The sequence below is a fragment of the Chryseobacterium oncorhynchi genome (genome assembly GCF_002899895.1).
Taxonomy (GTDB): Bacteria; Bacteroidota; Bacteroidia; order Flavobacteriales; family Weeksellaceae; genus Chryseobacterium; species Chryseobacterium oncorhynchi.
This window is the reverse complement of record NZ_PPEI02000003.1, coordinates 402,362-735,093: the sequence shown is the minus strand read 5'-3', so window position 1 is coordinate 735,093 and position 332,732 is coordinate 402,362. Positions and strand designations below refer to the sequence as shown.

The following is a 332,732-nucleotide window of genomic DNA, read 5'->3' as shown; positions in this document are numbered from 1 at the left end:
GTTCTTTCGTAGTCTATTATGTTTACGCCTATCTAAAGGCTTTCTGCGCTACTGAATGTACTCTCGTTTTCAGTGGGGCAAAGATAGAAACTTATACCACAACTCGCAAACTTATTTAACATAAAATTCATATCCAGTTCATATTTTACCTTAAGACACTGGAACGCAGAGAGAAAAATTTTAAACAAATGTTTGGGGGAACAGAACGCTGGAGTAAGGAATGGGGATGGGGAGGATAAATGGGGATGTTTGCAGTCATTATATAAAGGATCGGGAATGGAAGATATATCTATATAATATATAAGGAGGGTGGTAATAACCTCTCTCCTACTTTATCAGGATATCATCTTTAATATGTAAGGTGTAGCTAAAGCTGAATGGTCGGGGCTTTATATTAGGATGGGCGTATAAGAGATGTATTTTTGTATGACCTCTTCCCTAGCCCTGATAGAAACGGTTACCCCACAGCTTGTCTTGGAGAGGCAGTGGCCCTTGGTTTTGGAAAGCATTCGCGCGAGGAGTAGAAGTGGAGAGCAGGAAAAAGCTCCTAATAGATATAATTACTGGAAAATACCTTAGCACAGAAAGTCGGAGCTGTTGTACTATATATGGTAAATAAAAAAATTCCGTAAGAATCCTAAATAGGGAATCCTTACGGAATCATGATAAAACCAAAGTTTATATTTTTAGCTCAGAACATAAGATGTTCCGTCTCTTCCGTCTTTTAATTCAATACCTTCAGCTAGTAGCTTGTCTCTGATCTGGTCTGAAAGGTCAAAGTTCTTGGATTTTCTTGCCTGATTTCTAAGTTCGATCAAAACTTTCAATGTCTGGTCTAGCTTTTCATTGTTATTTTCTTCTACATTCTGTAACCCCAACACATCAAAGATAAAGGCATTTAAGGTTGATTTTAAATCTTCCAGATCTTCTGTTGAGATGGTCTCTTTGTCATCGTTTAAAGCAAAGATGTATTTCACTGCTTCAAATAGGTGAGCAATTAAGATTGGAGAATTGAAATCGTCTGTTAAAGCTTCATAACATTTATTCTTCCAGTCTGCGAGGTTAAAACCTGACGGCTTTTCATCATTAGGAGTGATTGAATTCAATACTTTCACAGCTTCCATTAATCTGATAAATCCTTTCTCACTGGCAATCATGGCATCATTGGAAATATCTAAAACACTTCTATAATGTGCCTGTAAGAAACAGAAACGAACGATGGACGGATGGAAAGGTTTTTCAAAGAAATCATTATCTCCTGTAACCAATTGCATTGGAAGAATGTAATTTCCTGTAGACTTACTCATACGTTGAGAGTTCATTGTCAGCATGTTAGCATGCATCCAATAGTTTACCGGAGCTGCATCATTGCAAGCTTTCCCTTGTGCGATCTCACATTCATGGTGTGGGAATTTCAAATCCATTCCTCCTCCGTGAATATCAAAAGTTTCACCTAAATATTTAGTGCTCATTGCTGTACACTCAAGATGCCATCCAGGGAAACCTTCTCCCCAAGGGGAATTCCATCTCATAATGTGGGCTGGAGAGGCTTTTTTCCAAAGGGCAAAGTCCTGAGGATTTTTCTTTTCTCCTTGTCCGTCAAGGTCACGGGTATTTGCGAAAAGTTCTTCTATATTACGTTTTGAAAGTTCACCATAGTTCAATCCTCTTTTGTTGTATTCTAATACATCGAAGTATACTGAACCGTTGCTTTCATAGGCAAAGCCTCTTTCTATTAATTTTTGTGTAAGCTCGATCTGTTCTACGATATGACCTGTTGCAGTAGGTTCAATGTTTGGAGGAAGCAGGTTGAACATATCTAAAACTTTATGAAAATCAACAGTATATTTTTGTACAATTTCCATTGGTTCCAACTTTTCAAGTCGGGTTTGTTTTACGAATCTGTCGTTATCAACATTTCCATCATCGGTAAGGTGTCCTGCATCGGTAATATTTCTTACATATCTCACTTTATACCCTAAATGTATTAAGGTACGGTAGATAAAATCGAATGAAAGGAAAGTTCTTACGTTTCCTAAGTGTACATTACTATACACTGTAGGTCCGCAGACATACATTCCAACATTTCCGTCTAAAATAGGTTTGAATATTTCTTTTTCCGCTGTAAGCGAGTTATAGATTTTTAATTGCATTTTTTTTAGTTCAAAGATTCAAATAATTAAGTTTTAAAAATTAGTCAAAATAATTTGACTACAACAAATAATTGTTGCAATAAAAATTTTATCTGAAACTTTTTTAAATTGTATCATAATTAAATAGTTTCTAAGTGATGCTGCAAATGATCTATGTAATCCTTAATGATGAATTTCAGTGTAAAGACCTGAGGTTCTGTTTTGGTTGTATCACAAGTCTTCTGTAAAGCTTCATCAGGAATATTTTCTACTACATGAACAATCTGATAATTCAAAGATTTCCAAAGGGTAATCAGCTCTGATGTTGGAACCTTTTGATAGTTCTGAGCTTTTACCCAAGCATTCTGATCATATACAATATTCTCGTTCTCTTTATATTGAGTTACTACAAATCTACGGATATTTGTAAAAGCACTATCACAAAGATGGCCTATAATTTCTTTTTTAGACCATTTCTCTGGTGAAGCCTTATATGCCCACTCTTCTTCAGAAATTGTTTGAAATCTCTGAAATTCAGTATCTACAATATTCTTAAGGATCTGATAGTTCATTACTAATAATCTAGTTTAGCATGGCTTCCTACATAATGTAAGAATTCCTGCCTTGTAATTGGGTTTGTTCTGAATATACCACTCAACTCTGCTGTAATGGTAGAACTTGCAGTATCTTTAATTCCTCTGCAATTTACACAAAGATGTTTTGCATCAATGATACAGGCAACGTCTTTTGTTCCCAACGCTTCTTTCAAGGCATCTACAATCTGCATTGTCAGTCTTTCCTGAACTTGTGGTCTTTTTGCATAATAATCCACAATTCTGTTGATCTTTGAAAGACCAATCACTTCTCCGTTTGAGATATAAGCAACGTGTGCTCTTCCTATAATTGGTAAAAAGTGGTGTTCACAAAAAGAATATACGGTGATATCTTTTTCCACCAACATCTGACGGTATTTATATTTGTTTGAAAATGTAGAAATTCCCGGTTTATTTTCAGGAAGAAGTCCTCCGAAAATCTCATTCACATACATTTTGGCAACACGCTTCGGAGAGTCTTTTAGAGAGTCATCAGTCATATCTAACCCTAATGTTTCCATTATCTCTCCAAAAAGCTCAGTAATTTTTTCTATTTTTTCCTGTGGCGATTTATCAAAAGCATCTTTCCTTATAGGCGTATGTTCTTTTCCAGTGAAAATATCATCGTCGTTATCAGTAAAATCAACCATTTTTATTTAATTTGCAGCAAAAATACGGATAATATTGTTTCATCGATTTCAATTGGATGAAAAACGTTATCTTTTATAACCTACTCTGATTAGAAAACATATGATTATTGTCGAAGAAGTACAAAACCAACACCAGAAAAAGGAATTTCTAGTATTCCCGACACAACTTTATCAACACGACAAAAATTATATACGGCCTTTAGACAACCACATTGAGGAGATTTTCAACCCTGAAAAGAACAAATTCTTCAAGGGTGGAGAGTGTAAAAGATTTTTGTTTAAAAAAGATCATAAAACAGTGGGTAAAGTAGCTGTTTTTATCAATAAATGCTATGAACAGGATCAACCAACGGGAGGATTCGGTTTTTTTGACTGTATCAATGATCAGTCCACTGCTAATTTCATTTTTGATCATTGCAAAAACTGGCTTCAGGAAAGAGGAATGGAAGCCATGGATGGCCCCATTAACTTTGGGGAACGGGATAAATTCTGGGGGCTTTTGATTGAAGGCTTCGAAGAGCCTTTGTTTGGAATGAACTACAACTTCCCTTACTACAAGGACCTTTTTGAGAATTATGGTCTACAAGTTTATTTTGAACAGCTTTGCTTTACAAGACCCATTTTTGCTGAAGTTTCAAGGGTTTTTACCATTGCCTATGAAAGAAACAGGAGAAATCCTGCTATTTCTGCGCAACCAATGAAAAAGAATAACCTTGAAAAGTTTGCAAAAGACTTTACAGAAGTTTATAATAAAGCATGGGCTTCTCATGGAGAAGGAAAGCAACTAGAAGAAGCCAAGGTCCTGAAAATGTTCAATACGATGAAGCCTATTATTAATGAACATATCTCCTGGTTTGTTTATGAAAATGAAACACCTATTGCCATGTGGATCAATATTCCGGATCTGAATCAATGGTTTAAATACCTCAACGGAAAGTTTGGAATTTTTGAAAAGCTTAAGCTGCTCTTTTTGAAGCAATTTAAAAAGAATGAAAAAATGGTAGGCCTTGTCTTCGGAGTGGTTCCTGAATGGCAAAGAAAAGGAATTGACGGCTATATGATCTGGGAAGGCACACAACATTTGAGAAAGCATACAGACTTTAAGATGACTGAGCTTCAATGGATTGGTGATTTCAACCCAAAAATGATCAAGATTGCAGAAACTCTTGATACAACCGTAACTAGAAAACTGGCTACTTACCGGTATTTGTTTGACAGAAATAAAACGTTTGAAAGACATCCCTATTTATAATTCAGCTATTCTTTGTTCTGAATATCTCATTCTTTCACCAATGGAAGAATAGGACTTGTATTTTTTGAAAAAAATTAAAATAAACTATATAAAAATGAAAAAAGTTATTATTAGTATTTTATTAATATCTTTTAGTATCACTTATTCACAAAACTTTACCCCAAGCGGTTATAAATCTGGTTATTCAAGTACTCTTTCGGTCAATAGCCTTGGAGGAGATCATGCTGTATTTGGAGTAAAGTCTGAAAACTCAGGGAGATCATTAAAATATGATGAGATTATTGGTTCTCCTTATTACAACACCGAATTTCAGCTTGCTAAAATTTCAGACAACTATGAAAAAGCGGCCGTAAGATATAACAGTTATTTGGATGAAGTGGAGTTTCAGAAAGACGGAAAACCGCTTGTACTTCCTAAGGAGGAAAAGTTTTCCAGAATTGAAATTGCTTCACCTAAAAGTACCATTGTATTATTAGATACCAATGATGAACTAAGCGGTTATTTTTTTGAACTTGTTCATGGAAGCAATACCCTTTATAAAAAAGTAAAAACTAAGTTTAACGATGTTGTTCCTGCAGCCAATTCCTACGCATCGGAGAAAGCAGCTTTCTTTAGAACACTGGATCCTGTTTATTATATTAAAACAACAAAAGGGCTCATTAGAAAAACTAAAAAGGAGAAAGATATTCTGTTATTCTTCCCTGAAAAAAAAGAAGCTATAGAGGCATTCTTTACATCGAACTCTATTAAACTGAATAAAGAAGAAGATCTGATTAAATTGGTCAACTTTTTAAATCAATAAAAAAATAAAACCCTGTGAAAATTCACAGGGTCTCCTTCATTTTTGGTACTTTTATTAGAATAGCTCTCCGGCTACTTTTTTAATGTTATCACTCTTTCCCATAGAGTAAAAGTGTAAAACAGGAACTCCAAAATCCAGAAGTTCTTTGCACTGGGCAATGGACCACTCTATTCCAATCTGCTTTACGGCTTCATTGTTTTTAGCATTTTCCACTTCAGTAATCAGTTCTTCCGGAAGATCTATCTTGAATACCTGAGGAAGAATTTTCAAATGCTTTTTGGTGGCAATCGGTTTAATTCCCGGAATGATTGGAACTGTAATTCCCATTTCTCTTGCTTTCTGAACGAATTCAATATACTTTTTATTGTCAAAAAACATTTGGGTCACAATATAATCTGCTCCGGCATCTACTTTTTGTTTCAGCCATTTTAGATCATAGTTCATGGATGGAGCTTCCATATGTTTCTCGGGATACCCTGCTACTCCAATGCAGAATTTATTAAGTTCATCACAAACCTGCTCTTCATTGTGGAGATATTTTCCTCTTCCTAAATTATTAATCTGGTTAACAAGATCCATTGCACTGGCATGACCGCCCTGTGTAGGCTCAAAATACTGATGTCCTTTCATGGCATCTCCTCTCAAGGCCATTACATTATCAATTCCAAGATACATACAGTCTACCAGAAGATATTCTGTTTCTTCTTTGGTAAAACCTCCACAAAGTAAGTGTGGAACTGTATCTACATTATATTTATGTTGAATGGCGGCACAAATCCCCAGTGTTCCGGGGCGCATTCTTGTGATACGGCGCTCCATCAAACCATTTCCTTTGTCTAGATAGATGTATTCTTCTCTTGAAGTGGTTACATCAATGAATGGTGGTTTGAACTCCATCAAAGGATCTATGTTTGTATAGAGATCTTCAATACCTATCCCCTTTTGTGGCGGAACCACTTCTAAGGAGAATAAAGTTTTTCCATTTGCATTTTTTATATGATCTGTAATTTTCATTTATTAAATTTTAAAATTTTAATTTTCTATGCTTCAATTAAATACTAAAGCCAGTCAAGAATTATTCTAATTGGGTTTGAATAGAAATATCTATAGATATTAAAGCCTAAATAAGGCATCCCTCCCAATACAAAAAGGATACAAACCATCGGAAATGAGATCGCCTCATAGACTCGCATAAGAAAATGACCACTCCCCCAGGAGAAATTCACTGACGACGCTTTTCCTTGAAGTAAGAACATAGAAAATAACAAAATAGAGTTAGACAAAAAGAACCATCTTCCAAAATCAGAAGCTATAGCACAAAGGATGACAACCGGAATGATCTGAAGTAATGCAATCCCCAGCAATACGAGAAAATTCTGACGGGAATAGAGATAAGCTCCTGCTGTTATGAATACAAAGTTGATCCCAATAAGTAGTCCTAAACCAATCATATTATAGGATTCTTTAATTATGTCTGAGATCAGTCTTGGCCTTCCGTCAAACAATCCTGAATTGAAACGTACATCTTGTAAATAGGTACTATAAGGCTTCCATGAATCATAAATAATCTGGATATTATTTGATAAGCCGTTAAATTTCAGAAATATCAGCAAAAATATGATAATGGAAGGCGCCAAGGATATACCAAAATTTAAAAGTTTCTGTACCACGCTCCCTTTACCAATATAAAATAATTGAATGAGTAAAAGCGGGAAAAACAAGAAAATGAATATGGATTCATGCGCCAGAATCCCTAAAGACAGGGCAATATTCAATAACCATTTTGATTTACCATTTATAAAAAGATACAGCACTATATAGGCTATTAGGAGCACCTCAACATCTTTTGAAATATGATATAGCTGGAAATAAACAAAAGGGAATAAGAACAAAAATGGAGAAAAAATATAAAATAAAGATATTTTAGATCTGTACAAAATATTAATAACAATACCTGACAGTGATACAAAAAATATAAGATAGAGTACACGCAGAATATTGATAGGAGAAAAACCAGTACATGCTGTAATGGTATAAATAAGTTGCCCATCTAACCCTCTTTTTATAAACCCAGAAGTATAGTTGATAAAATAATCTGAATTAAAAACAAATTTATCAAAAGAAGGGCTCAATAGAAAAGTCGCATTCTGAAAAAGTAATACAAACAGGACACAAATACTGAGAATATTGAGAATTATAGGCAATAGTTTAGTTGTTATCTTCATGTCAATTTTAATCTGCTAAATTTGGTGACAACCATTTTCTCGCTTCCTGAATGCTACAACCTCTTCTTTCTGCATAATCCTTAAGCTGATCTTCTGTAATTTTTCCTAAACCGAAATACTTTGCATGGGGGCTTCCGAAATAATATCCGGAAACAGCCGCAGTCGGGAACATCGCTAAGCTCTCGGTAAGATATACTCCAATATTTTCTTCTACTTTTAAAAGGTCCCAGATCGTTTGCTTTTCTAAGTGGTCCGGGCAAGCCGGATAACCTGGTGCAGGACGAACTCCTTTATATTTTTCAGCAATTAACTCTTCATTGCTTAAACTTTCCTGATTTGCATACCCCCAATATTCTGTTCTTACCTTTTTGTGTAAAAATTCGGCATAGGCTTCTGCAAAACGGTCAGCCAAAGCTTTTACCATGATGGAGTTATAATCATCATTGGCTTTTTCATATTCAGCAGACAGCTCATCTGTTCCAAAACCTGTGGTTACACAAAACGCTCCTACATAATCTGTTTTTCCGGAGCTTTGTGGTGCAATGAAATCACTTAATGCAAGATAATCTTTTCCTTTTGATCTTTGAGCCTGCTGTCTTAAGGTTAAAAATTTGGCCTGTTCATTATTATTTTCATCAAAAATTAGGATATCATCCGTTTCATTGGCATTGGCTTTAAAAATTCCGAAGATGGCTTTTGCTGTTAAGAGTTTTTCATCTAAAATTCTCTTTAAAATAACCTGAGCATCTTTGAAAAGTTCTTTTGCCTGCACTCCTACGACCTCATCTTCTAAAATATTTGGATATTTCCCGTGGAGATCCCAGCTTCTGAAAAACGGTGACCAGTCGATGAAAGGAAGAAGTTCATTCAAATCCTGATTTTCAACTACTGTTATTCCCAAATTATTTGGTGTGAAAATATCTTCGTTTTCCCAATCAATTTTAAAATGATTTTCTCTTGCTTCCTGAATGGAAACATAATCTTTATCCACCTGTCTGTTCAGAAATTTCTCTCTAAAATCCGAATAATCGTTCTTTAAGTCGGAAACATATTCTTTATTTCTGTCCCCTAGCAATGAACTTACCACGTTTACGGCTCTGGAGGCATCATTCACGTGAACGACTGCATTTTTATATTTTAAATCAATTTTCACCGCGGTATGTGCTTTTGAAGTTGTTGCACCACCGATTAATAAAGGAAAATTTAAATTTTGTCTTTCTAATTCTGATGCGATGTACACCATTTCATCCAGACTTGGCGTAATCAATCCGCTTAATCCTATCACGTCTACTTTTTCTGCAATGGCTGTCTGAATAATCTTTTCCGCAGGTACCATTACTCCAAGGTCAACAATTTCATAATTGTTACAACCCAAAACAACGCTCACAATATTTTTACCTATATCATGAACGTCTCCTTTTACAGTAGCCATTAAGATTTTCCCATTTGCAGGCCTTGTTCCGTCTTTTTCGGCTTCAATGTAAGGCTGTAAATAAGCCACTGCTTTTTTCATTACCCTTGCAGACTTCACCACCTGTGGTAAAAACATTTTTCCGCTTCCAAATAAATCTCCTACCACTCCCATTCCGGTCATCAGATTAATTTCTATGACATGAAGCGGTCGTACAGCTGATTGTCTGGCTTCTTCCACATCTTCTTCGATAAAACGGTCAATACCTTTTACCAAGGCATAGGTAATTCTTTCCTGCAATGGATTGTTTCTCCATTCCAGATCTTCAGTCTTTTCTTTTTTAACTGATTTATGTTTTTCAGAATAATCGAGAAGCCTTTCTGTAGCATCTTCTCTTTTATCAAGAATTACATCTTCTACAAGTGCTAAAAGCTCTTTATTAATTTCATCATAAACTTCCAGCATCGCAGGGTTTACAATACCGATATTCATCCCGGCCTGAATGGCATGGTAAAGGAATACCGAGTGCATAGCTTCTCTTACCGTATCATTTCCACGGAATGAGAAAGAAACGTTACTTACTCCACCACTCACAGAGACATAAGGTAGGTTCTGTCTTACCCATCGGGTTGCTTCTATAAATTCGATGGCATTTCGTCTATGCTCATCCATACCTGTTGCAACCGGGAAGATATTTAAATCAAAAATGATATCTTCTGCGGGAAAACCGATTTGGTTGACCAAAATATTATAAGAACGTTTTGAGATTTCGATTCTTCGTTCAAGATTGTCAGCCTGCCCTACCTCATCAAATGCCATTACAATAACGGCAGCACCATATCTTTTGATTGCTTTTGCATGCTTGATAAATTCTTCTTCTCCTTCTTTTAAACTGATGGAGTTTACCACGCATTTCCCTTGGGCAACCTGAAGACCTGCCTCCAAAATTTCCCATTTGGAAGAATCTACCATAATAGGAATCCTTGCGATATCCGGTTCTGAAGCAATTAAGTTCAGGAATTTAACCATGGATGCTTTTCCATCAATCAATCCATCATCAAAATTGACATCAAGAATCTGTGCCCCTCCTTCTACCTGATGGCGGGCAATATCTAATGCTTCAGAGAATTTCTCCTCTTTAATTAGTCTTAAAAACTTTTTGGAACCGGCAACGTTAGTTCTTTCACCAACATTGATGAAATTACTCTCCGGTGTTATGATAAGAGGCTCAAGGCCTGATAATCTTAAATACTTCATCTATTTTATTCTTCTAAAATATAGTAGGCATTGTTTGCATTCTGCCTCAATAAATCCCTGTGCTTACCTAAAGCGGTTAAGAGCGGAAATCTTTTGTATGCCAAGTGGTGTTCTTTAGCAAATTCTTCTATTTCTTCTGTGATCTCATTGTAATACATATAACTGTAGTTAGGAAAGAGATGATGAGCTACATGAAAATTAAAGTTCCCTAATACATTTCTTACAATCCAGTTATTTTCTTTTAAATCATTTGTCACTTCAAATTGATGACGAAGCCAGCTAAATGGAAGTCCATTATCTTTATTCAATTTTGGAAAAGCATTATCAGGAAGCGGATGCAGAGGTAATAAAACAAACAATGCAAAGATGCTTGCTGCAATTACCTGTAAAAACCAAGCTCCTAAAGCCAAACCAATTGATACTTTAAAGAACAACACAGGAATAATAATCTGATAAAAAAAGTAAAACAGTTTATAAGTAACCATCTTTATTTTTTCTGCAACAGGTATTCTTCCCTGGGTTTTTAAAATCACTCTTTCCTTGTCGAAGAAGTCTCTAAAATCTCTTATGAACATCCAGTTGAATAAATACAGCGGATATACTAAAAAGAAAAACCTATGCTGATACTTCTGAACTCCTTTTGCCTTTATCCATGGTACTATTAAAAGTAAACCACTCTGCTCAATATCTGTATCCCATCCATCTACATTAGGATAAGCATGGTGGCTTGCGATATGTCTTTTTTTCCAGATATAGGAATTGGCTCCTATAAAATCAAAAAAGTGCAATACCAATCCGTTCAGCTTTTTGCTTTTATAGATATTATTATGGGCTGCTTCATGAATTAAGTTTAAATAAATCAAAACCAAAGAAATTCCCATGAATACAAAACTCAATATATAAACCCAAGGCTTGCCTGCATTAAGAATCGCTACAAAATATAAACCTACATACATCAAGGGTAAAATCACCGCTTTTATCTGAATATAGAGATCCCTGTTTTTAGGAATTGCTTCTATTCGTTGGTTCACTTTCTTTCTTAATTCATTAAAGAGTTTTATATCATCTGAATCTTTTAAATAAATCGGCTTTTCCATTATAATAGACTTTATGATTTATTTAAAGTTAATATTTATAATTCAGCCCACATTATTGATTTTAATTAAAAAAATCTATCAAATCATACAAATTCTTTCAATTTTCTTGGTGGATAAGTTTTCACAAGATCAGCAATTGCCTTGATGTGTTCCGGTGTGGTACCACAACAGCCTCCGATAATATTGATTAATCCTTTTTCCACATATTCCTTGATCTGTCTGGCCATGTCTTCCGGAGTTTCATCATATTTTCCGAAAGCATTGGGTAAACCGGCATTTGGATACGCTGAAATATAAAATTCTGAATTATGGGCCAATGTTTCCAGATAAGGTGTTAACTGATCTGCTCCCAGTGCACAGTTGAATCCAACGCTTAATAAATTCAAGTGAGAAACTGAGATCAGGAAAGCATCTGCTGTCTGGCCGCTCAATGTTCTTCCTGAAGCATCGGTAATGGTTCCTGAAACCATGATTGGAATTTTAATTCCTCTTTCTTCCTGCAATTCATCAATGGCGAACAAAGCTGCCTTGGCATTCAATGTATCAAAGATGGTTTCTACTAACAGGATATCCGAACCTCCATCTAATAATGCTTCACATTGCTGTCTGTAGGCAACTCTCAGTTCTTCAAAAGTGATAGCTCTATATCCAGGATCGTTCACATCCGGGCTTAAGCTCGCCGTTCTGTTTGTAGGCCCAATAGATCCAGCTACGAATCTTGGTTTATCAGGATTTTTGGCTGTATATTCATCACAGGCTTTTCTGGCAATCCTAGCAGACTCATAGTTCAGTTCATATACCAGTTCTTCCATGTGATAATCTGCCATGGCAATTGTAGTTCCGGAGAATGTATTGGTTTCAATGATATCTGCATCTGCTTCCAGATACTTTTTGTGAACTTCTTCAATGGCGTGAGGCTGTGTAAGGGAAAGTAAGTCATTATTTCCCTTTACCGGATGTTCCCAGTCTTTGAAACGCTCACCACGGTAATCTTCTTCCTCGAACTTATACCTCTGAAGCATTGTTCCCATTGCCCCATCGAGAATTAAAATTCTTTCGGATAAGGCTTTATATAATTGTTCTGAATTTTTCATTTTCTGTCTTTTTGTAATAATTTATAAATCCGCTAATCAATTTTTTAGATAAGAGAATTTTTTTACTGATCATTTCAAAATTCACATTAGAAACATATTCCTGATCTAAGGCGATACAAAATTTAGTTTCCAATTCATAGAGAGATTCTTGAGCAGTATGCAGAAATTGTAATGCATCGTCCTTAGAAGTTCTTCTTTCGTATCCTTCAGCTATATTTAATGGAACTGAAGTCGCAATTCTTCTTACCTGATTGGTTAAACCTGATAATTCTTTCTTAGGAAAGCTTGTGGTCAAAATATAAGCCAGGCTTACCAGCTTTTTCCCTTCCATCCAAGCTTCTAGTTCTTTACAGTCTCTACTCATCATCTATGTATCAATTGTCAACTATAATCTTTCAACTAGTCTAAAGCCTGTTTTAAATCTGCAATGATATCTTCTACATTTTCTAATCCTACAGAGCAACGAACCAATCCTGCTGTAATTCCTACCTCGTTTCTTTCTTCATCTGACAATTTGGAGTGCGTGGTGGATGCCGGATGTGTAACGATCGTTCTTGTATCACCAAGGTTGGCCGAAAGTGAACACATTTGTATCTTATCCAGGAAGTTTCTTCCACCTTCTATTCCTCCTTTAATTTCAAAGGCAACAATATTTCCACCAAGCTTCATTTGTTTCTTGGCTACTTCATAGCTTGGGTGAGATTTCAGGAATGGATATTTTACCAATTCTACGTTGGGATGGCTTTCTAAAAACTCAGCAACTTTCAAGGCATTTTCACAGTGTTTTTCTACACGGATAGCCAATGTTTCCAAGCTTTTTGATAATACCCATGCATTAAAAGGAGACAACGCAGGTCCTGTATTTCTCGCGAAAAGATAGATTTCTCTAATCAGGTCTTCTCTACCTACTGCTATTCCTCCCAACACTCTTCCCTGTCCGTCAATCAGCTTTGTTGCAGAGTGCACAACAACATCTGCACCATATTTAATAGGCTGCTGAAGATAAGGTGTTGCAAAACAGTTATCTACAATAAATATCAAATTATGCTTTTTAGCAATCTGCCCGAAAAACTCTAAATCAAGAATTTCTATAGCCGGATTGGTAGGAGTTTCAAGATATAAGATCTTTGTATTAGGCTTAATATATTTCTCAACATTCTCTGCATCTCCAGCTTTGAAATAGGTAGTTTCAATATTCCATTTTGGGAAATACTTGGTAAATAAAGTGTGTGTAGATCCAAAAACTGACTGGCAGCTTACGATATGATCTCCTGCATTCAATAAAGCTGCAAACGTTGAATAGATGGCAGCCATTCCTGTAGCGAATGCATATCCTGCTTCTGCGCCTTCCATTTTTGCAATCTTATCTGTAAACTCAGTTACATTAGGATTGGAAAATCGGCTGTATAAGTTCTTAGGTTTTTCTTCAGCAAAGCTTGCTCTCATATCCTCAGCATCCTGAAAAATAAAACTGGATGTAAGATATAATGGTGTAGAGTGCTCGTCAAACTGAGATCTTTCAGTTTGGGTTCTTATTGCTGATGTTTCAAAATTTTCCATATAGTTTTAATTTGTCAATGTAACAATCTAACAGTGTAACAATGAGATTCTTCGCTACGCTCAGAATAGCCACAACCATTATTATTAGATTGTTACATTAGTTTATTTTGTTTCACTTACTCTTAAAATATCTCCGAACACTCCTCTTGCAGTTACCTGTGCTCCAGCTCCGGCTCCCATAATTACAATTGGGTTTTCCCCATAGCTTTCTGTATAAATCTCAAAGATGGAATCGGAACCTTTCAACTGTCCTAAAGCTGAAGTAGCAGGTACAGAAATCAGTTTTACATCCAACTCACCTTTGTCTTTCTGTAGATCACCATGTAAATCACCAACATATCTCAATACATGACCAGGCTCCTGATTTTCTTTAATTTTTTGGTATTCTTCATCCAATTCTTCAAGTCTGGAAAGGAATTCTGGTTTTGAAACTGAAAGTAAACTTTCCGGAACCAGATTTTGAATATTGATATCGTCAAATTCATTGATTAGATCCAGCTCTCTTGCCAAAATCAATAATTTTCTTGCCACATCATTTCCAGATAGGTCTTCTCTTGGATCCGGTTCTGTATACCCTTTTTCTAAAGCTTCATTAATGATCGTTGAGAATTTGTCATTTCTCAAAGAAAAATTATTGAAAACATAGCTCAATGTTCCGGAGAATACTCCTTTAATTCTTGTTATATTTTCTCCTGAAAGGTGTAATAATTTGATGGTATCAATTAACGGAAGTCCTGCTCCTACATTGGTTTCATACAGATAACGTCTGTTATTTTTGCTTAACGTATATCTTAGTTTTCTATATTCTTCGATAGGAAGTGTGTTGAAAATTTTGTTGGAAGAGACTAAATCAAATCCGTTTTCAGCCAAAGCATGATAGTTCTTAACAAAGTCCTTACTTGCTGTGTTATCCACAACAATCAGATTTTCCAATTGATTTTCATTAGAAAAATTAATCAATTCCTGAACGCTTGATGAGTGTTCTGCAGTTAAAACCTCATCTGCCCAGTTGGCATCAAAACCTTTTTTGTTGAAAGCAATCTTCTTTGAATTAGCTACTGCAACAACCTTTAGGTCTATTTTTTTACGTCTTTTAATTTCTTCTGAAGATTCCAGAACCTGTTCTATCAAAGTTTTCCCTACATTACCATGACCAATAATTGCCAGATGAACGGGCTTTGGCTTTTTGAAGATTTCAGATTCTATGATGTTTTTTGTTTTTTCGTCCTGTGAAGAAGTCACCACAATATTCACTCTGTTTTCTCCTGCTACCTGATTTAAAAGTAATGGGAAAACGTTGTTTCTGGCCAGTTCAGCAAAAACTTTATTGAAGTCTTCTGCTACAAAACCAATAACAGAAACATTATTAATACTATAGATTTGTGAAACTTTTCCTGATTTTCTTTCTGCTTCAAATTCATCTATAAGGCAAGCGACTGCTTTTTCTGCATCATTTTCCTGAACCAAAATAGAGATTCCGTTTTCTATAGCTTGCTGAGAGATTACTCCTACACTAATACGCGCTAAAGTAAGCGCCTTAAAAATTCGTCCGTCAATCCCGATTTCTCCTAAGAAATCTTCTCCTTCAAATTTGACGATTGACCTGTTCTTTAAAAACTTTATTTCGTTAGCTTTTTTCATTACTCTATAAAATATTTTTTATGATATTATTTAATTGTTGATATTCCATTAGGAAGGCATCGTGCCCGTGCATAGATTGGATCTCGTGATAAGAAATATTCTCTTTTTTCTTTTTTAAGTTCTCAAAACACATTCGGATTTCAGAAGCAGGAAAGAATAAGTCTGTATCTACGGAGATCATGTGCATTCGTGCTTCTATTTTCTCCAGTGCAGCTTCATCAGCATTAATATTCATCAGCAAATGGTTCATCAGCTTGTATGCTTGTAAACTAAATCTTTCGTTTAATGCATTACCATGATAAACCAACCAGTCTTCTGATTCTAAGCGTTGCTTTTCCTTATTGTATTTATTTTGAAATCTATCGTTAAGAGATTCTGGAGTTCTATAACACAGCATGGCATGAATTCTTGCTTTTTGTAATGGTTCATCTTTATCATTCAATAAAAATTTTTGAACCAAACATTGTGCATGAAGCCAATCGTGAGTTCTGTAATCGCAGGCTATAGGAATGAAAATTTCCGCAAGTTTAGGCTTCTTTGCAAGCATTTCCCATGCAATTCCTCCACCAAGAGAGCCACCAATAATGGCATATAGTTTTTTGATATGTAAAGCTTCAAGCCCTTTCAGAAATAGATTGGCTATATCTGATGGGGTGAAGTTTTCATAATCTTCAATTAAAAAATGATCATATCCGTTTCCGGGGATATTGAAACACAGAACAGTGTATTTATTCGTATCAACAATCTGATTTTCGCCTACCAGTTGCTTCCACCAGCCTTTCTCTCCGGATACATTTGAATTCCCGGTTAAGGCATGGTTAATTAAAATAATAGGTGCTGTAAACAGGTCTTTCCCGAAAAGCTCATAGCTTAACGAGATATTGTATTCCTTTTGAGAATAGGTTTGATACGAAAGATTAATATAGTTTAGTTCTGTTTTCAATTCTATTATATTATTATTTTAATACAATTGAAAATGCCACAAGAAATGGCTGAAAAGAACTTCAGTAAGTTATCTGTCCAAAATAATTTTGGTAGAACGTAGCACCTTCTTTGCTTGCGCAAAGGGTTGCTAAGGTTTCATAGGGTCTAATCCCTCAACCTTTCTTGATAACATTTTCAATATTTGAATGAACGAATGATGCAAAGGTAGTTCTTTTCTTTTAAAATCAAAAAAAAATTAATTTAATATTTAAAAAACCCCTTAAACACAAGTCTTTCAATACCATATTAATAATTATTCAGATGGAAAGAATTGGAATTATTTTGCAAAAAAACTAACTTCGTATGGAAAATGATGATATATGATCGCCGAAAAAGAAAGATTACAAGATACCAAATGGAAAAACTGGGGACCTTATGTAAGCAACCGGCAATGGGGAAATGTGCGTGAAGACTATAGTACTAATGGAAATGCATGGAACTATACCAATCATGATAATGCTGAAAGCTATACATACCGTTGGGGAGAGGAAGGCATTGCCGGAATTTCCGATGTAAAACAATTATTTTGTTTTGCTTTTTCATTCTGGAATAAAAGAGATAAAATCGTAAAGGAGCGCTTCTTTGGATTGAGCAATCCACAGGGAAATCACGGTGAAGATATCAAAGAAATTTTCTATTATCTGGATAATACCCCTACTCATAGCTATATGAAGATGGTTTACAAATATCCTATTAATGAATTTCCCTATGATGATCTTGTTGCCGAAAATGGCAGACGCAGTAAACAGGAACCGGAATATGAGATCTTCGATACAGGAATCTTTGATCATGATGATTATTTTGACATCTTCATTGAATACTGCAAGGCCGATCACAATGATATTCTTGCCAGAGTTACTATTTTCAACCGAAGCCAGCATGATGCTCCCATTGTAGTGGTACCCACTGCATGGTTCAGAAATAACTGGAAATGGGGTTACAATACTTATAAGGCACACATGAATGCTTCTCATGACGGAAGTATTGATATTAGCCATGATAGTATTTCTATCAAGAAGTTGTATTCAAGAAACTCAAATGCTCAAAGTGTATTTTGTGAGAATGAAACCAATACTCCAAAGTTATATGGAACGCCCCAAGCAGAAAACTCTTACTTTAAAGATGGGATCAATGATTTTATTATTCATCAAAGTAATACAGTAAATCCTGAAAAAAGAGGGAGCAAAGCTTCTTTTCTGATTGATGAATTTATTGGAGGTGGGCAATCCAAGGTTTTTGAATTCAGATTATGTCCTAATGAAAGTGATGAACCTTTTGAAAATTTTGATGAAATCTTCAGTTCGAGAATAGCTGAAGCTGAGGAGTTTTATAGCGAAGTTCAAAATGACACAACCAATGAGGATGAAAAGAATGTTCAGAGACAGGCTTTTGCAGGACTTCTTTGGAATAAACAGTTTTATCACTACAATATCGGGAAGTGGCTGAAAGGTGATCCTAATTTTGAAGCTCCCAGAAATTTTAATGAGTATGTAAGAAATACGGAATGGAACCATCTTCACAATAAAGATATTATTTCCATGCCCGATAAGTGGGAATATCCTTGGTATGCAACATGGGATCTGGCATTCCATTGCGTTCCTTTCTCCATCATTGATGCGGAATTTGCGAAAGGACAACTTTTACTTCTTACCAAGGAATGGTATATGCACCCCAACGGACAGCTTCCTGCCTATGAATGGAATATGAGTGATGTGAATCCTCCTGTACATGCATGGTCCTGCTTCAGGGTTTTTAAGATTGATGAGAAAAATAACGGCAAACCCGATTTGTTGTTTTTGGAGAAAGTATTTCAAAAACTTCTTCTGAACTTTACATGGTGGGTGAACAGAAAAGATAAAAACGGAAATAATATTTTCGGTGGTGGTTTCCTTGGGCTGGATAATATTGGAGCTTTTGATAGAAATATGGTTTTACAGGATGGTCAGCATCTTGAACAAGCAGATGGAACGAGCTGGATGGCCATGTATGCACTGAACATGATGCGAATTGCCATGGAACTGGCCCAGTATTATCAGGTGTATGAAGACATGGCCATCAAATTCTTTGAGCACTATCTTTATATCGCTGAGGCAATGGAAAATCTGGGTGAAGGAACAAAAGGGCTATGGAATGAGGAAGATGGTTTCTTCTATGATGTTCTTCAGCTTGGAAACGGAAATAGTGTTTCTTTAAGATTGAGAAGCATTGTGGGATTAATTCCATTGTTTGCAGTAGAAATTGTTGACCACCGATTGCTTGAAAAGATGCCCAATTTCAAAACCAGAATGGAATGGATCTTGAAAAACAAACCTGAACTCACCAAACTTGTCTCCCACTGGGATGAGGAAGGACAGGGAAGAAAACACCTGATGAGTATTCTTCGTAAAAATAGACTAACAAAGGTTTTAACCAGAATGCTTGATGAAAAGGAATTTTTAAGTTCCTACGGAATCCGTGCCATGTCTAAGGTATATGAGGAAAATCCGTTTGTATTTTCTGTACATGGGAATGAAAATATGGTTTACTATACCCCTGCAGAAAGCGACAGCAGAATGTTTGGAGGAAACAGCAACTGGCGCGGACCGATCTGGTTTCCTATTAATTTTCTGATTGTAGAAAGTTTACAACGCTTCCATTATTATTATGGAAATAGTCTGAAAGTGGAACTTCCAACCGGAAGTGGTGAAAAGAAAAATCTTGATGAAGTGGCCCAAAACATCAGTAAAAGACTTTGTTCTATCTTCTTAAAAGATGAACATGGGCAACGTGCTTTTAATGGAGGAAATCCAAAGTTCAATTATGATGAACATTTTAAGGATTATATTACATTCTTCGAATATTTCCATGGAGATAACGGACGTGGTGTTGGAGCTTCCCACCAAACAGGATGGACTGCCACCGTAGCAAAGTTGATAAAACCCAGACTTACCTTTTAATAAACAATGAATAATGGGTAATAAAAAAGCCGGATAAATTATCCGGCTTTTTCTATTTTTATGTCAGAGATTAAATTTTTTCTCCGTTAACGAAGACTTCGTATCCTATTTCGACATTAGGCTCTAAAGTTTTTGATACAGAACAGTATTTTTCAAAAGATAGTTCTGCTGCCTTTTGAGCTTTTTTAGGATCAATTTTTCCTTCTAAAAGAAATTTCACGTTGATTGACTTAAAAGGCTTGGCATCATCTACCTGAACTCTTTCTCCTTCTACTTCTGCCTGAAAACTTTTAATTTCCTGACGTTGCTTCTTTAAAATAGAAACTACATCTATTCCGCTGCATCCTGCTACTGCCATTAGTACACTCTCCATTGGAGAAACTCCTTTAGCTCCCGGCTGGGAAGTATTATCTAAAAGAATAGAATTTCCTTGAGCGTTTGTACATTCAAATAAAAAGTCGTCGTTTATTCTGTTAAGTGTAATTTTCATTGTACGGATTTATATTTCAGGATTTTTTTATATTCTTATTCAAATATAAAAAACTTTGTGGATTAAACCTTGGGCTAAGACATGATATCAACCATAGCCTGAAAAAGATTATCTGGATTTTCTGCAATTCGGTTACACATGTACAAATACCATTCATCACCATACACTATATACTGTCTGCATGGGTAACCTTCTTTATACGTTTCATTCAACAGATCTTCCTGTATTCCCAGTAGCATTTCAAATTCATACTTAGATTTTGGAATATCATATTGTTCAATGAGCTCTTTAACTCTATTTTGAACTATATTATGATGGGTAGCAATAGAACACCTTCTGTTTTTAAGGAAAAGTGTTTCAATATATTTAATGTATAGATCGTCTAAATGTTTTCCTCTCTCTACAGCATGTCCTGAAGGAACGGCAAAAGCCCCTTTTACAATTCTTATTTTCCCTTGTGTTTCATTCAATATTCGTTCAAGGTCTTTTGGAGTACGGTTTAAATAAGCCTGAAGGGTAATTCCTACATTGGGAAAATCAGGCGATATTTTACAAAAGGTATTAATAATATTATCAGTTCTATCAATTCCCTCTGCGCTAATCACTATTTCAATATTTTTTTTATAAGCTGATTCTGCTAATAACACTAAATTATTATAAGCGAGATCCTTATCAATTGCAAGACCTATATGAGATAAATCCAAAGAAATGATAGAATTAATATTCTCTTCTTTCACTTTATTAATCAAATTAGTGAAATGTTGAGTTACCAATTCTGATTCTTCCACAGAACGGGTACTTTCCCCCATAAACTCTAGTGAAGTTGGAAGTCCTTTAGCATTAATTCTTTTAGCAGTAACAATAGCTTCTTCCATTTTTTCTCCTCCTATATATCTTTTAGCTGCTTTCAGTAAGAGTTTAAAGAGCTCAGGATTGTTAAGAATATATTCTTTTGCCCCTTCATTTAATGCAGCTATTTTCAAAAGTGCACCTGCCTTTTCTTTTAGTTCCATTTTATTTTTTGATTTGTAATTTAAAATATTTTATAAAATTCCTCTCGCTTTTATCTCCAAATACTTATTGATAACATCGATATTCAAATTTTCCGGAAGGGTATATACGGTATAGATTCCATACTTACGAAGCTCCTGAATGATGAGTTTCTTTTCAAATTCAAATTTTTCGGCTACAATTTCATCATAGATTTCCTGCATATTTTCAGGATTCTTGTTAATCATGGTCTGTAGTTCTGAGTTCTTGAAAAACACGACTACCAACAAGTGATTCTTTGCAATTCCACGAAGATATTTCAATTGTCGGTTCAATCCGTCCAACGTTTCAAAATTGGTAAACAGCAAAATTAGACTTCTCTGATTGAGGGAGTATTTCACATCCTGATACAATCGGTTGAAATCACTTTCAAAGAAATCTGTTTTAATATTATAAAGTGCCTCTGATATTTTTTTCAGCTGTCCGGATTTATTCTCGGCTGCAATTTTATTTTCAGCCTTTTTTGAGAATGTCATCATCCCAGCTCTGTCTCCTTTTCTTAAAATAATATGGGACAGTGCCATGGTAGCATTGATGGAATAATCCAGCAAACTTAATCCATTAAAAGGCATTTTCATTGTTCGTCCCTTATCAATCAGCATAAAAATACGTTGTGATTTTTCATCCTGAAACTGATTAACCATTAATCGATTAGCCTTAGATGTAGCTTTCCAGTTAATTGTTCTGATGTCATCTCCGGGAACATATTCCTTGATTTGTTCAAACTCCATGGTATGTCCCAGTTTTCTCACTTTCTTGATTCCTCCTAATAAAAATTCACTCTGTAAAGCCATCAGCTCATATTTTCTGAGATGAACAAAGGATGGATAAGACGCTAGCGTCGCATCTTTCTGAAAATTAAATCTTTTTGAAACAAATCCTAGCGGCGATGAAGCATAAATGTTCAGACTTCCAAATTGATATTCTCCTCTTTCCTTAGGTTCTAAAGTATATTGAAAGAAAGTATTTGCTCCGGGGTTAATCTGTTTTTCAATCAGGAAATCTCTTTTCTGAAATTGAAACGGAATTTCATCAATAATTTTAGCAGTGATCTTAAAGCTGTAATTATTTTTAATGTCAATCTTCACAAAATTTTCATCACCATTGGACAACTTTTCGGGTAATATCCTCTGTGCCTGCAAAGCATTTTTTTGATTAAAAATCAGCAAATAGTCTACCATGGCGGCAAGAAAACAGAGTAACAATACAATATGGGCAACCCACATCAACCCCGGAAAGAAAAATGCAAGAACATACAGTACCCCCACTCCGATGAGTGTAAAGAAGAAACGTGTATTAATGTATAAGTTTTTCATTGTTTAGGTGGCGGGTAGCAGATTATAGGTTACAATCTACTCTCCTATCTAGGAATTTCTATTCCTTCTAAAATTTGACGGATAATTTCATCGGCAGTAAGGCCTTCCATTTCTCTTTCCGGAGAAACGATTACTCTATGTCTTAACACAGCATAGCTTGCTTCCTTAATATCTTCCGGAGTTACAAAATCTCTTCCTCTTAATGCTGCAAAAGCTTTGGAAGCCGTAAGAAGTGCCAAGGATGCTCTTGGTGAAGCCCCCAGATATAAGAATTGATTTTCTCTGGTATTAATAATGATTTTAGCAATATATTCCATCAACTGAGCCTCTACAATGATTTCTTTTACCAAATGCTGATATCCTTTCAGTTGCTCTGCAGTAATCACTTTGTTTACACCCTCTGTTTTATCTTCTTTCTTGCTTTCGTGCTGATTCTTAATAATGGTAATTTCCTGTTCAAGATTAGGATACCCTACATTAATTTTGAATAGAAAACGGTCAAGCTGAGCTTCAGGAAGCCTGTATGTTCCTTCATGCTCTATAGGGTTTTGTGTAGCCACCACAAGGAAAGGTTCATCCATAATGTAACGGGTACCATCCATCGTGATCTGTCTTTCTTCCATTACTTCAAACAATGCAGCCTGTGTTTTCGCCGGCGATCTGTTGATCTCATCAATCAATATAAAATTGGAGAAAATAGGTCCTTTTTTAAACTCAAATTCAGAGTTTTTCACATTGAATATTGAAGTTCCCAGGATATCGGAAGGCATCAAATCCGGTGTAAACTGAATTCTGCTGAAACCTACGTCAATGGTCTTTGCCAATAGCTTAGCTGTAATTGTTTTGGCAACTCCGGGAACTCCTTCAATTAGTACATGGCCATTAGAAAGCAATGCTGCTAACAGATGTTCTATCATGCTCTCCTGTCCTACAATCACCTTGCCTATTTCGGCTTTTACTTTATCCAGACTTGCACGAAGCTCAATCATATCAATACGGGACTGAAACTGATCTTCGTTTTTATTAAGGTTTATAGAAGTTTGATTTTCTATATTTTCGTTATCAAAGTTTTCCATAATTTTTATCTTTGGTTTTTCGATAGAACTCATTCTATCTTTTATTAAATCATCCTATTAGGATTCTCTTATTTTAATATTTCATCAAGGAGCTTATTCATTCTTACCAGATCTTCTTTCATCACACTGGAATAGGGATCCTGTCCTTTTTTGATAAGATGAATTGCTTCATTAATCATTTCCATTGTTTTTCCGGTCTTTAATTGTAGCTTTTTGGCAAATTCATCATCTAAATTCTGGGTATCAATAAGAAAATCCATTCTTACCTTATTCAGGAAATATTGGGCTTTTTTGGCCATCATATCATGAAAATCTCTTTCCTGAAGATAAAGATTTCCAATGCTTTTTACAAAATCTAATGATGTATTTCGCAATGGTTCTATGACGGGGACAATTCTCTGTTTTCTCTTGGCATTAAAGAAGATGAAAAGGATCAATCCACCCAGAAATACCCACCAGGCATACTTCAACGCTGGATTTCCCAATATAAATCTCATAAAGAAACTTGAGGCCTTGGTGCTACCTTCCACAAACCAAAGGGTCTCCCTGTCCTGAAGATAAGAGAATACATCCTGTGCATACTTTACACTTCCAGGTTTCAACAGATAATAATTGGTAAGAAAAAGAGGTTCGCTGTGAACATATATATTCCCTTTCCCAAACTTCACTTTAATAAAGTTGGCCTGATCTGTATTCTTGTCCTCTACTGTTTTCCCGAGTACTTCAACATTAGGTTTAATGAATGAAAACCCTCTACCAGACGGAAATTTATCCAATTTAATAAAATCATTCTGATATTTTGTATCGGTAAGTTTCAAGACATTCTGCTCTTCAAAAGAAATCTCCGAATCATAAAATCCGATGCTATCTGAAATTTCCTTAGGCATCCGGCTCACAATCAATAATGCATCTGAGCCTCCTGATACCTGATCCAGAATTTTCTTCCAGGATTCACCATCAATATCATTTTCAATAACAACAATATTGTGGTTGTTTTTTTTGTGCTGACTGTAGTATTCATAAGGAGCCTGATCAATCTTTTTCAGATTGTTCTTAAAAAGATCCTTGGCTTCATTATTAAAAACAAACAGGCCAAAAGGAGACTTCTCATTGATGTCAAAATTTTTACGCCAGTTGGTGGTTTCTTTTTTATTAACTTCAAGCAATGCCAAAATAACCATCACAACGATGAAGATTACAGCATATATTCTGAAAGTCTTATTCATGGTGAGTTGAGTTATGGTTTAAATGCCTGATACTGATTTTTAAATTTCTGATAGCTCTGTTCTTCAATATTGAATTCTCCATACCAGACATAATCAAAGATGTAAGATAAATCTGAAAATTCATTTTTAAGATTCGGAGCTTTTAATTCTGCCACATAATCCTTGTTGGTTTTCTCAGGATTCCAGTTGATTAGTTTCTTATCACTTAATTTTTTGAGAGCGAATAGAAATTGATAACGAACTGCTGAACGATAGTCTCCTGCACGTTCAAAATTTGCAATACTTTCAGGGAAATTAATTTCATGGATGTTTTCATGCAGTTCCTCCACATTCAGATTCAGCTTTTTATTCTTTTTACCGAAAATAAAGTTTCCATCTTTACCAAGAACATACTTAATAATAAAATAAAGTAGAAACCCAACCAAAAGGATGGCAAAAAGACGAACAAGTGCCATTGTAAACTCGGAAGATTTAGCAAAAACTTTCTCCCCAAAAATACCTTGTAAAATACGGTCGATTTTTCTCAATAGCTTTTGCCAGAAAGATTCTCTTGGCTTTGATACTGAATAATCAAACTCATTTCCTTTATATCTTGACGGAATATTCTTCTTAAATTCTTTGGGATACGCTGTATTTTCTGTAATCGGTTGTTTCATCAATACAGAATCTGCACGAAGCATATTATGGTAGTGACCTGTTGTGTACAGAGAATCACCCAGATAATCATCTTCAGAGCCATCATCCTGAGCTTTAACAAGGCCCAGTGAAAAGAAAAGCAGTATAAAAATTAAAAACCTATTCATTGATACCAATCGTGTCTATTTCTTCAAGTTCAACTTTCTGGTGAAGATCTGTTCTGCTGTCATAATACATGAATCCGGCATTCACATACAACAGATTCGAAAGCAAGAATGAAAGCAGCATTGAAATTCCATAGAATACAAAAAAGATAATTCCTACAGTACCGGTAAAAGGATTTTGTTCAAAATTTCCATCCGGAGCAGAGGTAAGAACTGATCCATAAACAAAAATCATAGGAACGTAGGTGAAAATAGAACTGGCAATGGATATCATGATAAACATAATAAATGCACCAGCCCAATACTTCCAATAGGGTGACTTTTCACTCCCATTAGGATAAGAAAACTGTGATCGTATGGAATAACTCAGGCTTTCCCAAAAACCTCTCCCTGAATTAAAATAATCATACATCAGAAATGTAATCACGTTAAATAAGGTAGGATAAACAAGTACTATTAGGAAAAACCCAATAATAATAAATATCAGGATATAGGAAAAAGCTACAATAAATAATGCCAATGGAATTACAATAAAAGTCATCCCGAGACATAGTTTAGCAATTCTGCCTAAGTTTTTCTTAAAATCGTCTAATATTTCATCAGTTTTTATTTTTTCAGCTCCCTGTGCAATTCTTTTCAGATAGAAAACAGGATATAAGTAATTAACAATTGCCAGAATCATACAAAGCAAAAACGTTAATATTCCTACCCCAATCAGCATTCCTGCATTATTAGAGAAATATCGTTCAAAATAATAAGAATCCCCATCTAAATTTGATCCGAAAATCTGTGAAAAAAGTTCTCTATAACCAAAAATAAAAACAGTAACCATTAAGATCAACAGCAATCCATTGATCAAAAGATAATTTTTAAAATAATTCTTTCCATATACCTTGAAAAAGTTGAAGCTGTCACTAATGAAAGTTCCAAAATCTCTTTTTTTATAAAATTGTATCATTGGTGTGTTTATTAGTTTTTTTATTCACAATAGACGGATACACAAGATAGTAAAATATTACAATGGCCAGTGAGCCGAAAATAATCATCAGGTTTAAAATCAAGGGCATCTTTAATGCATGTCTTGTAACATACCCCTCAATGATTCCTGCACAGATCGTGAATGGAATGGTGCTTAAAAATATTTTGAAAGAATCTTTAAATCCTTTTTTAAAGGAGTTAAATCTTGACAAAGTTTTCGGAAATAAAATAGAAGCTCCAAGAATCAATCCGCACATCGCTTCTACCACCATGGCAAAGATCTCAAATACCCCATGAAGCCAGATTCCTCTTGCGCTGTCTTTCAATGCTCCATAATCATAGAAAAAGTATTGAAAGGACCCCAACATTACACTATTGGAGAGCAAAGCGAATAGAGTTCCCACACCTCCGGCAACTCCATACATATATAGTTTGGCTCCTACTTTAATATTATTAAAAATAATTCCTATTGTAGTTCCCCATGTAGTTCCACTCTGGTAAACACCTACCGCATTATTATTCTTAATATTTTCAATGGTTTCGTTTACATAACTTTCTCCAAGAATGATATTAACAAAGTCCTTATCATAGATGGCAGAAAGTACTCCTATCGAAGTAAAAAGAATAAAAAACAGAAAAGCATACAGTAAATATCTTCTGTACTGATATACCAACAACGGAACTTCAGTTTTAAAGAAATAAACCAGTCTGTTCTCCTCTACTCTTTTCGTTTTATAGATTTTTTGAAAGATCTGGGAGGATAAGTGATTCAGATAAACAGTGGTATTACTTTTGGGATAGTAAGTCTGTGCAAAAGAAAGATCATTGATCAGGTTAATATACAACGAAGACAGGTCATCAGGATTTTTTTTAATTTTCCCATCAATAACCTGTTCTATTCCCAACCATTTTTCTTTATTTTGTTTAATGAAATAAACTTCTCTCATAATTGTAAGGCTAAAATAATAAAAATTATGTCTCAAATTGCGATAAATACCTCACAAAATGTAAATATTAACTTTAACATTGCCAGTGTAGGAGAAAGGATGCTCGCTTTCATTATTGACCTTCTGATAAGGGTTGCCTATGTGATTATAGTACTCTATCTTTTCTTCAATGTTTTTGATTTGGGATATCTGCTAAACGGCCTTGATCAATGGTCCGTTATGGCTGTATATATTATTCTTACATTCCCTACCTACATTTATCCCGTTGTTTTAGAGAGCCTAATGGAAGGACAGACTCCGGGTAAAAAACTCATGAAGATAAGAGTAGTGAAAATTGATGGCTATCAGGCTAGCTTTGGAGATTATATGATCCGTTGGGTATTCAGACTGGTAGATGTATCTTTTGCCGGAGTTGTAGGTCTAATTTCAATGATTATTTCCAAAGATAACCAACGTTTGGGAGACATCGCTTCAGGAACTGCTGTCATTTCACTTAAGAATAACATCAATATTTCCCATACCATTTTGGAAAATATTCATGAAAATTATATTCCCTCATTCCCACAGGTTATTGCCTTGAGTGATAATGACATGAGAATAATCAAGGATAACTATACCAAGGCTTTAAAAATAGATGACCGCCAAATTATCCGTAAACTTTCGGATAAAATTAAAAGTATTCTGAAACTGGAAATAGATCCTACAAAAATGACAGAGAAACAGTTTATTAATGTCATTATTAAAGATTACAACTATTACACTGGGAAAGATAATTAGTGAATATAAAACTGTCAATGGTCAATTTTACTTATTAAATAAGACAATAAAATAACCACCGCTTATTACTCACAATTTCGTATATTTATTAACAGTAAAGCCTTAAGTTATGAATTTTGAAAACAACAGATCCGGAAACGGCGGATTTCTTACCCTTAATAACGAAGTAAAAGAAGTTGGAAGATTAACCTATACTATTTTCCCGGAAGATCACAAGTTTATCATTTCGTTTGTACTTGTCCACCCTGAGTTTGAGGGCAAGGGAATGGGAAAATACTTAGTGGAAGAAGCCATCAGATTTGCAAGAGAAAACAACTGGAAAGTATACCCTCATTGTTCTTACGCAAGATCCGTTATGACAAGAATGAGTGATGTAGAAGATATTTTTTTAAAGAATTAAAACTTCATTCAGTAGGATATCTTCAATGTCATTTGGATAATCTACCTCCAGATGATGATCAGAAGCTACCCACTCCATAATCTCCTGTAAATTTAAAACCTTAGAATTGGGAATTCCCATTTTGTCTAGCGCACAAGCATTACATTCCTGTTCATATTGATTATGGATAGGAATTACAAACAGTTTTTTATTCATAAAAAGGGCTTCAGCTGGAGCCTCAAAACCTGCATTACATAAAATACCCTCGCAGCCTTCAAAATATTTTAGGTACTGCATTTCATCAATAGGAAATACTTCAACATTTTTCACTTTAACCTGCACTTTACTGTATTTGGAAAAAACTTTCCATTCCACAGGAATTTTCCTTAGAATCTTAATAATATTTTCGTCCGCAAAACTCGGAAGATAAACAAGATAATACCCTTGTTTATAAGGATTGAGATTCCTGATCTTTTTACGGATTACAGGCTTCTTGATCTGTGGATGATAATTTTCAAAGTGAAAACCTATTTTTCTTTCGCTGGGAACATAATATTTCAAAATCAGTTCTCCCAGAAAATCTTTCTTTTTAGGTTTTGGAGTTTCAGAAAAACTCATTGATGCCTGATGACTCAGTTCTATCATCGGAAGCTTTTTCAATTTAGAAGCCCAACCGGTTAAAGGTTCATAATCATTAATAATGAGATCATATTTTGAAAGTTCCAGATCCCTTATTGTTTTTGCAGCTTCAATAAATTTATTATCAGTAAATGTTTTGCGATAGGATAAACCGCCTGTTTTGTTATAAAGAAGAGAAATACCTCTATGTTGGAAATTAATGTCGAAATCAGCCTTTAATTGCGACTGATGCCCACTGATCAATGTATCTACCGAAGCATATTTTTTGAGAATTGGAATAATTTCCTGTGCTCTGGCTACATGACCGTTTCCAGTACCTTGAAATGCATACAAGATCTTCATTTAGGTAAAATTAGTTACTATTTTTAAAAGTGCAGAATTGTCCATCTCCTGAATTTCCTCTGTTTCATCATCTTTCAGTAAATGTTTATGTTCATCATAGTAAAAGATCTTCCATTCCTTATCATTGTATTCCAGTGCAGACAGATTTTCAATCCAATCTCCGGAATTCAGATAAGTACAAGATCCTTTTTTATTAACAACCTCCCTAATCTGTGGCTGGTGAATATGTCCACAAACAACATAATCATAATGATTGTCTATAGCGAGTTCAGAAGCAGTTAATTCAAAGTCTCCAATATACTTTACCGCTTTCTTCACATTGTTTTTAATTTTTTTTGAAAATGAATATTTTTCCTTACCCATTTTTTCCAAAAACCAGTTCACAACATTATTGATGATGATTAAAAGATCATATCCCTTTCCACCAAGCTTGGCAATCCATTTGGAATGTTGAACTGAAGCATCAAAAACATCACCATGAAAGATCCAGGTTTTCTTCTGATCAATAGTCAGACAAATTTTATTACAAACCTTAAGCTTCCCGAGTTCAAAATCGGTAAACTTACGGAACATCTCATCGTGGTTCCCCGTAATATAGTAAACGTCTGTATTCTTGGTAGCAAATGAAAGAATCTTTCTGATCACTTTCAAATGAGGTTTAGGGAAGTAAGACTTTTTGAACTGCCAGATATCGATAATATCGCCATTCAAAACCAAAGTTTTTGGCTGGATAGAATTGAGGTACCTCAGTAATTCTTTAGCCTTACATCCATAAGTTCCCAAATGAACATCCGATATGACAACTAATTCAACGTTTCTTTTCATCCGTATATTTTCAGCTTTTTTATTTTGCCGAATGAAACGCCCCAATGCTCCTTATTATATATAAAAAGTACTTTAAGGCATTTCATAGTTTTATACAAAGAAACTAATTGAAAGTTAACTGTATATGAATGCTATATTATTTCTTATAAAGAGTTCATCAGCTCTTCTGTGATTTCCATGTTATGATAAACGTTCTGAACATCATCGTCATCTTCAAAACGCTCAAGCATTTTCATATTTGCTTTAAACTGTTCTTCGTTTACCTCTTTTGTATTGTTTGGAATTCTTTGTAATTCTGCACTTTTTGCCTCAACACCAAGTTCATCTAACTTATGAGATAACGAACCGAAATCTTCAAAAGCAGTTGTAATCATTACTTCTTCCTCATCTTTTTCTACATCTTCTGCACCACCATCAATCATTTCCATTTCGAAGTCATCCCAATCCATTTTAATTTGAGCCAAATCAATTGTGAAAATACCTTTTCTGTCGAAAATAAATGCTAGTTCTCCATTCTTTCCAAGGTTACCGTCAAACTTGTTAAAAATAGCTCTTACGTTTGCTACAGTTCTTGTTGTATTATTTGTAGTACATTCTACAAAAAAAGCAACACCACCCTGTCCGTATCCTTCATAAGTAACTTCTTCATAGTTTTCAGCATCAGCGCCGCTGGCTTTTTTAATTGCTCTTTCAACGTTATCCTTAGGCATATTAGCCCCTTTCGCGTTCTGGATACATCTTCTCAATGCCGGATTAGCTTCAGGATCTACTCCACCTGCTTTTACTGCTAATGCAATATCCTTACCTATTTTAGAGAATGTTTTGGCCATTTTATCCCATCTGGCCATTTTAGAAGCTTTTCTATATTCAAATGCTCTTCCCATTTTATTTTTAAAATTTTCAACAAAATTACTTAAAAGTCCACAAAAAAAAAATACCTCCAATAGATTGGAGGTATTCATTATTTAGAAAAATTAATTATTTTTTCTTTTTAGCAGCAGCTTTTTTCTTAGCTGGAGCTTTTTTAGTTGCTTTTTTAACAGCAGCTTTCTTAACTGGAGCATCAGCATAATCTTTCTTAGCGATTGCACTCCACTCTGATTCGTTTTCGATAGCTTTTACAACTACTTTTCTGTCAACTTGTCTTTCAGCATCTGTAGCTTTAGCAGGAATAGTAGCTTTAGTAGCACCTACACCTACTGATTTAAGAGCGTTAGCATCTACACCTCTTGCATCTAAAGCAGCAACTACAGAAGCAGCTCTTTCTCTAGATAATTTCAAGTTGTAAGCAGCAGCACCTTTAGCATCAGTTCTACCTTCTAATAGATAGTGACCTCCATCTTTCTTAATGATTTCAGCAGCTCTATCTAATGCTCCTTTAGACTCAGCTTTGATTGAAGCTTTGTTGAAGTCAAAGAATACACTCTTGAATGTAGTTTCAACTTCTTCAGCAGTTTTAGTCTTAGGCTTAGGACATCCGTTGTATTCTGGAAGACCTGGAACAGTAGGACAAGCATCATCTTTATCTAAGATACCGTCACCGTCTGTGTCTGGCCAAGGACAACCATTGTTTTCAGCAGGACCTGCTACTGTAGGACAAGCATCATCTTTATCGATAACACCGTCACCATCTGTATCTGGCCAAGGACAACCGTTGTTTTCAACTGGACCAGCTACATCTGGACACTGATCGTCTTTATCTGGAACTCCATCTCCGTCAGTATCAGGACATCCTTGGAATTCTGGTAAACCTGGTGTATCTGGACAAAGGTCATCTTTATCTAGGATACCATCCTTATCTCTATCTCTGTTTCCGAATCTAAATAAGATAGATGCAGAAGCTTGCCAGAAGTTAGCAACTGAAGATTTATCACCTGGAGTTGATACATAGTCACCTTGGATACCAAGTCCGAAGTTTTTAGTTACCCAGAAGTTAGCACCAGCACCTGTAGCTAAAGCAAAGTGATTTGCTTTACCATTCTCGTTACCATCTTTTCCGTTTGGAACAGATTCTCCTTTGAAGTCATTTCTTGGGAAAGCAAGACTAGTGTAATCATGTCTTAAATAGTTGGCACCAACTCTTAAGTAAGGATCAAACCAAGACTCCTCGTTCCATAAAAGACCTGCAGCTTTCGCCTGGAAACCAATACCTGTCATTAGGAAAAATTCTTTCCCCATGTTGAATCTTTTGTTTTCAACATTACCAACAGAAGTTTGCCAGTCAATAACTAAACCTTTACCAATGTTTCTAGCAACTGTTAACTTAGATAACGGAGGTGTAATAGAGAAGTTGTTCAAATTGAACATTCTCTTCGTTAAATTATTAGCAGAGAACGTGTTACTGAATCCCGTCTGTGCTGCCTTGTGATTTTCCGCATGAGCACCAACTCCGATTAACCACGGATTGTTGGTAGTCTGGGCAAAGACAGTAGAGGCAACAGTAAGCGCCAATGCTGAAATTCCTAATTTTAGATTTTTCATAGAATTAAATGATTAAATAATTGATAATGCAAAATAAATATAATTTTTCTTTATATACAAAGTTTTTCAGATGATTTTTAACTTTTCTTTAATATTCTGTCCAGGTTCCGTTTATTTTCTCTATCTTTTATCGCCTCCCTTTTATCGAAAAGTTTTTTCCCTCTACCAAGTGCTATCAGCACTTTTGCTTTACCTCGATCAGTGATATATAACTTTAAGGCTATGATAGTGTTCCCTGCATCCTTTAACTTTTTTTCAAGTTTCTGTAATTCTTTTTTGTGCAAGAGCAATTTCCGTTCCCTTTTTGTCTTATGGTTGTAAAAAGTTCCTAATTTATACTCATCAATCATCATATTTATAATGTATAATTCCCCATCAATAAACTGACAGAACGATTCTGTAATAGATGCTTTGGAGGAGCGCAAAGATTTTATTTCTGTACCCGTCAAAACCATTCCGGCTTCGTATTCTTCAAGAATCTCATATTCAAAGCGGGCTCTTTTATTTAATATACTAACTGTTTTTTCAATCTTCATCATTTTAAAATTTCGTTAATGAAATATATAAAAAATACGATACATTTAAAAACTTGACTATTATAATATTACAAAATACCCAAATTCTTTTCGTAATTTTGCGCCAAATTTACAAAACTATATGTTAACAGTATCTAACTTATCTTTACAATTCGGGAAAAGAGTTCTTTTTGACGAGGTAAATATTATGTTTACCAAAGGAAACTGCTACGGGATTATCGGAGCAAACGGTGCAGGAAAGTCTACATTCCTTAAAATATTAACAGGAAAGCAGGATCCAACAACAGGACACATATCTTTGGAACCAGGAAAAAGAATGTCTGTATTGGAGCAGGATCACTTTGCTTTTGATCAGTATACTGTTCTTGAAGCTGTTTTAAGAGGGAACAAAAAATTATTTGAGATAAAGGAGGAAATGGATGCGTTATACGCAAAAGAAGATTTCTCTGATGAAGACGGAATTAAAGCAGGTGAACTAGGTGTAATCTATGATGAAATGGGTGGATGGACTGCTGAACCGGATGCACAAACTATGCTTTCAAATGTAGGAGTTAAAGATGACATGCATTGGCAAATGATGAGTGAACTTGAGAACAAAGACAAAGTAAAAGTTCTTTTGGCTCAGGCACTTTTCGGAAACCCTGATGTATTGATTCTGGATGAACCTACCAACGACCTTGACATTGATACAATTTCTTGGTTAGAAGATTTCCTTGCTGATTATGAAAATACTGTAATTGTGGTATCTCACGACCGTCACTTCTTAGATACAGTTTGTACTCACATCGGAGATTTAGATTATGCTAAACTTAACCTTTATACAGGTAACTACTCTTTCTGGTATCAGGCTTCTCAGCTAGCTACAAGACAAAGAGCTCAGGCCAACAAGAAAGCTGAAGAGAAGAAAAAAGAGCTTCAGGACTTCATTGCTAGATTTAGCTCTAACGTTGCTAAGGCAAAACAAGCTACTGCAAGAAAGAAGATGATCGACAAATTAAACATTGACGATATTAAACCGTCTTCAAGAAGATATCCGGCTATTATTTTCGAAATGGAAAGAGAAGCAGGAGATCAAATCTTGGATGTAAAAGGTCTTGAAAAAACAAAAGACGGTGAACTATTATTTTCTAATATAGATCTAAACCTTAAAAAAGGAGATAAAGTAGCTGTACTTTCTAAAAACTCTTTAGCTATCACAGAATTTTTCGAAATTTTAGCTGGGAATGTTGAAGCAGACAAAGGAAATGTTGCTTGGGGAGTTACTACAAACCAGTCTCACATGCCTTTAGACAACACAAAATTCTTCCAGGAAGATCAAAGCTTGGTTGATTGGTTGAGACAATTCACTAAGAATGATGAAGAGCGTCACGAAGAATTCGTAAGAGGATTCTTAGGAAGAATGCTTTTCTCAGGTGATGAAGCGTTGAAATCTTGTACGGTACTTTCCGGAGGTGAAAAAATGAGATGTATGTTCAGTAGAATGATGCTTCAGAAAGCTAACGTTCTTTTATTAGACGAACCTACCAACCACTTGGATCTTGAAAGTATTACGACTTTGAACAACTCATTGTCTAACTTCAAAGGAAATCTTTTATTGGCATCTCATGACCACGAAATGCTTTCAACTGTCTGTAACAGAATCATCGAATTGACTCCTAGCGGAATCATCGATAGAGAAATGACTTATGACGAATACCTTGGAGATAAAAAGGTAAAAGAATTAAGAGAAAAAATGTATTCTTAATCTGATCTGAATACAGAATCAAATAAAGAAACCTCAAAGCATTGCTTTGAGGTTTTTCTTTTAAACAATAAATAAAATAATTATTTTGTAAGTTTTGCTGTTGGAAGAGCTACAGTTCCCGGATCTTTCCATAATCCATCTTTTTCTGCTCTTTTCTTGATTGCCTGTGCTCTTTTCTCACTATCAGGGTGAGAGTTAAACATTTTTTCAAAACCTGTTTGTGTACTTCCTTGTGAAAGCAAAGCTAGTTTTTTGAAAGCTGTATAAGCTCCTACTACATCATATTTATTGGCTTTCATGAAGTCATATGAATAAGTATCCGCTTCAGACTCTTGTTTTTTACTGTGAGAAGCATCTAAAAATGCATTAGCCATCTTACCCACCTGGCTATCATTAAGAGTAGCTACTGCGTTGGAAGCCGATGAAGCCGCATCTAATGCTGCTGCTTTTAAATAAGCAGATTTCATAGCATCTTTTGTATCTTCATTTTTTACGTGGCCAATTTCGTGACCGATTACAGCTAACAACTCATTATCCGTCATGATATCCATTAAGGATGAAAATACACGCACACTTCCATCTGCACAAGCAAAAGCATTGATATCTTTCACTTTATAAACTTTATAGTTTAAGTTCAGACCGTCTTGAGATTTGTGTTTTCCAAACAGTTTGTTCAGTCTTACAGTATACGGATCTTTTGGCCCCGCTACTGCATTGTTTTTATCCATCCAATCTACTGATTCTTTGGATAATTTAACAGCATCCTCGTTGGTAAAAGTTAAGGCTTTAGCACCATTTGAAACTATTCCGGCAGCTTTACCAAGATTAATTTTTTGTGCACTGATTGAATTCATTGCCCCTAAAAGAGAAAGGCACACGATAATTTTTTTCATAGTCATTTAAATTTGGACGACGAAGATAACCATTTTTCAACAATAATAAACTTAAAAGCGTAAACTCTATTTTTTTAATTTTAAAGGAAAAAATGAAAGCCATTTACCTGTTTACTCTATTCTTCTTTTCTTTATTCGAAGGGCAGGAAAAAATAAAATACAACATGCCCGATTATGAAGATGTAATGATGACCTCCAATACTTATAATCTACCTTTTAATGTCAACTTCACATCATCCACCTACCCCAAAAATTTAAAAAGACTTGAACAGAAAAGCAATGGAGAATACCTTAATATTTTAGAGTATGATAAAAATGGAAATTTGATTTATAAATATTATCGACAATATGTAAGTGAAAACTGGAGCGGAAAATATCTGACCATTATTGAAAGAAATATTTACAATGAAAAAAACCAGCCGGTCAAAACCCTTATGCTACATTCTAATACAGGAGCCAGTTCAAATGAATATCATTATGACGCTGTAGGAAATATAATCCTTGTAAATAGCACAGGAATTCCAATAACCGGAGACAACGAAAATGCCTGGAAATACATTGAAGACTTACTAAAAACCGAGGATTTTGACAAGGATAAAAATATTCTGAAGCTGAATAATAAAAAGGATAAAAGTTCTTATGTTTTTGAATATGATTTTAATAAAAAACTAGTAAAAGCATTCCCTAAGGAACAACCTTCAAATCATGATTTCCATGCTGTGTATCAATTTAATGACTCAAATCAGTTAATGTCAAAGACTGTTTCAGATCAAGGTAAAATCTATTATGACAATTCTTATTTCATTGATTATAAAGATGATAAAAAGATCACAAAAGAATATGATGAAGAAAAGAATTTAAAGCAAATCACAACGGAATATCCTGAGAATAAACTTACTCTTATAGAAACGGTTAATACTGAATATAAATTTGATCAGAAAAGAAAATACTTTGGAAAAGCACTGGTTTTTGATGATAGCTTTACTCAGGATAACAATGAAAAGACATTTGAAAAATATGATTTGGATGAATATAATATCCCTGTAAAGATGATTTTAGAAAAGAATGGAAAAATAGATTCAACCGTCATTTTCACAAATAAGTACGAGTTTTATTAGACTTATTCCTGCTGTTTTTTTAAATCTAATTTGCTGATTTTTAAAGAGGCTTTTAGAACTTTTTTCCCTATTTTTGTGAAATGAGTCAAAAATGGATTTATAAGCCCGAACCCGATGAGGAAATTGTGGACGGACTAAGTTCGTCACTTGGTTTTGGTACTTTTGAATCTAAAATTCTCGTTCTAAGAGGAATTGACAATTATCAAAAGGCGAGAGAATTTTTCAAACCAAACCTTAACGATATACACAGTCCGTTTTTAATGGCAGACATGCAAAAAGCTGTAGAGCGTATTGCCACTGCAATTGAAAATGGCGAAAAAATATTGGTATATGGTGATTATGATGTAGACGGAACTACAGCAGTTGCCTTAATGTACCTTTACCTCAGCAAAATTGTTGAGAAAAAATACTTGGATTATTATATTCCGGACAGAAATTCTGAGGGATATGGTATTTCCACTGAAGGGATTGATTTTGCCAAAGAGAATGGCTTTTCATTAATTATTGCTCTTGACTGTGGTATCAAGGCTCTTGATATGATTAATTATGCCTCCAGTCTGGATATTGACTTTATCATTTGTGATCACCACCTTCCAGGTGACGAGATTCCTAATGCTGCGGCTGTGCTTGATCCTAAGAGAAGTGATTGTAGATATCCATTTAAGGAACTTTCCGGATGTGGTGTCGGCTTTAAGCTTTGTCAGGGATTGAATACTATTTATAAACTTCCGGATGCTGAATTATTTGAGCTGACGGATCTTTTGGCAATATCCATTGCTGCAGATATTGTTTCGATGACTGGTGAAAACAGGGTTCTTGCTAAAATGGGACTGAAAACTCTTAGAAAAACAAGAAATCTTGGATTAAGGCTATTGATTCCTGAGGATAAGCTTTCTCATTTTGAAATTTCAAATATTGTATTTGAAATTGCTCCTAAAATAAACGCTGCCGGAAGAATTTCACATGGTAAAGCCGCTGTGGAACTTATGGTTTCTGATAATCTGAAGCACGCCCACCAAATTGTTCATGACATCATGAACCTCAACGATGAAAGGCGTGAATTGGATATGAACTCCACGCTTTCTGCTTTGAACCAAATTATGGAATCTCAGCAGGAAACAAAGCACTCCACTATTGTTTATCATCCTGAATGGAATAAAGGGGTCATTGGTATTGTAGCTTCAAGACTTATTGAAACTTATTACAAGCCTACACTGGTCTTTACGGATGGTAATAATGGCGAAATGGTGGCTTCTGCAAGATCAGTTTCAGACTTTGACGTTCATGAAGCTCTTGATATGTGCTCAGAATATTTTCTTAAATTCGGTGGACATCATGCTGCTGCAGGACTTTCTATGGAAAAGGATAAGTTTGAGGCATTCAAGGAAAAATTTGAAAAAATTGTTTCTGAGAAGATCAAGGAACACCAAAGGGAGCCATCCATCACGATTGATTCTGAAATTAAAATTGATGAAATCAACAGAGAGTTTATTAATTTCCATAGGAAACTTGCTCCTTTTGGACCTCATAATATGAAGCCTATCTTTACATTAACTGATCAAAGATTATCAGGATATGTAAAAACTATGGGAAAAGACAACAACCATATGAAGTTTTATATCAAGCAGGAATCTACGGGACGAAATATTGAATGTGTCGGCTTTAAGCTAGGACAGTTTGTGGAGGATTTTAAAAATAGAAGTTTTGATATTGCTTTTACTCTGGAAGAGAACCACTGGAAAGGCAATGTAACTCATTATCTTAATATAAAGGATGTGAAGTTTAGAGACTAGTTTACTACTGCTCATAATTTATCATCTGTTACCTACATTACATGAAAAAAATCGGTCTATTCTTCGGATCTTTTAACCCAATACACATTGGGCATCTTATTTTGGCCAATTATATTCTTGAGAATTCTGATATGGATGAGCTGTGGTTTGTAGTAAGTCCACAAAATCCGTTTAAGGACAAGAAATCTTTATTGAAAGACCATAACAGACTGGATATGGTACAGCTTGCTGTAAAAAATTATCCGAATATGCGTGCTTCTAATGTTGAGTTTTCTCTTCCACAGCCAAGTTATACAATCGATACCCTTACTTATCTTCATGAAAAACATCCTGATTATTCCTTTAGCCTTATTATGGGTGAGGATAATCTGGAAAGTCTTCACAAATGGAAAAACTCTGATACACTTATCAAGAACCACCATATTATTGTTTATCCAAGAGTATTTGATGGAGAGAAGAAAGACTCTGAATATCTTCAGCATGAGAATATCTCTCTGATAAAAGCTCCTGTTATAGAGCTTTCCGCTACTGAAATCCGTAATATGATTAAAGATGGCAAAAATATAAGACCTATGCTTCCACCTGAGGTTTTTGAATATTTGGATGGAAGTAATTTTTATAAGTAATTTTACAAACTAGAATTAGAAACTAAAAGCAGAAAGTAGAGAAAGACTCTTCACTTTTATCTCTTCACTTATCCCTACAAGAAATGGACTTCATCGAAAAATTTTTCTCAAAATATTCTCAGGAAAAAGTTATCAAATGGTTTAAGCAGATATGTCTTGCAGAAGCCATTTCATGTCTTTTGCTGTACTGCGTTGCGATGATCTGGATTCGATATGATGAAAATTTATATTCTATTATCTTCATTAGCGTTATTGGTAGTTTACACGGATTATTTTTCACCCTTTATCTTCTGCTTTGCCTTCCTGCAAGAAAAATTTATGATTGGGATGATGAAGATTTTGTTTTTGCTCTATTAGCTGCGTTTTTCCCATTTGCAACCATTTGGGTTGATAAAAAACTGGCTAAGTTCGACAGAGAATAAATTTATTTTTCATAAAATTTCATGCTTTGCTGTAACAAATTTATTGTTACAGTTGTCTTATTATACAGAAAGGTCAAACAATCAATAATTTAATTTAAAATTTTAAGAACTGACAATCAATAAGTTATAATAATTTAAAAACATTTTTAAGTACTTTGTATTGCATGATACTAAATTTATTACATATCTTTGTAATGTAAAATAACAAACCATACAAGCTATTAACAATTAAAAAATAATAATCATGAAAACTCAAATTCTTATTGCAGCCCTATTTTTCAGTGGATTTGTTACTGCTCAGCAGAAAAAAGACAGTGTGAAAGTAAATGCTATTGATGCAGTAAATATCAAGAAGCAGGTTTTCAAAAAACAAGGTGACCGTTTGGTGTATGATGTGGCCTCCTCTCCTATTGCTAAAGGAACTAATACATTTACTCTCCTGAAGCAAACTCCAATGATCTCTAGTGTGGATGGGAAAACGTTGAAGATTTTGGGCAAAAATGATGCAGTAATCTACATCAACAATAAAAAAACCAATATGGATTCTGAGGCATTGATTGAAATGCTAAAGTCTACTCCATCAGAAGATATTCAGAAAATTGAGGTGATTACTGTTCCGGGAAGTGAATTCCAGGTTGAATCCAAGGAAGGAGTAATCAATATTGTAATGAAGAAAAACAAAAATAATGGTTATAACGGGACGTTGAAGATGCAGAATGAGCAGGGTTATTACAACAACCCAAATGCAGGAGCTTCTTTTAATTTCAGACAAGGTAAATGGTCCGGGAATTCTAATTTCAGAATGGGAAGCTGGACAGACAGACAAAAATATACATTGTCCAACGGAGATTCTACTTTCAGAAATGAATCTTCAGGTTTCAATGATGATCCCAATAAAAATTACGGAGGAGGTTTCAATGTTGATTATGAAATCAATAAAAAACATAATATTGGATTCTCATACAACATGAGATATAATAAAAGCTTCAATTCTGTACTGGATATTACCAACTGGCAAAACGGAGTTTTAAATAACAGAACTGTCAATAATGAAGATGCACAAACCAGAAATCATTCTTTCAATTTAAATTATGAAATGAAAACGGACTCTCTGGGAAGCAAACTTACATCGAATGTTTCTTATCTATGGTTCAACAGAAATAAAGAAAGTTTCAATGAAAGTTTTCCTTTAACGAATGATACTATTAATAAATATTCGGCACTTCATCAGTCTGTACCGCAGATTATCAACAACTATGCAGCCAACATCGATTATCTAAAAAAAACGGCTAAAGGAGCAACGTGGTTAATGGGAATCAGCTACAATCATACGAATACTGATAATGATACCAAACAAGACAAATTAATAGGTGGTGATTTTGTGATAGATCCTAAACAAACCAATCACTTCATTTATAAAGAAAATATTTTAGGTATTTACCTGAACTATGAAAGAAAGCTTAGTGAAAAAGTTTCAGGAAAGATAGGAGCTCGATATGAAATGACCAGAAGTACCGGAGAGATTCTGGAAAAAACAGGTTTCGAAAGAAATTACAGCAATCTTTTACCTTATCTGAATTTAAATTACGCCATCAATTCTGATCACAACCTGAGCTATACTTTCTCGAGCAGAATCCGAAGACCAAGATTCTGGGAGCTCAACCCATCAAGGACGTATTTCACTCCTACGAATTATACACAGAACAATCCGTTTGTTCTTGCTTCAAAATTTTATAATCAGGAGCTGAACTATATGTACAAAAATGCATTCTATGCCAATCTTAGCTTTAATATGGTAGAAGATGCATCTGCTTCTGACATGCTTCCGCTACAGGGAACTTTAACAACCCCAAAAAGGGATGAAAATGGAAATATACTCTATGGTCCTGATGGTAACATGCTAATGGACACAACAAGATTCCTAAGATATATAAGAACCAATTACGGTAAGAACAGAGAACTTGCTCTTACACTGGGAATGAACAAATCATGGTTCAAAGACATATGGGCAACTAATTATTCTGTCAACTTGGGCTATGTTACCTATAAAGGCGGGGTATGGGAAGATCCAACGTCTCAGCTAGGCCAGTACGAAACCGAGTCACTTGATCCTTATATCATTGATGTAAAAAACTACAATATGTCTGTTACCTTCAATAATATCATCAGACTTTCTTCTAAAAAAGACTGGTTTTTAGGAGTTAATTACTTTTTTGCAAGCCAGACCGCTATGGAAGGAGGTATGATAGGGGCAAGACAGAGTTTTGATTTCAATGTAAAGAAAATTGTAGGTGACTGGACGATTGTAGCTGAAGTTAGTGACTTATTCAATCAAAGCTTTTACAGAGTTAAAGGTGTGCAGCCTAACGGAACCTATAATAATATAACCAATTTCAATTATCCAAGATTATTTAGCATTGGGGTTACGTATAATTTTGGAAATCAGAAACTGAAAAAAGCAAGGGAAATGAAATCAGCTAATGATGCTGTAAAATCAAGAACCTAATCTATAAAAACTTATCTCACTTAACCACTCTTAAAAAAAAACAAACATGAAACGTATACTTTTGTCAATAGCTATCATATTCGGTACCTGTGCCTTTGCTCAGGAAAAGAAATCAGACACGGCAAAAACTAAAAATATAGAAGGTGTTACCATCACCAAACAAGTATTTAAAAAGCAAAGTGATCGTTTTGTATATGATGTTGCGGCTTCTCCTGTAGCAAAAGGAAACACTACTTTTGATCTTTTGAAACAAACGCCACTATTATCTTCCACTGATGATAAAACATTAAAAATTGCAGGGAAAAACAATGTATTAATCTACATCAACGGAAGAAAATCCAATATGGATGCTGAATCACTGGCACAATTCCTGAAAAATACTCCGGCAGAGAATATTCAGAAAATTGAGGTAATTACAGTTCCGGGAAGTGAGTTTCAAGTGGAATCTTCTGACGGAATCATCAATATTGTTTTAAAGAAAAAAATGAGTGATGGCCTTAACGGGAACATGAGGTTCTCCAATACTCAAAGTAAATATAATGCCAGCCAGGCAAGTTTCTCTGCCAACTACAGAAAAGATAAGCTGGGAATTAGTGCTAACCTCAGCGGCGGGGAAAATATCCAGGCGCAAACCTATACTTTAAGAAACAGCAGTGATAGCGCTTCGAATGAATCAACCGGTGATATCAACGATCCAAACAAAAATATTGGTGGTTATCTGAACATTGATTATCAGTTGAATGACAACAGCAACTTAGCTTTATCCTGGAATACTTGGGCCAATAAAAGTTATAATTCTACAGTAAGCCTTTTCAATACAATTGTTAATAAAGATGGGACTAATTATACATGGTCTAAAAACAAAGAGGATTCGAGAAGCTATAATAACTCTCTTAATTTAAACTATGAATTAAAAACAGATTCTCTAGGAAGTAAACTAAATGTAAATGCAGCTTATCTAAATTATAAAAGATTTCAAGTTACAGACAATATCACTTATAAATCTGATATCAACAGAAATTTAGGAGCAAAATCTATACAGATGTTTCAGGACCTTCCGCAGATCATTAATAATTTCTCCGGAATGGTAGATTACATCCAGAAATTTAAAAATGACCTTACTATTTCTGTAGGTGGAAATTATAACAAAACCAAAACGGATAATGATACTAAAAGTGACACTTATTTTATTGATCCTGAAAAAGACCCAAAATTAGCGCCTAACCACTTTATTTATGATGAAAATATATACGGATTTTATGTAACTGCCGAAAAGAAGTTTTCAGATAAATTTTCAGGGAAAATCGGGACAAGATATGAGATCACCAATAGCTTAGGAACTTCAGACAATCCGCCAACAGAAACTCTGAAAAAAATTGAAAGAAACTATAATAACTTTCTTCCTTATATGAGTCTTAACTATGCTATCAATGATAAAAACAATATCTCCTATTCCTTTTCAAGCAGAATGAGAAGACCTAGCTTCTGGGAAATAAATCCGGTAGTAAATAAACTTACTGATGATAATTATACTCAAAACAACCCTTTCGTAAAAGCTTCTTCTACTTATAATCAGGAACTGACTTATATGTATAAAAACTCCTATTTTGTAGTTTTAAACCATTCTTATATTAAAGATGCCATCACTCAGGTTCCGTTACAGGGGTATCCCGAGAAACCTAATAAGGAGCTAGGAGAAAATCTTGCCTTAAGATATATCAGAACCAATTTTGGAGATAAGCAGGAAATGTCTGCCATGGTAGGTATCCAGAAATCATTTTTCAAACAATACTGGACTACGAATTTCAGTATTGGAGTTCAACATAACAGAAACAATGGAAGCCTGGATATGGATCCCACTACAGGAGACCGTTTCAAAAATGAGAAAGGCGAATATGTGACCTATATTAATAAGACTAACTCTACCAGTATTTTGATCCAAACGAACAATACGATCCGTCTTGATAAAGCAAAAACATGGTTCTTTGGGGTTAACTTTTTCTATATAGACAAGCAACAGATAGAACTGGGTATGCTACGAAGTTTATCAAGTTTAGACCTTAGTATCAAGAAAAATTGGAACGATTGGACTTTTGCTGTAAATGTAAATGATGTTTTAAGAACCAATATTGTAGTCATTGATGATATCCAAGACAATGGAAACAAAAATTATATTCACCAGAATCAATACCCGAGAAGCTTAACGGTAAGCCTTACTTATAATTTCGGAAACAAAAAACTGAAAAAAGTAAGAGATATTGAGGGTGCTTCCGATTCTATTAAGAGTAGAACAAAATAAAATTATCTTTCTTCATATTCAACTCAATTATATTCCAAGGAAACCTGTTGATCTTTCAACAGGTTTTCTATCTTTATGGGTATGAAAAGAAAGTCAGCCTTTATTCTTTTAAGTCTTTGCTTATACTTTCTATTGGCCAGTTGCAAGGAAAAAAAGATTACAATAGGGAATAGCATCACCTTTGATAAAGAGGAAAACATTCATTATGGGAATGATTCTGAGCAAGTCATGGATCTTTATATTCCTCATAAAAAATCTGTGAGAAAAAGAGATGCTTTTATTATCATCCATGGAGGCGGATGGCGTAGTGGAAACAAGTCTCAACTTACTTTTTTTACCCTCTCGATGATGCAAAGGTTTCCTGATTATATTTTTGCCAATATTAATTATCGAAACGCTTCTCAAACACAATATGGCATCCCCAACCAAACCGATGATATTAAAAGCGTAATTACTTTTTTAAAAAGAAAGCTGAAAGATAGTCCAAAGATCATTCTAATGGGAAACAGTGCCGGTGGGCACTTATCCATGTTGTATGCTTACAAATTTGATTCCGATAAAGATGTAAAAGCTGTGATTAACATCGTAGGGCCAACCGATCTATCTGATCCAGGTTTTAAGACGTATCAGGAATATTCTTTTGTAGAACAACACTTGGTAGATCCCAAGATACTTACAAAAGGTACCTCAGCGGTTCATTTTGCCAGTCCAGTTTATTGGATAAAGAATACATCTGCCCCTACTCTTTCCTATTATGGAAAAACAGACCGTGTCATTCCTATAACCCAAAAAACAATTCTGGATTCTGCTTTAAATAAAAATAATATCATCAATGAGTCCTATGAATTCAATGGTGGACATCTGGATTGGGATAAATCACCAAACCATACTTTTCTTATTGATAAGATTGAAGCTTTTCTTAAAAGGACAGATAAAAAATAACACGTTCTGATTTTTCAAAACGTGTTATTTTTTATCTTTTAATTTGATTTACTCTGATTTTGCGACTGCTGTTCTTTCTGAGACACCATTGGAGTTGAAAGCTTCAATCTGAAAGTAGTAAGAATCTGTTCTGTCTGCACCTGTAAAGAAATATTCATTCTTTCCGTATACCATAATGCTTCCGTACATTTTATCAGGAGATTTGCCCCAGTAGATTACATAGCCATCTGCCTCAGGATTCTGCTGCCACTTCATCCAGACACTTCTTCTTTCTCCATACTTTTTTGGATCAGCTCTTAAAGGCACAAAACCTTCTACTTTACCAGGTTGTTTTCCGGCTCCTTTTCCAAACACTCTGAAGCCACTTAATGCAAATTTTCCTGTGGGCATTTTAAGGTTTTCCATTTTAAGGAAACGGGCTTTTGCAGGCTGCTCAAGCTCAACATAATCGTGAGGGACATCTTTTGTATTCTTGCTTTTATCCACAATCACATTCCACTTCTTGCCATCATTAGAGCCATAGATTTTATATTGGTGCATTTTCCCTAAGGTTTTCCCCATGAACTCAGCATCCTGATCTGCATAATTGATCTGAACGGCATTGATTGTTGAAACTTCACCCAAATCCGTTTGGAACCATTCTCCGGAATTTCCTGTTTTAGCACTCCAATAAGACTTGATATCTTCATCTACAGCATAATTGGGCTGATAACCACCTAAAGTAGATGAAACCTGAACCGGTTTATTATAATTCAATAACATCCATCCGGCAAAAAGACCTTTTGTAAAGTCTTTCCCTTGTGCATACTGCGGAAGGTATGTAGGATAATCACCATAAGCCGTATTACAGTACATCACATCATCTTTATCAAAACCTGCCGGCCAGATACCCAGCCTTCTTTCAAAATTATTTTTGGTAGAAATAAATATAGTGGAAACGTGCCACCAGTTTTTATAATTGTCTTCAAAAGTTGCTCCATGCCCAGCTCCCCTTGCAAAACCTCCCGGTTTATAAGAGAATGGATTATGCTGCTGATATTCGAAACCGTCCAAAGGACTTTTGCTTACGTATACTCCATCGGAATATCCACTGAATTCTGTTGCCGGAGCACCATACTGCATGTAGTATTTCCCGTTATGTTTTGTCATCCACGCTCCCTCTACAAAAGGCTGAAGAAAAACATTATCATTGTATTCTCCGAAACGCTCCCATCCATGGTCTTCAGGTTTTAGTTTTAGAATGGGTTTTACAAAACCTTCAGACTGAAGATTTTTCACTTTCACTTCTGTTCCCAGCAAAGGCCATTCATTACTTGAACCCCAATATAGATATAGCTTATTCTTATCTTCATCATAGTGGAATGCCGGATCCCATGCGCCTACTTTTAAAGTATCTACTGCAATCTTCCAGTCATCTTTAGTTGGATTGGTACTTTTCCAGATTGGAAAATCCTGTTCCCATGTAGAACCATAAACATATAGAGTATCTTTCATAGCCCAGACAGCCGGAGCATTAAGATCATGAATATATTTATTATCTCTGAGAAATTTCCTTTTTACAAACTTCCAGTCCAACATATCATCACTGTACCAATATCCTTCCTGGTTTGTAGAAAAAAGAAACAGCTTATTTTTAAAATTAACAATCACCGGATCTGCTGTGGCTCGGTGTTTCCCTTGTTTTGAAAAAACTTCAAAAGGAGTATAACCATAATCTATGTTGATCGGATTACAAAATGTTTTCTGCTGAGCTCCTACAATCATTCCAAGAAAAATTGCTAATGACAGAATATATTGTCTCATTTTTAGATTTTAAAGATTCCAACAAAGTTAGCTAACTTTTTTTGGTTTTCTCCAAATAAAGCCATCCAGAAGATAATGAGTAAGCTGTGGAACCACGAGCAATGGAACTAAAAACTGGAGTACATTTTCTGGGATATTAAATTCCAGTGAGAAATGCTCATTCCAAACTAAGGTTTCCCACAGAAATTCCTCAAGAAAGGCAAATCCTAAAATCACTCCTACAAATAAAAATATTCCCGAAGCAGATTTAAAAATTAACATCCAGTTCAGTTGATGATTATCCTTTTGCTTTATTTCACGAATATAGATGAGAGCAATATAAGGGATCCCGTGGGATACAACATTCAGGAAAGTAAAGACAAGGTCATTGTTAAAATATACAATTCCAAAATACCAGGAAAGGTACGTTCCGGTAATAAGAGCTGTTTTAGGAATGTTGATGCTCCTTGTTTTTATGGCTTCAAAAATGGTTTTTACAAGCCAGATTATTAATATCCCTACATACAGAACGGTGATAAAACCAATATAATCAGGCAAGTTTTTAAGCCAATCAAATTCATTATTAACAAACCAGGTAAATGCACGTGGTGTTTTGAACCAGTACAACATTGGGAAAATTGTAGCAGCATATACAGCCACCTCATCTATTTTCTTCTGCCAGTTATTAGGCTCAAAGCGGGCATAGATTCTCATAAACCCGTATTGCTGGCGGATAAAATGAAAGACGGCAATCAAAGCCAGTACCGACCAGAATGTGAGGCTTCCAAACTGGAATAAAGTAATTCCCAGGCACCAGCTAATAACGGGAATCCCGAAATACAGCAATTTCCTTTTCTGAACCTCATCTTTTACAAAATAAGTCTTAAACAAAGTGGAATATACATGGGCAACATCTACAAAAACAATCAAAAGAAGCCATGTGTAAAAGGAATAATTATTTTCTAATCCCTGAACTTGTTTCTGAAAAAGAAGAATAATCAACAATACCAAAAAAGGTGGAGATAGAATAAACCACCAATCTGTTTTTGCATTATGGATCCAAGGTTGTTTCATAGCATTTGCTTTGCAGTTCTTATTCCCTGATAAAAGGCTTCTTCAAAAATAGATATTCCTGAAAGATCAGAATGGGCAAAGAAGATCTTTCCATCCAAAGATTCCTTTGCAAGTCTGGTGTCTTCACCAAAAATTTGATTGGGAACCGGAGCAATCATCGCATGTCCTATTTTATGAAACTGCATTTCAAGAATAAAGTCCTCTATAAGCGGATGTGCTTTCTTTAAATCTTCTAAAACTAAAGTTTTAAGTTCAGCTTCTTTCATTGAATACAGCTTCTTTCTGGCCTTTTTACAATCATTTGTAGAGAAGCTTTTGTAATAAGTAATCACCTTTTCTCCCAAAACCTGATTGATATTCTGATGCTGATCATAAATATATCCTAGCCCGGACGAGCCATAAATCACATTATCCCATGCAAGTTCCTCATCTCCTCCAAATTCGTTCTTCAAGATAATGGTTGTCAAAAGCCACGGAACATATTGAAATGATTTTGCGTTCCTATTATTTAAAATTCTTTCGTTGACAAATTGAGGTGTGGCAAACAAAACCTTTTCTGCAATAATTGTCTTTGTTTTCTTCTGAGCATTATCAAAACACTGTACCTCAACCTTATCATTTATTTTAACATCAAAAACTAAATGCTTAGTTAAAGATTTTTCTTTAATATATTTTGAAAAATGCTGAGTGAGCCTTGCATTACCCTCCGGCCAGGTAAATACTTGATCCTTATATTTTGTACTCCAGTTATTTTTTCTTCCCGCAAAATAATGAATTCCTGCCCAAGCCGAAACATAGTCTATGCCCAAGCCGTAATCATCTCTGCAAGAATAATCCAATAACCACAGAAGTTCTTCTGACTGAAAATGATGTTCCTGAAGCCAATCTTTAAAAAGAGTTTTTTCAAGCTTCATAGCCTCATTTTCCCTACTGGAATCATGAACAGGAATGGCAAACCAATAATTTCCAAGAGTGTCTTTTTTTTGACGGAAATCGTTCATCATTCTAAAGAAATGGTTCAGCTCATTTTGTATTTCTACTGATATTCCTTTTTGTGGAACAACATCATTCTGCCACGAGTTTTTATAGAACAATCTTTCCTGCTGGGGAAAAGTCATCTGATATTCGTCCAAAATAGGTTCTCCATTTTCTTCTATTCCCTGGCAGATTCCGCACTCTGTCAGAAATTCGATAATTTCAGAGTTTTCCTTATTTGGTAAAGGCAGATAATGTGCTCCCAATGGGAACTTGGAAAATGAGTTCTGTCCGTTGGAAGAGTTTCCTCCCAAATGATCCTCCATTTCCAGAAGAAGATAATCATGTTCATTATTTTGACTAAAAAACCTGCATGCAGAAAGCCCCGAGACTCCACCACCCACAATAAGATATTGGGTGTGGATAACTTCTGTAGATTGTGGAAAATCCTTGGCCCATAATCTATGGCCAAGAATATGATTAGTTCCCGTAATCTTCAGCAAGAGAGTTTTTACTTTCTTCCCACAATATTGCAGAAAAGGAAGTATCATACTGCCTAACATTACTGTCTTTAGAAAATCCTTTCTACTGAACTTTTCCCCACTCTTCATCAAAATAACGGACTAGTATCTGGTTATCCAGACGGTTAATTTCTACATCTTTTACTTTCATATCCTTGTTAAAGTAGGATATTTGTGAAAAATCATAATCGTAATATCTTAAATTGGGAATCTGTCTATAAATCTTATTATTGACCGGCTCAAATGAAGCCATTGAAAATCCCCATTCTCCAAACGACGGGACATAGGTGTGATATGCCGATGTAAAGGGAAAAATCTGATTGATTGTCTTCTCTATACACCAGAAAGACTTTGGCGCAAAATAAGGAGAAGTGGTCTGTACTACAATCTTTGTATCCGGAGTGGTTAATCTTTCAAGTTCTTTATAAAACTGCAGAGAATAGAGTTTCCCTAAACTATAATTGGATGGATCCGGAAAGTCTATGATAATGACATCAAATTTCTTTTTATTCTCCTTTACCCAAATGTAAGCATCCTTGTTAATGACTTGTACTTTAGAGCTGGATAAGGAATTTTGGTTCAGTTTTCGCATGGTCTCATTGGTCTTGAAAAACTGTGTCATTTCACCATCAAGATCTACAAGGGTAACTTTCTTCACCTCCTTATATTTCAGTACTTCACGAACAGCAAAACCATCACCTCCACCTAAAATCAGAACGTTATCAATGTTTTTGGCCATAGACATTGCCGGATGAACGAGTGCTTCATGATAACGGTATTCATCTGTGGAAGAGAACTGCAAGTTGTTATTTAAATAGAGCCTGAACTCCCGGTTATTTCTTGTTAAAACAATCCTTTGATAGGGAGAACTTTTTGTGTAGACAATATTTTCACCATACAGCTTTTCTTCTGAGTATGATAAAATCTTATCTGAAAAAATGAAAAGACCCAAAAGAAATACAAAGGCTCCAATTGATTTTACCTTTAGGGAAATGGGTTTTGAAAGTTCTTTTGTGAGATAAAAACACAGGAATATTGCAATGGAGATATTAATTAGCCCAAAGAATAATGGAGTTTTTACAATTCCAAGGTTGGGAATTAACACCAAAGGAAAAAGAATGGATGCCAGTAAAGCTCCTATATAATCAAAAGCAAAAACATTGGATACTAAATCTTTAAACTGAACCCTGTCTTTTAAAATATTCATTAAAAGCGGAATTTCCACTCCTACCAAAGATCCTGTAAAAAAGACAAAGAGATACAGAACAGCTTCAAAATGGGCCAGCGTATTAAAAAGTATGAATAATACTACGGAACTTATTCCCCCCACAATTCCTACCAAAATTTCAATTTCCACAAACTTATCAATCAAGTTTCCTTTGATAAATTTTGCAAAATAGGAACCTACTCCCATTGAAAATAGATACACTCCGATGATGAAAGAAAACTGCTTTACAGAGTCTCCTAAAAGATAGCTCGCCAGGGCTCCGGCCACCAATTCATAAATCAATCCACATGTAGCAATGACAAATACTGAAAACAATAAAAGCAGCTCAAGAGGAATCCTCTTCTTATCCATGAATTGCAGCGCTTATAATCATTGAAATACCGATAATAAAGGCCCCAAAAACGATAGCCAGTGCTATATTTTTATTTTGAGCGATCTCATGCCATGTTTTCTCGGGAGTTAATTTCTCGATGATGAAATAGCATAACAGTAAAATAGCAATTCCTAAGAATGAATAAAGAATTGAATTGAATATAGGTAATACATTAATGTTGTCCATAGTTATATATTTTTATTTGTGATAATATCTGTAAAATCCTGCTCTGGAATGGCTTCTTGTGGTTCCGTCGCGGTAGTTTTCTGTTTTGGCACAGTCACAAAACTGATTTCCTGTAAAAGTCATATAAACGAACCAACCCAGGAATAGGCTTCCGATGGCAAACAATTGCCAATTATTTCTGATATAATTGATTATTCTTTCCATGCTTAATTTATTGGGTAGGGTGAATTGGAACTGTTACTCCATTTGCTTCCCTCAAAGATACGTCGGGCCAAATAGCTCAATCCTGCAAATAGCAATAGGCAAAAAAGTACAATCCCGAAGTTCCAGAAAGAAACAGGCAGCCAGGTGGCCTTGATCTTTACGTTCGCATTTTGTTCACTATTGCCTGGGTAGCCATAATTCGGAACTATATTAACAAGGATAGAATCTAGCTTACCAAGCTCTTTTAAATTGTTTTGAAGACCGGTTTTTAATATGATGTCATTTTCAAGTGCTACTCTGTCTGTATAAGTACTAATGCTTTTATCTTTATCATTTTGCATAAAGAAAGCTCCGGTTTCATTTTGAATAATCGAGAAATCCCCATTCTCCGGTCGGTAACCTGATTTGAACGGATCTACTATTCCACCCTCTTTTTCCGCTGAGATCAAAAAATGGTATGTTCCCTGAGGAATACCGCACATATTGAAATCTTCTGTTTGGCTTCCCTCACTCCAGCTTTCTCCTCCTTCAAAGCCAGAATATTGTTCGATATCCTTGGTAGCATAGATCACTTCATTGGTTTTCTCGTTAACAAGACCTATTCCTACATTCGCCCAAGAGTTATTCACATCTGAAAAAAGATGTATTTTTAAGGGTGCAGAACCGCCTGAAAAGCTAAAGCTTTTACTCACCAGTTCTTTATCATTTACATCTGCAAAGTTTATATTCTGTTCAAAAACGTTCTGATTGCTTCTTGAAGTTACCACATACAATTGCAGCAGACATATCAGCAATGCTGTAACCGCCATAATATTGGTACATTGTCTTACATTATAAGGAAAAGGCTGAACAATCCCTATTCCGGATTTATAGGGCATATCTTTTACTCCAAATGCTTTTTTTATTTCGGATCTTGAAATATGATTTCCCTTAAAGAACTGTGATGAATTTCCGTACTGCTCCCGAGAGATCATTTCTGTACCATTTACATATTCTTTATAATTGGCCAGACCAAAATTCAGTTTGTCTTCAAAATACCCAGCAGCAGCATATGTTGTACATGGTGTGGTTTCGTACCATCTGTATTTACGTCCGTCCAATTCAGCATGGAACTTAGATTCTTTAAATGCAACTTCCAATTGACGAAGAAAAACCCAATGCCCATCGCTTTCACTCAGATAAGCATTATTACCGGCTTGATCTTTCAGTGCATATTCTCGCCAAAAGGTATTCGACCCGTATTTTTTGATGACAATATTAATCACCCAATAGTCTGTACCATAGAGCGTACCTTTACGCCCTACTTCCAAAACAACGTTCTCTACAGGCTTTTTAATATTCTTCTTTTGGGTAATATTTTTTACTCCAACAAGGGTATTACAATGACTGCAGATAAATTCTTCAATGGCAAACTCAATTGCCATATCATTATTATTGGTTCGGCAAATGGGACAAATGTGATCCATTTTTATCTGTAAATTTTGTGTTTTTGAATGGTATTAGCTTTAAAATATTGAACCACTTCATCAGCAATCTGTTCTACCTTTTCTGTATTGTCCTGTGTATAATTACATAAGAATACATCAAAAGTAAGTTGCTTAAACTCCGGCCAAGTATGAATACAAAGATGTGACTCTTTAAGACAAACTGCCGAAGTGAAGCTTTGATTCTCAAAAATATGGTTGGTAATCCCTACTATTTCTACTTCTTTTTTTTTCAGAATTTCTTCTGTGAATGCAAGAAATCCCTTGCTGTCTAATAACAAATCTTCTGACTCTGTTTCCAAAGTCAGAAGAATATGTAAACCTTTATTTGATAATGGGTTCAATTAATTTTTTCGTAAATATATTATTTTTTTGGAAGAAAAACCTCGGCAAGCATACATCTTGCACTTCCGCCTCCATTTACCTCTATGGTATTAAGATCTGAGTAAATGATCTCACAGTATTTTTCAATAGCGGCAACCTGTTCATGAGTTAGAGACTGGTAAGCGGTCTGGCTCATCACCAGAAATCTTTCACCGTCTTTGTTCTGAACCTGAAGCATATTTCCTGCAAACTGCTGCATCTGCTCTTCTGAAATTTCAATGATTTCTTTTCCGGAATTTTTAATGGTTTCAATTACCTTTTCTCTTTCCAGCTCATCATCAATACAATCAAGACAGATGACAACAAATTGATCTGCCACACACATCATTACATTGGTATGATAGATAGGAAGTCTTTCTGTACCCACTGTTTGATAGGAATGGAAAACGATTGGTGTAAAACCATATTTTTCGCAGAATTCTCTGAACAGATTTTCATCTAATCTCAAAGAAACAGAACCATAGGCAATTTTCTTGTCGTGGTCGAAAATCATACTTCCTGTTCCTTCCAGGAAATGTCCTTGTGTTTCAGAAAACGACCAATCATCAATTTCAGCAACCTCGAACCCCTGCGCCTTGATACTTTCAATAATATCATCTCTTCTTTCAACTCTTCTGTTGGACGCGAACATAGGATATAAAACTACTTTTCCATCTTTATGAAAGCTTACCCAGTTATTTGGAAAAATAGAATCCGGTGTATGTGGATCTAGTGTATCTTTTATAGTAATTACATTAATTCCTTTACCTCTAAGTTTTCCAACAAAAGTATTGAACTCAGCCAATGCTTTTGACTGAATATCAGAACCTGTTTGTTCTACCTGGAAATAATTATTTTTCGCAGTTTCTGCGTTGTAACCGAATGCAATCGGTTCTATCATTAATACGGTATCTGTTGTCTGCATTTTTTTGATTTAAAAATTAAAAGATTTAAGATTAGAAAACGTCTATTCTTTTACTCTACAACTTAATTATTCTCTCACAAGCGGCATTGTAGAACATCTCAACAAACCTCCCATTTTAGAAATTTCTCTGTAAGGGATCTCTTCTACAGTCATTCCCCATTCATTTCTTAAATGATTGTTCATTCTTGTAAATGTTTTGTCCGAAACAACTATTTCCGGAGAAATAGAAAAGATATTAGGGAACATTTCAAACATTTCCTCATCATTGATATGGAAGCAGTTTTCTTCGCCGAAAATATCGATGATTAAACGGTAATCACTTTCGTCAACAAATCCGTTTTTATAAATGATACATTTATCTTCTCCAATTGGGTTGAAAGTACAATCCAGGTGTAGGATTCCTTCGAACGGAATTTTATCATTTTTCTTTAATTCAAGATCAATGATTCTTTTCTTAGGAAAGTATTCTTTTAAGATTTCAATGGCATACTCATTAGTTCTTGCCGTTTTATAGTTTCTGTAATCCTCACTGAAGCAAGTTCCGATGAAGAGAAAATCATTCCATACAATGACGTCCCCACCCTCAATATGTGCCGTTTCCGGAAGGTTAATGATTTTTCTCCAAGCTACTTTTTCAAAAACGCTTTTATAGGCTTCCTGCTCATCTGCTCTATCTGCAATTACATTAGAAATAATCATCTTGTCATCAATAACAAAGGCTACATCTCTTGAAAAAACCTGATTGTAGTCTTCAATGATGCTTGGACGCAGTACTTCTACGTCATACTTTTTTAAGACCGCTTCAAAAGCGTTCATTTCATTGATGATATCCTGTTCTTTAGGATATATATTGTGTTCGATTGAGTAATATGACTTGGCGTCATAACTTTCCTCTAGCGTGGGAACTGGTCCCAATGAATTAGGCTGGCCTAGAACTACTGACTTCAGCCTACCCGTTTCGTTTTTAATGTTTAGTCTCATAAAGATTTATGCAATACTACAAATATAGGTAAAGGTCTCTACCTAGAAAACTTTTGGATTATTTTATGCATTAAATTTGATTTCCAAAATCAGTACCCTTCAACAAAATTTTCTTGTCTGTTTAGCCAACTGTAGTGAATAGCTCCAAAAACATCTACAACTTACTATTTTCCATCTACATAAGGACAAAAAAACAGATAATCATATTATTTAATTTCCTATATTAGTGATATAATTCTCGCGAAATTATACGTATTAAAACTTAACTATTAACATCAAAAAACAAAGTCATGAACAAGAACAATCCAGTGCTGAAAAATGCACAAAAACTAGGAAGAGAGCAACAAAAATCCGTAATGGGAGGAGCAATACCTGGCAGAAGATGCTGCGAATGGGATGAGGTAACAGGAAAATGTTTCATCTGGACATGTGACAGATGTATGTGCCCATAAAATGAAATAACCTGCTTTTTTAAGCAGGTTTTTTTATCTGGCTCTGTTCTCTTCTTCTGTCTTCTGAATTTCTTTCACCTGATATCTTGAGCTACCAAAATTATAGCTTAATGAGAAAAAGAATCGGCTACTGTCCCACCAATGTGTAAGCCTGTTGTCCATAATCTGTTTATGTCTGAATTCTAAACGCTGATCATAAGAATTAAGAATATTACTATACCCAAGCTTAGTATTCAGTTTATTATCAAACCATGACTTCTGAACAGACAGATCTACAGTGTAACGCGGCTTGATAATATAAAGACTGTTGCCTGTTTTAGATTCATAATTTGTAAATAGATTAATAGTATATCCTTTGGGTAAAGTAAAGACCTGGTTTACTCTTATTTCATAATTATAAATTTTCAATGCAAAAACTTCGTCAAGATAAGGTCTGAACTCATAGTTGTAATACCCTGCAAACTGGCTGGTGATACTCCACCATTTTGTTACTTTTAAAGGGAAACTTGTCTCAAGGGAAGCAAAATTTCGATAAGGAAGATTTGTCCCAAGATATTCAAGGACATTGGTTTCAGGATTGTACAGAGGATAGCGGGTCATAACATCTTTTTCTTTTCCAATAGTAAAGCTGGTAATCCAGTTTTTATAGCGGTAGGCGGTCTTGATCTGAGTGGTAAAAGAGGGCAACAAATACGGATTTCCTATCCAGTAATTCAATGGACTGAAATAAAACCGAAAAGGATTAAGTTGTGAGAAAACAGGTCTAGTTATTTTTCTGCTATAAGAAAAAGACAATTCATTAGATTTATTAAAAGAATAGCTAGCACTAAAAGATGGCAGCCATTCAAGATAATTTCTTGAAACAACAGAACTCACTGCGTCTGAAATACTCTGTGTATTTTCAACTCTTATCCCTGCATTGATCTGAAGCTTTTCAAATTTTTGTCTGTAAGCCAGATAACCCGCCATGATTTTTTCATTGTAAGTGAAAATATTACTTCGTGTAGCATCAAATATAAACTGGTTGTCCACAGATAAGGTATCATATCTGATATTATTGTTGGTAACTGAATGACTATATTTAAAGCCTGCTTCTATATCTGCATTTCCTATCTTCTGAGAGGCGTCTATCTGCCCTGTGTAAATATCAATTTTGTTAAACATATCAGATTTCCAGTAGGACAATAATTTAGAAGAAAATTTATCCTTATTAATGAAATCATCTTGTTGCTTATTTTTCACGGAAAGATAATTTCCTAAAAAGCTCACTTTAAAATTTTTATTTTGAAAAGAATAGTCCCCCGTAATACCATAGTTGTTCTGGGAATAATCTATTGGGTTTTCGCTTTCTGTATTAAAAATAAGTTGGGTTTCATTTTTATCCGTAGTATATAATGACCCTGAGCGCAAACGGTTATTTTCCCTGAAATTACCTCTTAGATTTAATCCTACCCGATTCTTATCATTCAGTCTGATATCTGCTCCTCCCTGAATACTAAAAACAGTTCCATGATCTTTCTGGTGAGTAGTGGTTCGCATGACATTGGTATTCGCTAATCGTTGTAATGCATTATAGCGATATGTTGAAATTCCATCATTATATCCTGCCTGTAAAGTATAAGCAACTTTTCCTGTATTATATGTTAGATTTAAAGAATTTTCTCTCGAGCTGAACTTGTTTACATACAGATTTCCATTATAGTTTCCTCTCCAGCCAAGATTGGTATTTTTTTTTAGCTTAATATCAATAATTCCTTTAAATTCTGCATCATATTTTGAAGATGGATTGGTATTGACCTCTATTGACTCTACCATTTCAGGTGGCAACGACCGTAAATATGCCTGTAGTTCCTGCGTGCTCATCACAATAGGTTTTCCATCAATAAATATCGCAGGAGCTATTCTTCCACCAATAAAGATTCCGTCTTCCTGATCTATGGTAACCCCGGGAGTTCTTCTAAGGACTTCGAGAAGGTTGGTTGAAGTTTTGAAATCTTTATTGCCAGAGACAGCCATCACCATATTTCCGTCATTCAATTTCAAGTTCCTTGGTGCAGCCTGAATCACGACTTCTGAAATATTTGTAGTTATAGCCTTTCGCACAATCAAAGAATCTGATGTTTTTTCTTTTACAACATTCTGAGCATTTCCAAAAGATGAGATAAATAATAGCAACAGAAGTAGCCATAGTTTGGTGATCATAAATTTTATATTTTATGAAACCAAAAGTATTAGCTTACCAAATAAAATAGGTTTTGAAGTTCAAATTCCGCAGTACGAAATTATAAATTAGAACTCAAAAAACTAGGTTCAGTCGATGTTTGTGACTGTCTGTACAAAAGTGGGGTTGTATTTTTAATTTTTTTAAATGTTGAGAAAAATGTAGACTTAGAATTAAATCCTACCTCATATCCTATCTCTTCAATCTTTAAATAGGAACCATTATCTATTTTTTCGCATGCTTCCTGTATTCTATATTCATTAATATAAATGGAAAAGCTTTTCCCCAAATTATCATTCAGAAGTTGGGAAAGCTGATGAGCAGAGATATTCATTTTAAAAGCAAGATCGTTCAATTTCAAATTTGGATTTTTATAAATTTCTTCGGAATGCATTAACTTTTCAAGCTTAGTTACAAAACTATCAGCCTGCTTTTCTGAAATCTTTTTATTAGAATATTTGTGAACATCTTTTGCTGATATTTCCTGATGCTTTTTATTGAAGAAAATTAAAAAATTAGCATATAGAACGAATGAAAATACCAAACTTCCTCCGGCACAATAAATCTGTACCCAACCTGTAGCAATCAGCTGGTAGGTTAAAAATATAATAATATTGCTCACGAGAACCGGAAGAACAAATTTATTGGAGCTTTTAATATTCTGTTTTGAAAAAATGTAGTATTGATATACGGTAAGAAATACAAATATCGACCAAGAAATATAAATAAAACTCCCAAAATAATGATCCCAAGTAATAGGAAAGAATAAATACAGTAATCCGACAACGCCCAAAATAAGAGTTAGTATTCCTAATATTTTCCGGCAGTTCTTCAAATCAAACTGATTATTCTGAAAGGAAGATTTAACGTAATAGTATAATGCAGGTCCTGTAAAAAATAATGCAGGCATTCCCAAGTGCTGGATAATCCTGGGTAAATCCGGATAAAAATAAATACACACAGAAATTCCTACTCGTAAGCTTAGCATAAGGAGAAGAATCCCCAGAAAAAAATCTGGAATGTTTTTCAGTTTCCTAATAAATAACAGATAAATCCCAAGCAAAAGCCCATTGAAAGCTCCCACCGCACTGAAGAAAAATAGCATCTGTTGCCCGAAAGTCATTACCTATTATTTTTTATATTAAACAAAAAGTTGCTCAAATGGCTTCAAAAACTACACTAGTGCCTGATCAATAACAATGACCTTTAAACCACTTCATCAATAAACATCCATCATCTGGCTTTATTTGAAACCTATATTTTGCAAAAGTAAATTTAATAATTTATTTAATATCAGACATATATACATTTCATCAAAAATAAAATTTTGTCATCAACATCAATAAAAAAATCCCAAAGCAAGCTTTGGGATTTTTTTATTATAGAAACCGAAATTATCTGTTTGTAATATTGATGTAGTTTCTTTCTTGAGCACCTTGGTAAACCTGTCTTGGTCTTCCGATTGGGTCTCCTTTCAATCTCATTTCTTTCCACTGAGAAATCCATCCCGGAAGTCTTCCTAATGCAAACATTACAGTGAACATTTCTGTAGGAATTCCTAATGCTCTGTAGATGATACCTGAATAGAAGTCTACGTTTGGATATAGTTTTCTTTCAATGAAGTACTCATCCTCAAGTGCTACTCTTTCTAACTGCATTGCAATGTCAAGAGCTTTATCCTGAATACCTAATGCAGTAAGGATATCGTCAGCAGCTTTTTTGATGATTTTTGCTCTTGGGTCGAAGTTTTTGTAAACTCTGTGTCCGAATCCCATTAGACGGAAGCTATCGTTTTTATCTTTAGCTTTAGCAACATATTTAGATACATCACCACCATCTTTTTCGATTAGCTCAAGCATTTCGATTACTGCTTGGTTAGCTCCACCGTGAAGAGGTCCCCAAAGTGCAGATACCCCAGCAGAAACAGAAGCAAAAAGACCTGTATGTGCAGAACCTACCATTCTTACTGTAGAAGTAGAACAGTTTTGCTCGTGGTCAGCGTGAAGGATTAATAATTTATCTAAAGCACCTACAACAATTGGATCTATTTCAAAATCAGCATTTGGTAATCTGAATGCCATTTTGTAGAAGTTCTCTACGTAGTTTAGGTTGTTATCTCCATGGTTTAATGGTAAACCTTGAGTTTTTCTGTAAGTCCAAGCACAAAGGTGAGAGAACTTAGCGATCATTAGCTCAGCAGCATGATCCATTTCTTCTTTAGAGTTTACATTAACTGCTTTCGGGTTGAAAGCTGTCAAAGCAGAAGTCATAGAAGATAAAACTCCCATAGGGTGAGCAGAACGAGGAAAAACATCAATGATCTTTTTCATCTCATCTGCGATGAAGTTATATTTTTTAATGTTGTTGTCGAAAGAAGTAAATTGATCCTGAGTAGGCAATTCTCCATGTAATAAAAGATACATTACTTCTGTGAAGTTAGATTTCTCAGCAATCTGCTCGATTGGATAACCTCTGTAGAATAATTCTCCTTTATCTCCGTCTAAGTAAGTGATGTCGCTAATAGTAGCTCCAGTATTTTTGTAACCTAAATCCAGAGTGATTAAACCTGTCTGGTCTCTTAATTTTGAAATATCAATCCCTCTGTCTCCGATAGTACTATCCACGATAGGATATTCATATGAATTACCGTCGTAATTCAATATTACTTTGTTGTCTGACATTATTTATTTTTTTTTAAATATACTACTTTCCATAAAATACGGCAAACAAAAATTATCGCTTGCCGTTATTTATAAATTCAATTATCTTTTAATTTTAAATGCTTCTAAACCTGGGAAAATTGCAGTTTCACCTAGTGCTTCTTCAATTCTCAACAACTGGTTGTATTTCGCCATTCTGTCTGATCTTGAAGCCGAACCTGTTTTGATCTGTCCACAGTTCATAGCTACTGCTAAATCAGCAATTGTAGCATCTTCAGTTTCTCCTGATCTGTGAGACATTACTGAAGTGAATTTATTGTTCTGAGCCATTTGTACTGCTGCCATTGTTTCAGAAAGAGAACCAATTTGGTTTACTTTTACAAGGATTGAATTAGCAATACCTTCTTTTACTCCTCTTGATAATCTGTCAACATTAGTTACGAATAAATCGTCACCTACCAATTGTACTCTGTCACCGATTTTATCAGTTAACATTTTCCAACCTTCCCAGTCATCTTCCTGCATACCATCTTCAATAGAGATGATAGGATATTTAGCAGCTAGTTCTGCAAGGTAAGAAACCTGCTCTTCTCTTGATCTGTGAGCTCCTTTATCACCCTCAAATTTTCTGTAATCATAAGTTCCATCTTTATAGAATTCTGAAGCAGCACAATCTAATGCCAACATGATATCATCACCTGGCTTATAACCCGCCTTTTCAATAGCCTGAAGTAAAGTATCCAAAGCATCTTCAGTTCCATTGAATGTTGGAGCAAAACCTCCCTCATCTCCTACAGCAGTAGAAAGACCTCTTCCTTTAAGGATTGACTTTAGGTTGTGGAAAATCTCAGTCCCTTTTCTCAAAGCATGAGAAAAAGAATCTGCTTTTACCGGCATGATCATAAATTCCTGGAATGCAATAGGCGCGTCAGAGTGAGAACCTCCATTAATTACATTCATCATAGGAACAGGAAGTGTATTTGCATTTACACCACCTACATATTTATATAAAGGCATTCCTAATTCTGCAGCTGCAGCTTTTGCTACTGCTAAAGAAACACCAAGAATTGCATTAGCACCAAGATTACCCTTGTTAGCCGTCCCATCAAGATCAATCATGATCTGATCGATATAGTTTTGTTCAAAAACCGGCTGTCCAACTAAATTTTCAGCAATTATTTCTTTTACATTTTCAACAGCTTTCAGAACTCCTTTTCCTTGATATTCTGAACCACCGTCACGTAGTTCCACAGCTTCGTGTTCTCCGGTAGATGCTCCTGAAGGTACAGCTGCACGCCCCATTGCTCCACTTTCTGTAAATACATCTACTTCAATGGTAGGATTACCTCTGGAATCTAAAATTTGTCTTGCTTCTATGTAAGAAATTGCACTCATTTTTTATTTTTTTAGTTTACACAAATTTAATCAAAAATAAACTTTAAAGGGGCATTTCGCATCGATCTTTTAGGACAAATTCAGAGTTAAATTTTCGTTAATTTTGTAAATTCCAATTGCGTAAAGATTCAATATAAAAAATTACAGGTATCCTTTCGTTTTCATGTAATTTTTAAATGTAAAATTAACGTTGTTGGTTTACTTTTTGATTTCATTAAAATAATTAAATTCTTCATTATAGGAATAAAAACCAATATTCGATACATAAAAAATAACCATTATGAAAAAAGGACTTTTAATAGCAGTTTCAGCTTCTGCCCTACTACTTACAAGCTGCAAAAAAAGTGAAAGCGGAAACAAAAGTGTAATTAAAACAGATAGCTCGGAAACATTGGTTACTGATAACAATGGAAAAATTGATTCTGTAACACAAAGCTCATCAACACTAGATGTAAACGGAAAGAAAATTGAAAAAACAGATTTTGTTTATAAAGCTACGGACGGAACCTTGGTAAAGGTTATATTTAAGAATGACCCAAAGGAAAGTACAGTAGCTATTACCAGCAACAAAAAAACATTTACTCTTCCTAAAACTGAAACTAAAGGGGAGGAAACCATCTATAAGAAAGATGATATGACCGTAAGGGTAAAAGGAGACAGCCTTCATCTTGAGCAAGGAAGTAATATTATTGAACTGAAAAGAACGAAAATATAAAAAACTGGTTATCTCTAAAAACAAAAAACCATCCAGATTCTGGATGGTTTTCATTTTATATCTGAATGAATATTATTCTTCAGTTTTTTCTTCAGTAGTGTCAGCTTTAGCTTCTTCTACTTTTTCTTCTACTGCTGGAGCATCAGCAACAACTGTTGCTTTAGCTGGCGTAGATCTTCTGCTTCTTCTTGTAACTTTTTTCTCTTCAGCATTAGGGTTGTAAAGCTCGTTGAAATCTACCAATTCGATAAGAGCCATATCAGCAGCATCACCTGGTCTGAAACCTGTCTTAATGATTCTTGTATAACCACCGTTTCTTTCAGCGATTTTTGGAGCTACAGTTCTGAATAATTCAGCAACCGCAAATTTATTTTGAAGGTAAGAGAATACTACTCTTCTGTTATGTGTAGTATCTTCTTTTGCTTTTGTTAATAGAGGCTCAACATATACTCTTAAAGCTTTTGCTTTAGCTACAGTAGTGTTGATTCTTTTATGCTCAATTAGAGAACAAGCCATATTAGAAAGTAAAGCACTTCTGTGAGAAGCTGTTCTTCCTAAGTGATTGAATTTTTTACCGTGTCTCATTATTAATTATTTATCAGCGTCTAACTTATATTTTGCAACGTCGAAACCGAAGTTAAGACCTTTTGAATGCACTAATTCTTCTAGTTCTGTCAAAGATTTTTTACCAAAATTTCTGAATTTCATCAAATCAGACTTACTGTAAGAAACAAGTTCTCCAAGAGTTTCTACTTCAGCTGCTTTTAGACAGTTAAGGGCTCTTACTGAAAGATCCATATCTGCTAATTTAGACTTAAGAAGTTGTCTTGTGTGAAGTGTCTCTTCATCGTATTGGATAGATGCTTTTACAGCTTCAGTTTCAAGCGTTATTCTCTCATCAGAGAATAACATGAAGTGATAAATTAATATCTTAGAAGCTTCTGTTAAAGCGTTCTGAGGGCTAATAGACCCATCAGTTTCTATATCTAATACAAGTTTTTCGTAGTCTGTTTTTTGCTCTACACGATAATTTTCAATGCTGTATTGTACTTTCTTGATCGGCGTAAAAATAGAGTCAATAGCAATAGTACCTACAGGTGCATTGTTAGACTTATTTTGTTCCGAAGGAACATACCCTCTACCTTTTTCAATATTGAAAGTAATTTCGAAAGTTACATCACTATTTAGGTTACAAATCACTAAATCCGGGTTTAAGACCTCAAATCCGTTGATCGATTTTCCTAAATCACCAGCAGTAATAATCGTTTGACCTGAAACTTTAGCAACAACCTGCTCGTTAGCCTGGCCTTCTGCTGAAGCTTTTAATCTAACCTGCTTAAGGTTAAGAATAATTTCGGTAACGTCTTCGATTACTCCTGGAATAGTTGAAAATTCGTGCTCTACACCTTCTATTTTGATAGATGAAATAGCGTATCCTTCCAGAGAAGAAAGCAACACTCTTCTCAAAGCATTACCGATTGTAAGCCCGAAACCTGGTTCTAAAGGTCTGAATTCGAATTGACCTTTAAATTCATCAGAGTTAAGTAAAATTACTTTATCGGGTTTTATGAATTGTAAAATTGCCATATTATTGGGTTGAGCAAAAATTTGATTAAAAAATTATTTAGAGTAAAGTTCGACGATAAGGTTCTCCTTAATGTCCTCCGGAATTTGGATTCTTTCAGGAGCAGAAATGAAAGTACCTTCTTTCTTCTCATCGTTGAATTGTAACCACTCATAGTTTGACTTAGAAGCCAATGCGTTGGTAACAACCTCAAGAGACTTAGACTTTTCTCTTACAGTGATTATATCACCAGCTTTTACCAAATAAGAAGGGATGTTAAGGATTTCTCCGTTCACAGTGATGTGTCTGTGAGAAACCAATTGTCTTGCACCAGATCTAGTTTTAGCAAAACCTAATCTATATACAACGTTATCCAATCTTGATTCACAAAGTTGTAATAGAACTTCCCCTGTTACCCCTTTACTTCTGTGTGCTTTTTCAAATAAGTTAGCAAACTGTCTTTCTAAAATACCATAAGTATATTTAGCTTTTTGTTTTTCAGCTAACTGAACTGCATATTCTGATTTTTTAGCACCTCTTCTCTTGTTAGGACCGTGTTGTCCTGGCGGTTGGTTTTTTCTCTTTTCGAAGTTTTTATCATCTCCGTAGATTGCAGCACCAAACTTTCTAGCAATCTTAGTTTTAGGTCCAATATATCTTGCCATAATGGGTAAATTCTAAAAATTAAACTCTTCTTCTTTTTGGTGGTCTACATCCGTTGTGTGGCATAGGAGTCACATCAACGATTTCACTTACTTCAATACCTGAATTGTGAATAGATCTGATAGCAGATTCTCTACCTGCACCTGGACCTTTTACAAACACCTTTACTCTTCTTAAACCAGCTTCGTGAGCTACAGCAGAGCAATTTTCAGCTGCCATTTGAGCAGCAAATGGAGTATTCTTTTTAGAACCTCTGAAACCCATTTTACCGGCAGAAGCCCAAGAGATAACCTCTCCGTTTTTATTTGTTAAAGAAATGATGATGTTATTGAAAGAAGCTTGAATATGTGCTTCACCAATAGCTTCAACTTTTACTTTTCTTTTTTTAACTACTTTAGTTTGTTTTGCCATAATTCCTAACGATTATTTACTAGCTTTTTTCTTGTTAGCAACAGTTTTTCTCTTTCCTTTTCGGGTTCTAGAGTTGTTTTTCGTTCTCTGGCCTCTTAAAGGTAATCCTAGTCTGTGACGTATTCCTCGTTGGCATCCTATGTCCATCAATCTCTTGATGTTCAATTGCACTTCAGATCTTAATTCTCCTTCTACTTTTACGTTTTCAGAGATATATGTTCTGATTGCAGCCAATTCATCGTCATTCCATTCGTTGACTTTCTTGTCTTCGCTGATACCGGCAGCTTTAAGGATTTCAGAAGAAGTATTTCTTCCTACTCCATAGATGTAAGTTAAACCGATAACACCTCTTTTGTTTTTTGGTAAATCAATACCTGCAATTCTCGCCATAATTTAATGTTAACCTTGTCTTTGTTTAAATTTTGGGTTCTTCTTGTTGATTACGAACAGTACACCTTTTCTGCGTACAATTTTGCAATCAGCGCTTCTTTTTTTAATTGATGCTCTTACTTTCATTTTGATAGTATTTATTTTTTAACAAATGCCAAATGGAATGTGCATTCCATTTGGCTAATTGTTTAGTATCTAAATGTGATTCTCCCTTTTGTTAAATCATAGGGAGACATTTCTAATTTCACCTTATCACCAGGTAAAAGTTTAATATAATGCATTCTCATTTTACCGGAAATATGAGCGATAAGTATATGCCCATTCTCCAGCTCTACACGGAACTGGGCGTTCGAAAGTGCTTCCGTGATAACGCCGTCTTGTTCGATATGTTTTTGTTTCGCCATAAATTAATATCCAGTCGTTCTTGATAATTTAGACTGCATTAAGCCATCATAATGATGGTTCAGCAGATATGTATTAATCTGTTGAACTGTATCTAAAATTACACCCACCATGATTAATAGCGACGTTCCCCCGAAAAACAAGGCAAACGCATCTGTCTGAACAAAGCTTCCATGCACAATTGCAGGAAGGACTGCAAAGATAGATAAAAAAATTGCACCTGGCAAGGTAATTTTTGATAAAATATCATCTAAATAATCAGCGGTCTCTTTTCCGGGTCTTACTTTTGGTACTAAACCTCCATTTCTCTTCAAGTCATCAGCCATTTGGTTTACCGGAATTGTAATTGCAGTATAGAAAAATGAGAAGATAATAATTAATAGCGCAAACAATACATTGTATTGCCAGCTAAAAACATTTTTGAAACCTGCAAGAAAGGTATTAGATTCATCGAATTTTGTTAATAATCCTGGTACGAACATCAATGCCTGAGCAAAGATAATCGGCATTACACCAGCAGCATTTACTTTCAATGGAATCCATTGTCTTGCTCCCTGCATAAGATTTTTGTTTACACCTCCTCTTGCTTGAGCTCTGCTTACATACTGAATTGGAATTTTTCTAACAGCCACTGATAAAATCACGGCTAAAAGAACAACTAACATCCAGAATAATACTTCAATAAGGATCATGATAGATCCCATTCCTCCTTTTCCGTTCTGCACGGCCATCTCCTGTACGAATGCCTCAGGTAATCTTGAAAGGATCCCCACCATAATAAGGATAGAGATACCATTTCCGATTCCCTTATCGGTAATCTTTTCACCTAACCACATTGCGAATACTGAACCACCTACCAAGATAACAATACTTGGTAACCAGAACATGATTGAATTTGGTTCTACAAAATATGCAGATTGGAACTGAGCATACGGTAAGAATAATTGAGTAATAGAAGTTAAGTAAGAAGGTGCCTGTACCAGACAAACTCCAATCGTTAACCATCTTGTAATTTGGTTCAATGTATTTCTACCTGACTCTCCATCTTTCTGAAGCTTCTGAAGATAAGGAATAGCCATCCCCATCAACTGAACAATAATAGAAGCAGAAATATAAGGCATGATACCCAACGCCATTACGGAAGCGTGGCTGAAAGCTCCCCCCGTAAACGACGAAAGCAAGCCAAGGAGACCTGCTCCTTGCTTGTTACCGCCTTGATTTTTATAATGCTCTAAGAGATCTCCCACCTCTGCAAGATTAATTGCGGGAAGTGAGATATAAGATGCGAATCTATACACAAGGATAATACCTAACGTAAAGAGAATTTTATCTCTTAACTCCTTTAGGCTCCATATATTTTTAAGTGTTTGTATAAATTCTTTCATTAGTAAGTATTATAAGGTAATTGCTTTTCCACCTGCCTTAGCAATAAGCTCTTCAGCAGATTTAGTGAACTTGTCAGCAGAGATTGAAACCGCAGATTTCAATTCTCCTCTACCCATAATTTTCACTAATTCGTTTTTAGAAACTATCCCGTTCGCTACTAAAACTTCTTTCGTGATCTCTCCAGTGATGGATTTGTTCTCGATTAAAGTTTGAATAGTATCAAGGTTAACTCCTCTAAACTCTTTTCTGTTTACGTTTTTGAATCCGAATTTAGGTAATCTTCTTTGTAAAGGCATCTGTCCACCTTCGAAACCGATTTTCTGAGAATAACCAGCTCTAGCTTTCTGACCTTTGTGTCCTTTTGTTGAAGTACCTCCTTTTCCGCTACCTTGACCTCTACCAATTCTCTTTGAGTTGAAAGTAGATCCTGCAGCAGGTTGTATATTATTTAAATTCATTTTAATTTCTCTTTTATAAAATTATTTTTGAACTTCAAGTAAGTGGCTTACTGCAGCGATCATTCCTAAGATAGAAGGAGTCGCTTCATGTTCTACAACTTGGTGAAGTTTTTTTAATCCTAATGCTTCAAGCGTTCTCTTTTGGGTTTTTGTTCTACCAATAGCGCTTCTTACTTGTTTTACTTTAATTGTTGCCATTGTTTTATTATTAACCGTTAAACACTTTACTTAGAGAAACTCCTCTCATTCTAGCGATCTCTTCAGGTCTTCTGATATCCAATAACGCTTTGAAAGTAGCTTTCACCACGTTGTGAGGGTTAGAAGATCCTTTAGATTTTGAAAGGATATCGTGAATACCAGCTGATTCCAATACTGCTCTTACCGCACCACCGGCGATAAGTCCTGTACCGTGAGAAGCAGGTCTTAAGAAGATATCTGCACCACCGTATCTAGCAGTAGTTTGGTGAGGAATAGTGTGGTTCATTACAGGAACTTTCACAAGGTTTTTCTTAGCGTCTTCAACTGCTTTAGCAATTGCAGAAGCAACTTCTTTAGATTTTCCTAAACCGAAACCAATAATACCTTCTTCATTACCTACTACAACAATAGCAGAAAATCCGAAAGCTCTACCCCCTTTAGTTACTTTTGTTACTCTGTTAACAGCTACGAGACGATCTTTTAATTCTAATCCTCCCGGTTTTACTCTTTCTATATTATCTAGTCCTAACATATTTTCCGAAATTTAATGATTAGAATTTAAGTCCACCTTCTCTCGCACCATCAGCTAGAGCTTTTACTCTACCGTGGTAAACGAAACCGTTTCTGTCAAATACAATACTTCCGATTCCTGCAGCGATAGCTTTAGCAGCAATAGCTTTACCAACAGCAGCAGAAATTTCAGTCTTAGTACCTTTAGCGTCTACACCTTTCTCTCTAGAAGAAGCTGATGCTAAAGTTTTACCATTTTTATCATCGATTAACTGAGCGTAAATTTCCTTATTACTTTTGTATACAGATAATCTTGGCAATTCAGAAGATCCAGAGATTTTCCCTCTTACTCTTCTTTTGATTCTTATTCTTTTTTCTAATTTACTTAATGCCATAATACTTATAATTTATTAAGCAGATTTACCAGCTTTACGTCTAACAATTTCTCCTACGAATCTTACACCTTTTCCTTTGTATGGCTCAGGCTTTCTGAAAGAACGGATCTTTGCAGTAACCATTCCTAGAAGTTGCTTGTCGTGAGACGCTAAAGTAATAATTGGGTTTTTACCTTTTTCAGTCAATGTATCAATTTTCACTTCACCTGGAAGTTCTAATACGATACCGTGAGAGAATCCTAAAGCTAACTCAAGTTTTTGACCTGTGTGAGAAGCTCTGTATCCTACCCCTACTAGTTCTAGTTTCTTTTCGAAACCTTCTGATACACCTACGATCATGTTGGCGATCAACGCTCTGTATAAACCGTGAAGCGCTTTGTGTTGTTTAGAATCAGATGGTCTGTTTACGTTAAGTTCACCATCTTTCTGTTCTAAAGTAATTCCTGCTGTAAGCTCCTGAGAAAGTTCTCCTTTAGCTCCTTTTACTGTTACTACACCGTTATTTTCAGTGACTGTAACTCCAGCTGGAATTGTTATAATTGCTTTACCAATTCTTGACATTTTCCTCTGATTAAAAATTAATAAACATAGCAGATTACTTCACCGCCTACTTTCTCTTCTCTAGCTTTCTTGTCAGTCATTACTCCTTTAGAAGTAGAGATGATAGAAATACCCAAACCGTTTAGTACTCTTGGAAGTTCAGTAGAACCTTTGTACTGTCTCAAACCTGGTCTAGAAGCTCTTTGAATAGACTTGATAGCAGGTTTGCTAGTTTGCTTGTCGTACTTTAAAGCGATTTTGATCACTCCTTGAACAGCGTTATCTTCAAACTTGTAGTTTAAGATATACCCTTGATCAAATAAGATCTTAGTAATCTCCTTTTTGATTTTCGATGCAGGAATTTCCACCACTTTGTGGCCTGCGCTTTGTGCGTTCCTTACTCTTGTTAGGAAATCTGAAATTGGATCTGTTACCATTTTTCTTTTATAAAATTATTGGTTATAGACAACTAGTTTTGTAAAGACTTGAAGAATAAAATATCAGACTTCAGAAATTCTTAGGTCTGATATTTTTATCTTTAGTATCTGAACAACTTAATCGTCCGGATTAATTTGTAATTGTTACCAACTAGCTTTTCTTACACCTGGGATAAGACCGTTGTTTGCCATTTCTCTGAAAGTTACTCTGGAAAGTCCAAACGTTCTCATGTATCCTCTTGGTCTACCTGTTAGTTTACATCTGTTGTGTAATCTTACAGGAGAAGCATTTTTAGGTAATTTTTGAAGTCCTTCGTAATCACCTGCTTCTTTTAAAGCTTTTCTTTTGTCAGCGTATTTAGCAACAAGTGCTTCTCTTTTGCGCTCACGCGCTTTCATTGATTCTTTAGCCATTTCTTAGTTCTTTTTAAATGGTAAACCGAAGTGAGTTAATAATGCTTTAGCTTCTTTATCTGTCTTCGCAGTTGTAACGAAAGTGATGTCCATCCCTTGGATTTTTTTCACTTTGTCAATTACGATTTCAGGGAAGATAATTTGCTCAGTAATACCTAAGTTGTAGTTACCTCTACCATCGAAACCATCTGCTTTGATACCAGAGAAATCTCTGATACGTGGTAAAGCAGAAGAAGTAAGTCTGTCTAAGAACTCATACATTCTCTGAGCTCTCAATGTTACTTTTGCTCCTACAGGCATTCCTTTTCTAAGTTTGAATGCAGCTTCATCTTTCTTAGAGATTGTACCTACTGCTTTCTGACCTGTAATGTTTGTCAATTCTTCTACAGCATAATCAATAATTTTCTTATCTGCAGTAGCATCTCCTAAACCTTGCGAAATAACGATTTTCTCTAATCTAGGTACTTGCATGATTGACTTGTACCCAAATTCTTCCATCATTGCAGGAACAATTTGCTCTTTGTATATTTTTTTGGGTCTTGCTATAAATTCCATGTGTTAATTCAAATTATAAAGTTTCACCCGTTTTTTTGTTGATTCTTACTTTCGTATCTCCTTCGATTTTGTAACCGATTTTGATAGCTTTTCCGTCTTTACCAACTAAAGCTACGTTTGAGATATGAATAGAAGCTTCCTTTTCAGTAATTCCTCCTTGAGGATTTGAAGCTGAAGGCTTAACGTGTTTCTTAATGATGTTAAGTCCTGCAACAATTACTCTAGGGTCTTTCCCTTCTTTCTTAATCACTTCAATAACTTCACCAGTCTTACCTTTGATATCTTTCTTACCAGTAGTAATGATTACGTTATCTCCTCTTTTTATTTTTAACTTTGACATTTCTTTTAAAAATTTTAAAAATTAAAGTACTTCAGGAGCTAATGAAATGATTTTCATATATTCTTTATCTCTCAACTCACGAGCAACTGGTCCGAAAACACGAGTTCCTCTCATTTCTCCCGCTGCGTTTAGTAATACACAAGCATTGTCGTCGAATTTGATGTATGAACCATCTTTTCTTCTTACTGCTTTTTTAGTTCTTACTACTACAGCTTTAGATACCTGACCTTTTTTAGCGTTTCCTGATGGTGTAGAATCCTTGATAGTAACAACGATTTTATCACCAACTGAAGCATATCTTCTTCTGGTTCCTCCCAGAACTCTGATAACTAGTACTTCTTTTGCACCTGTGTTATCAGCAACTTTTAATCTTGATTCTGTTTGTAACATTATTACTTAGCTTTTTCAATGATTCTTACTAATCTCCATCTCTTGCTCTTGCTCATAGGTCTAGTTTCTTGGATAAGAACTGTATCACCTTCTGTGCATTCGTTGTTCTCGTCGTGTGCAGTATATTTTTTCGTTTTCAAAACGAATTTACCGTACATCGGGTGCTTTACTCTTGTAGTTTCACTAACAACAATAGTTTTTTCCATTTTATTGCTGGAAACCACTCCGATTCTTTCTTTTCTTAAATTTCTATCCATTGTAAAATGAAATTATTGTTTGTTAGTTAACTCAGTGTTTAGTCTTGCGATTGTTCTTCTCAAATCTTTGATTTGAATCGGGTTTTCAATTGGGCTGATTGCATGAGCCAATTTCAATTTAGAATATTGAGCTTTTGCTTCAGTTAATTGAGCTTGAATATCACCCGCGCTTAAATTTTTAATATCAGCATTTTTCATTGTATTCAAAGATTATAGAGGTTTAACAAAATCGTTAGCAACGATGAATTTAGTAACTACTGGTAATTTTTGTGCAGCAAGTCTTAAAGCTTCCTTAGCGATTTCGTAAGGTACACCTCCGATTTCGAACATAATTTTACCTGGTTTTACTACAGCTACCCAGTATTCAACAGCACCCTTACCTTTACCCATCCTTACTTCGGCTGGTTTCTTAGTAATTGGCTTATCTGGGAAGATTTTGATCCATAGTTGACCTTCTCTCTTCATATATCTTGTCGCAGCAATACGAGCTGCTTCAATTTGTCTTGCAGTGATCCAAGCTCCTTCCGTAGCTTTGATCCCAAAAGTTCCGTAAGCAAGTTGACTACCTCTTTGGGCATTCCCCTTCATCTTCATCTTGTGAACTCTACGGAATTTGGTTCTTTTTGGTTGTAACATAATTTCTAAATTTTAGATTTTAGATTTTAGATTTTAGATTTTTTTTAATTTTAAAAAAGTAACGGTAATTTAAAATTCAAAATTTCTAATCTAAAATTTTAATTATTATTGTTATTGTTGTTGTTTTTTCTAGGTCTTCTGTTGTCTCTGTCTCCTCCTCTGTTTCCTCTATCTGACTGACCTCCTTTTTTCTGTTGTCCTACTAATGGGGAAAGTTCTCTTTTACCATAAACTTCACCTTTCATAATCCAAACTTTTACACCTAATCTACCGTAAGTAGTGTGAGCTTCTGCCCAGTGGTAATCAATATCAGCTCTGAAAGTAGACAATGGAATTCTTCCGTCTTTGAAAGATTCTGATCTTGCCATTTCAGCTCCGTTCAATCTACCAGAGATTTGAACTTTGATCCCTTCAGCACCCATTCTCATAGTACTTGCAATTGCCATCTTAACAGCTCTTCTGTAAGAAATTCTGTTTTCAATTTGCTTAGAAATACTATCAGCAACTAGTACAGCATCTAATTCAGGTCTTTTGATTTCGAAAATATTGATTTGAATATCCTTACCTGTAAGTTTCTTCAATTCTTCTTTCAATTTATCAACTTCCTGACCTCCTTTACCGATGATAAGTCCCGGTCTAGCAGTAGTGATTGTAACTGTTACTAATTTTAATGTTCTTTCAATATAAATTTTTGAAATACCACCTTTAGATAATCTAGCCTCAAGGTATCTTCTGATTTTGTAGTCTTCAGCGATTCTGTCACCATAATCGTTTCCACCAAACCAGTTAGAATCCCATCCTCTGATGATACCTAATCTATTACCAATTGGATTTGTCTTCTGTCCCATACCTTGATTAATTTTCTTTTTTACCTAAGATTAATGTAATGTGGTTTGATCTTTTTCTGATTCTGTACCCTCTACCTTGTGGAGCTGGTCTCAGTCTCTTCAATTGTCTTGCACTGTCTACAAAAATTTCTTTAACGATAAGATTTGCTTCTTCAATATCAGCACCTTCGTTTTTAGTCTGCCAGTTAGCCATTGCTGAAAGCAATACTTTTTCTAACTTGTTAGATGCGTCTTTTTTAGAATATTTTAGAATGTATAAAGCTTTGTCTACTTCTACTCCTCTAATGATATCAGCTACTAATCTCATTTTTCTTGGAGAAGATGGGCAATCATTGTGTAATGCTTTTACTACATCTTGGTTTGTCAATTTACGTGCTAATGCACTTTCTCTTTTTCTTGATCCCATGATTATCTGCTTCCTTTGTTTTTGTTACCACCATGACCTCTGAAAGATCTTGTTGGAGAAAATTCGCCTAGCTTGTGACCAACCATGTTTTCTGTAACATAAACAGGGATAAAAGATTTCCCGTTGTGTACTGCAATAGTTTGTCCTACGAAGTCCGGAGAGATCATTGATGCTCTAGACCAAGTTTTGATAACTGTCTTCTTACCAGACTCTATATTTGTCTGAACCTTCTTATCTAAAGTATGATGAATGAATGGTCCTTTTTTAAGTGATCTTGCCATAATTATTTACGTTTAGATATGATATGACGGTTAGACGCTTTATTTTTCTTTCTGGTTTTGTAACCTTTAGCAGGCATACCGTTTCTAGATCTTGGGTGACCTCCAGAAGAACGACCTTCACCACCTCCCATTGGGTGATCTACAGGGTTCATTACTACCGGTCTAGTTCTTGGTCTTCTACCTAACCATCTGCTTCTACCAGCCTTACCTGATACAGTTAACTGATGATCAGAGTTAGAAACAGATCCAATCATTGCATAACACTCAGTAAGGATCATTCTAGATTCTCCTGAAGGCAATTTGATGATTGCATATTTTCCGTCTCTTGAAGTAAGTTGAGCTGAAGAACCAGCACTTCTTGCTAAAATAGCACCTTGACCAGGTTTCATTTCAACACAAGAGATAACAGTACCCAATGGAATATTTTTCAATTTCATTGCATTACCGATATTCGGTTCTACTACATCTCCTGAAACTACTTTCTGATCTACTTTGATACCACTTGGAGCGATGATATATCTCTTCTCTCCATCGGCATATTCTAATAAAGCAATAAATGCAGTTCTGTTTGGATCATATTCTACAGTTTTTACCGTTGCCTCTACATTTGGCTTATTTCTTTTGAAATCGATAATTCTGTATTTCTTTTTGTGTCCACCTCCGGTGTAACGCATGGTCATTTTACCAGTTTGGTTACGTCCACCTGACTTACTAATACCAACTGTTAGAGACTTCTCTGGTTTGTTGGTAGTAATTTCCTCAAAATTGTTTACAATTCTGAATCTCTGTCCTGGGGTGATAGGTTTTAATTTTCTAACAGACATTACTATTATTTATAATTAATAATTAATTTACAGCAAAAATATCGATAACCTCACCTTCAGCAAGTTTGATTACCGCTTTTTTCAATTTATTTGTCTTTCCTACTTGAAGACCTTTTTTAGTGTACTTTGAAGAAACCTTCGGAGCATAAATCATTGTGTTAACGTCTGCTACTTTTACACCGTAAGCTGCTTCAACAGCTTTTTTAATCTGGATTTTATTCGCCTTAGGTTCAACTAAGAAAGAATAAGAACCTCTTAAATCTGTAAGGTAATTAGCCTTTTCTGAAATAACTGGTTTAATAATAATAGACATGACTTATTTCTTTAAATTTTCCTGGAATTTTTCAACTGCACCTTCGAAGAAAATAATCTCACCTGCGTTTACTAGATCGTAAGAACTAATCTCGTTGAAGTTCATTACTTTAGTTTTAGGTAAGTTTCTTGAAGATAAATACACATTCTTGTTAGCTTCAGGAAGAACGAATAAAGATTTTTTACCGTTAAGTTCCAATGCATTTAATACATTGATGAAATCTTTAGTCTTAGGAGCACCAAAGCTCAAATCTTCTAAAACTTTAATGCTGTTGTCTCTCATTTTCTGAGATAAAACAGATTTCTTAGCTAATCTCTTAAGAGCTTTGTTCAATTTGAATCTGTAGTCTCTTGGTTTTGGCCCGAATACTCTACCTCCACCTCTGAAAGTTGGAGATTTAATATCACCATATCTAGCAGATCCTGATCCTTTTTGCTTCTTAAGCTTTTTAGTAGAAGCAGTAATTTCGCTTCTTTCTTTTGATTTATGAGTCCCTTGTCTTTGTGCAGCAAGGTACTGTTTAACTTCTAAGTAAACCGCGTGTTGATTTGGCTCAATTCCGAATACTGTTTCGTCTAGAGTTACTTTTCTTCCGGTCTCTTTTCCTGATGTATTTAATACTACTAGTTCCATTTTCTGATAATTACATAAGAATTTTTAGCTCCCGGAACAGCACCTTTTACTACTAAAAGATTTTGTTCTTGATCAACTTTTAACACTTGAAGGTTTTGAACAGTTACCTGCTCACCTCCCATTCTTCCAGCCATTCTCATCCCTTTGAATACTCTTGAAGGGTCTGAACCAGCACCGATAGAACCTGGAGCTCTAAGTCTGTTGTGCTGACCATGAGTTGCCTGCATTACACCTCCAAATCCGTGTCTTTTAACAACACCCTGGAAGCCTTTACCTTTTGAAGTTCCTGTTACGTCAACATATTCACCTTCGATGAATAAATCAACTTTTACTTCTTCTCCTACTTTTACATCAGCGAATCCGTGGTTGAATTCTACCAATTTAGCTTTAGGAGCAGAACCAGCCTTTTTAAAATGGCCAGCTAACGCTTTACCAACGTTCTTCTCACTCTTGTCATCGAAACCCAATTGAACAGCTGTATAGCCGTCCTTTTCCAAGGTTCTGACCTGTAAAATCGAGCATGGACCTGCTTGAATAACGGTACAAGGCATGTTTTTGCCGTTCTCGTCAAACAGAGATGTCATCCCGATTTTTTTTCCAATAATACCTGACATTGTTTATATTATAATAAAATTTATCCTTTATTCATTATCATTTTTCCGAGTCTGAAGTAATTTCTACTTTTGATATAGGCATACTACGCCCGTAAAATGAGTGTGCAAATCTACGAATAATTTTATTACTGACAAATATTTTGACTAAAATATTTTGATTTTTAACCATTTACACTTTTTAAAAAAAATACCGCTCATTTCTAAAAACAAACCAAACTCATCAAGAAACAACAGAAGTCTCAAAAATATATCTTGCAGCAGCAACATTAAACCTTACTCTATATTTAAAAAAGCAAAAGCCTTATGAAACCATAAAGCTTTGTATTTGCGACACCATTATATTAAGGAACTAACTCTATAGGGTTATTTCTTTTTTTCAATTTATCTTTTACTAAACTTTCCACACCTGCATCCAGCTTAAATCCACTTTTAGCCATTTCCTGAACCAGATTCTCCTGACTATTTTTTAATCCTTTATAAAAATCTGCCTTAGAAATCTTTTTTCCACCCATCCTTTTCTCTGAAATCCACAATGGCTTTTCATCAGCAAAATTTTTATAGCTCAATAATTCAAATTTATAATGTTTTTTATCATCTTCCATTTCTACAATTAATCCTGGCAATCCATAAAACTTATACGGACCGTCTGATACAGGAATATCATTTGTAAACCAAGCTTTATAATTACGCCCGGCATAACTAAGAAGGGCAGCTTGACATTTTAGATTTCCAATATTCTTTTTTTCACTGGTCACTTTCCAATTAAATCCAGGGGTTTCTTCATAGGAAAAATCCATTCTGATTATTTTATCGTAATAGTCAATTTTGTTTTTGATAGGATCCTTAATGATTCTATATGTAAAATTAGTCTTTGGAATATTTGTTAAATCCAGTGTTGATGTTCTCACACTAGTATTAACCAACCCCGCAGCCACAGAATCCCTTTTATAAGAATTTAAACTCATGAATTGTGACTTATCTTTCCCCCTCTGCAATATAAAGTATTCCTCACTTTTGTTTTCAACATCCAAGGAGTCCCGTTGATTGGTCAATAAATAAACATATTGAGATTTCACTACATCTATATCAACATTCTTTTGGCCATAAAGCCCACTACCCATCGTACATAAAAAGAAGAACAGCATCGACGCTACAAATTGTTTTTGCATAAAAAAGTATCTATAGTAAACTATAAAAGAGGATATGATATCCTCTTTTATAGTTTGTATTGATTAATATTTATTAATTTCCACACAGTATATCATCTGCTATAATAGCGATATCAATTACATCAGCAAGCGTTTCTCCGCAAGCCATTCCTGTGATTCCACAAGAAAGAGTTGTAGGTACACAGCCATACGCAGCAGCAGCTTCAGCTTTAACTACAGTTGTGTTTTCTTCTAAGATTTCAGTTTCAGATGAAATAGTGTTTGCACTCATTGAACCAGCAACCATAATTGTTGCTATTAAGAATAATTTTTTCATGGTAATATTTTTTGTTTTAGTTTCACTAAGTAATTAAAAAAAAGACAAATAGCCAAATTTTCAACAAAAAAAATCACCAATTAATGAAAAATAAATAACTATTTAACATAAAATGTAAATATTTATTTATAGCAAACATTATTCAATTCCAATATTAATGGTTATTTGATAACATTAACTCCAACTTCTTCCAATTTTGAATGTTCTTCAGTAGAAATACCATCATCTGTGATCAGATAATCCACCTGATCTAATAATGAAATTTTACCGAATCCTTTCTTATTTAATTTTGAAGAATCTGCCAGAATAATTGTCTGATCTGCACATTCCATCATCACCTGATTCAAATGCGCTTCTGCCGCATTGGAAGTACTGATTCCAAATTCTACATCAATTCCGTCTACTCCCAGAAAGAGTTTATTGCAAGAAAACTGCCTAAGGATTCCCTCTGATATTGAGCCTACTATTGAAGTAGAACTTTTTCTAACCTCTCCACCCAGCTGGATAATATTAATATTAGGATTATTGCAAAGCTCAATAGCTACCCTCAGCGAAGAAGTCAACACTGTAAGCGGGCCAAAATTCACTAACATCCTGGCAAGATAATGCATTGTGGTTCCGGAAGCCAATATAATACAGTCATTTTCCTGAATTAAAGAAAGCGCAGCCTTTGCAATAGCCTGCTTCGCTTCAACATTAATACTTTCCTTTTCAACCACATTTTTTTCATAGGCATACCTTATCTGTTTACTGGCACCTCCGTGATTTCTGAAAAGAAGCCCTATACTTTCAAGAAAGTTCAGATCCTTTCGGATCGTAACTGAAGAAACATTTAGTTTTTCACATAGATCCTGAACAAGAACATTCCCTTTTTCATCAAGTTCTTTTAGTATTTCATCATGCCTGGGGATTAGCTTCTCCATTTTATTCGTTTGATCAAAAATACCGCTTTTTTTTCACATCTTAAAATTTCATTTATTTTCTTTTTGCTTTCATATTTAATTTATATATTTGAAAACGAAACATAAACGAAACATTTATGAAACGAAACGAAGAACTTAGTAAGTTAACCAATGTAAAAGAATGGGACTTTATTGTCATCGGAGGGGGAGCCAGTGGTTTAGGCTCAGCATTAGATGCAGTAAGCAGAGGATTTAAAACCTTATTGCTTGAATCTCATGATTTTGCGAAAGCAACTTCAAGCAGAAGCACCAAGTTAGTACATGGTGGAGTAAGATATTTGGCACAGGGAGATGTCGGATTAGTGAAAGAGGCTCTAAAAGAAAGAGGTCTATTGGCAAAAAATGCAGCACATATTGTAAAAAACCAATCTTTCATTATTCCTAATTACACCTGGTGGGGAGGAATCTATTATAAAATAGGTCTCTCTGTTTATGATTTCCTTGCAGGAAAACTAAGTTTGGGTAAAACGAAATATATCGGTAAGTCTAAAACCGTTGAAAAGCTACCAACTATTGAACAAAACCATTTAGTAAGTGGTGTTGTTTACCAGGACGGACAGTTTGACGACGCCAGACTTGCAGTTAATTTAACCCAAACTATTATAGAGAAAGGCGGAAGTGCAGTGAACTATGTAAAGGTTGTTAATCTTCTAAAAAACGATGCTGACAAAATTATCGGTGTGGTTGCAGAAGACCAATTCTCAAAACAGCAATATCAGATTCACGCAAAGGTTGTCATTAATGCTACAGGTGTATTTACGAATGACATTCTTAACATGAACAATCCTAAGCATGGTAAACTTGTGGTACCAAGCCAGGGAATTCACCTGGTGCTGGATAAATCATTCCTGAAAAGTGATGATGCCATTATGATACCGAAAACATCAGATGGAAGAGTTTTATTTGTTGTGCCTTGGCATGACAGAGCTTTAGTAGGAACTACTGATACGCTTCTAAAGGATGAAAGCTTTGAGCCGCGTGCCTTAGAAGAAGAGATCAACTTTGTATTAAATACAGCAAGACAATATTTGTCTAAAAAACCGACTCGCGAAGATGTAAAATCCATCTTTGCCGGACTTCGCCCTCTTGCTGCTCCTAAAGATGGTAGCAAAAGTACGAAAGAGGTTTCCCGAAGCCACAAAGTTATTGCGTCTGAAACCGGATTAATTTCCATCATTGGAGGAAAGTGGACTACTTACCGTAAAATGGCAGAAGATACTATTGACAAAGCAATGCAAGTACATAAACTGGGAAATACTACATCTAAAACAGAACACATGTCCATCCATGGAAATGTAAAACCTGAACAGGTAGACAGAACCAATCATTTATATGTATACGGATCTGACATTCCTGCTATAAAAGCTTTACAGGAAAGTAATCCCCGCTTTTTACAAAAAATACACCCTGATCATCCTTTCACAGTTGCAGAGGTAGTATGGGCTGTAAGAAATGAAATGGCCGAAACGATTGAAGACGTTTTAGCAAGAAGAGCACGTTTACTATTCCTTGATGCCAGAGCAGCCATAGACAGCGCACATAACGTTGCAAGAATTATTGCAGAAGAAAAAGGATATTCTGAAGATTGGGCTGCGCAACAGGAAAAAGAATTCATCGAATTAGCAAAAGGATATTTATTAACACCTTATTCACCTAAAGTCATCAACCTTAATTAATCATAATATGAATGAAAAATTAATACTCGCTTTAGATCAGGGAACTACTTCCTCCAGAGCGATTCTATTCAACCACAGCGGAGAAATAAAATATGTATCTCAAAAAGATTTCAGACAAATATTCCCAACTCCGGGTTGGGTAGAGCATGACCCGAACGAAATATGGTCTTCGCAAATCTCTGTAGCTGCAGAAAGCATAGCCAAGGCTGGCATTTCTGGATTGGAAGTAGCCGCAATTGGTATTACCAACCAACGTGAAACAACTATTGTTTGGGATAAAGAATCCGGAGAACCTATTTATAATGCCATTGTTTGGCAAGATCGAAGAACTTCAAAATACTGTGATGAGCTGAAAGAACAAGGCCATGCAGAAATTATAAAAGAAAAAACAGGACTTATTCTGGATGCTTACTTCTCCGCAACTAAGCTGAAATGGATCCTTGATAATGTAGATGGTGCCAGAGAAAAAGCTGAAGCCGGAAAATTATGTTTTGGAACTGTTGACACATGGCTTGTATGGAAGCTAACCCGTGGGAAAATGTTCATCACTGATGTTTCCAATGCCAGCAGAACAATGCTTCTGAATATTCATACCTTAGAATGGGACAATGATTTATTGGAGCTATTCAACATTCCTAGAGCCATTCTTCCTGAGGTAAAACAAAGTAGTGAGGTATACGGAGAAACAGCCACTACTCTATTTTCTACAAAAATTCCGATTGCAGGTATTGCAGGTGACCAACAAGCAGCTTTGTTTGGACAAATGTGTACTTCTCCGGGAATGGTTAAAAATACATACGGAACAGGATGCTTCTTACTAATGAACACCGGAAAAGAAGCTGTTGCCTCAAAGAATAACCTTTTGACAACCGTTGCATGGAAGATCAATGGAGAAGTTAACTACGCTCTGGAAGGAAGTGTATTTGTAGGGGGTGCAGCTATTCAATGGCTGAGAGATGGGCTTAAACTTATTCATTCTTCTGAAGAAGTAAATGATCTGGCAGCATCCGTTGAAGATAATGGCGGAGTTTACTTCGTTCCTGCCCTTACCGGTTTAGGTGCTCCTCATTGGGATCAGTATGCACGTGGAACTATTGTAGGAATTACCCGTGGAACTACTGACGGACATATCGCAAGAGCCACCCTTGAAGGAATTGCATTTCAGGTATATGATATCGTAAAATCTATGGAAGCTGATTCCGGAAGAGCAAGCCTTGAACTAAGAGTAGATGGCGGGGCTTCGGCAAGCAACCTATTGATGCAGATACAATCTGACCTTTTCGGATTTAAAATCACAAGACCCAAAACACTGGAAACAACTGCTTTAGGAGCCGCATACCTTGCTGGTCTTGCTGTAGGGTTTTGGAAAAATATTGATGAAATCCAGGAACAATGGATTGTAGATAAAGATTTCCACCCTCAATTGGAAAAGGAAAAAGTAGATACCATGATTCACTTTTGGACTAAAGCGGTATCTCGTGCTCAAAGCTGGATAGAAGATTAATTCGCTGACCTTAAAAACTCACATATGACTCCATTTATCGCAGAAGTGATCGGAACGATGCTTCTTATATTGTTAGGCAACGGTGTTGTAGCCAATGTTGTCTTGAAAGATACCAAAGGAAATAATTCCGGATGGATTGTTATTACCACTGCTTGGGCATTAGCCGTTTTTGTCGGGGTAACCGTTGCAGGTCCTGTAAGTGGAGCTCATTTAAATCCGGCTGTAACCATTGGTTTAGCTGCTGCAGGAAAGTTTTCCTGGGATTTAGTGCCCTCTTATATCGCTGCTCAAATGATTGGCGGAATGCTGGGTGCATTTTTAGTATGGTTATTCCATAAAGATCACTTTGCCATTACGGAGGATGAGGGAGCAAAGCTGGCTTGTTTCAGTACAGGCCCTGCTATCAGAAAGGTATCATCTAACCTTATCAGTGAAATTATCGGAACATTTGTACTGGTATTTGTTATTTTCCACTTCTCAGATCCGAGTATAGCTTTACAGGCGGATCCTAATGCAAAAGTTGGACTTGGTACTGTAGGAGCTATTCCCGTCACATTTCTTGTTTGGGTGATAGGACTTTCCTTAGGAGGAACTACAGGATATGCCATCAACCCCGCCAGAGATCTTGCCCCAAGAATTATGCACGCCATTCTTCCGATAAAAGGAAGCAGTGACTGGAGCTACGCATGGATCCCTGTAATAGGCCCTGTAATAGGTGCTGTAATTGCTGCTTTACTATTCATAATTTTAAAATAAAAATTACAAATGATGAGAATACTAAAAGGAATCTTCCTCCTACTTCTAGGGACAGGAAAGTTATTTTCACAAGAAAGCGGTGATTCTAAAGAAACGAAAGAAAGCAGACTTGATTTCACAGCCAATATTCAAAACAACCATTTATGGAGAGGTTTGATCATTACAGACAAACCCGTTGTAATGGGTAATCTTTCGTACGCTTTAGATGCGGAAAAGAAATGGAAAGTGGGTATTTGGGGAGCTTCTGCCTTGGCAGATGACAAAGACAACACCCATTACAAAGAGATTAATTATTATGTTCAATATTCTAACGGACGTTTTTATATTGGATTATGGGATCTTTACAACTCAAGAAACATCAATACAGCCGTTGCTGCCGATGACATCTTTAGTTATTCACAAAGGAGAACGGCCCATATTATTGATTTAAGAACCAATTACACATTCGGACCTTCATTCCCGATCAACATTGAGGCAGACATTATGCTTTATGGTGGCGCCAATGCAGGAGAAGTTATTCTGGAAGCTGATGGAAGCTATAAAAAGAACAGATATTCCACTTACATTCAGGCAAGTTACCCTGTAATAAGCGGACAGAAAGTAAATCTGGACGCTTTTGTAGGAGCCGGATTTTCACTCAATGGAAACACCTTCTTGTATGGAAATGGAAAAAACAATTTTGATATTGTCAATGTAGGAGTAAAAGCAGGAAAAGTATTAAAGATCACAGATCATTATAGTCTTCCCGTTTCTATGATGGCGATGTGGAATCCGTCTAATAAATATGCAAGAATTCAACTTGCCGCAACAGTTTTTTAATCTAGCTTTAACTAAATTATATAAAGACCGCTCCTTTTGGGGCGGTTTTTGTTATTATTAAAAGTTAATATCAGGGTTTTTACGGCGTACTGGTTTGGTAAATATTCCTAATTTTGAAAAAAAACTATGAAAAAGATTTTCAGTTTAGTCATCTTGTGCATCAGTATGTTCGCGTTAGCACAGATAAAAACTCCTTTTACCGGACACAGAAGTTTTGATATTCTAAAAGGATATAGCGGTACCGGCACTCCTCATTATTATTTGGATGTGAAAAAAAACGGTGATGTACATTTTGGATACGTACAGGTGAATCAGGCCAGCGGAAAGGAAACCAAAGAAGAGATAAATGCCGGCAAATATGCTCCCAATAAGGTAATGAAAGTCGTGTTCAAAAAGTTTAACGAAACTTTTTTTGTAAAGCTTGATAAAGATAAAATTTACCTTACGGATGAAAAAGGAAACATTCAAAACCTTGAGGGCTGCTGTTCTTCCAGCGAAAGCATAGACAAAGAAACCTGCACTTGTGAAAGTGAGCTGTATCAATAACAATCTGACACTGGGCCAAACCGAATTGTGACTGCAAGAGTATTTTATATCAATGAAAATTTTAAGAATTTTACTGCTATTCTTTCTGATGGCTTCATGCAGCAAGAAAGAAAATCATCCTTACACGTTTTATTACTGGAAGACCAATTTGAAATTGGATCGGGAGGAGAAAAAAACATTGGATCAGGCTTCTGTTCCTTATTTGTATACCCGATTTTTTGATGTTGACAAAATTGGAGGCAAGTTTCAGCCTGTTGCTGCCATCACCAAAGACCCCAGTTTTGAAACCCATAAACAGATTGTACCGACAGTTTTCATTACCAATCAGACTTTACTGGGTATTTCCTCGGAGGAAATTAAATTTCTCGCAGAAAGCATTCATCAATTAGTTCAAAAAAAGTCTCAAGAATATCATTTGAAAATCAATAATGAAATTCAAATTGACTGTGACTGGACCGCGGGAACACGAGATGATTATTTTAAATTTTTAAAAGAACTTAAAAAGGTATCCGGAAAAGAAATTACTTGTACGTTACGTCTTCATCAGGTTAAGGATAAAAAGAAAACAGGAATTCCACCGGTAGAAAAAGTGTACCTGATGTGCTACTCTACTTCTTCACCATTGGAAAAGTCTGATAAAAATTCAATTCTGGATGTAAATATTCTAAAAAGCTATCTTTCAAAAATGGAAGATTATCCCATCAAAAAAATTGAGGTAGCACTGCCTATTTATTCATGGGGGATTGTTACCAATCATCTTGACAAGCACAGACTGATCAATGCTTTATCTAAAAAGGATCTTGAGAACCCTAATTTTAAGAAAATCTCTAATCATGAGGTTGAAATAATGAAAGACGGCTTTTATTTCGGAAACTATCTTAATAAAGGTTTTAAAATAAAGGTGGAAGAAATTTCCAAGGAACAACTGGAAGATGTCACGAATTTCCTCGAGAAAAAAATACCACATTTTAATATTATTTATTATCAATTAGATAGTAAATTTGTGTTAGATCGAAAATTTTAAATCTTTTACAGATTAAGACAGACTACGAAAGCTTCATTAAGCCAACTTATTTTCTGTCGGCACCAACATTACAAACAACTATATAAAATTATAAAAACACTACACACCCTATGAAAAAATACATTCTTTCACTTGCGGTTGTATCTCTTTTCTATACGAATTCTGATGCCTGTGCATGGTCGGATCCTGATTATGAATACTTCAATCTTTTTACACAAAGTATTATCAAGGATAAATCTTACCTGCCTTTTCTGCATACCTACTCCAGCAGATTCTTTGGTGGATACAACCCGTCTCTGATTCCTGATGACAATGTTGAAGCCTGGAAAAAATTCTTCAACAATCAGCTTACTTATGCAGAGACGCAGAATCTCGTGTATAAACTAAGCATGAATGATCTGAATGCTTTAAAGAACGGCACCCTTACCCAACCCCTTTTACAAAAATTGGGAACAGGGTTTTATCAGAAATATAAAGAAGGGATTGATTATCTAATTGAAGCTAAGTATCTGGAGCCTTACATGAGCATCAATTATGTTGAAACCGAAAACTCTTTCTATTCTTATAGCAGAAATGAAAGCAAGAAAGATGCAACTTCTCTTGATTACAATAAAACAATCGCAGCTCTTACATCTTTGTACAATGCTGCCAGAAATCCTGAGATCAAGCAACGTTACGCATACCAACTTGTACGTTTGAATCATTATACAAGAAACTACGATTCTGCGGTACAGGCTTTCAAAACCTATATAGAACCCATTAAACTAAAAGGTACGGTTTACTTTATGGCACTGGACCAGCTGGCCGGCGCTCAAAGGGGACTGGAAATGAACGGTGATGCCAACTGGAACTTCTTTCAGGTATTTATGAACAGTAAGGATCGTAAGGAATCTGCATTTATTTCTATGAAGCTTTCGGATACAGCCTCTTTCAGTAATATCATGAAAAGAGCAAATACGAATGAGGAAAAGAATATGGCATATTTCCTTTTAGGATATGAAGACTTCAATAACCCGATTCCTATCATGGAAAAGATGTTTGACATTAATCCTGATTCTGAGATTCTGAAAGTAATGGCTGTAAGAAGCATTAATGAACTGGAGAGAAGTTATCTTCCTACTTATTACTATACGTCATCCTCTTTGGGAAAGGTATCTGTACACACAGGAAATACTGAAACCAAAACCTCAAAAGATGCTCCTGCCGATAATAAAGCTACAGCAGAAGTAAAAGAGGAAAAAATATCTTTCTGGCAGAAGATTGTTCGATTCTTTAAAAATCTTTTTGGAGGATCATCTTCTGATAAAACAGGTGATGGAAAGAAAGCTGATCAAAGTGATGATGAATTGCTAAACAACCCAAATAGAATTCCTTTTTATACAACCGGATATGAAGGTTATGACCAAACGACCAAAGACTATCTGGATGATCTGGAAAAATTCACCGCGAAAACCAAAGAAAAATCCAAGGATGAATATTGGCAGATTGCAGATGCATACCTGAAGTTTTTAAAGAAAGACTATAAGGAAAGTACTGAGATTCTTAACGACATCAAAACTACCAATCCTGAATATCTGGAGGAAATCAAAAGGATGAAGGTTCTTAATGATATTGTTTCCCAGCCTAAAGTAGATGCAGCCTACGAAGATCATTTAATGAAAGACTATGCTGAATATTTTGTGGAAAAAGAAGTAAAAAAGGACACTGCCAATGTTAATGAGTATGATTATTATGGTGATGTTCCTTCTACCGCAGATTTCCTTAAGGATGTGATGGCCAACCGTTACTTTCTTCAGGGTGAGGACGGAAAATCATTCCTGATGAACAATAAGCTTTCTGATCTTCAATACAACCCTAATTCTAGTCTGGTAAAAAGCGTTGAGGAATTCTACAGAAAACCAAATAAGTCTCAGTTTGAACAGCAGATTATCTCCAAAAACATGGACAGCGTAGGAAATATTGATGCTTTCTTCAATACCATTTATGGTGACAGGGCTATGAGACTTGCTGACTTCGACAAGGCTAAATCGTACTATGAAAAAGCTCAGAAATTTGCGGGAATTCCACGAGTAAATTATGACTGGACTGAAAACAAGGGACAAACCATTACTCAGAAACAATATACACCTGCTGAATACAATGGTTTTAATAATATTTCCAATCTGGTTTTTGGGCATAATGTATGGGAAAGCTTCCAAAGTGCAGACGCTGAAAGTATGAAAGCAGAAAATTACACTGACTTCCCTTTCATTAAGAATAACATGAATAAGCTTGAACTTACGAATGTCCTTATCCAGCTTAAGAAAATAGGAACCGGAAATGATGAAAAGGCAGCAAAAGCTAATCAGCTTATCGGGAACCTATTGTATAATACTTCTATTTTAGGATATTACCGACAGTTATTTGTGATGGATATTGACAACAGCAACGGCGGAAAATACTACTTCTGGAATACAGATAGCGGTAACCCGTACAAGTATTATTACAAAAACTTCCTTGATACTTCTTATATAGAACCTGATAACTTCGATTTGGCTATCAATTATTATCAAAAGGCACTTAAGCTTTCAAATAATAAGGAAGAAAAGGCAAGAATCTTATTCCAGATGGCAAGTGCTGAGCAGGGTAAATACTATCAGTACGAAGCAAAATCTCAGAAAGACTTCGATTATTCTGATCCAAAGTGGTCTGAGAAAGAAGATAACCGCCAGAAGGAAATGGACAATCTTAAAAATCAGAAATACAGAACTTACTTTGCACAGTTAAAAACTCAGTATTCCGATACTGAAGCAGCTAAAAACCTAATGGGAAGCTGTAGTTATTTTAGCTACTTTATGAAAAGATAATGTAGGGAATTTGACCTTAAATTTTAGGTAAAATTCAAGACAAGCTTATTATATATCAAATAAAAAAGGAATCATTTAGATTCCTTTTTTTGTTCTTGCCTCTGTAGCCATTCTTCATGCTTCTCTCTGAAAAAATCATGCTTATAATCCTGATTTCTCTTTGCAGCATCAATAGAATGGGACATATGAATATCCGCATCTTTCTTAGCAAACTGAGACAGGTTCTCGTAATAAAGGTGAAGCTGATCCAATTCTCTTTCTGTAAGATCTTCAATATCTACAATTCTGTTGCTGGCTTTTTCATGGGCAGCAATGAGTTCATTCAGTTTAATTTGTATGGCTTTTGAGTCTTTATTCTGCGCTTTCTGAATAAGAAAAACCATTAGAAAGGTAATGATTGTAGTTCCGGTGTTGATAACAAGCTGCCATGTTTCCGAATAATCAAAAAGAGGTCCGGACACAGCCCAAATTACTACAATCGCCATCGCTCCTAAAAACGCACTTGGGCTTCCAGTAAATTTGACGGCCCAGTTTGAAAATTTTTCAAAATGATTTTTATTTTGATGGTCCATAATAAGGTTTATTTTATCTAATAAATGTATAAAATTAACCTGAGCCCATGAAAGAAATATTAAAAATAAGGATGTCAACTCAAATAGAGGTTGCTTAATCTTCTATTTCATTTTTCTAAATCTATGCCACCAAATCAGCAAACCCGTAATAGGTAAAGAGCAGCCGATAAATGAAACTATGAAATACAGAATAATACTTGGCAGTCCCATAATTTCTCCTGTATGCAGAGGTTTAGCCAATGCCGTGAATTGCTTGTTTAACGGTTTATCAGAAAACAGCTCCTTTGTTTTAAAAACTCCGGTTTTATCAAAGGTCACTTCATCAGGCAGCATCATTCCCAAAAAGTTTTGCCTATTGGTTTTTATCACTACATATCTTGGATTTTCCTTGTTAGGAAGCTCAATACTGATGGTAGCGGAGTAAGGCAACTGGTGGTCTGCTAATTTTAAAATCTTATCAATGGATGCCGATTCTGAGTTTTTAAGGTTTTTCTTTTCATCCTGCTTTTGAAGCATATCTTCTAAAAGACCTCCGAAAGCATCATCTCCACTGTCTTTATCTTTCGAAATATTATCAATGGATGATCCTCCCAAGCTTACAATAAGACCATTTTTCACCCAGGGATAGGTTATGTATAAACCGGTAACGGCAATGAAGAATAATATCAGGAAAGTATAAAAACCAAGAGTGTTGTGTAAATCATAGTTCAATCGTTGGAATTTTGCCTTGAACATGACAGTTAGTCCCTGCTTCAGGAACTTTAGTTTTTTAGGTAACCAAAGTATTAACCCTGAAATCAGCAGTACACAAAACATCAATATCCCAGCTCCCAATATCTGACGTCCTACATTTCCCATCATCAGGTTTCTGTGAATATCAAGAACAATTTCAAAGAAACGGCTTGATCCCACATCTGCCTGCCCAAGGATTTTACCTGTATATTGATTATAATATGTGGCTTTATCCAATTGATTCTCACGATAACCCACCACGTAACTTCTTCCCGCATCATCAGGCATCAGTAAAGAGGTTAATTCCTTATTGTCTTTTCGCAGTTCAGCCTGAATCTGGTCAGGGCTTTTAACCTGCTTAGACGGCGAACTGATATACACCTTATCTCTGTTACTAAAATCAGTGATCTGGTTTTTAAAGGCATAAAGACAGCCTGTAAGACATACCACAAAAACAATAATACTTGATAAAAGTCCCAACCAAAGATGGATGATCCACATTACATATTTAATGACCGATTCATTCTTCCGTCTTTTCCTGTAAAGGCTTTTAAACAATGTTTTCATTTTTGTTATAATAGCAAAAACATTAAGACAGTTTTGCCGTCTTAATGTTTTTAAATTGATATGAATAAATTAAAAAGTTAATACGAATTCTAGCAAGGAATCCGGAACAGATGATAAAAGTTATTGATTTCCAAAATACTTCCTCTTCTTTTTCCTTACTTCCAGCCTAAACCAGTATCAATATCGGTTATTTTCTTCCTTTAAATTGAACCTCTTTTACAATCTCCTCAAATTTTGTAAAGTGTTCCGGAGTCAATGCTTTTTGGATGGCTGCTTTTCTCTGAGCATCAAATTTTTCCCAGTATTCCTTAGCCAAATCATTATTCCCATGATATACATCGTGAGCATCATTGAATGCTTTTTCAAAGGCATCATTCGCAGCGTTCACCATCTTGAATTCATCTTCAGAAAGTTGAGCTTCTGCTTTTATTTTTTCTAATAAAGCATTGTCATATCTTGGTCTTTTTCTAGAATTTTCATCAACAAATTTGTTGAATTTTTCCATTTGTGGAGCATCCAATACTTTAGCCATTTCGATAGCCTGTTGCGCTCTCAGTTCTTCACCTTTAATTCCCAAAGCAACACGGTCCATATTTCCACCCTGAGCTTTTGCAGCCTGGAAGTTTTGTTCTTGTAATTGCTGGTATTTTGTTGTAATCTCGTCAAAGCTTTTTTCCTGCTCAGGAGTAAGTTTTACTTCTGTTTTGAATTGATTATAATCTACTCCTTTCTTCTTGTCTCCTGAACATGATAAGGTAAATGCTCCAAGAACTAATGCTAACAATACTGTTTTTATACTTTTCATAATAAATGATTTTGTTGATTAGAATTTATAGTTTACCTGTACAGCAAAGTTTCTAGGCTGAATTTGGTCAATATATCCACCTCTGAAGTAAGAGTTATACCCTACAGAATCAAAGATATTATTGAAGAACCCTCTTAATCCTACTCCATTTTTGAATGTATATCCTATCTGAGCATCAACAGTAGTATAGTCAGGCATGTTAAATGGTCTTTCGCCAGGTTGTGTTCCGTTCACGTGACCATTATCTAATATTACATCAAGTTTATAATCATCAACAGGTCTGTTTCCTACATAATAAACTCCGGCTCCTATATCAAATCCAGTTAAAACTCCTGTATTAAATTTATAATTTAACCAAGCATTTGCAGTATGCTTCGGCGTATTTATCGGCGCTGAACCATTTACAAATGAAGGGCTGTCCTGATATTGTGCATCTACATACGCCCATCCTGTCATAACCTGAAGATTAGGTAGTATTTTACCGATTAATTCAACCTCTACTCCTTGTCTTTTCAGTTCTCCGGCAAAAGCATATTTTCCTATCCCCTGACCATTAGTTCCCAAAAGTTCGTATGAAAGGTTATCTGTGTAAATATTAAAGTAAGTAACATTAAATCTTAATCTTTCATTAAGCCAGTCTGATTTGATCCCTGCTTCCCACTGTTTAGTAGTAGATGCACCAACGGTACCTCCTGTAGCTAACTGGTTGTTAGAATTTCTTAAAGCAGTAGTGCTTGTATAGGAACCAAAAATATTCATGTTTTCAATTGGAGAAACCATAATTCCAAATGATGGATTCCAAGCAAAGTCTTTTTCTTTATCAGAACCAATCAGTCTGCTATAACGAAGTCCTAAATGAGCTTTTAAGTATTTATTGAAAGTAATAACATCTTGTGCCATTAATCCCATAGTTGGCGCTATTGCATTAACAGAGCTAGCTGTAGCTGTATTTATCCCAACTCCAGTAGGAAGAATATTATTAACTTCATTTAAAACATTGATCTGATCAACATTTTCTGCTTTATATGAAGTTGTTGTAACATTAGATTCTTTCCAATCGAAACCTACCTGGAAAGTATGTTTCATAAATCCTGTCATCACATCTGCTCCGATGAAGTCAAATTGAAATACTTTATTCAAATCCTCTCTATCAGATCTTGTTAATGTTCTGTTACGGAATTCTGTTGGGTTATCTCTCTTTAAAGGAGCTAATGCTGCTCCAACGATTTCAGACTGGTAAGAAGAGCTCATAAAAGCAGCTCTTAATTTCAACTTCTCAGTAAGCTTTCTTGTAGCTGTTGTTGAGAAATTAAATGTTTCAATTTTTGCATTATCTGTAGAAAAACCAAGGAATTTTCTTCCCGGCATTTTATAAATTGCCTCAACATCTCCTTTTGCTAGGTTTATTGTTCCTCTGTCTGGAGTAGTGTTATTGTGCATATAATCCATCTCCACAACAATTTCAGTTTTATCATCCGGACGGATTGCAATGGATGGATTTACATAGATACGATCTGTATTAACAAATCTTCTGAAACTATTATTACTTTGATAAGCAGCATTTAATCTTACTGCTACTTTTCCTTGAGAATCTAATACTCTCTGGAAGTCAACTGTTGGTCTATAGAAGTCCCAGCTTCCATATCTGAAACCTACATTTGTCTGGTTAATAAATTTAGGAACCTTTGTCACTACATTTATTACCCCTCCTGCAGAACCAAGACCATCACCGATACCTTGTGTAACGGCAGCAGACCCTTTTATCACCTGAATACTTTCTACCCCCTGCATATCGGTAAGCATTGCTCCTGTACGGAAGTCGGAATCCATCTGAACTCCATTCTTTAAAACAGGAACCCCTCTGTATCCTCTAATAGACATACTTTCTCTGATACCTCCGTAACTACCAAACTGAGTAACTCCTGGAACATTTTTAGCAACGTCTGTTACAGTTAGTCCTCCCAAATCTTCAATTACTTTATAAGAAATTACTGAGATACTTTGGATCTGGTCTCTGGGTTTCAATGGGAGTCTTGTAATAGCTTCAAGACCTTCTGGTTGTTTTTTTCTTTCACCAAAAAGTTCTACTTCTTCAATTTTTTTATGCTTGATTGAATCGTTTGTCTTCTGTGCATTGGCAAGAACCCCACCCAATAATAGCAGAGAAAAGGATACTACTTTATTCATCTGATAATTTTTTTGCAAAATTATTATTTTTAATAATTCTAAATAAACAAATCAAGCTGACATATGTCACCTAAGACTGAACTGCTATTATCAGATTACAAAACTATTCTATATAATAATAAATATAGCTCACCCTACTATACACATCAATAAGGTAAACAAATCAAATACGAGTTATGAATCAAAAATTTATAATAAAAAAAACAGCATGAAATAGCTGTTTCTTTGGTATAAAAAATAATTCCCCCGACATTCTTCTTTTCTAAATTTGATTTCAACATAAAAAAAATCAGGAAAAAGAAGGGTGGCTTAAAATGTAGATCTTTTCTTTATTTCAAAGGATATTTTACAGCTTTATCAATCTCAATAGGGTTATTTTCTTTTAATATTGTTTTCCGACGCTCATCAGACATTCCTTTTAGCTGTTCTAAGCTTTTTATCTGTATACCAGAAACATAAAACGTGTTTTCAGGATTGGTATTAGATTTAAATGATTCTACGATCTCCTGCAAAGGATTGCTGTAAAGTTCTAACTGTTTTTTTACTATGATTTTTTCAGTGACAGGAATTGGCTTTTTCCCGATGAAACTATTAAGAAATTCAGCCTTATAAGTTTTAGGAAACTTTGTACTTTTTAAGAGCTTAAAAATATAGTTTTTCTTATCATCTTCAATCTCGAAAATCAATCCGGGAAGCCCACGAAATTTGTATGGTCCCTCGCTCAAATTCACATCTCTTGAAAACCACGCAATCCAATTTCTTCCGCCAAAAGTTGTAGTTGCTTTCTGCAATGTATATCCTCCTTCAAGTTTTGTATCATTCAGAAGCTTCCAATTCATTTTGTCGGTTGACTGTAAAGAGAAAAGATCATTCAATAAAATCAATGAAGTATTTTCAAAAGAGTTCTTTTTTCTGATAACAGCAGGAAGATTATCATCCCATCTCGCTCTTGTCTGCCCGCGAATAATGTTTAAAGAGTCTGTCTCAGCATAAGAATAAGGATAAAATTTGACATCATCAGGATTGATATCCAAAATCATATTGTCTTTAGTAAATTCCTGTGCTAGTGAATCTGTTTTATATTCCATTTGATATACAAAACGATGGGTCTGCGCACTAAGTATTAAGGGGAATAGTAATGTTATTAATATTTTCATGGTATTAGTTTAATTCAAAAATCTCAAAAAATACTTGAGTTACTAAAAATACGGTATTAGTTTTTAAAAATAAAAAATCCGTTCCTAAAAAGGAACGGATTCTATAATTATTGCAAAGTATGCAATTATCACACTTTAATTTCAACGTCAACACCGCTTGGTAACTCTAATTTCATTAGAGCATCAACAGTTTTAGAAGAAGAAGAGTAGATATCCATTAGTCTCTTGTGAGCTGATAATTGGAACTGCTCTCTTGCTTTCTTGTTTACGTGCGGAGATCTCAACACTGTGAAGATTCTCTTGTTCGTTGGCAATGGAATTGGACCGTTTACAACAGCACCAGTAGCCTTTACCGTTTTTACGATTTTCTCAGCAGACTTGTCTACCAAGTTGTAATCGTAAGATTTTAGTTTTATTCTGATTCTTTGTGACATTTCTTTAATTTAAAAATTAACCTTTTGCTTTAGCTATGATATCTTCAGCAACGTTTTGTGGAGTAGCTTGATACTTCTCTAATTCCATAGAAGAAGTAGCTCTTCCTGATGAAAGTGTTCTTAGAGTAGTTACATATCCAAACATTTCAGAAAGTGGAACAGAACCTTTGATTACAACAGCTCCATTTTTCTCTTCCTGACCACTGATTGTACCTCTTCTTTTGTTAAGGTCACCAATGATGTTACCCATATATTCTTCTGGAGTTACAACTTCCAGTTTCATAATAGGCTCCATAATTACTGGCTTAGCAGCACGTCCCGCTTCTTTAAATCCTAACTTAGCAGCCATTTCAAAGGAAAGAGCATCAGAATCCACCGCGTGGAAAGATCCGTCTTTAAGAACAACTTTAATACCTTCAACTTCGAAACCAGCCAAAGGACCGTTTTTCATTGCAGCTTTAAAGCCTTTTTCAATTGCAGGAACAAATTCTCTAGGAACGTTACCACCTTTGATCTCATTGATGAATTCTAAACCAATTTTACCTTCGTCTGCAGGTCCTAGTTCAAATACAATATCAGCAAATTTACCTTTACCTCCAGATTGTTTTTTGTAAACTTCTCTGTGGTTAGCAACTCTTGTTAAGTTTTCTTTGTACTCTACCTGAGGTTGTCCTTGGTTTACTTCAACTTTGAACTCTCTTCTCATACGGTCAACAATGATATCTAAGTGAAGCTCACCCATACCAGAGATAATCGTTTGTCCAGAAGCTTCGTCAGTTCTAACAGTAAACGTAGGATCTTCTTCAGCCAATTTAGCTAAAGCGTTACCCATTTTATCCTGGTCAGCTTTAGTTTTAGGCTCAACAGCGATACCAATTACTGGATCAGGGAAAACCATCGATTCTAGAACGATTGGGTTTTTCTCGTCACACATAGTATCACCAGTTTTGATAGATTTGAATCCTACCGCTGCACCAATATCACCAGCTTCAATATATTCTACTGGGTTTTGCTTGTTAGCGTGCATCTGATAGATTCTAGAGATTCTTTCTTTATCTCCTGAACGAGTGTTCAAGATATAAGAACCTGCATCTAGTCTTCCAGAGTATGCTCTGAAGAATGCTAATCTTCCCACGAATGGGTCAGTAGCAATCTTAAATGCTAAAGCAGCGAACGGCTCGTTTACGTCTGGTTTTCTTGTAATTTCAGCGTCAGTTCTAGGGTCAGTACCTTTGATATCATCTTTATCCAATGGAGAAGGCAAGTATTTACATACTGCATCCAACATAAACTGTACTCCTTTATTCTTGAATGAAGAACCACAAGTCATTGGGATAATAGATAAATCAATAGTAGCTTTTCTTAGAGCTTCGTTGATTTCTTCTTCAGAGATTGAATCTGGATCTTCGAAGAATTTCTCCATCAAAGTATCATCGTAGTCAGCAACAGCTTCTACTAGTTTCTCTCTATATTCAAGCACTTCATCTTTCATGTCTTCAGGAATTGGCACTACTTCGAAAGTAGCTCCTTGTCCTGCTTCATCCCAGATGATCGCTCTGTTTTTAATTAAGTCAACAACACCTTTGAAATCTTCTTCAGCACCGATTGGTAAAACGATTGGAACTGCATTAGATCCTAACATATCTTTAACCTGGTTTACCACGTTAAGGAAGTCAGCACCTTGTCTGTCCATTTTGTTTACGAATCCCATTCTAGCAACTTTGTAGTTGTCAGCAAGTCTCCAGTTTGTTTCAGACTGAGGCTCTACTCCATCTACTGCTGAGAATAAGAATACCAATCCATCCAATACTCTTAAAGATCTGTTTACTTCTACAGTGAAGTCAACGTGTCCTGGTGTATCGATAATGTTGAAGTGGTAAGGTTTAGTATCTGCAAGAGGTTTTCCTTGATCAGTTGGAAAGTTCCAAGAACAAGTAGTTGCAGCAGAAGTAATGGTAATACCTCTTTCTGCTTCCTGCTCCATCCAGTCCATTGTAGAAGCACCATCGTGAACTTCACCAATCTTGTGGTTAACACCTGTATAGAATAAAATCCTTTCTGTAGTGGTAGTTTTACCAGCATCAATGTGAGCGGCAATACCAATATTTCTTGTGAATTTAAGATCTCTTCCCATTTCAGATTAGAATTTGAAGTGTGAGAAAGCTTTGTTAGCTTCCGCCATTTTGTGAGTATCAGATTTCTTTTTGAAAGCAGCACCTTCTTCTCTTGAAGCAGCTACAACTTCATTAGCTAATTTCAAAGCCATAGACTTATCATTTCTCTTTTTAGAGTAGCTAATTAACCATTTCATTGCCATAGAAATTTTTCTATCAGCTCTGATTGGCATAGGAATCTGGAAGTTAGCTCCACCTACTCTTCTAGAACGTACTTCTACGTGAGGCATTACATTTGTAAGTGCATCTTTCCAGATTTCTAGTGCAGTTTTTTCAGTTTCTCCTTTTTTAGTTTCTACGATTTCTAATGCATCATAGAAAATTTTGAATGCGATTGACTTCTTACCGTCAAGCATTAAGTTGTTTACGAATCTTGTTACCAATTGATCATTAAATTTCGGATCTGGTAACAACGGTCTTTTTTTCGCTTTTGTCTTTCTCATTGCTTTTGTACCTTATTTAATGATTATTTTTTCTTTCCTTTTGCAGGAGCAGCAGCTGCTTGTCCTGGTTTAGGTCTCTTAGCTCCGTACTTAGATCTTCTCTGAGTTCTTCCATTTACACCAGCTGTGTCTAAAGCACCTCTTACGATGTGGTAACGTACTCCCGGTAGGTCTTTCACCCTTCCGCCTCTAACCAATACTATCGAGTGCTCTTGAAGATTATGTCCTTCGCCCGGGATATAGGCGTTAACTTCTTTACCGTTAGAAAGTCTTACCCTTGCAACTTTTCTAAGTGCAGAGTTAGGTTTCTTCGGTGTAGTAGTATATACTCTCGTACATACACCACGTCTTTGTGGACAAGAATCAAGGGCAGCCGATTTGCTCTTCTTGGCAAGCGTGGCTCTTCCTTTTCTTACTAATTGTTGAATAGTAGGCATTTAATTGCTTTTTATTTTAGGGTGCAAAAATAATAATATTTTTTTAATTGACAAGCAGTTATGGTATTTTATTTCTTCTCTTTTTTCTTAGTTGTTTTCTATAACAAGCTGAAACCACGATGAATTTTATATTATTCAATCATTTTTAGATTATGAAAACTGACAACAAAAAAATAAAAATTATTTAAAAGCATCTTTTATTACTTTTCCTTTCATGTATTGTTTAGGCATTCCTAAAAGCTCAGCCATTGTACTGGCAATATCAATCTGTTCGTAATTCCCAGTGCTGATGGTTGTATTCTTTTTAAAGTCCGGACCCATTGCAAAGAATTCAATATGTCTGCAACCTGCACAATCATCTCCATGTTCTGCAAACCCTCCATTAGCATCCAAATGTCTTCCATGATCGTTAGAAACAATCAGCGTTGTTTTATCTTTATAGGCAGGAAGCGACTGGATATAATCCCAGATCTCCTTAATGGAAGCATCTGTAGTTTTTATAGCCTTAATATATTCGCTCCAGTTATTAGCATGTCCATAAGAGTCTACATCTTTAAGATTAATAACCATAACATTCGGGCTATATTTTTTCATTACTTCCTTTGTGTTTGCCATTGTTACAGCATCAGCACGGTATCCAGAGCCATTACCGCTCACTCCACAATCAACACTCGGTTGAAATTTTCCGTTCCATTCTTCAAGTTTACAATTGTTCAAGACTTCTAACTTATCCTTGGAAGCAATAACCCAAGCTTTTGTCTTATCTGCTCCGGTATACTTTAACCATTGTTGCATTACAGATGGAAACCCGGGTAACTCAGTACCATTATTTTTAATGTTTTCGTATACCCCTGAACACATGGCACTATGACCGGGGTTGGTATTGGTGGTTCCGTTATTTCTGAAATTACTGATAAAAACACCTTGACTCAATAAACCCACTCTGTTTGGTATATTCTCTTTATTGGCCGCTTCCCATGTTTCTGAAATACGAGGACCGTCAACAACTAACAGAACTACATTTTTAGTTTGATATTTTTCCTCGGTTTTTGTTTGTGCTTCTGTATCATTACTACTGCATGAAAGTATTGAAAACAACAAACTGAAATACAAGAAGATCTTCTTCATAGCTTTTTTTACTTTTTATAGATTTAAAGTGCAAAGCTAGAAAACGGGTACTCAGAGTTTATTAATAAATTGTTATCTATTCCTTAACAATTTAAGTTCAAGTCATCCAATGATGAAATAAGAAGTTCTTTTAACTGAAGACTTTTGGTAATGCATTATTCAATAATAGTAAGGGTGACTTTTTTGTTCCAGTTAAAGTTTCTCACCTGTTCTTTTAAGGTATTATGAATTTTAGGATTGATGGAGTAAATATATAGATGATCCTCTCCAAGTACAGCACAGCTTCCACTAGTCTTTAAAACAGCCACTTTCTTCCAGTTTTTTGGGGTATGACCATCAAGCCACTCTTCATAGGCTATTGCGAGCTGATAATTATTATCGCGAGTATATTTTGTAAGGAAGTCTTCCACCTCATCATCAAAAAACTTCTTCTCAATTTTAAATTTAACCATTTCCATGGACCCTAATCCCATAAAATCAAGCAGATGAATATCTGTAAAGTAAGTGACTGCTCCAATATCATTGGCTACCACTTTAGAATCATTATAATATGTATGTAAGAACCTGGCGGACTCCACCTGTTGCTGATAAATATTGGCACTTCCATTGGTAATCAATGTATGTGCGTACCCAAACTTATAGATAAGTAAGGCCATGTTTACCAATACAAACGTTCCTATTATTTTCTCTGTTTTAAAAGTTAGTAATGGTTTTGTAAAAAAAGAAACTAACTTCGGAATAAGGATCATTGCAAAGGCTACCAATAAGTAAGCTTCATATCTAAAAATACTTTTGACCTCCCCAAACAAGCAATGTAAAATAAGAACTAAACTCCAAACCAAGAACATGAAATTTTTCAATACAATGTTTTGAAAATTCAACTTGCTCTTATAATCCCGATATATCAAAATTACACCTATCAACAATGGGAATATTCCTATTTTATAAAAAGTAATATTTAAGATTAGTTTTCTTAAAATAATTTCTAGCGCCTGAGAAAAGACATTCCCGGAAAGATCCAGCAAAGTTCCTTTTACTACGACAGAATTGGGAAAGAAATATCCACTTCTGGGATAATTGAAATATCCAAAGAAAAGAATCGGAACAAAACCAATGATAAGCACAAGTACTGCATTCTTAAATTTCTTGATCAATAAGAAAACAAAGGAAAGTGCAGCAAAATAAAACATGCTTTCAAATCTTATTAATCCCAATAACAGAATGGTAAAATAAAACCAATAAGCATATATGCCTTTCTTAAAGCTATCTTTAATCCACTTTTGAAAACAGTAAATGTTCGCCGCTATTACAAGCACTTGCAGAACATGTTCCATTCCAGATACAATCTGCACATGCAATACTGCAAAGAAAAGAGTGAACAGGGATGCAATAACAATATACCTGGATTGGTTAAAATAATTTGAATAATATTTATTCAGAACTATAATAAGCATAAAAGCAGCAATTATATTAAAAGCCAAAGGGATGATTGCATGATTCCCAAAGACTGAAATGAAAGCACTTATAATAAATGTAAAAATGGGAGATGATGAAGAGGATGAAAAGGCATATTTTGTTACTCCCCAAACTCCATGCAATGCAAAATTTTTGGCTAATGCCAAATGAATATAAGCATCATCCAATATATAAGTAAAGTAGTTCTCTGTAGTAGACAGCATAATCAGAATATACATCAAACATATTCCGAAAAATATAGATACTGTTATTAAAAAGCTTTTCATTATTTGCAATATTACTACTTCCAAACTATTTTAAAAAATCTAATAAAATATGTTCACTTCAAGAAAGCAAACTGAACATGATATATTTGTCAAGAAATTAGTTAATTAACTTAACCGATACATTTTTGTTCCAGTTAAAGTTTCTCACCTGTTCTTTTAAGGTATTATGAATTTTAGGATTGATGGAGTAAATATATAAATGATCTCTCCCCAGCATGGCTCCGCTTCCACTGATTTTTAAAATAGCAACTTTTTTCCAATTTTTTGGGGTATGTCCCTCCAACCATTCTTCATAGGCTATTGCAAGCTGGAAGTTATTTTTAATGGTATATTCGGTTAAGAATTTTTCAAATTGATTATCTATTCCTATTATTCTTTTTCTAAAAGGCATTACTTCCTTTGATCCTAATCCTTCAAAATCCAATAGATGGATATCGGTAAAATAACAGATGGCCCCAATATCGTTAGCCACCACTTTAGACTCATTATAATATTTCTTTAGAAATCTTGCTGATTGCATCTGTTGTTCATAAATATTTCTACTTCCAACCACAATCAGATAACTAACGATTCCTATTTTCAAAAGTAAAGTTAAGCATGATAATAAAACCAATGAAGAAATAACCCTATTTTCCTTTAATAGAAAATTCCGCTGTTCAAAAATAGACCTAAGCCTTGGAATAATAGCCATGGCAAAGCCTATCAATATATAAACCTCATATCTGTATATTTTAGTCAACTGACTGAAAGTCACATGCAGAAATAATGTGATACACCAAACGATAAGAAGAAAATTTTGTGCTATAACTTTTTGAAAACTCAAGCCCTTTCTAACATCCTTTACAATTAAAAATGCAGAAATTAATAATGGTAGTAAACCTGCAAAGTAAAAATACCTATTATTAAAAAATTTATTAAACAATATACTTGCTACCTGTTTGAAATAATTACCGGAAAAGTCAAACTTGGCCCCCTTTACAACAACTGAATTAGGAAAGAAATATCCTGTTTCCTGAGAATTAAAGTATCCAAAAATCAAAATAGGGATAAAACCAAATGCCAATACGCAGATCATCTGCTTCCATCTTTTCAGCAATAGAAAAATAAAGGCAATTGACAGAAAATAGAACATACTGTCAAACCTAATCAGCCCAAGCAAAGCAAGAGTGCCATAAAACCAACCCAAATAATAAGAATCTTTGCACTCAGACCTCAGCCATCTTTCAAAGCATAGAACATTTACAACTACTACTAATACCTGCATCACATGCTCCATTCCCGAGAAAATAAGCAGAGTAACAGAAGTAAAAAGCAATGTGAAAAGACTGCTCAATACGATGAATTTAGACTTACTGAAGTAATCAGCATAATATTTATTCAGAAAATATATGGTAAAAAAGGCACATACGACATTAAAAACTAAAGGAATAAGCTCATGATCTCCCAATATATAGATTAGCCCACTTAAAACCACTGTGAAAACAGGTGAAGACGAGGTAGAAGAAAAGGCATACTTCGTCACCCCCCATACTCCATGAAAGGCAAGGTTTTTTGCTATTGCAAGATGAATATAGGCATCATCCAATATATAGGTAAAGTAATTCTCAGTTTCCGAAAGCATTAAGAGTATGTATATCATACACATTCCAAAAAATAATACAGTAGTTGTTAGGAAGCTTTTCATTATTTGCAATATTAATACTTCCAAACTATTTTAAAAAATTTTCTTATAGTTATCATCTATCAATAAGCAAGGGAGTTCGGCACGATATTTCGTAAATTTGAGATAAATAAATAATAAACCTATAAAATTGCTATTATCATAACTTCACATCCAACCACAGGAATGAAGAAAGCAATTAGGACATAACCTTAAAAATAAATATATACATATGAAAAACGCTAGTATTATTGGCCTTAAAGAAGCCGACTGCAAGAAAATAGCAGAAAAGTTAAATGTACTGTTAGCTAACTACTCTGTATTTTATCAGAATACAAGAGGTTCACACTGGAACATCAAAGGAGCTCAGTTCTTTACGCTTCACCCGAAGTTTGAAGAATTGTACAATAGTCTTGTTCTAAAAATTGACGAGATTGCTGAAAGAATACTTACTTTAGGAGCTACTCCTGCACACAACTACTCGGATTATTTAAAAGTAGCAACCATTCAGGAAAGCAAAGAAGTAAGTGATGGAAACAAAAGTGTTGAGCAAATCTTAAATTCATTCAAGGTTGTACTTGATCTTCAGAGAGAGCTTTTAGATATCACTGATGAAGCAGGTGACGAGGGTACCAACTCTCAGATGAGCGACTATATCACAGAGCAAGAGAAAGAAGTTTGGATGTACAACTCCTATTTAGGAAAATAACCGATAAAGATCATCGAAATATTTCAAAAAAATCGCCTTACATTTAGGCGATTTTATTTTTTATTTTTATATTTGCGTTAAAATTACACATATCATGAACAACGTAAGACTCAACTCTATTCTAGATAACGATTTCTATAAAATAACCATGCAAAATGCCGTGGTAAAATTATTCCCTAGCTCTATTGTAAAGTATGAATTCATCAACAGAGGGAAACATCACTTTCCAGATGGTTTTGATGCAGCATTAAAAGAAGCTGTCAATAAAATGGCTGAGCTGAAATTAACCAAGGAAGAGAAGAAATTCATGGCAAGAACCTGCCCTTATATTGATCTCCCTTATCTGGATTTTCTGGAGGGCTATCATTATGACCCATCTGAAGTAAAAATTCATCAGGAAGGCGGTGACCTGTCTGTAACCGTTGAAGGGCTTTGGTACAGAACTATTCTTTGGGAAGTTCCTTTATTGGCACTCATCAGCGAGCTTCATTATGAAATGAACCATATGGAAAGAGATTCTAATGAAGTTGTTATGAGCAAAACCATTGAAAAGGCAGATTCTCTAGGTAGACTTGGAGTTACCTTTGCAGAATTCGGAACCAGAAGAAGACATTCCTATAAAGTACAAAACCTTGTGATGGAGGCTTTGACACAGAAAAAAGAATCTACATTTATCGGAAGTTCAAACGTACACTTTGCCATGAAATATGGTGTAAAGCCTATTGGAACTCATGCTCATGAATGGTTTATGTTCCATGCAGCAGAATATGGCTTCAAAATGGCCAATGAAATGGCTTTGGAGCACTGGGTAGATGTTTACAGAGGAGATCTCGGTGTAGCACTTTCAGATACGTATACTACCGATGTTTTCTTCCAGCAGTTTGATAAGAAATTTGCCAAGCTTTTTGACGGAGTACGCCATGACAGTGGTGATGCACTAGAGTTTGCAGATAAAACCATCGCTCATTATCAAAGAAATGGCATCAATCCAATGTTTAAATACATCATTTTCTCTGATGCTCTGAATCTGGAAAAGGTAGAGGAAATCACCAATTATTGCAAAGGGAAAATCGGAATTTCTTTTGGAATAGGAACCAACCTTACTAATGATGTAGGATTAAAACCAATGAACATCGTGATGAAGCTTATCGGAGTTCAGGCTCCTAATAAAGAATGGATTCCTACAGTAAAACTTTCTGATGAACATGGAAAATACACCGGTGATCCAAAAATGATTGAACTGGCTAAAGAATTTTTAAGAATAAAAGATTAATGTAACCTCATTAAGACTATTAAATATAACCTCGTAACCATCGAGGTTTTTTTGTATCATAACATCATTTTAAATTCAGGTTTCAGAAATTTATAAGGTTTTATTATATTTATCAAAACAAAGCAATATGATATCAAAAACATTACTTATCGCATCCCTCCTCGCCTCAACACTTTACTTTGCACAGGAAAAGAAAACCGAAAAGGCTAAATTCAATCAAGAACTAGCCACTTCTCTTGGTGCAGATCAATATGGCATGAAAGCTTACACTATTGTAATGCTTACCACAGGTTCTACAAAAATTGAAGACAAAGCTCAAATGAGTACTTTGATGAAAGGACATATGGCCAACATTGGTAAACTAGCAGATGAGGGTAAGATTATCGTGGCGGGACCTTTTCTGGAAAAGAATAAGGAAAACTACCGTGGAATGTTTATTTTCAATACAAAATCTAAAGAAGAAGCTGAGCAATGGGTAAAAACTGATCCTGCTGTTCAGGCTGGAGTTTTCAGCTATGAGATCTTCCCTTGGTATGGATCGGCTGCATTGCCTTTATACCTTAAGCACCATGAGGAAATTTCAAAAGAAAATCCTTAAGAAATAACAAATCCCTCAGCTGAGGGATTTTTTTATTAATCAAAACAGATATACGGTTTTCTTGGTGGATAACAGCAATAAGGATTACTACAGAATGTGTATCCTGCAGGACAACCTCCATCTACAGGAGTTTCACAAGCTAATGCTGCGCCTCCCAAAACGGTTTTCAACTCTTTTCTGTTTAAGCTTTTTAAATTTTTCATGATTAATTTTGTTTAGTTTAATTTCCTACTCTTAAAGATTTTCGGATTCGTCTTTATTATCTCTCTTTATATGGAAATAAATATACAATTTCTTTTTTAATCAACTACATTCCAAACAATTATATATAAATAATGCAAAAATATTAACGCATATTTCTTGTTTTAATGAATTAATTTAATTATTTTAGCTTATTAGCAATTCCACTTATCAATCTAATTGTGAGTAGTTTGCCAACAATACCATAATTAAAAATTAATTCCATGAAAAAAATTAATGTATCAAAACTTTCAAGAACAGAGCTGAAAGATGTATTCGGCGGGTATTTACATCTGCCAGAATGTCCCGGAGGATGCCATGGTGAAGGCATGATCAGATGCCCTGACGGCTCAACAACAATGACTAATTTTATATGCATGGGGGGAACATGCCAACCGGCCGCAATGTGCAAACCATTGGTTCTTGAACCTATTGGGCCTATTGACCCAGGTCCTATTTTTATACCTTAATCTTTAGTCTATACAGTGAGTCAATCCGGCTCACTTTTTTATTATCTTTAAGTAAACAAAAACCACCATGAAAACCATTGAGGAAGTTTTACAAAAACTGGATGCTATTATTATCTGGTGCAAGGAAAATAAAAGTCCGGCAGGATATTTCGCCTGTACTTACCGCATTATGACAGCACAGGTTTTAAAAGGAATTCAGCAGAAAAAATTTGAGGACAACCCAAGAATGACAATGCTTGATATTGCTTTCGCACAAAGATATCTTGAAGCATGGGAAAATTACAGCAAGGGCAAAAAATGTACAAATTCATGGTATCTGGCCTTTGAAGCAACCAAAAATAAAGACCTGTTAATTCTACAGCATATCTTCCTTGGGATGAATGCCCACATCAATCTTGATTTAGGAATTTCAGCAGCCTCCATTATGCCTTACCGAAAAATAAATCCTTTAAAAAGGGACTTTGAGAACATTAATAATGTTATTGCATCCATCAACCAGAAAGTTCAGGATTCTTTGAGTAAAATATGCTATCCGGTGGATCTTGTTGATCAGCTTTCTAATGGAAAAGATAATGCCATATTGGATTTTGCTATCTCCAGAACAAGAGAAACCTCATGGGCAACGGCGGTAATTGCGTCAAGCACTCCAAATTTCCTCAGAGAATCGGTTATCAATATTGTAGATTATGCAGCAGCAAAGATTGCCACTCAAATTGTAAGCCCTAGAATCCTCACTCCTACTCTCATCAAGGAACTTAAAAAGTGTGAAAGTGGTGATGTGATAAAAAATATCGAAATATTGGAATCAACAAAAACGGTTTAAATCAAAATAAAAAGGTCGGGATCTTCCTCACGGATCCCGACCAAATAATGAACAAATAAAAAAGAAACTATATGGTTTCCTTATGCTTTTTACGATAGGCATAATGAAATACAATCGGTAATATTGTAAATGACAACAGCATACAGATGATAAGCCCACCTACAATCATAATGGCTAAAGGTTTTTGAATTTCGGATCCCATTCCGTTGGACATTGCCGCAGGGAGAAGTCCCATTGATCCCATTAATGCAATCATCACTACAGGACGAATTCTACTTTTAACCCCCTCTGAAATTGATTCTTTAAGGGACATTCTGTTTTGCAGATTTTCTTTCATTACTCCAATCAGGACAATCCCGTCAATGGTAGCCACCCCGAAAAGGATAATGAAACCAATTCCTGCCGAAATTCCAAAAATGGTGCCTGTAAACCACAGGGATAAAAATCCACCAATAAATGCAAAGGCCAAGGTAATGGAAGAGATCAGTGTATCTTTTAGGTTTCCAAAGTTGAAATACAAAAGCATGAGAATAAGAACAAGGGAAATCGGAACTACCATTGCCAACTGTTTTGCAGCTCTTTCTTTACTTTCAAACTCTCCGGCCCAGGTCATTTTATGATTCTTTGGAAGCTTCACCTCTTTATCCACTTTAATTTTGGCTTCTTCAATTGTACTTCCCAAATCTCGTCCTTCAATATTGAATCCTACACCAATATATCTGCTGTTTCCTTCACGGTAAATAAAGGATGGACCGGTATGATAATCTATGGTAGCAATTTCTTTCAACGGTACTTTTTTATTATCCTGAGTAGGAATTAAAATATTTCCCATTTTTTCCGGAGTATCGCGGTATTCTTTTTCAAACCTAAGCATCACGTCAAACATTCTTTCTTCTTCATAGAACTTGGTTGCAGCCTGTCCTCCAATCGTCATTTCAATCACGGCCTGTGCGTCTGCTGTAGAAACGCCATACTTTGCCATTTTAGAATCATGAAGCTGTATTCTCAGTTCCGGAAGTCCTATATTTTTAAAGACATTTACATCCGAAATTCCCGGAACAGTTCTGATAGAATTGGCTACCTGATTGGCATAATTCTCAAGTTCGAATAAATCATTTCCAAATATTTTAATAACCAACGGAGCTTTTACTCCGGCAACATATTCTTCCACATTATCCTGAATTGGTTGACTGAAACCGAAATTGATTCCCGGATATTTTTCAAGGGAAACTCTCATCTCCTCGAGAAGCTTTTCCTTGGATATTTTTTTCTTCCACTCTTTTTCAGGTTTAAGCTGGATATTAAATTCAATATTAAAAAATCCTGTGGGATCCGTTCCGTCATTGGGGCGACCGGTTTGGGTCATCACAAATTTCACTTCATCGTACTTCATCAAAATCTCTTTCATCTCTTTGGTCAATCGTACAGACTCATCAAGATTTACACTGTTGGGAAGTGTTGCACGCACATAGATTGCTCCTTCATTCAGTTTTGGTAAAAATTCTGACCCGTAGTTTGAAAACTTCCATCCACAAATTGCAATTAACGCCATAAAACCAATGATAAATCCTTTTTTATGGTGAATACTGAACTCGTAGATTCTGTAAATATTTACTCTGAAAAACCTTGAAATAAAGTTTTCTTTTTCTTCAATATTTTTGGTTAATAAAAGCTTACACATTGCCGGAACATACGTCAAGCTCAAAATCAATGATCCCAACAAAGCATAACCAAGTGTAAATGCCAGAGGAGAGAACATTTTGCCTTCCACTTTCTGGAATGAGAAGATTGGCATCAGGGCTACAATCAGGATCAATAGGGCAAAGAAAATATAACTTGCCACGCTTCCTGCACTCTTCTTGATGATCCCCAGTTTGGACATTTTATTAAATCTCTTTAATCCAATCTTTTTGGCTTTTAACTCGAGGGCAACAAATACATGTTCTACGATGACTAAAGTTCCCTCCAGCAATAATCCAAAATCAAGCGCTCCCATGGAAATCAAATTTGCCGGCAACCCCTGAATCTTCAACATAATAATTGCAAAAAGGAAAGCCAATGGAATTACAGAGGCAACAATAAACGTTGTTCTCCAGTTATACAGGAATATGAATACGATAATAGATACCAGAATCACTCCCTCAATCAGGTTTTTGGAAACGGTATGAACGGTTGTATTTACCAGTTCTGTACGATCAATAATGGGAACAATCTGAACATCTCCGGGTAATTCTCCGCCATTCAGTTGTTCTATTCTGTCTTTAAGCCTTGCAATCACTTCACTTGGGTTTTCGCCACGAAGCATAATCACAATTCCTTCTACAACATCATTTTCTTTGTTGTATCCTACCTGCCCCAGTCTTGGTTTTGCAGAAACCTTTACTTCAGCAACGTGCTTTACCAGAATAGGGGTAGAACCTTTTACCTCAATCTGAATATTTTCAATATCCTCTTTTTTCTCTAAAAGACCAATCCCCCGCACTACATAAGCCTGATCTCCTTTTGCCACTACATCTCCGCCTACATTAATATTACTCTTCGAAACTGCTTCATACACATCTAGGGGGGAAAGGTCGTAATTGTGTAATTCTGTAGGGTTAATTTTTATTTCATATGTTTTTTCTTCTCCACCGAAACTTACCACATCAGCTACTCCAGGAACTGCCAATAGTTCTCTTTCTACCACCCAATCCTGAATGGCCGTAACTTCTTTAATGGGTAATTTACTTTTGATAATATACCGGTAAATTTCACCGGTGGCTCCTGATGGAGGCTCAATACTATATTCTGCACCACCGGGGAGATTTACATTTCCTAATTTATTGGAAGCATATTGTTGAGCATAAAAATCATTGACATGGTCATCAAAAATCACTGTAACTACAGATAATCCAAATAAAGAAATAGAACGTACCGAGGTTTTATTCGGAATAGCATTCATCTCTTTGGAAATCGGAAGTGTAACAAATTTTTCTATTTCTTCTGCACTTCTTCCCGGCCATTGGGTAATTACTCTTACCCTTGTATTGGTAACATCCGGAAATGCCTCAATAGGAGTATGTATATAGGAATAAATACCTCCGGCCAGCAAAAGAAAAGTCCCTAAAAGAACAATCAGTGAGTTTTTTAACGAAAAGGAAACTATATTCTGTACAAATTTTCGCATTACTTGGTAGACTTATTTAATTGATTTTTCAGGTTTTCATAAATCAGTAACCCGTTAGAGGCAATTACATCTTCTCCCTGCTTTAAGTTTCCTTCTACATAAATATACTGACTGTTGGAAGCGACTTCCGTTACAGGCCTGATTTCCAACTCACAGTCCTTTTTATACACCACTACATAACTTTGGTTATTGTCAAAGATCAATGCCTTCGCAGGAATAGCCAATGCACTTTTATTTTGAGCATTAACAGGCAGAACAACATCTGCAGACATCCCCGGTCTCAGCTTCATCCCATTATTATCCATAATAATCTTGGCTTTCAATACCCTTTCATTTTCATTAAATACCTGTGAGATATTGTTGATTTTTCCTGAAAAATTATCATCTGGATAAGCCAATGTCTTTACCACTACAGGCTGGTCTACATACACGTGTCTCATATTGGTCGCATATACATTCGCCATTACCCAAACCTTATCCAAATTAGAAATAGTGAAAAGCTGATCTCCACCGGCTGTAACAGGCATTCCTTTGGAAATATTTTTGTTAATAACATATCCGTCTGCAGGAGCTTTTATCTGAATTGTACTTCCCCCCGCAGAATACAACTGCATATTTTTTTGAGTCTTAGAAATGTTGGACTGCAATATGGTTACTTCAGCTCTGGCTTCCTGAAGATCTTTTTGGGAAGCGATATCGTCTTTATACATAGCTTCTACAGATGCCAATTTTCTTTTAGCCACAGCCAATTGTGCATGTAATGTTTGAGTATCATCCTGCATTTCGTTAACAGCTGTACTTTTTACACTAGCCAGAGTTTGTCCTTTTTTCACGTAGTCACCAAAAGAAAAATAGGTATCGATCACCACTCCATCTACAAGGCTTACAAAGGGAACTGTTTTATCAGAATTGCTCTCCACTTCTCCGGTAAGGGTAATACTTTCTTCTATGGGAAGCATTTCTGCCTTAGCCAGTTTAATATCTTTTTTTAGTTCCTTGCTGATGCAATATGTTTTCTCTGCTTCCTTCTCCTGCTTTTGATCTTTACAGCCTGTAAGCGTAACCAGGGCAGACAGATATATTACTGCTATGTATTGGGTAGTATTCATTTTCATAAGTAGATGTTTGTATTTTTATAAGGTAGTGGATAATTGCCGCTGATATCCTTATTTGATGGGATGCTTCAATAACAGCTTTACATCTTATAAATCTTGTCCCACAACATATTGCAGGTTTTCGTAGTATTGATTAAGTTCTTTTTTAGTATCCAGTATGATCATTTTATTTCCGATGTAGGTATCCAGAAAATCCATGTATTCCAACATACTTATATTTCTTAGCCTAAAGTTTTTCTCATGGCTCACCAGCAAACCATCTAATGTAGCTTCATAAGCATCATCAATTTCCTCGGAAACTTCCTGAGTACGGATATAGTTTCTGAAAACGGAGACAATTTCATTCTCAGACTTCAGCATATTTTTTCGGGTTTCATTCTTGCTTTTTTCTATTTCCAGCCTAGCTTCCTGGATATTCCCTTTATTTCTGTCGAAAATTGGAAGATCAACCGAAACGCCCAGCCCAATAAAGTCTTTCATAATATTTCCCCCTCGGTCATAGCCTATGGAAACAGCTACATCAGGAGTCTTCATAGCATTTTGAATTTCCAGATTCTTGGAAGCATGCTTTTCTTTATTTTTCGAAATCAAGATATCCGGACGATTTTCCTTTGCCTTTTCCAGCCACTGGGTCAATTCTATTTCCGAAAGTTGTTTTTCCGGCATTGTAAATGAATCTGAAATCACAAGGTAAGAATGGGATGAAATCATTAGTAGAGATTTCAGCTCCACTTGTTGATCTTCAATTTCCTGCTTCAATGAAACAAGCTTTTTCTTGAATTCGATTTCCTGGGCTTTTAAACGAACATATTCTGCCTTGCTGATATTTCCCAGATTTAACTGGTTGTGATAAGACTTTGTTAATTTCTCAATGGATGCAATCTGGCCCTGATAGATCTTTTGTTGTTCCTGATTGAATAAAATCTCAGTAATTGTATTCCTCAACGTTTTTTTGAGTTCACGCAATACTTCCTGCAATTCATATTTTTCTCCCTCAACTTCAATTTTCTGTAATTCAATATTTTTTCTTCTCTTTCCTGCCGTCTGAATTACCTGCTCTATTTCTGCAGAGATCTGTGTATTTCTTCCCCAGTTTCCTATCAACGCAGGCTGTTCTTCAATATCATAAGTTCTCCATAGGTTAACTTCACTAATGCTTAATTTAGGATTAGGCCAATATTTAGCCTGAACAGCCCTTGCTTCAGCCTGGGAAATTTCAAGTTTCTGAGCAATAAGATCAAGGTTATGGGCAAGAAAAATCGTTTCAGCTTCCTTTCTGTCAATTTTCAGAGTATCTGAAATCTGGGCCGAAAAGAAACTGAAACAATGAATATAAAATAGTGTAAAAAAAATTTTCTTCAAGGTCTCTTATTTAAGACCACAAAATTATTTTTCTAACATTAGAGGCAATTTCGAGTGAAATTAAAATTCAATTAGTTCAACATTAGAGTTTGATTAGAACAGATAGGGATAGAATTTATTTTTAAGTTTCCCGCAGATTATACCGATTGAGCAGATTTTTAAATATCACCCATTGGCTTTAGCACAAACTTAGAAGTAAGTATTTTATTTTTATTTGTGATGGATGGAATTCTTAGACATTAGAAGGGAACACTAGCAAAACACTTGTTCCAATATTTACAGTAGAATCAATCTCCATCAGGATATGATGGTGATCAAAAATGCTTTTGGATAATGACAATCCAATCCCACTTCCTTTCACATTCTCAACATTTTGTCCCCTATAAAAAGTTTCTGTAATCTTCAAGAGGTCATCAGAATGAATACCTTTACCCCGATCCCTTACCTCAATATTCAACTGATTTTCTTTTTCTGACAAAGTAATAATCACAGGGTGATCCTGAGAATACTTAATCGCATTTTCTACAATATTATATAGCGCCAAATATAAAAGAGTCTCGTTTCCTGGAAACTCAAGCAAGGTTGGTTTTGTGACCTTAAGCTCTATTTTAAGGGTGGATTGTTTTTCTTTTGCCTTAGGTTCTAGTTTTTCATAGATTTTCCAGATCAGCTCATCTACTCTTACCTGCTTATGAGAGGCTTCAAGCTTCGTCATTCCGGACATCAGAAGAAGGTTATTGAGAATATTTTCAATTTCAAAAACATTCTCCAGTGATTCTTTGGCTACTTTTTTATACTCTTCCGGAGTTCGGTCCTTTTGGGCAAATACTTCCAGATTTCCTGAGATTGCAGCTAAAGGAGTTTTAAATTCATGAGACACATAATTGATAAAGTTCTGTTGTAACAGTACATTTTCAGAAATACGGCCTAATAATTTATTGTAAGATTTAATCAGGTCTTCAATTTCATCATTGGTATTGGTAGAGGTAATAGCTGTAGAAATATTATTATAATCCACTTTGTTAATCCGCTCTACCACATTGGAAATAGGTTTATATACAACCTTTGAAAGGTACCTGCTTAAAAAATAAATGGCAAGCAGCCCGATAATAAGCACAGAAATCATAATAATGGCAAGCCTCCAGATCTGTGATTGAAATGAATCATTAGGCGATTTTACAAAAACAACAAAGTCTCCCTGATTATCCGGGTAAAAAATACCATAGTAGAACTCATTACCAGCCATAAACTGTGTTCCCTTATTGTTTCTGGCGGCTTGTAGATGAATAGGCTTAATATTCTTGTCATTCAGATTGTGCCCAAATGTAACCTGATTATTCTGGTTATAAACCGCTACCCTGTTATTCTGAATAAGATGATTGTATTCTTGCTTAATCTGGGCATGCCTGTTCTTGGGAAGCTCATCCTTTTCAAGATAATAAATGGCTGAAATAAGTGCTGTATTCCTAAGCTTTTCAAAATAAAAAATCTTGGTACTGTCATAATAGGCAAAAAATATCACCGCAGATGTGATGATAGAAACAATGCCAAACGAAAGGCTGGAAATAAGCGTAAACCTGTTTCTAAGAGTCATTTCAGTCTTTAATTAAATATCCTGTTCCCTTTACGGTATGAATAATCTTCTGTTCTGTTTCATCAATTTTATTACGAACATAGGAAATGTATACATCCACCACATTCGTAGTACTGTCAAAATCTATTCCCCAGACATTGTGTAAAATCTGGGTTCTGCTCAACACCTTATTTTTATTTTCCATCAAAAAAGTAAAAAGCTTATATTCTGTAGGAGAAAATTCAATTTCTTTCTCATTTTGGGTTACCTTGTGAAGATCCGTATCAATTATAATCGTACCGCATGATAAATATTGATCTTCTTTTTGATAACTTAATTTATTACGTCTTGTTAAAGCTTTAATCCTTGAGATCAGCTCTTCAAAATGAAAAGGCTTGGATAAATAGTCATCCGCTCCCAAATCCAGCATCTTAATTTTATCATCCGGACTGTTCAAGGCACTTAACACTAAAATTGGAGTATAATTTCCCTTAAACCTGATAATCTGAGTAAGCTGCATTCCATCCAATCCCGGAAGCATTATATCCATCAGTATAATATCAAAATCATAGGTATGAAGAATTTCTCTGGCTTTTTCTCCGGAATCAGCAAGTGTCATATTATGGCCGGCTTCAGAAAGTCCTTTCAACAGGAAACTGCTAATTCTTTGATCGTCCTCTACCAATAAGATATTCATAATGTTTCTGAAATTTCCCATAAATATAGGGATTCTGGTTGAAGAAAGGAAGCCAGAAACAAGAAGCGAAAGTTTTTCTAATCATTAAAATAATAACTACAATCTCATTTGAAAATTAATCAATAACAACTTCCAGCCTTTTTTCATAATTTTGAGAAATGGAGATGACATATTTAATTATTGGATGTATTGCCGGCGGATTATTGGGAGCCATTATTTTATATTTTGCCTTGAAATCGTCTACGGTTTCAAGAAGTTCTTATGATGAGCTGAACACTTTACACATTAAAAACAAGTCGGATCTTGAAAACTCAGGCTTGAAAGTTCAGGAACTGAATCAAAATCTTACCAAGGAAAAGGAATTAAATATACAACAACAGGATCTTTTGAACGATCTGAAAAATGAATTTGCCAAGATCTCTGCTCAACATTCATCTCTGAATACACAGTTTCAGGAGCAGAAACAATTGAACTTAAAACAGGATTTTCAAATAGAAACGCTTATCGCCGAGAAACAGGAATTCTTTGCTAAAAATGCTGAGCTTTCTGCACAAAATGAAAGCCTCCAGAAATCTCTTTCTACCCAAAAAGAAGAAATCACAAAAATACAAGAGGAGTCCAAACTTCAGTTTGAAAATCTGGCGAATAAAATCCTTGAGGAAAAGGCTGAGAAATTCACTACTTTAAATCAAAATAATCTAAAAAATATCCTTGATCCATTTCAGGAAAAAATTACTGACTTAAAAAATAGGGTTAATGAAGCCTATGAAAAGGAGAACAAGGAACGCTTCTCCCTTGCTGAAAAAGTAAAAGAACTTGCAGAACTGAACCAACAAATTTCTGAAGATGCAAAAAAATTAACCAGAGCTTTAAAAGGTGAAAGCAAAACCCAAGGAAACTGGGGCGAAATGATTTTAGAAAGTATCCTCGAAAAATCAGGGTTGGTAAAAGGAAGAGAATATTTTCTGGAACACGAACTTCGCGATGAAGACAACAAAGCTCTATTTTCTGAATTCTCAGGAAAAAAAATGCGTCCGGATGCCGTTGTAAAATATCCGGATGAAAGAAATGTCATCATTGATTCCAAGGTTTCCCTTACTGCATTCACTGAACTGGTAGATGAAACAGATCAGGATGTTTATATGATGAAGCTTAATCAGCATTTAGGCTCTATCAAAAACCATATCATGCAGCTTAGCCAAAAAGCATATGACGATTATGGAAAATCTCTGGACTTTGTCATGATGTTTATCCCAAGTGAACCCGCTTATATTGCAGCTATGCAGGCAGACCAAAACCTTTGGAACTATGCCTACGACAGAAGAATTCTTCTCTTGAATCCAAGTAACCTGATCACTTCCCTAAAACTGATCGCGGATCTTTGGAAGCGTGAATATCAAAACAAAAATGCTTTGGAAATTGCAGAGCGCGGCGCTAAACTGTATGATAAATTTGTGGGATTTGTGGATAACCTTGAAAAAGTGGGAAGAAATATTGATCTCGCTAAAAATGTTTACAATGATGCCTACAAACAGCTTTACACTGGAAATGACAATCTTGTCATTCAGACTCAAAAACTGAAATCATTGGGAATTAAAAACAAAAAAGACTTGCCTCAAAGCCTTATCGACAATACTAATTTAATAGAATAAATAATAAGATTCTGCTGAAATCCAGTGTAAAGGAAATTAAAATTTGATAAAATAACTGATATGTTTTCCCTTGTACCTTATTCATATCCTAAATCAAAATCGGTAAAAGAGATACTGATTTCCTCCATGGCAGCAGGAATTATGGTTTATCTTTTCCTGATTATTTTTCAGCCTTTTGGTACAGAGAACTATCATCATCCTTATAAATACTTTATTCTTTTTCCGTACACTCTTATTTTTGGAGCAGCCTTTTTTATTTCAAGCCTCTTTGTTTTCCGATTCAAAGATTGGAATATCGGCTCTGAACTCTTGAAAATATTTGTCATCTTATTGCTTGGGTCCATCTTTTCCTACCTTTACAATACATTATTTATAAGTCATGTAGAACTTAGCCTTGAAAATTATGGCTATATGTTTCTCTACTCTTTAGCAGTAGGCATTCCCATTTCCACTATCTATATATTGTCAAGATATATTTATTTAAAAAATATTCATGAAAATATTGCACGAGATATTGTTCCTCAACCCATAGGAAACATTGAAAATTTCAAAGAAAAAATTCTGACAATTACCAGTAATAATATTGAGTTGGCAATTGCTGAAGAAGATTTCCTGTGTGCTCAATCCATGGAGAACTACTGCACTTTATATTTTATAGAAAATAATACAATAAAAAAACTTTTGCTCCGAATAAGCATATCCAATCTTTTATCACAAGTGGAAACAGATTCCATTAAAAAATGTCACCGCTCTTATATTGTTAATCTTGAAAAAGTAAAAAACCTTAAAGGAAATGCTCAGGGCTATAAATTAATTCTTTCGGAAATCGACTTTGAGATTCCAGTTTCAAGAAGCTTTATCTCAGATATTATTCCTCAATTACAACAATCTAAAAGTTAAAGACTTGTTGTTCGTCACTATTCCTTGACACTCATCACATTCATTTGATTCGCTTTATGGAAAGCAACATTTTTGCTCAAAAATAACTGACATGAGTAAAAACATTCGCTTCTTTTTAATCTTTATTTTGGGATTCACCATCTATTATTTCTTTGATTTATTTTGTTTTAAAAGCATACAGCAATTCTCAAAGAACCTTTTTCACAGCAAGGCTGCTGCCCATATTATTGCTTATGCAGTGACCTTAATTCCATTGGTAATAACATTAAAGGTTTTGTTTCCTAAAATGAATATTCTTAACTTATTTTCTTTGGATAAATCCATCATTAAAGGCTTTGCATTGGCTTTTTTAGGGACATTACCCATGCTGATTGGATATTGCATACATTTTAAAATAAACAGTACAATAAACACTGAATCTTTGTTCATCAATACTATTTCCTCTGCATTTTTTGAAGAAATAATTTTCAGAGCATTTCTCATTGGAACATTATTCCGATTCACAAAACTCGGATTTTTATCATCTGTATTACTGGGATCATTACTATTTGCGCAGGTTCATTTATACCAAAGTCAAAATACCATAGAACTTATCGAGATATTTGCCATTACATTTCTGGGATCAGTATTTTTCGCATGGGTATATTTTGAACAAGACTTTAATCTATGGTGTGCCATATTTCTACATTCTCTCATGAACTTCTATTGGGAGATCTTTAATGTTTCAGAAAATGTTTCCGGAAACCTTTATGGAAATCTCTATAAATTCCTATCCATATTTCTAATCATAGGCATCATTATCTATCATAAAAGGAAAAATAAAATCCCTTTTCAAATCACATGGAGAACTCTTTTTATAAAAAGCACAGAACTTCAATCATAAATTTTGCATAATTTTGCGAAATGTTGATAGAAAGTTTTCAAAACGAAAAAATAAAAAATGTCACTAAGCTTCTTACTGACAACAGGTTCCGTAAAAAATCAAAGGTTTTTGTCGTAGAAGGACAGCAAGAGAATGAAAGAGCTGTACAATATAACTTTGAACCGTTGGAATTCTTTATCTGTGAAAATATCTTCAAGGGAGCCATTCCTGATGGAAAAATTCATTACGTAAGCGACAAAGTTTATGAAAAAATAGCATACAGAGGAAGCTCTGAGGGAATTATCGGAATATATCAAGCCAAAGAAACTCCTCTTTCATCATACATTCCCAAGGATAATTCAACAGTTATTATTGTTGAAGGCGTTGAAAAACCAGGTAATCTTGGTGCTATTTTAAGAAGCTGTGAGGCTTTTGGTATTGATGCACTGATTGTTGCAGATGGCAAAACCGATTTCTACAACCCCAATGTGATCAGATCCAGTGTGGGCTGTCTTTTTGGAATGGAGGTTTATCAGGCGGAAAATAATGAGACATTAGAATTTCTGCAAAAAAACAATTTCAATATTTACACAACATTGATGGACGAAAGTGCTGAAGATCTTTATAAAAGAGATTTTACACTACGTTCTGCTGTATTATTTGGTACTGAACATTCCGGGTTAAGTGATTTCTGGATTGGGAAAGGTAAAAATACGTTGATTCCTATGGCAGGAAGTATTGACTCTCTAAATCTGAGTAATGCTGTGGCTATTACTTGCTATGAATCCTTAAGACAGAAGAAAGGATAGAGAATACAGATCCATTAAGATGATATCTGACTTTAAAAGTATTTAGGTGTCATCTTTTTGTTTATGATATTAAAGCATAAAAAAACCGTCTCACTGAGTGAAACGGTTCTTTTATTTTTAAGCTAGGCTAAAATTATTTCTTAGCAGCGTCTTTTGCAGCATCTTTAGCAGCGTCAGCAGCTCCTTTAGCAGCATCAGCAGCTCCTTTAGCAGCGTCAGCAGCTCCTTTAGCAGCATCTTTAGCAACTTCAGTTCCAGCAGCAGTAGTAGCAGCAGCAGCATCTTTAGTAGCTTCTACAGCAGTAGTTGCAGCAGAATCAACAACTTTAGCAGCAGAATCAGAAACTACAGCAGCAGAATCAGCTACGTTAGCAGCAGCAGAATCAGTTGTACCTTCAGTAGCAGTAGCGTCAGTTTTTTTACAAGCAACTAGAGAGATTGCAGCGATAGCAGCTACGAATAATGACTTTTTCATAATAAATTAAATTTAATTTTGTTAATATTGTTTTATAAAATTTTCTTCTGTTCTGTTATTTGAACAAGACAAAGGTAGAGCAGTTAGAAAATTTGTTTATGAAAAATAATTGTAATACCTTTGTAAAATAGTTTTACAAAAAAACATAGATGATAATCAACAATTTAATTATTTAAAAAAAAATTGACAGATTTAGATTTATTACACTTTGAACAACTAAAAAAGGACGTTCAGGGTCAATATTTAAAAGAATATACCCCTTCACAGGATGACATATCTAAGTGGAAGGGTATAGATATCATATATTTCCAGGAAGACCTACGCAAAAAGGCAAAAGGTAACATCAGTGAAAAGTCATTTTACACCTATTTCAAAAACTCACCAGTCACAAAATTACCAAGGATAGATATGCTCAATTTACTGAGTATTTATGCGGGTTATGACTCTTGGTATGAATTCAAGAAACAACATCTTTTTGCTGGAGAATTATTACTGGAAAATGAAAATCTAGATGAAGATGAAACTGATGAATTGGAAAAAACAGTGGCTTTAGCTCCTGAACTCCCAAAAAATGAGTTTCAACCTAAAAAAACAGAATTTCAAACCCCCGAAAACGTCGATTTACAAAAATCAACAACTGAAAATCAACAAGTTAATACAAACGTTACAAAAAATAACGAAACTGAAATTTCAACGATTTCTCCCAAGAAAAATTTCTTCAAAAAGAATGCTTGGGCACTTATTACTTCCGTTTTAATTACCATAACTGGTTTGCTTGGATTTAAAGATGTACTTTTTTCAAAAAGTTATACCTATTGCTTTATTGATAAGGACAGAGGAGTTTCTGTAATCAATACATTAGAAATAATGGTTGTTAAGGAAAATGAATCCCCATTGATGTATAAAATAAAGCCGGGTGACTGTTTTTCTTATTCAACTAAGGATAAAATTCTAAAAATGCGTATCAGCGCTCCTTTCTATGAACCTTTGGAAGTTAATAGAAATCTGGAAAATGCTCCTGAAGAAGAAAAGATAGAACTGAAACCGGATGATTACAAGATGGCTGTCTATTATTTCTCTATAAAAGACATTAAAGGTGGAAACCCTGAAGAGCAGGTAGCCCTTATTAAACAGAAAAGAAATCAGCTGGAAAACCTGATTAGCAGTAACGCCATTATATATCAGGTATACGATAATAACACTTATGGAATTGAAAGACTTGACAAACAAAAGTACATCACCCTTGTAACCACGCCTACTACTTCATTGAAAAACCTGAATGTAATAGAAATGAAAAAGGATAACAATGGTAAGATTGTATCCATTAAATTTAAAATTACCACCACAGATGAAAAGAATAAATAACTTTTTAATTTTCGCGGTACTTCTGACTTTATTTGTTGCCTGTAATAATAAAAAAACAGAGGTAAGCGACCTGGACAAGCTAAGAAACAGCAATAATGCAAAAAGCTATCCTGCTGTACAAATGGACAGCATGCAGGCCATTAACTCCATCACTCAACAAAAAGTTCAGGAACTTCTTGATCTTTCTACCTTATATTTATCCGGAAACAGAAATACGGAAATAGATACTGTTATTTATTCACAAATGGAAAGCTACTTTCATAAACCTGATTCATTAACCTTTAAAAGGTTATTTTCAGAATTAGACAGTATGAAAGTGAAATCTGTGAAAGTCAATAATTTGAATGTCTACAAGGAATTCTATAAGAAAGACACTCTTGATTACGCAAGGTTCAATGTAGAATATTTTGATGGTAAGAATAAGTCGTTAGGAAATTTTGAGAAAAATGCTCAGTATATATTATTATCAACATCTAAGCTAAAAAAAGAATTTAAGTTTTACTTTTTAGATTTTTATTCCAAACCGATTAAGAAAGACAGCACTTCTGTGGGAGTAACCAAATAGTCTAGAGGAATATCATTTTCCCAGACATCATCGACATATTCATCGGGGTCAAAATAATTGACTCCGATTTTTTTTGTTTCGGAGGATATCCCCTGAAAAAGGCCATCGTAGAATCCTTTTCCATATCCTACTCTATTTCCTTTTTTATCACAATATAAAAGAGGGGTAATCACATAATGATAATCATTTTCATGAGAATCCTCATTGGAAACAGGTTCTGAAATCCCCCAACTATTCGTTTCAAATAATGTATCTTCAAAAATTTCTATATTGATAAGCTTATCTCCTACAATTTTAGGTACAAATACACGGATATTATGTGATAAAAAATACTGAATGAAGATTTGGGTATCAATTTCCTTTCGGGATAAAATCGGGATAAAAACATGTACTTTCTCTGACTCTTTTGGATTGAAATAATGAATGAAGTTTTCAAAATTTTTTTCAGATAACAAGAAAGCCTCATCAGGAGACAAGGCTTTTCTTTTTTGTATATATTTTTTTCTAAGTTCTGCTTTTAGCATAATCTTATGCATTTTCAGCTTGCGCAATTTTATATAATTTGTCAGACAAACGAACTCTGAACGGAAGTTCAAAAGTAATCTGATCTCCTACGTTTGCTATTTCACAAGGGCCTCCGTTTGCATAAATCTGAGTAATTGTAATCTCCTGCTCTCCTGTAGTAGGTCCTGAAATCAAGACTTTATCACCTATAGAAAGTTCTTTGTTTTCAATTAAGAACTGTGCAATTTTTGATTTTGAATAATAATGTTCTGCCTTTCCAATTAATGTTTTTTTAACTTTTATTTTCTGGCGAATATCCTTAGTTTCAGCTTTTGTAGCCTTTCCTAAAGGTTGAGTTGATAAATCTCCTGAATTTTTAAATTTCAGAGCATCAGACTTTCCTTTTCTGAATACTTTATTCCCAACCTGCAATCCTTTTCTTAATTGAACCTGCTCTTCTAATGATAAGTGTATTGTCTCCAAACATTCAGTAGAACAAGTGTTTTCCATCGCGGCTTTGCATTCATCACATTGAATAAACAATAAATGACAAGCATCATTAGCGCAATTGGTATGGTTATCACAAGGCTTTCCACATTGATGACATTGGGAAATAATATCGTCTGTAATTCTTTCTCCTAAACGGTGATCAAATACGAAATTTTTACCGATAAATTTACTTTCGATCCCTTCTTCTTTAATTTGACGGGTATATTCAATGATTCCACCTTCTAACTGGAAAACGTTCTTAAAACCTTGGTGTTTAAAGTAAGCACTGGCCTTTTCACAACGAATTCCACCGGTACAATACATTAACAGGTTTTTATCTTCTTTAAAATCTTGCAGTTGATCATTAATAATGGGTAAACTTTCTCTAAAATTTTCCACATCAGGAGTTATAGCGCCCTCAAAGTGCCCTACTTCACTTTCGTAGTGATTTCTAAAATCAACTACAATGGTGTTGGGATCGTCAAGCATATTATTAAACTCCTGAGCTTTTAAGTGAATTCCTTTATTGGTAACATCAAAAGTTTCGTCATTCAAACCATCAGCAACAATTTTATTTCTAACTTTTATGGTTAACTTTAAAAAAGAATGGTTGTCTTGATCTACTGCTACATTTAAACGAATTCCTTTCATGAAGTCATAAACTTCCAGCGTATCGCGAAAAGCCTCAAATTGATCTGCAGGAACACTCATCTGAGCATTTATTCCTTCATGTGCAACATAAATACGACCCAGGGCATCAAGGGCATTCCAGGCTATAAATAATTCGTCGCGAAATTTTTTGGGATCTTCAATTTTGGCATACGCATAGAAAGACAAAGTAAGGCGGTCCTTACCAGCTTCATCAATAAGTTGAGCTCTTTCTTCTGCGCTTAAGGTGTTATACAGTTGCATGCTATAAACGGTTTAAGTGAGAAAAATATTTTTGCAAAGATAGTAATTTTTCAATTAATTACATTTCTCAGGCAGAATCACAATCCAAAAAGCTCGATTAACAATGCTTTGCTCAATGAGTAATAATTGATTACGAAAACACCACAATGGCATTGATTTTTCTATACTATACTCTTTTACATTGCACTATTATGTCATATGACAGCGTACCATTTTCTTTAATAATTTTTTAATTTTTGTTAACTATCGCGTTAACAATTATGACATAATGCATAAAATGACATAATACCCGTTAAATTTTAGTTAAAATTGAAACATAGCATACTAATTGCTTACTTATTTAACATTAAATTTGTTTACTCAAAATCAGAATTAATTAATAAACAAGAAAGATATACAATGAAGAATACTTTAAAAAAACTATTACCATTTGCAGTAGTCGGAGTAATTTCTGGAGCTACTACCGTTGGAGCCATACAATATTTCGGACATACCTCCAACAACGGAGATCAATCTTTTTTCACAACATCCGCCCCTACGGCAACTTTTGCCGGAATGAATACCGGAGCGGTAGGTGATGACTTTGTAAAAGCAGCAAAGACAACCGTTCCTGCTGTAGTTACGATTAAAAATTATCAAAGCAGAACAGCAAACAGAGCATCTGAGCAGGATCTCTTCGATTATTTCTTCGGAGACCCGTTTGGGGGAAGAGGCCAACAAAGGCAAAAACAACAGCAGGCTCCGGACAACATGCCTTCAGGGATGGGTTCCGGTGTTATCATCTCTCCTGATGGTTATATCATCTCGAATAACCACGTTGTAGCAGGTGCTAATAAACTTGAAGTTGTCCTGAGCAACAAAAAATCATATATAGCAACCTTAGTTGGTACTGACCCTAATACTGATATTTCTTTATTAAAGATTGAGGAAAAAGGGCTGCCTTACCTAAACTTTGCGAACTCAGACAATATCGACGTAGGACAATGGGTACTAGCAGTAGGAAACCCATTGGGGTTAAACTCTACAGTAACGGCAGGGATTGTTTCTGCTAAAGGAAGAGGTATTGGAATCTTAGGAAGCCAAGGGAAAGCAGCTAATCCAATTGAAAGCTTCATCCAAACAGATGCCGCAATCAACCCGGGTAACTCTGGTGGTGCATTGGTAAATACTAATGGTGAACTAATCGGAATCAACTCAGCCATCCAATCTACTACAGGATATTATCAAGGATACGGATTTGCCGTTCCAGCTAACTTAGCAAGAAAAATCGTTGAGGATATCAAGAAGTTTGGTATTGTACAAAGAGGATTCCTTGGAGTTCAATCTCTAGATCTTTCCAATGATCAGCTAGTAGCAGCATACAATAAACAATACAAGACTAATCTTAAGTCTGGTTCAGGAGTATATGTTACCGGATTTGGAGATAATAGTGGTGCAGAAGATGCAGGCCTTAAAAAAGGTGATATCATTACTAAAATAGACAGCTATGATATTACAGATTTTGCTGACTTGTCAATGTCTATCGGAAGCAAGCGTCCTGGTGACAAGGTACAGGTAACTTATTCCAGAAATGGTAAAGAATCTACAACAAGTGTAACTCTTAGAGACCAGAAAGGAGGTACTTCTACCAGAACAAAGGCAGATCTTAGCATTACGGAAAAAATTGGAGCAGAGTTTGATCCTCTTACCGAAAGATTCAAAACAGAATACGGACTGAACAGCGGTGTAGTTGCCAAGAATGTATCAGAAGGTAGTGAAATGGCAAAAATCGGAATTGTAGACAACTATATCATCATTGAGGTGAATGGTAAGCCTGTGAATTCACAGAAAGATGTAGAAAAGATTCTGGATAAATACCAAGGAAATGTACAAGTGAAATTTGTAGATGACTACGGAAGAATTTATACTAAAGGATTTAAAATGCCTTAATCAAAACTAAACAATAGTTATTTTCATATCAACAAAAAACGCTGCAAATATTTGCAGCGTTTTTTATTATTTTTATTTGGGTTTATTCATTTTTTCAGCGATTCTTTTCTTCTTATTTCGTTCATAAATAACTTCTACAATCTTACCACCAATCCAGGAAAACGGGAAAAAGGTAAGGAAAATAGAAATCTTATAGAATGTAGGATGATAAGGAAATATAATCACATCCAACATCGCAATGAAAAGCATAATAAAACCGATCAGAATTGCGTAGGCTACTTTGGCATATTTAACGATAATTGCCGTTGCTACACCTCCAATTGTAGTTCCTAATCCAGAAATAAACAAAAGGAAGCCAAAAAAGGCTTTATCATCTTTCATACTGAAAAGAAACCTTTGCCAATGCTCAAATGGAGCAAAGGCCTCAAAAGTAACCCATTGCGGAAAAACCCTTATACCAAGAGTAATAATAAGCCCTGCAATACCAAGACCTACCAACACCGCAATTGTATTTCTTATAAAATTCATTAATCTTGATGTGCAATCATAGAAATTTCGATATCCACATTTTTAGGCAAACAAGAAACCTGTACTGTTTCACGAGCAGGGTAGCTTTCAGCATCTAAATAAGAAGCATAAATATCATTCATTACAGCAAAATCATCCATACTTTTAAGGAAAATTGTTGCCTTTACAACATTTTTGAAAGTCATTCCAGCCTCAGTAAGAATTGCTTCAAGGTTTTTCATTACCTGATGCGTTTCTTTTTCAATTCCCTCTACCAATTTACCAGTTGCAGGATCTACAGGAATCTGTCCGGAGATGTATAACACTCCATTTGCCATATTAGCTTGTGAATAAGGCCCGATTGCTGCAGGTGCATTAACTGTGTTGATTATTTGTTTCATATGTGGATATTTATTTTTTTAATGGCCATATGGAATCGTCCTCTTCATTTTTTCCTTTCCAGCCGATTTCATTAGATTTTATTTTGCTTGCAAATATAAAATTTATATTCACAAATGCCAATCTGATATTAGAAAGGTGAATTTGGCTGTGTAAAGCTTCGGTCTTTATACTTCAATGCATCGCTTAAGATATTGGCTTTGATCCCAATAAAGAAGTCATACACTTTATATTGCCCGAATGGCACCCAGTTAAAATTAATGGTAAAGCTTCGCTGATCTCTTGAAAAACCAATCCTTGTATATGCCAATTCTTTGGTCACCAAGTCATAGTGAGTACTTCCATTGATGTTCCAATATGGGGTAAGCTTAATGCTTCCGTCAAGACCAATGGATGCAATTTTGCTACCAAATCGGCTAAGACCTTTTGAATAAGCATAATTTGCATTAACATTCAAGGTCCAAGCTTGATCGAAATGAGCATAATGATCATCATCAAAATAATAATTTTCATTTCGAACCTCTCCTTTCATGGAATACTTTTTAGCATAATCTTTCTTTTCTCCAAAAAGTTCGCTGCTTAAAGGATAAGATAACTGAACATTGAATCCCTGTACTCCGAAATGTCCAAATTGTTCAGTTCTGATTCCTGTATCCTGTCCTGGTAAAAACTCAATTTTATAAGGTTCAAGGGAAAGACTTGTATTTACTGTAAGTTTGTTATTAAAGAAAGAAGACTGCCCATTGATGGTGAAAATAGACCATGGGTGAGTTTTTGCAGCAAAGTTATAGCTTCCTGTAAGGTTTAGGGATTCAAAGATCTTGATCTTCTTCACACCAGTTGAGTCACTCTTAGACTTTACTTTCATTTCTATATTATTCCCGATACTAAAGCCTAAAGCTCCTACCATACCACTTGACGGGCTTCCTATGATCCCTTTTTCAAAAATGGAATATGGAGTAATAGCACCTGTTGCATTATAATAATTTCTATAATATCCGAAGTTAGGACTTGAAAAATCCGGAGCATACGTAAATCCTATACTTGGAATCATCATATGTCTTATTGCCTCTACAGCTGATCCTTTTTTGAACTTCATCATCCCGTAAAGCGTTGTCTGAAGACTGGCTGTTGTAGAGAAAGTAGAATATCCTGTGAAATTTTTATTGATCTCATCCACTGTAACATTCTTTATAGGATCATAATATCTGTTAAGTGTTTTTGTCGTTAAACCATTGTCAATATTGGCACTTAAACTGAAAGTAAAATACTTCGCCAATGTAGTATTGGTAGCCAACGCAATATTGTTCTTAAGACCCGTCTGCATTTTATCCCACATTTCCTTTTTAAACAATTCATTTTCCTGAGTGCTTACAAAGTTGGTAAGGTTAAAACCAGTATTTACCGTAATATTTTCAAGAAGTCCCTGTCTCACTCCTGTTTTTGATTTAAACAGATAAAACTGATTAACCGCTACGTTCATTTGTGGTAAACGAAGATCGGAAGAACCTGTTGCAAAATTCTGAGAATAAGATGCAGTTCCTGTAATAGTTACCGGAAGCTTCAGAAATCTCTTGGTAAGAGTTACCGTAGAGTTTTGCTGAGTATTCAGGACATTTTGGTTGAAAATATTACTGTTGTTAAGTGTGTTGTTATAAAACTTCGTACTTACGATATCCACCTGCGCACTAAACGTAAGGAAAGGGTTCGCTTTAACATCCTGTGCGTGACTCCAGTTGATTCTATAGGTACTGTTTTTATTATAATCATCCAGTCCCTTGATTCCTCTTACCATTGTTCCAACATCCGCATTAAAGGTTCCTGAATAACGGTATTTCTTCTGGTAGTTCACCTGAGGACGAAGGTTCCAGCTTCCTTTGGTATAAATATCAGCAAGGACTTTTAGGTCAAAATGTTCTCCAATCGGTTGGTAATACCCTATTCCATTCAGGAAGAAACCTACATCTTCTCTTTCCCCGAAACTTGGGATCAGAATACCGGCTGCTCTTTTATCAGAAAATGGCAAGATAGCAAACGGCAGATATAGAGGTGTAGGAACCTGTTCTATAAACATTTGAATAGGTCCGGTAACGATCTGAGATTTATTTTTTGTTTTGATAAGCTTGATATTGTAAGCCCTCATAAAATAATCCGCAGCCGTATCTTTTTTCTTAAGAAAATATTCATCTGTGGTATAATCTGCTTTTCGCATTGCAAACACAGAGTCATTATATTTTTTTGTTTTTTGGGCTATAATCACCCCTTCGCTTTCTTCCGTTCTGGCATTGAAAGCAATAGCCTGTTTAGTTTTTGTATTATAACTAAACTCGTTGGTTTCGTATTTTTTCCCTGCCTGTGTAGTGATTACAGGTTCTATTATTTTTCCTAAAGAGTCTTGTTTCCCCCTGGCATAGATCAGATTTTTATTATCATCAATGGAAATATAATCTGCATCAATCTGCATATCCTGGTATTTTACCTGGGCATTCTTGTTAAGGAATGTCATCTTCTTGGGGATATCTCTTCGTTGATCATCTGCTTTTGTATGAAGTATATCATCTAAAGCTTCTTTTTTTACAACTATGGTATCCTTTTTGGAAATAGTATCATTAACCGCATTTTTAGGCAATTTCTCAGACGTTTTTTGTGCTAAAAAATTGTTAAAAATTAGGATAATTAAAATTTGTAATATATTTTTGAGGACGGTTTTGGCCAATTTTATTATATATAATTAAGGCCCAAAATTAATATAATTTTTATAACTGTAAGATGCACAAACAAAATTTTAAAATAATTTTATCATTTCTCCTCATCTTAATGAGTAACTTTTTTTTCTCTCAAAAGAAATTTACAATCGTTTTGGATGCAGGACACGGAGGAAGTGATCATGGGGCTAACAGGTCCTATTCGGACATTGGAAGAGTCGCAGAAAAAGACATTACGCTTGCCATTACCCTAAAGGTTGGGGCAATGCTTGAAAAAAACAGAGATTTCAAGGTTATCTATACCCGTAAGATAGATGAATACCCTTCTCTCTCTGACAGAACCAACCTTGCCAACAGGAGTAAGGCTGATTTATTTGTTTCTATTCACTGTAACTCTTCAGCAAGACCTACAGCTTATGGAACAGAAACTTATGTACAGGGGCCTAACCAAAACAATGAAAACCTTGAGGTTGCAAAGAGAGAAAATGACGTGATCTTTCTGGATGAAAAGGATAAGCAGACTTTCGGATCCTACAATCCGGAATCTCCGGAGTCTCTCATTGCGTTAAAACTTCAACAAAGCAAGTATCTTGAGTCCAGTCTTCTTTTGGGAGGATTGGTAGAAGATAATTTTGTGAATAAAGACAAGAGATCTTCAAGAGGGGTATTTCAGAAAAACCTTCACGTTCTGCGTATGAATGCCATGCCTTCTGTATTGATAGAAACAGGTTTTATCAATCATCCGGAGGAAAGCCACTACATTGCCTCAGAAAAAGGGCAGAATGAAATATCAGAAAGTATCTATAATGCTATCATTGATTATAAAAAAGCGGTTGACAGAAAATCCGGAGGATCTTTTACCACCAGAAAGCAAGAACCTGAAAAACCGGCTGAAACTCCGCTGAAAAATGATTTCAGAATATTATTGATGAGTTCTCCTACGAAATATAATGAGAATGATCCGGCGTTGAAAGGATTAAGCTATATCCTGACTCTTAAAGAAAACGGACAGTACAAATATTACTACGCAGTAACCAATATGGCTTCTGTAAAAGACATCAATCTGAAAAGCGCTAAAGACGCAGGATTTAGAAATGCCTTTGCGGTAGGGTTTATGCCAAACCAGAGAATAAACATGGGTTATTATACCCTTGAAGTGTACACCGGTGAAAAATTAAACGGGAATTCATACATCCTTCAAAACCTGAAAGATGTGGAAAGAGAAAAAGACAGTGGTGTTTTTTATTACACCTATGGAAAAGTATATACGTTGGAAGATGCTGTAAAGCTTCAGAAAGAGGTTGAAGCTAAAGGTATCAAAAACACGGTGATACAAAAAGTTTATAAATAATTTAAAAAAATAATTTTGAGGTTTAAAAGTTAATTGTTATTTTTGCAACCTCAAAATTTGGCCTATTCGTCTAGTGGTAAGGACTCAAGATTTTCATTCTTGCAACAGGGGTTCGATTCCCCTATAGGCTACCAAATTTGATATCATGCCGGATTTAAAAATACAAGAAGCAAAATTGCTTTTTAAAAAAGTCCACTCTAACCCAAAAAGTTACGATTTACAAATCAATGAAGAAGGGATTACAGGCAGGGATGATAAAATAAGTTTCAGACTTTATAGGACTGGAGAAAGGGTTGCTTTTGAAGTAACAATAGACGAGCTTACTTTCACCAATACAACTGGGGAATGGAACAATGCACTGATCATGCTTGGAAATACGATCAAAAAAATAGAAAAAGAACAGGAAAATTTAAAAATAGAACAAGCAATAGATAAGCTTAGAAAGTACCTTTCAGAAGAAAATTAAAAATTTTCAAAATAAATTTGGTAGTTAAAGAAAAAGTTTATAGTTTTGCACTCACATTTAAACGATATGGCAAATCATAAATCAGCTCTAAAAAGAATTAGACAAAACGAAAATAGAAGACTTCGTAACAGATATTATCACAAGACTGCTAGAACAGCGTTGAAAACCTTAAGAAATGAGGAAAACAAAGCTGCAGCTACAGAACAACTGCCAAAGGTTATCGCTTTATTGGATAAATTAGCTAAGAAAAATATTATCCACAAAAACAAAGCAGCTAACTTGAAAAGCAAATTAACAAAGCACGTTAATAAATTAGCGTAAAAATATAGCTGGCCCGTTCGTCTATCGGTTAGGACCTCAGATTTTCATTCTGGTAAGAGGGGTTCGATTCCCCTACGGGCTACTTAAATCTTAAAAAACCACTGTATAACATCAGTGGTTTTTTAAAGAAAAAGTAGAAAAGCTATTATTTACAACAAAATCTAACCGGCCCGTTCGTCTATCGGTTAGGACCTCAGATTTTCATTCTGGTAAGAGGGGTTCGATTCCCCTACGGGCTACAAGATTAAGAGTTGATACTTATAAAAACAAAAAACTAACACATTACTTAGGTAATGGAAGATAGAGGGCCCGTTCGTCTATCGGTTAGGACCTCAGATTTTCATTCTGGTAAGAGGGGTTCGATTCCCCTACGGGCTACTAAACAGGACAAATGAAATTTACTTTCGTTTGTCCTGTTCTTTTTTTGGAGTAATCCGTTGGTTATCTGAAAGATATAGTTTGCGATTACATTCATTCGAGCGGTTCGATAAGTTTTTCCGTCAAACTCCAATTTTTCGGGGAATATCGAACCAATTATATCCCGTCTTGTTCTGATTTCGCCCTCGCTGTACATTTTAGGAATGCTTTCTATGTATTTCAAAGCCCTGTCCAAAGACTTTTCTACGTTGATTTTCTTGGTATCAGAACCGTCCTTGCTCAACTGTTCTTCCAAACTCTCAATCCGTTTCCTACACTCATCTTTGATTTCGAGATATTCCTCGTCATCAATAATTTCAGACAGCAGTTTGTTGCGTGCTACTGATAACCTTGCATTCAGTTTATCTATTTCCTGTGCAATCTGTTTCTTTTCGTCAAACGGATTTTTTGCGAATTTCTTGTAGTTGTCCAACAGAAGTCTTTTTACTATTTGAGAAGTACCGTTCAACGCAAACTGTCGCATACTCTTTTCAAAAATATCGTTGGCTAATTCGGCTTTTTGACGAAAGCCACAAGAGGAAACACAATGATAGTAGTAATAACGGCTTGTTCTTCCTTTGGAAGCACTTCCCGTTAGGTTGCGACCGCATTCGGGACATACCAAGAAACCACGTAGGGGCAAGTTCTCGTCTGAAAGTATTTTGGTATTGGGACGTTCTACCCTTTTGTTTCCGTCCAATATCAGTTGTACCCTATCAAAGAGGTCTTTGGATATAAGTGGTTCGTGCTGACCCTGCACCAAATGTGCTTCTTCGTCCTTGAATTTGGCAATGAATATCTTACCGTAGTACAGCGGATTGCGTACGGCAACGTGAAATGCACTTCGGCTTATAGTTGTCTTGTGCAACTTATTCATTTTTTGCCGTACTTGGTCACAGGCAAACACGCCTTTGGCTATTTCGTTGAAAGCCCACAGCATAGCTGTTGCTTCAGGTTCTTTCGGAGCAATGTATTTTCGTCCGTCCTCTTTGCTTCTATTGATATATCCAAAAGGTGCTCTACCCATCAAACGCCCCTCTTTCCTTGCCCTACGCATACCGTAGAACGTATTCAATGCTCTGCGGTCATTCTCTACTTCGGGAGCAGAAAGATATATGGCAAGCATCATCTTGTTTTCGGGAATGGAGAGGTCTAACGGCTGTTCTACCGCCTGTGGCTCTATACCAAGTTTGTTGAGTGTGCTAATCATTTGATAAGCATCGCCAGCATTACGGCTGAACCTGTCCCATTTGGTAAACAGGATAAGGTCAGTTTTTGAACTTCTCTTTTTAAGGCTGTTCAATAATCTTGTCCATTCGGGACGGTTAAAGGTCTTGGCGGAATGGTCTTCATAAATAACCTGCCCAACAGCAATCTTATTGGTTGCACAGTATCTTTTCAGGCGTTCCTCTTGGTCACGCTGTGAATATCCCTTGTCCGCTTGTTCATCGGTGGAAACACGTATGTATAAATCGGCTCTTTTCATAGCTAATCATTTTTAAGTGGGTATTGACTTTGTGTGGGATTAGCTAAATTACAAAATAAATCATTCGGTGTCAAAGCATTCACGGATAATTATCATTGTGAGGTTGTACAAAAACTCCATAATCAGTTCGGCTGTTTCCTGTTCCACGTCAATACCGACCTCACGGAGAAGCTCCATTGCTTCCTCGATAGGTATTTTTTCTATTTCTTTTCTCTCCTGCATCGCCTAACTCGTTTTGTACTGACTAAATTAATCAGGTAAACAAGTCGGGCTTCCAATGTTGCAGTGAGAGGTAGCATTTGGCGTTCAGTTGCCAAATATTATTATGAAAGAAGTTAAAATCATATTCAAAAAAGAATAAAAAGGTAGCAAAGATAAGGCGGACAGCCACCGCACCGCCCACCAAAAGACTACGGCATAATGGCTTCGCCACCCTTCGGGACTTATTCCGTTTCCTTTTGGTTTTTCCGCTTGTCCGCCTTGTTAAAATGGCTTTCTTTTTTTTCTGTTTTTTTCTTTTGGAAAATAATTTTAAGGGGGAGCAACGCATCGTCAAGATAACCCCCAACCCAAATAAAAGTGGCAGTCAGTGGCACTATTTGGCGTTCATTGTCGTGACTGTAAACAGCTGTTTTTCAAACAGTCTTGCCGAACTTTGCAAATGGAAGCGGTTGGTTTTTTCGGCTAACTCCAATCCGTTCCGCAGAACGGATTTTCTGAACCCCTGTTCAGAGCAAGTTATCTTTTGAGCTACTCGGAATAAATTCCGCATCTCAAAAGCACTTGCCCTTGCAGGTGGCTGAAAACCGCTCCGAAGTCGCAGTTTTGGTTTAACATTAAAATGATTTGATTATGGAAGAAGTGAACAGAAAACAGATTAAAAAGACAGGAAGAAAACCGAAGAACGACCCTGCGGTACATCGGTATTCCATCAGTCTGAACGCAGAGGAAAACGCCAAGTTCCTTGCCCTTTTCGACCAATCGGGAATGAACATAAAGGCACATTTCATTACGGCTTGTATCTTTCAAAAGACGGTAAAAACCGTAAAAATTGATATGAATGCGGTAGAATACCACGCAGGATTGACCAAGTTTTTCGGACAGTTCAGAGGAATAGCAACCAATTACAATCAGATTGTAAAGCTGTTGAACACACACTTTTCGGAGAAAAAGGCATTGGCATACCTCTACAAATTGGAAAAACAGACCGCAGCAATGAAAGAATTATTGCTCAAAGTTTTAATCCTTACCGCAGAATTTGAAAAGAAATACCTAAACAAAGAGTAAAGAAATGGTTGCAAAAATCGGAAAGGGAAGCAATATGTACGGAGCTATTTTGTACAATCAGCAGAAAGTGGAAACGGAAAACGGAGCGGTTCTGTTGCTGAATAAGATACCCGACACAATGGACGGTAGGTATTCCGTTGCGTACTTCAACAAGTGTTTTGAGCCGTATCTGTCTGCCAATATCCGAACGGAAAAGACGGTACGGCACATTTCATTGAACCCCGACCCGAAAGACACGGTAAGCGATGAACAGTTTACCGAAATGGCACAGGAATATATGGAGCGTATGGGTTACGGCAATCAGCCGTATATCGTATTCAAACATACGGACATTGACCGCACGCATATACACATCGTTTCGACCTGCGTGGGCATTGACGGCAGGAAAATCCCCGATGATTACGACCACCCTCGCTCAATGGCTATCTGTCGGGATTTGGAAACGAAATACAATCTGCACAAAGCTACCGAGCAGGAACAGAAACACGACAGCAGAAATTTCAAAAAGGTAGAACAGCAGAAAGGCGATATAAAAAGCCAAATAGCTTCGGTAGTGCGACACCTGCCGAAGTATTACCAATATACAAGCATTGGGACATACAACGCTTTGCTTTCGTTTTTGAATATTACGGCAGAGGAAATAAAAGGCGAACGCAACGGAGAGCCTGTACACGGATTGGTATATTTTGCTTTGAACGACAAGGGAGAAAAGGCAAGCACGCAGGAGTAAACGGATTACAACGGCACTTTGAACAATCCAAAGAGAAGATGAAAACCAACCCTGCGAAGTCTGTTCTCAAAAATTCGGTGGAACTTGCCATTCACACCACAAACAGCGAAAAGGAATTTAAAAAGCAACTTGCCGAACAGGACATTCACACCGTTGTCCGCAGAAACGACAGCGGACGGATTTATGGTATTACTTTTATTGACAATGGTAGCCGTACTGTTTGGAATGGCTCGCAGTTGGACAGAAACCTGTCGGCAAATCTGTTTAACGATTGGTGGAACAACGGAAACAAACCCGCATTGAAAGCACAGGACAGCCCTGTTTCCGATACGAACACGATAGACCACCAACCGACCAAAGACCTTTTCGAGTTTATCACGCAGGAACATTCGCACAGTTCTGATTTGGGATTGTTCAGCCTGTTGCCCCAAGCACAGGGCGAAGATTACGAGGAACAGGATTTTGCCAATAGAATGAAGAAAAAGAAGAAAACAAGACAAAAAAAATAATAGAGATTGTCCTTATTTTCAAAACAAGTTTTAAAATTACTTACCTTTGTTGTATGAAAAAATCAGATTAGCATATTTTTAGGAACATATAATCTCTGTCAAGGCAATAGATGTTGCCCTGACATTCTATTGAATTATTTAATAATAAATGCTAAAAAGATGAATTTTTTCGATAGCCCATTTAAGGGCAAAATAATTAGAGACCATATTACCAACCCCAATATCACGGCTGGGAAATATTCCTACTATTCCGGTTATTATCATGGACATTCTTTTGATGACTGCGCTCGCTATTTATTTCCAGATAGAGATGACGTTGATAAATTGGTCATAGGTTCATTCTGTTCCATAGGTAGCGGTGCAAGTTTTATAATGGCGGGCAATCAAGGGCATCGACATAATTGGATATCCAGTTTTCCCTTTTTTTATATGCCGGAGATTGAAGCATTCAATAAAGCAATTAACGGATTTGAAAACGCGGGCGATACAGTTGTCGGTAATGATGTTTGGATAGGGAGCGAGGCAATGATTATGCCGGGAGTGAAGATCGGTGACGGGGCGGTAATCGGTAGTAGGTCATTAGTCACCAAAGATGTTGCCCCTTACACTATTGTCGGCGGAAACCCTGCAAAACCGATTAAAAAAAGGTTTTCGGACGAAGAGATTCAGATCCTGTTAGATATCAAGTGGTGGGATTGGGATGAAGACATATTGACCGAAGCGATACCTTTAATTTGTTCAGGCAACATACAGTCTCTTTTCGATTTTTACAACCAAGTTGTAAAAATCGAAAAGAGAGATTTCCCGTATTGTTTTTGACTTATATGTAACAACTGCGAAAAGCCTTTCAGTTTTATTGCTGAAAGGCTTTTTTTAATGTAGAATTTGAAAAGGAGTATTTGAATAAAGAAATCATTACAAAAATCAAAAAGAGAGAAGTACGAGCAAAATTTTTAAGATTATCTACCTATTAGTAGATAGAAATTTATATCTTTGCTTTATGGAAACAAAAGAAATGACCACCACACGCCCCGCGTGGGCCTATACGTTGCCGGCAGCACTGCTGCTGATGGCTCCTTTCGACATCCTCGCTTCACTGGCGATGGATATTTATCTCCCTGTCGTTCCAGCGATGCCCGGCATCCTGAACACGACGCCCGCTATGATCCAACTCACGTTGAGCCTCTATATGGTGATGCTCGGCGTGGGCCAGGTGATTTTTGGTCCGCTCTCAGACAGAATCGGGCGACGGCCAATTCTACTTGCGGGCGCAACGGCTTTCGTCATTGCGTCTCTGGGAGCAGCTTGGTCTTCAACTGCACCGGCCTTTGTCGCTTTCCGTCTACTTCAAGCAGTGGGCGCGTCGGCCATGCTGGTGGCGACGTTCGCGACGGTTCGCGACGTTTATGCCAACCGTCCTGAGGGTGTCGTCATCTACGGCCTTTTCAGTTCGATGCTGGCGTTCGTGCCTGCGCTCGGCCCTATCGCCGGAGCATTGATCGGCGAGTTCTTGGGATGGCAGGCGATATTCATTACTTTGGCTATACTGGCGATGCTCGCACTCCTAAATGCGGGTTTCAGGTGGCACGAAACCCGCCCTCTGGATCAAGTCAAGACGCGCCGATCTGTCTTGCCGATCTTCGCGAGTCCGGCTTTTTGGGTTTACACTGTCGGCTTTAGCGCCGGTATGGGCACCTTCTTCGTCTTCTTCTCGACGGCTCCCCGTGTGCTCATAGGCCAAGCGGAATATTCCGAGATCGGATTCAGCTTTGCCTTCGCCACTGTCGGGCTTGTAATGATCGTGACAACCCGTTTCGCGAAGTCCTTTGTCGCCAGATGGGGCATCGCAGGATGCGTGGCGCGTGGGATGGCGTTGCTTGTTTGCGGAGCGGTCCTGTTGGGGATCGGCGAACTTTACGGCTCGCCGTCATTCCTCACCTTCATCCTACCGATGTGGGTTGTCGCGGTCGGTATTGTCTTCACGGTGTCCGTTACCGCGAACGGCGCTTTGGCAGAGTTCGACGACATCGCGGGATCAGCGGTCGCGTTCTACTTCTGCGTTCAAAGCCTGATAGTCAGCATTGTCGGGACATTGGCGGTGGCACTTTTAAACGGTGACACAGCGTGGCCCGTGATCTGTTACGCCACGGCGATGGCGGTACTGGTTTCGTTGGGGCTGGTGCTCCTTCGGCTCCGTGGGGCTGCCACCGAGAAGTCGCCAGTCGTCTAACCGACGACTGGTAGCAGGCCCGCTCCGATGCGGCGCACTAACCATCGAAACCTCGTGAATGTCGGTATCCTGTCTGGCAGGATACCGCTCATTTCCCTTGTTCAGTTCATCGCCGTCGCCGAGCATCTGAATTTTCGGCATGCGGCCAAGGCACTTGGTATCAGCCAGTCGAGCGTCAGCGCGCGTGTGAAAGCGCTGGAGGATAACCTTGGTGTCCTGCTATTTGAGCGCCATGCGCGGGGCGTTCGGCTAACAGACGCAGGCAGGCACTTCATGGAGCGTGTCACGGCGGGTGTCGATCAACTCGATCACGCAGTGAAGACCGCGGAGTGACGGGCACTGGCTGGCAATGTCTAGCAACGGCAGGCATTTCGGCTGAGGGTAAAAGAACTTTCCGCTAAGCGATAGACTGTATGTAAACACAGTATTGCAAGGACGCGGAACATGCCTCATGTGGCGGCCAGGACGGCCAGCCGGGATCGGGATACTGGTCGTTACCAGAGCCACCGACCCGAGCAAACCCTTCTCTATCAGATCGTTGACGAGTATTACCCGGCATTCGCTGCGCTTATGGCAGAGCAGGGAAAGGAATTGCCGGGCTATGTGCAACGGGAATTTGAAGAATTTCTCCAATGCGGGCGGCTGGAGCATGGCTTTCTACGGGTTCGCTGCGAGTCTTGCCACGCCGAGCACCTGGTCGCTTTCAGCTGTAAGCGTCGCGGTTTCTGCCCGAGCTGTGGGGCGCGGCGGATGGCCGAAAGTGCCGCCTTGCTGGTTGATGAAGTACTGCCTGAACAACCCATGCGTCAGTGGGTGTTGAGCTTCCCGTTTCAGCTGCGTTTCCTGTTTGCCAGCCGGCCCGAGATCATGGGGTGGGTGCTGGGCATCGTTTACCGCGTCATTGCCACGCACCTGGTCAAGAAAGCGGGCCATACCCACCAAGTGGCCAAGACGGGCGCGGTCACCCTGATCCAGCGTTTTGGATCGGCGCTCAATCTGAATGTTCACTTCCACATGCTGTTTCTCGACGGTGTGTATGTCGAGCAATCCCACGGCTCAGCGCGTTTCCGCTGGGTCAAGGCGCCGACCAGCCCAGAGCTCACCCAGCTGACGCACACCATCGCCCACCGGGTGGGTCGCTATCTGGAACGGCAAGGCCTGCTGGAACGGGATGTCGAAAACAGCTATCTGGCCTCGGATGCGGTGGATGACGACCCGATGACACCCCTGCTGGGGCACTCGATCACTTACCGTATCGCTGTCGGTTCACAGGCGGGGCGAAAGGTGTTCACTTTGCAAACTCTGCCGACCAGTGGTGATCCGTTCGGTGACGGGATTGGCAAGGTAGCCGGGTCCAGCCTGCACGCCGGCGTGGCGGCCAGGGCCGATGAACGCAAGAAGCTCGAACGGCTGTGCCGGTACATCAGCCGCCCGGCGGTATCCGAGAAGCGGCTGTCGTTAACACGAGGCGGCAACGTGCGCTACCAGCTCAAGACGCCGTACCGGGACGGCACCACGCACGTCATTTTCGAACCATTGGATTTCATTGCAAGGCTGGCCGCCCTGGTACCGAAGCCCAGAGTCAACCTAACCCGCTTCCACGGGGTGTTCGCACCCAACAGTCGGCACCGGGCGTTGGTCACGCCGGCAAAACGGGGCAGGGGCAACAAGGTCAGGGTGGCTGATGAACCGGCAACACCAGCACAACGGCGAGCGTCGATGACATGGGCGCAACGGCTCAAGCGTGTTTTCAATATCGACATCGAGACCTGCAGCGGCTGCGGCGGCGCCATGAAAGTCATCGCCTGCATTGAAGACCCTATAGTGATCAAGCAGATCCTTGATCACCTGAAGCACAAAGCCGAAACCAGCGGGACCAGGGCGTTACCCGAAAGCCGGGCGCCACCGGCTGAGCTGCTCCTGGGTCTGTTTGACTGACGAGCCTGAAGGCCAACGATACCAATCAAAATGCTGCGTTCACAGCGCCGCGGCAGGGATCCGCCGTGCTGGTTGTCGGAAAAGGAGCCGCTAGTGGGAAAGAGGAGGGTAAATTTTCAGCGTTGCTGGCTCCCCGTCAGCCGGATTGGGTTGCATCGCAGGGGTGTCGAAAGAGTCAACTGCGGTCCAAAGCTGTTGGACTTGGGTGAAAAGGGCGTTTATTCTTCCTATACGTGATAATAACAGGCGGTTCGGAAGCGCCTATTAACGAAAGTGCCGTTGGTGGTTTCAACGCGTCAAAAGCATTGTCAACCTTAAATGAAAATCCGCAAATGGCATCACGTCCTTTTGACATCAACAGAGACGGTTTTGTTATGGGCGAGGGAGCAGGTGCAATTATTTTGGAAAACTATGAACACGCTATAAAACGAAATGCTCCGATTATTGCCGAGATTGCTGGCGGTGGCATGGCTTCAGACGCATATCATTTAACTGGTACGCACCCAGAGGGAGAAGGGGCATATTTAGGTATGGTTTTAGCATTGGAAGACGCAAATATTTCCGCCAATGAAATAGATTATCTGAACACACACGCTACATCAACACCACAAGGCGATATGAGCGAATTAAAAGCAATAGCAAGACTTTTCGGCAGACAAGGCAAATTAAATATTAGTGCGACAAAATCAATGACAGGACATCTGTTAGGTGCTGCGGGGGCTATCGAAGCAATCGCTTGTATTAAAGCTGTTCAGAATAACATTGTTCCGCCAACAATCAATTCGGTAGATATTGAACCTGAATATAGGGATATATTTAACTTGACGTTACACCAATCACAACAACGGCAAGTGAATTACGCAATGAGTAATACTTTTGGTTTTGGCGGACACATTGCCACAAGTATTTTTAAAAAATATGCTGAATAGAGAGTAGGTGCTAACTTCGGTTTGCTCGTGTTGGCGCTAAATCGAAAGTTCAAGTATCCCAACATGTTCCTTCGTATAGAAGTTAAAAGTTGGCAATTATCGTAGAACAACCTACAGACAACACCAATATGTAACCGATAAATAATTACAAAATATGACCGACAGAGTAAACATCATCAATAACTACATCGATGGATACAACCAATTTGATATCAAAAAAATGGTTGCAGACCTTGACGATAATATTGTTTTTGAAAACATTCAAAATAATGATATAAGGTTATCGCTGAAAGGGTTAACAGCGTTTAAACAACAGGCAGAAACAGCAAAAACATACTTTGCAAAGAGAACACAGACAGTTAAATCGTTTAGGCATTTTGACAACAGCACTGAAATAGAAATTGATTATACAGCAATTTTAGCAATTGACTTTCCGAACGGCTTAAAAAAAGGGCAAAAGCTAAAGTTATCAGGAAAATCCGTGTTTGAATTTAAAAAAAACAAAGTGATTAAATTGACAGACATTAGTTGACATTAAAACCAGCGAACAAGAATATGACTTTATTAAAACATAAAAAAATTACAATAATTGGTGCCGGGCCTGTTGGATTAACAATGGCGAGATTGTTACAGCAAAACGGCGTGGACATTACAGTTTACGAGAGAGACAAAGACCAAGATGCAAGGATTTTTGGTGGGACACTTGATCTGCACAGGGATTCGGGACAGGAAGCAATGAAAAGAGCGGGATTGTTACAAACTTATTATGACTTAGCTTTACCAATGGGTGTAAATATTGTTGATGAAAAGGGCAATATTTTAACCACAAAAAATGTAAGACCCGAAAATCGTTTTGACAATCCTGAAATAAACAGAAATGACTTAAGGACTATCCTATTAAATAGTTTACAAAATGATACCGTCATTTGGGATAGAAAACTTGTTACCCTTGAACCTGATAAGGAGAAGTGGATACTAACTTTTGAGGATAAATCGAGTGAAACAGCAGATCTGGTTATTATTGCCAATGGTGGAATGTCTAAAGTAAGAAAATTTGTTACCGACACGGAAGTTGAAGAAACAGGTACTTTCAATATACAAGCGGATATTCATCAACCGGAGGTGAACTGTCCTGGATTTTTTCAGCTTTGCAATGGAAACCGGCTAATGGCTGCTCATCAAGGTAATTTATTATTTGCGAATCCTAATAATAATGGTGCATTGCATTTTGGAATAAGTTTTAAAACACCTGATGAATGGAAAAGCAAAACGCGGGTAGATTTTCAAGACAGAAATAGTGTCGTTGATTTTCTCCTGAAAAAATTTTCCGATTGGGACGAACGCTACAAAGAACTGATTCGTTTGACATCATCTTTTGTAGGGTTAGCGACACGAATATTTCCCTTAGATAAGTCTTGGAAAAGTAAGCGTCCATTACCCATAACGATGATTGGAGATGCTGCTCATTTGATGCCTCCTTTTGCAGGACAAGGCGTAAACAGTGGGTTGATGGATGCCTTGATATTGTCGGATAATCTGACCAATGGGAAATTTAACAGCATTGAAGAGGCTATTGAAAATTATGAACAGCAAATGTTTGCTTATGGAAGAGAAGCACAGGCAGAATCAATAATAAACGAAACGGAAATGTTCAGCCTCGACTTTTCTTTCCAAAAACTAATGAATCTATAAAACAGAAAGGCGAGGAAATGAAAGAGAAAATAGTTAAAAAAAACGGAATAAGACTTTTTACCGAAAGTTTTGGATGTGAAAAAGATCCGGCAATACTCTTGATTGCGGGAGCAACGGTATCCATGTTGTATTGGGATGCTGAATTTTGCCAGAAACTATCTGAAAAGGGATTTTTTGTTATTCGCTACGACAATAGGGACGTAGGAAAATCTACTAATTACGAACCGGGTTCAACCCCCTATGATATTGTTGACTTAACCCATGATGCTATTTCAATTTTGGACGGCTATAAAATAGTCAAAGCCAATTTTGTGGGAATTTCACTGGGCGGACTGATTTCTCAAATAGCATCAATAAAATATGCCGACAGGGTAAGTTCAATAACACTAATCTCATCAGGTCCTTGGGGCGACTCAGACCCCACAATTCCTGAAATGGATACGCGTATTTTAGATTTTCACGGAAAAGCTGAAACCGTAGATTGGACAAATGAAGACAGTGTGGCAAATTATTTAATTCAAGGTGCTGAATTGATGAGCGGCAGGAAACAATTTGACAAACAAAGAAGTGAAAAACTGATTAGAGCCGAATTTAAAAGAGCTAATAACTATATAAGTATGTTCAATCATGCGGCACTGCAAGGTGGTGAAGAATACTGGAACAGATTGAGCGAAATCAATCAACCAACCTTAATTGTACACGGAACGGACGATAAAATATGGCATTTTAAGAATTCAGCAGTTTTACTTGAAAAGATAAACGGCTCAAAACTAATAACGCTTGATGGAACCGGACACGAACTACATTTCGAAGATTGGAATAAAATTATTGATGGAATAACGCAACATACAACAAATAACAAAAGAATGAACAAATAGGGTATTATGTATTTCCAAATCAACGGTTTAGAGATTGAAGCTAATATCAATGTGTTCTTTGAATAACATCTTTTGGTGTTTTTTAATAATCATACTACGCAATTTTCTTTTATAAAAGGAAATATTGTAAACTAAATACGAAATGGTATCTTCATTAAATCATATCATCTCGGAGATACAGCGAAAAGAAAATGCTATTTCGCTGTCTGCATCTAATGAAATTGATGAAGCATATCAAACGACGATATACCTGCAAGAATACTTATGGTCAATAAGAGAGGATATTACCCAGCAGGGCTTTAAAAACCATTGGGAGGAAATCAATTTCTTTCGCAACATTAAGCCATACATTCTCTCCAAACTCATTTACCACAATAAAATATTTCGCATACAGACAGCTTGTCCTGTTGATGGAGGAAAGATGTACGCAAGTTATTTTTCAGAACAATTAAGGGAATTAAAACAGGAATACAGGGAGCATATCTATAATTCCGATTTTTACAGATATTACCGTTCAGGAAGAACAGACCGTGATGAAACTTACTTTAGGTTGGGCAACATTAATTTCCACGATGGACTGAATAGCTTCGTCTTTGAAATTGACCCTCTGTTTTCAACCTACTATGATTACAAAGTGGCTCGGATAATAGCAAATGAGCTACTCTATACCTACATACTCCAAAAAATCAATAATGATGAAATAGCAGGCTCTCTTTCTGCAAGGGATATTTCATCCGATGGTATTCTTTGGACGGACAGTAAAAATGCCTTGATAGAACTGATTTATGCTCTGTATGCGAATGGCTCTCTTTCATACGGTAAAGTAGGAATACGAAAAATCAGTTTGGTTTTAGAAAAACTATTCCGGATTACTTTAGGAGATCTGCATAACTCTTTCCATCGAATGAAATACCGTGCCGGTTCCCGCACCTCGTTTTTAGACCAACTGAAATCTTCTTTGGAAGAATATATGGATAAACAGGACGGGAGGTAGGGTTTATTTAGTATTTAATTGGGTGTATTCAAGATTTATATTTTCAATGTCATAGACATTAGTTTCAATGCACTTGAATTTTTCAGGATAAAATATTGCAACGTTATAACCCTGCGAATATAATGAACTTCTAAATTCTATACCGTCAAATCCCATTGATTTTATCAGTTCTGAAAGATACTGTGTTGGCAGATAATCCAATTCGCTGTCATTCTTTCTTCTTGGCTTTGAAAGTTCTTCTTCTAATTTATCAATGAAAGAACCGTGTAACATAACTTCTTCTAAAGACTCTAATTCTGCAAGCCTGAATACATCGTATGTGGAGCGACTTAAATTAACTACTCTTATGTCTTCTTCAAGTTTAAATGTACCGACAGAAACGTAATCAAATAAACTTGCTCTTGCTTCATATAAAGTTGTTGTTATGTCATTAGCAATATAGAGATAAGAAATACCATTTGGATTGGCTCTTCCGCTTTTAGCTAATTCATTAGGAGGATTACCCATTTGTTCGAAAGGATACCCCTGTGGATTATTACTAATTCTTGCTCGATAAAATTTCTTTCCCTTTTTGTAATCTTTCTGAAAATGTTTGAATAAGGATTTTAATTTTTGTAAATCCAAAGCATTTACAAAATGAAATCTATTTACGGTTTTTATTTCTTCGGAAAACTTATCCCAAGAAAGGAAAAGCGGTTGAGTAACGTCTTCCTCTGCTCCTGTATTATGAAACCTTAATCTTACAGGGTTGTCTAAAACATTTTGATAATTGGCAATGTCATCTTTAATAATCTCAGCAATGAGCTGTTTTATATTATTTGTATCAATTAGTTTTTGGGTAAATACCTTTTTATGAAAATCCGTAATGATTTGACTTTCTAATGGTTTTCCATTGACGGTATCAACTTCATACAAGTCAATAATCCCAAGAAAGAAAGGGTTTAATTCGGAAGCCTCATAGACACTCACATTTTCGGACAGGCAATAATCACAATTATCTGTTATCTTGTTACCCAAAATGATAGCATTTATATAACTGCTCTCAAAACAATTTGTGCAACAATTCATACTAAATCAATTTCAATACTAAATCTATATGGTTCATTAAGGAAAGTTTCTTCAATGTCCCTAATCCTGGAAAGTGTCCGTTTTCGTGAAATCGTCTAAATTCAGATATAGCAATAGAGTCATAGCCTGTTTGGTCACACCAAGCAATAAGTTTATCTAACGCCTCAGCAAACTTTCCTGCAATATCTGATGTGTCATCATTTGAGTCAGAAACAAAATGTTTAACTTTTATTCTATTTGTCTGTGCTTCCGCATAAGATAAATGTATCGCAACAGCATAGGGAAGAAACCCTGTTTCCGAATATTCCTCTCCAATAGAAAGATAGTCCGAAAAACCTTCAAACCCTTCTTCTTTGTAATAGATATGTTCTTCTGAAAAATTGCTTTCATCTACTTGCAAATAATCCGCATTCTTTGTTTGAGCATTGAAATAATCATCAAGTTCAATTAAGGTATTTCTTTCAAAATTTCTAAAATATCTTCTACTTGTCGATGATAGATTGATTACATTATATCGAATGGCAAAATGTTCTTGATATGATTTAAGAACATCTGAAATGTTATCAAACACGGCATTATGAATAATACTTAGAGCAGGAATAACTTTTGCATATTGTTGTAAAATGCCAATAGCTTTTGAATGGTCTATCCTATTATGGAAAATAACACCTATCTGATAATTTGTATAATCTCCAACTGAACTGCTAATAGCATTAAAGATTGCATTGGTATCTTTGAATGTTCCTACTTGTGGATTAACAACAACTGTAAAGTTGATATCATTACTTGCTAATTCTTTTATCGTAGTCTTTAAAGTAGAAGAATCCTTGACAGGTTCAATAATAGGAGATACTTTTTCTTTATTTGGCAAAAGAACAGGTTTAGTTAATTCTCTTATTCCTATCAACTCAAACTGCTTTCCTCTTATATACGGTTGATACATACGCTTTTGGTTGCTAAAAAATTATACAATCTTTGATATTCCTGCTCATTAAAATCCAAAGAATTACAAATGTGCTTTAGTTCTCTTGGGGTTTTAGATGATTTCAGCAAGTCGGGGTTCAATAGTTTTCTCTCTTTTAGTTTATTTAATACCTGCTTTTGAAAATCAACTATATCAATTGTGGCAAGTAGTTCGTAACAAGCTCTAAAAATCTTTGTATTAGGAACATCAGGGACAGAACCAAAATTAACAGCAACTAAATCAAGATACTCTTGCTTTCTCAATATTTTAAAAATAGTTTCAAAGTCGAAGAAAGATTTATTTGCATCTGCCTCTTTTATTGTTTCCAATTTATTTTTGGCATTTAATGCGATAATACCAATGCTTGTATTTTCGTATTCAACTTGGAGCTTTTTAGCATATTTTTCATCTGTAACAATATGTACCTCATTGGCAAATTTTTGGTAGTCATTTATTTGTTTTGCCAATTTTTCTAATCCGTCAAGTTCCGTTTTAATCTCATAGACTCTTACAGCACCGTTCAACATAACCAAGTCAGCTTTTGAAGCACCAATTTTTAGTTCATTAAGTGTTAATGTTGATTTTAAGCTATGAGTTTTTATAATATCAATAATCAAATTATTCTTATAGATGTATTCACATCTATATTGCTTTTGTAAGGACTTATATAAAGACTTGATTATGTCTAAGTTGGTTTCGTATGAGGTAGTGTTGAAGTATTTATCTATTTGTTTTTGAAAAAGCACATAATCGTCTTCCCGTACTATCTTTTGGAACATAGGCGGGGAGAAAATTTGTGATAATACTCTCAACTTTTGTATAGTTTTCATACTACTTCTTTACATTACAAAGGTAACAAATTACGAAAAGATAACTATTATAATGCTTGATAATTCGGTTTCGTGGCTTAAATAGGTTATAAATTTAGTCAAAAAAATGTACCAACATATACTTTAACATTATAAAACAGTATCAACAAATATATTTTTTCATTAGGGTTCTACTTAATGCTTTTAGGCAGTAGCTTCGTGACTTAACGAGTTTAACCGTTCCAAATCTTCCAAAAAATGTTTCGAGATTTGTTCGGGTTCGGCTACAAAAAAGGATTTTTTCGAAAATCCTTTTTTTTGTTTCTATACCTCTCCTATTTATCTTTTTGATATACATCACTATTCTTATCCTTTCTTTATCTACGCTCTTTCTTAGTTTGATATATCAATACTCATGCATTCTTCTTAACAATTAAATACCTCCAGGTTAATGATCATCCAAGAGCAAAGCCGGAATCACTTTCAGTTCGTTCAATATCTTAATAGCATTTGTATTAATTCTTTCTCTTAAGAATAGCAAGCCCGTGATCATTAAACCTACCATTCTCTGTAATCATCTTTTAACTTCAGTTCGAGATTTCAACTCATATTATTCAGCAATATTAATTTCACCTTAAAAATCACCACAAATGGAAATATTATTTTTTACTAATCCATTAAATGCTTAAATTTGACTAAAACTATTCATTAAAAAATAAATAACATGAAATTTAATTTACTTTTGGGAAATCATGTCTCTTTTAAAGCTGCACTAGTCACTTTATTTTTGTTTTCAACGCAAGCTCTATTGTTTGGACAAGACAGAATTTATGCTCATGCTCAAAGCTCGGGTGTATTTGGAGTAGCTTGCCTGGGATGCCGTGTAGACAACCCGCTTAATGCAATTGGAGGTAATGAAGATGATTACGCTACAATGGTACTGGGAACGGCTTTACTAGGAGGAATTCAGCAGACTTTAATTTTTCCGGATCTTAGATCGGATACGAGATTGGTTGTAGGTATCGGAACAGACAATATTCCATTATCTGTACAGCTTCTAAGTGGTGTTACTCTTGAAACAATGAATGGAGGCACTTCTAATGAAGACCGTAGAACCATAGACATAAGCCTGCTAAAGCTGGGAGCAACTCCAAACAGAGGCACAGTAGAATTCAAGCCGGCAAAACCCTATGATGGGATAAGAATAGGTCTAACAGGAGGTGTACTAAGCCTTGGTGGCGGATTTAGAATTTATTATGCTTACCAGGATCCATTGATCAGTATAATGGCTCATAGCCAAAACGGACAGGTTACTCTTGATGCTAATCTCTCATTAGACGGAGCAGAAATAGCTTTAACCAATACTTCAGGAAAAGAAGTACATCGTTCTAAACTAAGATCCAAAACTTTTGAATCAAATCAGCCTGAAGGGGTTTACTTTATGACCGTTCAGACTAAGGAAGGAAAAACATATTCTAAAAAAATTATTATTAAATAATTCTCAGGAAACAGAAACGGCAATCTTTGTAAGGTTGCCGTTTTTTATATGTTTAAACTCAGGGAAAATGAAATATTAAATCACATTATTTCTAATTCAAAAAATTATAGTTATAAAAACCAAATATTAATAAATAACAAAAAAAAGAAATAAAATAATCAACATAATCAATTTATATGTAAATTTACAAAAACTAAAATCCTAAAATATCAACATATGAAAACCAATTTATTAGTGAGACAGCATGCCATAAAGGCTGCGATGTCAGCCCTATTTTTGTTCTTAATGAACTCCATGTCTTTTGCACAGATTGTGAAGTATTATGCGAGCAGCCAGACGAATCAAGTTTTTGGTATCTGCATAGGCTGCGGAGTAGTGAATCCTCAAAATGCTGTAGGAAGTAATGAGAATGATTATTCTGTTCTACAGGTTTCAATAGGCTTGCTAGCGCGTACTGAACAAACATTAATTTTCCCGAATAGTACTTATACCAATAAGTTGGTGATAGGAATCGGATCGAACGGAACTCCTTTATCAGCACAAGTATTGGGAGGTGTATCTATTGAAACATTTAATGGAGATGTTTCAAATAATGACTACCAAAATCTAAGCAATACCATTCTTAAGCTAGGAGATACAGATCCAAGCAAGGGTGAGATTGAGCTTACGATGAACAATCCTTATGACCGAATTAAAATAAATGTGAATTCAGGTTTACTTAATTTAGGTGGTGAGCTTAGAGTATACTATGGATACCAATATAAGGATCCGTTTATAAGTTTACTTGCTCACAGCCAAAACGGACAGGTTACTCTTGATAAAAATCTACCGTTGGAAGGTTCAGAGGTTACCCTTGTTAATACTTCAGGAAAAGAAGTATTCCGTACTAAGCTGAATTCAAATACTTTTCAAACCAACCAGCCTGAAGGTGTCTACATCATGACCGTTCAGACTAAGAAAGGAGAAACTTATTCTAAGAAGATCTTGATTAAATAAAATTTTTAAACCCTAGAAACGGCTGGCTTTTTTAAGTCAGCCGTTTTTATTTTATACCTACATCAGACAGGCTTAATGGTAATTTACTTCTCAATAGTTCTTTACTTGTACTGATTAAAAGGTATATAATAATTAAGCATTGTTATATAAATTACCATTGATTAAATAAGATTACTCTCCATCATATTGTTGATTAATTGTTATTTTATAAAAAAGCCCCGGCCAATAATTGGCCGGGGCTAAATGAAACAAAATTAGCTATGCTAAATTAATTTTTAATCAGTTTTTGTTGATATACTGCTTTGTCAGTTACTGCTTTCAGAATATACATTCCTTTTGGTAACATGCTTACATTTACTTGTCCATTGCTGAACTGTGTGTTAACTAATTTACCAGAAGCGTCATATATTGCTACATTGATTACTTTTTCCTGTGTTTTGATATAAAGGATGTCTGTAACCGGATTCGGATAAATACCAAATTCAAGTTTCTTCACCTCAGCAGTTGCTAAAGTAGCTCCAGAACTGTTTACTGTAAGTGTTTTGTCAACAACCTTACCATTAGAATTGAAACTAATTACAATATTAGCGGTTCCAGAAGTTATTGGTGTAATTACCAGTTCTTCATTGGCATTAATTTCTGCAGAGACCACAGTAGGATTACTGTTTGATTTCACAGATTTAATAATAGATGACCCAAAGCTATCATCGTCAGAAACCATTGTTTTCAAATCAATGGAAGTCGCACTTGAGGCTGTTAACTGTGTCGGGAAAGTATTGCTTACAGTTGGGGCTGTATTATCCGGGAATACTGCTAATGATGGGAACCAATAATAATCATCCAGTGTTCTGGTATTAATCAGGCTACCGGTAGCATTAAATGTATGAATCCAGTTCTTTTGAAAATGAGCACCAAATCCACTTTCTGTGGTATTCAGGATAAGATTTCCGGTGGATGGATTTACACGCAATGCTGCTCCATAAGGAATCTGCTTAAAGCTCCCTGTTTGTCCGGGAAGTGTAATAAATGTCTCGTTAAATCCTTTTGTGGTAACGTCAAACTTAACAATTTGATTTCCTGCAACAAATCCGCTTCCGCCTTTAATCCAATATAAAGTATTTTCTGTATTACTTGCTGTAAAGCTTCCTGCATTCCATGCTCCCCATGAATCTGAGTATGTTGTAGTAGGAATATTATAATATTGTGGTGCAAGAGTTGCTGGGTCTATATTGGCTAATTTCTGCTTCTGAATTGCCCAAACGCTTCCATCTTTTGCCTGAGCAATAGAAATAAAAGGTCCAGCAATTGTATTTACTACAGTATCTGTATTAGGATCGATCACTAAAATACCTGCACCCTGCTTCACTGCAAAAACATATTTTGATGTACGGATCATATTCCCAATCTGTCCTGCATACTGACTTCCTCCGCCTGTTCCGGTTATGAGGCTTCCAACCTGCAGATTATCAATATTAAATAAAAAAATACCATTGGAAGCACCAATATATCCTTTGTGTTCGTTCACTCCCAGGAAAGATCTTCCATCTCCACCTCCAATATCATTGAATCCTGCAATTTTCTGCATGGTTTGTGCATTTGCAATGACTAATCTACCACCGGGTGTATATTGTGCATCTCCCGCATCAGCAGCCTGCTTAGATACAAAATAGAATTTATCTCCATAGATTGTTCCGAATTGTGTAGTGGCTCCAAAAGCATGATTGTTATTCGCATTGCTATAAACACGGTTAGTGATCTGTCCGTTATTATCAATGAAGTTAACAGAACCGTTTGTATGTCCGTACCAATCTTCATTCACCATAAAGAATCCGTTGGTAAAGTTTGTAGAACTTACGTAAGGAGAAACAGGTGTCATTGTAGAAGAAATTGGGAATGATCCTGACATAGGACTATAATTCCATACATCCCATGAACCATTTTGAAGCACACGAGAAGTAGCTCCTACTCCTGAAAAACCAAAGTCTGCATCTGTAGGATCTTTCACCCAATATGACCAGAACCCGTTATACCATCCCGCATTCCAATGATCATTAGTATCCTGAGCTACATACTCATCAAAATCATAGGCTGTAGTGTTTACAATACCATCTAACGGATATAACGGATAGGTAGCATTTCCACCTTTAATAAGCGCTCTGCTGTTCTGTCCGTTCAGGTCAAAGCCAATCCCTCCTATTGCGGTTCCAAACTGAGTTCCCTGATATAATAATGTATAAAATCTATGATCTGCCTTTGCAATAGCCTTAAGCATATCTTCTCCGGTAGCATTTCCGTCCCATTTAAATCCCCATACCAATGCATCAGGGTTTTTACTGTCATTCCACTGTACAACAAATGCAGCCTGATTGGAACCTGTTCCTACCCAATACTGCACATCAGAAAAACTGATCGTAGTCGTTGTATTATTAATGATATTTAACTGAGTATTCCCTGAAAGATCATTTCGGGGTACACCCTGTACTTTCATCTGAGCATTTGTGAACAATGCAAACAGAAAAAGCATGGTAAAAATGTAAAACTTTTTCATTTTTTATTAATTTAAATTATTTCGTTGAATTATTTTTTATAATGTAGATCGTAGGCTCCGGCAACTTCCGTGGAAACTTCACCAAGCCATCCGGCTTCCTGATTGATTCCTGTGTGCACTCTTACAAAATCAATTCCCGGGAGTTTCACATATCTTCCGTTACGGTCAACAGCCCACGAAATATCAATATTGGAAGCTTCATCCGTATTGGGAGCATTATCAGCATATCCAAAATCATATGACTTCCCTACCCAATACGTCCCAGTCCCGCTTTGGTCATAAAAATTGTCTTTAAGTCTGGTTCCTGTAAATCCGTAGGAAGCGTCTGAAAACCACAAAGGATAGTAGCTTTGTGCGTGGAATGTATTCTTAGTTTTAAATCCGCTATTCCCAAGATTATCCTGCCATTTGATGTATTCGATATCGGTCTGCCAGCCATCATTTCCAGGAACAGGAACTTTATTTTCATTGGGTTTGAAATAAGTTATGCTGTAGTCCTTTGTTGTTGTATTTTTAAAATATTCGCTACCCGCAATTTCATACCATTCATTGTCATCGGGTTTTCCGTTTTTGTTTCTGTCGTAGGCAACCATAATAATTCCCGGCTCACAGCTTCCTGAGCGGGGATCATTGGAGGCATTTCCAAAGAACGCATTTCCCAGAATCTTAAAATCTCTTCCGTTTAAATTGGGTATGGTATGATCAAATCCAAATACTACATATCCTCCGAAGCCTCCAAGACTTAGCATTGTAGAATTGGAACCCACTAGAGATCCGTTGGCTTTCTGAAGCATATCTGCAGCCGTGTTTCCTTGAACATATTCAGGAATTTCATTCATGAACTGCCCTACAGCTGGACGAAAATCAAGTACCTTGGCGATGTATTTACTTAAGGTTCCTGTTTCTTTGGTCACAACAATTTTAGAATGATACACTTTTTCCTCACCATTATGTCCAATTTTTAATGTTAAAGGAAAAGCGTCTGCTTTTGCACTGATGAATTCCAATTCTGAGTTATTGGAAATAATAGAGTCATTAATACTCCATGTAAAGTTTCCTGAAATATTGGTTGGAATATTCAGTACTTTAAAGCGCTCAATGGTGTAAGAATCATCTAATCCGTTAAAGGAAAATTCATTATCATCATGTTTACAGGAAGCTATCATTCCTACAAAAAGAAGTGATAAAGCTCCGGTTTTTACATAATTAGCAGTTCTTTTATTCATGTCTTTCAGTTTTATTATTTATATAGAAAAGCGAAATGGGCAGGGATATTTCCACCCTCTGTTTTCCATTTAAAATGTCCGTTTTTATCAAAACAATACACATATCCCATTGATACATAATTCCTGGCATCAGTTATATAAATATCTTCTGTGATTGGATTTACTGCAATTCCGTAAGGAGTCTTAATGATGGCTTCATATTCCGGATCAACAATTCTGTTGGCAATAATCTGCTCGGTCTTTACATCAATGATTCCGAATGTTTTCTTGTAGGTATGGGTATTGTAATTGAATTCGTTTCCGTAGAAATAGAGCTTGTCATTGACGATTGTCATTTCATTGACTGCAAGGTGAAAGTCTTTTTTTATTGCTCCTGTAGCAGCATCTATCAAATATAAATTTGAGGGAACATCATAGTAATCTCCTCTTGAGCTTACATACAAGTCTCCATAGTTATCTTTTTTAAGACGATGAAGATTAATAGCAACATCAATCTTTTGGGTTTCTGTAAAATTATTTAAATCTATAACGGAAACTGTTCTGTCATAATTCGGAACCATATATCCTCCGGAATTAGCTACAAACAGCTTATTGCCTACGATTTCCATTTCCTCAGGCTGATATCCTACAGTTACTTCTCGTTGGATGGCAAGAGATGCAGTATCAATTTCCACTACTTTTCCCTTAGGCGCATTGGGATTGATGTCTACAGGACCCACATAGCTGCTGGCATAAGCTTTTCCATTATTGAATGCTAAGTATCTGCAGTTCTGCAAATGAATTGATTTTATGCGCTTGGCAGTCTTGGCATCAAGAACTTCAATGGTGTTGGAAACATTCACCACAATGTATAACTTACCACCATAGATTTTAATGTCATTTCCCACATCTCCCAATTCTTTTAAAACATTTGGATTAATTTCTGCATAGATATTCCTGTAGTAGGTTCCTTTGGTATAATCAAAAAAATCCAATGTACATTTGTTACTTCCCATATTCCCTTCATTCAATACATAAAACCCTTTTATGGCTGTATTTTCAGCAGGAGCAAGACCATCTACCACCTCCATAGGAATCACGATTTCGTCCGTACGGCAGGCCACAAGAGAAACCAATGCAAAAAGTAAAAAAAAGATATTCAGTTTTCTCATAAGGTGAAGTTTAAAGTGAGTCTAAAGTTTCTTCCCGGCATAGGATAATTCTGTACAACATCATAATATTGATTAAAAACATTATTCATTTCAAGGTTAATCTTAAATGGGTGCCCGGCCAAACTCAATTTTTTTTGAACGGAAAGATCATGGGTATACCACGGCTGAACAAAATTGTACTGAATATTATCCATCTGACCGTCATAACGCTTTCCTACGTAGATCATACTATAATTGAATCCCCAATCCTTATAGTCAGCCATCATGGTAAAAGATCCGCTATGCCAAGGGGTATAAGGAATTTGCTGCCCATAAAAAGTATCTCCGGGAATAATTCCCCATCCTTTATCGGTCTTATCTTTTGCACTTTGATAAGTATAGGATAGTAATGGCCTGAGCTTTACTTTTCCTAGCATCATTTCTGCCTGAACATTTACGTCTGCTCCAATAATTTCAACTCTTCCAAGGTTGACCATCATCCAGCGGAACATATTCACAGTAGGTACTGCAACAATCTTATCTTTCACTCTGTTATAATATCCGTCTACTTTCACATAAAATGACTTTAATAAAGAATTATCATATTTTTTTTGATAGGTAAATCCGATATCATGCTGAAAGGTAAATTCGGGTTCCAGATAGGTACTTCCGATATTGGTGTAATACAGGTCATTAAAAGTTGGCAGCCTGAAAATCTTTTTATAGAAAGCTCTAAGGGTAAGCTCCGGAATGGCAGCAGGCTGATAGCTCATAAATAGAGCCGGTGTCCATTCTCTCCTGTCATCAGGTCTTTTATTTCTTCTTACTTCCTCAAAGGTAAAGGTCCCCAATAGGCTTCCCAGAAACTTGAATCTGTTCCATTGATAGGTGGTAGCCAATGCTACAAGCGTCGTATAACGGGTAGGATAGGTAAAGTTTGTTAAATCTGCATTCAGATTATTGTACTGAAAGTCACCATTTAAACTGACATCCCAATTGGAATTAATAGAATATAAATTGGAAGAAGAAAGATATACTTCCTTTTGAATATAAGTATTTATTGAACTTTTAACAGTCTGAGCCAATACCGTATCGTTGAAATGAGTATAATCGTAGGCGAATTTTGCCTTTAATTGGGTTTCAAACTTTGGAAATAGTTTTTTCCTAAAATTTGCCTGTACAAAATAATTTTCATCAAGCATTCTCGCTCCTCTTGCCTTAAAACGGTATTTTACAATAGGCGCCGGAATACCACGATCTGAAATATAACCGTAGCCACGTACATTCCAGCTTCCATTATTTAAAGTACCATTAACTGATGTTTCAAAACGTTTTGCCTTAATATCAGAATCATATCTTTTAGCAATTGTATCGGTAGCAGTTTCCCCATTAGGATATTTTCTGGTATAACGAAATTTGTAAAGTCCATCACTTTGCAGAAACTCGGCACTAACGCTTGCAGAAATTCTTTTTGAAATCTTTTGTTCTAAACGGAAAGAGGGGTTAAATAAATCAATGGAAGCACTTTTTGCCCTTATCGTGAGATTAGTTTTTCTGTTTCCTGTGAATACGGGTGTTTTGGGCTGTAAATAAATAGATCCCGATGATCCAAAATCCTTTGCGGGCTGGAAAATCTCACTCTTTTGTCCGTTGTATAATGAAATTTCCTCCAGATCATCCAAAGAATATCTTCCTAAATCTACGACTCCATTTTGAGCGTTCCCCAATTGAATTCCATCATAGAAAACCCCTACGTGCTGGCTTCCCATACTTCGGATATTAACGGTCTTCAAACCACCCATTCCTCCATAGTCTTTGATCTGAACTCCGGAGAAATACCGCAAAGCATCTGCCACAGAGTGGCTGTTCAGCCTTTCAAGCTCTTCACCCTGTAAGATCTGAGCAGGAAGTATTTCTTTATAGTTCTTTTTATAAATATTGACAACCTTAATGGTTTCTTCCTTAATGCTGTCTTTTTTCTTCGTTTGGGAAAACAAGAATTGAGATGTTAACACAAATACTGTGAAAACAACCTTATGAAATTGAGATGTAGTCGGTTTTGGCACCATTAGCTCATTCAGGAATAATGATAACGCCAATGGATATAAGAAAGCAACGACAAGGCACAGCTGTTACTGCACAGAATCATTGTAGTCCTAAGCTTTATTCCACGAAAGCGTCAAACGTTTATATTTTCTGGCAGGTCTTCTGACTTACTCCATTTTTGAAATCCTTCCCATTAAAAAACAGTGGATATATTCTTCAAAAACTTTGGTGTGGAGCTTACAGCAGCGGGTCTGTTCCGGATTTTCACCGGATTCCCTTTTAAGAGCTTTTTAGGGCTCACCAAATTTCGGCAAAGATAAACAATTATTAATATATAGCCCTAAATAACAAAATGATTTACAATATCATAAACAGGATGACTTTAAAATTTGGTTTTAGATATAAGATTATTAAAGCCGTCCTGGAGCTTAGTGAAATTTTTAATGTTGATTTTTTAAAATACAAAGTTTAATTTTTAGAGGACCTCAACCTTAAGGATGATAGATTCTAAAAATTAAACTTTGCTTTCAGTAGAAATTATATTCCAATGTTTACAAAAACACTGAAACGAGATTTCGCTTCAATATCTCCTCCGGCAAGATGTGTATAGGCCGGTAGCATGATTTCACTTCCCAGACTGAATTTTTTATAAGAAGCTTCAAATCCCAGTTTTCCATATAAAGCACTTCCTGCTGTATTGGGTAAAGCTTCATCAAACTGTTTGTTTTGAGCATATACTTCTCCCTGAATTCCTGCTTTTGCAGAAAAAATAGTCTTTTTATTTCCTGCAATCTGATAAAACCCTGTAGCAGCATAGTTCCATTGGTTTCCGAAACGATAGTTCTTTTTATTTTCCGTTTTTATGGTATAATCTGTATTGATCAATACTGCGATTTTATTCTTTTGAAATTTATAGTTCAGCGCTGCCTGATAATCCCAGCTTCCGGTTCCCAACTGAAAACTTGGGTTAACCCCTGAGATTCCTTTTTCATCAAATTTCCCCAAAGGAATCTTTACTCCTAATCCTCCACTTAGCTGATGAAAACTATCCTTAGAATTAAAAAGCTTATAAATTCCCATCAGATTCAGATCTCCGATCCCATTAATTCTGATATCACCCTGCGCTGTTTTCTTCTCATGAAAATGGAATGGCAAGCTTGCATATACACTCAGTTTTTGGGTTAATGGTATCTTTCCCCAAAGCTGTAATGTATTGAAATACTGATCCTGTGTCAAATCTTTTACAAATAAATTTTCCTTTGCTTTGTAATGCTGTGCAAAATATTTAATTCCTATAAATTGTGGATTCAATAAGGATTCAAAACCGGATGAACCGTTTCCTGCAGCACAACCGCAGGCGTCACAATCGTCATCAAAATCTATTGTCCTAAAATTATTCTGTGAAATATCAGCGCTGTCCCTGATTGTTTTTGCCTGGCTCACTGTAAATAGAACCATACTTATGATTAAAATGATCTTCTTCATGTCTGTATTTAAATTATTCTGCAAATTTTGGATTGGTGATAAAACCTTTATCGGATAAGGTTTTCAGAAAAGTAATAATCAATTGCTTCTCCTGACTGTTCATCGCAATTCCGATGTGATTGTTCTGCTTCAGCTGAGGATCCAGATTAGGATTATCTTCTACATTGTCTGAGTAAAAATTAAGGACTGCTTCCAACGTATAAAATCTTCCGTCATGCATGTAGGGTGCTGTATATTCCACATTTCTCAAGCTTGGCACTCGGAATTTCATCCAGTCACTCTGATTCAGTGTTACGCGATGAAGACCTGCATCTTTAAATTGATTATTGTAGTACATTCCTGTATTTCTAAAACTTTCGTCAGTAAACAATCCTCCGCTATGGCAAGACGAGCATTTCTGGTTGAATAAAGCCATTCCCTGAGATTCTTCAGAAGTCAGACTTTCTTTTCCTTGCTTGAATCTGTCATACTTGGAATCGGCAGAAATCATTGATGCCATAAACTGGGATAATGCCTTTAAAATCCTTTCACCTGTTACATTTTCATCTCCATAGGCTGCACTGAATAGTTTTTTATACTTTGGATCATCTTTTATTTTAGAAATAGCTTCCGGCATAGAGCTATCCATTTCATTCACATCCGTCATCGGGATAATGGGTTGTTCATTTAAATTATGAATCACCCCATCCCACATATACCTTTTGAGAAATGCCATATTCTGAATAGGAGGTGCATTTCTGATTCCTATCCTATCATCAACACCGTGGCTTACCGTATGTCCGTGATGGGTAAAGGCATTTTCCTGAATATGACAAAAGCCACAGGAAATTGTATTATTTCTGGAAAGCCTTCCCTCATAGAACAATTTTCTACCCAGTTCTACTCCATTTTTGGTAACCGGATTGGCAGATTTATCAAAAGTCATTTCCGGAAAATAAGAGGGAAATCTCAGATCATATGCTTCATTTTTATCAAGCGGCTGCATCACCTCATCTGAACAAGAAGTACAGCTCAGGAGAATAATCCCCAGAGCCAGTACTGTTTTTATGAAAAATTTAGTCATTGTGTACGTGATCTACCTTAAACATTTTTGTAAGATTGTTGGTAACATCCACCAAATGCTGGCTTGAGCCCATCAACATTGCATTAGCTTCTGTAAGGCTAAGAGGCTTATCTCCACTTAGAAACTGGTTTAAATCTGCCAAAATATGAATGGATGGTCTTATTTTACCATTTACTCTTGCTGTTGTAGGAAGATTCAATGTAATTTCTCTGTACAGATCAGGAGTGTTGTTCTCCGCGACTTTCCCCATATTTCCTGTATGATTCATAAATTCGGTGGTTGCCGAACCTACTCCGTATTTCCCTTCTAATTTTACAAAGACATAACCTGCAGCCCATGACCATGACATCCCTTTTTGCTTGGCTCTGTTCCAGAATTCAGCCTGACCGTCCATTCCTAATAGATATGCATTTTGACTGATTCCCAATCCAAATTTTATTTTCTTATAATTATTTTTCGGGATGTCATTAAGATTTAAATAAATAATTCCTGCTACGGCATCTGCCTGATCAATGATAAATGCTCCTTTATCAGGATTATTTTCGTTGTATTTGAATTCATTTCCATTTTCATCGATCAGAATAATATTACTGATGACGTATTTTAAGGTTGAAAAATTATGTTTTTGTCCCTGAGAAGAGGTTTGTACGGTTTGGTTTAGCACAATATCCCCAAGATTATTAAATCCGTTTTCAAATTTGATCTGAAGAGTTCCGGGGGTTGTATCCTGCGGATTATCATCATCCCTGCTGCTGCATGATGAAAAAGAAAATAAAGTAATAGCAATAAAGAATAGTGATAAAAATTTATAAATTTTCATTGTTGATTTTTTAAGTTGAATTATAATTTTTGAATGTAAAAACATTCTTTTTTTACCACAAAAGGCACAAAAGAATACTAACACTTAAGTTATTTTAAGTGATACGCTTTATGCATCATAAGAACACTTAAGCTTTTTTAAAAATCTTTGATTTTTAATTTAAATAAGCTTTTGTGACTTTTGTGGTTGAATAGTGATAGTTTAACTTAAAAAACCGGGGGTCTGAAAATGTGTTTAAGAAACAGAAAAGAATACTCTGTTTTATAGATAAAATTGAAATTGAAAAATGGGATTTTTTCTGTGATAGTGACCTCTGTAATATCAGGAAGAATATAAATATCAAGAATTTTCTGTCCTGAATTCTTCACCTTACTGAATGGTGTAGACTCTGCATTATCATTGGCTTTTGCCAGCTCCTTACTCAAGTAACATTTTCCGTTACAGTGAACTTCCGGCTTGCTTTTGTTAATACACAAGGTATCAACAATATAATTATAATTTACAGCATACTCTACCAGTGGCATCAGAGGTCTGAACACCATGTAAAGGGTAAAAAGTATGCCGTAAAATATTTTCATGAAGTTATTTTTTGCTTAAAGCTTCTTCATATCTTTTGCTCACTTCTTTCCAGTTCAATACATTCCAGATTGCGGAAAGATAGTCTGCTCTTTTGTTCTGATACTTCAGGTAGTAAGCATGTTCCCAAACATCAATTCCTAAAATTGGAGTTCCTTTCTCTTCTACAATATCCATTAAAGGATTATCCTGATTTGGCGTTGAAGAAACAAACAGCTTCCCTGTTTTATCCACAGAAAGCCAAGCCCATCCTGACCCGAAACGATCTGCTCCGGCTTTACTCATTTTTTCCTTAAAGGCATCCATGCTTCCAAAGGTTTCATTAATTGCCTTTGTCAATTTTGCTGATGGCTGGCTATTTTTCTCTGGTGTAAGGATGGTCCAGAAAAGCTCATGGTTATAATGTCCGCCTGCATTATTTCTTACCGCAGGGCTTAACTTGGATGTTTCAGAAAGAATCTGAATCAAGGTTTGTTTTTCCTGTGGTGTTCCTGTAATGGCTTTATTCAGGTTAGCGGCATAAGCTGCTCCATGTTTAGAATAATGGATCTCCATTGTTTGGGCATCTATAGACCCCTCCAATGCATTGTAAGCATATGGCAGAGGTGTCTGCTTAAATTGGGCCATTGTAAACTGGGCCGCAAATACTGCTCCTAAAGCAGCAATTTTCAAAATCTTCATAACATTTTGTTGTATGGTTAAACAATATATTCTTATTAAATGGAAGCCCTATGCTTCCGCTACTTACTTTAAAAGCTTCTTGATATCTTCTATCAAAATTTCTCTGTCGGGGTGATACTTACCGGTTAGTTTCGGTGTCTTCCCCTCCGGATCTTCATAATTTAATCCTGAATAATACAGGATTGGCATATTGTCCTTGTTGTATCTACAACGGATATTTCCCTCCTGATCTACCAAGGCAATCATTCCGCTATGATTTAAACTTTCGCTTTCATCCTCTTTATCTCCCACATAAATATTGAATTTATCTGCAAGATTACCGATATAGGTTCTGTCACCTGTCAGGAAATGCCAGTTCGGAGATTTCGCTCCAATTCTTTGAGCATGTTCTTTTAAGGCTTCCGGAGTATCATTTTCCGGATCAATACTAATGGAAATAATTCCAAAATTAGGATCACTGATCTGGTTTTGAATAGCTTTCATATTGCTATTCATCACAGGACATATGGTAGGACATTTGCTAAAGAAAAACTCTACCAGATATACTTTTCCAAGCATATCCTTATTCGTAATTTTTTTACTGTTTTGGTCTGTAAGTTCAAAACCAGGAACCGGCATTACCGTATACAGATTCTTTTTAAAATATCCCATTCCTACTCCTATTCCCAGAAACAATAAGGCAATAACTGCAATTGGAATAATGACCTTACTCTTGTTATTAGTCTGTTTATTTTTGGGCATAACTTTCAGGATTTTTCTTGAATTCATCTTTACAATAAGAACTGCAGAAACCGTATGTCTTATTTTTATATACTGCAGTATCTTTCAAAAATTCAGCCGTTTTCATATGACATATAGGATCCTCTTCGTTCACTACCTGTACATTTTTTATATTTTCCTTGGAAGAACTCATATTGTTTTTATGCTTCACCTGAGGTTCTTTTGCACAGGATAGCAATGATATTGACAGCAATGCCGCCAAAATAATTGGAGATTTCATTTTAATGTTAAATTGAAATTAATATTATTGAATAAAGGTATAACACTAAGCAATGCATCATGAAAAAAATCCAAACTTTAACAAAATCATTGTTGAAGTCCATTAGATTACATCATAAAAAGACACAATGATTTTATTTAAAATTACTTCAATCAGATTCAGTAAGCTTAAAATTATCCTGCCTATTTAAATGATTAATACATTGTTAGTTAAAAAAAAACTAAAAACTTAGTTTAATTTGAAATTAAATGAGTGGAGGATGGAATATCCTGAAAAAATAATCTGAAGAATGGAAGTCAAGACACTCTGAATCTGGAGTCTCCACCAGCTGTTCAAGGTCTTTTTTATCCGAAAATGAAAGGATATCATTAGAAAGAAAAACATCCAGCCCTGCAATCTTTATAGTTTGTGAACTATTGGATTGCTTTTCTGTTTTAGCCAGTTCTTTTTCCACATAGCATTTTCCTTTACAGGTAGACTGAGGAATTTCTCTGTTTTCACAAAGGTTATTTACAATATAATCATAGTTTACCACGTAGTTTACCAGCGGCAAAACAGGACGTATTGCAACCGTAAAAATGATAAATATGGAAATAAATAACTTCAACTCTTCAGTTTTGTGTTACAAATATACTATTTCGAAATTGTTTTATGCCCTATTTATGATGAATGTCATTGATGGTTTTTATTGTTTTGCAATTTTTATCTCTCGCAGATTTTGGTGATCAAGCATATATTTTTAGGCCGGAATTTGTAAGGGTTTTTAATGCTGACCGCTATTGAGATGAAAGAATTTCCCCAAAGTTTTGTACAATTCAATTAGCGAGCTGTTACCTATAAAATTGACAAAACTGTGTCTGTCATCAAGTCAATATTATCACGAACTTTGAATATAAGGCTTCTGAATTTAATTCAGAATAGGAAACAAACATTTGACTTCCTTGTATTATCAAAAAAAAACATTTAGTTCTTTATAAAAGTTTAATCTTGTTAAAGCTCTGCTGATGGTTTTCAGTGGGGCTTTTCTTTGGATACTCGAGATACAATTGAATACTGTATGTTTGATGGTTACAAATATAAAGCCCTGCTGAAAACAGCAGAGCCTTTATTAATATAATTTAGTTGTGTTTATTATTTACTTTCTAGAACTTCATTCTCTGAATTCTTACCGCATTTAAAATAGCTAACAATGCTACTCCAACATCTGCAAATACAGCTTCCCACATGGTTGCAAGACCTCCGGCTCCAAGTACTAAAACCACTGCTTTTACTGCAAAGGCCAGAATAATATTCTGCCAAACGATCTTTTTCGTTTGCTTTCCAATATTGATAGCCATTGGAATCTTGCTTGGTTTATCATCCTGAATAACTACATCTGCCGTTTCAATGGTGGCGTCACTTCCTAAGCCACCCATGGCTATTCCTACATCACTTAAAGCAACTACAGGTGCATCATTTACACCATCTCCCACAAAGGCCACTGTTTGATTTTTTGCCTTAATTTCTTTAACCTTATTTACTTTGTCTTCCGGTAAAAGGTCTCCAAAGGCGTTATCGATACCAAGCTGATCTGCAACATATTTTACAACGGTTCCTTTATCACCACTCAACATCGTGGCTTTTACTCCCATTTTGTGAAGATTATCAACCGTTTCTTTTGCATCTTCTTTTATACTGTCGGCAATAGTGATGTATCCCGCAAATTTTTTATCATAAGCTACCGCGATAAGGGTGTATACAATATTAGCATGGTTAATATCGTATTGGATATTGAACTTATCCATTAACTTGAAGTTTCCTACCAAAAGTTCTTTTCCATTAACTGTAGCTTTTAATCCATGTCCTGCAATTTCCTCTACATTTTCCATCGGAATGGAGTAATTAATATCTCCTACATAGTTGTGAATGGCCGTTGCCACAGGGTGTGTACTTTTGCTTTCCAGTACATTGACTAATTGAAGAATTTCATCTTTATTAAATTCGGAAGTTATGCTTACTTCCTGAACTTTGAAGACTCCCTCAGTCATCGTTCCGGTTTTATCCATCACTACATTTTGAATCTCCGCAATGCTGTCCAGGAAGTTACTTCCTTTAAATAAAATTCCGTTTCTGCTTGCTGCTCCAATTCCTCCGAAATATCCCAACGGAATGGAAATTACCAAGGCACAAGGGCAAGAAATTACAAGGAAGATTAATGCTCTGTATAACCAATCTCTGAACTGATAATCATTTACAATGAAATAGGGCAAGAAACAGATTCCTATGGCAAGAAGCACTACAATTGGCGTATACACTTTAGCAAATTTTCTAATGAATAGTTCTGTAGGCGCCTTTTGAGCAGTTGCATTCTGAACCAGCTCTAATATTTTACTTAATTTACTGTCTTCATAAGCTGTAGTTACCTTAACAAGGGCTATACTGTTCATATTGATCATCCCTGCCAATACAACTTCACCTTTATTTTTAGTATCCGGTTTGCTTTCTCCCGTTAGCGCAGCTGTATTGAATGATGCGGAATCTGAAAGTAATTCCCCGTCCAATGCCAGTTTTTCTCCAGGCTTCAACTGGATAATATTCCCTACTTTGGTTTCTTTGGCTTTAATGGTTTTAGGCTGATTACTTTCCATAATCGTTACCTCATCGGGACGTTGATCCAATAAGGCTTTTATATTTCCTTTTGCTCTGGTTACCGCCATAGATTGGAAAACCTCTCCTACGGCATAAAAAAGCATTACTGCAACTCCTTCAGGATATTCTCCAATAGCAAAAGCACCAATGGTAGCGATACTCATCAGAAAAAATTCTGAAAATACATCTCCTTTAATAATACTTTTATAAGCATCTTTTAATACCGGAAATCCTACTGGAATATAGGCTGCCAAGAACCACACCAACCTTACCCAACCTGCAAACCATGCTGGTTTTATATAATTATCAAAAGCGATTCCTAACAATAAGATCACAAAGGATATAATGGCCGGAAGAAACATCTGAAACATCGTCTGATCTCCGGAATCATGTGAATGATCATGGCCGTCATGGTCATGTCCATCTCCCTCTGAATGATTATGATTGTGTCCTTTTTTTTCTATTTTTTCTGGGGTTGTACTACAGCACTTTTCCATAACTGATATTTTTATACAAATTTAATGGTGAGACGGATGCAATGCTATTGCAAACTTTCAAGACAATTTTCACATATTCCTTTGGCAAAAAGCCTTATTTCATCAATCCTAAAATTGGTCTGAATATTTTCGGGAAAGGAAATATCCTCTTTACATGTCGTTTGCTTGCATATTTTGCAATAGAAATGAAGATGCCAGTCCTTATGGGTTTTCTCATCACAATCGTCATCGCATAACTTGTATTTTGTGGTTGTATTTTCCTGTATGCTGTGAACAATTCCTTTTTCTTCAAAGGTTTTTAATGTTCTGTAAATGGTAATTCGGTCTGCATTATCAAAGTGATTTTCTATCTCAGAGAGAGACATTGCTGCGTCCTGTGAGCTTAGAAAATCGTATACCAGAATCCTCATACTGGTGGGTTTGGTATTTTTATCAATGAGCTTATTTTCTATATCTTTTTTCATTTTCAACAATTTAAAATTTACAGATGGACTTCATTTTCTTCATAACCATCATCTTCTATCTGAAAAGTAGTATGGTTTATTTTAAAGTTCTCTACCGTTTGGTCTGTTAATGTTTTCAATAATTGATTCTGGGGATATGTTTCTTCTTTCACAATGTGTGCACTCATCGCATTGACACTTGATGTTAAAGACCATACGTGAAGATCATGAACGTTTTTCACCCCCTGCGTCTGCTCCAGTGATTTGCGTAGCTCATGGATGTCTACATCATTTGGGGTTCCCTCTAATAATACGTTGATTGCTTCTTTCAAGAGTCTCCACGTCCTTGGAAATATTAATAATCCAATGGCTGCAGAAATCAGCGGATCGGCATAATACCAGCCTGTTGTCAGCATAATAATTCCGGCAATCATGACTCCTACGGAAGTTAACATATCTGAAAGAACTTCAAAGTAGGCTCCTTTCATGTTCAAACTTCCTTCTGAGTCTTTTCTTAGGATCATCATTCCGACAATGTTTACCAACAGTCCTATCCCTGCCACAATCAGCATAGATTTACTCTGTACTTCCGGTGGGTCCTGAAAACGTCGATATGCTTCAAATAGAACATATATTGAAATTCCTAACAGAACCACTGCATTAATAACTGCTGCCAGTATTTCTGTACGGTAATATCCGTAGGTTCTGGAGGGGTCCGCTTTTTTCTCTCCTATTTTTATGGCAATAAATGCCAACAATAATCCTACAACATCCGTCAGCATATGTGCTGCATCGGCTAATAAGGCAAGACTATTGGTAACAAGCCCTCCTATCACCTCAGCAATGAGATAGGTACCGCTAAGGCATAGTACAATCAGGAGGTTTTTTTTATGTCTGCTCCCTGCAGAGGGAAGTTGTGTTTGTGTTTTGGTTTCCATAGCTACTGGATTAATTACATTTCATAATAGGATGTATTTTCTTTTTTTAAAGGAACATTTTGCTCCCCAATCATTTGTCTGATATTGATTTCTATAGTCTGCGCAAGAGAAGTCATGGGAGTATCCACCGGTCCATTTTCGAATGGATCCTGCATAATGATAGATGTTTTTTCTATCATAATAAACACGATCGGAATCAGAAAAGTAACCATAATCTCTATCGTCAGTTGTGAATCATCCAACCCAAAGGGCAATATAGCAGCAAACACATAGATCAGGATATGCACTAAAACACTGTAAGACCTTGGAAAAACGGTATTTTTTAATCTTTCACATTTTCCCATACTGTCACAAAGTCTTGTGACCATATCATTCAGTTGCATCTGCTGGAAATCTGTAAGCCCTTTGGAAGCAGCAATTTCCTTAAACTGTTTGGAGTGGGCATCTAGAAGTGCATTGGGAATATTAACCGCACTGATTTTATTTTCATCCAAATATTTTTGAACTTTATCCGAAAAGGGCAGTTTTCTCAAAGATTCTCCCAAGGCATAAGTCCAGATGATCTGCCTTTCTGCAATGGCTCTGATGTTTTTATCTCCCTCGGGTAAAAATTGACTGGCCAATCTCACCAATGTTCTGGAATCATTCACAATGGCTCCCCAAACCGTTCTGGCTTCCCACCATCGTTCATAGGATTGGGACGTTCTGAACGCCAGCAATAACGAAACTGCAGTTCCTAAAAGCGCAGGAATGTTCAGAGGAAGTGAAATTTTACGAAACCACGGCAGCATATCCAAAAGTCCAATGACTACAGCGAATATTCCGATAAACAGAATTTGAGATTTTATTTCACGGATGAAATACCAGACTGATATTTTTTTGTTTAATAGCATAGTTGGGCATGTATTAAATTTTATAAGATACTCTTTGCTTTCCCTCAGTCGTTTTTACTTCAATAAAAATTATTCCGTAAACAGCTCTAATTTAAGTATAAAAATCGACATTTTATTGGTTTTAAACACTTTCATTAATGTTCGTGCTCTCCTGAATTCACGAGCTTAGCATTTACAAAAAAGGCTCCTTTTACAACAATTTTGGCATTATCCGGAATTTGTCCAATAGAAGTAATGGCAGTGTATCCCATATCTGAGGTTCCTTTTACTACTTCCATTTTTTCAAAATTCAGGGTCTTCGGATGTGGTTTTCCTTTTTCGTCATGCTCTTCTTCTACCTTTTTATCAGTTTGTACAAAGACATAGTATTTTCCGTCTGCTTCTACAATGGCTTCGGTAGGAACTGCAGGTGTTGTACTTTTATCCAGACTTACCAGTCCTGTAATGTTCATCCCATCAATCAGTCCTGATTTATTTCCTATCACCTCACAGTGCATGGAGATGGTCTTGCTTTCGTTTTCAAAAGAAGATCCAATGCTATAAATTTTCGCATCATATTCCGTTTCGGGATTATTGGTCAGTTTAAAATGAACAATCTGCCCTACCCTCATTTTTGGAAGATCTTTTTCAAACACTTGAAGATCCAGATGGATGGAGCCATTATCAATCACTGTCGCAACAGGAGAGGAAATATCTACATAACTTCCTATCTGCGCTGTGATACCACTGATTGTCCCACTGATTGGAGCTGTAATAACCAAACCGGATTTCATGTTACCATTGTTTACACTTCCTGGATTTATTCCCATCATTTGAAGTTGTTTCAAAAGAGAGGCTCTTTTGGTTCTTAAGGTTTTCAATTCGGCATCTGCATTTTGAAGATTTTTCTTGGCCCCTGCATCATTATCAAAAAGCTCTCTTTGTCTTCTGAATTCCTGTTCAGCGTAGGTAATTCTGCTATTGGTAGTCAGATAATCTTCCTGAAGCTGGATGTATTCAGGGTTAGCAATAGTGGCTATGACCTGTCCTTTTTTTACAATACTTCCTACCTGGATATTTATTGTTTTAATAATTCCGCCATATAGAGATGTAATGGTTGCCTTATTACTGTTCGGTACGCTTAAAAGACCATTTGCTTTGATGGTGGAGGTAAGTTCCTTCATTTCTACCGATCCCAAAGCCACTCCTACTGATTTCATCTGCTCTTCAGTTAATGAGGCGATAGTTTCCGGAGCTTCTTCATGGGTTGTTTCTTTCTGTTCTGTCTTTTCCGGAGCTTTTTCTTCTGTAGATTCTTTTTTTCCACAGCTTATTACAAACAGAGAGATTAGTACAAGAGATATGATATTATATTTGAGTTTCATATGCGAATATTTATTTTTTCTAAAATCGTATGCCATCATCTTCATTGGGGAATTTTCTGTTAATAGCGACTTCATATTATTTGTTAATGATTGAATTAATGGTAACCACAGATTGATTCACCTGCTGGATGGATTCCAGATATTTTAATTGAATATTGGTAGCTGTCTGTAAGGCAAAAAGATATTCTACATAGGAAATTTCCCCTGTTTTATATCCTAGTTGAGCTGCCTTTACAATTTTCTCTGCATTAGGCAGCGCCTGATTGGTGTAGTAATCATACTGCTGCCTATCCTGCTGATATTGGCTAAAGGCGTTTTCCAACTGGGCAGAAAGTTGTTTTTTCTGCATTCTCGCATTAGTTTCTGCCACCTGTTTATCATATTCTAAAGCCTGCATTCTTGCCTTTGTAGCACCAAATGTCAAAGGTATTGCCACTCCTACTGTTGCTGATTGAAAGCGCTTCCCGGAATCATAGAAATTTTCCTGTCCGTTTATGGTATGGAATCCTATTAATGACTGGTTTGTATATCCCAAACTAAAATCCGGTAACCCCAGAGCTTTTTCTACTTTTTTATTTTTCTCTGCAATTTCCATTTCATGATAAAAAGCTTTGACTGTAGGGTTATTGGCTACCACTGCACTATCCAATACATTTTCTGCCTTTAAAGGTTCATAATCTGTTTTGAATGGCACTTCCAGGTTTTCTGAAGTATTCAGGAGTGTTTTTAAATTTTTATAGGCATTATTAAGAAACACTTCATTCTGTCTCAGTAGCAGATCGATTTCTCCTTTTTGAGTTTCTGCTGTATTGATTTCGATCTTTTTGATGTCACCAGCTTTAAATCTTACTGTTGCAATTCTGATAAATTCTTCATAAAAACCAGCCAGACTGGTCAGTTTTTCTTTATTATATTGAAGATATTCAATCTGGTAATAATAGGTCCGAACGTCTTTAACAAGCTCGTTGGTTGTAACCTCTTTATCAATCTGTTTACTCTTAATATTTTCATTAATGAGTTCCTTTCTTGCCTTAAACAATGTGGGAAAAGGAATGCTTTGTGAAATAGCAAAAGACTGGTCGAATTTCGGACTGTTGTATTGTCCCAGCTGAGCATCAAAGCTTAATTTGGGAAGTTCCTTTGCCGTAGGTCTTAAAGCTTCTGCAGATTTTATGCTTAAGTCCTTTGACTGTAACGTTAAATTATTATTCATCGCCATTTGTACAGCCTCTTCCACGGATATCGGTCGGGTTTGAGCTTTAAAGGTCTGCCCCATCATCATTAATCCTAAAAGAAGAATGATTGTAAATGATCCCGTCTGGTTATTTTTTCTTTTCAAAATCTTTGTATTAAAAATAATGTACAGCATGGGTAGAACGAATAATGTAAGGAATGTTGCCGATACCAATCCTCCAATAACTACTGTTGCCAGAGGTTTTTGTACTTCTGCTCCTGCTCCTGTAGAAATCGCCATCGGTAAGAATCCCAATGATGCTACGGTAGCAGTCATCAAAACGGGTCTTAATCTGGTTTTTGTTCCTTCAAAAACACGTTTTAAAATATCTGTCTCACCATCTTTTTCTAATTGATTAAATGTTCCTATCAATACAATTCCATTAAGAACCGCTACTCCAAAAAGAGCAATAAATCCGATTCCCGCACTGATACTGAATGGCATATCTCTTATAATCAAGGCAAAAACACCTCCTATGGCACTCATTGGAATGGCCGTAAAGATTAGTCCAGCCTGCTTGAATGAACGGAATGTAAAATACAATAACATAAAAATAAGAAGCAACGATACCGGAACTGCAATCATCAGACGTTTGCTTGCTTCCTGTAAATTTTCAAACTGCCCGCCATAGGTAAAGTAGTATCCGGATGGTAATTTTACCTTATCCAGTTTTGCCTGAATATCCTTTACTACACTTTCCACATCTCTGCCTTTCACATTAAATCCTATTACAATTCTACGTTTTCCTTGTTCACGGCTGATTTGGGCAGGACCAAGCTTATAACTCACATTAGCAACCTGCGACAATGGAATCTGCGCTCCAGTGCTTGAGGTAATCATCAGGTTATTTACATCTGAAATATCTGTTCTGTGAAGACTGTCCAGACGTACTACCAAATCAAAACGTCTTTCATTTTCAAAAACCTGTCCGGCAGCCTTTCCTGCAAAGGCAGTACTTACCGCATTGTTCACATCTTCTATATTTAATCCGTAATTGGCAATTCTTGTTCTGTCGTACTGTACATTGATCTGCGGAAGACCACTTACTCTTTCAATCTGAGGAGCTGTAGCCCCATCCACAGTCTGAATAATCTTTCCAACTTTATCAGCATACACAGCCAATGAATCAAGATTTTCTCCAAAGATTTTCACGGCAACATCCTGTCTGATCCCTGTCATCAGTTCATTAAAACGCATCTGAATAGGTTGGTTTTTCTCGAAGAATACCCCAGGAATTGTTTCCAGTTTTTCACTGATCTCATCGGCCAATTCGTTGTAGGATTTTTTAGTTTTCCATTCGCTTTGTGGTTTTAATACAACAATCATATCGGTTGCTTCGGGTGGCATCGGGTCTGTAGGCACCTCAGCAGATCCTGTTTTCCCGACTACCATTTTCACCTCATCAAACTGCTTGATGATTCTGGAAGCCTGCATGGAGGTTTCTATACTCTGGCTCAAGGAACTTCCTTGTGGTAAAATACAATGGAATGCAAAATCTCCTTCCTGTAATTGTGGTATAAACTCACCACCCATATTTTTAAAGGTAAATACTGAGATCACAAAAACCGCTATTGTTGCTGAAACGACAATATATTTTACTTTAATAGCTTTCTGTAATAATGGCTGATAAATCTTCTGAAGACGATTCATCATTTTATCTGAAAAAGTTTCCTTGTGTGATATTTTTTTGGATAAGAACAAAGCACTCATCATCGGAATGTAAGTTAATGACAGGATCAAAGCTCCCAAGATTGCAAATCCTACTGTTTTTGCCATTGGAGTGAACATTTTCCCCTCTATTCCGACTAAGGTAAGAATCGGAATATATACAATCAGGATAATAATTTCCCCGAATGCGGCACTGCTTCTGATCTTTGAGGCAGACAAGAAAACTTCTTCGTCCATTTCAGACTGGGTTAACGTCCTCATTGATTTCCTTAGTCCAAGATGGTGCAAGGTTGCTTCTACGATAATAACCGCTCCGTCCACAATCAACCCGAAATCTATTGCCCCAAGGCTCATCAGATTGGCACTCACTCCGAAGACATTCATCATTCCCAATGCAAATAATAAGGAAAGTGGAATGGCAGAGGCAACAATAAGCCCTGCTCTAAGATTTCCGAGAAAAACAACAAGAACGAAGATAACGATTAACGCTCCCTCGATCAGGTTTTTCTGAACGGTACTAATAGCTCTATCTACTAAATCGGTTCTATCTAAGAATGGTTCTATCACTATATCATCCGGAAGCGATTTCTGAATGTTAGGAATCTTCTCCTTGATGTTACCAACAACTTCATTACTATTGGCGCCTTTTAGCATCATCACTACTCCACCCACGGCATCCACTTTTCCGTCATAGGTTAACGCTCCATAGCGTACAGCACTTCCTAAACGAACATCGGCAACATCTTTTATAAAAATAGGAACGCTTCCTGTTTCATTTTTAACGGCAATATTCCTGATATCTTCCAGAGAAGTTACAAGTCCTATTCCTCGGATAAAATAAGCATTGGGTTTTTTATCAATATAAGCTCCACCCGTATTTTGATTATTCTTTTCAAGAGCTGTAAATATCTCAGTAATACTGGTTCCCATCGCCTTTAAACGATTGGGATCAATAGCTACTTCATATTGTTTTAATTCTCCTCCAAAACTGTTGATTTCCGCTACTCCCGGGGTTCCGTTAAGCTGTCTGCGGACAATCCAGTCCTGCATGGTTCTTAATTCTTTGGCATTGTATTTCTTTTCGCTTCCTTTTTTCGGGTGAAGAATATACTGATATACTTCTCCAAGCCCTGTACTTACGGGAGCTAATTCAGGAGTACCCACTCCTTTCGGAATTTCCTCTACTGCATTTTTTAATTGTTCACTGATAAGCTGTCTGGCAAAGTAAATGTTTACATCTTCCTTGAAAACCACTGTAATTACAGAAAGTCCGAATCTTGAAATACTTCTTGTTTCCTGAATATCCGGAACATTTGCGATACTTTGCTCAATGGGAAAGGTGACCAATTGCTCTACTTCCTGCCCTGCCAATGTAGGACAAGCGGTAATGATTTGCACCTGATTGTTTGTAATATCTGGCACTGCATCTATGGGCAATTTTGTGGCACTCCACGTTCCCCAAATGATCAGTATCAGGGTCATAATACCAATAACAACTTTGTTTTTGATACTAAATTTTATGATTTTATCTAACACGATTTATATTTAATTTTTATTGAAAATACATTGCGTACAGCTTAATACTGCAGCAAAAATATCCTGAAAACCTCTGCAATGGTATTGCAAAGTTTCAAACACGTTTAGAAAGAGAACTTTCTAAAAATCAATAAAATTAAATTTTAGGAGGTTGCCAGACGTGATCATACACCTGGTAGGCAAAGTCGTTTTTATGGAATAAGATTTTCTTAGAAAAATAAGCAGGAATCTGCTCTGGAATTTCTAACAAAGGGTCCATCTTAAATGCTGAAACCGTAATTTGGCAACAGCTGCAAGCACAAAGAGGCGAACAAATATCACCTTTTTCTGTTGAATGAACTCCCTGAATATTTAATGAAAACTTTGTATCTCCTGAATCTGATGAAAGATGAGACACGTCTTCACAGGGCATCAATGATAACGCCATGAAATAAATTGCCAATATCCATCTTAACAAGTTCATTGTGACAAAGGTAAAGTTTTTTTCTAAAATGGGTAAAGTTTCAATTTTAAATACATGATAAAAATCAATTTTTTTTTCATTTAATACATTTTTAAAAATTCACAATTTTTCACCAGATCGTTATTTATTATTAAAAAAGCACCTCTCTTTTTAATTTATTTACCATAATAACAAACTAATCACAAAACCTTTGCAAAACACCCACAAATAGAGGATTTAATATAGATTACCATGATCGTTTATTATCTTTGTAAAAACTTAAATAACCTCTACTCATAGACGATTCTATTCACTACTACTTAGAAATATTTACATTTCTTTCAATTTAAAAACTAATTTATACATTAATATATGAAACGTACATTACTATTCGTTTTTACCATTTCTGCATCTAGCATTTTTGCACAAAGCTGGAACATAACAGGAAATTCAGGAACAAACCCGTCAAACAACTTTCTCGGGACAAATGATAATCAAGATCTTATCATTAAAACAAACAATCAAGAAAGATTAAGAGTCTTTGCCAGTCCATACCACAATGGTATTGTTATAGGTGATCAAACAGCAGAGGGTACAACAAAAGGTGGTAGGCTAGAAGCAGCCGCAGCTCTATGCCCTGGGTGTCTTTCTCCCTGGACAACTCCTGGAGATTTTGTTCTAAGAAACTTTGGTGGAAGAAATATGGAATTTAATATGCCAAATGATAATGCTATAGACCCTAATACAGATACCAGCACTCCCAACTCTCCCTATGTTACCAGAATAAAATTTACTGATGGAGCACACAAAAGCAATCTAATCATATTTAATACAGGAAAAGTAACTGTAGGAACAGATCAATACGACAATGATCCTAATTTTATTTTTTACGTAAAAAAAGGAATAAAGGCAGAGCAGATCAAAGTTGAAAATCCGGCTGCTAATGGTTGGGCAGATTATGTATTTAAAAAAGGATATCAACTTCGCACGCTAGAAGATGTAGAGAAACATATTTCAGAAAAGGGGCATTTACCCAATATTCCATCTGCAAAAGAAGTAGAAAAAGATGGAATTAATTTAGGTGAAATGGATGCTAAGCTTTTAGAAAAGATAGAGGAATTAACCCTTTATTCTATTGAGCAAAATAAGCAATTAAAATCCCAGTCTAAGGAGATTAAAGAACTAAAAGAACAAGTACAGCAATTACTTTCTACAAAAAAATAAATAACTGATGAAAAGAAAAATACTTTCTTTATTTTCTCTGTCCATTGGATTTCTAGGTTTTTCACAAACTGAAGTTTATTTCCAATATGACGAAGCAGGAAACCAAAGGTATAGAGGTATTAACGAGGCAGGAAAAGAGGCTTCTGAAAAAATAGTAAAAGCAGCAGCTATTACAAAACAGGAACCTGCTATTGATGAAAAAGCATTCTGGAAACAAATCAGATTGTATCCAGTTCCTGTGAATGACTACCTTACCATCGACTGGACTGAAGAAGTGGACAGTCTTATCGAATCTGTTTCACTTTACCAGCATAGTACTGTGCATTGGAAATTTCAACAACAGAATAATCCCGGACTAAACCGTCAGATTAAAATCAACATGATTGGATATGACTGGGGTGTTTATATTCTACGTTTTACGTTGAAAGATGGAAGAGTCTTCAGCAGAAATGTCACCAAAAGATAAAATGAGAATGATGGCATTGAAAAAACTTAAAGATTAATCAGTGTTCTCTATAATATTTTTATATATCAGTAATCATTTATAAAATAACTAATATAACAATGAAATTTTTTTCATCATTGATATTATCCTTGTGTTCTGTATGGGGGTTGTCCCAGACTATCCTCTATCAGGCAGAGACTACCTCACGGACGGTTCAGGACCCGCAGACAGTAGTTATGACACAAGGATTTCATGCTAAATCGAATATCTCAAATACGTTTGTGGCAAAAATAGGTTCTGCTACAGAGAGTCCAGGTGGAGGACCAATAGATTCTAATGCAGGAGCTAATAATCCCTCAGGAACAATAGAAGATAGTATAAAATTCCACGATACAAAGGGAAATATCGAAGTTACAGGCACAGGTCAGATACAATTTACATTACCTGTTGCTCTACCTCCTGGAATAAAAGATGTAGCCCCACAGGTCAACCTCGTATACCTCAGTGGTACCGGGAACGGTATTGCAGGATATAGTTGGAATCTTTCAGGAATCACTTCTATTTCAAGGATTGGTAAAACACTTGAAGCATATGAAGAAATTAAGCCTGTACAAATTGATTATTCCGACGATTATAGCTTCAACGGGCAAAGATTAATATTAAAATCTGGGGAATACGGAAAAGACGGAGCAGAATATGTTACAGAGAAATATTCTAACATAAAAATTAAATCTGTAGGAAATTATCCAGTAAATGGAAAAGATGTCGGGCCTGAATATTTTGAGGTCACATTTGAAGACGGATCACAAGCTTGGTACGGTTCATATGGTGCAAATGTTAATGGCAAACCCACAGTAACAACCCCTCTAGAATATAATATTGTAAAGTGGAAAGATATACAAGGTAATTACATTTCCTACAACTATGCATCTGATTCTGATACCGGAGGTTTTAGAACTTCAAACCGTGTTATGCGAATATCTTCAATAGAATGGGGAGGAAATGAGAAGCTGAATAAGCCTCATTTTAATTTGATTGAATTTATATACAGAGACAGAGATCTAAAAGAAATATCTTATGTACAAGGATTAGAACATAAACAATACAAAATCCTCTCGGAAATTTTAGTAAAAACTCATTCACAACCTTTCAAAACATACCGTCTCGAATATAAGAAAGACAGCAATGGAACCAATTATCAATTTCTAGATAAGGTCACTGAGTACAACTCTGCGAATAAAGCGGCCAATCCAGTAACCTTTGAATATGAAAATTCCGCAAGAGGAACCGACTGGACCCAGTCAATAAGCCACTCGCTTGAATCAGGATTATTAGGGGATTTTGATGGGGATGGTAAAATAGACGCTTTAGAATATAGAGACCAACCTTTCAGAGTCTGTGAGAATATTGGGGGTACTGGCTTTAATCCAATATGTATTAATCCAATAAATAAACCGGCAGGTTTCTACTTAACAAAAAAAGCTTTAGATCAACCGCAGGGGCAAGGAGAAATAACATTTGTTGGTTCTATAGATATCACAAAAGATGAATTTAAGAAAGCAATACCTATCTCTTTTAAGACTCTTTCAGGAATTATGGAAAACCAACAAGGATTTGCTTTTTATAAAGTTGCTAATGACACTAGAGATATCCAGCTATTTATTTATTCCATTAATCAGGCAAATCAATTGGAGCATCAGTATACAAAGATTCTTCCTAAATCGGTCTACGACCTTACAACTCCTGAAATTGCCCCAATGGAAAGTGGTACCCGTTTCAAAACTACACCATTAAAACTTATGGAATTAGATCTTGATGGGGATGGTATTTCTGAGTTAATAATGGGTTTTAATGATGCTGTACATACAAAATCTCAAAAACCTCAGGATCCCAATGCTCCAATAGGTCTTCCAGAATTTGACGAAACTTTTCAGGATTGGAAACGATATATTGTAGCCAACATGGATAATGCTGTCAGCATATCACAGTCTTACTCTCAAATGTCTTTTTATCCCTACAATACTGACATACTAGAAACTTACAAGATGGGAGATTTTGATGGAGATGGAAAAACTGATTTTCTAAGATTTGATAGTGGGAATAGGGCATTTATTGTTCAGTTTCAGAAAGGACCTAATAATCTTTATTCAGTTATTGAAAATGGTTTCTATTTAAACGATGAGAGAACTAAAGGGATAACCCAAAGAGCCGTTATAGGTGATTTTAATGGAGATGGAAAAAGTGATTTATTAATTCCTGCATCGGACACAACTACAGACTGGTATTTATACCAATCGACAGGCAAATATTTTGATGAAGAATTTAAACCTAATTTTGCATTATTCCGCAAAGACCAACTTGTAAACTCCAATAAAGATGGTACAGCAAATGTAGAAAGAACAAGTCACCAAGCATATGATCTTGACAGAGATGGAAAGAGTGATTTCGTTACTTTCAACTATCGAAAAGAGAGAGTTAAGCTTGGTAGCTCTCAAACAATTTTTAATATCTATTATCATAATACCGTTGATATCAAAATCTCAACGGGAGAAAAAAAGTTCAACAATGATATTCGATATGCATTTAGTGAAGGTCCATTGGGAGATAGAAGTCCAATGGATGGAGGACAAACATATCTTAATGAAAGAACAAAATATGATCTTCAGGAGCTTTTAGGCAGTTTTAAAATCAATCAATCTATTCATCAGATCATTCTTGTTAGCCCAAGTACTATTAGGGGAGTTTCAGGAGATAGGGTAAAGAGAATTGATTTTTATGATGTTTCTAAAGAGGCCCGTATCAACTCTATTTCCCAATCAGGTATTAAAACTGTTATTCGTTACAAAGAACTTGATCCAAATATTTCTCCTAACTTCTATCAGACGGTTAAAAAAGAGAAATATCCTTATATGGAACTCAAAAATGCTCTACAGTCATTTGCTGTTTCCCAGCTTGAGCAATCCGGTAAAAAACAGGATTTCCTTTATAGAGGGCTATTAGTTCATCTTCAAGGACGTGGAATGATAGGATTCCGTCAAACGGCACGCTCATCATGGTATGCAGACGGCTTAGAAAGCAATAAAGTATGGAATGGTATTGAAATAGATCCATTGAATGAAAGCCTGCCTATTAAAGAATGGTCAATCCGAACAAGAAATGAAGCAAAAGTTTTTCCAGCAGATATTTCTGAAAATAATTCAGAATTATTAACCTTTAAATCTACAGTCTATAAAACGGACAAACTGATCAATAACCAAGTAGCTGCTTCTATTACTGATATTGATAAATCAAAAATTGTCACTGTAATTGTACCAACTATTACCAAGACCAAGGACTTTTTAACCGGGACTATTACGGAAAATTCAATTACTTATGGAAACTATTATCTTCCGTCACAAAACATTTCTAAAATTAATAATGGTTATGCGGTTACCGCTTCAGCATATAACTATTTCCATAACCCATCTGGAATAGGATCTGAATACTATATTGGTCGCCCTCAATCTAAAACAGAGATCACATCAGCCTATGGTGATACTAAATCTACGAAGAAAGAGTTTTTGTATGAAAACAATCTTCTAAAAACAATGAAAACTTGGAACCGCGATAATACTGGCTGGCTACAAGAAACATATGATCATGACGGATTTGGAAATATAATTCAAACAACAACAATAAACAGCGTTGATTCTCAAAGCCGCAACATCAAATCTCAGTATGAAGCAAAAGGGAGATTTATTGTTAAGAAAACAGATAATCTGGGGCTGGAAACCAATATCACTTATAATGATTGGGGGCAAATACTAACCCAAAGTGATCCATTAGGTAATATTCTTAGTAATACTTATGATGCTTGGGGCAAGCTTCTTACTGCTAAATCAAATCTAGGAGGTATTACCACTTTTCAATATAAAAAAGATAAGGATTATAATATTATCATTACTCAAAATGATCCTAATGGAAATATTTCTAAAAAGCATGTTAATAAATGGGGGTTAGATTACAAAACATCAACTAAGGCTTTTGCACAAGGAGAATACTTTTCTAAAGACTTTCAGTATGATGCATTAGGAAGAAAAATAGGTGAAAGTGAACCTTATTCTGAAGGAGGAAGTCCATCACAATGGAACTCTATAATATATGATGATTCAGTTTACCCTGTTAAAATAACAGTTACAGCCTTTAATGGTAAACAGATCGAAACAACAGTTTCAGGAAATACAACTACAGAGAAAGAAATGAATGGCTATGGAAGATCAACTTCTAAAACCAAAGATGCTCTTGGGAGTATCATTCATAGTACAGATAAAGGGGGAACTATTAATTTTTCTTATAATGCTGCAGGAGAACAAATCAAGGCTCAGTATGGTGAAAACATTGTTACAACAAAGTTTGACACCTGGGGAAGAAAATCAGAATTCAATGACCCTTCCAATGGAACTTACAAATTTGAATATGATGGATTAGGACAGGCTAGAAAAGTTATTAGCCCTAAAGGGATCAAAGAATATATTTATAATAATCTTGGCCAACTTATCTCTCAAAAAGAAATTTCTACAATAGACGGAGGCAAGACTACAAATAAAACAATATCCTACGTGTACGATGATAAAGGAAGGAATATTTCCAAATCAGGGACATCAAAAGGACAGAGTTATAACACCAATATAACGTTTGACCCCCAAGGCAGAGTCCTTTCATCATCAGAAAGCAGTAATGGCAAATATTTTATCCAGAAAGGGATGACGTATGATGACAAAGCCAGAATTACATCTTACGAAAAACAACTTTTTTCTGCTGGAATATTAACTAAAGTACAGATAGAAAATATATACAATGCCTGGAATGGAGACTTGTATAAGGTCAGGGATAAAAACTCAGGAAAAATCCTTTGGGAGCTTAAAGAAACGAATCATAAAGGGCAAATTCTAAAGGCACAGCTGGGAGCTTCAGAGATTAATCAAACATACGAACCGGATGGTACTTTAAGTCAAGTAAATCACGGTTCAGCCATTAAAAAACATATATTACTACTTTCATACAATTTCAACCCCCTTAAAAATGAAGTAGAAGCAAGAACCACAGGAGGTGATTTTTACATTAATGAATCGTTTGATTATGACAATAATAACCGATTAATCAACTGGACAAATCCAGTGACAGGAACTAAGACAGAAATGGCAGTTCTTAATGTTTATGATAATAAAGGTAGGATACTTGAGAATGACCAAGTAGGAACCATAAAATTTGGCAATTCTTCAAAGGTTTATCAACCTACAGGAATGTCCTTGAACGCTGCTGGAACTCAAAATTACAGCAATGATTTGATTCAAAATATTCTTTATAATGAAAATAATGATCCTGTATTTATTGATGGGATGAAAGGTGATGTTGCTTTCCAATACGGAATTACCAATATGAGGCAAAGAGTTACCTATGGTGGAAACTTCAGTGCTGACGGAGAAGGACGATTCACTAAATTCTATAGTGAAGACGGAAATTTTGAAATATTGAAAGATAATACAACAGGAAAAGAAAAACATATTATTTATATTGGAGGCTCACCTTATGAAAGCAATATTGTATATGTAAAAAATTATGATGAAACCAACGGTTCTTATAAATTCTTACATAAGGATTATCTAGGAAGTATCTTAGCCATAAGTGATGAGGCTGGAAATAAGCTTGAACAGAGACACTTTGATGCATGGGGTAATTTAACTCATCTTCAAATAGGTAATGGACAAGTTATAACAGACCAAAGCAAAATCCAAGAGATACTAACCACAGGAGGATTATTACTGGAAAGAGGATACACTTCACATGAACATTTTGCTGAAGTAGGAATCATCCATATGAACGGAAGATTATATGATCCGCTGTTGAGAAGATTCTTAAATCCTGATGAGAATATCCAATCTCCCTATAATACACAGAATTATAATAAATATGGATATGTACTTAATAATCCTTTAATTTACAACGACCCAAGTGGAGAAGTATTCTTTTTAATTCCAATACTCGTAAAAGTGGCCGTAGGAGCGCTATACGGTGCTATAGTAGGAGCAGGTGTTGGGATACTTGCCTATACTATAAAAGGTTTAATAACTAAAAATTGGGAAGGCTTTGGTAAATCAGTATTAGGAGGAGCCATAGCAGGTGGAATAGCAGGAGGACTCAATGCTTTGGGAACTTCCTTATTTACCCCGGCCAGTTCAATACTCAATACCGGAACTTGGAATCTCCTTTCTAATACAGTCACACAATTAATGATAGATGGCAAAATAGATGCTACCACATTTGCTACAGCAATAATTGGCTCAATTGTCGGAAATAAGTTACCTGGATGGAAATCACTTGGAGGAAACGGCTTAGGAGCATGGGCTAAAAATGCTGTAGGAGAATTATTACATAGTTCCACAAAATATGGAATTACTGGAGCTGTTACTGGAGGATTCTCCGCTATATTCAGAGGAAATAATATATGGGATGGCTTCAAAAAAGGTTTTGAAAATGGGGCATATAATGGAGCAGGCCAAGCTTTTGGGAAAATTATTTTCATGGGGCCTACATTTACACCTGATGAGAAGCAATTAAAATACGTAAAAGAAATGTCTGAAGAATCCAATGTTCCTTATGAAAATATAGCTTGGAGACATGGAGGAATCCTCAGTTTAGTTATATCAAAAAATGCCATTACAATTGGAAACAATGTAACAATGCCACACAAGAATGGTTCACCAGAACTATTTGGACATGAATTCGGACACGTCCTTCAGCAATATGTAGGTCAAGAAGACTATAATAATGGACATACTCCTAAACCACAAGGATGGGCATATTACCAGGCAAAAGGAATTTATGAACAATGGGCTTTAGTTACCATATTCAACATCAAAGTATATGATATTTTGAGACCATATGGAGCTCAATACAATGAATTAGATGCAGATGTTAAAGTTTCACGTTTTATACCAGAAGAAAACAATAAGCAATAATTTTATATTCTCACCGGCAAGCTATGTTGAAATTAAGATATAAAATATGGTCGAGTAGAAAATAGCTTTTTGAACAACTACTATTTTCAAAGTTTGCGAAACAATTGTTATTTAATAAGACCTGTCCCACTAGTGGGGCAGGTTTTTTCTATTAAAATAGATTAATTCTTTTTCAACAACAAAAAAACCACCGCAAAAGCGGTGGTTTTAAAAATCAAATCTAATTATGGACTGTAATTATAAATTGGGATTATTCTCAATTTCTTTCTGTGGAATACTGAATAAATAATAACTACTGTTCGGAGTAAATGCTTTCTTATTAGGAAGATCAAAGATAGAATGACCTCTACCATCAACTGTTTTCACAGTTCCATTTGGTGTGGTTATCTGAACTTTAATAGGTTTTCCGTCAGCATCTACAAATGGCTTTCTTACCACGGAACCTTGGGTTCTAATAATATCTGAAAGAGAGAACCCTTCTCCAAATAATTCTTTTCTTCTCTCGATCAAAATTTCATTCACGACATCATTCTGTGCCAGTGGGCCGCTATATACATTAGCATTTCTTGCTGATCTCAATTGATTTAAAATTGCTACTGCCTGTGCCGGATTTCCGTTGCGAGCTTCTGATTCTGCTTCAATCAGGTACATCTCAGCAGCTCTCATATAGACAATATCTGCAATAAGATTAGGTTTAAATTTAAACTTAGCATATCTCAGCAACCCCTCTCTCGCCGGAAGACCATCCCATGAGAATAACTGGGATCTGATATCATTGGTATCAAACAAATTTTTAAAGAAAGGATCCGCCATAAAACTGTAATAATAACTTCCTGATGAAGATACATCCAAGTAGTGGAATGCATAACTGGCGTCTGACTGTTCCTGAGTTTGTGTATGCCCCCAGATCCACTCTACATTGTTAATATCATTGAAGCCATCCTTATACTTTTCCGGAGCCATTAAAGTAAATCCTTCTTTTGCAATTTTTGCAGCAGCAGAGGCTTTGCTCCATTCTCCCGTATTCAGATAAACCCTTGCTAAAATTCCGTTTACTACGTTTCGGTTGATTTTATCCTTATTATTTCTCGTATAGTTTTTCAATAAATTATCTGCATCTGTAAGATCACTTTTAATTAAAGCATAAATATCTTCCAGACTAGATTTTTTCTTTCCTCCTGTACTTGTAGAAGAAGGTTCTGTATAAATTGGAGCCGTTAAAGCCGTTTTATCCTTAAGATAACTGAACTGGTAAAAGCTGGCAATATTGAGATAACAAAAAGCACGTAATGCCTTCGCCTGGCCTTTCACTTGATCCTTTTTTTCCTGACTACCCTCCGTTCCGTCTATTCTTGCAATAACATTATTCATATTATTGATAGTGGAATAAAGCATAGTCCAAATAAACAACGGACGACCTACTGTATTGTTGACCATTTCCGTAAAGCCATAGGTAGAAGCGAACCCATATTTATTGGAAAGTACAGCAACATCACTTCCCATAGCATCACTAGCCCTTAAAACAGTTGAATATCCAATATTCGCAAAAGTGGTCCCGTCATTATTAAACTTTGCCCAGGTTCCGTTGATAACTGTTTCAGCATTTTCTGCTGTTTTAAAAACCTCTACACTATTAGACTGATCAGTTGGAGCTGTATCCAATTCACTTTCACAGCTTGTTAGCGACCATAATCCTATTAGAGCAAGAGATACATATTTTATTTTTTTCATTGTTTCAATTTTAAAGATTAAAGAGTTGCCTGAAGACCAAATGTAATTGTTCTCATGGCAGGATATCTATAGTAGGTTGTACCATCTAATGCCTGCTCAGGATCCATCCCCTTGTGCTTATAGAATGTCAGAAGATTCTCTGCCTGAACATAAATCCTGAATTTCTTAAGCCCTATTTTTTCAAAATAATCTGATGGAAGCGTATATCCTAAACTCACATTTTTAAGCCTAGCATAAGTTCCAGAATATAAAAATCTTGAAGAGTTTGAAGTCCAGTTATTTGTTCTTGTGCTTAAGGCAGGAACATCTGTGTTGGTATTTTCAGGGGTCCATCTATTCAACATTTCAACACCCCATGCACGTCCTCCGGAGCTTCCGTTATGCAGAACAGAAGTGTAATCTGTATCTAAAATTTTCCCTCCGATTTTAAACGTTAACAATGCCGAAAAGTCAAAGTTCTTATAAGTAATGCTTGTATTAACCCCTCCCGTTAGCTTAGGTAATGCAGACCCTTGTAATATTTTTGTTGCCTTTGCATATTCAGAAGTTGTTCCCTCAACTGTGTTTCCATTAGCATCTTGAGAAATTGTTTTCCATAATGGGCTTCCGTTACTTGGATCTACTCCTGCCCATTCCTGAATATAGAAATCATATACAGAACCTCTTTCTCTCAGCATTTTGGTTTGTCCTACAACAAGAGGCCCTTTTGGTAATTTGGTTATTTTATTATTTAAAGTACTCAGGTTAACATCTACATTCCACTGGAAATTATCTGTTCTAACAGGTGTGGTGAATAATGAAAGTTCAAAACCTGTATTCTGTATTGTTCCGATATTCGCAGGATAATCACTGATTCCTATAGACGGAGCAACCGGTACATTGAACAGAAGATCTTGGCTTTCTCTTTTAAAATATTCGATATTTCCTTTAATCCTGTTATTCAAAATGGCAAACTCTAATCCTACGTTTAAGTTGAGATTGGTTTCCCATTTTAGATCCGGTGTACCCGCTTTCTCCAATGTTGTACCAGACTCTCCACCCAAATTAAAGGTTTTATATAATTCCTGATAAGCATAATAAAGCGGCTGCCCATTGGGTCTCAATAATTTATCATTCCCTTGTCCACCATAACTTGCACGTAGCGTTAACTGATTGAAGAAATTCAGGTTTTTAATAAACTCTTCATTCGAAATTTTCCATGAAGCTCCTACAGACCAGAATCTTCCCCATCTGTTATCTTTACTGAATCTCGAAGAGCCATCTGCTCTACCTGAAGCCGATAGGAAATATGTATTATTAAAATCATATTCAACTTTTCCAAGGTAACTTAACAGACTTAATTTGTCACTGTTTCCACCAAAATCTACCAATAAAGAAGCGGCATCCGGCTCATAGTAATAAGGCAGACCAAAACGGTTTCTTGTCCCGGAAATAGTCTGATAATCATATTTATAAAATTCTTGCCCTGCTAAAACATTAATGTGGTGTTTTCCAAATTTCTTATCGTAAGTCAGAATATTACTTGTTGTATAGGATAGAGTTCTTGTATTGGATTTTGTTACCGAACCTCCAATATCAATTCCTTGTCCAACAAGCGGATTGGTATAATAATGTCCGTTATAGTTAACTAAATCAACAGAAAAGCTGGTTTTGAACTTCAATTCCGGAAGGAATGTAAACTCCATGAACCCTTTCCCTGAAAAGTTATCTTCTTTATTTTCATTTTTATCTAAAGGGAGACTTGCCGCAGCATTTTGATTCTGCAGAGCTACAGTAGGTCTGTATTTTCCGAAATCATAAATTTTATTTCCTTCTGCATCCAGCACGTAAGATCCGTCTGCATTTCTTTCATAATAAGGATAAAATGATGGAACAAATCTCGCAGCATTAATAATGTTACTCGCTTTGGAATCTGAAGAGGTTGGAGCTTGCTGAAGACTGTTTGTATAACTTAAATTCACACCAACATTCAACCATTTTTTCACCTCAGAATTGATCTTTAATCTGGTATTATATCTTTTAAACCCAGATTCAATAGCCATCCCTTTATCATCAAGATACCCCAATGAAAAGAAATAATTGCTTTTTTCACTTCCACCACTAATATCCAGATCCACCTGATTTCTGGAAGCTACTCTTTGCAAAATATCCCTCCAATCATCATTCCATAGAGGAGTTGCTCCTGGCAATAGTTTCCCATCTGTTCCTACAGGCTTTGAATAATTAACTCCATACGGGTTAATTCCCAGCGCCGAAACAATATTATCCGTTGCCATCTGCCCTGCCTGCTGTGCATTCACTTTATCGGACTGATATCCGTTTCTCATGGCTTCCCAGTATAATTGAAAATACTGGTCTGTACTCACCTGCTCGTAATCTTTTACAGCTCTTCCCGAAAATCCCTGGCTAATATTAAGATTAACTTTTGATTCTCCTTTTTTTCCAGATTTTGTTGTAATGATGATAATCCCGTTCGCACCTCTTGAACCATACAAAGCACTTGCCGTAGCATCTTTCAAAACACTAATGGATTCTATGTCATTAGGGCTTATTGCATTTATATTTCCGTCAAAAGGAATTCCGTCAACAACAAATAAAGGATCACTGGAAGCACTTACCGAACCAATTCCTCTGATTCGAATAGTAGACAACGCTCCCGGTTGCCCTGAAGCTCCTGTAGTCTGAACTCCGGCTATCTGCCCATCCAATGCCTTTGTAATATTGGTGATAGGCCTGTTATTGATCTTATCCCCAGAAAGAGTTGCCACAGAACCGGTATAGCTACTTCTTTTAGCTTTTCCATAGGCTACCACTACTACTTCATCAATCTCCTTTTCTTTAAGTGTATCTTTTTTCGGCTTGGAATTCTGCCCACTTACACTGACAATTCCCAAGAAAAATGCAGCAACCGGTGGAATCCAAACTTTAGAATTAATTAAATTTTTACTAATCATAATCAATTTTATTTATCATATATTAAAATTTTGCCCTTTGCAGAAAAGTCAACAAAGGGCATCGATAAATACGATAAACCAAATGCTTATTTTTCCTTTAAAGGCTGAATGTAACACCTTACGCGAAGCAGGTTGTTAAGATTTCATTGGGTCAGTTCCCTCCATCTTTCTTTATAAGCCGATCGAAATATGAATGCAAAGCTATAAACTTTTAGTCTACAAAACAAGTAGACTTATTATTTTTTCATGATAAATTTTCAAAAATTAACATAAGATTATATTAAAAGCCATTAAAATAAGGAGTTGCAGCAATTATCAATTTTTCAAACATGACAAATATCATTAAATATAATTCAATTGGTAAAAATCAAAGACTTGAAGAATTTTTAAGCTTTAATTAAAAAAACTTTTTAATTTTATAGAATGAAAGTTTTAATTATAAACGGGCCTAATTTAAATCTTCTAGGCACAAGAGAACCTGAAATCTATGGAACAATTTCCATGGAAACTTATTTGGAAAATTTAAAATCCGAGTTTCATTCTCACGAATTAAAATATTATCAGTCTAATATTGAAGGAGAAATCATCAATAGACTTCAGGAGGATGATTTTGATGCTGTAGTAATCAATCCCGGAGCCTTTACTCATTATTCTTATGCGATAGCCGATTGTTTAAAGAACATTCGTAAACCTAAGGTTGAGGTTCACATCAGCAATATCTACAAAAGAGAAGAATTCAGACAAAAATCTGTAACAGCAGCTAATACTGACGCGGTTTTGTCCGGATTTGGAATGGATGGATATAGATTGGCTTTATTAAGTTTAAAGTAAGTCCAAATATATAAATACATATGTCTCACTAAGAATATAATACTCTTTTTTATGAAAATAAAAGACAATGTTTACTGTAATAATGTTGGGGTATATTTTAATCAATTAACAAAAAGAAAGTCTTATACTATTGAGGAAGTAAATTCTGAAAATGTGAGAATTTGCAATGATGAAAGCAAACTTAAATGGTATTCAAAATTTTATTTCAGTTTGCACAATGAACCTGAAATCATTTCAATTCATATAGATGATGAAATTAATGATTCAAAATGTGATGCTATAGAAGTAACAATTGAGTTTTCAAACAGCGATAAATACTGGCTAACTTTCTCAACACCAAAATATTTAGAGGAAATACTAAAATTAGAACCTCATTTTTATTCAAAAAACTTTGTTATCGTTAAAAACCTAAATAAAGATTTAATACAATCCACAATTCACCAAATGGATGCACTGAATGAATTAATTGAAAATTGCCGTAAATATTAAAAATAAAAAGCCTCATCAATGATGAGGCTTTTTATTTATGTAAACAATACTATTAGATTGTTTGTTCCTGTAGTTGAGGTCCTGAAGGGATTAATCTTTTACCCTCTTCAGTATCACAATACTGTTCAAAGTTCTTGATATATCTTGAAGCAAGATCTTTTGCTTTCTCTTCCCATTCAGAAGCATTTACATAAGTTTCTCTTGGATCTAGGATACCTGCAGAAACGTTTGGAAGTTCAGTAGGAATCTCAAGATTCATGATTGGAACCTGAGTTTTAGGAGCATTATCAATAGATCCGTCAATGATTGCATCAATGATTGCTCTTGTATCTTTTAAAGAAATTCTCTTTCCTGTACCATTCCAACCTGTATTCACTAAGTAAGCTTTAGCTCCGTGCTCTTTCATCTTACCAATCAAAGTTTTAGAGTACATTGTTGGGTGTAAGGTAAGGAACGCTTCACCAAATGCAGGTGAGAAAGATGGTTGAGGTTCTGTAATTCCTCTTTCAGTTCCGGCTAATTTAGATGTATAACCGCAAAGGAAGTGGTATTGTGCCTGATCTTCGTCCAAGATGGAAACTGGAGGAAGTACTCCGAATGCATCTGCTGAAAGATAAACAATCTTCTTAGCGTGACCAGCCTTAGATGGTAATACAATTTTATTGATATGATAGATTGGATAAGAAACTCTTGTATTTTCAGTAATAGATCCGTCTGTATAATCTGCTACTCCATTGTTGATGACAACGTTTTCAAGAAGTGCATCTCTTTTGATTGCTCTAAAGATATCCGGTTCTTTTTCTTCTGAAAGGTCAATAACTTTAGCGTAGCATCCTCCCTCATAGTTGAATACTCCGTTATTATCCCATCCATGCTCATCATCACCGATAAGGTATCTTTTTGGATCTGCAGATAAAGTAGTTTTACCAGTACCAGAAAGACCAAAGAATAAAGCAACATCACCTTTTTCTCCCACGTTTGCAGAACAGTGCATTGAAGCCATACCTTTTAATGGAAGGTAATAGTTCATCATTGCAAACATTCCTTTCTTCATTTCACCTCCATACCAAGTACCTCCGATGATTTGTAGTTTTTCAGTAAGGTTGAACATAACGAAGTTTTCAGAGTTCAATCCTTGCGCTTCCCAGTTCGGGTTTGTTGTTTTAGAACCATTGATTACAGTGAAATCAGGTTCTCCAAAGCTTTCCAACTCATAATGAGAAGGACGGATAAACATATTAGTAACAAAATGCGCCTGCCATGCTACTTCAACGATAAATCTTACTTTAAGTCTTGTATCTGCATTTGTACCACAGAAAGCATCTACAACATAAATTTTCTTTGCTTCAGCAAGTTGGTCCAGCACTAGTTCTTTACAAGACGCAAAAATTTCTGTAGTAGTTGGCAAGTTTACTTTACCATCCCAGAAAATTGTATCTCTTGTAACATCATCCTGAACAATATATCTGTCTTTAGGTGAACGACCTGTGAAAATTCCTGTTTTTACGGATACCGCGCCAGATTCTGTAAGTTCAGCTTTCTCAAACCCCTGATTTTCAGGAGAAACTTCAGCTTGATACAATTCTTCGTACGAAGGATTATACACTACTTCATAGTTTCCTTTAATCCCTAATTTCTCTAAATCCTGGATGATTTTAGTGTTTTTCATTTTACTTATATTTTCTATTTCTTTATTGAATTCAACAAAAATAATATTAATTATTTGTTAAAGGTGGTTTAAATATACTGATATAAGTCAGAATGGCAAATAAAAAAAGAGTGCTGTAAAATATTGATTATAAATCAATTATATTTGACCATTCAAAAATGGTGGTAAAACCTTTCTCCCAAAAATAGTCTTTAAAGCCCCCAAATTTGGCACTCATCACAAAATCTCCACCCCAAGCGCCTAAACTTTTGACAAAAGAAGGGCAGTCTGAGAATATTTTTTCCTTAACTGTGGGAATTTCAATAAAATCGGCAATTTTACGCTCATGAATCATCATTAATTCGGAAAACTTTTCCAATTCATTGCATAATAAAATTTTCTTTGTGATATCTGAAAATTCATTAACAAGTTCCTGAGACTTATTTTTGGACTTATAAAGATTGATTCCTTCTCTGCTATCCTGCTTTTGATTTAAATGGATAAAAATCAATTCATTTTTAAAAGAAGGATTAAAATCTACTCTTTCAATCTTAATCTTGGGTTTGCTTTGAAAAAGAATGGCAGATTTCTCCTTTGCAACGGCAATATCATATCCACTACCTCCTAGGCTAATTGTATTTAAATGAAAAGGATCTATCTGAGCCCATTCTGAAAGGTTGTTCATTAAGGTAGAACTGCTTCCAAGTCCAAAATCAGCAGGAAACTGGAGATTTGTCTTTAAATGATAAGTAAAGGTATTTTTGAATTTAGTAGTAGAAAGCAGCTGGACATTCTTTAATGTTTTTAAAATAAATTCAGCGCTTGATGGAATGTTGGTTTCCAGAATCTGCCAGTTTTTATAATCTATAACAGCAGTTAACCAATGTTTGTCTTGATGGAAAGCTTCCCAAAAAATAAGAGATCTTTCATCATCTTTTTCCTCAAAAAAAAACTCTTGTCCCAGCTTGGTAGGTACCGCTAAGACAAGAGCTCCATCGATTGCGAAATATTCTGAAGTAAGCATAAGCTTTCCCGGTGAAAATATCGCGTTCATATTTTTTTTAATTAGATAGCAGAAGCAGCATCTACTGAGCCATCAATTTTCTTAATTAATCCTTGAAGGGTTTTTCCTGGTCCAACTTCTACAAAGTTAGATGCACCATCTTTGATCATATTCTGAACAGACTGCGTCCATTTCACAGGACCTGTAAGCTGAGCAATAAGATTTTGCTTGATTTCTTCAGGATTTGTGATGGCAGTAGTTGTAATATTCTGATATACAGGAATTGTTGCTTTTCTGAATTTTGTTTTTTCGATAGCGGCTGCCAATCTTTCTTGTGCAGGCTGCATCAATGGTGAATGGAAAGCTCCATTTACTGGTAATAATAAGGCTCTTTTTGCTCCAGCTTCTTTTAGTTTAGCGCAAGCTTCTTCTACAGCAGCAGTTTCACCAGAGATTACCAATTGTCCAGGACAGTTATAATTTGCAGGAACCACTATTCCACTGATCTGAGCACAGATTTCTTCAACCTTAGCGTCTTCCAACCCTAAAATAGCTGCCATAGAACTTGGATTCGCATCACAAGCAGCCTGCATAGCCTTAGCTCTTTCGGATACTAACTTCAAACCATCATCAAAAGATAAAACACCATTGGCTACCAATGCAGAGAACTCTCCTAGGGAATGTCCTGCTACCATTTCAGCTCCAAGGCCGTTTACTGCTTTTAATGCTGCTACTGAATGTATAAAAATTGAAGGCTGAGTAACCTCTGTTTTCTTTAGATCCGCATCCGTTCCGTTAAACATAATGGAAAGAATGTCGAAACCTAAAATTTCATTGGCAGATTCCATCAGATCTTTAATATCTTTTCTGGAATCATACAATTCTTTTCCCATTCCTATGAACTGAGAACCTTGACCTGGAAATACAAGTGCTTTCATGTATTGAATTAAATATTATGCAAATATAACTATAATGTTAACAATATTCCTTTTTATGAAGTATATCATTTAAGGAACCAACCTGATTACTCTGTAACCAGTGTTTACATAAGCTCCATTAGCTTTTGATTTTACAAACTCAAATTTTGTTGCCAATTGAGTCTGAACCTTATTCATTTGTTTAAAGATTTCTCCTTTTTTATTTTCTCTTGTCAACATATCATTCACAACGTCAAAACCTACAATGGCATATTTTGGAGGTGTTTTGCAGTATTTACTTTTATAAGCTGCTAAAATTTCCTTTTCAAAATTACCATCTGTATTGATTTTTCTATCCATCAGATATACCAAACTTGCCTGGCTTAATTCATCCACTTTCTTTTCGAAAATCGGAGAATAGAACATACTGAAAGCCTTTACTCCCTGTACTTCTTTTGATAGAGCTGTGATTTTGTTTGCAAAAGCATCTCCCATATCATCATTTGCCAAAATAGCAATAACCGGAGCAGATTGACCTGTCATCATATTCTGATCTAACTGAATATCTGCCGGAGAATTAACAATAACAATATTAGGATTCTTTACCGCTTTTTCAAGACCAGACTTAATGTAATTGGCATTATCTTTTTTAGCGTCTGCCACTACATATATTTTTTGATCTGAATATACTGCTTTTACTTCTTCTACAATTTTGTCTGCATAAGTCTGATTATTCGTTTCAACGATAATCAGGTTGCTATAATTATACAATTCCGGTGTATTAGCAAATGGTGCTACTACTGGAATTTTTTGATTTTTAGTAAAATCTAGAACGTCAATTACGTTTGACTTGAAGAATGGACCAATAATAAGGTCTGTATTCTCCGGATTGATCTGCGTTAGAGAATTTTTGAAAGAGGCTTCATTTCCTGAATCTACAATTTTAACATCCAGTTTCTGTCCTCCTTTTGCATTTCTCTCAATAGCTAGCTTGGCACCCGTCAAAAAGTCAAGAGCCATTCCTCTGTATTGCGTTTCATTTGTACTGTATCCGAAAGGAAGCATCAATACTACGCTCAGTACATCACCGTTTTTCTTAACATATGCAGCATCCTGCTTTTTGATTTTTAAAACCATTCCAGCTTTCAGTCCATGTGAAAGATCTGGGTTTAGCGCAATCAATTCATCGATTGAAACTCCAAATTTATTTACAATAGAGAATACAGTATCACCCTGTTGAACAGTATAGGTTACATAATCATCTCCTACAACTACATTGGAAGCAGTTGGTGATTTATCGTTTCCTGAATCCATTTTTTCCTTTGGATTAGCAGCGGGTTCAGTAACGGTAGTTGTATTGGTATTTGATTTTTTTATTTTAATGGCATCACCAGGTTTTAATCCTTTCTCTTCCAATCCTGGGTTTAGAGCAAAAAGATCCTGTTGACTGATACCAAATTGTTTTGTAATTCTGTAATAATTATCCTTAGCCTGAATCACATAAGCTTCTCCCTCAGCAGCAGCAATTGGTGTAGCTGTTACTGTTTTTTCAACAGGAGTTTCTACAGGCTTTGTGGTAACTACAGCTTGCTGATCCCCACCATATTTTTTTATGCTTGCAAGAGGTAATGTAATTTCATCACCAATCTTCATGTGAGAATCTAATTCAGGATTCAGCTTTCTTAAATCGGTTTCGGAGATTCGGTATTGTTTTGTAATCCCGTAAATTGTTTGCTTAGGCTGTAAAATAATCTTACCAACTGTTGTACCTCCAGTATGACTTACTTTTTCGGCAACAATTGCTTTGGTAACAACCGGAGTTGTTTTCTCAGAGTTTATAGTTAAAACATCTCCAATAGCAAGTTTGCCATCTTTATGCTTCGGGTTTAGCTTCAGCAATTCATCTACTGTTATTCCATACTTTTTTGCAATGTTGTAAGGGTTATCACCTTGTACAACTGTATGTGATTTCTGGGCTGAAACTCCCAAAACCATAAATAAACTGGATAGAATAAAAAACCTCTTTATCATATTCGATAATTATAATTTACAAAAATACTTCTTTAAAATTAAATGGCAACAATTATTAATTTGGAATCTTGAACCACCATCTCTTCCAAACAATTTTCAAGCCACGAATAGCCATAATCCGAAAAGAATACACTAAAGTTATAGACTCTTTCTTGCCAGGTTTTAGATGGATGTACATCTAAAAATAAATTTTCAAGTCTTTCCAGCAATTCATTTTGTTTTATTTTTTCAGCATGAAGCAGACGCTTTTTCATTCTTTTAAAAGATTTCAATTGTCTTACTTCTTCTGCTTTCACCATATTTCCAAAGGATTTTTCAGTGGATTCTGCAGAAACTTTCAGCTGAGCAAAATTGTTGATTAAAAGCTCTTCTTTTTCTTCCAGTGATTTTAAAATAGGATTATCCTTTAAAATTTTATGATTGGTAATCACTGTGAAATTCTGGAAAAAATCTTCAATTTTAAGATCAAGCTTCTCAATTTTCCCTACTGTTTTTTCTTTTAGGAAAAGCATAGAGTTTCTTGGGATCAGGATTGGAAACGGAATATTAATTTTTGAAAAATAATCTTTCAGTTCCAGCCAGTACATAATTTCTGCATTTCCTCCAATATAGGCTAGATTGGGTAATACTTCCTCCTGATACACCGGACGCATTAAAGCATTCGGACTGAATCTTTCAGGATGATTTTCCAGTTCTGTGATGATCTCTTCTTCTGTAAACTGGATATTGGTATCTACAACAATATATTTCTGTCCGTTAAAATCAATTCTGTCTCTTGTTTCAGAAAGATAAAAAAGATTGATATCACGAGGATTCACCTGAACCTTTCCATATTTTTCTGTAAGGAAATCTACTTTATCTTTTGAAGCTTTTTGCAAACTGAAGTGAAGTAATTCATCCTTAAAAACATCTTTGATCTGTTCTTTAAGCTCTCTTGAATCTCCATCTAATATCAAAAGTCCAAACTCAGAAAAAAGACGATTGACCAATATTTTAATCGCTTGCGTTAAAGTATTTCCAACTTTATAAGCTTCTTTCAGCATTAAAATCAATTCAGTCCCAAAAATAGAATCCTTGAACTCTTTTTCAAACTCTGAAATAAAATAGGTGTCATTAATTTGAATTCTACCTACTGGACCACCTGATGTCTCATTAGTTTCGTAATAATTATTTTCGGTCTTGAAATGGTTAATTTCCACAAAATCGTGATCCTCGGATGCCATCCAATAAACCGGCACAAAGTTGAAATCAGGAAAATTTTCTTTCAGATAGGTACATGTTTTAATGGTCTGCAAAATTTTGTAGACAAAGAAAACAGGTCCTGAAAAAAGATTCAACTGATGCCCTGTTGTAATCGTAAATGTATTGACCTGCCTTAGATTTTCTATATTTTCCTTTTGCCTCGAAGAAAGGTCAAGATCTGCAAGCTGCCTCTCAAAGGTACTTGACAAAACATTTCTTTTACTTGGAGTGAAAGAATTTTGCTTTAAATGAATTTGTTTTTTAAAATTATCTAAAGAGAATGTATTTTCTTCAAAACCCTCAATTTTTTGATTCAAAAAATCTTTTACCAATTGAGGTATGCTTTCTATATCGTTAAATGATATTTTATTAATTGTTTTCAACTTGTATCGTTTTTAGTTGAACATATACCACACAATTCCAATATTCAATCTGAAATCATACACCGGATAATGTGGAAACGCATATGCTTTGTTATTAGAAATAAAGGTTCCCATTTGTTGACCCTCTATGAAAAAAAACATCTTTTTAACTTTCATATTGATATATAAATCAATAATTGGTTGCCCTCCGATTGAGAACGAATCTGCATTGGGAAGAATATATTCATTAAGGATCGGTGAATAGTCTCTTGAAGCAAATTTAGAGAAGTAATATACCTTAAGTCCTGCCTGAATTTCAGCTGCCTTTTTGAAAGCCTGCGTTTGGTAGAAGAAATTGGCTCTTCCAATAAAGCTTGGCAATGGTAACAAATTTTTATTAGTCATTACATTTTGAAAATGCAATCTTGTATTCAAATGAAATTTACCATAGCTGAATGTTGCATCTCCTCCAATCTGAGAGATATTCACTGAGCTTTCACTCTGCTTTGGTGTGGCTCCAAATCCTGGCTTTACATCGTTATCAAGGTAAGTATAATTATCGATTCTGAAGTAGTTGGCAAAGATTTGTGTCTTGAACCATTTCAGATTGACACTTCCTCCAATTTCCATCACAGATTGATTTTTTGCATTTTCAAGATAATAATTGAAATTGTTGTAAACTGAAGTATTTAATAAGTAGTTGAATGAGGGATAAGCACTTTGGAAATTCACTTTTGCATTAACAAAGTAATCTTTTATGGGTTCAAATTTCAGGTTGTTTGTTGTTTTAAGGAAACTCTTAAACTGGCTTCCGTTTGAAAATTCTAAAAATGAATTCAACTGAACTTTATCCCACAATTTTACCTGTAGATTCCCTACAGCTCCAATTCTGCTTTCCTTAAGCTCTTCAGGAAAAGGAATCCCGTTAAAGGAAACAACATCTCTTATCCCCAACTTAATGGTCTGGTAACGAACTCCGGCATCCAGCTTGAATTTTTCATTGTTAAAAACCAAGCTTACTGTATTGCTAAAGTTACTAGAATATTTTTTTGTAGTCAATGGAAAACCGTTGACTAATTCCGTAGGCAGGTCATACCAATAAGTTTCTAAGGCTCCCTGATTATAGTAATACTTATTTCCTTGGTGAGACATTGTATGTCTGATGCTAAAAGGAAATTTCTCTGCATTAAATGGAGTAAACTGGTGGCTCAAATAGTATCTTCTATAAGCATATTGTGAACTACTTGATGCTAAATTTACCTGAGCGTTCTGTCTATTTTTGTAATTACTATCTCCATCTTGAAACAAGTTATCTTCAGTAATACCACCACTTTCCTGATTATTTACATTTTGATGAAGGTAATGGGCGAAAAGTTCATAGTCACCACTTTTAGAAATATAATGTCCCGAGAATAAGGTATTGTTATTTGCTGATAATGAATTTCTATACAACCCCTGTGAACGAAGTCCCACGTATTCAAGTGCAAAGTTGAACCTTTTTCCAATATTTTGAGTGTAGGTAGATTGTAAAGCGGCTCCATTTCTCATAGCATTATGATAGATAAATGCTGCAGTAGGAGTTTTTACATCATAATACTTTACATCATTGGCTCCAAGAATCATATAAGATTTATTGGATGGTAACAAGGAAAGATTCTGTTCAGCATTTACTTCAAAAACCAATGGATTGAATCCTGCACCTATATTAGCAGGCTGTACTCTTCCAAAGTTATCGGTATTATTGTATTGTGAAAAGATAAGGGTTTTATCAAAAGTCATCACCGTATCAAAAACTTTCTTTTCTGAAAACTGGGTTTGAAATTGATAGTCGTTGATGGTAGGTTTAAAGATTTTTAAGGAATCTTTCTTACCTGAATCTATGACTATGGTATCTTCTGATGGCTTAGACTTATTTGGATCTGCTGTATTTACAACTTGTGCCTTGGCAGTAAAGCTAAAGAGAGTGATTATGAAAAGGATATACTTCATTATTCATTATTGTACAGCAAAAATAAGAAATAATAGTAAATAAAATAGGCTGTCTCGAAAGTGAGACAGCCTATTTAGTATTATGAATATTAAACTAACCGATTAAGGGTTTTGTGTAACATTTGGATTAGCTAAAATTTCAGCTTGAGGAATTTGGAAAGTAAACCTTAAATCTCCAGCCGGAATGTTTATTCTACCTGCAGCAAGATTATGGTTAGTTCCTGGGTAGTCTCTTAATAGACCTACTCCTAATCTCTTCATATCAGTCCAAGCATATCCTTCGCCCCATAACTCGATTCTCTTTTGTAGAATAATCTCATCAATTAATGCAGGACCTGCTGCTGTTACAGCATAAGCTGGGTTTCTCAATTGAGTAATTTCAGCTAAAACAGCTTTTGCTCCTGCCTCATTACCTGATTTCGCCAAACCTTCAGCCTCAATATAATACATTTCTGATGCTCTCATGTAAATGTAATCACCTCCTTGACCTATTGACTTATCAATAAATTTAATGTTAGCATATTTAGGTAAACTTACACCATCCACTCCATTATAAGGAGCTGCATTATTAGCAGACTGGAAAGCTTTTTTTCTATAGTCAGTCGCAGGCATTGCATCATACAATCTTCTATCAATCAACTTATTGAAAGCAACAGCATATCCGTTTGGATCAGTATTATCAAAGTGTCCAAAGAAACTTGCTACGAAAGAAGTTGTAGCTTCTGAGATAATTCCTCCCCAAATTGCATCTGGACTCGCTTGAAGATCATAGAAACCATCCAACCATTGTTCTTCTGTTGGCTGAGTAATACCTGTTCTAGCATCATGAGCCATTGTAGCAGCACCAGCATAATTCCCCATTTCTAGGTAAATCTCTGCAAGAAATGCCTTCGCTACACGAGAATCAACTTTCTCCTTGTTATCTCTAGTATATCCAACTAAATAAGGTAATGAATCTGTTAGATCCTTAACGATTTGCTTGTATACAGTATCTACATTAGAACGAGTTTTCCCAACTAAAGTAACTTCAGTATAAACAGGAATACAATCTGCATTTAAATGTCCTACATATGTTGGTCCAAAAACACGAGCCAACATGAAGTGCATATATCCTCTTAGGGCTAATGCCTGACCGTAGATTGCTTTGTTGTCAGAAGTAACCCCAGTCTTTTCAATCGAAGCAATTACAGTATTAACAGCTCTAATTTGCTGATAATACGTATTCCAAATCATTGTTGTTCTAACACTGGTTTGAATTCTTGCCGTATAGTTATAGAAATTATTGAACCAACTTCCTCTATTATTCAACATATCATTGGACATCATATCCATAGCAGAAAGTACCGCTTTATGTCCCCAAGCTTCGTGAGTAAGTTGTTCTGATAAACCCTGGGTATGTAGACTGGTATAAACACCATTCACAAGCCCTTGTAAAGCTGCTGGCGATGAATCAATTTGCCCCTGATTAATCGTTGATTTCAAATCAGTTTCCAAATAATCTTTGCTACACCCTGTTAATATGATAGTGGAACAAAATAGTATTCCGAATATTTTTTTCATTTTAATTAAAATTTAACTGTTAAACCAAAAGAGATTGTTCTTTGAGCTCCATATTTGTTCAGAGACGTACCATTCGTCGCCAACGGGCTACCTAAGTTTGTCAAACGTGGATCCATTCCTTTTCTTTTTGACCAAAGCGCCAGGTTAGTACCGAATACTCCAAAAGTAACTCCTGAAACTCCTTCTGGCAATAGATTCTTGCTAAGATCATAAGTGATGGAAGCATCCTCCAAACTTATATAATCAGATTTAATCAAGAATAGATCAGAAGCCCCCATGTTATTTTGTCTAGCTCTATCAACAGCTGGCATTGAAGCATTGGTATTGTTAGGTGTCCACGTATTATAGATATCCTTGTGGAAATTAGTAACATCACCTGATGATCTAGACTGTAGCATACCTGCATAAGTAGCATCATACATGTACCCTCCGAATTGGTATCCGAAATTCACAGAAAGGTTAATTCCTTTGTATCCTACTTTAGTTCCAAATCCTCCGTAATATTTAGGGTTAGCAGATTTATCTAGTGAATAAAAAGAAGCGGCAGCATAGTTCTCAGTCGTTGTTTGTCCTGTAACATTACCATTTGCATCTTTTGTATCCACATACCATATACCATTTCCATTAGCAGCATTTACTCCTGCAAATTTTCTCATATAGTAAGTATACGCTTCTTTACCTTCGTCAAATTTGAATAATCCTGAAACGAATGAACTTGGTAGGTAAGTAACTTTATTTTTATAGTAAGTACCGTTTCCAAAAACTGACCAGTTAAAGTCTTCCCCTTTGATGATATCAGCTGAAATGTTCAATTCAACCCCAGTGTTCTGCATATCTCCAACATTTCTTGATTGGAATTCTTTACCTGTAGATCCTTGTAGTGGGAAGTTAAATAGAAGATCCTTAACTTTTCTTTGGAAGTATTCAACATCAATATTAACTCTATTGAATAATTCTAGCTCAAACCCTGTGTTAAAGTTCTTAGAAGTTTCCCATTTGATATTATCATTTCCAACGTATACCTCTACAATAGAAGTATTACCACCTGCATCAGGGATATTCTCCCATTGAGATTGGTATGCTTTATAGTTTCTTGCGTATCCAAAATAACTTCTGTGGTTGATTGTTGCTGAAGCTGGATAGAACAAAGCATCATTCCCTTGCTCTCCGTAACTTGCTTTAAGTTTTAAACTTGTAATAGCTTTGTTACCTTTTAAGAAGTCTTCATTAGATACCATCCATGCACCTCCTAATCCGAAGAAGTTACCCCATCTGTTTTCAGGGCTGAATACTGAAGATCCATCTCTTCTGAAGCTGGCATTAACAAAATATTTATTGTCATAACCATAATTCACTCTAGATAAGAAACCTTCAACATTATAGTAGTCATTATATCCATTTAGATCCGAGAATCTTGAACCGTTACTTACGTTATTCAAACCAGGGATTACCAAGTTAGTTCTTGTTCCGGAAAGGTACTTTGCAGTATAATCATTGTTTTCATGACCAATCATGATATCAAGATTATGCTTCCCGAAGTTCTTTTTCCAAGACAATAACTGTTGGTTATTAAATGTTTGTTCGAATGAAGTGGAAGATCTCACCTGTCCATTATATCCATAATAGTCACCACCTAGAGGGTTACCGTAACCACTATAGTTACCATTTAAGATATCTACACCGAAGTTATAAGTAAAGTTGAATCCATCAAAGAAGTCCCAAGATAAACTAGCTCTACCATTAATATTATCTTCAATATTTCTAACTTGGTCTAACTGAGCCTTAGCATAAGCATTCAATCCAGCTCCATAAGGTCTCATTAAGCCCATACCATTAGGGTTACCTGTATGACCAAAATCGTACATTACATCCCCCTCTCTCGTATATTTTAAACTACCATCAGCATTTCTAGCCCAGATTGGATAGATAGGAGCAATATTTCTTCCCCATCCAATTAGGTTGGAATACTGAGAGTTTCCTGACTGAGAGTTTGGAGCAGTTTGGTCAGCTCTAGTATAGTTGAATGAAGTACTTAATTTTAATTTATCTGTAATCTGATAATCAACCTTTGAACGTCCTGTAAATCTCTTAAATCCTGAATTCAATAAGAAACCTTGATCATTTAGATATCCCATTGAGAAATAAGTGTTAAGTTTCTCAGATCCTGCCTGAAGACTTACGTTATATTCCTGTCTAGTGTTTGGCTTAAACATTTCTTTTTGCCAATCATCTTGATATAAAAGTTTAGCATTAGGGTTAAGCTTTCCTGTTACAGGGTCAATTAACTGTTCGCCAGGTACATTATAAGCATTATAACGTAGCCCCTCATCTCCATCAATAAGATCAGCAGCAGCAGCAGCAGATGCATCTGCATAGTTCATCCCCTGAGCCATATTGGTTATTCTAAGTCTCTCAAAATAAACCTGATAAAACTCTCCTGGATCCGTTATTAAATCATACTCTTTTACAGCTCTCGAGTTAACCCCGAATTTTGTATCAAAAGTAACATTCATTTTTCCTTTTTTCCCTTTCTTAGTTGTAATCATTACAACCCCGTTTGCTCCTCTACTACCGTACAATGCGTTAGCAGATGCATCCTTTAAGAAAGTGATACTTTCAATATCATTATTATTTAATGCACTGATATTCCCATTAAAAGGCATACCATCCACTACATAAAGAGGGTTATTTGAAGAAGATAAAGATCCTAGACCTCTAAATCTAACCTGTGGTGGATCCCCAGGTTGTCCTGAATTCGTAGTAATCTGTACCCCACCCACTTTACCGGATAGTGAAGTGATCATGTTACTCGATTGAACGTTGGCAAGTTCTTTTGCATCAATCTTTGCAACAGACCCAGCAATAGACTGCTTCTTTTGAGTTCCGAAAGCAACAACTACTACTTCATCAATCTCCTTTGTTTCAGAAATTGTATCATTAGTTTTTTTTTGTGCCAGCAACGTCTGTCCTCCCATAAAGAACAAAACTCCTGCAGATAGTACACGTAGTTTAACATTCATATTAACAAATTTTAATATATTTTAGAGGCAAATATGTTAATAAATATTAACACTAGCAAATTTTTCACCTACACATTCGGTAGTTTCATTCACAATCCGATAAGCCAAAAGCCCTATATATAGAAGAATTCACAATTTTCAATGATTTAAATTTAACAAAATTTAAAATCGTCTCGAAAAAACACTTATTTTAACACTTAATAATCAGTTAAAAAAAAATTATTTATAACAAATCTAAATTATAATAGTGCTAATTTTCAACGAACTAACTATATCCAAGTAAAATATCAACCCTATTCTCAAAATTACTTATCAATATATACCCAAATTTTAACAAGTCTCTTTTTCATAAACCTAAAAAGCCTCTTGAAACGCCAATTTTAGATACGATACCCATTCCCTTAAAAGGGAATAATGAAATTCAATATTATTTTAAAAACTTATCAAAGATCGCCCCTTATATAATAATAGGAAACAAAATAAATTTATCTAAAAAAGACTTAATAGCTTTTTTAAGCCACTAAAACCTAACGAGTAACGACTGAATAAGAAAGGTCATTTTTAGCAGAAATTATACACAAAAAAAGCCGTCCCAATGGGACGGCTTTTTATTATTTATCTGAATTATATTATTTCAGCTTTTTCTTAACAGCTACTTCTTCGTAAACTTCAAGAATATCTCCGGTTTCAATATCGTTATAACCTTTCAAGTTCAGACCACATTCGTAACCTTTAGTTACTTCTTTTACATCATCTTTGAAACGCTTCAAGCTTTCAAGCTCTCCGTCAAATTTAACAATACCATCTCTCAATACTCTTACTTTAGAGTTTCTAGCCACTTTTCCTGAAAGAACCATACATCCTGCAATTGTTCCGACTTTAGAGATTTTAAATACCTCTCTGATCTCGACATTACCGATTACTTGTTCTTTAATTTCAGGAGAAAGCATTCCCTCCATAGCTTCTTTCACTTCTTCGATAGCAGCATAGATTACAGAATAGTTTCTGATTTCAATTTCTTCTCTATCAGCAAGGTCTTTAGCGTTACCACCTGCTCTTACGTTAAATCCAATAATAATTGCATCTGAAGCAGCAGCTAGGTTAACATCAGATTCAGTAATTTGACCTACTCCTTTATGAAGAATATTTACATTAATTTCTGCAGTAGACAATCTTTGTAACTGGTCAGATAATGCTTCAACAGAACCATCCACGTCACCTTTCAAGATAATATTCAATTCTTTGAAATCACCTAAAGCAATTCTTCTACCTAATTCTTCAAGCGTAGTATGCTTCTTAGTTCTGATTGAAAGTTCTCTCTGAAGTTGCTCTCTCTTATTAGCAATAGTTTTAGCCTCACTCTCATCTTCATATACTTTAAACTTATCACCAGCTGTAGGAGCTCCGTCTAACCCTAAAATAGTTACAGGAATAGATGGACCTGCTTCTGTAAGGTTTCTTCCTCTTTCATCAAGCATTGCTTTTACCTTACCGTGGTTCTTACCAGCAACTACATAATCCCCTACTCTTAGAGTACCTGTTTGTACCAACATTGTAGCAACATATCCTCTTCCTTTATCTAGTGAAGCTTCAATAACAACTCCTTGAGCATTTCTATCAGGATTAGCTTTTAAATCAAGCATTTCTGCCTGAAGTAATACTTTCTCCAATAGAACATCCATATTGTTACCAAATTTCGCAGAAATTTCCTGCGCCTGAACATTTCCACCCCATTCTTCTACCAGGATATTCATCCCTGAAAGTTGCTGACGGATATTATCAGGATTTGCAGTTGGTCTATCTACTTTGTTTAAAGCAATAATCATTGGTACACCTGCAGCCTGTGCGTGGGAGATTGCTTCTCTAGTTTGTGGCATCACATCATCATCGGCAGCAATCACAATAATTGCAATATCCGTGATTTGAGCACCTCTGGCTCTCATCGCTGTAAACGCTTCGTGACCAGGAGTATCTAAGAAAGTAATTCTCTGTCCGTTTTCAAGCTTCACGTTGTAAGCACCAATATGCTGTGTAATTCCTCCAGATTCACCTGCAATTACATTTGTTTTTCTAACGTAGTCAAGCAATGACGTTTTACCGTGGTCAACGTGACCCATTACAGTTACAATTGGAGCTCTTGATACAAGATCCTCTTCATTATCGATTTCTTCTTCGCTATCACTTTCTTCAAGGTCAGCATCGGAGAATTCAATTTTATAACCAAATTCATCTGCTACTAATAACAAGGTATCAGCTTCTAATCTTTGGTTCATGGTAACCATTACCCCAAGTGAGAAACATGCAGAAATTACTTCTGTTGGTGAAACGTTCATTAAGCTCGCTAATTCACCTACTGTAATAAATTCTGTAACCTTTAGAGTTCTGTCTTGTGCTTCAAGCTCTTGCTGACGCTCATCTTGTTCTCTACGGTACGTTCTCTTATCTTTTCTGTGTTTTGCAGATTTAGATTTACCTCCTTTATTGGTAAGCTTTTCTAGTGTTTCCTTGATCTGGTTTTTAACTTGTTCGTCAGTTAATTCAACTGGCATAACTCTTTGACCAGGTCTGTTGTTTTGACCACCTTTCTTAAATCCACCACCTTGACCGCCTGGACGGTTTTGGTTATTGTTTCCGAAACGGTTTCCACCCTGACCACCTTGACCTTGTGGGCGATTTCCTTGCCCACCTTGTCCTGGTGGACGGTTTCCTTGGCCACCTTGACCACCATTGTTGTGTGGACGGTTTCCACCTTGACCACCTCCTTGGTTGTTATTTCCGGAATTTTGATTATTACCTTGGCCTTGTTGGTTATTATTAGGGCCTCCAGGTTTTTCAATTCTTTTTCTTTTCTTTTTTGCTCCAGAACCTGGTTTTGGTGCAAACTGAGTTAAGTCAATCTTTTCTCCGACAATCTTAGGACCGTCAAGTTTTTGATAAACTGTCTCTATTTTCTGTGGTTCCTGAGATTCAGGTGCAGCTTCCACTTTAGGAGCTTCAACTTTTTTCTCTTCAGCAACGACAGGTTTGGGAGTTTCTTTCACTGGTTCCACAGATTTTATTTCTTCTTTTTTCTCCTCTACTTTTGGTTTGTCTTTTTTTACAGGTCTATTTCTAGATTCTATTTGAGACAAATCAATTTTATCTAAAACTTTAAATTCTTGTTTTTCAGGGGCCGCCTTCACTTCCGGTTCTTCTTTCACTATTTCTTCTTTCTTTTCTTCAACCGGTTTCGCTACAGGAGCTACAGGAGCCACAGGAGCTGCAGGTGCCTCTTCAACTTCGGGCTTGGTAGGTTCTAGATCTATCTTACCTAAAATTTTAGTTTCTGGTTTGTTTGCTTTAGCTCTTATCACTTCAGGGGTTTTCTTCTCTTCAATTTCCAGTTTTTCTTCCGGAACTTTAGTGATCACCACCTCATGGGAAGCTTTTCTTTGTTCGCCATCTTTAGCAAACTCAGCTTCCAATGCAGAATATGCCGATTCTTCCAATTGAGCGTTAGGATTGCTTTCAACCACGAAACCTCTAGACTGTAAAAACTCTACTAATCTGGACATCGAAATGTTGAATTCCTTAACCGCTTTATTTAATCTAATTTTTGGCATCTATATTATTTACTGTTTTTTAATTTTTAAAATTAAAGTATTTCCTTTTTACTGTTTTATTAAGATTTATTTTACATCTTAATCTTCAAATTCTTCTCTTAGAATACGTTTAACATCCTCGATAGTTTCCTCTTCAAGGTCAACCATATTAAGAAGACTTTCAGTTTCTTTATCCAATACTGATTTTGCAGTTGTAAGTCCTACTTTCTTAAACTCATCCAAAATCCACTGCTCGATATCGTCATTAAATTCTCTCAATTCAACATCGTCATCCTCGCTGGACTCTCTGTATACATCAATTTCATATCCTGACAACCAAGAAGCCAGTCTAATATTTTGTCCTTGCTTTCCAATTACTTTAGAAATCTCTTCAACAGGAGTATATACTAGCGCATAATTTTGCTCCTCATTGATGTCAATTTTATTGACTGTAACATTTCCTAAAGCTCTCTTCACCAAAATTTCAGGGTTTTTAGACCACTGAATAACATCGATGTTTTCATTTCTCAACTCTCTTACAACCCCATGAATTCTGGATCCTTTCACTCCTACACAAGCTCCTACAGGATCAATTCTGTCATCATAAGCATCTACTGCGATCTTCGCCTTTTCTCCAGGAATTCTCACTACCTTTTTCAACATAATGGTTCCGTCCTGAATCTCAGGAATCTCCAGCTCTAATAACTTCTCAAGGAATTTAGGTGCAGTTCTGGAAATAATAATCTGTGGTTTTGAACCTTTAAAGTCTACTGTCTCAACAATAGCTCTGATATTCTCACCCTTTTTAAAGAAATCGGATGGGATCTGGTTTTCTTTTGGTAAAATAAATTCGTTTCCTTCATCATCCAACAAAATCACATGCTTGTGACGGATATGGTGGATTTCCCCAACAACAATTTCCCCAATTTTATCTCTAAATTGCTCATACAGCATTGCATTGTTATGCTCCTGAAGTTTTGTAGCCAAGATCTGCTTCAAGGTAAGAATATTTCTTCTTCCTAACTGAGCAACAGGAATTTCCATCGTAAAGTCTTCACCTACTTCGAATGTAGGATCAATTTTCTTTGCTTCAGAAATTTCAATTTCCAGGTCATCGTCTTCAGACATTTCGTCCTCAACAATAGTTTTATTTAAAAATATCTGAAAATCTCCTTTATCCGGGTTTACAATCACGTCAAAATGGTCATCTGAATCAAATCTTTTTCTCAAAAGTGTCTTCAGTGAATCCTCAATAATTGCCATAAGATCAATCTTACTGATCCCCTTTTCGTCTTTAAAATCACCAAAGGATTCAATCAACGCTATATTATCCATCTATTCTTTTTTCTTTTTAAAATTTAATTACTACTAATGCTTTTTTGATCTCAGAGTAAGGAATTTCTTTTTCCTCCTCCACATCTACTTTCCCTTTTCCGACTTCTTTCGGTTTGCGGTAACGTAAAACAAGTGTGATCTTATCTTCATCTGCCTTTGACAGCTCTCCTTCAATTTTAGAAGCATCTTCCAGCATCACTTCAATCTCTCTTCCTAAATTTTTTCTAAACTGTCTTGGAGTAGACAATGGCTCACTTAATCCTGCAGACATCACCTGAAGGCTAAAGTCATGTTCTTCACGATCCATATTGAATTCTACTGCACGGCTTGCATCCAGGCAATCCTGTAAAGAAACACCGTTATCACCATCTAAAATCACTGTAATGTCATCCCCTGCAGAGAACTTAAGATCAATAAGAAACAGATCTTCTCTGGTCTCAAGGAATTCATTTAATAATTCTTCAATTCTTTTTCTAAACTCCATAAATTTTTATCTTGATTTACCAGTACGAAAAAAGGCTTTCTTCCGAAGCCTTCCCATTTTTCCCGTAAATCCAATGCAAATATACGCCTTTTTTCTAAAAATGCAAAATTATCTTATTATCAAGTAAATAGCGTGTATTTCATTTACGATAAATTAAAAGAGCAAGTGAAAGTATTTTTATTATTTTTGCCTTTGAATTTAAAAAAACAAACATTTTGAATATAACGATTGTAGGAACAGGTTATGTAGGGTTAGTTACAGGAACTACTCTGGCAGAACTTGGCAATTCAGTATACTGTGTTGATATTGATGAAAAAAAAGTAGAAGGTATGAAAAACGGCGTTGTTCCCATCTATGAGCCGAACCTTGAAGAGATGTTCCTTAGAAACATCCAATCTGAAAGACTATTCTTTACCACCAACCTTAAAGAAGCCCTGGACAAAAGTGAGGTGATTTATTTAGCATTACCTACTCCTCCCGGAGAGGATGGATCTGCGGATTTGTCGTATGTGCTTCAGGTTTCCAATAATATAGGTGAGATGATGACCGAATATAAGGTCATTGTGAATAAAAGCACTGTACCCGTAGGAACTGCAGACAGGGTAAGAGAAGCGATATCCTCTAAAACAGACATCCCTTTTGATGTTGTTTCAAATCCCGAATTTTTAAGAGAAGGTTTTGCTGTTGAAGACTCTATGAATCCCTCAAGAGTAGTTGTTGGGGCTAGCTCTGAAAAAGCAAAAGATATCATGGCTAAAATTTATCAGCCATTTACCAATATAGGAATTCCTATTATTTTTATGGATGAGAAATCATCTGAGCTTACGAAATATGCCGCCAATTCATTCTTAGCTGTAAAAATTACCTTTATGAATGAAATTGCGAATTACTGTGAAAAAGTAGGGGCTGATGTAGACAAGGTAAGATTAGGAATGGGAAGTGATGACAGAATTGGGCACAGATTCCTATTTCCGGGAATTGGATACGGTGGAAGTTGTTTCCCTAAGGATGTAAAGGCACTTATTAAATCCGGAAAACAGGAAGATTTTAATTTCCAGATCCTTGAAGCTACAGAAAATGTAAATACTGCACAGAAAGTAATTCTTGTTGCAGAAATTGAAAAATACTTCGGAGGAGACATTAAAGGAAAGAAGATTGCCATGTGGGGACTTGCATTCAAAGCCAATACAGATGATATCAGAGAGGCTTCTTCTTTAGACAATATTGCCATCTTATTAGAGAAAGGCGCAGAAATTGTAGCATATGATGCTGTTGCAGAAAATAATGTAAAAAAACTTCTTGGTGATAAAATACAATATGCTAAAGGCATGTATGATGCACTGGAAGATGCAGACGCTTTATTTATATCTACTGAATGGCCCGAGTTTAAAAATCCTAATTTTGAACTCATCGCTAAGAAAATGAAAAATAAAGTAATTTTTGACGGAAGAAATATGTATCCGCTAGAAACTCTGGAACAAAATGGTTTTTATTATAAGAGTATAGGTAGAAAAACGATTTCCTAAATTATGCCAATTGTAAAAGATTTCAAGTTTTGGCTTATTGCTGGCTTAGGACTGATTTATTTTAGTTTGATATATTATTCCAAATGGGTTTCCTCAGATGGACTTTCAGTTACATACCAATCATACAATGTTTTGAATGGATTAGGGTTAGTCTGGAATTTAGGAGAAAGAACATATGTTTCAACATCTCCTCTTTTTACTATCGTCTCTATTCCCCTCACCTACATTTTTGATGTATTATTCAATGTATTTCATATTTCAGACAATAAGATATTTAACATTCCTATTATTATTAATATGATATTCTCAATAACATCAATTACAATGATATTGAGATATTTATATTTAAAAACCACAACAATTAAGCCTGAAAAAATCTTTATATTGCTATTTAGTTTTGGTTTATTATTAGCTTCAAAGTTTTATATTGATTTCAGTACCAGCGGCCTAGAAAATTCATTATCCTATTCGGTTATAGCATGGTTTACGATACTAAGCATGAATGAGGAGAACCCAAAATCGGTATTCCTACTTCCTATTGCTGTTGCTTTAGTTTTCCTTACCCGATATGATTTTTTTCTAATAGTTTGCCCCACGATACTGTATTATTTCTACAAGCATAAGTTCACAAAAGGATTTATGGCAATGTGCATTATAATATTGAGCTGGTTTGTATTTTCTTTTTTTTATTTTGGGAGCATATTCCCTAATAGCTTTTATCTTAAAACCAATAATTTTAATTTTTATCAATCTCTATTTTATTATAAGGAAAACTTATTCGAAAGTAAACCCATGTTTCTGCTAATAGCTTTGGGATTATACACTTCATATTTTACTAATAAAAAAATATTTCTCGGGATTATATTTTATTTAGCTTATATATTCCTGGTACGTGATTATATGTTTGGAAGACTGTTTACTATTTTAGTACCTATTTCCATCATCTCAATTATAGAATTTGCTTCAACAAAAGAAATCCTGGTTTATAAAAAAAACTTCATCAAAGTATCTGCACTTTCATTGATCTTATTTGCCATTATATTTTTCTTTCCTCCGGTAGTAAAGCTATATGCAGATAAATACGCAAAAGGAAGTTTTCTTTTAACAAACGAAAGGGAATATTATACAAGGAAGTTTTCAAATATAAACTTCATCTATAATAAACCAGTAAAAGAGATAACATCCATTAGCAACAGCGTACAAATGCTTCATACACCATTACTGCCTGAGAGTCAAAATACCTATTTCATAGATCCGGTTGGTTTGGCCAGCCCTTTTATAACTTATTATATAAAGAATTATGGAAGCAAAGGAGAAAGACCTGGGCATTATTTTGTAAATATTGATCATTTAAAACAAATAGGACTTTTTGAATCCGTACTTTTGAATAAAAATATATTACAGGATAAAGATACGGCAGAGCTATATGATGACGTTAATATCGTTTCGAAAGGAAGTATTTTTAGCATAGACAGACTAAAAACAATCATTAAATTACACACTCACAATTATAAAAGTACAAAAAATGAATAATGTAATCATTACAGGGGGAGCCGGATTTATCGGGTCTCATGTTGTAAGAGAATTTGTAAAAAACAATCCGGACATGACAATCATCAACCTTGATGCATTAACCTACGCCGGAAATCTTGAAAACCTGAAAGACATTGAAAATGAGCCTAATTATGTTTTCGAAAAAGCTGACATTACAAAACCTGAAGAATTAAGAAAGGTTTTTGAAAAATATAACCCGGACGCTGTTATTCATTTGGCAGCAGAAAGCCATGTTGACAGGAGCATTACAGATCCAATGGCTTTCATCAATACCAATGTAAACGGAACAGCCAACCTTCTTAATTTATGTAAGGAATTTTGGACATTAAATCCTAACCATACCCACGGAAGATTCCCGGATGAGAAAAGAACAAACTTATTCTATCATGTTTCTACGGATGAAGTATATGGAAGTCTAGGAGAAACTGGTTTTTTCCTTGAAACTACATCTTATGATCCACAATCTCCATATTCTGCATCTAAAGCAGCATCTGACCATTTGGTAAGAGCATATGGAAATACATATGGGATGCCATTCATTGTTTCAAACTGTTCAAACAATTATGGTCCCAATCACTTTCCGGAAAAATTAATTCCACTTTGTATTTCCAATATTATCAACGAAAGACCTTTACCTATCTATGGTGACGGAAAATATACGAGAGACTGGTTATTTGTAATTGATCACGCTAGAGCGATTCATCAAATCTTCAATGATGCAAAAACTGGTGAGACTTATAATATCGGAGGGTTCAATGAATGGCAGAATATCGATTTGGTAAAAGAACTTATCAAACAAATGGATGCTAAGCTTGGTAAACCTGAAGGGCATTCTGAAAAGCTAATCACTTTTGTAAAGGACAGACCGGGCCATGACAAGCGTTATGCTATTGACGCTACTAAACTAAATAAAGATTTAGGATGGAAACCATCAGTAACTTTTGAAGAGGGATTGGGAAAAACCATCGATTGGTATCTTGAAAACAAAGAATGGTTAGAGAATGTGACCAGTGGAGATTATCAGAAGTATTACGAAAACCAATACAACTAAAATAACATAATGAAGTATATTGTTTCATTGTTTTTTGTAGTATTCTCTTCATTAGCCGTGGCTCAGGAGTTTCCCCCTCCACCTCCGGCAATGTCAAATTTGTCTCAACAAAAGTTGATTGATGAATTTATAGAAGCCTCTCATTACAAAGAAGCATTGATCAATTATGCTAAAGAGTATCTCGAACTCAAAATGTTTGATTATAATGTAGATCCACCAAAGGAACTGCTTACAAATAAACAAGCCAATTCAATCATCAATAACTTTAATTTTGATGATTTTAAAATTTCATTATATAGTTCATTCTCTTTTATATCAGAAAAAAATCTAAAAGAGTTGATTAAGTTTCACAAAAGTATAGGAGGCAAATTATCAAGAGGCAACTCTGCCCTATTAATGACTCCCACCATTGATTTGAATATTAAAAATCAGATGGACTATGCAATAGAGAATATAAAATAATAAAAAGATGAAAGGAATAATATTAGCCGGAGGATCCGGAACAAGACTTTACCCTCTAACGATTGCCGTAAGCAAGCAGCTGATGCCTGTTTATGACAAACCTATGATTTACTATCCGCTTTCTACATTGCTTTTGGCTGGAATTAAGGATATCCTGATCATTACTACCCCACACGACCAAGCCGGATTCATCAAACTTTTGGGTGACGGATCTCAAATTGGCTGTAATATAGAATACATTGTACAGCCCAGCCCAGATGGTTTAGCACAAGCCTTTATCCTGGGTGATCAATTTATTGGCAATGATCCTGCAGCACTTGTTTTAGGAGATAACATCTTCTATGGTTCTGAAATGGGGAACTTACTAAAAAATAAAACCAATCCAAACGGAGGTGTAGTTTTCGCTTACCACGTGGCAGATCCAGAAAGATATGGTGTAGTAGAATTTGACGAGAATTTCAAAGCTGTTTCTATTGAGGAAAAACCTTTGAAACCTAAATCAAACTACGCGGTTCCAGGATTATATTTTTATGATAATGATGTTGTGGAGATTGCAAAAAACATACAACCATCGGCAAGAGGCGAGCTTGAAATCACTGACATTAACAATGTTTATCTAAAGAACGGAAAACTTGAAGTAGGCGTTTTAGACAGAGGAACTGCATGGCTGGATACCGGAACTTTTGATTCTCTTCATGACGCTTCTGAATTTGTGAGCGTGATTGAAAAAAGACAAGGTTTCAAAATTGGATGTATTGAAGAAATTGCTTTCAGAAATAAATTCATCAACGAGGAAAAACTATTAGAAACTGCCGCAAAGTATGGAAAAAGCGGCTATGGAGAATACCTGAAACAACTCGTAGGCAAATAACCGTACAATTTATAGATCTTACAAACTATTGGCTTTATGGCCAATAGTTTTTGTACATAACAACAAATATCAATATATTAGTTGTTATTTTTTAGTTTTATATGAATGTTTATTTACAAACTAAAAAATCCGGTAAGAATTAATTATTATAAATTTGCAAAAAACTTACACAGATGAATGAACCACAACAAAAGTGGACAGAAACGATTGAAGCAGATCATTCTTTATTTGATTTAAAACTCAAGGAGGTCTGGAGATATAAGGATCTTATTTACATGTTTGTAAAGAGAGATTTTATATCTAGTTTCAAGCAAACCATTTTAGGGCCGATTTGGTTTTTTATTAATCCTATCTTTACAACCATTACCTATCTGATTATTTTCGGAAAGTTTGCCAAACTATCTACAGATGGAGCTCCCGGTATCGTATTTTATCTTTCAGGAGTAACTTTGTGGAATTATTTCTCTGGTGCACTGCTTGGTACAACAGCTACATTTACTGGTAATGCCAATATCTTTGGTAAAGTATATTTCCCAAGATTAGTTACCCCACTTTCAATTGTGATCTCAAATCTGATGCGTTTAAGTGTTCAGTTCATCTTATTTTTTATTGTTTGGGCCTATTATTTCTTTAATAACGAAATTTCTCCAAACTGGTGGATTTTAGCTACCCCCCTGCTGTTAATTCTTATGGCCTTGTTTGCATTAGGAGTTGGGATGATATTTTCTGCTCTTACTACAAAATATAAAGATCTAAGTATGCTATTAGCATTCGGGATAACCTTATATATGTATGCTACTCCTGTTATTTATCCCGTATCTATGCTTCCGGGATATTTCAAAAAACTGGCAAAATTTAATCCATTAACAGGTATTTTTGAATGCTTCAAGTATGGCTGGTTGGGAGTAGGAGATTTTTCTCCTGTAATGCTGGTTGTAAGTACCATTATTATTCTAATCCTGCTTTTCATTGGAGTTGTTACCTTTAACAAAGTGGAGAAAACATTTATGGACACTGTATAGTTTGACATAAAACACTTGAATAAAAAATTTAAAACAGTAAAAACATGCTAGCTTTAAAAGCAGAAAACATATCAAAACAGTATCGTTTGGGTGAGGTTGGAACAGGAACCCTGTCTCATGACCTCAACAGGCTTTGGTATAAAGTAAGAGGCAAAGAAGATCCCTATTTAAAAATCGGTGAAGCCAATGACAGGGCTTCTAAGGGAAATTCCGATTATGTGTGGTCACTTCGGGATATTAATTTTGAAATAGAGCAAGGTGATGCAGTAGGAATTATAGGTAGAAATGGAGCTGGGAAATCAACATTACTAAAGCTTTTAAGTAAAGTAACTAAGCCTACAACAGGGAAAATATATACCAACGGAAGAATTGCCTCTCTTTTAGAGGTGGGAACAGGCTTTCATCCTGAAATGACAGGACGCGAAAATGTATTTCTAAATGGAGCCATTCTTGGAATGACCAGAAAGGAGATCAAGCGTAAATTTGATGAAATTGTAGATTTTTCAGGTGTTGAAAGATATATTGATACTCCTGTAAAAAGATACTCCTCTGGAATGTATGTCCGTCTTGCTTTTGCTGTTGCTGCCCATCTGGAATCTGAAATTCTTATTGTAGATGAAGTTCTTGCAGTAGGAGATGCTGATTTTCAGAAAAAATGCCTTGGTAAAATGGATGATGTTACCAAAGGACAAGGAAGAACTATTCTTTTTGTAAGTCATAACATGACCGCAATAAAAGAACTTTGCCAAAAAGGTATTCTCCTTAATCAAGGGGAACTGATTTACAATGGTGGCATTCAAAATACAATCATTGAATATCAGAAAAATTCTGAAAGACAAAGTAGCTACATTCATAATGGTTCTTTAGAAACAGCAATAGGAAATGAAAATATCCGAATTTTAGAGTTCTCTGCCACTCCGGCTCAAGGCGACTTCCTAGATATTGAATCCGGAGTAAAAATCCGTTTAAGATTTTATAATTATAAAGAAAATATTAATCTAGATACTACTTTTGAACTAAGAACCTATGAAGAGGCCGTTGTCTTCCATACAGGAGCCTTTATTGCAAAAAACAATAGTTCTCAAAGAAAAGAATATGAAGTAGAATTTGAAATACCAGCTCATTTACTCAATACAGGCAATTATTATTTCAAGCTCATGTTCGGGCAGGATCAGAAAATACCACTTTTTATTGCTAATGAAATTGTTGGTTTTGAGGTTGAGAATGTCAAATTAGGTGATAACATTAGTGTACTTCCTGGTATTATTAGACCTGAATTTGATTATAAAATAAGATAATTCTATAATTTTATTATCTTCATAATCGTTTAACAATATAACTACCCCATATTAAATATAATGTTGCTGGTTCTAAAATTTCATTGAAACCGATTTAATCTTTAGAACAACCCTAAATTTAACGATTTTTACAGCATAAAATATTGTTGAACACTTTTTTAAAATATGTTAATGGAAACAAGCAAACCAAATATTGTTATTTTTGATAAAATAGGTTCTTCAGAATTAGGCTATATCACAATAGCCGAGGCACAAAAGAACGTCCCTTTTGATATACAACGTGTTTACTGGACTTATTACACACCACAGGATGTGACCCGTGGGGGACACGCTCATAAAAAACTTCAACAGGTAATATTTGCTGTATCAGGAATAATAACCTTTAATACTGAAGATAAAGAAGGAAAAAAGGAAACTTTTGTTTTAGATCATCCTACCAAAGGATTATATATACCCGAATTAATTTGGAGAGATATTCAATTTTCTCATAATGCAGTTTTGCTTTGCCTGGCTTCAGAATTGTATGATGAAAAAGACTATTTCAGAGATTTTGAAGAATTTAAAAATTATTAAAATGATACATCCTTTAGCCGACGTACAGTCTCAAAATATAGGTGAGGGAACTTTAGTATGGCAATTCTGTGTCATTTTAAAAGGGGCAAAAATTGGAAATGGATGCAATATCAATTGTCAGGTGCTTATAGAAAATGATGTTACCATTGGAAATAATGTCACTATAAAACCTGGGGTTCAAATTTGGGACGGCGTTAATCTTGAAGACGACGTATTCATTGGACCTAATGTAACGTTTACCAATGATCTTTTCCCAAAATCTAAAAATAAGGATTTTAAACTGGAAAAAACATTAGTAAAAAAAGGAGCTTCTATTGGAGCCAATGCCACGATCCTTGCAGGAATTACCATTGGGGAAAATGCCCTCATAGGTGCAGGAAGTGTTGTAACTAAAGATATCCCGGAAAATGAAATATGGGTAGGAAACCCAGCTAAATTTTTAAAGAAAAATCAACATGATAAAATTTCTTGATTTACAAAAAGTAAACCTTAATTATCAACAAGAAATAGAAGAAGCCTTATTACAGACATTCAGATCCGGATGGTATCTTCAAGGGGAAAGAAATAAAGGTTTTGAAACCAATTTAGCCCAATATATAGGAACAAAACACGCCATTGGTGTAGCTAACGGACTAGATGCGCTGCGTCTTATTCTTCGTGCCTACATAGAACTCGGTGTAATGAAAGCTGGGGACGAAATCATTGTTCCTTCCAATACGTATATCGCATCTATATTAGCAGTTTCGGACAACGGTTTAGTACCGGTATTGGTAGAGCCAGAAATTAATACCTACAATATCGATATTTCTAAAATTGAAGAAAAAATTACTTCAAAAACAAAAGGTATTCTCATTGTTCATCTTCAGGGAAGAGTTGTTTTTTCCGATCAGCTTAAAGAAATTGCAGAAAAACATAGTTTAAAAATCATAGAAGATAATGCTCAGGCTATCGGAGCAGAATGGAATGATATAAAATCAGGAAATCTGGGAGATGCTGCCGGATTCAGCTTTTATCCCGGAAAAAATCTGGGTGCATTAGGTGATGGCGGCGCTGTAACTACCAACGATGATGATTTGGCAAAAACGATCAGAGCTTTGGCTAACTACGGATCTAACCAAAAATATGTAAACATTTATAAAGGCTTAAACTCTAGATTAGATGAGTTACAGGCAGCTGTTTTAGATGTTAAGCTTAAACATATTGACGAGGAGAACAATACAAGAAGAATCATAGCTAAAAGGTTTATTGAAGAAATCAAAAACCCTAATATCGTCCTTCCTGAAAATCCTGAAAATGAAGCGGAACATGTATGGCATGTCTTCGTTATCAGAACAGCAAAAAGAGATGAGCTTCAGGCTTACCTTACAGAACAAGGGATACAAACCATTATCCACTATCCTATTCCTCCTCACCAGCAAGAGGCATATAAGGAATGGAATGAACTTTCTTTCCCTATAAGTGAAAAAATTCATGCAGAAGTTTTAAGTCTTCCTATTTCCTCTGTTTTAGAAGAAGAAGAAATACAAATGATCATTAAAACGGTAAACAACTTTTAAATGGAACAACCATTAGTAACTATTGTCGTAGTTTCCTATAATCACTCCAGGTTTATAAAAGAAAATCTGGACAGTATAAAAAATCAAACTTATAAAAACATCCAATTAATTGTGGGTGATGATGCTTCTCCTGATCATTCGGTAGAGGTTTTTGAAGAGTGGTTAAAAGAAAACAATTACCCTGCAGAAAAAAACTTTCACACTCAAAATACAGGATTGCCTACAATGCTTAACGAGTGTGTTGAACTTACCAAGGGAAAATATATAAAGATTATTGCTGCTGATGATTTTCTACATCCGGAATCCATTGAAAAATCAGTCTCTGCCCTTGAGGGTCTGGGAAATGAATATGGAATGTCTTTTTCAGATACCTATGCTATAAATAATGACAGCCAGATCATTCAGGATATTGCAGATTATGATGCCATGGGAAAAAAAGATCCAAGGATCTTTGGGGATGAGCTATTAAAAGGGAATAGAATTGCTGCTTTAACTGTACTGGCAAAGACAGAGGTAATCAGAGAAACGGGTAAATATGACACTCAATTTATCATAGAAGATTATTACCGTTGGCTAAAAATCAGTGAAAAGTATTTAATTACCTATATCCCTGAAAAACTAGCGTATTATCGACTGCATGATGAAAATATTTCCAAATTAAAAGCAGAAAGAATTGAAAGAGAGGCCGCTTTGCTTCAGATGATGTTTGATAAAAAAGGAATTTCAAAAGGGAGTGTAAATAGCATTGCCCAAAAATATTATCTGGAAAGAAAAAAACTCCCGGAAGAATTTTTCACCGCATATCAAGCTTATCCATTTCACTTAAAAAGACTTATTTTTAGTATTCAAAATAACGTCCCTCCTTTCCTCTACAAAATAGCAAATAAAATGTTCTAATCTTTTCCACTAAGGATCAGAACAAAAAACGAGAATATGATGAAAAAAAAATTAAAAATAGGAATCCTTGCTTCCCCCTCCCTTTCAGGAGGTAATAATGTTATTTTTGAACATCTTTCTCATATCTATAAAAGAGGAACTTTTGAACTGGTACTTATTTTTGACACCATTGTTAAGGATGAGGAACTCTTCTGGTTTGATGGAATCCAAAAAATACCCAGACTCACTTTAAAAGAAGCTGAAAAGACTCATTTTGATGTACTTATTGCAACATTCTGGCGTACCTGCTACGGACTTCTACATCTAAATGCAGATCATTATCTTTATTTTAATCAGTCTGTAGAATCTAAATTCTACCCCGACAGTGATTTTAATAATCAAAATGCTGCAGAATCCACTTATCTTTTAGGACTCAGTGTAATTACAGAGGCCAGCTGGATTCAAAAGTACATTAAAAATAACTACGATATAGATTCAGAGCTTGTCCTTAACGGAATTCGCAAAGAAAACTATTCTGCAGTTGGAGATTCTCATGCACCTAAGGAAAACGGAAAATTGAGAGTCTTAATTGAAGGAAATATTCAGAGTAGTTTTAAGAATGTCCCAAAAACTATTGAGATTTGTAAAAAGTCCAAAGCAGATGAAATTTGGCTTTTGACCAATTCACCTATTCAGAATTATGAAGGGGTAGATAGAGTATTCTCTAACATCCCAACGCATGAAACACAGAAAATTTATCGTTCTTGTGATGTATTAGTAAAACTCAGTACCGTGGAAGGTATGTTTGGTCCTCCTTTGGAAATGTTCCATTGTGGAGGTACCGCCATCACATATAATGTAACAGGACATGAAGAATATATGAGGCATGAATTTAATTCGCTTATTGCCGAGATGAATGATGATACAAAAATTCTTGAATACATTAATATTTTAAAAGACAATCCACAGAAACTGGAAACGCTAAAGAAAAATGCATTACAAACTGCTAAAGAATGGTACAATTGGGAAGAAGCTTCTCTGGCATTTGAAATAGCAATTCTGAATTGTATTGAGAAAAAGCAATCATCAAAAAAGATCATTCACAATAAAATTCAGTTGTTTGAGCATTGGTTTACAGAAACCAATAAAGTTAGTGAAGAGCTTAAACAGACCAACAGACAATTAGGATTAAAGATTCATAAAAAACTATCTTCAGTCTGGAAAAAATATAAAAGGTAATACTAACAAAGAAATTGTTCCCAACCAAAATTCTTATTCTTACCATTTATAATAAATTTATAGCAAAACAAAAAACACTTAAAAACATTATGATTATAGGCACAGGACTTGTCGCTAATTCATTAAAAACTGCAGATTCAAAAGAGATTCTTTTCTTCGCTTCCGGAGTTTCAAATTCGTTAGAGACACGAGCTTCAGAATTTGAAAGAGAGTTTTCTCTTTTAAAGACTACATGTGCAGAAAATAGAAAAAAGAAATTAGTCTATTTTTCGACACTCAGTATACTCGATCAATCCAAACAAAACAGTCCCTATGTAATTCATAAAAAAGAAATTGAACAGTATATAGAAAACAATGTTGATCATTATCTGATTCTAAGGATTGGAAACATTGTTGGGCAAGGAGGAAATCCGAATACACTTTTTAATTTTCTCAAAACACAGATTACCAACGACAATCAATTTACGTTACATCTTAAAGCCAGAAGATTGCTTCTGGATATTGAAGACATTTCAAAGTTCATAGATTCGTATGGCTTGGAGGCAGGCAATAAAGTGATCAATATCTCTTATCCTTATTATTATGATTTAAAGGAAATAATTAGTTCCATTGAAAAAAAGGCCAATAAGAAAGGACTTTATTCAGAAGCTGATGAGGGGGATTTCTATAAAGTAGATTTTGATGAAGATATCATTACATTTTTCTCCAAAATAAGTCCTGAGGATTATTTGGAAAATCTAACCCAAAAGTATATCTAAAATGGCTACTATCTACGTTATTATTGTGACTTACAATGCCATGAAATGGGCAGAGAAATGTTTTACCAGTTTAAGAAACTCTTCTCTTCCTGTTAAATGTATTACCATAGACAACGGTTCTACAGATGGTACACAGGAATATATAAAAACCCATTTCCCTGAAGTAGACTTCATTCAGGCACCGGAAAATCTAGGTTTTGGGAAAGCCAATAATCTTGGAATTGAAAAAGCTTATAAAGCAGGAGCAGATTTCTTTTATTTGATGAATCAGGATGCATGGATTTACTCCGACAGTTTTCAAAAGCTATTGGAGGTATACAGCAATCATCCGGACAACAATACAATTGGGATCCTAAGCCCTATGCACCTTGACGGAAGTGAAAAAAAACTGGATCTTCACTTTGAAAATTATTTGGCCAAGGACCTGAGAAATAACAGAATGCTTTCTGATATTTATTTTGGAGAAGCAAAAGAATACTACGAAATAAGCTTTGTGAATGCTGCGCACTGGTGTATCCCAAGGAATATCATTGAAAAAATAGGAGGTTTCAATCCTTACTTCTTTCATGGTGCCGAAGATTACGAATATGTAAACCGAATCATTTATTTTGGGCTGAAAACAGTGGTGTGTACCCAAAGTAAGGTTGTACATGATACTGTACAATCGTTTTACAAAAAAGAGCCTAATGATAAGGCCGAACTATTAAAGAATAAAAGGCTGTCCATGATCATGCAAAGGGAAACAAAATACCTTGACCTCAACTATGGTTATGATACCAAAAGGGAAAAGACAGCGCTTCTCTCTTTCGCCCTTAAAATGGGAGCTAAAGGAAATATAAGTGAGTATAAGTTTTATATGGAACAGTATCAGTATTTTTCTAAAAAATTTAAAGAAATAGAAGCTGCCAGAAAAACATCTATGAATGCTCAGCACCCATTCCTGAATCTTTAAGACACATGAATATGGAAAAATTACCCATAAGTATCTGCATCCTTTCCTGGAAAACAGGAAAAACGCTGAAAAACACGCTTAAATCCTACAGTAAATTCGGTCTTTTGGAGATGACCGAAGATATTGTTATTCTTTTTCAGGAAGTAAGTGAAGAGGATAAAAAACTAGCGGATCAGTATAAAATCAGATACATTGGGCTACAAGATAATATTGGAATCGGAAAAGGAATGAAAATGCTTGCAGAAAATGCAGTTTGTGACAATATTCTCTTTCTGGAACATGACTGGGAGCTTATTGAAGACCAAAAGACCGTATTTACACAACTTAAAAGCGGACTGGAAATGCTTAACAACGGATTTGATGTAATCCGTTACCGAAGCAGAGAAAATCCGGGATATCCCCTGATATCCATCAGACACAAAGGAAATGAGCTGAACTATTATGATGACTGGCACGAATGTACCTCACCACATCTTTTAGAATCTTTACATTGGCTGGATCCTTCGGCAGAATTTCCTGATAAGATACAAAAGCAGGGAGAATTTTTTATCACTACCTCACGTTGGGCTAACTGGACCAATAATCCTTATCTTGTCGGAAAGAAATTCCTGCTGGGAACCATTATCCCGTTTTCAGGGGAAACAGCTTCTCTGGAAAGAAATATTGCAGCCTGGTGGGTAAAACAAAACTTCAGAATAGCACAGGGAGAAGGTCTTTTTATGCACAATGATCTTACCAAATATCCGAAGAAAACCATCGTTCAGAAAATAGTAGGAAGACTGAAAAATAAATTTAAATAACACAACTAAGATGAAAATTCTTTTCCATGAGGATGAACTCAACTACAGAGGGACTTCCATCGCAGTATATGATTATGCAGATTTCAATGAAAGATATCTGGGAAATGAATCTATAATTGTTTACAATAAAAACTCAAAGACCAATCATCCATTGGGAATTGAAAAGTTTGAAAAACGCTTTCGTGTGCATGGCTACTCCGACTTCAAGGAAGTAGACCAGCTCATTCGTGAAAATAATGTAGACCTTTTTTATGCTATTAAAAATGGATATGTAGACGGAATAGATTCTAAGGAATGTAAAACCGGTATACATAGTGTTTTCACGCATTTTGAACCTCATGGTGATGTTTATGCTTATGTTTCTGAGTGGCTGAGTGAAGCAATGACCGGTTCAAAATATCCCTACGTTCCCCACATGGTTAATTTTGAATCTCAAACCAATCAGGATCTGAGAGCAGAACTAAATATTCCCCCAAAAGCAAAAGTATTTGGATATTATGGCGGACACATTAGCTTTAATATTGTTTTTGCCCAAAAGACCATTGAAAAAATAGCTTCTAAGTATAAAGATATCTATTTTATCTTCATGGGGGTGGATCCTTTTATCAAAAATAAATGGTGGAAATCTGCTCCATCCAATATTATATTTCTACCTCCGAGCTCGGATATTATCATGAAACAGAAGTTTATCAATACTTGTGACGCTTTACTTCATGCCCGAGAAAGAGGAGAAACATTCGGAATTACTGTTGCAGAATTTGCCATTATGGGAAAACCTGTAATTGCTTTTGCTAACCCTCCTGAGAAAGCCCATATCAGCCATATGAAAGATCAGGCTTACTACTATCAGGATGGTAAAGAACTTCAGGATATTATTCTGGATTCAGATCTCACTTTGTCTGCAAAGGAATTATATGAAAAGTTTCTTCCTCATCCTGTAATGGATACTTTTAAAAAGGTATTTATTGATTAAAGTAAATATTAAAAATCCAACTTAATAACCAATCAAGAGGTATATGAAAACAAAAATAATCAATTACATAATTGGTTCAATATTTATCATTTACTATTGGATCTGTATTCAAAGCAGCTATCTTCAGATTGTCTTCTACAAAAATGGCTGGTACCTTGGTGAATGGCTGATTAATTATCAGGATGGAGGGTTCAAGCGCAGAGGGCTTTTCGGTACGCTGTTCATCTTTATTAATGAACTTACCAGAATCCCGCTTCAATTTATTGTATTTGCATTTGTATCTATCCTGTATGCCTTGTTTTTTTCTCTTCTGATACAGCTTTTTGTTCAGAAAAAAAATACACTGATTACCATAAGTATTCTTTTGCTTCCGGCAGGATTGGGGATGATATTAAAAGATCCTACGATCATTGCAAAAAAGGAAATCTTCATTTTTGTTTTGTATCTGATTTATTTTTTATGCCTTGAATCAAAAAAGGTGGTAAAAGATCTTGTCGTCACATTTTTTATTATTGCTGCGATTCTTAATCATGAAGCTGCATTTTTCTATATTCCTTTTGTGAGTTTCACCTACTTTGTAAAAGATGGCTCAACAACTTCCATCAAATTAAAGAAAATATTGCTTTACCATATTGCTCCTGCAGTGGTTGTCATGTTACTGCTTTATAAATTTGGGTATAGCATAAGTACAGAAAACTCTTTGTTGTTTCTAAAAAATCACGGACTGGAACTAGTTCTTAAAGGTATTTACGGCTATGATCCTCAATATAATGTCCTGAATTTTTACAAGTCCCACTTATACGGCTATCAAACCTACCTCATAAGTTTGTTTTTTGCCTCTCTTACCTTTTTCATATATTGTAAATTTAACAAGATAAGTATCAGTAAAAAATTTCTGATGATTCAGTTTATTTTCCTGATTCCCTTATTTTACATTGCTTATGACTGGGGAAGATGGATTAATATTTTCTTTACTCTATTAACCATCTTCATAGCAGGTGAAAGACAATTGATTAGTACGGCAAAAGAAAATATGATTGCTATTGCTTTAATCATATTCAATTCATTATGGACGATGCTGCTCTTTACGGCTGGCTTTATGACTTTTCCGGCACTTGACGCTTTCATTAAAAAGCTTTATTATTTTTTCTATTTCAAAATTTTTTAAAGGATATATAAATACTCAGCTCAGGCTTGGATAATAAGTATGAAAACAAAAATAATCAATTACATAATTAGCTTAATATTAATTATTTATTATTGTATAAGTATCAAAACTTCATACTTTCTGATTGTAACGCAAAAGGGAGGATGGTGTTTTGGAGAATGGATTATCAATTATCAGGATGGAGGTTTTAAGCGTAGAGGACTTTTCGGAACTCTATTCATATGGATCAATGAGCTTACCAATATTCAGCTTGAATACATTGTATTTGCATTTGTATTTCTCTTATACACGGTTCTTTTCTTCCTGTTGATACAGCTCTTCCGAAAGGAAAGAAACAACCTGCTTACTATTGCCCTTATATTACTTCCGGTGGGCTTTGGAATGATGTTTAAAGATCCTAACATTGCTACAAGAAAAGAGATATTATTCTTTCTACTTTACCTGATATATATCCTATGTCTTCGTTCTAAAGTTATTATTAAGGACCTTAGCATCACCTTTTTTATCATCATTGCTCTTCTCACCCATGAAGCTGCATTTTTTTATTTACCTTTTGTAGGTATGGCTTACTTTATGAAAAATAATGGTTTGCCACTTGATAAAATAAAGAGAATACTACTCTACCAGTTTCTCCCATCAGTTGTTATCATGCTTCTTCTTTATAAGTTTGGAATTAACTTAAGGACAGAAAATACTATATCATTCTTTAAAGCTCATGGATTGATCCTTAATGAGATGGGAATTTTTGATTACGATCCCAATTATAATGTCTTGAACCATTATAAATCTCATTTATATGATTATCAAACCTATGGCATAAGCATCTTGCTTGGAGCATTAACATTTTACATTTACAGCAGGTTCAATAAGGTTAAAATCAGTACAATATTTCTGGTAATACAAATCCTTTTTCTTGTTCCATTATTTTATATGGCCGTAGATTGGGGAAGATGGACTAATATCTTTTTCTCTCTGCTAACCCTATTTATAGCTACAGAGCAAAAATTAGTACTTACCAAGAAACAGGAAATTATAGCAGGGCTAGTAATATTGTTTAACCTTTCCTGGAAAATGATGCTTATGACACAAGGATTTTTAGTCTTTCCGGAATTTGATGGCTTTCTTAAACGCGTATACTATTTTTTCTATTTTAGAATCACTAATTTGCTTTAAAATTATGGCCAACTTTATTTCCCAATGAAAATATTAAGATAAAAAATGTCGAAGATTCATATTATTATTGTTACCTACAATGCCATGAAATGGGCAGAAAGATGCTTTAGCAGTCTAAGGAAATCTTCTGTTCCTGTAAAATGTTTCGTTATAGATAACGGATCTACAGATGGCACTCAGGAGTATGTTCAAACTCATTTTCCTGAAGTAGATTTTACCCAATCCGAGTCCAATCTTGGTTTTGGAAAGGCCAATAATATTGGAATTGAAAAAGCATATAAAGACGGCGCCGATTTTTTTTATTTGATGAATCAGGACGCATGGCTATATGAAAACAGCATGGAGAAAATGCTTGAAGTTTATAATAACCACCCCAGCAAGGATGAAATTGGAATTATAAGCCCCGTTCATGTGGATGGTACAGAAAAATACCTCGACATTTTCCTGGATCAATATATTGCAAAGAATTACGAAAAAACAAGAATGATCTCAGATCTGTACTTTCAGACCCTGAAACCTTATTACGAAATTCATTTTGTAAATGCTGCTCACTGGCTTTTGCCCAAGAAAACAATAGAAACAATTGGAGGTTTCAATCCTTACTTTTTCCATTATGGTGAAGATGACGAATATGTAAACAGGGTTCATTTTCATCAAAAGAAAGTACTTCTCGTTCCCGGCAGTAAAGTGGTACATGACGGAGTGCAGCTTCTCCATAAAATAGACTTCAATAAATACGAAGATGTTCGTATTGAAATCAATACCCTAAACCCGAATTTCCCTAACGGTTTACAACTGGAAAAGAAGTCATTAAAACAAAGTATGTTTAAAAACCTGATCACAGGAAACATTGGAAAATACAAGGAATTGTCTTTGAAATATAAAAAAATCACAAGAGATAGTGAAAAATTAAGCAGTTTACGAAATCAATTAATTCAGGCAGGCCCTACTTTTCTGAATCTGTCGTAAATTAGCTCATACAAAATTTGAAAATTAATGATGAAAAATAAAATATTATGTGTGGAATAGCGGGAATTATAGGCAGTAATGCCAGAAATTATCAGGAAGAGATTCAGAAAATGACGGACTCACTGATCCACCGCGGACCAGATTCTTCACACCATGAGTTTTATGATAATGCTGCATTAGGCCATCGTAGACTTTCCATTATAGATTTATCTGAAAATGGAAAGCAACCTATGTTCTCAAACACTAAAAATGAATGTATTGTTCTCAACGGTGAAATCTACGGCTATCAGGATATAAAAAAACATTATGGCGAATATCCTTACCATGGAACTTCCGATACTGAAGTTATTCTTGCCATGTACCAGAGAAAACAGGAAAACCTCATTCATGATCTGCCGGGTATGTTTGCATTTGCTATCTGGGATAATCAGAAGCAACAACTGTTCTGCGCCAGAGATCGTTTTGGAGAAAAGCCTTTTTACTATGCTATTGGTAAAAACAATGAATTTATTTTCGCATCAGAAATTAAGGCTATTCTGGCTTCCGGGCTTATTCAGCCTAAAGTAAGTTCCGAGGCCCTCTCCCATTATCTTCAATATGGGTATGTAAGTTCAAATCAAAGTATTTACAGCAACATTTTCACTCTTCCACCAGCACATCAACTGATCTGGAAAGATGGTAAATTTACAATATCCCGTTATTACAGCCTACCTGCAAAAGACAGAGTGATTGGCCTTTCCGATGCTAAGGAAGAATTTTTGTATCTGTTGAAAAATGCAGTTAAGAAACAGCTTATTGCCGACGTAGAAGTAGGAAGTTTTCTGAGCGGAGGATTAGATTCCTCTTCCGTTGTAGCATTGGTAGATGAATTTCTACCCCATCAGACTACTATCAGTTTTGGGTATGACCACAAGGACAACGAACTCAAATATGCAAAGGAAATTGCAGATAAATACAAAACCAATCATATAGAGGTTCATGAGCAGAAATCTGATCTTGTCTCCTCTCTTTTAAAAATATCGCCATTCTTTGACGAACCTTTCGCAGATGCCTCATTTATCCCACATTATGAAATCTGCAGGGCAGCCAAAAAAAATCTTACCGTAGTATTATCAGGAGATGTAGGAGATGAACTGTTTGGAGGTTATCACTTCTATACCGTTGAAAATAAATTAAAGAAGCATTTCAGTTATAAAAATATGATTGCTCAGTTTGGTCTAAAACTATATCAACAGCTTAAGCCAACCTCATTCCTTACGCAGAAAAACATGGAGTTTTCATCCATTATGGATTTTCACTTGAATGATGTAAGAAATGCATTCAACAAAAAGGAACGTAATCTTCTGGGAATATCTTCCGATTATCTTCAAACCTATAGTTTTACGCCCAACCCTGATTCTCTTAATGATATTATGAGAGTAGATCTTGAAAACTATGTCCCAGCCAATATGATGGTAAAATCCGACAGAATGGCTATGGCCAACTCTCTGGAAGTAAGAACTCCATTCCTTGATCTTGACTTTGCAGAGTTTTGTATTCAGCTGCCAGATCAATTGAAACTGAACGATACCAATGACAAAATCATTCTTCGTGAGGCAATGGGATCTTACTGGACTGATACAATCAGAACGAGACATAAACAAGGGTTTGGACTTGGAGTAAAAAGCTGGTTTTCTGAAGATAATCTGATGAACTTTTCAAATGACTTATTAAAAGATCCAAATCATAAAGTTTTCAATTATATTGACTTTAAGGCTGCTCAAAATTTCCTTGATAAGGATGAAAAACACTGGAATCTTTTACAGCTTGCATTATGGGCTGATAATAACAAATCTGTATTATAATGCTTGAGATCTCTGTTATCATTCCTGTATACAACGCCGCTGAGTTTCTGGAAAAGGCTGTGCAGTCTGCTATACAATTTGAAGAAGTAAAGGAAGTCATCTTAATTGAAGATAAATCTACAGATAATTCACTGGAAATTTCTCAACGACTGAGTAATGAAAACTCCAAGGTAAAATTATTTCAACATCCTGACCAGGGAAACCATGGCGCAGGAGCAGCAAGAAATCTGGGTATTGAAAAAGCAACAAGTAATTTCATTGCATTTCTTGATGCAGATGATTATTATCTTCCCAATAGATTTGATGCTGAAAAGGAACTCTTCAAAGACTCAAAAATAGATGGTGTTTTTAATGCCATTGGTACAGAGTACTTAACAGAAAAAGGAAAAGAAGAATTTGAATCCAAATTTAAAGAGACATCGCTCAGCACTGTTAATTATCCTGCAGAGGGAGAAGAAGTATTCAAAGGCATTCTAGGCTTAACAACTAAAAATTTCGGTACATCTTTTCACCTCAATTCCCTTACCATAAGAAAAGAATCTTTGAAACCTCATCACATTCGATTCAATAAGGATCTTCGGGTACATCAGGATACGGAATTCATTATCAAACTAGCTTACCATTGTCATTTAAAGACGGGTTGTATAGATAAGGCTGTTGCTATAAGAGGTGTTCATGACAATAACAGGATCACCAAGATTATAAAATACTCTCCTCAATACAATCAAAGGCAATTTCTTTTATGGAGTTCCCTGAATAGCTGGGCCTCCGATAATCAAATTCCATCTGAGCCAAGAAAAAGGATCTATTTAATTTATAAATCATTTGATCTTTCCTTAAAAAAAGGATTTGTCAAATATTGTAATATTTTGGGTGAAGTTCTAAAAAACCCAGAAATATTAAAGACCAAGTATCGTTTCACTTATTACAATAAATGAAAATGAAGATTTCAGTAATTATTCCTGTTTACAATGCAGAAAAATATGTAGCAAAAGCTGTAGAATCCGCCTTACAACTTGATGAAGTATATGAAGTTATTCTGGTAGAAGATAAATCGCCGGACAATGCTCTTCAGATTTGCCAAGAGCTTACTCAAAAGCATGATCGGGTAAAACTTTTTCAACACCCTGATCAGGAAAACCATGGAGCCGGTGCCAGCAGGAATCTGGGAATAGAAAAAGTGACCGGAGATTTTATTGCCTTTCTGGATGCTGATGATTATTTTCTCCCTAATAGGTTCACAGCTGAAAAAGAGTTATTCGAAAACCCAAAGATAGACGGTATCTTCAATGCCATTGGCACTGAATATCTGACTGAAAAGGGAAAGGAAGAATTTCTTACCAACATCAATGACAGTTACCTATTGACCGTTAATTACCCTGCAGAAGGAAATGACGTCTTTAGAGGTTTACTAGGTCTTACACCTAAAATATTCGGTTCTTTTTTTACACTGGATGCTCTTACTGTTCGCAGATCTTCTCTTGAATCCAGTAAATTAATGTTCAATGAAGCGCTACGTCTCCATCAGGATTCTGATTTTATCATGAAACTTTCCCATCATTGCCATCTGAAATCAGGAATCATAGATCAGCCGGTTGCTATGAGAGGAATGCATGATGATAACAGGATTACAAAAATTGTAAAATATTCTCCACAATATAATCAGCGACAATTCCTCTTCTGGAATTCTCTCTACGAATGGTCCAGGACTTTAACTCTGGAAAAAGATTCTGCACAGCACATTTATCTTCAGAAAAAAGCATTTGAACTTTCGACAAAAAAAGGATTTTCAAAAGCCATAGATTTATTTGTTACCATTCTTAAAAATCCAAACATATTAAGAACAAAATATAGATTCACTTATTCCCACACATAGATATTAATTTTATTAATTTTTACAACCTACCTCCTTAAAACATTTATTTTAGGGGACAAATCAATAGTATATTTTTCCCCATAGTGAGATTTTATAGTATTTTTTCATCTTCAAAAAAAATAATTTACACTTAAAATCAACATTGTAATTACTCCAGTAATGTTTGTATGCTATTTTATGGAAAAAAACTATACTTAGTATGTAAAAATAAAATTAAAAGCTTAAATTTCGTAATTCAATAAGGTACTAAATAAAACGCAATTGTAATTCTAAATTTATTGTAAAAAGGAGAAATGAAAATGAGAATCTCAGTAGTTATTCCCGTTTATAATGCAGAAAAATATGTTTCCCAGGCAGTAGACTCAGCTCTTCAGTTGGAGGACGTGTACGAAATTATTCTAATTGAAGATAATTCCCCAGATAATGCATTAGCGGTATGCCAGCAACTTGCTGAAAAACATGAAAAAGTAAAACTTTACCAACATCCTGATAAAAAAAATCACGGAGCAAGCCCAAGTAGAAATTTAGGCATAGAAAAGTCAACAGGTGACTTTATTGCTTTTTTAGACGCAGACGACTATTTCCTACCCAATAGGTTCGATGCTGAAAAAGAACTATTTAAAACCCCCAACGTAGAGGGCGTTTATGGTGCTCTTGGAGTACAATATTATTCTGAAAAAGCAAAACAACAGTATTATCAGCTATTTGGAGACAGATTAACCACTGTCTATAAAAAATATGACCCTAAAGATGTTTTTCCCGGACAGTTACATATGCTGGGAAGTTTTGGACTTTTTAGCATCGATACTTTAACGGTTCGTAGGGAGTCTTTAGTAAAAAAAATGAATCCTTTATTCAAACCACACTTAAGGCTTCATGAAGACACAGAGTTTTTGTTCCGCCTTTCTTATTATCTGGATCTTTATCCAGGAATTTTAGATAAGGCTATTGCTATAAGAGGAGTACATGAAAACAACAGAATAACAAAAGTGGATCTTCGTGTCATAGATCCGGCAGTCTCCCGTGCACTACTTTGGAATGAAGTAGACATTTGGTCGCGAACCGAAAATGATATCTCTGATGACATCAGAATCCATATCAGAAGAATGCACCGTAGTTTTGAAATTGCCAAAGCTCCCCTATTAAAAAAATGGGGAATGATTATTAAATATCTGTTCACAGATTATAAAAGTATAAGATCTGGATTATATAATATCAATTTCAGACATTCATTAATCTCATAAAAAATAGATCACATCATAATTTTGTAAGTTAAAAAAAACAGAATTTCATGAGTTTTTCTTCAAAAATCGGCTGAATATTTCCTATTCAGCCGATTTTTGGTACATAAATTCTATTTATCTATATATCTACTTTTTTATGTAAAAAAATCCTGATATAATTCTTTATAATTAACTATCTTGCAGTACTCTTACACGCACAAATGATTTAAAAAATTAAGTTGATAAAAACATGAGAATCTCAGTAATTATTCCCGTTTATAACGCTGAAAAGTTCGTATCCCAAGCTGTGAAATCAGCACTTCAGTTTGAGGAAGTATACGAAGTTATTTTAGTAGAGGATAAATCTCCCGACCAAGCACTACGGGTATGTGAACAACTTGCCGAAGAATACGACAGGGTAAAGCTTTATCAACATCCCGACAAAGGAAACCACGGTGCTGGCCCTACCAGAAATTTGGGAATAGAAAAATCTACAGGAGATTTCATTTCTTTTTTAGATGCTGATGATTATTATCTTCCCAATAGATTTGATGCCGAAAAAGAGCTCTTCCAAAGACCGGAAGTAGAGGGCGTTTACGGAGCCCTTGGAGTTCATTATTATACTGAAAAAGCAAAGAAACAATATTATCCGTTATTTGGAGATAGACTAACTACGGTCTATAAAAGACATGATCCCAAGGACGTTTTTCTTGGACAAATTTACATGTTAGGAAGCTTTGGGCTTTTTAGTATTGATGCACTAACAATACGTAAGGACTCTCTGATGAAAAAAATGGATATCCTATTCAAGGCTAGCTTAAGGCTTCATCAGGATACAGAGTTTTTATTCAGGCTTTCTTATTATCTTAATCTTTATCCCGGAATTTTGGATAATGCCGTGGCTATAAGAGGAGTACATGAAGATAATAGAATTACACAGGTGGATTCTAAAAAAATAAACCCCGCAACTACACGTGTTCTTTTATGGAAAGAAGTAAATGATTGGGCAGAGAGTGAAGCTAGTATTCCGGAGAATGTAAGGCTCCACATCATGAGAATGTACAGAAGCTTTCAGATTGCCAACTCCACAACTTCGAAAAAGTGGAAAATGATCTTAAAATATTTTTTAAAAGACTATAGAAGTATACGATCCGGGATTTATAATATTAATTTCAGAGGTAACTTATTCTAACCTTAATATCAATAGGTTTTGGAAACTGAAATAGGCCCATCATCATTGAACTATTTTATTTTTTCCTTGTGGCTATGATCGAGTCCGCAATCTGGGAAGTAAGTCTCTTTCCAGACTCTTTATACATATGGTTTCCATCTGTATAATCATAATCTGCATAATTTTTCGAAAAGTCAAAAACCTTTACATTTTGTTTACGTGCAATATCCTGCAGCAGTTTACTAAAATGGGGATATTTTTTACTTTCAATAACTGTAAGACTTTTAGACGCCGGAATTCGGACAATATAAACAGAACCTTTTGTTCTCAAATAATTAATGATTTCATTAAAAACTTCTAGACGTTCTGGTGACAGTTCTACAACATTTGCCAGATCATTATAAAACATTGTTTTTTGATGGGTCCTCATTGCCACAGAATCTGCATTCATGTCTATATTTACTTCCAGCCAGCCATCATTGTGAAGAAAAGTATTTGATCTTCCTACTTCAGCTCTCTCTGTATAAATTTTAAACCAGCTTCTTGTATAGTGCTTCAATAAATATTCATAATTGGGAGACCAGTCATAAAAGTGCATATCATTTAGCGGAGAAAGCTCTTCAGGGAAATCTTTTTCTTTCTTAATACTCTTACTCAAGGATACACTCCATGGGTTTACCGTTAAAATAAAAATACCATTCTTAGTTTCCGGATCTAGTTTTCTTTTTAAAGCTTTAAAATAAACCTGTCCATAGGGAGATTGCACAATATTCAGGGAAAAATTATCAAAATCTGTAGACAGTTTATTTTTTAAAACACCGGATACAATTGCCTGAGAGCCACGGGAGTCACCTAAAATAATGTTCTGCGGCTTTTTAACAGCAAAGTGCATATAGTTATCATCTGTATTTCCATCTGCATAAGATCCGAGTATGGCCAATACAATAAGTACTGCAACAAAATAAGGGACTATTTTAATTAAAAACTTTTTCATGCTAAAACTGAAAATAAATGAATTCATTATTTCCGAAATTGGCATATCGGAGAATAATGTAAATAACTATAAGATAAAAAATACGTCTTATCCATGGATGGAATCTTTTAATTTCCAAGCCATGAAATCTTTCTCTGTTGATCCATTCTATAATGAGCATAAATCCAATCAACGCCAGTGCCTTGATTGGCAAAGTCTCAGGCATGGAAAAGAACTCCCGGCTGAAAATTCTGCCTATATAGTGACAAGCCTGTGAGACAGATTCGGCTCTGAAAAAAATCCAGGCGATACAGGTCACTAAAAACGTGATTAGAATCTGAAAACATTCTCTAAATGATGGTAATATTTTTCCCTGCGCAGCAACCTCCATGTTCTGACGGTTTTTATTCATAATCAGCAGTGGCATAAAATATAAAGCATTCAGTCCGCCCCAGATAATAAATGTCCAATTGGCACCATGCCAGAATCCTGAAACAAGGAAAATAATAAATGTATTCCTGATCTTCATCAGAAGCCCTCCTTTACTCCCTCCCAAGGGAATATACAGGTAATCTCTAAACCATGAGGAAAGTGAAATATGCCATCTTCTCCAAAATTCTGCAATATCTCTCGAGAAATAGGGAAAAGCGAAGTTCTTTAGCAGTTCAATTCCAAACAATCTTGAAACCCCCAATGCTATATCAGAATATCCTGAAAAATCACCATAGATCTGAAAGGCAAATAAAACAGCTCCTATTGCAAGATTTCCGGGACTTTCTGTTTGGTAATTGGAAAAGATCACATTCACCAGAGGAGCGCAGGTATCAGCAATCACCATTTTCTTGAAAAATCCCCAAAGAATCTGACGCATCCCGTCTACAGCCTGCTCATAATTAAAGGCTCTTTTTCTTTGTATTTGGGGTAAGAGATGGGTAGCCCTTTCTATGGGACCCGCTACAAGGAGAGGAAAATAACTTACGAAGACTGCATAGTCTGTAAAGTTTCTTTCCGCCTTTATTCTTTTTTTATAAACGTCAATCACATAGGATAGCCCATGGAATGTATAGAAAGAAATACCTACCGGAAGAATAATGCTGATAAGCCAAACATTCACCTTGAAGCCAAAACCGCTCAAAAGCTCTGCAAAACTGTCAACAAAGAAATTATAATATTTGAAAAAGCCTAAAAAGCCAAGATTGATTACAATACTTAGGGTGAGCCAAAATTTGGCTTCCCGATTATTACGACTATTCTCAATTTTAATACCTGATAAATAATCCAGTCCTATGGAAAACATGAGTAAAAAGAGAAACCTCCAGTCCCAACAGGCATAAAAATAAAAACTAGCAAACAGTAACAATCTGTTCTGTTGTTGGAATTTTTTATTGAAAACAAACCAATAGAGACAAAATACTATTGGTAAAAAAATGAGAAATCCTATTGAATTGAATAACATACTGTGTCTTTAGAATTTGTTAATAGCCTTATACTTCCGTACGGCTCTAAAGTTTCAATCCCAATGCAGCGTTGTTCTCAGATTAAACTGAATAGAGCGTTGTTGTCTCAACTGCTAAGCCATTGGTTTTGAATTGCATTGTACATAACTATATTTTAATAAATTAAAATATAGATGTACGATCTACAGATACAGTCAGTTTTTTTTTATTATTCTCTTTATAGATAAGGTATATCGAATTTTCACTCGACACGTAGGTGTGGGAAACTCTTTTCATTTCTAAAATTGTGTTGCTTTATTACAAAAGTAAAGATTTTTATCTGATATTCAGCTTTTTCAGATAATCTCTCAATGGTTTTTCTATAAATTGATAAAATAAAATGGAAGTCATAATAAGAACAATGATATAAATTCCAAATATAGTGTTGATATCAAGATAATATTCTTTCAATATTTCTCTAAGGATATATAAAATAGGAATATGGGTAATATATACAGCATAACTTGCCTCTCCCAAGTACTCCAATGGCTTCAATGAAAACAGTTTCGTCAACATTCCGTTATTCCGGGATATTAGAATAATAAGCGGTATAAAAAGAATTGCCATCAATCCATTATGATAAAAAAGAGGAACAAAAATTAAGGATATTAAAATGGCAGCAAAAATGATAATCACCGGAATATCATAATTCTTCTGTCCCGAATTTCTCACAAAATATAATCCTGCAAGATTTCCTACTAAAAACTCATTAATATGCATCAGAGGAAAATAATACAACAGCTCATGACTTTCGGTATGAGGTCCTTGATAGTAGGATGAATCAGCATAAAGATTGCAAAAAACCTGAGTAATAATCCAAATGCTAATTGTTACGATCCAAATACTCTTATTTCCCTTAGAATAAAAATAATTGTACAGCAAAGGAAATATCAGATAAAACAAAAACTCCACAGAAATAGACCACCCAGGAAAATTAAGGATCATGGCTTCACCCGGAACCCAGCTCTGAAGCCCAAACAGATATAAAAATCCTTTGTAAATACTAAAGTTGTAATATCTTGTAACCAGATAAAGCAGAAGTCCCAATACATATAGCGGATAGATCCTTGCAAATCTGTTTTTATAATATTCAAAATATCCAATCCTATCTTTTTTGTGATAGGCTACAATCATAATAAACCCTGAAAGAATGAAGAAGTAACTTACTCCAACATTGGCTCTCAGAAAGATATTTGAAATATAATCAATGTTATATAAAAACAGATCTTTGTTGAAATGGGAAATGACAATTGCCATAGCGGCAAGAAACCTGGTAAATGTAATCTGGCTTATCTTCATATAAACTGCTAAACAGTCGTATTATAAGTTTTTATTTAAACATTTTTTCATCCAGAAATCTTCAACTATAGGAAAGCCTATCAATATTTTAATTAAGCAGATATTATAAAAAGAGAAATAATTATCCTGTTTTAAAAGCTACTTAATAAAGACACCAATATATTTTCCTTCGTATTCTACAACTGTGGTTTCTATATTATTTTTTTCACAGAAATCCTGATAGGCAGAGTTATCTCCGATATCATCACTAATGAAAATACCTCCTTTTCTCAGATGCTTGTAAAGCTCATCATAAGCCCACATTCTTCCGTTATAACTCTTATCAGAATCATAGTGAAGAACATCGAACGTAGCGTTCTCTGAAAATATCTTCGGTAGTGATTCCTTATCCGCAAAACGGAATAGCTTCCAACCTGTCTTAAGGATTTCAGGAACTACATATCCTACATACTGATCGCCATCCTGTGCAAGGTAAGGCATATCTGAACTGTATAACGTTCCGTTTCTTTTTACTAATGATAAAAGCATAGCTAATGAAGACCATCCATAAGCAACTCCTGTTTCTACGACATGTTTAGCGTTCGTAAATTCACAGGCATAGTAAATTAGTTCCAAAGCACCAGGGCCACCCATTTTTACGGGACAGTCCTTTTCCTTTTGTGTTGCTGTTGCTAAAATCTCTTGATAATTACTACGAAAAGCATCTATATCAATTCCAAAAAGTTTTGAAACTGCTTCTTTCTGTGATACGGCTCTTCCACCCGCCCAAGAATTGGTTTTTTCCTTTCCTTTGAATGCGTTGCCTCTGTTAACTGTATTTTTAATAATTTTTCTACCCAGTTCCGGATAAAGGTCGGGTCTTTTCAGATACCCGATAAATGTTTTGAGAACTCTTGTTATTTCACTCACTGTGTTGCCTTTAATAGAGCAAAAATAAAGATTTTTTTTTCATTTAATATAAAAACAGATTATATTTGTGTAACTCAAGTGAAAAAAAATAAGGCCATATCCTCTTTATGAAAAGGGCCATTTTACCATCAAGATCCCATTTTCAATGAACAATTTTCTTCCAACATACTTTCTGAGACATCCATCAGTAATCATTGATGTATCAATTGATAAAAATATTGAACTTTACAATCAGAAATTAACCCTCAACACTCTTTTAAATTAATATGAAGTTTTCTGTACTTATAGCCCACTACAACAACGCGATACTGTTCAGGGATTGCTACAGCTCACTGCTTCAGCAGACCTACCAGAACTGGGAAGCCGTTATTGTAGATGATGCCTCTTCAGAAGCTGAAAGAGATCAGGTGAAAGCCATTATTGCAGGAGATGAGAGATTCAGGTTTTTTGAAAACGAAAAAAATAGTGGCGTAGGAGTTACTAAAAGTAGACTTATAGAACTGGCTACAGGAGAGGTTTGTGGATTTGTAGATCCTGATGACGCTATTCTTCCTACCGCCATCGAAAAGGCGATGCAGGTTTTTGAACACAAAAAAAATGTGGTACTCACCTATTCCCGTTTTATGGGTTGTGATAAGGATCTTAAACCAATTGCCCCCTACAAGTCGGCAATGCAGGTAAGAAACAATGATCCATACTTCTTCAATTATCCTATTCAGATTGGTCATTTTACAACATTCAGAAAAGATGTTTATGAACAGACAGAAAAAATGAATCCGGAATTAAGAATCGCTGAGGATCAGGATTTATATCTAAAGATGTACGAAAAAGGGGATGTTTATTTCATTGATGACACCAATTATCTTTACAGGGCACATTCCGGAGGAATTTCTCAGAATGACAATAAGGGAAAGTCCTATGATTACTTTGCTCAGGTAGTCTTCACCACAATGAAAAGAAGAAACCTTACAAGCATCAATGGAAAAAAAATCCCGGAAAAGTATACCAGTCATCAGGAAATTTTCTCCCTTTTGGAATATCAGCATGGTATTGGCTATAGGATTAAGAAAAAAATAATTATTGCTTTACAAAAATTGTTCAGATAATGTCAGAAAATAAGAAAATACAGGTTCTTTTCAGGCACCGCTCGATGGAAATGGGAGGTGTGGAAAAAGTCATATTGAGTATGCTCAACAACCTCAATCCTGAAAAGTTTGACATTACCGTTTGCCTGAACCTTAATCAGGGAGAACTACGGGATGAATTTCCAAAACATATCAAAAAAGTATATTTAGCTGAAGGAAAGGAAAGTTTCTCACAAAATTCACTTATTCATAAACTTCAGCTTATCCGCCGAAGAATGAAGCTTTCACGAGCCTTAAAAGACCACAAGGTATCTGACCGTATCCTTGGAAATAAAAAATTTGATATTGAGATTGCTCCCACCTATGCTGCTTTCTCATCTGTGATCAATTCCAGCAATGGAGCTTCAAAAAAAATTGGATGGTTCCACTCTGAAATTAATGTTCCGGGTATGCAGCCACTGGTTCCGGATATTCTTAAAAACTTTCCGCAATTTGATCATATGATCTACTGTTCTCAAAAGATTAAAGATATTATGCATCAGTCGTATCCTGATTTACCATATCCTGCAGAAAGTGTCGTCATTAATGCGATCCCTATTGAAGAAATTAAAAAGAAAGCTGAAGAAAAGATAAACGATCTTCCTCAAGGACCTGTTTTTGTTTCCGTAGGGCGTCTTCATACCAGAAAAGGTTATCATAAACTCATTGATGCTCACAAAAAACTGATTGACGAAGGATTTCATCACAGCGTTGTTGTTGTAGGCAATGGAGAGGAAATGAAAAACCTTACGGAGCAGATTCGTACCAATAATGTTCAGGATACCTTTATTTTAACGGGTAACAGGATGAATCCCTACCCTTATATTAAAAAAGCAGATTATTTCATTTTATCCTCAGAATCAGAAGCATGGCCTCTTGTAGTTGCTGAAGCATTGATTCTTCAAACCCCGATTATTGCTACTGATACCGGTGATGTAAGTGTCATGGTAAAAGACAAAGAAACAGGATACCTCATCAATTATGATACCCATGAAATGTATGAAGCAATGAAAGCTTTTCTAACGGACCAAGAGCTTATTTCCAAGATCAGAAAAAACCTTGAAACGATAGAAGATCAGTTTGATAATCAGAAAATTTTCAATACTGTAGAAAGAATTATAGAAGGGCTTTACAAAAAATAACTACTGCGCCGAATATCCACCATCTACCACCAGATTTGAACCCGTAATCCATCTTGCTGCATCAGAAAGTAAGAAAATACAAGCATTGGCTACATCTTCAGGTTTTCCAATTCCCAGAGGATGCTTTTTAAGAATTTCCTCGGCAGCTTCTTCGCCAATATTTTCAAACATCTTTTCCAAAATAGGTGTATTCACCATAGCTGGGCTGATACTGTTGACGCGAACATTACTTCTCGAAAGCTCCATGGCCATAGAACGTGCCCCGGAAATAACAGCTCCTTTACTGGCTGAGTAAGCAGCTTTCCCAATTTCACCCACCATTCCTGCTACAGAGGAAATAAAGACAAAACTAGAAGTTTCGGTTTTATATTTTTTAAGGGATAAAATCTTGGCTATTTCAAAACCGGCAATCACATTAACGGCAAAGATATCATGATAAAGTTGTGGGGTATGTTTCTTTAATGGAAGCGTTTTTTCTACTCCAGCACAGTGGATAAATCCGGAGATCTTTCCCATTTCTGAAACTTTTTGAGCAATCAGCTCCTCAAGGTTTTCACATTGTGCAATATCTGCAATAATGGTTTCAACCTTGGTTTCCGGAGCCAGCATGGAGACTGTTTTCTGAAGCTCGTCTTCATTCCTTGCAATCAAAATAAGGCTTGCTCCACTCTTGCTGCATTCTACAGAACAGCTTCTCCCGATTCCGGAAGAAGCCCCTGTAATAAGAATATTTTTATCTTTTAATGAAAACTGATTCATTAATCTTCAAAGTTTTCTTTACCAATAATGTTTACAAGATCTGCCACAGTCTGAACATCTTTAAAATGTTTTGTATCAATCTTTTTATTAAAATTTTCATCTACAAAAGCAATAATAGAAAGTAAACTGATGGAGTCATAGCTTTCTAATTCCTTAAGGTTTGTATCTAATGTAAGAGCTTGATCTTCTTCTAATTCTTCTTGTAATTTTTCTAAAAAAACGGATGTCTTCATATATTTTTTATTTTATGATGTTTATAATTAAATTTCCAATATTGTGGCGCCCCAGGAATATCCAACGCCAAATCCTGCTACCAGAATCTTATCGCCTTCTTTTAACATTCCTTTATCCATCATATTTTTCAATGCAATTGGAATGGTTGCAGAAACGGTATTTCCTGTTTTTTCCATATCAATATAGAACTTTTCTGCCGGTATTTTTGTTTTCTTTCTTAGATAATTCAACATAAAAGAGTTAGCCTGGTGAAAAACAAAATGATCTATATCATCCATTGTCAGCCCATTCACTTCCATGGTTTCTTTTACCAGACCGGGAATATTTTCAATTGTAAAATTAAAAATCTCCGGACCGTTCATGTATAAGTTTTCCGGCTCAAACTCATTCTCAGGATTCAGTTCAAAATCTGTTCTGAAAGCTCCTTTTTTTACAATAAGATTTTCAGCACCGCTTCCATCCGTTCCCAGACAGAACTTATAATCTTTTCCATTTTCGGCTTTTTCTATAATAGCTGAAGCAGATGCATCCCCGAATATACTTCGGTTTCCTTTATCTTTTGGATTGATGTGTTTTGTATAGGTTTCTGAAGTGATCAGCAGAATACTTTTGGCAATTCCTCCTGCAATCAGACCTTTGGCAAATGCCAGTCCATAGACAAATCCGGAACATCCCAAATTAAAATCCATGGCACCTATATTTTTTCTCAGCCCAAGTTTATCTTGCAAAATACAAGCCGTAGTGGGAAGAAAATAGTCTGGACTTTGGGTACAAAAGAGAATAAAGTCTACTTTTTCTCTGTCATAACTCTCGAAAAGTTTTTCTGATGATTTTACGGCAAGGTCTAATACCGTTTCATTTTCTGCTGAGATGTGGCGTTGTGAGATGCCTACTTTTTCCTGGATCCTTTCGGAACTCCATTCGGGGAACTCTTTTTCCAAATCCTCGTTGGTAAGAACCAGCTCCGGCAAATAATATTCTATTTTGGAAACTTTTATCATATAAATTCTTTTTCTTTGCAAAAGTAAAAAACAAATTTACAATAATGATATTCATATACCGAATAGTACTTAAAATACATTCCGTCTATCATACCTTTTTAAACAAAGCCAGTTTAGAGGCCGCAAAATATCATGGTATGAAAGTAGGGAAAAATTTCAATATGCCGGACAAAATCTATTTTGGCACGGAACCTTATCTTATTGAAATTGGTGATGATGTTAATATTGCTGCAGGTGTAAGATTTGTTAACCATGGTGGAACCACCACTCTACTGAGAAAGCTTCCCGGGTATGAAGATGCTAGGATTCTCGGAAGAATTAAAATTGGTAACAACTGTACAATCGGGATTAATTGCGTTATTACCCAGGATGTACAGATTGGAAACAATTGTATACTGGGAGCCAATTCAGTTTTATCGCAGTCTATGCCGGATAATACTGTATTTATTGGCAATCCAGCCCAATTCCTCTGTACCATTGAAGATTATGGAGACATTGTTTTAAAAAACAACCCAGATTACCCGAGAGAACTAGAAAAAGACCGCAAAAAACTGGATGAATACATTAAAGCCAATCTTCCACACAAATACAAAAAAGCAAGAAGAATAAAATAAATATATAGGACTCTAATAATATATTCGTTTTTTGAGACTCTTTTTGTTTATTAAAAAAATCACACTATTTCAGAACAGAAACTTTATTTTTTATACTTTTGTGTCAAACATAACGATGAATTAAAAACCACAAATGAATAAAAAAATTTTATTTGTATACTATCAGAATATTAAAATTGGTGGTGTAGCAAAAGTTCTGACTAATATTACTTCTAATTTAGCAGACCGGGGATATGCTGTCGAGATTCTTTTTCTAATGGCTCCCCATGACGATTTTTATACCGTCAATCCCAAAATCAAAAAACATTATATAGATTCATTTGCAGACAAGTATTCACAGTTTGCGATACATATCAGAGAAAAATATAGTTCTGTTCCTAAAATACATACAGCCTATTCCTATCTTTATGACTGGGGTTCTTATAGGGTATTCCGGGATTGGATCAAGAAAAACCACCACAATTACTCTACTATTGTTACATGTTGGTATAAACTGGCCACCATGCTTTCTTTTGATAAGGAAGTCAGCAAAAAAACTATTGCCTGGGAGCACTCTTCATTCCGGGTAGGTGGAATCCTCTATGATAAAATGCTTAGAAAGAATTATCGGAAGTTAAAATCTATTGTTAGCATCAATAAACCGTCTGTGGAGTATTATGAAAAGCTGAACACTACTTTTTTCATTCCCAATCTTTCGGACGAAATGTATGAAGATCTTACATTTACTCCGAATCATGAAAAAGAGAACATCATCAGTTTTGCTGGCAGACTGGATAAAACTAAAAATGCAATAGAACTGGTTAAGATTTTCAAAGACACGCCTAAACCATCTGATTGGAAACTACAGATCATTGGTGAAGGGTCAGAAAGAGATCATATCGCAGCCTATATTAAAGAGAACAATCTGGAGAAACATGTTTTATTATTAGGACCTAAAGCACCTGAAGAGGTATCCGAATTATTAAAAAAATCAAAGATATTTGTCTTTAGTTCATTAAGTGAGGCATTCGGACTGGTTCTTGTAGAAGCTATGTTCTGCAGTAATGCTATTATCTCCTATGATTGCGAGTTTGGGCCGGCAGATATTATTAATGACCAAAATGGTTTTTTAATACCTTTACATGATAGAAAAATGTTTGCTGAAAAACTTGAATTGTTAATTCATGATGATGAACGGCTAGCTAATCTTATGAGATCCTCTTTTGAAGAATCAAAAAAATGGAGAAAAGAAGCTATATTAGAGGAATGGGACACACTCCTGCAATAACCTATATTATCCGTTTATAGTAAGCAGTAAATATTTTTCACTAAATATAAAGATTCTCCTGAATGAAGAAAAAAATTCTTATACGTATTGGTTCCCTGCGCCATGGAGGTGCAGAAAAGGTTTTAATCAATTTTCTTAAAAACCTTCCTGAAGACAAATATGAAGTTGATCTGTTAATTAATCTCTATACAGGAATGTACATTAAGGAAGTTCCGTCATGGGTTAATCTACATTACCTTCTGAAAGGAGAAATGATTACCACCAACAGGCCTCATGAAATTCCCGTAAAGGCATTCAGGGTACTTTACCAAAAAATGTTTCTTTTATTTCCGTCTCTTCTCTACAAGTTTGTTTTAAAGAACAAAAAATATGATGTAGAAATAGCCGCCATCCATGGGATGTACAGAGAGCTTCTATCCAGCCCGCAAAAAGATTCTAAGAAAATCATCTGGATTCAGAATGATATTTTCAACCTTAAGGAATATACTCCAGATGTAATCCAACAACTTTTCAAGTTTGACAAGATCCTCGTTATTTCCAATAAGCTAAAGGAAGAAATGCAAAAGCTCGCTCACAGCGAAAAAGAAAAACAAGCCGTCATTAAGATCTTTAATCCTATAGATAAAGAAGATACCTTACAAAAGGCAGACATGGAGATCAATGATTTTCCTTTTTCTAAAGAACTTCCAACCTTTGTTACCATTGGAACGGTATATCCGCAGAAAGGCTACGACAGACTTCTTGACGTCCATAAAAAATTAATGGATGAAGGCTTGAAACATCAGATCATTATTATTGGTGATGGGTATGATTTTGAAAATATTCACGGAAAATTGAATCAATTGGGACTTCAGGAAACTGTAAAAATGCTGGGATTCCGAAGCAATCCTTATCCATATCTTAAAAAATCAGACTTTTATGTCATGTCTTCCCGACACGAGGGGTTTCCTACCATTATTGCTGAAGCCCTTATTCTGAATAAGCCTGTAGTTTCTACGGACGTTTCAGGGATCAGAGACTTGTTGCAGGATGGAAAACTGGGTATTATTACTCCAAATTCAGAAGACGGAATCTATGAAGGAATGAAACAATTCCTTACCAATCCGGAACTTTCCACTCAATACGAAAAGGAAGTTTCCCATGCAGATCTCCCATTTGTATTGGAGAAATCGGTAGCACACCTTCAGGAAATTATAGATAAAGTATAAAATATTTGCCATGCCGGATTACACGATAATACAGAAAGATTTTTACAGGGAAAAAGGCCAGTGGCTTTCCACATTTGGAATTTGGAAAAAATGCATTAATCCCAATCTTCATTATATTTATATTTTTAGAAAAGCACAGAAATATCAGAAAAAATCTATCTCTGGACTATTCTGGCGGTTAATTTTAAGGCATTATCAAATTAAATACGGTTTCCAGATTTACCCTGAAACTGAAATTGGAGAAGGGTTTTACCTTGGACATTGGGGCGCACTTGTGATCAACCCTAAGACTAAAATCGGAAAGAACTGCAATATTGCCCAAGGAGTTACCATAGGCCAGCAGAACCGCGGGAAAAATGAGGGATTCCCGGTTATAGGTGATGAAGTATGGATAGGTCCCAACGCTGTTATTGTTGGAAATATAAAGATTGGCAACAATGTATTAATCGCACCAAACGCCTATGTGAATTTTGATGTTCCTAATGATTCTATGGTCATGGGAAATCCCGGAAAGATCTACCCTACTGCAGAGGCAACGAATGGCTATATTAATAACAAAGTATACATCTAGGCTTAGCTCAAATAAATTCTTTCTTAATGAACTTACATCAACACAACTTAACATAACACATTAATAATCAATAATAAATCCCACATCAATATTGTGGGATTTATTATTTTTATTTACTTTTACAAAAAAATAAAGAGAGCTATGCTTTCACTTATTTTTCATAAAACTAAAAACACATACCATGAAAAAAAATACTCAAATTCACACAAGGCAGTTTGAAAACTGTCATTTCCTTATTCTTTTTTATTTCAAAAAATAGCAACAGTTTAAAATTAGAAAACTGTAGACAATCATATGTTTACCGTCTTTGTATTTTCATTATCCGTCAATGAAAAGAACAATATAATTCTAATATTAATCTTCATATTCATTCAAAACACAACACTTAACAATTCCTCGGAACATTATGAAAAAAAAATCTATGCTCAGGGCTCTTGCCGTACTATTTTATATAGTACCTGCCCATGCTTTTTCGAGAGTCTCACCCGTCCTGGGAGAGTACAGTTATGGAAAAGAAGAATTTTCAAGGTCGAGCCGCTATGCTCCACCCTATCTCTATGATTTGGATCCTGGTTTTACCATTCAGCAGAATGTTAACCAAAAAGGACTAACCGTTGTTGAAGGTAAACTTACAAAACCTTTCACCAGTGATGATATCCGAATGGAAATCAAGTACCAAACCCAACAAGGTAACTGGGTAACCGCTTGGTGCAAAATCTTGTATTCTTACAACCAATACAATGAAAACCTTAAAGCTGCTTTTGAATTACCAATCTCTACCTCAGCAACTCATAATCTGAAAATTGAACTCAGCTCGAATTCTAATCTCAGTAACTTCAACAGTGTAGTTTGGAACAAGTCGGTAAATCATTACAAACAAGGGGATTATACAGCTACCAGCTGTGACCTTGATGAAAATGAATATACCATCCTCCTAACTCCTAAAAAAGAAGCCACATTGATCTTAGACAATGCAGGAAAGGTGACTGGTATTAAAGACAGGGTAACATCGGCTCATGCATGGAACAAGCTTGGCAATGTCATCATGAACAATAAAAAGGATGATGTCGTATTTGCTCCAACAAATCCTTCAAGCCTCATCACAGATTCCAATGGGGGCAAATCTATAAAACTAATAAATACAGGAGCCATAAGTGATACATTGGGAGCTACTCCTGAGTTTATCTATCATGCAATGCCTGGACATCCCATACCGTATTTATATAGCTATAATGACCCGGTATATATGTTTGCAGGAAAATTTTCCATCCACGGATTGATGATGAAGTTCAGCCAATGGCCGGGAGAACCTAACGGGCCAGGTTACCATAACTTCAAGAATCCAAACAGTCTGGAAAGCAGATACTTTAACATGTACAATACAATCCATGAAAAACTATCTGATTTCATGACTGATCAGGAACCTATAGTGATTGTATCCAGTTATATTACAGGATTCAGGGTATATAAAAGCAATGGCTCCTATATCAATATTACCAATCTGACCGCTCACAGTAATTACGGAGCACCTCATTTCGGTTATACTAATAATGAAGGAAATGCCCGCAGAGGGCCAGGTTCTGAAGACCTTATCATTTCTCATACTCCTGAAATGACTTTATATGGCATGGGAGCCCTAAGAAATGACGTGACCAACTTCTATCAGCCTGTAAGATCTTTACAAGATATTGAATCGGAAGTATCAAAATTCATTAACTATGTAGGAATCTTCAATGTTCCTTATAATGTTGGAGAATGTGTCAACTCATGCTTCACAGTAAATTCGGGAGCCCTTCCTGACAACAATGCTACAGACTGGACCAAGGCTCCTAACAGCTATATTTTTACAGGAAAAGACAAGAATGGCAATGCCGTAGATGGCCTTTACATCCCCGTTAAAAAAGCATATGAGATGTGGGCAAAAGGAGGCGATTTAATGAAAGATGAACTGAACAATTATACTAAAATTCCAGACGGAGGAATTGCTAAAGCCGGATTATATTGGGAAGATGAAGTGGGATTGATAAAATCAGTTGCACTTGAAGGAAATGGAGAAAATGCTAAAATCAAAGTACTTGTTAATAAGCTTAAAGAAGGAAACGCCGTAGTTTCTTATCGCATCAATGATAAAGTATATTGGACATGGCATGTTTGGGTTACTGATGACCCAACAAATGGAAGTACTTATCATCAAGGATTTGAAGCTGATAAAGAGAACCAACAGGTGACAGACTGGAGATGGATGGACAGAAACCTAGGTGCAACCAATGCTAAGCTTGTAGGTCATGATTTCCACAAATCTGGAGGATTGCAGTATCAATGGGGAAGAAAAGACCCGTTCCCATCAAATTACAAGGATCTCTCTGTATATACCATCAAAGGGGAAGTAGGAACATTAAAAGGTTCTGTTCCCTCAAAATACAGAGGAAATCTATATGCAGCAGCGGACAATACTGGTTTTGACTCTCCTAACGGAAACATTAGATATTCTATTAATAATCCAATCAATCTGATTATTCCTCCTGTCTATGTGTATAAAATTGGAGAAACATTAGTGGATAATGGTGAAAATTATCTGAAACAGGGACCTAATACATCTGATTGGGAAAGGAAAGAACAAACCACCTGGTTCTCTAAAAATAAATATAAATTTTTCAATAAAAATAACCATTACGAAAATGAAACCTGGGACCTATGGGGAGATACTCGTGGTGGAAAATGGGTAAATATGAATACTTCCGACGCAACTGTTGCCAAAGAAAGTAAGCAATATGCCTTGAAATCATCTTTTGACCCATGCCCTTGCGGATGGAGAGTTCCGTCTTTCTACTCATCAGTAGATGCTTCTCCTAAATCCAGTCCATGGGGTAAAACCGGAGGTTTAGGTAATGTAGATATTGTTCCTAATACTCCAAGTGTTCAATACCCTGGAATAAAGGTATATCCCGGATATGGATTTGATTTAAGCAATGTTTCAGACCGAAACTTAGGAATATTGCCAATCACTGGAAATTATGAATATTATCCTCAACCGATGACCTTGGCTAACCGTACCAGTGCGCAGATTGATGCCTTAAGGGATGGTAACAAATTATACAAACAACCATTCATAGGTTTTCAAGATCAGCACAGTGACGGAGCATTGCATGCCTCCACCTTTTTCTCTTCCATCAGCCCAGGAGAAGCTCCCGTTACAGGAACAAGAGGACTTTTCCTTATATCAGATGCAGGAAACGTACCTAACCACTCAAATCTGGGATGGCATAATATCGCATACAACCGAGTTTTAGAAGGAAACACTTATGAAACAAGAGCTGTACGTTGTATAAAGGATCCGAATAATGCTTATATGCCCGCAGAATTTGAAGCAGAATATATTGCCTCATCTCCTGTACAATATTCATTGGAAACCCTTAAAGGATGGACAAAAGAACCTAATAGCTATATTGAGTATACAAATTCAACATTAGCAACAACCACTCCGGCTGATAAGGATAGAATAATTGATATTCCTTTAAGAAAGGCCTATGCAATGTACAAACTATACTTATCTGAGAATAATGATTTTCCTACGGGAAGTGCCAAGTCAACATCCATTGTTTGGGCAACTGACAAAACTTTAATTTCAAAAATTGAGATTATAGATGGATCTATTGAAGATGCCAAATTAAGAGTAACACTGAATGAAAACAAAGCTGGTAATGCCGTAGTTGCATTTCATTTGGGAAATTCAGGACAGTGGGTAAACAATAACAACAATGACCCGATTATTTGGAGCTGGCATATATGGGTTCCACAGTCTATTGTACAGCAACAAGCTGAATTCACTACAGAAACGGTTGCCAATGGGGGTCTTAAATCTGATTCAAGCAACCAGTTTGTTAATCCTGCCAACAGTTATTATGGAGTTCCTTTAAAAACTATTTTAATGGATAGAGATTTAGGAGCACAAATGCCTTTTATTGATACACACATGGCGTTACCTGCAGAATCAACCACCGATCCTCTATCTTACAATCCGGCTAATCCAACGGCTGAAAATAGTTTAAGGGTATTGCAGATAAAAAACAGTGGTGGTATGCACTTCCAATGGGGAAGAAAAGATCCAATACCGGTATTCTACAATCCTGGAGGCTTCTACAATACCTATCGCTCATTCAATGTGTATACTATTTTTAAACAGACAGGCATAAGCGGTACTACCCCAATATATTCTGCAGCAATTAACAATACAAATTACGAAGCAAATTATACTAAAGAATATTCTACATATTCAAATATAATCAGTGCAAATGATGCAACATCAGACAGGATTAAAAAAATCATAAAATATTCTGTAAACAATCCGTTTATCTTTATGTATAGTAACTCCACGAGTACAGTTAAAGACTGGTTATCTGATGAGAATGGACTTCTTCCAAATCGTTGGGGTCACGCTACGGAAAAATCTCCGTATGACCCTTGTCCTGAAGGATGGAGAATACCAGACTTGCAGGGTACATCTGCAGAGGGAGTCAATATATTTGATGGATATTTAGCCTATGCCAAAGGTAACTCACCTTGGTTTTACAATGCTAAGTTCAGTATCCTGCAGTCAGGAGTTTATAAGAACTTCTATGGAATAGATCCATCAGATGTAAATGCCTATGTAAGTAATGAGTCTTATAATGTTAATAAAATGACTTATCTAGGTGGATATGTAAGGGTAATACCTACCAGCAAATTACCTATACGATATGGATATATTCTAAACAGACCTGAATATAACATTGGAACTTTTGCCAATAATGGTATCCGAGGTTTTGCAGGAGGAAAAACACTTGACGACATCGTAACACCAGATGTAACAGCCCAACTTAGAAGATCTGGCATCTGGACTTCTGCACCGATAGGAACTGGAGGACAAGCCGCAGGAATGTATTTCAATGCAGAAATTACAACCGGAGCTAATGATAAGCTATATTTCCTTAACCCATCTTTTGCTTTTTCTCCACAGGCAGGAATGTCTTGCCGTTGTGCAAAAATACAGTATGATGGCTTGGGTAATGAAATAGCTAGATATGATCCTAATGCTGTTCCTGTACCTAAGGATGCCTTTAGAAAAGCATCTAGTACTTTTGAACAAGCCAAGGTTACAGAAATGATTGTAAAGGACAAACTAACTGTTTTCCCGAATCCGGTAAAAAACATTCTGTACATCAAGCCTAATGAGGTTAAAGAATATTATTATCAGATTTACAATATGTCTGGACAGCTTATCAAGTCTGGTAAGTTTGAAAATGAGAAGACAGATCTTTCTTCTTTAATATCCGGAGCTTATTTAGTAAGAATTAATAATTCTGAAACACTGGTTAAAATTATTAAAGAGTAATATTTATTATTCTAAATTTAAGCGGTCCCGATTGGGACCGTTTTTTTTATGTAAAAACTTCTAAACACTAACTTTCAAATTTCTATTAATAAAATAAGCCACCAATATATTAGGAATCCAGGATAACCAAGCTACAATAATGTAGGAATTATCCGGATCGTCAGTGATACTCTTTAAAACGGGAAGCCAGATTCTTAATGTCACCGCAGCAAACGTACAGGCATAACTGTAAATCATGAATTGCTGGTGCTTTACCACATTCCCTTTCCTGATTTGCACTACCGCTACCATAGTCGTAATCAACCAGATAGTCCCTAGGAAAATAAACCCACCACAGGATACTATGCCTCCATTGGCATAAAATCCCATGTAGATAGCAGAAACAGAACTTATCAGCACTGACATTACATAGAACTTCCCAATACTTCTGTGTATTCTGATGTATTTATTCCTGAACTTACTCCCAAACTGGCGCCAGCCTATAAAGAGAGAAATTCCGCCAAAAATGATATGAGCAAAAAAAGCAATTCTCCAGATCAGATTATGAAGTATCTCAGGAGATTTAGAGCCTAAAAAAGTATATTTATGTTCAACAAAAACATAAATTAAAGGATACGCACCGATAAGCAATGCAAAAATACAGATGATGACAAATAGAAGTTTCTTCATGACAGTTGATTAATTTTCCAGCAAAAATGAGCATAAAGAAAGGCTCAACTGTTCCAAAATGAAAGATGAAACAAATATTATATCACTTATTATCTGACACTTACTCTTCTAAAGTAAGATTTTGACTTTTTAGAAACTCTCTTGGTGAACAGTTCATATATTTTTTAAAATTCCGGTTAAATGAAGTCTTGGAATTGAACCCACTTTCAAAAGCTAATGATAAAATCGTGTATTTTTGATTTTCAGGAAGTGTTGCTATTTTTTTGAACTCTTCAATTCGTTGTCGGTTAATGTAATCATAAAAGTTTTTGTTTTCCACCGAATTAATGGTCTGGGATAATATGTTCGGATGAACATCCAGCAGCTGCGCAACATGATTCAGATTCAAATCCGAATCTTTATACAGCTTTTCATAATTCATCTTATAAACAAGTCTTTCATAGATGGCTTGTATAACATCATCCCCCGGAGAGTTCTTCTGATACTTTATCACCTCATTATCAGATTCTTTTTCATCGGACACCTCATCTACAATAGGTAAGCCCAAAATACCCACTCGGCTGATTCCAAAGTAAGCTGCGACCAGAATAAACAACACAACCATGGAAAAAATAAGAATATTGTTCCTTATGATAACTGCAATCCATATGAACGCAATTCCTGTAATCAGATAATATGACCAATTCAGGTTAATTTTTTCAGTATTAGAGTACTGGTTGGAAATTTCTTTCTTGTATTTCCTGACCGCAAGGAGACTTAAACCAACATAGACTATTCCGGACAAGATCATTAAAAATTTGAGAACATCGCTCAATACCTCATATCCTTTACCCCTATTCTGATAAACCAACAGCCTCTCCTGAGGCGACAACATCAAAAATTGAAGTAAAACTATATAAATCATTAAAACAGGCATACAATGCAGCAACCAGATCTTCCAATTCAGCTTTCTGCCCGTCAGACTCAAAATATACAGATACAGCATCGGGCCATGCATGAAAGGAAAAGGAAGTTCAAATCCAATAAGATAAGGATATTTCAGATAGCCTTCTGAGCGAAACAATACAAAAAAAACAAGATGAGCCCCTATAATCAGAAACCAAACCGCCAAAAGAAAATCTGATGTTCTCTTTTGTTGCTTTCCCAAAATCAGAAAAGATGAAAAACAGGCAATAAAAATTCCTGCCAAGTAAAATATCCCCAGATCGAAATCTTCCATTGAAACTATAGGATTAAAATCAATGCCTTAATTTATTCATTTTTCTACAGTAAATAATGATTTATTTTGAATATCATGATCTGCCGTTTTTTAGAGCAACATCAAAATTTAAAAAAATTTTAATGTTCAAATCTCGAATTATAATTTATACTTCGTAATTTTATCTTAGATTTTAAACGTTTGGATTATCGAATAGCTACCATTTACTCTAAGGCAAAGTATATCGGAATATTAGATATGATTTTAAGCATATTTTAATATTAAACTTTGTTAAAAGTAAGTGATTTTTCTGCAAAAAGTATATTTTTGCACAATTATTGATTTAGTCTATTGATTTTGAAAATAATTTAAACGAAATAAATAATTATAAACCTTTTTAAATTTTTAAAATTATGTCACAATCGTACGAAGTTATTTTTGAAAACAATAGAAAATGGGTAGAATCTAAAGTTTCAGAAGATCCACATTTCTTCCATGAGCTAGCAAAAACTCAGCATCCTGACTATCTTTATATAGGATGTTCAGACAGTAGAGCAACAGCAGAAGAATTGATGGGTGCAAAACCGGGAGAGGTTTTTGTTCACAGAAATATTGCTAATGTTGTCAATACTTTAGACATGAGTTCCACGGCGGTTATTCAATATGCTGTAGAACATCTTAAAGTAAAGCACATTATTGTATGTGGGCACTACAACTGCGGTGGCGTAAAAGCAGCGATGACTCCTCAGGATTTAGGATTATTAAATCCATGGCTGAGAAATATTCGTGATGTTTATAGATTGCACCAAGCTGAGCTTGATTCTATTGAAGATGAAGATAAGCGTTATGACAGACTTGTAGAACTTAACGTTCAGGAGCAGTGCATCAACGTAATTAAAATGGCCTGCGTACAGGAAAGGTATATCTTAGAAGAGCAACCTATTGTACACGGCTGGGTATTTGACCTTAGAACAGGTAAAATTATTGATCTGGAAATTGATTTTGAGAAAATCTTAAAAGACATTCAAAAGATCTACAACCTTACAAGTTCTGATTGGGTAATGAGCAGAAAGACTAAATAGTTTTTCAAAAAAAGAATGTAAAATGAAATTCTGGAGCATTATTGTATTAACGTTTTTTCTGAATTTTACAGCGCTGCCAAGCATTGCTGCGGTGGCAGGCTGGGATATTCTGAGAACGAATATAATAATCAATGAAGAAGAACCACATTCTCACCCATCCTCATTTATTGTTTATGAAAAGACCCTTCCAAAGCCTTTGGATGTCTTCGATTATCTGAAATTTTCTGAACCTGATCTTCAGGGGATGTCTTTTATACTGGTAGATGATTCTTTTCATCTATCACCTTTACTCACTATATTTTCTCCGCCTCCGGAAGCTTAATTTTTAAGTATAATTAGATTATTTTGTACACTCCGTTCATGCCATTTTCTGGCACTGAACATCATGTACGTGCTTTAAAATTAATTTTCCAATCTTTTATAATTGATTATTTAGAAATAAGTCGATCGGTTATAATATTTTCAAAAATATCATGAAAAAAACATCATTATTAGGAGGAATCAAGGAGAATTTCCCTTCCGGGCTCGTTGTATTCTTAGTAGCGCTTCCCCTGTGCTTAGGAATCGCCTTAGCTTCGGGAGCACCCCCTTTATCCGGAGTTATTTCCGGAATTGTAGGAGGTCTTGTAGTAGGATTTCTTAGTAATTCAAATATTTCGGTTTCAGGACCGGCGGCAGGTCTTACTGCTATTGTTCTTACCGCAATTACCGACCTTGGAGCATTTGAACTGTTTCTTTGTGCCGGAATCATAGCAGGATTAATTCAATTGATCCTAGGATTTGTCAGAGCAGGTAGTATTTCCAATTATTTCCCAAATAACGTTATTGAGGGAATGCTTGCCGCTATTGGGATCATCATTATTCTAAAGCAAATTCCCCATGCACTAGGGTTTGATAAAGATTATGAAGGAAACCAGTCTCTTTTCAGCAATGGAATTAATTTTAATTATTTCACAGAGCTGTTTGGAGCTGTTCATCTGGGTGCAATTATTGTAACTGCAGTATCTGTAGGTATCCTTATTCTATGGGACAAGATACCAGGTCTTAGAAAACTAAAGATGTTACCGGGTGCACTGGTTGCCGTAGTTGCAGGAATACTTTTAAATGAAGCATTCAAATTGTCAGGAAGTGCATTGGCTATTGGTACAGAGCATTTAGTCTCTTTACCTGTTCCAAAATCTTTAGAGGATTTCAAAAATTTGATCGTAATGCCTGACTTTGGAGGATTTACCAATCCTAAAGTATGGATCGTGGGAGCAACTATTGCCATTGTAGCTTCTATTGAAACCTTACTTTGTATTGAAGCATCAGACAGATTAGATCAACAAAGAAGAATTACAGATACCAACTTAGAACTTAAAGCTCAGGGAATAGGAAACCTTATAAGCTCATTCATTGGAGGGCTTCCTATGACATCCGTAGTGGTAAGAAGTTCTGCTAACGCCAATGCAGGTGCTACATCCAAAACATCAGCCATGATCCACGGAGTTCTTCTATTGGTATGTGTACTTACCATCCCTTTCATCCTAAACCTTATACCGCTTGCAACTCTAGCAGCAGTATTGATCCTTGTAGGATATAAACTAGCTAAACCTGCTACGTTCAAGCATTTCTGGCATCTTGGAAAATTCCAGTTTGTACCATTTGTAGCTACCGTTGTTGCAGTTGTAGCAACAGACTTGTTAAAAGGAGTTGGAATTGGTCTTGCCATCTCTATTTTCTACATTCTTCAGGGAAATATGAAAAGAGCTTATTATTTAAGCAGAGAAAAGCTAGATGATGCCGATGGAATCAAGATCAAGCTGGCTGAAGAAGTTTCTTTCTTAAACAAGGCTGCTATCAAAAAAACATTGAAGAACATTAAACCTAATTCCAATGTGATCATCGACGCAAGAGAAACCTCATATATTGCAACAGATGTATTGGAAATGATTCAGGATTTTGCCAATATCCGTGCAAAGGAAGAGGATATCAATGTAGAGCTCTTAGGCTTTAAAACTTCATACAGAGATTATGAAAGAAGTGAAGATTCTCACATCTTAATCACCCACAAAAGAGCTATGTAAGCTCACTTATCATCAACTATTTTAAATTTTAAAATTCGAAAAACAATTAAATTATATGAAAGCACATACATACGAAACCCAGTCATCAATTACCCCTGAAAAAGCATTAGATTTTTTGAAAGAAGGAAACCAAAGGTTTGTAAACAATCTTAAAGCAAACAGAGATCTTCTGGAGCAGGTAAATGCTACCCGTGAAGGACAGTGGCCATTTGCTGTAGTTTTAAGCTGTATAGACAGCCGTACTTCTGCAGAACTTATTTTTGATCAAGGGCTGGGAGATGTTTTCAGTATCAGAATTGCCGGTAATTTTGTTAATCAGGATATTCTTGGTTCAATGGAATTCGGATGTAACGTTGCAGGTTCTAAACTGATCGTAGTTTTAGGGCACACAAAATGTGGTGCTTTAAAAGGAGGTCTTGATGCTGCACAAATTGAAGGACTGGGAATGGATAACCTAAACCACCTGATCAATCATTTTGATCCAATCATCAAAGAAGTGATTGAAGAAAATGAAGAACGTTCATCAAAAAACAGCTCACTTTTGGAAAGACTTAATCAGCAGAATGTAAAAAATGCAATTGAAGACATCCGTAGAGAGAGTTCAACACTTAGAAAGCTTGAAGAAGACGGTAAAATTAAAATCGTTGGAGCTAATTACGATGTTGAGACAGGCGCTGTAAGCTGGTTATAACATCATTTCATTTCAGCTAGTTACAAAAAAATAATAGACAAAATAGAGCATCGCTCAGATAAATTGATTGGAAATTAATTTTTAAAGCACGTCAGAAGGCCATCGGGAATCCGATGGCCTTTTTATGTATTCCAATTGAAATTCAATTATTTTCTATAAAAATATCTGTTCCGGATAAAAACAAGCTTACGCTTTACTTACCATTGAAAGCTGACATTGTATTGCTTATTCCCGCAAATACAAAGGAAAGACTGGCTTTTGAAAAAGTCTCAATTCTCTCGGAAAGTTTCTCAGTTTCTTCTTCGTTCCAGGTTCCCAGCACATAATCTACTTGTCGGCCTGTAGAAAAATCTGCAGAGATTCCAAAGCGAAGTCTTGCATAATTTTGAGTCTGGAGTACTTCATTGATATTTTTCAATCCGTTATGCCCTGCATCAGAGCCTTTACCTTTCATTCTTAATGTTCCAAAAGGAAGAGCCAAGTCATCTGTCACGATCAATACATTCTCCAAGGGAATATTTTCTTTCTGCATCCAGTATCTTACGGCATTTCCTGAAAGATTCATATAGGTATCAGGTTTAAGGACAAAAACTTTTCTACCCTTGTACTTTCCTTCTGCCATCCAACCGAAGTTAGCTGTATTAAATGATACTTCAAGTGCTTCAGCTATTTTCTCTGCAACTTTAAATCCTATATTGTGTCGTGTATTTTCATATTCTGAGCCTTTATTCCCCAGCCCAACTATTAAATATTTCATCAGAAATTTTTTGCAAAATTAAGGGATAAAAAATAAAAAACTCAACCTTAGGAAGATTGAGTTTAAATATTGTTAAAAAACTATTCTATTGTGGTTTATAGATGTAGTTAACACCATATCCTTTTGTCATATAGGTCTGTAGATCATATGCATAATTAGTACTCTTTACAACCGGAACAGGAATAGGCACTGTCAAATCAGTAACTGACCATCTTTTCGGGTTATTTGGAGATAGAATAAGACTTTCTTTATCGTTGATTATAGTAGATAATAATCTCGAAATCTTATAGGCCTGTGGTAATAATGTGAATGGGCTGATCTGATCGTCATACGCATAATACTCATAGCTGTATTTTTTAGTAGGTGCATTATTGATAAGTCCATAATGTCTTATAACTTTAGATACATTATCCCCAACATAAGAATAAGCTGTTTTTGAGTAATTTGTAAATGCGAACTGAGTTCCAGTAACCTCCACCCCATTCTTCATATTGATAGAATCCAGTTTTGCAGTTACAGGGTTGTATACTATTGTGTAAAGAGATTTTTCTTTACTTAATAATGTCTGAGGTCCAGGTGCTGTTGCTGGCGGAACAGCCGGTGTTCTTCTGAAGATAGAACGGTTCTCAGAGATCGTTTGTAACTTACTGTTGTTTCCATAATTGAACAATTGACTATACGATACACTATCCTTATCAATTTTTCCGTTTCCATCCAGATCCAGGAAACCATTAAAGGTAATCTGGCTTATTTTATCACCACTATACATAATATCTGTAATAGATGCACTGTCTGTAATTACTTTGGTAACAAGAAGCCCACTATAATGATATTCTGCAAGAGTGTCCTTAGCTGTAATTTCTCTATATAATGCTCTAGGCCCATTCAGACCTCCTGTATTATTCAGATCCAATAAAGGATTCCCGTCTTCATCCAATAAATTTTTGCAGGAATGTATTGAAGAAAAGCCTGCAATTAATAAGATAAAATAGAAAATTTGTTTCATTTTCAGGTAATTGATTATTTTTTTGACAAATATAATTTTTTTTTGCATAAAAATTATATTATTATTTATATTCTGATAAGATTAATAATTATATCTATCCTATAAGTTTTTATAAGTAAATGTAAATTTCTGATTTTTTTCTGCCATAGGATACCCTTGATTATCATATGAATAACTCTGACCCGTATTCACAGACGGTGTTGGAGGTGGCATATCAAAATACATTGATGTAGGATTATTCGGAGACATCTTATAGAAATTGGTAGGATCCACTAAACTTCTTACTATAAAATAGTTCTTAGGAAGTAAAGAAAATGCACTTTTCTTTGAATCATAATTTTGAAAACTATAGGTTGTCTTCACTGCAGTTGTCATTTCAGGGGCACCAGTGATATCCAATATTCCTTTTTTGCAAACTGTCTGAGAAATATTATCTCCGGAGTAGACAAAGGTATATTCGATGAACTTATTATAGGCAGATATTCCGCCTTCTTTTCTTTTTTCAAGAATCTTAGTAAGCTTATCTGTTGCATCATAGGTGAAAGCATAATCACTTAAATGAGAAAGTGCAGGAGTTGCTCCTGTTGCGGTACATGATACTGAAGAGATTTTTCCCTTTTCACCCGGTACAATATCAAAACTATAACTAAGGCTACCAGTAGCTGGGCTTACAAATTTAACTTTAGTGATGTTTTTTTTCGTATTATCTCCAGGATCATCGGTATACGTTAATGTACCTGTATAATAGGTATTAACAGCTTTTTCATCTTTAAATAAATTTTGCTGCAGAACACCTTTATTGGTTGAGATATATTCTTCATAAAGGTTGGTATCCATCATAACCTTTGTAAGAATTTTTGGCACTACAGGGCCTTCATCAGGATTCGGTACGGACTCAGTAGGGTCCTGTGTTGTATTACATGAAGCCAGCAAACCAAAAAGAGCAATACCGGCAAACATTCTAAGAAAATAGTTTTTTACCATAAAAAAATTTTAACTTGCTCAAATATAATTCAATTTTCAACAAAAAGTAGTACTTTATCCTTACAAATTCACAAAGAACAGAGTTAATAAACGAAAAAATCTAAAAACATAACGTTTTTAGATTCTAATTTATTATATAAGTCCGAAAATTAATACGGCTGAAGTACAGATGTTGTTAATACAGACTGTGACATATCACTGTTTAGGAATGTTGCGTCCACAGCTCTTCCGATACCAAGTGTATTACCCGAAATTGCTCTTTTTATGCAGGCAACTTTTACTTTATATTGATTTTTAGGAGTAAGATTAGCTAATGTAGCATTAAGGTTAAAAATTTTATAAGCTCCACTTTCTCCCAATAATACCTCCGTTCTTACTGCTTTAAGCGCATCATCTACAAAAACTCCGCATGCAAAACTTGCAGAATTATTTCCTGTTTTTTGCACTGTTGTCTGAAATGAGAATGTCACTTTATTATTACCATTGGTAACAGAAAAAGTATCTGAAGCCGAAGGAATTACAGTCCATCCATTTATGGAATTCCCTTCATAATAAGGAACAGATTGCCCGTTATTTCCTGAGAAAGAAACTCCTGTCTTATCCGCAACGGTATTGATAGAAAATAAAGACATACTTCCCATCCCATCAGCAATTTTGACAGCCTTCCAATCATTGGCCGGCAAATCAGTATTATTGTGAAAAATATCTCCGGCTAGCCCCGATGATCCTTTTAAATTATTAGTACCTCCGGTCCTTAACTCTTTTCTGACATTGATATCTCCATTCACATCAAGCATATTAACAGGACTGGCTGTATTAATACCCACCTGAGCGCCTGCAAATCCGATAAACAATAAAAATTGAATAAAAAATATTTTTTTCATAATTGGTTTTTAATTTACTATTATCGGGTTAAATACTTCTGGAACCTCATATACATCTACCTTTAAAGATGACTGTGCAATGAAATCATTGATATTTGTACTGGTATTTGTTCCGACGGATAGTTTTCTAAAGCTTTCCCCATAGGAAGCCAGTCTTGAGCAAGCTACATCTACTTTATGATTTCCCTTGGGAAGATTCTCTACAATACCAATTTGATTATGGGTAAGGAAAGGAAAAGAAGAGTTGATTGCCTTTAAGTTTCTCTGTCTAAGATTAATCAATTTATTGTCTACAAAAATACCGCATGCATAATCTATTGAAGTATCGTCAGCATTGGTAGCAAGGGTAGAAAAATCTGCCTGTACCACAGTTTCAAACTGGAAATAAGCTTTACTCTCTGTACTGAAAACAGTAATATCCTGTGACAATCCCGCAATTTTTTTAAATCCTTTCAAACTGCTAAGATCAGCTCCTTTCACAAATGTAGCAGCCTTAGAAGTCGTTGAACTGACCTCATCACTGGATGCAAATGTAATTCCCACCTTGTCTGAAAAGGAGTTATTGAATATCAAATAAAATTTATTGGTTTCATATTCAGGAATACGAAGTGTTTTCCATATTGGAGCAAAACCTTCACCCTGAGAAACCAGTAACTGATCATTATTTCCTTGGGAAAGGCTATTATCAGTAGTATTGAGTACAACAATTTTTTGTCTTAGGTTCAGATCTCCGTTTACGTCAATTTTCGCTTTCGGAGAATCTGTATTGATTCCAACCTGAGCTGACAATAGTAAGCCCGAGGCAAGAAATAAGGTCGATAATATTTTTTTCATCACTTAATTATTGGTTTTATAACTTACATATTCAATGACATCCATCTTCATGGTAGATTCCAGAGTAAATGCATTGGATGCACCATTGGAAGACTGAACATCACGTCCAATTGCAAATTGAGAAAGAGAGCTTGAAGTAGTAATCTTTCTACATCCAATTTCAATTTTGTGTAATCCTACCGGAACATCAAGTTCTGTATAATTAAGAGTGAAAATATAATCCTGAAGACCGCCTTTTGCATTGTTATTATTGGAAGCTACTCTGTCCGGACGTACCGCAACCAGCTTACCATTTCTGAAAACGCCACAGGCAAATCTTATGTTTTGTGAAGTTGTAGATACAGGTGCTTTCATTTCAATCCCAGTCTGAAACTGATAAGTAAGTCTGTTTTTTCCATTCTTGATGGTAAAACTATTTTCAAGACCTGTAATTTTAGCCCATTTTCCTTTGCCGGTATCTGTGATATCATCTCCAACATTATTTGTGTAGATACCATCACCCGCAACGCCATTAGAAAGAGATCCAATACCCGTTTGATCTGACGACAGATATGAATTAGTCAATTTATACTGTCCCTCTTCCATAAAGGATACATTCAATGATTTCCAAACAGGAGCTTGTCCCTCTCCTTGGGAAACCAAAACCTGGCCATTCAATCCTGCACTTCCTGCCTGAGTTGAAGACCCGCCTACTCTAAGTTCTTTTCTTAAGGTGGTTTTACCATTTACATCGAGCATTGATTTTGGTTTATCAGTACCGATTCCCACCTGTGCGTTAGCATAGAAAGATAGAAGTCCAGCCGCGCAACAAAATATAATTTTTTTCATAATAAGGACTGCAAAGGTACAAATTGAAGTCCATAAAATTCCAGTTACACCTACTTAAACCCATAGAAATAAACACATTACAACATAGAATTAATCACACGCAAAAGTAGAATTATTTCTACATAACTCTATTTTCAATCTCCTTTTCAAACAACAAAACATCCCAAACCCTTACTGTACCGCGTTTTAAGAACTTTTTTTAATCATTAAAAGGTGATTTTCACCCTGTTAAAAGAGGTTTAATTCTCTTAAGAATGAGTATTTTTAAACAAAAAACTGATAACAATCACAAAAAAACATATAAAAACTTAAATTTTTATATGTTTTTTATCGTTTTCGGTAAACTAATTAATTTTTGAAAATTATATTTTAATTATGTTCAATTATAGCTTTTAATAAAATATTGACTTCATCTACATTTTTCACCTTTTCTTTTCTCATCATAAGCTGGTTTCCCTCTTTCCCAGATTTCTCCTTAAGCTGAGCTTCTGCAGGGTTTCTGGTTAAATAATTAATGATATGTCTAAATCGATCTGTCTGATAAAACTTATCCTGAGGATTACCCGGAAAATACCCTAGAAATACTCCATTTTTCATAACAATTTTCTCAAAACCAATGTCTGCAGCAAGCCATTTCAAGGAAACACTCTTTAATAGGTTTACAGCTTCCTTAGGCAATGCACCAAAACGGTCAATCAATTCAAATTCAAACTTATGCAAATCATTTTCATTATTAATTTCAGCAAGTTTCTGATACAACAATAACCTTTCTTCAGTATTGGAAATATAGAAATCCGGCAACATCAATTCTAAATCTGTATCAATATTGACATCTTTCACCGATTTGAAAAGCTTCTGTCTGTCTTCCTCATTTTCAAACAAACTTTCAAAATCAGCATCGTCTTTCAGTTCTTCAAGTGCTTCCTGCATTAGTTTTTGATATGTTTCAAAACCCATTTCATTGATAAATCCACTCTGTTCTGCTCCCAATAAATCTCCGGCACCACGAATCTCAAGATCTTTCATTGCAATCTGAAAACCGCTTCCCAAATCAGAAAACTGCTCTATCGCCTCTAAACGTTTTCTGGCATCAGAAGTCATCATATCATAAGGAGGCGTAATAAGGAAACAGAAAGCTTTTCTATTACTTCGTCCTACTCTTCCTCTCATCTGGTGCAGGTCCGCCATTCCGAATCTTTGAGCATCATTGATAAAAATGGTATTGGCATTCGGGACATCTACTCCACTCTCTACAATAGTGGTAGAAACAAGAACATCATACTTTCCTTCCATAAAATCCAACACATTCTTCTCCAATTGCTTTCCTTCCATCTGCCCGTGTCCTGTAATTACCCTTGCATCCGGCACCAAACGCTGAATAAGCCCTGCAATATCTTTCAGGTTTTCAATCCTGTTATTGATAAAATAAACCTGTCCATCTCTTTGAAGCTCATAAGAAACAGCATCACGAAGAATTTCTTCACTGAATCCTATCAATTGGGTGTCTACCGGCTGCCTGTTTGGCGGAGGCGTCTTTATTACAGACAAATCTCTTGCAGCCATTAATGAGAACTGTAGTGTTCTGGGAATTGGCGTTGCTGTTAATGTAAGGGTATCTACATTATTTTTAAGGGTCTTCAGTTTATCTTTTACAGAAACTCCGAACTTATGTTCTTCATCAATAATTAACAATCCGAGGTCTTTAAACTTAACCGAACTGCTTGCCAACTGATGGGTTCCGATAATAATGTCTAGTTTTCCGTTCTTCAGGTCATTCAGGGTTTCAGATTTTTGCTTGGCTGTTCTGAATCTATTGACATAAGAAACATTTACAGGAAAATCCTTAAGCCTTTCTTTAAAACTTCTATAATGTTGAAATGCCAGAATAGTTGTCGGCACCAGTACAGCAACCTGTTTTCCGTCTGTAGCAGCTTTAAAAGCAGCACGAATTGCAACTTCAGTTTTACCAAAACCTACGTCACCACAAACTAATCTGTCCATTACGGTATCAGCTTCCATATCTTTTTTTACATCAATGGTTGCTTTTTCCTGGTCAGGGGTATCTTCATAAATAAAGCTTGCTTCCAGTTCATTCTGTAAATATGAATCTGGTGTATAAGCAAAACCTTTGGCTGTTTTCCTTTCAGCGTATAATCTGATAAGGTCAAATGCAATTTGCTTTACCTTAGCTTTTGTTTTTTGTTTTAAGGTCTTCCATGTTGGAGAACCTAATTTACTCAATACGATTTCTCGTCCGTCAGGGCCATTATATTTGGAAATCTTATGCAGGGAATGAATACTTACATATAATAAGTCTCCATTTTTATAGGTTAGCTTAAAACATTCCTGAATTTTGCCATCATTATTTACTTTCACCAACCCCATAAACTTACCGATCCCATGATCAATATGGGCAATATAATCACCGATCTTTAAAGACATCAAATCCTTTAGGGTGAGCTGTTCCGACTTTGCAAAAGTATTTTTGGCCTTATACCTTTGATAACGGTCAAAAATTTGGTGATCTGTATATACCAAAAGCTTATGTCCATTATCTACAAACCCCTCATGCAGCTCAGATTTGAAACTTTTAAAAGGAAGTTCATGTTCAAGCTCTTCAAAAATAGATTCCAGCCTTTCTTTCTGTTTCTCTGTTGAAAAGGAAATCCAGGTATCAAACCCTTCATTTTGTTTCTCTTCAATATCTTCAATGAGGAGTTCAAAGTTTTTATGGAAAGATGGCTGTGGAAGCTGCTCCATTTTAACCTCTGAAATATCCTTTAAACCTTCAATGGATGCACTTCCGAAATCAATTGTTTTAAATTTCTTATAATCAAACAAAAATTCTTGATCGGAAATAAAAAGTTCTTGTGGTGCTCTATGTGCAATATCCTTATTTAAAGTATCATATTTCTCAAGGGATTTTTCGTAGAATGTTTTAATCTTCTGCATACCTACCATTCCATTTTTGGAAATGACATAGCTTTCCTTAGGCAATAGCTGCAATAATGACACTCTACTTCCGGTCACAGAAAAATTCATGTTAGAAACCAATTGAAAATCCTTAACCTTATCTACTGAAAGTTGGGTTTCAATATCAAATGTTTTAATATTTTCCACCTCATTACCAAAGAAAGTAATCCTGTATGGTTTTTCGTAGGAATAAGAAAACACATCCACAATTCCTCCTCTCACAGAGAATTCACCAGGTTCAGAAACAAAATCAGCCTGCTGAAAGTGATAATGATTGAGCAATTCATCTACAAAATCAAAATCCAGCTGGTCACCTACCTTTATATGATGAGAAATCGCCTTAAAGTCTTCTTTTTTCAACACCTTTTCAGATAAGGCTCCGGCATAAGCTACAATAACCTTTGGAGATCTCCCGGAATTGATTTTATTTAAAACCTCAGTCCTTAATACCAAATTGGCATTCTGTGTTTTCTCTACCTGATAGGGCTCAAGATGAGTTGCCGGGAAATAAAGCACCTTGTCTTTTCCAAGCAGATCTTCCATTTCCGTATTGGCGTATAATGCATCTTCCTTATCATCTACCAAATAAAGAATATGTTTTTTTTGAACCAAAAAAAGTTCAGCTACAAAGACGGAGACTGAAGATCCGGCACTTCCTTTCACAGCAATATGCTGATTATTTTCTAACTGGCTAAAAATCTCTTTTCCAAATTCTTTTTGCAATAGATCAGGAAGAAACTTTTCGTTGATGGATTTTAACTGCATAAATTGTAATGGTATAAAACGACAAAAGCGATTTCGGGAGTTTTCCGAAACCGTTTATGCTATGACAAAGGTAAGAATATTTTTTTCTTTCAATATAAATGGAATGACTTTCAAATTTAAAATGAATAACTTAGGTTGTTTTAAATCTTAATTTTCTGCTAATTTATTTAATTACCTGTTAAAATAACTCGAATATTTTCTCATGGCATAGTGTTTGGGATTTTTAAGCCTACCAAACATTAAAGAGAATAGTATTATGAAAAAAGCAATTAAAATCTTAGGAATTTTCATGCTGTTGATTTTCACAGCATCATCGTTTTCGTCGTGCAGCAGGGATGATGATCCTACCAACAACGACTTCTTCGCAGGAACCTACAAAGGAAGTGTTTCTTACAACGATGGAGGCTCTACCAACATCAGTACTGATAACGGGAGTGTTTTCGTAACAAAAATCGCCAGTGGTACCAAGTATAATTTTGCATTTTCAAACAGCATTCCTGACCTGAATGGAGTTGAATTTGAACAAAAGGGAGATAACACTCTTGTGATGATCGGTTCTACAGCAACTTCTTACATTAGAATTGACAATAATACATTGAAGATTTTATATATTAAGGATGGTAAAACCTGGACAGCCAACTGTACCCGCTAAACAACCTATTTAATACACAAAGGCCTGTTTTCAGAAGTGAAAGCAGGCTTTTTTTATATTTCGGATGGTTCTTTAATTTTTTTTTAAGCTGTAATAAACTTTAGTTAAGTTTAAAATTCCAGATTTTCTAGCCTGCTTTTTGTATATCTTTATTCAACAAAAACAAATCGTAATTCTTATGAAAAAATTATTATCTGCAATGTCATTAATCTTAGGATTAGGACTTGCTACTGCCCAGCAGACTGCTCCCGCTACAAGCACTACGGCTCATCAACCGGCAAAAGTAATGAAACCGGCAAAACCAGTTGAGGCAAAAGCTGCAAAGCCAGCTGAAATGAAGACGGTAAAACCTGCAGAAGCAAAACCGGCTAAGCCCGCACAACCTGCTGCCAAAATGAAAAAAGACGGTACACCGGACAAGAGATATAAAGACAATAAACATCTGAAAAAAGACGGTACACCAGATAAAAGATATAAAGCCAACAAATAAGCATAACATTAACATATAGTTGTTATTTTCATAATCAAATTTCGAGAAACCGATGAACAAGTTCATCGGTTTTTTTATGTCATGTTTTGTAAAAATAACGCCAAATTCTATACTTATTTATAAATTTGACCCATGTTAAACTTCTTCAAGAAAAATGCAGCGCTTATTTGGGCAAAAAAACATGTCCAAAAGACAGAGGAATTCAAAAAAAATGCAGAAAAAAACCAGGAGGATTTGTTGATTTCTCTTGTATCCACAGCTCAAAAAACACTTTTTGGACGTGAGCATGATTTTGAAAACATTCATTCTGTAAAAGAATTTCAGGACAGAGTTCCCGTTGCAGATTATGAAGTTCTGAAACCTTACATTGAAAGAGTAAAAAAAGGACAAGCCAATATTCTCTGGATAGAAACACCGGAATATTTTGCTAAAACCTCAGGAACTACCTCGGGGGCCAAGTACATTCCTATCTCTAAGGAAGGGATGCCCTTTCAAATTGCAGGAGCTCAAAGTGCACTTTTTCACTATATCAGCAAGAAAAACAATGCGGACTTTGTTAACGGAAAAATGATTTTTCTACAGGGAAGTCCTGAACTAGAAGAAGTTTTCGGGATAAAAACAGGAAGATTATCTGGTATTGTAGCCCACCATATTCCTAATTATCTGCAAAAAAATCGTTTGCCAAGCTGGGAAACCAACGTTATGGAAGACTGGGAAGCCAAAGTAGACAAAATAATTGAGGAAACGGAACACGAAAACATGACGCTGATTTCAGGAATTCCACCATGGCTTATTATGTATTTTGAAAAGCTTACTGAGAAACATGGGAAAAAGATCAAACAATTGTTCCCTAACCTACAGCTTCTTGTTACCGGAGGGGTTAACTATGAACCTTACCGTGATAAGATGGAGGATTTACTTGGAGGTAGCGTAGATATTATTCAAACTTTTCCAGCTTCTGAAGGTTTTTTTGCTTTTCAGGATGACTATACAAAAGAGGGGCTTTTACTATTAACCAATCATGGTATTTTTTATGAATTTATTCCATTGGAAGAGTACGGAAAACCTGGTGCAAGAAGATTGACCCTAAAGGACATTGAACTTAATAAGGACTACGCATTGATTCTTACGACGAATTCAGGATTATGGGCCTATTCCATTGGTGATGTTGTCCGATTTATTGATAAAAATCCGCACAGGGTATTGGTAAGTGGCAGAACAAAGCACTTTACCTCAGCATTTGGGGAACATGTAATTGCTTTTGAAGTGGAGGAAGCGATGAAAGCAACTCTTGAAAAATATCCGGCACAGATTGCAGAGTTTCATCTTGCTCCACAGGTAAATCCAGGTGATGGGCTTCCTTATCATGAATGGTTGATAGAGTTTGAAAAAGATCCTGAAAATCTGGAAGCATTCCGAGATGAACTGGATCTTCAGCTTAGAAACAGAAATACGTATTATGACGATCTAATCTCTGGCAATATTTTACAGAAACTTCAGATCACAAGGCTTAAGAAAAACGCATTCCATGAGTATGCAAAATCCCAAGGGAAATTGGGCGGTCAAAATAAGACTCCAAGATTGGCCAATGATAGAAATGTTGCAAATATCTTAGAAATTTACAAATTTTAAAGATATTTTTTCAATTCCAAAAACGTATATTCGAAAAAAATTATAAATTTGAAAAACTAAACGAAAATAATGAAAGCATCTGTACTGTTGAAATCGTCTTTATTAACGTCTTTATTTGTTATTACATCTTGTGCTACTACAAAATATAGCGATGATATTTCAAAAAACAACTATTCTAATTTGGAAGCCGGTAAAGTGTATAAGGTTACTATGAGAGACGGGTCTCCTAAACAGAAAATATTATTCAGAAACATTGTTGGTGATAATCTTGTAGGTACAGCCGGAAAAAAAGACAGTACAGTAGTAACTATCCCTAAGGCAAAAGTAGCCGCTGTAAAAGACCAGAGAAAAGCAAGAATTGCAACAGGAGCTACCATCATTGGAGCAGCAGGCGTTGCAGCCATTGTGATCAGTTCTTCAAGAGCAGACTAAAATAGATATTATCTTTCAGAAGGTATTTACTATATCTTTTAAAAAACCATATATAAATAGCCCTAAATGAATTTTTAGGGCTATTTTTGTTCATGATTTCCTTTACCCCCCTAAAAACATTACAAAATATTGAATTCAGAAATCTTCTAACCGGAAGATTTTTTATTGTTTTAGCTTTCCGAATGCTTGCCACGTTATTAGGATGGTGGGTATATCAATTAACAAAGGATCCCTTTTCTATAGGCCTTATCGGGCTTTCAGAGGTAATCCCTGCAGTAAGCTGTGCTTTGTATGCAGGACATGTTATTGATATGAATGAAAAAAAGCGACTGTTGCTGATCTGTAACTATGTTTACATTTTTCTAATCGGGCTTTTGCTTATTCCGGCTTTTCTGGATGTAGAAATGCATTTCACAGGTCATCAGATTACATATTTTATTTATGGTGTGATATTTTTCACCGGAATTGCCAGAGCCTTTATCGGCCCTATCGTTCCTTCCATGATTCCAAAGATTGTAAAGAAAGAAAACCTACCTAATGCTGTTACCTTAAACCAGGCTACTTTCCTGATCTCTTCTGTTTGCGGACATGCTATAGGAGGAATTTTGATTGGATATTTTGGAGTACAATGGACATTGGTGGTTATTTTATCTCTCATATTTGTAGCTTCTCTATTTTTCTGGCAGCTAAACAAGCAGTATTCTGAACATAAAAAGGAAGATGTAAATGTTGTGGAGAGTATGCGTGAGGGGATTTCCTATATTTTTAAAACGAAAGAAATCCTGGGTGCTTTATGTCTGGATATGTTTGCTGTACTCTTTGGTGGTGCAGTAGCCATGATTCCTGTATTTGCCACTGATATCTTAAAATCAGGAGCCGAAGGCTTTGGCCTATTGAATGCCGCTTCTGATATAGGTTCTATGTGTATCATTACCCTTTTATCCATCGTCCCTTTACGAAAGAATCAGGGAAAAATACTCCTTGCCGTGGTTACAGGATTTGGAATTTGCATTATTGGGTTTGGACTATCCAAGCTTTATTGGCTTTCCTTTATGTTCCTTGTAATAAGTGGAATGCTGGACGGAATTTCTGTGGTAATCAGAGGAACTATTGTACAGTTAAAAACACCGGATCACATAAGAGGACGGGTCCTGAGTGTGAACTCAATTTTCATTATGTCCAGTAATGAAATGGGACAGTTTGAGAGTGGAGTTATGGCCAAACTATTGGGTGTGGTACGTTCTGTAGTATTTGGAGGATGTATGACTGTTCTTATTGCTCTTGCAGTTGGAGCCACCAATTCTAAGCTAAGAAAAATGCAATACTAACAATCTAGCTATCAAATAAATACAAAAACACCAACACAACCGCCTTAATTCGATATACTTAAAATGAGAATAGAATGTTTTTCTATTCTCATTTTATATTTATACCTATTTATTAAAAATATTTCACTTCATTTATACGCAATTTAAAATCAAAGCGTTATTATTATTACGATCTCCATATAATTCAACAACAAACAAGAAATACAATATCAAAAAACAACATGGCACATTCATTAAATATATCTCAAAATCTTTAATTTAACGTTAATAATTTTTTATATTTGCTACAAATATCCCCTTTATGAATAAACTTTTATTTATTTTAGGCTTTTTCGTGACTGGTTTCTGGGTAAGTGCTCAGACTTTTTCAGATCAAGCTTTACAGCAGTCTGCCCAGCAACTCAATGATGCTAAGACAGACGGTGACTATGATACTCTCTTTAATACATTTTCCGAAGCTAAAACTTCAGAAAAATGGAAAGCCAATTACTACGCCGCAGTGGCAATGTATTCCAAAGCTCAATTTTTGTTACAAAATACACCCAACAGACCTATAGCTGAATCAAATGAATTGGCAAGAAAGTTTGCAACACAGGCACTCGCTTCCGAAAAAAATAATGGAGAAATTAATACTCTTCTGGGACTTATTCATATACAAAAAATCAGAATAGTAGCCTCTACAGAGCCTCAAAAAGATTTGAAAACAGCTATCGGATATATGACGAAAGCAAACTCTCAACTAAAGAACAACCCAAGACTTACTCATTTAAAAGCTGAAATAGCTGAACTTTCCAACAACAAAACTGAAGCTATAAAACTGCACCAAACTGCAGCAAGCGAGTTTAAAAACCTTTCTGCCAACTCTCCAAACTGGGGCAAGCAGCTAATAGAGCAATAAACTCAATAGAGTGCAGGATTTTTTGATTAGAAGAATAATATTTTATTTCTTCAATAGTAAATAAAATATCTCTTCAGGATTAAAAAATAGAACGCCACTCTTTTAACAATCATAGTTTTAATATTTGTTTTAAACATTCTCCTATGAAAAAAATACTACTCATTTTCTTAATAATATTTTCACATATTGCATATGCTCAATCAGATTGTTCTACGGCAATGGCAGTATGTGGAAACACAACTATTTCATACACCCCAAATGGCCATGGCGGCACCCTGGAAACCATTGGCGGATGTCTTAGTGATGAAAAATTCTCAGTATGGTATTCCTTTACCATTGCTACAGGAGGAACTCTTACTTTTGAAATTGTTCCCAATGACCTGGGCAATGACTATGACTTTGGAGTATTTGGTCCCAATAAATCATGCGCTACCCGAGGTACTCCTATCCGTGGGTCTTATGCCGTAACAAGTGGAATCACCGGCCTTAATATGACTGCTACTGACTTGTGCGACCCTGTAGGTGGAGACAGATGGGCAAAATATATGGACGTATTACCTGGAGAGACTTATTATCTAATCGTAAACAACCATAGTGAATCAGCTAATGGTTTCATCATGAAATGGGGCGGAACTGCTACTTTAGCATCTCCATTTACAGATCCAAACATACAGCCTTACCCATTCATTCCTCCTGGAGTTGCAGGAGCAACCCCTGCAGACCCGAGAGAAGTTCCTATCTGTAGTAATCCTGCACTTTTTGACTTTTCATCTTTATCACCAGGAATCATCAATGGAAACCCTAACTTCACGGTTACTTATCACCATAATCAAAACGATGCTTTAACAGCAAATAATCCTATCACTACTCCTCTTAGCGTAGGTATAACAACGGAATATTATTACAGCATCAGCTACACAGATCCTGTGGATGCCAATAATCCAATAAATAAATGTAGACAAACTAGTAAGTTTAAGTTCAAGGATGGAACCATTGTAGCAAAGGACGCTACATTAACCATGTGTAACAACAACAATGCAGGAACAGCTGTTTTTGACCTTACTACAGCAGATGTTTTTGCAGACCCTACTGCTACAAAAAAATATTACCCTACAATGTATGACCTGAATGCGGGAACAAATGAGATTACTTCAATTTATCAGTTTGTTTCGGCAGAAGGAAAAATATTTGTAAAAGTAACTTCTCAATATGGATGTGTAGATACTGCTGAAATCACTCTTAAATTTCACCCGATAGTTATTGCAAAAGACGCCTCCATGAGGGAATGTTTCATAGAAACAAACCCCTCTACAGCTCTGTTTAACTTAGAAAACGCTGCGGTTGTAACACCAACGGCTGGTACTACAAAAAGATACTTCCCATCATTAATTGATGCTGTAGATATTACTAATGAAATTTTAAACCCTACAACTTACATTGCACCAACTGGTGTTGTATATGTGAGAGTTGGCGATAGCAGAGGATGCTATACCGTTGTTAAGATTAATCTAACGGTAATTCCTCCTGTAAAATCTACTGTATTGAAAGATAAAATCATTTGTGTAGAAGACAAAACGACTCTGGATGCAGGACCTGGATTCAAAGGTTATGAATGGAGCACTGGTGCTACTACTCAGATAATCAAAGACGTTGGAGTGGGAACTTACTGGGTAAAACTTAAAACCGGAGAATGTATTACAACTCAAACTGTAAAAATTTATCCTTCTGAGCAACCAGTAATAACGAGTATTGATGTATCAAACACTACATTAACTGTAAATGTTATTGGAGGTGCTCCCGATTACAAATATTCCATAGATAATATTATATGGCAGGATTCTAATGTATTCAACAATATTGCAAGAGGCAGCTACAAAGTATATGTAAAAGACGCTTATGATTGTGATCCTATTGTAGTTTCAGTACTGGTTCCTAATTTAATCAACATTATTACACCAAACGGAGACGGAGTAAATGATGTATTAGATTATTCTGCAATTGCTGACAAACAAAATCTGGTATTCAACATTTTTGACAGATATGGAGTGAAAATTCACCAAGCTGACAAATCCAACGGATACAAATGGGATGGAACTATTGCCGGTAAAAAGATACCTACCGGTACTTACTGGTACTCTTTAACATGGAATGAGAATGACAAAAAGAACACTCCTTTCAAGTTTTCAGGATGGATTATTGTAAAAAACAGAGAATAACTCATTAAAAATACACCGAAAAGCCGCTTTTGGCGGCTTTTTATCTACAAAAAAAACTATATTCCTCTTAACTTTGTTTCACAAAAATCATTTAAACAATGAAGAAAATATTACTCTTTTTTATTTTACTCATAACACAGGCCATTTATTCACAATCAGACTGTGTTTCAGCAATTCCTATATGTGGAAATTCTGACATTTCCTACACCCCATCCGGAGTCGGAAATATTGTAGAAATCCTTAAAGACAATGGCGGATGCCTGGGAAGTAATGAAAAGTATTCCGTTTGGTATACTTTCACCGTTTCAACGCCAGGAACACTTGCATTCACCATTAAACCCAATTTCGCCGGAGACGATTATGACTTTGCGATATATGGACCAACCGCCAATGGATGCGCTTCTTTACAGGATGCCAACCATGTTTTTGTACAACCAATAAGATGTAACTATGACGGTGCTAAAGGAGATACAGGACTGGATATTGCTATTGCCCCGCCTGCAGTGTTCCCTACCTTTCCTCCAGGCGCTACTAACAGTATGAATTCTGGTAAATGGTGTCCTTACCTGAATGTTTTACCTGGTGAAACCTATTATTTGATCATTGACAACTGGGATAAATCCCCTAATGGATTTTCCATGATCTGGACAGGTACTGCTAGTTTAAGTTCAGCATTTAATGATCCTGTTTTAGCTCCGTTCCCATTCATTACTCCTGGAGTTCCTGCAGCTGATGTAGCTGACCCAAGTAAAGTAATGGTGTGTGCTCTTCCTACACAATTTAACTTTTCAACTCTTACTGCAGGAATCATCAACGGAAACAGTTCTGACTTTAAAGTAACTTACCATAAAGACACTAATGACGTTCTTACAGGAGACAATCCTCTTACGATTGAAACTGTAGACGCAGTTAAAACATACTATTACAGAGTAGTATATCACGATCCGAACAACGCCAATAATCCGGCAAACGGATGTTTCATTACAGGGAAATTTAAGTTTGTAGATGTCAGCATTAAAGCTAATGCAGCCTCTACTTTGTTTTCATGTAATAATAACTATGCAGGTACTGCTGCATTTGACCTTACAACAGCCAATGTATTTACAGGCACAGGAGCCACTATTAAATACTACCCTACTCAAGCTGATTTGAATGCAGATACCAATGAGATTACAACTCCTACCAATTATATTTCTACGGAAAAAACGGTATATGTGAAAGTAATTTCTTCATTTGGATGTACTGCAACAACTACCATCCTATTAAAATTCCATCCAACGGTTATTCTAAAGGATGCACAAATTGAGAACTGTTATATTGATAATGATATCACCCGTTCTACATTTAACCTTACAAAAGCATCTATAGGCGTACCGAATCCGGAACCAACAGGAACAGTAATAAAATACTACAAAACAATAGCGGACGCAAAAGACGAAACCAATCCAATTTCAAATGCAACTACTTACCTTTCAGAAAGTACTGTAGTGTATGTAAGAGTTAACAATGCACAACAATGTTATTCAATTGCTCAAATCACGCTAAAAGTTTTAGCACCAGTAAAATCTACTGTTTTAAAGGATAAAACTATTTGTCCAGAAAGCAAAACAATACTGGATGCAGGACCTGGATTTAGCAGCTATGAATGGAGCACCGGAGAAACGTCACAGTCAATCAGTAATGTTGCTGTAGGTACATATTGGGTAAAACTTCAGACAGGAAGATGTTTCACAACTCAGGAAGTAAAAGTACGTCCTAGTCTACAACCTGTTATTTCCAATATTGAAATCAGTAATAATAGCTTCACAGTTACTGCCACAGGCGGTGTACCTCCTTACAAATATTCTATAGACGGGATAAACTGGCAGGATTCAAATTCTTTTAAAGGACTACCTAGAGGAGAAAATACAGCGTATGTAAAAGATTCTTATAACTGTACGCCTATTCAGGTGACTGTTACGGTTCCTAATTTAATTAATGCCATTACTCCAAACGGAGATAACATTAATGATGTAATTGACTATTCGGCTCTATCTTATAAGAAAAACCTTATATTTATTGTTTACGATAGATATGGAAACAAGCTTTATGAAGCCAATAAGATAAGAAATTACACTTGGGACGGAACAGCATCCGGCAAAAAAATATCAACAGGAACTTACTGGTATACAATTTCATGGAATGAAAATGACAAGAATAATACCGAGACCAAATACTCAGGATGGGTATTGGTAAAAAATAAAGAGTAAGCTTTCACTCATCTAATAAAAAATCACCTCAAACGGGGTGATTTTTTTTATCAACATTATCAACCTCCTATTTACCGTATTTTCCAAATAACTACCAATAATTTGTTGAATACTATTTTTTTATTATTTTTTAAATAAACTATCTTTGCACCATGGCGCAGAAAGAAACATTATCATCCCTTACCCACGGAAACTTTGCAAAAGAGCTGTCTATTGCGGATGGAAAAATGCCTCCTAATGCAGTGGATTTTGAAAGGCTTGTTATCGGAACTTTTTTGATTGACAAAAAAGGGCTTGACCATTCCATCGATCTTCTTACCCCGGAAGTATTTTATGATCCCAGACACCAGGTCATTTTCTCTACAATATTAAAGCTTTATGAAGGCAACCATCCGGTAGACTTAATGACTGTCATTCAGAATTTAAAAAAAGATGATAAACTAAGTCAGGCAGGTAGTGATCATTATATCATTGACCTCACCATGGGAGTAAGCTCATCTGCCCATATTGAATACCATGTACGTGTAATTCTTGAAAAATATATTTTAAGAAGTCTTATTAATGTTTCTGCGAATGTAATTGACTCTTCCTATAAAGAATCAACAGACGTTTTTGAACTTCTGGACAAGGCCGAGCAATCTTTTTTTGAGATCACTAACGGAACCATTAAGAAAGGTTTTGATACAGCGAACTCTTTGGTAAAGCAAGCCATCGACACCATCAAATCTCTAAAAGACAAAGAGGGAATTTCAGGGGTTCCATCAGGATTCAGAGATATAGACAAAGAAACCGGAGGATGGCAGAATTCTGACCTTATCATTATTGCAGCACGTCCGGCGATGGGAAAAACAGCATTCCTTCTGTCTATGGCAAGAAATATTGCAGTGGGACATCAAATTCCTATGGCTTTGTTCTCGCTCGAGATGGCATCTGTACAGCTTATCACAAGGATGATTGCCTCCGAAACAAAGATTTCATCTGAAAAACTTCGTAAAGGAACTCTGGATGATGAAGAATGGCAAAGACTTTTCTCCAATGTATCCGAGTTGGAAAATGCTCCCTTATATATTGACGAAACCCCATCTCTTTCCATCTTTGACTTCCGTGCAAAGTGCCGAAGACTGGTAATGCAGCACGGCGTAAGACTTATCATGGTCGATTATCTCCAGCTGATGACAGCAGGAAGCAGTGGAAAAGGAGTTGGTAACCGTGAACAGGAGATCTCCATGATTTCACGTTCATTAAAAGCAATTGCAAAAGAACTTAACGTACCGGTAATTGCACTTTCCCAGCTATCTCGTAGTGTGGAAACCCGCCCCGGGAAAAGACCTCAGCTTTCAGATCTAAGGGAATCCGGAGCAATTGAGCAGGATGCCGATATTGTATCCTTTATCTTTAGACCGGAATATTATAAAATCACCGTTTGGGATAATGATGATGAAGGACAAGAAACTTCTACAGAAAACCAGGCAGAACTGATTATTGCAAAACACAGGAATGGTGCAACAGCAGACGTCAGATTATCTTTCTTAAAGCATTTTGCAAAATTTGGCGATATTGAAGCAGCCTTTGACAGTAAAGCGGGAGGCGGCTACCCATCCAACTTTGGTGAGCCAAGTGGTTTTGACAAGATTAAAACAACCATCCAGCCAGGAGCAGCATTTGATCTTCCGGACAGCTCAAAACTTTCTGGATCATCTATGAATGATTTCGATGATGATGATGATTTCCCATTTTAAGATTTAAAAATTAGGACATTATAATCAGCATTAGGACATTTGTAGTCTTGTGGCTCTATTAAAAATAATTCAATTTTTATATAATTAAGTTTGAGAATCGAAATTTACACCGATGGTGCTTGTAGTGGAAATCCGGGAAAAGGCGGATATGGAATTCTCATGCGTGTTCCCGAAAAAAACTACCAAAAAACATTTTCCAAGGGTTTTAGAAAAACGACCAATAACAGAATGGAACTCCTTGCAGTGATTACAGCAATGGAGAAACTAAAGTCTGCAGAAAATGACATTCATGTGTACACAGATAGTAAATATGTTGCAGATGCCGTCAACCAAAACTGGATTGCAGGATGGATTAAAAGAGGTTGGAAAAATGTAAAAAACCCAGATCTCTGGAAAAAATTCATTGAACTCTACAATAAACATACCCCTACAATGCATTGGGTAAAGGGACATGCAGGACATTTTGAAAATGAGCTTTGTGATAAACTAGCCGTTGCTGCAGCCAATTCTCCTGATCTTGATATTGACACTTATTTTGAAGGATTAGAAAACAATTCTCTCTTTTAATCGATTAACACAATTCAAAAATTTACCATATAACATTCATTATTTCATCACAAGAAATACTGTTTGATGAATAATAATTAATTTTTTTAACAAAATTAACATTAAATACATATTTTTTAACTAGGATTTAATATCTTTACTTCATCCTAAATCCCAGTTAAATGAATAAAAATTTATTGTTTTATTTTTCAATTCTTTTATTCTGCCTATCCGAAAATTTTTTCGCACAGACCTATCAACTGACCGGAACACCTATTAACACTACAGGATGGACTGTAGTACCTACCGCCACAACAAGCGGAGATTTTGTCATGCTGACTGATGATGTAGGAAACAGTTCGGGAGCAATAAAGTTAAATGATCCGATCAATTTAAAGTATTGTGACAAATGGAAAGTAGAATTTGATTTTAGAATCAACGGAAACGGCATACCCGGATTTGGAAAAGGAGACGGTTTTGCTTTTTGGTACCTAGCCAACCCTCCTATTACCAGCCAACAGGGATCTGGACTGGGAATCCCACAAAATGCCATAGGTCTCATGGTAGGTTTTGACATTTACAACAATACCACAAGTGCTCAAATGAGCAAGGTACATATTGCTTATGGCGTAGTTCCCAATACGACAGATACGAACAACATTGAGTTTTTCAACACTGTAGGGAGCTCATTCCACTCACCGGATCTTAACGCTACACAATCTTTTATAGGAGATACTTATAAACATGTAGAAGTAACAGGACAAATTGATCCCGCTACGCCTACCAATTGGATTATAACGGTAAAAATAGATGGTAATACAATTACTTCTCAATCATTTGCGCCATCAGGAGGAGCCGTAACTATGACGCAGGGATATTTTGGATTTTCAGCATCTACAGGAGGAGCCTCAGCGAGAAACTCTATTAAAAATGTAAAAATATATACTGACAAGGTTCCTATTTTACAAAACTCAACAACTCAATCATTTTGCCCCAATCCTACTACAGGATATGGAAATGTGAATTTAACAAGCTTTAATTCTCAGTTTGTAAGCAACCCTGGAAATTATACATTCACTTATTATCCTTTAGGCAGCTCTACTCCCATTAGCAGCCCTGCCAGCTATCAATTTAATGCCAATGCAACCGTTACTGTCGTTATTAAAGATAACGCCGGAATACTTTGTGATAATCCCGATGGAAAGATTCAGCTTGTACTGGCGGCATTCAAAGCAGAAGATAAAACTCTTACCGAATGCAATAACAACAAGGCAGGAACTGCCACTTTCAACCTAACCTCAGCCAACGTAACAAGCGTACCGGGTGTTACTAAAAAATATTACAAAACGCTTAACGATTTGAATACAGGAACAAACGAAATCCTGTACCCTGATAATTATCTTTCTGCTCCCGGAAGCGTTTATGTAAAAGTAACCACCCCACAAGGATGTACAGGTACAGCAAAAATCAACCTTGCCTTTTATCCTGATACTCCAGTAAAAGATGCAACTTTACAATCCTGCTTTATTGAAGATAATATTTCAAATGCCATATTCAATTTAACCACGGCAGACATAACTTCATTAACTACCGGTGTAAGTAAAAAGTATTATACTTCTATAGAAAATGCTCTTAACGGAACCAATGAGATTTCCAATACTCTTCAATATACCTCAACAAGTACCATAGTATACGCCAAGGTAACAGATACTAATGGATGCTTTGCCATTGCTAAAATTAATCTCGTTGTACTTCCTCCTGTTAAATCTGCCATTCTAAAAGACAAAACCATTTGCATTGAAGAGAAAACAGATCTGGACGCAGGTCATGGTTTTAGTGAATACCTATGGAGCACAGGAGCTACAACATCATCTATCAAGGATGTAATTGTAGGAACCTATTGGGTAAAGCTTAAAACAGGGAACTGTATTACAACTCAAGTTGTAAAGGTATTACCAGCTCCTAATCCTGTTATTTCAAGTATTGATATCCATAATAATACAATTACAATAAATGTAGCTGGTGGAACAGCCCCTTATCAGTATTCTCTAAACGGAACAAACTGGCAAGTTTCAAATACTTTCACCGGTTTAGCCAGAGGAGAAGTAAAGGTTTTCGTGAAAGATTTCTACAACTGCGCTCCTGTTGAAGTACAAATTACAGTACCCAACCTCATCAACGTGATTACGCCAAACGGAGATAACATCAATGATCAAATAGATTATTCTGCATTAGCTTACAAAAGGAATTTACTGTTTGTAGTGTATGACAGATATGGAAATAAAATTCATGAAGCCGGCAAAATAAGAAATTTCACATGGGACGGAATGGCTTACGGAAAAAGAGTTCCGACAGGAACTTATTGGTATACCATTTTCTGGAATGAAGACAATAAAAACAATACTGAAACTAAATATTCCGGTTGGGTATTGGTAAAAAACAGAGAATAAATAATCTCAGGAATACATCATTTATAAAAGAAAAAAGCTCAATGATTATATTTTAACATTTTAATACAAATAACAACTTCACAATCTTTCCACTATGAAAAAAAATATACTCTTTTTTTTGTTGGCAGCCTTATCATGCCTCCCTGGAAAATTACTTTCGCAAACGTATCAGCTTGCCGGAAATCCTGTAAACACCACAGGATGGGATCTTGTTTCAGATGCTGCTGTAAGCGGAGATTTCATTAGACTTACCACAGACCAAACCAGCCGATATGGAGCTATTAAGCTCTCCACACCCATCACCCTTAGCTATTGTGATAAATGGAAAGTAGAATTCGACTTTAGAATTGACGGGAACGGAACTACTCAATTCGGACGAGGAGACGGATTTACTTTCTGGTACCTCGCCAACCCTCCCACAGGATTCGTATCTGGAGGTGGATTAGGAATTCCATCGAATGCCTCCGGGCTAATGGTCGGCTTTGATATTTTCAACAATACTACAGAAGGCCAAATGAGTAAGGTACACCTTTTATACGGCACCAATAATACAGCGGGTAACAATATCGAATACAATAATACCCCAGGAAGCTCATTCCATTCTCCGGATCTTTATTCTACTCAGCCATTCGTAGGAGATACTTATAAGCACGTAGAGGTAAATGGTGAAACAGACCTCAGCAATCCTACCAACTGGATCATTAAAATCAGAATAGACGGTGTACTTATTGTGGATCAATCATTTGCGCCATCCGGAAATGCAGTTGGAATGACACAAGGATATTTTGGGTTTTCTGCAGCAACAGGAGGTGCCAGCGCTAGACACTCTATCAAAAACGCTAAGGTATTTGTAGATAAAGTTCCTATTTTAAATAACACCATTACTCCTTTTGTGTGCACCAACCCTACTACAGGAAATGGTACAGTGGATCTCACCTCCTATAATTCTCAATTTGTAAATAATCCCGGAAACTATCTTTTCACTTATTATATATTAGGTATTGCTACGCCTATTGCTAACCCAACCAGCTTTCAATATTCAGGAAACACTACCATTAAAGTGGTTATTAAGGATCCTACTTCAACTCTTTGCGACAATGGTGACGGCGTTATACAACTTAACCCAACTCCATTTGCGGCCAGTGATGCAAGCCTTACCGGATGTAATAACAATAATGCCGGAACAGCCACATTTGACCTTAATACCGCAGCAGTAACTACCCTGACCGGAGTAACCAAGGAGTTTTACCCAACCTTATATGACCTTAACGCAGGAACCAATCAAATTACCAACCCTAATGCTTATGCATCAGGACCTGCTACCATATATGTAAGGGTAACCACCTCACAGGGATGTGTAAGTACTTCCAAGATTACCCTAAACATTCACCCTGTTGTTACTGTGAATGAGAGAGAAATAAGATCATGCTTCATTGAAAGCAATCCTTCAACAGCTTCTTTTGATCTTACATCTGCAGCCGTTACACCTACCCCTGTAGGAATAACAAAAAAATATTATCCATCTTTAACGGATGCTGTTAACAACACCAATGAAATAACCAATGCTGCTAACTACATTGCACCTAGCGGTGTTGTTTATGTAAAAGTATTTAACTCAAACGGCTGTTATGCAATAGCTAAAGTTAAACTAACTGTATTAGCTCCTGTTTTATCAAAAGTTTTACAAAATCAAACCATTTGTATGACAGGCAAAACCACATTAGATGCAGGACCTGGATTCAATAGCTATCTATGGAGTACAGGAGCAACAACACAGATAATCAAAAATATCGGAGTGGGCACTTACTGGGTAAAACTTAAAACCGGGGAATGTGTTGCTACGCAAACAGTAAATATTTACCCATCTGAACATCCTGTAGTTTCTAATATTGATATTTCAGGAGGAACAGTCACGGTATATGTAAATGGAGGAACACCACCTTATCAGTATTCTATGGATAATGTTCACTGGCAGGACTCCAATGTATTCTCCAATGTTGTGAGAGGCGAGGCAAAGGTATTCGTAAAGGACAGCTACAATTGCGAACCTATTGAAATCAGCATTACAGTTCCTAATCTAATCAATGTAATTACTCCTAACGATGATGGTATTAATGATATTATTGATTATTCCGCTTTGGCAGTGAAGCAAAATCTGGAAGTCAATATCTATGACCGATATGGAGTACAGCTTTTCAGAGCAGATAAAGCCAACGGGTACAAATGGAACGGAACAGCTAACGGAAGAAGAGTTCCTACTGGAAATTATTGGTATTCTGTTTCATGGAATGAAAACAACAAACAGATCACACCAGTGAAATTCTCCGGTTGGATTGTTGTAAAAAATAGAGAATAATCACTTTCTTATTTATATTAACCAGATCACTCCGATATTCGGGGTGATTTTTTTGTATTAATTAAAAGGATATATTTCATTTAAAAGACTCTTTATTCATATTCAATCCTTAAATTTGTGCTATGAATTATTTGGAAGCTTTAAGCAGAAGATATTCTGTGAAAAAATTTAATAATCAAATCATTCCTCAGGAAACTCTTCATAACATTCTTGAGTCGGGAAAACTATCTGCCAGCTCATTGGGACTTCAACCCTATAAAATTATTGTTGTTGAAAGTGAAGAAATGAAGCAGAAGTTAATTCCTGCTTTTTATAACCCATCTCAGATTTCCACTTGCTCTCATCTTGTGGTCATTATTTCAAAGAAAACAATAGAAGAGAATTATATCCATGGGTATTTTAATCACATTTCTGAAGTAAGGGAAACTCCTTTGGAAACTCTTGATCCGTTCAAAAACAGTATCAATCAACATATCAATCAAAAAACACAGGATGAAATTTTCAACTGGGCAGAAAAACAGTCTTATATAGTATTGGCCAATCTTATGTATGCCGCTGCTATAGAGAATATAGATTCTTGCCCTATGGAAGGCTTTCGACAGGACTTGATAGAAGAAATTCTGAATGTACACTCCGAGACAGAAAAAGTAACCGTTACCCTCGCTTTAGGCTACCGTTCTGAGGAAGACCATTTTCAGCACATGAAAAAAGTAAGAAAACCAAACGAAAAATTGTTTAAATTTATTTAATATTAAACGATTGTACCTAAAGCAAGCATATGATAAAAGCGGATGTATTAGTAATCGGTTCCGGTATTTCCGGACTTTCCTATGCCATTAAAGTTTCTGAACAACTCCCTGATGCCAAAATCATCATCGTAACAAAATCTGACGAAGACGAAAGCAATACGAAATATGCACAGGGCGGACTAGCCGTAGTGACAGACTTTCAGAATGACAATTTTCAAAAACATATTGATGATACGATGCGTGCCGGTGACGGAGAAAATAAACGCGATGTTGTAGAAATGGTAGTAAGGGAAGCCCCAGCAAGATTCAATGAAATTGTAGAGTGGGGTGCCCAGTTCGATATGAAGAACGGAAAATTTGCACTGGGAAGAGAAGGAGGCCATACCGAAAACAGAATTGTTCACCATAAAGACATCACCGGATTTGAAATTGAAAGAGCTTTATTGGAAACAGCCAAAAGCAGCCCTAACATTGAAATCCTTGATCATCATTATGTAATTGATATCATTACCCAGCACCATGTTCCCGGAAAAGAACTTAACGAAGGAGACATTCACTGCTACGGTGCTTATATATTGGATGAAAAATCCAAAACGATCAAAAAAATTACTTCTAAAATAACACTGGTTGCCACAGGAGGCGCCGGACATGTTTATAAAAACACAACCAATCCTACCATTGCTACAGGAGACGGAATTGCTTTCGTAGCCCGTGCTAAAGGAAAGGTTTCCAATATGCAGTATTATCAGTTTCACCCAACAGCTTTGTATAGCAAAATGGATGGAATGTTGTTCTTAATCTCAGAAGCAGTACGCGGAGACGGAGCAAAATTAAGAACAAAAAGAGGCGAAAAATTCATGCATAAATATGACGAGCGTGAAGAATTAGCATCTAGAGATATAGTTGCAAGAGCTATCGATGCCGAAATGAAAATTACCGGAGACGAATTTGTCGGCTTAGATTGTAAGGAAATGAATCACGAAAAATTCTTAGAACACTTTCCTAATATTTACAAGAAGTGCAAAGATGAAGGAATTGATCCATTCACTCAATTGATACCTGTCGTACCGGCCTGCCACTATTTAATGGGAGGAATTGAAGTAGACAGAGACGGGCAATCCTCCATCAGAAATCTATTTGCTGTAGGAGAATGCACTAACTCGGGATTACATGGTGCCAACAGACTTGCTTCAAACTCTTTACTTGAAGGATTGGTGTTCGGACATAATGCTGCCATGAAAACTATGTCCTTATTAAATGAAAATAAATTCAACTTTGATGATCTGAAAGCCGTTCCGGAATGGAACGAAGAAGGAATGAAAATCATGGATGAAATGGTTATTGTTAGCTACCTTAGAAAACAGCTTCAGGAAATGATGAGTGATCTTGTAGGTATCGTAAGAAGCAACCGCCGTCTGAATATGGCCCTGCAAAAGCATCAGGAAATTGCTGCTGCCGTTGATGAAATTTACCACTACTCTATCCTTTCTCCACAGTTATCAGAATTAAGAAACCTAACCACCGTTGCTTACCTCATCATTACCCAATCTATGGAAATGACAGAGAATAAGGGAGCATTTTATAATAAAGACCTAGTCTAAAAAAAATACAATAATGAAAAAACCAAGCTACGTTACCGATAAAGCATTAAAAACTTTTATAAACAGCGCCTTAGAAGAAGACATTCAGGATGGAGATCACTCTACCCTTTCCACCATTCCAAAGGATCTGGAGCAAAGTGCAAAGCTTTTGGTAAAACAGGATTGTATTTTGGCAGGCGTAGAGCTTGCAGAAATTATATTCACAACTTTTGACAAAAATTTAAAAATTGAAACCTTCCTTAAGGACGGTGATACAGCAAAAGTGGGAGACATAGCTCTTATTGTAACCGGAAGTGCAAGATCAATACTTTCCACAGAAAGACTTGTTCTTAACTGTATGCAGAGAATGAGCGGAATTGCAACACTTACTCATGAATGGGACACCAGATTAATTGGTACAAAAACAAAGCTTTTAGACACCAGAAAAACCACTCCGAATTTCAGAATTTGTGAAAAATGGGCCGTTGCTATTGGTGGTGGTACCAACCACAGATATGGTCTTTATGATATGATTATGCTTAAAGATAATCACATCGACTATAACGGAAGCATTACTAATGCCGTAAAAATGGCAAAAGATTATGTTAAAAAAAGCAAGAAAAAGTTAAAAATTGAAGTTGAGACAAGAAATCTTGAAGAAGTTCAGGAAGCCATCAATGCAAAAGTTGACAGAATCATGCTTGATAATATGGATGTAAAGACCATGAGACAAGCTGTAAAGATGATTAATGGTTCTTGCGAGTCTGAAGCTTCAGGTGGAATTACCCGTGATATGCTTAAAGAAATTGCTTCTACAGGAGTTACGTTTATCTCTGTGGGCGCCCTTACACACTCGGCTGAGAATATCGATTTGAGTCTCAAAGCAGTGAAATAGCGTTGAATTTTTAATAAAAACACCCCCACTTTGTTAGAAATTCAATAACATGACTTTTTTCATGTAAAATGTTGTTTTTTGCTCATTTTACTGATAATCAAACGATTAACATTATTAAGACTGATTAAAAATTAACATTGAGTTAATAATAGTTAAAATTAATTTCGCGAATTTTGCAGAAAATTAAATCTAATTATTACTAACGATTATGAAATTAATCAACAAATCGATGTTATCTGCAGTAATCACATTATCTACAGCTAGCGTCTATTATGCTCAACAGGTTCAGGACACAGTAAAATCAAAGTCTACTGACATTGAACAAGTTGTAATAACTGGTGTTGCCGATATCGCTAAAGATAGAAAGACGCCAGTAGCAGTTTCAACAATTAAGGAAGCACAAATTGTTGAAAGATTAGGAAATCAGGAATTCCCTGAGATCTTGAATACAACACCATCAGTTTATGCTACTAAAGGTGGTGGTGGTTTTGGAGACTCTAAATTAAATATTAGAGGATTTAACCAAAACAATATTGCCGTAATGGTAAACGGTATGCCTGTAAACGATATGGAAGGAGGATCTGTTTACTGGTCAAACTGGGCAGGATTATCTGATGTAACTTCTGCTATGCAAGTACAGAGAGGTCTTGGTTCTTCTAAATTAGCTATCGCATCTGTAGGAGGAACTGTAAACATTCTTACAAGAGCAGCTGATAAAAAACAAGGTGGTATTGTATCTTTAGCAGTAGGGAACAATGACTATGTAAAATCTCTTTTCGCTTACAATACAGGAAGATCTGAAAAAGGATGGGCATCTTCTTTCTTAATGTCCAGAACTGCAGGATCTATGTACGCTGATGGAACTAAGTTCGAAGGGTACAACTACTATTTCGCTGTAGGATATAAAAAACCAGGAGGTAATCATGAGTTTCAATTTACAATTACTGGAGCTCCACAATGGCACAACCAAAGATCATACGCAATTACTATTGGAGATTATATAAAATTCAATCCTGATAATGATGGAACTCCAAACAGAAGATACAACTCAGATTGGGGATACCTGGATGGAAAAGAATATGCAACAAGAGTTAATTACTATCACAAGCCGGTAATGTCATTGAACTGGGACTGGTCAATGAGTGAAAAATCAAAGCTTAACACTGTATTCTATGCATCTTTTGGTAGAGGTGGTGGAACAAACACAACAGGTTCTGCTAACGGGAAGAGCTTAAACAGTTTCAGAGATCAAACAACAGGTTTATACAACCTTGGAGATCTTTATGCAGCTAACCAGGCTTCAACTCCGGATAAAGGTATTCTTATTAGAAATGCTTCTATCAACTCACACAACTGGTTTGGTGTAATTTCTAGCTTCAACCATACAATCAACGATAAATTTAAGTTCTCTGCAGGTATTGATGCAAGATATTACTATGGTTACCACTATCAGGTAGTTACTGACCTACTAGGAGGAAGCGGATATCTTGACAAGAACAACAAAAATATCCCGCCTAACTTGGTAACAGCTGTATCTAAACCAGAATCAAGCTGGAATCCATTTGGAGGTAAGGTTGATGACATGAACAACAGAATTGGTTATAGTAACGACGGTGAAGTACTTTGGTATGGAGCTTTCGGACAATTCGAATATACAAATGATAAGGTTTCTGCATTCATTCAGGGATCAGTTTCCAACCAAGGTTTCCAAAGAATTGACAACTTCATTATTGATGGGGTTTCTAAGTCTAAAAAAGGAGAAATCATGAATACTAAAACAGGATTCAAAAACCTTTTTGGATATAACATTAAAGCAGGTGTTAACTATAACATCAACGAACAGCATAACGTTTTCGGAAATATTGGATACTATGAAAAACAACCATTCTTCAGCGCAGTATACAGAAGTAATGAAAACATTGTTTCTCCAGATCTTAAAAATGAAAAAATCTTTGGTGCAGAAATCGGATACGGATTCAGATCATCAAGGTTCAATGCTAACGTTAACCTATACAGAACTTCTTGGGATGACAGATACCTTCGAAGAAGCGGGGTAAGAGATGTTATAGCTGGAAAAACTGGTTATGTAGAGATGAACGGACTAAACGAAGTTCACATGGGTCTAGAAGTAGATGCTAGCTATAACCTGAACAAACTATTAACAGTTAATGGTATGTTCTCTGTTGGAGATTGGTACTACAAAGGAAATGCAACTGCAGCTCTTTTTGAAGACAGCACAAACTTACCTCTTAACTTCCCTGGAAGCACAAGCAACGAAACTACTCTATACTTAGATAAAGTAAAAGTAGGTGATGCCGCTCAAATGACAGCTTCATTAGGTGTTACAGTAAGACCTGTTAAAAACCTAAGCTTTGATGCTACATGGAGAAATACTAACAATCTATATGCAAGCTTAGATGCTTTCAACTTTAGATCTCAAGCTGCTGCTGACAGAGGAACTCTAAAATTACCAAGCTTTAACTTATTTGATTTAGGTCTTTCTTATAAAATTAACCTAAACAGTAAGCAATTCTTTACAATTAGAGGAAATGTATATAACTTGTTTGATACAACTTACATTGCAGAATCTAATACAAGTAACCATATTAAAACGGTAGGTGATTTCACAGCTACGCCTACAGCTACGGCTCAGCAACAATATGATGCTTATATCAACAATCCTAAAAACTTCTACAAAGGATTAGATACTTCTAACCAGGTATTCTTCGGATTCGGTAGAACTTGGACTGCAACTCTATCATTCAACTTCTAATTATCACAATATTAGATTTTATAAATATGAATCCCGGCTTTGAGCCGGGATTTTTGTTATCTTTGTGTACAAAAAAATAGGATTATGGATTTTTACAAGATTTTTCTTAGTGCACACAAAGGATTCGGATATTTAGAACTTCTTTTAGTTGCATTATTTATCATTGCACTTTTAGCTACTATGTTCGGCTTCAGTGGAAAAGTGAACAAATTTTTAAAGAAGACTACTCTCTTCACGATGATTTTCTTCCACGTTCAGTTTTTATTAGGAATATGCTTGTTATTCATATTTTCTCCAGGTTTTAAAGCTGCTTTAGATTCCGGAACATTAATGAAAGATGCTTACAGCAGACAAACATTTGTTGAGCACCCATTCTCTATGCTTATCGCAGCAGTATTAATGACCATCATCAACAAAAAAGTAAAATCAAACGATACAATTTCCCTTGGAATTACCATTATGGGATTAATTGCAGTAGGATTATTTGCATTTGCATTCCCTTGGGTAAAAGTCTTTGGGGCTTAAAAAAATAAAGAAATTATATGTGTTATAATTTATAAATAGTTTAATCTTAAATTTTTAATTAAATCAATGAAAGTAGCTGTAGTCGGTTCAACAGGAATGGTTGGACAAGTTATGCTTAAAGTTTTGGAGGAGAGAAACTTCCCTATAACAGAATTAATTCCAGTAGCATCTGAAAAATCTGTAGGTAAGAAGGTGAAGTATAAACAGAAGGAATTTACTATTGTAAGCATGAAGGACGCTATAGCTGCCAAACCGGATATTGCGATCTTCTCTGCAGGAGGTTCTACTTCCCTTGAGTTTGCTCCTTTGTTTGCAGAAGCAGGAACAACTGTTATTGATAATTCTTCAGCTTGGAGAATGGATCCTGACAAAAAATTGGTTGTTCCGGAAATCAATGCTGATGTGTTGACCAAAGAAGACAAAATTATTGCAAATCCGAATTGTTCTACCATTCAATTGGTTATGGTTTTAGGACCTTTGAACAAAAAATATGATTTAAAAAGAGTGGTCGTTTCCACTTACCAGTCTGTAACAGGAACAGGTAAAGCGGCAGTAGATCAATTAAACGGAGAGATCAATGGCGATGATTCTATCGCTAAGGTTTATCCATATCAAATCTTTAAGAATGCATTACCTCACTGTGATGTATTTGCAGATGATGATTATACTAAAGAAGAAATCAAGTTGATGAAAGAGCCTAAGAAAATTTTAGGTGATGATACATTCAATTTGACTGCAACAGCAGTAAGAGTTCCTGTTCAGGGAGGTCACTCAGAAAGTGTAAACATCGAATTTGAAAACGAATTTGAGCTGGATGAAGTAAGAAAGATCTTATCTGAAACCCCAGGAGTTGTGGTGATGGATGACGTTAAAAACAACCACTACCCGATGCCTTTCTATCTGGAAGGAAAAGACGAGGTCTTCGTAGGAAGAATAAGACGAGATCTCTCGCAGCCCAAAACGCTCAACCTTTGGATCGTAGCAGATAACCTAAGGAAAGGAGCCGCAACAAACGCTGTACAAATTGCAGAATACCTTGTAGCAAACAACTTAGTATAAACTAACAAAATAAAAAAGAGTCTCAAAATTGAGATTCTTTTTTTTATCAAACACTTTATGAATACCCCGAAAAACACCCATAAAGACAAAATAGGATTTCAAAAGATCATTGCGGCATTTGGCGTAATCCTTTTTATCGGAAAAATCATCGCTTGGAAATTAACCAATTCCGATGCTGTGTTCTCCGATGCCATGGAAAGTATCGTGAATGTCATCAGTGCATTCATGGGACTTTATTCTCTTCACCTTGCAGCAAAACCTAAGGATGATGATCACCCTTACGGTCATGGTAAAGTAGAATTTGTAACTTCCGGTATCGAGGGAGCCTTGATAGCCATAGCAGGCCTCATGATCATTTATGAGGGAATCCACAGTCTCATTGTAGGGAAGACACTCAGCAAGATCGATTTAGGAATATGGATTATTGCGGCTACCGCTGTTATCAACTACCTTTTGGGCTATATTTCCATAAAAAAAGGAGAAAGAGAAAATTCTCTGGTCCTTATTTCTTCCGGAAAGCATCTACAATCAGATACTATTACAACCCTAGGTGTAGTCATAAGCTTAGTAATTGTATATTTTACAAAGATTTATTGGCTGGACTCTGCCGTAGCATTAATCTTTGGGCTTTACATCATCTTTGTAGGCTATAAAATCGTTCGTAAATCGTTAAGCGGTATTATGGATGAACAGGATCCGGAAATATTAAACCAGATCATCAGAGTCCTTGAAGAAAACAGAAAAACAGAATGGATTGATGTACACAACATGAAAATTCAGCAATTCGGAGCTTCTCTACATATTGATGCCCACATTACCCTTCCCTGGTATTACAGCCTGCGTGATGCGCATAATGAAATGGAAAAAGTCATTCTTCTTCTGGCAAAAAACATTAAGCGTAGTATTGAGTTCAACTTTCATATGGATGATTGTAAACCAATATCATGCTCCGTTTGTCAGATCAAAAACTGCCCCGTACGGGAAAAGGACTTCGTGAAACGTGTAGAATGGACTCCTGAGAATGTAACCAGTATAGATAAACATACAGTAGAGTAATCTAAAGACAAAGAAAATAAAGAGGGCTGAGAAAGCAAAAATGTAGATTAAATGTCAACATTACTTGCTTTTTCAGCTTTCCTTGTTTCCAGACACTTTTTCCATCATCTGCTTTCTATAATAAAATATTGGAATGATCAATAATATAATCAAAGGTTGTATCACAAATCTTCTCATATAGAATGAAAAAAGATATCCTATTTCAAAATGATTATGAATACAATACAGATATATGGATAGGGAAATTACAAAAATAATGATCATCATAATGGCCCCCTGTATTGTCCATTGCCTGTTTTTAAATAATCCTTGAATAATCAAACAGGAAAACAACAGGTTAAGAAGAAACCGAAATAAATGCCCCAAAATTAATTTTCCCCATTCAAATATGGGAAACTCAATATTTTTATTGGCTTCATGAAAATATCCCAGAAAAGGATCATAGAAAAGTTTTTCTTCTAACACCCTTATTCCTATCAGACCACAGATCCCGGAGATAACTAAAAGCCAATTAAGAATTTTCATGTTTTAAAGCAAAGAATTTAATCCAAACAAGCCAAAGCACAACCACACTTCCATAGATAATAGCAGGAAAAACAAAGTCATGAAACATTTTTCCATACTCTTTATGATCCACCATTACAATGTTCAACCCTACGATCCGTAAAAGATTCATAATATAAAGCAAGACCAGACTCACTCCTACAAAAACAAATGTCTTTACACCTTTATAAAATGCAAAAATAAAAGACACAAACAAGATAATAACAGAAACAGCATTGCATCCCTCTACCATCCTTGTTACATATTGATTCTTTACATAGAACCAAACCTGTTCATTTTTACCATCATCATAAAGCTTTGTCGGGTACGCTATAACATTCTGTACAGCACTCACCTGATCGGCAATTATTCTAGAAAAAGGATCCAAACCGAAATCCTTATTAGCGTTCAGATAAAATTGATAAGCAAAAAGCAACACCAGATAAATAATGATGAAGCGAAGTAAAATACCTAACACTGGCTTAAAGTCCTTTAGCATGCTACAAAGATAAAAATTAGACTGTAATAATCTGAGTCCAAAGTAAGAAACTTCAAACATAAGATAGAAAGCCAGTTACAGTAGAATAAAATCCACTATTGAGTGATAAATTATAAAAAAAATTCTTAGAAATTTCTGAAATACAAATCAGTTCAGATAATCGTAATTTATCTTTTGCTTCTTTTCAAGGCGATCTTAAAACTATCTATATCCTTTATTTCCAACTCATGTTAAATTAGTATATTTGTTTCAATATTATGACTTCTGAAAACGCAAAAAGATTTTTTGAAAACCATCTTGGTAAAAAATCCACTGAATTCATCACACTAGCTCAAAGCGGTTCTGCGAGGGTAAATTTTCTGGCCATAACCCCTACTGAAAAATATATCATCACCTACAATGAAAATATTCCGGAAAATGAAAGCTTCCTGTATTATTCTCAGGTATTCTCAGAATTAAGCCTTAATACGCCTGCTATCCTATCTATTTCGGATGACAGAAAAATGTACATCCAGCAATTTTTAGGAGAAAAAACCCTTTCGGAAGTAATTACAAAAGAACATGTTTCACAGGAGGTAAAGTCATTGGTACAGCAAACCCTGGAAAAACTTTTCCAACTGCAGATAAAAACCCAAGGGAAAATTGATTTCACAAAGACATTTGAATATGAAAGTTATGATGAACTGCCAATCATTCATGATCTTTACTACTTCAAAAATTTTGTAGCAGACGTTCTGGAGCTGGAATATAACAAATCTACCCTACTAAAGGAATTCAAGAAAATTGCTTCACTTGTAGAAAATCTGGAACCTAAGGGAATTATGATCCGTGATTTTCAGGCAAGAAATATCATGGTGAATGGGAAAAATGAAGTTTCATTCATCGATTATCAATCAGCAATGAAAGGCCCTTTAATGTATGATGTCATTTCTTTTCTTTTTCAGGCCAAGGCAGATTTCCCTGAAGACTTTAAAAATGAAATGCTAGATTTTTACATTCAATTATTTGATAACCAAGAAATTAAAATTCAACTAAGAAGATCGGTTAAACCCATTCAAATGATGAGATTTCTTCAGGTATTGGGAGCTTATGGTTTCAGAGGCTTGATCCAGAGGAAACAACATTTTATGGCAAGTCTGGAAAAAGGAATTCAAAATATCACTCAGTTTGCTTCTTGCTGGGAAGAAATGGATAACTATCCTGAACTTTTTAAAGTGATCCAGCAACTAGCTACAGATAAAGTAAAACAAAAAATTGATACTATTTTAAAGTAAAAAAATAATAAAGAAAATGCTACACATCGATATACACAGTTTTTCGTACAAGAAAGGAGGAATTCCAAAAGATGATTCAGGAAATGGAGGCGGTTTTGCCTTTGACTGCAGAGGAATCCTAAACCCAGGAAGAATTGAAGAATACAAGATCCAAACCGGAAATGACATTGGTGTTCAGGAGTATCTTGAAACAAAAACTGAAATGCCTAAATTTTTAGAGCTAATAAAGTCTCTCGTGTCCATCAATATTGATGATTATCTTGAAAGAGGTTTTGAAAATTTACAAATCAATTTCGGATGCACAGGCGGACAGCACAGATCTGTATATTCTGCAATAAAAATTGCTGAATTCATCAGAGAAAAATACCCGAACGGAACAGAAGTAACCATCCACCACGATGAACAGCCACAACTCAACATTAGTAATTAGTAATGAGCAATAAGTAATATTTACTTATTTATTTTAACGACTCACTACTTATCACGCATTACTCATACTATATGAAAGCTTTAATTTTCGCCGCAGGAAAAGGCACCAGACTTAAACCGTTTACAGATCATCACCCTAAAGCACTGGCAAAGGTGAATGATATTCCACTTTTGGAGAGAAACATCAAGTACCTGAAAGGTTTTGGTATACAAGATTTTGTAATTAACATCCATCATTTCGGAGATCAGATTGTTGATTTTTTGAATAAAAATGATAACTTCGGATGTAACATTGAAATCTCGGATGAAACCAACGAATTGCTGGAAACCGGAGGCGGCTTAATTTTTGCTAGAAAATTTCTTGATCATGGAGAAGATTTTCTAATCATGAATGCTGATATTTTAACCAATATAAACATCAATGCTTTGGTAGAATATCATAAAAAGATAAAAGATTTTGCTACTTTAGCAGTTTCGGACCGTGAAAGTTCGAGAAAACTTCTTTTCAATGATGACATGGTTTTAAGAGGTTGGCTGAATGTACAGACAGGAGAGCAGAGACTTGCAGAATTCAACAAAGGATTTAAGGCTCTTGCTTTCAGTGGTGTTCATTGTATCAACCCTACCATCTTTGAAAAAATAAAAAGAAAAGGCAAATTTTCTGTTATGGAAGAATATCTGGATCTGATGCAGACCGAACATATCCACGGTTTTGTACATGACAGTCTTCTTATAGATGTCGGAAGACCAGAATCTGTAATAGAAGCCGAAAAACATTTTAAATAAATTTTGTAATGGGAATTGATGGAACGAGGGATGAAAGTTTAGTAAATCCGGAATTTGATATGAACGAAATAAAGCTACACGACAGTTTCAGACAAAAAACTTGGGACGAAACCGTTACCAAGGACAGCTGGATGGTCTTCAAGATCATGGCTGAGTTTGTGGATGGCTATGAAAAGCTGGCAAAAATTGGCCCATGTGTTTCTATATTCGGTTCAGCACGTCTGAAACCTGATAATAAATACTATGAAATGGCCGTAGAAATTGCTGAAAAGATTACAAAGCTAGGCTTCGGAATTATTACCGGAGGTGGTCCAGGAATCATGGAAGCAGGAAATAAAGGGGCTTTCAATGCCAACGGAAAATCAATTGGACTTAATATTGATCTTCCTTTTGAGCAGCATTTCAATCCTTACATCAACAAGTCTTATTCTATGAATTTCGATTACTTTTTCGTGAGAAAGGTAATGTTTGTAAAGTATTCCCAAGGTTTCGTGGTTATGCCCGGAGGTTTTGGAACTTTAGATGAGCTAACGGAAGCAATGACATTGATTCAAACCAACAAGATTGGTAAGTTTCCGATTGTATTGGTAGGAAGTGAATTTTGGGGTGGATTACTGGATTGGTTCAAAGCAACGCTCTTAAAAGAAAGCATGATTGCAGAAGATGATTTGGATCTTTACAGAGTGGTAGACACTGCTGATGAGGCAGTAGCACACATTAAGGCTTTTTATGATAAGTATTCTGTGAATGTAAATTTCTAATTGGCATATTATTTGTGAACTATAACTAGCAAGTATGATTGTAAATCTATTAATTAAGATGAAAAAACTTTTATATATATCAGGAATTTTAACATGTTTTGTGTTAATGAGTTTTATGTATGTAGACTTTTTCTCTTCAATGACCAAGGTGGATTATATTGATGGAAGCAAGACATTGAAGTTTACCACAAAAATGAATACAAGCCATATCTCTGATGCTATTAAGATCAACCCGAATACAGCCGGATTTGAAGCAGAAGTGAAAAAATATGTGAACAATAATTTTGATGTATTTGTCAATGGTGCTCCCAAAACAATTACTTTCACCGGAAGTCAGATAAGCGGAGAAACTGTATGGGTATATTTTGAAACCGGAGGAGTTTCAGATATCAATACCTTAAAAATTAAAAACACGATCCTCTTAAGTGCTTTTCCTAAGCAGATTAACCTCGTAAACATTGCCTACAAAGGCAGTCAGAAAACGATGAACTTCCAAAGGGGAAAAGAGGTAAATGAGGTATCTTTTTAAAAGAATAATTTTTAAAATATAAAACCACTGCTGATGCGGTGGTTTTTTGTTTATAGGTAGGTCTTATATTTATTCTTTAAGAATTCTAAAACCAACAGGATAGTATTATTTTTCAATACACAAAGAACCAATCTCTACATGTTTAAGGATAAAGACGTTCAACATTTTCAGCATTCGCAATTATTTTATGTACTCTTCATTCTTATGCATGCAATGTTCAATATATAAAGTTGAAATCCTAGCTAAAAAATAGTCTACACAACTTCTATATTGGTTCATTTTTTCTAAAGGTTCTCCTTTAATAGCTTGCATTAAGCAAATAAAAAAACCGGCTCTTACGAACCGGTTTTAATTTTATAAAAACAATAATTATTGTCCTTTGATTTTAAAGTCATCTATCTCCCATGTTGCGGCAGCAGATGTTGTAGAGGTATATTTGAATGCAATTCTTACATTTTTACCTAAGAAAGCACTTAAGTCAACATTTCCAGAACTTACCCAGTCTCCAAATGCATTTGAATTGGTATCCAGATTTGCCGGAAGTGCAGTCCAATTGGTTGTTGCTACGTCCCCTGTATAGTTATCTGTAGCAAATACCTGTAATGTATTTCCTGCGTATCTTACGTCAGTAGTAAAGGTTACAATTCCTTTAGATTTTCCAACTAAGCTTACTGCTTTAGAGATTAACCAGTCTTCGTTCGCAAAGTTATTACCCGCACCTCCTGCATTACCATTCATCATTGCGTAGTAGTTTGTTCCGTTTCCTTGGTTAGATGTTCCCCAGAATTGGTTTGGTCCAACCTTGTTCACAACTGTCCAATCTGAACCGAAACCTCCTGCAGCGAAATCATCACTGTAAAGAAGCGGAAGAGGAGTATAAACGCTTCCATCACATCTAGGGTTATTCAAATTAAGATCTGTAAGCTGTGTAATCCATAATTGGTAAGTACCATTAAATACACTTAGGATAGCATACACATCTCCTTTTCCACCTGCAACCTCAATAGCACTTGCTGCTTTGATCCCAAAGATAGCACGTCCGCTGGTTCTCAGTGTAATTGTTTTTCCTGAACAGTCTTCTAACGTTCTGTTTGAAAGAGCTGATCCGTCTGCATATGTTTTTCCTAAATCACCATTAATGAATTCAAGATCTTTAATTTTAATCCATCTTCCTACATCAGCAGTTGTTATTTGAGAGATTGATCTTTCGGTAGCTACAACTGTTCTTGCCGGTGCATTTGAATCAAATAGAGATTTGTATACATCTTCTTCTTTAATTCTGTAACCAATAGCAGAACTTGAATCATTAGATCCAATCTGAAGCTCTCCTGCAACGTTTCTGATATATAAACCTTTTAATTTAATATTCAGATCTTTTCCTACTTTGAATCTACCATCAAGGAATAAATCAGCTTTGTTGATATTTACCTTGATTCCTCCTGTTGCATCTTCTACATATAGATACTTAAATAAGTTTCCTGTTTCATCATTAGCAGTGATCTGAGCTTTCAGGTAGAAATCTCCTGTAATCTGTACCAATCCGTTTGGTGCTAATGATCCTGCAAGCTGCTTAATATCTGATACTGTTTTCGCTGTAAGGTTTGTAGCACTGAATCTACAAGGATTTTCCTGTAGTTTATCTAAACGAGGGAAGTGTTTGTCTTTTCCATTAGCATCTAGTGCACCACCTTCCATATCAAGGTCAGATACCTTATTGATATAGAATTGATAAGTTGTAGTAGAACCTGACTGGAACTTACTGTAAATTCCTTTAAGTGTTCCTTTTCCTGCAGGAAGAGTCTGGTTTGCAAATGAAGCAAATCCACTGTTTCTTACTACTGCTGTATTAACGTATGTACTACTTGATTCATTCCATCCTTGTCCAATTCCTCTGTCTACAGTTTGACCGTTAGGAGCAAAGTTTGAACATAGAGCTTTACTATCAAATTCTACCTCATTCAACTGAACAAGACAACCGATTAGGTTTTCGTTATTTTTCAGCTCAGCAAGAGTTAAAACTTTTGGAATAATTTCACCTCTTGTTGTACATGATCTGAAGATAATACCTGGAACTGATTTTTCCGGGATTCTGGATACTCCATTAGCAGCTGATTCAGCTCCTGTTTTCACTCCTAATTGTACAACTCCACCGTAAGTTCCTATTGAAAGGCCATTAAGCTTTACATATATCTTAGATCCCTGAGGGAACTTAGTATAGCTACTTACCATGTCTACACTAATGGTAAAACCATGCGTAGGGTTTGCTAATGCATCCTGGATATAGATTGTTTTGTAAACGTTACCCGTTTCATCCGTAGAAGAAACATATCCTACCATATAAAGATCATCTGCTTCATTGTTAGGAGTATCATCTTTAGGGAAAGTATACACTGTATTATTTTGGAATTTTGCCTTTACATCAGCAAATGGCATTGCAATTCCTTGCTTGTCTGCACAGTCATACCCGTCTAGGTTAGGTTGGTCATATTTATCATCATGCACACATCCTACTGTTACCAATAGAGAAGCTGCTGCGATAAAAATATATTTTAAAACTGAATTATATTTTTTCATTATAGTCGTCGTTATTAGAATCTTAAATAAACATTAGTAAAGAAAGTTCTTCCTCTGTCATACCAAAGTTTTGGTCCGAAGTAAGGAGTACCTCTTTGGTATTCTGCAAGTGCATCCGGGAAGTTTGAATATCTTCCTTGTTCGAATCCACCTGTTACGTAATTTCTGTTATTTAAAATGTTATTTACTGAAACGCTAACACCTATTCTGTACTTTCCGAATTGGAAAGACTTCCCTGCGTTAGCATTCAACATAAATTGATCATCAAATTTCTTCTGTGCTGTAAGCTCTTGAATAAGCTCTGGTGTAACACCATCATAAAGAAGACCTCCTGTACCCGGAACCGTGTACATTGCAGCTGTTTTATTGATTGCTGAGAAATCAAGATACTGATCCATCAGGTAGTTTGCAGATGCTCCTACCCACCAGTATTTAGGAGAGTTATACTTCAATCCTAAAGAGAATGCCTTTTGTGGTGTTCCCGCTACTTTATAGTCCTTAATATTAGCAGAACCATAGCTTCTGAATCCGTTAAGGTCATCAAATGTATATACCTGAGGAGTATTTGTAAATTTATATTGACCAACACTTGCTACCCCAACTGCGTTAAGCGTAGGTGTAACCTTTAGATCAAATCCTAGTTCTGCACCAAGATATCTCTTGTCTGCACCACTCATAGCCTCATTAACCAGTGTGTTGTATGATCCTGTATTATTGGAAGAAACTGCTAAGTAATATCTTGAAATCTCTGTTGAGTTACTAATTGTAGTATAGTATCCGGATATTCTAAGCTTTAGAATCTGACCTCTCATGATATAGCTGATGTCATTAGAGTTGATCACCTGATTTTTAACTCCTGGAGTTAAGAAATCTCCCATTCTTGGGTTAATGAAGATCTCATTAAGGGTTGGTGCCAAGCTAAATAATGCTCCGTTATAAACAATAAAGTTCTTTCCGTTGATTTTGTAAGTAATCTTACCTTTAAGTCCCGCATCCAATGCATTATAAATAGCACTCTTTCCTTTTGAGTTATCCAAAAATATTGCATTTCTGAATTTCCCGTCTCTGTAAGCTTCAGAATATGAAGAGAAGATGGAAGCTACCACATTCCACTTGTTGAAATCAACTTCGGAAGAAACATTTAATGAATAATGGTTTCTTGTTAATTCATAAGAATATTGAGTTCTGTCTCCCACTCTAACCTGTGTGTTGGGATCATCAACATTGTATTGAGTATCATTATTAAAAGCATTAAGGTTATTGGCGTAGTTAGCCCCTAATAAATCATTAATTCTTCTAAAGTTATCTGATTTTAAGTTCTGATAATTGAAGTTAATATTCAATTTCCAGTTGTCTTTAAGTCTTGTATCAAAGTGTGATGCAATATTTAAAGTTTTATCTTTATTTACATCATCCACCAATGTGTAGGAAGCTCCTCTTGCAGTTCCATCCATATTGGTTAGGTTAAGACGATTGGTATTGTATAGATCATTCCAGTTGATCTGTGCCTGTGCTCTGAATTCATCAGCAGTCAAAAGACCAAAACTTGGTAATTTTCTGTAATATGTAGGGTTTGGATCTGCAGCGTGGAACCAGTCTAATCTACTTCTTGCATCGCTACCAAACTGATAGGAAACCGTATTGATCCAGTTTGAGTTTTTACCAATTTTCAGGTAATCTGTCAACATAAATACCGGCTCATACACATTTCTGATTCTGGAGTTTCTTTTTTCTCCATCCTGCCATCCCCAGTATGAGTTATAGTTTTTCCCCATGATGTCATACACCTCTTGGGTATTGGGTGAATTGGAAGCTCTGTAAGTAGGAGATCCAAAGGCCGTTAAGTTAATAGAGTGTCTGTCACTGAATTTCTTCTCGATAGACGCAAAATAAGCGTAAGCATCCTGATAAACTCCGTCAAGGATTGCTCTATCTCCCCATCTTCTACTTGCAGAGAACGTAAATGCCCAACCATTCTTAGTAAGACCTGAAGAATAAGTAGCAATGGCTCTGTGCAGGTAACTTCTGTTCGTAAATGAATAAGCTAGTGAAGTCTGCTTTCTATAGCTGGAAGCTCTTGTATTATAATAAACAGCACCTCCTAAATTACCAAAGGTATATTCTGAAGGAGTGATGTTATCTACATTTTCGTAAGGGTATCTTGTTACATCATTAAGACCACCCCAGTTATTAAAGTCTACTTTTCCATCATCATTTTTAGACATGGAAACACCATTAAACATTACATCCTCAAATCTGTTGTCTACTCCTCTTGGTCTGAACCAGTAAGCACCTAGTTCAAACGCGGAAACATTTTGGAAAGCATCTCTTCCTGAGCTTAAAAGTCCTACAGTAGGCTGCATAGATGAGCCTCCATCTTCAGTATCATTTGCTGAGTCATCAATAACTATTACTCCTGCGTCTGATCCTAAATTGTAATTAAGTGTAATAACACCTAAATCTTTTCTCTTCTCATCCGCAGCTACATCAAACTCTAGGATCTTTGACTCAAAGTTTGGTTTTGTTACCGTGATAAGATAATGGCCAGGTTTTAAATCCACAAACTGGAAGTACCCAATTTTATCCGCGGCTGCATCGTTCCCGGACTGTGCTAGATCTACTTCTGCTTTCTCTAAAGGCTTACCATCCTGATCTTTAACATACGCGTAAACAGTAGTTTGCGCAAAGTAAAAAGAAGCAGGCATTAACGTAAACAAAGAGATTAGGGATAGTTTTTTAATCATAATAAACTTATTTTTAACTCCTTCTTTATTTAAGGGGCAACAAATTTAGGACTATTTTCATTAACTAAAACATTTTTAGTTATTTATTCTATTAAATTTTCTTAACCTACCATCATTATCCTAAAAAAAAGTGCAATTTTTAATCAATCACAAAAAATGAAAGATCATCTTACGAAAGCAACAAAACAATCATGATAGAAATTATGAATCTCATAGGAAACAGCTCATTTCTTAATAGCAAATAAAATCCAATCTATAACTAAACAACACCCTCCAGCACCTCTTATTGGGCATTTCAACTCATTCTTAACCTTTTCTTAAACTAAACTCAGATCATTTTAATCTTTATTCTTATATAAAATTAGTAATTTTACCCCCTCAATTTTTTGAATATACTAAGAATATGAAAAAATATTTAATCATTGCCGCTTTGTTTTGCTTTGGCTCCGCTTTCTCACAGCAGAAGCAGGTAAAAAGAGCAGCTGTCGCATTCCTAAACGTAGAAAACCTTTGGGATACAATTCCTTCTGCAGATTATATTGATGGAACACTACCTCGTTCCAATCCTAAATTTCACAGAAGTGTACCCGTGGATTCCCTGAAATATCTTGAAACAACAGAAGATTATAAAGGAGAATGGAGTGATGATCTATTGATTGGAAAAAAAGTAATCAGAAAACAATTCTTATCTGAGGACTTTACAGTCAACAGCCCTAAAAGATGGGGTTCAAAGTACTATAACCAAAAATTAGCAAATGAAGCTAAGGTTATATCAGAACTTGGAAGACAGTATACTAATGACAATCCTGCTATCTGCGGATTGATTGAGGTAGAAAACAGACAGGTTATCGAAGATCTTATCAAGCAGCCGGCATTGGCAAGAAGTAATTATGGAATTGTACATTTCAATTCTTATGATTCAAGAGGAATTGATGTAGCCATTATTTATCAGAAAGGAAGATTTTCAGTTTTGGATTCTTACAAAAAGGAAATCAAAATTTATGATGAAAATGGGAAAAGAGAATATACCAGAGATATTGTAATCGCAATAGGTTTATTGGATGGAGAAAAAGTAGGAATCTTTATGAACCACTGGCCATCCAGAAGAGGTGGAGAAGCTATTTCCCTTGCAAAAAGAAATACTGCCGCTACTGTCCTAAAAAGTGAAATGGACAAGGTAACTGCTGAAAACCCGGGAATCAAATTATTCTCAATGGGTGACTACAATGATGATCCGGTAAGCCCAAGCTTAAAGAAACACTTAGCTGCAGTGGGGGATCCAAGTGAACTGTCTGACAAGACTCCTTATTATAACTTAATGTATAAATTATATAAGGCAGGTGTAGCTTCTTTAGCTTATAGAGATGCTCCGAACTTATTTGACCAAATCATTGTTTCAAGAAACCTTTATTCTCCAGAAAAAATAACCCCTACCTATAGTATATATAAAGCTGAGATCTATGCTCCTGCTTATTTGGTAAACAAGGAAGGGCAATGGAAAGGATACCCGTTACGTTCTTGGGACGGAGACCGATTTACTGGTGGATACAGTGACCACTTCCCCGCGGTTTCTGTAATTCAGAAAGAATACATAAAAAAATAAATACAGAAAAGCACTCTAATCAGAGTGCTTTTTTATTTTAATATTACTACTAAGTTGATAATCTATCAAAAATCAACCTCATAATATTTATTAATAAAAAGCACAATAAATAGAGATATAAATTTTAAAATAAGCTAATAATTAAAAATAATTTAAATATTAGGCTGGGTTTTAATTATATTTGTATATCACTGAATTATGATTTTTCAGTGAATAATAACCTAATAACAAAAATTAAAACCATGAAACACTCATTACTTATGGCGTGCTTTTTACCCATGCCTTCACTTTCTACTATTCTAAAAATCCAAATACCGGATAAAGCTTTAAATCAATTCATTAATTAACATTATTAAAATCTGTAAATTATGAAAAATACATTTAAGCTTATCTTATTTTCAATTTTACTATCCTGGAAACCTCTCTACTCACAATCAGGAAGTGATATTATTTTCTGTCTAGACAATAGTGGCTCTATCACTGATGTAGCTTTCAACCAAATGACCGTTTCCACCATGAAACTTATGGAGCAGGTTTTAAAGTGCAATCGCGACAATCGGGTTTCTGTAGTACATTATGGAACCGACTATAAGGACATGACTCCCTCTCTTCCACGAATTTATATAGAATCTAATTTCACCAATGATTTAGCAACAGCTCAAACGTTCTCAAGAAGATTAAAAAACGGCGATCATTTCCATGATGCAGTGAGTTTAATAGGATCTGCTCTTGATCACTACCCTCATCCTGATATTGTAAGTCCTCAAAAAACATTGGACAAACATCGTGAGAGACCATTAGTAATCGTCTTGTTTTCTGATGGTGAAAGAGCCAATGGTAATCTGAGCAGTGGTTCTTATTTGGTTAACTTCAATCCTCCAAACGGACTGCATGAGGATAATGCTTTTGCAGCCTTTACAAAATTTAAAATGGACAGAAATGCAAAGTTTATTGTAGTGCATGTAAGTGACTATTCACCCTATATAGAAGCTGCTGCCAACATCGCGAGCCGCGGAGGTTCATATAATGGACCTATTGAACAATACAATGATGATCCGGATCACAATCTACTTCCTAGATTTTATTTGAATAAGACCAATTTCACTTTAACCAATACTGAAATAACTGATTTAAGTAATAGTATATGCAAAATGAACACAGGAAGCCTTGAGTTTACTTACCAAGTACGTTCTTGCAAAGAAGTAACAAGCTTCCCGTTACAGGTAAATGGAAACTATGCTATCCCTATGGGCGCAAATATCGTCAACTTTGAGATATCTCTTTTAGATATAGCAACAAGCACAGTGTACCCAACATCTGCGGCAGTTAATTTCCCTAATCCTAATGAGTTTGAGTTTACAATCAATCAGTCAGACTTAACCAACCCACCTTCAGGGCAGTATAAATTCATCGTTGAGATGGTTTACTCTTTAGGAGGGAATAATGAGGGAATTCATGCTGAAAACAATCTTAGTTATTTACCATATGACTTTATGTACTGTACCGGGAACTTAAAGATAGATACTCCTCCGGTTGCTATCCCTGCTAAAATGATCAAACCTTCAGATAAATATTACCGTATTGATCTTAATGCAGATCCTAACAACACGAAATCTATGCTTAAAGAACAAATTCAGCAGAAAAACATTCAGGTTTCACCGAACCCGAGTAATGGTGTTTTTGTAGTATCGCTTGATAAAGTACGTTCAGGATCAGTACAGGTTAATGACATCAATGGTAAGATTGTTTTTGAAAAGTCATTCAGTAATGAAAAGGAAGTGGCTGTTAATATTCATTCACTCCCATCTAATACATATATTGTAAAAGTAAGTTCAGGAAATGAAGTCTTTACACAGAAAGTAATTAAAAGATAAATTTTAAAAGTATTAATACGAAAAAAGGTTCAGAAAATTCTGAACCTTTTATTTTTATAATAGTTGAAAATTATTTGTTGAATAATTCTTCAACCTTATCCCAGTTTACTACATCAAAGAATGCAGAAACATAATCAGGTCTTCTGTTTTGGTAGTTTAAGTAATAAGCATGCTCCCAAACGTCTAGTCCTAAAACCGGAGTTCCTTTAACGTCTGCTACAGGCATTAATGGGTTATCCTGGTTTGGAGTAGAAGAAACAGATACTGAACCGTCAGCATTCTTTACTAACCAAGCCCATCCTGAACCGAATCTTGTTTTAGCAGCATCAGAAAAATCAGTTTTGAATTTTTCAAGACCACCATAGTTTTCAATAGCAGCTTTTACGTTTCCTACTGGCTCTTTGCTTCCTCCTGGAGTCAAAATTACCCAGAATAAAGAGTGATTGAAGTGTCCTCCACCATTGTTTCTTACAGCTGGCTTATCAGTTCCTGTCTGGCAGATCTCCTCGATTGTTTTCCCTGCTAAGTCAGTTCCCTCTATTGCTTTATTTAAATTGTCAATATACGCTTGGTGATGCTTTGTATAGTGGATCTCCATAGTTTTCGCATCGATAGTTGGTTCTAATGCATCATATGCATATCCTAGTTTTGGTAATTCAAATGACATAATCTTTATTTTTAATGTTATAACCCAAAATTAGCCAATATTTAAGCTATTATCAAAGATTGGGGATTACTTTAATAAATCTTTAACATTGACACATTGATTTAGAATGAATTAAATTTTAAATATTTTTTATTCTCAAATATTTAAGCTTTCAAAATAAAAAGCACGAATCCAGAGATCCGCGCTTTCTACTTTTTTAACAATAATTAAATTTATTTATTCATGGACATCAGGAATTCCTCATTATTAAGAGTTCCTCTGATGTTCTTATCTACAAATTCCATTGCTTCTACAGGATTCATTTCAGAAAGATATTTTCTCAGAATCCACATTCTCTTAGAAGTCAACTCATCAAGAAGAAGATCATCTCTACGTGTACTGGATGTAACCAGATCAATAGCAGGATAAATTCTTCTGTTGGCAATTTTTCTGTCTAATTGAAGTTCCATGTTACCTGTACCTTTGAATTCTTCAAAGATTACTTCGTCCATTTTAGAACCTGTATCAATAAGGGCTGTTGCTATAATTGTAAGGGAACCTCCGCCCTCAATTTTTCTTGCTGCTCCAAAGAATCTCTTTGGTTTGTGAAGTGCGTTTGCATCTACCCCACCAGAAAGAACCTTACCAGATGCCGGAGTTACTGTATTGTAAGCTCTTGCTAATCTCGTGATAGAGTCTAATAGAATGACAACATCATGTCCACATTCAACCATTCTCTGTGCTTTTGCAAGAACAAGGTTGGCTACTTTCACGTGCTTTTCTGCTGCTTCGTCAAATGTAGAGGCAATAACCTCTGCATTTACACTTCTTTCCATATCAGTAACCTCTTCCGGACGTTCATCGATCAAAAGAACCATCATGTATACTTCCGGGTGGTTAGCTGCAATAGAATTAGCAATATCTTTAAGCAACATTGTCTTACCTGTTTTAGGCTGTGCAACAATCATTGCTCTTTGTCCCTTACCAATTGGAGCAAATAAATCTACTATTCTTGTAGAAACCGTAGATTCACTTCCTGCAAGGTTGAATTTTTCTTCCGGGAAAAGTGGCGTAAGATATTCAAATGCAACACGGTCCTTAATAAACGCAAGATCACGTCCGTTAACTTCCGTAGGTTTTAGTAATGAAAAATATTTTTCACCTTCTTTAGGTAATCTTACAATTCCTTTAACTGTATCTCCGGTTTTTAAACCAAAGTTTCTGATTTGTGCTGTAGAAACATACACGTCGTCTGGAGAAGAGATATAGCTAAAATCTGAAGAACGTAAGAATCCATAGTTATCAGGCAATATTTCAAGCACCCCTTCAATACTTACCATTCCATCGAAACTAAATTCTTTTTTATGGTCAGCATGCTCCTCAGTCTTTTCAGAATGTCTGTTCTGATTTTGATTAGGATTTTGGTGTTGATGTTGATTTTTATGTTGGTTTCCGCTGTTCTGCGGGTGATTGTGTCCTTTTTGAGACCTGTTAGCCTGTTGTTGTTGAGGGTTGTTTGGCTTTTCTTCCGCCTGAGCAGGCTCTTGAGATTCTGTGTTTTTAGGAGCTTCTGGTTTCTCCTGAGAGATTTCTACGTTACCTGTATTGGTAGGAGGAACTCTCTTTCTTTTCTTTTTAGCTGAATTTGTTGCGGAAGACGCTTCTTCTGTTGCCAGAACTGTTTCCGCTTTAGGCTCTTCAGTTTTTATTTCTTCAGCAACCGGCGTTTTGTCTTCTACTTTTTCCTCTTCTATTGTTTCTGTCGGTGCTTTTGCAGTCACTCTCGGTTTTGCTGGAGCTTTCTTTGGGGCAGCTTTTTTTACCGGAGCCTTTACAGTTTTTTCTGCAGGAGCTTCTTCAGTATTGGTGCTAGTTTCCGTGGCATTGAAATAATCTTTTGACACTTTAGGGTTGGAAGCCTGAAAGTCAAGAATTGCAAAGATTTTATCATTTTCGTTGCTGTTTCTTGCGACTTTAACGCCTAAATCCTTTAAGATTTTAGTCAGTTCCGTTACGGATTTTGACCTTAACGTTTCTATGTTAAACATATTTAATGTAAAAATGTAATTAATTGTGAGTAAGAAAAGTAAGTCCGGCGACTTTTGTTTTCAAGTACATTGTATAATGCAAATCTACACTTATTTTTGAATTGTGCAAAATTTATGTTATTTTTGCCAAGAATTTAATATTCAATGCTACAGAGAATACAAACCATATGGACTTTACTAGCAGTTTTATCTGCTGTGTTCCTTTTTATAACAGGACAGGATGCGGTCATTTCTGACAGTATTCCCGTATTAAATATAGGATGCATAGTCCTTGTGATTATTGGGGCATTAAGTGTTTTTAGCTTCAAAAACCGAAAAAGACAAATTTTGCTGAATACTATCAGCATCATTATAAACGCTTTGTTGATTGGTGTATTGGCGTACTGGTTACTAAACTTATCCGGAGGAATTCAATTTCCTGAGAAGGGTATTGAGCCGATTTTCCCATTGATTGCGGTAATATGTCTGCTTATTGCAAACGTATATATCCGCAAAGATGAGAGGCTCGTAAAATCTGTAGACAGACTTCGATAGCCTTACAACGATTTTTTGAGTAAGAACAGTTCCTTTTTGGAGCTGTTTTTTTTTGCTTATTCATCAAGGTTGGCAAAAGCTTCAAAGAATTATTTAATTTATTTATATATTCATGCAACTTTTCTATAAAGTACACGACAGATCATATAATTAACTGTAAAGCAATGAAAAAAATTACTTATCTCACTCTATCACTTTTCTCCATCTGTACTTTTGCACAGGAAGTATCACAGGAAAGAGTAAAAACCATAATTTCAACTCTTGCATCTGATGAAATGAAAGGCCGTGAAATCGGAACTCCTGAAAATGACAATGCAGCCAATTATATAGCATCAATTTTCAAGGAAAATAATCTTGAGTATTGTACCGGAAATTCTTATTTGATTCCTTTTGACTATAAAGGAAAAACAGCCTACAATGTATGCGGTATAAAAAAAGGAAAGTCAGAGAAAAACTTAGCTTTTTCAGGACATTTTGATCACATTGGAACCAGCAATAGCAGTGAAGACAATATTTATAATGGTGCTGATGATGACGCCAGCGGAATTACAGCTCTAGCGGGTATTTCAGATTATTTTAAAAATAAAACTCCAGAGTTTTCAATGGTTTTTATGGCTTTCAATGGCGAAGAGAAAGGAATGCTTGGATCAAGAGCTATTTCTAAAGACAAAAACCTTGATAAGATTTATAATAATATGACAGCCCTTTTCAATTTTGAAATGGTAGCTACAGAATCTCAGTGGGGAAAAAATGCTTTATATATGACAGGAGACGGGTTTTCAGACCTTGATGAGCTGTTTAATAAAAATGCAGTGAACGGATTGAAAATTAATGCTGATCCTTATTCTGAACAACAATTATTTTATCGTTCAGATAATGTAAGTTTTGTGAAAAAGAAAATCATTGCCCACTCATTTTCGACTGTTGATATGTCTAAAGCCACTCATTATCATCAAGAAAAGGATGACATGAGCATTGTGGATGTGGGTAACATGACTCAGATCATCAATAATTTTGGAAAAACACTGGATAAGTTAAATCCTAAAAATTTCGCTCCAAAGTATAATGATCAGGTGAAATTTTAATTCAAATAAATTACCTCCTAAAACCGCTTTAATAGCGGTTTTTATTTTTTATGATCTCCTTCTTAAGACTTGTCTTTCCTAAAATTTAACATATAAAATCATATGTAATACATTTCTATTGTAACAAAGAGAGTTTTCGAGAAACATATTAATTAAAGTAAAATAGGATTAAGAACGTCTTATCTTTTAATTTTACGTAATTTTGCTATCCAATTTTTTCATTGAATGAACGAGTATAAAAAAATTCTGAGGTTCGCGAAGCCCCATCAAAAATATATTTACGGAAGTTTATTTTTCAATATCCTTTACTCCGTATTTCAAATTGCTTCCCTGGGAACTATTTTACCAGTTTTAGCAATGCTTTTCGGCACTATAAAATCAGAAAGACCTGATTATGAACCAGTTTATTCCGGTAAAGTCATAGACTTCTTCTCATATGCAAAAGAATATTCCACTTATTATATACAATCTTTAATTGCTGAGTATGGTTCTTTAAAAGTTCTTGCATGGTTGTGTATTATTACAGCCTTTATGTTCCTTTTAAGAAATATTTTCAGGTATTTAGGATCCTTACTTTTAATCAATTACCGTGTCGGTGTAACTAAAGATCTACGTGGTGCGATGTACAGAAAAATATTGTCATTACCTGTTTCCTTTTTTACCGAAAGCAGAAAGGGAGATATGATGTCACGTATGTCCAATGACGTGGGAGAAGTTGAAGGAAGTATTCTGGGCAGCTTAGTTGAATTAATTAACGCGCCTTTTATGTTGATCAGTACCTTGATCTCTTTATTTATTGTAAGTCCAGAAATGACGCTTTTCTCTTTATTGGTACTGCCTGTAATGGGAACTATGATTGCTTTGATTGGAAAAAGCCTTAAAAAGGATTCTCATGAAGCCCAGCACGAATTGGGAACAATTTTTTCTATTGTAGATGAGACCTTAAAATCTTCAAAAGTAATTAAGATATTTAATGCTGAAAAGATCATGGATAACCGCTTTATGCAGTCTATGAACAAATGGATTTCAAGCTCAATGAGTCTGGGAAGAAAGAAAGAATTAGCATCGCCAATGAGTGAATTTCTAGGTTCTATTACCTTTTTAATCATTGCATGGTATGGTGGAAAACAAATTATCGTTGACCAAAGTTTATCACCTGCAGGATTCTTGGTATTCTTAGGAATGTTCTTTCAGATCCTACCTCCTGCAAAAACCTTATCATCTTCTATTTCTAACGTACAGAAAGGAGAAGCTTCTCTGAAAAGAGTATTAGATATTCTGGATGCTGATGTAAAAATAGATGAGATTGCAGAACCTGTTTCGATCTCTACTCTTCAGAATAATATTGAATTCAAGAATATTGGATTCTATTATGATAAAGCCAATCTGATTCTTAAAAACTTTAACCTAACGATTCCAAAAGGGAAAACCGTGGCATTGGTAGGACAAAGTGGAAGTGGAAAAACAACGATTGCTAACCTTTTAGCAAGATTCTATGACGTCTCTGAGGGAGAAATCCTAATTGACGGTACAGATATCAAGCATTTAAAATTAAAAGAATACCGCCAACTTCTGGGAATGGTGACACAGGAATCTGTATTATTCAATGATTCTGTGTATAACAACATCCTGATGGGTAAACCTGATGCTACCAAGGAGGAAGTAATTGCCGCTGCTAAAATAGCCAATGCAGACGATTTCATTTCAGGTCTTTCTGAGGGATATGATACCAATATCGGGGATGATGGAAATAAGCTTTCCGGAGGTCAGAAACAAAGGGTTTCCATTGCAAGAGCCGTATTAAAGAATCCTCCAATTATGATTTTGGATGAAGCTACTTCAGCTTTGGATACAGAATCTGAAAGATTTGTACAGGATGCTCTGGAAAAAATGATGGAAAACAGAACGTCCCTTGTTATTGCCCACCGACTTTCAACCATTCAAAAAGCAGACTGGATTGTAGTAATGGAAAAAGGAACCATTGTAGAACAAGGAACCCACCATGATCTTATTGCTAAAAAAGGAATGTATAACAAGCTTGTGGAGCTTCAGAATTTCGACTAAAACAATCTTTTAAATCATTTTAAAATGAACCCCATACAAGAGTATTTCTACAGAATTCAAGAACCTGAAAGAAGTACTCTTTTATTTTTGCGTGAAAAAATTCTGGCATCTGATACAGAACACATTACTGAAACATTAAGCTTCGGACTTCCCTTTATAAAGTACAAAAAGAAAATGCTGTGTTATTTTTATTACAGCAAAAAATATAAAAAGCATTACATCAGTTTTTATCATGGTGATAAACTGGACTACCCTGAGCTGACCCAAGACGGAAGAAAAAAGTTTAAGATTCTGTTAATTGATATTGAAGAGGACCTTCCCGTGGAGTTTATATTGAGTTTGCTGGAGGAGATAAAGCAATATATTAAAGGGTAATTTTATTGTTCATTTCCAAATCTCTTTTCTTGTATTTTATCATAGGTCTTTACGTAATCGGGGTTTTCGGTTTTCATGATCTGATCCCAGAATCGAAAATACAGACCATAATTCCCTTTAAATTTATTGTGATGGAGATTATGATGTACTGATGTATTTAATATTTTAAATATCATTGATTTCCTTATCCACTTTGGAGCTACTTCATATCCTAAATGCCCATATACATTGATAATCAAAGAACTCACTACGAATATAGAAATACTGAGTGGATGTAAAGGAATAATGAAAAGTAAAAGCGGTACAATCAATCCCTCTGCTACAGCCTCGAAAAAATGAAAAGAGTATGCTGCAAAAGGACTTGGGTTGGTTGATTTATGATGGATAAGATGTACATGCTTAAAAATTTTCCTATAATGCAAAAGTCTGTGCATCCAATAAAAGTAGGTATCATGGATAACTAGCCCTATAAAAATACTTCCCACAAACCAATATACAGAATAATCATCAACATTTTTGTAGATTTTAGTAAACTGATTTAATGGAGTGTAGATTACTAAAAAAACCATGAACGCCATGATTAATGAAGAGGCAGCGGAGTGAAATACTTCCCTTGCAATATCTGACTTTTTAACTTCTTGCTGTTGAATTTTTGCGTTATAAAGGGCTTTCTTAAATAAAAAGTAACAAATCCAATAACAAAATCCCGCTAAAAAGAAATACTGCAAGAAGCCCATGAAACTCAGATCAAAAAAATATTTCAGATGTTTCATAATATGATATTTTGTGATACGAAAAAAGAAACACCAATGTTATATTTCTATAGCATCAGTGTTCCCATCTTTATAAACTTATATTTCGTGTTTTTAAAATCGAATCGGAGGAAGAATAGTTTTATTTAGTATTTATCCCTTTAAATTCTGCTTGAGTGAGTGCCCATGCAAACGCATTGGCTGTAAAAGTAGAATTATAGATGAGTGTGCCTGATGTTCCATAAGTAGTTTTAGGGACGGGCTTCTTATTTACATCCAGTATAAAAGGACATATTGTGCTGGAAGCTTGATCTCCACTATTTCCACTTTGTGAATTAAAGCCACCTTCTCCGACCCATATTAAATTAAAATTTTTATGTTTAAAAGCGGTAACAGATCCGGCTACAGTACCTGTATTATTATTAGCATTGGTTGCATTAGAGTATGAAGAAATTTCACCAGATGGTAATCCTGTAAAATAGACAACATCCGTTGCATCATCTCCCCAAAGCTTCCCTCTGATATCTCCAAACGGTCCGTTGGTAATTTCATCACTTGTAATAGGTAATGTATAGGTTCTTCCATCTCCTGAGCCTCCTGTTGTAGACTGGCTCAAACTTGGATCATTAAAAATGGTCCTGAAAAAGTTCTGATTTCCGCTAGTATCTTCACAGAATGACAGAATCACTCCTCCTTTTTGTAAGTATTGTAAAAATACCGCAGCATCACTAGTGCTCATTCCATAGCTGTATCCTATTACTACAATATCAACCGGAGCCGAACCCAGCAGCCATGTATTCAATTGCGCTGTACTTGGAGAGTTGCTTCCATCAATAACCTGAGACCATCCTTCGTACTTTACTGTACTTGTTGCCAATGTTCCGTAATTAGTATTCGTTGTTATTAAAGCATTTGACGGTCTTCCCGAGTTACTTAAGTTATATCCATATGTATTTCCCAATCCTATAGCCAGTAATTTTTTTGCAGGAATAACTACAATCACATTTACATTACATGTAGTAGAAACTCCACCGCCACTGTCTGAAGTAATCGTCATTTTTTTCACAGTAGTAGAGCTAGGTGATCCTGTACCTTGAAGGGTAACATTCTGATTACCTGTAGCGGTAAACGTCCCTGAACCACTAAATGAGATTCCATCTACCGTATTGGTAGTAATTGTATAACTCCCCAAGGCTGTAACATTTACAGGAAGAGTAATTGTATTCGAAGCTGCCAAAGCTGTTCCCACTTTATAGACTCCATTTACAGTAGCGCTACCACAACTCATTGTATAAGTTCCTGCAGGACTAAGAACATTCACTGTAACAGGAGGTGTACACGTAACATCTGCTCCATTTGCAGAAAGCTCTACAGTATCTACCTGAATTGTCGCTGGTACTCCTTGTCCCGGAATCTGGATTTTTTGTACTCCTGTGTTAAGAAATACCCCTGTTCCGTAGAAATTATATCCATTAGTTGTAGTTCCTGTAATCGTATAGTTTCCAATTTTAGTAACATTAACAGTTACACTAAGATAATTAGAAGCCGTAAGCTCTTTGGTCTGAACATACGCACCCATTGCCTTTGTATTGGAACAGTCGATAGTAAAAACAGATTTTCCAATTTGTCCACAGACACTTTTCCATTCATTATCTGAGAGACTCCAATAATTGTAACAGTCTTCAGTCGTGTTAAAGATCGTGAGACCATCATCTCTGGTTGCGTTTATTGTTATTGCATTTCTTTGAGCCTCTGTAAGACGGGGAACAAGTATTCCTTTATTATTATTCCCGGAAACAACATCCAAAACAGAATTGGGGTTGGGAGAAGAGGTATTGATACCAACGGCTCCATTGTTTACCTGTGAATAAAACTTTCCGAAGATCATAAAGAGGACCAAAAACAGCGTCCTGATTCTTGTTTTTGTAAATTTTACATCCATCATTGTTTTTTTGCATTAATTGTTAATTATTCTCTCAAATTGCAAACATTTGGTTTAGCGTCACAAAACTATAATGCATTTGGGATTTAATTAAAAATATCACTACGCAATACTACTCATGCGTATTAATACTCATTCAGAGGGTATAAAATTTAAATCTTGAGTATAAAATTGTTAATATTAACATCAGAACCGAGGCCCATTTTTTTTCGAATCCTGTATTTCCTACTTTCAACTGCCCTTACACTATTATTTGTACATAGCGCTATTTTTTTGGTATCGAAGTTTAATCTCATTAAAGCACAAATATGCAGTTCAGAATAAATAAGCCCCGGATTAATTTTTAAAATATTAGGAATGAACTCAGGAAAAAACAATTGAAACCGTTCAAAAAAAATCGGAGAATCATTTTCTGCAAGCTTGATAATCTCTGTAACATTGTCTTCTGTTAAATTATTGATGATGATTCGCTGTCTCATCAGTTCATTATTGACTTTCAAAAGATCTCCAATAGTAGAATCCTTAAGCTCTGTTTCCTTAAGAAGGCCATAAATTAATTTATCCTTTTGTGAAACAAAAAACATATCAATTAAGAAAGTACTGATGGCAAAAATGATATTAAGAAGTTCAATAAGTTTAAAATCTTCCCTTTTTATAAACTTACTTCTAGAGATAAACCCTAAGTCAAAATACAAACATCCGATAAAATTGATCGTGATAATTAACACAACCAGTAATATAAAATAATAATCTTCTTTATAATTGAAAAAGAAAGGAATAGCAAACAGAAGCGAAAAATAAAAATATTCTACTCCTGCATTTTTCCAGGTATATATATAGAAAAAACTAACAATAAAGGTAAGGATGATAAAAACAGAAGTAATTGCTGTTTTCAAAATTTTTTTGAATCGACTTATTTTTCCTTTGATGCCAATTAAAAACAGCCAAAAGAAAGTAATAATGATTAAAAAAGTAGAACTTACCATATCTCCAAAGAAGAAAATGATAAATATTGAATAAAATAAAAATACTAAAAACAAAAACTGAAGATAGCGCTGTATAAGAGCTAAATACTGGTACTCAAAATCATTAGCAGATGGCTCAAAACTGCAAGTAATTATTTTAGAAAATACTTTATTTATCATATTCTAAAATTTTTATTTAAGGCTGAATAAGGAATTTTCACAGAGGCGCCCAATTAGGGTTTGGTACTTTAAATTTATAAAAAAAAGCAATTCATCATTAAAGAGAATAGTAGATTTTTATCGAATAAAGGGATTTTATAGAAAATAGTAAAGAACACATTGTAATGATCAATAATAAGGAGTTTAAAATTTATCTTTAAAAATCCTATGCCATTTTGTGAGTGTATTTCTACTTATTTTAAAGTGAATAGCAGTAGTTATATTATTAAGTTTATTCTTTCTTTGATACTCAAGAATCTTTAAAATAGAATTTTGATCATAAGAACGAAGTTTACGGCTTTTAGATTCAGTTATTTGCTCAGATGAGCCAAAAATAAGTGTATTAAGAGTAAGAATATCCATCACCGTTTCAATGCATTCCATCTTATTATTGATCTGCATATTGCCTTTCTTTTCAGGGTAAACTTCATCAATAATATCAGTATATATTTGTCTGTAATCCGGGCTTATATTCTTCATAATTCTTTTTTCATCCATTTAAATAAAGTAGTTTTCGGTATTCTATATTTAAGAATCACTTCTTGTGGGCTCATCTTTTTTGTAGAAATTTTATTGAGAATAAAGCTTTTAACTTCTTCAGTATATATATTTTTTCTAAAAACCGGAAAATCATTTTTTTGAAAAACAGGGCTGGCTGCATTTTTTGAAGGAGCATAAAGAATTAAATGTCCTGTATAAAGTCTGAAAAAATCATATTCTAAAAGCTTGCTCCATCTGAGTAAAAGATTCGTATCAAGGCTACTTTGCTGATACATTTTTTCAATATCAGCTTCAGTACATTTTAAAAATTTTGTTACTCTTTCCGAAGAAATTTGAAGTTCTTCCATACGATGGTAAATAAACTCACCAATATGTATCTGCTTTAAGTTCATTTTCAATAGTCATTTGTGTTGAAACCTTTTAGAGGACACATAAGTCTTCTGAAAAGTATTTTATTTTAATGGGACAAAAGTATCAAGAAGACTACATAAGCCATGCGTAACATACTACGCAATACCACTCACGAGTAGTAAAACTCATGTGCTTGGTTATTCTACTTAATTTACAGTGCAACATAAAGAAGATTATAAACAAAAAAAGGAGAAAACCATTTAAGATTTTCTCCTTTTATTATTTATTAGAATAAACTAGTTCTGTTTCAACTTTGCAATAACATCCAGACCTCCTTTTGTTATATCGCCGATCTTACATGTGATTTCAGTATCCAAAGGCAGGAAAACATCCATTCTTGAACCGAATTTAATAAATCCAAACTCATGTCCGGCTTTTGCCTGATCGCCTTCATTACAATAGAATACAATTCTTCTTGCTACATATCCTGCAATCTGTCTGAAAACAACTTTATGGTTTGTTAGGGTTTCAATAGCTACCGTAGTTCTTTCATTCTCTGTAGAAGACTTTTCATGCCATGCTACCAGATATTTTCCCGGGTGGTATTTTTTGTAAACTACTTTTCCGGTTACCGGATATCTACAAATATGTACGTTCAGTGGAGACATGAAGATAGAAACCTGAATCGCTTTTTCTTTTACGAATTCATTTTCTTCTACTTCCTTGATCATTACCACTTTTCCGTCAACCGGAGCTATTACGTTTTCCTTGTGGTCAAGAATAGAACGATTTGGAACTCTGAAAAACCAGAATACCAGACAGTAAATAACCAACAAAGGTACGATGATCAACAAGGACCATATTTTAAGGAAATAGATTGCTAAAGCTCCCAATACAATAAAAAGTAGGGTTGCTACAGTAATTGTTCCTTTTGATTCTCTATGTAATTTCATGAGACTATATAAATTTTTCTAAAATAAAGTACAAATATACGACAGGAACACAGATTATGAAACTATCCAGCCTATCTAAAACTCCACCATGCCCTGGAATGATGTTTCCACTGTCTTTTACGCCAAAGGTTCTCTTCAGTTGGCTCTCTACTAAATCCCCTAGCGGAGCAAAAGCTGCTACTAAAAACCCCACTACCATCCAGTTTCCGCGAAGTTCCGGCTGATAATGTTCTATAAAGTATGATAAAACCAATGTTAAAACCACACCTCCTATATATCCCTCCCAAGTTTTTTTAGGTGAAATTTTAGGTGCCATTTTATGTTTCCCAAAGAATTTTCCAACGAGATATGCAAAAGTATCACTACTCCAGATTAGCACAAATAGGAAAAGAACCTCCAGAGTGAAAGTATCATTATAGCTAGAGAACTTTGGTAGTCCTAATGCAAAACTAAACGGAAGAGCCACATAAATGACCGTAAAAATCAACTTCCCGCTGTCGTAGTATAATTCGTTAGGAAATTTAAATAAAGTAACTACAGCAATAGCAATGAGTGCGAGTGCCAATATTTCACTTAATCTAAAATCAAAAAAGAAATCGTGATGAAAATATCTTTTAGAAAAGACGTAAAAGATAAAAATAACCAATGGATACACTACCCATTTTTCATATCCCTTTCCAAATTTCATGATTTTCACACATTCCCAGCTACCTACAACCAGCAAAAGGCTTATCAAGCCATAATAAAGATATTGTTGCTGGATAAGACCAGGAAAAATGTTATTGATGAGTTGTGCCCCAAGCGGCGTCGAGCAAAGAATAATGACGGCTACATAAACGAGACCTGAAATGGTTCTTTGAATGAGATTTTTGTCCAAAATTTAAAATTTAGAGGTGGGTGCTTAATCTTCAAGCAGCAGTAAAAACAATTTTGTATTGGAATTTGAAGAACTATCCATTTTCGACTGGCTGCCGCTGATGGAAGTAAGGTTCTTGATGTTTCCGTTTCTTTTTATTTTCCCCATGGCATCATTCAGGTTGTTTACAATCTGCGAAACATTAGCCATGATAATAATCTTATCTGGCAGCCTTGAGGAATGATAATGAAGAATATTATTGTGAGAAAGCATAATTCTTCCGTCATATGCAATCAGATATTCACAAGTGATGAATGCGGCATCATTGGATGTCTGCAATTCTGAGGTATAGGATGTCTTCACAACATTCAAGAAGTTTTGAAGTTCCTTATCCCAACAAAAAAGGTTGCCAATACCTTCTATCTTAATAATTTGATTTAAAGTTTGTAGAGCCTCCGCTTCATCTGCACAATAATTAAAAAATCCCCCCGAATGCGTAAATAATTGCGCAAACTTATAGTCAAGATCCGCATTTTTCAGCGAATCCCCAAGCTTCTCCAGGCTCTGTTTATCCTCTTCTTCAGGCTGGTTGGTAAGTTTGCTTACAATCCTCTTGAATAAATTCAACTTAATCTATTTTTAGTCAACTTTATACAAAAATAGAAAATTAATTACAATAGATTCCAAAATATCTCCTTAAATGTGAAAAAACCTGACAATTTTGAAGTTGTCAGGTTTTAAATTATTCTATTTTTAGAGTATTAAAGCTGTGTTGGGCTTTCTGGAGCCTGTATTTCACTTTCTTCCTCTTTCTCTTTTATTGGAGGTATATCTAATACTACAGGTTCCGCTTTTTCAGGAATAGTATTAGTAACCGGTTTCTCTGTTAATTCAGGATCCCAAGCTCTCTTTCCGAAAATATCTTCTAAATCTTCACGGAAGATAACTTCTTTTTCTAAAAGCTTATTGGCTAAAGCATCAAGTTTATCCTTGTTTTCTGTAAGAATTTTTACTGCTCTCTCATATTGATTTTCAATGATTGCTTTAATCTCTACATCAATTTTCGTAGCTGTTTCTTCAGAATAAGGTTTCCCAAAATTATATTCAGATTGACCTGAGCTATCATAGTAAGAAATATTACCGATATTAGGGCTTAATCCGTAGATGGTGACCATTGCCTGAGCTCTCTTCGTTACAGTTTCCAAATCAGAAAGTGCTCCTGTTGAAATATTGTTGAAGATCACTTGCTCTGCTGCTCTACCTCCTAAGGTCGCACACATTTCATCCAACATCTGTTCTGTAGTGGTAAGCTGTCTTTCTTCCGGAAGATACCATGCAGCACCCAGAGAACGTCCTCTTGGAACAATTGTTACTTTTAGAAGTGGAGAAGCATGTTCTACCAACCAAGAGATTGTAGCGTGACCAGCTTCATGATAAGCCACTCTTCTTTTCTCAGACGGCTTAATTGCCATGTTCTTCTTTTCAAGACCTCCGATGATTCTGTCTACAGCGTCAAGGAAATCCTGCTTTGTAACAGAGGTATGATTATATCTTGCTGCGATTAATGCTGCTTCATTACAAACGTTAGCAATATCTGCCCCACTAAATCCTGGAGTTTGTTTTGCTAAGAAGTCTCTGTCAACATTATCATCAAGCTTGATTTTCTTTAAATGAACATCAAAGATATCTTTTCTTTCATGCAATTCCGGAAGGTCCACATAAATTGAACGGTCGAAACGTCCTGCTCTCATTAAAGCTTTATCAAGGATATCCGCTCTGTTGGTTGCAGCCATTACAATTACATTTACATCTGTTCCGAAACCATCCATTTCAGTAAGAAGCTGGTTCAATGTATTTTCTCTTTCGTCATTTCCGCCAGAGAAATTATTTTTTCCTCTTGCACGTCCGATAGCATCAATCTCATCGATAAAGATAATAGCTGGAGATTTTGCTTTTGCCTGAGCAAAAAGGTCTCTAACTCTTGAAGCACCTACTCCAACGAACATTTCCACAAAATCAGATCCTGAAAGGGAGAAGAAAGGAACCTTAGCTTCACCTGCAACGGCTTTTGCTAATAAGGTTTTACCTGTTCCCGGAGGCCCAACTAAAAGTACACCTTTAGGAATTTTACCTCCCAGTTTTGTATATTTTTCAGAGTTCTTCAAGAAATCTACAACTTCCTGAACTTCTTCTTTAGCTCCTTCTAATCCTGCAACATCTTTAAATGTTACCTGAATTCTTTCTTTTTCATCAAAAAGCTTAGCCTTTGATTTTCCGATTGAGAAGATTTGTCCACCAGGACCTCCGCCACCTCCCATCTTTCTGAAAAGAAGGAAATAGAACAGTCCTAAAATAGCAATCCAAATTAATGCAGACACAAGAATATCTGCGAACGGGCTTTTACCTGTTCCATAGTCCTTGGCTGTTTTAATAGCTGGATTAGTCGCTTTAATCTGTTCAAATTTTTGAAGGAAAAGCTGAAGATCTCCATATTTCACAGAATAATCTGCTTTAGGAGCCATTTCAAATGCTGAAAGCGGGTTGTTTTCCTTTGCGGTTTTAGAAACCATAGCTGATTTTGCTTCTTTGGTAAGAAAAACATCAGCTTTTTCTATGTCTTTGTATATAATTATATTTTGGACTTTCCCCGTCTGCATTTCTCTAAAGAAACCATCTTCATCAATAGATTTTGCAGTATCTCCTCCTAGAAAATTGGAGCCAAAGAATAGCAAAAGAGCTATGATTGCAATAGGAAAGAACCAGTTGAATCCTTTATTATTCATTTATACTTTTTAAGATTTTAAAATTCATTTTCAATTTTGGTAATGACTGCGTCATTCCAAAGCTCTTCTATATCGTAGTACTCACGTACATCTTTTTGAAATATATGAACGACTACTGAAACATAATCCATTAGTACCCACATTGCATTTTCTGTTCCCTCTACATGCCAAGGTCTATCTTTCAAGTCATTTCTTACTTTCTTCTCTACACCTCCTGCCAATGCTGCCACTTGTGTATTCGAGTTTCCGCTACATATTACGAACGTTTCCGCTACTGAGTTTTCAATTTTAGAAAGATCGAAGATCATAATATCTTCTGCCTTTATATCTTGAAGAGCTTCAACGATTTTATCTATTAGTGCTTGTTTTTCTGCTGTTTTATTCATTAAAAATATACTATAATCTGCAAATTTATTGTTTTTTCTTTACTTTAACCTTACTTTTACCCCCTTAATGTCTTAAAGTTTTCTTAAATGAGTCAACTATTCTACCTAAAAGAATGTTCTTCTACTAATGACGAAATATCAAAGTTTTTACTTTATGAAAATTCAGATTTTATTGGACTTCATACTTTCAATCAAACAAAAGGCCGTGGGCAGTATGGAAATGTATGGACTCAAACTGCCGGAAAAAACCTGGCGTATACGCTGGCAGTGAGTACTCACAACATTCTGTGCTCCGACTTTATATTCAATTATTATACCGCAATTATTGTCAGGGATTACCTGGCCAATTTGGCTGATTATGACGTAAAGATCAAGTGGCCGAATGATATTATCCTTAAAGGTAAAAAAATCGTCGGGATTTTGATTGAAAAGAAAAAAATTAATCAAAATAATTATTTCATCATTGGAACCGGCATCAACGTTCTTCAGGATGAGTTTGAAGCAATATCCAATGCAGGATCGCTTCTAACACAAACAGGACAGCAATTTGACCTTGAAGATCTTACATTAAATTTTCATGAATTCCTGTGTGAAAAACTGAAAAACACTCCATCTGATCAGGAAATTTTAGAAAGTTTCAACAAGAACCTTTTCAGAAAAGACATCATCTCTGTTTTTGAAATTGAAAAAGAACGCCAAAATGGCATCATCCGACATGCAGATGACAAAGGTGAACTTTGGATAGAAATGGAAGACGGAATGCGCTCTTTCTACCATAAAGAAGTAAAGCTTCTCTACTGATTCGCTCTTTTGATATAAAGGTAAAGGGTAAGTGGAAGAAATACCAAATTCGGCAACCACATTGCCAATGCCGGAGATAAACTTTTATTCTCGGACACTACTTTCAGAGCTTCAAATGAGAACACGAAGAGAAAGGCCAGTGAAATTCCTATTGCAAGATTAACCCCCAATCCTCCTCTTTTCTTTTGGGAAGAAAGCGATAATGCTAAAAAGGTAAGGATGATGATAGAAACAGGCATTGAGGTTCTTTGGTGAAGCTCATTCAGATAAGAGTTAAGGTTACTATTTCCTCTTGCTTTTTCTCTTTCAATAAATTTCAACAGCTCAGGAGTAGTTTTATTCTGTCCTAAAAGCTCGTTTGGAAAAAGTTCTTCTGGTGAGTGCCCATAGTTTTTCCTAAGCTCTATTCCACTATTTAACTTTTCGGTATTGTCTTTATTGATGGTTTTTTCGAGATAGTTATTTAAAACAAACTGCTTTTTAGTATTATCCCAATATACATCACCAGCTTTCAGCTCATACATCATTCTTCTGTCTTTATCGAACTTCTGATAAACAAAGCTGGATCCTCTTTTTTCTCTTTTATTCCAGGAATCTACGAAGATGTATTCTGTTTTGCTAAGCTGTGAAGAAGCGGGAGCTGTCCCCAGAATCTTTTCTTTATTGGCAGCATTATAGGTGTAAGCCTCTAACTCGTTTTTCTTGATATTAGCCCAAGGAAGGACCATATGATATACCACCATTGCCACTAGAGCAATCAGGATTGAAGTATAAAGATAAGGCTTTGAAAACCTATGGAAACTAGCTCCACTACTAATAATGGCTACAATTTCCGTATTATTGGCCATTCTGGAGGTGAAGTAAATAACGGTAATAAATACCAGAATGGAAAGGAATGTCACAACAAGGTTAACAATCCAGAAAGGGTAAAAATGAATCAGGAAATACACCAGATCAAGCTTTGGATCAAGTGCCTTAGCATTTTCTATCCTTGGGATCTTTTGTTGTACATCGATGACAAGCACCACTATAGACAATAGCACCAGCATGAAACTAAAAGTTCCAAGGTATTTTTTAATGATATATCTGTCTACAATTTTAAGCATAATTCTCTTACAGTCTTTGTCTAAGAACCGGTACTACAGAGTTTTTCCATTCGTAGAAGTCTCCGGCTAGGATGTGCTCTCTTGCAACCTTAACCAAGTCAAGATAAAATGCAAGGTTATGAATTGAAGCAATCTGTTTTGCCAGATATTCTTTGGATACAAATAAGTGACGAAGATACGCTTTTGAATATTCTCGGTCTACAAAGCTGGTTCCAAATTCATCAAGAGGCGAAAAATCGCGCTTCCATTTTTCATTTTTAAGGTTCATCACCCCCTGCCAAGTGAAAAGCATTGCATTTCTCGCATTTCTTGTAGGCATTACGCAATCCATCATATCGATTCCCAATCCAATGGATTCCAAAATATTCCATGGAGTTCCTACACCCATCAGATATCTTGGTTTTTCTTTTGGAAGAATATCGGTTACTTCATCAGTAATTCTGTACATTTCTTCTTCCGGCTCACCTACGGAAAGTCCTCCAATGGCATTTCCTTCAGCTCCAGCTTCAGAAATTACCTCTGCCGAAATTTTTCTTAGATCAGAATAAGTAGATCCCTGTACAATAGGGAAAAGTCTTTGTTTATGTCCGTATAATTCCGGATTTTCATTAGTCCAGTCGATACATCTTTTCAACCAACGGTGTGTAAGCTCCATTGATGATTTAGCCTGGTTATATTCACAAGGATAAGGTGTACATTCATCAAAAGCCATAAAGATATCTGCCCCAATCTGTCTTTGGATTTCCATAGATCTTTCCGGAGAAAACATATGGTAACTTCCGTCAATATGAGACTTGAATCTAGCCCCCTCCTCTGTCATTTTTCTGTTACTTGCCAATGAAAAAACCTGAAAACCTCCTGAGTCTGTAAGAATTGGAAGGTCCCAATTCATAAACTTATGCAGACCTCCTGCATCCTGCATGGTTTCCATACCGGGACGAAGGTAAAGGTGATAGGTATTACCCAAAATAATCTGGGCCTTAATGTCTTCTTTTAATTCTCTCTGATGAACTGTTTTTACACTTGCAACAGTTCCCACTGGCATAAAAATAGGAGTTTGAATCTTTCCGTGATCCGTAGTAAGCTCCCCTGCCCTTGCTTTTCCTTCAGAGGTTTTTTCTATATTAAAAAATTTCATCTGTATATTTTTAAAATTCCCCGCCAGAAGCGGTTAATCATTCTTCGGGAAGAACCCGCTTCATCATTATTTATTTTACAAAAGGGGTAATTAATCCCCCGTTCTGCTTTTTCTTGTCCTCTATATATTTTTTTGCTTTGGGATCTTTCTTTAACAAAATTTCCTGAGCATCATTCGCTATTCCCTCCATTTCTTCTTTAATTACATAGTATTTAAAGCTTTCCGTGAAATCATCAGGTTTTACATTGTGCGCTTTCAAGACGAATCTTGTTCCCGCTTCCATGTTTTTATCCTGATACATAAATATTGCCTGATCATTGATGGTAAGATCAACGAGAATATCTGTCATCACATCCTTATCAATAAGGTTTTTAGGCTTATCGATATAATCACTGCATGAGGACAGCCCCAATAGAACAAAAATAAGGATCAGTGGTTTCATCATGGTCATGCTTTGTTTCATAATCTATTGATGATTGATTTCCATTTTAAGTTTAACACCCCAAAAACAGCTTCATGTATAATTCCGCCATTCATTTTGCTTTCTCCTAAAATTCTATTGGTAAATATAATAGGAACTTCTACAATTTTGAAACTTTTTTTGTAGGCTCTGAATTTCATTTCTATCTGAAATCCATATCCTTTCAATCTTACATTGTCTAATCCGATCTCCTCTAATACTTTTCTTGAAAAGCATACAAAACCGGCTGTAGTATCATGAATAGGAAGTCCCAAAACAAATCTCACATATTTTGAAGCAAAATAGGAAAGCAATACTCTCCCCATTGGCCAGTTTACCACATTCACTCCTTTTGAATAACGGGAACCGATAGCCATATCTGCATTCTTGCAGGCTTCAAAAAGTTTAGGTAAGTCATTTGGATTGTGTGAAAAATCGGCATCCATTTCAAAAATGTAGTCATATTTATTTTCTATGGCCCATTTAAACCCATGAATATATGCCTTTCCCAAACCATCTTTAATGTGTCTTATTGACAGATGAAGATAGTGAGGGTGTTTCTTCTGTAATTCTTTTACAACTTCCGCTGTTCCATCCGGAGAAGAATCATCCACTACTAAAATATGAAAGTCATCCTCCAATGCAAAAACCGCGGAAATAATATTTTCAATATTTTCCTTTTCGTTATACGTTGGGATAATGACGAGTTTTTTCATTTAAGTTTGCAAAGATAGTTTATTTAACCTTTTTATTTTATACAAAATAATCTATAATTTTGCAAAAATATTTCTCACAGATTATATGATGATGCTAAGACTTTATAAAACAGTTCTGCATAACATATATAATCAATAAAGAAGTATACTTTAACATAAATACCACGGATGAAGCAATAAAGAAAATCCATGCCAAGTTGTGTTATTGATCGTTAAATAAAAAATAAAAAAACTTAAGATTTGCCATCATCACAAAACTTCATCAATCACGTAAGGATCCCTGAGAATAATGACTGGGTGGTCTTTATATTAATAGGCTGTATATTTTTATATGTTTTTATGATGAACATTATAGAAAGAGATGCAAGCCTTAAGGATTTTTTGCTTCAAAAATATTTTGATGCCAGTAATAACCTGCCTAGCTGGATTATCACCTCGTGTGTGATTACCCTTACCCTGTCTGTACTCATCTCTCAATACATTCCCATAGTACCAAAATATATTGCAGACCTTCAGATTTTGGGGTATCAGCTTAATAAATTTGGATATACCCTGCTGGTAGTGATCTTTTTTTATGTGATGAGATCTGCATTAGGGTTTTTATTTTATCAAAGTATAGGAGATGGAAAAAAATGGACTATTTTTTATTTTACCTCCACAAAGTTTTATTTTATCCTGTCTTTCTTGTTGATAATTTTGTGTATCACCCATTATTACTTCCCTATAGACAGATATAAAATATTCCCATACTATTTCTTCTTCTTTTCTTTTGTATTCATTTTCAAAGTTTTTTTCTATTTATTTCACAAGAACAAGATTCTTCCTGAGAAATGGTATTATAAATTTTTGTATATTTGCACGCTCCAAATTGCACCATTATTACTGCTTTGGAAGTTGTTATTTTTTTAATAAATGTCAATGATGAGAATAAAGTCTATATTGGTTTCTCAACCAGCGCCTAGTGAGTCTTCTCCATATTTGGATATAGCAAAGAAGGAAAAAATAAAGATTGATTTCCGTCCATTTATCCACGTCGAAGGGGTTGACAATAAAGAGCTCAGAACACAGAAAATAGATCTGACGCAATATACTGGAATCATTTTTACCAGTAAAAATGCGATTGACCATTACTTCAGACTAGCAGAAGAACTGCGCTTTGCAGTTCCGGATACAATGAGATATATCTGTCAGTCGGAAGCAATAGCCAACTACCTTCAAAAGCATATTGTGTACAGAAAAAGAAAAATCAGCTTTGGGGAGAAAAACTTCTCAGACCTGCTTCCTCTTTTCAAAAAGTTTCCAACTGAAAAATATCTGTTGCCATCTTCAGATGTTTTAAGTCCGGATATTGTAAAAACTTTAGATTCTGCAAATGTAGAATGGACAAGAGCAATCATGTACCGTACTGTATGCAGTGATCTGACGGATATCACCATTAAAGATTATGACATGTTGATTTTCTTCAGCCCGCAAGGAATTAAGTCTCTACAGCAGAATTTCCCTGAATTTAAGCAAGAGGAAACAAAGATCGGAGTTTTCGGAAACACTACTCTGGCTGCTGCTGAAGAAGCAGGACTAAAGGTAGATCTAATGGCTCCTACAAAAGAAACACCATCCATGACAATGGCACTGGAAAAGTATATTAAAGCGCTACACAAGTAGTCTTTAATACAAAAATAAACTCAACCATCTTTTCAATAAAGGAAAGATGGTTTTTTTTTACCTAAATTTGAACAAGATTTAACATTGAATAAAATGTCTATGAAAACACATTTTCAAAAAAAGAAAATTGCGTAAGACATTAAAAAATTAAAATATCCGGATGAAAGCTCCACAGGCAAAAAAAATAGAAAAAATACTAGAAACTCACAACGACAGAAGAATAGACAACTACTTCTGGCTTAATGAAAGAGAAAATCCCGAAGTCATCAAATATCTTGAAGAAGAAAATGCTTACGAAGAATTCATTATGAAAGACACGGAAGAACTTCAGGAACAACTTTTTGAGGAAATGAAAGCTCGTTACAAAAAAGATGACGAATCTATTCCTTATATCTTTAATGAATACTGGTACATTGTACGCTACGAAGAGGGTAAGGAATATCCGATCTTCTGCAGAAAATATAAAAGCCTAGATAACCCGGAAGAAATTGTACTTGATGTAAACCTCTTAGCTGAGGGTGAGGAATTCTTTGAGGTTGGCAGTGTAGCAGTAAGCCCCAATAATGAATTGGCCTCTTTTTCTTCAGATAATGTAGGCAGAAGAATTTATACTTTAAACTTCAAGAATTTAAAAACCGGTGAAATTCTTCAGGACAAAATAGAGAATACAACAGGAAAAGCAGTTTGGGCTAATGACAACCAACATGTTTTTTATATCAGAAAGGATAAAAGTCTTCGTGCGTTCCAGGTTTACAGACACCAATTGGGAACAGATTCGTCTGAGGATGTTCTGATCTTCCATGAGAAAGATGAGACATTCGACGTAAACGTCTTTAAGACAAAATCATTACAATATATTTTCATTGCAAGTTCAAGCACAATCTCTGACGAGCATCACTTCATCCCATCTGACAATGTATTTGCAGACTGGAAAGTTATTCAGCCAAGAATAGATGACCTTGAATATTCAGTAGAACATTATGAAGATGAATTCTATATCATTACCAATGCTGATGATGCCACGAATTTTAAAATCGTAAAAACAAAGATTGAAAACTGCGGCATGGAAAACTGGGTGGATGTAATTCCTCATCGTGCTGAAGTTCTATTGGAAGGCTTTGAAATCTTTAGAGATTATTTAGTTCTTGAGGAAAGAGAAAAGGGATTGTTACAAATCAAAATTATTGATGAAAAAACGCAGGAATCTCACTATTTACCATTCTCTGATCCTACTTACACCAGTTATATTGGAATCAATTTGGAATTTGATACAGAGGTTTTACGTTACGGTTACACCTCATTAACACAGCCAAGTTCCACTTATGAGTACAATATGAAAGACAACACGACAGAACTTCTTAAGCAACAGGAAGTTTTAGGTGGAAACTTCATTCCTGAAAACTATATTTCAGAAAGAATATGGGCAGATTCCAGAGACGGAAAAACAAAGGTTCCCATTTCTCTTGTTTATCATAAGGACACAAAGAAATCTGCTGACACACCGCTTCTTTTATACGGATATGGAAGTTACGGACATACTGTAGATGCTAGTTTTTCTAATGTAAGATTATCAATTCTTGATCGTGGATTCATCTACGCCATTGCTCACATCCGAGGAGGAGAATATCTGGGCAGAGAATGGTATGAGGATGGAAAAATGTTGTTCAAGAAAAATACATTCTTCGACTTTATTGATGCAGGAAAACACTTAATAAAGGAGAACTACACTTCTTCAAAACACTTGTACGCAATGGGTGGAAGTGCAGGAGGTCTATTGGTAGGAGCTGTTGTGAATTACGAACCACAATTATTCAACGGAATTGTAGCACAGGTACCTTTTGTAGACGTTGTTTCCACTATGCTGGATGACACAATCCCATTAACAACCGGAGAATATGATGAATGGGGAAATCCAAATGATAAGGAATATTATCATTACATGAAAGACTATTCACCTTATGATAATGTAGAAGCTAAAGAGTATCCGCATATGCTAATTACTACAGGATTCCACGATTCTCAGGTACAATATTGGGAACCGGCAAAATGGACCGCCAAATTGAGAGAGGTAAAAACAGATCATAATATTTTAGTCTTCAAAACAGACATGAGCTCAGGACACGGAGGCGCAAGCGGAAGGTTTGAATCATTAAAAGAAGATGCATTAGAATATGCATTTCTACTGAAAATTGATAAGCAATAATTTTGTGTTTTTCTCTCATTAAACTCTAAAAATGAGGAAAATAAAAAGAAAATAATAATTTATAAAAATATATTGTCATTATAAAATGGCAGATATCATCATATGAACGAATCTGAATATTGGAAAAAAATAGAACAGTTCTTCGAAGACAACTTTCAGACAGAGAAGAATCCACCTATTGAAACTCTTTTGTTTCTAATAGGATTACAGGAATTGGGAAGCGGACAACAAAAATACACAAAGGAAGACAAGGTAAATCTGATTCACATTGCGGTATGCAGACTACTTGAACCTTTCGGGTATTATAAATTCACTCACTATGAAGATGGGTGGCCACAGTTCGAAAAACTAGAAGAACTTCCTGAATTAAGGCCCAACGAGCAGAGCTTGCTTATGAAAAAGGCGATTATTCAATATTTTCAGGAAGAGGAATTAATTTAAGCTAAAAAAGCGATAATTTAAATATTTGATAATAAAACAACATAATAATTATCAAAATCAAACCAAATAAACCTATTTTATTGATACAATAGAGATAAGCCAAAACTTATCTCTATTTTTTTTAAACAAAATTAAATGATTAATTAAAAATATTATCTAAAAAATAAATTATAATTAAAAATTTAAATCAATTCATTTCCAAATCATTACCATTTTATTCACTAAAGATTAAATGTCTCACCTATAATATTTCACAATTTGATAGGTTGATACCCCATTAGATTTGTACTTTAGTCAGGCCCATACCACGTTCTTTTGATCAAGTACTATGATCAATTTCCCTCAGAATATTATGGTCAATTTCTTCATGCTTTTTTAATCATCAGCTTGAAAAAAACGACAACAAATGATAAATCCAGTTCAGACCCGAACCTGGAGAGATAAAATTTTGAATAAAAACCACAAAAAAACTAAAAACTGAAAAAACTATCTATTTCGATAAAAATTCTTCTGGATAAAACAGATTAAAATTAAAATAGAAATCAAAAAAACCATGAAAAAAATCAGCACTTCTTTGATGTTGCTTCTTGTTAACTTGGGCTTTTCACAAGTAGGAATTTCAAAAAACCCAACTGTTGAAATTCACAACAAAGCCATTCTACAAGTAGACGGAAAATATGAAAGGAAAAACTTCGGTATGATGCTTCCTGAAGTATCTGCACCGGAAAATCTTCCATTGTATGTTCCATCTACTTCAGATCCTGAAATGACAGGAATGATGATGTTCGAAAAAACACATGCTACTTTTTACTCTTATGATGGATCTCAATGGAATAATGAACCTACAGCTGCGGACTTCAAAATGAAGCAATCCAGATTTTTATCTACTGCAGGCGAAGAAACCAGCGTAGTTTGTGTTCTTCTCGGATGCGGGCGACATGTGGGAATTGGATTTAGTGCTCCGGTAGATGGGCAGCAATCTTATAATAACCTCAATATCGCAAGAGAGACCGCGGTAGTACCCGGAGGAGGAATCTATGGTAATAAAAGCTTTGACAATGCTAAGTTTGTCGTGAATGAAGCTGGTGTTTATGATATTTATTTAAATGTACCCTCCAAAACCGGAGGAGCCGTTTCATTAACAAGCGGGCCACAATACCAACTAAGAGCATATCTTAAGCAAAATGACGGAAGCCATAGTGAAGTTAAATTGACTACTTTCTTCCCAGATTATTATGGTATTCTTGGAATAGGCGGCGATACCAATACAGCGGCGTTTACCACAACCCGAATTCGTTTAAATCCAGGAGATTATATTGTATCCAGAATACATTCTCCTCTGGCAACAGTGTCTGTAGTAGTTACTCTAACCGCAGCAGCCAGTACAAGTATTGCCCAATACTATCCAAGAGAAATAATGTTCACCAAAGTAAGTGATTAAAATGATTAAAAAAGTTATTACACTCAACGTTTTTATGTTAACAACCATGGGATATCTTGGATATGCTCAGGTAAAAATAGGCAACAGGCCTGAAGTTGTTCATCCTCGAGCAGCTTTACAGATAGAGCACAACACCAAGGGAATTATGCTTCCGGTTGTAGAAAACCATACCGAACTACCCAATTACAATGCTGCGCATCCGGATTTATACGAGAACAATCCTACAGATAATGGATTGATATTTTACAACAAAGAAATAAAAGATGCTGTAAAATATGATGGCTACAGATGGATCGCAGCCACAGAAAGAAGTATTAAAAATTATAAAAATCTGAGTATCCTAGGATCAAACTCATCTGACCAGACGGTTGCTAATGTATTAGGAATTACAGGACGACCTACCTTACAGTTTAATATTTTAAATGATTTTGACCGAAACAACATAAATAATTTAGGTTTAGCTGTCAATGCTAATGGAGAAATCACCATTCCCGTAAGTGGATTCTACAGAATTAACCCATCCGTTAAAACAAGCAGCGCGGGAGGTCTTTCCGTGGGAAATGCGGCCACTATTGTCTCTCTTCAGGCTCTTTATGTAAATGCTGTAGGAGAAGGATGGCAGAAAATTCATGAAAACAGCTTTTTATTATATGGGCTGCTGGTAACTGGGGGAAGTTCAAATTCAATAAACAGCTTTTCTACCACCAAATATCTGCATGCAGGAGATCAAATCCGTTTGAGAGCAGGTATTCAGGCAGACACAGGACTAAACGTGGGAACGGGCGTGACATTTAAAATGAGCGACAAGGACACCTATTTATATATCGAAAAATTGAATTAAAACGATGAAAAAAATATACATCACAGCACTTATGATTTGGGCCAGTACAGCTTTCTCACAGATCACTCTTGGCAGCGCTACCAACCCAAGCTCCAACTCCATATTTAGTGTTGTAAATAATGAGGACAATTCAGCCAAATCCAAGGGAATGATGATCCCCACAGTAAACAATGAAGCAGAATTGCCTTTATATAATAGCAATGACCCCGACCACTTTAGCAATGATCCTACGATGCAGGGAATGATCATGTATAGAAAAGACATTCAAAGAGTGGTTGTTTATGATGGTGAAAAATGGAAGCCTACTTTTTATGAAAATGGAGGAAGAGCAACCCGCGCCAGCATGAACCCCGCAACACCGGAAAATAATTTTCCTTCTGTAGCCTGTATACTTATTGGATGCGGGGAAAAAGACGTTCCTTTTGGTTTTTACAACAATGTGTTGGATGGAGATAAGCTAGGTATTATTGATCCACAAGGCACTGTGAACAGCAACTTCAATAACTTTACATTCAAAGAGTCGGGATTTTACAAGATTCTGATCAGTTTAAAGGTAAAAACTTCGGGAATCCATGTAAGTCCGCCTGTCATTTCATTCAGGGCATTAAAGAATGGCAGTGTACTTGCCAGAAATGATGTATCCTTGAATGAAGCCATTTTAATTACTGCTGGAGCCAACAGGGTCGGAACCATGGAGTTTCTGGCAATGTTTGACAAAGGAGATCAGCTTAAAGTTCAGGTTTCAGGAGGTATTTCAATTCTTACCGTTGCCGATGTTTATAAAATAGTTCCTACAGACGGAACTTTCATCAGCATAGAAAAGCTATAAACTGATGTTGAAAGAAGAAATAGCAAAACATTTTTATTCCATATTTTTAATAAATAGAGTGTTCCAATTGGAGCACTCTATTTTATTAGTACAAAATTATCTTACTATTTTCTAATGATGATCTAAAATT

The 332,732-nt window shown here is 35.6% G+C and carries 296 protein-coding genes, 4 tRNA genes, 2 pseudogenes and 3 riboswitches (1 of these 305 cut by a window edge); of the genes and pseudogenes, 132 read left to right on the top strand and 170 right to left on the bottom strand.

The features are described from left to right. Positions 1-686 precede the first annotated feature (686 nt). The 3 genes from cysS to folE form a co-directional block, all read right to left on the bottom strand. On the bottom strand, positions 687-2,153 hold the full coding sequence (gene cysS / locus C1638_RS13570; RefSeq protein WP_109621721.1) for a cysteine--tRNA ligase: 1,467 nt from the start codon (positions 2,151-2,153) through the stop codon (positions 687-689). 119 nt (positions 2,154-2,272) lie between these two features. Next, positions 2,273-2,704 (bottom strand): DinB family protein, encoded by a 432-nt coding sequence (locus C1638_RS13565; protein WP_109621720.1) that lies wholly within the window; start codon positions 2,702-2,704, stop codon positions 2,273-2,275. Between the two features lie 2 nt (positions 2,705-2,706). Beyond that, a complete protein-coding gene (gene folE, locus C1638_RS13560; protein ID WP_076353379.1) occupies positions 2,707-3,375 on the bottom strand; it encodes a GTP cyclohydrolase I FolE in 669 nt (222 codons plus the stop codon). 100 nt (positions 3,376-3,475) lie between these two features. Here folE and C1638_RS13555 point away from each other — a divergent pair, with 100 nt between their 5' ends. Both C1638_RS13555 and C1638_RS13550 read left to right on the top strand, forming a co-directional pair. Continuing rightward, positions 3,476-4,627 carry a hypothetical protein gene (locus C1638_RS13555; RefSeq protein ID WP_109621718.1) on the top strand — a complete coding sequence of 384 codons (1,152 nt, stop codon included), beginning with the start codon at positions 3,476-3,478 and terminating at the stop codon, positions 4,625-4,627. Between the two features lie 94 nt (positions 4,628-4,721). After that, positions 4,722-5,429, top strand: a complete 708-nt coding sequence (locus C1638_RS13550; RefSeq protein WP_109621716.1) for a hypothetical protein — start codon at positions 4,722-4,724, stop codon at positions 5,427-5,429. Positions 5,430-5,483: 54 nt separating this feature from the next. Here the strand turns inward: C1638_RS13550 and metF are convergent, their stop codons facing one another. The 9 genes from metF to C1638_RS13505 form a co-directional block, all read right to left on the bottom strand. Beyond that, positions 5,484-6,443 (bottom strand): methylenetetrahydrofolate reductase [NAD(P)H], encoded by a 960-nt coding sequence (metF, locus tag C1638_RS13545; protein ID WP_109621714.1) that lies wholly within the window; start codon positions 6,441-6,443, stop codon positions 5,484-5,486. A 44-nt stretch (positions 6,444-6,487) separates the two neighbouring features. Beyond that, positions 6,488-7,654: a hypothetical protein gene (locus C1638_RS13540; protein WP_123838378.1), complete on the bottom strand. Its 1,167-nt coding sequence runs from the start codon at positions 7,652-7,654 to the stop codon at positions 6,488-6,490. Between the two features lie 7 nt (positions 7,655-7,661). After that, a complete protein-coding gene (gene metH, locus C1638_RS13535) occupies positions 7,662-10,322 on the bottom strand; it encodes a methionine synthase (protein ID WP_109621710.1) in 2,661 nt (886 codons plus the stop codon). A gap of 5 nt (positions 10,323-10,327) precedes the next feature. Beyond that, entirely contained in the window at positions 10,328-11,419 is a 1,092-nt protein-coding gene (locus tag C1638_RS13530) for a fatty acid desaturase family protein (RefSeq protein WP_109621708.1), read from the bottom strand. 83 nt (positions 11,420-11,502) lie between these two features. Next, positions 11,503-12,513 carry a homocysteine S-methyltransferase family protein gene (locus tag C1638_RS13525; protein WP_109621706.1) on the bottom strand — a complete coding sequence of 337 codons (1,011 nt, stop codon included), beginning with the start codon at positions 12,511-12,513 and terminating at the stop codon, positions 11,503-11,505. Beyond that, complete coding sequence (locus C1638_RS13520; protein WP_228428154.1) at positions 12,488-12,880, bottom strand: four helix bundle protein; 393 nt, start codon at positions 12,878-12,880, stop codon at positions 12,488-12,490. Before C1638_RS13520 ends, C1638_RS13525 begins: the two co-directional genes overlap by 26 nt. A gap of 32 nt (positions 12,881-12,912) precedes the next feature. Beyond that, the gene (locus C1638_RS13515; protein WP_109621704.1) at positions 12,913-14,073 is read right to left on the bottom strand and encodes an O-succinylhomoserine sulfhydrylase; all 1,161 of its coding nucleotides are present in this window, start codon (positions 14,071-14,073) and stop codon (positions 12,913-12,915) included. Positions 14,074-14,175: 102 nt separating this feature from the next. Further along, complete coding sequence (locus C1638_RS13510) at positions 14,176-15,714, bottom strand: ACT domain-containing protein (RefSeq protein ID WP_109621702.1); 1,539 nt, start codon at positions 15,712-15,714, stop codon at positions 14,176-14,178. Between the two features lie 4 nt (positions 15,715-15,718). Beyond that, complete coding sequence (locus C1638_RS13505) at positions 15,719-16,657, bottom strand: alpha/beta fold hydrolase (RefSeq protein ID WP_109621700.1); 939 nt, start codon at positions 16,655-16,657, stop codon at positions 15,719-15,721. Positions 16,658-16,723: 66 nt separating this feature from the next. Further along, positions 16,724-16,831: riboswitch (SAM riboswitch) on the bottom strand. Between the two features lie 187 nt (positions 16,832-17,018). Here C1638_RS13505 and C1638_RS13500 point away from each other — a divergent pair. Beyond that, positions 17,019-19,634: an MGH1-like glycoside hydrolase domain-containing protein gene (locus C1638_RS13500; protein WP_109621698.1), complete on the top strand. Its 2,616-nt coding sequence runs from the start codon at positions 17,019-17,021 to the stop codon at positions 19,632-19,634. A 70-nt stretch (positions 19,635-19,704) separates the two neighbouring features. Here the strand turns inward: C1638_RS13500 and C1638_RS13495 are convergent, their stop codons facing one another. The 8 genes from C1638_RS13495 to C1638_RS13460 form a co-directional block, all read right to left on the bottom strand. After that, on the bottom strand, positions 19,705-20,124 hold the full coding sequence (locus tag C1638_RS13495) for an OsmC family protein (protein WP_109621696.1): 420 nt from the start codon (positions 20,122-20,124) through the stop codon (positions 19,705-19,707). 74 nt (positions 20,125-20,198) lie between these two features. After that, the gene (locus tag C1638_RS13490; RefSeq protein WP_109621694.1) at positions 20,199-21,137 is read right to left on the bottom strand and encodes a proline dehydrogenase family protein; all 939 of its coding nucleotides are present in this window, start codon (positions 21,135-21,137) and stop codon (positions 20,199-20,201) included. Between the two features lie 30 nt (positions 21,138-21,167). Further along, positions 21,168-22,490, bottom strand: a complete 1,323-nt coding sequence (locus C1638_RS13485) for a DUF58 domain-containing protein (protein WP_109621692.1) — start codon at positions 22,488-22,490, stop codon at positions 21,168-21,170. A 44-nt stretch (positions 22,491-22,534) separates the two neighbouring features. Beyond that, the gene (locus tag C1638_RS13480) at positions 22,535-23,566 is read right to left on the bottom strand and encodes an AAA family ATPase (RefSeq protein ID WP_109621796.1); all 1,032 of its coding nucleotides are present in this window, start codon (positions 23,564-23,566) and stop codon (positions 22,535-22,537) included. A 68-nt stretch (positions 23,567-23,634) separates the two neighbouring features. After that, positions 23,635-24,792, bottom strand: coding sequence for a DUF4350 family protein (locus C1638_RS13475; RefSeq protein WP_109621690.1), 1,158 nt, complete (start codon positions 24,790-24,792; stop codon positions 23,635-23,637). 11 nt (positions 24,793-24,803) lie between these two features. After that, positions 24,804-25,595 (bottom strand): DUF4129 domain-containing protein, encoded by a 792-nt coding sequence (locus C1638_RS13470; protein WP_109621688.1) that lies wholly within the window; start codon positions 25,593-25,595, stop codon positions 24,804-24,806. Next, positions 25,588-26,550 (bottom strand): DUF4013 domain-containing protein, encoded by a 963-nt coding sequence (locus tag C1638_RS13465; RefSeq protein ID WP_109621686.1) that lies wholly within the window; start codon positions 26,548-26,550, stop codon positions 25,588-25,590. The genes C1638_RS13470 and C1638_RS13465 overlap by 8 nt, the downstream gene beginning before the upstream one ends. Further along, complete coding sequence (locus tag C1638_RS13460; RefSeq protein ID WP_109621684.1) at positions 26,534-27,517, bottom strand: stage II sporulation protein M; 984 nt, start codon at positions 27,515-27,517, stop codon at positions 26,534-26,536. The genes C1638_RS13465 and C1638_RS13460 overlap by 17 nt, the downstream gene beginning before the upstream one ends. A 27-nt stretch (positions 27,518-27,544) precedes the next feature. Between C1638_RS13460 and C1638_RS13455 the strand changes: the two genes are divergently transcribed. Both C1638_RS13455 and C1638_RS13450 read left to right on the top strand, forming a co-directional pair. Beyond that, a complete protein-coding gene (locus C1638_RS13455) occupies positions 27,545-28,294 on the top strand; it encodes an RDD family protein (protein ID WP_109621682.1) in 750 nt (249 codons plus the stop codon). Between the two features lie 109 nt (positions 28,295-28,403). Further along, positions 28,404-28,694, top strand: a complete 291-nt coding sequence (locus C1638_RS13450) for a GNAT family N-acetyltransferase (RefSeq protein WP_109621680.1) — start codon at positions 28,404-28,406, stop codon at positions 28,692-28,694. On the opposite strand, the gene C1638_RS13445 is transcribed toward C1638_RS13450, so the two are convergent. The 5 genes from C1638_RS13445 to smpB all read right to left on the bottom strand — a co-directional run bounded on the left by C1638_RS13445 (position 28,683) and on the right by smpB (position 33,496). Then, positions 28,683-29,654: a glycosyltransferase family protein gene (locus tag C1638_RS13445; RefSeq protein WP_109621679.1), complete on the bottom strand. Its 972-nt coding sequence runs from the start codon at positions 29,652-29,654 to the stop codon at positions 28,683-28,685. The two genes, C1638_RS13450 and C1638_RS13445, sit on opposite strands and share 12 nt — an antisense overlap. Further along, positions 29,655-30,479, bottom strand: coding sequence for a UDP-2,3-diacylglucosamine diphosphatase (locus tag C1638_RS13440; protein WP_109621677.1), 825 nt, complete (start codon positions 30,477-30,479; stop codon positions 29,655-29,657). It abuts the gene before it with no gap. A 143-nt stretch (positions 30,480-30,622) separates the two neighbouring features. After that, positions 30,623-31,363, bottom strand: a complete 741-nt coding sequence (locus tag C1638_RS13435; protein ID WP_109621794.1) for a YebC/PmpR family DNA-binding transcriptional regulator — start codon at positions 31,361-31,363, stop codon at positions 30,623-30,625. A gap of 94 nt (positions 31,364-31,457) precedes the next feature. Beyond that, entirely contained in the window at positions 31,458-32,960 is a 1,503-nt protein-coding gene (locus C1638_RS13430) for an OmpA family protein (protein WP_109621675.1), read from the bottom strand. A gap of 77 nt (positions 32,961-33,037) precedes the next feature. Then, positions 33,038-33,496 carry an SsrA-binding protein SmpB gene (smpB, locus tag C1638_RS13425; RefSeq protein WP_109621792.1) on the bottom strand — a complete coding sequence of 153 codons (459 nt, stop codon included), beginning with the start codon at positions 33,494-33,496 and terminating at the stop codon, positions 33,038-33,040. A 121-nt stretch (positions 33,497-33,617) separates the two neighbouring features. Here smpB and C1638_RS13420 point away from each other — a divergent pair, with 121 nt between their 5' ends. Beyond that, positions 33,618-35,240 carry an ABC-F family ATP-binding cassette domain-containing protein gene (locus C1638_RS13420; RefSeq protein ID WP_109621673.1) on the top strand — a complete coding sequence of 541 codons (1,623 nt, stop codon included), beginning with the start codon at positions 33,618-33,620 and terminating at the stop codon, positions 35,238-35,240. 80 nt (positions 35,241-35,320) lie between these two features. Here C1638_RS13420 and C1638_RS13415 read toward each other — a convergent pair whose 3' ends face one another. Next, positions 35,321-36,133 carry a M48 family metallopeptidase gene (locus C1638_RS13415; protein WP_106916781.1) on the bottom strand — a complete coding sequence of 271 codons (813 nt, stop codon included), beginning with the start codon at positions 36,131-36,133 and terminating at the stop codon, positions 35,321-35,323. A gap of 92 nt (positions 36,134-36,225) precedes the next feature. Here C1638_RS13415 and C1638_RS13410 point away from each other — a divergent pair, with 92 nt between their 5' ends. From C1638_RS13410 to C1638_RS13380, 7 genes are all read left to right on the top strand, one after another. Next, positions 36,226-37,251, top strand: coding sequence for a hypothetical protein (locus tag C1638_RS13410; protein WP_109621671.1), 1,026 nt, complete (start codon positions 36,226-36,228; stop codon positions 37,249-37,251). Between the two features lie 80 nt (positions 37,252-37,331). Next, positions 37,332-39,044 carry a single-stranded-DNA-specific exonuclease RecJ gene (gene recJ / locus C1638_RS13405; RefSeq protein WP_109621669.1) on the top strand — a complete coding sequence of 571 codons (1,713 nt, stop codon included), beginning with the start codon at positions 37,332-37,334 and terminating at the stop codon, positions 39,042-39,044. Between the two features lie 41 nt (positions 39,045-39,085). Further along, on the top strand, positions 39,086-39,670 hold the full coding sequence (gene nadD / locus C1638_RS13400) for a nicotinate (nicotinamide) nucleotide adenylyltransferase (protein ID WP_109621668.1): 585 nt from the start codon (positions 39,086-39,088) through the stop codon (positions 39,668-39,670). A gap of 83 nt (positions 39,671-39,753) precedes the next feature. Continuing rightward, entirely contained in the window at positions 39,754-40,092 is a 339-nt protein-coding gene (locus C1638_RS13395; RefSeq protein WP_109621665.1) for a DUF3817 domain-containing protein, read from the top strand. 244 nt (positions 40,093-40,336) lie between these two features. Then, entirely contained in the window at positions 40,337-42,598 is a 2,262-nt protein-coding gene (locus C1638_RS13390) for an outer membrane beta-barrel family protein (RefSeq protein ID WP_109621663.1), read from the top strand. 46 nt (positions 42,599-42,644) lie between these two features. Next, the gene (locus tag C1638_RS13385; protein ID WP_109621661.1) at positions 42,645-44,897 is read left to right on the top strand and encodes a TonB-dependent receptor domain-containing protein; all 2,253 of its coding nucleotides are present in this window, start codon (positions 42,645-42,647) and stop codon (positions 44,895-44,897) included. 81 nt (positions 44,898-44,978) lie between these two features. Further along, positions 44,979-45,839: an alpha/beta hydrolase gene (locus C1638_RS13380; protein ID WP_109621790.1), complete on the top strand. Its 861-nt coding sequence runs from the start codon at positions 44,979-44,981 to the stop codon at positions 45,837-45,839. A 48-nt stretch (positions 45,840-45,887) separates the two neighbouring features. On the opposite strand, the gene C1638_RS13375 is transcribed toward C1638_RS13380, so the two are convergent. From C1638_RS13375 to C1638_RS13330, 10 genes are all read right to left on the bottom strand, one after another. Further along, positions 45,888-47,642: a discoidin domain-containing protein gene (locus tag C1638_RS13375; RefSeq protein WP_109621659.1), complete on the bottom strand. Its 1,755-nt coding sequence runs from the start codon at positions 47,640-47,642 to the stop codon at positions 45,888-45,890. Between the two features lie 27 nt (positions 47,643-47,669). After that, positions 47,670-48,695 (bottom strand): hypothetical protein, encoded by a 1,026-nt coding sequence (locus C1638_RS13370; RefSeq protein ID WP_109621658.1) that lies wholly within the window; start codon positions 48,693-48,695, stop codon positions 47,670-47,672. Further along, complete coding sequence (locus tag C1638_RS13365) at positions 48,692-50,281, bottom strand: NAD(P)-binding protein (RefSeq protein ID WP_185140432.1); 1,590 nt, start codon at positions 50,279-50,281, stop codon at positions 48,692-48,694. Before C1638_RS13365 ends, C1638_RS13370 begins: the two co-directional genes overlap by 4 nt. Next, on the bottom strand, positions 50,256-51,770 hold the full coding sequence (locus C1638_RS13360; protein ID WP_109621654.1) for a polyamine aminopropyltransferase: 1,515 nt from the start codon (positions 51,768-51,770) through the stop codon (positions 50,256-50,258). The genes C1638_RS13365 and C1638_RS13360 overlap by 26 nt, the downstream gene beginning before the upstream one ends. Next, entirely contained in the window at positions 51,763-51,978 is a 216-nt protein-coding gene (locus tag C1638_RS13355) for a DUF350 domain-containing protein (protein ID WP_109621652.1), read from the bottom strand. Before C1638_RS13355 ends, C1638_RS13360 begins: the two co-directional genes overlap by 8 nt. A 12-nt stretch (positions 51,979-51,990) precedes the next feature. Continuing rightward, the gene (locus tag C1638_RS13350) at positions 51,991-52,182 is read right to left on the bottom strand and encodes a hypothetical protein (RefSeq protein WP_076353280.1); all 192 of its coding nucleotides are present in this window, start codon (positions 52,180-52,182) and stop codon (positions 51,991-51,993) included. Positions 52,183-52,184: 2 nt separating this feature from the next. Continuing rightward, a complete protein-coding gene (locus C1638_RS13345; RefSeq protein WP_109621650.1) occupies positions 52,185-53,648 on the bottom strand; it encodes a DUF4178 domain-containing protein in 1,464 nt (487 codons plus the stop codon). A 2-nt stretch (positions 53,649-53,650) separates the two neighbouring features. Then, a complete protein-coding gene (locus tag C1638_RS13340) occupies positions 53,651-54,010 on the bottom strand; it encodes an S-adenosylmethionine decarboxylase family protein (protein ID WP_109621648.1) in 360 nt (119 codons plus the stop codon). A 20-nt stretch (positions 54,011-54,030) separates the two neighbouring features. Then, positions 54,031-54,954, bottom strand: a complete 924-nt coding sequence (ctlX, locus tag C1638_RS13335; protein WP_109621646.1) for a citrulline utilization hydrolase CtlX — start codon at positions 54,952-54,954, stop codon at positions 54,031-54,033. Positions 54,955-55,020: 66 nt separating this feature from the next. Continuing rightward, the gene (locus C1638_RS13330) at positions 55,021-55,935 is read right to left on the bottom strand and encodes a dimethylarginine dimethylaminohydrolase family protein (RefSeq protein WP_076353276.1); all 915 of its coding nucleotides are present in this window, start codon (positions 55,933-55,935) and stop codon (positions 55,021-55,023) included. Between the two features lie 290 nt (positions 55,936-56,225). Between C1638_RS13330 and C1638_RS22370 the strand changes: the two genes are divergently transcribed. Continuing rightward, positions 56,226-56,387: a hypothetical protein gene (locus C1638_RS22370; protein ID WP_165826535.1), complete on the top strand. Its 162-nt coding sequence runs from the start codon at positions 56,226-56,228 to the stop codon at positions 56,385-56,387. 33 nt (positions 56,388-56,420) lie between these two features. Here C1638_RS22370 and C1638_RS13325 read toward each other — a convergent pair whose 3' ends face one another. The 4 genes from C1638_RS13325 to eno all read right to left on the bottom strand — a co-directional run bounded on the left by C1638_RS13325 (position 56,421) and on the right by eno (position 62,663). Further along, positions 56,421-58,589 carry a TonB-dependent receptor domain-containing protein gene (locus C1638_RS13325; protein ID WP_109621644.1) on the bottom strand — a complete coding sequence of 723 codons (2,169 nt, stop codon included), beginning with the start codon at positions 58,587-58,589 and terminating at the stop codon, positions 56,421-56,423. 80 nt (positions 58,590-58,669) lie between these two features. Beyond that, positions 58,670-59,731 carry a helix-turn-helix domain-containing protein gene (locus C1638_RS13320; RefSeq protein ID WP_109621642.1) on the bottom strand — a complete coding sequence of 354 codons (1,062 nt, stop codon included), beginning with the start codon at positions 59,729-59,731 and terminating at the stop codon, positions 58,670-58,672. A gap of 271 nt (positions 59,732-60,002) precedes the next feature. Further along, positions 60,003-61,289, bottom strand: coding sequence for a citrate synthase (locus C1638_RS13315; protein WP_109621640.1), 1,287 nt, complete (start codon positions 61,287-61,289; stop codon positions 60,003-60,005). A gap of 81 nt (positions 61,290-61,370) precedes the next feature. Continuing rightward, entirely contained in the window at positions 61,371-62,663 is a 1,293-nt protein-coding gene (gene eno / locus C1638_RS13310; RefSeq protein ID WP_076353272.1) for a phosphopyruvate hydratase, read from the bottom strand. Between the two features lie 280 nt (positions 62,664-62,943). On the opposite strand from eno, the gene C1638_RS13305 reads away from it, so the two are divergent. Next, entirely contained in the window at positions 62,944-63,378 is a 435-nt protein-coding gene (locus C1638_RS13305) for a hypothetical protein (protein ID WP_109621638.1), read from the top strand. Positions 63,379-63,450: 72 nt separating this feature from the next. Here the strand turns inward: C1638_RS13305 and rplQ are convergent, their stop codons facing one another. From rplQ to C1638_RS13150, 31 genes are all read right to left on the bottom strand, one after another. Beyond that, positions 63,451-63,963: a 50S ribosomal protein L17 gene (gene rplQ, locus C1638_RS13300; RefSeq protein ID WP_109621636.1), complete on the bottom strand. Its 513-nt coding sequence runs from the start codon at positions 63,961-63,963 to the stop codon at positions 63,451-63,453. A 6-nt stretch (positions 63,964-63,969) separates the two neighbouring features. Next, a complete protein-coding gene (locus C1638_RS13295; RefSeq protein WP_076353270.1) occupies positions 63,970-64,965 on the bottom strand; it encodes a DNA-directed RNA polymerase subunit alpha in 996 nt (331 codons plus the stop codon). Between the two features lie 33 nt (positions 64,966-64,998). Further along, positions 64,999-65,607: a 30S ribosomal protein S4 gene (rpsD, locus tag C1638_RS13290; RefSeq protein ID WP_106916805.1), complete on the bottom strand. Its 609-nt coding sequence runs from the start codon at positions 65,605-65,607 to the stop codon at positions 64,999-65,001. Between the two features lie 19 nt (positions 65,608-65,626). Then, complete coding sequence (gene rpsK / locus C1638_RS13285; RefSeq protein ID WP_034694697.1) at positions 65,627-66,016, bottom strand: 30S ribosomal protein S11; 390 nt, start codon at positions 66,014-66,016, stop codon at positions 65,627-65,629. A 12-nt stretch (positions 66,017-66,028) separates the two neighbouring features. Continuing rightward, positions 66,029-66,406 (bottom strand): 30S ribosomal protein S13, encoded by a 378-nt coding sequence (rpsM, locus tag C1638_RS13280; protein ID WP_034738759.1) that lies wholly within the window; start codon positions 66,404-66,406, stop codon positions 66,029-66,031. Positions 66,407-66,415: 9 nt separating this feature from the next. After that, the gene (gene rpmJ, locus C1638_RS13275) at positions 66,416-66,532 is read right to left on the bottom strand and encodes a 50S ribosomal protein L36 (protein ID WP_007839480.1); all 117 of its coding nucleotides are present in this window, start codon (positions 66,530-66,532) and stop codon (positions 66,416-66,418) included. Between the two features lie 62 nt (positions 66,533-66,594). Then, the gene (gene infA / locus C1638_RS13270) at positions 66,595-66,810 is read right to left on the bottom strand and encodes a translation initiation factor IF-1 (RefSeq protein ID WP_034684855.1); all 216 of its coding nucleotides are present in this window, start codon (positions 66,808-66,810) and stop codon (positions 66,595-66,597) included. A gap of 3 nt (positions 66,811-66,813) precedes the next feature. Next, complete coding sequence (gene secY / locus C1638_RS13265; RefSeq protein WP_045491124.1) at positions 66,814-68,193, bottom strand: preprotein translocase subunit SecY; 1,380 nt, start codon at positions 68,191-68,193, stop codon at positions 66,814-66,816. A gap of 9 nt (positions 68,194-68,202) precedes the next feature. Beyond that, entirely contained in the window at positions 68,203-68,652 is a 450-nt protein-coding gene (rplO, locus tag C1638_RS13260; RefSeq protein WP_047096813.1) for a 50S ribosomal protein L15, read from the bottom strand. Positions 68,653-68,673: 21 nt separating this feature from the next. Continuing rightward, positions 68,674-68,850: a 50S ribosomal protein L30 gene (gene rpmD / locus C1638_RS13255; RefSeq protein ID WP_029297759.1), complete on the bottom strand. Its 177-nt coding sequence runs from the start codon at positions 68,848-68,850 to the stop codon at positions 68,674-68,676. 10 nt (positions 68,851-68,860) lie between these two features. After that, complete coding sequence (gene rpsE, locus C1638_RS13250; RefSeq protein WP_045491132.1) at positions 68,861-69,382, bottom strand: 30S ribosomal protein S5; 522 nt, start codon at positions 69,380-69,382, stop codon at positions 68,861-68,863. Positions 69,383-69,401: 19 nt separating this feature from the next. Beyond that, positions 69,402-69,755 (bottom strand): 50S ribosomal protein L18, encoded by a 354-nt coding sequence (gene rplR, locus C1638_RS13245; RefSeq protein WP_103231548.1) that lies wholly within the window; start codon positions 69,753-69,755, stop codon positions 69,402-69,404. Between the two features lie 15 nt (positions 69,756-69,770). Continuing rightward, entirely contained in the window at positions 69,771-70,316 is a 546-nt protein-coding gene (gene rplF / locus C1638_RS13240; RefSeq protein ID WP_109621634.1) for a 50S ribosomal protein L6, read from the bottom strand. 17 nt (positions 70,317-70,333) lie between these two features. Continuing rightward, entirely contained in the window at positions 70,334-70,732 is a 399-nt protein-coding gene (gene rpsH, locus C1638_RS13235; protein WP_076353268.1) for a 30S ribosomal protein S8, read from the bottom strand. Between the two features lie 144 nt (positions 70,733-70,876). Then, positions 70,877-71,146: a 30S ribosomal protein S14 gene (gene rpsN / locus C1638_RS13230; RefSeq protein WP_076353267.1), complete on the bottom strand. Its 270-nt coding sequence runs from the start codon at positions 71,144-71,146 to the stop codon at positions 70,877-70,879. Positions 71,147-71,149: 3 nt separating this feature from the next. After that, positions 71,150-71,701, bottom strand: coding sequence for a 50S ribosomal protein L5 (gene rplE, locus C1638_RS13225; protein WP_076353266.1), 552 nt, complete (start codon positions 71,699-71,701; stop codon positions 71,150-71,152). Between the two features lie 13 nt (positions 71,702-71,714). After that, on the bottom strand, positions 71,715-72,041 hold the full coding sequence (gene rplX / locus C1638_RS13220) for a 50S ribosomal protein L24 (RefSeq protein WP_109621632.1): 327 nt from the start codon (positions 72,039-72,041) through the stop codon (positions 71,715-71,717). Positions 72,042-72,062: 21 nt separating this feature from the next. Next, a complete protein-coding gene (rplN, locus tag C1638_RS13215; RefSeq protein WP_002983226.1) occupies positions 72,063-72,431 on the bottom strand; it encodes a 50S ribosomal protein L14 in 369 nt (122 codons plus the stop codon). 2 nt (positions 72,432-72,433) lie between these two features. Next, complete coding sequence (gene rpsQ, locus C1638_RS13210; RefSeq protein WP_027387210.1) at positions 72,434-72,688, bottom strand: 30S ribosomal protein S17; 255 nt, start codon at positions 72,686-72,688, stop codon at positions 72,434-72,436. 12 nt (positions 72,689-72,700) lie between these two features. Further along, positions 72,701-72,886 carry a 50S ribosomal protein L29 gene (rpmC, locus tag C1638_RS13205; protein ID WP_027371716.1) on the bottom strand — a complete coding sequence of 62 codons (186 nt, stop codon included), beginning with the start codon at positions 72,884-72,886 and terminating at the stop codon, positions 72,701-72,703. 12 nt (positions 72,887-72,898) lie between these two features. After that, on the bottom strand, positions 72,899-73,324 hold the full coding sequence (rplP, locus tag C1638_RS13200) for a 50S ribosomal protein L16 (protein WP_042720939.1): 426 nt from the start codon (positions 73,322-73,324) through the stop codon (positions 72,899-72,901). A gap of 98 nt (positions 73,325-73,422) precedes the next feature. Continuing rightward, entirely contained in the window at positions 73,423-74,172 is a 750-nt protein-coding gene (gene rpsC, locus C1638_RS13195; protein ID WP_109621630.1) for a 30S ribosomal protein S3, read from the bottom strand. A 7-nt stretch (positions 74,173-74,179) separates the two neighbouring features. After that, complete coding sequence (rplV, locus tag C1638_RS13190; RefSeq protein ID WP_103289182.1) at positions 74,180-74,578, bottom strand: 50S ribosomal protein L22; 399 nt, start codon at positions 74,576-74,578, stop codon at positions 74,180-74,182. A gap of 2 nt (positions 74,579-74,580) precedes the next feature. Further along, positions 74,581-74,859, bottom strand: coding sequence for a 30S ribosomal protein S19 (rpsS, locus tag C1638_RS13185; protein ID WP_034702850.1), 279 nt, complete (start codon positions 74,857-74,859; stop codon positions 74,581-74,583). Between the two features lie 2 nt (positions 74,860-74,861). After that, positions 74,862-75,683, bottom strand: coding sequence for a 50S ribosomal protein L2 (rplB, locus tag C1638_RS13180; RefSeq protein WP_109621628.1), 822 nt, complete (start codon positions 75,681-75,683; stop codon positions 74,862-74,864). 22 nt (positions 75,684-75,705) lie between these two features. Then, complete coding sequence (rplW, locus tag C1638_RS13175; protein ID WP_047380577.1) at positions 75,706-75,996, bottom strand: 50S ribosomal protein L23; 291 nt, start codon at positions 75,994-75,996, stop codon at positions 75,706-75,708. Positions 75,997-75,999: 3 nt separating this feature from the next. Next, positions 76,000-76,629, bottom strand: a complete 630-nt coding sequence (gene rplD, locus C1638_RS13170; protein WP_109621626.1) for a 50S ribosomal protein L4 — start codon at positions 76,627-76,629, stop codon at positions 76,000-76,002. Next, the gene (gene rplC / locus C1638_RS13165; RefSeq protein ID WP_109621624.1) at positions 76,620-77,243 is read right to left on the bottom strand and encodes a 50S ribosomal protein L3; all 624 of its coding nucleotides are present in this window, start codon (positions 77,241-77,243) and stop codon (positions 76,620-76,622) included. Before rplC ends, rplD begins: the two co-directional genes overlap by 10 nt. Before the next feature lie 341 nt (positions 77,244-77,584). After that, positions 77,585-78,412, bottom strand: coding sequence for a GLPGLI family protein (locus tag C1638_RS13160; RefSeq protein WP_109621622.1), 828 nt, complete (start codon positions 78,410-78,412; stop codon positions 77,585-77,587). A 73-nt stretch (positions 78,413-78,485) separates the two neighbouring features. Next, a complete protein-coding gene (locus tag C1638_RS13155; RefSeq protein WP_109621620.1) occupies positions 78,486-78,728 on the bottom strand; it encodes a hypothetical protein in 243 nt (80 codons plus the stop codon). Between the two features lie 161 nt (positions 78,729-78,889). Then, the gene (locus C1638_RS13150) at positions 78,890-79,651 is read right to left on the bottom strand and encodes a DeoR/GlpR family DNA-binding transcription regulator (RefSeq protein ID WP_109621618.1); all 762 of its coding nucleotides are present in this window, start codon (positions 79,649-79,651) and stop codon (positions 78,890-78,892) included. 116 nt (positions 79,652-79,767) lie between these two features. Here C1638_RS13150 and C1638_RS13145 point away from each other — a divergent pair, with 116 nt between their 5' ends. From C1638_RS13145 to C1638_RS13115, 7 genes are all read left to right on the top strand, one after another. Next, positions 79,768-81,366, top strand: a complete 1,599-nt coding sequence (locus tag C1638_RS13145; RefSeq protein WP_109621617.1) for a glycerol-3-phosphate dehydrogenase/oxidase — start codon at positions 79,768-79,770, stop codon at positions 81,364-81,366. A gap of 7 nt (positions 81,367-81,373) precedes the next feature. Next, the gene (gene glpK, locus C1638_RS13140; RefSeq protein ID WP_076353257.1) at positions 81,374-82,870 is read left to right on the top strand and encodes a glycerol kinase GlpK; all 1,497 of its coding nucleotides are present in this window, start codon (positions 81,374-81,376) and stop codon (positions 82,868-82,870) included. Positions 82,871-82,894: 24 nt separating this feature from the next. Next, positions 82,895-83,626 (top strand): MIP/aquaporin family protein, encoded by a 732-nt coding sequence (locus C1638_RS13135; protein ID WP_109621615.1) that lies wholly within the window; start codon positions 82,895-82,897, stop codon positions 83,624-83,626. 9 nt (positions 83,627-83,635) lie between these two features. Then, positions 83,636-84,445, top strand: coding sequence for a hypothetical protein (locus C1638_RS13130; protein ID WP_109621613.1), 810 nt, complete (start codon positions 83,636-83,638; stop codon positions 84,443-84,445). A gap of 126 nt (positions 84,446-84,571) precedes the next feature. After that, positions 84,572-84,991 (top strand): hypothetical protein, encoded by a 420-nt coding sequence (locus C1638_RS13125; RefSeq protein WP_109621611.1) that lies wholly within the window; start codon positions 84,572-84,574, stop codon positions 84,989-84,991. A gap of 52 nt (positions 84,992-85,043) precedes the next feature. Then, the gene (locus tag C1638_RS13120) at positions 85,044-86,015 is read left to right on the top strand and encodes a hypothetical protein (RefSeq protein ID WP_185140431.1); all 972 of its coding nucleotides are present in this window, start codon (positions 85,044-85,046) and stop codon (positions 86,013-86,015) included. A 110-nt stretch (positions 86,016-86,125) separates the two neighbouring features. Next, positions 86,126-88,861, top strand: coding sequence for a hypothetical protein (locus tag C1638_RS13115; protein WP_109621607.1), 2,736 nt, complete (start codon positions 86,126-86,128; stop codon positions 88,859-88,861). 71 nt (positions 88,862-88,932) lie between these two features. Here the strand turns inward: C1638_RS13115 and C1638_RS13110 are convergent, their stop codons facing one another. The 12 genes from C1638_RS13110 to C1638_RS13055 all read right to left on the bottom strand — a co-directional run bounded on the left by C1638_RS13110 (position 88,933) and on the right by C1638_RS13055 (position 102,923). Further along, complete coding sequence (locus C1638_RS13110) at positions 88,933-89,433, bottom strand: low affinity iron permease family protein (RefSeq protein ID WP_109621605.1); 501 nt, start codon at positions 89,431-89,433, stop codon at positions 88,933-88,935. Positions 89,434-89,535: 102 nt separating this feature from the next. Further along, positions 89,536-90,732: a PepSY-associated TM helix domain-containing protein gene (locus C1638_RS13105; protein WP_109621603.1), complete on the bottom strand. Its 1,197-nt coding sequence runs from the start codon at positions 90,730-90,732 to the stop codon at positions 89,536-89,538. Between the two features lie 187 nt (positions 90,733-90,919). Continuing rightward, on the bottom strand, positions 90,920-91,537 hold the full coding sequence (locus tag C1638_RS13100) for a hypothetical protein (RefSeq protein WP_109621601.1): 618 nt from the start codon (positions 91,535-91,537) through the stop codon (positions 90,920-90,922). 18 nt (positions 91,538-91,555) lie between these two features. Then, positions 91,556-93,724 (bottom strand): TonB-dependent siderophore receptor, encoded by a 2,169-nt coding sequence (locus tag C1638_RS13095; RefSeq protein WP_109621599.1) that lies wholly within the window; start codon positions 93,722-93,724, stop codon positions 91,556-91,558. A gap of 329 nt (positions 93,725-94,053) precedes the next feature. Continuing rightward, the gene (locus C1638_RS13090; protein WP_109621596.1) at positions 94,054-94,881 is read right to left on the bottom strand and encodes a GLPGLI family protein; all 828 of its coding nucleotides are present in this window, start codon (positions 94,879-94,881) and stop codon (positions 94,054-94,056) included. A 128-nt stretch (positions 94,882-95,009) separates the two neighbouring features. Continuing rightward, on the bottom strand, positions 95,010-95,315 hold the full coding sequence (gene rpsJ / locus C1638_RS13085) for a 30S ribosomal protein S10 (RefSeq protein ID WP_002661363.1): 306 nt from the start codon (positions 95,313-95,315) through the stop codon (positions 95,010-95,012). A 16-nt stretch (positions 95,316-95,331) separates the two neighbouring features. Further along, positions 95,332-97,449, bottom strand: coding sequence for an elongation factor G (gene fusA, locus C1638_RS13080; protein WP_109621594.1), 2,118 nt, complete (start codon positions 97,447-97,449; stop codon positions 95,332-95,334). A gap of 6 nt (positions 97,450-97,455) precedes the next feature. Further along, positions 97,456-97,932 carry a 30S ribosomal protein S7 gene (gene rpsG / locus C1638_RS13075; RefSeq protein WP_089734635.1) on the bottom strand — a complete coding sequence of 159 codons (477 nt, stop codon included), beginning with the start codon at positions 97,930-97,932 and terminating at the stop codon, positions 97,456-97,458. A gap of 23 nt (positions 97,933-97,955) precedes the next feature. Further along, a complete protein-coding gene (rpsL, locus tag C1638_RS13070; RefSeq protein ID WP_002983146.1) occupies positions 97,956-98,369 on the bottom strand; it encodes a 30S ribosomal protein S12 in 414 nt (137 codons plus the stop codon). Between the two features lie 180 nt (positions 98,370-98,549). Further along, the gene (locus tag C1638_RS13065) at positions 98,550-99,497 is read right to left on the bottom strand and encodes an alkaline phosphatase family protein (protein ID WP_109621592.1); all 948 of its coding nucleotides are present in this window, start codon (positions 99,495-99,497) and stop codon (positions 98,550-98,552) included. A 155-nt stretch (positions 99,498-99,652) separates the two neighbouring features. Beyond that, positions 99,653-101,239, bottom strand: coding sequence for a DUF8728 domain-containing protein (locus C1638_RS13060; RefSeq protein WP_123838377.1), 1,587 nt, complete (start codon positions 101,237-101,239; stop codon positions 99,653-99,655). Positions 101,240-101,336: 97 nt separating this feature from the next. Beyond that, positions 101,337-102,923, bottom strand: coding sequence for a DUF8728 domain-containing protein (locus C1638_RS13055; RefSeq protein WP_123838376.1), 1,587 nt, complete (start codon positions 102,921-102,923; stop codon positions 101,337-101,339). A 208-nt stretch (positions 102,924-103,131) separates the two neighbouring features. On the opposite strand from C1638_RS13055, the gene C1638_RS13050 reads away from it, so the two are divergent. The 3 genes from C1638_RS13050 to C1638_RS13040 all read left to right on the top strand — a co-directional run bounded on the left by C1638_RS13050 (position 103,132) and on the right by C1638_RS13040 (position 105,479). After that, entirely contained in the window at positions 103,132-103,608 is a 477-nt protein-coding gene (locus tag C1638_RS13050) for a Dps family protein (protein ID WP_109621587.1), read from the top strand. Between the two features lie 94 nt (positions 103,609-103,702). Next, on the top strand, positions 103,703-104,881 hold the full coding sequence (pncB, locus tag C1638_RS13045) for a nicotinate phosphoribosyltransferase (RefSeq protein ID WP_109621585.1): 1,179 nt from the start codon (positions 103,703-103,705) through the stop codon (positions 104,879-104,881). A gap of 127 nt (positions 104,882-105,008) precedes the next feature. Next, a complete protein-coding gene (locus tag C1638_RS13040; protein WP_109621583.1) occupies positions 105,009-105,479 on the top strand; it encodes a YciI family protein in 471 nt (156 codons plus the stop codon). Positions 105,480-105,514: 35 nt separating this feature from the next. Here C1638_RS13040 and C1638_RS22365 read toward each other — a convergent pair whose 3' ends face one another. After that, a complete protein-coding gene (locus C1638_RS22365; RefSeq protein WP_158521334.1) occupies positions 105,515-105,682 on the bottom strand; it encodes a bacteriocin-like protein in 168 nt (55 codons plus the stop codon). A gap of 261 nt (positions 105,683-105,943) precedes the next feature. Between C1638_RS22365 and C1638_RS13035 the strand changes: the two genes are divergently transcribed. Next, complete coding sequence (locus C1638_RS13035) at positions 105,944-106,189, top strand: hypothetical protein (protein ID WP_109621581.1); 246 nt, start codon at positions 105,944-105,946, stop codon at positions 106,187-106,189. Positions 106,190-106,256: 67 nt separating this feature from the next. After that, entirely contained in the window at positions 106,257-107,012 is a 756-nt protein-coding gene (locus tag C1638_RS13030; protein WP_109621579.1) for a DUF5995 family protein, read from the top strand. Positions 107,013-107,079: 67 nt separating this feature from the next. Here the strand turns inward: C1638_RS13030 and C1638_RS13025 are convergent, their stop codons facing one another. The 5 genes from C1638_RS13025 to C1638_RS13005 form a co-directional block, all read right to left on the bottom strand. Then, positions 107,080-110,178 (bottom strand): efflux RND transporter permease subunit, encoded by a 3,099-nt coding sequence (locus C1638_RS13025; protein WP_109621577.1) that lies wholly within the window; start codon positions 110,176-110,178, stop codon positions 107,080-107,082. After that, on the bottom strand, positions 110,178-111,293 hold the full coding sequence (locus tag C1638_RS13020; RefSeq protein ID WP_109621575.1) for an efflux RND transporter periplasmic adaptor subunit: 1,116 nt from the start codon (positions 111,291-111,293) through the stop codon (positions 110,178-110,180). The genes C1638_RS13025 and C1638_RS13020 overlap by 1 nt, the downstream gene beginning before the upstream one ends. An 87-nt stretch (positions 111,294-111,380) precedes the next feature. After that, positions 111,381-112,655: a TolC family protein gene (locus C1638_RS13015; RefSeq protein WP_109621573.1), complete on the bottom strand. Its 1,275-nt coding sequence runs from the start codon at positions 112,653-112,655 to the stop codon at positions 111,381-111,383. Positions 112,656-112,887: 232 nt separating this feature from the next. Next, positions 112,888-114,249, bottom strand: coding sequence for a HAMP domain-containing sensor histidine kinase (locus tag C1638_RS13010; protein WP_109621571.1), 1,362 nt, complete (start codon positions 114,247-114,249; stop codon positions 112,888-112,890). 1 nt (position 114,250) lies between these two features. Continuing rightward, a complete protein-coding gene (locus tag C1638_RS13005; RefSeq protein WP_076353451.1) occupies positions 114,251-114,925 on the bottom strand; it encodes a response regulator transcription factor in 675 nt (224 codons plus the stop codon). Positions 114,926-115,089: 164 nt separating this feature from the next. Between C1638_RS13005 and C1638_RS13000 the strand changes: the two genes are divergently transcribed. The 4 genes from C1638_RS13000 to C1638_RS12985 all read left to right on the top strand — a co-directional run bounded on the left by C1638_RS13000 (position 115,090) and on the right by C1638_RS12985 (position 119,148). Further along, on the top strand, positions 115,090-116,577 hold the full coding sequence (locus C1638_RS13000) for a DNA recombination protein RmuC (protein ID WP_109621569.1): 1,488 nt from the start codon (positions 115,090-115,092) through the stop codon (positions 116,575-116,577). Positions 116,578-116,637: 60 nt separating this feature from the next. Continuing rightward, positions 116,638-117,477, top strand: coding sequence for a LytTR family DNA-binding domain-containing protein (locus C1638_RS12995; RefSeq protein WP_109621567.1), 840 nt, complete (start codon positions 116,638-116,640; stop codon positions 117,475-117,477). A 91-nt stretch (positions 117,478-117,568) separates the two neighbouring features. Continuing rightward, positions 117,569-118,360, top strand: a complete 792-nt coding sequence (locus C1638_RS12990) for a CPBP family intramembrane glutamic endopeptidase (RefSeq protein ID WP_109621565.1) — start codon at positions 117,569-117,571, stop codon at positions 118,358-118,360. 20 nt (positions 118,361-118,380) lie between these two features. Continuing rightward, positions 118,381-119,148: a TrmH family RNA methyltransferase gene (locus C1638_RS12985; RefSeq protein ID WP_109621563.1), complete on the top strand. Its 768-nt coding sequence runs from the start codon at positions 118,381-118,383 to the stop codon at positions 119,146-119,148. Positions 119,149-119,281: 133 nt separating this feature from the next. Here C1638_RS12985 and C1638_RS12980 read toward each other — a convergent pair whose 3' ends face one another. Beyond that, positions 119,282-119,623 (bottom strand): hypothetical protein, encoded by a 342-nt coding sequence (locus tag C1638_RS12980; protein ID WP_076353234.1) that lies wholly within the window; start codon positions 119,621-119,623, stop codon positions 119,282-119,284. A gap of 183 nt (positions 119,624-119,806) precedes the next feature. Between C1638_RS12980 and C1638_RS12975 the strand changes: the two genes are divergently transcribed. Together C1638_RS12975 and C1638_RS12970 are read left to right on the top strand one after the other, a co-directional pair. Next, the gene (locus C1638_RS12975; RefSeq protein ID WP_109621561.1) at positions 119,807-120,988 is read left to right on the top strand and encodes a hypothetical protein; all 1,182 of its coding nucleotides are present in this window, start codon (positions 119,807-119,809) and stop codon (positions 120,986-120,988) included. Next, positions 120,972-121,553: a hypothetical protein gene (locus C1638_RS12970; RefSeq protein WP_109621559.1), complete on the top strand. Its 582-nt coding sequence runs from the start codon at positions 120,972-120,974 to the stop codon at positions 121,551-121,553. The genes C1638_RS12975 and C1638_RS12970 overlap by 17 nt, the downstream gene beginning before the upstream one ends. On the opposite strand, the gene C1638_RS12965 is transcribed toward C1638_RS12970, so the two are convergent. Together C1638_RS12965 and trhO are read right to left on the bottom strand one after the other, a co-directional pair. Beyond that, positions 121,502-122,077, bottom strand: coding sequence for a 5-formyltetrahydrofolate cyclo-ligase (locus C1638_RS12965; protein WP_109621788.1), 576 nt, complete (start codon positions 122,075-122,077; stop codon positions 121,502-121,504). The two genes, C1638_RS12970 and C1638_RS12965, sit on opposite strands and share 52 nt — an antisense overlap. A 4-nt stretch (positions 122,078-122,081) precedes the next feature. Continuing rightward, the gene (trhO, locus tag C1638_RS12960) at positions 122,082-123,458 is read right to left on the bottom strand and encodes an oxygen-dependent tRNA uridine(34) hydroxylase TrhO (RefSeq protein WP_109621558.1); all 1,377 of its coding nucleotides are present in this window, start codon (positions 123,456-123,458) and stop codon (positions 122,082-122,084) included. 399 nt (positions 123,459-123,857) lie between these two features. On the opposite strand from trhO, the gene C1638_RS12955 reads away from it, so the two are divergent. Beyond that, positions 123,858-125,387 carry a trypsin-like peptidase domain-containing protein gene (locus tag C1638_RS12955; RefSeq protein WP_109621556.1) on the top strand — a complete coding sequence of 510 codons (1,530 nt, stop codon included), beginning with the start codon at positions 123,858-123,860 and terminating at the stop codon, positions 125,385-125,387. A 72-nt stretch (positions 125,388-125,459) separates the two neighbouring features. Here the strand turns inward: C1638_RS12955 and C1638_RS12950 are convergent, their stop codons facing one another. The 3 genes from C1638_RS12950 to C1638_RS12940 form a co-directional block, all read right to left on the bottom strand. Beyond that, on the bottom strand, positions 125,460-125,915 hold the full coding sequence (locus C1638_RS12950) for a hypothetical protein (RefSeq protein ID WP_076353229.1): 456 nt from the start codon (positions 125,913-125,915) through the stop codon (positions 125,460-125,462). Continuing rightward, positions 125,915-126,295 (bottom strand): RidA family protein, encoded by a 381-nt coding sequence (locus tag C1638_RS12945; RefSeq protein ID WP_045491236.1) that lies wholly within the window; start codon positions 126,293-126,295, stop codon positions 125,915-125,917. Before C1638_RS12945 ends, C1638_RS12950 begins: the two co-directional genes overlap by 1 nt. Positions 126,296-126,423: 128 nt before the next feature. Continuing rightward, on the bottom strand, positions 126,424-129,009 hold the full coding sequence (locus C1638_RS12940) for a putative LPS assembly protein LptD (RefSeq protein ID WP_109621554.1): 2,586 nt from the start codon (positions 129,007-129,009) through the stop codon (positions 126,424-126,426). 53 nt (positions 129,010-129,062) lie between these two features. Between C1638_RS12940 and C1638_RS12935 the strand changes: the two genes are divergently transcribed. The 7 genes from C1638_RS12935 to C1638_RS12905 all read left to right on the top strand — a co-directional run bounded on the left by C1638_RS12935 (position 129,063) and on the right by C1638_RS12905 (position 131,514). Further along, positions 129,063-130,349: an N-acetylmuramoyl-L-alanine amidase family protein gene (locus C1638_RS12935; RefSeq protein WP_185140430.1), complete on the top strand. Its 1,287-nt coding sequence runs from the start codon at positions 129,063-129,065 to the stop codon at positions 130,347-130,349. 59 nt (positions 130,350-130,408) lie between these two features. Next, positions 130,409-130,483 (top strand) — tRNA-Glu (locus tag C1638_RS12930). An 11-nt stretch (positions 130,484-130,494) separates the two neighbouring features. Continuing rightward, on the top strand, positions 130,495-130,815 hold the full coding sequence (locus tag C1638_RS12925; protein ID WP_076353227.1) for a hypothetical protein: 321 nt from the start codon (positions 130,495-130,497) through the stop codon (positions 130,813-130,815). A gap of 66 nt (positions 130,816-130,881) precedes the next feature. Further along, positions 130,882-131,136 (top strand): 30S ribosomal protein S20, encoded by a 255-nt coding sequence (gene rpsT / locus C1638_RS12920; RefSeq protein ID WP_109621550.1) that lies wholly within the window; start codon positions 130,882-130,884, stop codon positions 131,134-131,136. Between the two features lie 10 nt (positions 131,137-131,146). Further along, positions 131,147-131,218 (top strand) — tRNA-Glu (locus tag C1638_RS12915). A gap of 85 nt (positions 131,219-131,303) precedes the next feature. Continuing rightward, positions 131,304-131,375: transfer RNA gene (locus C1638_RS12910), tRNA-Glu, on the top strand. Positions 131,376-131,442: 67 nt separating this feature from the next. Next, positions 131,443-131,514, top strand: a tRNA-Glu gene (locus tag C1638_RS12905). On the opposite strand, the gene C1638_RS12900 is transcribed toward C1638_RS12905, so the two are convergent. Together C1638_RS12900 and C1638_RS22360 are read right to left on the bottom strand one after the other, a co-directional pair. Next, the gene (locus C1638_RS12900; protein WP_109621786.1) at positions 131,477-133,039 is read right to left on the bottom strand and encodes a recombinase family protein; all 1,563 of its coding nucleotides are present in this window, start codon (positions 133,037-133,039) and stop codon (positions 131,477-131,479) included. The two genes, C1638_RS12905 and C1638_RS12900, sit on opposite strands and share 38 nt — an antisense overlap. A 60-nt stretch (positions 133,040-133,099) precedes the next feature. After that, on the bottom strand, positions 133,100-133,261 hold the full coding sequence (locus tag C1638_RS22360; RefSeq protein ID WP_165826534.1) for a hypothetical protein: 162 nt from the start codon (positions 133,259-133,261) through the stop codon (positions 133,100-133,102). 630 nt (positions 133,262-133,891) lie between these two features. Between C1638_RS22360 and mobA the strand changes: the two genes are divergently transcribed. From mobA to C1638_RS12840, 11 genes and pseudogenes are all read left to right on the top strand, one after another. After that, on the top strand, positions 133,892-134,326 hold the full coding sequence (mobA, locus tag C1638_RS12895; RefSeq protein ID WP_066679312.1) for a conjugal transfer protein MobA: 435 nt from the start codon (positions 133,892-133,894) through the stop codon (positions 134,324-134,326). Positions 134,327-134,330: 4 nt separating this feature from the next. Next, positions 134,331-135,565, top strand: a pseudogene (mobB, locus tag C1638_RS12890) (conjugal transfer protein MobB). Between the two features lie 159 nt (positions 135,566-135,724). Then, positions 135,725-136,384, top strand: a complete 660-nt coding sequence (catB, locus tag C1638_RS12885; RefSeq protein ID WP_066679309.1) for a type B chloramphenicol O-acetyltransferase — start codon at positions 135,725-135,727, stop codon at positions 136,382-136,384. Positions 136,385-136,580: 196 nt separating this feature from the next. After that, the gene (floR, locus tag C1638_RS12880; RefSeq protein WP_066679304.1) at positions 136,581-137,795 is read left to right on the top strand and encodes a chloramphenicol/florfenicol efflux MFS transporter FloR; all 1,215 of its coding nucleotides are present in this window, start codon (positions 136,581-136,583) and stop codon (positions 137,793-137,795) included. A 27-nt stretch (positions 137,796-137,822) separates the two neighbouring features. After that, positions 137,823-138,128 (top strand): LysR family transcriptional regulator, encoded by a 306-nt coding sequence (locus C1638_RS12875; protein ID WP_001255015.1) that lies wholly within the window; start codon positions 137,823-137,825, stop codon positions 138,126-138,128. A 111-nt stretch (positions 138,129-138,239) separates the two neighbouring features. Beyond that, entirely contained in the window at positions 138,240-139,733 is a 1,494-nt protein-coding gene (locus C1638_RS12870) for an IS91-like element ISCR2 family transposase (RefSeq protein ID WP_001120888.1), read from the top strand. Between the two features lie 233 nt (positions 139,734-139,966). Beyond that, a pseudogene (locus C1638_RS12860) lies at positions 139,967-140,662 on the top strand (beta-ketoacyl-[acyl-carrier-protein] synthase family protein); the annotation flags it as partial. 154 nt (positions 140,663-140,816) lie between these two features. Next, a complete protein-coding gene (locus tag C1638_RS12855) occupies positions 140,817-141,194 on the top strand; it encodes a hypothetical protein (protein ID WP_109621548.1) in 378 nt (125 codons plus the stop codon). Positions 141,195-141,217: 23 nt separating this feature from the next. Beyond that, positions 141,218-142,354 (top strand): tetracycline-inactivating monooxygenase Tet(X), encoded by a 1,137-nt coding sequence (gene tet(X) / locus C1638_RS12850; RefSeq protein ID WP_044502094.1) that lies wholly within the window; start codon positions 141,218-141,220, stop codon positions 142,352-142,354. A gap of 17 nt (positions 142,355-142,371) precedes the next feature. Continuing rightward, a complete protein-coding gene (gene estT, locus C1638_RS12845) occupies positions 142,372-143,232 on the top strand; it encodes a macrolide hydrolase EstT (RefSeq protein ID WP_077782102.1) in 861 nt (286 codons plus the stop codon). Between the two features lie 142 nt (positions 143,233-143,374). Continuing rightward, positions 143,375-144,226, top strand: a complete 852-nt coding sequence (locus C1638_RS12840) for an RteC domain-containing protein (protein WP_109621546.1) — start codon at positions 143,375-143,377, stop codon at positions 144,224-144,226. Positions 144,227-144,229: 3 nt separating this feature from the next. Here the strand turns inward: C1638_RS12840 and C1638_RS12835 are convergent, their stop codons facing one another. From C1638_RS12835 to C1638_RS12825, 3 genes are read right to left on the bottom strand one after another with little or no spacing between them, the layout of a single operon-like run. After that, a complete protein-coding gene (locus tag C1638_RS12835; RefSeq protein ID WP_066764787.1) occupies positions 144,230-145,243 on the bottom strand; it encodes an RES domain-containing protein in 1,014 nt (337 codons plus the stop codon). Positions 145,244-145,295: 52 nt separating this feature from the next. Next, entirely contained in the window at positions 145,296-146,237 is a 942-nt protein-coding gene (locus C1638_RS12830) for a sce7725 family protein (protein WP_066679298.1), read from the bottom strand. Beyond that, positions 146,219-147,088, bottom strand: a complete 870-nt coding sequence (locus C1638_RS12825; protein ID WP_066679297.1) for a sce7726 family protein — start codon at positions 147,086-147,088, stop codon at positions 146,219-146,221. The genes C1638_RS12830 and C1638_RS12825 overlap by 19 nt, the downstream gene beginning before the upstream one ends. 703 nt (positions 147,089-147,791) lie before the next feature. On the opposite strand from C1638_RS12825, the gene C1638_RS12820 reads away from it, so the two are divergent. Together C1638_RS12820 and C1638_RS12815 are read left to right on the top strand one after the other, a co-directional pair. Then, complete coding sequence (locus C1638_RS12820; RefSeq protein ID WP_109621544.1) at positions 147,792-148,565, top strand: T9SS type A sorting domain-containing protein; 774 nt, start codon at positions 147,792-147,794, stop codon at positions 148,563-148,565. A 216-nt stretch (positions 148,566-148,781) separates the two neighbouring features. Continuing rightward, positions 148,782-149,561: a T9SS type A sorting domain-containing protein gene (locus C1638_RS12815; RefSeq protein WP_109621542.1), complete on the top strand. Its 780-nt coding sequence runs from the start codon at positions 148,782-148,784 to the stop codon at positions 149,559-149,561. 268 nt (positions 149,562-149,829) lie between these two features. On the opposite strand, the gene C1638_RS12810 is transcribed toward C1638_RS12815, so the two are convergent. From C1638_RS12810 to C1638_RS12720, 19 genes are all read right to left on the bottom strand, one after another. Beyond that, a complete protein-coding gene (locus tag C1638_RS12810) occupies positions 149,830-152,109 on the bottom strand; it encodes a DUF5074 domain-containing protein (RefSeq protein WP_109621540.1) in 2,280 nt (759 codons plus the stop codon). A 29-nt stretch (positions 152,110-152,138) separates the two neighbouring features. After that, entirely contained in the window at positions 152,139-153,335 is a 1,197-nt protein-coding gene (locus C1638_RS12805; protein ID WP_109621538.1) for a cell surface protein, read from the bottom strand. Between the two features lie 14 nt (positions 153,336-153,349). Next, positions 153,350-154,486 (bottom strand): YncE family protein, encoded by a 1,137-nt coding sequence (locus tag C1638_RS12800; RefSeq protein WP_109621537.1) that lies wholly within the window; start codon positions 154,484-154,486, stop codon positions 153,350-153,352. Next, a complete protein-coding gene (locus tag C1638_RS12795) occupies positions 154,483-156,462 on the bottom strand; it encodes a TonB-dependent receptor plug domain-containing protein (protein ID WP_317047561.1) in 1,980 nt (659 codons plus the stop codon). The genes C1638_RS12800 and C1638_RS12795 overlap by 4 nt, the downstream gene beginning before the upstream one ends. Positions 156,463-156,646: 184 nt before the next feature. Further along, positions 156,647-156,831: riboswitch (cobalamin riboswitch) on the bottom strand. 217 nt (positions 156,832-157,048) lie between these two features. Further along, positions 157,049-157,996 (bottom strand): transporter, encoded by a 948-nt coding sequence (locus C1638_RS12790; RefSeq protein WP_109621533.1) that lies wholly within the window; start codon positions 157,994-157,996, stop codon positions 157,049-157,051. A 13-nt stretch (positions 157,997-158,009) separates the two neighbouring features. Beyond that, on the bottom strand, positions 158,010-159,059 hold the full coding sequence (locus C1638_RS12785) for a cytochrome-c peroxidase (RefSeq protein ID WP_109621531.1): 1,050 nt from the start codon (positions 159,057-159,059) through the stop codon (positions 158,010-158,012). Continuing rightward, the gene (locus C1638_RS12780; RefSeq protein ID WP_109621784.1) at positions 159,052-159,879 is read right to left on the bottom strand and encodes an MbnP family protein; all 828 of its coding nucleotides are present in this window, start codon (positions 159,877-159,879) and stop codon (positions 159,052-159,054) included. The genes C1638_RS12785 and C1638_RS12780 overlap by 8 nt, the downstream gene beginning before the upstream one ends. A gap of 206 nt (positions 159,880-160,085) precedes the next feature. After that, positions 160,086-160,457, bottom strand: a complete 372-nt coding sequence (locus C1638_RS12775; protein ID WP_165826533.1) for a hypothetical protein — start codon at positions 160,455-160,457, stop codon at positions 160,086-160,088. 4 nt (positions 160,458-160,461) lie between these two features. Continuing rightward, on the bottom strand, positions 160,462-161,136 hold the full coding sequence (locus tag C1638_RS12770) for a superoxide dismutase (protein WP_109621525.1): 675 nt from the start codon (positions 161,134-161,136) through the stop codon (positions 160,462-160,464). A gap of 63 nt (positions 161,137-161,199) precedes the next feature. Then, entirely contained in the window at positions 161,200-161,877 is a 678-nt protein-coding gene (locus C1638_RS12765; RefSeq protein ID WP_109621523.1) for an SCO family protein, read from the bottom strand. After that, on the bottom strand, positions 161,864-162,136 hold the full coding sequence (locus C1638_RS12760; RefSeq protein ID WP_109621521.1) for a YHS domain-containing protein: 273 nt from the start codon (positions 162,134-162,136) through the stop codon (positions 161,864-161,866). The genes C1638_RS12765 and C1638_RS12760 overlap by 14 nt, the downstream gene beginning before the upstream one ends. Positions 162,137-162,380: 244 nt before the next feature. Beyond that, complete coding sequence (locus C1638_RS12755) at positions 162,381-162,743, bottom strand: hypothetical protein (RefSeq protein ID WP_109621519.1); 363 nt, start codon at positions 162,741-162,743, stop codon at positions 162,381-162,383. A 535-nt stretch (positions 162,744-163,278) separates the two neighbouring features. Beyond that, positions 163,279-164,928, bottom strand: a complete 1,650-nt coding sequence (locus C1638_RS12750; protein WP_438829980.1) for a heavy metal translocating P-type ATPase — start codon at positions 164,926-164,928, stop codon at positions 163,279-163,281. Between the two features lie 377 nt (positions 164,929-165,305). Further along, entirely contained in the window at positions 165,306-165,725 is a 420-nt protein-coding gene (locus tag C1638_RS12745) for a Fur family transcriptional regulator (RefSeq protein WP_076353214.1), read from the bottom strand. A 17-nt stretch (positions 165,726-165,742) separates the two neighbouring features. Beyond that, positions 165,743-166,642 carry a cation diffusion facilitator family transporter gene (locus tag C1638_RS12740; RefSeq protein WP_109621515.1) on the bottom strand — a complete coding sequence of 300 codons (900 nt, stop codon included), beginning with the start codon at positions 166,640-166,642 and terminating at the stop codon, positions 165,743-165,745. A gap of 14 nt (positions 166,643-166,656) precedes the next feature. Beyond that, positions 166,657-167,535 carry a bestrophin family protein gene (locus C1638_RS12735; protein WP_109621513.1) on the bottom strand — a complete coding sequence of 293 codons (879 nt, stop codon included), beginning with the start codon at positions 167,533-167,535 and terminating at the stop codon, positions 166,657-166,659. A gap of 134 nt (positions 167,536-167,669) precedes the next feature. Then, on the bottom strand, positions 167,670-168,899 hold the full coding sequence (locus tag C1638_RS12730; RefSeq protein ID WP_109621782.1) for an efflux RND transporter periplasmic adaptor subunit: 1,230 nt from the start codon (positions 168,897-168,899) through the stop codon (positions 167,670-167,672). 76 nt (positions 168,900-168,975) lie between these two features. Further along, positions 168,976-173,337 (bottom strand): CusA/CzcA family heavy metal efflux RND transporter, encoded by a 4,362-nt coding sequence (locus C1638_RS12725; RefSeq protein WP_109621512.1) that lies wholly within the window; start codon positions 173,335-173,337, stop codon positions 168,976-168,978. 136 nt (positions 173,338-173,473) lie between these two features. After that, on the bottom strand, positions 173,474-173,800 hold the full coding sequence (locus tag C1638_RS12720; protein ID WP_109621510.1) for a DUF6660 family protein: 327 nt from the start codon (positions 173,798-173,800) through the stop codon (positions 173,474-173,476). A 351-nt stretch (positions 173,801-174,151) separates the two neighbouring features. Here C1638_RS12720 and C1638_RS12715 point away from each other — a divergent pair, with 351 nt between their 5' ends. The 3 genes from C1638_RS12715 (at position 174,152) to C1638_RS12705 (ending at position 182,446) form a co-directional block, all read left to right on the top strand. Further along, positions 174,152-175,003, top strand: coding sequence for a cell wall anchor protein (locus C1638_RS12715; protein ID WP_109621508.1), 852 nt, complete (start codon positions 174,152-174,154; stop codon positions 175,001-175,003). 7 nt (positions 175,004-175,010) lie between these two features. Next, positions 175,011-175,469, top strand: a complete 459-nt coding sequence (locus C1638_RS12710) for a T9SS type A sorting domain-containing protein (protein WP_109621506.1) — start codon at positions 175,011-175,013, stop codon at positions 175,467-175,469. 98 nt (positions 175,470-175,567) lie between these two features. Further along, complete coding sequence (locus C1638_RS12705; RefSeq protein ID WP_109621505.1) at positions 175,568-182,446, top strand: RHS repeat-associated core domain-containing protein; 6,879 nt, start codon at positions 175,568-175,570, stop codon at positions 182,444-182,446. A gap of 237 nt (positions 182,447-182,683) precedes the next feature. Here the strand turns inward: C1638_RS12705 and C1638_RS12700 are convergent, their stop codons facing one another. Together C1638_RS12700 and C1638_RS12695 are read right to left on the bottom strand one after the other, a co-directional pair. After that, positions 182,684-184,177 (bottom strand): RagB/SusD family nutrient uptake outer membrane protein, encoded by a 1,494-nt coding sequence (locus C1638_RS12700; protein WP_109621503.1) that lies wholly within the window; start codon positions 184,175-184,177, stop codon positions 182,684-182,686. Between the two features lie 17 nt (positions 184,178-184,194). Then, the gene (locus C1638_RS12695; RefSeq protein ID WP_109621501.1) at positions 184,195-187,131 is read right to left on the bottom strand and encodes a SusC/RagA family TonB-linked outer membrane protein; all 2,937 of its coding nucleotides are present in this window, start codon (positions 187,129-187,131) and stop codon (positions 184,195-184,197) included. An 83-nt stretch (positions 187,132-187,214) separates the two neighbouring features. Further along, positions 187,215-187,311: riboswitch (SAM riboswitch) on the bottom strand. 243 nt (positions 187,312-187,554) lie between these two features. Here C1638_RS12695 and C1638_RS12690 point away from each other — a divergent pair. Continuing rightward, on the top strand, positions 187,555-187,962 hold the full coding sequence (locus tag C1638_RS12690) for a type II 3-dehydroquinate dehydratase (RefSeq protein WP_109621499.1): 408 nt from the start codon (positions 187,555-187,557) through the stop codon (positions 187,960-187,962). Between the two features lie 51 nt (positions 187,963-188,013). Next, entirely contained in the window at positions 188,014-188,451 is a 438-nt protein-coding gene (locus tag C1638_RS12685) for a hypothetical protein (RefSeq protein WP_109621497.1), read from the top strand. A 52-nt stretch (positions 188,452-188,503) separates the two neighbouring features. Here the strand turns inward: C1638_RS12685 and pckA are convergent, their stop codons facing one another. From pckA to rimP, 11 genes are all read right to left on the bottom strand, one after another. Next, positions 188,504-190,120, bottom strand: a complete 1,617-nt coding sequence (gene pckA / locus C1638_RS12680; protein ID WP_109621495.1) for a phosphoenolpyruvate carboxykinase (ATP) — start codon at positions 190,118-190,120, stop codon at positions 188,504-188,506. A 127-nt stretch (positions 190,121-190,247) separates the two neighbouring features. Next, positions 190,248-191,153 carry a GYDIA family GHMP kinase gene (locus C1638_RS12675; RefSeq protein WP_109621493.1) on the bottom strand — a complete coding sequence of 302 codons (906 nt, stop codon included), beginning with the start codon at positions 191,151-191,153 and terminating at the stop codon, positions 190,248-190,250. An 11-nt stretch (positions 191,154-191,164) separates the two neighbouring features. Then, a complete protein-coding gene (gene fabD / locus C1638_RS12670; RefSeq protein ID WP_109621491.1) occupies positions 191,165-192,040 on the bottom strand; it encodes an ACP S-malonyltransferase in 876 nt (291 codons plus the stop codon). A gap of 69 nt (positions 192,041-192,109) precedes the next feature. Further along, a complete protein-coding gene (locus C1638_RS12665) occupies positions 192,110-194,050 on the bottom strand; it encodes an amino acid ABC transporter substrate-binding protein (protein ID WP_228428152.1) in 1,941 nt (646 codons plus the stop codon). 38 nt (positions 194,051-194,088) lie between these two features. Beyond that, positions 194,089-195,675, bottom strand: a complete 1,587-nt coding sequence (gene bshC, locus C1638_RS12660) for a bacillithiol biosynthesis cysteine-adding enzyme BshC (RefSeq protein WP_109621487.1) — start codon at positions 195,673-195,675, stop codon at positions 194,089-194,091. Positions 195,676-195,687: 12 nt separating this feature from the next. Further along, positions 195,688-197,643, bottom strand: a complete 1,956-nt coding sequence (locus C1638_RS12655; RefSeq protein WP_109621485.1) for a putative porin — start codon at positions 197,641-197,643, stop codon at positions 195,688-195,690. A 102-nt stretch (positions 197,644-197,745) separates the two neighbouring features. Continuing rightward, entirely contained in the window at positions 197,746-199,203 is a 1,458-nt protein-coding gene (locus tag C1638_RS12650; protein ID WP_109621482.1) for a RagB/SusD family nutrient uptake outer membrane protein, read from the bottom strand. Between the two features lie 5 nt (positions 199,204-199,208). Continuing rightward, complete coding sequence (locus C1638_RS12645) at positions 199,209-202,223, bottom strand: SusC/RagA family TonB-linked outer membrane protein (protein WP_109621480.1); 3,015 nt, start codon at positions 202,221-202,223, stop codon at positions 199,209-199,211. Between the two features lie 629 nt (positions 202,224-202,852). Then, positions 202,853-205,825 (bottom strand): translation initiation factor IF-2, encoded by a 2,973-nt coding sequence (infB, locus tag C1638_RS12640; protein ID WP_109621478.1) that lies wholly within the window; start codon positions 205,823-205,825, stop codon positions 202,853-202,855. 78 nt (positions 205,826-205,903) lie between these two features. Further along, positions 205,904-207,139, bottom strand: coding sequence for a transcription termination factor NusA (gene nusA / locus C1638_RS12635; RefSeq protein WP_109621476.1), 1,236 nt, complete (start codon positions 207,137-207,139; stop codon positions 205,904-205,906). A 16-nt stretch (positions 207,140-207,155) separates the two neighbouring features. Beyond that, positions 207,156-207,623: a ribosome assembly cofactor RimP gene (gene rimP, locus C1638_RS12630; protein ID WP_076353189.1), complete on the bottom strand. Its 468-nt coding sequence runs from the start codon at positions 207,621-207,623 to the stop codon at positions 207,156-207,158. Positions 207,624-207,838: 215 nt separating this feature from the next. Between rimP and C1638_RS12625 the strand changes: the two genes are divergently transcribed. After that, on the top strand, positions 207,839-209,149 hold the full coding sequence (locus C1638_RS12625; protein WP_109621474.1) for a UDP-glucose dehydrogenase family protein: 1,311 nt from the start codon (positions 207,839-207,841) through the stop codon (positions 209,147-209,149). A gap of 74 nt (positions 209,150-209,223) precedes the next feature. Here the strand turns inward: C1638_RS12625 and C1638_RS22355 are convergent, their stop codons facing one another. Then, the gene (locus C1638_RS22355; RefSeq protein WP_165826532.1) at positions 209,224-209,370 is read right to left on the bottom strand and encodes a hypothetical protein; all 147 of its coding nucleotides are present in this window, start codon (positions 209,368-209,370) and stop codon (positions 209,224-209,226) included. Between the two features lie 679 nt (positions 209,371-210,049). Here C1638_RS22355 and C1638_RS22180 point away from each other — a divergent pair. The 23 genes from C1638_RS22180 to C1638_RS12510 all read left to right on the top strand — a co-directional run bounded on the left by C1638_RS22180 (position 210,050) and on the right by C1638_RS12510 (position 232,579). Beyond that, positions 210,050-210,682 carry a hypothetical protein gene (locus tag C1638_RS22180; RefSeq protein ID WP_165826531.1) on the top strand — a complete coding sequence of 211 codons (633 nt, stop codon included), beginning with the start codon at positions 210,050-210,052 and terminating at the stop codon, positions 210,680-210,682. Next, positions 210,675-211,754 (top strand): dTDP-glucose 4,6-dehydratase, encoded by a 1,080-nt coding sequence (gene rfbB, locus C1638_RS12615; protein ID WP_109621470.1) that lies wholly within the window; start codon positions 210,675-210,677, stop codon positions 211,752-211,754. The genes C1638_RS22180 and rfbB overlap by 8 nt, the downstream gene beginning before the upstream one ends. A 9-nt stretch (positions 211,755-211,763) precedes the next feature. Further along, complete coding sequence (locus C1638_RS12610) at positions 211,764-212,216, top strand: hypothetical protein (RefSeq protein ID WP_109621468.1); 453 nt, start codon at positions 211,764-211,766, stop codon at positions 212,214-212,216. Positions 212,217-212,223: 7 nt separating this feature from the next. Continuing rightward, on the top strand, positions 212,224-213,087 hold the full coding sequence (rfbA, locus tag C1638_RS12605; RefSeq protein ID WP_109621466.1) for a glucose-1-phosphate thymidylyltransferase RfbA: 864 nt from the start codon (positions 212,224-212,226) through the stop codon (positions 213,085-213,087). A 173-nt stretch (positions 213,088-213,260) separates the two neighbouring features. Further along, entirely contained in the window at positions 213,261-214,109 is an 849-nt protein-coding gene (locus tag C1638_RS12600) for an ABC transporter permease (protein ID WP_109621464.1), read from the top strand. A gap of 44 nt (positions 214,110-214,153) precedes the next feature. After that, on the top strand, positions 214,154-215,407 hold the full coding sequence (locus C1638_RS12595) for an ABC transporter ATP-binding protein (RefSeq protein ID WP_109621462.1): 1,254 nt from the start codon (positions 214,154-214,156) through the stop codon (positions 215,405-215,407). Between the two features lie 171 nt (positions 215,408-215,578). Further along, positions 215,579-215,980, top strand: coding sequence for a sugar 3,4-ketoisomerase (locus C1638_RS12590; protein ID WP_228428150.1), 402 nt, complete (start codon positions 215,579-215,581; stop codon positions 215,978-215,980). 1 nt (position 215,981) lies between these two features. Continuing rightward, a complete protein-coding gene (locus tag C1638_RS12585; protein WP_185140429.1) occupies positions 215,982-216,452 on the top strand; it encodes an acyltransferase in 471 nt (156 codons plus the stop codon). Next, a complete protein-coding gene (locus tag C1638_RS12580; RefSeq protein WP_109621459.1) occupies positions 216,436-217,536 on the top strand; it encodes a DegT/DnrJ/EryC1/StrS family aminotransferase in 1,101 nt (366 codons plus the stop codon). The genes C1638_RS12585 and C1638_RS12580 overlap by 17 nt, the downstream gene beginning before the upstream one ends. Continuing rightward, positions 217,537-218,433, top strand: a complete 897-nt coding sequence (locus tag C1638_RS12575; RefSeq protein WP_109621457.1) for a glycosyltransferase family 2 protein — start codon at positions 217,537-217,539, stop codon at positions 218,431-218,433. A 36-nt stretch (positions 218,434-218,469) separates the two neighbouring features. Then, positions 218,470-219,651: a glycosyltransferase gene (locus C1638_RS12570; protein WP_109621450.1), complete on the top strand. Its 1,182-nt coding sequence runs from the start codon at positions 218,470-218,472 to the stop codon at positions 219,649-219,651. A gap of 89 nt (positions 219,652-219,740) precedes the next feature. Continuing rightward, complete coding sequence (locus C1638_RS12565; RefSeq protein ID WP_109621779.1) at positions 219,741-220,409, top strand: Rossmann-fold NAD(P)-binding domain-containing protein; 669 nt, start codon at positions 219,741-219,743, stop codon at positions 220,407-220,409. 1 nt (position 220,410) lies between these two features. Further along, on the top strand, positions 220,411-221,361 hold the full coding sequence (locus tag C1638_RS12560; RefSeq protein WP_109621448.1) for a glycosyltransferase family 2 protein: 951 nt from the start codon (positions 220,411-220,413) through the stop codon (positions 221,359-221,361). A gap of 11 nt (positions 221,362-221,372) precedes the next feature. After that, complete coding sequence (locus C1638_RS12555; RefSeq protein WP_123838374.1) at positions 221,373-222,161, top strand: glycosyltransferase family 2 protein; 789 nt, start codon at positions 221,373-221,375, stop codon at positions 222,159-222,161. Between the two features lie 10 nt (positions 222,162-222,171). Then, positions 222,172-223,134, top strand: coding sequence for a glycosyltransferase family protein (locus C1638_RS12550; RefSeq protein WP_109621443.1), 963 nt, complete (start codon positions 222,172-222,174; stop codon positions 223,132-223,134). Positions 223,135-223,177: 43 nt separating this feature from the next. After that, positions 223,178-224,302, top strand: a complete 1,125-nt coding sequence (locus C1638_RS12545) for a hypothetical protein (RefSeq protein ID WP_109621441.1) — start codon at positions 223,178-223,180, stop codon at positions 224,300-224,302. Between the two features lie 39 nt (positions 224,303-224,341). Continuing rightward, positions 224,342-225,475, top strand: coding sequence for a hypothetical protein (locus tag C1638_RS12540; protein WP_109621439.1), 1,134 nt, complete (start codon positions 224,342-224,344; stop codon positions 225,473-225,475). A 45-nt stretch (positions 225,476-225,520) separates the two neighbouring features. Further along, the gene (locus C1638_RS12535) at positions 225,521-226,444 is read left to right on the top strand and encodes a glycosyltransferase family 2 protein (protein ID WP_109621437.1); all 924 of its coding nucleotides are present in this window, start codon (positions 225,521-225,523) and stop codon (positions 226,442-226,444) included. A 47-nt stretch (positions 226,445-226,491) separates the two neighbouring features. Further along, positions 226,492-228,288: an asparagine synthase (glutamine-hydrolyzing) gene (gene asnB / locus C1638_RS12530; protein ID WP_109621435.1), complete on the top strand. Its 1,797-nt coding sequence runs from the start codon at positions 226,492-226,494 to the stop codon at positions 228,286-228,288. Beyond that, positions 228,288-229,226 (top strand): glycosyltransferase family 2 protein, encoded by a 939-nt coding sequence (locus C1638_RS12525; RefSeq protein WP_109621433.1) that lies wholly within the window; start codon positions 228,288-228,290, stop codon positions 229,224-229,226. Before asnB ends, C1638_RS12525 begins: the two co-directional genes overlap by 1 nt. 2 nt (positions 229,227-229,228) lie before the next feature. Next, positions 229,229-230,164, top strand: coding sequence for a glycosyltransferase family 2 protein (locus C1638_RS12520; RefSeq protein ID WP_109621777.1), 936 nt, complete (start codon positions 229,229-229,231; stop codon positions 230,162-230,164). A gap of 293 nt (positions 230,165-230,457) precedes the next feature. After that, complete coding sequence (locus C1638_RS12515) at positions 230,458-231,408, top strand: glycosyltransferase family 2 protein (protein ID WP_228428148.1); 951 nt, start codon at positions 230,458-230,460, stop codon at positions 231,406-231,408. Positions 231,409-231,637: 229 nt separating this feature from the next. After that, entirely contained in the window at positions 231,638-232,579 is a 942-nt protein-coding gene (locus C1638_RS12510) for a glycosyltransferase family 2 protein (RefSeq protein WP_109621431.1), read from the top strand. A gap of 55 nt (positions 232,580-232,634) precedes the next feature. Here C1638_RS12510 and C1638_RS12505 read toward each other — a convergent pair whose 3' ends face one another. The 4 genes from C1638_RS12505 to C1638_RS12490 form a co-directional block, all read right to left on the bottom strand. After that, positions 232,635-233,552, bottom strand: a complete 918-nt coding sequence (locus C1638_RS12505) for an SGNH/GDSL hydrolase family protein (protein WP_228428146.1) — start codon at positions 233,550-233,552, stop codon at positions 232,635-232,637. 1 nt (position 233,553) lies between these two features. Then, positions 233,554-234,987 (bottom strand): MBOAT family O-acyltransferase, encoded by a 1,434-nt coding sequence (locus tag C1638_RS12500; RefSeq protein ID WP_109621428.1) that lies wholly within the window; start codon positions 234,985-234,987, stop codon positions 233,554-233,556. Positions 234,988-235,303: 316 nt separating this feature from the next. After that, on the bottom strand, positions 235,304-236,326 hold the full coding sequence (locus tag C1638_RS12495; RefSeq protein WP_109621426.1) for an acyltransferase family protein: 1,023 nt from the start codon (positions 236,324-236,326) through the stop codon (positions 235,304-235,306). Between the two features lie 138 nt (positions 236,327-236,464). Continuing rightward, on the bottom strand, positions 236,465-237,235 hold the full coding sequence (locus tag C1638_RS12490) for an O-methyltransferase (protein WP_109621424.1): 771 nt from the start codon (positions 237,233-237,235) through the stop codon (positions 236,465-236,467). A gap of 266 nt (positions 237,236-237,501) precedes the next feature. Here C1638_RS12490 and C1638_RS12485 point away from each other — a divergent pair, with 266 nt between their 5' ends. Together C1638_RS12485 and C1638_RS12480 are read left to right on the top strand one after the other, a co-directional pair. Next, on the top strand, positions 237,502-238,341 hold the full coding sequence (locus tag C1638_RS12485) for a glycosyltransferase family 2 protein (protein ID WP_109621422.1): 840 nt from the start codon (positions 237,502-237,504) through the stop codon (positions 238,339-238,341). Further along, complete coding sequence (locus C1638_RS12480; RefSeq protein ID WP_109621420.1) at positions 238,341-239,501, top strand: glycosyltransferase; 1,161 nt, start codon at positions 238,341-238,343, stop codon at positions 239,499-239,501. Before C1638_RS12485 ends, C1638_RS12480 begins: the two co-directional genes overlap by 1 nt. Here C1638_RS12480 and C1638_RS12475 read toward each other — a convergent pair whose 3' ends face one another. Genes C1638_RS12475 through C1638_RS12465 form a run of 3 tightly spaced genes read right to left on the bottom strand, consistent with a single transcriptional unit; the run spans position 239,502 to position 241,495 of the window. Next, a complete protein-coding gene (locus C1638_RS12475) occupies positions 239,502-240,260 on the bottom strand; it encodes an SDR family NAD(P)-dependent oxidoreductase (RefSeq protein WP_109621418.1) in 759 nt (252 codons plus the stop codon). Then, the gene (locus C1638_RS12470; protein ID WP_109621416.1) at positions 240,260-240,493 is read right to left on the bottom strand and encodes a phosphopantetheine-binding protein; all 234 of its coding nucleotides are present in this window, start codon (positions 240,491-240,493) and stop codon (positions 240,260-240,262) included. Before C1638_RS12470 ends, C1638_RS12475 begins: the two co-directional genes overlap by 1 nt. A 27-nt stretch (positions 240,494-240,520) precedes the next feature. Beyond that, the gene (locus C1638_RS12465) at positions 240,521-241,495 is read right to left on the bottom strand and encodes a 3-oxoacyl-ACP synthase III family protein (protein WP_109621415.1); all 975 of its coding nucleotides are present in this window, start codon (positions 241,493-241,495) and stop codon (positions 240,521-240,523) included. 137 nt (positions 241,496-241,632) lie between these two features. On the opposite strand from C1638_RS12465, the gene C1638_RS12460 reads away from it, so the two are divergent. The 5 genes from C1638_RS12460 to C1638_RS12440 all read left to right on the top strand — a co-directional run bounded on the left by C1638_RS12460 (position 241,633) and on the right by C1638_RS12440 (position 250,526). Beyond that, positions 241,633-242,109 carry an acyltransferase gene (locus tag C1638_RS12460; protein WP_228422338.1) on the top strand — a complete coding sequence of 159 codons (477 nt, stop codon included), beginning with the start codon at positions 241,633-241,635 and terminating at the stop codon, positions 242,107-242,109. 133 nt (positions 242,110-242,242) lie between these two features. Next, complete coding sequence (locus tag C1638_RS12455; protein ID WP_109621413.1) at positions 242,243-243,376, top strand: glycosyltransferase; 1,134 nt, start codon at positions 242,243-242,245, stop codon at positions 243,374-243,376. A 62-nt stretch (positions 243,377-243,438) separates the two neighbouring features. Next, positions 243,439-244,584, top strand: a complete 1,146-nt coding sequence (locus C1638_RS12450; RefSeq protein WP_109621411.1) for a glycosyltransferase — start codon at positions 243,439-243,441, stop codon at positions 244,582-244,584. A gap of 10 nt (positions 244,585-244,594) precedes the next feature. Continuing rightward, positions 244,595-245,155, top strand: a complete 561-nt coding sequence (locus C1638_RS12445) for a serine O-acetyltransferase (protein WP_109621409.1) — start codon at positions 244,595-244,597, stop codon at positions 245,153-245,155. Between the two features lie 406 nt (positions 245,156-245,561). Continuing rightward, positions 245,562-250,526 (top strand): T9SS type A sorting domain-containing protein, encoded by a 4,965-nt coding sequence (locus C1638_RS12440; RefSeq protein WP_109621407.1) that lies wholly within the window; start codon positions 245,562-245,564, stop codon positions 250,524-250,526. Between the two features lie 60 nt (positions 250,527-250,586). On the opposite strand, the gene C1638_RS12435 is transcribed toward C1638_RS12440, so the two are convergent. Then, the gene (locus tag C1638_RS12435; RefSeq protein ID WP_109621405.1) at positions 250,587-251,195 is read right to left on the bottom strand and encodes a DUF2306 domain-containing protein; all 609 of its coding nucleotides are present in this window, start codon (positions 251,193-251,195) and stop codon (positions 250,587-250,589) included. 100 nt (positions 251,196-251,295) lie between these two features. After that, positions 251,296-252,414: a helix-turn-helix domain-containing protein gene (locus C1638_RS12430; RefSeq protein ID WP_109621403.1), complete on the bottom strand. Its 1,119-nt coding sequence runs from the start codon at positions 252,412-252,414 to the stop codon at positions 251,296-251,298. Between the two features lie 392 nt (positions 252,415-252,806). On the opposite strand from C1638_RS12430, the gene C1638_RS12425 reads away from it, so the two are divergent. From C1638_RS12425 to C1638_RS12410, 4 genes are all read left to right on the top strand, one after another. Then, the gene (locus tag C1638_RS12425) at positions 252,807-253,475 is read left to right on the top strand and encodes a carbonic anhydrase (RefSeq protein ID WP_109621401.1); all 669 of its coding nucleotides are present in this window, start codon (positions 252,807-252,809) and stop codon (positions 253,473-253,475) included. A 22-nt stretch (positions 253,476-253,497) separates the two neighbouring features. After that, entirely contained in the window at positions 253,498-253,797 is a 300-nt protein-coding gene (locus tag C1638_RS12420) for a hypothetical protein (RefSeq protein ID WP_076353146.1), read from the top strand. Between the two features lie 151 nt (positions 253,798-253,948). Next, positions 253,949-255,541: a SulP family inorganic anion transporter gene (locus C1638_RS12415; RefSeq protein WP_109621399.1), complete on the top strand. Its 1,593-nt coding sequence runs from the start codon at positions 253,949-253,951 to the stop codon at positions 255,539-255,541. A 55-nt stretch (positions 255,542-255,596) separates the two neighbouring features. Continuing rightward, positions 255,597-256,232 carry a carbonic anhydrase family protein gene (locus tag C1638_RS12410; RefSeq protein ID WP_109621397.1) on the top strand — a complete coding sequence of 212 codons (636 nt, stop codon included), beginning with the start codon at positions 255,597-255,599 and terminating at the stop codon, positions 256,230-256,232. Positions 256,233-256,425: 193 nt separating this feature from the next. Here C1638_RS12410 and pth read toward each other — a convergent pair whose 3' ends face one another. The 7 genes from pth to mfd form a co-directional block, all read right to left on the bottom strand. Beyond that, positions 256,426-256,989: an aminoacyl-tRNA hydrolase gene (gene pth / locus C1638_RS12405; RefSeq protein ID WP_109621395.1), complete on the bottom strand. Its 564-nt coding sequence runs from the start codon at positions 256,987-256,989 to the stop codon at positions 256,426-256,428. A gap of 85 nt (positions 256,990-257,074) precedes the next feature. Then, positions 257,075-257,995, bottom strand: coding sequence for a hypothetical protein (locus tag C1638_RS12400; RefSeq protein ID WP_109621773.1), 921 nt, complete (start codon positions 257,993-257,995; stop codon positions 257,075-257,077). A gap of 99 nt (positions 257,996-258,094) precedes the next feature. After that, on the bottom strand, positions 258,095-258,979 hold the full coding sequence (locus tag C1638_RS12395) for a hypothetical protein (protein ID WP_109621393.1): 885 nt from the start codon (positions 258,977-258,979) through the stop codon (positions 258,095-258,097). A gap of 149 nt (positions 258,980-259,128) precedes the next feature. After that, positions 259,129-259,863, bottom strand: a complete 735-nt coding sequence (locus tag C1638_RS12390) for a hypothetical protein (protein WP_109621390.1) — start codon at positions 259,861-259,863, stop codon at positions 259,129-259,131. Positions 259,864-259,872: 9 nt separating this feature from the next. Continuing rightward, a complete protein-coding gene (locus tag C1638_RS12385; RefSeq protein ID WP_109621388.1) occupies positions 259,873-260,697 on the bottom strand; it encodes a hypothetical protein in 825 nt (274 codons plus the stop codon). Positions 260,698-260,700: 3 nt separating this feature from the next. Next, positions 260,701-261,525, bottom strand: a complete 825-nt coding sequence (locus C1638_RS12380; RefSeq protein ID WP_109621386.1) for a hypothetical protein — start codon at positions 261,523-261,525, stop codon at positions 260,701-260,703. 369 nt (positions 261,526-261,894) lie between these two features. Then, a complete protein-coding gene (mfd, locus tag C1638_RS12375; RefSeq protein ID WP_109621384.1) occupies positions 261,895-265,263 on the bottom strand; it encodes a transcription-repair coupling factor in 3,369 nt (1,122 codons plus the stop codon). A gap of 256 nt (positions 265,264-265,519) precedes the next feature. Between mfd and C1638_RS12370 the strand changes: the two genes are divergently transcribed. From C1638_RS12370 to C1638_RS12280, 19 genes are all read left to right on the top strand, one after another. Next, positions 265,520-265,915: a hypothetical protein gene (locus tag C1638_RS12370; RefSeq protein WP_106916941.1), complete on the top strand. Its 396-nt coding sequence runs from the start codon at positions 265,520-265,522 to the stop codon at positions 265,913-265,915. 178 nt (positions 265,916-266,093) lie between these two features. Further along, entirely contained in the window at positions 266,094-266,405 is a 312-nt protein-coding gene (locus C1638_RS12365) for a hypothetical protein (protein ID WP_106916942.1), read from the top strand. 132 nt (positions 266,406-266,537) lie between these two features. Then, on the top strand, positions 266,538-268,037 hold the full coding sequence (locus C1638_RS12360) for a GH3 auxin-responsive promoter family protein (RefSeq protein WP_109621380.1): 1,500 nt from the start codon (positions 266,538-266,540) through the stop codon (positions 268,035-268,037). 69 nt (positions 268,038-268,106) lie between these two features. Continuing rightward, positions 268,107-268,469 (top strand): hypothetical protein, encoded by a 363-nt coding sequence (locus tag C1638_RS12355; RefSeq protein WP_109621378.1) that lies wholly within the window; start codon positions 268,107-268,109, stop codon positions 268,467-268,469. A gap of 92 nt (positions 268,470-268,561) precedes the next feature. After that, positions 268,562-269,797, top strand: a complete 1,236-nt coding sequence (locus tag C1638_RS12350) for an MFS transporter (protein WP_109621376.1) — start codon at positions 268,562-268,564, stop codon at positions 269,795-269,797. A gap of 301 nt (positions 269,798-270,098) precedes the next feature. Next, on the top strand, positions 270,099-270,695 hold the full coding sequence (locus tag C1638_RS12345; protein WP_109621373.1) for a tetratricopeptide repeat protein: 597 nt from the start codon (positions 270,099-270,101) through the stop codon (positions 270,693-270,695). 143 nt (positions 270,696-270,838) lie between these two features. Further along, positions 270,839-272,911 (top strand): FIDD domain-containing protein, encoded by a 2,073-nt coding sequence (locus C1638_RS12340; protein WP_109621371.1) that lies wholly within the window; start codon positions 270,839-270,841, stop codon positions 272,909-272,911. 98 nt (positions 272,912-273,009) lie between these two features. Then, positions 273,010-275,160 (top strand): FIDD domain-containing protein, encoded by a 2,151-nt coding sequence (locus C1638_RS12335; RefSeq protein WP_109621369.1) that lies wholly within the window; start codon positions 273,010-273,012, stop codon positions 275,158-275,160. A 152-nt stretch (positions 275,161-275,312) separates the two neighbouring features. After that, entirely contained in the window at positions 275,313-276,899 is a 1,587-nt protein-coding gene (gene dnaB / locus C1638_RS12330; RefSeq protein WP_109621367.1) for a replicative DNA helicase, read from the top strand. Positions 276,900-276,989: 90 nt separating this feature from the next. Further along, complete coding sequence (gene rnhA, locus C1638_RS12325) at positions 276,990-277,466, top strand: ribonuclease HI (protein ID WP_109621365.1); 477 nt, start codon at positions 276,990-276,992, stop codon at positions 277,464-277,466. A 161-nt stretch (positions 277,467-277,627) separates the two neighbouring features. Further along, positions 277,628-279,895 carry an FIDD domain-containing protein gene (locus tag C1638_RS12320; protein ID WP_109621362.1) on the top strand — a complete coding sequence of 756 codons (2,268 nt, stop codon included), beginning with the start codon at positions 277,628-277,630 and terminating at the stop codon, positions 279,893-279,895. Positions 279,896-279,989: 94 nt separating this feature from the next. Further along, positions 279,990-282,251 (top strand): FIDD domain-containing protein, encoded by a 2,262-nt coding sequence (locus C1638_RS12315; RefSeq protein ID WP_109621360.1) that lies wholly within the window; start codon positions 279,990-279,992, stop codon positions 282,249-282,251. A 122-nt stretch (positions 282,252-282,373) separates the two neighbouring features. Beyond that, on the top strand, positions 282,374-283,000 hold the full coding sequence (locus tag C1638_RS12310) for an NAD(P)H-dependent oxidoreductase (RefSeq protein ID WP_109621358.1): 627 nt from the start codon (positions 282,374-282,376) through the stop codon (positions 282,998-283,000). Between the two features lie 29 nt (positions 283,001-283,029). Further along, positions 283,030-284,601, top strand: a complete 1,572-nt coding sequence (gene nadB, locus C1638_RS12305) for an L-aspartate oxidase (protein WP_109621356.1) — start codon at positions 283,030-283,032, stop codon at positions 284,599-284,601. A gap of 13 nt (positions 284,602-284,614) precedes the next feature. Beyond that, on the top strand, positions 284,615-285,475 hold the full coding sequence (gene nadC / locus C1638_RS12300) for a carboxylating nicotinate-nucleotide diphosphorylase (protein WP_109621354.1): 861 nt from the start codon (positions 284,615-284,617) through the stop codon (positions 285,473-285,475). Positions 285,476-285,683: 208 nt separating this feature from the next. After that, entirely contained in the window at positions 285,684-288,248 is a 2,565-nt protein-coding gene (locus tag C1638_RS12295) for a TonB-dependent receptor (protein ID WP_109621352.1), read from the top strand. 84 nt (positions 288,249-288,332) lie between these two features. Then, entirely contained in the window at positions 288,333-288,773 is a 441-nt protein-coding gene (locus C1638_RS12290) for a hypothetical protein (RefSeq protein WP_109621350.1), read from the top strand. A 66-nt stretch (positions 288,774-288,839) separates the two neighbouring features. Further along, positions 288,840-289,832: an aspartate-semialdehyde dehydrogenase gene (locus tag C1638_RS12285; RefSeq protein WP_109621349.1), complete on the top strand. Its 993-nt coding sequence runs from the start codon at positions 288,840-288,842 to the stop codon at positions 289,830-289,832. Positions 289,833-289,889: 57 nt separating this feature from the next. Next, a complete protein-coding gene (locus C1638_RS12280; protein ID WP_109621347.1) occupies positions 289,890-290,888 on the top strand; it encodes a cation diffusion facilitator family transporter in 999 nt (332 codons plus the stop codon). Between the two features lie 72 nt (positions 290,889-290,960). Here the strand turns inward: C1638_RS12280 and C1638_RS12275 are convergent, their stop codons facing one another. Beyond that, positions 290,961-291,413 (bottom strand): exosortase F system-associated membrane protein, encoded by a 453-nt coding sequence (locus C1638_RS12275; protein WP_109621345.1) that lies wholly within the window; start codon positions 291,411-291,413, stop codon positions 290,961-290,963. Then, positions 291,400-291,930 carry an exosortase family protein XrtF gene (xrtF, locus tag C1638_RS12270; RefSeq protein ID WP_109621343.1) on the bottom strand — a complete coding sequence of 177 codons (531 nt, stop codon included), beginning with the start codon at positions 291,928-291,930 and terminating at the stop codon, positions 291,400-291,402. The genes C1638_RS12275 and xrtF overlap by 14 nt, the downstream gene beginning before the upstream one ends. Positions 291,931-292,187: 257 nt before the next feature. On the opposite strand from xrtF, the gene C1638_RS12265 reads away from it, so the two are divergent. The 5 genes from C1638_RS12265 to C1638_RS12245 all read left to right on the top strand — a co-directional run bounded on the left by C1638_RS12265 (position 292,188) and on the right by C1638_RS12245 (position 295,709). Continuing rightward, positions 292,188-293,204 (top strand): aminoglycoside phosphotransferase family protein, encoded by a 1,017-nt coding sequence (locus C1638_RS12265; protein ID WP_109621341.1) that lies wholly within the window; start codon positions 292,188-292,190, stop codon positions 293,202-293,204. Positions 293,205-293,220: 16 nt separating this feature from the next. Continuing rightward, the gene (locus tag C1638_RS12260) at positions 293,221-293,634 is read left to right on the top strand and encodes a RapZ C-terminal domain-containing protein (RefSeq protein ID WP_109621339.1); all 414 of its coding nucleotides are present in this window, start codon (positions 293,221-293,223) and stop codon (positions 293,632-293,634) included. A gap of 71 nt (positions 293,635-293,705) precedes the next feature. Next, positions 293,706-294,419, top strand: coding sequence for a nucleotidyltransferase family protein (locus C1638_RS12255; RefSeq protein ID WP_109621337.1), 714 nt, complete (start codon positions 293,706-293,708; stop codon positions 294,417-294,419). Between the two features lie 59 nt (positions 294,420-294,478). Continuing rightward, positions 294,479-295,180 carry an LOG family protein gene (locus C1638_RS12250; RefSeq protein ID WP_109621772.1) on the top strand — a complete coding sequence of 234 codons (702 nt, stop codon included), beginning with the start codon at positions 294,479-294,481 and terminating at the stop codon, positions 295,178-295,180. 58 nt (positions 295,181-295,238) lie between these two features. Then, a complete protein-coding gene (locus C1638_RS12245) occupies positions 295,239-295,709 on the top strand; it encodes a DUF6702 family protein (protein ID WP_228428145.1) in 471 nt (156 codons plus the stop codon). Positions 295,710-296,078: 369 nt separating this feature from the next. On the opposite strand, the gene C1638_RS12240 is transcribed toward C1638_RS12245, so the two are convergent. Together C1638_RS12240 and C1638_RS12235 are read right to left on the bottom strand one after the other, a co-directional pair. Beyond that, entirely contained in the window at positions 296,079-298,283 is a 2,205-nt protein-coding gene (locus C1638_RS12240) for a DUF5689 domain-containing protein (RefSeq protein WP_109621333.1), read from the bottom strand. Positions 298,284-298,297: 14 nt separating this feature from the next. Beyond that, positions 298,298-301,027 (bottom strand): carboxypeptidase-like regulatory domain-containing protein, encoded by a 2,730-nt coding sequence (locus tag C1638_RS12235; protein ID WP_109621331.1) that lies wholly within the window; start codon positions 301,025-301,027, stop codon positions 298,298-298,300. A 403-nt stretch (positions 301,028-301,430) separates the two neighbouring features. Between C1638_RS12235 and C1638_RS12230 the strand changes: the two genes are divergently transcribed. Both C1638_RS12230 and C1638_RS12225 read left to right on the top strand, forming a co-directional pair. Next, positions 301,431-302,630, top strand: a complete 1,200-nt coding sequence (locus C1638_RS12230) for an endonuclease/exonuclease/phosphatase family protein (RefSeq protein WP_109621329.1) — start codon at positions 301,431-301,433, stop codon at positions 302,628-302,630. Positions 302,631-302,998: 368 nt separating this feature from the next. Further along, positions 302,999-304,504: a T9SS type A sorting domain-containing protein gene (locus C1638_RS12225; RefSeq protein ID WP_109621327.1), complete on the top strand. Its 1,506-nt coding sequence runs from the start codon at positions 302,999-303,001 to the stop codon at positions 304,502-304,504. 70 nt (positions 304,505-304,574) lie between these two features. Here C1638_RS12225 and C1638_RS12220 read toward each other — a convergent pair whose 3' ends face one another. Together C1638_RS12220 and rho are read right to left on the bottom strand one after the other, a co-directional pair. Further along, positions 304,575-305,171, bottom strand: coding sequence for a superoxide dismutase (locus C1638_RS12220; protein WP_109621325.1), 597 nt, complete (start codon positions 305,169-305,171; stop codon positions 304,575-304,577). Between the two features lie 212 nt (positions 305,172-305,383). Continuing rightward, a complete protein-coding gene (gene rho / locus C1638_RS12215) occupies positions 305,384-307,198 on the bottom strand; it encodes a transcription termination factor Rho (RefSeq protein ID WP_109621323.1) in 1,815 nt (604 codons plus the stop codon). 144 nt (positions 307,199-307,342) lie between these two features. Here rho and C1638_RS12210 point away from each other — a divergent pair, with 144 nt between their 5' ends. The 4 genes from C1638_RS12210 (at position 307,343) to C1638_RS12195 (ending at position 311,256) form a co-directional block, all read left to right on the top strand. Then, positions 307,343-307,732 carry a DUF4293 family protein gene (locus C1638_RS12210; RefSeq protein ID WP_109621321.1) on the top strand — a complete coding sequence of 130 codons (390 nt, stop codon included), beginning with the start codon at positions 307,343-307,345 and terminating at the stop codon, positions 307,730-307,732. 164 nt (positions 307,733-307,896) lie between these two features. After that, positions 307,897-308,817, top strand: coding sequence for a M28 family peptidase (locus C1638_RS12205; protein WP_109621319.1), 921 nt, complete (start codon positions 307,897-307,899; stop codon positions 308,815-308,817). Positions 308,818-309,042: 225 nt separating this feature from the next. Beyond that, positions 309,043-310,881, top strand: coding sequence for an ABC transporter ATP-binding protein (locus C1638_RS12200; RefSeq protein ID WP_109621316.1), 1,839 nt, complete (start codon positions 309,043-309,045; stop codon positions 310,879-310,881). Positions 310,882-310,905: 24 nt separating this feature from the next. Beyond that, positions 310,906-311,256, top strand: a complete 351-nt coding sequence (locus tag C1638_RS12195) for a DUF1801 domain-containing protein (protein ID WP_109621314.1) — start codon at positions 310,906-310,908, stop codon at positions 311,254-311,256. Between the two features lie 2 nt (positions 311,257-311,258). Here the strand turns inward: C1638_RS12195 and C1638_RS12190 are convergent, their stop codons facing one another. The 10 genes from C1638_RS12190 to rsfS all read right to left on the bottom strand — a co-directional run bounded on the left by C1638_RS12190 (position 311,259) and on the right by rsfS (position 320,964). After that, the gene (locus C1638_RS12190) at positions 311,259-312,029 is read right to left on the bottom strand and encodes a sterol desaturase family protein (protein WP_228428142.1); all 771 of its coding nucleotides are present in this window, start codon (positions 312,027-312,029) and stop codon (positions 311,259-311,261) included. 121 nt (positions 312,030-312,150) lie between these two features. Beyond that, entirely contained in the window at positions 312,151-313,950 is a 1,800-nt protein-coding gene (locus C1638_RS12185; RefSeq protein WP_123838373.1) for a phage tail-like protein, read from the bottom strand. Between the two features lie 152 nt (positions 313,951-314,102). Beyond that, on the bottom strand, positions 314,103-315,095 hold the full coding sequence (locus tag C1638_RS12180; protein WP_109621310.1) for a helix-turn-helix transcriptional regulator: 993 nt from the start codon (positions 315,093-315,095) through the stop codon (positions 314,103-314,105). A gap of 183 nt (positions 315,096-315,278) precedes the next feature. Then, positions 315,279-315,614 carry a helix-turn-helix domain-containing protein gene (locus C1638_RS12175; protein WP_228428141.1) on the bottom strand — a complete coding sequence of 112 codons (336 nt, stop codon included), beginning with the start codon at positions 315,612-315,614 and terminating at the stop codon, positions 315,279-315,281. Beyond that, positions 315,611-316,027 (bottom strand): transposase, encoded by a 417-nt coding sequence (locus C1638_RS12170; RefSeq protein WP_109621306.1) that lies wholly within the window; start codon positions 316,025-316,027, stop codon positions 315,611-315,613. The genes C1638_RS12175 and C1638_RS12170 overlap by 4 nt, the downstream gene beginning before the upstream one ends. A 255-nt stretch (positions 316,028-316,282) precedes the next feature. After that, entirely contained in the window at positions 316,283-316,939 is a 657-nt protein-coding gene (locus tag C1638_RS12165; RefSeq protein ID WP_109621304.1) for a phosphatidylserine decarboxylase family protein, read from the bottom strand. Between the two features lie 4 nt (positions 316,940-316,943). Then, a complete protein-coding gene (locus tag C1638_RS12160) occupies positions 316,944-317,816 on the bottom strand; it encodes a phosphatidate cytidylyltransferase (protein WP_109621302.1) in 873 nt (290 codons plus the stop codon). Positions 317,817-317,840: 24 nt separating this feature from the next. Beyond that, positions 317,841-318,422, bottom strand: a complete 582-nt coding sequence (locus C1638_RS12155; protein WP_185140428.1) for an LUD domain-containing protein — start codon at positions 318,420-318,422, stop codon at positions 317,841-317,843. Between the two features lie 134 nt (positions 318,423-318,556). After that, the gene (ftsH, locus tag C1638_RS12150; RefSeq protein ID WP_109621298.1) at positions 318,557-320,578 is read right to left on the bottom strand and encodes an ATP-dependent zinc metalloprotease FtsH; all 2,022 of its coding nucleotides are present in this window, start codon (positions 320,576-320,578) and stop codon (positions 318,557-318,559) included. A 17-nt stretch (positions 320,579-320,595) separates the two neighbouring features. Next, positions 320,596-320,964: a ribosome silencing factor gene (rsfS, locus tag C1638_RS12145; RefSeq protein WP_076353097.1), complete on the bottom strand. Its 369-nt coding sequence runs from the start codon at positions 320,962-320,964 to the stop codon at positions 320,596-320,598. 87 nt (positions 320,965-321,051) lie between these two features. Here rsfS and C1638_RS12140 point away from each other — a divergent pair, with 87 nt between their 5' ends. Further along, positions 321,052-321,765 carry a biotin--[acetyl-CoA-carboxylase] ligase gene (locus C1638_RS12140; protein ID WP_109621296.1) on the top strand — a complete coding sequence of 238 codons (714 nt, stop codon included), beginning with the start codon at positions 321,052-321,054 and terminating at the stop codon, positions 321,763-321,765. Here the strand turns inward: C1638_RS12140 and C1638_RS12135 are convergent. The 4 genes from C1638_RS12135 to C1638_RS12120 form a co-directional block, all read right to left on the bottom strand. Then, a complete protein-coding gene (locus C1638_RS12135; protein ID WP_109621294.1) occupies positions 321,759-322,871 on the bottom strand; it encodes an LptF/LptG family permease in 1,113 nt (370 codons plus the stop codon). The two genes, C1638_RS12140 and C1638_RS12135, sit on opposite strands and share 7 nt — an antisense overlap. Positions 322,872-322,878: 7 nt before the next feature. Beyond that, entirely contained in the window at positions 322,879-324,009 is a 1,131-nt protein-coding gene (tgt, locus tag C1638_RS12130) for a tRNA guanosine(34) transglycosylase Tgt (protein ID WP_109621292.1), read from the bottom strand. Positions 324,010-324,079: 70 nt separating this feature from the next. Then, complete coding sequence (locus C1638_RS12125; protein ID WP_228428139.1) at positions 324,080-324,454, bottom strand: DUF4296 domain-containing protein; 375 nt, start codon at positions 324,452-324,454, stop codon at positions 324,080-324,082. Between the two features lie 14 nt (positions 324,455-324,468). Beyond that, on the bottom strand, positions 324,469-325,185 hold the full coding sequence (locus tag C1638_RS12120; protein WP_109621291.1) for a polyprenol monophosphomannose synthase: 717 nt from the start codon (positions 325,183-325,185) through the stop codon (positions 324,469-324,471). Between the two features lie 240 nt (positions 325,186-325,425). On the opposite strand from C1638_RS12120, the gene C1638_RS12115 reads away from it, so the two are divergent. From C1638_RS12115 to C1638_RS12085, 7 genes are all read left to right on the top strand, one after another. Beyond that, the gene (locus C1638_RS12115; RefSeq protein WP_109621289.1) at positions 325,426-326,094 is read left to right on the top strand and encodes a DUF4271 domain-containing protein; all 669 of its coding nucleotides are present in this window, start codon (positions 325,426-325,428) and stop codon (positions 326,092-326,094) included. Positions 326,095-326,106: 12 nt separating this feature from the next. Then, complete coding sequence (locus C1638_RS12110; protein ID WP_109621766.1) at positions 326,107-326,847, top strand: uroporphyrinogen-III synthase; 741 nt, start codon at positions 326,107-326,109, stop codon at positions 326,845-326,847. Between the two features lie 160 nt (positions 326,848-327,007). Further along, positions 327,008-329,050, top strand: coding sequence for a S9 family peptidase (locus tag C1638_RS12105; protein ID WP_109621287.1), 2,043 nt, complete (start codon positions 327,008-327,010; stop codon positions 329,048-329,050). A 102-nt stretch (positions 329,051-329,152) separates the two neighbouring features. Then, a complete protein-coding gene (locus tag C1638_RS12100; RefSeq protein WP_109621286.1) occupies positions 329,153-329,491 on the top strand; it encodes a hypothetical protein in 339 nt (112 codons plus the stop codon). 553 nt (positions 329,492-330,044) lie between these two features. Beyond that, a complete protein-coding gene (locus tag C1638_RS12095) occupies positions 330,045-330,932 on the top strand; it encodes a hypothetical protein (protein WP_109621284.1) in 888 nt (295 codons plus the stop codon). A 1-nt stretch (position 330,933) separates the two neighbouring features. Beyond that, complete coding sequence (locus C1638_RS12090) at positions 330,934-331,773, top strand: hypothetical protein (RefSeq protein WP_123838372.1); 840 nt, start codon at positions 330,934-330,936, stop codon at positions 331,771-331,773. A 4-nt stretch (positions 331,774-331,777) separates the two neighbouring features. Beyond that, positions 331,778-332,602, top strand: coding sequence for a hypothetical protein (locus C1638_RS12085; RefSeq protein WP_109621280.1), 825 nt, complete (start codon positions 331,778-331,780; stop codon positions 332,600-332,602). Positions 332,603-332,713: 111 nt separating this feature from the next. Here C1638_RS12085 and C1638_RS12080 read toward each other — a convergent pair whose 3' ends face one another. Then, positions 332,714-332,732, bottom strand: partial view of an SRPBCC family protein gene (locus C1638_RS12080; RefSeq protein ID WP_109621278.1) — the final stretch only. 473 nt of this gene lie beyond the right edge of the window; 19 of the gene's 492 nt are visible here — the last part of the coding sequence; its start codon lies off the right edge, out of view; it ends in the stop codon at positions 332,714-332,716.

Coding starts and splice junctions, on each gene's coding strand:
- C1638_RS13390 (WP_109621663.1), top strand. CDS start 40,337: ATGAAAACTCAAATTCTTATTGCAGCCCTATTTTTCAGTGGATTTGTT.
- mfd (WP_109621384.1), bottom strand. CDS start 265,263: ATGCAGTTAAAATCCATCAACGAAAAGTTTCTTCCTGATCTATTGCAA.
- C1638_RS12995 (WP_109621567.1), top strand. CDS start 116,638: ATGTTTTCCCTTGTACCTTATTCATATCCTAAATCAAAATCGGTAAAA.
- C1638_RS13395 (WP_109621665.1), top strand. CDS start 39,754: ATGGACTTCATCGAAAAATTTTTCTCAAAATATTCTCAGGAAAAAGTT.
- nadD (WP_109621668.1), top strand. CDS start 39,086: ATGAAAAAAATCGGTCTATTCTTCGGATCTTTTAACCCAATACACATT.
- C1638_RS13420 (WP_109621673.1), top strand. CDS start 33,618: ATGTTAACAGTATCTAACTTATCTTTACAATTCGGGAAAAGAGTTCTT.
- C1638_RS12265 (WP_109621341.1), top strand. CDS start 292,188: ATGACTTCTGAAAACGCAAAAAGATTTTTTGAAAACCATCTTGGTAAA.
- C1638_RS13465 (WP_109621686.1), bottom strand. CDS start 26,550: ATGATACAATTTTATAAAAAAAGAGATTTTGGAACTTTCATTAGTGAC.
- C1638_RS12090 (WP_123838372.1), top strand. CDS start 330,934: ATGATTAAAAAAGTTATTACACTCAACGTTTTTATGTTAACAACCATG.
- C1638_RS13455 (WP_109621682.1), top strand. CDS start 27,545: ATGTCTCAAATTGCGATAAATACCTCACAAAATGTAAATATTAACTTT.
- C1638_RS13515 (WP_109621704.1), bottom strand. CDS start 14,073: ATGGAAAATTTTGAAACATCAGCAATAAGAACCCAAACTGAAAGATCT.
- C1638_RS13030 (WP_109621579.1), top strand. CDS start 106,257: ATGAAAACCATTGAGGAAGTTTTACAAAAACTGGATGCTATTATTATC.
- C1638_RS12770 (WP_109621525.1), bottom strand. CDS start 161,136: ATGAAGATTTTGAAAATTGCTGCTTTAGGAGCAGTATTTGCGGCCCAG.
- rpsL (WP_002983146.1), bottom strand. CDS start 98,369: ATGCCTACTATTCAACAATTAGTAAGAAAAGGAAGAGCCACGCTTGCC.
- C1638_RS13550 (WP_109621716.1), top strand. CDS start 4,722: ATGAAAAAAGTTATTATTAGTATTTTATTAATATCTTTTAGTATCACT.
- C1638_RS12290 (WP_109621350.1), top strand. CDS start 288,333: ATGGATTTTTACAAGATTTTTCTTAGTGCACACAAAGGATTCGGATAT.
- C1638_RS12515 (WP_228428148.1), top strand. CDS start 230,458: ATGAAAATGAGAATCTCAGTAGTTATTCCCGTTTATAATGCAGAAAAA.
- rpsJ (WP_002661363.1), bottom strand. CDS start 95,315: ATGTCACAAAGAATCAGAATAAAACTAAAATCTTACGATTACAACTTG.
- C1638_RS12855 (WP_109621548.1), top strand. CDS start 140,817: ATGACCGACAGAGTAAACATCATCAATAACTACATCGATGGATACAAC.
- rfbA (WP_109621466.1), top strand. CDS start 212,224: ATGAAAGGAATAATATTAGCCGGAGGATCCGGAACAAGACTTTACCCT.
- C1638_RS13435 (WP_109621794.1), bottom strand. CDS start 31,363: ATGGGAAGAGCATTTGAATATAGAAAAGCTTCTAAAATGGCCAGATGG.
- recJ (WP_109621669.1), top strand. CDS start 37,332: ATGAGTCAAAAATGGATTTATAAGCCCGAACCCGATGAGGAAATTGTG.
- C1638_RS12575 (WP_109621457.1), top strand. CDS start 217,537: ATGGAACAACCATTAGTAACTATTGTCGTAGTTTCCTATAATCACTCC.
- C1638_RS12700 (WP_109621503.1), bottom strand. CDS start 184,177: ATGAAAAAAATAAAATATGTATCTCTTGCTCTAATAGGATTATGGTCG.
- C1638_RS13540 (WP_123838378.1), bottom strand. CDS start 7,654: ATGAAGATAACAACTAAACTATTGCCTATAATTCTCAATATTCTCAGT.
- rpsC (WP_109621630.1), bottom strand. CDS start 74,172: ATGGGACAGAAGACAAATCCAATTGGTAATAGATTAGGTATCATCAGA.
- tgt (WP_109621292.1), bottom strand. CDS start 324,009: ATGAAATTTTTTAATATAGAAAAAACCTCTGAAGGAAAAGCAAGGGCA.
- ftsH (WP_109621298.1), bottom strand. CDS start 320,578: ATGAATAATAAAGGATTCAACTGGTTCTTTCCTATTGCAATCATAGCT.
- pth (WP_109621395.1), bottom strand. CDS start 256,989: ATGAAATATTTAATAGTTGGGCTGGGGAATAAAGGCTCAGAATATGAA.
- C1638_RS12170 (WP_109621306.1), bottom strand. CDS start 316,027: ATGAACTTAAAGCAGATACATATTGGTGAGTTTATTTACCATCGTATG.
- C1638_RS13105 (WP_109621603.1), bottom strand. CDS start 90,732: ATGAAAACATTGTTTAAAAGCCTTTACAGGAAAAGACGGAAGAATGAA.
- C1638_RS13040 (WP_109621583.1), top strand. CDS start 105,009: ATGATATCAAAAACATTACTTATCGCATCCCTCCTCGCCTCAACACTT.
- C1638_RS12825 (WP_066679297.1), bottom strand. CDS start 147,088: ATGAAAACTATACAAAAGTTGAGAGTATTATCACAAATTTTCTCCCCG.
- rpmC (WP_027371716.1), bottom strand. CDS start 72,886: ATGAAAAATGCTGATATTAAAAATTTAAGCGCGGGTGATATTCAAGCT.
- C1638_RS12435 (WP_109621405.1), bottom strand. CDS start 251,195: ATGAAGAAACTTCTATTTGTCATCATCTGTATTTTTGCATTGCTTATC.
- C1638_RS13375 (WP_109621659.1), bottom strand. CDS start 47,642: ATGAGACAATATATTCTGTCATTAGCAATTTTTCTTGGAATGATTGTA.
- C1638_RS22360 (WP_165826534.1), bottom strand. CDS start 133,261: ATGCAGGAGAGAAAAGAAATAGAAAAAATACCTATCGAGGAAGCAATG.
- C1638_RS12815 (WP_109621542.1), top strand. CDS start 148,782: ATGAAAACCAATTTATTAGTGAGACAGCATGCCATAAAGGCTGCGATG.
- C1638_RS13410 (WP_109621671.1), top strand. CDS start 36,226: ATGAAAGCCATTTACCTGTTTACTCTATTCTTCTTTTCTTTATTCGAA.
- C1638_RS13510 (WP_109621702.1), bottom strand. CDS start 15,714: ATGAAAAAAGCTAACGAAATAAAGTTTTTAAAGAACAGGTCAATCGTC.
- C1638_RS12335 (WP_109621369.1), top strand. CDS start 273,010: ATGAAGAAAATATTACTCTTTTTTATTTTACTCATAACACAGGCCATT.
- rpsG (WP_089734635.1), bottom strand. CDS start 97,932: ATGAGAAAGACAAAAGCGAAAAAAAGACCGTTGTTACCAGATCCGAAA.
- C1638_RS12400 (WP_109621773.1), bottom strand. CDS start 257,995: ATGAAACAAATTTTCTATTTTATCTTATTAATTGCAGGCTTTTCTTCA.
- C1638_RS12195 (WP_109621314.1), top strand. CDS start 310,906: ATGAACCCCATACAAGAGTATTTCTACAGAATTCAAGAACCTGAAAGA.
- C1638_RS13490 (WP_109621694.1), bottom strand. CDS start 21,137: ATGGAACTAAAAGAAAAGGCAGGTGCACTTTTGAAAATAGCTGCATTA.
- rplV (WP_103289182.1), bottom strand. CDS start 74,578: ATGGGATCAAGAAAAAGAGAAAGTGCATTAGCACGTAAATTGACAAAC.
- C1638_RS13565 (WP_109621720.1), bottom strand. CDS start 2,704: ATGAACTATCAGATCCTTAAGAATATTGTAGATACTGAATTTCAGAGA.
- floR (WP_066679304.1), top strand. CDS start 136,581: ATGACCACCACACGCCCCGCGTGGGCCTATACGTTGCCGGCAGCACTG.
- C1638_RS13295 (WP_076353270.1), bottom strand. CDS start 64,965: ATGGCAATTTTACAATTCATAAAACCCGATAAAGTAATTTTACTTAAC.
- C1638_RS12760 (WP_109621521.1), bottom strand. CDS start 162,136: ATGAAATCTCCAATTATTTTGGCGGCATTGCTGTCAATATCATTGCTA.
- eno (WP_076353272.1), bottom strand. CDS start 62,663: ATGAGTGCAATTTCTTACATAGAAGCAAGACAAATTTTAGATTCCAGA.
- fusA (WP_109621594.1), bottom strand. CDS start 97,449: ATGGGAAGAGATCTTAAATTCACAAGAAATATTGGTATTGCCGCTCAC.
- C1638_RS12200 (WP_109621316.1), top strand. CDS start 309,043: ATGAACGAGTATAAAAAAATTCTGAGGTTCGCGAAGCCCCATCAAAAA.
- C1638_RS12475 (WP_109621418.1), bottom strand. CDS start 240,260: ATGAATCAGTTTTCATTAAAAGATAAAAATATTCTTATTACAGGGGCT.
- C1638_RS12450 (WP_109621411.1), top strand. CDS start 243,439: ATGAAGAAAAAAATTCTTATACGTATTGGTTCCCTGCGCCATGGAGGT.
- rpsT (WP_109621550.1), top strand. CDS start 130,882: ATGGCAAATCATAAATCAGCTCTAAAAAGAATTAGACAAAACGAAAAT.
- C1638_RS12520 (WP_109621777.1), top strand. CDS start 229,229: ATGAAGATTTCAGTAATTATTCCTGTTTACAATGCAGAAAAATATGTA.
- C1638_RS12395 (WP_109621393.1), bottom strand. CDS start 258,979: ATGGTAAAAAACTATTTTCTTAGAATGTTTGCCGGTATTGCTCTTTTT.
- C1638_RS12745 (WP_076353214.1), bottom strand. CDS start 165,725: ATGAAAAAAGATATAGAAAATAAGCTCATTGATAAAAATACCAAACCC.
- glpK (WP_076353257.1), top strand. CDS start 81,374: ATGAATGAAAAATTAATACTCGCTTTAGATCAGGGAACTACTTCCTCC.
- C1638_RS12730 (WP_109621782.1), bottom strand. CDS start 168,899: ATGAAACTCAAATATAATATCATATCTCTTGTACTAATCTCTCTGTTT.
- C1638_RS12970 (WP_109621559.1), top strand. CDS start 120,972: ATGAAAAGAATAAATAACTTTTTAATTTTCGCGGTACTTCTGACTTTA.
- C1638_RS12945 (WP_045491236.1), bottom strand. CDS start 126,295: ATGAAACAAATAATCAACACAGTTAATGCACCTGCAGCAATCGGGCCT.
- C1638_RS12105 (WP_109621287.1), top strand. CDS start 327,008: ATGAAAGCTCCACAGGCAAAAAAAATAGAAAAAATACTAGAAACTCAC.
- C1638_RS12485 (WP_109621422.1), top strand. CDS start 237,502: ATGAAGTTTTCTGTACTTATAGCCCACTACAACAACGCGATACTGTTC.
- C1638_RS12095 (WP_109621284.1), top strand. CDS start 330,045: ATGAAAAAAATCAGCACTTCTTTGATGTTGCTTCTTGTTAACTTGGGC.
- C1638_RS13480 (WP_109621796.1), bottom strand. CDS start 23,566: ATGGAAAACTTTGATAACGAAAATATAGAAAATCAAACTTCTATAAAC.
- C1638_RS12540 (WP_109621439.1), top strand. CDS start 224,342: ATGAAAACAAAAATAATCAATTACATAATTAGCTTAATATTAATTATT.
- C1638_RS12140 (WP_109621296.1), top strand. CDS start 321,052: ATGAGTCAACTATTCTACCTAAAAGAATGTTCTTCTACTAATGACGAA.
- C1638_RS12225 (WP_109621327.1), top strand. CDS start 302,999: ATGAAAAATACATTTAAGCTTATCTTATTTTCAATTTTACTATCCTGG.
- cysS (WP_109621721.1), bottom strand. CDS start 2,153: ATGCAATTAAAAATCTATAACTCGCTTACAGCGGAAAAAGAAATATTC.
- trhO (WP_109621558.1), bottom strand. CDS start 123,458: ATGCAACTGTATAACACCTTAAGCGCAGAAGAAAGAGCTCAACTTATT.
- C1638_RS12610 (WP_109621468.1), top strand. CDS start 211,764: ATGAAGTATATTGTTTCATTGTTTTTTGTAGTATTCTCTTCATTAGCC.
- estT (WP_077782102.1), top strand. CDS start 142,372: ATGAAAGAGAAAATAGTTAAAAAAAACGGAATAAGACTTTTTACCGAA.
- dnaB (WP_109621367.1), top strand. CDS start 275,313: ATGGCGCAGAAAGAAACATTATCATCCCTTACCCACGGAAACTTTGCA.
- C1638_RS13050 (WP_109621587.1), top strand. CDS start 103,132: ATGAAAAACGCTAGTATTATTGGCCTTAAAGAAGCCGACTGCAAGAAA.
- C1638_RS12780 (WP_109621784.1), bottom strand. CDS start 159,879: ATGAAAATTTATAAATTTTTATCACTATTCTTTATTGCTATTACTTTA.
- rpsH (WP_076353268.1), bottom strand. CDS start 70,732: ATGGTAACAGATCCAATTTCAGATTTCCTAACAAGAGTAAGGAACGCA.
- C1638_RS12720 (WP_109621510.1), bottom strand. CDS start 173,800: ATGAACTTGTTAAGATGGATATTGGCAATTTATTTCATGGCGTTATCA.
- C1638_RS12790 (WP_109621533.1), bottom strand. CDS start 157,996: ATGAAGAAGATCATTTTAATCATAAGTATGGTTCTATTTACAGTGAGC.
- rpsE (WP_045491132.1), bottom strand. CDS start 69,382: ATGTTAGGACTAGATAATATAGAAAGAGTAAAACCGGGAGGATTAGAA.
- C1638_RS13355 (WP_109621652.1), bottom strand. CDS start 51,978: ATGGACAACATTAATGTATTACCTATATTCAATTCAATTCTTTATTCA.
- rplO (WP_047096813.1), bottom strand. CDS start 68,652: ATGAATTTAAATAATATACAACCTGCTGCAGGATCTACTTTCAACTCA.
- C1638_RS12510 (WP_109621431.1), top strand. CDS start 231,638: ATGAGAATCTCAGTAATTATTCCCGTTTATAACGCTGAAAAGTTCGTA.
- C1638_RS12675 (WP_109621493.1), bottom strand. CDS start 191,153: ATGAACGCGATATTTTCACCGGGAAAGCTTATGCTTACTTCAGAATAT.
- rpsN (WP_076353267.1), bottom strand. CDS start 71,146: ATGGCTAAAGAATCAATGAAAGCGCGTGAGCGCAAAAGAGAAGCACTT.
- C1638_RS12350 (WP_109621376.1), top strand. CDS start 268,562: ATGATTTCCTTTACCCCCCTAAAAACATTACAAAATATTGAATTCAGA.
- C1638_RS12925 (WP_076353227.1), top strand. CDS start 130,495: ATGCCGGATTTAAAAATACAAGAAGCAAAATTGCTTTTTAAAAAAGTC.
- C1638_RS13090 (WP_109621596.1), bottom strand. CDS start 94,881: ATGAAAATATTAATAACATTACTATTCCCCTTAATACTTAGTGCGCAG.
- rplF (WP_109621634.1), bottom strand. CDS start 70,316: ATGTCAAGAATTGGTAAAGCAATTATAACAATTCCAGCTGGAGTTACA.
- fabD (WP_109621491.1), bottom strand. CDS start 192,040: ATGAAAGCACTTGTATTTCCAGGTCAAGGTTCTCAGTTCATAGGAATG.
- C1638_RS12655 (WP_109621485.1), bottom strand. CDS start 197,643: ATGAAGTATATCCTTTTCATAATCACTCTCTTTAGCTTTACTGCCAAG.
- C1638_RS12800 (WP_109621537.1), bottom strand. CDS start 154,486: ATGAGAAAACTGAATATCTTTTTTTTACTTTTTGCATTGGTTTCTCTT.
- C1638_RS12565 (WP_109621779.1), top strand. CDS start 219,741: ATGATTATAGGCACAGGACTTGTCGCTAATTCATTAAAAACTGCAGAT.
- C1638_RS12495 (WP_109621426.1), bottom strand. CDS start 236,326: ATGAAGATAAGCCAGATTACATTTACCAGGTTTCTTGCCGCTATGGCA.
- C1638_RS12460 (WP_228422338.1), top strand. CDS start 241,633: ATGAAAGTAGGGAAAAATTTCAATATGCCGGACAAAATCTATTTTGGC.
- infB (WP_109621478.1), bottom strand. CDS start 205,825: ATGCCAAAAATTAGATTAAATAAAGCGGTTAAGGAATTCAACATTTCG.
- C1638_RS12370 (WP_106916941.1), top strand. CDS start 265,520: ATGAAAAAAGCAATTAAAATCTTAGGAATTTTCATGCTGTTGATTTTC.
- rpsK (WP_034694697.1), bottom strand. CDS start 66,016: ATGGCAAAACAAACTAAAGTAGTTAAAAAAAGAAAAGTAAAAGTTGAA.
- C1638_RS12535 (WP_109621437.1), top strand. CDS start 225,521: ATGTCGAAGATTCATATTATTATTGTTACCTACAATGCCATGAAATGG.
- C1638_RS12985 (WP_109621563.1), top strand. CDS start 118,381: ATGTTGATAGAAAGTTTTCAAAACGAAAAAATAAAAAATGTCACTAAG.
- C1638_RS12480 (WP_109621420.1), top strand. CDS start 238,341: ATGTCAGAAAATAAGAAAATACAGGTTCTTTTCAGGCACCGCTCGATG.
- C1638_RS12430 (WP_109621403.1), bottom strand. CDS start 252,414: ATGGAAGATTTCGATCTGGGGATATTTTACTTGGCAGGAATTTTTATT.
- C1638_RS13005 (WP_076353451.1), bottom strand. CDS start 114,925: ATGAATATCTTATTGGTAGAGGACGATCAAAGAATTAGCAGTTTCCTG.
- C1638_RS13155 (WP_109621620.1), bottom strand. CDS start 78,728: ATGAAAAAATTATTCTTAATAGCAACAATTATGGTTGCTGGTTCAATG.
- C1638_RS12135 (WP_109621294.1), bottom strand. CDS start 322,871: ATGCTTAAAATTGTAGACAGATATATCATTAAAAAATACCTTGGAACT.
- C1638_RS12595 (WP_109621462.1), top strand. CDS start 214,154: ATGCTAGCTTTAAAAGCAGAAAACATATCAAAACAGTATCGTTTGGGT.
- C1638_RS12465 (WP_109621415.1), bottom strand. CDS start 241,495: ATGATAAAAGTTTCCAAAATAGAATATTATTTGCCGGAGCTGGTTCTT.
- C1638_RS12705 (WP_109621505.1), top strand. CDS start 175,568: ATGAAATTTTTTTCATCATTGATATTATCCTTGTGTTCTGTATGGGGG.
- C1638_RS13500 (WP_109621698.1), top strand. CDS start 17,019: ATGATCGCCGAAAAAGAAAGATTACAAGATACCAAATGGAAAAACTGG.
- C1638_RS22180 (WP_165826531.1), top strand. CDS start 210,050: ATGTTTGGAAGACTGTTTACTATTTTAGTACCTATTTCCATCATCTCA.
- C1638_RS13495 (WP_109621696.1), bottom strand. CDS start 20,124: ATGAAAATTACACTTAACAGAATAAACGACGACTTTTTATTTGAATGT.
- rplC (WP_109621624.1), bottom strand. CDS start 77,243: ATGTCAGGTATTATTGGAAAAAAAATCGGGATGACATCTCTGTTTGAC.
- C1638_RS12715 (WP_109621508.1), top strand. CDS start 174,152: ATGAAACGTACATTACTATTCGTTTTTACCATTTCTGCATCTAGCATT.
- C1638_RS12100 (WP_109621286.1), top strand. CDS start 329,153: ATGAACGAATCTGAATATTGGAAAAAAATAGAACAGTTCTTCGAAGAC.
- C1638_RS12285 (WP_109621349.1), top strand. CDS start 288,840: ATGAAAGTAGCTGTAGTCGGTTCAACAGGAATGGTTGGACAAGTTATG.
- C1638_RS12645 (WP_109621480.1), bottom strand. CDS start 202,223: ATGAATGTTAAACTACGTGTACTATCTGCAGGAGTTTTGTTCTTTATG.
- secY (WP_045491124.1), bottom strand. CDS start 68,193: ATGAAAGAATTTATACAAACACTTAAAAATATATGGAGCCTAAAGGAG.
- C1638_RS22365 (WP_158521334.1), bottom strand. CDS start 105,682: ATGAAAAATTTAAAAAGCTTAAACAGAAAAGAGTTGAAAACCGTTTTG.
- C1638_RS13060 (WP_123838377.1), bottom strand. CDS start 101,239: ATGAAAAGCTTTTTAATAACAGTATCTATATTTTTCGGAATATGTTTG.
- C1638_RS12785 (WP_109621531.1), bottom strand. CDS start 159,059: ATGACTAAATTTTTCATAAAAACAGTACTGGCTCTGGGGATTATTCTC.
- C1638_RS12355 (WP_109621378.1), top strand. CDS start 268,107: ATGAAAGCATCTGTACTGTTGAAATCGTCTTTATTAACGTCTTTATTT.
- C1638_RS13380 (WP_109621790.1), top strand. CDS start 44,979: ATGAAAAGAAAGTCAGCCTTTATTCTTTTAAGTCTTTGCTTATACTTT.
- C1638_RS12775 (WP_165826533.1), bottom strand. CDS start 160,457: ATGAAAATATTTTACGGCATACTTTTTACCCTTTACATGGTGTTCAGA.
- C1638_RS12210 (WP_109621321.1), top strand. CDS start 307,343: ATGCTACAGAGAATACAAACCATATGGACTTTACTAGCAGTTTTATCT.
- nusA (WP_109621476.1), bottom strand. CDS start 207,139: ATGGATAATATAGCGTTGATTGAATCCTTTGGTGATTTTAAAGACGAA.
- C1638_RS13120 (WP_185140431.1), top strand. CDS start 85,044: ATGAAAATTTTAAGAATTTTACTGCTATTCTTTCTGATGGCTTCATGC.
- C1638_RS12085 (WP_109621280.1), top strand. CDS start 331,778: ATGAAAAAAATATACATCACAGCACTTATGATTTGGGCCAGTACAGCT.
- C1638_RS12830 (WP_066679298.1), bottom strand. CDS start 146,237: ATGTATCAACCGTATATAAGAGGAAAGCAGTTTGAGTTGATAGGAATA.
- rplW (WP_047380577.1), bottom strand. CDS start 75,996: ATGTCTATTATTATTAAACCAGTTATTTCAGAAAAGGCTAATTACCTT.
- rplX (WP_109621632.1), bottom strand. CDS start 72,041: ATGTCAAAGTTAAAAATAAAAAGAGGAGATAACGTAATCATTACTACT.
- pncB (WP_109621585.1), top strand. CDS start 103,703: ATGAACAACGTAAGACTCAACTCTATTCTAGATAACGATTTCTATAAA.
- smpB (WP_109621792.1), bottom strand. CDS start 33,496: ATGAAGATTGAAAAAACAGTTAGTATATTAAATAAAAGAGCCCGCTTT.
- rpsM (WP_034738759.1), bottom strand. CDS start 66,406: ATGGCGAGAATTGCAGGTATTGATTTACCAAAAAACAAAAGAGGTGTT.
- C1638_RS12765 (WP_109621523.1), bottom strand. CDS start 161,877: ATGCCCAAAAATAAACAGACTAATAACAAGAGTAAGGTCATTATTCCA.
- C1638_RS12500 (WP_109621428.1), bottom strand. CDS start 234,987: ATGTTATTCAATTCAATAGGATTTCTCATTTTTTTACCAATAGTATTT.
- C1638_RS12345 (WP_109621373.1), top strand. CDS start 270,099: ATGAATAAACTTTTATTTATTTTAGGCTTTTTCGTGACTGGTTTCTGG.
- C1638_RS12340 (WP_109621371.1), top strand. CDS start 270,839: ATGAAAAAAATACTACTCATTTTCTTAATAATATTTTCACATATTGCA.
- C1638_RS13555 (WP_109621718.1), top strand. CDS start 3,476: ATGATTATTGTCGAAGAAGTACAAAACCAACACCAGAAAAAGGAATTT.
- catB (WP_066679309.1), top strand. CDS start 135,725: ATGAATTTTTTCGATAGCCCATTTAAGGGCAAAATAATTAGAGACCAT.
- C1638_RS13520 (WP_228428154.1), bottom strand. CDS start 12,880: ATGATGAGTAGAGACTGTAAAGAACTAGAAGCTTGGATGGAAGGGAAA.
- C1638_RS13315 (WP_109621640.1), bottom strand. CDS start 61,289: ATGTCAGACAACAAAGTAATATTGAATTACGACGGTAATTCATATGAA.
- C1638_RS12555 (WP_123838374.1), top strand. CDS start 221,373: ATGGAAAAATTACCCATAAGTATCTGCATCCTTTCCTGGAAAACAGGA.
- infA (WP_034684855.1), bottom strand. CDS start 66,810: ATGGCGAAACAAAAACATATCGAACAAGACGGCGTTATCACGGAAGCA.
- rpsD (WP_106916805.1), bottom strand. CDS start 65,607: ATGGCAAGATATATTGGACCTAAAACTAAGATTGCTAGAAAGTTTGGT.
- C1638_RS13150 (WP_109621618.1), bottom strand. CDS start 79,651: ATGGAGAAGCTAATCCCCAGGCATGATGAAATACTAAAAGAACTTGAT.
- rfbB (WP_109621470.1), top strand. CDS start 210,675: ATGAATAATGTAATCATTACAGGGGGAGCCGGATTTATCGGGTCTCAT.
- C1638_RS12315 (WP_109621360.1), top strand. CDS start 279,990: ATGAAAAAAAATATACTCTTTTTTTTGTTGGCAGCCTTATCATGCCTC.
- C1638_RS12840 (WP_109621546.1), top strand. CDS start 143,375: ATGGTATCTTCATTAAATCATATCATCTCGGAGATACAGCGAAAAGAA.
- C1638_RS12820 (WP_109621544.1), top strand. CDS start 147,792: ATGAAATTTAATTTACTTTTGGGAAATCATGTCTCTTTTAAAGCTGCA.
- C1638_RS13305 (WP_109621638.1), top strand. CDS start 62,944: ATGAAAAAAGGACTTTTAATAGCAGTTTCAGCTTCTGCCCTACTACTT.
- rsfS (WP_076353097.1), bottom strand. CDS start 320,964: ATGAATAAAACAGCAGAAAAACAAGCACTAATAGATAAAATCGTTGAA.
- C1638_RS12600 (WP_109621464.1), top strand. CDS start 213,261: ATGAATGAACCACAACAAAAGTGGACAGAAACGATTGAAGCAGATCAT.
- C1638_RS12955 (WP_109621556.1), top strand. CDS start 123,858: ATGAAGAATACTTTAAAAAAACTATTACCATTTGCAGTAGTCGGAGTA.
- C1638_RS13020 (WP_109621575.1), bottom strand. CDS start 111,293: ATGAAAATGAATACTACCCAATACATAGCAGTAATATATCTGTCTGCC.
- C1638_RS13360 (WP_109621654.1), bottom strand. CDS start 51,770: ATGGATAAGAAGAGGATTCCTCTTGAGCTGCTTTTATTGTTTTCAGTA.
- C1638_RS12990 (WP_109621565.1), top strand. CDS start 117,569: ATGAGTAAAAACATTCGCTTCTTTTTAATCTTTATTTTGGGATTCACC.
- C1638_RS12560 (WP_109621448.1), top strand. CDS start 220,411: ATGGCTACTATCTACGTTATTATTGTGACTTACAATGCCATGAAATGG.
- C1638_RS13475 (WP_109621690.1), bottom strand. CDS start 24,792: ATGAATAAGACTTTCAGAATATATGCTGTAATCTTCATCGTTGTGATG.
- C1638_RS13460 (WP_109621684.1), bottom strand. CDS start 27,517: ATGAGAGAAGTTTATTTCATTAAACAAAATAAAGAAAAATGGTTGGGA.
- C1638_RS12385 (WP_109621388.1), bottom strand. CDS start 260,697: ATGAAAAAAATATTATCGACCTTATTTCTTGCCTCGGGCTTACTATTG.
- C1638_RS12180 (WP_109621310.1), bottom strand. CDS start 315,095: ATGATAAATAAAGTATTTTCTAAAATAATTACTTGCAGTTTTGAGCCA.
- rplR (WP_103231548.1), bottom strand. CDS start 69,755: ATGGCATTAAGTAAATTAGAAAAAAGAATAAGAATCAAAAGAAGAGTA.
- rplB (WP_109621628.1), bottom strand. CDS start 75,683: ATGTCTGTTAGAAAATTAAAACCTATCACCCCAGGACAGAGATTCAGA.
- C1638_RS13445 (WP_109621679.1), bottom strand. CDS start 29,654: ATGAAGATCTTGTATGCATTTCAAGGTACTGGAAACGGTCATGTAGCC.
- C1638_RS12505 (WP_228428146.1), bottom strand. CDS start 233,552: ATGAAAAAGTTTTTAATTAAAATAGTCCCTTATTTTGTTGCAGTACTT.
- C1638_RS13370 (WP_109621658.1), bottom strand. CDS start 48,695: ATGAAACAACCTTGGATCCATAATGCAAAAACAGATTGGTGGTTTATT.
- C1638_RS12870 (WP_001120888.1), top strand. CDS start 138,240: ATGCCTCATGTGGCGGCCAGGACGGCCAGCCGGGATCGGGATACTGGT.
- C1638_RS12240 (WP_109621333.1), bottom strand. CDS start 298,283: ATGAAAAAATATAATTCAGTTTTAAAATATATTTTTATCGCAGCAGCT.
- C1638_RS12390 (WP_109621390.1), bottom strand. CDS start 259,863: ATGAAAAAAATATTTTTTATTCAATTTTTATTGTTTATCGGATTTGCA.
- C1638_RS12255 (WP_109621337.1), top strand. CDS start 293,706: ATGAAAGCTTTAATTTTCGCCGCAGGAAAAGGCACCAGACTTAAACCG.
- rplE (WP_076353266.1), bottom strand. CDS start 71,701: ATGGAATTTATAGCAAGACCCAAAAAAATATACAAAGAGCAAATTGTT.
- C1638_RS12245 (WP_228428145.1), top strand. CDS start 295,239: ATGAAAAAACTTTTATATATATCAGGAATTTTAACATGTTTTGTGTTA.
- C1638_RS12280 (WP_109621347.1), top strand. CDS start 289,890: ATGAATACCCCGAAAAACACCCATAAAGACAAAATAGGATTTCAAAAG.
- C1638_RS13100 (WP_109621601.1), bottom strand. CDS start 91,537: ATGAAAAGTATAAAAACAGTATTGTTAGCATTAGTTCTTGGAGCATTT.
- C1638_RS12175 (WP_228428141.1), bottom strand. CDS start 315,614: ATGAAGAATATAAGCCCGGATTACAGACAAATATATACTGATATTATT.
- rimP (WP_076353189.1), bottom strand. CDS start 207,623: ATGGAGTTTAGAAAAAGAATTGAAGAATTATTAAATGAATTCCTTGAG.
- C1638_RS12525 (WP_109621433.1), top strand. CDS start 228,288: ATGCTTGAGATCTCTGTTATCATTCCTGTATACAACGCCGCTGAGTTT.
- C1638_RS13025 (WP_109621577.1), bottom strand. CDS start 110,178: ATGCGAAAATTTGTACAGAATATAGTTTCCTTTTCGTTAAAAAACTCA.
- asnB (WP_109621435.1), top strand. CDS start 226,492: ATGTGTGGAATAGCGGGAATTATAGGCAGTAATGCCAGAAATTATCAG.
- C1638_RS13485 (WP_109621692.1), bottom strand. CDS start 22,490: ATGAAAAACTTATACATTAATACACGTTTCTTCTTTACACTCATCGGA.
- C1638_RS13010 (WP_109621571.1), bottom strand. CDS start 114,249: ATGACTCTTAGAAACAGGTTTACGCTTATTTCCAGCCTTTCGTTTGGC.
- C1638_RS13160 (WP_109621622.1), bottom strand. CDS start 78,412: ATGCAAAAACAATTTGTAGCGTCGATGCTGTTCTTCTTTTTATGTACG.
- C1638_RS12445 (WP_109621409.1), top strand. CDS start 244,595: ATGCCGGATTACACGATAATACAGAAAGATTTTTACAGGGAAAAAGGC.
- C1638_RS12185 (WP_123838373.1), bottom strand. CDS start 313,950: ATGGATGTAAAATTTACAAAAACAAGAATCAGGACGCTGTTTTTGGTC.
- C1638_RS12275 (WP_109621345.1), bottom strand. CDS start 291,413: ATGAAAATTCTTAATTGGCTTTTAGTTATCTCCGGGATCTGTGGTCTG.
- C1638_RS12165 (WP_109621304.1), bottom strand. CDS start 316,939: ATGAAATTACATAGAGAATCAAAAGGAACAATTACTGTAGCAACCCTA.
- C1638_RS12695 (WP_109621501.1), bottom strand. CDS start 187,131: ATGATTAGTAAAAATTTAATTAATTCTAAAGTTTGGATTCCACCGGTT.
- C1638_RS12220 (WP_109621325.1), bottom strand. CDS start 305,171: ATGTCATTTGAATTACCAAAACTAGGATATGCATATGATGCATTAGAA.
- C1638_RS12950 (WP_076353229.1), bottom strand. CDS start 125,915: ATGAATTTTATAAGAAATACAATTGCGGTGTTGGTAGGTCTTGGTATT.
- C1638_RS13055 (WP_123838376.1), bottom strand. CDS start 102,923: ATGAAAAGCTTCCTAACAACTACTGTATTATTTTTTGGAATGTGTATG.
- C1638_RS12320 (WP_109621362.1), top strand. CDS start 277,628: ATGAATAAAAATTTATTGTTTTATTTTTCAATTCTTTTATTCTGCCTA.
- C1638_RS12310 (WP_109621358.1), top strand. CDS start 282,374: ATGAATTATTTGGAAGCTTTAAGCAGAAGATATTCTGTGAAAAAATTT.
- xrtF (WP_109621343.1), bottom strand. CDS start 291,930: ATGCTAAAGGACTTTAAGCCAGTGTTAGGTATTTTACTTCGCTTCATC.
- C1638_RS12410 (WP_109621397.1), top strand. CDS start 255,597: ATGAAAGCACATACATACGAAACCCAGTCATCAATTACCCCTGAAAAA.
- C1638_RS12205 (WP_109621319.1), top strand. CDS start 307,897: ATGAAAAAAATTACTTATCTCACTCTATCACTTTTCTCCATCTGTACT.
- C1638_RS12585 (WP_185140429.1), top strand. CDS start 215,982: ATGATACATCCTTTAGCCGACGTACAGTCTCAAAATATAGGTGAGGGA.
- C1638_RS12380 (WP_109621386.1), bottom strand. CDS start 261,525: ATGAAAAAAATTATATTTTGTTGCGCGGCTGGACTTCTATCTTTCTAT.
- C1638_RS12570 (WP_109621450.1), top strand. CDS start 218,470: ATGATGAAAAAAAAATTAAAAATAGGAATCCTTGCTTCCCCCTCCCTT.
- C1638_RS13110 (WP_109621605.1), bottom strand. CDS start 89,433: ATGGACCATCAAAATAAAAATCATTTTGAAAAATTTTCAAACTGGGCC.
- C1638_RS12425 (WP_109621401.1), top strand. CDS start 252,807: ATGTCACAATCGTACGAAGTTATTTTTGAAAACAATAGAAAATGGGTA.
- C1638_RS12875 (WP_001255015.1), top strand. CDS start 137,823: ATGCGGCGCACTAACCATCGAAACCTCGTGAATGTCGGTATCCTGTCT.
- C1638_RS12740 (WP_109621515.1), bottom strand. CDS start 166,642: ATGGAAACCAAAACACAAACACAACTTCCCTCTGCAGGGAGCAGACAT.
- C1638_RS12685 (WP_109621497.1), top strand. CDS start 188,014: ATGAAAATAAAAGACAATGTTTACTGTAATAATGTTGGGGTATATTTT.
- C1638_RS12440 (WP_109621407.1), top strand. CDS start 245,562: ATGAAAAAAAAATCTATGCTCAGGGCTCTTGCCGTACTATTTTATATA.
- C1638_RS12260 (WP_109621339.1), top strand. CDS start 293,221: ATGCTACACATCGATATACACAGTTTTTCGTACAAGAAAGGAGGAATT.
- nadB (WP_109621356.1), top strand. CDS start 283,030: ATGATAAAAGCGGATGTATTAGTAATCGGTTCCGGTATTTCCGGACTT.
- metF (WP_109621714.1), bottom strand. CDS start 6,443: ATGAAAATTACAGATCATATAAAAAATGCAAATGGAAAAACTTTATTC.
- C1638_RS13365 (WP_185140432.1), bottom strand. CDS start 50,281: ATGAAGAGTGGGGAAAAGTTCAGTAGAAAGGATTTTCTAAAGACAGTA.
- C1638_RS12235 (WP_109621331.1), bottom strand. CDS start 301,027: ATGATTAAAAAACTATCCCTAATCTCTTTGTTTACGTTAATGCCTGCT.
- C1638_RS13095 (WP_109621599.1), bottom strand. CDS start 93,724: ATGAATAAAGTAGTATCCTTTTCTCTGCTATTATTGGGTGGGGTTCTT.
- C1638_RS13065 (WP_109621592.1), bottom strand. CDS start 99,497: ATGAAGAAGATCTTCTTGTATTTCAGTTTGTTGTTTTCAATACTTTCA.
- C1638_RS12735 (WP_109621513.1), bottom strand. CDS start 167,535: ATGCTATTAAACAAAAAAATATCAGTCTGGTATTTCATCCGTGAAATA.
- C1638_RS13530 (WP_109621708.1), bottom strand. CDS start 11,419: ATGGAAAAGCCGATTTATTTAAAAGATTCAGATGATATAAAACTCTTT.
- C1638_RS12250 (WP_109621772.1), top strand. CDS start 294,479: ATGAACGAAATAAAGCTACACGACAGTTTCAGACAAAAAACTTGGGAC.
- C1638_RS12665 (WP_228428152.1), bottom strand. CDS start 194,050: ATGATAAAGAGGTTTTTTATTCTATCCAGTTTATTTATGGTTTTGGGA.
- C1638_RS12750 (WP_438829980.1), bottom strand. CDS start 164,928: ATGAGTATCGCTACCATTGGTGCTTTTGCTATTGGAGAATATCCTGAA.
- C1638_RS13470 (WP_109621688.1), bottom strand. CDS start 25,595: ATGAATAGGTTTTTAATTTTTATACTGCTTTTCTTTTCACTGGGCCTT.
- C1638_RS13145 (WP_109621617.1), top strand. CDS start 79,768: ATGAAACGAAACGAAGAACTTAGTAAGTTAACCAATGTAAAAGAATGG.
- C1638_RS12415 (WP_109621399.1), top strand. CDS start 253,949: ATGAAAAAAACATCATTATTAGGAGGAATCAAGGAGAATTTCCCTTCC.
- C1638_RS12120 (WP_109621291.1), bottom strand. CDS start 325,185: ATGAAAAAACTCGTCATTATCCCAACGTATAACGAAAAGGAAAATATT.
- C1638_RS12710 (WP_109621506.1), top strand. CDS start 175,011: ATGAAAAGAAAAATACTTTCTTTATTTTCTCTGTCCATTGGATTTCTA.
- C1638_RS12980 (WP_076353234.1), bottom strand. CDS start 119,623: ATGAAAAAGTCATTATTCGTAGCTGCTATCGCTGCAATCTCTCTAGTT.
- metH (WP_109621710.1), bottom strand. CDS start 10,322: ATGAAGTATTTAAGATTATCAGGCCTTGAGCCTCTTATCATAACACCG.
- C1638_RS13350 (WP_076353280.1), bottom strand. CDS start 52,182: ATGGAAAGAATAATCAATTATATCAGAAATAATTGGCAATTGTTTGCC.
- C1638_RS12545 (WP_109621441.1), top strand. CDS start 223,178: ATGAAAACAAAAATAATCAATTACATAATTGGTTCAATATTTATCATT.
- C1638_RS13525 (WP_109621706.1), bottom strand. CDS start 12,513: ATGAAAAATTCAGAACAATTATATAAAGCCTTATCCGAAAGAATTTTA.
- C1638_RS13135 (WP_109621615.1), top strand. CDS start 82,895: ATGACTCCATTTATCGCAGAAGTGATCGGAACGATGCTTCTTATATTG.
- C1638_RS12900 (WP_109621786.1), bottom strand. CDS start 133,039: ATGAAAAGAGCCGATTTATACATACGTGTTTCCACCGATGAACAAGCG.
- rplD (WP_109621626.1), bottom strand. CDS start 76,629: ATGGAACTAGTAGTATTAAATACATCAGGAAAAGAGACCGGAAGAAAA.
- C1638_RS12935 (WP_185140430.1), top strand. CDS start 129,063: ATGCACAAACAAAATTTTAAAATAATTTTATCATTTCTCCTCATCTTA.
- C1638_RS13325 (WP_109621644.1), bottom strand. CDS start 58,589: ATGATCACCAAACTATGGCTACTTCTGTTGCTATTATTTATCTCATCT.
- C1638_RS13130 (WP_109621613.1), top strand. CDS start 83,636: ATGATGAGAATACTAAAAGGAATCTTCCTCCTACTTCTAGGGACAGGA.
- nadC (WP_109621354.1), top strand. CDS start 284,615: ATGAAAAAACCAAGCTACGTTACCGATAAAGCATTAAAAACTTTTATA.
- C1638_RS13345 (WP_109621650.1), bottom strand. CDS start 53,648: ATGGATCACATTTGTCCCATTTGCCGAACCAATAATAATGATATGGCA.
- C1638_RS13320 (WP_109621642.1), bottom strand. CDS start 59,731: ATGACTTTCGGGCAACAGATGCTATTTTTCTTCAGTGCGGTGGGAGCT.
- mobA (WP_066679312.1), top strand. CDS start 133,892: ATGGAAGAAGTGAACAGAAAACAGATTAAAAAGACAGGAAGAAAACCG.
- rpsQ (WP_027387210.1), bottom strand. CDS start 72,688: ATGGATAGAAATTTAAGAAAAGAAAGAATCGGAGTGGTTTCCAGCAAT.
- C1638_RS12805 (WP_109621538.1), bottom strand. CDS start 153,335: ATGAATAAAAGAACTGCTAATTATGTAAAAACCGGAGCTTTATCACTT.
- rplQ (WP_109621636.1), bottom strand. CDS start 63,963: ATGAGACACGGTAAAAAATTCAATCACTTAGGAAGAACAGCTTCTCAC.
- C1638_RS13450 (WP_109621680.1), top strand. CDS start 28,404: ATGAATTTTGAAAACAACAGATCCGGAAACGGCGGATTTCTTACCCTT.
- C1638_RS12420 (WP_076353146.1), top strand. CDS start 253,498: ATGAAATTCTGGAGCATTATTGTATTAACGTTTTTTCTGAATTTTACA.
- C1638_RS12690 (WP_109621499.1), top strand. CDS start 187,555: ATGAAAGTTTTAATTATAAACGGGCCTAATTTAAATCTTCTAGGCACA.
- C1638_RS13035 (WP_109621581.1), top strand. CDS start 105,944: ATGAAAAAAATTAATGTATCAAAACTTTCAAGAACAGAGCTGAAAGAT.
- C1638_RS12965 (WP_109621788.1), bottom strand. CDS start 122,077: ATGCTAAAAGCAGAACTTAGAAAAAAATATATACAAAAAAGAAAAGCC.
- C1638_RS12810 (WP_109621540.1), bottom strand. CDS start 152,109: ATGAAAAAGTTTTACATTTTTACCATGCTTTTTCTGTTTGCATTGTTC.
- C1638_RS13415 (WP_106916781.1), bottom strand. CDS start 36,133: ATGAAAAAAATTATCGTGTGCCTTTCTCTTTTAGGGGCAATGAATTCA.
- C1638_RS12580 (WP_109621459.1), top strand. CDS start 216,436: ATGATAAAATTTCTTGATTTACAAAAAGTAAACCTTAATTATCAACAA.
- C1638_RS12650 (WP_109621482.1), bottom strand. CDS start 199,203: ATGAAAAAAATATTCGGAATACTATTTTGTTCCACTATCATATTAACA.
- C1638_RS12230 (WP_109621329.1), top strand. CDS start 301,431: ATGAAAAAATATTTAATCATTGCCGCTTTGTTTTGCTTTGGCTCCGCT.
- C1638_RS13330 (WP_076353276.1), bottom strand. CDS start 55,935: ATGAGACTAAACATTAAAAACGAAACGGGTAGGCTGAAGTCAGTAGTT.
- C1638_RS12125 (WP_228428139.1), bottom strand. CDS start 324,454: ATGATGAAACCACTGATCCTTATTTTTGTTCTATTGGGGCTGTCCTCA.
- rplN (WP_002983226.1), bottom strand. CDS start 72,431: ATGTTACAAACAGAATCAAGATTAAAAGTTGCTGATAACACAGGTGCA.
- C1638_RS12365 (WP_106916942.1), top strand. CDS start 266,094: ATGAAAAAATTATTATCTGCAATGTCATTAATCTTAGGATTAGGACTT.
- rpmD (WP_029297759.1), bottom strand. CDS start 68,850: ATGGCAACAATTAAAGTAAAACAAGTAAGAAGCGCTATTGGTAGAACA.
- C1638_RS12110 (WP_109621766.1), top strand. CDS start 326,107: ATGAGAATAAAGTCTATATTGGTTTCTCAACCAGCGCCTAGTGAGTCT.
- rpmJ (WP_007839480.1), bottom strand. CDS start 66,532: ATGAAAGTAAGAGCATCAATTAAAAAAAGAAGCGCTGATTGCAAAATT.
- rho (WP_109621323.1), bottom strand. CDS start 307,198: ATGTTTAACATAGAAACGTTAAGGTCAAAATCCGTAACGGAACTGACT.
- C1638_RS12590 (WP_228428150.1), top strand. CDS start 215,579: ATGGAAACAAGCAAACCAAATATTGTTATTTTTGATAAAATAGGTTCT.
- pckA (WP_109621495.1), bottom strand. CDS start 190,120: ATGAAAAACACTAAAATCATCCAGGATTTAGAGAAATTAGGGATTAAA.
- C1638_RS13125 (WP_109621611.1), top strand. CDS start 84,572: ATGAAAAAGATTTTCAGTTTAGTCATCTTGTGCATCAGTATGTTCGCG.
- C1638_RS12360 (WP_109621380.1), top strand. CDS start 266,538: ATGTTAAACTTCTTCAAGAAAAATGCAGCGCTTATTTGGGCAAAAAAA.
- folE (WP_076353379.1), bottom strand. CDS start 3,375: ATGGTTGATTTTACTGATAACGACGATGATATTTTCACTGGAAAAGAA.
- C1638_RS12190 (WP_228428142.1), bottom strand. CDS start 312,029: ATGAAACATCTGAAATATTTTTTTGATCTGAGTTTCATGGGCTTCTTG.
- rpsS (WP_034702850.1), bottom strand. CDS start 74,859: ATGGCAAGATCACTTAAAAAAGGACCATTCATTCATCATACTTTAGAT.
- ctlX (WP_109621646.1), bottom strand. CDS start 54,954: ATGCAGACAACAGATACCGTATTAATGATAGAACCGATTGCATTCGGT.
- C1638_RS13385 (WP_109621661.1), top strand. CDS start 42,645: ATGAAACGTATACTTTTGTCAATAGCTATCATATTCGGTACCTGTGCC.
- rplP (WP_042720939.1), bottom strand. CDS start 73,324: ATGTTACAACCAAAAAGAACCAAATTCCGTAGAGTTCACAAGATGAAG.
- C1638_RS12295 (WP_109621352.1), top strand. CDS start 285,684: ATGAAATTAATCAACAAATCGATGTTATCTGCAGTAATCACATTATCT.
- C1638_RS22370 (WP_165826535.1), top strand. CDS start 56,226: ATGAACAAGAACAATCCAGTGCTGAAAAATGCACAAAAACTAGGAAGA.
- C1638_RS13430 (WP_109621675.1), bottom strand. CDS start 32,960: ATGAAAAATCTAAAATTAGGAATTTCAGCATTGGCGCTTACTGTTGCC.
- C1638_RS12470 (WP_109621416.1), bottom strand. CDS start 240,493: ATGAAGACATCCGTTTTTTTAGAAAAATTACAAGAAGAATTAGAAGAA.
- C1638_RS13115 (WP_109621607.1), top strand. CDS start 86,126: ATGAAAAAATACATTCTTTCACTTGCGGTTGTATCTCTTTTCTATACG.
- C1638_RS12550 (WP_109621443.1), top strand. CDS start 222,172: ATGAAAATTCTTTTCCATGAGGATGAACTCAACTACAGAGGGACTTCC.
- C1638_RS13440 (WP_109621677.1), bottom strand. CDS start 30,479: ATGAAAAGAAACGTTGAATTAGTTGTCATATCGGATGTTCATTTGGGA.
- C1638_RS12455 (WP_109621413.1), top strand. CDS start 242,243: ATGAATAAAAAAATTTTATTTGTATACTATCAGAATATTAAAATTGGT.
- C1638_RS13000 (WP_109621569.1), top strand. CDS start 115,090: ATGACATATTTAATTATTGGATGTATTGCCGGCGGATTATTGGGAGCC.